The sequence below is a fragment of the Sphingobacterium spiritivorum ATCC 33861 genome (assembly GCF_000143765.1).
Taxonomy (GTDB): Bacteria; Bacteroidota; Bacteroidia; order Sphingobacteriales; family Sphingobacteriaceae; genus Sphingobacterium; species Sphingobacterium spiritivorum.
Genome location: NZ_GL379771.1, coordinates 288,358 through 749,730, shown reverse-complemented (window position 1 = coordinate 749,730; position 461,373 = coordinate 288,358). Strand labels below are relative to the sequence as shown.

Below are 461,373 nucleotides of genomic sequence, written 5' to 3'. Positions count from 1 at the left end.
AATACCTCATTGGGGACAAATGGTGTGAACCGATGGAGTATTGCTCCCTATCAGGGCGGATTTGTGGGGGTACCAAGCGGGTATGCTCCGGGAGAAGGATTTGACCGTAAAGCATATTTCTATTCAACAAATCAGAAAGTAGGAGACTATAATGCGACTACACTGATGACGGATCCAATGACGGGGATGATTATGAACTTTGCCGAACTGGAGTTTATTAAAGCAGAGGTGGCATTGAAAGGCTGGACAAGTAAGAATGCAGGTGAACTTTTTAAAAGCGGTGTTAAGAACAGTATTACCTTGTGGTTGCCAACATGGTCTGTTCCGATAGATGAATATCTGGACGCGGCAGATTTTAACTGGAGTGAGAGTGAAAGTTTTGAAGCTAAAATGCAAAAAATCCACCTGCAGAAATATTACAGTTTATTCCTTGTGGATATGCAGCAATGGTTTGAATACAGGAGAACAGGATATCCTGTATTGCCAAAGGGTAAAGGATTACAGAATAACGGAGAGATGCCGGCTCGTATGACTTATCCTGTATCTATACAATCGACTAATCCGACTAATTATAAGTTAGCTATTGGTATACAGGGGCCGGATGAAATCAATACGAAGGTTTGGTGGCAAAAACCATAATATTCAAGATATCAAAATATATACAGATGAAAAATATTCTAAACTATATTATTTTCGCCTTTGCTGTAACTATGGTATTTTCTTCTTGTAATAAAGATGGAAACTATCCGGGAGGTGAAATAAGTCCTTACTATGGGATATATGATTTGAGAAATCTTTATAAAGGGAGTGCTGTTGAGTTGAATACAGAGTCTCTTGAGGGTTCAAATATGCTGACCGGTGTCGTTACATCCGATCACAGAGAGGGCAATCTTCCTGCAGGTTTATTGACAATGCAGGACAGAAGACGCCTTAATAAACTGAGAGGTATTGCTATTAATCTGGGGGATGCTGCCAAAAACTATCTTCCGGGTGATTCAATTATTGTCAATGTAGTCGGCGGAAAGCTGGAGCGTGTGAATGGTATCTTACAGATTTCAGGATTGGATAATTCGAGGATCAATAAGGTTGCAGAAGGGGTCAACATCCCATTGAATCGCGTAAATATCAATGCTATTCTGAATAAACCTGATCAATATGAAAGTACACTCGTTGCGATTGTAAAAGGCATTTTTACGCCCGTTCCGGGGCCGGAAGCAACTCTTGCCGGAGATAAAGTTATCAACGATGGATTTGGCGATATGACGTTGAAAACTCAAGCGAATACATCCTTTTCAACAATGCGCCCTCCGGGAATGGCTAATTATTATGGTATTATCTTCAGTGAGCAGGCTGCAGACGGTACACTGAAGCCATATGAGGCGGTCAGAAGTGCAGCTGATATTGTGGTGCTTGGATCGGAGAAGGAAGAAACACCAGTAGTTATATCCGGCTTTGTGAGCGATGCCAGAGGTGGTGATGGAAATTATGAATACATCCAGTTTCTGGCTACTCAGGATATTGATTTTTCAGTAACTCCATATGCTGTTGTCGTAACAAATAATGCAGGAGCATCTCAGCCTATAGGTTTTCCTGAAAAAGGATGGGCTACAGGTAATCAACGTACATATAAGCTGAATCTGACAAAGGGAATTGCTAAAAAGGGTACATTTTTCTATGTCGGAGGTATTTACAAATTAATCAACGGATCAGCTTCCACAGATATTTCAGCTGCAAACTGGATATTAAACTATGACTATGTCAACAAAAATGGTTTTGACTTTGGAAATAAAACCGGAGGTCTTCTTGCAAATTCTGGTTTTGCATCAGGTATTGCTATTTTCAAAGGTACAACCGTTACAGAGGCTACTTATCCGGTAGATGTGATGTTTGTGATTGGTAGCGGAGGTAGTCTGAATGGAAATGGCAGGGGCTACCGTATTGCAAATTCGGATTACTATGATAAAATCAATCCTATTGATCTGAAGCCTCAGCCTTTTTATCTGAGCGGCAGCAATACTTTGGGGCTACAATATAATACGGCTGATCTGGGGTATTTTGTTATGCTGGGTGGTGAGTATAATACAAGACTCGGAAGATGGACAAAGGCCAGATCTCAGAACAATATTTTAATGACTAAACAGTCGTTGTTGTCTGAGATTGAGACAGAATTATCTACAAAACTTGTTGAATAAAATTCGGATATTTTATTATTGCAGAAGGGCAGTCCACAATGGGGACTGCCCTTTTTTTAGCTCTGTTTTCTAAAATAATTCTCTCTCCTTTTCTAAGGAGAGAGTTCGGGAGAGGTTCAATAGTATCTACTTGCGTACGTTGGTGTACCTACAAACGGTTTAGTAAGTGTTAAGTTGCCGGTGTCCCCACCGTCAGACGCTGCTTGAATTTATGAGGTTCTCGTTTATCCATCACAAAAAAATCCCCTACCACAAAGTGTGTAGGGGATTAAGTAAGGAAATGCTTTAAAGCATTTTATGTGCAATCGATTTACTTGTGCTTGAGGAAATCTACCATAATGTTGGCACTTTCATCCATTACATAGTCAAAATCTATTTTTGGCTGAGGTTCGCCTTCTTTCCATACAGGCTTACCGTGCAGTTTTAATTCCTCATTGATTCTGTTTCGATTTTTAACCTTATTTGCTTCACGTTCTTTTTTCAGCTTAGCTTCATTCAGCGTGACTTTAGGAACAGAGTCTAATTTGTTAAAGGTGTCGATATCTTCCAGTAAGAATTTATATTCCTGCGATTTCTCCATTCTTGCTTTGTGGATAGTTTCAAGTTTTTTGGTAACATCATCTAAGTTTGCAACTTTTTTGAAGTTTGTAGACTTGATCTGATCCCAAGGCAATGCTGCAGGTTCTGAACTTTCACCGAATTTTTCTGCGGAGAACTGGGTCGGGAAAGTAATGTCAGGAGATACACCTTTGTGTTGTGTACTGCTACCATTGATTCTGTAGAATTTACCCATTGTGATATTGATCTGTCCGAATTCAGGCGCACCGTTAGGGGTATCAGGATCTTTTTCACCTTCTGCCTTTAATAATAAACGGCTTGTAGCACTGATAAAACGAGACATATCTACAGCAGATTGTACAGTACCTTTTCCATAACTTTGAGAACCTAAGATCAATCCTCTGCCATAATCCTGAATAGCTCCTGCAAAGATTTCAGATGCTGAAGCCGAGAATCTGTTGATAATAACACCGAAAGGTCCGCTCCAGGCCATACCTGCTTCTTCATCATTATCTACTTCTATTCTGTTGCGCGTATCACGAACCTGTACTACAGGGCCTTTATCAATAAATAATCCGGTCAATTCGATTGCTTCCTGCAGGGATCCGCCGCCATTGTTTCTTAAATCCAGAATTACGGCATCCACTTTTTCCTGTTTTAAGGTATCCAGAATTAATCTTACATCACGAGTTGTACTTTTGTAGTTCGGATCACGTTTGCGATAGGCCTCAAAGTCAATATAGAATTTAGGAAGGTTGATCACACCTATTTTGTAGGTTTTGCCATCATCACCTTTGACCATTTTTATCTCCTTTTTGGCAGATTCCTCCTCCACAACGATTTTTTCTCTTTTCAGGGAGACAATCTTTGGCTGAGCGGTCATTTCCTGACCGGCAGGAATGATTTTTAATCTTACGATTGTTCCTTTAGGGCCTTTGATCTTCGCTACTGCTGCATCTAATCTCCATCCTATGATATCTTCGAATTCACCTTTTTCACCTTGTGCGACACCAATGATTTTATCATTCATATGAAGACTTTTGTCGCGGAAAGCAGGACCTCCCGGCAATACTTCCGAGATCGTGACGGCTTCATTGTCTATCATCAGTCGTGCTCCTATACCTTCGAAGGTGTTGGACATGCCTTCGTTGAAAGCTTGTGCAAATGAAGGATTATAGTATGTGGTATGCGGATCTACGGCATCTGTTAATGCAGACATGATCAACTGAAATGCATCATTAGCATTTGTTTTTTTTGCCTGAGAGATCAGATTGTTGTAGCGCTTACGTAAGGTTTCTTTTTGTTTAGCGGCATCATCTTCTTTTCCTGTGCTGCTGAGTTTAAGATTCAGGAGATCATACTTTACTCTTTTGCGCCATTGTTCTTTAGCTTCGTCATCTGTTTTGAACCAGTAAAGCTTTTCACGATTAGCAGTGTAATAATCATCCTGATTAAAATCCTGAGGAACATCAATCTGCGCTAATGCATAATTCATTCTTTCCAGATAGCGTTTTGAGTAAACATTGAAAATATGAAATGCAGCCGAAAGGTCTCCGCTTTTGAAATCCTGACTTAGTTCGTTTTTGTATTGCTTAAACTCATCAATATCCGATTGGAGCAGATAGTTTTTGGTCTGATCCATAGATTTAATCAGATTGTTAAAGACAAGATTAGAAAGCGAATCGTTCATCGGAACTTTCTTATAGCTGACATTCTCTAATAGATTTGCCACTTCTTTCGCTATAATCTCGTGCTGCATGGTGGGTTTTACGCCTCCTTCCCCTTCTTCCAGATTGACCCTTGGCTTGGCACCACAGGCTACAATAGAAACAATAGAAAGAGCAAATACTAGATTTTTAAACATAAATTTATAGTTGTTAAAATTCATTCGCGTGAAACAAAATTGATTGTTCGACTCTTAAACGTTAAAATTAAATAAAAATGTATGATGTATATGTTACAAGGACTAAATATAGTAACTATTTTACATCCAAAGTCAAATATTATTACAAATCTGTGTCTTAAACGGAAGTAACATTAGAAAAAACAAAATGAAAACATGAGGGTTAATCATACAGGAAGACAGCTAATTCAAATACAGATATGAAAACAATTTTTTTAATACTACTTACAATGGGAATGGTACAGACTGGTTTTGCTCAGCTTCAGGAAGTGGACTATAGCGATGGAGAACAAAAACTAAAGGGATTATTATCCGGAGCAGATCAGAAGAATAAACCCGGGGTACTGATCCTGCCTGCATGGATGGGGATTGATGAAGAAGCAAAGACAGCGGCTGAAAATCTGGCAAAAGCAGGATATACGGCTTTTATTGCTGATATATATGGTCAGGGAAATATACCGAAGACTTCTGCTGAAGCCGGTAAGATCGCAGGACAGTTTAAATCTGACTATGCATTATATCAACAACGAATTAAAGTGGCTTTGGATGAACTGGTAAAACAAGGAGCTGATCCGCAACGTATAGCTGTTATTGGCTATTGCTTTGGCGGAACCGGTGCATTAGAAGCTGCACGGGCGCAACTACCTGTTAAAGCTGTGGTATCTATTCATGGCGGCCTTGGAAAAGGAGACCGGGCGAATGGACCTGTCCGTACTAAAGTATTAGTATTACATGGCGCTGCAGATGCAAGTGTGCCGGCAAGTGATATTGTGGCTTTACAAAAGGAATTGGATGAGGCTGCCGCTGATTGGCAAATGATCTATTATGCCGCGAGCAAGCATACTTTCACTAATCCTAATTCACCGGATTACAATCCATTGGCAGCAAAACGCTCCTGGCAACATTTGATGATGTTTCTGGAAGAAGTTCTGGAGAAATAAATTAAGAAATCCTTATAACAGAAATCTCCCCGTTTTATCCTGAAACGGGGAGATTTTTTGTTTTCAAAGAATCGCTTTAATGTGTTTCAATTTTCTTTATTTGAAGAGTTCAGCTCGTAGCGCCCAGTATTTTTCGAGCGATTCCTTTGCTGCATTGTAGTCTTTTAATTTCATAAATAGCTCCCCGATTTTGTTTTCAATGGCCAATTGCAAAAGTTTATTATCTTCTTTTTCGGCTAATTTGCGGGCGTTTATAAATTCATTTTTAGAAACTTTCAGGTTCCCATCATCAAATTTGGATTCGGCGAGCATATATTCCAGTTCTGCCAGTTCTCCGGGCAGACTTTTTTTCTCTGCCAGTTCGCGCGCCTGTAAAAGAAACCACTGGGCTTGTGTATGCTTTTTCTGCATCTGATAGATCAGTGCAAGTTGCTCCCAGGCTAGTATTTTGCCTTCGTAAGAACGTGTTTTGTTGTATAGCGGGATAGCCTTTCTAATAATCGTCTGCTCTGCGGATTTAAAATCTCTGTCAAATGCCTGAATTGTCGCAATCTTAACCAAAGAATTCGCCTGATCCAGATATGTTTTATTCTGAATCGCATTTTTATAGTACTGCTCCTGGAAGTTGGCTGCCTGTTCAAATTTTTGATCAAACAGATAAAGGTTCGCCAGATTGAACTGAATAATAGACAGATCATTTTTGTTTTCTGTCTTTTGTACTGTAGATAATGCTTCTTCCAGTTGTTTCAATGCAAGCGGATAAGCTCCGTTTTTGATCGCATATAATGCGGACTCATTCAAAAGACCATACAGCGTATTCGTATTATCCGCATTGCGGGTCTGCTGAATAATAGTTTCCCATGCCTGCGGTGTTGCAGGGAGAGGGGAGATCAGATATTGCAGCTGGGCCGAATTGGAAGTCAGCTTGTAATCTATCAGAAAGCGTTGTAAGGTCAGCGCAATGGCAATGGTATCTGCGAAGGTCTGTTTGTTTTTATATGCATCATGTAAGATTTCTTCTGTGGTACGTGGTGCAGGGACAAAATAGACCGGAGGACCTATGCCGGCAAATTTAGGATTGTATTTGCTGATGTAACCGCTAGGATCTTCCTGATCTTTTTGCTGTGCAAAGGAAGTTGCAGAAATTGAAAACAGACCAATCGTTAGGAATAAGACTAATCCGGTAATATGCATTTTATATTTAGTCATAAAAAAAGATAACATCATATGTGAAAAACGGATCTCTTCAGCAGAGGTCCTTCTGTAAAGTTATTGTAATCCGTTGAAAGTCCATGAAAAATCTGCTAAGTTTGTTATTATCATGGCAACACGAATTCCATTAGCAGAACGAATGCGTCCCCGAAATATTGTCGGATATGTCGGGCAGGAGCATATTGTAGGAGAAGGTGCGGTATTGCGAAATGCACTGGAACAAAATAATATTCCATCAATGATACTCTGGGGGCCTCCCGGAGTGGGAAAAACCACTTTAGCATTGTTAATGGCCAAAGCATTGGACAGGCCGTTTTTTAGTCTCAGTGCAATTCAGTCGGGTGTTAAAGATATCCGGGAAGTCATTGAGAAGGCGGATCAACTGCAAAAGTTTAATCAGGAACAGCCTATACTTTTTATAGATGAGATTCACCGGTTCTCGAAGTCCCAACAGGACTCACTTTTGGGAGCTGTAGAGCGCGGACTGGTTACATTAATAGGTGCTACTACGGAGAATCCATCTTTTGAAGTGATCTCTGCACTCTTGTCCCGATGTCAGGTATATGTATTAAAGCATCTGACGGAAGAAGAACTGATCGGTATTGTAAACTCGGCTATATCTGAAGATGAGTTTCTGAAAGAAGAGAAAATAGAAGTTAAGGAATATGAAGCTTTATTGCGTCTTTCAGGAGGAGATGCACGTAAGCTGCTGAATGTGCTGGAACTTGTGGTAAATGCGTCCCTAAGCCTGAATAAGCCGATTACAAATGAATTTGTGCTCAAGCAGGTGCAGCAGAATATGGCGATCTATGATAAGACAGGCGAACAGCATTATGATATTATTTCGGCTTTTATCAAGTCGATAAGAGGAAGTGATCCCAATGCCGCTGTCTATTGGCTGGCTCGTATGATTGAAGGAGGAGAAGATCCTTCTTTTATTGCCCGCCGTTTGCTGATCCTCGCATCAGAAGATATTGGCAATGCTAATCCCAATGCGTTATTGCTGGCTAACAACTGTTTTCAGGCGGTAAATGTAATCGGTTGGCCTGAATCCCGCATTATATTATCCCAAACTGTAACTTATCTTGCCAGTTCAGCGAAAAGCAATGCATCATATGAGGCTATTAATAAAGCGCAGGCTCTTGTAAAGCAAACGGGGGATTTGTCCGTACCTCTTCATCTTCGAAATGCACCTACTAAACTGATGAAAGAACTTAATTATGGAACGGAATATAAATATTCACATGCTTTTCCAGGTAATTTTGTAGATCAGGAGTTTATGCCGGACAAGATCAGCGGCACATTACTATATGACCCGGGGAAAAATGCTGCGGAGGAGAAACTTCGTCAGTCTCTTAAAGAAAAATGGAAAAATAAATACGGGTACTAAAAGCTTCTTGTTGGAGGATAGGGTAAGAATAAGTGGTTTCGGTAGCTTCTGGCTTGATCAGCTCGTTAAATCAGATAAAGAACTTTATTTTAACCTTTTTTGGACACATCAAAGGCTCTTCACCATCTCTGCCTGTAAAATATCAACTGATGTCGGGAACATCTGTTAATTGTACGAAAGTTGTATATCCTACTAAGTTTATCTAGATTTGTAACCTACATGGCATTACAATCATTTATTGCAATAGATTTCGAGTTGGCAACTGCTGCTTACAATAGTGTATGTTCTGTTGGTATTGTACGTGTTGACCAGGGAGTAATCACAGACGAATTTTATAGTCTGGTCAAACCTCCGAAGAATGAATACATGTGGCAGACAACGCGTGTTCATGGAATCAAGCCCAAAGACACTGCAGATGCACCTACTTTTGAGGAGATCTATCCAAAGATTAAAGATCTTCTTCAGAACAGAAAGATGGTTGCTCATAATGAAAAGTTCGATCGGGAGGTGCTATCTAAAACAATGAAGGCATGTGGTCTGGATTATCGTGAACTTCATTTACCAGTCATGTGGGAATGTACAAGCAAAATCTATAGGGATAAGGGCTTTAAAAAAACAAAGCTTAATTTATGCTGTGAGATCATGGGTATAGACCTGAATCATCATGAGGCTTTATCAGATGCGAAGGCAGCTGCTTTCCTTTACCTGAAGCAAAATGAAGTCACTCAGGAGTTGTTAGATCGTGTATTTCCTGCGGAAGAATTATTGATTCAGCCGGATGAGATTGCTAAAAAGAGCGAGTCACATAACGGAAGTGATGGTGTCGTGTAGTAAGGTACATCCTAAACGCAGGTATTAATATTGCCGGATTATAGATTTCAATTGAATCAGAATATATGGATGCAAATCCCTTATTAAACAGTAAAATATATATTGCAGGACACCGCGGAATGGTTGGTTCAGCAATAGAAAGAGTACTACGTGCTCGCGGATATACAAATATTATTGGGAAAACCAGTAGTGAACTCGATCTGCGGGATCAGCAACAGGTAGGAGATTTTTTTGAAAAGGAAAATCCTCAGGTCGTGATTGATGCTGCCGCACGTGTAGGCGGAATACTCGCCAATAGTACTTATCCTTATCAATTTCTGATTGAGAATCTTCAGATTCAGAACAATCTGATTGATTTTGCGGTAAAGGGAAATGTCGAAAAATTTATATTTTTAGGCAGCTCTTGTATTTATCCTAAGTTTGCTGCGCAACCCTTGACAGAAGATTCTTTATTGACAGATACGCTGGAACCGACTAATGAGGCATACGCTATAGCAAAGATCGCTGGTGTAAAAGCCTGTGAAGCGGTCAGGAAGCAGTATGGTAAAGATTTTGTCAGTCTGATGCCTACTAACCTGTATGGAGTCAATGATAATTTTGACCTGAACAGCTCGCATGTGTTGCCAGCTATGATTCGTAAATTTCATGAAGCTAAGATATCAGGAGACCAGCCGGTTATACTCTGGGGATCGGGGACACCCTTACGGGAGTTTTTATTTGTAGATGATCTGGCGGAGGCCACGATTTTTGCTTTAGAAAACACCTTGCCGGAGCATTTGTACAATGTAGGAACAGGAGAGGATCTGAGTATCCGTGATCTGGCCATTACTATACAGGAAATTGTAGGACATAAGGGTGAAATTTTGTGGGATACAGAAAAACCGGACGGTACTCCACGTAAATTAATGGATGTTTCTAAAATGCATGCTTTGGGTTGGAAACATAGGGTTGAACTGAAGGCTGGAATACAAACTACTTACCAGTGGTTTTTAGCAAATACTGATCGCTATAAAGAAGTAAAATTGTAGTTTTGCTTTGTTAAAGTATACTTTGTAAACAAAATAAATCTATAAAATAGGGCTGTAAAGTAGCTTTAATGTTGCATTTAGTGTATAAAGGCAGATAAACATCGTAACGATATCACATATAACAGAAAAAACGGTAATTATATAAAGATGAAAACAGCATTAATCACGGGAATCACCGGACAGGACGGAGCTTATTTGGCCGAATTGCTTTTGAGTAAAGGGTATATGGTTCATGGGATTAAGAGAAGATCATCATTATTTAATACTGCCCGTATCGATCATTTGTATCAGGATCCTCATCATCCTCATCAGCGAATGAAGCTTCATTACGGGGATTTGACGGACTCCATGAATCTGACGCGTATTATTCAGGAGACACAGCCGGATGAAATCTACAACCTTGCTGCAATGAGCCATGTTAAGGTTAGTTTTGATACACCGGAATATACGGCCAATGCAGATGGTATAGGCACGTTGCGTATTCTGGAAGCTGTGCGTCTATTGGGTTTGGAAAAAAAGACAAAGATATATCAGGCTTCAACTTCAGAATTATACGGTCTGGTACAAGCTGTTCCGCAATCTGAAACGACTCCTTTCTATCCAAGATCTCCTTATGCAGTAGCAAAAATGTATGCATACTGGATTACTGTCAATTACCGGGAAGCCTACGGTATGTATGCGTGTAATGGTATTCTTTTTAATCACGAGTCTCCATTACGCGGAGAAACTTTTGTAACACGCAAGATTACAAGGGCTGTTGCTAAGATCGCCTTAGGTTTGCAGGATAAGCTGTATATCGGGAATCTGGATGCTCAGCGGGACTGGGGGCATGCAAAGGATTATGTGGAGGCGATGTACCTTATTCTTCAACAGGAAAAACCGGAAGATTTTGTCATTGCGACTGGTGTAACCACAAAAGTTCGTGAATTTATCCGTATGGCTTTTGCAGAAGTTGGTTTTCACCTGCGATTCGAAGGAGAAGGAGTAGAGGAAGTCGGAATTCTGGATCATGTAGACGAAGCTATAACAGGTGTTTTATTAAAAGATTATACTCCGACAGTCAAGGTTGGTGATGTTTTGATACATGTAGATCCGGCTTATTTCCGTCCTACAGAAGTAGATCTGTTAATCGGTGACCCTACAAAAGCGAATACGCAATTAGGCTGGAAACCTAAATACGACCTAGCTGGATTAGTACAGGAGATGGTGGCCTCTGATGTAGATTTATTTAAAAGAGACTGCGAACTGATGAAAGCAGGACATAAAGTTGTTAATCAGGCTGAGTAAGTTTTTATTTTTATAGCGCAAGCTTAAGAGAAGTACTGCTTGTGATCCGGCTGTTTAGTGAATTGGATACAAGCTGACGCTTGCACCATTAGAAGTGACAAGGACCCAACCAGATTAATGCTCTTCTTGAAAAGGAGAAATACTCACAGGACAGAGAGACTCTGGTGAAGTTATAGAGACTGTAAAGGCAAAGGTGGACGCTCATCATAGAAGTGGCAACGGTTTCACAAATTAGTTTTTCTCTACTCCTTTTTTATCGGGAGGGCTTAGATCCTGTTCATATCAACCTCAAGACTTCCGTTGATGAGAATACTAACAAATGTTTCTGGGGCGTTTGCCAGTCACAGGGAGACATTAATCAAGGATCGAAAAACCGTTGATGGGTACAGCAACGAAGCTTAAGCAGACCGATAAACGAAAGAGTATTTTTTTATCTGACTATTAGTGAATTAGCTCTAAGCAGATGCTTAAGCAAGATAGGTACTGTTTCACTTATTAGGTGGCCAATTAATCAATTCATTATTGCTAACTTTACAATTGAAAGAGATTAAATTATCTTTATTTATTAAATGCGTATATAAGGCATATAATTTGCTTATTGCTGTTGGACTTTTGATAAGTGGATTAGTATAAAGTGGTAATTTTATACTTTCAAAAGATGATATAAAATTAAAATGAAAGATATACAACATAAAGATGTCCGTATAGGCATCACATTTAGTGCATTTGATCTGCTTCATGCCGGTCATATCAAAATGCTGGAAGATGCTAAACGTCAGTGTGACTTTCTAATCTGCGGACTTCAGACAGATCCTACCATAGATCGTCCTGAAAAAAATAAACCTACGCAGACTGTTGTAGAGCGTTATATCCAGCTCAAAGGATGTAAATATGTCGATCAGATTGTTCCTTATGCTACAGAACAGGATCTGGAAGATATTTTGAGGGCATTCAAAATTGATGTTCGAATTGTAGGGGATGAATACAGAGAGCGTGATTTTACCGGACGTCAATATTGTGAAGAAAATGGTATTGAGCTCTATTTCAATAGCCGTGACCATCGCTTCTCGAGCTCAGGCCTCCGTCGTATTGTGGCTGAGAAGGAAGCACAAAATACACAGTCATAAGATCGTACAACCATACTTCAAAAGTCTTTTTTTGAAGTATAAAAATTACCATAATACATGGATATGCAGGATAGCATGAACATCGCTGTTATCGGACAGGGATATGTGGGGTTACCTTTGGCGCTGGCCTTTTCAAAGTATCATCAGGTTACCGGATTTGATATTAATGAAACCAGAGTTGCTGAGCTTAATAGCGGATATGATCGTACTTTGGAAATCTCTAAAGAAGAATTGCTAGCCCTGATTAATAGGGAAGAATCTTCTTCTATTACAGGTTATGTAGCCAGTAGTGATCTTACGGATATAAGAGATGCTCAGGTATATATTATTACCGTGCCTACACCCGTTGATGCTTTTAATACCCCAAATCTGCAGCCTCTTTTATCCGCGACTCGTCTTGTGTCAAGTGTATTAAAAAGAGGAGATATTGTAATCTATGAATCTACAGTTTACCCGGGCTGTACAGAAGAAGAATGTGTGCCTCTTTTGGAAAGAGAATCCGGGCTCACATTTAATAGAGACTTTTTCGTGGGATATTCGCCTGAGCGAATTAATCCGGGAGATAAAATAAATACCTTGTCTTCAGTAGTAAAAGTGACTTCGGGTTCAACACCTGAAATCGCTGATGTCATTGATCAGTTATACAAACAGATTATTACAGCTGGAACACATCTTGCTCCATCTATTAAAGTTGCGGAAGCTTCTAAAGCGATAGAGAATGCACAACGGGATGTCAATATTTCTTTTGTAAATGAACTGGCGTTGATCTTTGATCGCATGGGAATTGATACTAATGAGGTGTTGGAAGCTGCGGGAACAAAATATAACTTTTTAAAATATAAGCCCGGTTTAGTCGGCGGACATTGTATCTCCGTAGATCCCTATTACCTGACATACAAAGCAACACGTCTGGGCTATCATCCTCAGGTGATCTTATCGGGTCGTCAGGTGAATAATATGATTGCCACTTTTATTGCCAAAAAGTTAATAAAGCTTATGATCTCCAGAGAAACCGCTTTAATGGGTGCAAGAGTCTTAATATTGGGCGTTACATTTAAGGAGAATTGTGCAGATTACCGGAATACAAAAGTAATGGATATTATCCGTGAGCTGCAGGATTTTGGACTTACTGTAGATGTCTATGATCCATGGGTAGATGAGGAGGCATTTGAAAAAGAACATAATATCCGTATTTTAAAGGAGCTTCCTTCTCTTGTATTCTATGATGGAGCTGTATTAGCTGTTGCTCACCATCAGTTCGGGGAGATTGAACCCCGATCTCTGGTCAAAGAAAATGGAGTAATATTTGATGCAAAAGGATTTTGGGATAAGCAATCAGTAGATGCCCGACTGTGATTTCAATATATTAGAGAACAGGGAATCAAGTTGTGTTTTTTGACAAGAGTGTTGTTTTAATTATTAATTTTGACTAATACAATTTACATATGAAAATAGGGATTACATTTGGCGTTTTTGATTTGCTTCATGCCGGACATATTATGATGCTGGAAGAAGCAAAGAGAAATTGTGATTACCTGATTGTAGGATTGAATACAGATCCATCAGAGGTCTTTCCGGAGAAAAATAAGCCTACACAGACTATTGTTGAACGGTATATTCAACTGGAAGGCTGCCGTTATGTGGACGAAATTGTTCCTTACACCAGTGAACAGGATCTGGCAGATATTATCCAGGGAATGCCTATTGATATTCGTATTATCGGAGAGGAATATCGGGATAAGGATTTTACCGGACGTCAATATTGTGTGGATAAAGGTATTGAGATCTATTATAATAAAAGGACACACCGGTTCTCCAGTAGCGGGTTAAGAAAGGTAGTCGCAGAGAAAGAGTCGGATAAATAGGGATATAGTTTATACAGTTGAGAGGGTTTATATAGTTAATAATGGCGAGTCATAAGGATCTTAAAGTCTGGCAGGAATCAATGGATTTGGTTATGCTTATTTATGAGATTGTTGCTGTCTTTCCAAAAGATGAATTATTTGGCTTGACTAGCCAGATAAAGAGAGCGGCAATTTCAATTCCTTCTAATATTGCAGAAGGTGCTGGCCGTCAAAGTAATGCTGAATATATACGATTTTTATATATTGCTTTAGGTTCAGTGAGTGAATTAGAGACGCAATTAGAAATAGCATTCAGATTGGGTTTTATTAATGATGTAGATATGTATAACTCAAAGGTTCACTTTATCAAAAGTATGCTTTCAAATCTGATTAAGAATCTAAAATCCAGGAGTTAAAAGATGTTTAGGAATCTAATTAGAAAAAACCTTTTATTATATCAAATTTTCGAACAATATTTCAAAAATAGAATAATGTCAATGTTACTTACTTTAAATATCATAAACAAGAGATGTAACGAAAGTGTTAACACTATCAACCATATAAACTTTATCAACCCTTTTAACATTATTAATAATATAGTAACAACATAAACATGAGCAATATTGTACACGTTATTCTCTCTGGCGGAGTCGGAAGCCGTTTGTGGCCTTTGTCACGTAAGAGCTATCCCAAGCAATATCTGAGTCTTTTCAAAGAAGGTTCATTATTTGAAATGACGGTCAATCGTAATCAGACTTTGGCTGATCAGGTTATTGTTGTTGGTAACAGAGATAACCATCAGCTTAGTCGCGAAGTGATGGAAAATAATGGCATACAATATATAGATATAGTTGAATCCACTCCCCGAAATACGGCTGCGGCAATTGCTTTTGCTGCCTTTGCTGCTAAATCAGATGATATTCTGATCGTAACCCCTTCAGATCACGTGATTGTAGGCGAACAGGCCTATGAAGAATCGATGAAAAAGGGGATTGAAAAGGCCTCTCAGGGATATATAGTAACCTTTGGTATACAGGCCACACGCCCTGAAACGGGATATGGCTATATCGAGTATCAGGGCGATCAGGTTATCTCCTTCAGAGAAAAGCCAAATCAGGATACTGCAGAAGATTTTATTGAACGGGGAAATTTTCTGTGGAACTCGGGAATGTTCTGTTTCAGAGCAGATACTTTTCTACAGGAATTACAACAATTTGAACCAAAAGTATATGCTACGGCTTTAGCAGCATGGAAACATCGAAAAGACAACTTGCTAGATGAACAGTTGTCTAAGGAAATTCCTGCCATTAGTATAGATTATGCAGTCATGGAACGCTCAAAGAAAATTCGTGTTGTGGCGACTCATTTCAACTGGTCGGATCTGGGATCTTTTGAATCTATGTATGATTATCTAAAACAGACGGGTCATCCGGTAGATGAAAATGGCAATATGGTAATCGGTACTGATACCTATACTGCTTTTGTGGGATTAAAAAATACTATTCTGGTGTATACTAAAGATGCTTTCCTGATTTTACAGAAAGAAAAATCACAGGATGTCAAGAAGATTTATAATACTTTGGAAAGGCATCAGTCGAAATTGATAGATTGATAATTAAAGATTAATAGAGTTAGTAAATTTAAATAGTTGATAATTGCAGTACATAAGGATGTAAATTTATTAGATAAAGGAATTTTACTATATCAACCTTTTGAACATTATTTGAAACAAAAGAACAGAAAGATTTCCGGATTACTAATACTTTCATTTTCATCAATACGATGTATAAACAAAGTGTTAATCCTATAAAGCGTATCAATTTTCTTAACTTTATCAACCACGTATAACAACATCAACAATGAACAAAACTATTATTATTACGGGCGGGGCAGGTTTTATAGGTTCTCATGTAGTAAGAGAGTTCGTTATAAAATATCCGGATTATCATATTGTCAACCTGGATGCTTTAACCTATGCTGGTAATTTAGAAAACCTAAAGGATGTACAAGACCGATCCAACTACAAATTTGTAAAGGCAGATATTACAGATGCAAATCATATAATAGAGATTTTTAAAAATTATCAACCGGATGGAGTTATACATTTGGCAGCAGAGTCCCATGTAGATCGGTCTATTTCAGATCCAACAGCTTTTGTTATGACGAATGTTATAGGAACTGTTAATTTACTGAATGCTGCTAAAGAAATATGGAGGGATAATTATGAGGGAAAACGTTTCCATCATGTCTCCACAGATGAGGTTTTTGGCGCATTAGGTTCTACCGGATTATTTACAGAAGATACTAAATACGATCCACATTCTCCTTATTCAGCTTCGAAAGCTTCATCGGATCATTTTGTAAGAGCCTATCATGATACCTATGGTTTACCTATTGTATTGACCAATTGTTCGAATAATTATGGTCCAAACCATTTCCCTGAAAAGCTTATTCCCTTATGTATACATAATATTTTAAATAATAAGCCACTTCCTATTTATGGTGATGGTAAGTATACACGTGACTGGCTTTTTGTAATTGATCATGCTAAGGCCATTGATCTGGTATATCATCAGGGGAAAAGTGGTGAAAGTTATAATGTAGGTGGATTTAACGAATGGCAAAATATTGATCTGGTCAAAGAATTATGTAAACAGATGGATGAGAAATTGGGAAAGCCGGCAGGCACTGCGGATCAGTTAATTACCTATGTCAAAGATCGGCCCGGACATGACCTCCGTTATGCTATTGATGCAACAAAAATAAATCAGGAACTTGGTTATCAACCATCAGTTACTTTTGAAGAGGGACTTTCTGTAACTATCGATTGGTTTCTCAATAATCAGGATTGGCTGGACAATGTAACCTCAGGAGATTATCAAAAGTATTATGAAGAGCAGTATAGATAGTTACAAAGGTTAAGAGGTTATAAGGGTATAAAGTTAGAGGGGATAATATGTTACTTCGCATAAGGATTTAAAGCTGTGGCAAGAGAGTATGATACTTGTTGAAGATATCTATAGAATTGCTGCAAACTTTCCAAAAGAGGAAATGTTTGGTCTAACCAGTCAGATTAAAAGATCAGTAGTTTCAATTCCATCTAATATTGCGGAGGATGCTGGAAGAAGAGGAAAGGTCGAATTTATCAGGTTTCTTTATATTGCATTGGGATCGACAAATGAACTCGAAACACAATTGGAAATTTCTGTCCGTTTAGGATTTATGCAAAAGAATAAAGATATCTTTAAGCAAATACATTTTATTAAAATATGATCGCTAAACTTATCACGAGTTTAAATAATAAAGATGCTAATATCCTTTAACCATTTATCATTATAAGTTATATCAACAAATTAAATATGAAATCTACAGAAACAAAGCTTCAGGGGTGTTTTGTGTTAGAGCCAGATAAGTATGGCGATTCGCGTGGTTATTTCATGGAGAGCTTTAATGAAAAGACCTTTAATGATCTTACCGGTACAAGTACTCATTTTGTTCAGGATAATCAATCTTATTCCACAAGAGGGGTGTTGCGGGGATTGCACGCTCAAGCTGGAGATTATGCACAAGCTAAACTGGTTCGGGTTTTAGAAGGGGAGGTAATTGATATTGCTGTAGATGTACGTGCCGGATCATCTACGTTTGGCCAACACGTTGCAGTCAGACTATCTGCTGACAATAATCTGCAGCTATTTGTTCCGCGAGGATTTTTACATGGTTTTGTCGTGTTAAGTGAAACCGCAACTTTTTTTTATAAATGTGATAATTTCTATAATAAAGAATCTGAATGCGGAGTTCATCCATTAGATGAAGATTTAGCAATTGATTGGAAGATTCCTGTAGAAGAAATGATACTATCTGATAAGGACAAGGAAGCTAAAGGTTTTAAGGAGGTTTTTGGAGTATGAAAATACTAATTACCGGAGCCAACGGACAGTTAGGCTCTGAATTGAGAGAGATTTATAACGAAAGGCAAGATGTAGAAACATTCTTTCTCGACCGAAAGCAATTGCCATTAGAGCAAACAATGCTAATTCAGAATATACTGGCCATGTATGAGCCGGATCTGATTATTCATGCAGCAGCCTATACAGCTGTAGATCTCGCTGAATCAGAACCTGAACTGGCAGATGCGATCAATCATTTGGCTTCTGAACAGATTGCAGAATATTGTGCTATTCATGGGACAAGGTTGATCGCCATATCTACAGATTATGTCTTTGATGGTAAATCTGCTGTTGCATTATCAGAGGATTCTTCTGTAGGGCCGATAAGCGTATATGGAAAAACAAAGCTAAAAGGCGAACAGATTATACAAAGATTATGTCCGGATGCAATTATTATTCGGACTTCATGGGTTTATTCTGTTTATGGCAAGAATTTTGTGAAGACGATGATCAGATTGATGACGGAGCGAGAAGAAATAGGAGTGGTCTCTGATCAGATTGGTTCACCAACCGCTGCCAAGGATTTAGCAAGTGCAATAGTACATATTATAGACGCGGCAAAATGGGAAGGAGGAATTTATCATTATTCAAATGATGGGGAAATTAGCTGGTATGATTTTGCCTTAGCAATAAAAGATTTCAACCGATTGAGTTGTAATATACGGGCTATTTCAACGAATAATTACCCTACACCAGCTCAACGTCCTCAATTTTCACTTCTCGACAAATCAAAAATTAAACGTATTTTTGGGGTCAATGTACCTTACTGGAAAGATAGTTTGAGGCAGACGTTAATGCAACTTAATGAAATTAGATAACCATATTACTTTGTAACGACTTTACAATAAAATGAAAGGAATAATTCTAGCCGGAGGATCCGGTACACGTTTACATCCACTGACATTGGCTGTTTCGAAGCAGTTAATGCCTGTATATGATAAACCTATGATTTATTATCCTTTGTCTACATTAATGCTGGCTGGTATCCGGGATATTCTTATTATTTCTACTCCACAGGATTTACCTCATTTTGAAAAGTTATTGGGTGATGGTTTTCAATTGGGATGCAATTTTTCATATAAAGAGCAACCAAGCCCTGATGGATTAGCTCAGGCATTTATATTAGGAGCTGAATTTATCGGGAGTGACAAGGTCGCATTAATATTAGGAGATAATATTTTTTATGGATCAGGTATGTCGAAACTTCTTCAGTCTTGTGCAGCTATTGAAGGAGGCTGTATATTTGCTTATCCTGTGCGTGATCCGGAGAGATATGGTGTAGTAGAGTTCGATGAACAAAAAAATGTCATATCAATAGAAGAAAAACCTAAAGAACCAAAATCCAATTATGCTGTTCCGGGGCTTTATTTCTATGATAATGATGTTGTAGAAATTGCCAAAAATATTAAACCATCTTCACGTGGTGAATTGGAAATCACAGATGTCAATAAAGAATATTTAAGGAGAGGTAATTTAAAAGTAGGTGTTTTTGATAGAGGTACCGCCTGGCTGGATACAGGTACTATTCAATCCTTAATGCAGGCGGCACAATTTGTGCAGGTTATTGAAGAGCGACAGGATTTAAAGATTGGAGCTATCGAAGAGGTTGCTTTTCGTATGGGGTATATCAATAAAAATCAGTTAATAAAACTGGCAGAACCGTTGAGCAAAAGCGGCTATGGGGAGTATTTAATAAATTTGAAATAGAAAGCTAAATCATATAAATAATTCATGAGTAAAATATTAATTACTGGCGGCGCAGGTTTTATCGGATCAAATTTAACAGAATACTTTTTGTCAAAAGGTCATCAGGTTGTGGTTTTGGATAATTTTGCGACTGGGCATCGACATAATTTAGAACAGCATGCTCACAATACCAATTTTGAATTGATTGAAGGAGATATCCGAAATGTTTCTGACTGTGAAAAGGCAGTCAAAGGTGTTGATTATGTTTTGCATCAGGCAGCGTTAGGATCAGTACCTCGTTCTATTAAAGACCCTCAGACATCCAATGAAGTCAATGTTTCAGGCTTTTTGAATATGCTTGTTGCAGCCCGTGATGCGAACGTAAAACGTTTTATTTATGCAGCTTCATCCTCTACCTATGGAGATTCAGAAGCATTGCCTAAGATAGAAGAAAAAATAGGAAAACCTCTTTCGCCTTATGCCATAACGAAATATGTTAATGAGCTTTATGCAGAAATTTTTTCTAAAACATACGGATTAGAAACGATCGGATTACGGTACTTTAATGTATTCGGACGTCGTCAGGATCCAAATGGAGCGTATGCCGCAGTTATTCCATTATTTGTAAAGCAGCTTATGAAACATGAAAGTCCGGTTGTTAATGGCAGCGGAGACTATTCAAGAGATTTTACCTATATTGATAATGTCATTCAGATGAATGAATTGGCTATGAATACAGTTAACAGCGAAGCGGTGAATACAGTGTATAATACTGCTGTTGGTGACCGTACTACTTTAAACCAATTGTTAGCCTATTTGAAAGACGCTCTAAGTGAATATGACAGCGAAATAGCAAATGTAGAAGTCATTCACGGACCTAATCGTCAGGGAGATATACCTCATTCTCTCGCTTCTGTAGAAAAGGCTCGTCGTTTATTAGGATATGAACCAAGTCATACCATACGTTCAGGTCTCAAAGAGGCTGTAAAATGGTACTGGCAAAATCTGAAATAATTATTCTCAACTTCCATAAAATATAAAAATGAAAAAAATAGCTGTAATAGGTTTAGGATATGTAGGCTTACCATTAGCTCGTTTGTTCGCCACAAAATATCCTGTAGTGGGTTTTGATATTAATCAAAAACGCATTACAGAACTGATGAGTGGAAAAGATGTAACTTTAGAAGTTGAAGACAATATTTTACAAGATGTTTTGCAGGATAAAAACCCTTATTCTTCAAATACTAACGGTCTTTATTGTTCCAATAATCTGAGTGATATTGAAGAAGCGAATTTCTATGTAATAACAGTTCCTACCCCGGTAGATAAACATAACAGACCTGATCTGACTCCATTATATAAATCCTCAGAGACTGTAGGTAAAGTATTGAAAAAAGGAGATATCGTGGTTTATGAATCAACAGTTTATCCAGGTGTTACAGAGGAAGAATGTATTCCTGTATTGGAAAGAATATCGGGTTTAAAGTTTAATGTCGATTTCTATGCTGGTTATTCACCGGAGAGAATCAATCCGGGAGATAAAGAACATACCGTAGAAAAAATATTAAAAGTTACATCCGGATCTACTCCCGAAATTGGTGTAGATGTAGATAATGTTTATAAGTCTGTTATCACTGCCGGTACGCATTTAGCACCGACAATAAAAGTTGCTGAGGCGGCAAAAGTTATAGAGAACTCACAACGCGATATCAATATTGCCTTTGTAAATGAGCTTGCAAAGATCTTTAATATTTTAGATATAGATACTCATGCGGTTCTGAAAGCTGCCGGAACAAAATGGAATTTTTTACCATTCAAACCGGGATTGGTAGGTGGTCATTGCATAGGTGTAGATCCATATTATCTGGCACAGAAAGCACAGGAACATGGATATCATCCAGAGATTATATTAGCTGGACGAAGATTAAATGATAGTATGGGTGAATATGTAGCTTCTCAGGTTGTCAAATTGATGATAAAAAAAGGTATTAACGTAAATGGAGCAGAAATCCTGATGTTAGGGATTACATTTAAGGAGAATTGTCCAGATGTTCGTAATACAAAAATTGTAGATGTAATAAAAGCCTTAGAAGAATATTCGATGAAGGTAACGATTTTGGATCCATGGGCAAAACCGGAAGACGTCATGAAAGAATATGGTCTTAAAACAGTGAATGATATTAATTATACTGATATTACAAAAAATAGTTTTAAAGCAGTTGTGGTTGGGGTAGCTCATAAGGAGTTCTTCGAAATGGATTTATCACAGTTTTTAGAACAAGGTAATGGAATTATTTATGATGTTAAAGGTGTTTTTAAGAATTGTGATGGTAAATTGTGATGGATATTTTTTTGATAAATGCTGTTGCAAATTTTTGGATATTTCCTTTTAATAATACGAAGAAGATTGTCGTTTGCCTTTATAATGAGTTTGTGCTTTGATGTAATAATTTCATCTAGCTAGTTTCAGTTTGACGAAATTAAAGGATATTTATAATGGAAAATTCTTTTAAGAATAAGACAATTTCAGGTTTAATATGGACCTTTTTAGATAATTTTGTTGTCAAAGGTATTTCTTTTGCAACAAATATTTTTTTAGCGAAACTCTTGAGTCCTGAAGATTTCGGGTTAATAGGTATGGTAACTATTTTTATTGCCATAGCCAATACATTAATTGATGCAGGACTTACAAGTTCGTTGATACGATCTCAGGATATAGATAATAGCGATTATTCTACAGTATTTATAACTAATATTATTAGCAGCATTATTTTGTATGTATTACTCTTTGCATGTGCCCCTTGGATAGCTTCATTTTATAATATACCTATATTAATCGATATTTTAAGGATGTATGGACTTATATTTATTCTGTCATCTTTATATGCTGTTCAGATAACAATTTTGATTAAAAGATTAGATTTTAAAAAAATTACAATTTATAACATTCCTGGAGTTGTGATGGGATCTACTGTAGGAGTAATGGGAGGTTACTACGGATATGGTGTGTGGAGTTTGGTTTATTCTTATTTAAGTATTCAGATTGTAAATATTTTGATATTTTGGACACTTTGTGATTGGAAACCCTCTCTTGTATTCTCAAGAAAAAAATTTAAAAAACATTTTGATTTTGGTTATAAACTATTACTGACAGGTATTTTAGGAAATATCTTCAATAATATTTATAATATTGTTATCGGTAAGTTCTTTCCATTAAGAAGTTTAGGTTTTTTTGACAGGGCCAATACATTTTCTCAATACCCTTCAACAGTATTGATAATGATGATTGGGAAAGTTTCTTTTCCAATTTTAGCAGAGTATCAAAATGATGTAAATCAATTAAAAATAAAGTTTAAAAAATTTATTACTTATAGCATATTTGTTATTTCATTTATTATGATTTCTATCTCCTTTTGGGGAGATATTTTTTTTATTAAAATATTGGGAAAAGACTGGTCTGTAGCATCTACCTATTTTTCGATATTTTGTTATGCCGGTATTTTTCTGCCACTCCATTCTCTCAATACAAACACTTTAAAAATTATGGGGAGGACAGATTTGATATTAAAAATGGAAATCATCATGAAAATAGTTATTTCAATTATTGTTTTTATAGCTTATTTCAAGGGAATACAGGCACTCGTTATAAGTTTCTTGATCAATGCGGTAATACTATTTCTATTGAATATTTATTATTCAGCTAAGGTGATTCCATATAGTTTCTTTGAACAACTTATAGATGTTACAAAAATTCTATGTTTAAGTTTGTCTTTATTTGCTTCATATTATTTTTTTAGAATGATAATACCGAATATGAATTTGTCTTATTCTTATATGTTATTACTTACATTCTTTAATTTGATTTTATTCCTTTTTGTGGCAAAATTATTAAGATTCACACAAACAGATGATTTATTTGACATTGTAAAATCAAAAATGATAAAAAAATGAAAATAAGTATCATTACTCCAACATATAATAGAGGTGATTTGATAGAAAGAGCAATACAATCTATTTTGAATCAAAGTCATCAGAATTTTGAGATGTTAATTATTGATGATGCTTCAGCCGATAACACGAAAATGATCGTACAGAAATATACACATGATTCTCGAATTAAATATCATCAGTGTATAGAAAATAAAGGTGTAAGTGTTGCACGTAATATGGGGTTAAGTCAGATAGCATCAGATAGTGATTTGATAACTTTTTTAGATAGTGATGATGAATTTATGCCTACTGCTTTAGCCGATATGATCAGCATAATGGATGAACATGCGGAAATAAGTTGTTTCAGGTTTAGAGTGGTCGATAGCAGTGGTAAAGAAGCAAGTAATCCTATGCATAATAATAAGGTTGTAGATTTTGACTATTTTATAAAAAATCTTTTTAATATTGGGGAGTGGGTATGTACATACAGAAGACAGATAATTGAAAATGGGTTCCGATACAACGAAAACATTAGAGCATTTGAAGTGATTGCTTATATTGGATTAGCAAAAAAGGAAAAGCAATTTTTTTCTGATTCTATTGTGCGAACATATCACATTGGGCATGATAGTATATCAAATGAAAAAATGTCTCTTACAAAGATTGAGAATTCAATCCAGGGATATAAATTTATTGTTGATGAGTATGGTGATGATATTTTTAGGGTTAGTAAAAATATAATGGCTCGAATTGAATATATTTTATCATATTTTTATATACTAAAAGGACAGAAGAAACTAGGCTGGTATTATAATTTTCGGGGCTTTAGAAAGAAACCTTTTGATCTAAGATTTGTTAGAAATCTTTTAAAAACATTTTAAGTATGTGCGGAATATATTTAACTAATTTCAGTTGCAAAGAAGAACAAGTACGAAAGAAATTGAATTCGATTTCTTTTCGCGGACCTGATAATTTACAGATTAATAAAGTTAAGGAAATAATTTTAGGTCATTTACGTTTAGCTATATTGGATTTAGATAAAAGATCTAATCAACCTTATTCTTTTGAACAATTTCATATTGTTTTTAATGGCGAAATATACAATTTCAAAGACATAAGAGAGGAATTGATCAGTTGTGGATTTAGTTTTGAGACAACCAGTGATACTGAAGTACTTATAAAAGGCTATGCATATTGGGGAAAGGAATTCGTATCTCGTCTTAACGGAATGTTTGCTTTTGCTATTTATGATGAGGTAAAAGGTGAGATATTTTGTGCAAGAGACCGGTTAGGAGTAAAACCTTTTTTCTATTATTGGAAAGACGGGGCTTATGAGATTTGTAGCCAATTAAGACCTTTGGTAAATAAAAACCTTCAGATATCTAAAGAAGCAGTTTCCATTTATCTGGATTGTGGATATATTCCAAGTCCATTAACAATCTTTGAAGATGTATTCAAGCTTCAGCCTGGACATACTTTATCTATTGATTTAAATAATAAAACAAAAAAAATAGAAAAATATTGGGATTTAAAAGAAGTTGAAACCACAACTCTAACGTATGGAGAAGCAAAAGAACAACTACATGCTTTAATAATTAATGCTGTAAAAATAAGAATGCAGGCAGATGTACCCTTAGGTTCTTTTTTATCAGGAGGTATTGATTCGGCTTTAGTCTCTGCTATTGCTGCTAAGCATTCTTCAGTTCCTATCAATACATTTACAATAGCTTTTGAAGATCCTAAATATGATGAAAGTAAGATAGCACAGCAATATGCAAGTATTATAGGGAGTAACCATAAGGAAACGTTATGTAATCCGGAGCAGATTTTACAAATGTTAAAAGACTTTACTAAAGTCTATGATGAACCTTTTGCAGATAGTTCTGCTCTGCCTTCATTACTGTTAAATAAAATAACTAAAGATGATGTTACTGTAGCACTTTCTGGTGATGGTGGAGATGAAAGCTTTATTGGTTACTGGCATTTAATGTTAGTAGATAAATTCAAAAAAGTTGCTGGTATTCCTTTCACAATCAGAAAAGCATTAAGTAAAATACCTTATCATATTATTCTAGGAACAAGACCAGAAACGTTGAAAGGTTTTTTGTCTTCTAAGGACGAAAATGAGCTTATAGTGAAGATATTTACTTCATTTGATTCTTTAAATCTTAAAAAAGATTATACATGGGTTGACAAATATTATCCTCAATTTAGAAAACTATCAAAAGAACCTTTACAACGAGCAGCAGATTTCAATATAAAATTATGGCTTGAGAATGATAGCAATGTAAAGGTTGACAGAGCCAGTATGGCTTTCTCTGTCGAATCAAGAAGTCCGTTTTTGGATTATAGGATTATTGAGTTTGCCAGAACCTTACCTATTTCATACCGGTTTAAAAATGGAGTTACAAAGAGAATCATTAGAGATATTTTAAAAGAATATATTCCTGAAGAAGTTTTTACACAGCCTAAAAAAGGTTTTGCTATTCCATTAAATGCATGGATTCGAGGGGAGTTGAAAGATGATATTTTGTCTAAATTAAATGATGCATTCTTACATTCCGTTCCGAATTTAGATGTGTTAAAATTCAAGAAACAGCTCGGCGAGCACTTAGAAAATAAATATGATTATTCTTTTAGTATATGGAAACTATATATTTTAGCTTTGTGGTGTGAAGAATTTAATATATCATTTTAGATGATGCCAATTAATATTATAAATATTTTACTCTTTTTAATATCTCCTTTTTTGGCTTTGCCTACTATATTAGTAGGAATTATTAAGAAATCTAAGTTTGCGTTAACGCTGTTTATTGTATTTATAGGCATATTGAGCTATTTATACATTCCTAACTATTCAGATGATAAGTCAAGATATATTGAAATCTACGAAGATTTCAAAAGTTGGAATTATATACCTTTTATTCTTTACAATTTATCAAATAGTCAGGATTTTATTCTCCAGTTGCTATTTAAGATAGCATCTGATATCGGAATAAAGGTTCAAATAGTATTTTTTACTGTAACTATTATTGCAGTTGGTCTCCTATTTAATATATGGTCAGAGATAGTACTTTTTCTTAAATTAAATAGGAAAGAGTTTCTTATATCCTTGATATTGGTTGTAACGTCTATTTCTTTTTTGGATTTGTTTTCTGGAACTAGGTTTATGCTAGCTGCAAGTGTTACTTTATATGCTTATTTTCAAGGATTTTTTCTTAACAAAAAGTGGATACCAATACTACTTCTTCTCCTTTCTATAAATATTCATTTTGGGTTACTTGTTTTTGCTTTTGCTTATTTTTTTATAAAGTTCATCATTCATAAGCACTATTTGATTAAAGCTGCCTTTTTATTTTCTTTCCTTTTTCTATTATTACCAAAGGATTTTCTAATAAGTATCTTTAGTTCAATTGGTTTTGGTGGGGCATTAGCTTCAAAGAGTGACGCTTACATAAAGGCGGATAAGGATTTTGTAACACAAGGTATAAGAGAGGGTGGTTTTGGTGGGATGATGATATATTTGGTGCAGAATGTTTGGATCTATGCGATGTATATTTATCTTTTGTTTAAAATTAAAACAAAGCAACAATACCACTTGATTGCCTTTCTATTGATTGCCGTCTTAAATGTTTTTTATTCCATACCAACCATTTATTTGCGATATAGTCTATTTATTAAAATGTTTTTTGTAATTATCCTCATATTGGATATGCAAGCATCTAAGGTAAAAAAAGCACCTCTTTTTTTTATTGGATTTTTTATTTGTGTTTTAATTACTCAAATCATTGTCACCAGATATAATATTGAGAAAAGTTATATGGATGGAGATAGTTTTTTATTTTTCGACATTCTTTTTAAAAAACCAATGTCAAGTGGTGATTTAATATATTAATTTATGAAAGTACTCTTTATTATTAATGATTTGAATTCTGGAGGAATAGAAAACTATTTGTTACGATTTTTAAAATACTATAATAAAAAGCTAATACCTGTTGTACTTTGCAAAAGTGGTAACAAAGGAGCCTTAGAAAATGAATATCTTAAAATTGAAGATATCGAAATTGTTCCTCTAAGAATAGGTTTTTTGGATTTTAAAGGTATAAGTTCGTTTAGAAATTTTATGAAAAATAATAATTTCGATTCTGTGGTTGATTTTACAGGTAACTTTGCAGGATTAACTATGTTTATATCTTATCGTGTAGGAATAAAAAAAAGAATTACCTTTTATCGAGGAGCAACTAATCATTTTAAGGAAAACGCTATTAGATTATTCTATAATTTTCTTGTGAATAAATTAGTGTTGAGATTTTCCACAGATATTCTATCTAATTCTAAGGCTGCATTTAATTATTTTTTTAAAAATAATATAGATAATCGTTTTGAAGTTATTTATAATGGAATTGATGCAGATCAATTTTTGAATTGCAAAGATGATATTAGAGAGGAATTGGGTATCCCTAAGGATGGTTTCGTAGTCGGTCATGTGGGTAGATTGGCGAGAGAAAAAAATCACGAAACCATATGGGAAGTTGCAAAAATACTTTGCTCTCAACATAAGAATATCTATTTTATTTTATGTGGAAAAGGGGTAGATGATACTTACTCTGAAATGATTAAAGAGTTAAAATTAACAGATCAAATTATAGTTTTAGGCTATAGAAGAGATGTAGTAAAGGTACTTAATTCGATGAATGTATTTTACTTTCCTTCTTTATCAGAAGGACAGCCAAATGCTCTAATTGAAGCTTTGATAGCAGGTCTACCTTTCGTAGCGTCCAATATTGAACCAATTAAAGAGACTATACCAGAAGAATATCAGAAAAGTTTAGTAAACCCTCTAGATATCAACAATGCTGTTAGTAAAATTGAAGATATATATATAAACGGTGTGCAAGGAGATAACTTGAAAAAATGGGCAATTACAAAGTATAATCCTGAGGTCTTGTTTTTGCAATTTTTTAAAAAATTATAATTGGGTATGAATTTATTATTTATCACAGATGCGAGATTTATAAAAGGAAAAGGTGGAAAATATTATTCTGGTGAAGCATCTTTTTCAAATACTTTATGGGAGCGATATTTGAAATCCTTTGATGAAGTCCAAGTTATTGGTCGAGTGTTTGAAAATCCTTTGTTTTCAATAGAGGGGCATATAGTAAATAATGTTAAAATCCTACCAGTTATTCCCTTTGAATCAGTATTCTCTTTTGTTATACAAATTCGAGAAATAAGAAGATTAATAAAAAGTTATATTGTAGATTTTGAGGGAGCGATAATAATTCGTGGAGCTGGTTCTCTAGGATATTTGGCAGTTAAGATTTGTAAGGAGCTTGATATTCCATTTGCGCTTGAGCTAGTCGGTGATCCTCATGAGGTTTATGCTCCTGGAGTCATAAAGCATCCATTGCGTCCATTCCTGAGATATCTTTTTACTCAATATCAAAAAAAAGCTGCTTTAAGCTGTTCGGCGATTTTATATGTAACAAAGAATACTTTGCAAAGAAGATATCCCGTGAAAGAATCAGTCTTTAGTACTTATGCTTCTGATGTTTTTATTTCTGAGATATCTTTTGAAACGAAAGTACTCGTTCCTAATAAGAAGATTGAGCTAATTTCAATTGGTTCCTTAGATCAAATGTATAAAGCGCCAGATATTGCTTTAAAAGCGGTAAAGCTATTTAAAGAAAAATATAACAATAACATTCATTTGACTTGGCTTGGGAAGGGACATTTTAAGAATGATATGGAGATTATGGCTCAAGAATTGGGTTTAAGACATAATGTGTCATTTATGGGATCAGTATCTTCTGAAACAGTTAAGAAACTTTTAGCCGAATCAGATATATTCTTATTAGTTTCAAGAACTGAAGGCCTTCCTAGGGCTATTATTGAAGCAATGTCCTTCGGCCTGCCATGTATTGGTACAAATATTGGAGGTATACCTGAGCTCATAAATAAAGATTTATTAGTTGATGTTAATAATATTAATCAAATCGTTGATAAACTATATTTGTTGAGTCAAAGCTTTGATTACTATAGTTGTATGTCAAGTTACAGTTTAGAAAAAGCTAAGGAATTTTCTTTTTCTGAATTAGAAGAGCGAAGGAAGCTCTTTTTTGAGGAGATTAAAAAATTATGAGAAATGATGAAAAAAAAAGAATTATTAATACGATATAATCTTTTGTTATTAATATTTATAGTTTTTCCTTATTTGATTGTTTATGGTGAAGATACGAACTTTGTAAACGTTCTGGATTATGGAGCAAAAGGAGATGGAAGAACTGATGATACCCATGCATTTCGGAAGGCAGCCGAAACAAGAAAAAATATTATTGTTCCAAATACAGGAAAACCTTATTCAATTAGTGGACGAATTCGGCTTTATAGTTCAATAAAAGGAGAAGGAAATCCCACAATAAAAATGGACATTAACAAAGTTAATTCTTTTGTAATGCCAGAAAGCTATAAATACGGTAAATTTACAGTATTCCATATCGGTAACTATCAAGCTAATGATCCGTTGTATATTGAAGGATTGACAATAGATGGGGGGTGGAATGGTAAGCATTTCGGTTCTGAATATGAAGCAGGGATATATATTGCAAGTTCAAAGAACATTATAATCCGTAATAATGTAATTAAAAATACGCTAGGGGATAATATCTTACTTTATTGGTATAATTCTTCTTATGAAAAAAACACAAAAAACTTCTGTGATAATATACTTATCGAAGATAATAAATTATATAATCCTTATAGATGTAATGTGGCTGTAGTGTCTGGAAAAAACATTACAATTCGGGGAAACTCTATTCATAAAGAAAATGAACACGTTGCAGCAATAGATTTAGAAATGGATGTATGGGAAAAAGATGGCCAAGTTGTACAAAATATTAATATTTATAATAATAATATACAAGCTATCAAAACGAAATATGTAATATCCACACTAGGAATGAGAAATGGAGCAAATATTATTACAATAAAAGATAATGAAATTGTCGGTAGTACTAAAGATGGTGGAATTGGAGTCAATTTTGACGCAGCATATGGTCCTATTGAAGGAATTAACGTGGTTAGAAATAAAATCGATGCTGATTTATTCGTAAGGCTGATGGGAACTTTCGGAAATAAAAATGTTGTAATTGCAGAAAATAAAAGTTTCTCTTCTACACAGCATAGTGTAATAGTAAATGGAAGTTATATTAATGGGTTAAGCATAAATAATAATGAAAGCGTAGTTTCAAAGAATTTTTACTCAAATATAATTTTAGGAAAAAATGTGCAAAGAGTTTCAATTTTTTCTAATAATTTTTCCTCTTTAAATTGGTCATCTATGTTTTTTGTAGCAGATATAAATGGGCTTGATATTTATGATAATACAATAAAGAGCAAAGATGTTCCAATATATTTTGAACCTGCAGGTGACAATCAAATAAAGAATATTAGGATTTTTAAAAATAGAACTAAAGCATCGACTATTTTTAAAACAACGAAAAAATTATCAAAGCTAAATGTATTATGATGATTAAACCTAAATTTTTTATAATTACAACAATCTCTGACTCTTTACCATTTTTTAAAGGACAGTTAAATGTTCTAAAAAAGGAGTTTTCCATTAGCTTAGTCTCGAATCCTGGAGTTCATCTCCAAGAAATGAGTCTAGAATATGAAGTCAGTAAATTCCCGATAGAAATGGAGAGAGAGATTTCTCCTTTAAAAGATTTAAAGAGTTTCTTTAAGCTTCTTGTTTTATTTCTTAAGGAAAAACCTCAATTAGTCCATGCAAATACTCCCAAAGCTTCATTATTAGCAATAATGGCAGCTTGGTTTTCGCGTGTTCCTGCAAGAGTATATTATGTGCATGGCTTAAGATATCAGAGTATTCTTGGTAGAAAAAAAACCTTATTAATGCTGATGGAGCGAATAACATGTTGGTTTGCAACAGATATTATAGCTGTCAGTAATGGTATAAAAGAAACCTTAATATCTGATAATATAACATCAAAAGATGTTATTATAATTGGAAATGGAAGTGTTAACGGAATTGATACTTCTTTTTTTAATCCAGATAAAGTAATAAAGGCTAAGGATGACAAATTAAAACCAGACGATTTTGTATTTGGATTTGTAGGCAGACTGGTAAAAGATAAAGGATTAGAAGAGCTAGTTTTAGCTTTTCAAAAACTTTCAAAACTTTCTAAAAATATAAAATTACTTATAGTGGGAAGTTTTGAAGAAAATATGACATTAACAAAAGAAACCATAAATAGTATCTATAAAGATCCGGGGATTCTTTATGTGGGACCGCAAAAAGATGTTCGACCTTACTTTAAAGCGATGGATGTTTTTGTATTACCGAGTTATAGAGAAGGATTTGGAATTGTACTTATTGAAGCAGGAGCAATGAAAATTCCCTCTATTACAACAGATATTACTGGATGTAATGAGGTAATAATTGATAACCAAACCGGATTTTTAATAAAAAGTAAGGATATAAATGATTTATTTAGCAAGATGAAATATGTATTGGATAATAAAAATCAAATGACTATGATGAAAGAAAACGCGAGACATAGTGTTCATAATCGATATAGCCAGGATATTGTATGGAAAAAGGCAAAAGAAACTTATTTAGAAATATTGAAAAATCATGTATAAATATTTTTTTAAAAGATTATTAGATATTATTGTTTCAGTAGCTGTTTTACTATTAGCTTCTCCTGTTTTTTTCATTGTTTTAATATCTTTATTTATTGCAAATCAAGGAAAACCATTTTTTATTCAGGAAAGACCTGGTAAAAATGAAAAATTGTTTCGAATTATAAAGTTCAAAACGATGAATGATAAGAAAGATGAGGAGGGAAATCTTTTACCTGATGCAAAACGTTTAACCAAAGTTGGAGGCTTTGTAAGAAAAACATCCTTAGATGAGTTACCTCAATTAATAAATGTTTTTTTAGGGGACATGAGTCTGATAGGACCTAGACCATTGTTGGTTAGATACCTGCCTTTTTATAAACAAGATGAACGTATAAGACACTCTGTGCGTCCCGGGATTACGGGTTGGGCTCAGGTAAATGGCAGAAATACAGCTAAGTGGGATGATCGGTTAGCTTTAGATGTAGTATATGTCAAAAATATAAGCTTTGCTTTTGATATGAAAATTATATATAGAACAATATTAAAAGTAATAAAGTCTGAGAATATAGTCATCGATCCGGAATCTATTATGAAAAATTTAGATGATGAAAGAAGATATTAAAATAGATTTTGCAATTATTGATGATGTTGAGAGCATAGTCTCTTTGGTAAGAAGCTCTTTTGATAAATCATATTTAGAAATTTCCATATATAAATGTAAAGGAATAGCAAGCTTTATCATTACGGAGTTAAATAATCAATATTCTCCATATAAATATCTTGTTGCAAAAATAGGTGACAAAATAGTCGGTTTTGTAGAATTTAAGATGTTTCCCCACAACTCTACCGCTTTCCTTAATATGATTGCTACAGACAATACACATAAAGGACTTGGTATCGCAAAAAAAATATTCAGTTATTCTGAGAATTATTTCAGAGAACAACTGTATAGCAATATACAGTTAGATGTATTTCAGTCTAATGAAGTTGCCAGACAATGGTATGAAAAGATGGGATTTGTAAAAGAGGAATCAAGCTATTTTTGCCAGCAACATATAGGAGATGCGTCAAAACATATTCAAGATATATTGATTCTCAATTTATCACAATTCAATTGTTTATATGAAAAATTTGGTTTTTCTTTTCTTCAGATGTCTGCTGGTGAACAGTCTTTTACACTTGGAATTATAGATGAAAATATAATCATAAGAGAAGATAAAATTTCAGAAGAAATACTCGTGGCAGTCAAATCTTTTTTTAAGGATTACAATTTTAAAATGATATATTACAAAGGGCAAGATAAGAACCTTGAGAAATATAAGTATATAGGTGAAATTCACAGAATGAAATTAACACTACAATAAATGGGAATAACAAAAATTGCTACAAAAAAAAATATTGCTCAAAGACAGTGGACATATACCAATTCAGCTCGTGAGGCATGGAGTAATATATTGGATATCCTAAAAAAAGAAAATCCTCAATATAAGATATTATTGCCAGCCTATATCGGTTGGTCTCCTAACGAAGGGAGTGGGATCTTTGATTCTGTTAAAAACTCTTCCTTAGATTTCGATTTTTATAATTTAGATAGAAATTTAAAAATTGATTTTGATCATTTTAAAAATAAAATAAAGGAAACAAAAAGCTGTATTGTTTTATTAGTGCATTATTTTGGATTTCCAGATGTTCAGTATCAGAAAATTATAAATTGGTTAGATCAAAATAACATTTTATATATTGAAGATTGCGCACATTCATGGTTGACGGATCTCATCGGAGGTAAATGCGGTAGAAACGGACGCTTCGCTTTCTATTCTCTACATAAGATGCTGCCAGTAAGTGGGGGAGGAATTATGGTTGATAATAAACCAGATATTGATAATAAATCAGAAACATTTCAACCTCATTTTGACTTGGGTTATGATTTATTTACTATCTATCGTAAGAGAAGAGAAAATTACACATATTTAGTTGAAAAACTTAAAGGTATTCCAAACATAGATATCATACATACTGACTTAGAAGATGGTATTTGTCCTCAAACATTGCCAGTTGTAATTCGTAATTACGATAGAAATAAACTATATCAAGAAATGAATGATTTTGAAATTGGCATGGTAAGTTTATATCATACAATGATCGATGAATTAAAGAATTCAACATCAGAGGCAGCAAATTTTACTTCTAAACATATTATTAATTTTCCTGTACACCAGGATATTGTTTTCGGTGAATTAGATAATCTCATGGTTAAATTAAAGGCGATCTTAAATGTTTAAAATCTTAGATCTTAGTAAAAAGGAAGATGAGGATCTTTATAAATCCATAATAGAAGAACGCGATTTCCAAAGTGCTTATAATCGTTTAGAATACTTTAAGGTTTTTTGTGGAGGGACAAATATGTTAATCTGTTTTTTATATCAGGAGGGTACTAAGGTTATCTTATTGCCAGGATATCTTAAACAAATTAAGATTTACAGCTCTGTAAAAAATACATTTGATTTTAGTTCTCCTTATGGCTATACAGGCCCCTTTTTTTCAACAGATGTAGATGAGGATAATTTATCTTTATTTTGGGAGGAAGTGAAAAATTGGCAATTAAATAATAACGTTGTTTCTGAGTTTATCCGCTTTAATCTTTTTAATAATTCCAAAGGGTATAATGGAACTATTCAGAAAACTATGTTGAATATAAAAGGTGTTATCATCTCTGAGCCAGATCAATGGAGTTCATTTGAACCCAAAGTTAGAAAAAATGTAAAAAGAGCACAGAGAGAAAATCTAATAAGTAAAATCTATTATAGAAAAATCGAGCAAGAGTATATAAATGAATTTTATTCTATTTATATAGAAACGATGAGAAGGACTAATGCAACAGATTTTTTCTTTTATAGTCTGGAATCGTTTAATAGTTTTATATTAAATAATTCTGAATTATGTGCAATATGTACAATATACGATGATAGCAAGCCCATCTCTACAGAACTATTATTGATTTCTGATAATTCAGTATTTTCATTTTTGGGAGGTACATTAGTAGATGCCTTTGAAAAGAGGCCTAATGATTTTCTTAAATTTGAAGTAATTAATTGGGCAAGATCAATGGAATTTAAATATTATGTTTTAGGAGGAGGATACGGCTATGAAGATGGAATTTTTAAATATAAAAAGGCATTTTTTCCAGATGATGTAATAGAGTATAATACTGGAAGGAAAATTGTTAATGATGATTTATATTTAAGTTATGTTGAAGAAGTTAATAAAGCAAAAGAGAATTCAAATGAATTGGATTTAAATGATACATCGTTCTTTCCTTTATATAATAAACAATAATTATGTCAGATAAAATATGGTTGTCTTCTCCACATATGGGGGGAAATGAATTAAAATATATACATGAAGCATTTGATGCAAATTGGGTAGCGCCTCTTGGACCAAATGTAAATGGATTGGAAGAAGACTTAGAGAAATTCTTAAATAAGAATGTAAAAGTTGCAGCTTTATCTGCTGGCTCCGCAGCTTTACATCTTGCACTTATTGAGTGTGAAGTAGGTTATGGTGATGAAGTAATCTGTCAGTCTATGACATTTTCAGCATCCGCTAATCCTATAGCCTATCAAGGAGCAATTCCTGTATTTATAGACTCGGAACCAGACACCTGGAATATGGATCCGATACAACTTAAAGGTGCAATTCAAGATCGAATAGCCAAAGGAAAGAAACCCAAAGCAATAATAGTAGTCCATTTGTATGGGATGCCAGCCAAAATGGATGAAATTTTGACCATTGCTACAGAATTTGATATACCTGTGATAGAGGATGCTGCAGAAGCGCTTGGTTCAACTTACAAAGGTCGATCTTGCGGTACTTTTGGTCGTTTTGGAATCTTAAGTTTTAACGGAAATAAAATTATCACAACTTCAGGGGGAGGAGCATTGGTTTGCCATAATCAAGAAGATAAAGATAAAGCCGTATTCCTCTCAACTCAGGCAAGAGATAATGCACCTCATTATCAACATTCTCATATAGGATACAACTATCGTATGTCAAATATTTCTGCGGGAATAGGAAGGGGACAAATGGAAGTATTAAGTGATAGGGTAAATGCGCGTAGATCTATGCATGATTTCTATACTCATATTTTTAAGAACATAGAGGGTGTGACTGTGTTTTCTGAACCTACTGCAGATTTTTATTCCAATCATTGGTTATCAGCGATTACAGTTGATGCAACCATTACCAGCAAGACCCGAGAAGATCTTCGACTTGCATTCTTGGAAGATAACATTGAATCACGTCCATTATGGAAACCAATGCATTTGCAACCCGTATTTCAGGATTCACCATACTATGGAAAGAAAGTAGCGGAAAAGCTGTTTGATAATGGACTGTGTCTGCCATCGGGATCAAATTTGACTGATTCTGATCGTGAGCGTATTAAAAATGTCGTCGAACATGTATTTAAGTAGGGATTAGCTTTTGGAAATCAATAGTTATAAACTATATCATATACCGAAGGTTTGCCATTGTTAATGATTTTTGATAACTTGCTGATAGTGAAATAATCTTTCAATATCAGCAAGTTATGATGCAGTTCAGATTTTTTGTAGTTATCCTCCTTACTTTTCTATCCCTCAGCCTTTCCGCTCAACAGATAAATACATTTCAGCAGCGAAATGTAGATGCGACTGCAGACTCCACATTTACAAAATCCATACGATACTTACATAATAACGGATACAGGCTTACAGCTGTAGACCGGCCATCCGGTTTTATGCAGATTCGTACCTATATCAAACACAATAAGATTTTCTCTGCCAAGATGGGCGAATGGAGAACATTAAATTTTCTGATTCAGCCAGATGATTCTAACCGAGCTTTAATAACATTGAATATTTATCAGGAGGATAAGATCTTTGGAGGCGATATTCACAATAAAACAGCTTATGATGAAGATAACGGATTAAGTGATGATCCCAGATTATATCAGGAGATCTGGGATAAATTGTTGCCTGCATTAAGATAGTAATGAACAATTCCTCTTATATAGATACGTAAGATTTACACTGGCCATTTTTGCTAAAATCCAATATTTAAATTGAGATCTAAGAGTAACAGCACACAAACTAAAGAAATCGTGAGGAAGTATACAGGGTTAAGTAATTAACACTAATATAATATACAGTATTTTTATTTCTGTCAAAATGTATCTAACATTGTGACAGAAAAGTGTAGTAAAAATCAATGAAGCTAACGCAGCAACATATTGAACAGGAGATAGCTGGCCAATTCAGGGAATTCTATTTGGAGTATAAGGACAAAGTATATAGGTATGCCCTTATACATCTGCGGGAAGAAAGCCAGGCGTTAGATATTGTGCAGGAAGTCTTTTCTAAAATCTGGATCCGGTTTGAGGAGCTGGATAAGAATCAAAATATAAAAGCTTATCTCTATACCGTAGCCCGAAATACGGTATTTGATGAACTCCGGAAAATAAAAATTAAACATAACTACGCAAATACAGAAGGACAACGGCTCCCCGCTGTTGATAATTCCAATGCAGAACATATTGCCTTCAAGGATCTGGAAAAGGTATATCAGCAAGCTATTCTGCAATTACCTTCCGAACGTCAGCGGATATACCTGCTGAGTAAGATAGAATATCTTTCCAATGCTGAAATCGCAGACCAACTGGGCATTTCAGTCAACACAGTACGTGATCAACTCGTCAAAGCCAACAAATCTGTTCGTGCTTTTATACTCTCCCATTTTGAAATGTCTATTACCATTTTGATTTTCTTAAGAATTTTATAATCTCCGATCGTCTTCTTGTCAACATGATACGTATATGTTAATAGAAGTAACCTAGACGATGAATCAAATAGCGCTTAAAGCTCTGCATAAAAAATATTTGGAGGGAAATTGTTCGGTATCTGAAAAGCAGATACTCCTGGAAATACTTTCAATTACACCAGATGATCAATTAATGGATTTTGAAGAAGTCCTTGCGTTGACGGATCCTGATGTTCATATAGATGAGGATATATCCGAGGCGATTTATAATAAGATAGTTGCTGCCCAACCTCAGAAAAGATCAAATCATCTACTGGCATGGCAGCGAGCTGTAGCGGCTGCGATTGTCTTTATTACACTTTCTGTGCTGGCCTCTTATTTGTTCTGGAATAATGATAATAATCTTCCTACTTATACAAACCATACGAATTTTATTAAAGAAGTTACGCTTGATGACAAAAGTACAGTTCTTCTCCGACCCGGAAGTTCATTAAAGATCCTTTCACATTTTGATACAGACAGTATTCGTCAGGTTAAGCTGAATGGTGAAGCCTTCTTTTATGTACAGAAGAATGCGCATAAGCCTTTTATTGTAGCGGACGACAGAAATTTTGATGTCAAAGTCTTGGGAACAGAGTTTAATCTGATCTCAGATGAATCTGAGGCCATGCTGGTTCTTAATAGTGGATTAGTAGAAGTTTCCAAAGGAAAAATCAGAACAAAGATCAAACCTGGAGAAAAAGTGAGTTTTGAGGATCAGCATCAGATGTTTCGTGTTGAAAAAGTTGATACATCAGCTTATTCCGCCTGGAAGTATAACCTGATTTATTTTGATGCGGTCAAACTTTCCAAAATCATTGATGAATTGAAAGAAACCTACCCCGATCAATCTTTCCGCTTCAGTGAAAAATATGCAGACTACCATTTTTCGGGATATCTGCCACAACATGATCTGGATAAAACCATAAATCTCCTTAATAAGGCCTACAACTATACCATAATTACCAAATAACAATATCCATATGAGAAAAACCAATTACTATCTAAAACTTATGGGTAGCCTTTTGTTTTTGCAACTGTGTGTGCAAAAAACGATTGCTGCCGAAAATCAGCAAAACAGGGAAATCGGGCCTGTTATCTCAAAAATTGAAAAAAAGCTGAATATCCGGTTCGGTTATGATACAGGAATCGGACATCTGAAAATTAAGGATGATACGGATCTTAAAAATCTGAAGAAGGATAATTTGAATGCCTTTATTATGGAGATATCCTATGACCAGTTACAGGTAAGTCAGGTGGATAACATGCTATTTGTCCTTTCCAGAAAACATGAACAAAAGAAAAAGGGGACAAGCACAGGTTTTCAGAAAATTACAGTTCATGCTGATCAAAAAATTCTGAAGGGAGAAATTATTGATCAGGAAACCAAAGCCAAAATTGCCGGAGTAACGGTCAGGGTAAAAGGAACCGACAAAGTGACGACAACAGATAATAATGGTATCTTCTCAATAGAAGAAGTGGCTCCGGGAGCGATATTGGTGGTTTCTTCTTTGGGGTATCGTACCGTAGAGATTCCGGCAGATCAGGCAGCACAGATTGAACTCAACAGATCATCCGAAGAGTTACAGGAAGTGGTTGTAACTGCTTTGGGAATAAAGAGAGAAAAAAGAGCACTTGGATACGCTGTGCAGGAAATCAAGGGGGATGATCTGCAAAAGGTAAAAGGAGTAGACGTGGGTACAACACTTACAGGACGTATTTCAGGATTGCGGGTATTCAATAGTACAGAATTCAACAAGATGCCTTCTATTACTCTGAGGGGAATGGATCCGATCCTGGTTATCGATGGGGTACTTTATGAAAATATGAATTTACGGGATATTCCGGTAGATAATATTGAAAATATTAATGTACTGAAAGGGGCTACAGCCACAGCACTCTATGGCGAGCGCGGAGCCGGAGGTGCCATTATGGTAACAACCAAAAAAGGATTAAAGAGTAAAGGCACAGAGATATCTGTCAGTACCAACAACATGTTTTTTTCCGGATATCTGGCATTACCGAGTGTCCAGTCCTCATATTCAGCAGGCTATGGAGGTAAATTCAATACAGATGATGAGGTTTGGGGTGATAAACTGGATATTGGTCGTCGTTATCAGCAATGGAATCCGATAACCAAGCAATTGGAGGAAAGCGAGCTGGTGTCTAAGGGTAAAAACAATTTTAAAAATTTTCTGGAACCGGGATTTATCAGCAATAATAGTGTAAGCTTTACCAATCAGGGAGAGAATGGTAGCATTACCACTTCCATCAGTCATGTTTACAATAAGGGACAATACCCCAATACAAAGCTGAACATGACAAATATTTCCGTTTCAGGAGAGACAAAGATTACCGAAAAGCTTAATCTGGAAAGCAGATTTGGATATAATCGCCGCAATACACCGAATGATTTTGGAGCAGGTTATAATGCACAGGGGTATATTTACAATATCCTCGTCTGGACAGGGCCTGAGTACGACCTGAGTCAATATAAGGATTACTGGATTGTCAAGAATGAAAAACAAAACTGGAATTACAATGCCTGGTATGATAACCCTTATCTATCTGCATATGAAAAAATCAGTGCTGAATTAATCAATAAGCTGAATGCTGCTATTACCCTTAATTACCAGGTTACAGACTGGGGTAAGTTAGTTTTACGATCCGGGTATGATTACTATGGCAATACGCAGGAGCAGACCAATCCTATGGGTATATATGGTACCAGAGGAGGGTTCTCCGGTTATGATAACAGAGGTAAATACTGGACACGTAAACAGGATGGCTTTTCTACCAATAATGACCTGATATTTACTGCGAAAAAAACCTTTGGAGATTTTGGCATTGACGGATTATTAGGCGGGGCTGTTTTTTATCGTCGTAACAATACGCTAACCGCTTCGACCGTTAATGGTCTTGCTATTCCTGGCTTTTACTCTCTTCGTAACTCGGTAGGCCCGGTTTCAAGCGTGGAAAGTAAGATCAAGGAAATGACGAATAGCGTATACGGAAGATTGTCGCTATCCTGGCGTAATCTTATCTTTCTGGAAGCTACCGGTCGTAATGACTGGTCATCTACTCTTCCAAAAGAAAACCGCTCCTATTTCTACCCGTCCTTATCCGGAAGTGTAGTTGTGTCTGATTTATTCGAGAAGCCGCAGTGGTTAAATCTGTTAAAAGTCAGAGGTTCCCAGGCGGTGACCAAACAAATTCTCGATCCGTACGAAATCAATCAGGCTTTTACAGTGACAGCGAACGTCTGGGACGGCTTGTCAACGGGATCTTATCCAAATTCGATCAAAGACTTTTCCATATCTCCTACACAACGGAATCTGACGGAGGTGGGATTAGACTTTTCCGTTCTGAATAACAGATTGTATGGTGACTATACCCGTTACTACCGCAGAGAGCACAATGCCATTACTTCGGCTACAATCTCGGGAGCTACTGGCTTTACATCCCGGTTAATCAATACAAAAGAAGAGACAATGACAAAAGGACATGAGATCACTATAGGAGGAACTCCCGTGAAAAAGGAACACTTTCAATGGGATATCAGCGGAAACCTGTCCCAGAATCTGAAATATTATCATAAGCTGGATCCTGACTATTCTGCAGATGCCCTATATGTCAAAGTCGGAGAACGTACAGATCATTATGTGACACGCGACTGGGAACGTTCACCTGACGGACAGATCGTACACAATGCTTCCGGAATGCCGATCAGTGCGGTACATGAGTCGCGGTTATTTGGCTATACTGCTCCAAAATGGATATGGGGATTGACCAACAACTTTCGTTACCATGACTTCGCTTTATCTTTTAGTCTGGATGGTCGTATAAAAGGACTTTCCTATTCCAGTATGAATGCCCGTCTGTGGCAGACAGGTGCTCATCCGGATTCAGACTCTCCTGAACGATACGAAGAAGTGGTCAACGGAAACAAAACATATATTGGTCAGGGAGTTAAGATTGTCTCCGGAAATGTAACCTATGACAAATATGGTCAGATCGTGACGGATACACGTCAGTTCGCGGCTAATGATAAGACCGTTTCCTATGAATCGTACTGGAAGAGAGCATATTCAGGAACACGCAATATCTGGGATGAAACGTTTATCAAACTGAGAGAAATTTCATTGAGTTATTATCTGCCTGCAGAAGTTGCAGCCAGATTTAAGGCAAAAAGAGCAAGTGTAGGTGTGACAGGACAAAATCTGTTCTTATGGACGAAAGAATATCGTTTTTCAGATCCGGATGTAGGATCTGAAGACCTTAATTCTCCTTCTATGCGATACATAGGCTTTAATATCAATGTCAGTTTTTAGATTATCAAAGATCTTAACCACAGTTAAAATGAAAAAAATTTTAAAATATATCCTGTTGGGACTCGTCATAAGTAATTATTCCTGTTCCAAATTTGACGAAGTCAATACCAACCCTGAAGCTCCTGAAAAAGTGACTTCAGCAATGATAGCAACCCGTATTATTATAAATCTTGCGAATCAGCCAAGTCAGAAGGGTTTCTTACAACCTTATATGCTGAATAAGAATATTGTCTGGACAGAATTTGTCGAATCCTTCCAATATAATGGTTTCGGAGCATCCAGTCTGAGCTTCACATCCATCAACGATGCTCATTTTATGGGAAAATTCGCGGGTACCGAAAAACTGGCTAAATCATATGATGGCCTAATGTATTTTGCCAGGGCAGTGAAATTTTTCGAAGCCACCATGGATATGGGAGACATCCCTTACCAGGATGCTTTGAAAGGTGAGCTGGATAAAAATTATTTTCCGAAATATGATACTCAAAAAGAGGTATTTCTGGGTATTTTGAAAGAACTGGAAATGGCTGATCAGTTATTTGCGGAAGGGGAAAAATTCGTTGGAGATCCTATATATGGAGGAGATCCTGTCAAATGGCGTAAACTGGTCAATAGCTTTGCCTTAAATGTTCTGATGCAGTTAAGTAAAAAGGAAGGGGATGCCGATCTGCAACTGAAAAGCAGATTTCAGCAAATTCTTGCCGCTAAGCCTATTTTTACATCAAATGCGGACAACTATCAGCTGATTCGTTCGGATAAAAGCGGTCAGACCTATCCCTTTTATAAAGTGGGTAACAATTTTACCATTTACCCGATAATGTCCACTGAAGTCATAGACCGGCTGAAGACCTTGCAGGATAGAAGACTGTTCTATTATGCAGCCCCTTCTCCCGTCAAAATTACCGGAGGATTGACACAGAAAGATTTTGCGGCCTATGTAGGTATCGACCCTTCTCTTGTCTATGATAATATCACGGCAATAAAAGGAACAAAAGATTATTCAAAACTGAATGACCGGTATACTGAACTTGCTACAGGAGAGCCTACGCAACAACTTTCGTATGCTCAGGTTTGTTTTATAATCGCGGAAGCTGCGGCAAGAGGCTGGGTGTCTGATCAGCCGGTGGATTGGTATAAAAAGGGAGTAGAGGCTTCTATGAAGTTTATCTATGATAACACCCCTAATGCGGAACAATTTCATCATAATATGCCATTAGATGCTTCTTATGTAACATCATATGTTAATGGATTGGGCAGCACTTTTCCAGCCGGAACAGAAGCCCGTATAGAAGCCATTGTAACGCAGAAGTATCTGGCCAGTTTCTTACAGTCTGAATTTTATACCTATTATGATTATCGCAGGACAGGATATCCGAAATGGAAGATCAACCCTGCAAGTAGTCTCAATTCTGAAGCTCCGGATAAGATTCCGGTGAGATGGAAATATCCTTCCAGTGAATTTAACTATAATACAGCGAATGTAGATGCCGCCGTATTAAGACAATACGGAGGAATAGATGATATCAATAAGCCGATGTGGTTGTTACAATAAATAGTGAAAAGGAAAGAGCTGGATATTTCCAGCTCTTTCCTATTTCTAATTAGATTTTACATTCCACTCATTGCTGTAAAATCCGGCATCTAAGATACCCTCGAATCCATCTTTGAGCATAGCCAGTTTAAAGAACATATAATCAGGAAAGCCACTCGCTCCGGCAAAGTATTGATTAGCCGTTGCTGCCCGCATACCTGCGATTCCGGTGCCGGTAATTACTCCCACAGATAAAACATCTGATCCCGGTTTCTTCCAGTAAAAGTATCCGCCCAAATCATTTCCCGCATAGGTTTTCCCTCCGATATTGATTTTTCCGGTCTCCACCTGAATCGGACAATCTTTCATCAAAGTATTCCATGCGCTGTTTGTTTTTGCATTACCGATCAGAATAATATTTCGGCCAGCATAATTGGTTTCTTCAAAATCCCTGTCAGCAATGATATCAAATGCTCCATTACCCCGATAGTACCAGGCTTCAGCATCATACTGCGCCTTCTCCATGGCCCAATTGTTTTCTTCTTTCGTTCCCTGAGTTCCGTAAACATAGACCATTCTGTTATTAAAAGCCTCTTTGAATGTTCCATTTCTGTGAGGCCCCTTATGTGCAAGGCTTGGCTCATTGATTACAGTCCATGACGCTCCTTCTTTTTTCAGATAGACAAAAGAGTTTTCGGAGTCTGTCATGCGGTATTCAATGGTATTTAAACTGTCTAAAGTTACAGATAAAGGTTCTGCTTTGTTAAATCCACTCAGATCCAGACGAAGTGTCTGCACATTTGTTGTTTGTCCAACAATACTGCGCTTCGTTATATCGCGATCTAAGATAATACGGGAATAATCCAGTGGATGGATCTGCTGATAGACGGTTGCCCAATAATAAGATGCTGATATTCCGGGATTAGCAGTCATAAAATCGATATGATCAACCTCGCTATGTGTTTTTCTTTTGTGCCACTTGAAATAATCAAATAAAGGCTTCCAGTCTACGCTTTCGTTGCTATACCAATGAGAACCGCCGGGATATTCATAATAGCTAAAGTCAGGATGGAATCCACCCAGAATATTTCGCATCTGTCTTGCATAATCCACAGAGACGGTGCGGTCTGCATCCCCATGCAATATATATACGCCAAGTGGTCTGTAATTTGTTGCGTAAGCAATGACATCACTCTGATTCCCCGATTTAAGTAATACTTCTTCCAGTGCATTACGTCCTTTTTCGGGTACTAATCCATCTGCTGAACCATAGCCTTTGAGGGTAGGATATCCTGCGCAAGGAGCTATTGCTGCCCATTTGTCCGGATAGGTAGCTCCCAAAAACCAGGTGCCGTGTCCTCCCATAGAATGTCCGGTCAGATAGATGCGTTGTGTATCCGGCTGCAATTGAGTCTTTGCCAGACTTAAGACCTCCAAAGCATCTAAGCGTCCCCAGTCTTCCCAGTTAAATCCACGGGGACGACGATTTGTAGGTGCCACTAATGTTCCCCAGTCTTTAGATTGATATGCTTGCGCCTGACCCAGAGCTTCGACTCCTGCTCCGTGTACAGAGAAGAAGAGCGCATCCTGAGGTTTTTCTCCTCCTGTGGCTGGGTTGACAGCATAATATTGTACACTATTATCAATATTACTTACGAATGTAACTCTGTAAGCAGTTTTTTGATCTACACTTCTTAACTGAATCTGTGTATGACTAATAACTTTTCCATTCTTTAATAAAGATAATTGAGAAGTGATGTCTCCCGGTTGCTGAACAGTGGAGCCATCAATGCGTACAGCTATTTTTCTGGTGCTGTTTCCGTTAATGACAGGCACAGCACTAATCACTTTCCGGCCGTTTGTAGTACTTTGTACCTGAAGACCGGAGAGGTTTTGTGCGCTATTATTTAATAGTACAATTCCTATAGTTAGATCACTGTTATTTTTACCTTGTACGATATCCGGTAAAGTAAGATCATGAATCGAAAACCGTACGGGATGCTGCGGAAAAGTTAGATTCGCTGATACATAAGCTCCACGGACATAGAATTCATTAAGTCCTTTTTTTAACTGTACCGGAATGTCCATCCACCCCATTCGATATGGATCACCGAAGTGCAGTGCTCCGTTTACAAGTACCGCACTATTTCCCTTCACGTTGAGTATTGCAGTTTGTTCTTTGGAAGAATTGTAGGTCAGATACAGATAGCTAGGTCTTGGACCACGGAATTGTTGTGCAGGCCTGGGGCTTGTATTCTGTTCTGCTATTCGTCCCGGACCGGGAGGATTATTAGGCTGCTGGAGATTTCCTCCGTTTCCTCTTTGGGGTCTGAAGAAGCCTGTGCTGTCTGCAGTCGCTTTTATCCATTTATTTTGGGATAAAGAAAGTTCTAAGGTTTTGCCAGCAGCAGGTGTAGATAGCTTGTTGCTGTAGAGTTGCCATAATAATTCATCTGTGTACAGCGCTTCCCGACCATAATTCTGGGGAATCTCTACGTACAATCCTTCAGTAAAGGTATGCGTTTTTTGAGCGCCGGCACATAAGGATATAAAACTAAAGGATAAAAATAGAATGAAATGCTTCTGTTTAACGAGAAATAGGTTGTTTTTCATATGCAAAAAGGTTTAAGCACTGTAATAATAGCATATAAAATCGAAATTTTCGCCAAAACAATTTGATAATGTCGTTACAAATATGTGTTGAGAGCAAGTATTGTTAAGATAATCTGTATGAACAATATACAAAAAAAGCTACCCGTTTATGGAGTTGCTTTCCTAATATTGTTATATCCGTTTATCCTACCGCAATAAATTCTTTGCTTGGATTATTACTGGTAAGGAGTTCATGATTGCGAATCGGACAGGTTTTCAGAAGATCGCCTAACGGATATTTTGTAGCGACTTCTTTTATAGCTGCCAGATGTTTTTCGTGGTGAATATCTGTTCCGATAAAATCATATAACCCAGATTTTATCAACGTAAGCGCAGTTGTTTTTACATTACTGCCGTAATATCTGGACACTGACAGCAGATTAAGCTGAAGAGCACAACCGGCATCTTTGATTTGTTTAAAAATCTTAAAGTTCTGATGATAATAGTTATATCTCTCCGGATGGGCTAATATTGGTTTATAACCCATGGCCTGTATATCCATGATCGTCCTAAATAAAGACTTTGATTCTGCTAAATAGGACATTTCTATGAGTACGTAATCATTAGGCATCACGCATAATTTATTATCCGCTATGATGAGGTCAAGACCCTGATCAATCATATGTTCAGCTGCAAAGCTAAGCTCTACTTTTGATTCTCTGGAAACAAGTGTAGACTTAAGTTTTTGGTAAGCAGCGTCAATCGTTCGACTCGTATTGGCATATACACCATCCATGATATGGGGAGTACATATAAACTTGTGTAGTCCTAATTCCTGTAATCCCTCAATTAGTTTTACAGACTGGTCTACTGATTTACTACCATCATCAATACCTGGTAAAAGGTGATTATGCATATCAACCTCCATAAATGCCAGGGCATTATGATGAAGTGTATTTTCTTTCTTACGGAATAACTTTGATAGAAGACTCATATTGTTGTTTATACTGTACAATTATTAATCATAACGTTGTATTGATCCTATATGCTACAACAGAATTAAATAATTATCAATACAAAGATAAGTTGTTTAATTTGAAAATGTAGTAAAATATTTACTTTTATTTTCTTTTGACATATCTAAAATTAACGAAGCGTTGATTTTGTATTTGTTTTTCATATTTTTGAATGCTTGTTGATTATTGGACTTGCGTAAAGGGATAATAAATGTTAACTATTAATATCCATACATTTTTATAAATTTTAATGCTTATTTATACCTAATAATTTTATTATAGCAAAAAGTTGTCCAAATTTGGTTATTATCAGAATTGATGGTAATGTGGAATAATACTTGCATATTTGTGATCACAGAAAATGTGATATGTTGAATTTTATAGACCTAAAGCGAAGATTGAGAAAAGATAATCCCAGATGGGTTATTTTACTGATTGATATCTCAATTGTATTTTTCTGTTATTTATTCTCCAACTTTATTATTAACAGTTTTAAGGGCAGTTTTGAATTGGACTTAATGCTGAAAAAAGGTGTCCTGATTGTTCTGGTATATCTTTTCTTTTTTATCAGTTATGGTACATTCCGGGGAATTGTCAGACAGACGGGTATTCGGGATGCAATACGTGTCTTCAAAGTCATATGGCTAGCGATGCTGACCTTAATGGCTGCAAATCTTGGTTTTCGCTTTTTTATTTCCGAAGAATCGATTTTAGGCGATTATCTGCGCATGTCATACGCTGTACTCTTTATGCATGCATTTCTAAGTATGGTAGTACTGGTCGCTGCACGTATTTTCTACAGGACTATATATGAAGCATTTTTTCTTCGAAAAAGGAAACAGGTAAATGTCTTGATTTTCGGAGCCTCAAGACCGGGTCTGATGGCTTTATCGTTATTAAGAGATGATGTAAGGGTCAAATATTCAGTATTTGCATTTGTAGAAGACAAACCATCAAGAGTAGGCAAGCGCCTCGCCGGATTCAAAATTCTGGGATTAGACCGCCTGGACAAAGAATTGATTCATGAATATAATATCGAACAGATTATTATTGCAGTGGAGAATAATGATCCGGAGAGACTGGAACGTATTAGTGAAAAGGCACAGGATCTGGAACTGGAGATACGAATAATGCCTCCGTCCAACACCATGCTGAATGCCGGAAATCAACGGCAGATCCGGGCGTTGAAAATCGAAGATCTCTTAGGGAGAAAGGTTATTCAACTGGATAATCCGGCTATACAGCATGAGATGTATGGAAAAGTAATACTGGTGACTGGCGCTGCAGGGTCTATAGGTTCCGAACTGGCCAGACAGATTTCCTTACAGAATTATGATCAGTTAATTTTGATTGACCAGGCTGAATCTGCTATATATGATGTGCAGCAAACGCTACTCGCTACTCATCCTGAACGGGTGCACTATATAGTGGGTAATGTGAGAGACCGGCTTTTCATGGAGGAGATATTTGCACAGTTTCGTCCAGACCTGGTGTTTCATGCGGCGGCATATAAACATGTTCCGTTAATGGAACAAAATCCATATGAAGCTATCTTAACAAATGTTATTGGCACCCGGAATGTGGCGGATATGGCCGTTAAGTATAAAACCAAAAAATTTGTGATGGTTTCAACCGATAAGGCGATTAATCCGACAAATGTGATGGGAGCGACAAAAAGAGCTGCAGAGATATATGTTAATAGCTGTCAGCAACAGCAACAGACAGCCTTTATTGTTACCCGGTTTGGCAATGTACTGGGATCAAACGGATCTGTTATTCCTTTATTTGAAAGACAAATGGAAGCAGGAGGTCCTTTGACACTGACACACCCAGATATTACACGTTATTTTATGACCATTCCGGAGGCTTGCCAACTGGTTCAGGAAGCGGGTGTGATGGGTAAAGGCGGAGAAATATTTGTTTTTGATATGGGCAAATCTGTAAAGATCATAGAACTTGCGAAGCGTATGATCCGACTCAAAGGTTACCGCTATCCGGAGGATATTGATATCAAGATAACGGGATTACGCCCCGGAGAAAAGATATATGAAGAACTGCTGGCAAATAATGAAAATACAATCAGAACGCATCACGAAAAAATAATGATTGCAAAGATCAACAGTGAAGACCTGAATGAGAAAAGAATTTTGTTGGAGAAGCTTTGTGCACACATATTGGACAGGCGTTCAGGAGTAATAAAACCAATAGATTTGGTTCGGATTCTTAAAAATATTGTACCCGAATTTGTTTCGCAAAACTCCATATACGAACAGCTGGACAGTCAGCCTACTGTAGAAATAAATCGGGAATAAAAGAATTTGTTCCCATTTAGAAAAATCAACCACTTATGTATACGAATGGACAGACCGGATTTATCTTGAAGAGATATGTTCCCGAATAAAATAAAATTGGTCTCTTAGCTATATAATTACCAAATTTGCGAATACCCAATCGCTGATTTATGTACCTGAATACCGAAAGAATTTATAAACTTATTGCTATTGCCAGTTTTGTGGTTTTGATGATCTTACAGTACCAATTAATATCAAGTACGTATACCATCAAAAGCAATGACCTGTTCAAAAAAGAGAAAAATAAGCTTAAGGTATCGTATGAGAGAGCCATTATCAACGACAAGCTCTTTCCGGGGGGGCAAGCTATAATTGATTCCGTATTGTTGCCAAAAATGTCAACACTGGATAGTCTATATCACAGAGATCCTGAATTATTCAAAATGCGGGGCGCTGAAATCTATCATCAGATTGTCCGACAGCTTCAGGAAGGTTCTACGATGGACAGCTTATTTGCGGAGTTGCTCCAAAAGGATAATCTGGATACTCACTTTAAATATACACTGGTTCTGGATGGTATTTCTATTACTTTTGACGGGCACAATTTCATTGATTTGCTGGACTCCCGCCCAATGTCATCTCCGGATACCATCACCATCATTCAGGGAGATCCCCGGTTGATCAATCCCCATCAAATGGTTTCCAGTTTATTTATTTCTTCCCATCTGAAATATAGCAATCGGGTCGAATTTTCTTTGTATGCAGATAAAGACGGTAAAACATTAACTGTTCTCAAAAATATTCTTCCTTTACTTTTGTTATCAGGCTGTTGTTTGCTGGCTGTTGTCGGAATTTATTTTCTGACCTTCAACAATTGGGTTAGACAAAAGAAAATGAATGAAATGACGACAGATTTTCTTAATAATATTACCCATGAATTTAATACTCCCCTGGCAACAATACAGGTGGCGAGTAAAAATGTGAGAAGAGATATCCCTGCAGATAGCGCAGGCATGAGTACAATCAATCTGGATATCATCGACAGACAAGCGGGTCGGCTTGACAAGCTTATCAATCAGGCTATCAATGTGAGTAAGTTCAGCCCTCATCATGTAGAAAAAGATATCTATAATCTTCATGAGCTGCTGGACGAAAGCGTTACAGACCTGTGTATCAATTATGGGAAAGAGGTCGAAATTGATTATTCTCCCAAAGGTGAAGAAAAGAGATACCATATTGTTACTAACAGATTTATGTTTACGACGTTACTCAATAATCTGGTAGAAAACGGGGTTAAGTACAACAACCGGAAGGATAAACTTATCCAGGTATGGGTAACTGTGCAGGAACAGCTAATTGAACTTCATGTGAAAGACAACGGAAATGGCATAGACAAAGAAACGCTGACGCATATGTTTAAAAAATTTTTTAGAGGTAAGCCGGAGTATGCGAAAAACGGGGTGGGGCTGGGGTTGTATTATGTGCAACAGACCGTGGTACAACATGACTGGGATATTAAAGTAGATACTGTAATCGGAGAAGGGTCAGTATTTACATTAGTTATCCCTATGGTGGAAGTTAATTAACATACGAGTTATGAAGGGAAAGATTCTGATTATTGAGGATGATATAGATCTGGGTCTGGTGACGCAGCAATATTTGCAAACTTCCGGATTTGAGACTTTACTGGCGACATCCAGCCGTGAAGCGGAAGAGTTGTGTCAGAAACAACTTTTTGATCTGTTAATTGTGGATGTGCAGTTGCCGGATGATACAGGTTTTGATCTGGTTCGTCAACTATTAGAAACTCAACCTGAGCAGCGTTTTATTTTTCTGACAGCCCGAAATACAAAAGAAAGCAAGATCTATGGGTTAAAACTGGGAGGCGATGATTATATCACTAAGCCGTTTGATATAGAAGAACTTTCCTGGCGTATTCATAATATTATTAATCGCCAGCAGGTCAGACGATCTGCAGATCTGGCTATCGGAGATATTCGTATTATTCAGGATCAAATGATGCTGATTTTTGAGAATAATTATGAGGTAAAACTAACCGAACGAGAATTTGCTGTCTGGAAGTATTTTGCACTGAATCCTAACCGTGTGCTCAAACGTGAAGACATTCTGCTGGCAGTCTGGGGCGAGAACGATTACTTCCTTGGTCGAAGTCTGGATGTATTTGTGTCCCGCATCAGAAAGTTGTTGTCGCATTCTGCTAATGTGCAATTAGAAACCGTCTATAAGGTGGGTTTTATTTTTCGTATACCCCAGTCCTGATTTTTTTGTCATTAACAACCGGTTAACAACTTTATTAATTAAGGCTTTGTAATTTCGATATGCTAATCCGTTTTAGTGTATTAATTACCTTAATTTATGAAAAAGCTAACCAAATTTCAACAAGCATTTGTCCTCTGCGGGCTGTTTGCCTGTCTGACGGGCTGCGACAAAACCGAAGTCAGGCAATACGACCTCTTAGAATCCGAAAAGGAACCTGAAATGGACATTACAGCCTATGGCAACCTTTCGGTTAATCGTGAAAACTCGGGAGGGAAAACCGCAAATGAGGGATCTCTTAAAGTAGTCGACCAGGATTACAATACCAAATTTCTAATCAATCCATACTATGATGATCTTTACATGCAGCTTTCTTTTCCGGGAGGTATTTCTGTAGGGGCATACATTCTGGCATCTGCCAATGATGCGCAGGATCGTGATCCTAAAGACTGGGAACTTATGGGGTCTAATGACGGATCCGCCTGGATATCAGTAGACAGTAAACAAGGCTATCTGTTTACGTCCCGCAACCAAAAGGTACGTTTTGATATCAATAACAAAGAGAAATACCGGTATTACCGTTTGAATGTGAAAGCTATCCGGGGTGGGACAGGACTGTTTCAGCTTGCGGAGTGGAGAGTTATCAACGTGCCTGAATAAGCCATCCTATCTAATCAATTTCTAAACTAAACTAAACCAAATATGAAAAGAAAGTTACTCGTCAGCCTTTGGCTGCTGATCGGTACAGTCTGTATGTCTGCGGCGTTTGCACAGACAAAGTCAGAATTGGATATCACCGGTACAGTAAAAGACGAACTGAATAATCCGCTTGACGGGGTTACTGTCGTCAATACAGCATCTAAAAAGACTGTTGCTACTGATCCGTCAGGACAATTCAATATTCTTGCAGCAAGAGGAGATACAATAGTAGTTCGTTATATCGGTTATGAAGACTACCGAACCGTTATCAATACGACTATCAATCTTAATGTTACCCTCAAAGCGATCAATAACAGCATCAATGAAGTTGTGGTGGTTGGGTACGGACAGCAGAAGAAGATCAGTCTGGTCGGTGCGCAGTCTACTGTGAAAGTCGAAGATCTTAAAGTGCCTATCGCCAACCTGAGTGCAGCTTTAGCAGGACGTATCTCAGGACTCATCGGCGTACAGCGGACAGGGCTCCCCGGATCGGACGGAGCTGACCTGTGGATCAGAGGTATCTCGACCTTTAATCAGTCCGGAAATAATGCTTCCCCGTTAGTGGTGGTAGATGGTATTCAGGGACGGGATATTAATAGCTTCGATCCGGAAGATATTTCTTCCTTTACGATATTAAAAGATGCTTCAGCTACGGCAGTCTATGGTGTGGCAGGAGCAAATGGGGTAATTCTCATTACTACGAAAAGAGGGATGAGCGGTAAACCTGTCCTGATGTTCAATTACAATCAGGGACTGACTTCCTTTACAAAAAGGCCTGAATTGACGGATGGAGTAACGTATATGAAACTTCGGAATGAGGCCCGGATCGCGACAGGACTGGAGAAAGAATATTCAAATAATTATATAAACAATACCATTCTTGGTACGGATCCCTATTTATATCCTAATGTAAACTGGATGGATGAATTGTTCAGAAGTGTATCTACTAATAGAAGAGCCAACTTCAGTGCAAGAGGAGGATCTGAGTTTGCTAACTATTATGTGTCAGGAGCCTATTATGATGAAGAAAGTTTGCTACGTACAGATGCATTACAGAGTTATGATGCTACTACAAGATTTAAGCGGTACAATTTCACTTCTAATGTATCGATGAACTGGACCTCTACCACCAAATTTGAGTTGGGAATGCAGGGATATGTGGCTAACATCAACTATCCGGGGGTAAATCCGCAGGATGCATTTTCAAATGTCATGCAGACCAATCCTGTTTTATATCCGGTGATGTACCCGGGTAATCTGGTACCGGGAGTCAGCAGCGCAGGAGCACAGCCCAACCCTTATGCACTTGTCACACAGACAGGTTTCCAGAATATCTTCTCTAATCAGATTATGACTAATGCAAGATTGACACAGGACCTGAAATTTTGGGTTCCGGGATTGACATTTTCTGCTTTATATTCGTTTGATATCTGGAATTCGCACACCATTAATCGTGTCCGCAACAGAAGTACTTATCTGATCAACAGATTATTCCCATATGATGAAAACGGGAACCCGATATTGAATATCATATCACAGGGTACAGATGATCTGGCGTTCTCAAAGAGTAATGATGCAAACAGACAGTTCTATACCGAGGCATCTCTAAACTATAACACCACTATTGCAGAGGATCATACGATCAGTGCTATGTTGTTATTCAATCAAAGAGAGAAAACATTTGCTTTTGCCAATAGCGTAACTTCTTCATTGCCTTTCAGAAGTCAGGGATTAGCCGGAAGATTGACTTATTCTTTTGCTGATAAGTATTTTGTGGAAGGAAATTTCGGATATAACGGTTCTGAAAACTTTGCTCCGGATATGAAATTCGGATTTTTCCCTTCTTTCGGAGTCGGATGGGTTGTTTCTAATGAAAAATTCTATGAACCTGTAAAGGATGTTTTTGATTTCTTAAAACTACGTTATTCCAATGGTATAGTCGGAGATGGCGGAGCATTGGATATTAACAGTGGGGTGCGACGTTTTGGCTATCTGACTTTAGTTAATACCGAAGCAGGAGGCTATACTTTCGGTAACGGATCCAATAATGTGGGATATGGCGGAACGGCTATTACAGATTACGGTACCAATGTACAATGGGCTGAATCTCATAAACAGAATCTTGGTGTAGAGATCAAAACCTTAAAATCTAAATTATCATTGACAGTTGATTTCTTTAAAGAAAGACGCTCAGGCGTTTTCCTGCAGCGGGGTGCGCTTCCGGGCTATGTAGGATTGAACAGTTCTCCGTGGGGCAATCTGGGGATACTGGATAATAAAGGTATAGATGCAACTCTGGAACTGGCTCCCATTGCTATAGGCAAAGCTTATCTGGATATGAGGGCGACCTTTACCCATAATAAGGATAAGGTTATAGAAAATGATCAGCCGAAACAACCATTTGATTATATGGAAAGGCGTGGCGTGAATTATCTGTCTCGTTTTGGTTATGTGGCAGATGGCTTATTCCAGTCTCAGAAAGAGATTGCTGAACATGCCGATCAGAGTGCTTTAGGTGCGCAGCGAGTAGGAGATATCCGTTACAAAGATCTGAATGGAGATGGTATCATCAATGCAAATGATGTTACACGCATTGGTAACGGGGATGTTCCGAATACGATTTACGGTTTCGGATTTAATGTCACCTATAAGCAGTTTTATGTAGGTGCATTTTTTCAGGGAATTTCAGGAGCCGACAGACAGATTGCCGGAGATGGTATTATTCCATTTAATAACAGTACAGGAGCTGAGAGAAGTAACTTATTTGCTGTTGCTGAAGATCGCTGGACAGAAGAAAATCCTGATCCCAATGCTTTCTATCCCCGGTTGGCTTATGGAAATGCCGCAAATAAAAATAATGCTGTCAGTTCTACCTGGTGGGTGAAAGACATCGATTTCCTGAGATTAAAAACCATCGATCTGGGGTATAATTTTAAAAAGGGAACTTTTCAGAGTATAGGAATGAAAAATGCCCGGATCTACATCCAGGGAGTAAATCTGTTGTACTGGAGTAAATTTAAGCTTTGGGATCCTGAACTCAATACCAGCAATGGTACCCGATACCCGAATGTCCGCACAGTAACATTAGGTGTTCAGGCTAGTTTTTAACTCATCTATTAAATCAAAGATCATGAAAAAATCAATATATATCTTATTTGCACTGCTGACGATGTCGTGCTTTAGTGGCTGTAATAAGTATCTGGATCAGGTGCCGGATGATGTCATTACAGTAGAGGATATTTTTAAGTCCAAAGCCAATACTGATAAATTTTTGGCCAATATCTATTCTGTAATTCCGAATGAAATGGTTCAGCGGTTTGTGGCTACACAGAATTCTGGGCCGTGGACGGCTTCTTCGGATGAAGCCAAATACACCTGGGATTTTAATTACAGTAACAATATGATCAGATCGGTATGGAGTAATACGGATGGGACTATTGAAAGTTTCTGGAACAGCTACTACCGCGGTATCCGGAATGCTTCATACTTTATTCAAAATATAGACGGGGCAAATCCTGTAGAAGTAAACGACCTGATGAAGACGACTTACAAGGCAGAGGCGAGAGCACTACGCGCATTGTATTATTATTATCTGGTAAGAGCCTATGGACCTGTGCCGATCCTGGGAGAGGAGATATTGGATATCAACAAACCTATCTCCGATCTGAAACTGGCTCGTACACCATTTGATGAGTGTATTGCTTATATCGTGTCAGAACTCGATAAAGCATATACAGATCTTCCATACGAACCTAGTAATAATGAATATGGACGCATTACAAAAGGTGTGGTAAAGGCGTATAAAGTAGAAGCGTTGTTATTGAATGCAAGTCCGTTGTTTAATGGGAATACCGCTTTTGCGGGAGTAAAAAATACGGATGGTACTGCACTGTTCAGTGCAAATGCAAATCCGGAAAAGTGGAGAGATGCAGCAACAGCGGCTAAAGCATTTATTGACGAATTTGTACCTAATTATTATCAGCTGTATAAGGTGAACAATGCAGATCCTTTTGTTGCTGCATATCTGTCCTGTCGCAATGTGATGACAACAGACTGGAATCAGGAGTGGATTTTTGCCCGCTCCAACAGTAGTAATAATGCACAATATGACCGCACGCCCAAACATGTCGGATTTCCTTCGGGAGCACAGGGAGGAGGAGCTTTAGGAGCTACTCAGACAATTGTAGATGCTTACTTTATGAATAACGGCAAATCTATAACGGATGTAACTTCCGGCTACACAAAAGATGGATTTGTCAGCTTTAAAGCACCCTATGATGTGGCTTCCCGAACGACATTCGGAGCATATGTAAACAGAGAACCGAGATTTTATGTGGGCATTACTTATAATGGAAGTTATTGGCTAAACCAGGCGAACAGTAGCACGGCGGTACTTTCCCAATTCAATTACAGCGGTAATTCGGGAAGATCACAAAGTACTTCGGATGTGACTCCAACAGGATATACCGTTCGCAAAAATGTGTCTGCAAATGGGAATAGCCGCGGAGCACTTCTGATCCGGCTGGCCAATATTTATCTGGATTATGCAGAGGCACTCAATGAATCTGATCCGGCAAATGCTGATATCCTCAAATATCTCAATCTGATCCGCGAGCGTGCCGGAATACCGGTATATGGATCTGCCACTATCCCTGTTCCGGGATCTCAGGGAGCAATGAGGGAGGCAATACGTAGAGAAAGGCAGGTCGAACTGGCATTTGAGAATGTAAGATTTTTTGACACAAGAAGGTGGAAAATTGCCGAGGATACAGACGGAGGTGCTGTATACGGACTAAATCTGAATGCTGACGGAGATGCTTTTTATACCAAAACTCTTATTGAAACAAGAGTATTTAAAAAGGAGAGAGATTACCTGTTTCCGATACCGAATATAGAGATTTTGAAGAATGAAAAAATGGTGCAAAATGCGGGCTGGTAACAGGTCTTTAAACTTGAACAGCAAGATGCTGAACGCATAATTTACGAATGGAGATCTTGTGCTGTATGGATATAGTGCAAGATCTATTTACTTACAGAGCCGGAATACTGCTCTGACATATTGATGACGAGACTAATATATACCCATGAAAATAAAGAATAAATTATCAGGATTAAGCATATGCATATTTCTGGCAATTGGATACATAAATCCGATTCCTGCAGTAGCACAGAAGATCAATGGCCGTTCAATAGAACCTGTAGATCTGGTAAACCCTTTAATGGGTACAGATTCAAAACCATCACTTTCCAATGGCAATACTTATCCGGCTATAGGATTACCATGGGGTATGAATATGTGGACACCGCAGACGGGTAAAAATGGTGATGGGTGGCAGTATGTGTACGCTGCAGATAAAATAAGAGGACTCAAACAGACGCATCAACCCTCTCCATGGATGAATGATTACGGACAATTTTCCCTTATGCCTGTAACTGGAAAAGGCGTTTTTGATCAGGAAGGAAGAGCAAGCTGGTTTTCTCATAAGTCGGAATCTGCCAAACCCTATCATTATTCGGTGTACCTGGCTGATCATAATGTCAAAGCTGAAATAACACCTACAGAGCGTGCAGCAATGTTTAGATTTACTTTTCAGCCAACAGATAGTGCCTTTGTCGTGCTGGATGCCTTTGACAGAGGATCCGAAGTACAGATTATTCCGGAAAAAAATATGATTATCGGATATTCATCAAGATATTCAAGAGGAAAACTGCCAAATTTTAAAAACTACTTTGTATTGGTGTTTGATCAGCCTTTTGATAATTTTTCGACCTGGGAAGACAAGTCAAGGTTCAATGGTAAAACAAAATCAACGGCGAATCAGACAGGTGCTATTGTTGGATTTAAAATTAAGGACCGGTCAAAAACTGTTCATGTTAAAGTCGCATCTTCCTTTATAAGCGCAGAGCAGGCTCTGGTAAACCTGGAAGAATTGGGCAACAGATCCTTTGATCAGCTGGTGTCGGATGGACGGAATATATGGAATGCAAAACTTGGTCGTATTGCAGTAGAAGGAGAAAATATTGATCAGATGCGAACCTTTTATTCTACGCTGTACCGTACTTTATTTTTCCCGAATAAGCTTTATGAAATATCCCGGGAAGGTGAAGTTTTGCATTACAGTCCTTATAATGGAAAAGTTTTGCCGGGTTATCTCTATGGAGGGACGGGGTTTTGGGATACATTCCGGGCATTGTATCCATTTCTTAATCTCATGTATCCTTCTATAAATATTGAAATGCAGGAAGGATTGAAAAATGCTTATCTGGAGGGTGGTTTTCTGCCCGAATGGAGCAGCCCCGGATATGCGGACATTATGATCGGAAACAACTCGGCATCTGTAGTTTCTGATGCCTATATGAAAGGGTTGAGGGGCTATGATATACACACGCTTTATGAAGGTCTTCTGCATGGTGCAAACAACGAAGGTCCGATGACCGCTGTGGGACGTAAGGGAGTGGGCTATTATAATGAGTTGGGCTATGTTCCATACGATGTAGGCATCAATGAAAATGCTGCACGGACTCTGGAATATGCTTACGATGATTTTGCAATTTATCAACTCGCAAAAGCATTAAAGCGACCACAGAAAGAGATCGATCTGTACGCAAATCGTGCACAGAACTATCGTAATCTGTTTGATCCTTCAACCAATCTGATGCGTGGAAAAAATAAAGACGGAAAATTTCAGACACCTTTTAATCCGTTGAAATGGGGGGATGCTTTTACCGAAGGAAATAGCTGGCATTACTCCTGGAGTGTATTTCATGATGTGAAAGGGCTGATCGATCTGATGGGAGGGAAAGCAACTTTTGTACGGATGCTGGATAGCGTTTTTACACAGCCACCTGTATTTGATGACAGCTATTACGGAGGAACGATTCATGAAATCCGGGAAATGCAGATTGCCGATATGGGGCAATATGCGCATGGCAATCAGCCCATCCAGCATATGATCTATCTGTATAATTATGCAGGGCAGCCATGGAAAGCACAGTACTGGGTCAGGCAGGTTCTTGACCGAATGTATAGGGCTACACCAGACGGGTACTGCGGAGATGAGGATAATGGCCAGACCTCTGCATGGTATGTTTTTTCAGCATTGGGATTCTATCCGGTATGTCCGGCAACTGATCAATACGTAATAGGTGCCCCTTTGTTTCCAAAGGCAGTGCTTCATTTTGAAAACGGTCATAAAGTAGAGATTGTCGCAAAGAATGCATCAGATAAGCATATTTATATTAATAATCTGGAGTTGAACGGACAGTCCTATAACAAAAACTGGCTGAGTCACCATGGTTTAGTACAGGGCGGAGTCTTGAATTTTGATATGAGTACTACACCTAATCTGTCGAGAGGAACGGATGCATCTTCCGCTCCGTATTCAATGAGTGAGGAATGGAAAACAATAACAAAGAAATCAACCAAAAATAAAAAATGAAAAAAATGAAACGAATTTTGTGTTGCCTGCTATTAATGATTGGAACAGGACATGTTACGGTATATGCACAGAACAACTGGCAACACACGGATGATGATCGGAAAGAGGCTTTTGAAGTAGATACCATTAATAAAGGGAAATATTCTCTGATATGGATCAACAAACAGGCAGATTTTGATCCGGCCTTAAAACAAAAACTTATTGATACTTATTTTGTTAATTATCCGAAATTAGCAAAGAAATATAATAAGCATACTCGGAAGCAGGTCTCTTTTGTGATCGATCCGGGCTACAATGGAGTAGCAGCTACTGCCGGAGGTATTGTCCGGTATAGTCCGGGATGGTTTAAGAAAAATCCTAATGATATTGACGTCGTGACACATGAAGTGATGCATATTGTACAGGGGTATCCAAATGGTGCCGGTCCCTGGTGGATCACTGAAGGTATTGCAGACTATGTGAGATTTACGGAAGGCGTTGATAATGCTTCCGCAAACTGGAAGCTGCCTGACGTTAATGAAAAACAGAAATACACAGACTCTTATCGTATTACAGCCCGTTTCTTTTACTGGCTGGACAGAAGAGTAAAGAAGAATATTATTAAAGCACTGGATCAAAAGATGCGAACAAAGAAATATAACGACAGCTTCTGGAAGCAACAGACGGGTCAGGATCTGGATCAGCTCTGGGACCGCTATGCTGCTGATCCCTCATTAAACTAATCACTATGAATGTAAAGTTAACAGTCTCCTTTTTATCTCTTGTTCTTTTGGCGCATATTCCATTTGTAAGTCAGGCACAACAGCAAAACCTTATTCAATATGTCAATCCATTGATTGGAACGGCTAAAATGGGACATACTTTTCCTGGAGCAACCGTGCCTTTCGGAGCTGTACAGCTCAGTCCGGATACAGATACAATTCCTTATGCAGTCAACGGGAAGTACAATGGGGATGTGTATAAGTATTGTGCCGGCTATCAATACGATGATCCGACAATTGTCGGTTTCAGTCATACACACTTTAGTGGGACCGGGCATTCTGATCTGGGGGATGTATTAGTCATGCCAACACAAGGTAAATTACAGCTCAATCCCGGGACTGCCCAACGGCCTCAGGACGGATACCGCTCGCCTTACAGTCATCAGAATGAAATTGCTCAACCAAATTATTACAGTGTACTGCTGGATAAACATAGCATCCGGGCAGAGATGACCACTACTGCGCGTGTAGGCGTACATCGCTATACTTTTCCTAAATCGGATGCATCACATCTTATCCTTGATCTGACAGCAGGTATTTATAATTATGAAGGCAAGAATGTATGGACAGTAGTTAAAGTACATAATGATTCCCTCATTACAGGATATCGGCAAACTAACGGATGGGCACGTACACGAACAGTTTACTTTGCTATAAAAACATCTAAACCATTCAAAAACTATGGCGCACGTTATCTGGACGGGAAGCCGGTCTATAACGGTTTCTGGAGAAAATTCAATCAACAGGATAATTTCCCGGATCTGGCAGCACATAATATCCGTATGCATCTGGATTTTGATACAGATGATAGTGAACAGATCACAATGAAAGTCGCTTTAAGCCCGGTAAGTATGAAGAATGCTTTAGCGAATATGGACGAAGAAACTCCGGACTGGGATTTTGAACAACTTGTTCAGAAAGGACAACAGCAGTGGGAAAAGGAACTCGCAAAAATCGAGGTCGACATGCTCAATAAGGAAGATCTTGTTAATTTCTATACAGCGATGTACCATGCCAGCCTGATGCCGACTATCTATATGGATAGCAACGGTGAATATAAAGGTCTGGATCAGGAAATACATAAAGCGGAAGGCTTCACTAATTATACTTCATTCTCGTTATGGGATACGTTCAGGGCATTTCATCCTTTGATGAATCTGATCAACCCTTCCCGTAATTCGGATATGGTGGCCTCAATGATGGCTCACTATGATCAAAGTGTGTTAAAGATGTTGCCCATATGGTCGCATTATGCAAATGATAATTGGTGCATGAGCGGATATCATTCGGTATCTGTTATTGTAGATGCAATAATGAAAGGTGTATATAAAGGTGATGTGCAGGCAGCTTTAGCAGCTTGTGTGCAGACAGCCAATACCAGAAGATATGAAGGTATCGGAGCCTATATTGATCTGGGGTATGTGCCGGATGATATCTCCGGGACTTCTGTGTCCAATACATTGGAGTATGCTTATGATGACTGGTGTATTGCTCAATTGGCTCATAAACTGGGTAACAAGGAGGTCTATGAAACGTTTATAAAACGTGCCGGATCCTGGCGGAACCTGTATGATAAGTCAATAGGCTTTATGCGTCCTAAAGATTCCAAAGGAAACTTCAGAAGCAAATTTGATGTTCTGGATACGCATGGACAGGGTTTTATAGAAGGAAATTCATGGAACTACAGTCTATATGTACCGCATCAGCCACAGGAAATGATAACTGTAATGGGCGGAACCGAAAAAATAGAAACTTATCTGGATTCTCTGTTTACTATGCATCTTCCGGATCACTATTTTGCACAGACAGAAGACATTACGCGAGAGGGTATCATCGGTAATTATGTACATGGAAATGAACCTTCTCATCATGTTGCTTATCTCTACAATCTCACAAAAAGCCCATGGAAAACGCAGAAACGCGTACGGGAGATTATCCGTCATCAATATCAAAACGGAGAGGCGGGCTTAGGTGGTAATGATGATTGCGGTCAGATGAGTGCCTGGTATATCTTCAGTTCATTGGGCTTCTATCCGGTAGCTCCCGGTGATAATAATTACTGGATTGGCAGCCCTCTTGTCAAATCCGCTAAGTTAAATCTGGAAAATGGAAAAGTATTAGTCATTAAGACACAAAACCAGTCAGATAAGAATGTATATGTTAAAAAGGTATCTTTTAATGGTGTCGCAATAAAAGATTTTGTGCTATCCTATGAAAGCATCAAAAATGGGGGTGAACTTCTTTTTGAGATGAGTAACAAGCCTGTAAAGCGGTAGCTGCTTATAGCTGAAGGAGTAACACAGGCTACTGACAGGGTGTCTACATCAAGGTTAGTAGCTGAAAAATAATCAATTGGTGATTGATAAGGTGATCCGGGATTTATGAAACCATATCATTTGGATAATGATCCCGGAATAGAGCGCAGGAAACTGCGCTTTATTTTTTAAAATCGCTTTATTTGTATATTTTTTGCTTTGATCTGTAAGTTGAATGCAGGCGCTGTTGCTTTCTGTCCGATGGTGACCTTCATCGGATAGGAGTTCTGATCCAGATAGATATTTTCCGGGAAAGTACTTTCATCCATAAAAAAGATATATTCTCCTTCAGGCAGTAAAAGCGAATAGGATCCTTTTGTATCGGTTTGGGATTCAAATACGTGTCCATAGTTATCTTTTGCATAAACTTTATAACCCAACAGGTCGGTATCTACAGCTACACTACGTACCGGATCATAAGCAAGCTGGATAGTCCCTTCGATTTGTACGCTTTGCTGAAGTGGTACCGATAGCTTTGTCTTGCTCCTGCTGATGAGAATTTTTTGATTATTTGCCTGAAAACCTTCTTTCGGAGGGAAAACAACAGCTAGTTCTCCATACGGTATATTTTTGAAGGCTACCTGTCCCTGCCTGTCAGTCGTGAGCATCAGATCATTAATCAATAAAGTATAGTTAACAGCTTTGCTGTCGCCCGTATCAAAAATGCCATTATTATTATTATCATAAAAGCAGAAGACTTCAAGATCTCCATTTTTGGTTTGCTGGCCTGAGGAGACGTCTGACGGAAGATTCTGCCTTACACCAACCTGAATATTCCCGTACCCATTTGTATAATTGCTCTTGCTGTTGAGATAATAATAGTAGTATGAACTGCTTAGAATGGTATTCTTTAAGACACGGTACTGCAGAGAGGCATTACCTATATAATTCTCTCCGGAATAACTGCTGATATTTAGTATTGCTCCTACTGTAGCTGACATTTTTTTATTCCAAAACTGCTTTTGATAAGATGGGCTTATCGATACTCTGTAGTTTTGGTCATCAACACCAGATAAATTAGGAAGGGCATCATAAATATGAAAATTACCTTTTTGGAAATTACCGTACAGATTGAATGCATCATAGTTGTAAGAGAAATTTCCCCTGTAAATCCATGCATTATTTTCTATATTTTTTAACCGGCTTACGCCTGTTTCGAATGAAATATAAAAAGTATGTCTGTAATTCCGTGAACGTAAATAGAAGATATTATTTAATGTCCAGCTCTTAATACTTAATGTTGGATAGCTGTTATTAATAAAGCTATTCCCGCTTTCAGTAGTGTAGTTCGGCTGGAAAGAGTAAGTGAGCAGGTCATTGACTGCCATAGTAAAGTCTATATTTGCACGTGAATTTGTTGCTTCCATATTGAACAACAAGTTCCGGTTTAGATATTTAGGATTGTATTTATTAAAAAGGTATCCTGCTGTAATACTTACATTACCTAATTTACGGTTGATATACTGATTGAGTTGAATGCTTCCTCTTCTGTTTCCCGGATAGTACGCTGTACTGACATAATTGTCACTGGAATACGTAAATCCCTTTTGTCTTGTAAAGAGGCGTATTCCCAGAGCTGCAGAAGGTCTGGAATCATCTGACATTCCCGCTAACGGGTGCAGCCGGTTGGTTAATCCGACACCAATATCGGCATCAAGTCTTATTTTATCCTTTTGTGCCTGTTTGAAGAAGCCAAAAGTATTACTGAACAGAAAACTTTCCGTACTGTCATAAGGTGAATGATCATAGAATAAAGTCCCGGAATAATATTTTCTATCCGGAAGCTGATTTCCCAATACCGTCCGGACGTAGGCAGAGTAGCCCTGACCGGAAGTATTGCTGGCCAGTAAATCAAATGATTTTTCTGCTACAGCAGCTTCGAATGAATTGTTTTTAGCAGAGTCTGCAGTATAAAATTTCACTCCGCGGCCATAGAAAAACATATCGTAACTTTCCTGCAGATTACCTGCAACGATACCTTTATTATCTTTTTCTACATTGATCCAGGTATTTGTAATCTGCGGTTTTTCGGCTATTTTCCCATATGTAGTAGCATATAGATTATATCGCAGATACTTCGCTTTTGAAAGTTCATACTCCCCCACAGAACGGAGATAATACATACTGTTAAGCTCACCTATATTGTTAGCTATCCATTCAATATTATTTCGCGAATAGGTATTTATATCCGGATCCTGACGAAACATCTTGTCATAATTTCGCACAGAAGATACATTGTTAAATACAAGGGAAAGGTTGCCAAAGATATCATTGGAGGGATATAGCCCGTTAATATTGAGATTGTACCGTGGTAATTGCATCATGTACTTTTCAACGGTAAAGCTGTAGGTAACTAATGTATCCTTGCCGGAAGGTAAATCCATGGAAATGGTTTGAAAGGAACGGCTGCCTATTCTGTCCGGAGATGAAAATACTAAGTTGACCTTCTCGTCAGATGTCCCCTCATTTCGTATAAGTGCTTTGACATATACAATATCTCCTACACGCTGTAGCAGCTGAACATCGGTCATATTGTGGAGGGTAACAGCACGTTTCTCTGCAATATCCAGTCTGATCCGGACGGGAGCTGAAACGGCGTTTCCCTGTTGGATCGCCGTGATTTGTATCGCTTTGTCTTTCAGATTTGCTAATCCGGAACATTTAAATTTAAAGGATAGATATTTTTTTTTGCCTGCAGCAATTTCAATGGTATTCTGACTTAATAAAGAAAGATTGACAGGAGCATCGACTTTTAAAGATCCTTTGAAAATAGATGAGCCTGTATTTATAACTTCTATAGAGAGCTGGACCACACCTTCTTCTACATGCAGCGATGAAGCGGTATTAATCTGAATATCGTAGTGAGGCTGAGCTTTAGCTTCTATATGAAACATACAGCCCAGTAATACAATCGGTATGAGAAATAAAAAACGCTTCATGACAAATCAGCTTATTATCTTGGAGTCAGAACATATATTATAGAAGTTTGGTAGGCTCCGGACTTAATAGTTGAAAGTTTTTGCTGATCAAAAGATGCATTATACTGAATGTTAAAATATTGTGGTTTTTTCTTGCTTTTGTTTGCTGTCCCTATAAGATAAGTTTGTGCAGAAGTGCTTATCGGAAGTATGGGGTTGCTATATGTTTTGGAAGCATCGGTAGCAGGTTGCAATTGTATATTTAAAACCGAAAGGTCCAGTGTATTGTTGGCTGCATTTTTAAATTCGGGATCCAAAGCTTTGATATTGACTTCAAAGTCTGTGATGGAATTAATGCGGAGGCCATCCGGGTATTGTGCAGTTACTCCTCTCTTGTAGTCTGCATAGGAGATAAATTCCAATACTCCGTTTTTTGCATTCTCCATAATGGAGATACTGTAATCCGGTTCGGTAGATCCTCCCGTAAGGGTATTGTTGATCTGTATCCTGTAATATACATCTCTGCTCAGGATTGCCTCTCCTTTTTCATTATAAACGGTATACTGGACAGGAAGCCCGTAAACAATAATATTATAGGGGTCTTTATTCTTTAAGAGATCCAGATAATCACCGCCGGCAATCTGAAGTGTATAATAAAGCCGAAACTGCATATATCCGTTATATTGGCTTTGAAAAAATATGGGCGCTTTGGAATTGCGTATCATAAAGACCTCATTGCTTTGCTGCAAAGGAATTAAGGCTGTGGTGGCTCCGATGCTGGATAGATTGACGGACTGTGCATCGTCATGTGTAAACCTGAAACCGATCTTATCTGCCGGAAAAGGCTGGCCGGAAACATTATTGCCGCTTTCAGGTACAATAGGGGCTTTCACCCGGGCTGTTACAGACCAGTTTGGAATATTGATACTTGTGCCGTTATACGAAAAATGAAAAGTATGACTCCCGACTCCGCTATCATATCCGTTATATGAAGTTACATTGTGATATTGTGTGCTGTAAACATCAAAGCGCAACTGTGCCTGACTTTGGAATGGTATATTACCAAAGAGGAGAAATATGATAAGTGCAAACTGAACGTTAATTTGATTTTTCATAATTGAATTCAAGTTCTCCGATTTTTACAGCATCTTTTTCTCCATAGCTGATTAGAACGGAAGCGAGATAGGTTCCGTTCTCGAGTTCTTTAGGTAGGGGAATAGGGAAGATGCGCTTATCCCGTGGCATGGTAAAGAAGTTTGAAGAAGGTAATTCCGTTTTTTTTCCATTTTCCTGATTAAGTAACTCTACTGCAATCTGTCCGTCTGCCCAAATGTTACCTGTATTGCTGAAGTTAAGTTCAAGCGCCTGTGATTCTCCCTTATTATATTTAAGTCCTTCAATCTCAATATCCGCATTGTTTTTACCCGGCAAAGCCTGATATAGTTTAATTCCGGAACGAAGTGCTATACGAATATTAGCTCCTTCTTTGTTAACGCCGGTCTTTGGGTTCATCTGCGTAACAAACATCATGGCTGTACGTACAGGTACTGTATCGAGTGCCACATAATCTTTTGGTACGGAAATGTTAACATTGATCATCTTGGTTTCTTCAGGTTTCAGTGAAAAGTAAATCTCCGGTGTAGAAAGCCATGCTGCACATGATGTGGCTAATGTTCCCTTAGGAAAAGTCTGATTGTCTCCATATGTACTATACTGCCAGTCTTCAAAAGAAACGGCTAGTTCCATAGTATAATCTTTGCTTGGATTGCTGATAGAAATACGCTGTGTCTGTTGCTGGCCGGGACCGGCTACAAAATAAGTCCGCGGAGGGCCTACCGTAATACCTGTCTGAGCAAATACGGATGATGCAGATACCAGTAGCAGTATACTAATAAGCAGATTTTTCATAGTGGTAGGATCTTATAGAATGTCCTAAAATACAAAAAACTACACCAAGTAAGATGTAGTTTTTTGTATTTATAAATGTTCTGAGATTACTCTGCTGTGATTTCATACACAACATTTACAGTGTATGTCGTTTTTTGTTTGTTCAAAACTTTGTCAACATAAGCATTGTTTCCAGCTGCTGCATATGTTACATTTAATGACTCTCCTGAGGTAGCTGTTGACTGGTAAGCATCTTTACCGGCAACAAGATCACGGATATTGTTTGTATACGTTGTTCCTTTTCCTTCAATCTTAACGGTTACAGTGCTACCGTCAATGTTTTTTTCAGCTGCGGTAGTCGCTACCGGATTGTTAACGGATGACTTCGCTTTTATCTTATAACCTCCACCAATGGAAGTAACATATAGTTGATTGTTTACTGTTTTGGATACTCCGTTTTTGTAATCTTCAACTGTTTTGTATTCTAAATTTACAACGTCGTTTGAAGCGCCTTCTCCAAGAGAAATAGATTGTATTGGGTTAAGGATAACATTAACTTTTACTGCTGCTGTTTGTGCTTTTGCTGCTGTTACCATAGCTCCTGTAACTACAAGTGCCAATAAGAATTTTTTCATTTTCGTTTGTTGTTTAAAATTTGCTATGTCTCTGAAAATAAACTATTTGTATTTCTTTGACATGACAAAATTACTATGGAATAACGGATCCAAAAAGATGAAAAAGGAACAAAGAAATATGAAAAACTGTTGTAACACCTATTTTTGTAGACGGGTCTCTACAAAAGAATATTTACTTACTTTCGATGCTGTAGAGAATGGTGTTGGAGTAGGTTGTTTTCTCGTTATTTTTGATGAAATCTATAGCAGATTGCTGCCCTGTACTTTTGTAGATAACATCATAATATGTACCTGTACTTGGGTGGTCGCTACTTATTAAAGAAGCATCTTTAGTACTGAGTTGCTGAAGCTCGGTATGAACAGGAAATGTAGAATTAGTAGGTTGCGCAAAAAGCTCAAGAGAAGGTGATGACACAGATGCAGAAGTACCTGCCTGTTGCTCATTTTCCATGACCTGTACTTTTATAATATAAGGAGTAGTACTCAGTACTGTCAGGTGATTGTTTTGTGTTTTGGAAACACCCTCGCGATAATCTTTTACTGTTTTATATTCAAGGTTAGTAGTGGATTGTTCAGGATTGACGGAGAGGTGCTGTACTTCATGAAGGATAATGTTTAATTGTACAGGTCTGGCCACTTGTGCAAACGCAGTCTCTGCATTTGCAAAACTTATAAATATGAGCAGAAGTACTAACCATTTCATAGGGCCTCCTCAATAGGTGATACTGTAAATTTAACAAATCATACTTTAAAATCCGATTAATTTCTTGTGAAATTACAGGTTAATGAGTACGATCATTAATTTTTGTAATCTTAGTCTTTAGGCGGGTATTGGTTCCGGCGACGGTATATTTTTGGAGAGCAACCCACTTCTTTTGTAAACAGAGAACTGAAATTGTTCTCATCCTTGTATCCAAGCGCATAGGCGATCTCTTTAATGCTTTTTTGTGTATTTATCAATTTACGTTTCGCTTCCTGTGTAATATGCTCGAGAATAATCTCTTTTGGCGTTTTGCCTAAGGCCTGTCTTGTGGCAGCAGTAAGTTTACGGGAACTAACCTGCAACATATCTGCATAAAATTTGACGGATTTCTCTTTTGCAAGATGTTGTTCCAATAACTTCTCGAAATATCTGCTCAGAAATTCTTCAGAATTTTCGCTGTGAATATATTCAATATGATGCGGATTATAGATCATGCCAAGCAATAGTATCTGCTCTAATAAATTATGCAGAAGATCCTGATATATCTTCTCTTTATATTTGTCTCTTATATTATATAACAGATTAATCAGATTTGTAGAATATAAAATTCCTTCTTCAGATAACTGAAATAAATTGATATTCTCTTTGAAGAGTGGACTTTGTGTTAAGAAAAAGGTATCTCTGGATGTCTGAGCATAAAAATCTGCTGTGAAATAAAGGATGTGCATATGTGCATCTCCCTGAGGAACAAAGCGTGTTGCCACATTCGGATTAATATAGGCAAGTGTATGAGGCGCAAGCTCAACTTCTGAATCTCCGATATATAATCTGTAGGGTTTATCCTGAGTCAACAGAATTAGATAGAGATCCCTTCGGATATTATTATACGCTTGGGGAAGATGATTATGTATACTATCTGATAAATGTATTCCGAAATCAATAGGCATAGAACTCATACTTGTGTTACAGTTTTCCATTGACATATAACCACAACCCGAAAAGAGTTTGTACGATACTCATTTTTGTAGTGAATGTTTTTCTGACGAAACGTTGGTAGATGTCTCTGGTATTCCGGATGCTAATATAGCTATAGCGTATGGATAGTACAAGTTTTGACGAGGTTTATAAAGATAATATTTGCAGTATTTTGTGCTTTCTCATAGTCCTGTTTATCAGTTTGATGTTAACTGAAAAGATGTGTGATTTAGGTTTAAGTTTATTAGCTTTTTCTTTCGTATGTTTTTGATATATAGATGTTTGTGTTATTTTTTAGTTTGGTTGTAGAGTTTAGATGTAAATAAGTCCTGTCTATTTATTTGAAAAAAACGTACCTGCTTGTTGAAAAGAATTGTATTTTTACGGTTTATTGGGATAGGAATGGTGCCTTGGACTGATTATTGCTGTGCCAAAGCATTATAAAAACTTTTTAATACCATATCAATCTTTATTCAACAGAATATATGAATATCAATTTTTCGAGAGCTTTTTTCTTGTCGCTGTTTCTTCTTACCCTGGTCGGTATGTTTTCCTGTGGATCGCGCAAAGAGATAATTTATCTACAGCCTGACTCTACTCAGATCAGTACAATTTATCAACAGCATATCCCGAAAATCCAGCCCAACGATATTTTGGCAATCTCTGTTTCTGCTGCAGATATAAAAGCTACTTTGCCATTTAATCCGCAAAACGTATATCAACCAACAGCAGGAACAGCAACGGATATGGCTTTTAAACCCACCTATACTGTAGATGATAACGGAGATATTGATTTTCCGGTATTAGGGAAGCTTAAAGTAGGAGGACTAACACGTCTGGAAGCAATGGATCTGATCCGTCAGCGATTAAAGACCTATATACTGGATCCGGGTGTAAATATATCCTATAGTAATTTTAAAGTAACCGTAGTTGGCGAAGTCGCTAAACCCGGAACATATACGTTAAATAATGAGCGGGTAACTATATTTGAAGCCTTAGGACTAGCCGGAGATATGACTATGAAAGGAATGCGAAATAATGTACTGGTCATCCGGGAGATTAATGGAGCTAAGACTATGAACAGAATCGACCTGACAAAACAGGATGCCCTTAATTCGCCTTTCTATTATCTCGCTCAAAATGATGTGGTATATGTAGAGCCCAACGGTTCTCAGATCAGAAATGCAAACTATGGACAAAATACAAATATCATTATCTCAATTGCGGGATTAATTATTACCATTATATCCGTTATTGTACGTTAATATTATATGACTCCAAAACCCAACCATACTCTGCCTAATGCTTCTATGGAAAGCGAGGGAGAAGAATTAAACTTAAAAGCCCTATTTGAGCAGTATCTGTATTACTGGAAATGGTTTGTTATTTCCGTATTTGTAGTTCTTGCACTTGCCTTTTTGTATCTTCGCTACACCCCTAAACAGTATGCGGTTGATGCAAAGATTCTTTTACCGGATGAAAAGAGTGCAAAAGGAGAATTGGCCGGGTTATCTGATCTGGCTGAAATGGCTGGTTCATCAGCTACTTCCTCACAGGTAATGGATCAGATCGATGTCCTGAAATCCCGAAGATTAGTAAGTAAGGTCGTAGATAGATTAAATTTATCTACTAATTACAGTGTTAAAGGACGTTTGACCTCTCAGGATATCACAGAGCAACAGTCTCCATTTAAATGGGTGCTGTTAAATCAATCCTCAGAATACAGGGATTCAGTTAGCGGAAGCTTCATTGTAGAAGTATTGTCAAATACTAAATTTTCACTGAAGAATCTTAAAACAAAAGAAGTGGGAACCTTTGATTTTGGAAAGAAAATTAAAACTACTATCGGAGAGGTCTTGCTCGTTCCAAATGGTAATCAATTAGATCAGGCTAAGGATTTATCCTATGGAATCACTATCATACCAAAAAAGAAAATGGTACTGGATCTGATTAAGGGAATTAATATTACCCCTAATCCGGAAAAGCAATCCAATATTATCAACTTTTCCATGACTGCTAATTCAAAAGAAAAAGCAGAACAAATTGTTGACGAACTGATCAATCAGTATAATACGGATCTGACAGAGGATAAACATAAATTGACTCGTGCCACTTCTAAATTTATAGGAGATCGTCTGGCTATCATTACGGGAGATCTGATCGGTGTAGATAGGGAAGCCGAAAAATTCAAGGAAGGAAACCGACTGACGGATGTAGAGGCTGAAGCAAAGTTATATTTGGAGACTGCCAGTGAATCTGATAAAAAGGTAATGGAGCAGCAGACGCAATTAGGCCTGGTGGATTTTATGAAGGAATCAATTCAGTCTAATAATACAGAATTGTTGCCTACTAACGTAGGATTACAGGATGTGTCGATAGAAAAGACAATCGCTGAATATAATAAGATGGTATTAGAGCGGGATGATCTGTTAAAGTCTTCAACTCCTGAAAACCCTGTAGTAAAGAATCTGAATGATAATATCCGCGTACTCAATAATAACCTGCTTCGTTCCTTAAATAATTACAGAACCTCCGTTCAACTTTCACTAAACGCTGCAAAAGGCAAAAAATCAGAACTGCAGGGTAAATTGAGTAATCTGCCTCAACAGGAAAGAGGCTATCGCGATATCTCCAGACAACAACAGATTGTAGAATCGCTTTATCTCTTCTTATTACAGAAAAGAGAAGAAAACGAGATCAAAGCTGCTGCGACTCCTGATAATCTGAAAATAATTGATAAAGCATTTGGTTCGGACATTCCTGTTGCTCCTAAAAAGAGTATTGTATTGCTTGGGGCACTGGTATTAGGAATATTACTTCCTTTCGGGGTGCTCTACATCAAATTTTTGATGGACAATAAGGTGCATTCAAGAAAAGATATAGAAGAGAAGTTATCAGCTCCTATTCTAGGGGAAGTACCATCTGCTAAGGATCCCATCATCAGAGAAAATGACCGTAGTTCACTTGCGGAGGCCTTCCGGATTTTACGAACCAACATTTCCTTTATGTTGGGAAATCGCAAGGGAAGTTCTTCAGTTATGTTTATTACCTCTACTACATCGGGAGAAGGTAAATCCTTTGTGTCGACCAACCTTGCACGTATCCTGGCTATGTCTGGTAAGAGTGTGGTATTGATCGGAGCTGATATACGTAGTCCGAAGGTATTGGATTATTTAGGATTATCGCACCTTCAGCATACCAATATCGGAATTACGCAATTCCTCATAAATCCGGAGATGCCTATTGATAACATTATTATCAAAAAGCCCGGATCTTACGATTTTGATGTCATTTATTCCGGATATGTAGCTCCTAACCCCGCTGAATTACTGATGAACGGACATTTTAATGATGTGATCGAATATTGCAGAACACATTATGACTATGTACTGGTGGATACAGCTCCTGTGAGCTTAGTAACAGATACGTTATTGATTGCTGATAATGCCGATCTTACCATTTATGTGGCCCGGGCCAATTATCTGGATAAGCGTTTGCTAAATGTTCCAAAAGAGCTGTATGAAAAAGGCAAATTGAAGAATATGGCTGTAGTAATCAATGATGTGGACTTTGCCAGAGGTTACGGCTATGGCTACGGTTACGGCTACGGATATGGAGATACTGGTGAAGTGTCTTTACGTAAACGCTTGAAAAATCTGATTTTCGGAAAAGATAAGAACAGAATTTAATGAACTCTATTCTATAAAAGATGATAAGAGCGGGATGTTAAAATTGACATCCCGCTCTTATTTTTTGGTACAAGATCTGGGTTTATCTTGTATATTTGAGAAACACTTATTTTATATTATATGAAAAGACTTTCCATAGTATTAGCTTTTGTCTGTATGAGTGTTGCGGTACATGCGCAATATAAATCGAAGATCGAATTCGGAGTCAAGGGGGGATTAGCTTTTCCTACTTTTCAGTTTTCAGAGGGCGGAAATCCGAGGACATATTTATCCGGTTTTGTCGGAGGTTTTGTAGATCTGCCTGTTGCACAATATTTTTCAATTCAACCGGGTGTTTCACTGGTAGGGAAAGGGTATAATGACAAATTTTTCGAGAGTGAAACCAGTTACGGTAACCTGAAGACCAGACTTTGGGTAGTTGAAATCCCTCTTCATATCGTTGGTAAGATGTTGATCGGAAATGATCAGTTGCAATTTGGTGCCGGCCCTTATATTGGATTTAACCTTTCGGGAAAACAAAAGTTTGAAGGTCAGAGTGATGTTTATAAAAGCGGAAACATTGATTTTGACTTCAATGGTAAAGAAATGAAAAGACAGGATTATGGAATTAGCCTGATGGCTAATTATAAGTTTGAAAATGGCTTACTGGTTAATATGGGCTATGGTCTGGGCTTATCTAATTTATACGGAAGTAATATCGACAATACAGCCAAAAACAGAGTATTATCGCTTGGTGTGGGAATTCAATTATAAAAGATGAACTGTCTCCTGGTCTATTGGACTACAGGAGACAGCTTATTTATTCGCCGATAGCGTAATATTTAAAACCTAATTCTTCAAGTTGCGTCCGGTTCAGTAATTTTCGCCCGTCAAATACAAAGGCCGGTTTTTTCATAAGGGTCTTTATTTGTGCCCAATCATAGTCTTTGAATTCATCCCATTCCGTCAGGATGGCCACAGCATGTGCTTTATCTGCAGCTTCTGTCGGGTTTTGTACCACTTTTACCAGGCGTCTGTTTTCTTCAGGGCTACGGGTATTGAGGTAATCCAGATCGGCATATATTTTCTCCGCAGAGACCTTCGGATCAAAGACAACAATTTCAGCTTCTTCATTTAAAAGATAATCTGCCACATAGATGGCTGCAGATTCGCGGGTATCATTGGTGTCTTTTTTGAATGCCCAACCATAGAATGCAATTTTCTTCCCGGATACTGTGTTGTAAAGCGTTTGGATAATGTGGTCTGCAAATCTTCGTTTCTGATGATCATTCATCAGAATGACCTGTTCCCAATAATCAGCTACTTCATGTAGATTATAGCTTCTTGCAATATAGACAAGATTAAGGATGTCCTTTTGAAAACAAGATCCTCCGAAACCTACAGAAGCCTTTAGGAATTTGGACCCAATTCTGGAGTCCATGCCAATTGCTTTGGCAACCTCATCCACATTTGCTCCAGTTTTTTCACATAGTTCTGAGATAGAATTGATGGAGGAAACACGTTGTGCCAGGAAAGCATTGGCTGTAAGTTTTGAAAGCTCAGATGACCATAAGTTAGTGGTAATAATCTTGCTGCGATCTACCCATGTGGCATAGATTTCAGCAAGAGCTTCTATTGCTTCTTCGTTTTCGCCACCTATCAATACACGATCCGGATGTAACAGATCCTGTACGGCAGTACCTTCAGCCAGAAACTCAGGATTAGAGAGGATATGGAAATTTACTCCGTTACCGGTATTTTCCAGTATGTTTTTTAAAGCAGCAGCAGTACGTACAGGCAAGGTAGATTTTTCCACTACAATCTTGTCCGCTGTCGCTACTTCCGCAATCTGACGAGCGCAAAGTTCGATATATTTAAGATCGGCAGCTTTCCCTTTACCCTTTCCATAGTTTTTAGTAGGGGTATTGACCGAAATAAAGATCATGTCGGCTTCATCTATAGCCTTGTTCACATCTGTTGAAAAGAAAAGATTACGTCCGCGGGCTTCCTGTACAATAGCAGCCAATCCCGGCTCAAAGACAGGGAGATTATCCGGATTTATATCATTCCAGGCTTCAATACGATTGCTGTTCACATCGACAACAGTAATTTGAATGTCCGGGCATTGTTTTGCAATAACGGACATAGTAGGACCTCCTACATAACCCGCTCCGATACAACATATTTTCTTAACTCTTCTTTTCATACTTATGAATTGTGATGCAAAAATAAGGAATATTAACGGCAAATCTATTTGGTAAAGTCCCGGAAACGTAAGGTTTTTCTGTAATGTGTAAGCATAATCAGAAACTATAAATTTCCCTGGCCACTAAAGTATTTGCTACTTTGTTGCAAGTAATCATTTTGTCTACTCAATCCTATTGCCTAATTTTACTAACACAAAAGGAAGATGCTGTGATTAAAAAGGAAACGATAGATAAAGTGTTGGATACGGCCCGTATTGAAGAGGTCGTGGGAGATTTCGTAGACCTCAAAAAACGGGGAACTTCTCTGATCGGAAATTGTCCTTTTCATAATGAGAAAACACCTTCTTTTCACGTATCTGTAGCTAAAGGTATTTACAAGTGTTTTGGTTGCGGGGCGGGTGGTGATGCACTGAAGTTTGTGATGGATCTGGAGAAATATTCCTATCCGGAAGCTATCCGTTATCTCGCAAATAAATATCATATCGATGTCGAAGAACAGGAGCGTAGTCCGGCACAAATGGCGGCACAGGACAAACGTGAAAGTCTGTATGTGCTGAGCCAATGGGCAGGTAAATTTTTCAAGGACAATATGTGGCAGACAGATATGGGACAATCCATTGGTCTGGCTTATTTCAGGGAAAGAGGATACCGGGAAGATATTATTAAGAAGTTTGAACTCGGATATTCTCCGGATCAGTGGACAGCTCTTGTCGAAGCGGCCAAAACTGCTGGTTTTCAGGAGGAATATCTGAAAGAAATCGGACTCACTATACAACGGGACGACGGCAGTATGTACGATCGTTTCCGGGGAAGAGTTATGTTTCCCATTCAAAACCTTACAGGGCGAGTCATTGGTTTCGGTGGCCGGACACTGAAAACTGAAAAAAGTGTTCCGAAGTATGTCAATTCTCCCGAAAGCGAAATCTATCATAAATCGGATGTACTTTACGGACTCAACTTTGCAAAGAAGGCCATAGTTGATGCAGATAACTGTTATCTGGTAGAGGGATATGCAGATGTATTGTCTGTGCATCAGGCAGGTGTGGAGAACGTTGTGTCTTCCTCCGGTACTTCACTTACATCCGGGCAAATCAGGTTGATTTCCAGGTTTACAAAGAATGTAACTATTCTGTATGATGGTGATACAGCCGGAATAAAGGCCTCACTGAGAGGAACAGACATGTTGCTGGAAGAAGGACTGAATGTAAAAATTCTTCTTTTTCCGGACGGGAATGACCCCGATTCTTACGTACAAAAATTCGGATCAGATGCCTTCAAAAAATATATAGCCGATCATCAGGAAGATTTTATTTTTTTTAAAACAAATATCCTCCTTAAGGATGCCGAAAATGATCCAATAAAGCGTGCCGATGTTATCCGGGATGTCGTAGAAAGTATTGCTCTGATACCGGATGAGATCAAGGTCGCTGTATTTATACGTCAGTGTAGTAACCTGCTCGATATAGAAGAACGGGTATTGCTTTCCGAACTGAATAATATCCGGGTTAAAAAGGCAAAGGATGCGGATAAGAAAAATCAGCGTAATCCATCTGTTTCTTCGCCTCCTTTTTCTCCGTCTGAGGGAGACGGGCCACCTGCGGATTTCTTTATGACAGATGAGGAGCGGGGTGGTCCGGCTCCGGAACCCGAACATAAAATCACTCCTGAGATTCTTCAGGAGCGTGAAATCATTCGCATACTTCTCAATTATGGAGATTATCTGGCAACCTGGGAAGGCGACGGAGATATTCCTATTGCTCCATTGTTACTCGGTAGTATCGATGATGTAGAATTCGAAGATAAGCCAAGTGCTTATATCCTTGGTGTATATAAAGAATATGCGGAAAGATTTGAAATCCCTCAGGCTAAACAGTTTTTTTCTCATGAGGATAGGCTGGTTTCCGACCTTGCCATTACCTGTGTTGCCTCACCATATAATCTAAGTCCTAACTGGAATGACGATAAGCGAAAGATCTATGTCACACAGGAGTATGAATTGCTTAAAAATCTGGTAATACAGGCGATTTATCGCATCAAAAAGCGTAAAGTAGAATCTGAAATGCTCAGAATCCGTGAAGAGTTAAGGACAGAGCAGGATCAGGCTAATCTGGAGATACTATTGAGTAAATATCAGAAATTGAAAGAGGCGGAACGCGTACTGGGAGATTTTCTGGGCAATACTATTGTGAAGTAATATGGCAAAGCATCTGGAACAAGGAAAGAAGGGAGAGCAAATGGCTTTATCTCATCTGACTGCCTTGGGATACCAGATTTTAGCCCTTAACTGGAGGACTGGAAAACTGGAAGTCGATATATTGGCTTATGATGGTGATATTCTTGTTTTTGTAGAAGTGAAGACACGATCTTCGATTGCTCATGGTGAACCTGCTGATTTTGTAGATATACAGAAACAACGAAAATTGATTCGTGCAGCCCGGGCCTGTATAGAAGAGCGAGGGCATCAGGGAGATATACGCTTTGATATTGTGTCTGTTTATCTGGGTGAGCCTGCATATATCCATTTGATTAAGGATGCATTCTGGAGTGAATAATGAGTATCGAGATATACGATTTGTCCGGCTGGCCCGTAATGAAGTAGGAGCGAGGTAAATCTGTTTCAGTATCTTCTCAAGAAAGATGGAGAGTTAAAATATGTTATTGTGCTCCGGGAAATAAAAAAAATCCTTAAAATTGACAAATCGGAAGCGTATTTTAAGTCATATTGTTTCCGTAACTTTGAGTAATGAGGATACATTTTCGGTACAGAAAGCCGTAAATTGTATTAATAATTGTAGGAATAAATGAAAAAAATTATTGGCGTTTTTGCCGTTGGAGCAATGCTGCTAAGCAGTTGTTTTACAAAAAAAGGGAAGCTGGAGTTTGTATCTCCGGAATCCGGGAAAGTAGTTATTCTGGGACAGAAAGTAAATCTGAAGCTTAATTTTGCTTCTGCAGCTCTGGACTCTGTGGTCTATTCCGTGGATGGAAATATAATTGGCCGCAAACAGGATACCAGCAGCTTAGTTGTGGACTCTCAGACAATCGGATTAGGGAATAAAAATCTGACAGCCAAGGTATACGCAGAAGGTAAAGAAGATATGGCTTATTCCAATGTCCTTATTGTTCCGGAATCTGCTAAACAATATGGATTTGAAATCATTAATACATTTCCTCATGATACCTCGGCCTTTACTCAGGGACTCGAATTTGCAGATGGCATTTTTTATGAATCTACAGGCCGTTATGGTCTTTCATCCTTAAGAAAAGTTGAAGTCAATACTGGTAAAGTACTGAAAAAACTGGATCTGGATTCTAAATACTTTGGTGAAGGGATGACAATATTCGGCAATAAAATAGTATTGCTGACCTGGGAAAATAATATGGGTCTTGTATTTGATAAAGCTACTTTCAATCAGACCGGAACTTTCAATTATGAAAACAGTAAGGAAGGCTGGGGGCTTACAAACGATGGTCAGCGCCTGATCAAATCTGACGGAAGTAATAAATTGTACTTCCTGAATCCAGAGACTTACAAGGAAGAAGGATCAATCGGTGTATACGATGAGAACGGTGCGGTAGAGCAATTGAATGAACTTGAATATATAGATGGGAAGGTATATGCTAATGTCTATCAAAAAGACATAATCGTTATTATAGACCCAAAAACCGGGGCTGTGACCGGACAAATAAATCTGGTAGGTATGTATACCAACCCTCAGCGTCAATCTTTTGATAACGAATTAAATGGTATCGCTTATGATAAAGCTGGAAAACGTCTTTTCTTAACGGGTAAAAAATGGAATCAGCTATTTGAAGTAAAATTAGTAGAAAGATAGTTTATAACTATATTGAGTATAACAACAAAGGTCTCTTTTCGAAAAGAGACCTTTGTTGTTTATTATTAAATCAGATTGTGCTCCATAGCGGTTTTAATCAGCGCAGCCATATTCTTTGCTTTAAATTTGCTCATCATCCTCTTTCGATGAGTTTCGATAGTCAGCGGACTGAGGAACAATTCATCCGCTATTGTGGTCGTTGTCTTCCCCAGTGCAATGTGTTGTAAAATTTCTTTTTCTCGTTTTGTAAGCTTTGGAAGTTCGATCAGGTCATGAAGATGAGGTCGTGCTATGATCTCTTTGACATCTGAGCTGAAGGTTACTTTTCCGCTGAGTGCTTCATTAAGCGCATTTTTCAGTTCATGCAAATCAACATTTTTGAGGAGGTAACCTACAGCTCCGTTTTGGAGCATCTGAAGGATGATACTTCTTTCAATATGATTGCTGATGGCAATTATTGCAGCATCCGGTGCTACCTTTTTGATTTGAAGGCATAAATCTATCCCGCTGATATCAGGCAGGCTTATGTCTAAGAGTACAATATCCACAGGCTCTGTTTTGACGAAAGTCAGAAAATCATAACCATGTGTGAAAGTCCCGGCAATTGTATATTCCGGATTGCTCTCAATCAATCTGCTCAGACCTTCTAAAACGATGAGATGATCATCAACTATTGCTATCTTAATTGTTTTTTCAAACATATACTTCAATATTTACAGTGGTTCCTTCTCCTGTAGAAGATTCAATGTCAATATGACCATTCAAGAATCCCACTCTGTTTCGAATATTAGTAAATCCCATGCCTTTGGCGTTATCAAGGGTTTCTGTTTCAAATCCTTTTCCATTATCTTCCACGGCAATAGAGAATATCTCACCTTCCTGGCTGCACTGTACCAGTATTTCTGTCGCTTCGGCATGTTTAAGCGCATTATTTAGCAATTCCTGTATAATGCGGTAGATATATAGTTGCGTCTGCTCTGGAATATCTTTACGAATGCCGTATGCCTGATATGACACCATTATCTGTTCATGTGGTATGGTTTCGCAGAGATCCTTGATGGCCACTTCTAGTCCAAACTTAATCAGATTGGCGGGCATCATATTGTGTGCTATATGCCGCAGTTCGGATACGGAATTGTCGAGTTGCCTAATCACGGGAATAAGATCTGATACATAATCCTGATCTGTGCTTTCGGCTATTTTTCCGGACAAACTCATTTTTATACCGACCAAAGCTCCGCCTAATCCATCGTGCAGGTCTCTTGCCAGCCGCTGTCGTTCTATTTCCTCTCCGGCCATGAGTGCTTTTCCATAGCGGATTTTTTCTGTAAGCTGAATATCCTTAAGCTGCTGAAGATGATTGTTCTCTTTTTCGATCAGGAGTTTTTTATTGTTTCTGTAATATAAAAAAGAAATACCGGCAACGACTAATAAGAGCAGGCAAGTAATTAAGAGCGACCAGCTTGTCAGCTTGCTGTTCCGGGAAGAAAGTTCTGCTTCCCGCTTTGAAGCTTTAAGTTCTCCGATCTGCTTCTCTTTCTCTACAGTTCTGAACTTTGTCTCCAGTTCGTTTATCTTAATATTTGTCTCACTGTTATGAAGGCTGTCTTCGAAGAGATTATACTTTTTTAACCATTGGAAGGCTTCTCCTGTATTGTTTGTCAATTCATTGATCCGTACCATCTGATTATAGATTTCCTTTTTCGAAGAGAGATCCTGCAGTATTATATTACCAGGCTGACTTAAAGCCGTCAATATTTGTTTGGCCTCCGGATATCTTTTTTGTTCGACCAATACTTCATATTTCCTGAAATTTAGCATTTCCCTTAGGTGGAATTGATTGTTTCTTTGTGTAATTTCAATTCCTTTTTCGAGATTTTTTAGAGCTTCACCAAAATTTTTGTTGTATAGATAATAGGAACCGGCCTGATAATAATAGTAGGAGGCATTGACGGATTCCGGATATATCTTTAACAGTGATGCGGCTTTGTCCAGCAGTTTTTTTGCATTTGAAAAATCTTTGAGCTGTATATAATTTTCGGTACCGGTTAGATAAGACAACAGTAAAGTCGGAGATTTTGGATCTTTCTTTTCCAGAAGTTCAATCGCTTTCTTGTTGTATATCGCTGATTTATCAAATTGCCTGCTGTACATCATTATAGCTCCAAGTTGTGCATAATAATGTGCCCTCTTTTCATAATCTTCTGTTTTATCTGCTAAGGGAATAGACTTATTGAGTAAGATGTCAGTGACAAAGGTATCTCCTTTTTGTTCCCTTACCATAAGGGCATAATTATACCAGCATGCAGCACGGAGCAGATTTGCTTTCGGATGATTGTAAGCAGCTATTATCTTTTCACTTTTTAAGTAGGCATTGGCTGCCAGAGGTTTATTCCAATTGTAATAATGCTGACCCAGATAAAAATAGTAAAGTCCTTCCAGATACCTGAATCTGCTATCAAATTTTCCCTCTTTTGTGATTATTTGTTTTCCTTTTTCAAGTGCTTCTCTGCTTTGTAAAGTGTCCTTAAATCTCCAATAATCCGATATGAAAAAGTAAGTATTAGCTTTTACACTATCCGATTTGGTATTCGAAATTACGGTTTGCATACTGTCCAGAAACTTTTTCTCATCCATATGAGATAATATCTGTTGGGACCGGGCGGTAAACCAGCACATTAACATGAGTAAGAAGGTTAAAAATGTCCGGATATGCATAGGATTCAATGTTTTGATAGCAGAAGTATATTTACCTCAGTTCCTAATGTATAGATTTTTTAGAAATATCGGAATTATTAGAGTCAAAATTACCTGTTTGCAGGTATGAAATTTTACTGTTTTCAGGGGATTTGAAAAGGGAGCTTCGCGATCTAAATTTGTATATAACTCTCAATTATAAACCATAAACGAATGAAAAAGAATCTATTAAGTTTTTTGATTCTAATGTTTTTAGGATCTGCAACAGTACAGGCACAGGGTTTTCTGGATAAATTGGATCGTGCTTTGGATAAAGTAACCAAAGCCTCAAACTCAGCAGAAAAGGCGGCAAGTGCAGCCGGAAAAGTAAAAAATTCGGGAAATTCACTTCTTCAAAAGTCAAATACCGAAACTAACGGAGACCTCAACAAGACAACTATTAATATTGTGGGCACAGATATGGCTACTTTACGGAAGCTTAATGCTGCTATTGAGACCTGCGATATTGTGACAGATGCAAAATTGAAGTATAGTAGTAAAAAATCGTCGATAGAAGTGTTTCACAATGGTTCTACAGATGAGTTGCTGGAAGCTATCCTGAAGAAGGAAACCGGAATATTTACAGATAAGAATATAGAAGATTTGAAAGATGGCACTATTCAGGTCAATCTGATGCCACAAAAGTGATGATATTATTACAAAGACGCTATCCGGAAACTTCCCGGATAGCGTCTTTGCCGTGAATTAAGGGAGTACAGTTTTCGGAGGTATAGAAAACTCAATTTTATCCTGCAGAGGTACATATGGAGTTTCTGCCTGCTCTTCCAGTCGGTCTGTAAACAATATTCCATAGAGATGATCTACTTCATGCTGAAAGATCACAGCGGTAAATCCTTCAATATTTTCTTCGATTATATCACCGGTTTTATTTACGTATTGCAGGCGGATAGCATAGCTTCGTAATACATCTTCTTTTCTGGACGGAATAGACAAACAGCCTTCCGCTCCCTTGCGTGTGAGCTTGGACCGCCAGATAATTTTCGGATTCACATAGAACTCAAAAGGAGTATCTTTTTTGTCAAATCGCTGTACCCAGATTGCATTTTTATTGATTCCTACCTGTGGAGCAGCAATACCTACGCCTGAATGATCCGGGTCATTGACGGTGGCATACATACGTTGGGATAGTAAATCTAATAAAGGATCATCATACTTTATATCTTGAGAAGGAGCCTTTAAGATCTCCAGGTCATTCGGCTCAGTCACTTGTAATACATACATTATTTGTGAGGCAGTACCTGTATTTATTTTCTTTTTCTCAGCTTCGGTGAAGCCTTTTGCTGCGTTTTTGTTCACAGGTCTTTCATTTTTTGGTCCAACATATTTCTTTTCACCAGCTTCTACAGCCAGTTGCAAATGGTTTTCTGCAGGAGGTTGGGGACATCTGTATCCGTTGCTATAGGCACAATACGGGTTATATGCTTTATTGAAGTCGATCTCAATACTTTTGTTTTTAATATTTTTACTATCCAGATCGATATACCGACCTCCTTCATATGTCTGATTACCATTTGTCTGATCTAAAAATGGTAAAAATAAATGATCTTTATACGCAGGATTTTGAAATAATGCTGCACTTTGGTAAGCTGTAAGAGTTACTTTCTCGTTTTTAAGTGTAAAATGAAGCAATGCATATCTCTTATACTCATTACTGGTACCATCGTAGGTTGGCATACGAAAAGTAGGTTCGTTAAACAGGATTTCCACTGTGGCAATGACTTTATATTGCTGATCGGGTTCAAAATAGCGCAGATTAGCAATATCCTGCGGACGAAGCGGGCCAAATTGTTCTTTCGCCAATGCTGTCTGCTGATCTGATCTGAATTTGCTGATTGTAGAACTGTATGTCTGACCAAATGCCATCACACTTATCCAGCATAACACAACAGTCACAAATGTTAATTTCATATACAATTTGTTTTTAATAGCTAAATGGAATATCCTGTCTTCATTTGTTATGCTATACGGATATTTCATTTGGATTTTTTTAATATAGTCTAGCAAAATTATAGATTTTCTCTTGTATAGCTATTAATCTTTTTGTCATTTTGGAATAGTACTTTTGTAAAAACGAACAGATATGCGGTTAATGGCATTTGATTACGGGACCAAAAGAATAGGAATTGCAGTGACGGATCCTTTGCAGATTGTGGCAAATGCACTCACAACTGTGCATCCTGATGAAATTGTTGATTTCCTGAAGAATTACCTGCAAACAGAACAGGTGGAAACATTTGTAGTAGGCAAACCCAGACAAATGGATGGCTCAGACTCGGAGTCAGCCTCCCATGTGATCGGTTTTATCCGTTTGCTGAAAAAGCAATTTCCCGCAATTCCGGTTGCGGAAGTGGATGAACGCTTTACCTCAAAAATGGCTTCTGCCGTGATTGCTCAGAGCGGTATGAAAAAGGGAAAACGTCAACAAAAAGGACTGGTAGATACGATATCCGCGACAATAATACTACAGTCGTACATGGATAGCAGAAGTTTTTTATAAGATTTAAAATAATACAACATGAAGAATATTAATTTCTTTGCAGAGGATACTGATTTCAAACCTAAGGAAAAACAGAAGATACGCCAGTGGATAGCTGATACAATCAAGTCTGAAGGCTTTAAACGTGTGGGAGAATTAAATTTTATATTTTCTTCAGATGCCTATCTGCTAGAGATCAATAAACAATACCTGAATCATGATACCTTTACAGATATTGTCACTTTTGATAGTTCAGAGGAAGAAGATACGATTGCCGGAGATATTTTTATCAGTATCGAAAGGATTCAGGATAATGCAGAAAAATTTAAAGTGGCTGAGCGGGACGAATTACATCGTGTGGTGATACACGGCGTATTGCACTTATGTGGTTATCATGATAAGAAAGCGGAAGATAAGAAGCGTATGACTGAGAAGGAAGATGAGTATCTCTCAAAGAGAACTTTTTAAAAAGACTTTTTCTATAGTATCGTTCTTCACATTTTCTTAACAATGTGCTGATTTTGGGTTTATGCAGCAAATGTATTTTTGCGGAAACGCAAAATAGCTGTTATGAAGAAAATTTCGACATTTTTAACTTTTTTATCCATACTCTCAACCTTGCATGCGCAGGATGTGGTGAGAGGAACTGTATTTGCTGATGCCAATAAAAATGGTGTGCGTGAGCAGAAAGAGGCCGGCATAGCCAATGTGTCTGTCAGCAATGGTGTACAGGTAGTGAAGACCGATGCTAAAGGTAAATATGAACTTCCGTTGGGTAAGGATAATATTATTTTTGTTATCAAACCAACAGATTACAGCATCCCTGTCAATGCTAATAATCATCCTCAGTTCTATTATATACACAAACCGGAAGGAAGCCCGGCCAGTAAATATGCAGGTGTGGCTGCTACAGGAAAATTATCAAAACCGGTAGATTTCGCTTTAATTCCGGCAAAAGAAGACGTCAATTTCTCTGCTTTTGTTTTTGGGGACCCGCAAGCTTATACGCTGGATGAGCTGGAGTTTTTCAAAAAAGGTGTGATCGATCAGATCGGTGATAAGCAAATTGCAAAATTTGGTATCAGTCTGGGAGATCTTGTCGGTGATGATCTGAGTTTGCATCCGGCATATCAGACAACAATTGCCAAAATGGGCTTGCCCTGGTTTCAGGTCATGGGTAATCATGATATGAATTATGACGCTACTGCAGACTCTCTTTCTGATGAATCATTCGAAGCGACTTTTGGTCCTAATAATTATTCCTTCAATTATGGAAATGCTCATTTTATAGTACTGGATGATATTCTGTATCCGCATCCTGCAAAAGGGAAAGGCTATCTGGGTGGATTCCGGAAAGAGCAGCTGGATTTTGTAGAAAATGATCTTAAGTTAGTGCCAAAAGACAGACTTATCGTACTGGCATTTCATATTCCGTTGCTACTGGAGCATGATGATGTATTTCGTGTCGCAGATCGTCAACGATTATTTGATCTGTTAGCAGAGTTTCCGCATACACTTTCTTTGTCTGCGCATACCCATTTCCAGACTCAAAATTTCTACGGTGAGAAAGACGGATGGAAGCAGTCTAAGCCTCATCATGAATATAATGTGGGAACAACATCCGGAGATTGGTATTCCGGAATTAAAAACGAACTTGGAGTACCTGTATCTACTATGCGTGACGGAACACCAAAGGGATATGCTGTATTGAATATCAAAGGCAATCAATATACATTTGACTATAAAGTAGCAGGGAAGGATCCGCAATATCAGATCGCTATCTACGGACCTGAAGTTATTGCACAGAAATACTCCGGGCGCTACCCGATTTATGCCAATTTTTTTATTGGTCGTAAAGGAGATAATGTGCAGTACCGAATTGATGACGGAGTATGGAAGGCAATGGAGTATGCTGAAGAGGCAGATCCGGCTTATGTGTATTCGGTGAGCAGCTATGATCTGGCAAAAGAGTTGTTGGATGGAAGGAGACCTTCTGATGGGATCTCTTCCACACATCTCTGGAAAATGAAATTACCAAAGCTAAAGGCCGGAAATCACAAAATTGAAATTCAGGCTGTGGATATGTTCGGAAGAACACATACGGGAGTAAAGGAAATAAAAGTAGAGGCTTCTAAATAGATTAGTCACGTATTTCCAATAAAAAAATCCTTCCCGATTCCGGGAAGGATTTTTTTATTTTCTTTTCAGTCTGTAGACTAGAATCTTTCGAATTGAGAAAAGAAGAAGTTTCCTTCGATTTCAGCATTTTCATCAGAATCAGATCCGTGGATTGCATTTGCATCAATAGATTTTGCGTATTTATTACGGATTGTTCCTTCCGCAGCCTGAGCCGGGTTAGTCGCACCGATAAGTGTACGGAAATCTTCAACTGCATTGTCCTTTTCCAGGATAGCTGCAACGATTGGTCCTGAAGTCATAAAGCTGACCAAATCACCATAGAAAGGACGTTCTTTGTGTACTGCATAAAAATTTCCTGCAGATTCATTAGTCAATTGAATGTATTTCAATGCTACGATTTTGAAACCGCCTGAAATGATGTCGTTTAAGATCGCGCCGATGTGACCATTTGCTACTGCATCTGGTTTGATCATCGTAAAAGTTCTGTTAGTTGCCATTACAATATTAAAATTTTTGCAAAGGTATGAAATTTAGCAACTAAAAGGTGAAATGTAAGATCGAAAATATAAAATGAAAATGTCAGGTAATGAACAGGCCATAAGTACTGTACAAAGTTTTCCGAATGTAAATTATCATCTCCGGCCTATCAGATATGATATGTAATGCTTAGTTTTGTATTATGAGTAAAAATCTGACTGTAACAATAGATAAAGATTCCGGATTCTGTTTCGGTGTAGTGTATGCTATAGATATGGCCGAAGAGATTCTGGAAGAGGATGGTTATTTATATTGTCTTGGGGATATTGTACATAATGATGAAGAGGTCGCAAGACTGAAAGCAAAAGGTTTACGTATTATTAATCATGAAGATCTGCCTGCTCTTCAACATGAAAAAGTGTTGATACGTGCGCATGGCGAAGCTCCGGAAACCTACAAAATTGCACTCAAAAATAATATTACACTGATTGATGCCTCCTGCCCAGTGGTGCTTAAATTGCAGAACAGAATCAAAACCTCTCATGATGATGAGGAGAAGATTTTGATTTTTGGTAAACATGGCCATGCAGAGGTTATTGGTCTTCAGGGACAGACAAATGATGAAGCGTTGGTTTTTCAGGATATCACCGAACTGGACAATGTGGAGTTACCATCCAGTTTTACGCTATATAGTCAGACAACCAAATCCGTTGATAAGTTTTACGAGATTAAAGAAGAACTGATCAAACGCGGATATGATGTCAAGGCTAATGATACAATCTGTCGTCAGGTGTCAAACAGATACGAAGATCTGGGTGACTTTGCACGTCAGTACGATAAGATCGTGTTTGTCTCCGGAAAAAAATCATCTAACGGAAAAGTGTTGTTTGATGTTTGTCAAAAGGCAAATCCCAACAGCTATTTTATCTCCGGTACAGATGAGATAGATAGCAGCGTCTTTGCTGAAAATGACAGTATCGGTATCTGTGGTGCGACTTCTACACCTATGTGGTTAATGAAAGATGTACAGAAAGCGATAGAAGCACTGTAGTGTCCCGTCATGAAAGTTTCATATTCTCCCAATAAAGGCAACTCAACCTTTATTTATCCTTATTTTTGTTGGCTATGACTAAAAAAGCAACCAAAGGCATTCTTCTGGTTCAACTTGGAACTCCTGATTCTCCCAGTACTCCGGATGTTCGTAAGTATCTGACCGAATTTCTGATGGATGGTCGCGTAATTGATATTCCTTATTTCAACCGTATGTTACTGGTGAAAGGAATCATTGCACCTACCCGTGCACCCAAATCCGCAAAGGTATATAAGACAATCTGGGATAAAGAGACCGGATCTCCGTTAATGTATTACAGTGTACTGCAGGCGGAAATGCTACAGGAGCAGTTGGGAGAAGAGTACCATGTCGAGTTGGCCATGCGTTATCAGAATCCGTCTATAGAGCAGGCACTCAAAAAGATGGAAGGCATGTTTTTAGAGTCTATCCGGGTCATTCCGTTATTTCCTCAATATGCTTCTGCGACTACCGGATCTGTTATTGATAAGGTCATGGAATTAATGCGCAAGTGGCAATACTTTCCTGAAGTAAGTTTCGTTAGTAACTATTGTGATCATCCGTTAATGATAGATGTGTTTGCAGACCATGCTAAAGCATTGGATTTGTCTCAGTATGATCATTTCCTGTTCAGTTATCACGGACTTCCTGTACGTCAGTTGGGAAAAGTAGATCCTTCCGGTACCTTAAACTGTCCGGATACAGGTTGTGACTCATGTAAAGCAGAGGTGAATCCGTATTGTTATCTTTCACAATGTTATGCAACTTCCAGAGCCATCATACATAAACTTGGGTTACAGGAGGGAAGTTATACTATTTGTTTCCAGTCGCGTCTCGGTAAAACACCTTGGATACAACCCTATACTTCAGATGCCTTGCAGCGTCTGGCGAAAGAAGGTGTAAAAAAGCTGCTTGTATTCAGTCCGGCTTTTGTAGCCGATTGTATTGAGACACTGGATGAGATTCAGGTGGAATATGCACACGAATTTAAGGCCGCCGGAGGACAAGAAGTTCATTTGGTCGAAAGTCTGAATGATGACCCTAAATGGATAGAAGCGTTGAAAAATTTGGCAATCAATAACAAAAATTAAAGCAATAGAAGATGTTGATTATTAATGCCGTCATACTTTTTATATTAGATTTTTATATTTTTTTCGCACTACGTGCTACAAAAATTAAACTGGTACATAAGAAATGGTTTGGTTATGCCTGGTGGATTTATTCCATCTTGTTATTAACAGGCGTATTTATTGGTATGAAGTATAATATTCCGCTTACCTACCGTTCAGTTATACTGGTCGCGTTTTTTCTGACAGCTACCTGTAAATTCTTCTTTTTTCTGGTCATTTTGATTGATGACATCCGGAGAGGAGGCGTATGGATCTCGAGATTACTGAGACCCATCCGCAAAAAAGAACAGCTGGAAGATCGGATCAAAGAAATAGAAAAACCTTTGCCGGAAGAACCTAAGAAAGGGATTTCGAGATCAGAATTTTTAATGAAATCCGGGATTGTTATTGCTTCATTGCCTATCCTGCCTCTAGGCTGGGGAATAGTCTCCGGAGCGTATGATTATCGAATCCGCAGAAAAAAGCTGTATTTACCAAATTTGCCGGCCTCCTTTCATGGTATGCGTATCGCACAGATTTCGGATGTGCATTCCGGAAGTTTTTATAATAAAAAAGCGGTAACCGGCGGTATAGATATGTTATTGGGAGAGAAACCTGATGCCATCTTTTTTACAGGTGATCTGGTTAATAATGTGGCTTCTGAAATGCGGGATTATCAGGATATCTTCACCCGTGTCAAGGCTGATCTGGGTGTGTTTTCAACCTTAGGTAACCACGATTACGGAGATTATTATTACGGAAAGGAAGATTCGCCTGCTAAAAGAAAAAATCTCCAGGATGTGATCGATACGCATAAAGTAATGGGTTGGGATCTTCTGATGGATGAAAACAGAACTTTAAAGGTGGGTAATGAAGAGATTGCGATAGTAGGTGTCCAAAACTGGGGAACAGGCAGATTTCCTAAAAAGGGGGATCTGAAGAAAGCACTTATGGGTACTGAAGAACAACCTGTTAAGTTGCTGCTTTCTCATGACCCTTCTCACTGGCGCGCCGAAGTGTTGGATACAGATGTAGATGTTATGTTTGCTGGTCATACCCATGGTATGCAATTTGGCGTACGTACCGAAAACTTTCAATGGAGTCCGGTCAAATATATTTATAAAGAATGGGCGGGACTGTACAGAGAAAAACAAAATAAGCAACTCTATGTCAACGTGGGTTATGGTTTTCTGGGTTACCCCGGACGTGTGGGTATACTTCCGGAAATTACCATTTTTGAATTGGTCAAAGGAACTAAACCTGTGGTTTAGATTGGCTTCTGAAAAGGCTTATTCCGGAAATTATTTAATAAAGGATTATTATTTTTTCAGCAATTTATAGTAACTTACCTGCTCAACAAATTTGACTTTAAATCGAGGTGTACTGGTCAGATTATTAAGCAATTGTAAGTAAATGAGTAACCTAAACCTATCCTTTTCAGATATTCCGCACAGCAGAATTAATATGCTTACCGGAGAGAAAGTCTTGATTTCTCCTCACCGCAGCAAACGTCCCTGGCAGGGGCAGATTGAAGATTTGCCGGCTGACAACAGGCCTGCTTATGATCCGAAATGTTATCTGTGTGCGGGTAATGTACGTGCAGATGGAGCGATAAATCCACCTTATAAAGAAAGCTTTGTTTTTGTTAATGATTTTTCAGCATTATTGCCTGATGTTGCATCTGGGACTGAAAATGAAGAAGGATTATTAGTCGCTGAAGCAGAAAGAGGTATCTGTAAGGTGATCAGTTTTACTCCTCGGCATGATCTTACATTGCCGGAAATGGATATTTCATCGATTAAGGCTGTGGTAGATGTATGGCAAAGCGAATTTGATACTTTATCGCAAGAGGAGTGGATCCGGTATATCCAGATATTCGAAAACAAGGGATCTATTATGGGTTGTAGCAATCCACATCCGCACGGTCAGATCTGGGCGCAGGGGAGCCTTCCCGTAGAAATCCGGAAAGAAACTGAACAGCAACGCTTATATTTTGAAAAAAACGGTGTATCGCTGCTTGGAAACTATCTGCAACTGGAACTTCGTAAAAAAGAGCGCATTCTCATCAACAATCAACATTTCGTAGCGTTGGTGCCATACTGGGCAAGCTGGCCTTATGAAACCATGATTATCAGTAAAAGACATATACAGTCTATAGCTGAATTTACAGAAGAAGAAAAGCTGGATCTGGCTACAACGCTGCAAGAGCTCACGATCCGGTATGATAACCTGTTCAAAACATCATTTCCTTATTCCGCAGGAATGCATCAGGCTCCGGTCAATAGCGGAGACTATCCTGAGTGGCATTGGCATATGCATTTCTATCCTCCTTTACTGCGTTCTGCAACAGTCAAAAAGTTTATGGTAGGATATGAGCTGCTCGCTAATCCGCAGCGTGATATTACTCCTGAATATGCAGCAGAAAAGTTGAGAGAATTATCCGACATCCATTATAAACAACAAAGTAATTAAGATGAATATCCAGAATCTCCAAGATAATTTTTACAATCATTTTCAGCAACACAGTTCAATTATTGTTAAATCTCCTGGGCGCATCAATATTATTGGAGAGCATACCGATTATAATGATGGTTTTGTGCTCCCTGCGGCAATCAATAAGGCTGTGTATGTAGCCGTCGCACCAAGACAGGATAATAACATTTGCCTTTACGCCGCAGACTTCAGGGAGATGTTTCAGGTGTCTTCAGCAGATCTGCAGCCTGCTGAAAAGGGATGGCCAAATTACATTTTAGGCGTGGTGGATCAAATTCAGAAGCGGGGATTACATGTCGGAGGTTTCAATCTATTTATTGACGGAGATGTACCTGCCGGAGCGGGTCTTTCTTCCTCTGCAGCAGTAGAATGTGCCACAGCTTTTGCTTTAAATGAATTGTTTTCGCTTAATCTTTCGCGGATAGATATAGCCAGAATAGGGCAACTTGCTGAACATACCTATGTCGGTGTCAAATGTGGAATCATGGATCAGTTCGCTTCTGTCCTCAGTGAGAAAGATCAGGTATTCAGACTGGATTGCCGGTCTTTAGCATATGAATATTTTCCACTGGAGCTCGGTGAATACATGATATTGTTATTGAATACGAATGTCAAACATTCACTGGGAGACTCTCAGTACAACAAGCGTCGTGAAAAATGTGAACTTGGTGTTTCCTGGATTCGTGAAAACTATCCTGAGGTAAAAAGCCTTCGGGATGTTACGATAGAGATGTTGGATGAAGTGGTGAAGAAGAGAGATGAGGATGTATATATCAAATGCAGATACGTTGTAGAAGAAAATCTTCGGGTTGTGGCAGCCTGTCAGGCTATGGAAAAAGGGGATCTGGTATCTTTGGGACAGCATATCTATGCTTCACATAAAGGGCTTAGTAAAGCCTATCAGGTGAGTTGCGAAGAACTGGACTTTCTTGTCGATGCTACTTATGCATATCCTGATGTATTAGGGGCACGAATGATGGGGGGTGGTTTCGGAGGGTGTACTATCAATTTAGTGAAAAAAGACTTTTCAGATCAATTTATAAAAGAAATCAGTGAATCTTATCAACAGCAGTTCGGCGTATCGCTTACACCGTATATTGTAGAAACTGCAGATGGCACAACACGTATAGCCTGAAATTGTTAAATATTAAGATTTCGAAGACATTTCAAATCTATGAAATGTCTTTTTTTATAGTATTACTCCTATAATTTGGTTAAGTAAAATAAAATGCCAATTTTAGTTAAAAGAATATTCTTGTATCCTAAATTGATCAATCTATTAAGATGAAATTATGTTGATTTTTTATTTATAAAAGTGAAATGCATAAAACAACTTGTGAGTTGTTGTGCATAAAAACTCAAATTTCTGCCTCTAATAGGTGTGGCTTTACTACCTTCAAAAATAATTATTTACAAATGAAGATAAGACTCCTTTTTTTCTTACTGTTATGTACAGTTACCGGATGGGCACAGCTTAAATCTCCTTCTGAATTTTTGGGACATACTGTCGGCACCAAGCTGACTCCACACTGGAAGCTGATCAGTTATTATAAGCATGTGGCTGAACAGAGTCCTAAAACTGTTCGCATGCAACAGTACGGCACGACAAATGAAGGCCGTCCTTTATATGTTGCCTTTATTTCATCAGAATCGAATATAAATCGTCTGGAAGAGATCCGTCAGAATAACCTGCGACTGGCACATTCTTTAAATGACGGGAAACAGGCGGATGAACAAACTCCTCCGATTATCTGGATGAGTAATAATGTTCACGGAAATGAATCATCATCTGCAGAAGCATCTATGCTGACGCTCTATGATCTGGTTAATCCGGCGAATCAAAAGGCTAAACAATGGCTGGATAAGACAGTGATCGTTATCGATCCTTGTCTTAATCCTGACGGGACTGACCGGTATGTCAACTGGTATAATAGTGTCGTAGGTGATCAGCTGAATGCCAGACGAGACGCGCGTGAGCATCATGAACCCTGGCCGGGCGGTCGGCCAAACCACTATTATTTTGACCTGAACAGAGACTGGGCCTGGCAGACGCAGGTGGAAAGCCAGCAAAGGGTTGCTTTTTATAATAAATGGTTGCCACAGGTACATGTTGATTTTCACGAACAAGGAATTAATAACCCATACTTCTTTCCCCCTGCAGCAGAGCCATTACATGAGGTAATCACACCATGGCAGCGCGCTTTTCAGGAAACAATTGGACGGTTCAATGCCCGTTATTTCGATGAGAAAGGATGGCTTTATTTTACTAAAGAAAGATTTGATCTGTTCTATCCCTCTTACGGAGATACTTATCCGACGTATTCAGGTTCTATCGGTATGACGTATGAGCAGGCGGGTAACGGGTCTGCGGGTTTGGGAGTGATCACGGATGAGCTGGATACGCTGACACTGGTAGACCGGGCAATACATCACCATGCTTCCGGAATTAATATTGTGCAGGTATCTGCTGAGCATGCACCTAAACTGATCAAAGAGTTTAGAGATTTCTACAATCAGGCTGTAAATGGTAAACTTTCTTCTTATCAGTCCTACGTCATTAAGTACGAGGATAAACATGCTGCAAAGTTGAACGCCTTGCGGACTTTCCTGAAGAATAATGATATTCAGACCTATACTGCAAAAGGAAGTTTTAAAGGATATAACTATACCACTGCAAAAGAGGAAAGCTATGCCTGTGCTGAAAAAGATCTGGTGATCCCGGCAAATCAACCTAAAGCAGCTCTGATCCGGGTATTGTTTGAACCTCATGCAAAATTGAATGATTCAGTCACATACGATATCACGGCATGGGCGATGCCTTATGTATATGGATTGGAAGCATATGCTACCAAATCTGCTGTTGCGCTTGGTAAGCCTTATGAGAGCGATAGTATTCGCAATCAGTTATCCGCAACAATGGGTTATGCGATGAAATGGAATGGTTTTGCCGTTGCGCAGATTACTTCCGAACTGCTGAAGAAAGGCTATGCTATCAAATATTCGGAGGAACCCTTTACCATTGGCACTGAAGTCTTCCCTTCCGGATCTGTCGTAATTCTCAAAAAAGGAAATGAGAAATTCGCAAATACCATTGCTCAGGAATTAACGATGTTGGGAGACCGGTATCAGATTCGTATTCATAGTCTGCAGTCAAGTTATGTAGATAAAGGACGCGATTTCGGTAGTCCTTCAGTTGTGAAGATCAAAGCACCTAAGGTTGCGATGTTTACTGGCGAGGGGACCTCTTCCATTAATAGCGGCGAAATCTGGCATTATTTCGACCGGCAATTAAAGTATCCGATTACATTGATCAATGTCGGAGATTATGACCGTACAGACTGGTCAAAAGTTGATGTGCTGATACTGCCTTCGGGTAAATATCCGTTCCTGAAAGATAAAGCACAGTCCGAACAGTTTACAAAATGGATACAGGCCGGAGGTAAAGTAATCGCTATGCAGACAGCGGTTGATCAGCTCAGCAGTCAGTCGTGGAGTTCGATGAAATTAGTAAAGAAAGATACCATACTGCCTACTACACCTAAAACGACTGTCAAATATGGCGACAGGGAACGAAATGCACTGACAAACTATACTGCTGGTGCAATCTTCAAATTGACGATTGACCCTACCCATCCGCTTATGTTTGGATATGAAAGCTATTATACGTTAAAACAAGACGATAAGATCTACCAGTTTGCGGGAAATGATAAAGGATGGAATGTGGGATATATCGGAGAAAATGCCAGAACAAGTGGTTTCGTAGGGGAGAAGCTGACAAAATACCTCAAAAACGGGGTTGTATTTGCTGTACAATCCGTCGGAAAAGGATCAGTAACCTATCTGACAGATGATATTATCTTTCGAAACTTCTGGGAGAATGGTAAGCTGATGATGGCTAATGCCACATTCTTTGTCGGTAACGCGCATTAATAATCAGGGTTGCATATCCTGGTTGCCGCTTCTTTAATGGAATTAAGCGTTTGCTGTTTCTTTGTACAGCAGACGCTTAATACTATACTGAATATTTCCCTTGCAGATCTTATTTACTCATATCCCGTAAAAGGTCGAGTGCTGCACTAACACTGTAAATGTTTTCAAAAGCAATACGGAGCTGTCCTTTGACCTCTTTGAGATTACAGATTGTAGGGTTAGTTTGGACAAAAGCCAGTACTTTTCCAAACTGATCGGATTCAAAATAAGATGATTTCGGATTGTTAAGGAAAAAACCTTTAAGTGTGTTTTTCTTGTATGAAATTTTTTCGAGACCAATCTGCTTGCCATACCATTGCAGACGCAACGTATTAAACAATTCAAATACCTCACGGGGAATGGGCCCGAAACGGTCTTCCATAGAGCGTGCAAATGCAGTTAACTGTTCTTCGTTTTCCAGTTTGGACAATTCCGTGTACAGATTATAACGTTCTGAGATATTGGTTACATATTCATCCGGGATAAGGACTTCCAGATCCGTGTCGATCTGAGTAAAGGATACATATTTACGCTCTTTTTCGTCAGCAAAAAGGTCTGTAAACTCATCGTCTTTCAGTTCCTGTATAGCTTCATCCAGAATTTTATGATACATTTCAAATCCAATTTCAGCGATAAAACCAGATTGCTCGGCACCAAGCAGATTTCCTGATCCCCTTATATCCAGATCACGCATGGCCACATTAAATCCTGATCCGAGTTCTGAAAATTCTTCAATAGCGGATAATCTCTTGTATGCTTCAGAAGTAAGTGTAGATAAGGGAGGGCTTAATAAATAGCAAAATGCTTTTTTATTGGATCGCCCAACACGTCCCCGCATCTGATGCAGATCACTCAGACCAAACATGTGTGCATGGTTGATCATAATGGTATTGGCATTAGGAATGTCAAGCCCTGCTTCAATAATGGTGGTGGCTACCAGTACATCAAATTCATGACTGATGAATTTTAGCATCACATCTTCCAGGTCATCACCTTCGAGTTGGCCGTGAGCTACGCCCACGCGGGCTCCCGGGACTAACTTCTGGATCAGAGCGCCCAGTTGTTTCAGATCTGCAACACGATTGTGAATAAAGAACACCTGGCCTCCACGGTCCAGCTCATAACTGACGGCTTCCTGAATCAGGGTTTCGTTAAATACGTGAAGCTCGGTCTGCACCGGCTGTCTGTTAGGCGGAGGTGTGGATATAATGCTAAGATCCCGGGCTCCCATCAGTGAAAAATGAAGTGTACGCGGTATCGGAGTTGCTGTAAGAGTCAGTGAATCGACATTTGCCCGCATTACTTTGAGTTTCTCCTTGACAGAAACACCGAATTTCTGCTCCTCGTCAATGATCATCAGGCCCAGATCTTTAAACTTCACATCTTTACTGACCAGCCGGTGAGTACCGATAAGGATGTCTATTTTTCCTTCAGTCAGTTTTGCTAAGGTTTCTTTGATCTGTTTAGTGGTCTTGAAGCGGTTGACGTAGTCAATATTGCAGGGAAGGCCTTTCAATCTTTCTGTAAACGTCCGATAGTGTTGCAGCGCCAATATGGTTGTAGGAACAAGGACTGCGACCTGCTTGCTGTCAGCTACGGCTTTGAAAGCTGCGCGAATAGCAACTTCCGTTTTACCAAAGCCCACATCTCCGCAAATAAGGCGATCCATAGGATGCGGAGATTCCATATCGCGCTTCACGTCGGCTGTAGCTTTTTCCTGATCCGGAGTGTCTTCATAGATAAAGGAGGCCTCCAGTTCATTTTGCAGATAGGTATCCGGGCTAAATGCATTTCCGGTCTGAGCTTTACGCTTTGCATAGAGCTTGATCAGATCCCGGGCTATATCTTTTACTTTACGTTTGGTCGTTTTCTTTAATTTTTCCCAGGTATCGGTTCCCAGTTTGTTCATTTTGGGAACTGCGCCTTCTTTTCCGGAATATTTTGATATCCGGTTCAGGGAATTGATATTGACGTAGAGAAGATCATTGTCTGCGTATACAAGACGTATCATTTCCTGCGATTTGCCGTTGACATCTACTTTTTCCAGACCGGCATATTTTCCTACCCCATGATCGATATGGGTGATATAATCTCCCGGTTTCAGATCACGAAGTTCTTTCAGCGTAATGGCTTGTGTGCGTTCATAGCCTTTCTTACGCTTGTACTTATAGTACCTGTCAAAAATCTGATGGTCTGTGTAGCAGGCCAGTTTTAATTCATCATCCCTAAATCCTTCCCGCAGAGCTTTATGTACAGGGATAAAGGTGACTGTCTTATCCAGATCTTCTATGATAGTGAAGATACGCTCAATCTGCTTGGTCGAATCTGAAAAAATAAGATTCTGAATATGTTGTTTTTCGTTCTCTTTGAAATTGTGAAGAAGGAGGTTGAAATCTTTATTAAAAGAGGGCTGCGGATGGATATCAAAAGTAATGGTCTGATCTGCTTTGTAGAAAAACTGCTTCCCGAATTCTACCATTGGAAAATCATGGAGCATAGCTGCCAGATTCCGGTCATCACTAAGGCTATATTCAGGATTGATCCATTCCGGATTTTGTGTTTTTTCCTTTTCTGTCAGTGCTTTCCAGAATTGATTTGCTTTCTTAAACCCATCTTTGACAATGTCTGTCAGAAACTGAATATCCTTTACCCAGATAACGGTGTCCTGATCGATATATTCCAGTAATGAGATATGCTGAGCGCTCAGAAACTTAGCCTGTACATTAGGCACAATCGTGACTGTATGTATCTTGCTGACCGATAGCTGATCTTCTATATCAAATGTTCGTATACTTTCTATATCGTCCCCAAAGAATTCAATCCGATAGGGCTTGTCATTCGAGAATGAAAAGATGTCAACGATACCTCCGCGAATAGCAAACTGTCCCGGCTCGTAGACAAAGTCGACGCGTTCAAAATCGTATTCGGATAAGAATTCATTTATAAATTCTATGGAAAGCTTACTGTTTTGTGTTATTTCAAGTGTGTTTTTCTGGAGATCTTGTCTGTTAATGACTTTTTCCGCAAGCGCTTCCGGATAGGTAACCACCATTTTGGGTAGTTCAGAGGCGTGGTTAAGTGCACTAAGTGTTTCTGCACGTTGCAGTACATGAGCGGCGTCCAGTTGTGTGAAATCAAAAGCTTTGCGGAAAGAGGAAGGAAAGAAAAGGACCTGCTTGTCCAGCAAACTTTCCAGATCACTCAAAAAATATGAGGCTTCTTCATGTGTAGGCAGTATAAAGACGTAAGGGCGCTCCTGTAAATAATAAGACGCAACGGCTACCACTGCATCAGATGATCCGACAAGACCTTTGAGTTGAACTTTAGGATTTTTAGCCTGAATAGCTTTTGTCAGCGCTTGTGTTTGTCCGCTCTGACCATATTTTTCTAATATTTCTTGAATTCCCACGCGCGAAGTATTTTGACATCGCGAAGTTACTTAAAATGTAGGGTTTGACTAAATTTTCACTGGAAAATTAGTCACAATCTTCATTAATTTTACGTAAAACTATTCTTTTATTTTTCGGATGATCTGCTCATAATAAAACAATATAAACCCTATATCAGGCCTGTTTTACAGCTCAGTCTGTAGCTTAAGATCACGCATATAGCTATGAAGAGCACTTTTGGTAGCGACATCAAGGATACGTTGTAAATCTTCTCTGAAGTCAAACTGCAGATCCTCATGTAGCTTGTCATATTTGGTCAGTACATGCTTAAGGCGTCCGCTGATATATTTATGCAGTTTGTGTGCAGCAGACTGATAAGAAGACTGGAATAGCTCCGGATATCCTTCTATCGCTCGTCTGAGGATGTATATTCTGAATTCTACTTCGCTGACTTTGTCTTTAGTCACCTTTTCGTGCTCATTGACCATTCCGCTGGCTTGTTTGACTAATCTGTTGAGACCTGTGAAATTACTGAAGTTAGGAGAACCACCTACTTGTGAGGTCCCGGTATCAAATAGTTGCTGCAGCTGTGCACGCAAGTGGGTAATTCGATCCTCCAGATCATTTTCATCTTCGAGGAGTTGATAATGAAGTTGTTTGATCAACATTTTGTCCTTACTGATGAGCCTGACCAATAGTTTATCTTTTTCCTTTTGCGGAAGAGTGAGTACAGCCTTTTTGAGTTCGGGATCCTGATGTAGTGACATAATAATAAAGGTAGAGATAAATGAAATAAAGTGCTGTACTTTTTATCAATTAAGTACGTCTTGTCTGAAGTTTAGTATAAAATGAAAAGTATTGTAAGGGTAATCACTAATATTTATAAAAAAGGATAATATATTTGTATCTTCCTTAAGATTATAATATTAACCTGCTAATAATAATATGTCGTGAAGTTACTGTGTTTGCTTTTTCCTTTTTTGATAGCTGGTTTTTATGCGGAAAGTCAGGAATTAAAATTACAAAGTTTTACTACCCGTAAACAACAGCTTGAATCTATACTGGCTACAGAACATACACTTCCTGCGGATACGTCCCGGCTTAAGACCTATCTTCTTCCCATTATCCGGAAGGCAGATAAAGACAGGGATTCCAGTTTGAGGGCCGCCTATTATGGACTGATGGCTGATGGCTATGCCTTGTTCTATGATGATATCAATCCTAAGAGTACACAATTATACCTGCAATCTATACGTACAGCTTCTGTCAATAAAAAACCGGATGTAGAGCTCTGGGCGATACTCAATTATGCTCATTATCTGTATAATTACAGAGATATGTCTGCCGCTCTTCCGTTATTTATGCAGGCAATTGATCATATCGGTAAATTAAAACAGGAAAGCATTTTGATTCCCTGTGAATCATTCAGGCATATCGGTTATTTCCTGGGGACGATCGGCGATTATGATGAGTCGATTGTCTATCTGAAAAGAGCGGAAGAATATGCCGCCGCCCTGTCCTGTGACAGAGCTGCTCTTCAGGATAATATCGGCCAGTATCTGTTGAAAAAGCAGGATACCGTAAGTGCAGAAATGTATTTCAAAAAAGCAATGTATACGGCAAGGCGGGTAAATGATGAGGTGCGTCTGGGTAAAGCAATGGGCAATATGGCGCTTATCTATCAGGGAAGGGGAGAGATAGATAAGGCTATTCGTTTTGTACAACAGGATCTTGTCTTCTCGACCAAACATCAGAGTGATCAGAATACAATGTATGCATTGATATTGTTAGGTAAGCTGTATCTGGCCAACCACCATATTTCCGGTGCGGAAAAAGTGATCAGTGAGGCTGAAAAATACGCTGTGGCCAAACCTTATTTTAAGAGATCCGAATATGAGATTGTACGTCTGCGGCTGGATATTGCCTTGATACAAAAAGACGTACAGGAAGAGTTAATAGCACGCCGGAGACTGGCGGTGCTGGATGATTCTCTGGCCAATTCGGATGGGGATATGATCCTCAGGCAGACCAAATGGCTTGCGCAGAAAGAAAGATATGCGCACAATATCGAACTTGCACGTCAGAGTTATGAGAAAGAGAAGTTTAAGAAGGGAACTTATTTAGTTCTCGTCGTTATCTTATTGATCATTATTGCGTTGATCTTCAATATTTTTAAACGAAAGAATAAAGCACGGCAGGATAATTATGACAAGCGTATCCTTCAGCTTCAGGTTGAAAAAGTGCTTTCGGATCAGAGACTATTGAAAGCGAACGAGACTATGGTTTCTTATCGAAGTTATATGGCTGAAAAAAATGAACAAATTGATCTGCTAGCCAAAGAAATAAAGGAGATCAGTAAATCATCTTCAGCTTCTTTGAAACAGCAAAAAGGGCAATTACAATCCTTGCTGGACTCTCATCTGATGACCGAAGAAAACTGGACCAATTTTAAAACTGCTTTTCAAAGAGAATATCCCTTTTTTATTCAGCAACTACGTAAAAATTATCCGGAACTTACAGAGTCTAATCAGCGTATTATACTGCTGCTGAAGTTAGGCCTTTCCAATAAAGAGATGTCTAATATGCTGGGCGTTACTGTAGATGCAGTGAAAAAATCCAGACAACGGTTACGTAAGAAACTGGGGGAGAAATCAGACGATCTTTTCAATATTGTGTTTGATCGGGATACTTCGGATTCAGACAACAGCTAGCGTAATATTTTTGTTGATAACCATTCCTTTACAAGACAGACGCAGAAAATTTTCAGTAGAAATGAGTAGCTTTAGATCCAAAGCTGATCAATTGATATGAGAAAAATATTTCTTCTTTTACAGTTCTTTTTTACAGTTGCTGTATGGGGACAAGAGTCCAAAAATTTGCGTGTTCTTCAGTTTAATATATGGCAGGAGGGAACAGTTGTGCCGGGCGGTTTTGAAGCTATAGCAAATGAAATTGCACGTCTGAAACCCGATCTGATTGCATTTAGTGAAGTGCGAAATTATCACGATACAAAATTTAACGAGCGTATAGTCGAAGCACTTGCACAAAGAGGTCTTACCTATTATTCTTTTTTTAGCAATGACAGCGGTCTTCTGAGCCGTTATCCGTTGATTTCTTACGGACGTGTGGGTGATGACAGCAAATTTAAAGGGACTATACACAAAGCTGTTGTGTCTCCTTCGGAGGGAAAGACGATTGCATTTTACACTGCTCACCTGGAATATACCAAAGGCGCAAATTATCTGCCAAGAGGTTATCATGCGGATACATGGGCAAAACTTGAAGCGCCTATTGTAGATGCAGATGCTGTGTTAGCCAACAATAATTCATCCAGTCGTGATGAAGCTATTCAGATTTTCATGGAGGATGCTGCGAAAGAAATCAGTGTAGGGCATGAGGTAATCCTTGGAGGTGATTTTAACGAACCGTCTTATCTGGACTGGACAGCCCGTACCAAAGATAAATATGATCATAAGGGATTGATTATTACCTGGACGATTACCAAAATGCTCGCTGAAGGAGGGTTTCAGGATGCATTTCGTAAAGTATATCCAGATGAAGTAACTCATCCCGGTTTCACTTTTCCTTCATACAATAAAGATGTTGAGATCAGTAAGCTGGTGTGGGGAGCGTCTGCCGATGAGCGCGACAGGATTGATTTTATCTTTTACAAATCAGGCCAAAGGCTAAAGCCAGTCAAGGCTGCTGTTGTCGGCCCTAAAGAATCTATTCTGAGAGGAGAGAAAACAACCGAAATATCAAAAGACAAATTTATACTACCACTGGCTGTATGGCCGACGGATCATAAAGCATTGTTAATAGACTTTCAATGGAAATAATAAGCAAAGAGGCTGAAAAATATTTTTCAGCCTCTTTGCTTATTATCCGATTGGGTTTTCTTTAAGATATTTTTCCCATTTCCATGAACTGGACATCATTTCTTCAATACCTAATTCTGCTTTCCATCCCAGTTGCTCGGCAGATTTAGTAACGTCTCCCCATACTTTGATGATATCTCCTTCACGACGCGGGCCGATTACATAATTAAGTTTCTCTCCGGATACGCTTTCAAAAGCTTTAATAGCTTCTAATACCGTATACCCATTTCCGGTGCCTACATTGAACACATCATATTTGCCATTTGGATTACCTTTTTCAAGAAGTTTAATCGCTGCAACGTGTGCCTTTGCCAGATCTACCACATGAATATAATCACGTACGCATGATCCGTCCGGTGTGTCATAATCGCCTCCGAATACGGTTAATTTTTCTCTTTTTCCAATTGCTGTCTGTGTGATAAAAGGAAGCAGGTTTTGAGGTACTCCTATCGGCAATTCACCAATAAGTGCAGAAGCATGTGCACCTACCGGATTGAAATAGCGCAAGGCGATAATGTTGTAATTATCGTATGCTTTGGCCGTTTCTTCGAGTATTTCTTCCGCGATCTGTTTCGTATTTCCATATGGAGAAGTTGCTTTCTTGACAGGCGCACTTTCAGTGACAGGCAGGGTGTCCGGTTCACCGTATACCGTACAGCTGGAAGAAAATACAAAGTTGACAGGACTGTTGCGGTATGTCTCCAAAAGATTGATCAGCGAAAAGAAATTGTTGTGGTAATATTTCAACGGATCAGCGACAGATTCACCCACCGCTTTGGAAGCTGCGAAATGTATGATTCCTCTGATATCCGGATTCTTTTTGACAAATTCAGATACAGCATCTGCATCGCATAAATCAAACTGGTGAAATTCGGGTCTACTGCCCGTTATCTTCTCAATCTGATCCAGAATAAGGATGTTTGAGTTAGAAAGGTTGTCAATAATTACAGGTGTATATCCTGCGTTGAATAATTCTACTACAGTGTGCGAACCAATATATCCGGTTCCTCCTGTTACAAGTATTTTGCTCATTATCTATTATTATAGTATGTAAAATCTTTATGTTCTAAATGCGTTATCGGTAAAGTACGATAGTATGCTATGGTTTGTTCTAGTCCTTGCTTTCTGGATATGACCGGCTCCCAGTTTAACATTCTTTTTGCCTTACTGATATCCGGTCTCCTCTGCTTGGGATCTTCGGCAGGGAGTGGCTGATAAATAATCTTACTTTTGCTATTTGTAATCAGCAGAATCTCTTCTGCCAGTTGCTGTAAAGTGATTTCTTCCGGATTTCCGATATTGATCGGGTCTGCACAGTCAGCGTGCAATGTTTTGAAGATTCCTTCCACCTGATCACTGACATAGCAGAATGACCGTGTCTGCTGTCCGTCCCCGAATACTGTCAGATCTTCTCCTCTCAGCGCCTGAGCGATAAAGGCGGGAACTGCCCGTCCGTCGTTGAGCCGCATACGTGGTCCGAAGGTATTAAAAATGCGTACAATACGGGTTTGCAACTCATGGAAATTATGGTATGCCATAGTCATTGCCTCCTGAAAGCGCTTCGCCTCGTCATAAACTCCTCTGGGTCCCACGGGATTGACATTTCCCCAGTAATCTTCTGATTGCGGACTCACTGTCGGATCGCCGTAGATCTCTGAAGTGGAAGCCACCAGTATGCGTGCATTTTTGGCTCTGGCAAGTCCGAGTAAATTATGTGTACCTAAGGATCCTACTTTCAGTGTCTGAATCGGGATACGCAGGTAATCCACAGGACTGGCGGGTGAAGCGAAATGCAGGATATAATCCAGGTGTCCGGGAACATGGACAAATTTGGAAACATCGTGGTGATAGAATTCAAAATGATCCAATTTATATAAGTGTTCAATATTCCGTATATCTCCTGTGATCAGATTGTCCATGCCGATAACATGATAATCTTCCAGGATAAAACGATCACAAAGATGAGAACCCAGGAAACCTGCTGCTCCAGTTATCAGAATCCGTTTGCGATGCTTATTTTTCACTTCTATCCGCTAATTCAGAAAGGGTTTAATATCTTTGACCAAGATAAGCAATAATTTGCGAACATGCGTCTGATCTATTCTTTGGGAATCCTACTTTATGGCAGTATTTTACGTCTGATAGCGCCTTTTCATACGAAGGCGAGACTATGGACTGAGGGCAGGAAGGACTGGTATCTGCACATGAGTCAAACGGTTGAAACAGGTCAAAAACACATTTGGTTTCACTTTGCATCTCTTGGTGAATTTGAGCAGGGAAGAGCCGTTTTGGAAGAAATAAAAAAAAAATATTCTGACAAAAAAATTATCATAACTTTTTATTCCCCTTCAGGATATGAGATACGCAAGAATACAAATCTTGCTGATTATGTATTTTATTTGCCAGAAGATACTGCAGAGAATGCAAAACGGTTTACAGATCTTATACATCCTGAATTTGTGGTATTTACTAAATACGAATACTGGTATTATTACTTTCAGGAGCTGGCACAGCGGCAGATCCCGTTGCTGATGATTTCTGCCATTTTCAGACCTGAGCAGATTTTTTTTCAGCCTTATGGCGGTTTTTTCAGAAAAATTCTGGAATGTGTCAGCTATTTTTTTGTTCAGAATGAAGAAAGCCTTCACCTGTTAAAGGAGAATGGTTTTCGTAATGTCGGTATAACCGGGGACACCCGCTTCGACAGGGTAATACAGTTGCCGTTACAGAAAAAGGAGATACCTGAAGTGGCTCAATTTGTGGCGGATCATCCGGTATTGATTGCGGGGAGTAGCTGGCCGGATGATGAAATATTGTTACATGATCTGGCCGGCCAATATAGCGAATGGAAGATGATAATAGCTCCGCATGAGATTCATGATAAGCATATTCAATCTATTCAGGAGTTATTTCCGGCAGCCCTTAGATTTTCCGGTTTCTCTGCATATTCTCCTGAGGTTATCCGGAGTGCACAAGTGTTAATTATTGACAATATCGGGATGTTATCTTCGCTATACGGGTATGGAAATGTCGCTTATATCGGCGGAGGTTTCGGAGCAGGCATACATAATACACTGGAAGCCGCCACTTACGGAATACCGGTGATCTTTGGACCTAAATACCATAAATTTCAGGAAGCAAAGGATCTGATTGAATGCGGAGCCGGTTTTTCAATTTCCGGGACAGCAGAGTTACAAACTGTTTTTGCTGAATTTCAACAATTAGAAAAACGGGTGTTTGCAGGAGAGGAGGCCCGGAAGTACGTACGTCAGCGTGCGGGAGCGACAGCCGTCATCATGAAGTACCTGATCTGTAAAAAACTGCTTTGATCTAATTCTCTGATTTTATAAACCAGTAGTGAGTAGTTACGGGATATACATACTCACTACCGGACTATAGCTCAATATGAGTTACTGCTAATAGTAAACAAATCTTCTTACACCCGCAATATGTCTGGACAGGCGCATGACCTGCTGCGCATATCCATATTCATTATCATACCAGACATATAGTACGATACTATGACCATCTGCAGATACGATAGTGGCCGGAGCGTCTACAATAGAGCAGGATGAAGTACCTACGATGTCAGAAGAAACCAGTTCTTCATTAACAGCGTATTTGATCTGTTCTACAAGATCGCCTTTTAGCGCTGCGGTTTTTATCAATTTGTTCAGCGTCTCTACATCAGTTGTTTGTCTGGTTTCCAGATGTAGAATAGCGAGAGATCCGTTCGGTACAGGCACCCGGATTGCGTTGGAAGTAAGTTTGCCTGCTAATGAAGGGATTGCCTTGGCGACTGCACTGCCGGCACCTGTTTCTGTGATGACCATATTCAGTGCTGCAGCACGGCCTCTTCTGAATTTTTTGTGCATATTGTCCACTAGATTCTGATCATTGGTATAGGCGTGGATTGTTTCAATATGGCCTTTGATTATCCCCAATTTGTTTTCGATAATGTGCAATACGGGAGCGATAGCATTTGTTGTGCAGGATGCTGCAGAGTAGATTGCCGTTTTGCTCACATCGATTTCATCCTGATTGATACCGTAGACAATATTGGGCACAGCTTTGCCGGGTGCTGTAAGCAATACATTTGCTGTGCCTTTTGATTTGAGATGACGGCTCAGCTCTTCTGCATTACGAAAAGCTCCTGTGTTATCTATAACCAGAGCATTTGAGATCTGGTACGCTGTGTAGTCTATTTCTTCAGGTGCCTGTGCCGACAGTATATAGACGGTCAATCCGTTAATAACAAGGGCCTTGTTTGTAATGTCTATCTCTACCGTGCCTTCAAAATCACCGTGTATGGAGTCGTGCTGCAATAAGGCAGCTCTTTTGCGAAGTGTAGTTTCGTTGACCTGATCTCGGGTTACGATTGCGCGCAGACGTAGTTGCCTGCCGGAACCGGCCTTTGCAATGAGTTCACGTGCCAATAGTCTGCCTATCCTTCCGAATCCGTAGAGGATAACATCTCTTGGTGTGATCTCTTTGGTCTGATGCGCTTTGCAGAGTTTTCGAATTAGAAAATCATGAAGATCGGTCGGTGCGATGCCTTCATTCTTCATTTCCATCGCCAGTGTTCCTACATCTATCCGCGAAGGTGGAAGACGGAGATCTTGCAGGGTATCTGCCACTGCCAGACTATCAAAGATACTGATGTTGTTTTCTGCAAAGACTGCCGCTTCATGGTGAAGGTTAAGAATGTGACTGTTTTGTCTGTCAATCAGTTGATTTCTGAAAAGCACAAGTTCAATCGCTTGTTCATACCATAGCCGGCTGATAATATTGATGAAAGTTTTAGCCGCTTCCGTTTTTTTTGTATAGGAAGAGATTTCCTGTTCAAACAGAACTTTTGAGGACATAATTAGGGTTTGTTTTGTTTAAAAATATAGGGTTATTTATTGCCTACAAACCTAATAAATAATAGTATTGAAAATGATGTAAATTGCATATTTGATAAAAACGAATTGTTTTAAGAGGATATATTTTGTTATTTGTTAATAATATAGGCTTTTGTTGTTTTTATGATAATTTTTTATTGATTTTATGATACGCTCCCAATTGCAAAAAAAGACCCGTATCCAACGGAGTACGGGCCTTAACTAAACTAAACATATAACAGATCTTTACTCATCCCGGAGACTATTTGCAGGATTGCGTCTGATAGCTCTTATAGCCTGTATACTTGTCGTAATATATGCGATAAGAATACCTGCAATACTTGCCAGTATAAATACCCATGGACTTATGGAGATACGAAATGAAAAATCTTCCAGCCATTTTCTCATAAAATAAAGTGCAATAGGGGTGGCAATTACAGATGCGATCAGCACCAGCCATATAAAATCTTTAGTCAACAAGATAAAGAGTTGCTTGTTTTTTGCTCCAAGGATCTTGCGTATACCGATTTCCTTTGTCCTCTGATAGGAGGTCAGTGTGATCAGTCCGAATAATCCCAGACAGCTGATAAAAAGTGTAATCGTTGCCGAGATATTAATGAGTTTTGCAGTTCTTCTGTCATCTTCATACATATCTTCTATTTGCTGTTCATAGAATTTGTATTGAAATGTTTGATCCGGATAGCTGTTCTTCCATTCCTTTTTCATGACTTTAATAGCAGATTCCCATTCACCTTTATTGGCGCTGGAAAGTTTGATGCTGATGCTTAATAAATTGTCCGGCTTACCATAATAAAACGCAATCGGTCCCACTGTGCTTCTAAAATCAAACTGATTAAAATCATTAACGACGCCTATTATACGTATATCCTTATCTGATCCATCTTTCAGCAATTGTCCTACTGCTTCCTGTGGTGAATCAAAACCATAGCTCTGAACTGCTTTTTCATTTATAATGATGTGCCTTGAACTGTCACTCCGATCAATAAAATTTGAACCAGCAAGGATTTTGAGTTTATAAAGATCCAGATAAGTTTCATCGATAAACTTTAAGTTGATCTGTGTTTGTATTTTAGTGGTATCTACCATGCGGTAGTAGGTATTGCCCCACATCGAACTGCTGAATGGGGTGTGACCCAATGCTACTGAAGCAAATTCCGAATGTTTTTTAAGCGCCTCTGCATATGTGCGAGGGTTCGTGAGGTCTTTTTTGGAGAGTCTGTAAGGAATTTCCTGAATAATCACTGCATCATGATCGAAACCTAAGTTGGCATTAAGTGCATAATGCAATTGTTGTCCGATAATGATGGTACAGATAACAAATAGCTGGGATATTGTAAACTGGAAGATAATGAGAACTTTTCTTAACCAGATTTTTTTTCTGCCTTCACCTAATGAAGATTTAAGAATTTTGACGGTATTAACTCTCGTGCTGAGCCATGCCGGATATATACCGTTGATCAGTGTCAGCACTACTATAAAGACGATTATAAAACCTGTAATTTCTCCAGCGCTTAGAAAATCCGCTATATCTGTTGGAATAATATCTTTAAAGGTGTGATTAAAAAAGAGAGAAAGCGGGATCGCTATTACAATTGCACAGACCAGCGTCACAAAAGTTTCGGTAAAAAAAATCTGCATAATTTTATAACTACTCGCTCCGAGAGATTTCTGAATGCCTATTTGTTTTGCACGTTTGGGCAATTGTGCTGTGGTGAGATTAATATAGTTGATACAGGCCAGTACGATCAGAAAAATGGCAATACTTAATAATACGTATAGAACAGACCTATTTATAGAATGTGCCCCATTATTGGCTGAAGGAGTGAAGTGCTTATCTTTTAAAGGAAGCAGTTCAAACCAGCCCTCATATTTATATTTATTTTTTAATTCTTTTGTTTCTTTATCCAGTTTTTTGTTGATAGCCTGAAGTAATCTTTGTTTTTTATTTTCTGAATTTACCTTTACAAACAGTTGATGGTTAGAGTTTCTTGCATTCCAATCTGTACTTTTGAGTTCTTTTTCCGGAATCGGAAAAAACTCTTTTCCTTCAAAACTGGACGGATAATCCAGATCCCGGACCACTCCAGTTACTGTATATAGCAGACTGTCATTATAGACAAGCACCTTTCCTATAACCTGTTGCGGATCGGCATCTTTGAAATAGTAAGCTGCTCTGGAAGCTGTTAGTACAACCTCATTGGGAGACTTCAGGACATTCCCCTTGTTTCCGGCCAGCCATTTATAACCAACCAGATCAAAATAGGATCCGTTCGTTGAGACTAGCAATGTGGGAGATGTAGAATCTTCTTTATTTTTCTCCGTATTTACATTATAAAAATATCGTACGTATACAGGCACGGCCAGTTCTATCTCTGAACGTTGATCTTCGAGATAGGATGAGAGCGGGAGGGGAACTCCTCCGAAATTATTGCTGACACCCTCATAGCGGGAGTGAGACATAATCTGATATATCTGATCGAGATCCTGATGGTTGCGGTCAAATTTGAGCTCATAATCGATGATACGGGCAATGGAAAAACAGCCGGCAATTCCAATGGCCAAACCCAGGACATTCAGTACAGTAAACAGCTTTTGCCTCCAGAGTTGACGAAATGCTAATTTTATGGATAACCAGTTCATAATTGTAGTGTTAAAAGAATTAATTATTCGTCTCTCAGGTGGTTTACAAGTTTCTGATGTAGCAACTGTCTGGTCTGCAGGGACACAACCAATGCTGTAATGGTTAAAATTCCAATGGCTACAATCCCGAAAACCAGCCAGGATAATGGAATTCTATATGCAAATTTGTCCAGAAAACGCTGCATGATGTAGGTCGTAACAGGATAGGAGATAAGTATAGAAATACCGGCTATCAGCATAAATTCTTTTGAAAGAATACCTGTGATAGCGCGATTAGAGGCTCCCAGAATTTTACGTATTCCGATTTCTTTTTTCCTTCTTTCGATTTCAAAAGCTGTCAATCCAATAAGTCCGAGGAACGAAATAATAAGGGATAAAACGGTAAAAAATGACAGAATCTTGCTTAGATTCTGCTCTGTCCGGAATTTGGAATCATATTGCTCTGACACAAGTTCATATTGAAGCGGATATTCAGGAGAAAAGGTCTTGAATATTTTTTCGATTGATTTGATATTACTGTCTGTAGAATTGTTTTCATTCATCCTGACCGTCAGAATACCTAAATAAGAAGCAGGACCAAAGATGACAATCGGTTCTACAGGTTGATAAGGAGAATTGATAACGAAATCTTTTATCACTCCGACTACAGTCCATTTTTTGAAATTATCGTCGATGACAGCACCTAACGGTTCTTTGAGATTCATTGTTTTGACTGCCGATTCATTCAATACTGCAGAGGTGGAGTCAGCAGGATACTTGTTAATATCAATATCTCTTCCCTGTATAATGGTTGTACCTGTCGTTTTGGTGAAATCTTTATCCACCCCAAACCGGTAAATAGAGGTTTTGTCATTCTCCGGACGCTCCGGCCAGCTGATAGCAGTGGAGCTGCTCCATGTCCGGGACATCGGAGAACCTGTCCGTGTAATAGAAGTCGCCGCGCCGGATTGGAGGAGAGCATTGCTGATAAGTCCGGCTTTTTCCAGTTCGGATTCATTAAGGTATATGGTCAGTAGAGGATCTTTCTCAAAATTTAAAGGACGCTGTCCGGCAAATTCGACCTGTTTGATAATAAAAAGTGTTGAACAGATCAATACGACTGAACAGGTAAACTGAATGGTGACCAGAATACTTCTGGGTGTAAATCCGGAAGAAGTGGCAGAGCCCTTCAAAGCACGCTGTGTCTGCAGTGAGGAAAGATAGAATGCAGGATAACTGCCTGCCAAAGCACCGGTTACTATAATGAAAACCACTAATAGTATCCAGGGTAAAGGGGCCGTATAAGGAATAACAAATTGCTCCTCAATGATTTTTTCATAATGAGGGAGAAGTATTACAGTCAGTATAATGGCTATGATCGTTGAGAAAAAGACAATAAGAATGGATTCTATCAGAAATTGTCCTATAAGCATTTTGCGGGTTGCTCCCATAGTTTTGCGGATAGCGATTTCTTTTCTTCTTCTCTCGCTTCGTGCTGTACTCAGGTTCATAAAATTGATACAGGCAAGGACAAGTGTCGTTAAAGCTATAAACCCCATGATGTAGAGGTTGTCTATTCGTCCACCGTCATTCTTTCCGTTTTTGAATGAGTTATACAGGTAACTTTTCATAAATGGATACAGCACCACTTCCAGTGAAGAACTCTGGTCATGCTCTTTACTGATGTTTTGAATTTTAGTGTTGACTTTGTTTAGATCTGTTCCCTCTTTGAGAAGTACATATGTACTCACATAGCTATTGGTCCATGGTCGTGTCGATTGATCATTATATCCCAGACTTGTTCTGAGATTCCAGTCTGCCAGAACTTCAAAATACACAGAACTGTTTGACGGGGGATCCTTGACAACTGCGGTTACGGTAAGCGGATATTTACTCTGTATTAAAACGGTGCGTCCCAGTGGATTTTCATCTCCAAATAATTTGGTAGCGGTTTTTTGTGTGACTGCAACCTGATCAGGTTTGTTAAACGGGGTTTTGCTGCCGCTGATAATTTCAAAACTGAATATATCGAAAAAGGAAGAATCTACAAAAGTGACAGGTTGATTCAGAAGTCTTTCTCCTAATTTAAAAGTAAGGCTGTAACCGTTATCAATGCGGCTACTGGACTGGACTTCGGGATAATCCGATTGTAAAGCAGGACCCAGTGGTTCAGAAGTAGCGGACCCGATCTTTATTTCTCCATTAACATCCCTCTTATGCTGAGCAATATAAATCCGGTCTTTACGGGCATGGAACTGATTATAGCTTATCTGGTGTTGAATCCAAAGTCCTATTAATAAAAAACCTGTAATACCGATAGCAAGACCAAATATATTGATAAAGGTATAAGCCTTATATCTGGCAAGAAACCGAAGGGAAGTTTTGATATAATTTAGAAGCATATTTTTATAGCTGATGTATGATTTGATATATTATTCGTCTCTCAGACTATTGATAGGGTTGGAATTTGCTATTCTGATAGCCTGAAAGCTGACTGTCAGCGCAGTTATCAGAAGTCCGATTACAGCGGCAAAAAGAAATACCTCCCATCTGATCTCTGTTCTGTAAGCAAATCCCTGTAACCATTTTTGCATGATCCACCATGAAAATGGCGTAACTATTATAAGAGACATCAGTACGAGTTTCAGAAATTCGGAGGATACTAATTTTACAATCGAAAACATAGATGCACCAAGTATCTTACGGATCCCGATCTCTTTGACTCTCCTTTGTATCACTAGTGAAGACAGTGCAAATAAGCCCAGTCCTGATACTAGAATAGTGGCAACGGAAAACAAAGTCAGGATTTTTAGTGTGCGTTCTTCTGTGCGATAAAGTCCGTTATACTCTTCCTCGAGATAGTGATATTCAAAGGGTTTATCTTTGCTGAACTTTTTCCAGGTATCTTCCAGAAATCCCAGTGTTTCCTGTGTATGCTCAGTATCCTTTAGTTTGATCATCAATTTGCCAAACCAGCTGTATTCTACGAATAGCACGATAGGGCCTATTTTCTGGTGAAGAGACGCAAAATTAAAATCTTTTGAAACAGCTTTGATTTTGCCTTTTCTACCGTTAAGGTTGACAGGTTTGCCTATGGCTTCATCCGCTTTCAACCCTAATTGATCTAATGCGGTTTTATTAATAATAAAAGCATATTCAGACGCTGTATCTGTTGTGCCGGAGCGGGTAACATCACCTTCGTTAAAGCTTTCTCCTGCCATAAGTTTTATGTCAAAAACAGATAAGAAATCTTTTTCGACAGGAATACCGGTGATATTAATGCTTTTCGCAGATGAATTGATATTGGCTTCCAGAGTATAACCTCCATTAATGTTGACCGGAGAATCATAGGAAGCTGTTACTCCTTGTATATTATTGTTGCTTGCAAGGGTATTTTTAAAAGATATCAGATTAGGGACTGCAAGCTCGGAGGCATCCAGTACGATTACTTTTGAACGGGCTATCCCTGTGTCTTTGGATTGCAGATAACGCATCTGTCCGTTGACAATAAGTGTAGAAATAATAAACAGTAGGGATAAGCTGAACTGAAATATAATCAGAATCTTACTTAGTAAAGCTCCTTTTTTACTGTTCGAAATCTTTCCTTTCAGACTGTCCGTGGGTTTGACAGAAGACAATATCCATGCTGGTGCTCCGCCTGAAATAAAGGAAATGCACAGAAACAGGAGAATAATGATCAGGATGAACCACCCTCCCTTCCAGGATTCCAGACTAAGCTGTATTCCTGTATAACTGTTGAATACCGGAATAAGCAGAATCGCACCGACAGTACCCACTAATAAGGCAATAAAGGAGGTAAAGAAGGATTCGGTCACGAATTGTGTAAAAATGTGTTTTCTTGAAGCTCCTATTACTTTTCGTACGCCTATCTCATGAGCTCTCTCACTGGACTTGGTCATAATAAGATTACCAAAATTGATACAGGCAATCAATAGTAAAGAGATAGCAACTACAGAAAGGAGATAGATATAGATCTGTTTAGGACCACCCATTACCGTTGAATGCAGCCTTACATCAAGCAACTTCTGTAAAGGGAATTTCGCCTGATAACCTGCAGCAATCTCCTCTGCAAACTGTTCTTTCAGATAGTTGTCGATTTTGGACTGTACAGCAGCGATATCATTGGGAGATTTGAGCAGCAGATAGGAAATATCATTGGCGGCACCCCAGGAAACATTTTTAAATCTGGATAAGGAATGGTAAGGCCCGATAATATTGAACTGTATCTGGGAATAAGAAGGAATGTCTTTGATAACACCTGTCACTTTCCAAGGGATATTATTCATCGTCAGACTTTCTCCCAATGCTTCTTCCTCTCCGAAATAGCGTTTTGCTGTAGATTCGGTAATAACGATAGAATTTGGCTCCTTGAGTGCTAAAGCAGGATTTCCTTTTATAAAGTCGAAGCTGAAAACGTCAAAGAAAGGTTCGTCTGCAAAGACAAGTCCATCTTCGTTGAATACTTTTCCTTTGTACTGAACGGGTACCTTATGTTCTTCACTTCCCCGCTTAAAGAGCCGCACACCTTTTTCAACCTCCGGAAACTGCTCTGCAAATGCCGGTACAGCCGCATTGGGTGTCCAGGGTGTTTCTGTAAATTCATCCTCTGAAGGGGCTTTATAACCAAAGGACATAAAGACAATGCGATCAGCTTTTTTATGAAAACTATCAAAGCGGAGTTCGTTTATAATATATGTTCCCAGCAAAAAGAAACAGCATATTCCCAGCGCAAGACTTACAATACTGACGAATGAAGTCGTTTTATTCTTGAGCAGATTTCGCCAGGCGAGTTTGAAATACGTGTACAGCATGATCTTTAGAATTGAGTTTCCATTATTACTTCTCCGTCCAGCATACGGATGACACGATGTGCAAATTTGGCGTCATGCTCACTGTGCGTCACCATGATAATGGTCGTACCACTTTCATTGAGTTCCGTCAATAGCTGCATGACTTCATTACCATTGTTCGAATCCAGGTTTCCTGTAGGTTCATCGGCAAGAATAAGCTTGGGGTTGTTAATCACAGCTCTTGCTACAGCCACACGCTGTTGCTGACCTCCTGACAATTGCTGCGGAAAATGGTTTCTGCGGTGTGCGATCTGTACTTTTTCCAATACTTCCTCTACCCGTTTTTTTCTTTCTGCAGCGGGCACGTTGGTGTATATCAATGGCAGCTCAACGTTTTCATAAACGGTCAGCTCATCAATCAGATTAAAACTCTGAAATACAAAGCCTATAGCATGTTTGCGCAGGTCAGATCGCTTGCTCTCGTTGAATTTTGCAACTTCCGTTTCATTAAAAAGATAGCTTCCTTCTTCAAAATCATCGATCAGGCCCAGTACATTTAACAGGGTCGATTTGCCACAACCGGATGGACCCATTACGGCTACAAATTCACCCTCAGTTACATGGACATCAACATTATTAAGCGCTAATGTCTCGATCTCATCTGTACGGTAAAATTTCTTTAGTTGATGTATTTTAATCATTATTTAGATATTAGAGTGTTAATTACTTTTGAATTTTTAATTCCTGTACCTTGTCGTAGTTTTCATAACTCGAGGTAATCACTTTATCTCCCGGTTTCAATCCTTTGAGGACTTCATAGTATTCCGGATTTTGCCTTCCCAGCTGTATATCTGTGCGATAGGCTGTACTCCCATCTTCGGATAATTTAAAGATCCAGTTACCTCCTGTCTGTTGATAGAATCCACCACGGGATAATAACAGGGCTTTAGTCTCATCACTCAAAGCGAGCTTGATCTGTAATGTCTGTCCTCTGCGTATACCCTGAGGAATTTCTCCTACAAACTCCATGTCCACCTGAAAGCGTCCGTTGTTGACCTGGGAATATACTTTTCTGACCCTTAGTGTATAGGTCTTATTACTGATATTTATGCTTCCCTGCAGATCATTATATATTCTGGAAATGTAATGTTCATCGACATCAGCTCTTACCTTAAAACCGGTAAGCACATCGATCTGTCCCAGACGCTCTCCTGAATTTTTATTTTGCCCGATTTCAGAATCAAAAGAGGTCAGTTGTCCGTCTACAGGTGCCCGCACAACCAGATCATCTACTTTCTTTCGCATAAGCTCCAGGGCGCGCTGTGTACGTTCGTACATCTGTCTGTCTTGTTTTACCTTTTGATTGGTCGATAGCGAATCCTGCTGCAATATTTTGCGTGTTAATTCCATTCTTTCCTTTTGATAAAGATAATCATTGACTGTTTTTTGGTATTCCTGAGAGCCAATTGCTTTTTCTTCAAATAATTTTTTATTCAGCTGATATATCCTCTGCGCTTCTTTAAGCCCGTTGTCAACATCGGCCAGCTGATTCCGGTTATTGATCGATACTTGTTGTGCATTCGTCTGTGCGATCTGGGATTGTGTTAAGAGATTCAGAACGGATGTTTCCTGATTAACCAGGCTGAGTTCCTGATCTGTATTGGATAAGCGCATAATAGGATCTCCTTTTTTCAGAAAAGCTCCGTCTTCAACATATTTTTCTTCCACACGTCCTCCTACAGATGCATCAAGAAATATACTGTTAATCGGTAATACCGTACCGTTTAAAGGAATAAATTCCTGAAATGTATCTTCTTTTATTATCTGTATACTCAACCGTTCAGCCTTTACATTCAGATTACTTTTACCCCGGATAAGATAGACACTAAAACCGATTAAAAAAATAAGTAAGAAAATGCCGGCAAGCATCAGTAGTCTTTTGCCTGTCCATGTTTTCTTTTGTATGACTTTATCCATATAGTACGTTATCAATTTTATAATCCTGTATATTCTTTAGTAAACGATGTGCCAATATTGTAACTAATTAATTGTCAGTAATTTATTTGTTTAGTGAAATGTTTCAGGTGTTCGATATCGGTCAGTTTCTGTTCGCCAGCGCACATGTTTTGATTTTCTATGCTGTATTAAAGAAATAAGATGTTAGCCTTAAGCTAAAATTAAGCAAAACCAAATGTTGTAAATAGACTGCTTAAATTATATATTTATAACAATAATTGAAAATAATCTACAAAATGGGTAAATCTGATAAAAATAAAAATGCGGGATTTGATTTCGAATTTTTAGAGAAGCTGATCGTAGGCATAGGAGAAGTATCTCAGATTACCGGAATTCCTACCAGACAAATCCGGTATTGGGAAGATAAAAACATTATCAGTAGTCTGACAGAAGAGGAGGGAAAAAACAGAAGGTATGACTATAAGAATATTAAGAAGATGTTGCTGATCAAAGAATTGATGGATGAGGGTTATACACTGGATGCCGCTGCAGAGAAAGTCAGAAAGCGTATTGTACTTATTGACGAAACCTTCGGGAAACTAAAGAGTAAAGCAAAATAGACGTTATGATAAAAAAACCGGAAGAAGAATTGATTTTTGAAAAATTTGATCAGGATGATTTTGAATTATACTATTCATTAGTGCGTGATGAAAAAGTAATGGCAATGATTACAGAGCGGGCTATTCCTTTGTCAGAAGCTAAGGCAGACTATGAAAAGATTCTAGGGATAAATGGCTTACACTCTTCTTTCGGCTATTTCAAAGTTAAGACAGCTAAAGCTCGGGAATTTGTCGGGTTAGCTAAACTGGAGGTCGTAGCAGAGGACAGCAAGGAGGCAGAACTCGGTTATATTTTGCTTCCTTCTCATTGGGGAAAAGGCTTTGGAAATCAGATGGCCAGCGAGATGCTAATGATAGCAAGGAAAGAATCTCAAATCAGTAAGGTCACGGCCATTATTGATCCTAATAATATTCCATCCAGAAAAATTCTGGTCAATAATGGGTTTGTTTCAGAAGGGTTCAGAGATTTTGACGGACTTCCCGGAGAAATCCTGAGCCTGGTATTTTGACGAACTTTCGAAATTGTCGTCCGACTGTCCGCTAACGGACAGTTTTTGTCCGATGACGAACACTGTAATATTTTTATTTTGGCATAAGTTGTTGATTTTTAGTTGTTTATTCTTTTGGCATATGCTGTGTGTAAGAGGATTGTATTACACATTCTCATTACTTATACAGCATATTTATGCATTACAGATATATTGTTTCGGTATTATATTTTTTATTAGGGTCAGGTTTTGCTGCTTTGGGTCAGGTATGTAATCTCCAATCCTGTATTTCTCAGGCTTTGCAACATAATCTGGCCGTTCAGAACAGTGAGATAAAAGAGCAGCGTTCTTCTATTGCCTATACCAGATCATGGCAGGAACGCCTTCCTACATTGAATGCCCGTCTGGGACACGGAATTAATGAAGGAAAAAGTATAGATCCCTCTACTAATCAGTTTATCAGCAAACGTTTTACTTCCGGTAATCAGGAACTAACGACCTCGATGGTGCTGTTTGATGGACTGGGGATGTTGTATGATATACGACAGCAGTCGAAAAGATGGGCGGCTGATCAAAAGGATCAAGAAGGGGCTTTAATCGCTTTGAAACTGGATGTTATACTGGCGTATATACAGGTGCTGACAGCAAAAGATATTCTGCAACAGGCAGAAGTTAATATCGAAACAACCCGGGCACAGCTGCAACGATCAGAGACGCTACACAAACAGGGGGCAATTGCACCGGGAGATTACTTTGATATCAAAGGTCAGTATGCGGCAGAATCTTCATCTATTAACGGATTAAAGAAAACACTTTTCGACAGACGTGTCGCTCTTTCGGGATTGATGAATATAGCGGAGAGGGAATTGGGAGAACTTGCCCCTTTGGAAGAACAGACAAATGATATAGATGTATGGACAGCTGACGCAGAACAGTTATATCAGGAGGCACAAGATAAACTGCCCGACTTTCAGTCTTTACAGCTCAAAGCGGATGCAGCAGAATATGCTGTAAAATATGCTAAGTCGGCTTATTATCCACGACTTACATTTGGTGCCGGTCTGAATAGTCAATATGCAGGGACTTCCAGTGATTCTTATCTGCGTCAGATTGATAATAATCTGGGTAAATATATTGCATTTGGTCTTAATATTCCGATATTCAATGGATTTAAAGTTCGTAATCAGGTGAAACTGGCCCGGTTGGATCAGCGGAGTCAGCAGGTAGAGAACGATCAGAAACGCCTGGAACTTCGTCAAAATACCAGCAGAGCAGTTTTCGAATATAAACAGTCTTATGAGAATATTGCATTATTGAAAAGTCAGGTTACAGATTATAAGGAATCTTTCAGAATTGCACAGGTTAGGTTTGATGAGGGCGACATCAATTCAGTGACTTATATTATTGCAAAAAATAAATATGAACAATCCTTGTCACAGCTTACGGTATTGCAATATCAGGCTATATTGCAGCAATATACATTAGATTACTATCAGGGGAAACTTGGGTTTTAAGGTGATCTGCAGAGAAAACTGCGGGATTGTTTTTTTTCTTTTACTTTTTAGTCTTATTTTGAAATATGAAAAAGTCGACCATATTGGTTGTAGATGATGATCAGGATCTGCTTACAGCAGTACGATTGTTGCTCAAGCCTCAGGTAGGTGAAGTGATCATAGAACATAATCCGGAAAAAATATTATCCATATTGGCGAAGAAAAGTGTGGATGCCGTGCTGTTGGATATGAACTTTAAAAGCACTATCAATACCGGTAATGAAGGTTTGTACTGGTTGTCCAGGATCAGGGAAGAATATCCGGTATTACCCGTTGTCATGATCACGGCTTACGGTGCTGTAGATCTGGCGGTCAAATCTCTCAAAAACGGAGCCTCCGATTTTATTGTCAAACCCTGGCAAAACGAGACACTGCTCAAGAGTCTGGAGGAAGCACTTTCTGTAAATAAGGCAAAAAAAGCAGATGCAAAGGGTATCTTAAATTCTTATACATCGACTCAGCTGCTTGGAGAGTCTGAGATCATGCAGGATCTGTATTATAAAATAAGTAAAATAAGTCCAACGGATGCCAATATTCTTATTCTGGGAGAAAATGGAACTGGTAAAGATGTCATTGCACGGGAGATTCATAACCAGTCACTCCGATATCAGAAGAATTTTATAAAGGTAGATGTAGGGGCGTTGACAGATACGCTTTTTGAGAGTGAATTATTCGGGCATAAAAAGGGGGCATTTACCGATGCGCGTGAAGATAGGAAAGGACGGATAGAACTGGCTCACGAAGGAACATTATTTCTGGATGAGATTGGAAATATATCCTTACAGCAACAGGCCAAATTATTGACAGTACTCCAGAACAGGCAGGTTACGCCTCTTGGAAGTAATCATGCTGCAGATGTAGATATCCGGTTGTTGTGTGCCACAAATATTCCTATCCGGGAACTGGCCAACGAAAGCCAGTTTAGAAAAGATCTGATCTACAGGATCAATACGGTCGAAGTACAGGTTCCTCCGCTACGGGAAAGGGGAGAGGATATCATGCTGCTGGCCAGACATTTCCTGACCATATACGCCAAAAAGTACAATAAGTCTATAGCTGATTTTTCGGATGAATCTGTATACAAGTTAAATGGTTATCACTTTCCGGGTAATGTAAGAGAATTGCAGTACAGTATAGAGCGTGCGGTCATTATGTCTGAAACGGATAGGGTGGAAGGGAAAGATCTGTTGTTCTCTCCGTTAGAGAATTCAGTCCAACCTGTCGTATCCGGGAGCAGTGAGCAGAATCTGGAAGTATTGGAAAGAAATACAATCAAGAAAGTGATCGAAAAGTATAATGGTAATATCAGTAAGGCTGCCAGAGAACTGGGGCTTACGCGTTCGGCATTATACAGACGATTGGAAAAGTATAACCTCTGATTATGACACGCTTTAAATGGTGGATAGCATGTAGTTATGTATTGCTTATAGGTTTGGGAGCAATATGTTGCTTTGCCCTGATATCTGAATGGTATCTGCTGGCATCTCTGGCCGGTTTATTAGCTATTGTCACTTTCACTGCCGGACTGAAAGCACAATTTGAAATCTATGATGTATTTATGGATTTTGTACAGTCTACCAGACAGCGCGATTTCACACGCTATTACGTTACAAAAAAAACAAGTTCTACGAAGCGCAGAATTCACGAGACCTTCAATGAGATAAATGCTGCATTTAAAGAAATTACGGTGTCCAAAGAATTGCAGTATCAGTATCTCAATCAGATTGTGAATATGCTGGACACAGCTATCTTTACCTATTATCCGGATAAGGATAAAGTGATCTGGATGAATGAGGCTTTTAGGGTTATGTTTGATATTCCGTATGTAGGAAAGTTCACTTCACTGGAAAAGCGGAATAAAGAACTTTTCAAGATTATTAATAATCTTCAGACCGGACAGCAGCATATTGAAGCGGTATCTTCTGCTAAAGGGAAGGTCAAACTACTGATGCAATTGTCCGAACTGGTGACACAGGAGGGGCGGTGTCAGATTGTAGTATTTCAGAATGTCAACGAAGCTATTGATGAGACAGAGACTAAAGCCTGGCATAAGCTCTTGCGTGTGTTGACGCACGAAATTATGAATTCCATTGCTCCTATTTCGTCCCTGGCAGAGACGATGAGCCAGCATCTGGATCGCCTGAATCCGGCAGAGGAACTTGAAGATGTACGTATAGGTGTAGATACTATTCGCAACAGAAGTGAGGGGCTGTTGAAATTTGCCAAAAGTTACCGTACAATCAATAAGGTAGATAAACCACAACTACAGGAAATCATGGTCTCTGATCTGTTTGAAAATATTTACCAGTTGCTGGAGCCGACCTTTGTACAGAAGAATATTGAATTTGATGTGATACTGAAACCTACCCGGATTCAGTTATTTGCGGATGCCAATCTGGTGGAGCAGGTGCTTATTAATCTTGTTCTCAATGCTATGGAGGCGGTAAAAGATGTAGAAAAACCATACATCACCATGTCTGCAATAGAGAAAGGCGGAAATGTACAGATCCATGTCAGTGATAATGGAATCGGTATAGATACGGAACTCATGGAAAATATCTTTACACCATTCTTTACCACACGCAAAACAGGAAGTGGGGTCGGTCTGACATTGAGTAAACAGATCATGCTGATCCATGGAGGGAATATTCTAGTAGAATCTGCGGTAGGTAAAGGCAGTACATTTACTTTGCAGTTTTGATGGGAAAGCATGCAGCCACATTTTAGTAAAGTAACCGCTTAATCTTCTTCTTCCAGAAACAGCTCGGATGCGATATGGTCGGCAATAAGTTTTCCCTTTGCTGTAAGATAATAGTGTCCATCCTGCAGACGTACTTCTCCTTGTGCAATAAAGGGTTGGATCGTATTCGTGAGCTGATTAAGGGTATCTGATCCGAATGCTTCTTCGATTTTGGCAGTATCCATTCCCCACATAGTACGCAGCGAAGTCATAATATATTCATTGACTTTGTTTTCGAAACTCAGCTGTTCGACTTCTGCAACAGGTGTTTTTTCGGATATACCTTTTATGTACAATGCATTATTAGCAATATTCCAGGATCGGTTATCTCCGTTAAAGGAATGAGCGGAGGGACCTATACCGATATAAGTATCGCCTTTCCAGTAGCTTGAGTTATGTCGGGCATATCTGTCAGGTTTTGCGAAGTTGGAAATCTCATAATGCTCAAATCCGCTGTTTACAAGTTTATCTATCAGGATTTCAAACTGTGCGGCAGACTGAGATTCATTCATGGCCGGCGATTTACCTTTTTTGATAAAATGATCCAGAGCTGTTTGTGGCTCTACCGTCATACTGTAAGCAGAGATATGTGGGATTTCAAATTCCAGTAATTTATTGATATTAGCATTCCACTTTTGATCTGTCAGAAGCGGATAACCGTAGATCAGATCTGCTGTTATATTCTCAAATCCGGCATCCTGTACTCGCTTAATTGCCGCATCTGCTTCACTGGCATTGTGAGCACGGTTCATCCAGCTCAGATCTTCTTCATAGAAAGACTGTATGCCTATACTGAAGCGATTGATATCTGTGTGTCGGAGCTGCTGTACTTTTTTATGATCCAGATCATCCGGATTGGCCTCTAAAGTAATCTCTGCATCTTCTGCAATATCATAATACTCGGATACAGCATCAATGAAAGACTGTATATGTCCGGCATCCAGAATAGACGGCGTTCCTCCGCCGAAATACAGGGAGGTTAGCTTTTTGGTATCCCCTGACTGACTACGTAATTCCAGTTCCTGTCTCATTGCAGCCATCATTTCGTCCTTGTATCTGAGGGACGTAGAAAAGTGAAAATCACAGTAGTGACAGGCTTGTTTGCAAAATGGAATGTGAAAGTAGATACCCGGCATTTTTTGTATAAATCTTTTCCAAAGATAAGCTAAAATATAGCTTTGATAAGGACTAATAATAAATTGTCCTCGTTTTACATCCGGGAGCTTTTTTCTGTTGATTTGTACTGTTTAGCCCTTTCGGGAATGTTTATTTCCTGTCACCTATTTTATTATAAGCAAATTTTATCCTGTACATAAATGCTGTTCTATGCGTATTTATTAGGGATGTTGCAGCTCATTATCAAGCCGTATTTGCCTCATGATCTCATCTCGTATTGTTTAGCACAATCGATTGCTTAAATTACGCAAACGATTTCGTTGTTTTAGTATGCCTGATAATCCCAAATCTGTGTATATCATTGTTGCATCAGTTAACCTAGTAATCACCATTTCTTAATAAACGGAAGAGGGTGAACTAACTAATTAAGAATATAACCTAAGTATGCACTTATGATGAAAAGATTCTATTGCTTTTTAATCTTAGTTTTTCCTGTATCTTTCCTGCAAGCAGCCGATTTTCCGGAAGGATATACTGCAAATACTAACCGATATCTTTTACAGGATACCGTGAGTACCGATACGCTCCTTCTTCAGCGGCTTAATCCTACAGCTGTCAAATTGGGGACTGCTGATTCGGTACATATTCAGACGGTTTCTACATTTCCTTTCCACAGTGTAGCTCAATATCTCAAAGGGGAAGTAGCAGGTGTGTACGTTCAGGAGAATACCGCTGAACCGGGGACAAACAGAAATATTGTCTTACGCGGATTGGCAGCACCGTTATTCTCCAATAAGGATATCAACGCTTCCCAACCCACTATTTTTGTCAATGGCGTGCCGCTGACTCAGGAAAATAACTTTTCGTATGGTATTCAGAAATATGATTACAACAGACTTGGGCCGGGAACAGATTTCGCAAGTATCTTTAATATCAATTCGATAGAATCTATCGAAGTCATTAAAGATCCGGCCAAATTAGCTGCATTGGGACCATTGGCTGCAAATGGTGCTATCTGGATCACAACTAAAGGGGGTAAATCAGGACCGAGTGAAATCAGTCTTAATTCTTACTACGGATTGAATACCCGAAAATCTGTCACTCCGGTCAATGCACAATATGAGAACATGTTCAGACAGCAGTTCTACTCCAAATATGGAACTGAACAAGACCGGCTCACGTATCCTTCTTATCTGGGAGATTCCACAAATGTAAATTACTATGGTCCGTCAAACTGGTTCGAAGAATATTATAAAAATCAGCCTTTATATTCTATTGACTTATCTTTAAGAGGAGGTTCAGACAGGGCCAATTTTAACTTTCTGGGTGGTCATACCAGTAATACTTCCAGTGCGGATGCCGCTAATTTCAAGCGTTATAATGCGACTTTCAATGTCAATATGGCACCAGCTGAATGGTTTAATTTTACAGCATATGTCAATGCTTCCAGAGTAGAACGTAAGCGCAACCGTTCTTTACGGGACAGAATTTCAGAGACAGGATATCTGCCTGATCTGAGTATTCCGATGTCACCCAATCGTGATGTATATACGCGTTACCTGAAAGAATTTGATAAAAACGTGGACGGCAACGTCATGAATGCTGTGCAGGCTTTTATATCGGCAGATTTCTCCATACTAAGTAATCTTCGCTATACCACTAAATTCTCAATCGACTATAACGAGGGATTAAGAGATGTGTTTTATGCATCTTCCCTGATGGATGACAACAACTATGTTTCCAATTACAACGGTTATAACCAACGGTACAAATTTGATCATGCTCTAAATTACAAACTTGGAAAAGATACTGATCATCAGTTAGATCTGACTGCAGGAATGGAATATATGGAAGACCTTTACCGGTTTACATACACCAAAACGTATGACGGGCCTAATGATTTCATCAAGTTAAACCTTAAAGAATCTACTCTCCCTACTTACAGATATACGAATCGTGAGGACCTGAGAGTATATTCCTTTTATGGAAATGCGAAATATAAGTATAAAAATCTTTTGGATCTGAATGCTGTATTGCGCTATGATGGTTCATCTACTGTCCAGAAGGACAACAGATGGCTGTTCACGCCGGCAGTGAGTGCAAAATGGAATGTGAAAAATCAGTTCTTCACTACGAATGACGGGATTAATGAACTTTCGATCAAAGCCGGATGGGGAAGAATCGGAAAATTGCTGACCATCAGTCGTTTTGCAACCGGGCCTCAGTATGCAACCGACCTTAACTGGAGTACAGAAGCCGGACTGGTTTCATATAATGGCTTCGCAGCTATCTCAAGACCATATACATTAGGCTGGGTAGGCTATGATGTAGCATGGCCGTATACAGATCATTTTAATATCGATCTGGAAGGTTCATTCTTTTCAAACCGGTTATCTGCGGGAATATCGTTATACAATAAAAATGACAAAAATCAGATCGCATCCATTCCTGTCCCGGCTGAATACGGATATACAGGTCGTTATATGAATGGCCTGAATGTCAATAATAAAGGGGTGGATGTTGCTTTGGGATTAAATCTGCTGACCAACCCGGACAAACTGCAATGGTCAAGTTCATTTAATTTTAATATCAACAAAAATACCCTCAAAGCCCTTCCTAATAATCTGCAGACATTAATTGTAGGTGATCGCAAGCTTGAAGTAGGAAAATCTGTTGATCAATTCTGGATATATCAGAATGCAGGTATTTACAATGCAGAAAGCGAAATCCCGGTTAATCCGAATACAGGACGTAAAATAATGTTTCAGGGCGTCGAAATGAATGCGGGTGATGCCAAATGGATAGATCAGAACGGAGACTATGATGTAAATGAAGATGACAAAATATTGGCAGGAAATGCAATGCCTAAGTTTGTCGGAGGATGGAGTAACCAGTTCAGATACAAAAACTTTGACCTGGGTTTTCAATGGTATTTCGCATTAGGACATAAAGCATTGAATCAGCGTGTTTCCAATCGTTACGACTTCATCAACAACGAATCTAACAATACCATTAATTCTGTAAAGGAGATTTTTCACTGGCAGCAGGATTTTGATATCACAAAATATCCGATTTACAACCCATGGAGCAGCAGTGTACCTTACCGTGTAGATCAGGATCTTTTTCTGGAAAACGCATCCTTCTTAAAATTAAGATCTGTCTCTGTCGGATATGAAATAGCGGGACTTAAAGAAAAGGTCAAAAGACTCAGAAAAGCGTATGTGTATGTAACAGGAACAAACCTGCTCACCATTACCAAATTCACAGGTGTAGATCCTGAACTTATAGACTTTAATGGCTATTACTCCGGGTACGGACTTCCGTTATCACCGACATTTACGCTGGGTTTCAAGTTAGATCTCTAACCAATTGATTACGATTTTATGAAAAGATATTTTAATAAAAAGAATGTTTCCTGTTTTTTGATGTTGATGACAGGGTTGACAGGAATGATAACCATTTCCTGTGAAAATAAACTGGACATCGATTCTGCAAATGTTGCTTCTGAAACAAAACAATGGACGGATATTTCAGATACCCGCTCTTCGTTGATGGGGTTGTATGGCCTTACCAGAGCCGCATTACAGGATAATAATGCACATTGGGTTTATGGTGAGATGAGAGGTAAAGATTTTGTGTCTTACAAACGCTCTGATTTGGAGGCCGTTTACAAAAATGATTTAAAAGCATCGTATCCAATGATCTCCGCATTGTCAAACTGGAGAAGATTTTATGCTGTGGTAAATGCAGCTTCCATCTTCATAGAGCGTGCTCCGGAGGTATATGAAAAAGATGAACGCTACACAGAGTTGAATCTTAAATATGATATCGCACAGGCACGTGCTATTCGTGCATTTGCCTATTTCTACATGGTTCGTATCTGGGGAGATGTGCCTTTGCTGACCAAATCCTATGATGACGGTAAATTTACAGAATTCGGAAGGACAGATCAGGCTTCCGTACTGGCTTTTGCAAGTCAGGAATTGTTAAAAGCGGCAGAAGATCTGCCTTACCTGTACGGGGTGAATCTACAGACCTACTACGGGGTCACATCCGTAGAATGGAGAGGTGTATTGTTCAACAAGCTGACAGCGTATGCGCTCTTGGCACATATTGCGGCATGGCAGGGGAAATACATTGATGCAGATGTGTTTTCAAAATTTGTTTTGGATAATTACGGTAAAGTAGGCTTGTTCTATTCCAATATTTCTCAACTGACGGGTCGGACAGGAATTTTCTCTTCTTCAGAAAAATATTCGCAGTTGCTTAATTTTCAGTCCTCTTATGCCTTTAATGAGGCAACAGCTACCGGGCATATCGAACAGTTGACGCTGGCCAAGCCGTTGACAAACAAGACTATGCCGGATATTTTTGTCCCTAAAGACAGTGTGATTACCATTTTTAATGACCCTAATGATACCCGTTTCGGTATTGACACGATCTCAGGGCTGACAAGGACCAATTACTTTACAAACTTCAGTGGCGAGATTCCGATTTTCAGTAAGATCAAAGTGATCAGAGACGGAGACGGAGACAGTGATTTCAATATTTTCGGATCTAATCTGGTCTTCACCCGACTGGAAGAAATCACGCTGTTAAGAGCTGAAGCCAAAGCAGCCTTAGGGGAGATCAGTGAAGCCCGCACACTATTGAATGTGATCAGAACAAGCCGCGGATTACCGGCTTTTCATGAGGGAAGAACAGAGAATATTGTTGATGTAATCTTCGAAGAAAGACGCAGAGAGCTGATGGGTGAAGGCTGGAGATGGTATGACATCATTCGTTTCAATAAGCTAAGGAAAAAGGATTCCAACGTCGTAAAACTTATAAATGATGGAGGAATTTACTGGCCTATCGCTACAGATGTGCTACGGAACAATTCACAACTTGTACAAAATCCATATTGGAAATAAAGATTATAACCACCTCATATTATGATTAGAATTCAACATATCTGGTTTGTATTCGCGCTGTTTATATTGACTGCAACCGTTTCCTGTGAGAAAGGTGACGAATACTATAAGGATTATCAAAACAATACCAAGGTTTATGATGGTACTATACTGAAGTATCTGGAAAGCCAAAGGGGAACTTATGATTCCTTGCTTCTGGTGCTGGATCGTGCGCCCGGACTTCGCTCCAAACTGATGGGTACAGAAAAATTCACATTTTATGCGATGACCAACCGGAGCTTTGAGATTGCCGTGAAGGCTCTCAATGCGACCCGCAAATTGACAAATAAAGCGCCTCTATATCTGGAAGACGTAGATCAGTTGGAACTTGACTCCCTGATGGGAAGATATATCTTTGAAGGTGAAGTAACTACAGAAACACTGTACCCCTATATAGATGGCCTGAAAGCCAAAAGTATCTATGGATACGATATGCATATGTACTATAATGTCACAAATGCTTCCGGCTTTGTTTCCGGAGGACAACAGGAAATCGAGTTTAGCGATGTCAACAACTCCATTTTCAAAAGATATTGGCAAACTACGACGACCACTGCTGTCAATCTGAAGACAACTAACGGAGTCATTCATTTCCTGTCGGCAAGTCACGATTTTGGATTCAATAAGTTCACTTCTAAGTTTTCTCAATAATGTATATGAACAGAAATTATATAAGCAATACGATAAAAGGCACTTTAGCTCTGTTATCTGTTATACTACTCTCTTCGTGTAATAAAAATCTGCCGGATCATCTGGATGCATTGGATAATGATGTGACATACACTACCACTACCTATGAGCCGGTATTAGGCAGAACGACCCTGTTCAATAATAATGTGAATGTGGGTAAAAATTCTACCCTTCCTTTAGACTTTAAAATTTACAGTATCCGTACGGCAGACGGAGATCCTGCACCGGAACTAACCAGTAAATTTCCGGTCAAAGTATGGAAAAAAGCGTATACAGGAGCTGAAACTACATTGGCTGAGATCGAGAGTAAGCGTGAAGTGCAGTACAGACCTCTGTTAGAGATCCAGGAAAAATCCGGAGAGATCACGATGTGGAATCCGGGGAGATCCAGCTTCGTAAAGAATAGTCCTGATCCGGGTTATGTTTTCGATGTAGAGATAAGTAATACAGGAGGTCGCAAATTTGCAAGAAATCTGAAATTAAAGCCTTACAAAGAAAGACCTTACGAACCATCAACCATCGATCCTGCTACAGGATTGTCTCTTCGTCCGTATGTGTTTCCTTCTTTAATGGTGAATACCGTTGGCGAACGCACTGGGCAGTTTCTAGGCTTTGGAGATATGGTTGTTTATTTCTTTAAAAATGAAGAACAGGCCGGAAATTCCCTGACCTTCAGTTTTGTAGATTCTTTAAACAATTATATCAATCCGGATAAGTTTAATGCTACGAACTGGGAAAAACTGATTCACGGATTTGATATGGTCAAGACCAATCAGAAAGTAACGTATAAGGTTGCTTATCCTATTCCATTGATTAATCAGAGAACTGACTATACGAATATAGATGGTACAAGAGCCAGCGTGACCTTTGCATACAGACGACTTGGTTTCGGAGGGGGCAGTGTGCTGGCAAGACTAGGGTTAGATTTTGCAATTTTTGAAGAAGGCAATTGGGAAATTCAATTCCGTTTTACGGGCGAATCACCAAGATTTACTAATGAATAACCCCCAACTTATTAATCAGAAATTATGAAAAGTATATATATTATTTTATGTTTTGTGTGCACGTTCTGTAGTTCCGTTGCTTTTGCGCAGAATGTTACAGTGAGGGGGATTGTGAAGAATAGTGCAAATGGCGAAACACTAAGTGATGTCTCTATTTTGATAGAAACACCAAGAAGAGCAATCGGTACTTCCGGAAGAGACGGATCTTTTGCGGTGACTGTTCCTGCCAATTCCACATTGTTATTTACATTTCAGGGAACACAGGTTCGCCAGAAAATAGAAGCCGGAAGAACCGTCTACAATATCAACATGGCTATAAAGGAAAATGTGATAAACGAAGTAGAGGTCACCGTAGGATATCAGGCACGTAAGAAGACATCCTTTACAGGATCTGCAGTAGTCATATCCGGAAAAGAAATACAGGATCAACCCGCTGCAAACTTTACCGATTTACTACAGGGAAAGGTTGCCGGACTTAATGTACAGTTGAATAACGGTACTCCCGGAGTTCGCGGATCCATGGCTATCCGTGGTATTTCCAATATCAATGTGCAGGGATCTGGAGATAATGCTTTCCTGACACCCACATCTCCTTTGTTTGTTATTGATGGTATTCCGATCGAAGACAACGCAAATTACGAGTATGGATTTCAGTCGGCAGGCCCTGGTATCAGTCCTATAGCCATGATTCCTACTGAAGATATTGAAGACATTACCGTATTAAAGGATGCACAGGCAACTGCACTTTATGGATCAAAGGGTGCATATGGTGTAATCCTGGTGACGACCAAGCGCGGACGTTCTAAAGTGCCGATTGTATCTTACGAGAGTAAACTGTTTATTAATGCGGTACCGGGGCTGAGAAACGTAATCGGAGGAAAGGGTGAACGTTATCTTCGCTTGCAACAGATACTTGGTTACGATTCAACCTATAATTCAGCGTTGCAGCATATCAATGATTCGCCTATGCTGGCAGACAGTTTGAACGCTTTCTACAATAACTCTACAGACTGGCAATCCTATTTTTACAGACCAACTGTCAACAATAGCCAGAATGTGAATATATCCGGAGGAGATCAGGCCTTCAACTATAAAGTGAATACCGGCTATTATGATGAAAATGGTATTATTAAGAATACCGGATTTACACGCTATTCTCTTCAAATGAATATGCAATATATGCCTTCTTCTAAGTTTAGATTAATGGCATACCTGAACAGCTCTTTAGCTAAAAACAGTACCGGATCAGGGAATGCGCTGCAGCAGTCGGGTGTCGGCAGCTCGGCTAATACTTCTTCTCTGTTGCCATCACCGTCTTTATTTACGGGAAGTAGTGATGCACTGGCTGCTCTCAATGTCCTCAATGACAGTAAAACCGGTAATCTCTCTTCTCAGGTAGAAATTCAGTATGAGCCTATACCTGGTGTGCGGGCGTCATCTACGCTTAATTACAATTACCTCAGAGGGACACAAGATCGTTTTACACAAGGCGCTTTGAATGCGGATAAATCTGAAGTATACTCTTATAATGACAGGACCAATACATTGTACAATAGAAATCTATTGGCCTATAATAAGACATTTGCTGAAAAACATAATCTGAGTGTATACGGATTTGCTGAATTTGAAGTGGTGAATAAGAGAGGAGATGAAATGAGTATTACGGGTACACCAAATGATCAGATAACAGTCGGATTAGGATACGATACCCGCAATCAGAAAGGTGGAACATTATATAAAATCACACAGGAAAAAAGAACGGTCGGTTATGCCGGAAGTTTTTCATACAATTATAATGAAAAATACTATATAGATTTTACATACAGAGTCGACGGTACCTCTACTACAGGAGGACTGAACCCTTGGACATACCTTCCTACAGGGGGGCTTCGCTGGAACTTCAGTAATGAAAAATTTGCTGAAAACTGGGATTGGTTATCGCTGGGATCCATAAGAGGTACATGGGGTAAGAATATCATCCCCGTAGGTACCATTTATGATGTGTACGGTAAGTATTTTCAGGATGGCAGAACATACAATAACCAACCTACCGTATCTATTGATCTGGGAGCGATACCGAATGTGAACCTGCAGCCACAGACGAAAACAACACTCAATTTGGCTACAGACTGGGCATTTTTCAATAACAATCTGACATTCACATATGAGTATTATTACAGTCAGAGTGATAAGATGTTAAGAAAAAAGCTAATCTCTACAGAGAATGCGTTTGAAGCGGTTAATTCCAATGAGACCAGCGTTGTTAACAGAGGACATGAATTCCAGTTTAACTACAGACCACTTAATAACAAAACATGGTCTCTGTCCTTTAACGGAAACTTTGCCATCAATCAGGATATTACAGCAGCATTGCCGGATGGCGTAAGGCAGCTGTTGATCAAAGATGAATCCAACTATTATCAGGATATTCTTTACCAATTGGGAACGAATACATTATCCAACGTGTTATTTCACTACAGAGGTGTGTACAGAACAGATGATGATGTGCCTGTAGATCCGCGTACCGGAATGAAATACCGTACCGGAGGAATCTTTGGTGCAGACAGAGAGTTCAGAGCCGGTGATCCGATATGGACCGATCTGAATGGTGACTATATTCTGGATGAAAAAGATCTGGTTGTAGTTGGTAACTCGCAGCCTAAAGTAACAGGAGGTTTTGGTGCATTTATTAAATACAAACAATTCTCTCTGCAAACAAACTTTGTTTTCACAATCAAACGTGATATCCTGAACAATGCGCTGGCGGATCGTTTCAGAAGCTATTCTAATCCACGAGGACTGGTTACTTATGACAGCAATGGTAAACCAATTATGCCGGGAGCATTAGTGCCGCTTAGTCAGTATAATATCTGGACACAACCGGGAGATGATGCCTACTATCCGAATCCGTTTGATTTTATCCGAAATGAACTGAATGATTTTTACAGATATAACCAAACCCTGTTCCAGGAAGACGGATCATATCTGAAGTTCAATTCGGCAACATTTTCCTACAACTTTGACAGAGAGTGGACCAGACGTATGGGAATTTCAGGTGCCCGTGTTTATTTCTCCGGAAATAATATCTATACATTCTCGAAGTATTCAGGACCAGATCCGGAGTTGGTATCTGATTTAGGAAGAGATTCCTCTAAAGGATATCCGAGAGCGCGTAATTATACATTAGGTTTAAGTGTCCAATTTTAATTCAGAAAATTATGAAACGATTATTATACATAGGTTTTACACTGATTACCACATTATTTGTGACATCATGTGGAAAGGACTTTCTAAATGTAACACCAATCGATAACCTCTCCGGTAATAATTATTGGAAAACTAAGGCCGATTTTGAACAATTCACAGGAGGTATCTATTCCACTTTCAGAGAAGCGACAATGCGTCAGATCTTTTTTCCGGCTACCGGAGATTTCAGATGTGCCCCTATCAACAGGGCTCCCGGATCCAACGGTGCCGGTGCGACATTCAATCACCTGACCTATTTAAAGTTCAATGACCTCAAAAGCTTATTTGCACAGTATTATAAACCGGAGCGTGCCTTTGGAGAAAACAATGATTATTTTGGTTTTCAGCAGGTCCGCAAATGGAATAACTTCTTCCTCATGGTACAGAAAGCTAATATTCTGTACTACCAGTTAGAGAATGTAGGAAGCGGAATTCTGTCTGAGGCGGACATCAAAAAATATAAAGCTGAGGCGGTATTTTTACGTAATCTGGCCTACTTCTTTATGGTCAGAGTATGGGGAGACGTTCCGTATTATACACAAGCTTTTCACAGTACCCCAAGTCCCCGTGTAAATTTTGTAGAAGTATTACAAAAAGGGATTGCAGATATGTCTGCCCATTATAAAGATCTGCCCTGGACATACGAAGATCAATCTATCGTGGCAATACGGGCGATGAGAGGAAGTGCTATTGCGCTGATGATGCATATGAATATGTGGGTAGCCGGATTTTCATCTAACAAAACTCCGTTTTATGAAGCTACAGCAGCATTGGGAAAAGAAATAATGGAAGAAAACGGAGGTGCTTATACATTATTACCACTGGAAAGAACCAAGGAGATCTTTAAAGGACGTACTAAAGAAGGGTTATTCGAAATTGCACAAAACTTTAACTACGGAGAGTCTTTCCATTTGTCATCTACTTTTTCTGACTATGTATTGCGTGCACCAAATAAAGTTGTTACCCGGTCATATATCTATTACTCCAGTAAGTTCTTGGAAAAGCTTTATCCTCCCGGAGAGCGTGATCTGAGAAAATCATACTGGTTTGACGAATTTATGTACAATACAGAAGGCCAGTTTCAGATGTTGAAATTTGTCAATGTCTTTATGGAAGAAGGGGAAGATAACAACCCGGATGATAATCAGGTCGTCTTTCGCTATAATGATGCTATCATGCTGCGCGCAGAAGCATTGGCAGAGCTGGAAAGAGACGGAGAAGCCAAACTGGTTATTAATGAGGTGCGCAGAAGAGCTGGCGCAAAAGAAGCAGCTTCTGAGAATGGAAAAGATTTGAAAGACCTGATCTGGTACGAACGCGCCAGAGAGTTGATGGGAGAAGGACATTGGTACTATGATCTGGTACGTACAAAGAAAGTAATCAACGCCGAATATACAGAAGCGCCGATGTCTGTAGACGCATTTAATAGAGGAGGATGGACCTGGCCTATCGATCAATCTGCTTTTGCAAATAATCCTTTTATGACATACAATGCTTATTGGAACTAATCAGATAGAAATTATGAAACTAAAGAATATATTTTTTCCGGCCATTATTTTTATAATCATTGGTCTTAGCGCATGTAAAAAAGAATATTACGAAGAGACGGGGAAGCATGATCCTAAATACAATGGTACCATATGGCAATATCTGCAAGGCCGTAAAGACCTTTTTGATACCTTGACCAAAGTAGTGGAATATGCGGGGATGAAAGACATTCTTGACAAAGAGAGTGTTACCTTCTTTGCTCCGCCTGATATGAGCATTGTGAAAGCGATGAAAGAACTCAATGAATATCTTGTAAGCCGCGGTCAGGATACGGTAACATCCTACAAACAGGTAGATCCTTCTGTCTGGAAAGATTTTCTAGGGATGTATATCATTAAAGATAAATACGTATTAAAGGACTTTCCGCAATTGGATACAATTAACCTGGAAACTTTTGGTGGACAAGGATATACAAGCTACTCCGGAAGGGTGATGAATATCGGGGTATTGTATAATGATACCAAGACTGTAAATTCTAACGGCGATATACAGATCATTAAATATAGCGGTTACAGACAGCTTTACCTTAATTATGTGGAGAATTATTCGTCATCTAATAATCTTTTCAGTATGACAACAGGACCAGTTGCTACTTCAGATATTCAGCCGACTAACGGAGTGCTCCATGTTCTGCAGTTCAGCCGGCATATTTTTGGATTCCAGCGTCTGGATTTTGTACGAGCAGCAGTAGATAAAGGAATCAAACCTCTAAACTAATATTGACCAAGATGAAATACAGATATATACAGATTTTAGGAAAACTCCTTTTATTCATGACAATTAGTTCTATTCTAACTGTCGGATGTAGCAAAGACAATTTAGTCGGGGAGAATCCGTATGCCGGAGGGAAAGAACCGCTAGGCGTATCTTTCAAAAGTAAATATGCCGATCCCGAATCGGCATTTCCGGGAGATTTAGTGACATTTGAAGTCAAAGGATTGAAACAATACGAAGGAAAATTTGACTTTTTTATAAACAGTACAGCTGTTGGTATAGAAGAGCTGACAGACTCAACGGTCACGATCAGAATTCCTGAAAAAATCAGTTCAGGAGGAGCAACGATCAAAATAGGAGAGCAGGTGTTCTTTGGCCCTACACTTAAGATAGAAGGAAGCGTCTCTATAGATGCAACATTTGACATTATCAACGGATTCAATAATACTGTACTCGATATTCTTTCTGATGGTGGAGGATATATTATTGCGGGAGGATTTACTGATTTCGAAAAATCAGCGACAAAAGCTAATCCGATCAATGGGTTACAATTTTTGAACAGTAATGGTAAAGCCAGTACAAATATGACGTTCGGAAAAGGGGTAAATCCATTTGGGAATGTCAACTCAATACTGAAAATGAGAGATGGTTCCTTTATTATCGGGGGCAATTTTGTAAGTATGAATCAGAGAGAAGCGATGAAAATTGCAAAGCTTAATTCAAAAGGACAGCTGGATACCATGATCGTAGAAGTTATCAATTCGACTGAAGACAAAAAGAACGATGTTGATACTGTATCTACCTTTAATGGAGGAATAGAGTCCGGAACAATACTCAAAACATTCGTTACTGCAGATAATAAGATCATCGCAGTAGGAAATTTTGACCGTTATTCTAAAGTAGATTATACCTATTCATCCCGCAAAAATTATCGCTACGTCTATACACCTGTACGGAACGTGTTCAGATGTGATGCAAACGGAAAGCTGGATTCAACATTCGTATACAATAATAAAGGAGCAAACGGAATTGTAACCAGTGCAATTCAACAGAATGACGGAAAGATTGTTCTCGTAGGACAATTTACATCATACAATGATAAGCCTGCTAAAAATATTGTCCGTCTTAATCTGGACGGCACTGTTGACGAATCCTTCAATGTAGGGTCAGGGGCAGATAATAGTATTGTAGAGATAACATATGATTCGGCCAAAGATAAAATTGTACTGTCCGGTGTATTTAAAAACTTCAATGGTACAGTGGCTAATAATGTTGTTTTCCTCAATACAAATGGTAGCGTAGATCAGTCGTTCCGTATGCGTGAGGTTGAAGGTGGTGGTGTAGTATACGCCAAGATCCTGAGTTACGGAAAGGTGCTGGTAAACGGATCATTCAAGAAGTATGATGGTATTAACAGATCCAATCTTTTGATCCTAAATATGGACGGGTCTGCCGATCAGCGCTATAATCATATCGGTAGTTTCAATGGTGTCATTTACGATGCTGTAGAGACGACTTCTGCTCTTGGATTACCGGCAGTAATATTAGGAGGATTTATATTTTCTGTAGATGGAAAAGCAACAGGGAATATTGTAAAATTAGAGTTAAACCCAAATCTGAACTAACATGATGAAAAGTAATATGTTTGCAATCTACGCAAAAAGAGTATGCCGGATCGGATCTGTCATTGTTGCTTCTGTAATCGTAATGAGCTGTAATAAAGATTTTCCGAATCTGTTAAACGAGCAGCCGGTCAATCAGAATACGGAAGTCGGAAAGCCTAAGGTACTTTATATCATAGTGGACGGGTTAAGAGGAAATGCAGTACTCAGTTCAAATGTCAAAAACCTGACTTTGATGCAAAAAAATGCACTTTACACGTTCAATGGTCTTACGGATTATAAAACAAATCCAATGACCAATGAGATTGGTTGGGCATCCATGCTGACAGGCGTGTATCAGGATAAGCATAAAGTCACTTCTTCAGATTTATCAACAGTAGATTTAAAAGATTATCCAACCGTGTTCACAAGGTTGAAAAGCATAGATAAGGATGCAACTTCCAGTGTATTTGCATCGTCGGATCCATTAGTGACATATCTTGGAGGAGCAGCTACTGCTAAAAAGGGATTTGCAGGAAATGATGAGGAAATGAGTAAAGCCGGACTGGAAGAATTAAAATCCGGAAAATCAGATCTTATCGTTATGCAGTTTCACGGAGTAGATGATGCCGGCCAGAAGTCATCTTATGAATCGACTGATGCACAATATATCAGTGCAATAAATAAAGTGGATCAGAAAATTGGAGAAGCTGTAGAAATCATCCGCAACAGACCCAGTTACAGCAGTGAAAACTGGTTAATTATTGTCAGTTCATCCAAAGGAGGGAAAGTTCTTGATCCAACCAACGATCAGACAGTATTTGGGGATGCAGTGAGAAACACATTCACGATGTTCTATTCGCCAAAATTCAGGCGTAAGCTTATCGCCAAGCTGAATACCACAGATATGCCTTTTGTGGGTAATGCAGTAGGTCTTACTTATGGAGAAGGAACATCCACATTAGCTACACTTGAAAATGCTTCTCAGTATAATTTTGCAAATAACAAAAACTTTACTGTGGTATTCTTTTTTAAATATAATGAAGCCAATGCGGTCTGGAATTATCCTGTTTTCTTCTCAAAAAGGGAAGAAGGATTTGGCGGAGCAGGTTGGAATTTCTTTGGTGAGAGCGGCAAGTGGGGATTTAACTCCTCCATCGGAGGGCAGGTCTTTGGACCAGTCGTAAATGACGGGAACTGGCATGCGGTAACTGTTGTTGTGAATCGGACAACCGGATCTATAAAAGCCTATACAGATGGTGTATTTAACAGTACAGCTACAACGAATGGCAATAATCTGGATAATACAGCACCTCTGCGTATCGGAAAAATACCCGGTAGTTCTAACAATAGTGCAAGATTTACCCTTTCTAACTTACAGATTTATAATGTGGCCTTTACAGACGAACAGGTTAAAAATCTGTCAGGTATAACACAAGTCGATCCGACACATGATCAGTATGCCAATCTTATCGGATACTGGCCGGGATACAGTGATGTAGGTACGGCAAGATTGAAAGAAAAAAGTGGTAAAGGGGCAGATTTTGTATTGACAGGCAGATATGACTGGCTGAATTTCAGTGATAAGGTAGATTATTTCAGATCACCTCTGGGTGGGGATTTTTATCATATGGTTCCTAATTCTGTAGATGTGCCTTTTATGATCTATCAGTGGTTTGGAACAAGTGATATTTATCAGTGGTCGCTGGACGGAAAAGGCTGGACACCTAACTATATATTGGTAAGAGATTAAGATCTAATGCTAACGATTAAAGAACTTATTATGAAAAAGAGCAATATTAAAATATTCATAGCATTGTGCATAGGGACTTTATTATTGTCCTGTAAAAAGTATGGATATGATTTCCAGGATGGGCATCAGGATGGAGATCAGGATCCTTCAGCAATAGATACTACAATGTTTGTTGCAGACAAAAGCTTGTACGATCGTGCCCGTGTATTTCCGGGTCTGGTAGGCGAAAATGTGCCGCGTATCAAAGATACAGCTATCATCATAGACATGAATAAGAATGTCATTTCCTCCAGAGATTACAAGATCAATGTAGCTCCTCAGGCCATATACAGTACCGGTTTGTATGCGCCTCCCGGTGAAAATGTCAAGATCACCGTACCGGAGGGACTTATCGGACTGACTGTGCAGATAGGAGCACACATGGACAACCTGACTGGGAAGGAAACATTAAAACGGGATCCGGTGATCTATACTGTTAAAGAGCTTGCTCCGGGAGTCAACTATGTACGTAATCTCTATGGCGGTACAATATGGGTGCGTTCCAATGTGGCCCGTCCAAATCCTGTAAACTTAAAATTCAGTGGCCCTGTAAGAGCTTCAGATTTTGTTCACGGACAGAGCGACATTGCAGCATGGAAAAAAGATGTATTGGCGAATAATGTTCCGTGGTTAGAAATCCGGGGTAAACATATGGTGATGACAGTTCCGCGTGCGAATGTAGTTACTTTCATTAATCAGGGACGATTCAATGATCTTAATGAGGTAATGGCCGAATGGAATGTAGTATATGAGAAAGATTATTACGACTGGATGGGATTGAGTGCCACTGCTGCAGAAGTGAAAAACCGTTATCCGGAATTTCCTCAACGCGTTGTTTTGGATATACAACCTTCGCTGGGATATGCACATAGCGGTTTCCCATGGGTAGCACAGAATGATCTGCAGTGGCTGGATGAGCTGACCAATCTGACAACCATACACAATGGCAACTCATGGGGATCTTATCATGAAGTCGGCCACAACTTCCAGCAGACTTCTACATGGAGTTGGTCAGATCTGGGAGAAACATCCAATAACCTTTTTATTTTTAACGGAGGACATAGAAGAGGTAATGCAACTATCCTCAATTTTCACCCGGCACTGAAGACAGCTATACCTACAGCATTGACGTTTGCAGCTTCATTGACAGGAAAGAATTTCTCAAATCTGGACGGAGTAATTGCCGATGGAGAAGCACCGTTTTTCAGACTGACACCTTTCCTGCAGTTATTTGATAAAATACAGGGAAAAAACGGAGAATCCGGATGGGCATTTATGACCTATTTATATAATAAATCCAGAAATTCAGACTATCAGTTCTCATTGGATCAGGCTAAAAGAGATTATTTCTACCGTTCGTTATGCGAGTTTACAGGACGTGATTACTACCGTTTTATGGTAGCATGGGGAATGGCTGTCAGCAACGTAGCTAAGAAGGAGATGCGTGCCAAATACCCGCCAATGGAAATGACAACCTGGACATACGATCCTATTAATAAAACAGGGGGGAATTCTACCATGAATCCAAAATATGATCTGCCTTCAAGCTCTTTTGAGTATACCTCTAACATGGCTACAGCAACTAATGAAAGTACCGGGAAATTTACAGCTATCAATGATGGTAGCATTACAACTTACTGGCACACCTGTTACAGCAGTTGTAATCCTGTTACTTCACTTCCGGTTACCATTACGATAGATATGAAAACTGCCGGCGAAATCAGAGGATTTTTTATCCAGAACAGACAAGGGAATACATATGCAACACGTGTCAAAGTATATACCAGTACGGATAATATCAGCTGGACACAGCAGGGAGACTATAAGTTGGCACAATCAAGTGAGGCTACAGCACAACGAAATGCAAGAAGAGATTTTTATTTCCCTGCTTTAGTAGAACCGAGATACGTCAAATTTGAATTTCCGGATAAGAATCTGGGAGGTGAAAATCATGTGGCTTTGGCCGAATTGGGTGTTTTCTTTGATATTAATTAATGACTATTATGAACTGTAAAAATATATACATCTCTTTTGCAACAATAGCATTTGCTTCCTTGGCACTGCTTTTCAGTTGTTCAAAATATGACAATCCCGGGCCGAATTTTGAAGAATATGAATTGCCGCCGGATACTGTTGTGCAACGCAAGGTATTGTTGATTTCGATAGATGGTGCTGTTGGTAAGGAAATGAAAGAAATCATGCCCGAAACGATCAAATCTCTTATTCCAAACAGTAAGTATTCTTTCAGAGCAATAGCGGGAGAAAATACAGGTGATGCACCCACCTGGACGAGTCTGATGGTTGGTCAGACTTCAGCTACACATCATATCAGTAATGAAGATTATTTGCCTGAACAGGGAGAGGATGAACATGCGGAATTAGTTTACCCGACTTCTTTTATAAACAGAATTGAGAAACTAACACCGGAGAAAAAAACATATGCAATTTCTCAATCCACCGGTTTAGCCAATGTTTTGCTGCTGGATGCTGATGAAAGTGCTTTGGCAGCAAATGATGAAGACGCCAAAAATAAGGCCGTTGATTATCTGAAAAACCGAAATGTAGACATTATGGTTTTGCAGCTCACAGATGTGATCAAAGCAGGAGTAAATTCCTCTTTTTCAGCAAGCAGTCCGGAGTACGTAGCTGCGGTCAAAAAAGATGATCAATATGTAGGGGAAATTATCAATGCCCTCAAAGCAAGAGCTAACTATAAATACGAAGACTGGTTAATTATCCTTACATCCAATCATGGAGGCACCGGGAACACGTATGGAGGAAGCTCTTTCCAGGAGCGTAATTCATTCACATTATATCATAATCCCAATTTTGCTTCCTCAGAGCTTAATGGCGAAATGATCACTCCTGTCAATTTCTACGGATTCGATGGTAGTGAAACAAATTCACCGACAGAAGGAGTAAGAGCACGAAATACAAATATAGGCACGACAGAAGATGATTATAATCCTGCTAAAACAAAGCAACTGACCATTGCCGCTAAAATCAAGATCAATAAGAATAAAGCACGGGGTGATTATTATTTTGACGTCCCTCCATTCCTTAGTAAGACAAATGCCAGAACCGGGCAAACTCCGGGATGGTCATTCTTTAGAAATGGAAACGGTGTTTCTTTCTTTACAGCAGACGGAAGCGTAAAAAATGAAATGAAAGTGGATAATATATCACGTAACGGAGAGTGGGCACATATCACAGGAGTTATATATCAGGAAGGTGAAAATGTAGTGTCTAAATTTTATGTAAACGGAGTATTATCCGGCACGCAATCCAATAAAATGGATATTACAAAAGTATTATCCCCAAGTGCACTTACATTCGGCTTTCAGGGGTCTACTTTCTTTAATCAGTATGTAGATTTTTATATGTGTGACGTCATGATTTTCAATAAGAGTCTGGAAGAAACAGAAGTGCGGGCTCTTGCCAATAAAATGGGTATTGCAGAAAGCGATTCCTATTACGCTAACCTGAAAGGTTACTGGCCGATGCAAGACAATGACAAGAGTGGCAAATTTAAAAATGCTATTTCCGGAAAACCTGATATTACCCTTCAGGGTAAGTACAGTTATAAAGTTTCGGCCAATACCTTGCCTTTTGTCGATGCAAATAAAAGTATACTGTTTCAGGATATTGACATTGCTCCACAAGTCTATTACTGGATGGGAGTAAAAACTCAGGATACATGGAAACTGGAAGGAAGTGTTTTCTTAAACAAATTTGAAGTAGAGTTTTTAAAATAAACCATTATTAAAGAAAACCAATTATGAAAGCAGATATTCAACACCTATTTATTCTCTTTATTTCGGGGCTGCTCCTGTTCACTTCCTGTAAACAGGATGAGCTGATATTCCCGGATGTTGTTCAGACAGAGGAGACGGTTACGACCACAAGACCAACCGCTCGCCCCAATAATCTGACGCTGTTCAGCAATTACAATCAGCAGATAGAGATCTTCTGGCCAGCGGTGAGCGACAGAGTCAAAAAGGCAACAGTTACCTACCAGGAAGCATCCGGAACAAAGTCCGTAGATGTCGTGAGTTTCGACAAACCTACAGTACTGGCTGTGGAACAGGAAAAAGAATACAGTATTAATATTGTCTATTACACAGCAGACAATACACCGTCAAAAACCAGCACAATCAAAATCACCTCCAAACCATTTGAAAATGAATTCAAAGCAAAAGGAGTTACCATGCTGGCATCTCCGGGAGGAGTCAGGTTTATATTTCCTTCTACTACCGCAAAACAATTTGAGTACAAGATAAAATATCAGGTTGACGGACAACCAAAAGAAAAAACAGTTACCAGCAGTGAGTTGGATGTTATAGTTGAGGTAATGGGTTTGAATGATGAAACCAAAGCCTATGATTTCGATATTACGGTTACTGATAAAGTGCTTAATCTGACTTCCAAAAGCTACCCATACAGCCAGAGACCTGGTATTCTTCCTTACAAAGAAATCGCAGCTTCAGTGTCGATGTCAGGCTATTTTAATAAAGGGCAGATATTCTGGAGCAACGGAAGTGGTAAAAATGTCAATTTTGAAATCAGTTACCTTTTAAATGGTGCGCCGCAAAAGTTAACAATTCCAAATACAGCTGTTGAAAATGGTAACTATATTTTCGCTATTAATACTACTGCAACAGCCATAGCTGTTAAGGTCACCGGAGAAGAAGGTTTGAGTACCGTTGTCAACGGATCTGTTGCACCAAGTCAGCTTAAAGCATTCAATACTGCTGATGCACGTAAAGGCTGGACACCATATGCCTCCAATTCAAATTCCACATCCGAAGGTCCGCCATCCTTTATGCTGGATGCCAGCACATCTACCATATGGCATACACAATGGTCTACGACGACGACTTCTTCACATCCGGCAGATCAAAAGTATCCATTTACTTTGATTTTCACCTTTACAAAAACAAGAGCTGCTTCGGCCTCAGGATTGTTCAATGAGGCTGCACTCAGGACTCCGGCAGCGCCGTACGATCCGATTGTTGTAAAAGAGATATCCTTGCTTCACCGAAGTGCGAGTAACAGAGTCGTGAAAGATGTAAGAGTCTACGGAATAGATCTGCAGGGAAAAGAGATTGACTTTGGACAGTTTACATTATCAAATACCGTACAGGAGACCAAGCTGGCATTGAATAATAATGAAATTCTCAAAGCCGTAAAAATAGTTTGTCTGACTACATTCTCGACTACCAATCAATTTGCCAATTTCAATGAAATCTACTTAACAGGCTATCCTGAAAAATAGATCTGTTCTCAATAATCAGTTAAAAAGTAAGGCCGTAATATCCGGCCTTACTTATATCATAAGAGTTTGTAAAATCCAAATTGATAGCAGAGGGAGAAACTTTTGCAGCTCTCTTATTCTTCCGTTTTTAGATGTATTCATAAATCTGTAATTCAAGTATTTATTCCACTCTCAACATATCTTAAAATAACTTATAATCCTGTCATCTTACTGGAATCAGAAATAATATATACATAACATTGAGCTTATTCTAAAGATTCCAGATATGTAAGTACGAATTGATCAGCTTTTTGCAGAAAGATCTCCGTACGATCACATACAAGGTATAAATTATATCCATCGACTTCATAACTCGAAATGCTTCTGAATTGTCGGAGGCCATCACTTAGATTTTCTATTATTTTTCGTTCTTCCGGAATACTGAGACAGAAAATCTCCTCAGCAATGGGCGTTATACATGATATGAGGTCAAACAGATAGACCAGATCTTTGGCAGGAGGATAATATTTTAACAGAATAAGAATCATGCCGAGGCAGATCTGTTCCAATGCTAGGCTAAGCATTACAGCTACGGCTTCATCATATCCGCAACCACATCCCTGTGAAGCCGAGGCTAACAGTCCTTTTGCATTGTTGTAGCGTATTTTCCAGATCTGTTCATCTGTTTTGTGTAGCACAAGTTGTCTTATCTCGTATGGGGTAATATCAACAGGGTGTTTGTTATCCGTTACCCATTTTTCGGAACTGACTAAAATATGTTGATAAAAGGAATTGTTGTAATTTGATTCTTCTTCTAATTCGTCAAGAGATTCACAAACCAGTGTAACCCGGATATGCTCAGGAAGTCTGCTGTTGACTTCAGCCGGCTTTTGAAGGAATTCTTCTCTATGACTTTCAGTTACGACAAACAAGTAATAATGATGTAATTCTAGCCTTTCATGACGACTAATAACAGGGGTGCTTGCCTGTTGAGACCGGATAAGATAACTGAAGCAATAGATATATAGACTATCCATAGAAGAGCGGATGGCTTGTATAATAAGCTCTTTATGTGTAGAATTAGGGTTTTCAGAAGGAGTATTCATTTTGATAATAGATTGATAGTGGATAATGATGTCTGATGCAGAAATATATAGAGTCCCATCAGACAAGAGCCTGACTGCAAAAGAGGAGTACCTGGTAACCTCTTTGATAAGACAAATGATAGCCATAGCAAAATACTATACAGCATTCCTATCCTGTATGCCAGAACAGGACATATAGTTGTATGACATATGCAATAAGAAGGGAGGGCGTTGATCCGCTATTCGGGTCCGTAGACCAGGCGGATAATAAAGGGTATCATTGAAGTCCTAATAATGTAAATAGTTGGTGGGAGTAGGACTTATCTTCCTGAGGCATTCACTTGATCAAAAGTTTGATGATGTTGATATCTTTATTCCATTAGATTTATTAAGTTATACGATAGAGAAAACGAGGTAATGACAACAGAGAAATCTGACAGATTTTCTGATTGTTTGGATTTTAAGTTATTTTTTGTACTTTTCATGAATGAAATATTTTAACTGGTCTGAGAATTTGTTTCTAAAACTAAGTTAGGATATTATTTTATCTTTTTCAAATAAAAAGTCAAAATAATGACTAATATTAAAGAACGTATTTTGGAGATAGCGAAATTTAAGAAGATTAACAAGGCTGATTTCTTTAAAGACCTGGGACTTTCTTATGCTAATTTTAAAGGAGTACAAAAGAATTCGTCTTTAGGTTCGGATACTTTGGTTACTATTTTAGCTAAATATAGTGATATAAATGAAGCCTGGCTTCTCAAAGGAACCGGAGAAATGTTTAAGGATGGTATTGGTGTAGCGCTAGATGATCCGGATGGATATGTGAGTATGCGGCATATTGACTCCACCATTGAAGCACTGAATAAAGTGGTTGAAACTCAGGAGATCACGATCAGGTCACAACTAAAGACCATAGCTGCCCTGGAAGCACAATTAAAACAACTACAAAAAAAGAAATAAAAAAACAGGGCTTTTAGAAAAGCCCTGTTTTTTTATTTAACAGAATAATTCTTCAAAATTCCTACAGAATAGGAGTAATCGTAATGTTTCTGAATTCAATTGGAGCGTGGTCACCTTGAAGATAGATTGGTCCCGGTTCACCCTCTTTACTATCCAGTGCCCCTCCCGTGATACCAGGTATCTCCTGATTACTGATAATAGTTTTGCCATTAGCCACTATAGTTACCAGACGACCACGCAGAGTGATCTCATATTTCTGCCACTCATTAGGGCCTAAAGTCACCATCTCATTTGGAGCGATGAAGCCATATACACCACCGAAATAAAGTGCTCCAGGATGTTTGTCTTTCGGACTATCTTCAATCTGAACTTCATAGCGTCCCCGAAGATAGATACCACTGTTCCCACCTTCCTTATATCTGAATTCAGCAGTCAATTTAAAGTCTTCGAATTTTTGATCACTGATCAGGTTTGCACCCGCTTTTTCACTTGTCAGCACACCATCGATCACCTTCCATTGGTTTTCCGGTGCAGATGCCTTCCATCCAGTCAGATCCTTACCATTGAAAAGTGCTATAGGAGAACCCCATTTCACTTCCCCTGTACGATTCAGGTAAGGAGCTTTTACTCCGGTAAATGTAAACTTCTCATTCTTATTTGTCGTTACAGTACCTTTCAGATTGCCTGCGTCCAGTTGACCCTCTATTGTAAAATCACCTTCTCCGCCTTCCCATTGAGGAGGAATAGCAAAGGAAAACTTGCCATCTTTCAGAATAACATGAGAGACAGGGCGCTGACTTCCGCTGTCGCCAACATAAGCACCTACCAATGTATTGAATCCCGAAAGTTTAATCTCAATCCAGGAAGGAGCCTCCTTGCCATTTTTATCAACGGTAAGATCCCATCTTCCGATAAGGTCCTTGTATTCTTCCGGAATAGTCTGTGTCGCAGGGTTGTGCACTTCTTCTTTAGCTACTGAATCCTGAGTAGCAGAACCATCTTTAGCAGTTGGATTACAAGATACCAGACCGGCACTGATTGAAGCCACAGCCAGAGCGCTGTACATAAATTTTTTGATCATTTTTTATTGGTTTTTGGTCAACTAAAATTATTTAATGATGTATTCGGTTCCTCAGTCACGGATAGGTGTGCCGGATGAGGCCTTATACAAATCTACAAATTGCAGATGCCTTTTAATAACTTCGATCGTAACTTTTATATATTATTCTTCAGAATGTGTACGTCGCTACCATTAAATAAACATCGCCTCCCTGAGTATAGAAGAGGCGATGTCATCAGAAATTACGAACTATAATATATTGCACATATATCGTTAATGTTCTGCTATTTCAGGAGATTCTGAATAAAAGGAAGCATTTCAGGATGATCGAAATCAACAGCACCTATATGTTTCGTGACCATCTTACCCGATTTGTCAATGATAATCGTTGTAGGGATCGAATTAGTGCTGAACTCTTCAGGTAAATTACCCTCTACAATATAATTAGGCAGGCTAAAACCCTTTTCCTTGATATAGGAGGTAGATTGTTTTAATTTGCCGTCCACATCCATCATAATAAATACAATGTTGGGATTACTTTTAAGTTTATTGTAAAGATTGTTTAGAGAAGGCATCTCCTTTTTACATGGAGGACACCATGTGGCCCACATATTTATAAAAATTACTTTGTTGCGTATATCCTTTAATACAATTTTTTCGCCTTTAACATTTTTAAATACTGCATCAGTCTTTCCGATAGTCTGTGTCTCTGTCTTGCTGTCCGCATAGCCGGACTCCGTTAAAGGATTGCTATCTGTTTTAAGTTCGTTAATCTGATTGCCCAATGCGTAGAGGCTGATTCCTGTGATCAATACCAAAAAAGTCATGATCCCAAGAATAATATGGAATGTTTTTTTGTTCATATTAGAATATCAATCTAGTTGATTAATCAACGTAAATAAATAAAGTGAAATTATACCGGATGAAAAGTACGATTAGGCTAAATCAGCAGGGTACGGTTTAAGAGATAGGTGGGAGTGGGAGAGCTGTAGTATTCAGTTCCGGTTGTATATTGTTCTACCCGAATGTCACGATAAAGTGAGCCAATGTTGTGAAAATAAAGAATAAAGGATGGGGCAAGGAAAGAAGGAGAGGAATGACCGCTATGCGATCGTACCCGGGTCATATTTGCACAGGTGACAGAGACACTGCCCTTAGTCAGAGCGGTAGTTGTGCCGCCTGAAGGAAGAGCAATGTCTTCCTGTTCGCTGTTCAGCGCTTTGATAGCCAGTTTGAAAGGGCAGGAGCTGAATACACTGATAAATATGATAAAGACCATATAGATAATGATCTTTGCCATATTTGTGTATTGTCTGTTATCTCTTCCTGACATGATTATAAAGATATCAAACCCTTTATATAAAGACAAATTGTAAGCCCTATTTTACAAACAGAGCTTACAAAAAGCCGTTCGTTATTTTACTTCAAATACATTATTGGTATCATTGACATCAGCCAGACGGGCTGTTACATCAATGGATGCTTTTTTTACAGCTTTGGAGACTTTAAACGTATAAGTGGGTTTTGTCCAGAACCAGTCCTCCAGTACAGTTCTCTTCACACCCTGATAGACTGAGAAATTTTCAGCAGGTTTTTCTCCTCTCATCTCACGTAGTGGAATATAGAATAATTCTTTGCTGCCATCCTGATATTCGATCAATACATCCAGAGGCATTGCGAAATCCGATTTATTAATCAGGTTGATTTCATTGTTTTCTCCCGGAGTAATCGCATAGTCAATCTTGCGGGTCGTGTTGATAAACAAATTAAAGTACCACTTCAGATTAATACCAGACACCTCCTCCGCTACGCGTTTGAAATCATTAGGAGTAGGGTGTTTGAATTTCCAGAGTTCATAAAATTTTAAAAATGTAGTTTCCAGATTCTGTTGCCCTATGATATAGCCCAGTTGTTCAGCAAGTACCTGACCCTTATTGTAAGCCTCATTGCTGTATGCATAGTTGGTATTATAATAATCAGCTAACAAGCTGGCAGGCTCTTCCTTGCCGGACAGTGCCAGTTTAATATAGCTTTTGTATGCAGGAAGAACAGGGTTATCAGGCATAGGATTGGTCTTTTTGAATAAATGCTGAAAAGCCAATTCCTCGATATAACTGGTAAATCCTTCATCAAACCACTCGTCTACCGTTTCATTGATTCCGAAAAGATGCTGATACCAGGAGTGTGCTGCCTCGTGGTAGATAACTCCTACCAGACTCTCTAATGATCTTTCACCAGTCACTAATGTAGTTGTACCATACTCCATTCCGCCGTCACCACCTTGTACCACAGTATAAGTAGACCACGGATATGCACCAAACTTGCTGCCGCAAAAATCAAAAAATGCAGTTGTATATTCCATCGCACGAGTCCAGCTTTCAGTGGTTTTAGCTCCGGGTTTATAGACCAGGTATACATCCACACCACCCTTGCTGCGGGCATGATTTACTAAGAACTGCTTATCAGCTGCCCAGGCAAAATCATGAATATTCTCTGCTTTGAAGCGCCACGAAGCCTTCCCTTTTGCCGACTGGACTTTAGCATTTTTGACATATCCTTTTACCTGATCCGGATTCTGCAAAGCGCCCGATCCTCCGATAACGTAATCCTTGTCTATGTTGATGGTGACATCAAAATTACCAAAAGGCGCAATAAACTCACGTGCCACATACTCATCGAGATGCCATCCGAATTCGTCAAATTGGGCCATCTTCGGGTACCATTGCGTCATAGAAAGCTCTACACCCTCCTTTGAGTTGCGACCGCTGCGGCGAATTTGTTCAGGTACCTGCGCTTCCCACGTCATATCAAATGTAGTGGAAGAATTAGGTTGTATCGCTTTCGCAAGGGTTACTTCCAGTATAGTTCCATCAACTTTGTAAGTTGTACCTGCGCCGTCCTGAGTCAGAGATTTTATCTTTTGATAGCCAATCTGGTCAGGCTTTAGTGTCGCTATGCGGCTTTGGTATACCGGTTTTTCCTTCGTGCCGATATTGCTTGTCATCCGTGGATCCGGATCTGCAATATTTGCTAAACGATAATCCATCATACTCCCCGGCTGGAAAGCATTGAAATATAGATGAAAATAAACTTTCTTAAGTTCCTGTCCGGAATTATTAGTGTACAGCAATTTCATTTTTCCATCATATTGATAAGATTTCTCTTTAACATCAATAACCATGGTGTAATCTACTTTTTGGTCCCAATAACCTTTACGTTGAGCAAATGCATTGGTACATAGCAATGCAATAAGAAATAAGAAGTACAGTTTTTTCATTATAAATGATGAATCGATTAATACCGCCAAACTTACGAAAAACCATTTAATGATAAAGTGCAGTAGGCTTCAATATGTACAATTCTGACATTCGGAAGAGTAAAAGACAATCGGGGAGCGTTCACAGACTTTACCGAAATCCTTCTCTTACCCTTCAGGAAATATTACATATTATAATACTCTATATTATGATGTTGAATATATTGAATCATTGCCTGTAATTCATCTTCATTCTGAAAAAGTTTGTTTCTCCAGAAGCGGTATGAATGACCTTTGCGCTGATATATAATCAATAGGTTTCCGCCTGACCGGGGTAGATTGCGGATATGAGAGATATTCGCCAGTGGCAACTCTATATGTTTTTCACTTTTTATGATAGTCAGTTTCTGATTATCAAACGTCCAGTGTGAAGGAATACGGCTGTAACGTACTGCCAGAAAAATAACTAAAGGAATGGATACTAAAGTGATCAACACTTTGACGATTTCCCTAAAAGGAGTGAATGCAAGTAAAACAGCTACTAAAGTAATGCCGCCAAATATAAGAGCCATGTATTTGGCGCGGTGTAATGTTGAAATGTAATATGTTTGATCAGACATATGTCAAGTTACTTTGGACAACCCCTTAAGGAATAAAAAAAGTGCCAAGTTTATCGAATTGGCACTTTTCAGGCATTTTTATTTTACTATTCTTCCATATTCACGGTTTCACCTTTTTGATTGATATAGAAAGAATTTTCATATTCATCAGTGACATAGGCAACTCCATCGGAAAAAGCACTGGCCAGATGGTATTTAAACGGAATCAGCACCTTACCACTCTTATCTATATACCCGTGAAGATTATCCTTCTCAGCAACGATGATATCATTATCTATGCCGATTTCCAGATAAGTGTAACCTGATAACGTTGGATTTGATTTGTTAAATTCCTGAAGATAATACTTTGAATCCTGAATACCAATAAACAGGCCGTTCCTTATCTGAATAATACTTTCATAGGTAAATGGAAATACAATCTCATTTTTGAGATTGATAATACCCATTTTATTATCTTTCATTGCAGCAGTGAATTGTCCGTCAAATTCATTGATATATTCGTATTGAGCCGGAATAAGGACTTCCCCCTCACGGGTTAGACAGCCATAGAGATTATTTTCTGTGTATATAACAGGGCCTTCTGCCGTCCATAGTAAACTCTCATATCTGAACGGGATCAGTACCTTACCTGTCAGATCGATTGCTCCGTATTTTTCATTTGAATCGGATGCGATTAGAACATCTGCCCCTGTCACCATGAGTAGTGTATAAGCTGCAGGAATAACGATATTACCTTCCAGATCCCGCACACCAAACAATTCGGTAGTTTCATCCTGAAAAGAAACCAGTGAATCGCTAATATAATTGTCAATCATAGCACTGTCAATGGTTGCATCTATAACAGAATCATTCCTGGCTTCTGTTTGAGGATATACCTGTTCCTGCTCTGTATAGTTGGAAGGAATTTCAAATACTTTAGGGTCGTTTTTCACTTCCTTGACAACGGAAGCCAGCAAGCCAACTCCATTAATGGTCATTAAAAGCATTGTTCCCGGAATTTTCTGAAGATAGGTATTATCTCTCCAAAACAGGCGTGGAAGATCTTTGGTATACCATATTTCTGCTGTAGGGTCAAAGCCATCTAATTCGTTAATTCCGGAAAAATCAAAAGTAAGCGTGGCTTTGTTACATGTATATCCCAGGATCTCCTTTTGTTTCTTATCGTCCTCGTCAAAGGATAAGGTGCCGACTATAGGATAGGCATTGTCAAATGTTTTTTTTACAAAAGTTTTATATGTTGGATGTAATAAAACAGTTTCCTTTTTAGCAATATCAATAAGCTCTACCTTAGCATTTTTGTTTTTACCCTCAACCCGAATAAAATCCCTATTATATACGATATCATTTAGCAGATCTCCGTCATTTCCTATCATACTGATCGTTTGAACACTGCCTGATTCGTTTTCGGTTGATTTATTCTTTTTCTCTGCTAATCTGTTTTTAAGTTCTGCAGATATAAAAAAGTTATACCGAATGTTATATGTAGGTGACTGAGATTGTGCGGAATAGCTTAAAAGAAGCAAGGTTATTAATAAATAAAATTTATTCATGTAGTGTGGTTCGATTCTAAGCAACAAAAGTCTTGTTAAATCGCGATTAAAACAAACGTTTTCGTAAGCATTTGCGATATTTTATACCGCTAAAGTTACAGTTTCTGTAATCAAAATCGCATATTTGAAATATAATACCTAACCATGATGAACAGATACCTGCTAATTTGTTTTTTTATTTTGATCAGCTGCATCTCAAAGGCACAAAATAAACCGAATATTCTGATTATTATTTCAGATGACCATTCTTTTCAGACTATCGGAGCATATGGTTCTTCTGTAGCACGTACTCCGAATATTGATCGTATAGCGAAAGAAGGAGCTGTCTTTGACCGTGCCTATGTTACAAATTCGCTTTGTGGTCCCAGCAGAGCGACATTGCTTACCGGAAAGTACAGCCATAAAAACGGCTTTAAGGATAACGAAAATTCACATTTTGATCATAGCCAGTCTACTTTCGTCAAAGATTTACAGGGAGCAGGTTATCGCACAGCCTGGATTGGCAAGCAACATTTGGGAGCCAAACCACAAGGGTTTGACTACTACAGTATACTGGATGGTCAGGGGCATTATTTTAATCCCGTTTTTATTAATCAGGGAGACAAACGCGAACAGATAGAAGGATATGTTTCGGATATTGTGACCGAGAAAGCAGAAAAATGGTTGGATACCTTGAATAAAGATAAACCATTCTGTCTGATATTAGGCCATAAAGCTACTCATCGTTCATGGCTGCCTGATCCCAAAGATTTCGGGACTTATGATCAGGCTGAAATTCCGTTGCCGGATAACTTCTACGATCAGTATGACAAAAGAAAAGCTGCAGCTGTCCAGGAGATGAGTATTGCAAAAGATATGTTGCTGCCCTATGACCTGAAGATGTATCCTACAAAAGAAGATATGCGAAAAGATTATGACTTTTCCCGTTTTACAGAAAGTCAGTTTGAGAAATACTATGCTTACTACAAACCAATTCAGGACGATTTCTACGCACGTAAACTTTCCGGCAGACAACTGGAAGAGTGGAAGTATAGACGTTATATGATAGATTATCTTAATACTGCCGCTTCTCTGGACAGGAATATAGGCGAGGTGCTGGATTATCTTGATACGCACGGACTGAAGAATAACACGATTGTAATCTATCTGTCTGATCAGGGATTTTATATGGGAGAGCATGGGTGGTTCGATAAGCGTTTTATGTATGAAGAATCTTTCCGTACACCTATGGTGGCGCGATATCCGGGAGTGATCAAACCGGGTACACATACTGAAGCCCGGGTAATGAATATCGATATTGCTCCTACCTTATTGGAAATTGCAGGAGTCAGAATACCAAAGGAAATACAAGGGAAATCGTTCTATTCTGTACTGAAAGATGCGAAGAAGCCTTTCAGAAAATCCAGCTATTATCATTATTATGAGAACGGAACACACGCTGTATCTCCGCACTTTGGAGTCAGTGATGGTAAATACAAGCTTATCAGATTCTATAAAAGGGTAGAATCATGGGAATTATATGATCTGGAAAAAGATCCACATGAGATGCACAATATATACGCAGACAAGTCATCAGATTCAATTATCGGCCGCATGAAAAAGAAACTGCTTGCAGAAATCAGGCTGGTAGATGATAAAGAAGCAGAAGCTATTTTTGAACAAAAACTATGAATGTGAAACATATATGCTGTTACATCAGTCTGGCTGTTTTCCTCTTTGCAGGTCAGCAGGTGCAGGCACAGAATAAACAAAAACCTAATGTACTGATGATTTACGTCGATGATCTGGGATATGGTGATCTCAGTATCTATGGCGGTCAGGACATAGAGACACCTCATCTGGATGAATTGGCGACCTCCGGAATAAGATTTACAAATGCGCATGCTGCAGCCTCTACCTGTACGCCGTCCCGTTATGCACTAATGACCGGTAACAATCCTTATCGTGCAAAAGGTACAGGTATCTTACCTGGTGATGCGGCACTTATCATCCCTCAGGATAAGATCACACTTCCCAAAGTATTTCATCAGCAAGGCTATACTACAGGGATTGTGGGGAAATGGCATCTTGGATTAGGAGAACAGGTAGAAAAAGACTGGAATGGCAAAATTGCACCCGGACCATTAGAGGTTGGATATGATTATTCTTTTATCTTTCCGGCTACAGCAGATCGTGTTCCCACAGTTTTTCTCGAAAACCATTACGTCCTTGCAGCAGATGCTAAAGATCCTATAAAAGTAAACTACAGGCAAAAAATCGGGAACGAGCCCACAGGAAAAGAAAATCCGGAATTACTGAAACTGTATGCTTCTCCCGGTCAGGGGCATGATAATACTATTGTAAATGGCATAGGACGCATAGGCTGGATGACAGGAGGAAAAGATGCCAGATGGGCAGATGAAGAGCTTACACTGACATTCTTTGAAAAGGCGAAAGAATTTATCAAAACCAATCATAAGAAACCATTTTTTTTATGTTACAATGCCACAGAACCTCACGTACCGCGTATGCCGGCAACCTTATTTAAAGGCAAAAGCAAACTGGGGCTTCGGGGAGATGCTATTCTCCAGCTGGATTACACTGTAGGTCAGTTAGTACAGGAGCTAAAAAATAACGGTATTTATGAGAATACCATCATTATTTTTACCAGTGACAATGGTCCGGTTTTAGATGATGGATATGCTGATCAGGCCGTAGAGAAATCTGCTAATCATGATGCATTCGGCGGATGGAGAGGCGGCAAATACAGTGCATTCGAAGCAGGTTCACGTGTGCCCTTTCTGGTTAGCTGGCCTGCGGTCATCAAAGGAGGGCAACAGTCAGATGCACTGATCGGACAAGTAGACTTGCTGGCTTCATTTGCCGGCCAGTTAGGAGTTTCTTATCCCAAAGATCAGGCTGTAGATAGTCAGAACCAATGGAAAGCATTAACAGGAGCCGACAAGAAAGGGCGTACCTATCTCGTGAAAAGTTCAGGTACTTTTTCCATTATACAGGGAGATTATAAGTATATCAAACCGCGAAAGGGAGCCAAAATAGACAAAGCTGTAAATATCGAACTGGGTAATGATGAGCAACCGCAGTTATATAATCTGCGTACCGATAAAGCAGAAAAAGAAAATATAGCTGCTAAGCATACAAATAAAGTGAAAGAACTGGAGCAATTGTTACAATCTCAGCTATAATGATAGTTTGATTTCTGACATTGCAAAAATCTTCCCAACTTTGTGTCTATGTCCTTCTCAAAAAGATTAATTGCCTGGTATGATCAGCATGGGCGTGATTTGCCCTGGCGACATACACAGGATCCTTATATCATCTGGTTATCTGAGATTATTTTACAACAAACCCGTGTAGAGCAGGGAATGCCTTATTTTATGCGGTTTTCAGAGCAGTATCCTACTGTTCAGGATCTCGCTTCCGCAGATGAGGATGATATACTCAACCTGTGGCAAGGTCTGGGGTATTATTCCCGGGGAAGAAATATGCATAAGGCTGCACGAATGGTTGTTTCTGATTTCGCAGGAATTTTTCCAACAGCGTATGACGAAGTTATTAAGCTTCCCGGAGTAGGAGAATATACTGCAGCAGCAATCTCATCCATTTCAGCAAATCAGGCCAAAGCAGTATTGGATGGGAATGTTTTCCGTGTATTATCCCGGTATTTTGGAGTAGAAGTCGAAATCAATACCCCGGCAGGAAAGAAGATTTTTACCGAACTGGCAAATGAAATGCTGGATGCAGATGATCCTGCGCGGTATAATCAGGCTATTATGGATTTCGGAGCTATGCAATGCAAACCCAAATCACCGACCTGTGGCAGTTGTATTTTTAATCAGGAGTGCGTAGCCCCGAAAGAAGATAAAGTACACCTGCTGCCTCTGAAAAAGAAAGGAAAAGGTAGCAGAAACCGCTATTTCCATTATTTTATTATAGAAGAAGATGATAAGATTATGATGTCCAGACGCGGAGAAGGAGATGTATGGCAGAATCTGTATGAATTTCCGATGATTGAAACTACAGAACCACTTTCCGGTCTGGATATTCTGAAAGATGAACGTACAAAAGAATATTTTTCAGAAGATATTTCCCTTGAATTAAAAGGCAATGTAATCAAACATATACTCAGCCATCAGAATATTTATGCACAATTCTATAAAGTCAATAATCCTTCAGCACTAAAGTTGAAAAAAAAGTCTTGGAATTATGTATTCTTAAAAGATTTAAATAAATTAGCTCAACATAAGTTGATTTTTAGTTTTATAGAAACCAACATTAGCTAATTACTAAACACCTAAATTTATATCATGTCAGGCATTAACAAAGTTATCTTGGTTGGGCATCTGGGCAAGGACCCTGAAATCCGTTACTTAGAAGGCAACGTCAGCGTTGCCAGTTTCCCGTTAGCAACTTCAGAAACATTCAACAAAGATGGTCGAAAAGTAGAACAAACAGAATGGCACAATATCGTGATGTGGAGAGGCCTGGCCGATGTTGCAGCCAAATATTTGAACAAAGGGCGTCTGGTATACATTGAAGGACGTCTCAGAACGCGGACTTATGAAGATAAGGAGGGGATTCGCAGATATACTACAGAAGTAGTAGCTGAGAACTTTACTTTACTAGGTCGTAAATCTGATTTTGAACAGCCAGCTCAGGGCGGAACCACTGCTGCGGCAGCAGATAAAGCCGTAGAAAATAAAGAACAGCAGGTTGACTTTAAAGAATTGGATGATGACAATGACGGACTACCGTTTTAAAAGAAAACAGACGATATAATGTTACTAAAGGATTCTGCTAAAACAGGATCCTTTTTTGGTTTGTTTGTAAGATAAAGCATTATGCTCCGCAGGTGTAAATCTTCGGTTACCCTGATAATATGACAACCAGGTGTCGGTATTCGTAAAACTAATACACAATCAATGCTGATGTCATTTTAACTTTTTTAATTTTTGCTGTATCTTTGGCCTTATGTTGCAAGATAAAATAAAGCAGTATACTGAAGAGATCGAGCAGTTCAATCCGCAGACTTCAGCTGATGTAGAAAATTTCAGATTGAAATTTTTGGTTTCCAAAGGAATAGTCAAGAGTTTATTTGAAGAATTTAAGGCCGCTCCTGCTGATGAAAAGCGTGTTTTAGGTAAAGTACTAAATGATTTCAAACAACTGGCTGAAGGTAAATATCAGCAGGCACAGGAACAATTTGGTTCCACAGGACAAGTAAGTCAGGCCAAAGCAGAAGGAGATCTTACCCTTCCGGGCGATGGCTTTACCTTAGGTGCCCGTCATCCCTTATCTCTGGTTAGAAAAGAAATTGTTGAGATCTTCAAGAAGCTGGGTTTTATCGTTGCAGAAGGGCCGGAGATTGAAGACGACTGGCACAATTTCTCTGCACTGAACTTCCCGCCCGAACATCCGGCAAGGGATATGCAGGATACTTTTTTTATCAAAAAACAAGATGGTAATGATATTGCCCTTCGTACGCACACCTCTTCTGTACAGGTGCGTCTGATGGAGGCTGGTAAACCACCGTTCAGAGCTATTATGCCGGGACGCGTATATCGTAATGAAGCCATATCTGCACGTGCACATTGCTTTTTTCATCAGGTAGAAGGGCTGTATGTGGATGAAAATGTATCATTTGCAGATCTTAAGCAGACCCTGTATCATTTCGTACAGGAACTATACGGAGAAGGTACAAAAGTACGGTTCAGACCGTCTTATTTTCCATTCACAGAACCTTCCGCTGAGATGGATATTTCCTGTACCATTTGTAAAGGTGCCGGTTGCCAGTTATGTAAATACTCCGGCTGGGTAGAAATCTTGGGGTGTGGTATGGTTGATCCTAATGTGTTGGAAAACTGTGGTATAGATAGTACTAAGTATTCCGGATTTGCATTTGGTATGGGTATAGAACGTATTACGAATCTGAAATATGAAATCAGAGATTTACGTCTGTTTTCTGAGAATGATGTTCGTTTTCTGAATCAGTTCCAAACAGAAATTATATAAATGAAAGCATTGCTCAGACTTGGTATCGTTGCATGTATTACTTTATTAGTATACTCCTGTTCTAAGGGAGGTTGTAATGTTGTACCAAGTGTGAGTGTGCACTATCGATTCAGTCAGTCAAGCAATCCTAAGCTGTTTGCAGCTGGAGGAGCAGATGTGATTAATGGAATCGGTGTTGCAGGTGTCATTGTATACAATACAGGCAATAATACCTTTATTGCCTATGACCGATGCAGCACAGTCAATCCGGAACAGCGAAACAAGGTGGTGCTGGATGAAAATCCCAATGTTGTAAAAGATCCGGTGAGTGGTGCTAAATGGCTCTTGCTGGATGGCTCGCCGCTGGATATTGCAGAATGTCCGCTGAAGCCCTATTATGTGATGAAGCAAGGTGATACCTATATTATCCAAAATTGATATATGGAGCCTGAAAAAATAGTTACATCCATAAAAAAGGCTGCCAGAGAGCTGTTCAGACGATACGGCTACAACAAGACCAGTGTAAACGAACTGGCAAAAATGGCCAATGTTTCCAAGGCCACTGTCTATAAATATTTTGTCAGTAAGGAACTTATCCTGCACGCGATCCTGATGGATTATATCCGTGAAAATGTTAAGGACATCCTTGATAAAAATGTAAATCAAAAAGATCTTTCTACTTTTCTGGCCAATACCATTCTGCGTGTCAGTCGTTTGACGTATACCGTATGTAATGAGTTTGTCGGATGGGAATTTATACGGGAATCCGCCAATGCCCAGGAATATCTAAAAACCCTGTCGGAAGATCTGGAGTTTTTGCTGCTGAGCTCATTTATACAGAATGAGGCTATCGCCAGCGAAGTTCCTGAAGAGAAGTTGACCTTCCTTATTAAAACCAGTAAAAACGTTGTTTTTTCATTTGCTTTCACAGCGGTATCTGATGCTGACGTACGCAAAAATTTTATTTCTTTCCAAAAAGAAATACTCCCATATCTTGTACAGGCAGCACTGATCTAATCTGCTTCATGTTATGATCGCATTGAAGGTCTGATTATTTCCGGTAAAAACTGTATTTTTGCGCCTATCATGAGAAGAAGAATTCCACAAGAGAAAAAGTTTATTTCGGATATTGCTGTTATTGATATCGCTGAAGAGGGAAAAGGAGTAGGTAAAACCGATGAATTGGTGTTATTTATTGATAAGGCCATACCTGGTGATGTCGTAGATGTGGAATTGATCAGGAAAAAGAAAAATTTCGCTGAAGCGAAAGTCGCAGCACTTAAGAAGGCTTCCGAATACCGCATAGATCCCTTTTGTGAACACTTCGGGGTATGTGGCGGTTGCAAGTGGCAGCATATGGATTATAATGGCCAGTTGAAATTTAAACAACAGACTGTTGATAATGTGCTTGCAAGAATAGGTAAGGTAGATACTTCGATTATGGAGCCTATTTTGGGATCTGGTGAGACCGAGTATTACCGTAATAAACTGGAATATACATTCTCAAATAAAAGGTGGCTTACTTCTGTAGATGATGCTAATGAAGGACTGGAAATGAATGCCCTGGGATTTCATGTTCCCGGACGTTTTGACAAAATTCTCGATATAGACCATTGTTATTTACAGCAGGATCCTTCCAATGCCATCCGTAATCAGATACGTGCATTTGCAATAGAGCATCAGATTTCTTTTTATGACCTCCGCGAACACGCCGGAGCTTTGCGTAATCTTATCATACGTACAGCTTCTACAGGAGAATTGATGGTGATTGTCGTATTTGCTTATCCTCAAGAAGGACAGGTAGAGTTACTGATGAATTATATCAATAACAGTTTTCCGGATATTGATTCTCTGCTGTATATCATCAATCAGAAAAAAAATGATACCATCTTCGATCAGGATATTCACATCTTCAAAGGAAGAGATTTTATCTATGAAGAGATGGAAGGATTAAAATATAAAATCGGACCAAAGTCATTTTATCAGACAAATTCACTTCAGGCATACGAATTGTATAAGATTACAAGAGAATTTGCAGGATTGACAGGAGATGAGTTAGTGTATGATCTTTATACAGGTGCAGGTACTATTGCCAACTTCGTTGCCAAAACGGCACGTGAAGTGATCGGTGTAGAATATGTGCCTACAGCTATTGAAGATGCTAAAATCAATTCAGCTATCAATCAGATCGGCAATACAAAATTCTATGCCGGCGATATGAAAGATGTGCTCACAGCAGATTTTATAGCTGAGCACGGAAAACCGGATGTTGTCATTACAGACCCTCCACGTGCAGGAATGCATGGAGATGTGGTACAACGATTGCTGGAAATGGAAGCAGAAAAAATTGTATATGTCAGCTGTAATGCTGCTACACAGGCGCGCGATCTTGCATTATTGAATGAAAAATATACGGTGGATCGTATCAAGCCTGTTGATATGTTTCCGCACACGCAACACGTTGAAAATGTGGTGTTATTAAAATTGAAAAGGTAAGCGTATGGATTTGGAACAATTATTGAAAAATCAGGCCGGAGGAGACGGACAGAAAGAACAGAAAAGTCCGTTGGAAAGTCTGAAAGTAGATCTTGATTTTTATGCAGAATCGATCAAAGAAGTGGCTACAGAAATGCTGTCTGAAGGATATACCCTGTTTCCAATCTTTGTGGCCCATCAGCATCAGGTGAGTGTGGGAGAGGTGATATTAGATAAAACTGATCTGAATACCAATTGGAGTATAAATGCCTCTTCTCTTGAAGAATTTGTAGAAAGAGGATTGATAAAAGAGGATCGGAAAGCTTATTTTGAGCGTACCTACAAAAAACCGGAAGACTATATGTGTCTGTTTGTGATCGTGCCGGAAGGAGCCAATTTTGTATTCTATCCGTACAAATAATCCGGTATACTCTTTTAGGTATTTTTAACATTTTGATTTATTAAAGTATTGTTACTTTTAGCCTGTATGTATAAGTTAACAAAGTATAAGTTTGGATTTTATCTGTTGATTCTTTTCTTGGGATTCAATATCCAGGCATCTCATTCCCAGACCATGAGTCAGGTTAGTGGTTTGGTTATGGAGAAAGGAACCGGTACCAGACTCTCAGATGTTAATGTTACCAATCTGCGTACCCGAAGAGTGGGTATTACAAATAATTTTGGGGTTTTTAATATAGATGCATCTATAGGAGATAGTTTATACTTCTCAAAAATCGGATATGGATCAGTAAAGACAATTCTGTATAGTAAAGATGATATTCTGATTGATATGCAGGCCGGTATTAAGCTGGAGACAGTTATTGTCGAACGTATGACAAAGGAAGCAGAAATGAATAACATCATGCGCGATTATGAGAAGAAAGGTATTTATAACGGAGGAAAGAATAAGACGATGACCTATCTTGCAAGTCCTGCTACAGCATTGTATAATCTTTTTGGCCGTGAAGCAAAAAATGCAAAACGTTTTCAGGGATATATGGATAGAGAGATCGAAGAGGCCAAAGTGGACAGAGTTTTTACCCGGTCTACAGTCACCAATATTACTGCACTTCAGGGAGAAGATCTGGAATCTTTCATGTCTATATACCGGCCGTCCCCGGATATGGTGCAGCACTGGGGACAGTATGATATTATGAATTATGTCAAAAAATCGTTCGAAAAGTTCGAAAAAGATGGACGGCCAAAGCCCGAACGACTTCCTAAGTTAGCAATTCCTCCGCAGGAGAAATAAAAAAAATAGAATGAAAACCTTGTTAATTATTGATTTAACAAGGTTTTTTTGATTGCAGGGATATTTTACAAGTATTTTGGCATATGCTTTGTTTTGATAATATACACAACACACAGGATTGGAATTAGAAAAAAAAATGATTATGAAAGTAAATAAGAAAATAGCTGTTTTTGGTTTGACATTAGCTACCTCTGCAATGTTATTTGGAAGTTGTTCTACTATTCAGAACATGAACAGTACCACTAAAGGTGCCGCTATCGGTACTGCAGGTGGTGGTGCCCTGGGAGCGCTTATCGGAGGAAAAGCTGGTAATACAGCAGTAGGTGCAATTGCCGGAGCAGTAATCGGTGGTGCAGCAGGTGCATTGATCGGTAAAAAAATGGATAAGCAGGCAGCTGAAATCGAAAATACAGTAGCTGGTGCGGAAGTAATCAAATCTGATGAAGGTATCATTGTTAAATTCGATGAAGGTATTTTATTTGATTTTAACAAATCTGATCTGAAAGCTTCAGCAAAAACAAACATCAGCAAATTAGTTGCAACATTGAATAAAGAGCCTGATACCAAAATTTTGGTTATTGGTCACACAGATAACATTGGATCATTAGCAGCTAATCAGAAAGTTTCTGAAGCTCGTGCAGCAGCAGTAAAAACATATGCCGTTTCACAGGGATTGAATGGTGGTCGTATCAACACAGAAGGTAAGAACTACTCTGAGCCACTGGCAAGTAATGATACAGATGCTGGTCGTGCGGAAAATCGTCGTGTAGAGATTGTTATCGTAGCAGGTGATAAAATGAAACAAGATGCTATTAATGCAACAAAATAAATAATACTTTTTAAACTTTTACCGGAAGGGCATTGTCGCGAGGATAATGCCCTTTCTTTTTGGAATGTTAAATTTTAGTCAAAGCTTGTTTATCCTGCCAATATGTCACGTTTTGTGATTTTTTATTCCTAACTTTGTATTCTTTGAATTTTGACAATGATAGATTTATCACATAGCACTAAAGAGCATGACGAATCCCGTCAGGGAGAGGCTTTGCAGTTGGAGGCAAGCGCGGAAAATAGTAACGGAAGAAAGCTTTATATAGAGAGTTACGGCTGTCAGATGAACTTTTCTGACAGTGAAATCGTAGCTTCTATTTTAATGGATAAAGGTTTTGAGACGACGAAAGACTTCAATGAAGCGGATGTCGTATTTATCAATACCTGTTCTATCCGTGAAAATGCCGAAACCCGCGTGCGTAATCGTTTGAAGGAGTTTGAATTTGCAAAATCCAAAAATCCGGGCATGATCGTAGGTGTATTAGGCTGTATGGCTGAACGTTTGAAATCTAAGTTCTTAGAAGAAGAAAAACTGGTCGATGTCGTAGTAGGACCGGATGCATACCGTGACCTTCCCAATCTGATCGAACAGGTCGATGACGGGGCAAAAGCTGTCAATGTATTGCTGTCCAGAGAAGAGACCTATGCAGATATTAATCCGGTACGTCTGAATACCAATGGAATTACAGCTTTTATTTCTATTATGAGAGGCTGTGACAATATGTGTTCTTTCTGTGTCGTACCGTTTACACGTGGCCGTGAGCGAAGCAGAGATGTTGATTCCATCATTAAGGAAGCACAGGACCTGTTCAATGCCGGATACAGAGAAGTGACTTTATTAGGGCAGAATGTGGACTCCTATAAGTTTACTGCACCGGTTGCAGAAGGAGAATCTCCGGCAGAACCTGTTAATTTTGCTCAGCTACTGGCAAAAGTAGCAGATGTAAGCCCGCTGTTACGCGTTCGGTTTTCGACCTCCCATCCTAAAGATATTACAGACGAAGTATTACATACCATGGCCAGATATGAAAATATCTGCAATTATATACACCTTCCTGTACAGTCCGGTAATTCCAGAGTATTGGAATTGATGAATCGTACATATGACAGAGCATGGTATATAGATCGTGTTGATGCGATTCGTCGCATTCTGCCGGAATGTGGTATTTCTACAGATGTGATCACAGGATTCTGTACAGAGACAGAAGAAGAACATCAGGAAACGCTTTCCATGATGGACTATGTCAAATATGACTATGCATATATGTTTGCATATTCGGAAAGACCGGGCACACTGGCGGCCAAACGTTATGAAGATGATATTCCGGAGGAAATCAAAAAACGTCGTTTGACAGAAGTTGTAGCCAAACAGCGTTTACACAGTCATTACCGCATTCAGAATTTTGTAGGGAAAGTGCATAAAATACTGATTGAAGGATATTCCAAAAGATCAGATCAAGACTTTGCCGGACGTAATGATCAGAATGCAATGGTCGTGTTCCCTGTAGATAATCGTTATAAAATAGGAGATTATGTAAATGTAATTGGAGAGTCCTGTACTTCAGCTACTTTACTTGGTCGTATCGTAGAGTAACGAAACAAAATTAATCTTCAAATTTCTTAAAGAAATAAAACTGTGGATAATCAAGATATAAAAAACAGATTTGGTATAATTGGCAACTCTCCTTTACTCAACAGAGCAATCGATGTGGCCAGACAGGTCGCTCCCACAGATATTTCCGTATTGATTCAGGGAGAGAGTGGCAGTGGTAAGGAAGTATTCTCACATATCATACATCAGTTAAGTTCGCGCAAACACGGCCCCTTTATCGCCGTCAATTGTGGAGCTATTCCCGAAGGGACTATTGATTCAGAGCTTTTTGGCCATGAGAAAGGATCTTTCACAGGAGCACATGAAGCACGTAAAGGATATTTTGAAGTCGTAGACGGAGGTACCATCTTTTTGGACGAAGTGGGTGAATTACCTTTAGGTACTCAGGCACGTTTGTTGAGAGTTCTGGAAACCGGAGAATATATCCGTGTCGGATCTTCAAAAGTTCAGAAAACAAATGTCCGTGTAGTGGCTGCAACAAATGTGGATATGTTTGAAGCAGTAAAAAAAGGTAAATTCAGAGAAGACCTGTATTATCGTTTGAATACCGTTCCATTGCGCATTCCTGCGTTGCGGGAGCGTAAAGAAGATATTAATCTGCTTTTTAGAAAGTTTGTTGTTGATTTTGCTGATAAGTACCGCAGTCCGGGTGTACAACTTACAGATGATGCGCAACAGTCGCTCATGAACTACAGTTGGCCGGGGAATGTGCGTCAGCTAAAGAATATTGCTGAACAGATTGCGGTATTGGAAAAAGAACGTATTGTAAATGCGGTTATCCTTCAGAACTATCTTCCTGCGGAGCATTCAAATCTGCCGGTTTTCGTGCCTCAAAATGCACCAAAAGATGACTTTTCAGAACGCGATATCTTGTATAAGGTATTGTTCGATATGAAAAAGGATATGGTAGATCTGAAGAAGCTTGTGGTCGAATTAATCCAGAAAGGAGTTAACCCCAGTACTTTTGATCAAAATTCGCCTTACATCAATCAATTGTATCAGGAAGTACAGCCTGCATCATCCATGCTGGCTGAGCAATCCGAATCCTCATGGACGATCCATAATGCCCGTCCGGCTCATTCGCCTAATGTTGACTTCAACTCGTATGAGACACAGGATGTGGAAGAAGTGGAAGAATCTCTTTCATTGACAGAAAAAGAGTCCGATCTGATCAAGAAAGCGTTGAAAAAGCATAAAGGTAAGCGTAAAGCTGCTGCTCAGGAATTGGGTATTTCAGAGCGGACACTCTATAGAAAAATTAAAGACTTAAATTTAGATTAATATTCGACCCGATGCGTAAGTTAAAGCAAGTCTATCTAAATCTGATAATAACGGCAACTGTGATGCTGTTTACCGTTTCCAGTTGTGGTGTAAAATATAGTTTTACAGGAGGTTCCATTCCTGCGGATATGAAAACTGTAAATGTACAGTTCTTCGAAAATATCGCACCTATGGTGTATGCTACATTAAGTCAAAACTTTACAGAGGCTCTCAAAACCCGTTTTCGTAATCAGACCAGACTTAGTCAGGTCAACACAGGCGGGGATGCTATCTTCGAAGGATTTATTACAAATTATACAATTACGCCAGCTGCTGTTGAGGCTCGTACGGATATGGCAGCGTTGAACCGGCTGACAATCACAGTCAAAGTAACTTATACCAATCAGAAAAAACCGGAGGATGGTTTTAGCGAGCAGACGTTCACACGTTTCAAAGATTTTTCCGGAACGGTTCAGTCGCAGGAGGAAGGATTGACGAAAGATATTATTGAAATGCTGACGGAAGATATATATAACCGCGCATTTGCGAATTGGTAGCCTATACATTATGGAAAATACAAGTAAGTCTAAGGTTGAAATATTTCATCAGGCATTGGCAGATCCCGGACAACTTCCGGCTGAAGATCTGCAGCGCTTAGTGGAAGAATATCCTTATGCACAACCTATTCGTTTTGCATATGAGCGTCAGCAGTTTCTGTCAACAGGAACCTTGTCGCACAATTCATTAGCATTATTGTATGCTCCCAATGCAGCCTGGTTGTCCGAATATGTAAGCAGACAACCTCTCCTTGTACCGGAATTGGAAGCAGAGCCGGATGGCTACATTGCCTTTGAAGATGTAGATCAGGTATCTGCTGAGAAAGAAGAGGAATCAATCAGTATAGATAACGAATCCTATACTGAAACTAAGGAAGAAACTGTTCCGACCGAATATGTGGAGGAGGAAGTTATAGAAGAGGAGCCGGTGGAAGTTGCAAATGAAATGGAAGAGGCTCAGCTTGAAAAGGAGTATTTTCCGGAGTTTCAATTATCCGGTGAAGAGATTGTACCGGATCCACAGGAGGAAGAAACGGCGGAACTTGAAAAAGAATATTTTACTGAATTTCAGCTGTCTGGTGAAGAAATTGTACAGGTTTCTTCAGAAGAAGAAGAAGAAAGAGTCAGTCTTTATCATGATGATCTGATGCCTTATAGTTTTCTGTGGTGGTTACACAAGACACGCTTGGAACATGCCGGTACGTACCGACCATTTGCAGAAGTCAAATTGCCAAAGCCCCAGAAAGGTCAGTTTGATCCGTCCAAATTAGATGAACATATTCTGGATCAGCAGATTCGCGAGCATGTTTTCCGTTCACAATCACCTGAAGCCAAACTGAGCGAAGAAGTAAAGCATAAGCCTGTGCAACCCCTTCCGAAGAAGCTGGATGATGTTATTGAAAAATTTATTCGGGAAGAACCACAGATTAAACCTCCTCAGGCCGATCAGCTGAACATGGAGAACAAAGCCAGAAAAAGCGCCGAAGAACAATTTACGCTGGTCACCGAGACATTAGCAATTATTTATGCAGATCAGGGCTTGTTTCCGAAAGCGATTGAGGTGTATAAAAAATTAATTTTGAAATTCCCGGAAAAAAATGCTTACTTTGCTGGCCGCATTAAAGAATTAGAGCAAAAATTAAACTAAATAAATAATACAAAGAAATGCAAACATTATTAATTGTCTTGATCATATTAACCAGTGTACTGTTGGCACTTATGGTGTTGATTCAAAATCCAAAAGGAGGAGGTCTTTCTTCAGGATTTTCAGGAGGATCAAATTTGATGGGCGTAAAACGTACAGGTGATTTTCTGGAAAAAGGAACATGGACATTGGTCATAGCTTTAATGGTATTTTGTCTGGCTGTCAATATCCTGGGCCCGTCTAAAGGCGGAGCAGCTTCAAAGGGTGGATTAAGTGATCAGATTGAGGCTCCGGCTCAGCAAGGTCCTTTAAATCTGAATCCTGCACAACAACAACAACAACAACAACAAGCACCTGCTGCAGCTCCTGGTAAAACAGATTCTGCAAAATAATAGACTTTTAAAGAAAACAATATTCAAGCCCTATTCAACATGAACAGGGCTTTTTTTATGTCATCTGTGGCTGACATCATGACACTGAAAAAAACGCCTCTGTCAGAAATTTCAGACTTTTTGTGAAAAATTGACAACAAAACTTTAAAAACATCCTTTGGCATAATTGATGTTGACTTGTTCATGTAAACTTTTACATAAACAATCAATTAAAAATAATAGGAGAATAATATTATGGCATTAAACATTAAACCTATCGGAGACAGAGTGGTAATAGAAGCTGCTCCTGCAGAAGAAAAAACAGCATCAGGTATTTATATCCCTGATACGGCAAAAGAAAAACCTCAAAGCGGAACTGTTGTAGCTGTAGGTAGTGGTAAAGTAGACGAGCCTCTAACTGTTAAAGTTGGCGATAAAGTGTTATATGGCAAGTATGCAGGTACAGAGATTACTTACGAAGGAAAAGAATATCTAATTATGCGTGAAGCTGATATTTACGCTGTTCTTTAGTCTTTTAATTTAATAACAACATCAGAGTAAAAGGGATAATAAGGCAATATCTTCTTATCTAAATACTAATAATCTAAAATAAAATGGCAAAACAAGTAAAATATAACGTTGAAGCTCGTGACGCACTGAAAAAAGGTGTAGACACATTGGCAAATGCTGTAAAAGTAACATTAGGTCCTAAAGGTCGTAACGTAATTATCGAGAAAAAATTTGGTTCACCGGCAATCACTAAAGATGGTGTGACGGTAGCTAAAGAAATCGAATTGAAAGATGCGTTGGAAAATATGGGTGCGCAAATGGTGAAAGAAGTAGCATCTAAAACAGCTGATCAGGCTGGTGATGGTACGACTACAGCTACAGTATTGGCACAGGCTATCATTGCTCCGGGTATTAAATCTGTAGCAGCTGGTGCTAATCCAATGGATCTGAAACGTGGTATTGACAAAGCTGTAGCTACTGTTGTGGCTAACCTGAAATCTCAATCTCAGGTTGTAGGTCAGGACAACAATAAGATCAAACAAGTGGCTACAATCTCAGCAAACAATGACGAAGTAATCGGTTCATTGATCGCTGAAGCAATGGAAAAAGTAGGTAATGACGGTGTTATCACAGTGGAAGAAGCAAAAGGTACTGAAACAGAAGTAAAAACTGTAGAAGGTATGCAATTTGACCGTGGTTACTTATCTCCGTATTTCGTTACTAATTCTGATAAAATGGAAGCAGAATTGGATAACCCTTACATTTTGATTTACGATAAAAAGATCAGCAATATGAAAGAATTGTTGCCTGTATTGGAAAAACAAGTACAGACAGGTAAACCATTATTAATCATCGCTGAAGATCTTGACGGAGAAGCATTGGCAACATTAGTTGTTAATAAAATTCGTGGTTCATTGAAAGTTGCAGCGGTCAAAGCTCCTGGATTCGGTGACCGTCGTAAAGCAATGTTAGAAGATATTGCTATCCTTACAGGAGGTACGGTTATCTCTGAAGAAAGAGGATATAAATTAGAGAATGCTGAGCTTTCTTACTTAGGACAGGCTGAAAAAGTTGTTGTTGATAAAGACAATACAACTGTGATCAATGGTGGCGGAAATGGTGAAGATATCAAAGCCCGTGTAAACCAGATTAAATCTCAGATCGAAACCACTACTTCTGATTACGACCGCGAAAAATTACAGGAACGTCTTGCTAAATTAGCAGGTGGTGTTGCCGTTCTTTACGTAGGTGCTACTACTGAAGTAGAAATGAAAGAGAAAAAAGACCGTGTTGATGATGCTTTACATGCTACTCGTGCAGCAGTAGAAGAAGGTATCGTTGCTGGTGGTGGTGTTGCATTTATCCGTGCAACAGAATCTTTAGCTAACCTGAAAGGTGAAAATGAAGATGAAACTATCGGTATTGAGATCATCAAACGTGCTATCGAAGAGCCTTTGCGTCAGATTTGTAATAATGCAGGTGTAGAAGGCGCGGTAGTAGTACAGAAGGTAAAAGAAGGTACTGCTGACTTTGGTTACAATGCACGTACAGATAAATACGAAAACCTGATCGGTGCAGGTGTTATCGATCCGACTAAGGTTTCACGTGTAGCATTGGAAAATGCAGCTTCTATCGCTTCTATGCTATTGACTACAGAATGTGTCCTTGCAGATGAGCCTGAAGAAAATGGCGCTGGCGCTGGTGCTCCTCCAATGGGTGGCGGTATGGGCGGAATGATGTAATATCATACAGCTAAATATAAAAAGAGGGCGTTGCAGAATTTTGCAACGCCCTCTTTGCGTTTATTTTTTTATTAGTGACGTCCTCTGAATCTGCGGTAATAAATGTCGTAATCTTCCGGAGAATAGCTCTTTTTAGTTCCCCACTCCTGTAATTCGTTATTAAAATAGAATAACCAATATTGTCTGTAGATTGTTGTCGAATCTATGACAACTTCAGGTTGCCAGGTATAGTATTCATGAACCTCTAAGATGCCATCATCGTACTTTTTTGAAGATACAATAGCCCCGGGTTTACCTATTTGTTTGATTACATCCTCTTTAACCATGCCTACATGTATTTTGGTAAAATCAGGTCCTGATGCTCCGGATATCATTTTACAGCTTCCGAAAATAAAAATAGTAAGCAGTATCAAGACTGCTCTTAAAAAATTGAAGTTAGATAGTTGAATCATAATGTGTAAATATAATCGATGTTAATATAGAGTATATTTTCTGCAAAAAGTTTAATCTTAAAAAAATAATTAAATACTGTTTTTCTTGATTACATCTTTTAAATGATCCATAGTAATAGGTTTAATGATAAAGTCGCTCATTCCCATCTGAATATAGTTGGAACGGTCGATTTCTAAAGCATGGGCGGAACACCCAATGATTACAGGAACTTCTTTCTGACGTTGGTTGTATAGTTCTAAAATCACTTTGGTTGCCTCTATTCCATTCATTACAGGCATCTGAATATCCATGAGTATAATGTCAAAATGTTCCTTTTGAAGCGTCTCTACAGCCTCGAGTCCATTCTCTACAGCATGATAGGAATACTGTAGCTTTTCCAGCATTTTACAGAGCACCAATTGATTGATTTTATTATCTTCTACAACAAGAAAGCGTTTTTTTTTCATGAATGATAAGTCTGGGTTTTGTTGATATATTTTTTGGGGAATTTGGTTTTGTGGAAGTAGTACAGGCAGGCAGAAAGTAAATGTAGTACCGATACCATATACACTTTCTACTTCAATATGTCCGCCCAGTATATGCAGTAATCTTTGACAGATGGCCAGCCCAAGTCCGATTCCTTTATTAACCGGAATCTGTGGTTCTTCAATCTGTGAAAACTGATCAAACAGGCGGGCAATATTTTCTTTCTTTATACCGATTCCGGTATCCTTCACCTTGCATTCAAGGACATATTTATCATGGAATAATATGTAACTGATATATACTGTGATATTCCCTTTAAGGGTGAATTTTATAGCATTACTTAATAAGTTTAACAGAATCTGTTTGAAACGGGCCTCATCTGTAATGAGTTCTGGAGGCGTGTTTTCTGCAGTCCGGATATTCAGTTTTAAACCTTTACTTTTCAGCATGGGATCAACGACATGCTTCAGAGAGGTCAGGCTTTGATTTAGATTGAATGTGGTATAATTTATTTCGAACTTATTGGTTTCAATCCTGGAAATATCCAGTAAATCAGTAACCAGATCAGAGAGAATATGGCTGCTGGCCTGAAGATTTTCTATAAGTAATTGTTGGTTTTGGTCTAGTTTAGTTGTTTTCAGAAGATCGATAGTGCCGATAATACCATTAAGAGGAGTTCGTATCTCATGGCTCATCGTCATGATAAATTTTGACTTGGCCTTGGTTGCAGCCTCAGCCACTTCCTTAGATGCGATTAACTCTTTCTGTGAAAGTTTCAGCATCTTTTTCTGAAGGATCAATACTTTCTTTTCATAGTCATAGACTCTTTTGTAAGAGGAAATCATAATAGTGGATATGACCAGAGTCAGCACAAATGAAAACAGCAGATCCATATGTTTTTCCTTCTGGCTGGCATAAGGGACAATAAATTGAGGAAAAAAATGATCAATGATCAGACAAAAAAGAGAAACAATCAGAAAGAATATGCCAAACCGTAATCTGTAGGGGTCGGATAACGAAAGCAGACCTGCCATAAGATAAAACACAAAGAATAAGGGTATGCTACTGTCTAAGCCATTATTCAGCGCCCATATGACGGCAAGACATCCGGTTAAATAACAGAAATACCAGAATTTAATGCGTTCGGTTGCTTTATTCTGAAGGGCCAGTTTCAGAATATACAGATGCAGCGATATTACAGTCAGGATCAGAAGATTGATGCCAATCGGAAACACAATATTCAGATTGAAAATAATATTGCTTAGCCCGCTGGCGATAAGGCATATGCTCAATATCGCGAGTTGTTTGTTTTCTACGCTGATTTTTCGTGACCTGAAGTTATATTTCCCAAATAAATTCAACATGTTGCAATAGGTTGCATGAGTTTAGAGGTCGTTGATTATAAAATATTCCTCAAAATTGTGAACACAATAATACTGATACTAAGGAGGATCATCGCACGATAACCATACAGCCGGTTTCGCCATTTGAGCTGTCGGGCCGTAAGAGATGGCCTGGTAATAAAATATAAGTTGAGGAATAAATAGGGAACAGCAAAGAAAAAGAAGGGGTTAAAAGCAAATGCGGCTTTAAAATCGCCATGTAAAATCGCATGAATAGCCCGTTGGCTTCCGCAGCCGGGGCAATCAAAGCCCGTCAGACTTTTAACAGGGCACTTTGGAAAAAGAGCGTATTCCTGAGGGTCGTATGTTCTGTAAATATAGATAAATACGCCCCCCAGAAACAAGAGGATGGAAGCCAGTAAATATTTGTTAATACGAATAGTCACTGTTAGTATCCAATGTGGATCCGAAATAGGCCAAACCTCCGAATATTGCTATATAAAGTATCCAGAATACTACACACCCAATCAGCGAAATCATAATCCACTTTTTAGCACTGGCTGAATCGGCCTGTGCGCCTGCTTTGTCTCCTCTGTAGAACTTATTCTCTACTTTTGCTGCATAGACAATTGCAGGTATACCTAATGGCCAGCAACACAATACAGTGACAAGAATGGATTCAATAAGATATGTTTTGGGAGGTTGTTCAAATAAGGAAGATGTCGGTGTAAATTGAGCACCACTTCCTGCATTATGCTGAAAAGTCGGTTGAGCAGGAGCAGAAGGTAGCTGTGGCGGAGCTGAAAGACTCTGACTCTCCTGTTTCAAAAGTTCCGCCAGTTCTGGCAATTCACCGGCTTTTTTCCAGTCGGTCAATTCCGGAGTCCACACATAAGTGTCTGCAGTTATATTTTTTGTTTTAAGTTCTTCCAAAGAAAAAGGCCCGAAACTGTTAACCCCGTCGGTATAATGATATTTTTGCATATGTATTGTGGATCAAATTAATTAAGTGATTGAAGTTATAAAGATTAATTCTACTCTACAAGATTAAATGCGAAAAATAAGTATTTTAGCAGCATGCAGTATAATCCGGTCGTTGTTGTAATTATCATCTTTATAATAGGAGTAGTGCTAGTGTACTATGTCATGAAGAATGTGTCCAATAAGAAAATTGTTGTTGATAACCAATCTGTTAGTCTGGACGAAATTCAGCAAGTACTTCTTGAAGAAGTCGGGTTTTACAAGGGGTTGAATCCGGATGAACAACTTAAATTCTGCAACCGTGTTTCTTATTTTTTGAATACGACCAGGATCTCTGCCGAGAAAGGAGTACAGATCGTCAATGCAGATAAAATACTGGTGGCAGCAAGTGCTACTATTCCCTTGTTTCATTTCGAAAACTGGTCGTACGAAAATCTGGATGAAGTCCTGATATATCCGGGAACGTTTAGCGAAAAATTTGATACAGAAGAGGGAGATCGCAATATCCTGGGGATGGTGGGAGACGGAGTCCTGGGGCGAAAGATGATATTATCGCTATCTGCACTTCGGAATGGATTCCGCTCAGGGAGTGGTGAGAATACAGCGATCCACGAATTTGTACATCTGATCGATAAAGCCGACGGGGAAACTGATGGTATTCCGGAATATCTTATTCCAAAATCACTGATCCATCCCTGGCTGAAGGAGATGCACAAAACTATCAGCATGATTAAAAGAGATAAATCAGATATTCGCGAGTATGCAGCAACGAACGAGGCCGAGTTTCTGGCTGTAACCTCTGAGTATTTCTTTCAAAAACCAAAACTGCTTAAGGAAGATCATCCGGAGCTCTTTGAATTACTTACGGAGATTTACGAGAAGAAAGACGCATAATTTCAGTACCGAATCAGTCGGATAAATCTGTTAAGGAGAGGATCCCCGGATCATTTATTATGTAAAGCTGATAGAATATAAACTAAAAAAGGGAGAAGTAATTTTGCAATCACGTCTCCCGTTTGTTTTAAGAATTCCCAATTCTGATTAATAGCCTGTATTTTGTTTCAGATTAGGGTTGACCGCAATCTGCTGACTTGGAATAGGATATACCAATGTCTTTGGATCTGCATCTGCAGCTTTTTCCTGCCAGGCCAGTAGAAATTTTCCAAAGCGGATCAGATCCTGTCTGCGCCAGCCCTCCCAATACAATTCGCGGGCACGTTCATCCAATAAGGTATCTAAAGTTATCGTTGTAAAAGAGCTCACGCCTCGTTTCGTCCGTATACTGTTTACAAGAGCAAGCGCATCTCCCGGCGCTCCAGTGCCACCTCTTAGTATGGCCTCTGCCTGCATCAGCAGTACATCCGAATAGCGAAATACAACCCAGTCGTTATTTCGTTGTCCTGTAACTGCATAATCAAATGCATATTTCATAGGACGGATACCGGCTGTCTCAAGCGTTGCTCCGGAAGTACGTATGGTGACTTCACGGGTAAAGACGAGTGGCGCATTAGCCGGGTTTCTGGCCATAAGTGGCCTGTTTGTCGTCCAGTTATACTGTTGTCCTGCGAAGAATCCTACATTCTGGCGATGATAGCCTTTACTCTTGTTAGAGGTCGTATCGGCAGGATAATCATAGTAAATGCCCCTTCTTTCATCAGAATCTGTAAACTTATCATAATAGTCAGACAAGGTACACCAACCATTCCAGCCTCCGGGATTCATATTGTAATGAGCAATCGTATTCCATGTTCTGTCCACATTACCTCCTCTTTCGCCGTTTTTGTTAAACAGAGTATAAATATTCTCAGTAGATTTTACATCATTGTCGGGGGCAAAATTGTCAAAATATTTTCCTGCAGCAGATACAGTATAGGCGCCAGATGCTGTAATTTCTTTTGCCAGGCTAATGACCTGATTCATATCCTCTGCCGCAAAAGAAGGGGCCTGTCTGTTGAGAAAAGTTCCTTTGTTCAGGTAAATTTTCATCAGGAGGACTTTAGCGGCATTTTTATTCGCCACATAAGCCTCTCTTGGACCATTGGCAGGCAGACTGCTTATTATTTCATTCAGCTCTTTTACTATATAGTCTATGGCCGCCTGTGGTTGCAACACATCAGGCGGAATTCTGAAATCTTCGACCGAAGCTCCTTCACGTATAGGGACTACACCATACAGATCCAGCATATCGAACATAGCCAGAGCTCGGATAAACCGGGCTTCTGCGGCCTGCTGTGCACTGGGTTTGTAACGCAATACATTTCCTGCATTGTAAATCGTTGTGCCAAGGCTGACAAAGGTGTTGTTCATATAGCCATTGTCTGCATTCCAGGTGTGCAGATGGATAGCACGATGCATCCCGTTATCATCCCAGTCACCGCCCCGGGTAGGAGCCATAGCTGCATCTGTAGATACTTCCTGCATCACCCAGCGTTGTTCCTGCTGATAGGGGGTATTCAACGAATTGTAAGCAGTTACCAATAAAGCGCCGGGTTCTACATTAGACGTTCCTTCTTCCAGTTCTCCCTTAAATTCCTCATTGAGCTTTGTACAGGAAAATGTACCTGCCACCACTGAACCCGCGATTGTTATATATATTAAAGATCTTAATTTCATCTGTTTGTGTTTTTAATGATTATCAATTATGAGGTGATACATGTCTAAAGTGAGAAATTGACTCCAAAAAGAATATTTCTCGCCGGCGGATAAGGCAGATACTCAATCCCAAGAGATGGAATACCATTGTTAGCACCGTCTGTATTCACTTCAGGATCGAAACCTGTATACTTCGTTATAATAAAGAGGTTCTGTCCAGTTAAAGAAACATTCAGATTTTTTAATGTCTTTCCAATATCACCCACACGATAGCTCAACGTCAGATTGGCCAATTTCAGGTAATCGCCTTTTTCCAGAAATCTTGTTGAAGGTGCTGACGAATTGGATGTAGATTCTTTAACTGAAGTATCGAAAAATGCCGACCCGATATTTCTGGAAGACAAGTTACTTAGTCCTAATGTTGTCGCAGCTGTATTGTTGAACAGATAGTGTCCCATCGCTCCATTCAGATTGGCCGCCAGGGAAACTTTCTTGTAAGATACATTGGTCGAAATACCCAATAAAGTAGTAGGATTAGGACTATTTGTATAAAACTTGTTAATAGCCGGATCATTTGCACTGCTGATACTTCCATCAAGTCCGCGATACATGCTCATACCTGTTTGCGGATCTATTCCCTGATAGTCTGCCAGATACCAGACATTCAGAGGCTGTCCGTTAACCATTCTTTGTCCCAATACTCCTGAAAATCCTTGTCCTCTGAGTGCTCCGGTTTCATAATAACCGACCAATCCGCTTACGCTGTTTTTCAGGAAAGTAGCGTTTCCGGTAAGATCCCAGGTCCAGTCCTTACTCTTAACAATAGTTCCTGTTAATGAAATTTCGACTCCCTTATTTACGATTTCACCGTCCAGATTTACCCATATACGGCCTGCAGGCGCAGGTTGAGCCAGTGTCTGCTCAAATAATGCATCTGTAGTCTTTTTATTGAAATAATCAATTGACCCGTAAATACGATTACCCAAAAATCCAAAATCTATACCCGCATTGAAAGTAGTGGATGTCTCCCATTTTAAGTCATCATTACCATAATTGGCCTGACTGATGCTTTGATTACCAAAAATAAGTCTGTTTAATGAAGCTCCGGAAGGAAACTCCTGATTTCCCGTTTTACCCCATCCCAGTCTTAGTTTCAGCTGATTGAGATTTCCATTGGATTTGAGAAATTCTTCCTCCGCAATATTCCAGGCAAGTGCCAGAGAAGGGAACATTGCATATTTGTTATTTTCTCCGAATTTGGTCGAACCGTCTCTTCTTACTGTAGCGGTAAACAGATAACGATTCAGATAATTGACACCACCACGTGCAAACAGGGATTGCAGTTGATTAGTAGGGCTTCTATAAGATGATATCTCTCGTGTAGCAACAGGAGAATACTGCATATAGTCAAAATAATCAAGACCCAAATAGCGGAATCCTCCACCGAAAGATATGTTATTGTTAAAATTATAATCCAGGTATTCATAACCAACCACGGCATTCACATTCCAGTCGGAGTTAATCTGCTTGTTGTAAGAAAGCATATGAGTCATCTGGAGATTGGTCTCACCGTTATTTGAAATAAATGCCTGTTCATTATTTACAGCAGAAGGGTCAATGAGGCCGGCTCTGTACATTCCCTGGCGGTTACCGGTTTGTCGCATAGCACTATAGATGAACCGGTACTCCAGATCATCCGTAATTTTGTAATACGGAGCAATATTAACAACCATAGTGTTGGTTACTGCCACATCTTTAAATGCTTCAATACTTGTCAGAGGATTGCGGGTTGTTGTACTTACAAAGGTCAGATTTCCCTGATCATCCCTGATCGGCCGCGTGGGGTTCCATTGCAGCGCTTGTGATATTACGTTGCCTTCCGAACCCACCATGGCATTGATGGGTGCATACTTATTATCCATTTGGGTAAGGAAAACAGAAAAATCGAGTCCCAGTTTTTTGCTTTCCAGGAATCTGAAATTACCGGTAAAGTTGGCGGTATACTTCTTTAACTGTGATCCTTTTATGATACCATTCTGGTTTAAATAGCCACCGGAAAGACGGTATTTGCCATGCTCAGTACCCCCGGAAACATCTGCATAATAGTTTTGTGTTACAGCATTACGTGTAATTGCCTTAAAAGCATCCTCTTCTGCTCCGAAATCCGCATTTGCAGCTTCTGAAGGCGTGTAATAGTTTAAAGCTTCGCGGAATCTTGCGGCAGTCAATACATCCGGATATTCACGCATGCTCGAGATACCTGTTGAAGCACCGACAGAGACTTCCGGTGATCCTGTTTTTCCTTTTTTTGTAGTAATAATGACAACCCCATTGGCACCTCTTGACCCATAGATAGCAGTCGCTGAGGCATCTTTAAGAATGTCCATACTTGCTATATCACCCGGATTAAGATAGGTGAGGGGATTACCCCGGTCTGATGAAAAACCTCCGCGTCCTTCCGGCAAAGGAGAATTTCCGGACATAGGGACACCATCTAATACAAATAACGGATTATTGCTCGCCCGGATAGATGAATTTCCACGGATACGTACCGTAGTGGAACCTCCCGGTTGCCCGGTGTTATTGATCACCATTACGCCCGGAGTTTTTCCCTGTATCAATTGATCAGGGCTGGTCATCAGCCCCTTGTTAAAGTCTTTTGCCCCAATTGTTACCATAGCACCAGTCAGATCTTTTTTTCGGGCGGTTCCATAACCGATGACCACTACTTCATCGAGTCCGTGATCCGCATTTGGTTCCAGTGCTATTGTTATATCGTTGCCACTGATCGGCACATCTTTAGTAAGATATCCGATAAAAGATACTTCCAGAGCCTTTGCGTCAGTGGGAATTTCTATGGAGAAGTCCCCGCCCGCGTTTGAACTTGTAGCTACCGTGCTCCCTTTAACTTTAATCGTAGCACCAGCAAGCGGACTTGCATTTTCATCTACAACCTTTCCCGTCAGGACTCTTGTCTGAGCAACAACGATAAATGATACGAACAGTAATGACATCGTCATCATGAATTGTACAAGTAGTTTTTTTTTCATACATTTTTTGATTGATGGTTTAATTGAATACTTATCCTTAAGCAACCAGATGACATATCCTCCCAGATTGAATCAGGGAAATATATAGTTCATCTTTACTTTTTTATAATTGATTAAATACTACTCAGCAGATGTTCTGATCGGTTATTGAACAATACTTTCAATAATCAACACATCAAATGTGCATTCGAATTATGGTTATCCTTAAACTATTGCTACAGTCTTCTGTCAGCACCTAACGGATTGAAAAACAAATGCCCAGATATCTTCCGGTAAAATTTTACGGCAAAGCATACGTTTATATTTGGTTATTATATTTACATAAATATCAGCAAAGCAATGTTGTAAGTTCAATCACAGCGTCTCAATTTTATATCATATCGTATCAGCAAAATTATTTTTTGTCCTTTTATTGGTTATTTTAGCTTAAACGAATCTAAATTTGGAAAGACTTATTTTTAATTGTGTGGTCTATATGTTGCTTGTAATGAGTGTTGTACAGGCACAACCCACCTATTTTAAAAACTATCAGACAAATGATGGTCTTTCTAACAATACCATAACCTGTATTACACAAGATCAGCAAGGCTTCTTATGGTTTGGCAGCAGAAATGGTCTGAACAGGTTCGATGGTAACCGGTTTAAAATATTCAGACACGATGTATCTGATTCATTGAGTATAGGCAGTTCTTCTGTTCTGAGCTTACTGACCGACAAAAAAGGGCTGATGTGGGTAGGAACAACGCAAGGCGTCTATCTTTACAATCCTGTAAAGGAAAATTTCAGACTTTTCAATAAAATACCTTTAGGTGAGGTCAGACTCATAAAAGAATCCGATGGTTTTATCTGGCTTACATCCAATAACAAACTTTACAGGTACAATCCGGATAATGCCGCGATAGCACCGGTTGAACATGACAAAGGTGAAATTATCGCAGCTACATGTAACCCGGATGCCGGGCTCTGGATTGTCAATAGCAAACATGCTGTAAAGCGCTACAGCTCAAGTCTTAATAAATTCATAGAAATCAATCTTCAATCCATACACGAAAATATTCGTTCCAATATTAAAACAGTATATGGTATCAATGATTCTCGTCTGATTATCGGGACGACAAATACAGCTTATTTATTTGATTTGAAAAAAGGGAAACCGGTTGATTTGTTTGCGCAGGTATTCCCTAAAAAAGTAATTCAGATCAATAGTATCATCCATCAGTCTGCATCCGTATTCTGGCTCGGAACAGAGACCGGAATTTATACCTGTGATTTGGAGACAGGAAGCATTCACCATATAAAAAAAGATCTTCTTAACCCGTTTACGATATCAGATAATGTTATTGTGGACTTTTACAGAGACAAAGAAGGAAGTATGTGGACAGGTACTTTCTTTGGAGGCTTAAATCAATATATCAATCAATTTGACAATTTTAAGAAATATCTGTCCGGCTCCGGGAGATCTGCACTTTCAGGGAATATTGTACATGAGATTATTAAAGATAAGTATGGCAATTTCTGGATTGGTACAGAAGATGGCGGACTAAATAAAATCGATTCCAAATCCGGACTCATTCAGCATTTTATTGCGGATGGAAAGCCCGGAAGCATCACGCTCAACAATATTCATGGTCTGGCGATCATAGAGGATGAATTGTGGGTAGGCTCTACATCGCACGGGCTTGATATATTAGATGTAAAAACCGGAAAACTCAGGCGCCACTATAATGAGATCGGAGAGGGTGCCCTGCAAAGTAAGTTCGTTGTCTGTCTATACAGGACAAGAGATAATACGATGTTACTGGGGACAGATCGTGCATTATATGCCTATGATAAAAATAGGAATGGATTTAAACTTCTGCCTGTCAAGCCGGCGTGGATACAAGGTATTCATGAAGATGCAGACGGACTGCTGTGGATCAATACGTATGGAAGTGGTGTGTTGATTTATAACCGGAGATCCGGCGCTGTAAAACAGCTGTATAGTGAGCCGGGAAAACCGAATACATTAATCAACAACTATGTAAACGGGTTATTGGAGGACAGTAAAAAGAATATCTGGCTCTGTACAGAAGGCGGACTTTCAAAATATAACAGAAATGGTCATTTTACCAATTATTCGTCTGAGGCAGGTTTGTCTTCCAATCAGGTATTCAAAGCTTTGGAAGATGATAATAATACGATATGGATATCTACGGGAAAAGGACTGGTCAGACTGGAGGATCATAACTCAAAAAGTGTAATTTATACAGCCAGAGATGGTCTTCCAACAGAACAGTTCAATTACAATTCTGCATTCAAAGATACAGACGGAACATTGTATTTTGGAACAATAAAAGGAATGGTAAGTTTTAATCCGGCCAGATCCATTAAAAACCATTTTGTACCTCCGATATTGATTAGCAATATACAAATCAACAATGCGGATGTTCCCGTCAGAGCAGATGGATTTCTGAGACAATCTATCTCCATGTCAGGAGAAATCAGACTCACCTATGATCATTCCAATCTGAATTTTAATATCGCTGCATTGAGCTATGTATCTCCCGAAAGCAATGCATACCGGTATATAATGGAGGGATACGACAAGGGTTGGACGGAGATGACCGGTAATCAAAAGATTTATTATAATAAATTACCTCCGGGTTCGTATACATTTAAGTTCACAGGCGCCAATAATAATGGAGTGTGGAATGACGAGGTAAAAGAATTGCGAATCGTTGTTTCTCCTCCCTGGTGGTTTTCAGTCTGGGCATATTTGCTGTATATATTGACCCTGGGAACTATTATTTGGCTGGTTCTTAGATATTATTTTCTATGGATCAAAGCGAATAATACACGTAAAATGGATGTATATGAGCGGAGAAAAGAACAGGAGATTTATAACCTGAAACTGGAGTTTTTTACCAATCTTGCACATGAGATCCGGACACCGCTTACATTGATACGGATGCCACTGGAAAAGATCATACGCACACAAAAAAATGTAGATAAGGAGACTGTCAGGGACTTGAATCTGATCGAAAAAAACACATTACGCCTAATCCGTCTGACCAATCAGTTACTGGACTTTAGAAAAGCAGAAAACAATAATATGAGCCTTACTTTTACCAAAACGGATATAAATGCATTATTATCCGAAGTATTTAAAGATCTGAATTATCTGGCAAAGGACAAATCATTACAGTATGACCTTTCTTTACCGCGGATAAGTCTGACGGCTTATGTGGATGAAGAAGCATTTAGAAAAATACTTACGAATTTGATTCATAATGCAATCAAATATGCTGACAATGAAGTGGAGGTAAAACTTCTGCCTTTCAACAGTGATGATATCATGTTTAACATTGAGTTCAGAAACGATGGAAAGATCATTCCGCCAGATAAAAAGGAAAAAATATTTGAACCTTTCTACAGAATCAATGATACAGAAAAGGATACAGGTACGGGTATAGGACTACCGCTTTCCCGATCATTGGTTGAATTACATAAGGGTGTGTTGTCACTGGTCTATACGGAGGAAGACCGAAACCTGTTTTTGCTTTCCTGCCCTATTTTACAAGATCAGTCTCTGGATATAGAAGCTCTCGATGATGAAGTTACAGAACAGGAATACAGTACTTCAGATGACCAGGATAGCTATGAGGATACAGATAAGCCGGTTATTCTGCTTGTAGAAGACAATAAGGAAATACTGGCGTACCTGAATAAGGAATTAAAAGTCAGTTATACAATTCTGAGAGCCACTAACGGGGCTGAGGCTCTTGATATTCTCGACAGTAATAATGTACAGCTGGTTCTGACTGATATTATGATGCCTGTCATGGATGGTTTGGCGTTGTGTAAGCGGATTAAATCAGATATTCTTTACAGCCATATTCCGGTGATCTTTCTGACAGCTAAAAATGCATTGGATGCAAAAATAGAAGGAATAAAGACCGGAGCAGATGCCTATATTGAAAAACCATTTTCAATGGAGTATTTGCTTGTGCAAATACGTAATACGCTAAAAAACCGAATGATTATCAGAGCATATTTTACAAATTCCCCAACCTCAAAATTAACTGAAATCAACGTTTCCGCCAGAGATAAAGACTTTATCAGTCAGCTCAATACGGTTATTTACGACAATATCTCGGATATTGATCTTAATGTAGAAGAATTGGCTAAATTGATGAATATGAGCCGTCCTACTTTATATCGCAAGATTAAGGGACTTTCTGATCTTACGCCTAATGAACTGATCAATATATCCAGATTAAAAAGAGCGGCTGAGTTGCTTCTGCAAAAAGAATATAACATCAGTCAGATAGCGGCCATGGTTGGTTACAGCATACAGTCCAACTTTTCGCGCGATTTTCATAAACACTATGGCATGACACCAAGTATATATATTGCTACAAATGGTTCAGAAGATTCCGGATCATAAAACAGTCCTTATTTTGATTTTTTAAGTTGGAAAAATGACAGGTCCGATTGAAGTATCTGATAAGTACTGTTCAATTCTTTATCATCTGTTATGAAGCGTAAAGTGGTATCATTGACAATGTTCCACGTGCCTGAAAATTGCAGCGTATCATTAGGGCTATTTTTCTCGCCTATTGTTGATCTCCCATCTTTATGTCCATATTGAATGATCTTTGTAAGCCTGATTTTCCGGTCATTATGGAAATCCAGATAATTGAATTTACGGATTATCCCTTCAGGTAAACTATCAGGGCCGAAACTACGCAGGTAATTATCTGTATATTGCTCATACAAGCTGTAAAAGTTTTGAAATTTGGAGGTTGTATACGACTCTCTCAGTTTAGAATGGACCAGGTACAAGGTGTCCAGCTGCTTGTTTGCACTTAGCAACCATTCTCCCTGTAGTATTTTGGGTATATTAATCTTTTCATCCTTTTTCCTCAGATAAATATTTCCTATCTCCATTTTAGCACCTTTGCTTCTGCCGCCGCCAAATGTGCTGAACATTTCAATCGCATCAGATTCATATCCGGCTTTTTCTATGACCTCACCTACGCGCAGAGGCGGAGCTTCCATGTAAAACATTTCAGTAAGAAGAAAGGCATTGTATCTTCGCTCAGGCAGAATAAAGTTTCCCAGACTATCTGTCACGACTTCTCCCACATTACAGTCAGGGATGGGATTGTTATCGTAATCCATCACTTTTCCTGTGATCTCCGGTCTGCTTAATCTGGAGATACAGGAGGTTAGCAAGACAAAAGTCAATGCAGACACAATACATAACAGGCGCTTTTTGTTCATCTCGTTTTTATGTGTGAATATGTAAGCTCATCGTAGCAAAAAAAGATGCTACGGTTGTAAATTTACTGCTTTCAATTGCTGTTTTATGCTATTCCTGATAATAGGTTTTGAATTTTTGTAATTGCAAATCGTACATAATAGCCAGTTTTACATCTTCAGCCTGAAGAATAATTCCATCTACAGGAGCCGGTGTAAGACTTGCTGTATTCATAATAACTTTTGCTCCTTTTTTGAAAGAATTGACCTTCATTTTATCGGAATAATTCTCAGAGAATGCCAGATATTTTTCCTGCGTCGCTGTATTGGTACAAATAATAAGCAGTCTGCTTTTTTGCATTTCATTGTTATCCGTAATAATGGCGACATCCTTTTTGCCGTCAGTATCGAAATCACCAAAGCAAATGGTAGATCTGGCTCTTTCCGCATTTTGCGTAATGTTATAGGTGGTTCCGTTGCTGTAAGTTTCGGAAAGCAACAGCTTTTTAGTTTTCAGATCGAGCTCACTAAATGGTGAAAGAGAGAAATACTGTCTGTATTCTTCATATTGAGATTCCGAAACAAGTATTTCGCTATTTATGAGCAATGCTGTAGCGGAAAAAGAACCTGAAGATGTCCTAAGGTGGACAAAAGATTTTTCAGCATCTGAGCGTTCATCATTTACAAAGACTTTATCACCGAATCTGAAAGGACGTCCGTTAACTGTTACCGGTTGGATAACGTAGCGTTCACTGTAGGCTGTCGGTACTTCTTCAATTTCTGAAGGCGGAGGATTTTGTCTGATAATCTCTTTTTTAGTACTGTCAGATAACAATATGTCCCTCTTTAAACTGTCAGTTTTTTCCTTTTTTACTGCTGCCAAAGGCTTCCTGACGTTTTTACTATAGAAAAAATAACCGGCAGAGGCGCCTGCCAGTATCATCAGGACTATGACCATCACAATCCTTTGTTTATGATGGTTCTTATATGATAATATAGGTTTCTGTTGTTCCATAGTACTCTTTTTATTTAGGTATTTCTCTGATCATCTCCGTCTTGGCCTGACTGTCAGGTAGCGCATTTATAAATCCTTTTATTAAGGGTAAAGCATCTTTTCGGTTCGCAAATGTTTGTTTGAGTTTTTTTGCAATTTCCTGAAATGTAAGCGTCAGGAAATCGTCCTGAAGCAGATGTGCTGTATCTGTGTGGAGCTTTTCTGCATCAAATATGCTTGAAAATAACGCTGTCAACTCTGCGAGTAAAGATCTGTTATGCTGTTTGGACTTGTTCCATTGGCTTAGATATTCATCCAGAGCAAGATAGAATATTATTCTTCTTATTCTTTGATTTTGTGCGTAATCCTGTGTTTTTGGATTGTTACGCATCCAATTTTGTGCCATCGCTTCTGCCTGAACTTTATCCTTCAGCATATATTTTCCACATATTTTTTCCTCCTCACTCAAACCGGGGTATGCATAGATCAGCGACTCAAAATTCTTTTTGTACGCAGGTCGCAGCGGTAATATTTCATTCATACGATTTAATGTGCCGGTCCATGTTATTTCTCTCTTGTGCGCTGTATTCATGAGTGTGATATACAGATCTGTCATGCGTTGCCAGTCAGGATCCATAGGGATATTTTTATATGCTTTCAGGGAAATTTCGTACAAATAAGATTGATACAGATTGCTGCGCTCGTCATCCATATTGATATCCTTAGCAACTGCTGTAGTTATATCATACGATCTGAAGAATAATTCATAGTGTTCAATAGCTTTAGTCGGATCTCCAAGAGTCATATAACTTCTGGCATACAGACTTTGCACATCTGCCGGCAAAGGAATACGTGCATTGTCTAATATCTGAATACAGGCATTTGCTTTTCCGGCATTATTTGCATGAGAAGCTGCATTGAAGAGTGTGAGATCTGTCTCTTCTGTTTCCAGAGCCCGCCGGGCGTAGTCGTAAGCTCTTTCCCAGTCTTCAATCTTCGCGAAAGCAGCACTCAGATTTGTGAAATACAGCGCTTGCTTTTCCGGAGCGTATAAAACTGCCATTCTGAATTTTTCTTTTGCTTTCTGATAATCTTTAAGGTAGAAATATGTAGCCCCTGCATTGTTGAGATATCTGCCGTTTTTTGGAGCGATCTGTAACAGTTCCTCATACAAACGGGCTTTTAAAACATTATCCTGTTGTTGGGATGCGTTTTCTATTTGAGTTTCCAGAGCCTCCATACGTATACTGTCTTCCTTGCTGTATTGTGCAAAGACAGATGACAGCGTCATCATAAGTATATAGGTAAGAATCAATTTCATATAATACATGATAAACAAATATAAAGCCGCTTCTATGATGAAAAATGGACCAATCCATATCTGTTGCCTTCGGGTCTATATCTGTTATAATCTGTCCTTTATTTGATGGATATGCAAATATGATAGTATTTCGCACGTATATAAGGCGAAAGCCTTCAAATATTTACCTGTTATTCTTTCGGAAGTTTTCTATTTTTACTTTTAAATCAATTCCATATAAATTCGGTACAGAAAGCTAAATAATCTGAATACAGTTGTTTTTAGCTTAGTTATAACGTATTACTTATGATTGCAAGAAAAGCATATTTTATTTTTCTGATTTTATCTTTACTGTTTGTCTTTTCTTGCAGGCAAAAAGAAGAAAGTAGGCAGGATGAAAAGGTAATAGCGAATGCTATTCCTCAAAAAGATTATCTGTCTCTGATTATTGCGATGGATACATTATCCTCACTAGAATATAAAAAAGTGGTTAAGCGTGAATACGACCTGCTGAATCACAGTGCAGATACGGCGAATAATCCGTTCTACCATTATTTCAAGGCGAGAATGTATATGCAGGATAAGCTGCGGGACAGTGCATTGATGGAATATGAGAAGATGACCGGGAAAAGTACAGATGATGATATTGAATTATTGAAAAAAGTCAATATTCTGGATTATACAATCAATAATGGTGTGACTGTGAGTGCATCTGTTATGAAGAAGATCCTTAATGCACTGGAAGCCTCGGAGCGTCAACACAGTCGTTTTATATACCGTTTTTATGATCTGTTAGCTAAGGCTTATTTTCAGAATGATAATGAAAAGGAATCTTTGGGTTATGCGGAACGTTATTATGAAAAGCATCCGTATAAATCACATCCTGTAATTGAACAGCGCTATTATGATATTTCATTTCTGCTGGCCTCCGGCTTGGGAGATTTCGAAAAAATGAAACTGTATAATAACAAGGCCCGTAAGCTCGCAAAAAGTATACACGATAGCCTTGCTATAGCACGCACATATGACAATGAAGCCCAGGTATATGTACGCCAGATGAAATACGATAAAGCACTTGCCAGTAGCCGGACTTATTTTAATTACCTGAAGAAGACTAATAATCTGAATGATATTGCTTATAATAACCTGGCTACCAGTTTTATATATAACAGACAGCCGGATTCGGCAATCTATTATTATAAAGAAGCGATTGCTTTTGCTAAAAAGAACCCTTCCGGAAAACAAAAACCGGTTTATTACCGCGGACTCATCAATGCATATAAGATGATAGGAGCTCACGTAGAGGCACTGGAAGTGGCTGAACAGGCCTATGATCTGGAATTGAGTAACCTGAAAGAGATTGATGCTGTAAAAGTTGCAGAAATACATGAGAAGTACGAAGCGGAAAAAAAGGACCGTAATATCGCCGAGCTCAGTAACCGGAATGTGCTGAATGAAAAGATCATTCAACAGCAACGATGGACGCTTGTACTGGCATCTCTTGTGTTCATCGGTATATTGTCATTCCTGTATATTATCCAGCGCCAGTATCGCCTGAAAGAAAAAAACAAACTTTTGCAATCAGAAAATCAGCGATTGAATATTGAACAAAAGCTACTTCAGGTACAGCTTAACCCTCATTTTATTTTCAATGCCATTGCCAATTTACAGAGTCTCATTGCCACCGGAGACAGCAAGGAATCGGTACGTTACCTGACGGCTTTTTCAAGATTGCTCCGCAATGTACTGGAACAAAACAGACAAGACTTCATTAGTCTGGAAGAGGAAATCACATCGCTTCGGAATTATCTTGAACTGCAGCAAATGAGATTTGTCGGGCTTTTCGACTACGAGATCAGTGTTGATGAAGACACTTCTGCAGAAAATACATTTATTCCGCCAATGCTGATCCAGCCGTTTGTTGAAAATGCAATAGAACATGGTTTCAGAAATATTCCGTACAAAGGCTTGTTAAAGTTATCCTTTAGTGTGAGAAATCAGCAGATGCAGATTAGTGTGGATGATAACGGTACCGGATTTACTGAAAAAGGAAAAAGTGAGCATAAAAAACAGTCTCTTGCTAGCATTATCCTTAAAGAAAGATTAGAAGTGCTCTTTAAATCCAAAGGAGAGGAAGCAAAATTTGAAACACAGGATAAAAAACAATTTGGAGAAAATGGAGTAGTAGTACATATTGTGATTCCTGAAATGAAAGATTAACCTGAAAAAATTAAAAATATATGAAGCTTTATATTCTTGAAGACGAAACACGAATTCTGCAACATCTTTTGAAAGTTGTTCGGAACATCTCCTATGTACAGGTAGTAGGAACTTCTGCGGAAGTTTCCAAAGCAGCCAAAGAGATACCTGAACTTAAACCTGACCTCATTCTGGCGGATATCCGACTGAAAGACGGAGACAGCTTTCAGTTGTTTGATGAAATTGGAAATGAAAATTTTCAGGTGGTATTCCTGACCGCTTATGATCAGTATGCTATACAGGCGCTTAATATGGGAGCCTTTGGTTATCTGCTCAAACCTATAGATGAGATTGCTTTGGAAGAAATTCTGGATAGATGTTATCATCACCGTACACAGGAACATTTCGATCGGCAGCAACTGGAAATTGCAAGACATCATTATACAAATCAGGGCGTAGCGAGTACAAAACGTATCGCACTAAAAAGTGTGGAATATATAGAAGTCGTACCTATTGAAGATATTATGTATTGCAAAAGTGATAAGGGTTATACCACTTTTTTCCTGAAGGATAAGCGCGAAATCCTGGTCTCAAAAGGACTGATTGAGTATGAAGGAATATTGGTGCCATTTGGATTTCTCCGTTGTCACCAGTCCTACCTGGTCAATTTTCACTATGTGATCAAATATTACAGAGAAGGATTTTTGCAGATGCAAAATAATCAACAGATACCAGTGTCTAGCCGTAAAAAGGAAGAAGTACTGAAATATCTGGAGAATATTTTGTAAAATAAATTCATCATAGCTTAAGTCAAATCCAATCCAATTTCGGGAAGAAGCAGGGGAGATCTGAAAGGAGCGTATAGTCCTGAAAATCTTAGCAGTATCCTGTGCTTCTTCTTTCTGTCATTTGTCCTGATAAAACACAATCTTTTGCAGTTTTATACTGAGGCTATAAAACCATTTATCTTACAATTTTTAGGGCAGTCTCTCCTTTAGGAATATATAACAACATATCTACAAATGTTCTTCTACTCATGCCATTTTTATCATCTACGTACCCCAGCAAAGACTCGCCCTTATTGATTCCCTCTGTTGGTTCCAACCGAACCATTCTTCCGTCTCCGTAAAATCTTAAGACATAATTTTCAAGCGGAAAAAATGTCCTTGAATTTTGTTGTGAGCCTGATAACATTGTCATCACAGACTTCGCTTTTCTACCTTTTGTTGTTTGGAATCTTGTGATGATATCTTCGGAAAAATACATAGACTGATACCACTCCGCATCCGCCTTCATAAATTGCGAATTTAAAGCATCGTAATCATTTCTTTCAAACAATGATATAATCTGTTTATAAAAATGGAGAACCTGCTCTTCTAGTTGTTTTTTATCCAATTGGGTTAAATCTTTCCCATTCTTCCATCCCTCAAGCCGATAGGGAACAGAGGCATTAAAGCTGATATCTCTTTTATACGTTTGCAATTTCGTCAAATCAGTCGTTTCATCAGCAGTTTTATACGACAAAATTTCTTCTGATATGCTTTGGTAACCTTCTTTCCCCCAACCTGTTTTTTCTATTTTAAGGGAAAATTTACTTCCGTTTTCAAGGAATTGTTTACGCATGTTTTGCTGGTCATAACCTGGATAAAGCTCAACAGTAATGAGCTGCTTCCCACTTTTAAGAATATACGGATTGATATCCAGTCTTACCATTCCGGAGATTTTGTCAAAATTGGAATAAACAGGACAGCCATTTATCAGGATACTGAAGCTAAACAAACTTTCTACCTCAAGCTGATACAATGGTTCTTTGTTAAATCTGTCCACTTTTTCCAAAAGATAACTTATCCGGTTTGCGGTTGACAATACACTATCTTTTATCTCCTGTGCATATCCATAACCAGAGTACACCGTCAATAAAAACACTATAACTATTCTTATCATATTTTTCGTATTAAAATCTTATTGATCACATAGCCAAAGTACAAAGTAAAGAGCTATTTATCACTTTCAGGGAGTTCTTTTAAAATTCGTCGTAGTTGGTTTAATATCCGGAAAAACTCCACAAGCAGACTCCTTCGATAACCCTGTAGTCTCAGGCAGTCAAAGATTAAAGTGAAATAAACTGTCAGCCTTTGTATTTTGTTCAGAATAATCGGGGGTTTAAATAAAAAAGTGATTGTAAATGAAAAAAGCATCAATCTGATTTGATTGATGCTTTTTAGTAGCCCGTAGGGGCACATTGTTATTACAACGTATTTTTTAGATTTTCATATAATTACCTAACAATCAAATAGTTTATCAAACACCGTTAGGCAGAACAAGTAAATCGGAAGCACGGCAATGTATTGAATGTTGTACCTATATGTTGTACCCTTGTATCAATTAAAACATGTATAATATGGCTACAGTAAAGGCAGTAATTAGAGAAGACAAAATCAATGCAAAAAACGAAGCACCAATCTATTTAAGGATCACCAAGAACCGAAAGACCACATTCTTATCACTCCAAATTTCAGTACCTCCCCTTTATTGGGACAAAGAAAGGGAATGCATCAAAAAGAATAACAAGATAAAAGGCTACGTTCGGCTGAACAATTTCATAGACAACGAAAGGGTGAGGATGAAGAACCAATTGGTAGAAGCCGAGCAGTCGGACAGGACATTGTCCAGTAAGAAGATCAAAGATATAATCAAAGGAGAAGAAGAGCCTGATTTTTTTGAGTTTGCCGAACAGTATCAGAAGACTATAGAGAGTTCGGAGAGCGTAAGGCTCTACAACCAGTACAAAGCGATATTGAACAAGTTGGAGCGGTTCAATAAGTCCAGACAATTAAAGTTCTCAGAGATCACGGTATCTTACCTCAAAAGGTTTAGTGAACACCTAGCCACCGAGTGTAAGAACAGAACAAATACCATATCAACAAATTTGAAGGTAATCCGAAAGCTCTACAACCTCGCAACACTTGAAGAGGTAGTTCCAGAGGAAAGAAACCCATTTAAAAAATTAAAGCTTGAATGGGAGAAAACCAATATCGGCTATCTGACCAAAGAAGATATTGACAAAATCAGACATGTGGAATTAGATCCTATGGGGAAAGACTATCATATCAGAAATATGTTTGTCTTTGCAATGTACACAGGTGGTTTACGCTTTTCCGATCTACTTATGCTGCGTTGGGAAGATGTTCAAGATGACGAAAGAGTAAAAGTGTACACGCAGAAAACAAAAACTAACCTCACTGTAAAACTCACCAATGTATCACTGGCGATCCTATCGATATATAGACCATCTACATATACCAATGCTTCAGGCTTCATATTTCCTTTTCTGGACAACGATAAGAATTACAGTAACCCGAAGTATTTATATAGAAGGATCTCCTCTATAAACGCTGTAGCGAACACTCGATTGAGGGAGATCGGAAAGAAGTCCGGAATAAATAAACATTTGCATTTTCACATGAGCCGTCATACCTTCGCAACAAGGGGTTTGGAAATCGGAATGCCTTTAACACATATTTCCAAACTTATGGGGCATAGCTCAGTAGCGATGACAGAGAACTATGCTAAGTTAATCAATAAGGAACTTGACAAAGCAATGGACTTAATCGATAAATATGAAGAAGCCAATAACGATAGACAACTATAAGAAGTTACTCTTTTCAAAAATCATCTGTGATTACTACGCTGGACCGGGTGATGATAAAAATGTTTATGATATATTGATGCCTATCGATGACGAACTCACCGAGATTGAAGAAAGCACGATCTACTTCAATCAATTACTGCGTATGTTTGAAGGAATCAAAAAATCCCAAAGAGAAGACTTCGTAGACTACCAAGTAAAAAAATATGGAACCCTTTCTGAGGATTGGATGTTTGAAGTTTATAATTTTTTGGATGAATATGAAAATGACATTAACGCTATTCGCCCAAAAATGGCGAACGAGTTTAAAGGAGTTATTGATCAGAAACTGCGCAATAAAAAAAAGCTATTATCAAACTTAAAATGGGCGTCATCTGAAACTGATTTTGTCGTATTAACCAAAGCTCTCTTAACGAACAATTCCATAGAAAGAACCGATGGGAAAAAATTATATCAAAAAGAGCTTGATCTTGTTTTTGAACAATTCTTAAATGTAGAAATCAAATATAAAAAAGACTTATTAACATCTGCAAAGAGGATGAAGATCGAATCGAATAATTTTATTACAAAATTACGTGAAGCGTGGCAGACATACATAAATAGCAAACTTAAATAGGTAGAATACTCTTTCCATAATAAATGCCTTTTAGACAATCTAAGAGGCATTTTTCATTTTAATTCTACAAATCATATTCTACCTAATGATTAGTAGAAAATAAAACTGCATAGCTTTTCCTATCATTGCCCCATGATTAATAGTAATCAAAAAATAGAAGTCATTACGCTAGAGCATAGTGTATTTCAAGAGATCGTTGAGACCCTCCAAGCTATCAAAAAAAACATCGATAGCAACGACGGTACCGGACCATCAATTGGAACTTGGTTAACAACCGAAGAAGTAAGTAAACTTCTCAAGGTTAGCAAAAGGACATTGCAAAAATACCGAGATGAAGGGAAGTTAGGTTTCTCACAGATTGGCTCTAAGATCTATTATCGATCAACGGACATAGATGCCTTCCTCCTAGAAAACTACAATCCCATGTTTTAATCAGGTGGGTACAGGGGAGACATATATCTTTCCTGTGCCCTTATCGTTTTTAATCCCTTAGTTTTTTATTATGTTAGATAGAGTGAAATTAAAAATTTCTAATATACATGAGGATTTCATCATTACTACTTTTGACGAAGTGTATATGACCCCAAGTGGTAAAGATGTAAAGTTTAGGTATGGAACCTTTAGTGGAACATTTATAGCACGTCAGAATGCGGTTATCCTTACAGGTTCTCTTCATAAGTTCTTTAAAGGAGGCGAAAACTTTGACGACTTTAGTTATGAACAGGTCAAGTCATCATTAAAAATGATCTCGGATAAATTCAACAAGGAACTTAAGGACATACAGATCCAGTTTGTCGAGATCGGGGTAAATTTGAAAATGTCAACAGAGCCCGCAAATTATTTCAATTGTTTTAAGGCATTAGATAAAAATACCTTTATCTGCATGACCCCATTAACTGGGAGCAACCGAATAAACGGTATACGTTGCAAGTCAAGTACAAATGACTTCAAAGTCTATAATAAATCGGCTGATGCGAAAAAGAAATCCAAGACAAAGATATATGCTCCCGAGAATATTGTTCGAATCGAGATGGTTCTCTATTCTATCTATCTGAGACAACACAAAATGATTTATAATGCGGAACAGTTATATAATCCTCGTATTTTTAAAAGGTATGTTCAGGTCTTGGTCAAAGCGTTCAATAGGTCAAGCAAACTGAGTATCTATTCTGCGGAAGACTTAAAAGGGCTAACCGAAAAAGATATAAGGGATTACTGCTTTATTACTTCTGAACATTACCATATTTTTACCGAGACGTTAAAACGTTTAGGACGATCTATGAAAAACGAAATTGCAAGGCGGAAGAAGACTGTTGGAAGGATTAATAATTTAGAGATTAATATAGATTACGTTGAGGAACTCACCGAAGCCTTTCACAATAAGAGGAAACAACTGATGGACTAAAATATATACCTTTATTATACCCAATAAGGAGAAGGGTATAATAAATAGTATAGCCCCTAACAACCCTTAAAGATAAGATGCCATAGAAAGTAGCTAACCCAATATTTAGCAGGCTAGGATTTATAGGATAAGCCCCTTTTTCTAACTTGTATCTAGATACAAGTGCATTTTCAATTTTTTCAAAGTGTAAAATTCAAAAATTATGAATAGCCATAATGTGTTCAAAAACGCATCATGTACCTAATACAAGTATAGGAAATACCGAAAAACCATACACTCTTTTTTATACAAGGAGAATAATGGCGTATAATGCCGGGCAACCAACCTGCGGCGAAGTATTCGTACAGATGTCACTGTTACGTTATATTAGTTAAAGAATCATTTACCCTCTTAGGTAGGGTAGACTTGGAAAAGCAAAAGATAATTATGAGGGTAGATAAGTAATATGCATTTAAAGGAGTGTTGAAATACTAATATAGTTGCTGGAAAATATATTTTATATCAGCAAACAGATAAGAATATTTCTATTGACACTACTTTGAGCATAAATTGACTTAGAAATATGTTTATATTTTTCACACAATTTATTTAAAAGTATTGCCAAGGAAATTTATGAATGGAATATGACAGAAAGATTTGAAGCCACAACTTTAATTTCCTATTTTCGTGACATTAACAAACTAAAAAATAGAACAAGAAAAACGTAGACATAAATAATTAAGATATAACGTCTTTACCAAGAATCTCTGTCATCTGAAAAGTCGAAAATTCAACAGCACAGGAGAGGTATTGGGAAAGCGTTCACGTCAAAACGTGGGCGCTACTCTTTACTTTGTGCATAAGGGCTTCGACTCCCTCAGATGGCAAGTATTGTAGTAGTTGTCCACGTCTTTTTTAACACAATTATTTATGGCTATTATTATCTCTTTAATCTTCCTCGGTTCTTTAATCGGATTTGTATTAGGCTTAATCAAACCTAGCTTAGTTGTTAAGTTCAAGCTGCCTAAAACACGTTTAATTTCATCTGCTATTTATGGAGGTATAATGATTCTTAGTGGTATTGTGATCTCAAACATGCCAGAGGATAATACTCCAAATAATATAAATCATCGAAATGACTATCTAGAAAAATGGAATAATCTATCTGATAAAAAGATTACAGGTTATATAAACGAAAAAATCGTAGGAGAATGGCATTTGGATTTTGCGGTTTTTCAAGATTACAATACCGGAGAAATAACTAAAGTTAACCACCATAGCAGGAAACAAGGAAATCAAAGCGTTTATTTGGAAAAGTTTGAAGATAAACAATACTTAGTTTTTGAAGGTACAGGTAATGAACATCTTTCTCAATCTTACAAGACGCATTTCAACATAAAAGGAGATTCGCTATTTATCGATTTAACCGACAGATATAAAGTAATGTACATTAGTCCTAATCTTTTGGTAAGAAAACAATTTGATGTAAAAATGAATACTTCTATGATAGAAGTGTTATATAAAGATTCGACTAGCTTTAAAGATGAGCGAAATCAATATTTTAATTACTTAAATACCGAAAACAGAAAGCGAATGATTGAAGCAAATTTAATCATTGATAATAATGATTCTACCAACTTTGCCAATGCTCATTCAACAATCATCAATTGTCTAATCTCGGATAAGCTCAATTCTATCATCAATGAAAATGTTTCCAACAAGGGTAAAGATTCACTAAGCTCGGCTACCCAAATTAATCTGGATAAGATCGACAAGTATATAAATGAGTTTTGGTTTCTGAAATTTAAGTCTTTATTTGAAAGCGTTCCAAAAGAACCAGGTGGAGATATCTATATTGGTAAGGTCAACAATATTCTTTATCACTTAAATGCAGATATGGTGAAGAGGAAGATATTGAAATTGGACAATAAAATATACAGTACTTTGTATAATTCGAAATTGACTGAAATCGAAAAATTTAAAAGTGAATATAAAATTTATGGTGATGGTGGCGATACTTTCCTAAGATTAGCCGCAGAAGATTATATCGTCAACCATTTAAAGGATCCAAACAGTCTAAAAATTGTTGATGCTTATATCAATAAAAAGGCAAATGAGGGATGGGTTTACTACATTAAATATAGAGCAAAGAATTCCTTTGGTGCATATAATCTTGAAGATGCCTTAATACTTATTAAATACGATCCAAAAAGTAAATTATATTATGGTGTAAGGCATTGGTAACACTATTGCAAATAAGGTTAAAAAAAGACCTTCTTTTTTATGTCCTGTCTACGTTCTGTAATTAAAATTCTCAAACCTTGAATTCGCAAGTCAATTATAAATCTTACATAAAAGGCTAATACAACGCATATCTTTTATTAAATTTCATTCGAATTTTTGTGAAATAAAAATTTTGAGATATACATAATGGTTGATAGCAAAAATATCATTTTAATCCCTTAGGGAAAAATAAGAGATTACATTGGTGGAACATTCTGAAGCCTTCCCGTTTTTCAAACATTGAAAAAATATAAAAATACACATTAAGAAACTAAATATTCTTTAGCGTATAACTACGGGCTTAGTCCATTTAGGGCTGTATCTGGATGGTTTTCATTGTAATCAATCTGCCACTCATAAGCAATAGCATTAACTTCTGTTAGCGAATCAAACAGGTATGCGTCTAGTACATCTTCTCTAAATGTTCGATTCAGCCGTTCGATATAAGCATTTTGAGCGGGCTTTCCAGGTTGTATATATTGCAGTTCAATTCCGTTTTCAGTACAGAAGTCAGTGAAGACCTTTGACAGAAATTCAGGACCGTTGTCTGTTCTAATTCGCTTGGGTGTAGATCTATCGATGATCAATTCCTTTATTTTTTGTACCAGTCTACCCCCCGGTATTGAATAGAATGCTTCATTTATCAATGACTCACGATTATAATCATCGATGACATTGAGCACCCTAAACCTTCTTCCATTAGCCAGCGAGTCGCTCATAAAATCAATCGACCAAGTTTCATTAACTGATCCGGGAACTAAGAGCTTCTCTTTAATCCTAGGGGGAATGCAGCGTTTGCGTTTGATTCTGAGCTTTAAATTGATACTTCTATAAACCCGAAGTACCCTTTTCCTGTTCCACAAAAGACCTTCTAGACGTATCTTACCATAATAGGTCTGGAACCCGCGGGAAGGATAACGAGCCGCAAGATCCATTAACTTTGAAATAACCGTTTGATCGTTCTTTTTATGAACGTAATAATACATGCTACGACTCATGCAAACAATCTTACAGGCCCTGTGAATACTGATCCCTTGCTCTTTCATTTCCCCATCGACCAGCTCCTTACGTTCACAAAGCTTTAGAGCTTTTTTCAATTATATCTTTTAAAATACGGTGATCCAAACTCAAATCTGCAAACATCCGTTTTAGACGAGCATTTTCTTCTTGTAGTGCTTTTAACTCTTTAAGGTGTTGTGCATCCATACCTCCGTACTTTTGCTTCCCTTGATAGAAAGTCGGGACGGCAATACCATGTTCTCTACAGATATCCTTGGTTGCCTTGCTTGACTCATATTCTTTGAGAATATTGACGATTTGATGTTCTGAAAACTTGCTCTTTTTCATAATATATAACAAACTAATTTAACACTTTTAATTTGTCTGAAAAACAGGTAAGTCTACCAAACTGACAGATATGAAGTGGGGATGTTTTTCACCCCTCCCAACATCTCGTATTGTGAAAATTTATAGATTTGCCATACTTTAAATATCGTAAAGCAAAAAATTCCGAAGCTAATAATTAGGATTATAATTTGGGATGATTTTTTCATATTACGGCAGCATAGGATTGGTGTTGAGACGAGCTATCTTGGTTGTTTAGGTTTAACCGAAATACAAATATTAGCAGTCACTTATTTAAGTCCTAAAGATGTTAAGAAGTCTATTTTTGTATATGTAATTTTTAAACTATCCAAAATATTAGTTTCAAAATCTTTGATTGCATTTTCTCTCTTCTTCTCTTCTTTGTTTTTGGGTTTGCCATTAACCATAGCAACTTCATTAAGACTTGTCTTCATAGATAAAAGATGAATTTCACTGCCTTTTTGTTCAATACTGGGATTGGGAATATCAATATAAAATACTTTATCGTGTTTACGGTCAAATACCGGTCCATAATAAAAATATGGATTTTCTTGAGTTGAGAAATAAGAAGAATCCTTAGGTTCATTGTTTGCGTTAAATTTATTCAAAAGATTTAATAAAGTGTCCCTTTCCATATCAATACGATATTTTTTCGAATATACATTGCTTCCGGGGGACAATAGATCTTTCATAAAAGGAAATACCAGATACAAGAATATTCCAATTCCTAGTATCCAGAGATATTTTTGATTTATTTTCATCCTTCTTCCATTAATAAATCACCAAAATAAAGTTGAAACAGTAATAAGAAAAAACAATATGGTTATAATAATTGATAATGGTTTACTGTTAAAAAATAACGGTTTTCTATTCATGACTTCAATCCAATTTCCTTTGATCTCATAATGCCAATAGATAGAAAAACTTATAACAATACAAAAAACAAATTTTGGCCAGAGTCCAATATCAAAACTGAAAAAAATAAATGATATTATATTTACAATTTTGGTTATAAAAAAGACCAATACACGCTCCTAATGCCAGACTAGCACTAGTTTCCGGATCAATATCTTTAGGTAACCCATTGTAAATCCGGTAAAAGAAATAAAAAATAACATCAAACATAATTATCTCTAATTATTATTGCCGTTAACTAAATCTAATAATACATTTTCAGACAATTCGGGATCAACATCAATTTTAGAAACCGCTGCAATCACTAATTTTTTGTTTTGTTTTTTTATTATTAATCCAATATTTGCCTTTCCGTTAAAATTTATATTTTGATTAGGTTCCGTTTTAAAAACTACATCAGAGTAGGAATCACCCACGTACTTTAGTTTAAATCCACTTGAATTGGGGAAGTGATAACAAATTATTGAGTCGTTTTCTACTATAAGATCAATGATTTTGTCTTTTTCAATAATTACATCCAAACCATTTATTGCCTTGCTCGGTTCAGATAATGCATAATTAAATACTACGAAACTGCCTATTCCTGAGTTGCTTACTCCAGAATAAAAAATATTAGGACTATTTCCAACCTCATTTACAGGTTTTCCAATCTTAACTATTTTGTTTAAGGGGTTATCTTCCAAAAGATCAAGAGAGTATATAAAAATACCGTATTTATTATCATATACGAAGGAGGAAATCGTAGTTCTTGATTTTCGGATAACCGTAGATCCATTACTAAAATTACTTATATCCGGTCTAAAAGCTGACAGATAAGATGGAGGAATATTTTTTACCCCTCCCAACATCTCGTATTGTTGAAATCTATAGATTTGCCATACTTCAAATATTGTATAGCAAAAAATTCCGAAGCTAATGATTAGCATTATAATTTGAGTTGATTTTTTCATATTTATTTATTATTTACTTCGCCAATATTGGCGCGATAGCGGGAAACATTGCTCCTCTGGATAGTATCAGTATTGCTGCTGCTAAAGAATATCCTCCAGGCTTAACAGTCAAATTTGCTCCGGTCGCCACCGGGCTACCATTTAATGAAGAAGACAACCGAATTCCATATCCTTCAGTAGATACACTGCCAGAAAGGTTGTATGTAAAATTTTGAAGTGGTAATTTTGTAGAAACGTAAAAACCTTTATCACTTGTTCCAGCACCCAAAGTGCCTGATAATATAGACACTCCTTTCGTCAAGACAATTCCTTTAGGATCCAAAACATATTTAAAGGAGTTATATGCCTTTGCTTTTTTAACATTGAAATCCGAAAAAAGATCCACTTTAAGTTTATCGCCGAAATTTGATTCAAAATTTAATAAAGGGGGATCTTCAGTAACTCTTATCGTAGTAGAGATAAGTTCATTACCCTTCTCTTTTGCTTTTATTGCTAAACTTTGTTCCATCATCAAATTGAACCTGGCAGCCTGTTCTCTTGCCTCCATCGCAGCTCGCTCATTGTCCCATATTGCGGCGCTGTTAGCCAGCATATTTTGCATAAAAGCGTTATGTCTGGAGATTGTATTATAAAAGGCAGCGTTTCCAGCTGTAGAGCCTGTATTATTAATGTATCTGTTCACAGTCACTTCATCAATATAGCCCAGCCCTTTAATACCTCTGTTAACTATAAAATCAAAAAATTCTTTGGTAATAGTAATATATTTACTCCCTGCACGCACGACAGTACCTACTCTTAATCTCATAGGCCCGTTATCAATATCTATGGTATCCAGTCCAAGGGGATCAATATATGATAAGGGATTATTCATTACATAATTGTAGGGAGAAAGTCCATAATGATTATCCGAAAGGGGATCAGCAGCATGCCATCTGCCTATCGCCGGATCATACATTCTGAAACCATAATCATATAGTCCTGTTTCTTCCTGTAGTTCCTTTCCGTTATAAAGATATTTATTTTTCTGCCCACTTACAAAGGATAAACCCGGCATTGCCCCCCCAAAAGCATAAAAACTGTTGTACTGAAGGATTCTTGCCTGTCCGGGATTTGCAGGATCTTCATCAAAAGTTAATCTTGTATTTCCAAGATGATCCGTTAAATCATATTCTATTTTGAATAGCCCTGCTGTTTTACGAAGTCTGCCACCCGGTACTTTTGCAAAGTCAAATTGTAATGTACCATTATTAACGGAGGAATATTGGACACCGGCTATATAGTAAGTACTAAGTGTATGTATACTATTGGTAAAATCTTTCCTCAACCTCTCTCCTGATCCGGTGTAGGTATACACCAGTTTGTCTCCATTATTCCATATAACTGTATCAATAAAGCCAAACGCATTGTATTTGATCTGGTTGATTCCTTTGTTATCATCAGCCACAAGCTGGCCTGCAGAATTATAACGATATTCGTTATCTGCTTGTGAAAGTTCTGAAAAACCTACACCACTTGCAGCAGCAATATTATCTATGCGGGAATGAAGGTTATGGTCATATGAATAGTGCAGGCTGTCTATCCGTGTTCTGGCTCCTGATAGTGCTGCATATCTTCCTACTTTAGTAATATTTCCGCGTAAATCATACTCAAAACTTTCATTATACGCTCCTGTGGCAACTCCGGCAGAGGAGCTTTGTACGGCAGTGAGCCTGTCCAGGCCATCGTAGGCATAGGTTAAAAAGTCAGGTTGCTGTCCTACGCTGGGAGAAGTTCCATAAGTTTTGAATTTCTGTCCTCCGATTTTACCATCATATCTTGGAAAGGTGGCATCTTCTCTTAATAACTCATAAGCAAACAATTGGTTTGCAGAGGTGGCATTTGTATTGTTTACAGCTTTCAACTGTCCGTTTTGACTATAGCTATACTGCTGGGATTGAAGAAATGTAGTCCCTGCGTTTGTGGAATGTATCTTTTGCTCCACAGGATAACCCAGTTCATTATAAGAATAAGCCGATTTTATAAATTCAGGCTGTTGATTTATTTGTATATATTCTTTCATCAAACGTCCTCTGTGATCATATTCATAGCGTGTACGAATTTCAAAGCTTTCTCCTGCGATCAGATGCTGGGAGGTGGTGGACTGTAGTAGTCCGGCATAATCGTACGTACTTAAAGCTTTAGAAAAACCACCTTCATTATTTTGTTCATACCCTAAAAAAGGACGTTGATCTTTGTCATAAAATAAGGTATTCCAGAGATAAGTATTGGTGCCCAGAACGAGCTTTTTGGATGCAAGCGGCAGGCCCTGAGTGAGTTTAGAATAAGGCTCGGGTGTTGAAGGGAATGGGTTGTCCGCTGGAATTTCATCATAACTATCATAGTACAGGACATTATAAACCGTATAATCCGTTGTCGGATAGGTGAGGGATGTATACCCGGTAGTTGAGCTTAAATCTTTTTTTTCAAAATCTGAAGTAGAAGAGTTGACCAAATTTGTGAGTTGCTGATAGCTGAGAATACTCTCAAAAATTCCTGTAACTACAGGTCTTCCCAATTGGTCATACTTGTTGAATGTCCAATGGTTTTTCTCCCGTAAAAGAGCATCCTGAGTCAGCAGAGGCCTGTCAAATTTATCGTAAATAATATATGACCATCCTTTTTGCGGAAATTTGACCTGGGATACTAATCCCTGTTCATTATAACGGTATAAATAAAGGTATTTCTCCAATACGCCGTCTCCCTCACTTATCTGCTGGTATGGAGTATTAGGTGGAACCACTGCACACAGCCGATCATATTCATCGTATACATAAGAAGTTTCTGAATAAATAGTCTCATTCAGGTAGCTTCTTTCCATCAGAAGTTTTCCGTATTGATCTGTATAGGTTTCTTTGGTGCCGGTTTTTCCGGAAACCCAGTCTGCTCCTTTAAAAATCTGTTTAATAATTCTGTTATCATCATAACCCGTTCCTGTGTCAATATCGATACCATTTGAAGTGAGTTTCCATCGGACAAATCCGGGAGCACTGTCCTTTATAATCGCAGTTTCAATTTTTTGGGTATGCCCTGAATTTGGAATAGCGCTATTAAGTAACTGCCATTGGGCTCCGGTTCCGCCTTGTTCAGAAACAGACAATAATTCTTTTGTCTGACTCAAAGGATATGGATTAGTCGCAATATCCGAAGGGGGGGATGAATAGTAATTCAGTTGTTTCTGCTCAATACCAGTATATATTGTCTGTAGCCCCGCATCATTTTGTACAAAAGGAAGATAGGAAGTAGAAATATTTTTCGAGGCTGCTTCTCTTGGAGAGAATGCTACTAGATTTTTATGATTAGGTGCTGAGCGGAGTTCTATATTCAACCTAAGATTATTAAACCCATCTATATAACTTCCGGTAATATGGGTTTTTGAGGGGGAGGTGTAATTTTCGTACAATCCGGAAGCTCCATAGGGATAGTACGTTGTTATTTCCCTGTTGAATCCGCCCTGTATGGAAATATCGTTCCCCTGTGGTAAGCTTGCTTTGTTGACAAGAGTATCAGCTGGTATAGTAACCCCGTTTTTTCCTTTCGCAGCGAACAACCCAAAAGGAAGCAGGACGATAGTAAGTAGAATAAAAATAAATTTGTTCATAATATAAGGTCAAGAGGGTTATTGTGTCCAACGGGTGTATTCCTTTTCTAATGTTAGCTTAAGGTTCTTGTCGTATCTTTGGTACAGACGACCAAGGTTATCATATTTAAGCCACTCCAGATCGTGCCTGGAATCTGCAGACCGGACCACTCTATGTACTCCGTTAATCCGCTCATACCTGTAAGTCTTCATCTGTGATTCCTGAGGATGCAGGCGTAATTCGTCGATATAATAGTTTCCTGCTGCTGTCGGGTTTGACTGTAAACTTACCTGAATTGCATTTTTTATTGAAAAAGTAAATTTTTTGAAAAACATAGCTCCATTTGGTGCGTCCGGATTTACAACCATCATGGTGTCCAGAAGGGTATGGCTGCCTCCGCTTGTCACAATATGATAGCCCATTTCGGAGTGAGAGGGATTATCAATAGCACACCACAGGGATAATATATATGTTTTATTTACATCCAGATTCATACTTTCGCATTGATAAAATCGTGCACTTCCATACATAGGCATAAGAAACATACTGTTGGTCTGCAGGTCAGTAAAAGTCCATCCTGTATTAAAACTTTCTTCAACAACTTCAAAACCTGTGTAGGCAATATCTGACAGCTTGCCATTATCTACCTGACAGGTAAGCTGTCCTTCTTGCGAATACAGATAGCAACTTGCGATTCCGGCACGGTCAGAAACCTGAATGGGACGTCCTTTGGAGTCCATAAGTTCTACAGCATATGCTCTTCTGAATCTATTGTCTATATCCGGTGTATGCAGATTAAAATCAGGCATAGGAACATTAGCGGTGGCTCCCTGCGGAAGATAGTATTCGGCAATGGGATATAAGCCGAAAGTATCATCATAAACATAAAAAGATTGATTGGACGTTACCCAGGAATTGCCATTATCATTACTCCTGGATCCTGTATTAGAAATCTGTTTATTAAGAATACGCTTCTCAAGCAGGTTTTGTATAGAAGGATTTACAGAAGCATAATATTGGGGGGCATAGGTAATGAAATTTTCTTTTTTATATCTTTCAGTTCTTCCGGAAGAGAATAAATAGCCATTTACACTGGAATACGTAATATTTCCGTATATATCATAATCAAAGGATTCAAATGTTACAATTGAATCTGTTTGAGCCACAACCTTACCAGGAAGAAGGTAAAGTCCTAATATGCTTAGAATAATCAAAAAATAACGACACTTCATAATTTAAGTTTAATTTTGCCCGCCAAAAGATGTTGATTTTACGGACCGTAGAATATTTTTCATAAACTGGAAAACTGTTCCTCCTCCCTCAATACCGTAAGCATCCATAATATTGCAATCGGAGATCAATTGAGTTTCACTAAGTTCAAAAGCTCCTGCTCTGTCGTAGATATTACCCCAATTGAAGGCATTAAGTGCTATTGATACAAAAGAATCATATTGATATTCTTTTTTAGCTATAGGTAGAAACTGGTTATTCTGATAGGTGAATGACATTTCGCTCCTTAGTCTTGGTTCATTTCCTAAAGTCAACATACCTAACCATGTTGCGTAGGAAACCCTGTTCTCCATCTCTCCCAAAACATTATATGAATAGTTGATAAATTGACTATTGGATCTCTTAATTGTGCCGGGAACGTTAAAAGAATAAACTTTTTTGCCGATTATACCTTTAGGATCACTCGATTCTATAGTCACATGTTCGTGAAATACACCCTTATCCTCCATATATTCTTCCTCTTCATTTGCATAAACAGGGACATTAGAAATTCTGAAATTTCTGGCCAGACTATAATGATGCGGCTCAAGTTGCCACATTTGTGTGGTGCTATATCTGTAACTTTGGTGGAGAACGGCTCCCTCCTGAATGTATGCCCGCATTAGACTATTTTGTCTAAGTAGCGGATCAGATCCCACTTCAAAAGGAAACTGTCTTGCCTGGCCATAACTATATTTATCTATCAACACTGTGTCTCCGTTTGTATCCTTGGATAATCTCTGAGATAAACGGTAACCGGCACCATAATTTAAAAAAGTGTTATCATCATTTACCGGACTGACTTCATACTTATACTCTGTCTTTCCTCCCATTGGATTCTGTATGGAGGATAGCATATAGAAAGTCGGTTGCAGAGCGGTTTTAAAGCTTTCTGCAAATGTAAAATTACCCACTTCGAAATAGGGTTTGGATATTCTCTCCGAATCAGAAAACTTATCTACATAGGTAAAAAACGGACCTGTCGGGAGTAGAGATAAAATATTATCGGGACAAGGTGAAGGTAAGGGAGGATCACAGGATCGATAAATATAATCACCATATACATCTACAAAAAGATTTTTATTTTTAAAACTAAAGGAGCCATTGCCATCTGAGCCCTCTGTCAGATAAGACATCGTATAAATTTCTCCGTTTAGATTAACACTATTGAGTAATGTTGCATAACGGTCCTGGTAATAAGTCAGATCAACTTGTTTACCCAAAAAACTTATGGAATTTAACAGTATGCAACTGTCACTAAAACTATAGCTGAATTCAATGTTGTTGCCGTTAGACAATTGTGCATATGAAGGATAATAAATATACTTTTCGCCCATTCCCGGGGTGTCAATTCTGGTAATGGCATATTCTGATCCATTTACCTGTGGGGCAATATCCAAGGGCTCATGGATGGAAATTTCTATTCTTTTATGTGGACTCCTAATCTTACCCCTGCTGTAGGTAATGGTTAGTGTGTCATGGTTTGGAGCAATAATCTGTTTTAACAAAGACGCGTTTAGTCGCATCCCCTTCTCCAGCTTTTCAACAGGCACTTGGCTATCCAGCACTAATGTGTCTCCATAGATATATTGCCAGCCTCTGTTGTCTGTAATCTTTGAAAATTCTGGTGTAATTTCAGAAAAGGCAAAACTGTCGAAATTAGAAAGAAAATGGCTCTGTGGCCCATTAGTATTGTAAGGGTCATACATAAAACTACCACTCCCGTAAGGGGTACTAAATCTGAAAAAATCGTAACTTTGCCCATTCGTATCATCATAGAGTTCATGTGCACTATTATAATAGCTCTCAATTGGCAGATACTGAAAGCTCCTTTCCGATCTGGTAAGATGATATTGAAAACTGAAGCTCCAGCTATGCCCTAAAAGGCCGGGCAATTGTCCATATTTAGGAGGTTCATTCTGGTAAGAAATGGAAAGTGGGAGGGATTCTCCTCCAAAGGGTATACTCAGCAATTCAATGTTTATAGCATCGTGGCCTTTGGAAATAAATTGTTGACTATTGATTTGATACTTATTTATATCATTGACCAGAAATTGTTGAGAATACGAATGGATCTTGGGCAAGAAAATAAGGATTAAAAACACAATGCCTCTTTGTGATATCATAGTTTAAGTTAATTTGGTATTGGCGGATTAAATAGAAGAATATATCGCCGGTTCTAATATAGAATTATTTTTATAATATTAACAAATAAAAATATTAATTAATTAAACTATGGGTGCTTAACCTGACTCCTTCAAGATCTAATGTAATTATCAGGAAACAAATATAGTCCCAATAATAGAACAAGTATGTTAGCCCACTAAAGTAAATGATCAGTTTGAAAAGATATTATTTCAAATTAATTACGTAATTATGAACCAGTTTATTTTACATGGTTTTGGTTGTTCTTTCTTTAATGATTTAGCTTTTACAAAGTTTTACGCAGACAAAATATAGCTGACTAAGAGAATATTCGCACTTATAGGAAATAAAAAGTTACGAACAAAATACACGATCAATGAACTCTAAAAATAATGTGATAGTAATATGCTCTATTCAAAAAAACGTCAATACAATAAATGGCAAATGAGGATAGACAGGATGTGATTATATTTTATAGTCTGCCAGATATGCAAACAGAACAAAATTGGGAAAGAATTGACAAAAATATTATTTTTAAAGGTAGTATTTCTTTTGTGAACACAGTTTAGATAGAGATCTATTAGTACGACGCTTGGAAATAGCGAGGTTTTCACCTCGCTATTTGCTTTAAAATTTTTCTTTATAATCGCCCATAAAAATATTATAGCAATAACTATTGAAATCCATCTCGACCATTCCAAGACCGGACTAGACTTGGATTTTCAAAGGCTTTGAAAAATTCTTGTTCTTAGTCTTTTTCCGCTTGCATAGAGTGGTTTTTAAACTCAAAAAAGTTTTTAAAAAGTCTTTTTTGATAAATTGAATGTTTCATGAAAAACACAACGACTTATTTTATGTTATCACTGTTAATGAAATATATTTTAATACAAAATTTCAATAAACCAACCGCTCATTTTTCCTCTAAGGTCTCTGATCTTCTTTCTCCGCTTACAAGGGTCGTATATATAAAATCCGTCAATGTCACGGACGAATATGACCCAATGCCAACTGCCAGAATTATCGTAGTTCGTAGAAGCAATAGCAATCTTAGCAGGTATGTTTGACCATTTCTTAAATTTACGTCTCGGCATAGATCTAAAATTGAAAGAAGTAAGTATATTAGTAAGTTGCCGAAATGTAGTACCAAAAAATTCTGTATTATCGGATAACAAACCTTTGTATATTAATAGCTCTTTCATCTCGTGATAGGTTTGGTTGGCCAACATGGCAATACATGCAATACCGCATCCTGTATTATCATGTTGGTACACGTGTTTTACTTTCATTATTATTACTAAAATTTGAGTTCGTTAAATACACCATAGAACCGTGGCAGGTCTTCCTGCCTTATTACTTCGTCATTATATACTTCAAGCATTTGTATGCTTCGATGGCGAGTGTATTTGGATACTGTTAATAATTCTCCCTTATAACTTTTAATGAGTCTGGTTGTAAAGAAATGTCTAAACCCATGAGTAGTGCCATCTATACCAAGATCATTCAACAGACCCTTTATAATTGTCCGTATTGACTTTGTTGTCAATCGGTGATTTCTACAGAAGTTACTATTGCTCCGAAATAAAGCTCCGTCTTTAAAACGGGTACATTTCAAATATTCCTTAACCGCTTTAACGGTAAACGGATGTAACCAAATCAGTTCTTTGTCGTCCCGACCTTTACCGTGTACAAATGCACATTTGTTTTTTAGGTCAATGTCTTTTATGTCCAGTCTGCAAACTTCGATCTGCCTAAGTCCTTGAAACAAAAAAAGCGATATGATCGCTTTCAGTCTTAAATTTTCGGGAGTTGGTTGTAATGTCTTACAATGGTTCTGGAGGATGCTTATGTCGTCATCGCTTAGACCGTCTTTTTTATGTTGATGGTTTTGCTTAAATCCTTTGACATTTATGGTAATATCCTTTTCAAGATAATCCAGTCTATACAGTTCTCTTAAAAATATCTTTGCGGAAATAAAGTATTTGTTTTTTGTTGATACACTAAAATCACACTTAATTAATTGCCGTTTATAGTTTAATAATGTATTGTGGTTAAATCCGCTGCTGTTAACATAGTCTAAGAATTGACCAATACGGTATTTGTAATCTTTAATAGTTGATTGTGATAAATCTAATCCGGAAAATACTTTTTGAGAGAGTGTGTATAAATCTGAATGTTGGTCTTTGTTCAGTGTTATGAGTGGTACAAAACTAACAGTTACTATATCATGTTTCACATATTAAATATACAAAAAACAACCCAATAAAACAATAAATAATTGAAAATGAGGTGTTTGTAAAAAATATTTCACTGAATATCAACGTGTTGTACCTATATTGTACCAATACAAAAAACAAAACACTTAACTCGTTGTGAATTAAGTGTTTTGTTCGTAACTTTGTAGCCCGTAGGGGAATCGAACCCCTGTTTCAAGAATGAAAATCTTGCGTCCTAACCCCTAGACGAACGGGCCTTTTTGTGTTTCGGTGTGCAAATATAGAAACATCATTTTATTATGCCAAATAAAATTGAAAATATCTCACTATTTTTTTTAATTATGACCTCTTTAATCAATTTTGTGTATTTTAATGCGTTAAAAATCAATGATCATAGCGATAAAGAAATATGAGAAATAGAAATTGGGCAAGTCTGGCCGTAACTATATTGATGGGATGTTCCTATCAGGCACAGGCACAGGACATTGCTTTAAATAAAGCCTTGCAGGTGAATTGGAAGATTGATGATGCAAAGTCTGTTGATGAATCTTCCAGATCCATGTTTATTGTCAAAAATATTGGTAAGAAACCGGTGAATCTTAAGGATTGGACCTTAATGTTCAATTATTTGTTTTTGGTAAAAGAAGACAAAGGAAATACAAATTACAGGATAGAGCATCGCAACGGGGATCTTTATGCTTTACAGTTTCTTCAGTCCTCCTATCAGGAAATAAATCCGAATGACTCTTTAATATTATCCTTCGATGCCATTGCTCCGTTACGTAACACAAGTAAGGCTCCGGGAGGATTATATTTCATTAATCAGAAGGGCAAAATATATGATGTCCCTCAATATAAAGTGTTAGCACCTAAGCGTACAAACACTGAAGTGCTGGAGATATTAGGTAAGCAATATGAGTTCAATACAAAGGGCAATACCCAACAAGGGCAACTGATCTTACCGACTCCATTATCTTTAACCAAAAGTGCTGATAAAACATTTGCCTTGCCTTCAAAGCTGACTGTTAAGGCCGATCCTTCTTTCCGGACAGAAAGCAACCTTTTTGTTAACGATTTGAAAAATCTGGGCTATAAGTCTTCGCTATCTTCAGGAAATGATGCTGTTGTCCGTTTGGAGAAAGTAGAGGGTATGGAGGAAGAGGAATATACATTGACTGTCGATGGAAGTGGCATCCTGATCCGTGCTTCCTCTGCAGCAGGAGCATTCTATGGATTGCAGTCACTGAAATCCATACTTCCACCGGTCTCGAATAATGTGGGCATAACTCTGGCACATCTTCAGGTAAAGGATAAACCCCGGTTTAAGTATCGCGGATTTATGATGGACGTATCCCGTAATTTTCAGGATAAGAATATGGTGCTGAAGATGCTGGATGCTATGGCTATGTATAAGCTGAATGTTTTTCATTTTCACTTTACGGAAGATGAAGCCTGGCGCATTGAAATTCCGGGATTGCCCGAACTTACTGAAGTAGGAAGTCAGCGGTCAGCATCTTTTGCGGATGGACGCTCCTTACAACCTGCATACCGATCCGGAGCAGCAGGTAAAGGAAGACAATATTATACGACAAAAGATTACATTGAGATTCTTCAGTATGCCAAGGCCAGACATATCACAGTGGTGCCGGAAATCGAAACTCCGGGCCATGCACGTGCTGCAATCAAGTCTATGCAGGCACGCTATGAAAAATACATGAAGCAAGGCAATCAGGCAGAAGCTGAAAAATACCTGTTGTATGATTTGCAGGATAAATCCGAATACAATTCTGCCCAAAACTGGAACGATAATGTAATGAATCCGGCTTTGCCATCGACCTATACTTTTATTGCAAAAGTAGTGGATGAGCTCAAGGCGATACATAAAGCTGCCGGAGTAGAATTAAAGACTATTCATCTCGGAGGAGATGAAGTACCTGTCGGTGTTTGGGAAAAATCTCCGAAAATTGCGGAATTGATGAGTCAGGAAGGTATTAAATCTGTCAATCAGGTTTGGCCATATTACGTAAACAAGATCAACAAGCTGGTCCATGAAAAGGGATTGATCATGGAAGGCTGGGAAGAAATGGGAATGCATAATGAGGGAAAAGGAATGGTAGTCAATCCTAAATTAGCAGATCAGCGTATTCAATTGGACGTATGGAATAATCTTATTGGCGGAGGACAGGAAGACCTGGCCTATAAATTAGCTAATGCCGGTTATAAAGTTATATTTGCAAGTGCGAGTAACTTCTATCTGGATATGGCCTGGACACCGTTATTTGAAGAGCCGGGCCTGAACTGGGCAGCTTATATCAACCTTAGAGAAGCCTATTCATTCGCTCCCGAAAACTTCTTTTTAAATGTACTGGAGATTGCAAAGGGAAAAGCAAAAGGAGCAGCATATTTTAAACCAAAGGAAAGGCTGACTGCAGTTGGCAGAAAGAACTTCCTGGGTGTGAAGGGAGCTCTTTGGGCCGAGACAGTAGAAAGTCCTGCGCATTTGGAATACCTGATCTTTCCGCGTTTTATGGCGGTAGCGGAAAGAGCCTGGTCTCCGGAAAAAAAATGGGAAGTGACGGATACTTATGATGTCAGGGATTTTGACAAGGATTATGCTTCATTCTCAAAAAAGCTGGGTGCTGTAGAATTACCCAAACTGGATAAACTAAACGGAGGGTATCAGTATCGTCTGCCGGCAGTCGGCGTCAGGATCGAGAACAATAACGCATTGATAAATACAGAATACCCTACAGGAAGTGTTCGCTATACCACAGATGGTACAGTACCAACAAAGACGGCTGCTACAGTGGAGAATGGAATGCTTAAACTGGAGAAGGGAAAAACATATTCCTTACGAGTTTTTAGTTCGACAGGACGGGAAGGAAAAGTAATCCAGTTTACTTACTAAATGAAAATGGCTCTTTTAACAAGAGCCATTTTTTATGAGGAAAAGAATTTCGCAATATCTGCCATGTCAATATTCTCATGTGAGGCATTGTATAGTGCTTCAGTTCCTTTTATGACCAGTACCTGAGGTGATTCGTGTCTGATGTTCCATTTCTCGGCAATAGCATTAGATACATCCCGGTGTGCAATCAGATCCAGATAAAAAATGCTCGCACCTTCGGGCAGTAAATCTTCATTGAATTCCAGCGATCTTTTGGCCATACTGCTTACCGGGCATCGTGTGCTATGTTTGAATATCGCATGGACCTGATTATCCGCTATGATATCGTCCAATTGGGTTACTGATGTTATGTTTTTCCAGTTCATATGACAAATAAAGCTAAAGAGTTGTAAACTTTGATAATTCCATATCAACAAAAGCAGCTACCGTGCTGAATATAACACTTTTACTATTGTCGTTGAGTGATTTGAAAGTCGTAGGAAGAATCAGCCCGTCACCTATATCCTTAAAGTTGTCTATCAGATATTGTACGCTGTCATCTTCCGCACTGAGTTCCCAACGGCGAATTTTACCGCTTTCAGAATTAAAGAAAAGTTTGCCATTCAGCTTTACATTAAGATCTGTTGTAGAATTGACTGTTACAACGGTTAGCTTCTCGGCATCCACTATTTTTTGTTGAGCATCTCCGGTTTTGAATTGCTTACTTCCTAATACAGTAGGCAGAAAAAGCAACGATACGTCCTGTTTAAACTGCTTTGTAATCAAAGGGAAATTTTTAGCTGAAAAATTATCCAGATTAGTCTGTTCTACTTCATTGACATACAACTTACGTATCTTATTGGTTCTGTAATTAAATAAGAGTGTAATCTCATCACCTGAAGAAGTAGCTCCTTCAAATCTGCAGTCTCCGTTCTGTCTGTTGATCAGAAATTTACGTGGGTTTTCAATAAACGTAGAGGTATTATTACCTGCTGCCGAAAATAAAATAAAATGAGTTTCATCCCATTTGCTTTTTCCTCCGATTCCTTCCCACAGTTTATTTACAGTCGGGGTAGTATCCTGTCCGAAGCTATGTTTAGGAAATAGAGTTGATAAAAGAAAGATGGAGTATAATAATATTCTGAATGTTTTCATATTATATTCAAATTGAGCAGATGTGTTATCAATCATTGTAACAATTAATAACACATCCGTATAACCACAGCAAGGTGATTATCTTGTTCTGTGCTTTTTCTTAGGATAAGAACTATATGCGGCACATTGCTGTGTCGATGAACAAGAAGACAGTATAGTGGACCCGATAAACAGAATCCCAACTGCTAAAATAAAATAACGTTTCATCGTTTCTGATCTTTTAATTCACTATGCATACTTTGCACTGATATGTGCCATCTGGATAGCTGTAATCGCAGCTTCTTCGCCCTTATTACCATGAATACCTCCAGCACGATCCAGAGCTTGCTGAAGATTATCTGTGGTCAATACGCCAAAGATAACCGGTTTTCCATATTTTAAAGCGGCATTAGCCACACCATTGGCTACAGCATCGCAGATAAAATCAAAATGTCTGGTTTCTCCCTGAATCACACATCCCAGGCAGATAACAGCGTCAAAATCTTTATTTCTCAATAATATGTCCGCACCGGAGATCAGCTCATAGCTGCCGGGTACTTCTACAATCTCAATATTGCTTTCCAAAGCATTGTGCTTCAACAGTCCTTCCACGGCTCCGTTTAAGAGTGCACCAGTTACCTGAGCATTCCACTGAGATACTACGATCCCGAATTTAAATTGCTTTGCGTCACCGACCTGTATATGAGAAAAATCGGATAAGTTTTTAAGATTACTTGCCATATTAAATACAAATATAATGAAAAAGGCTGCTATTAGCAGCCTTTAAATTTTTAGTACCGGAGTTAAAGCCTGTTATTGCTCAGCTTTTACACGAGCGATCAGACCTTCGATCATAGCTGCTTCCTGGCTTTCAGGGTAGCTGCTTTTGATCTTGGTATAAGCTTCTTCAGCTTTTTTATTTTCTTTTAACTGCTCATATACCAGCCCTAATTTTTTAAGAAATAAAGGAGCTGTGTATGAGTTATCAGCTTTATCTGCTGCTTTTTTGTAGAAAGTAGCTGCTTTATTATAGTCTTTTTGCTCGGAATACGCATCTCCTAACATTCCAACAACAAGCGGATCCAGAATCTCACTGCCTGTATCAGAATATTTTTCAAGCGCTTCGATCGCTTCAGCAAATTTGCCTTCTCTCAAATACAAACCTCCAAGATATGCATTTGCAATATTAGCGGATTTGGTGTTGGAATATTCTTCAGCAATTTCTTTGAATCCCGGATAAGCTCCGTCTCCGGAAATTGCTCTTTTCTGTAACGAATCATCTGTAGAAGCAGCATATTCTTCTGCTTTGAAGATCTGGTTAGCAGCTTTTTCGGCACGGGGAGCCAAATAAAGTTTTTGATATCCAAAATATAACACTACCAATACAAGGATACCTCCAATTATGAAAGTAAGGCTTTTTTGGTTTTCAACGAAAAATGAACCTTTTTGAGGTTTATATGCAGATTCCGCTGCACGGGTTTGATTATTTGACATTTTCAAAAAATAAAATTCGGAACGCAAAATTACACTTTTAAAAATTATTTGCAAGTGTTTTAGATTTAAATTATTAAGGATGATTAAGTTATTGAATCTGAATATCCTTTTTGTCTAATGCCTCATAAATCGAGTTCTGACTTTTGAATTCCGGTACAATTTGCTTCATCTGTCTGACAATATTAGTCTCGTTTTGTGTCTTAATGATAGTGAAAAGAGTATCTAACTCGCTTTGTACAAATGCAAAATCATTTTCCCGTACTTTGGCGATCATAATCTTTTCATGATGTGTAGCCATTGTGTTTTCCAGATCATTCAGCAACTCTTCGTAGAGTTTTTCACCAGGACGCAGGCCTGTAAACTTTATCTCAATGTCCTGATTTGGTACAAAGCCGGACAACTTGATCATTTTTTCAGCCAATTCGACAATTTTTACAGATTTTCCCATGTCGAATACAAATATTTCGCCTCCGTTACCCATATTGCCGGCTTCAATAACCAGCTGACAGGCTTCCGGAATAGTCATAAAATATCTGGTAATCTCCGGATGGGTCACTGTTACAGGGCCCCCTTTTTCGATCTGATCTTTAAACCTTGGAATAACGGAACCATTAGATCCCAATACATTCCCAAATCTGGTCGTAATAAAACGGGTATGTTTCTTTTCTGATCTCTCCAGATGATTATTCAGGGATTGTACATATATTTCGGCTATTCTTTTCGTTGCACCCATGATATTGGTCGGGTTGACCGCTTTGTCAGTCGATACAAATACGAATTTGTCAACCCCGAAATCTACGGCAAGATTGGCCAGGTTAAATGTTCCCAAAACATTCGTTCGTACCCCCTCAATAGGATGGTTCTCCATCATAGGGACATGCTTATATGCTGCAGCGTGATATACAACATGTGGCTTGAACGTATCGAACAGATTCTTCATGCGTTCGTAATTTTTCACATCTGCTATAAAACTGTGATATATCTGATTTTTATACAAATCCTGAAGATCCAGTTGCAAATTATGAAGAGGAGATTCTGCCTGATCACAAAGAATAATCATTTGCGGGTCGTATTTTCCCAGTTGTTTTGAAATTTCGCTTCCTATAGAACCGGCAGCTCCGGTTACCAGCACACGTTTGCCTTTTAATTGCTCCAGAATATTATTATTCGATATCTTGATAGAATCACGCTCCAGCAGGTCTTCTATTTTTATTTTTTGAATCTGATTAGGATTAAGATCGCCGTTGATAATTTTTTGTACAGGAGGTAATGTTAATACATTGACATTATGCTCCAGACAAATATCCGTGATCTCATTCTTGCGGGTAGCAGGTATATTGGGAGATGCAATAATAAGCTCTTCCACATTCAGTTTGGGAATCAGCTTGTCCAAATCATCAGGCGAATAAATTTTGACACCATCGATTGATTTTCCGATTTTCTGGTCACTGTCATCCAGATAACCGATAATAGCATTTGCAGCTCTCAGATCATGATCCATCGTTCTTTTGACAGCGATACCTAAGTCGCCCGCGCCGAATACAAGAGTATTCTTCTTGCTGTCCTGTGCCACTTTGGTGTATTGAAAAAATACTTTTATAGAGGTTCTGTAGATGAAGAGACAGACAAAAGCGAATAACGAATACAGAATAATAAGATTAGTCGGTAATATCGTTGGTATACGCATTGCAATCAGGAATAATTTGATTGCAAACAGTATAATTACAATAAACAATACTGTCGATAAGAATCTGATGGAATCTACAGCACTTGTGTATCGGATAATGCCCGTATGTGTTTTGAAAATCAAAAAAGCAACAGCCGTAATAGACATGCAATACATAAACTCCATTGCCAGTGCAGGTCTGTAAAATGCTTCCAAAGAGAAGTTATAAAAGACAGAATATGCTAAAAAGAAGGCAAATGAAGCACAGGCAATATCAAAAAGAAAAATTATCCAACGAGGGACAATGCTCAGTTGATTGACTGAATTTAAAATTTTCATGCGTTAAGGGTGGGTAAAAATCTATACAAATCTACTTTTTTTTAATAACCTAATTACATTTTATGTGCTAATATTGTACCATCTTATTAAAAGCGAGCATATTTATTGTAATAAACCTTAATAAATACCTAAATTAGTGACAGATAATTTTTGAATAGATGGGTAGTATTTCCAAAATCGCTCAACAGGCAATGATGCAGCCTCAGGAGGCATTAATGGCTGTTGGCAAATCAAAAAACAGTCTTACAATAGGCATTCCGAAAGAAGTGTCCTTTCAGGAGAACAGGATTGCCTTGACTCCGTTGTCAGTTGCTTTATTGATTGAGAACGGGCATAAGGTCATTTTAGAGTCTAATGCCGGTGCGGGATCAAATTTTTTGGACCAACATTATAGTGAACAGGGGGCATTGATCGTCTATAGCAGCGAGGAAGTGTATAAGGCCGATCTGATCATTAAAGTTGCCAGTCCGACCTTAGAAGAGGTCAGTCTTATGAAAACAGGGCAAGTGTTGTTTTCTTCCCAGCAGCCTTCTATGATGGATCTGGCTGTATTACAATCACTGATCAAAAAGAAAGTCACAGCATTATCCTATGAGTACCTGCAGGATGAAGGATGTCATCTGACAGTGGTACGTGCAATGAGTGAGATTGTAGGGGCTACAGCCGTACTTATAGCCGCAGAGTATCTTAGTAATGTATTTGACGGAAAGGGACTTATGCTTGGTGGAGTTACCGGTGTCCCGCCTACAGAAATGGTTATTATCGGAGCAGGTACTGTAGGTGAATTTGCAGCACGTACAGCAATTGCGCTTGGAGCACAGGTCAAGGTATTTGACAGCTCTGTATACCGTCTCAGACGATTACAGAATAATGTGGGCAGCAGAGTATTTACTTCAGTTATTCAACCCATCGTATTGAATAAGGCGGTGCGATCCTGCGATGTCGTCATTGGCGCATTAAGAGCTGTAAATGGTCGCTCCCCTTGTATAATCTCGGAAGAGACCGTTTCGCAAATGAAGCCTAATTCTGTACTGATTGATGTAAGTATCGATCAGGGTGGATGTTTTGAAACTTCAGAAGTGACCAGTCATGATAAACCTGTCTTTCGTAAATATGATGTGATTCATTATTGTGTGCCCAATATCGCTTCAAGAGTGGCCCGTACAGCCACGTACGCACTTACGAATATTTTTTCGCCGATCTTACTTCAGATTGGTGAAGCAGGGGGGATGAACAAAATGATCTGGGCCAATCAGGGAATACGCAGTGCCATATATCTGTATCAGGGCAACCTGACCAATAAGGATATGGCCAATAAATTTAATCTCCCTGCCAAAGATCTGGATCTTATTATTGTTTCCAATCTGTAAGTCTATGAAAACCTTAATTGTAATAAATCTTGTATTGATGATTGCTCTGCGTGCCGTAGCTCAGGAAAAAATTCTCCTTTATCCGGAGGGAATTCCAAACAGTAAAGGAGAAAATAGTGAAGAGTATCAAAAAAATATTCCTGAATTATTTATCTATAAGCCTACTGTTGCAGATAAGCATGTCGGAATATTAGTTATTCCCGGAGGAGGATATGCCCATGTAGCGATCGGGCATGAGGGGCATGATGTGGCTCGTGAATTAAATAAAAACGGCTATACAGCTTTTGTGTTAAAATATCGGTTACCCAGCGATCAGATTATGAAAGATAAGAAGATCGGTCCCCTGCAGGATGCACAGCGCGCTATGCAGCTGATACGGGAGAACCAACAGGTATTGGGAGTTGATATTCGCAAACTCGGTGTAATGGGTTTTTCTGCAGGAGGTCATTTAGCTTCTACATTATCCACGCATTACAAAAAAGCATATATTGCAAATGACCTGAATACAGATCTCAGACCGGATTTTTCGATTCTGTGTTATCCTGTGATCTCTATGGATACCACCATTACACATGCCGGATCCCGTAAAAATCTGCTTGGGCCGAATCCTGAGAAAGAAGATGAGATTTTATTTTCAAATGAACTTCAGGTTGATAAAAATACAGCTCCAGCCTTTCTGATGAGTGCAAAAGATGATAAAGCTGTGCCTGTTGAAAATATGTACCGTTATCAGCGGGCATTACAAAAATATAAGATTCCCAATGAAGTGTTTACCTATGAAAATGGTGGACATGGATTCGGATTGAACAACAAAACAAGCGAAGTAAAGTGGTTAGCACCCTGTCTGACCTGGCTGGAAAAATTAAAATAACATGAAGCAACTTATTCTATTATTGATATTGACAATAGCTGTCCCTGTATTCGGACAGGAATGGAAAGTAAAGGTTGGAGAGCAAACCCCGGTTTTTGAATGGAAAGATAAAAAGGAAGAACGGAAAGACATAAGTATGCTGAAAGGCAAAGTTGTTCTGATCAATTTTTTTGCTACCTGGTGCCCGCCTTGCAGACAGGAATTGCCCAGAGTCGAAAATGAAATATGGGCGAAGTACAAGTCCCGGACAGATTTTTCCTTGTTGGTATTTGCCCGAGAAGAAGGTTGGGATAAGCTGAACCCTTTTATGAGCAAACAGCAATATACTTTTCCTGTTTTTCCGGATCTGAAAAGAGAAATCTTTTCCAAATATGCGGATACAGGGATCCCACGTAATGTTATCCTGAATAAAAAAGGAGAAGTAGTGTATCAGTCAATCGGTTATACTGAAGATGAGTTTAAACATCTGCTTACAGTTCTGGAGTCTGAATTAGCCAAATAATCAGAAGCTGATATACTTGTCAATAGATATTTCAACCGCTGCTCCTTTTTCGATAGTGGAAATAGGATAATCAACCAGCTGGAGAGATACGTGTTCATTGCCTACAGTGATTTCATTATAGAATCCTCTGAAACGAATATCTTTAACTTTCAGCAAACCGGAAGCATTTCTTTTGACTTTGATCCATTCCTGATGGATGGCGATTTGCTGTGTCGTCTGAATACCTAATGCAGTCGCCTGTTCCGAAGAAAGAAGATTACTCTTAGCCAGCAATTGTGCCGTGTAAGAATGTGTGGGGTGATAGTATAATTCTTCCGGACTTCCCTGATCTACAATCTTACCTTTTTTCATTACCATCAGTCTGTCTGATAGCGAAAGTACTTCTGCAGGATCATGGGAAATAATGATAATGGTAAGTCCTGTCTCTTTTACAATCTGTTTGATGTCCTGCTGCAGATTATCTCTGAAAGCGGCATCTACCTGATTGAACGGTTCATCCATTAACAGCACCTCCGGTTCATTAATCAGGGCTCTCGAAATGGCTACCCTTTGCTTTTCACCGCCGCTAAGATCTGCTACCCGCTGATTTGCAAGATGTGCAATCTTCAGTTTTTCGAGCACTTCATGTGTTTTATCCTGTTTGCGTTGAAGATTGGTATTGGAAAGTTGCGAAGCTACATTATCCCATACTTTAGCATACAGATTAAGATCATCGAAACCCTGTGAGACCAATTTCATCGCCGGATGTCCTGGTATTAATTTGTCTTTTCGTGTGGGGACGAGCCATCCCCGGTAACGTATAGATCCGGATTGTGGCTCCAGTAGCCCGTAAATCAGTTTAAGCAATGTGCTTTTTCCGCTTCCCGACTCCCCGATAATGGAAGTGATCTCACCTTCATTAACACTGAAACTGACGTGATCTACAGCAATTATCTTTTCTTTGTTCTCGAAAACACAGGAAACATTTTCCCCATATACCAAAGGTAGTCCGGGCTGTTGTACGTCTGAGGGAATAAATTGACAGGATGAAAGCTCTTGCATAAAATAAAAGTGTCGAATTTTAATTTAAAATTCGACACAAAATTACGTTTTATTTATGGGGTAATCAATTACATGAACAAGGTTAAGCCAAATGTGAAATTATTAAGACCTTTCTGATTCGGACTGTTTTCAAAAACATCATTGAAATAATACTTAGTGAAAAAGCCCACGTCCCGGAATCCGGCTCTTACGAAAGCACCATACTGAAAGGACTGAAGATTGTAATCATCACGGAATTTTTGTTTTCCGTTTTCCTCACTTTTCAGGCGTTGAGATCCTTTCAGTAAAACCCCGCCTATAGGACCGAATGCTACTTTTAACCGGTCTCCGTTAGCCATTTTTCTGCTTCTCAACTCAAATGTCAATGGAATTCGGAGATAAGTAGATGTTAGTCTGTTTTTCTCAATATTCACCTCATTTCTATCCAGTATTTCATAATCCAGAGGTGTAGTGTTCTTTTTTAATATGACGTTTTCTTTGAGTCGTGTGTAATTCCATTCAAAACCTGTAGAAATATACATTCTGAAGTTATCATTCATCCGTACGCCGAACTGGGCAATATCAAAGCCGAAATTAGTGGTCTTCCCTTTTTTATAATTCAGAAACTGGTTGTCATCTGAGAGTGTAAAACTGCCGTTATCTATCATTCTGGAAAACCCCCAATCTACCCGTGCGAAAGTAATTCCGTAAAAAGTTCTGGGATATACAATATGTGTTTCTTTATCACCTTTTCCTAAAGTATAGGAGTGTTTGTGCGTTTTAGCTGACGGGCGCGCTTCTTCTGTCTTTGTTGAATCTGCCTCTTGTGCCTGTGCCTGCATACCTGAAAATAAAAGGAGGCAACTAATGGTTAATATATGGATTGGTTTCATATGACGTGTGATTTATTGTTATTATTTATTTTTCTTTCTGTTTTTTGTAATGTATTGAATACTCAGAGACCCCTCTTCATCCGTATCAAAGTGTAGTTTTTTACCATCCGATCGGTCTGCCTTTCCGATCAGTGAATTGAGGATCGTTCCGATACCGAATGTTTTCTGCTTCTCCGGTTCATGGATTGCCATCATTGTCTCTTCTACTTCCGGACTCTCAATTAATGCCTTGAGAGGCGGTACATCGGTAACACTTGTTGTCAGATCAGGTAATGATATGTTGTTCGGTACGGTATCCATCTGCTGACTTAATGCCACCAGCTGAACACCTTCATTCGCTGTACTTACTTCCATCTGCTGCGGGCGCTCAGCAACCTCTCCTGGTATATCATCCCTTTTTTTACTTAGCTTCTCCTGTTCGAATGCGAATCTTTCATTATCCTTTCTCTCCGTCACAATCGGGTCTGATGGTATGGATTCAACATCCGGCTTACTCCGTTCTTTGTCATGAGAAGGTATAGCATGATGTTCGGTCAGATGTTCCGACTCTTGTTCACCCTGTTGAAAATACCAGGTAGAAAATATTCCTGTCGCCACGATTGCGGCTGCAGCCGTCCATTTCCAAAGCGGATAAATACTTGTTTTTTTGCTCGTAACTTCTTCTTTTGGCAGCTCTTGTTCAATCCTGTCCCATATGTCAGGACTTGGTGTTGATTCTGCATTTCCAAGCTGGTCCCTGAAGAGTTTATCCAGTTCTTTATCTGTCATCTTTCTGTTTCCTCCAGTTTTTGCAGTTTATCTTTAAGCCATGTACGGGCTCTTGATAGCTGCGATTTTGAATTTCCTTCACTAATATGGAGAGATTTTGCAATCTCATGATGTGTGTAACCCTCTATGGCGTAAAGATTGAATACCGTTCTGTAACCCACAGGTAACTGTTTGACCAGCTGCATAAGGTCCTGGTAGGCGGATTGATCCGTTCCGATAGAACTCTTTAGCATATGTGCCTGCAGATTTTCATCAATGTCACAGAAGCTAACTTTGTTTTTTCGATGAATCTCTATAGCCGTATTTACCATTACCCGTCGGATCCATCCTTCTAATGATCCTCTTTCGTCAAAGAGGTGATGTTTAGCAAATACTTTTATAAATCCAGTCTGTAGCATATCTTCAGCTTCCAGAGTGTCTACGGCGTAACGTATACATACAGCATACATTCTGGGAGCAAAGTGTTGATAGAGCAATGATTGCGACTTTCGGTCCCCCGTTTTACATTTTTTCCATACTTCATCAATGTCATGTTGTTTCAAGGTTTTTGTCGGTTTGTTATAAAGAAGACGTGGATTAGGGTCAAAGGGTTGCGTCAGGATATAAAAAAATCAGGAAATTAATTTAACAGCCTGATTCTTATTATTTTATTTTATCTCAATGTTGCGCATATGTCCGTCGATGGCCGCTATATGTATAGACCTGGCATCTTCCGGAAGCAGGTTAGGTATCTTTTCAGGCCATTCGATAAAGCAGTAATCACCGGAATAAAAGTACTCCTCATATCCCATATCAAAGGCTTCCTGTTCATCTTTTATTCGGTAGAAATCAAAATGATATACATTGCCTTGCGGATAGCTGTATTGGTTTACAATAGAAAAGGTCGGACTGGAAGTGCTGTCTGTGACGCCGAGTTGCTCGCAGATAGCCTTTACAAAAGTTGTCTTGCCGGCCCCCATACTTCCATACAAAAGAAACACCCGGGTATCAGCAAATGCAGAAAGTATTTGGCTGGCAGCTCCGGGTAATTCAGATAAGTTTTGAACATGCAATTTCATGTTTCAAAAATACTTATTTGGACGAATAGGTTGCAAACGGGATAATCATTTCTTCCAGAGAAATGCCTCCATGCTGGAATGTGCCATGGAAATAATTGACAAACTGATTGTAATTGTTAGGATATACAAAGTAGATGTCCTCTTTTGCAAATACAAAGGTTGAGCTTACATGCAACTTTGGTAATTGAGCATCGTGCGGATTTTTGATCACGAATACATCTTTGTCCTGGTAATTAAGGTTTTTCCCCTGTTTGTATCTCAGGTTGGTGTTGGTATTACGGTCGCCGATTATTTTACTTGGTTTTTTGACCCTGATTGTTCCGTGATCTGTCGTGATAATCACCCTTACATTACGTTGGGATAACCATTTCAGTGTCTCCAGCAAGGGAGAGTGTTCAAACCAGAAAAGCGTCAGAGAGCGATATGCCGCCTCATCATTGGCCAGTTCACGGATCATCGCCATATCTGTTCGTGCATGCGAAAGCATGTCAACAAAGTTGTAAACCAATACGTTCAGGTCATTTTGCATGAGGTTGTTGACATTTTCATAAATATCTTTCCCCTGCTCCAGTGTTAGTATCTTATGATAGGAATGCTTGATCTCCCGACGGTAAAGTCTCTTTATCTGATCTGCCAGAAATTTGTCTTCGTGCAGATTTTTCCCGCCTTCATCTTCGTCATTCTGCCACAGATCAGGGAATCTCTTTTCCATTTCCAGCGGTGTTAATCCACTGAAAATAGCATTTCGTGCATACTGGGTAGCTGTTGGCAGGATGCTGAGGTAATGATCTTCTTCATCCAGACGGAAATAATCCGTAATAATATCGTTAATGATCTTCCATTGATCATATCGCAGGTTGTCAATCAGAAAAAAGAAAGTCGGTTTGTTTTCCTGCATTCCGGGAAATACTTTTTTCTTAAACAGCTGGTGTGAAAATACCGGGTCTTCATCCGGATTTTTGATCCAGTCTATATAATTTTTCTCTATAAATTTTGAGAATAATGCATTCGCCTCGGATTTTTGCATGGTCAGAATTTCATGCATATTGGAATCTTCCAGTTTTTCGAGAGAAAGTTCCCAGTAGATCAGTTTTTTATATACATCTGTCCATTGGTGGACATCCAGATTATCATTGAGGATCATACCGAGATTACGGAAATCCTGCTGGTAAGCCATAGATGTCTTTTCACTCACCAGTCTTTTATTCTCTGTGAATTTTTTGATGGTCAGAAGTATCTGTTTCGGGTTTACAGGTTTGATCAGATAATCATCAATCTTACTTCCGATAGCATCTTCCATAAGGTGCTCTTCTTCATTCTTTGTGACAAGTACGGTCGGGATGGAAGGATTGATGGATTTTAATATGGCCAATGTTTCTAATCCGGTAAGTCCTGGCATGTTTTCGTCAAGAAAGACCAGATCGAAAGGCTCATTCCTGAAAGCTTCGACAGCATCGTGACCATTGTTGACCGTCTTTACTTTGTAATCCTTTTCTTCTAATAACAGAATATGGGGTTTCAGAAATTCAATTTCATCATCTGCCCAAAGTATATGTGTTTTTTGCATGAGAATTTTCTTAATTGATAATCACAAATCGAATACATAGGATTCTGTGAAGGATTCAAATTACTCCAAATGTATGTAGAATATAATCAAAATTATAACAATCGATTTGTCATAGGGTTACGAACTTACTGCTTTTGGGACTTTATTTGTTGTTTTTTAACATTTCTTAACGGGCAACTCCGTATCTTTGCACTATCTTAGCTCAGTAAGATAATAGTATCTGCATCTTCTTTATAATGCATTGGAGATGGTTAATTTTATTTCGCTCAGATTATTTTTTAAATAAGTATATACGTGCAATCTACATTGAATAAGAGAAAAATAGTCAACGATCCGGTTTACGGATTTGTAACCATTCCTTCCGGATGTGTATTTGACCTTATTCAGCATCCTTATTTTCAAAGACTGCGCTATATCAAGCAGGTGAGTATGACTCATCTGGTCTATCCGGGAGCATTACATACCCGTTTTCAGCATGCTATAGGAGCTATGCACCTGATGTCTCTGGCTATAGATACATTAAGGAGTAAAGAAGTCCGGATCTCTCTGGAAGAGGAAGAGGCTGCTTTGGTCGCGATCTTATTGCATGATATCGGACACGGGCCTTTTTCTCATTCACTGGAACATACTATTATAGAAGGTGTGTCTCATGAGATGCTGTCTTCTTTGTTGATGGACAGGATGAATGATGAATTTGGGTGTAAACTCGATCTGGCGATTACTATTTTTAATAATAAATACGAGAGAAAATTTTTTCATCAGTTGGTTTCCAGTCAGCTGGATACCGACCGCATGGATTATCTGAACAGGGATAGTTTCTTTACTGGGGTTTCAGAAGGAGTTATCTCTTTTGATCGGATTATCAAAATGCTAAATGTGCATAATGATGAACTGGTTGTCGAACTGAAAGGTATTTATTCTGTAGAGAAGTTTTTGATTGCACGAAGGCTGATGTACTGGCAGGTGTATCTGCACAAAACAGTGATCGGTGCAGAGCAGATGCTTATTAAAGCATTGAAAAGAGCGAAGGCTCTGAGTGATCAGGGAGCAGACTTATTTGCTACACCTGCATTCTCTCATTTTCTGAAAAACAGAATCACGAAAGATAATTTTTTACTGGACGAGTCACATTTACAGTGGTTTACTCGTTTGGATGATACAGATATTATGTCGGCGATTAAAACATGGGCAGATCATGAAGATAAGATCCTAAGTATGTTGTGCCGTAAATTGATGGCCAGAGATCTGTTCAGGACGGTTATGAGTAAAGAACCTTTTTCAGAAAAGACTGTAGAAGCGGTGAATCAGGCCGTAATCGATTACTTCGGAATTACTGAAGATGAGCTGGAGTATTTTGTCTTTATGCAGGAAGTGGAGAATAGTGCATACAGCCCTTTGCAGGGAGGTATAAAGATTGTAGATAAACAAGGAGAGCTAAAAGATATAACAGAGGCGTCAGATCTTTCCAATTTGGAAGCTTTGGCCCGGAAAGTACGAAAATTTGCTATTTCATACCCAAAAGAGGTTGGATATCCCTGGATAAAGTAAAAACTTAAAGAAAAATTAACAAAAAGGCATACATTTGTACAATGCAATTTTCTGCGCAACAAATAGCAACATTATTAAAAGGCAATATCGAAGGCAACCCGGATGTTGTAGTGAGCCAATTAGCCAAAATTGAAGAGGCGCAGTCAGGCGATCTTTCCTTTTTAGCAAATCCAAAGTACGAAAACTTTATCTATACGACAAATGCTTCGATTGTTATTGTAAATGCTGATTTTACGCCGCTAAGCGAAGTTTCCTGTACATTGATACGCGTCAGGAATGCTTATTCCTCTTTTTCAGAATTATTGTCCTATTACAATATGATGAAACAGGATCGTTCCGGACGAGAAGAACCTCTCTTTATACATGATACCGCCAGCATTGGTGAGCATGAATATTTGGGAGCTTTTTCTTATATCGGAAAAAATACTGCTTTAGGTAAGCAAGTGAAAGTATATCCTCATGTCTATATTGGGGATAATGTACAGATCGGGGATAACGTGACACTCTTTCCCGGAGTAAAAGTATATTCAGACTGTGTTATCGGTAATAATGTAATCATACATGCCGGTGTTGTGATCGGGAGTGATGGATTTGGTTTTGCTCCGCAGGAGGATGGTACGTATAGTAAGGTTCCTCAAATCGGGAATGTCATCATTGAAGATGATGTAGAGATCGGCGCTAATACGGTGATCGACCGGGCAACTATGGGATCTACTGTTATACGTCAGGGGGTTAAACTGGATAATCTGATTCAGATCGCTCACAATGTGGAGATCGGTAAGAATACCGTTATTGCTGCGCAGACCGGAGTATCAGGAAGTACTAAACTGGGCGAACAGGTTGTACTCGGCGGACAAGTCGGTGTGGTAGGGCATATCACTATTGCAGACCGGTCGCAGGTGCAGGCGCAATCCGGAATTAATCGTTCAATTACAGTAACTGACAAAAAATGGGGAGGTTCACCAGCAACTCCTTATCAATCTCAACTGCGTTCACAGGTCATTTATGCAAGATTGCCTGAACTGGAAAAAAGAATTTCAGAATTAGAGCAATTGCTGCAGATACAAAATATAAAATAACAAAAAGAAAACTCAATATTGCTTAATACAGAATGTTAGATATGAATGTAAAACAAAGAACCATTAAGTCTGAAGTTTCGATTTCAGGTGTTGGTTTGCATACTGGAAAATCTGTTACTCTTACGATCAAACCTGCTCCTGAATACCATTGGTACAAATTCAGAAGGGTAGATGTCGAAGGAGCTCCTGTTATCGCTGTAGATGCGGATAATGTAACAGATACTTCTCGTGGTACCACCATTTCTCAGAATGGCGCTAGTGTCAGCACTATTGAGCATTTGATGGCCTCTTTGGTTGGTTTACAGATTGATAATGTTTTGATTGATATTGACGGACCTGAAGTACCTATTCTGGACGGAAGTTCTTCTCCGTTTGTCAAACTATTTGAAGAAGTAGGTTTTCAGGAACAGGATGCTGACAGAGATTTTTATGAGATCAAATCTAATATCCATTACTCGGAAACAGATCGTAAGGTCGAGATTGTAGCAATGCCACTGGATGGCTACCGTCTCACCTGTATGATAGACTTTAATTCTCCGGTTTTGGGCAGTCAGCACGCTTCTGTAAGTAATATCGGTGAATTTGTAAAAGAAATATCAGCTTCACGTACGTTCTGTTTTCTTCATGAATTGGAGACACTGGTCAATCTTGGCCTTATTAAAGGTGGTGATTTGTCCAATGCAATCGTGATTGTAGACAAAGACGTCGATAAAGAAGAGTTGGATAAGCTAGCACATTTATTTAACCGTGATGATATCGATGTAGCGAATGAAGGTATTCTGAATAATATTCAACTACGCTATCAGAACGAGCCTGCCCGTCATAAACTTCTGGATATGATCGGTGATCTGGCTTTGGTAGGACGCCCTTTGAAAGGTCATATTATGGCTGCCCGTCCCGGACATGCAGCTAATGTTGCTTTTGCAAAAAAGATCAGGGCCGTTATTAATAAAGAGAAAAACCGTAAACATGTAAAGGTTTACGATCCGAATATGACGCCTGTATATGATACAGTGCAGATTATGAATATATTACCCCATCGTCAGCCGTTTTTAATGGTGGATAAAATTCTGGAATTGACAGAAAACCATGTCGTAGGACTTAAGAATGTAACCATGAATGAAGATTTGTTTATGGGACATTTTCCGGGATCACCTGTATTTCCGGGTGTTCTGCAGATTGAAGCTATGGCACAGACTGGAGGAATCCTTGTATTAAATACAGTTCCAGATCCTGAAAACTGGTTGACACTATTCCTGAAAATTGAAAATGCAAGATTCAAAAACCAGGTTGCTCCCGGTGATACTATTATTTTCCGTTGTGATCTTATGGAACCGATACGAAGAGGTATTGCGCGCATGAAAGGCATAGGAATGGTAGGAGAGAAAATTGTTAGTGAGGCAGAGCTAATGGCTCAAATTGTAAAAGTAAAGTAAGATGATACAGCCTTTAGCTTATATACATCCTGAGGCACGGATAGCCCAAAATGTTGTTGTAGAGCCTTTTACTACGATCCACAAGGATGTTGTAATAGGAGAGGGTACCTGGATTGGGTCTAATGTGACCATTATGAATGGGGCACGGATAGGAAAAAACTGTAAAATATATCCGGGCGCTGTTATCTCAGGAGAACCGCAGGACCTCAAATTTGAGGGAGAAGTTACGGTGGCTGAGATCGGCGACAATACTACTATCAGAGAGTGTGTGACGATCAACAGAGGTACAAAAGACCGCTATAAAACAGTGATTGGCAAGAACTGCCTTATACAGGCATACAGCCACATTGCCCATGATTGTATAATTGGCGATAACTGTATTTTTTCAAATTCAAGTACTCTTGCAGGTCACATTACCATCGGAGATTATGTTGTACTGGCGGGTATGGTAGCCGTACATCAGTTTGTGAAGATAGGTTCACATGCCTTTGTTTCCGGAGGTTCTTTGGTACGTAAAGATGTTCCTCCGTTTATCAAAGCCGCACGCGAGCCGATTACCTATGCCGGTATTAATTCGGTGGGACTTCGCAGAAGAGGATTCTCAAATGAACAGATAAATGAGATCCAGGGTATTTACCGTGTTCTTTTTATCCAGAATGGAAATCTTTCCAAGGCGCTGGATATTGTAGAAACAGAATTTAAAGCTACTGAAACCAGAGATGAGATCCTTACATTCGTTCGCAATTCGAATAGAGGTATTATCAAAGGCTTTGGCCAGGGAAGAGCAAGTTTGTAATCGTATAATAAAGTATAAAGTGTTTTGAAGATAACACTGCAAGACATCGGGAGAAGGTATAATCGGGACTGGATTTTCAGACATATCGATTATACCTTTTCTGTTGGACATAAGTATGCCGTACTCGGGCCTAACGGATCCGGTAAGTCTACCTTACTCAAAGTTCTGTGTGGCAATCTGACTCCTTCTGAGGGTAAGATTAACTATCAGCATGAGGATGCAGAAATTGCTGTAGACCGGATTTTTCAATATTTATCTATTGCGGCGCCTTATGTAGAATTGATAGAAGATCTCACTCTTCGTGAAATGATAACCTTTCATTTCAGGTTCAAGAATTTTCAAAATGGATTTGATCAGGATTCCCTGCTGGATTTATTAGGGCTCAATGCTTCTATAAATAAAGAGATCCGATATTTCTCTTCCGGAATGAAGCAGCGGGTCAAACTGGCATTAGCATGTTGCTCAGATTCAGCACTTGTATTTCTGGATGAACCGACCAGCAATCTGGATGAAAAGGGTGAAGCCTGGTATCTGGAACTTATAGAAAAAACGATTAGTGATGATCGCCTGCTGATTGTCTGCTCTAATCAGGCTAAAGAGTACAGTTTTTGTGATCAGCATATCAGCATCAGCGATTATAAAAAATAATATTTAACGGAGTCAGAGACTGTCCTAAATCCGTATACTATATAGATATATAATAAAAAGTCCTTTTCTCAAATCAAACTATTTTTCTTGTCCTTAATTTTTATATACAGCAAGAATTTTTGTAGTTTTGTCGTCTAAAAAAAACAAAAGAAGTAACATGGCAAAAGCATCTGACGTAAAAAGTGGAAATGTCCTTCGTTTCAATGGTGAATTAGTTGCTGTTGAAGAATATATACACCGTACTCCGGGAAACCTGCGTGCTTTTTATCAGGCAAGAATGCGTAATGTGAAAACCGGTAAATTGGTTGAATACCGTTTTCGGGTTGATGAGGCTGTAGAAATTGCGCGTGTAGAAACTAACGACTATCAGTATTTGTATGAAGACGGAGAATTTTATGTCGTAATGGATAACAGTACTTATGAACAATTTAATATTCCAAAATTTTTGTTTGGTACTTCGGCACGATTCTTGAAAGAAGGTATGAGTGTAATTGTGGCATTCGAAAGCGATGAAGCAATTATGGCGCAGGCTCCAAAAAGTGTTGAATTAGAAATTACATATACAGAGCCAGCAGTAAAAGGAGATACTTCTACCAATGCTTTGAAAAATGCAACTGTAGAAACAGGTGTAGAGATTAAAGTTCCTCTTTTTATTAATCAGGGAGATAAAGTAAAAGTTGATACGCAGAGCGGTGAATATATCGAGCGTGTCAAATAAATAAAGATTTTAGGTTTAGGTTGATTATTCGGTCTTGTTAGCTCCCAGCTGCAAGGCCGTTTTTTTTGAAAGTAACTATTATGACTAAACAAGAATTAAGACAACTTTACCGGTCTGAGCGTCAGCAATTGTCAGTTGACGAACTTCGGACATTTAACCATCAGCTTCTGGAGTACTTAAAGGGGATCGACTGGTCAAAATGTCAGTACTGTCATGTCTATTTACCTATAAACCGTAATCAGGAACCCGATACGCTGGCCTTTATAAGCTGGATGCAGGAGGTTTTTCCATCTGTGAGATTGGTGATCTCGCAGAGCCATGCTGACGACCGTTCTATGTCTCACTATCTCCTGGATAATACAACAACCTATCTGGAAAATAAATGGGGTATTCCTGAGCCTGACTCAGGCACTCCGGTAGATGAAAAGCTACTTGATGTGGTATTAGTTCCTTTACTGATCTGCGATCAAAGCGGAAACAGGGTAGGGTACGGTAAAGGATTCTATGACAGGTTTCTGAAGAAATGCAGACCGGATGTGCAGAAAACAGGACTTTCTTTTTTTGAGCCGGTAGAAAAGATAGCTGATGTAGATCCGTATGATATCGCTTTGGATTGTTGTATTACACCCCGGCATGTTATTTATTTTAAATCCGGAGGGTAATGTGTTACTATAAATTTTCACTTAGTAACTGGCCGGAATGTTAACTGATGCAGGGTTGAGTTAAAAAAGAGAGGGCTTCCAAAAGCCCTCTCTTTTTTTAATATAATATCCTGAACTTGATGGTATTATCTATTTTCTTGAGCTGTTTGATCAGATCCTTTTCATATTCTACATTCAGATCTGTGACCGCATATCCGATTTCACCACGTGTCATCAGAAACTGAGCAACGATATTAATGTTATTCTCTGCATATATATTATTAATCTGAGCCATTACGCCGGGTACATTTTTGTGAATATGCAGCAGACGATGTGCTTTGCTTAATTTCGGCAAAATTAGATTTGGAAAATTACGGCTCTGATCAGTATCCCCGTTATTGATAAAATCGGCCATTCTTCTTGGAATAAACTCCGAGTTCCTCTTTTTACCTTTTTTGTCATCAAATACCACAATGCCTTTTTCATTGCATATATTTTTGCTGATATGTCCTCTTATATCTCCCAAAAAGCCTATTGTTTTTAGCTTGTCAGCACGGCTCAACTGTTCATCTGATACATCTACGTCCGGTCCTAAAAGCAACATGCCGACATCTTTGGTGTACTTCTCTTCAAAGCTGTCTTTTATACGGATCGAAAATCCGTCTCTTTTCAGTATATGTGCAGCTATTTCAGGTACATCACCGACAATCAGGCACAAGATCCTGTTTTTAGGATATGATATTGCTCTGGGAAGATCATTCACATACAGAAACTCATCAAAACTTGGAGTTACATGGTCTGCCTTTTCGGTAACACTTTGTCGGGCTATATTTTCAGTGAATGCAAAGAATTTTTCAATGAGACCCGATTCTTTCAGCTGAAAATCTGAATAACCGTCACCGATACCGAAAATACGTCCGTCGATTTTTAATTCCTGCAGTAATTTTACCTTACCGCCTTCATCCGACAGCGGGTTGTTCTCATCATAGCCGATGATATTTCCTTCCTGATCAAATTTAAACGTGTTTGCGTAGATATTTTCCTTTTTGATATGGTAAGGGGTGACTACTGGTATAATAAACTCTTTAAAGCCTCCGGAGACGATCCATGCGGTGTCTGAATTCTGATTGAAAAACTCACGGTTACGGCTAAATGAACGGGAAACTTTCTTCTTCAGATGAGAGACGAGTTTGTCGAGGTGGCTTTTGTTGGCTTTCAGCAGTTTGATTCTTCCTGCAAGGCTTTCACGGAAGGAGATTTTACCTTCCATTGCCAGATTGGTATAACCTTCGATCTGTTGGTATATCTTTTCTTGATCAGGATGACCTTCTAGTGATATCCTAGCGAGTTCATCCAAGGCTTCGACTTGCGTAAATGTACTGTCAAAATCAATGATGTAATAGTTTTTCACTGTTTATTCGGTTTTAGTTTGATATGTTGAGGTAATTTCTTTGAGTGTTTCGTCCAGTGGCCTGAAGCTGTATTGAGTAGCTTCAATAATTTTTTTATTGGAATAAGCCAGTTTTGCGGATGACGCCCGTGCAGAATCTTTGGTGATTGCCGGTGGTTTATTGTTAAAGAAGGAAACGAATTTTGCGGCACGCCATGCGATACTCAGCAGCGTTGGCGATGCAGCGATTGTAGGCTCAGGCTTTTGCATCAGTACGCTGATGCGGTCCAGCAACGCTTTATTTGTCAGGTTCTCCGTGTTGATAATAAAACGTTCCCCGGAGATTTCGGTTTTATTCATAAGAATGATCATCAGTTTTGCGACATCTTCCACATCGACTACTCCCACACTTCCGGTCGGATAGACTTTCAAGCCTTTATCTACCAGAGAAAAAATCGCTCCCGAGCCTTTTTTACCTGCAGTGGCACCGATGATCACAGAAGGATTTACAATGACAGCATCCAGTCCTTCTACTACACCTCTCCATACTTCAAGTTCACTTTCATATTTAGAAAGCGAATATTTGGATATTTTCGAATCATATTCCCATTTGTCCTGCTCGGTTACGGGCTGCCTGGATTTGCTCGTACCCAATGCTGCAATAGAGCTGACATGCACAAGTCTGGCGCTGTGCTGCAGGCAGAGGTTGACGATATGACGGGTGCCTTCTATATTGACTTTCATCATTTGCGAAGCATCCTTTGGCTGATAAGAAATCAGCGCCGCACAATGAAATACATGTGAGATTCCTTCAAAAGCTTCTTCAAGCGCAAAATAGTCGTTAATGTCAGCGTCGACCCACTGAATAAGGGAAGATGATTTTAAGTATTCGGGAATGACAGATTCTGATCTTTTGGTCGCCACCACAGCGACACCTTCGTCGATGAGTTGCTTGATAAGTGTAGATCCTAAAAATCCTGTTCCTCCGGTTACTAATATCACGGTTTAAGGGTATTGATAAAATAATGTTTTCAAAAGTAAGCTAATAAATGGATATTTGCGAAATACTCCCTACATTGTTTCAAACAATTTGTTAAATATTGTAGGTAAAATAACAACTTTATGTCTTTATCCGTATTCTTTACTCCTGTTTCCGTTAATCAATTCTCTGCGAAAGATGGTTTTTACAAATCTCAGTTTGGAGACAGTATAGTCGCCTTTGAAGAAAATTTTCCGGAACTGGAAGGAGATGAAAAGCCTCAGTTGGTTATTTTCGGAGTAGAGGAAGAACGTGGAGCGGTGAACAATGCCGGGACTGCTCAGGCTCCGGATGAAGTACGTAAACATCTGTACCAGCTTTATCAGGGCGATTACAAAATAAAGATTGCGGATCTGGGCAATATTAAAGCAGGTAATACTATTCGTGATACTTATTTTGCGGTTAAATCTGTTGTTGAAGAACTGGTAAAAATGGATATAGTTCCCATTATTATCGGTGGGGGGCATGATCTTACCTATGCCCAATATATGGCTTATGAGAATCTGGAACAACGTGTTGAAGTTGCTATAATAGATCCCCGCTTTGATCTGGATCAGGAACAGGTTGAGGATACTCCGCTTAATTCCCAGACTTTTCTGAATCATATTATTCTGCATCAGCCGGATTATCTTTTCAACCTTAATAATATCGCATATCAAACTTATCTGGTCAGCAAAGAATCCGTCAATATGTATGACAAGTTGTTCTTTAATGCGACCCGTGTAGGTGCCATCGCTGGTAAGATGGATCAGTCGGAGCCATTGATCCGCGCAGCGGATATGGTAAGTTTTGATATCGGTGCTATCCGTTCTTCTGAAGCCTGTGGCAATGCCAATACCAATCCCAATGGTCTCTTTGGTGATGAGGCTTGTCAGTTGGCACGCTATGCAGGGATGTCAGACAAATGCAGTTCTGTAGGGTTTTATGAGTTTAATCCCAAATATGATCCGCGCGAACAGACCGCTATGCTGGTTTCTCAGATGATCTGGTGCTTTGTTGATGGTTATTATAACCGTAAACAGGATGCGCCTTTGGTACCGAAAGCATCCTATATTATTTACCGTACCACTTTGGAATCCATGGATCACGAGCTGGTATTTGTGAAAAGTAAAAAATCAGATCGTTGGTGGATTCAGGTGCCCTACTTTGGTTCCAAGTCTGTCAACGAGCGATACTATCTGGTTCCTTGCCGGTACGAGGATTATCAGTTGGCCGTATCCGGAGAGATGCCCGATCTGTGGTGGAGGACTCATCAGAAATTGCAGTAATTCAATTATAAAAATAATATACAAATCGATGGTCTGCAAAGGCCATTTTTTATATCAGGAAATAGTATGGAGTGGATGTTAGTGACGATCATAGCGCTGTTGGCAATAGTGCTTGTGGTCTTGTTCTTGAAGCGTAAAGAGGGTTCCGGAAAGGAAGATTATGAGCAGTTACGTCATCAGAAGGATGAAATGGCTCTGGAATTAGCCCGCAGTCAGCAACGGGAAGAAAATCTTATCGGCGAGCGTGCAGACCTGAAGGAAGAACTGGAGAAAGAGCGTTCCGAAAGATTAAAAAGTGATCGTGCGCTGGAGACAGCTCATGCCTATTTGCAGGCACAACAGGAGAAGCTGGAAGGGCAGAAGAAAGAAATAGAGGAGACAAAAAAACAATTTAATCTGGAGTTTCAGCATATTGCCAATCAGATTCTCGAAGAGAAGACCAAAAAATTTACAGAGACGAACCATAACAGTATCACGCTCCTACTCGATCCCTTGAAAGAGAAAATCAAGACTTTCGAGGAGAAAGTTGAAAAGACTTATCAGCATGAATCTGCGGAAAGAAATGTCCTTAAGGGCGTGGTCGAACAGCTGATGCAGCAGAGTATGCAGATCCGTAATGAAGCCAATAACCTGACAAGGGCTCTGAAAGGAGACAGTAAGAAACAGGGTAACTGGGGGGAAGTGATTCTGGAACGGGTGCTGGAGCGTTCCGGTCTGCTCAAAGATCAGGAGTTTAGATTGCAGGCTTCTGTCACCGATGAAGACGGAAAGCGTTTGCAGCCGGATGCTATTATCGATCTTCCGGATGATAAACACCTTATTGTAGATGCTAAAATATCGCTGGTTGCTTATGAGAAATGGGTGAATGCGGAATCAGAGGAGGAGCAAAAGATATTTGCCAGACAGCATATACAATCTGTAGAAAATCATGTACGGGAACTTTCTGCTAAAAATTACCATGAGTTATACCGTATTCAGTCTCCGGACTTTGTACTGCTCTTTATGCCGATAGAATCGGCATTGAGTATGTCTGTGCGGGAAAAGCCGGATCTGTTTAGTGATGCCTGGGATCGTAAAGTGGTCATTGTGAGTCCGTCGACCTTGCTTGCTACACTGCGAACGATAGCCAGTATGTGGAAGCAGGAACGTCAGACCCGGAATGTACTGGAAATAGCACGTGAAGCCGGCGCACTGTATGACAAGTTTGTTGGTTTTTTACAGGATATGCAACAGGTAGAAGGACAATTGCAACGCGCTATGGAACGTCATCAGGAGGCAACAAAAAAATTAGGAACCGGTGCGGGAAATATCATCAGACGGGTAGAGAACCTCAGGGAACTGGGTGCAAAGGCGAATAAACAGATTGACCGGAAGTATCTGGATGAAGAGGAATAGTTTATCTTTTAGGAATAACTGAATCCCCTTTAGCATATCTTATTACATATAATATGCTAAAGGGGATTGTTTTTAGTAGCCCATCGCTGTATCATCTCCCCGGGGATCTGCTCCAGTCTGGAGTTTTCCGTTAGGCAGTACAATAATATTTTCTACACGTCCTATTCTTCCCCGTGGAGAAATTTTATATCCGTCCTGCTGCAGTTTCTGACGCACGGCAGGTGATAGTGCCTCTTTTTCCACGTCGATCTGATCAGGCAGCCATTGGTGATGAAATCGGGAAGAATTTACAGATTCCTGTGCATTTTGGCCAAAATCAATAACATTCAGCAAGGTCTGAAATACCGAAGTCATGATCGTAGACCCGCCCGGTGTGCCGACTACCATATACAGTTTGCTGTCTTTCTCAACTATTGTCGGTGTCATGGAGCTCAGCATTCTTTTATTCGCCTGAACGGCATTTGCTTTTCCTCCGACCAGACCATAGATATTAGGAACTCCCGGCTTGACTGAAAAATCGTCCATCTCATCATTGAGCAGAAATCCGGCTCCTGCAACAAATACGCGTGAGCCGTAGGATGCATTGAGGGTAGTTGTAATTGAAACAGCGTTTCCGTATTTGTCAACGATGCTGAAGTGTGTTGTTTCTTCTGATTCATAACCCGGAAATTGAGCTGCCCGGACAACAGAGCTGGGGGTAGCTTTTGACAGATCTACACTTTTCATGCGATTGGTATTGAATGCGCTGTCCGTCAGTTCGGCAACCGGAACCTTTATAAAATCAGGATCGCCCAGATACCGGGTTCTGTCTGCATATATCCGTCGTTCGGCTTCCACCATTACCCTTACAGCAGAGTCGGATTGAAATCCCCATTTTGATAGCGGAAATTGTTCCACAGATTGTAATAAAGCGACGAGTGCAGGACCTCCGCTGGATGGAGGAGGCATACAGATAATCTTATTTCCTCTGTAGTAACCTGTAACCGGAGTGCGCCATATGGCTTCATAGTTTTGAAGGTCTGTATGGCTGATGATTCCTTTTCCACGCCCCATTTCCGCCACGATCAGGTCGGCAGTTTTTCCTTTATAAAATCCGTCACGTCCCAGATCTGATATACGTTGTAATGTTTCTCCCAGATCTTTCTGAACAAAAAGATCTCCCTTTTTCCAGATCTGTTCCTTCAGTATAGGGGCGCCTTGTGGGTTGTATTTCTGGAAACTACTTTTGTATTCATTGAATTCATTAGCCTGTTTCTCCGTGATACGAAAGCCTTTAGCTGCAAGTTCTATTGCAGGAGCCAGGAGGGCGGACCATTCCAGTTTGCCATATTTTTTATGGGCTTCTGCCATCCCGGCTACAGACCCCGGAACACCAGCCGCCAAATGTCCGTATACACTCAGATCTTCTATTACATTGCCGTTGGCATCCAGGTACATTTTTTCTGTGGCTTTGGAAGGAGCTTTTTCACGGAAATCCAGGGCATTAGTAGCGCCAGTATGATCTCTGTAGACCATAAAACCTCCTCCTCCGATATTACCTGCATTTGGATACACTACAGCTAGTGCAAATTGCACAGCCACAGCTGCATCTACGGCATTTCCACCTGCTTTCAGTATAGTTACTCCCACGGCGGAAGCAAGAGGGTGTGCGGTCACAACAGCGGCTTTTGAGAATGTATTTGCACGGTAAGCCTGTCGTGGAGCATGACATGAGGTTAAGATAAAACCCAGAATAAGGATATGGAGTATTCTTTTTTTCATCCGTTTGATATGTTATTTAAAAGGTGATGAATTTTTGGAGCATGTATGGCCTAATTGATAATATGATCTAAGGTAAGAAATTTTTAAACTGATCCGATAGGAAAAGAGTTGATGTTAAAAAAGTGCAAAAATATGCATTAAAACGCACGTTATTATTTTCATTTTCTATGAAAGACCTATAGTTATTCTTCTTTCTTAATCTTAACTAAACGAAAAGATAATATGTATCAAAAAATTAGTTAATATAAACTTCTTTACTTCGTGACATTATTAGAATCATAAATTTAGTTTGTATATTTAGTATTACTATACCAGTTAAATTTAAAAGAATTTAAAAACTATGAAAAACGAGCCTAAACCAGCTCTTGACCGATATTGGAATCGGTCAAGGATTGCTGTTGCTTCCAGCACCTGTTTTCTGTTGCTAAGCCTGTCATTTCACCCGGAACGAGCCTTTTCAAGCTCCTTTATCAGTGCTTCCGCATTTGTGCAGACACCTGTACGGGGAAAGGTAGCAGATAAAAGCGGAAATCCGCTTGCTGGTGCAACAGTAACAAATCAAAACAGCAAAAAGTCTGTTCAAACAGACGAAAGTGGAACCTTTTCAATTGATGCCCGCCCGGGAGATGTGCTTAAAGTATCTATCATCGGATTTGACGGACAACAGATTACTGTAGGGGAGAGCCGAACGGTTACATTTACCCTTGAAGACAACAGTCAGATACTGGAAGATGTCGTCGTCGTGGGATATGGCAGGCAGAAGAAAGTGAATCTGACAGGAGCTGTCAGTCAGATTGATTCCAAAGTCCTCGAAGACCGCCCGGTCTCCAATGTGACTCAGGCATTGCAGGGCGCTATGCCAAATGTGAATGTTAACTTCTCTAACGGAAGACCCGGAAGTGAGGGTACTGTGAATATCCGGGGATTTGCTTCGATCAACAGTAAGAATGCTTCGCCGCTGATCCTTATTGACGGAGTACCCGGTAGTATCAATAATATCAATCCGCGTGATGTAGAGACTATTACTGTACTAAAGGATGCGGCTGCGGCTGCCATATATGGTGCAAGAGGTGCGTTTGGTGTGATGCTCATTACCACGAAAAAAGGGAAAGCCGGAAAGATGAGTATCAATTACGGTAACAATTTTGCTTTTTCAGGACTTACCGTAAGTACAGATTTTATAACATCCGGATATGATGCTGCTATTCTGAATGATGAAGCTTTCATACGGGCAACGGGTAACAGCTACACCGGATATACAGAAGCGGACTATGCAGAGTTGCTCAAGCGCAAGAACGATCCTTCACTGCCGAGTGTGGTTATTCAGAATCGTAATGGCAAAGATCAGTATGTCTACTATGGAAATACAGACTGGTGGGATTATTTCTATCGGGATGTACAGCCTTCTCAAGAACATGCCCTGACAATGACCGGAGGAACGGATAAAATCGATTTTTATCTGTCTGGAAGATTGTATGAGAAAAAAGGTATCATGCAGTTTAATCAGGATAAGTTCAATTCTTATAATCTGAGAAGTAAGATCGGTGCACAGCTCTCCAAATGGCTGAGAGTAAGTAACAATTCACAGTTGAATTATAAGAATTATACCTTCCCGGGCTGGAACTCCGGAGATAAGCCTGAGGAGTCGAATAATAATTTTATTTCGACTACAGTACATGCACTGCCTTCCTATGTTCCGGTCAATCCGGATGGCACGGCAACCTATCGTACCGAGTTAAATAACTATACGGTAGGAGATGGTATTTTTGCCGATCTGCTGTATGGTAAATCACGCGGAGGCAAGAAAGAACATGAATTTGTCAACCATCTGGAAGGTGTGGCTACCATTATGGATGGTCTTACAGTGACGGGAAATTATACATTCAATTATAACCCTGTTCAGACATTTGTAAGACGTACACAGGTTCCCTGGTCGATTTTTCCGGGAGTGATTAATTACCTTGGAAATGATCGTTTGACAGAAAGACAGATTACCTATACCAAACATGCTATTAACCTATTCGCCAATTACAATAAGACAGTTGGCCAGCACAATTTTGGTGCTGTATTAGGATACAACAGAGAGCAGCAAAAATGGGATGCTATCGGTGGTGTCGTAGACGGACTGCTATCGGAAGACCTGAATGATTTTGATCTGGGATACGGTAATATGCAGACTACCGGCGGAAGCCGTACATGGGCGCTGGAAGGATATTTCGGAAGATTCACATATGATTATGCAGGAAAATATCTGTTTGAGATGAATGGCCGTTATGATGGTACATCCAAGTTTCCAAGTAAGCAGAGATTTGGATTCTTCCCTTCTGTATCTGCAGGGTGGAGAGTAACGGAAGAGTCGTTTGCGGAAAATCTGAAACAGTATGTAAACGAATTCAAACTCCGTGGCTCATACGGAGAGCTGGGAAATGCACAGGAAGCGGATGAATACGGCTACATCTCGTTGATGAACAGTGGCAGGTCCAATTATATCACAGGTGGAGGAAAGACCCAATATATATCTGCTCCAACGCCTATATCCAGTAATCTGACCTGGGAGCGTACCAATACCTTGAACTTCGGGACGGACATGGCTTTTCTCAACAGCCGTCTGAATGTGACCTTTGATTATTTTATCCGCAAGACGCTGGATATGCTGATTCCGGGGCCAACATTGCCGGCTGTATTCGGAGCAGCTACTCCTAAGATGAATGCAGGAGATCTGGAAAACAGAGGCTGGGAACTTGCTGTAGCCTGGAATGATTCCAGAACACTGGCAGATAAACCTTTTAAATATAATTTTTCAGTTGGTCTGTCTGATTCCAAAGCTAAAATTACCCGTTTTGACAACCCTAAAATGTTACTGAGTAACTATTACGTAGGGCAGACGCTGGGTGAAATCTGGGGATATCGCGTAGATGGTTTATTTGCTTCAGATGCAGAAGCTGCCAGCTGGAAAATCAATCAGGACTATGTAGATGCTGTTCGTCTGTCCGCTCCCGGAGAATGGTCTAAGCTCAAAGGCGGGGATGTCAAATTTGTAGATGTCAACGGGGATGGTATTGTGAATCAGGGGGATAATACGCTTAGTAAACCTGGAGATCAGGTAATCATCGGAAATGATCGGGCCCGTTATACATTTGGTGTAAATCTGGGTGCCAGCTGGAATGGATTTGATGTGTCGGCATTCTTTCAGGGGATCGGACGTCAACATTGGTATCCGGGAGCTAATTCAGATAAATTCTGGGGGCCTTATTCCCGACCATATTATTCCTTTGTGCCGAAAGACTTTGCAGACGATGTATGGACTCCTGAAAATCCAAATGCTTACTATCCGCTCATGAGAGGATATATTGCCCTGAACAACAGGGGATCGCTGAATGTGAAAAATGACCGTTATCTGCAGGATCTGGCTTATATCCGGCTGAAAAATCTGACTATTGGCTATAGCCTGAGTGATAAGCTGCTGCAACGTGTCAAAATATCAAGAGCAAGAGTATTCGTATCCGGAGAGAATTTCTGGACAGCGACCAAATTGAGATCCGATTATATTGATCCGGAACAGGCAGCGCAGGAAGTAAACGGCAGATCGTACCCTATTTCCAAGGCATTTTCGTTTGGTATTGACTTAACTTTTTAGGCTTAACATCATGAAACTATATTCATATATTTTAGTTGTTGCAGGATTGATTGCGGTCACTTCCTGTGAAAAAAATTATCTGGATCGCTCTCCGGAGGATAAACTGACTCCGGAAAACTATTTCAGATCAGAAAATGATCTGGCATTATACTGTAATTCGTTTTACAATGCTCTGCCTGATGCAGAGGGCGTATATAATGAGGATATTGATAATATTGTAAAAAATACCCTGCCGGATCAGGTCACGGGTAAGCGTCAGGTGCCGGTGAGTGGTGGTGGCTGGAACTGGGATAATCTGCGGAATATTAATTTCTTTTTAGAGAATTACAACCGAACATTAGCTCCTGAAATAGCGAATAAATACGGAGCAGTAGCCCGCTTCTTCAGAGCCTATTTTTACTTTGATAAAGTCAAGCGGTTTGGAGATGTGCCCTGGTATTCTAAGGCTATCGATCAAAACGATATGGAATCTTTATTGAAGAAAAGAGATTCCAGAACACTGGTAATGGATTCCATTATAGCTGATCTGGACTTTGCCATCGCAAATCTGAGTGCTACCAAATCATCAGAAAAAGTAACCAAATGGACAGCTTTAGCTCTGAAATCCCGTGTAGCTCTGTTCGAAGGTACTTTCCGTAAATACCACACAGACCTGAATTTGCCGGATTCCAAACGTTTTCTGGAGCTTGCAGCATCGGCTTCCAGACAGGTGATGGATGGCAACGTATACAGTATCTATCAGGGAACGGACAATATGGGGTATCAGCAACTGTTTTCGTCTGTCAATGCCATTGATGGTGAGATCATACTGGCCCGTAAGTACAGTGACGGATTGCAGATCTGGCACAATGTCAATTATTATACCATCACGGCTTCCTACGGTAAGCCGGGGCTGAATAAAGATCTTGTCAATACTTATCTGATGCGTGACGGTTCCCGTTTTACCGATAAACCTGGATATGCAACGATGTCCTTCTATCAGGAAACACAGAATCGTGATCCGCGTCTGTCGCAGACCATCCGCACACCGGGATATAAAAGAATCGGTGGTACAGCGGTGCAAACACCTAATTTTGGTAATTCGGTGACGGGTTATCAGCTGATCAAATTCGTTGGGGATGTCAGATATGATTCCTATAACCGTTCTGAAAATGATATGCCTTTGTTTCGTTATGCTGAAGTACTTCTAAATTATGCAGAAGCAAAAGCCGAACTGGACGATCTGTCTCAGGCTGATATTGACAGATCTGTCAAATTACTTCGTGACCGCGTGTCTATGCCCAATATGCTGCTTTCAAATGCAACAGCTAAACCTGATGCTTATCTCATGGCACAGTACCCGAATGTAAAGGGAAGCCAGGCAGGTGCCGTACTGGAGATCCGTCGTGAAAGAAGAATTGAGCTGGTGATGGAATCTTTCCGCTGGGATGATATAATGCGCTGGAAAGTTGGCCCAGTTCTGACACGTCAGTTTAAAGGGATGTATTTTCCTTCAACCGGACAGTTTGATCTGGATGGAGACGGCAAGATGGATGTGTGGATATATGAAGGAAATAAACCTACAGCCTCCGGCATTCAGCTTTTAAAACTGGGAAGTGAGATCATATTGGAAAACGGAACTTCGGGTAATGTAATTGTCAATGCACATATTGCAAAAGTATTTGATGAAAAGAAAGATTACCTCTGGCCGATACCGACTCAGGAGTTGCAACTGAATGAAAATTTGGTTCAGAATCCATTCTGGGAATAGCTATATTTGAATAACCTAAAAGACCGGTTTATAACCAGCCGGTCTTTTTGATACCTTAAATCTATTATGAATACAAGAAGATATTTTCTAAAATCAATGGGCGTTGCTTCGGCAACATTTGCGTTATCTGCTTATCAGCAGGCATTCGCACAGACTATACAACAACAGGATTTTAATTTTCGCGTCAGACCTTATCTGCAGGATCTGCAGGGAGATCGGGTGACAGTGATGACCCATATCAATCGTAAGGGCTTTACCTGGCTGGAAGTCAGAGCACAAGGCGAACAACAGTTTCGGAAAGTAGTGCAGTCCGAAGACGGACTTATTAATGCCAATACCCTCAGTACGGTGCTGACTATACACGGTCTTCAACCCGGAAAGACATATGAGTATCGGGTATATGCAAAGGAAATCCTCACATTTGAAGCCTACAAAGTCGTTTATGGCAAAGAGATAAGCAGTCCCTTATATACATTTAAAACCCCGGATGCAAATAGTCAAACTACATCCTGTGTAATTTATAATGACGTACATGGAAGAGCACATTCCTACGGACAGTTGCTGGATAGTGCAGGTAAACCGGAATTTGATTTTGCGATTCTGAATGGCGATATGTTTGATTACGTTACTAATGAAGAAGATCTTTATGATAAATTGCTTACTCCACTGGGAGAGCGGTTTGCCAGCGAAAAACCGTTTTTTATGTTGAGAGGTAATCATGAAACAAGAGGTGCTTATTCAAGAGATTTTAAAAACTTTTTCAGATATGAGGATAATACATATTACGGAACATTTCGCAGAGGGCCGGTCTCCTGGCTGATGCTGGATACCGGAGAGGATAAACCGGATACAGCAGAAGTTTATGCCGGCGTAGTGGACTTTGATCAGTATCGTATTGATCAGGCAAAATGGGCTGAAAAAATAATGGCTTCAGATGCATTCAGAAAGAGCACTTTTCGGGTAGTAGTTATGCATATTCCGCCGTTTTATTCCGGAGAATGGCATGGACCAATGGAAGTACAACGTTTATTTGCGCCCTTATTTGATAAATATAAAGTGGATGTCGTGATCAGCGGACATACCCATACTTACGGGTTTCATGAAGCTACGGCCAAGCACTCCTATCCTGTCTTTATAGGTGGCGGACCTAAAGAGGGAAACCGTACACTTATTCATGTTAAGGCGGATAACCGGAAACTGGAAGTAAATATGATTCTGGATAACGGTACCAACGTCGGGACATACAGCAAAACACGCTGATAAAAACTTTTTAAAAGCACAAAACAACGAAGGGATATCTGCATCAGATATCCCTTTTTTTATAGCACAATAATGATTACTGTGTTATTGTTATTTTGGTTTACTAATAACGGATTCCGTTATCTGATATTGTATAGCGGATATGAGGAATCTCAAGGAGTTTAATCGAATTGAATAATTTTTTATATTTTCTCTCTGCCTAATGCTTATTTAGTAAATGTATTAATACGATGTTAGCTGTAGTCTTTTTGTTTTAAATTACTATCTTTACCACATTCTATACTAAGTAGACATATCATCAAACCTTTATCCTAAAGGTTCTTTACAACTGATATATACAGTTGCGGTTTCCTATTTATATCATTTTATTTTTAATTGGGCGTTTTCTACGCAAAACTTAGTATGAGAAAAACTAATTTAATCAGTTCATCTATTGAACGTTTTTATAATAAAGCATCCGAAGAGGACAGACTTTCTAAAGGAATGGGCATCTTCGAATTTGAGAGGATTAAATCCCTCATGGAATTACATTTAAAACCACAATCTATCATTCTTGATATTGGTGGAGGTACAGGAAAATATTCCGAATGGTTATCAAAATTGCAACATCAGGTTTATTTGGTAGAACCTATTGACAAGCATCTTCATATTGCAAAAGAAAGATCCAGTAAGCTAAAGAATAAGTTTCAGGTTATCAAAGGCGAAGCCCGTAAACTGGAATTTCCGAATAATTTTGCAGATGTGGTTATCTTACATGGACCTCTGTATCATCTACAAAAGGAAGAGGATCGGCTTCTTGTGATAAAAGAAGCAAAAAGAGTTGTAAAAAAGGGCGGAATTATATTGGGCTTCGGGATTAATTTCACAGCTTCTACTTTAGCAGGATTATTAAACGGACTCATTTACAAACCCTCTTTTCTTGAAATGTGCAAAAGTGAATTATTGACCGGAATCCATAATCCTCCGGATGATTTTCCTTGGTTGTTGGCAGAAGCATTTTATCATAAACCCTCAGAATTTAAAAATGAATTTTTAAAATGTAATTTAAAGATTGAGAAGATATATGCTGTTGAAGGAATTATTTGGCTTGACAGTAATTTCTTTGCTAATATGTTGGATGAAGGAAGAAAGAAAGTGCTGAAAGAGCTTTTGTCAACAACAGAGAATGAAGAATTCTTATTGCCTTTTAGCCCTCATATGATGATTGTAACCACAAAAGAAGTTTAATTTTAGTAAGAAAATGGGTTGTATTCTTCATCAATGATGGAAAATCTCTAATGGAAAAGTGAATTTTCTATTAATGAAATTCCCGGATAAGTTCAGAATAATCGGATTTGAACCGGCGAATGTGAATGTTAGTAATCTTAGCCATTTTTCAAAAGCATTAATTTTTAACTCTCAAAAAAATAATGAGATTTTTGTAATTGATGATTTACCATTAATGTGGAATGTAGATCAAAATATATTATCCGGAACGCCAGATTTTTACTGGGAAGTTTATCAAAAGTTTCAAAATTTCTGGTTGAATAATACGGAAAAGAATGAAATTGCAAATTTTGATAATGATAGAATTTATTATCCAAATAAGTCTCATGGTGTAGATATGGTTAGGGTATCGGGCACGAATAATTACTATGTGCGATTAAAGACGAGGACAACTATTAATGCAAATAATGATTATCAGGATGAGATTATTTTGTATCCTATTAAATTAGCGGATATTCCAAAATACAAATTTACAACAGAGTTTCTGGTCAGTATACCGAATACAGACGGCGCACAGATTGGCCCTGCATTTTAAAAAAATCTAAAGCATGGATACATTCGTTTATTGTTGTATATTCATGCTTTAGTTTATATAGTCTCAAATGGTGTCGAAAGCGATAAAATCTCTTTATTACGTACTGTTACTACTGTTCTCTCTTACAGTAACCCGTACTGTAGTATCCGCGCAGAACAATATTGATATTTCTGTTTACCCTAAGGTCGATCTGATTAACAGCAACTGGTCTATCGCCGGAAATATGGAAGGTAAGAATCCGAATATTCTTTCGGAGCTGACCTGGAAGGATAATGTGGCATGGGGTGCAGGGGGCCGGTTTTCTGTAATTTTACACCCGCGAATTAAACTCTCTTTACAGGCCGAACATAGCTTTATTGTATCCGGTACTGTTCGCGATGTGGATTATTCCGGAGACAACAGAACGCTGGTCGATAGAGATATGACATACGATAGCGGAGAAGGGAATATGTCTTTTGCGACGCTGCAACTCAATTATTTGCTCTGGAGAGGCGGTATAGATGTGGAAGGTTATGTATTTCCTCAATATCAGTATACCTCATTGACGATGATCGATCCTACTCTGGATCTCAGAAGTACATATAAAAGTAAGCTGCTGGGAGGCGGTATAGGTCTAAAGTTGGGCAAAGTGATAAATCCAAAATGGAAAATGTCGTTAAGTCCGCAGTTTGCCTTAAATAAGTATACTGCTGTCGCCAATTGGAATCTGAGAGAGGAATTTGCCCATCCGGTGAGTTTTAAACACAAAATAGGTGCTCCTCAATGGTCCGGAGTATTTGATGTGACTTACAGCCCTTCGTCTAAACTATACTTTTTGGCTTCTGCACGATACAATAGTCTGCTAAATGCTAAAAATGGTACAGATCAGTTATTTTATTCAAATGGAGAATCGACACATACCCGATTAAATGAAGTCGGATCTTCTGTTGCTACATTTTCTTTAGGTGCCGGTATTTTGCTGTACTAATAAAATAAAAAGGGAGTTGTATATTGCTTACAACTCCCTTTTATGAAATAGATTCGGATTACTTTGCGTATTTCTTGTATTTAATAGTATAAGTCCCTACACTATTAGCTGCTACTACTTTTTCTGCCTGTAGTACATAGATTTCATCTGCTTTTTCTGAAAACTCAGAACCTTTATAGAAGACAACATAACGATTTTCAATTGATTTTACTTGATATGTGACTCCATGATCATAGCTTAACCATATAGCAGGATCAAAATTTGGCATTGGAATTTTGCTAAGATCAACCCCTATAGAACTGACTAACTCAAATTTGGTGTTTTTTAGTATGTCTAACGTAATGTTATCAATCGATGTTCCCGTTTTATCTAGATAACCAAGTTTATATGTATTAGGATGAGAAGATCTTAATGAGGCACCAAACATACCTGACAAATTAATTGTACTGTTAATACTATCTGTCTTAGTATTTGTATTAAGATTGTAAAATCCTTTTGCAGATGCAGATGCAACAATTGTAGCTGTTTGCACAGTTGCTTTACTGTCTTCGAGTACTACCGGTTTAATCTCTTTATCATCATCTGAACAGGAACTAAATCCAAAAGTTGTTAACGCTAAAAGTGAAATAGCAAAGCTATGTTTAAAGGTTTGAGTAAATTTCATTTTTTTAAAATTATTTAGGATAAGATATTTGCATTAAAAGTTTGTCCGAAAGAAGAAAAGGTTTGCTGAGCTGCAGTAATAGCTTCTTCTATAGCTGCCTCTTCTGTTACTTCCGCATTGATGATTCCGGTAAACTTAGCCCAGTTCTGGTGCGATTGTTCCCCATAACCATTGAAGAAATTAAAACCTGTTTCAATGCCTCTTTGTTGCAGCATTTTCACAATATAGGGTCCGCCCATAATGGATCCTTCCAGTACATATAGAGCGCCTATAGCCTGTGTTGCATTATGGAGAGAAGGAAGAACCACTGAAGGAAGTTCTGTCAGCGATCCGCCCAGCGCTTCAATATCCTGTGCAATATGAGATGCATTTCTTCTCACAGCATAATAAGGTTTCAGGCTTTCCGGTAGTAAATGGTCGATCTGCTGTTCAATCCCCGAAAAGAATACATAGAAATGCTTTAGCACATCAGCATAGTCTGCGTTGTTTTCAATAGCTTTTAGCTTATATACAACCGTTTTTTCTAATTCCTGGTGACCTTGCTTTGTCGCTTCTTTGATTTGCTCGTTTAACATATCGTATTAATTTTTAGAATAAATTACTTGGTTTTTAAATTTTTGGAACCGTCTTCCTGTACGAAATACTTGAATGTAAAGTATGGTGCAGGCCAGTTCAGATCAGTGACAGCCGGCGGATTGCCTTTATAGATATTGACAATCTGTAGTTTGGCATATTTCCCGTTTGTTAATCTGATCACATAAGTTCTGTTAGGTACTACAGCTACCAGATGATTAGTTAGATTATAATTATACCAGCCCTGAGAATCCTCATTTCCTATCATTCCGAAATCATTGAGTTGACTTTTGTCAAAGTCCGCATCACTGGGAGCCGTATTCACTCTGTCATAGGATTCTTTGACCAGTATCACCTTATGTCGTGATGTATTGCCAGCTGCGGGATTTCCATTTAACTGACCATTATTCACATACAGCGTACTGTTGTATAAGCCGGAGAAAGCAATATCCCAATCCGTGCCTTTGATGTATTTGGCTGAATCGGCTGCTGTCTTTAACCAGGTTTGTTTCTGATCCGAAAGGCGGAAGAGAAAAGTATGAAAATCACGTTTTTCCTTCCCGGGAGCACTGTTCCCTACGGAGGCATCTACATCTCCTGCCAGGTCAGTAATCACTGTACTGGTACCATCACTCAGTTCAACATTGGGGCCGTCATTGGATTTGGAACAACCTGTCCATAGGATCACTGCTGTAAAGCAAATAATAGCGTATCTGAATTTGTTCATTATTAGTGTTTTATTAATCTGTAAGATACCCCTGCAATCAGGGTCCTTCCGACCTGACCGGGGATGAGATAATTTATGTAGTTGGATAAGTTTTCCCCGTTCAGCCGGATTGTCAACGGTAGCTTATCAAATTTCTTTTCTATAGTTGCATTATAAAGGATATGATCATTGACAAATACATCATATCTGTCTATAAACTGGTTGCCGTTTGCATCTCCGAAAGGATAGCGCCCTCTGAAATTAGCTCTGAGGTTGAGGGTCAGATTCCAGGGTTTGAAGGTATACATAAGCCCCAGATTGAATTGATGTCTCGAGCGGTTTTCGAGTCCCCAATAATCCTTTGTAGTAGGAGCGTAGGAGTTACCTGTAGCTGGGTCGTGTATATTCTGATTGTAGGGCCAGTTCCCTGCACGAATACTGTCTTCTACACTCAGATCTTTAGCGATAAGGTATTGATAGCCGGCATTGACTGTCAGATTCTCTAAAGGTTGAGCTGTAACCGTTATATCAAAACCTTTGTTGACTGATTCTGGCAGATTCTGGTACGAATAAACGGCCATATTCCGTGTTCCGGTAGCGACCTGTATGCTGTTGATCTGGTTTTTGAGTTTATGGTGAAAATAACTGCCTTCTACCGTATATTGTTTACTGATCTGCCAGGTAAATCCGGCATTGAACGATGTATTCTTCTCTGCCTGAAGATTGCGGTCTAATTGATTGACTACATATTTTCTGATCTCCGAGATTTCGCCGGCTTCTTCCATTTTTGTCAATGTTTCCCGTAATACTTCATTACCTATGACATAATAGTTGGCCGCCGGGTTATAGAATACTTGATATCTTGATTTAAAGTCGGGCGCTTTAAAACCGCTTCCGATACCAGTTTTCAGAATTAGCTGAGGAACTACGGTATACTGAAGTCCCAGGCTGGGACTTAGTTTTCCGCCAAATCCTTCCGTATAATCATAGCGCAGTCCTGCTGTCAGCCTGAGCTGCTCCAGAAGTTCTTTGTTGCCTTGAGAATAAGCAAAGTAAGAGTTCTGGCTGCGTGCTGCAAAGTTATTGACAGCTTCCATATGTTCCTGATTAAATCCGGCTCCGAAAGTTGCATTAAAAGTTTCACTGTTATATGCTACCTGCTGTTCCAGTCGGTGGATGTACTGGCTAAATTTATCATTTGTCAGTGTTGCCTGCTGTTGCTGCGTCCTGACATTGATATCAGACTTATAGTAAGAAAAATAATAGGTTGACAATGATTTCCACTGTTCATTAAATCTTTTGTCAAAATAAACCGAAGTGTTGAAATCATATTCGCGTTGTCTGTCTTCTGTAGCATAATCCTGACTGTAGACCCGCGTCATATCCGAAGATCGGGTATTCAGTCTGGCATTCCATCCGATGTGCTGCTGATCACTTGCGACCTGATGGCGCACTTTTCCCTGGACAGCCATGTTAGTATACGGAGGAACGCTAGTTCCCCCTTCCATATATTGTTTATTGTTATTAAATCCATTGGTGTGATAATAATTTGCAGATACAAGAGCAGAGCCCTTACCGTTGTTAAATGATGTTTCTCCTTCCAGTGTGGCATCCAGAATCTGGAAACTTCCATAGTTGAGGCTGGCATGCAATTGAGGGGTGATCGCTCCCAGACGGGTAATAATATTAATGGCACCGCCCAAAGCATCGCTGCCGTAAAGACAGGAAGAAGCCCCTTTTATAATTTCTATGCGTTCGATATTGGCTACCGATATGCGGGACAGATCAAAATTTCCGGAGTTGCGCCCCAGCATGGGCTGTCCATCGATCAGGATCATAATATACTGACTTGAGAATCCCTGCATCTGCACACCTACAGAGCGTGCACCACCGGAAGTATTATTTACAATAGCAATACCGGTCTGTTCTTTCAGTATCTCATCCAGTCTTCTGCTACCCATCAGTTCGATCGTTTTGCGATCTATTACCGTTACAGGCATGGCCGCATTGGCAGGATCTATAAGCGTCGGTCTGGCTTTGTTAGTTTGTGTGATGGCGACCTCATCCAATACTTTGTTTGACTTTCTAAGTACAAATTCGCGCTGGCCACCACCTGTACCCGCTATGTATACCGACCCGGTATCGGTGACGAAACCAATGGCTGATATACTGTACTGATAGGTGCCCTGAAAAAGCTTGTTAAACCTAAATACTCCTTTTTCATCTGCTGAACTAACAATATGATCCGGCTCCAGAATCACAGATGCACGAGACACAGGATGACGGGATTCATCAAGGATTACTCCTGTGAATATGCCTTTTTTCTGGGCTTGTGCAAGCTGTATGTTTCCTGCAACAGACATCATAATGAGAATAAAAGAAATAAAATACTTCAATTTTTATTTGTAATAAATCTAAATAACTTTGCAAGTATCATCAAACTTTGGCATAAAGTATTTATGTTATCTGTAATTTTATTTGTTTGTTGTGTATTTTATTTTGTTCAAATCGTATTTTATTGTTTTGGGTAGAGGAACTTGTATTGTTTGTAAATAATTGTTTGTCAGTTTGTTATCATTAAAATTTAATTGTTTTCACATCCTCTTTCAGATGTATTCTTATGCAGTAATCTATTTGGAATTGGTTTAAATAAAGAGTTGCTTTGTTCTATTCAAATACATAAAAAATATCAAAATCATAGAAATATGCAGAGGTTAAACATTTTTTTTATTGCACTTATACTGGTGTTTTCCGGGGAGGTAAGTCTTGCTCAGCAATCTGTGCCCAAACGTATTGTCAGTCTCAATGGTACGCTTACAGAGGTCGTGGATGCACTCGGATTAAGTAAATCTATTGTTGCTACAGATGTGACAAGCGATTATCCTGCCTATGTAAAGTCTCTCCCAAAAGTGAGTAAGAACAGATCTGTATCTGCAGAGGGCGTATCTGCATTTCGTCCGGATTTGGTACTAGCTATAGAAGGTGAACTTAATCCTGATGTTCAGAACCAGTTAAAAGCACTGAAAATACGGGTAGCATTAATAAAGCAGGAATTTACGGTTAATGGCGTAGTGCAGTTAGTGAAATCAGTAGGCAGCGCTGTAAATATGAGTACGCAGGCTAATACTCTGGCGACACAATTGCAGAAGGATATCAATCAGGCCGTTGCCGCCTCGAAATCCAAAAAACCAGTAAAGACAATGTTTGTCTATGCGCGCGGTGCCGGAGCGATGAGTGTGGCCGGAGATAATACAGCCGTCGACGCTGTTATTAAACTGGCCGGAGGTCAGAATGCATTGAAAGGTTTCACCGGATTCAAAACGTATAACACGGAAGCATTAGTAGCAGCCAATCCGGATGCTATTTTACTATTTGACTTTGGTCTTTCCAGTCTTGGTGGAAAAGAAGGTATTCTCAAAATGCCGGGAATCAATCTGACAACAGCCGGTAAAAACAAACGGATTGTGACGATGGACGCCACATTGCTTAATAATTTCAGCATTCGTCTGCCACTTGCGATCCGTACATTGCACGAGAAAATATCGGCTAATTAGTATGTCCGGAATGAAATATATCCTGATTTACAGTTTGCTGAGTATACTGCTGATTCTGGTACTGATATTTTCCCTGGGTATGGGATCTATACGTATCCCGAGTCAGGATGTGGTCGTGATCCTCTTACAGAAGCTGCATCTTTTTTCCGACAGACCGATGGATGAACTGAATGCAAATGTTATCTATCAGATACGTCTGCCACGAATTTTGCTTGGTGTACTGGTTGGAGCAGCATTGGGTGTCAGTGGGGCTGCTATACAAGGTGTATTCCGAAATCCGCTTGCCGAACCGGGCCTTATGGGTATCTCTACAGGCGCTTCACTATTTGCAGCTATTGTCATTTCTTTTGAGGCTGCGCTTGCAGCAGCTGTATCTGCAACATTCAATTCGTATATGCTGGCTTTTGCGGCTTTTCTGGGAGCCTCATTAGCGGTGTTCTTTGTATACCGCATTTCTATTACGGATGGCAAACCTCATATTGCAACCATGTTATTGGCCGGAATTGCTATTAATGCATTTGCAGGAGCACTTACGGGATTACTGAGTTACCTGGCGACAGAGCAACAGCTTCGTTCCATTACCTTCTGGTCTCTGGGTAGTCTGGCCGGGGCAAACTGGGATAATATAAAAGTTTTATTTCCTTGTGTGCTCCTTCCCATACTAGCTTTACCCTTCTTCGGGAAGAAGTTGAACGTATTTGCCTTAGGTGAATCGCAAGCGGAGATGATGGGCGTCAATACCGGAAAGTTAAAGGTACTGGTGATTACTTTTTCTACATTGGCTGTAGGAGCTGCGGTCGCCTTTTCGGGCGTTATCAGCTTTGTAGGACTGCTGGTTCCACATGCTATACGTCTTGTAGGGGGAGTTGATAATCGCTATGTGCTGGTAGGTTCGGCACTGGCAGGAGCGCTGGTTCTTACTTTGTCAGATCTGGTCGCACGTACCATTATTCAGCCGTTAGAACTTCCTATAGGAGTGATCACGGCGCTGTTGGGTACACCTGTGTTTTTATATATATTGATTAGGGATAAAAGTAAAATGTAAGTATGATGATGTTGCAGGCACATTCTTTATCTTATCAGGTCAAAGGAAGAACCATTGTCAGGGATGTTGATTTTTCCGTTTCTGAAGGCGAGTTCTTAGCGATCATCGGAGCAAACGGGGCAGGGAAGACATCTTTGCTTCGTCTCATTGCCGGTGATCTGAAACCTTCGGATGGCGAACTGTTATTCAAAGGCAAGCCGGTAAAGAATTACAATTTGAAAGAACTGGCTTTGCACCGGGCCTTGCTTCACCAGTCGAATGCTATGAGTATGCCTTTTACTGTCGAAGAAATTGTAAGAATGGGGCGTTATCACCTGTCAACTTCAGTCGAACAACACGAGGTAGCGGTAGCAGAGACCATGAAAATATGTGCCGTAGATCATCTCGCAGATCGTAAGATCCAGCAATTATCCGGAGGGGAGCAGCAACGTGTACATCTGGCACGCGTATTAGCACAGGTATGGGATCAGAAGAATGTATTGCTTTTATTGGATGAGCCCATCAGCAGTATGGATATGCAGTTTCAGCATAAAACACTGGCTATTGCAAAGGCACTCACAAAAGTGGGGTTTACGGTTGTGGCAATTCTGCATGAGCTTAATCTGGTTGCGCAATATGCAGATCGTGTACTGATGATGAAATCAGGCCGGAAGTGGTGGGACGGGGCGCCTATGGAAGTCCTTACTCCGCAAAATATATTTACCATATTTGGCGTACATGCTCAGGTTTCTATTATCCCTGAAACCCTGACACCTCGTATAGATCCGCTGACAGTCGAATTTACGGCTACAGCATTCAATTCAAATTATAAACACTATCAAAATATGGAACTTAAATTAAAATACGAAGCATATAAAAAAGAAAACCCTAAAGCACGGATCTACGATTGTGCCAAAGCTTTGGGGGTAAGTGAAATGCAATTGTTGCTGACCCAGCTTTCGGAAGATGTCGTTCTGTTACAGCCTGAAATGCTTTCTATTTTGCAGGAAATAAATCAGCTTGGTTACGTGATGGCCCTGACCCGCAATGAAAGCTGTGTACATGAACGTAAAGGTGTATATCCCGTACCCACAGCGACAGATCATGTGCTGTTATTCAATGACGAAGATATAGACCTGCGTATATTTCTGAGCCAATGGCAATACGCATTTGCCGTACGGATGGGCGCACTCTACGGTTTGCAGTTTTTTGATCAGAACGGTACGGCTGTACACAAAATATATCTGACGGAGGAGAGCGATCATAAAGCCTACCACCGTCTGGTAGCCAGATTTAAAGCTGAAGATCAGCGTTACTTCACATTGGAATCAGAAAAGGAATATGTAGATGTTCATATCCCGGATACGGAAGTGGATGTAACTGGATTTCAAAAGGACTGGTTAGCTATGAAGGACAGCCATGAATTTTTTGGAATACTAAGAAAATATAATCTCAAACGTACGCAGGCTTTGCGTCTGGCTCCTGAAGGCAGAGCTAAGCAAATAGAAGTAGAGTATTTGGCTGAACGTATAGAATCTGCCAGTACTTTACAGGTGCCGTTGATGATCTTTGTTGCCAATAAAGGTTGTATTCAGATCCATACAGGACAGGTAGACAAGGTCGCAAAGATGGCAAACTGGTTTAATGTGCTCGATCCCAAGTTTAATCTTCATCTGAATATGGATCAGATCAAAGAGGTCTGGATCGTAAGCAAACCTTCCACAGACGGAGATGTACATGCCCTCGAGGCCTATGACAGTCGTGGCGAACTGATTGTTCAGATTTTTGGAAAACGTAAACCTGGTGTGGAAGAATTACAGTCGTGGCGGGATTTGGTAGCTGTCAGAGAGGGAAGTACGTATTAACCTCTGACAAGTTCACTCGGAAGAATTCCGTAATATTTTTTGAAAGCATGTGTGAAGCTGGCCTGGTGTTTAAAACCCACTTTTATCCCCACTTCATACATGTTTTTTTGTTCCTGTATAATTAAGCGCTTGGCCTCCTCCATACGGATACGTGTGATGTAATTGTATATTGTCGTACCGAAATGCTGCTTAAATCCGTTCCTGAGTTTAAATTCATTCAGCAATACCAGTTTTGAAAGTTGCTTGTGTGTAGGCGGGCTGACAAACTGATTTCTCAGTATACGCAATACTTCTTCCAGTTTCTGTATATCTTCTGCCCTGAGGCTGTCATCCAGCTTCCCTCCCACATGATTGAACTGCTCAAACTGCAGCATAATCAGTTCCAGTACCCGGGCATTGACAAAGATCTGCTTGAGCTCATTTTTGGTCGTTGTGGTGCGCAGATCTTCTATGATCTTGATCATCTCTGCAGTAGCAAAGAGATCATCCTCTACGATAGAAGTAACTGTTTTGCTTTTCATACGCTCTTTGAAAAGCGCATGTAAAGGACTCGGGATAGTCACCAGATTATTGTAAAACTCCGGTGTCATAATCAGCAGAAAATACAGGAATTGCTGTCCCGGCTCTACCTCATGTTCTTCGTAAAGAGAGGGAATATAACGAATATTATGCTTACTGAAGGTATAACCTCTTCCGGAATCATTTTTGGAAAGAATAAACTGGCTGACAATAGCCTCACTGTCAATTTCGGATATAATTTTGCTCTGTTGTGCAAATCTCATGTCGGCCTGCAGGATAAAGATACCCCGGCTTAAAATCTGATACGTAGAGATATCAATCGGGAACTTGTTGATGGCTATATGTTTTTCCGAAATTGCGGTCTGGGCAAGCGGATGCTCGGGCAGTTCCTCCCAGAATAACCATTCGTTATGTTCTTTTATTTTAGCCTTGATAACCATCCTTATCTACAAATATAATCTATTTGTATTTATTCTAAATAAATCCGGCTGTTAAAACTTTGTTACTTGAGCTTTTCGTTGTTTTTATGGCGGTCAGCATCCCGTATAGATTTCTTTTCCAGGTTCTTTTCCAGGGCATCCGTCAGATCTATTCCTGTTTGATTTGCCAGACACATAAGCACAAACAGGACATCAGCCATTTCGTCCGCCAGATTCACTTCCTTATCTGATTTCTTAAAAGACTGCTCTCCGTATTGCCTGGCCATTATCCGGGCCACTTCACCTACTTCTTCCATCAGCATAGCTGTATTGGTCAGTTCATTAAAATAGCGGATTCCTGTGGTATTGATCCATTGATCAATGGTCTCCTGTGCTTCTTTGATCGTCATGATAGTGTTGATTTAAAAATTCAATAATATCCTTTGTAAATAGTTTTGGTTGTTCAAAATGAATATTGTGTTCAATGCCCGGATACCTTTTATGTGTAACCCAGGGTTTGAACTGTTTTGTAAATATACGGTTCTCCTCATCGAATGGTAATGGATCAGTATCCGAACAGGCTTCCATAAGTAATACAGGGACACTCAGGTTACGATAGATAATCATCGGATCTATAGACGTTACAGAACGGGCAAACATGGGACTCTTGCTGGGTCTAAGCACTATGTTTTTGAAATCTTCTGCTGTGGAAAGCCCCAGAAACGGTTCCAGATCTTTATAAATAATCCACTTGTCCTGTTTATTTCTGGAAATCCAGGACAGGAGTTCAAATTGTGAGGACTGATCCGTTGAATCTTTTAAAAAATCAAAAGCAGCCTGTTGGGAGTCAAACTCCTGCAGGTAAGGATTGCTTTGTGCAGAAAGAGCAGTCTGTTTTTGAATAAGGCTGTCTAATGTAGCATCACTGAGTCTATGAAAGTAACTGTTAAAGGCGACAGTGCCCCCTTCTTCAAGAATAAGCCCGCGAACGCTGGAAGGATAACTGTCATAAAAGGCTGTCGCTATGTAAGCACCTCTTGAAAACCCGCCGATATACGCTTTTGAAATGTTTAATTCGTTCAGGAGAAAATGTACATCATCTGCCGCATGATAAAGGGATACTTCATGTGCCGGAATCGGAGTCTGCCCGTGTCCGTAATAATCGATCGCAATGACAAAATATCCTGCATCTGCCAGCTGAGGGGCGATAGACATCAACTCATATGCATTTGTCAGACTGCCGTGCAGCCATACGACAGCCGGATTCTTGGGGTCGCCCCAGCTGAGATAATGAAGACGTACGTTTGGAGTTTGTATATAATTACCGTGTCTGGCTTCATAGGCGGTATAAAGCTGATGTGCCTGAGTATATGAGCTCAGGCCAGTCTGTTGCTGAGCTGTGGCAACCAGATGAGCACATATCAGGGCCATGAACAGGAGTAAAGGCTTCAGACAGATCTGAGATGACATTAGAAATTATCTTTATCCTGTGTATTCATAATGATCGTCACTGGTCCGTCATTGCGAAGGTCAATTTTCATATCAGCACCGAAAATACCGCATTGTACTTTTTTGCCTAGCAGCCGGGAGAGAAAGGCAGACATAGCTTCGTACATCGGAATAGCTTTATCCGGACGTGCAGCGCGTATAAAGGATGGTCTGTTCCCTTTTTTAGTCTGTGCAAATAAAGTGAACTGGGAGATGAGCAAAATATTGCCATTAATATCCTGTACAGATTTGTTCATAAGCCCGTTTTCATCAGAGAAAATCCGCAAATTGACAAATTTCTGTGCCATCCATTTCATATCCTCTTCCGTATCTGCATCCTCGATACCAATCAGGATCAACAGACCCTGATCAATTTTTCCGGTGACGGCATCTGCTACTGTACATGATGCCTGTGTTACACGTTGTATTACTGCTCGCATCCTGCAATATTAATAAAAATCATAAGACAAGCATTCAAAAGAAACAATACCCGACGAGTTTTTAAACAAAACCCGACTAATCAGGGTATCTGATTGTACCTGCCTTCCAGTTTCCAGAAGTCACTCAGCTGCTCGATAGATACCGGTTGAGATTTCCATTCATTAAGGACAAGAGAGATTTCTGTTCCGTTTTGTTGAAATTTACCAATGAAAAAATCTTCTTTGCTAAAGTATAAGCCAAATTTGTCAGTCAGTGTATGAAGATTGTCGACCTGCAACATACCGAAGAACAGAATATTGTTTTCTTCATTATTAGCTTCTATATGTTTGGGAATAAAGTGACTGTTTTCTACAGCGAGATAATTTTCCTGACCGTAGAGAGGAAAGAAAATTTTGGGAATACTTTCCAGATTATGATGTAATTCTTTCGCTAGAAATACCCGTTCACGGGAAAGGAAAGGAATACCTGCTAAATTTTTTGGTGGAGCAATAGATGTATTTGCTTCAAAATAGTCGTTGAAGTTGAGAATTTCATTTACAGATAGCTTTTTGTCGATCAGATTGCTCAATGGTATGCTAAAATAATTTGCAATTTTGAGCGCAATGTCTATTTTTGGTTCAGCCCGCATTTCTTCATACGAGGAAATGTTACCTCTTGTTAAGTTAAACAATTCTGCAAAAGCCTGCTGACTGAGGCCTTTTACGTTTCTTAACTTTTTAATATTATAACCTATATTCGACATTTTTTGAAAAAATATGTAAAATTAATTTGCAAAATATTTTTGCATTATTTAACTTTATGCAAACAATATGTGCAATATATAAAAAATAAATTATGAGCTTCTCAAAAATTGAAAAATATATCACAGAAACAGGTTATAAGATTGTTCATAAAAATGAAGATGAAGGAGTCTTTGTTATTGAGAATGAATTGGATGGTATCCGTAATTTAATTGTAGGGGTAGCTATGCCGATTATCATTTTTGAACAATACCTGTTTACCATCCGAAATGAGAGTCTGGAGATGTTTAAGGAGTTGCTTGTAAAGAATCGTGATATTATTCACGGCGGGTTTGCACTGACGGAGGATGGTGAGAAAGTCATTTATCGGTATACCCTTCAGATTCATAATCTGGACCTCAATGAATTTCAGGCGGCATTGAGTTCTCTGAGTCTGTTGATGAGCGAATATAAAGAACAGTTAATTAGTTTTTCAAAACATTAAGATAATGAATATTTTTAAGAGAATTTTCCGGATAGGACAGGCAGAAATCCATTCGGTAGTAGAGAAGATGGAAGATCCCATCAAAATGACGGAGCAGGGTATCCGGGAAATGAAAGATGATCTGGCACAGGCTCTAGAGGCATATGCCAAAGTAAAAGCACTGGCTATCCGTACGGAGAATAATACGGACAAGAAGCGTGCAGAATCAGCTGAATTTGAACAAAAGGCAATTTTGCTGTTGCAAAAAAATCAAAAAGGAGAACTGTCCGCTGAAAAGGCAGAGTCACTTGCCAAAGAAGCCTTATTGTTGAAAAACCAACTGCTGGCTGAGGTGCGTGAGCTCGAAAAGCAGACTGTTATTCACAAAGCTTCTGCTGAAGAAATTCAGAAAAATGTAGATATTCTGAAGTTCAATATCTCTAAATGGGAAAATGAGCTGACAACGCTCAAGGCACGGGTAAAAGTGTCTGCAGCTACTAAGATGGTAAATAAGCAGTTGGCAAATATTGATTCCAACAGTACCATCAGTATGCTGGAACGTATGAAAGAAAAGGTAGAAGAAGATGAAGCACTGAGCCAGGCATATGGGGAGATCGCTAAAGGTAACAAAACGACTCGTGAAGAAATTGACGAAGCAATCGGCGATCCTGAATCCGTCAGCAATGAGCTGGATGAGCTGAAACGGCAGCTGGGAATTATACCGGACAATCCGGCATAGTATACAGGAGCCGTCTGCTGGCGTTGTTTCCAAAAAGATAAAGTAAGACCGGAATAGCGTATCTGCTGGAGAGGTGCGATCTGCCGGGATCACGTTTTGAAGGTTTTACTATCTTTTGGAAATAGGGTGAGTTAAAGATAAATTATAAAACGATGAAAGAAATTATTGACCTGCTTTTTAATCCGCTGTCCAATGCAATTATGACCGCATTGACGGGTATTTCTCTGATCTACTGGCTCTTTACCATGCTGATGGGTGACGGTTTTGATTTCGGAGACTCCCATGTCAATATGGATGTTTCGGCAGATGTGCCGGATACGGATGCAGCAGATGACGGTACTGTAGACGCCGATGCTGAACCTTCATTTTTCACAAAAATGATGGATTATATCAACATCGGAAAAGTACCGATAATGGTGATAGTCACGCTTTTTAAATTTATAGGCTGGATCATAACACTGGTTTCATCTCTCATTTTTCATCTTGCGGAATACGGAACCAAATCTGTTTTGATTCTGATTCCTGTATTTATTGTGACCTACTTTATCCTTCACTGGGTTTCGAAGCCACTGGTCAGAGTATATGCCAATGTCGGATACAATGGTGAAGAAGCACTTGACCTGATGGGAAGGGTAGGTAAGATGAAATCTTCTATAGAGGGAGAGCATATCGGTTCAGCAGAGTTTGTGATTCAGCAGGATGTCATCCGACTGAATGTAGTGAGTAACGACAAACAAAAGATCAGCTACGGAGACCGGGTCATTATTGTAGATGAGTCGGTAGACAAAAAATATTATTACGTAACAAAAGATATTAATTTAGATAACATTTAATCACTAAAACCAAATTAACCAATGACTAGTAATACACTTTTATTTATAGATGGATTGACTATGGTGGTCCTCCTGGGTATCGGTATAGTCTTTTTCCTGATCTTTGCCTTTTTCATTATCCTGAGCATGTTCTACAAAAAAATCCCGCAGGGGAAAGCTATTGTCAGGACAGGTATCGGGGGTACAAAAGTCGCTTTCAATAAGGGGATGTATGTCATTCCGGTCTTTCATAAGATGGAAATCATGGATATCTCTGTGAAGAAGATTGAGATTAGCCGTATGCAGCATGAAGGGCTGATCTGTAAGGATAATATCCGTGCAGATATAAAGGTTGCCTTTTTTGTCCGGGTCAATAAGTCCGTCGACGATGTGATCAATGTCGCGCAGAACCTGGGCTGTGACCGAGCCAGTGATCCGGAGACCCTAAAAAGTATTTTTGAATCGAAGTTTTCAGAAGCATTGAAGACTGTCGGGAAAAAGTTTGACTTTATTGAGCTTTATGAAGCACGTCGCGAGTTTAGAGATGAAATCCTTAATATCATTGGTACAGATCTGAATGGTTATATCCTGGATGACTGTGCGATTGATTACCTTGAACAGACGGAACTCAAGTTTATGAGTCCTGAGAATATACTGGACTCGGAAGGTATCAAAAAGATCACTGAATTGACGGCTAAACAAAATATGAATGCCAATCTGATTCGTCGTGAAGAAGAAAAGGTGATCAAAAAACAAAATGTAGAAGCACGTGAAGCGATCTTGGAGCTGGATCGTCAACTGGCAGAAAAAGAAGAACGCCAGAAGAGGGAAATTGACAATATCCGCGCACGGGAAGAGGCGGAGATCGCTAAAGTACGGGAAGAAGAACGCTTGAAATCCGAAACGGTCCGCATTTCGACAGAAGAATCCTTAGCTGTGCAGGAAGAAAATAAACTCCGTCAGATCATTATTGCAGAAAAGAATAAGCTGCGTACAGATGCTGTAGAAACAGAGCGTGTAGAGAAAGACCGTGCACTCGAAGAGACAGAGCGCCTGCGTATTGTGACATTGGCCCAGATTGACAAAGAGCGTTCTATTGAGACCGAGAAAAAAGGTATACAAAATGTCATCAAGGAACGTGTACAATTAGAGAAAGGGGTAATAGAAGAACAACAAGGGGTGAAAGATCTGGAAGTATTCCGTGAGGTGGAGCGTAAGAAACAAGCCGGTGTCATTCTGGCGTCGCAGGAAGCAGAAGAAAAATTAATTGCTACAGTAAAAGCTGCTGAAGCTGCTAAAATAGCGGCAGAACAGGAAGCAGAGAAAAAAGTCATCGATGCGGAAGCGGCACGTAAAATTGCAGAGAAAAAAGCACAGGAATTGCTGATTGAAGCGGAAGCTAAAAAAGAAGCGTCTTCAAAAGAAGCAGAAGCAAGAAAGATCATTGCTGAGGCACAGGCAAAAGAAGAGGCTGCAATCGGTCTTTCTGAGGCAGAGGTAATGATCGCTAAGGCCGAAGCAGAAGAGCGCCAGGGAACAGCTGCAGCGATGGTTATTGAGAAGAAAGCTGAAGCAATGCGTAAGGAAGGTTTAATGCAGGCGGAAGTGGTACGTGAGAAAGCATTGGCGGAAGCATCCGGTATAGAGGAAAAAGCTGAAGCGATGAAGAAGCTGGATGGTGTAGGTAAAGAGCATGAAGAATTCAAATTGCAGTTGCAGAAGGAAAAAGATGTTGAACTGGCGCATATCCATATTCAGAAAGATATTGCTGATGCACAGTCCGCAGTATTGTCTGAAGCACTCAAATCGGCGAAGATCGATATCGTGGGTGGCGAAACGATGTTCTTCGAAAATATTGTCCGTCAGGTGTCTAATTCCAAAGGATTTGATCATCTGATTGATAACTCCAAACATGCATTGGATATCAAAAACTCTCTGATAGGACCTGATGGTAACGGAGATCTGGCCGAAAAGATCAAAGGGCTGGCTGATAAATATGGTATCTCATCCAATGATATCAAGAATCTGACTGTTTCTGCGGCATTGATCAAACTGCAGCAGGCGGCAAAAGAATCCAATGATGAGGAAAATGCCGGGTTTATAAACAGGCTGTTTGGAATGGCCAGAAATCTGGGTATATCAAATAAGAAGCTGGGACTTTAATAGCATAAACATGTTGTATCCGAGGTGCATTTTTCTACGGAAGGGAGTGCCCGGATACAATCTGTCAACTCATTTAGAAAGAGGTTATTAATACTTTTTTATCTGGTGAGAAGACTCTTTATCAAAATGGTAGAGAAATAGAATTTAAAGAAATCAAATAATTCGAAGATTTCTACTTTAATCTTATGGAAGAAAAAAAAGATTTTCAACAACATACCAATACATTGGATTCAGGGGCTTACGAAATCATAAGAAAGCGTCTTCTGACTCAGCAGGAAGATCTTTCCGCGAGGTTGCGGAAATTGAATCAGGCCAGAAAGGAAGTTTTTAATTCCACCAGTTTTGTGTTGAAAGCCAATCAAAGAATCACGACCGATAATAATTGTGTGGCGCGCGGGATTATTGCTTTTGATAAGCTCTGTATTTTTGGCTATAATGTACATTTTGGATTGCGTACTGAAATACAACTGAATGATGTATTCAGTATATATCTCTTTGAGAATGATCAGTTCGTAGCACAGTCCTTAGATCTTATTAATGATCCTGATTTTGTGGCAGATTATCAGAATCTGTACAAATATTATCGGGATTCTATCTTTTCCAAATTCCGCCGTACAGAGAACTATCTGTATATGATATTTCAGACGAGTAAGAATGCGGACGATCTGAAAGCCTTTAAATGGCTGATCAAAGATGGAAAGCTGCATTATCAGGATGACAGAAGTATACATGAAGTCAAAAAGCCCGCTCAGCATGAATTTGAATGGATAAAAACTACACTTGAAGACAGAAGATTGGGGAAATTTCCTCATATCTCCATTCTGGATAAGGTCTTTATAGAAGCACTGCATGGAGATATTACCTTCAAAATAGAGAACAATACAGATAGTGGCAAAGGAATTTACTCGGAGAAAGTAACAAATCTCGATCAGCAGCTTGATGATGCAGAATACTATTATGCCGATCTGGGCAACCTGATTGCTATCCGTATCAAACCCTATCAGGAAGAATTCAGAGCCTTTATTTTCAACCTCAGAACCAAAGAAGTTGTCAATCTCAGGTCTCTCAATGAATCGGCCATCCTGCTGCCTGATAATCAGGGGATAATCTTTTCTAACGGATACTATCTGCAGAATGGAACAAACAAGACATTTGATGCACAGCTGGATGATGTACAATTTCTGAGAAAGATCGCTTCTCCGAACGGAGAAGATTTTCTGTATGTCTTTGTTCAGGATAAGAGCAATACTTATATCCTGATGTCGTACAATATCATACAGCAATCTGTAGAGACACCGATTATCTGTAACGGATTTACCATCTTCAAAGACGGGAGTCTCATTTATTTTCGTACCGAAGCCGAAGCTACCCGACATCATCAGGTGCAGATATGGGAAACGCCATATATGGCCGTACTGAAGGAAAATGAATCCCGTAAGGATGATCCTCTGTATAAAGTAGGCAATAAACAGATTGTACAGGCGATGGCGGAAGCTCAGGAAGTGGTACAACTGGTGAATAAGGAAGATTCTTACGAGGGCCTTTACGAAGATATTCTTAAAAAGTCTAATGCACTGCTGGATTCCTATTTCTGGGTACACGATGATGCATTGATGGATATAGGTGCACCTTTGACGCAGATCAGGGAAGTGGCCAATACCGCTATTGACGAGTTTGTCAAAGTACAGGCGCAGCGCAGGCATGCAGAAGAAGTCATGCTGGCGACTTCCGGGAAACTGGAAGAACTGATCTTTAGTGTAAACAGTACAGTATACGAATCACTGGATCAGCTCGTGTTACATCTGTCAAATGCGCGCAGACTGCAGGGAGAAATTATTGATCTCAAGAATGTGAGATACATTGATTTGGCTGCTGTCGATAAGCTGTCAGAAAAATTAGGGACAATTATTACCGACTTATCAGATAAAACTGTTGCTTTCTTATTGCGTGAAGAAGCCCTGGCTCCATACGAAGCAAAAGTCAATGACCAGAGAGTAAAAGTCGATGCTATCACAAAAGTGTTTGATGCACAGGCAATCGAAGAATCCAATGGCACGATCTCCGGAGATCTTGAATTATTGATTGATATTCTGAATAGTCTCAAGATAGAAGATGCTACGCAGACCACTAAAATCGTAGAGAAGATTTCGGTTATATTCTCTATGCTTAATGAGGTACGGGCACAGCTGACACGTAAGCTCAATACACTTAAGAGTCAGGAAGCTGTTGCCGAATTTTCGGCTCAACTGACCTTGCTGGAGCAATCCGTTGTAAACTATCTGGAGTTGTCTACATCTGCCGAAAAGGCAGATAGCTACTACACCAAAATAGTAGTGCAGCTGGAAGAACTGGAAAGCAAGTTTTCAGGCTTTGATGATTTTGCACTTAAGATAGCGGATAAAAGAGATGAGATCATAAAGGCGTTCAATACGAAAAAAGAGCAATTGGTCGAGCAGATCAATAAACGGACTTCCTCGCTGGAACAGATCGGCTTAAGGGTATTGAAAAATATTGAAAACAAATCAAAAACGCTAGCCTCCCGGGAGGATATTCTGAGTTTCTATGCATCAGATCTGATGATTGACAAAGTACGTCAGCTGGTTTCCGAACTGCATACACTACAGGATGTCTCCAAAGCAGAAAATCTGGAAAATCAGCTTAAAAAATCTCAGGAAGATGCGTTACGTACACTTCGTGATAAGTCTGAGCTATATGTAGACGGGGAAAATATCATTGCATTAGGTAAACATAAGTTCACAGTAAACAATCAATCTCTCAGTCTTACTTTACTAAGGAAGCAGAATGAACTGTTTTATCACCTTACGGGTACAGGATTTTATCAGCCGGTCAAAAATATAGAACTGGCCTCCTATCAGGATGTATGGGATCAGGAAGTGGTCTCTGAAAATGCAGTAGTCTACCGTGCTGAATATCTGGCTTATCAGGCGTTCAAGGCCTCAGGACAGCTTGATTTTAACGCGGAGCAGTTTATTAATCAGTATGTTGAACAAAAATATACGGAATCCTACATCAAAGGAGTACACAATGCGGATGCGCTGCAATTGTATACCGTCATCAAGCAGATGGATGACAAGCTGGACCTGCTGCGATATGATGTACATGTGCGATCTGTGGCCTGTATATTCTGGCATAGTTTAGCAGAAGATGAACTTCAGAAATTAACTGCATTGATCCATAGTGCAGGAACGGTGTTAAAGACATTTCCACAGACAAACCGCTTTCAGTCGGTGATCGATGATATCCTTTTCAGATTAAAAAATTGGAAAGCTCCTGTGGCATTAGAGCACGAAGAGAAGCAAAAGGTGGCTACTTATCTTTTTAGAACATTTGTCAGGTATGATAAATTTGCGATGAGTGAATCCGCTCACCTGTTGCAGCAGGCATTTGTACGGTTTCTGGAAGAGAAAAAACAGTTAAAAGCATTTGAAGCAGATCTGGATCATGCACAATTTAATCTTTTGGATCGTTTTTATCTTATCCTGAACTGGCTGCATTCTTTTGTTGATGAGCATGTCAAATTTGAGGCTGACCGAAAATATCTCGAAGAAGCGGCTACAATTCTGTTGTTTCCAAAAGAATCGTACGAATGGATTTATGCGAAAGATACAGCAGTGATCGCGGGATTAAAGGGCAATCATCCGATTCTCGATCAGGGGATCTATACCCTGGATTACCATCAGTTTATAGAGAAACTCGAAAATTTTGCAGCAGTAAGTGTTCCCCGTTTTGAAGCCTTTTCCAAGTGGAAGGATGAACTTGGGAAGTCGTATGAAAAACAACTGAAGATCAATGAATTTGAGCCGAAAGTGCTGACTTCATTTGTAAGAAATAAACTGATCAATGAGGTTTACTTTCCTTTGATCGGAAATAATCTTGCCAAACAGCTAGGTGCTGCGGGAGATAATAAGCGTACTGCCCGTATGGGTATGTTGCTGCTTATCTCTCCTCCGGGATACGGAAAGACAACATTGATGGAATACCTGGCGAAGATTCTGGGCTTACATTTTGTGAAAGTCAACGGACCGACTATCGGCCACTCTATTACTTCGATAGATCCTGTTGAAGCTAAAACATCGGGTGAAAGGGAAGAACTGAAAAAGATAAACCTTTCGTTTGAAATGGCCGATAATGTTATGCTCTATCTGGATGATATTCAGCATCTGAGTGCTGAATTCCTGCAGAAGTTTATCTCTCTGGCAGACGGACAGCGTAAAATAGACGGCATCTTTGATGGTGAGAGCAAAACCTATGATCTGCGGGGTAAACGATTCTGTATCGTTATGGCAGGGAATCCGTATACTGAAAGTGGTTCCAAATTTCAGATTCCGGATATGTTGGCAAACAGAGCAGATGTCTACAATCTGGGAGATGTAATAGGCGATACAGCACATTTATTTAATCTGAGCCTTATTGAAAATGCTGCCATTGAAAATCCGTATCTGGAAAAAATAGCAGGTAAATCTTTTGAGGATTTTTATGCTTTGACCGGGTATGTGCAGCAGGGGAGTGAGCAACTTCCGGATCTGGAAGGCAACTACCTGAAGCAAGAGATTGATGATTTTATACATGTGTTAAGACATATCCTTAAAATCAGAGATATCGTGATTCGTGTCAATCAGCAGTATATTCAGAGTGCAGCTATGCAGGACAGTTACCGGATCGAACCTGCTTTCAAAATGCAGGGATCTTACCGTAATATGAGCAAGCTGGTTGCTCCTGTATTACCCATGATGAATGATAAAGAGATTGACCAGTTGATTCTGGCACATTATGAAAGTGAATCACAGACCCTTACTGCAGATACAGAATCAAATCTTCTGAAACTAAAAGAGGTGGCGGGATTGATCTCGGATAAGGAGCAGCAGCGACTGGACGAGATCCGTGAAATTTTCAGAAAGAATAATAAACATGGCGGTATGGCCAAAGATGATAAAGTCTTTGCACAACTGTTGGAATTTAATGAGAATCTGGAAGGAATAATCCGGGCTATCAAAGGCAATTAAGATATAAAAGAGGGGTTATTTTCCACTGGAAAATAACCCCTCTTTTATTCATGTTCACAGGATGCTAAAGAGCGAAGTATCTAAAATCTGACATTAAGTCCCAGCATAAAATTAGTCGTTGCCTGTGGTGTGTAGAAGTTATAATAAAGACGATCTTTATTATCATCCAGGTAGCCCCAGGTATATCCGCTGGTTTCATATCTTTCATTGAAAATATTATTGATACTCAGACTCAGGTCAATTTTCTGTATTCCCCACATACTGAACGTATAATAGGTGCGAAGATTGTTGACAAAGAACGCGTCAATACTTCTTTCTTTCGCAGAAGAATTGTCCAGATACTGTCTGGATACATACTTGGATGTAAGTGCAAAAGTCAACGGTGTTATCGGACTGTAGGCTAGTTCATTTGAAAGGATAGCGGAAGGGGACAAGGCAATATTAGTCTTTTTATACTGTATAGTCTCTTCGCCCAGATACTCCACAAAATTTTTAATCTTATTCTGACTCAGACCGGCAGTTGCTTTCCATGTAAACTGATCGGAAATACGCCATGCACCGTCAAATTCAAGTCCTATCCGGTAACTGTCCGGTACATTCTGGCGGATAGCAGATCCTACATCGTTAATAGCTCCTGTAGGGATAAGCTGATCTTTGTAAAACATACCATAGCCATTTATGCCGATATTTAAGTATTCATTTCGAAGACGGTATCCAAACTCCACGTCCTGCATTTTCTCAGGCTTAGGATCTATACCGCTGGTATTCTCTACAAAATCCTTACGTACCGGTTCTTTACTACCGTAGGCATAGGAAGCGTATACATTGGATATTGAATTAATCAGGTAAGTAAAGCCAACCTTTGGATTGACAAAGTTGAATGTAGAATGAAAATCCATGTTTTTGATCTTGTCATCATTTCCGCGGATCTTGTAGTCTATATTACGGTATTGTACATCAGCCATCAACAGCCAGTTGCCGATCTGATAATCTGTTTTCAAAAACAGACTCAGATCATTTTTTTGTGCATCGCCTGCATAGTATTTATATCCGGGAGTACTTACGGTATCATACCTGGCCCACATCACCTGTCCGTAGTGATCACCTTTGTACTGATTGTATGCGCCACCCAGTGTAAATTTAAGGTCGTTGCTTGGATTGTAGTTCAGTGAGTAGGTTGCTCCGTAGAAATAATTATCCAGCCAGCGGCGACGGATAAGATCTGTTTTCTTGTATGTCGTATTACCGATTGTGATGTCGGGCAGTCCATATTTGACCAACTTGTCATTTTCTTTAAATTCCTCATAGTAACCGGCTCCACGTGTGTAGTGAAGAGCGGTATTCAGGGTCAGCTGGTCATTTATGAAATAGGTGTAATGTAACTGATGATGCGTCTGGGTATAATTGTCCGTCTGGTTATCATATGTATAGATATTGTAACGGCGATCTGCCTGCAGCAGACGATCGATATCCTCCGGTTTGGACAATTCCATTGCAATTGCATAATCACCCAGAGCTGCACGATTACCCTTAATTAACGGCTCTGGCGTACCATACCAGGCCTGATAGGTCTTTTCCTTACCCGAAAAGACTATTGCTTTGACAATATGCTTTTTGCTGTAGTATCCTCCATCGATATAGAAGGATTTTAAGTCCGAAGAAGCACGTTCGATATAACCATCACTCAGGATGCGCGATAACCTGGCATTGAATGCAAACTTATTATTGATAAGTCCCGATCCGATCTTCAGTGTGTTTTTCCACGAGTTGTAGGATCCGAATGAATTATTAAGTTCTACATATGGATTTTCTTCTAAAGTATTCGATTGAATATTGAGAGATGCACCAAATGACCCGGCTCCGTTAGTGGATGTCCCGATTCCGCGTTGTATCTGAATATTCTCTACAGAAGATGCAAAGTCAGGCAGATTTACAAAAAATGAACCCATACTTTCAGCATCATTCAGCGGGATACCGTTCAATGTTACATTTATACGTTGGTTGTCAGATCCTCTTATCGTCATATTCGTATATCCTATACCTGCCCCGGCATCCGACCCGACGACTACCGAAGGTGTCTGATCCAGCAGGTAAGGGATATCCTGCCCCAGATTATTCTTTGCAATATCTTCTTTACTCAGATTTTTATACGTTGTTGCAGCGTTGTTTCGTGCACGGGTAGCCTGTACCAGTACCTCTTCCGTATGAATGGAACGGGGTTCTATTTCAATCGTGATTTGTGTCTGTTGTCCTGCACGAACTGTTTGTTGTACAGCGTTGTAGCCAATATAGCTCACTTTAATAACGTAGTCATCAGACTGCAGATTTGTGAATTGTACGATACCGTCACTGTTGCTTGTCAGTGTCTGTTTGGTACGCCCGGTTAGGGTGACGGTGGCATCCTGAAGTGCCGTGGATTTTAATTTGTCCTGCACTTTTACAGTTAGTGTCTGCTGTGCAACAGTGACAGTTGTGAGTGTACAGAGCCACAGAACAATGATTAATGATCTCATCATGATAATAAAGATGAATTTTTTTGAGTTAAACAAACTATTGAAAGGGGCTACAACAGTGTTACAATTTAACTAACCTTTTCCCTCCGCCAGCATTATCTGGATCAGGTGCACAAGAATTCTCTTGTTGGGTATAATCTCAGCCTTACTTCGTGTTCATGGAACAAGGCACCCCTATTTGATGGCTCGAAGGTAGTAAAATTAATGATGAATAATGTGCTATATGTTAAAATAATGTGAAAAAAAAAGCTTGGCACGGTTCTTTCTTTTTTATTTAAAAGTTTTATTAGTAGGTTTTAGTTTTTCTTTCGTAATACTATTTAAAAAAATCTTTATTATCAGGGATTTTAGAATAAATTGAGTACTTATGTGTATCACATTAAGTAAAACCTCCTACTCTTAGGACATTTTATAAACAAAGAAAAATGGTTAAATATTATTCCGGCGATTACGTATTGCCGATTACTAATCTGCCTATTAAGCGGGGTGTCGTTGCTATTGACGCCTCCGGGGTGATTCAAGGGGTGTATGCCAATGATGCTGTAGAATTGGTTGGTAAAAAGATCGAATTGTTAAATGGAGTCTTGATACCGGGGTTTATTAATGCCCACTGCCACATTGAATTGTCTTATCTTAAGGGCGCGATTGCGCAGCGCACTGGCCTTCCCCAGTTTATCAGTGCGGTGATGTCATCGAGAAAAGAAAATGAAAAGACAGTTGTTAAACACATTGAGAAAGCTGACAAGCTGATGTATGACAATGGTATCCAGGCTGTAGGTGATCATGTCAATACTTCTTTTTCCGCAGCTGTAAAGGAACGAAGCAGTATTAAATATCACACCTTCGTCGAAGCAATGGGATTAAACAAGGAACAGGTGGAATCCCGGCTCGAAGAGGCACAGGAAACAAGATACCATTTTAATGACACGCACTCTTCAATTACGCCACATGCACCTTACTCTTGCTCCAAATTACTGCTAAAAGCTTTCAAAAAACTTACCACGGGTGATAGCCTTATCAGTATTCACAATCAGGAGAGTGAAGCGGAGAATAAACTTTTCCGTTATAAGCAAGGTGAGTTTCTGAAATTTTACGAGCAGATCGGATATAATATTGCTGATTTCAAGGCACAGGCCCGCAATTCGATCCAGTCGTATCTTCCGAATCTTCCTGTCCGTAACAAACTGATGCTGGTGCACAATACCTATACCTCCCTGAAAGATCTGGACTTCGTACGTCGTATGGATCGTGAAGTTGTATGGTGTTTTTGTCCGAAGGCAAATCTGTACATTGAAGGAGCATTGCCTAAAGTGATGAATTTTGTCAATGATGATCAGAAAATTGTGTTGGGTACAGATAGCTTTGCTTCCAACGATACACTGGATATTCTGGAGGAGTTAAAAGTTTTACATGAGGCTTTTCCTGCATTGGAATTTACGAAGACAATTAATTGGGCAACTATTAACGGAGCGGAGTTCCTGAATTTTGATGATAAGCTGGGTTCTTTGGAAGTAGGTAAAAAACCGGGGTTGATCCTGTTGGAAGGAATGGAAAACCTGAGATTGACTTCCAATGTAACTGTTCAACGAATAGCGTAGCAATTCCTCAAAATCTTCTGTACTTTTGTTTCTGATATGAAACATTGGAATATTTCTGTTAGGGGAAAAGTACAGGGGGTTTATTTTAGACTTACGACTAAGGCGGTCGCTGATCAATTAGGGGTAAAGGGCTTTGTGAGTAACTTGCCTGACGGATCTGTATATATAGAAGCCGAAGGGGATGACTTTGCTTTAGCGTCTTTACTTGAGTTTTGTGAAGAAGGACCCGAAAGAGCAGAAGTTGCGGAAGTCTCCGCAACAGATGGCGAGTGGAAAGGCTTCAGGAATTTTGAAGTATTAAAGAAAGTCAGTCATTAAAACTTAGATCGTTGTCAGTTCTCAAAAAATTTGCCGGTCAAACGATGATTTATGGATTGAGTACCATCTTCTCGAGGTTACTCTACTTCATCATGACCCCGCTGTATGTCAGTAAATATCCGCCAGCAGCATATGGAATATTTACGAATATGTATGCCTGGGCCTCTATGATCAATGCTGTACTGGCATTCGGAATGGAGACGACCTATTTTCGTTACCTTCAGAAAGTAGAAGATAAGGATAAACAAAGGGTGTTTAATAACAGCTTTATTGTTATCGCTTTTTTCGCACTGTTGTTTCTCATCAGTGCAAATATATTCTCGGGGCAGATTTCCGCCCTGCTTAATAAAGGACAGTTTGATCGGGACTACCAGCAATATATTCAATATTTTGCCATTATTCTGACGGCTGATGCACTTGCCGTTGTGCCTTTTGCCAAACTCCGGTCTCAGGGGCGACCTATTCGCTTTGCTATCATCAAACTGGTCAATATCCTGACCATGATAGGGCTTAACCTCTTTTTTATTCTGATCGTTCCTGTAATAATATCAGATGGAGGAGCCGTCGGAGACTGGTTTGCCGGATGGTTTAACGATGGCTGGATCGGATACGTATTTATCTCTAATCTGGTAGCAAGTGTGCTGACTCTTATTCTGTTGTTGCCGGAAATGACACAATTTAGCTTTCAACCGGACAGGAAATTAATCAAAAGCATGCTTTCCTATAGCTTCCCGATCCTGATTGCCAATATCTCTTTTATTATCAATGAGAATCTGGATAAGATCGTAATGCCGATGTATCTCCCAAAAGAAATCGGAGATCGGGATAATGGTATATATGGAGCTGTATCCAAACTGGCGATGTTCCTGAGTATCTTTGTACAGGCATTCCGGCTGGGAGCAGAACCATTTTTCTTTTCGTATTCAAAGAATGCTAATGCGCGGTCTACCTATGCTTTTATAATGGAATATCTGGTCATTGCGATGATGATCGTGATGGTGGGTATATCTGCTAATATAGAATGGCTCAAATTTTTTATCAAGGGAGACGCTGCCCATCGTGAAATTTTCTGGTCGGGACTGTTTATTGTTCCATTGCTGCTGTTTAATTACGTGCTTCTCGGTATATATATGAATCTGTCTGTATGGTACAAGCTGTCTGATCAGACGAGATATGCACTTTATATTTCAGGAATAGGAGCATTGATTACGGTTGTTGCCAATTATTTTCTGATTCCCAGGTACAGCTATGCAGGAGCAGCCTTTGTTACTTTTCTGGCTTATGCCTCTATGGTAATCCTGTCTTATATCTGGGGACAGAAAAATTATCCTATACCTTATAAAGTCGGGAAAATGCTGATATATATGCTGATAGGTGCCGGAATTACGTATCTGTCTAATTTTGTATTCGACCGCAATCTGATTATTGGTAATGCACTGTTTGCGGTATTTCTGGCCGGTATTTTTATTGCAGAGCGCAAGAAAATAAGAGCTGTTCTGAAACGATGAGAATATTTCCCTCTCCTTTTTTAAGAGAACCTGTTCCGACTCGTCGGAAGAGGAAGGAGAGGTTCGTCTGTTTCCCGGATACGGATTAAATAATTTCCTCTGTAAACTGATGTTGGATCTCATCCAGCACCTCATGAATTTCATGATGCGACTGCAGTCCCACTAGTTTCATTCTGTATTCTTTAAAATTAGGAATACCTTTAAAATAATTGGCGTAGTGTCTGCGCATTTCAAAAATACCTGTTTTTTCACCTTTCCATTCAATAGATTTGGTAAGGTGGGTGCGACATACCTCCACACGTTCCACAATTGTAGGTCCCTCTAACCGTTGTCCGGTTTCAAAGAAATGCTTGATTTCTCTGAATATCCAAGGATATCCGATAGAAGCCCGTCCTATCATGATACCGTCTACTTCAAACTCTTGTCTCCAGGCAGCAGCTTTTTCTACAGAATCTATATCTCCGTTTCCGAAAATCGGGATCTTGATACGCGGATTGCGTTTTACATCTCTGATCATAGACCAGTCTGCCTGTCCTTTGTACATCTGCGCGCGTGTACGCCCGTGAATAGAAAGGGCTTTGATGCCTACATCCTGAAGACGTTCAGCGACTTCGTATACATTCTTGGTATTATCGTCCCATCCCAGGCGGGTCTTGACAGTCACCGGAAGGTGAGTAGCTTCCACTACTGCCTTTGTCATGGCCACCATCTTATCTACATCCTGAAGCAGACTGGAACCGGCTCCTTTACAGACTACATTTTTAACAGGACAACCATAGTTAATATCTATCAGGTCAGGGTTTGCCAATGAACATATTTCGGAAGATTGACGCATATGTTCGATTTCTGATCCAAAGATCTGGATACCGATAGGTCGCTCATATTCAAAAATATCCAGCTTCTGTCTGGACTTGGCCGCATCGCGGATCAGCCCTTCAGAAGAGATAAATTCCGTATACATCATATCTACTCCATTTTGCTTACAGACATAACGGAAGGGAGGATCACTCACGTCTTCCATGGGAGCTAATAATAACGGAAAGTTACCTAAATCAATATGATCACCAATCTTGACAGACATCTTTTGAAAATTTTTCCAAAGATACGCAATTTTAAATTTCTAACGTAAAAGTGATGATACCCTTAGTGATACGACCAGTAACAGGATTTTAGTATAGTAGTGTAAAACAAAAAAAGCACCGACAATAAAGATGATTTGCAAAACCATCTTTATTGTCGGTGCTATGTTATTATTTTGTTTGTTTACAGTCTGTTTTTGATATCCTCACTTCCTGTACTTCTGTCTTTTCCGGAAGAAAAATCTCCTCCAAAGCGGTAAGTAAAGGTCAGCAAGGCAGAACGGCTGTCCCGGTTGATTTTTCCGAAGGTACGGATGTCCGTATAATTCGTTTCGTAACGACGTTGGTTGGTCATGAAGATATCATTAATCACCAGCTTCAACATCGCTTTATTCTGTAGAAAGTTTTTCTGTATACCTGTGTATACCACACCGTAGCTTTTTAATTCGTGTACACCGACTGTCATACCCGAAATATAATTTCCGCCAAGCTCAAACCTCCAGTTGTGCAGCAACGAAAAGGTGTTTTGTCCGTTAAATGCTAATGTATTCCCGGCTCTTATACTTAAAGATTCGCCCATAGGAAGTTCATATTTATTGCGGTAAAAGTTACCAAAATAAGTAGCAGTCCACCATTTGGTAAGTTGTAAGGGTACAGTCAGTGATACCCCCATATTCGTAAATGTTCCGAGGTTTGCCGGGCGCTCAAAGACCGTGTTAGGTTCGGATGGATCACGACCTACGATTTCGTTCACTACATCTTCAGAATGGCTGTAATTTGCAGTCAGGATATATTTTCTTAAAAGCGTATACCCTAACTCAAATGAATTGGCAAAAGAAGGATTTAGTTTAGAATTACCTTCATAATATGAAAATGGATCTGTGTATACTCTGAATGGATTCATATCCCAAAAAGAAGGTCGTTTTACACGTCTGCTGTAATTAGCCTGCATTTTATGCTGGTCATTAATGGAATAGGTTAAAAAAACAGATGGAAACAGGTTAAAATAATTTTTAGTGAATGTCTCATTTGTTGTTAACTGTTCCCCCTTTGTATCTGTATATTCTCCACGCAGACCTATTTGTGTGTTAAATTTTCCCCATTCTTTATTTACATTGACATATGCTGCCTGAATACTTTCATGATAAATAAAATGATTGCTGGTTTTCAGATCCGGTACATATTGATCCTGCTGAAGAGTGTCATAGCGCAGATCATTTTCTGTTTTTACGAGACTTCCTTTATATCCGGCTTCAAACTTCAACCCATTTTCAAATGGTAAAGTATAATCTAATTTTCCGACATATACCTTATTCCTGGAAGGAATATCCCCAATCCGACCAGATAGCGGACGTATCTGTTCCTGTGCTTCGTTGGTATAAGTGGTTAAGAGGGATTGATCCATCTTTGAATAATGATATACATGGTCCAGATCTATTGTCAACTGATGACCATTTTCATCAAACTTGTGTACATAATTGATATTGTACAACATGTCTTCCCAACGTTCCCTTCCTTCTGTCACGGTATTCGCCCGCCATAAGAGCTTTTGTGTGGCCGCATTGCTGAAATCATTTTGTGTAGGCTCGTACTTTGGAAATTTGCCAAATCCACCGTTGATCAGAAAACCAATGCTGTTTTTAGGAGATAATATAAAGTCAGCTCCGACACGGAAATTGTTGGATCTCAACTTTGGTTTTTCCAGGTTGGTCTGTTTCGAAATAAATTCAGGTTTACCGGAAGTATTGTCCAGCAGATAACGTGTCAGTTCCATTCTGTTTTCCAGATTTTGGTAGTACTGATTGTAGATGGCAAAAAAGTTTGTGTTGGAGGTGCGGTAATTCAGGTTGATACTTCCGCCGAGCTGTGTACCTCTTCCTGCCCCTCCGTTGAGATTTAATGTGCCGTTAAATCCTTGTTTTAGCCCTTTTTTAAGAACAATGTTTATGATACCGCTTTCGCCCGCTGCTTCATATTTAGAAGAAGGATTTGTCATCACTTCAATCTTGGTCACATCCAGTGAAGAAGTACTGCGAAGAAGATTGGCCAGCTGATCTGCAGACAGATAGGTAAGTTTACCATTGATCATGACAGATGCGTCGGATTTACCTTTGAGGCTGACTTTTCCGTCGGAAGATACGGACAGTCCCGGTATTTTATTCAATAATTCGAGACTTGAACTTCCGTCAGAGAGAGCTGAATTTTCGACATTAACAATCATTTTGTCTATCTGTTGTTCAATAAGAGGCTTTTTCTTTTCAATAATTACTTCATCCATAACATTGGATTTGCCAACCAGCTGGATAACACCCATGTCATGATTGGTGCCGGGATGGGTAATGTTAAAGCGGTTTCCTATATGATCCTGATGAGCCAGACTCTTGATGGAGATATAATATTTTCCTGATACAATATTTTTAAACATAAATGTTCCGGTACTAGCGGTTACTGTGACTACAGTTTCGGTAATATTCTCTGCATTATGCAGACTGACTGTCATGTAAGGAAGAGTCTTTTCTGTATGATCGACCACTTTCCCCCGGATGCTGGATCCGGATTGGGCAAAGGTTGGTGAAGCCTTTAGTAAAGCTGCGGCTAGAAATAGTAAATATATTGATCTCATGATATGGATACGTGCGATTCGTTGTGGTGCAAACCAGATGTTTTGGAATATAGAGTACATCAGGTCACTTGTAATACTGTTTTAGTTCTTTTGCCCGACTTTCCCGGACGATCTTTGCGGGTGTTTGTTTTTTTTCTTTTTTTGCCCCACCAGATGTAAAATCCGGTTATCGGCAGACTCGCGCAGATCAGACTGGCCAGAAAATACAGAATCTTGGTTGTCATGCCACCGATGAATCCGGTGTGAAGAGCATAATTGTTGCGCATCAGCCATTCTGTTCTGTTGGAATCTTCCATCTTTTTCTGCGTCCGTGGAGTCAGTGCTAATGTCTCCCGATCAAAAGAGAGATCTCTCCAGCTGCCTGCATGCATATCGGTGCAGGAGTATATTGTTTTATCATCCCCTTCCGGAATGTGTATAATGACAGCTTCTTTATTGTGTAAAGCGATCTCCTTGCGTACAGTAAACCATATCTTGTCTGCTTTTTGAAGATCCTCTTCCAGTGTGAAAGCTATTTTCTGTCCCTCATCTGCTTTTTTAACTTCCGTTTTGGGTCTTGGAGGATAACCTCCACTCAGCCATACGATAGATTGTCTCATCCAAGGAAAGCTCATCACCAATCCTGTTAGAGACATTAACAGGGCGAGAAGTAAAGAGTAAAAGCCGAGTACGTTATGCAGGTCGTAGTTTATTCTTTTGAAGCGGGCTTTCCAGTTGATAAAAAAGCTTTGTTTTGCAGATCTTTTATTCCATTTTTTAGGCCACCAGAGTATAATGCCTGTAATAAGCAGAGAAAAGAATATAAGTGTACTATACCCGACCACTTTCTTTCCGATTTTACCGGGAAACCACAGATGACGATGGCCTTCGTCTATAAAATGGAAGAAATCTTCATGATGTGCTGTTGCCAGTACTTCTGCGTTGTAAGGATTGACGTATAAAATACTGTCACTATCATGCAGATTGACTTTGACAGACCTATTGAGTCCATTATACCAGAAGCTTTCCGCTTCTTTTTCAGGAAATGCTTGCTTTATACTTTTGTACAGCACGGAGGGAGCCAGCTGCTCGTCAGCAGTTTTCTCTTCTACAGCAATATAATCTGTTGTCCACATTCTGATTTCCTGTTCAAAAACCAGTATACAACCGGTCAGACTGATGAGCACAACAGGTATTCCGGTTACTATTCCTAACCAAAGGTGTAACCAGGCATTGAGTTTACTTAATCTTTTTTTCACTTATTTCTTTTATAAACCGGGAGCAAACAGACTTCTCCCGGTCTGAAGGTTAATGCTATTGATGTTAATATTTTAATTTGGACACAATTCCTGATTCAATACTTAAACTCTTGTATACGTTTGGATAGGTTAAAATAAAGGCAGTTGCATTTAGTGAATACTGCTGCCTTAAGGATGGAGATAATCAGGTCGGGGTAATCTGCCCGATCCCCGGCCTGATTTATAAAGGATTATTTCAGATTGTATAATACCGGGGTATCATCTGTACCGCCATCTACTTTAGCACCTTTGGTCAGCTTATCAGTTTTAGAATCGTAAGACCAGATATAGATCGCATCCGCTTTTGGATCATTGACCGCAATATATGCGACTCCATTATCCACTACTGCAGATGTAGAGTTTAACAACGGAGGGAAGTCCAGTCTGCGAATGATCTGCTGCGATCTTACATCTACAACATAGTACTCCCACATTGCAGCATACCACCAGTCATCTTTTGTTTTGACCATGTTTGCAGCATCTTTGGCATTTGCAATAATCACTTTTCCATTTCCAAGATTTGCTACTCCAAGCTGGTGATCTCCATTCAGACTTTTGCTTGTGTTGAAGAAGTAGTTTTTATCAAATTCTGTTTCTCCGTTTTTGATCCGGAAGAAAGCTGTCGGTAAGTGTGGTTTGCCACCACCTAACATTTTCATTGGCAGAGAAAGAAGGTACGTATAGCCTTCATCACTGAATTTGTGGAAATACCCGTTTCTGATAGCACCGATAGGAGCAGAGCGACTTTCTGTACCTGTGATCTTGAAGTTATTAAAGGTGTTAAGATCCATTGTCGCCGTGTATGAGTTATCTAAAGTGGTATTTGTTTTCAGATCTTTCAGCGTAAGCGTCACAAGTATCTTGTTGCCTTGAGGAATAGCCGAATTAATACCTATACTGTGATCTGCAGGAATCTGCGTGCCCGTCTGGATTTTTCCGCTTTTTAAGATTTCAAGAGTTGTCGCGTTCATGATCGCAAATTCATCCCCGTTACGCGTACCAAATGCTAATGTATTATCATCAATCCAGGTATGCCATCCCAGGTATGGGTAAGAAAACTTTGTAAAAGGCACAACTTTTTCTGTAACCAACTCTCCGGATTCAAAATTGTATTTTCCGAATTTTGAACCTTCCGGATCAAGGTGAAAGAAATACTTACCCTTTTGAATCTTATTTTCTGACCAGGTAAATATGCTTGTTACATCTGTACCTTTTCCTACAGGCGATATAGTACCACTCATCAGATCCTTTATCGGAAGTAAGTAATACCCGTTAGTTGTGCTGTACGTAATAGCATAATTTGCTTTTGAATCCTGTGGTTCGGTAGTACCTCCGTCAGATTTGCTACATCCTGTCATCGAAGCGGTAGCCAGACTCAATCCGGCTAACATTGCCAATGAATTTTTAATTGTACTGATCATCTTATTTTATGTTAAATAATTATTATTGAATACTGTATCTAAGTTTCACGGAAAAGGAACGTCCCGGTTTTTGTTGTTTGAAAACATCATAAGCTATCTGATCTGTCAGATTCTTACCTTCAAGTGTGATATGATATTTGTTGTCTTTCATCGAATAGGTCACGGCGAGATTGTTTAACCACTGTTCCGGGATATAATCTTTTGTTTGTTTACCTCCCAGTTTGGACCAGCTCAGCGAATAACTGTTGACAAACTGCAGGTAGTAATTGACAACCAGTGAACTTTCTTTGGTTCCGAATGGATTGCGAAAAAGTGCGCTGACATCTGCATTTCCGTATAACCAGGGTTCATTTGGTGTGCGGCTGCCATAGGTGATATCTACTCTGTTTTCTGTTCCTTTTATATACTTTTCTCTGTTTTGAGCATTATAATAGCTCATATTTACCATCGCTTTCAACCAGCTTTGGTAAGTGTATTTTGCTTCAAAATCGGCTCCGTTTATTTTGACTCCACCCTGATTTTTGGATTGGCTTTTACTTCCGTTGCTGCCTTCTTCATATTGCTGGGAAATAATGTAATCCTTTGCATTTCTGTAAAATGCTGAAGCATCGAAAGATAGACTGTGGTCTCCGAATGCAGTGTTGTAAAAAAAATTGATATTGTAATTGTCACTGTTGGCTGGTTTCAGATTTGGATTGCCTTCAATCTCTAACCCATTTCCGTATAATTCGGTAAATGTTGGCAATCTGTATGCATGTTCATAAGATGCTTTGATTCCAAATCCACCGAATATGGTATAAGAAGATGCAATTCCATATCCCGTAAAGTTGCTGCTTTCGCGGGTACTTTTGCCTGAGACATCATCAACCTTACCTGAAAGAATGTAGTTCTTTAAAAAATAACTGTTGACCCATTTATCTCCAAACAGGTTTTGCTGATAATTTAGTCCGAGTATATGTCTTGCTATCTTATTAGTTTTATTGTAGTATTGATTGTACGGGTCAATTTCATTAAATCTTTCACGCTGATTGATATTGAGGTTATAATTCAGGTTAAAGACATGATGCTTTGCTGCAGCATAATTCAGATTAGCCTGAGTGAGTGTATTATAGGATTTATCATGTGAAATAGACTTAGTTGAATTAAATTCTCCGGCATTAGGACGATATTCCCGGGCCTTGCCATCCCAGAAGAAGGGTGCATAAGAACTTGTATCTGTGATGACTCCCTTGCTGATATTAATATTGGAGAACAAGGTCGCAGAAAGGTTATCAATGAATAATCTGTTCTTGCGATAACGTATGCTCGGAGTTATACTATGAGACTTATTGTCCACCAAGCCGATCACTTTCTCCTGTGTAGCTCCGGTCTGCTGCTGTTTGTAGACATCATTATAAGTGATTCCCACTACAGCAACATCTGCCCATTTTTTATCTGCTACTCCTACCTCCAGTTGACCCATTGCCGAACGGTACTGGTCGTGGAATCTTCGTGCAGTACCTAAAGTGTCAAAGCGGGAGTCGTCCTGAATATTGGGTACAGTCAGGTAAAAATTTGCTTTCGGATTGGATTTCATAAGATAGTCGTTGTCCGAATAGTTATAGTAAGAGTTTACATTAACCATAATTCCGTTTTTATCCTTAAACCCGCCACTCACAGCTGCCCGGTGTGTGTTGAAAGAACCATAGCTGTAGCTTACATCCAGGAATTTTTTCTTATCCCGGTTGGTGACAATATTTACAGCTCCGCCGAGAGCATCTGATCCAAGGTGCGCCGGAATAACACCTTTATACACTTCTATACGCTCAGCAATATTGACTGGCATATTATTCAATGTCATACCCGATCCAAAGGATTCAATAGGGATACCGTCAATGAAAAATTTGATATAATTGCCGGAAAGTCCATTTAATGAAAATGTGAAATCAGAGCCCAATCCACCCTGTTCACGAATCCGAACACCGGTACTTCTGTTTAAGATCTGATTGATATCTGCGTTTGTATTTGCATATTGTCTGGTCTCAATAATATTGACATTAAGACCTGTCTCTTTGATTTTTTTTGACTGGGTCTTACCGTTAATATTGACTTCCGAGAGTTGGTTGAGATCCTTTTCTAAAGAAATGCGTAATGTAGCAGGTATTGAAGCCGTATTGATTTTGACGCTTGTCTTTTTGAAACCTACTGCAGAGATAAGGAGAACATGCTGGCCATCTGCTAATCCCGAAATTTTGAATTCCCCGTTTTCAATAGATTTAGTGCCGATAGTTGAATTTTGAATTTGAATACTTGCATCAGGAATTCCTTCATTTGTATTATTGACAATACGTCCTTTTACTTCATTCCGCTGTTGAGCTACACTGATAATCGATATGGAGGCAAAGATGATATACCATACCGTTTTTAAATACGACATTATTATTTAGATTAATTATATATAAGATATGTTGCTCTTCTTCGGATTTACCGAAGGCCGGGTATAAACTTATTTTTAAATTAAAATGTAAGTGATTGGTGTTGAGTAATATGTAAGATTTATATTTTAGAAAAAATAACTGTTTGGCGGACTATAAGGGAATTATCCCATGCGGTAGAATAAAAAAGCATGACCATTTGGCCATGCTTTTCTTTTGATCGGTTTCAGGAGAAATTTGCAATGTATCCTACAAACTATCCATACGCAGAATAAAGTCTACACGTTGAGATAATCCGGTGCCTTTGCTGATCTTCGCTGTAGGTATATCATACACCCAGATGCTATGTGTATTTGTTGAATCATCAATTCCGATATATGCCTTATTGTTTTGTACGATCACAGATTCTTTTCGGGTACCTTTATCAAACGGAAGGTCAAGTTTGACCATATCTCCATTCCTCAGATTGACGCGGTAATATTCAAAATGGTAAGTGGAATGGTGATCCTGAAAATTATGATAACGGTCTTTTCGTTCACTGCGGATCAGCGCTTCCTGATTGCCCAGATACCACATTCCATAAGCATGATTGTTTATCTTGTTGGAGATATTGATCATATAATCCGGAGCAATTTTATTCGTTTTGGCATCAATTCTAAAGATTGCAGTTGGTTTTTTTAGATTATTGCCCAGTGCTATACCAGGACAGCTCATAAAGTAGAAATCTTTATTTTCATCTTCAAAGCTATAAGACTGGACTGTATTGATGCCGCCCGGATAGGTAGAGCGGGAATCTTTCTGAATATTGTTTATCTGCATGGTCTGAACATCCAGAGTAGCTACATACATCGTATCTATCGTAGTATAGTCATTTTTTGCCATGGTCTTGTTAAACGAATAGCCAATAAACATCTTGTTATCCCGCATATAATTAAAGCCGATGGATAAAAACGGAAATTCTTTGGACGGAAAGGTTACAGGAATAGAACCGGAGGATACGATACGAAACGATTTGCTGTCTATTTTGTAATATTCCAGCTTGGAGTAAGTCCGGTCATCCAGAGTCAGCAGCAGTAATGTATCTCTGGCAATCCAATATTTATTTTCGATATGTTTGTCCTGTATAGGGATGGAGGAGACCTGCTGAAGGCCGTCAGTCTGCAGGGAATATTTATTAAAGCTGTTTTGTCCGCCATCCATATGATAATAAAAACCATCTTTGATAATAATCGACCGGTCAAATGTACTGTTTGGGACCGTGATCATTTGCTCTGAATTGATAACGGAGTTTGATGCTAAACTGTCAAGTGTCATGATGGCGTGACCACCATCTTTTGTCATCAGATATAGGGAGTATGTTCCGTTCGTTTTGATTGTAGATTTTGTTCGGCTGCAGCCAGCCGCGAGCAGGGTCAGAATAATTAAAAGATTGTATACTGATATCTTTAAAGCTGACATATTCTCGACTAAGAAATATTAAATTGTATTTTTAACTGGTTTTGTAAAATAGGAGATAGGAAAGTCAGCTCCTGCTTTGTCAGTACAATATGCTGACAGCTTTTATTCTGATCCAATAAAATATAGGTTTCTCCCGATTTAAGTTTGATCCGGTGGTTTCGGTCACACACATTAAGAATAATATCTTTTTTTGGCGTAAACATAATATCTCCTTTGACATCCAGTTCCCCTGTTTCTGTATTGATACGTGCAAAAGATTTTTTAGAGAGCGTTATATTATAGTTATGCTCCTCATAATTCCGGATCTGATCTCCCGAAAGATTATCAAATGTAAATCGGTTTGCAAGAGAGGGCTGATTATTAATAAATATTGCCCTAACGCCTATAATCGCGATCAGTATAGCTGCAACTGCTGCCCAGATGCCAGGATGAAATATGCGTAAGTTTTTCTTCTGTTTAATATCCTGTCGGATATTTGACCACATTTCTACTTTTACCCGTTCGGTATCCGCTACAGGTTTTATATCGCCTTCTATCTCCAGATCATCATTTTCCAGCCACTGCTCTACTAACTCCTGTTCTTCTTCCGAACATAAGCCAAGATGATATTTTTCTAAGAGCTGTTTGCTGATCATGCAGATAGTGATACTATGAATAGATAAAGATAAAATTATTTTATGTAATCCGACAAATGAGTTTTTAATGTAGAGAGTGCCCTGCTGATATGGTATTCTACTGCTCTTTCCGAAATAAAAAGCCGGGATGCGATTTCCTTATTTGTCAGACCTTCGTGCCGGCTCATCTTGAAGACATTCTTACATTGATTTGGAAGAGATCCGATCAGGTTGTTTATTTTAATTGAAAGTTCCTGCACCTCTACAGAATTTTCATGGTATTCCTCTTTGTAAGCATTCAGAATCACCTCATGGTGTTGCTGGCGTGTCACTTTATTGCGTATATATTCAAATGTTTTCAACTTTACAGATCGTATCAGATAACGCTTCACTTCCTTAAGTTCCAGCTTATCCTTACGTTCCCAAACCGATTTGAATACTTCCTGTACGATCTCTTTCGCAATCTCTTCGTCCTGGATGGTTTTCACGCAAAAAAAGAACAACTTTTCCCAATGATCGAGATAAAGTTGTTCAAAACTCTCATGCGTAATAATGAACTTTGTTTCCTCCAAAATCTGATAGATCAAATACGTAAATAAACGTACCCGTCTGCAAATATACTTTATTTAGATTAGTTATAAATAATAATTATAATTCTTTGACAAAATTTGAAATCGCTACTGACGGATTTTCAGTTTTCATAAAATTCTCGCCAATCAGAAAAGCCTGAAAACCAGCTTTTTTGAGATTTTTTATAGTTTCAGGATCGGATATTCCGCTTTCTGAAACTTTAATGTACTGCGAAGGAATCTTATTGACAAGATCATAGGAATGATCCAGAGAGACCGAAAAGTCTTTCAGATTACGGTTGTTTACGCCTATGGCATCTATGGTATCAAAGAGACTGCGGTTTAATTCCTCCTGGTCGTGTACTTCCAGTAATACATTTAACCCCAGTTGCTTGGCATAGGCGGAAAAATCCAGAATTTCCCCTGCTGTCAGGCAGGCTGCGATCAACAGAATAATATCAGCTCCATATGCCTTCGCTTCAGCGATCTGATACTTGTCTACAATAAATTCTTTTCGTAACAAAGGAATAGTCAAAGCCTTCCGTGCTTCTGTCAGATCATCAAGTGTGCCCTTAAAAAAATCAGTGTCTGTCAGTACAGATATGGCGGAAGCTCCTGCAGCCTGATAACCGCTGACGACCTCTGTCACAGATGATACCCCATTGATAAGACCTTTGGAAGGAGAAGCTCTTTTATACTCGGCTATGATACCTGTTCGTTCCGGATGCAGGATACTGTCTCTGAGTACATAGCAGCTACGTCTGAAGAGCGGATAATTTTCAAGCTTTTCCAGAGGAACTTTGGTCTTAGCCTCTGCTACTTCCGTTTTTTTACGCTCAACGATTTTATCTAATATAGTCATGTTAATACTTTAGCCAGTTTTCGATTAATATTTTACCATTTTCTGTCAGGACAGATTCCGGATGAAACTGCATCCCTTTTACATCCAGTGTCTTGTGTGAAAGAGCCATGATAGTTCCGTTCTCATCCAATGCTGTGATCTGCAGGCTTTCCGGCAGAGATTCTTTCTCAACTGCCCATGAATGATAACGGCCAATCTTGGATCCGTTCGGAAAATTCCTGAATAATGATTCTTCAGGATCCGTTACAATAATAGCTGTGGCAACTCCGTGCAGAGGTTTTGTCATATTAAACAATTTGCCTCCAAAGACTTCTGCAATGGCTTGTTGGCCCAGACAGATACCCAGTATACTTTTATGCTCGGCATATGTACGGATGACATCCAGTAATAAGCCAGCTTCTTCAGGGATACCCGGTCCCGGTGATAATAAGATCTTATCAAAGGCTGCTACATCCTCAATCTTGAATTTGTCGTTTCTCCACACTTCATATTCTTGTCCGCATTCTTGTAAAAGATGCACCAGATTATAGGTAAATGAGTCGTAATTATCGATTACTAATACTTTGCTGCTCATCGAATTTGTTTAATTCTTCGTTTATAAAATAATTTACAATATCACTAAAAATGCCTTCCACAAAGGACGCTTTCAATCCGAAACCTTTAGCCAGTTCCAGACGGTCCTTTAGCATTTGGTTGACACGTTCTTCAGCGATAACTTCTTCGGTGCTGTTTTTAAAATCAGCTGCTTTTGCTACATAATCCTTACGGAGAGCGATCAGTTCCAGGATGCGATAATCAATCGTATCGATAGATGAGCGTACATGAGCAAGATTTTCACAATATTCTAAAGGCCTGATCATAATGTTTCTGCTAATTCCAGCGCTTTTCTTAACGCTGCTATTTTGTTATTTACTTCCTGCAATTCCATTTCAGGGTCAGAGTCGAGTACAATGCCTCCGCCAGCCTGATAGTGTAAGAGGTTTTGTTTACTAAGAAAGGAGCGGATCATAATAGCATGATTGAAGTCGCCGTTAAATCCCATATAACCTATTGCTCCGCTGTAAAAAGAACGCTGCTGTCCCTCATATCTGTCGATGAGTGTCAGGGCCATATGTTTGGGAGCTCCGCTTAGTGTGCCGGCAGGGTATGTATCACCCACTACATCAAAAGGATTGATATTATCTTTCAGTTTGCCTGTTACTTTGGAGACCAGGTGAATAATATGCGAATAATACTGCGCTTCTTTGTAAGAGCGTACAGTCACCTGATCACAGTGTCTGCTCAGGTCATTGCGGGCAAGATCCACCAACATTACATGTTCAGATGTTTCTTTGGGATCATTTTTTAATGCTTCCGCGATTTTCTCATCTTTTTCCATATCCCCGGTACGTTTGAATGTACCGGCAATAGGATAGATTGCAGCTTCGCTTTTGCGGATAGTCAGCTGAGCTTCGGGAGATGATCCGAAGATCTTGAAATCACCATAGTCAAAGTAAAACAGGTATGGAGAAGGATTGATAGAACGTAATGCACGGTATACATTAAATTCGTCGCCTAGAAAAGGAGTTGCAAATGCACGTGAAGGAACAATCTGAAAAACATCTCCGCGCTGAATGTGCTTTATCATCTTGCGAACCAGTTCCCGGTGTTCTTCATCTGTGCGGTTAGACGTTTCTTCTCCGTTGGTACGGAAATCATATTCCGGAAAGTTCTTATTCTTAATCAGGTATTCCATTTTTTCCAGACCGGATTCTTCTCCATTGAGAAGATGTTCGAAAATATAGAGCTGATTCCGGAAATGGTCAATCGCGATGACATACTTGTATACGTGATATTGTAAAAACGGAATATCACGTTTAGGGTCAATAGCAGTGGTCAGTTTGATGTCCTCGAAATGCTCAATACAGTCAAAGGTAAAGTACCCAAATAATCCATTCGAAATGACATTGATTTCGGGAGTTTCAATCTGACTGAACTTTTCTCTGAAAAGGGAAATTTCACTTCTCAAATCTATTTCATCTGCCTTTTTATATTCGACCTCCTGATTCGGATAGTGTATTTCAAGATTTTGTTTATTCAGTCTGATGCCTGCCAGTGGCTGGCAGCAGATATAACTGATATTATTGTCTCTGCTGTGGTAGTCCGAGCTCTCCAGCAACAGACTATTAGGGAAGGCATCCCGGAGACGCAGGTAGATACTTACCGGTGTAGTAGTATCTGCCAGTATCTTTTTAAAATTCGTTTCGAAATTGTATAACATGTATGCTCTATTTTTTTCTAATTTCCAGTAAAAACAAAAAACCCGACGTTTTCTGCGTCGGGTGAACTTCCATAAGTGGTTTTGGTTGATTATGAAATATTATGACAATACATTAGCACCCGATGCAATTTGCTCCAGGCCACCACCACGTATTGTTTAATTGAATTGTCAACATAATATCACAAATTTATAAAAAAAATTCATAATGCAAATTTTATGTGACAAAAAAATAAAAAAAAGCCTTTTTCGTTAGTCATTTAATAAATCCGGACGTCTTTCTTTAGTTCTTTGTAACTGCTGTTCGTCTCTCCATGCTAAAATCTTAGCCTCATTACCGCTCAATAATATGTCCGGTACCTTGTGCCCTCTCCATTCCGCAGGACGCGTATAGATAGGTGCATCCAGAAGCCCATCCTGAAAAGAATCAGATAGTGCTGACGTTTCGTCGGACAAGACTCCCGGGATAAGACGAATAATAGCATCGGTCAGAATAGCTGCAGGAAGTTCTCCTCCTGACAGAACATAATCTCCAATGGATATTTCTTTCGTAACATAGATATCACGTATGCGCTGATCAATACCTTTGTAATGTCCGCACAGGATCATCATATTCCCTTTTGTCGAAAGGGTATTGGCAATCTCCTGATTCAGCGTTTGACCATCCGGACTCATAAAGATAATCTCATCATAATCCCGCTCAGACTGCAGATATTCAATACATTTTGCAAAGGGCTCGATCTGCATGACCATCCCCGAACCTCCGCCATATGGATAATCATCCACAGACTTTTGTTTGTTGGTTGCATAGTCTCTCAGATTGTGAACAACGATCTCGGCCAGGCCCTTCTTTTGTGCCCTCTGCAGAATAGAATGTGCAAAAGGACTTGTCAGTAAATCAGGTAATACCGTAATAATATCAAAACGCATGCTGCAAAGATAGTGAATCGCTGCACAAGAGGGAATAGCCTGTAAAAATTAGCAAGATAACGCCGGATTATAAAGCCATTAATGTATAGTATGAGGAGAGAAATGTGATTTTTTAAGAAGAATATTTTGGTATTTAAGAAATAATTTAAATCTTTGCAGCGATATTAATGGTTTAACCCTTTTAAAACGAAGAAAAAATGTTTGTACTACATTCTACAGCTTTAGCTTCATCAGCAATTGGAATTGCTGAGGCTCTTCTTCGTGCTTCTTTCTCCTCTTAAGATTACTTAACGAAATATAAGAAAAGGCCCGAAGATCATTCGGGCTTTTTTGTTTATTCCGGACCCTTCACAGATTTTCCCGAATGGATATTAATCCGGCCGACTTCGATCGGCCGACAGTAACGCCTATGGATCATTGTATCCACAGGTATCGTATTGATTTGAATAAAAAATAACATGGGAAAGAAACTTTCCGGGAAGGACCTTATCAAATTGGGCTTCCCACAGAATAATGCAATAAATATTGCCTTAGGGCAAATACAACGTTATAGAAAGCGTGATAAAAAAGAAGCGATACTGGCGGATGCCAGACAGGTACTCCTTTCGCCCGAACAATTTCTGGGTGATGGAATATGGGGCAAAGTAGCGGAAGGACTGGTCAGACCCGTCGAAGTACGCTTGCAGCAATTGAGAACTTCAAGAGTTGCCTTCAGCATATTTGGGGAGAATGAAATCGATGAACAGGCAAAACGCCAGCTGTACGATGCATTGAAGCTGCCTGTAGCCGTTAGCGGAGCATTGATGCCTGACGCACATTCCGGTTACGGACTGCCGATAGGTGGGGTGCTGGCAACAGATAACGCTGTGATTCCGTATGGCGTTGGTGTAGATATCGGTTGTAGAATGAGTCTCTCTGTCTTTGATCTGCCTGCGAGCTATCTGAAAGGCAAAAGATTCCAACTGACGAATATGCTTTTAGAACAGACCTGCTTTGGTATGTACGAGACGCATAAGAACAGGGCAGATCATGAGATTTTTTCCCGAAAGGAATTTCAGGAAATACCAATTCTCAAAAATCTGCTGGGTAAAGCCTGGAAGCAGTTGGGGACTTCGGGAGGCGGCAACCACTTCGTTGAGTTCGGGATAGTGAATCTGAACAATCCAAGACCGGAGTGGAAACTCCCGGCGGGTGAATATGTAGCCTTATTGTCCCATAGCGGCTCCAGGGGATTAGGGGCTAATATCGCTAAACATTATACCTACCTCGCTGCAAAGCAATGTCCTCTGCCCCGGTCTGTACAGCATCTGGCTTGGTTAGATCTGGATACACATGATGGCCAGGAGTATTGGATGGCTATGAATCTGGCTGGTGACTATGCAAGTGCCTGTCATGATGATATCCACCGGCGCATAGCTAAAGCTCTGGGTAAACGTCCGGCATTTAAGGTAGAGAATCATCACAATTTTGCCTGGAAACAGCTGATCGACGGAAAGGAATGTATAGTACACCGTAAAGGAGCTACTCCGGCAGCAAAAGGAGAGCTGGGGATTATCCCGGGATCCATGACTGCTCCGGGATATATTGTGGTAGGGAAAGGAAATGAGAGCAGTTTGCAATCTGCTTCGCATGGAGCAGGAAGACTCTTGTCAAGGGCTGCATGTAAAGCTTCTTTCACACCTGGTCAGGTGCAAAAGCTACTTAAAGATACCGATGTCGAGCTTGTAGGGGGAAGTGTGGATGAAGCCCCGATGGCTTACAAAGATATCCGCAAAGTAATCGCACTTCAATCCGAATTAGTGGATATACTGGGGACGTTTACACCTAAAATTGTGCGGATGGATCGATAGTAAATAATGCAGGTGTCCTAAAAGAAATCACTTTTTGGATACTTGCTTCAAACAAAAAATAAAATGGACAAAATAATAGGCGTCACCGCAGGACGCGGCCCCGAAGAATGCAGTTGGGTCGTAGCACAGGTGATCAAAAAAATAATACAGGAAGCACCAACTTTTGATGTGGAGGTTCAGGTGCTCGACCGGCAGGAGGGAAGTATAAACGGAACTGTAATTTCTGCAAGTCTGAAGATCAGTGGAGAGAATTGTATGGCATTTTCCGCTTTATGGACAGGTACGATCCAATGGATCGGAAAAAGTGATTTCCGAAAATCACATAAGCGCAAAAACTGGTTTATTGAGGTCTTTGAAATTAAACCATCTGCCTCCTGGATATTTGACGTAAAGGATATTCGCTATCAGGCCATGCGAAGTTCTGGAGCGGGAGGTCAGCATGTCAATAAGGTGAGTTCAGCGGTACGGGCCACACATATGCCTACAGGAGTATCAGTGGTCGCCATGGATAGCCGGTCGCAACATCAAAATAAGAAAATCGCAACAGAGAGATTGCAAACAAAAGTTAACGAATTGAATCTCCTGCATTGGAAAGAAAACGAAAAGTACAAATGGTTTAATCAGATTCAGGTGGAGCGTGGAAATGCTATTCGAACCTTTGTCGGAACGGATTTTAAATCTGAAAAAGTTGATAAGTCCTACAAGGTAAAACGACAGGCTGAAAAACAACGTTTCAGACAGGAAATGAAAATAGAAAAATAAAACAATGAAAGCAATTGATAAATATTTGTCCCAGGCACTGGACAATTACCCTTATTCGCTGACAGAGACAATAGAATCTCTGGAGTATGCCTTGTCATATGATGAGACCAATACAACAGCGCTGTGTCTGACAGGTCGGCTATACGCAGAACAGCTGATGAATTATGAAGAAGCGAAAAAATATTTTCAGGAAGCGCTTACCTGCAACCTTTATGCACTGGAGATATATCCTCATTTTGCACAGACACTCATATGGAATGACGATTTTGAAGAGGCACAAAAATTAATAGACTTTGCATTAACTATAAAAGGAATTAATAAGACGGAAATACTGCTGAAGCAGGTACAATTGTTAGAAAAGCAAATGAAAGTAAAGAAAGCACTCCGATTGGTAAAAGGATTGTATGTCACAAACTGCTATTCATCTTATGATCAGGATATCAAAAATGCAGAAGCGAGATTAGAGGATAAACTGAAAAGGGATAAAAAGAAGAAAAAGTAAGATTTTTAGGCTGATAATCATTGTTTTATTGTTTTTTTATTCCGGAATATGTAACATTTTGCAATGTGTGCTACTAATTCCATAAAACGCTAAAACATTTGAATTATGAATAGAAATAATATGAAAAATCTGGTTGCCTTTATTGCTGTTGTCTGTTTTTTGATTAACTCTGCTTTTGCACAGACATCACCTGTGAAGGAGAAGTCATTGCTGTGGAAAATAGAAGGAAAAGATCTGAAAGCACCTTCTTATCTGTTTGGTACAGTACATATGCTGGCCAGAAAGAATTTTGAAATGTCCGCGAAAGCTATTGATGCTATGGATAAGACGTCAAGAGTGTATCTGGAAATCAACATGGCGGCGTCCAATCTTGCAGAAGAATCTCAAAAACACATGATGAGTGATAAGACAATATCTTCACAGATCAAGCCGGAAGAAATAGCTTTGGTAGATGAAGTCTTAGGAAAAAAACTCGGAATCACTCTAGCACAGGTAGATAAAATAAAACCTATGTTTTTGATCGCTATGATTATGCAAAAATCCTTCTCGGAACCAATGGCTTCGTTTGAAGAAGAAATTATTAAACATACAAAGCAGGAAGGCAAAACAATCGAAGGGCTTTCGAGCATTGAGGAGCAATATTCTTTTGCAGATAAGATTTTTGAAACATCCGATTTCCCTTCCTATCTAAAATCTATGGATGAATTTGATATTCAAAGTATTCTTTCTCATATCTATCAACTGTACAAGGAGGAAGATATTGCAGGTATGGATGAGCTGTTATTAAAATATACTTCGTCTAATCCGGAAACTTATCGTCAATTGTTACCGGTTCGTAATCATCTGTGGGCAGATCGTATGCCTGCATTAATGAGCGAGGCTCCGACTTTCTTTGCTGTAGGCTCAGGACATCTGTCCGGTGAAGAAGGCGTGATCAATCTTTTACGTCAGAAAGGATACACAGTTACACCGGTTTATAATTAAGATTAAGCTTTCTTATTACGTGAAAGTCTCCGGAAAGCAGGCTGACAACTGATTTAAAGCATACAGGCTGAACACTGTTCAGCCTGTCTTTTTTTATACCCATAGTGATACCTTTTTTAAAGATATCTCCACTGTAGAGATTAATTTTTATTTCCTCCGAATAATTTAGCCAGTATCCAGATCAGAAGGGCTACTACTACCACTACCATGATCACTCCGGACCATACACCTGCTTTGAAAATTCCTTCGATCGCAGCACAGCTGGTCAAAAGGCTTGTCATTAAAATAACTAATGTTATTGGGAATATTCTGTTCATAGGATTCATTATTATATTGTCTCCTAATAACAAATGAAGTGATGAAAAGTTCTTGTGTGGCTGTTTTTAGTATTCATAACTACATAGTATATAAAACAAACAGCCCGTAGTGTGTTGTACCTGCGGGCTGTTGTGATTTTAATATTACTAATACTTAAAGGTTATTCAGCTCTAAGGATTTTAGCGGCTTCAACCATAGATTCCAAAGCTGCTTTAGTTTCCGGCCATGCACGGGTTTTCAATCCACAGTCAGGGTTTACCCAAAGTTGTTCTGCAGGAACTACAGCCTTAGCTTTGCGTAATAAGTTGACCATCTCATCTGTGCTTGGTACACGGGGAGAGTGGATGTCGTATACACCAGGTCCGATATCGTTAGGGTATTTGAAATCTCCGGCGAAGGCATCCAGTAATTCCATTTGAGAACGTGATGTTTCGATGGTGATTACGTCAGCATCCATAGCTGCAATATCCTCAATAATGTCATTGAATTCAGAGTAGCACATGTGCGTGTGAATCTGTGTATCATCGTCTACATTAGATGAAGAAACGCGGAATGCACGTACAGCCCAGTTCAGGTAATCCTGTTGATCAGCTTTACGCAATGGTAATCCTTCGCGGATAGCCGGTTCGTCAATCTGAATAATCTTGATTCCTGATTTTTCTAATGCTTGTACTTCATCCAGAATTGCTAATGCAATTTGGTATGTTGTAGTCGAGCGTGGTTGATCATTACGAACAAATGACCATTGCAAGATCGTAACAGGACCAGTCAACATTCCTTTTACAGGACGGTTAGTCAGAGACTGTGCATATGCAGACCAGCGTACCGTCATATCTGCAGGACGGTATACGTCACCGTAGATAACCGGAGGTTTCACACAACGTGAACCGTAAGACTGAACCCATCCGTTTTTCGTGAATGCATATCCGGCCAGTTGCTCGCCGAAGTATTCAACCATGTCATTACGCTCAAATTCTCCGTGTACCAGTACATCGATATCTAATTGCTCCTGAAGACGGATAGTACGCTCTGTCTCTTCAGCGATTTCTTTGTCATATTGTTCTTGTGTGATACTTCCTTTTTTCAGGTCCGCTCTCCATTTACGGACATCTTTCGTTTGCGGGAAAGAACCGATGGTAGTCGTTGCAAATGCAGGTAAGTTAAATTTAGCCTGTTGTGCAGCTTTACGGTTTGCAAATGGTGAAGTACGGGTCGCATCATCATCAGTAATGTTTGCAGTACGTTCTTTTACTTCCGGTTTGTGGATAAGCGGAGAAGTACGACGGCTTTCAGCGGCAGCTTTATTTGCTTCAAAACGTTCGGCTGTTTTAGCATCTACTTCACCTTCAGCAAGAATCGCAAGGTCTTTTACTTCGGCTAGTTTTTGTTTAGCAAATGCTAACCAGTTTTTAACTTCTTTTGGTAAAGACTCTTCGTTATCTTCATTATCCAAATCAAACGGAACATGTAGCAATGAGCTGGAAGGAGCAATCCATACGCGGTCTTTGCCTAATGCATCAACAGCTTTTTTGATCTGACCTAATGATTTCTCATAATCATTTTTCCAGATATTACGGCCTTCCACAACACCTAATGAGAGTGTTAAAGACGCAGGAATTTTTGCTAAAACAGTATCCAGTTGATTTTCTCCACGTACAAGATCTAAATGTAAAGCATGTACCGGAAGATTTACAGCCGTTTCTTCATTATCACGAAGTGCTTCAAAATAAGTCGCTACAATAAGTTTAATACCTTTAGCTGCTGCGGATAGCTTTTCAAATACAGTCTGATATAAAGCGCGTGTTTTGTTGTCGATATCCAAAGCAAGGAAAGGCTCGTCAATCTGTACATATTGTGCGCCTGCTTCTGCAAGTTTGCCAAGAATCTGTTCGTATACAGGGATCAGGTTTTCGATAAGGTCGATACGGTCAAATCCGGCTTCTTTCTCTTTTCCTAATAACAGGTAAGTGATAGGGCCGATCAATACCGGTTTGGTCTCAATGCCTGATGCTTTTGCTTCATTGTATTCGTTTAAGAATTTTTCAGAAGTCAATTTGAATTCCTGATTTTTTGTGAATTCCGGAACGATATAGTGGTAGTTGGTATCAAACCACTTGGTCATTTCCATTGCCGTTACATCGACACCTTCCTGCTGGAAACCACGTGCCATAGCAAAATAAAGATCCAGATTGTAGTTACGATCGATTTTATTCAATAAAGAATTGTAACGGGCAGGAATAGCACCTACTGTTAAAGACAGGTCTAACACTTGGTCATAGAAAGAGAAATCATTGGAAGGAATAAGGTCTATACCGGCATCTTTTTGAGTTTTCCAGTTTCCTTCACGGATTTGTTTTGCTGCATCTAATAATTCCTCAGCACTAATCTTTTTTGCCCAATAGGCTTCATTGGCTTTTTTCAATTCGCGGAATGCGCCCACACGAGGGTAGCCTAAATTGTTAGTTAATAACATAAAAATGATTGTTGTTTAATTTTTCTTAACTCCATAAAACTACTTTGCTAAAGAGGAAGGACACCAGATGCAGTGACTTCGGCTTATCTTTCCCTCCTGTGTCCAGGCGGGGTAGAATTTAGCACCTTGTCAAGTGACAGGTTGCTAAGGCTTCTTCGGGTCTAGTCCCTCGGCCTTTCTCTATAAGCGATGCTAATATCGGGATTAGGTTTCTAAATCCCAAAAATATTTTAATAAATCGTCAGAATAGTATGCTGTTGATCAGAATTGGACGCTTCCAGACAGCCCGGCTTGTTTTCCATTATAAAACGGACTGACGACTGTAACAGAAGAAGAAGGATTATGATCCAGGTGTTTGTCTACAAGAGGGAGTAACCATTAACCGATCTTGGTACTGAGCATGCCGATACCTGCTCCCATAACTACGTCCGAAAACCAATGTTTATTATTGTACATTCTGAAAAATCCGGTTCCGGCTGCTACTGTATACCCTGCAATTCCATACCAGATGGATTGGTCTTTATACTCCTGCCATAATAATTCTGCTCCGGCAAATGCTGTAGCAGCATGTCCGGAAGGAAAAGAATTATTTGCAGAGTTGTCCGGACGCCAGACATTGTCTGTGCTTTTGATGGTGTATACAGTCGTGGCCATAATGGCATAAGATACACCTGAAACAAATAACCGCTCTCTGAGGTTGTGCCTGGCTTTTATGCCCGCCAGATCCAACACATAGATACTAAGTAACGGTGTGTACTGGCTAAAATCATCAATGGTGAATTTCCCGTCTATATTTTTTCGCAAAACATTGTTAATATCGTTATCCTGATGAATAAGGAAATGGCTTTCCCGTGAAATAATGCCGTACGTTAATAATCCGGCAGGTATCGCAATTTCTTTATAGGGGACTTGTTTCCAAAAGTTTTTTTTGAGCATTCTATTTTGCAGGGTATCACTGAATTGTTTGGTCGTATCTTGTTGTGCCGACAGCGCATGGCCAAAGCATGTAAACAGGATAAGAAAAGTGATGACAGAGCGCATTAATGTCATAGAAATTCGTTAGTAAGTGTGAGGATAACCACCAAGTAACCGGGATAATCTTACTTATAAAAACTCAGAATGCCATCATATGTCAGATTATGATCCTGTTAATGAAGATGACGTTAGTGTGTGTTGCGCCTTAAAGGTAATTATTGTCTCCTGAATTCACAAAATCAAGAGACAATAATATCTGTGAGTTATTTTATATTTTGTTAGCTGACGAGGAGCTTGTAACCTTTACCGTGTACATTTACGATTTCTACACTCGGGTCCTCCCGCAGGTACTTGCGGAGCTTACTCAGGAATACATCCATACTTCTTCCGGTAAAGTAATTGTCATCGTGCCATATTTTTAAAAGAGCCTCTTCACGGGTCAGTACATCATTTTTCTTCAGGCATAGTAAACGTAGTAATTCAGCTTCTTTTGTTGAGAGTTTCTGTTGTTGACCCTTATAAGAAATCTGCTGGCTGGTATAGTCGAAGAAGTAATCTCCGATTTCAAACTTATCTGCAGTTTCTTCATCTTTGTCTCTTGAACTTCTCTTCAGAAGAGCATTGATGCGAAGTAAAAGTTCTTCTACCCGAAATGGTTTTGTAATATAATCATCTCCACCCAATTCAAATGCCTGCGTTTTATCCTCCATCATTCCTTTGGCAGTAGCATATATCACAGGCACTGTAGTATTGGTTTTGCGGATATCTTTTCCAAGCGAAAATCCATCTTTCTTAGGCATCATGACATCCAGGATACATAGATCATACTGATCTTTATGGAAGGCTACAAGTGCTTCTTCGCCATCCTGACAAAGTGTGACATCGAATTTACCTTTCAGTTCCAAATAATCTTTTAGAAGCTCACCCAAATTAGGATCGTCTTCCGCTAATAATATTTTTTGCATAATTTGCATATTTTTCTGATTGATAATAACTGTTGCTGTAGCAGCAGCATTTCTAATTATAATTTGTGCCCTTTCAGTGGCAATGTAATATCAAAATTTGTGCCCTTATCCTTCTCACTTTTCACCTGTATCTTGCCGTCCAGACGTTTGATAATATCATTTACATAACTCAGCCCCAGTCCAAATCCTTTGACATTGTGAATATTGCCTGTAGGAATCCGGTAAAACTGATCAAAGATCTTCTGCTGCTGGTCGCGAGTCATACCGATTCCCTTGTCACTGACGGATATTACTATCGTATTTTTATGGTTATGGGTTCTGACGGTAATGTGCGGACTGTCTTTACTGTATTTGATGGCATTATCCACCAGATTAAACAGTACATTGGACAGGTGTAATTCGTCACCGATCACGACATCATCCTTTGCCTCCAGAAAAGTTTCCAGTGTGCCTTTGGATTTTTGAATCTGCAACTGCATGCTGTCCAGTACCGCATTGGTCAGGTCATTGATCCGGACATCCATGCGGTCTATTTTCAGATTCTCTTTTTCCAGTCTGGCGATATTGAGTACCCTTTCAATATGATCTCCCAATCGGACATTCTCATCGTAAATAATGTTGGCCAGGCGATGTACTCTTCTTTCGTCTGCAATTATTTCCGGATCCCTGAGAGACTCACTCGCAATCATGATGGTCGCTACAGGAGTTTTGAACTCATGGGTCATATTGTTGATAAAGTCGGTCTTCATCTCAGAGATTTTCTTTTGACGGAAGATAGTAGTCAGTGTATAGGCAAAGCAACCAATCAGTAAAACAAGTAAGGCTCCCATTGGAAAAAAGAGGTATCCCATATTGTCCATGATAATATTACGCTTGTCCGTAAAAGTAATGGTCAGTTTGCCGGGCGCATTTCCGACGTCTCCCTGGAATAACAGTGTAGAGTAGCTGTTGTGCTTCTGAGGTTTATCCAGTTCACCAAGTGTATTAATATTGTACAGAATACTGTTGTTCTCTTTGACTTCGATATTGAATTTGGAGTTAATATCTCTGTTGGAAAGTTCCCGTGTAAGTTCTTTCTTAAGGAAACTAACATCGATACGACTCTTTAACGGACGCTTGGAAAGTTCCATGCTGGCAGCGAAATCTTCAATAACATTATTTTTTTTACCACCGATTACGGCGATGGAGTCATAGAGATTGCTGGCATCATCAAGTTGCGACAATTTGAGTTTATTCTCTAAGGCATGTATACGAAGCGCAATCTTCATGTCTGCTTTTGGGGGCAATGTCTTGATCGTAAAATCCAGTGAATTTAATTCGTACGGATTCAAGAAAGCAAGGTATCGGCAGCTATCGTCTTTTGCTGCAATACGTGCGATTTTATCACCAACTGCATATACCTCGATAGAGTTACCGATAGAATTATCTTCATATACACCTTGTGAAATCAGAAGCTTGACCAGATAATTGTATTTTTTGCGTCGGATATACGTTTCATAAAACCAGTTTTCCAGAGGTACAATGATCGGGTAGCTCATTTTGAGCACATCTTCTGCATCTTTAAACTTTTGCTGAACCTCATACTGCTGAAGTCGAAGGGCTTCGATCTGCTTCTGAATATTGATCTGGTCTTCTAAGCGTTTTTGTTCACGCTCATATTTAACCTGGTTATTTCTTTGTTGGGTTTTGGCAAAAGCCATAACCTCGTGTTTCTCTATTTTAGACGCAACTGTTGCCAGAGAAGCATTGACCGATTCATCGAAGAGCTGTGATTTTTGACGGAAAGAGTCGCGGATAAAAAAGTATTGCATAGCCATTACTCCAAGCAGAGCAATGGACATTAATCCAATAATGACAGTAATACTTCTTTGTTTCATTTGTTACAAAAATATAAATGCTTTATCTTCAAAACGTTCATTTAACAATATTTAACAGGCAATGTGGCGCATTATGATTTGTTATTGAGAATTGTTGCTTAATTTTAAGGAAATACACTTCACATGTTATGAAACTGAAATATAGCATATTCACAGCACTTTTCCTAAGCATTTGGAGCTATTCTTTTGCTCAGGATTTTAAATATCAGGAAAAGAAAGGACGTAAAGTTTTTCCGGATCAGCAGATTCCGTTATTGGATACAGTAAAGAGGTTGCAGGTTTATCCTGTGAATCCGGACGAGGTGAAAAACAGAAAGGGAGAGATCCTGACAGTTAAATTATATGGCAAAGATTCGGCTCCGATGCCAGGCACAAAAAAACTGGATGAACTTGATCAGTTACCCTTGAAAGAGGCATATAACTTCCGTCCCTTGTTACTAAAAAAGGATTCTGTGCTAAAAAAATAAGGTGGCCGAATATCCAGCCACCTTATTTTTAGTTATTTTACTTCGGATACCCGAATTGTATTTGTTCTTCCTTTTTCGCGGAGCGGTGTTGAAGATGTATTGATTACGATCTGTCCCGGAGATACCAGGTTCTTTTCTGTAAGCAACTTATTTACATCCTGAATTGTGCCGTCAGTACTTTCAAATTTTTCATACACAAATGCTCGTACACCCCAAACCAGACTTAATGATCTCAGTAAATTTTTGTTTCCTGTGAAAATATAAATATCTGCATCCGGTCTGTAGCTTGAGATTTCAAATGCAGTATAACCTGAGGATGTCATCACGGCGATAGCTGAAGCTTTTGTTTTTTCAGCCAGGTAGATCGATGAACCACAGATCGCATCAGGGATCTTTGTCAGATCTGTATGTTGATCACTCTTGTCGCTGTAGTAGTTGTATGATGTCTGCTCTACATGTACAATGATTTTAGCCATTGTTTCGATAACGATTTCCGGGAATTCTCCTACGGAAGTCTCACCGCTAAGCATTACAGCATCTGCACCATCCAATACAGAATTGGCCACATCGTTGACCTCTGCACGTGTTGGACGAGGAGTAGTGATCATACTTTCCAGCATCTGCGTAGCAATGATAACCGGTTTGGAAAGGTCACGACATTTTTGAACGATGATTTTTTGCAATCCCGGAACTTCTTCCATTGGCATCTCAACACCCAAATCACCACGTGCAACCATGATACCGTCTGTCGCTTCGATGATCGCATCGATATTTTCGATCGCTTCAGGTTTCTCGATTTTAGCAATTACACGCGCATGACTTCCTTTTTCTTTGATGATCTCTTTACACTGGTAGATATCTTCTGCCGAACGTACAAAAGACATAGCGATCCAGTCAGCACCATGATCAAGAGCAAAGTTCAGGTTGTCAAGATCTTCTTCTGTCAGTGAAGGGATAGATACTTTTGTATTTGGAAGATTGACACCTTTTCTGGAAGTCAATACACCTCCGTGAACAACCTGGCAGAATACAGTATCTTTATGGTTGGTAGAGACTACTCTCAATTGTAATTTACCGTCATCCAATAAGATAATCTCATCTTCCTTAACATCATTGGGGAAGTTTTCATATGTGATATAGATACGCTTTTCGTCTCCGATCAGTTCCTGAGTTGTGATTTCTACCTCAGAACCGTTAATCAGGATAGCGCCACCCTCTTTCATTTTACCAATACGGATTTTAGGTCCTTGAAGATCGGCAAGAATAGCTACGTTAAAGGGATGTTCATTGTTGATTTCGTTGATTGTGTTGATCACTTTCAGGTGATCTTCCTGGCTTCCGTGGGAGAAGTTAAGGCGACATACATCGACACCTTTGGCAATCATATTTGTCAAGACAGTTTTATCTGCTGATGCCGGGCCAAGTGTTGCCACAATTTTGGTCCGTTTTTGAATCTTCTTCATGTAATATTTTGTTTTAAAAACTACTTATATTTTTATTTGCTGTTACCCTTCTTTTTACAAAGAATAACATCTGATTTGAAGTTTATAATTTATAGTGTAGTATGTACACTCTTCTTTCAAGTGCGCTAAAATATGAGATTTTCTTTAGATTTCAATATTTTAGGCATTATTTCTTTTACCATTATGACGTCATTTATACGATTCAGATTCTGAATAAGGAGGCGTAAATCTTCTTCATGTATGAAGTTTTTGATGACCAGAAAGAAGTCAAAATTTGCTATTTCAGGTATTAATAAACCGCCTTCCTGACTCCTGTTGTTAATAAGATAATACTCGTATTCGTAGTCGACATCGCAATATCTGTAGATGGCAAAATGATGTTTCAAAGCTGGCTTTTTGCCTTTACTTTTTTCCTGTATGATATGGTATTCATACTCTTCTTTTCCCCCTTCTTTCATATTTCCCTTATGGTCGATATTACTTTCTTTACCATATACAAACTGGAGGCCTGTAGTTTTGTTGATAAAATGGCATAATCTGTAGTCCCGTAAAGGGGAGCTAATACCCAGAAGAACAAAATCCAGTTCTTCTTCCATGTCCATTTCCAATTTAAATACAGTTATTTTATTCAATTTTGCTGAGATGTTTTATACGAAATTAGTATAATTTCACGTATCTTGCGGGTATTCTATGTAAAATTTGCATTAACAAAGTAGAATATTTGTAAATAAAGCCAAAAGTTAGTATTATTGGATACGGTTAAGTATTAGTCTTTTACAGTTTGAATATTGGATTAACATGCTTACTTTTGCTGCGCCAAAAAATCAAAAAGATTTGATAATTGGTGAAATTTATTTTTCTTTGCACAGATTTATTAAACAATTAAACTATAAAATCATGTCAGATATCGCTTCAAGAGTAAAAGCAATTATCGTTGAAAAATTAGGTGTTGACGAAAACGAAGTAACGCCAGAAGCTTCATTCACTAATGATTTAGGTGCTGATTCACTTGACACAGTCGAGTTGATCATGGAGTTTGAAAAAGAATTCAACGTAGCTATTCCTGATGATCAAGCTGAGAACATCGGTACAGTAGGTCAAGCAATCGCTTATTTAGAAAAAAACGTTAACTAACTAATTTAATTAGGCCAATCATCATAAATGGAGCTTAAAAGAGTAGTAGTAACAGGGTTAGGCGCTCTTACACCACTTGGCAATACTGTCCCGGAATACTGGGAAGGATTGATAAATGGTGTAAGCGGTGCTGCTCCTATTACAAGATTTGATGCATCAAAATTCAAAACCCAATTTGCGTGCGAAGTAAAAGATTTCGATCCGCATGATTTCATGGATCGTAAAGAAGCACGGAAGGTCGATCCTTTTGTTCAATACGCCATGGCATCTACGGAAGAAGCTATTAAAGATGCAGCACTGGATTTTGAAAAACTTGACACTAATCGGATAGGAGTCATCTGGGGTTCGGGGATTGGTGGATTAAAAACGTTTTTGGACGAAGTCTCAAACTTCGCCACAGGAGATGGAACGCCTCGTTTCAATCCTTTCTTTATTCCGAAAATGATCGTGGACATTGCTCCGGGTCATATCTCGATGCGTTATGGATTACGCGGACCAAACTTTTCGTGTGTGTCTGCATGTGCATCTTCGACTAATGCAATGATCGACGCATTCAATTACATTCGTACCGGTCTGTGTGATATTATCGTTTCCGGTGGCTCTGAGGCCATTATCAATGAAGCGGGCATAGGCGGATTCAATGCATTACATGCATTGTCTACCCGTAATGACGATCCCAAGACAGCTTCCCGTCCTTTTGATAAGGACCGTGATGGATTTGTCGCAGGTGAAGGTTCGGGCACGATTATATTGGAAAGTCTGGAACATGCATTGGCACGCGGAGCAAAAATTTATGCTGAAATTGTAGGAGGGGGAATGAGTGCAGATGCAAATCATATCACCGCACCACACCCGGAAGGGTTAGGCGCAAAACTGGTGATGTCAAATGCTTTGCGTGATGCCCGGATGGATGGACATGAAATTGATTATATCAATGTGCATGGTACATCTACACCTCTTGGAGATATCAGTGAAACAAAAGCTATTAAAGAATTATTTGGGGATCATGCTTATGAATTGAACATCAGCTCGACCAAATCGATGACAGGACACCTTTTGGGTGCTGCCGGTGCGATTGAGTCTATTGCTTCAATCCTGGCTGTCCAGAATGACATAGTACCTCCAACAATCAACCACTTTAACGACGATCCTGAACTGGATAATAAATTGAATTTTACATTCAATACGGCGCAAAAACGTGTGGTAAATGCAGCGATGAGTAATACTTTTGGGTTTGGCGGACATAATGCTTCCGTTATTTTCAAAAAGTATCAACCTTAATTGCCTGTGTTGATTGTAGAGGGATCCTGTAATGGTAAAGAGAGGTTCTATCCTCTCATCCTTTTTTGAGTAGCATGCCCTTTTCGCGGATTTATAATTTGTATTTCTCGCCACATAGAGCTTATGTGCGGAAGCTGAAAAACCTATTGGGGTTTGTCCCTGAAAACATACGGCTATACCAAATGGCCTTCAGACATAAGTCTGTGGCTACTGCTATAAAGGAAGGTGCCAAAAACAGCAATGAACGATTAGAGTTTCTGGGTGACGCAATCTTAGGATCTGTCGTCGCCGAGTTACTGTTTAAAAAATATCCCTACAAAGATGAAGGATTTTTGACCGAGATGCGGTCAAAAATCGTCAGCAGAGCCAACCTCAATCAACTTTCCCGAAAACTTGGTTTAAATGAACTGATTCAATACGATGCTCGTATGATCAGTTTCCCTAATAAGCAGGGGTCCCTGCTGGGTGATGCTTTTGAAGCACTTGTCGGAGCTGTATATCTGGATAAGGGCTATACATTTACCAAAAGTTTTCTGCTGAACAGAATTATCAAAACCCACGTTGATATTCAGCTGCTCGAAGTGACGGAGACCAATTTTAAAAGCAGATTAATTGAATGGTGTCAGCATCTTGGCAAAGACGTTCAATTTCTTCCTACGGCTAATCCTGAAGGAGAATCCTCCAAGATGTTCAGTATAGAAGCGATTGTAGAAGGAGAAGTATGTGGTATAGGCAGGGACTTCAATAAAAAAAGTGCCGAAAAGCTTGCCGCAGAAAAGGCCTGCGAATACCTCAAGATATTTGAGACCGAGTAACCTGTAAATTCTAATTTCACCGCAGGTATTTTCATAAAATTTCATATGTGTATAATTTGATTTTCAATGGTCATATGGAATATCCAAACTATGCTCATTGATATTTGTGCGGCCTGTACTACATGGATATTTCATTTGTATACCTTACCTTTGCCGTGATATGGCAATAGTAAAACCTTCATTGGCTAAAGGCACACGTGATTTTTCACCTGCCGAAATGGAAAAACGTAATTATATTTTTAATACGCTGAAATCCGTATTCCGTAAGTATGGATATCAGGAAATTCAGACACCTTCTTTTGAAAATCTACAGACATTGACCGGTAAATACGGTGATGAAGGTGATAAATTGATTTTTAAGATCCTGAATTCCGGAGATTATTTAAGTAAAGCTCCGGATGCTCTTTTAGCAGAAAAAGCTTCTAATAGTCTGATTCCTCATCTTTCGGAAAAGGCATTGCGATATGACCTGACTGTGCCATTTGCCCGTTATGTCGTCATGCGTCAGCATGAAATCAGTCTTCCGTTCAAGCGTTTCCAGATTCAGCCGGTATGGCGTGCAGATCGTCCGCAACGCGGACGCTACCGTGAATTTTATCAGTGTGATGTGGATGTAGTTGGTTCGGAAAGCCTGCTGAATGAAGCAGAGTTTATTCTCATCTATCATGAAGCGCTGCGTGCACTGGGGCTCCGGGATTTTGCAATCAAGATCAATAACCGAAAGATTCTTTCCGGAATAGCTGAAATAATCGGCAAACCGGAGCTTATCTTTGATATGACTGTTGCCATTGATAAGTTGGATAAAATAGGACTGGATGGCGTAAACAAAGAATTGCTGGAAAGAGGATTTACGGAGGCCGATCTTGCTATCCTGCGCCCGATTATTTTGCTGGAAGGATCTACCGTTTCCAAAATAGAGCAGCTTCGTTCGGTACTGGCAAAATCTGAAACAGGACTTCGTGGTGTGGCAGAACTGGAAGAAGTGTTCGCCTACCTCAATCAACTGGATGTATCCGGAGAAGTATATAATAAATATGTAGAACTCGACATCACATTGGCCCGGGGGCTTAATTATTATACGGGCTGTATATTTGAGGTGAAAACTAACGAAGTGTCTATGGGGAGTATCGGTGGCGGAGGTCGCTACGATGACCTGACTGGAATGTTTGGTCTCAAAGGATTGACCGGTGTAGGTGTATCTTTCGGTGCAGATCGTATATATGATGTATTGGAAGAGCTGGATCTGTATCCGAAGCATGAGTCTGATAATACAAGATTATTAATCGTTAATTTTGACAAGTCTATAGAGGCATTTACACTTCCGTTGCTGAACCGGTTACGCCAGGCAGGGATTGCAGTGGAATTGTATCCTCAGGCTGTCAAACTCAAAAAGCAGATGAGTTATGCCGACGATAAACGTATACCTTATGTGCTTTTGATAGGTGAAGAAGAAGTAAATACCGGAAAACTTTCTTTAAAAAATATGAAAAGCGGTGAGCAGCAAAAACTTTCAGAACAAGAAATAACTGTTTTACTTAGTAAACAGAGGGCTGACTCAGCGATCCGCACAGACCAATAGACCCGTTACTGAAGTCTTCAAAAAGAAATCTTCCATCCGGAAGCAAATCATCCGATTTTGAAAAGCGACCATTTGAGAAAATATCAAATGGTCGCTTTGATTTTACAAAAAATATTCAAAAGGAAATCCGCTGTTCTTTAGCTGTTAAATTTTGTTAATCAATCATGCAGAGTGCAATTAGAATGTTTTTACACTGTAATAAAATTGTAGTCTATGACAAAAATGTTGTAAATATTGATTAGATTTGTAGTCAGTTAAGTCAGAAATTCAATACTTGAAAATGAGTTCAACACCTATAACAAAAGAGACATATTTAGAGTGGTATAAATCCATGCTACTCATGCGTAAATTCGAAGAAAAAGCTGGTCAGCTTTACGGTCAACAAAAAATTCGTGGATTCTGTCACCTTTATATCGGTCAGGAAGCAGTAGTAGCTGGTACCATGTCGGTAATCGGTCCTGAAGATTCATTGATCACAGCATATCGCGACCATGCTCACGCATTAGCTAAGGGCGTATCTGCTGATGCTTGTATGGCTGAATTATATGGTAAAGCAACTGGATGTTCAAAAGGTAAAGGTGGTTCTATGCACTTTTTCTCTAAAGAGCACAAATTTATGGGTGGCCACGGTATCGTAGGTGGTCAGATTCCTTTAGGTGCTGGTATTGCATTCGCTGAAATGTATAACGGTACCAAAAATGTTAACGTGTGCTATATGGGAGACGGGGCTGTTCGTCAGGGAGCTTTCAACGAAACCCTTAACATGGCTATGTTGTGGAAACTTCCTGTGATTTTTGTTTGTGAAAACAATGGTTATGCAATGGGAACATCCGTACAGCGTACAACCAATATGATCGACATCTACAAGATGGGACATGGTTTTGATATGCCTTCGGCAGCTGTTGACGGTATGGATGTAGTAGCTGTTCACAATGCTATGGATGAAGCTGTTCAGCGTGCACGTGCAGGAGAAGGCCCGACTTTCTTAGAAATCCGTACTTACCGTTACAAAGGACACTCTATGTCAGATCCTGCTAAATACCGTACTAAAGAAGAATTAGAAGAGTACAAAGGCCGTGATCCGTTGTTGTCTACTAAACATGCGATCCTGGAAAATAAATATGCTGATGATGCGTGGTTTGCAGAGGTGGAAGCGGATGTGAAAAAAGTGGTTGAAGATTCTGTGAAATTTGCAGAAGAGTCTCCATATCCGGATGCTTCAGAAATCTATAATGATGTTTACGTACAACAGGATTATCCTTTTGTAATGGATTAATTGATAATTACTTTAACTAAATATAACGAAGCAAACAAATGGCTGAAGTAGTAAAAATGCCTAAAATGAGTGACACCATGACTGAAGGTGTTATCGCAAAGTGGCACAAAAAAGTTGGTGACAAAGTAAATTCTGGAGATCTTGTTGCAGAGATTGAAACAGATAAAGCTACAATGGACTTCGAATCTTATCAGGAAGGAACATTGTTATATATCGGACCCAAAGAAGGTGAAGCTGTAGCTGTGGATGCAGTAATCGCTGTACTTGGAGAAGAAGGGGAAGATTTTCAGGCCTTGCTTGACGGATCTTCGGCCGCTTCTGCAGCTCCTGCTGAGGAGAAGAAAGAAGAAGCTAAAGAAGAGACAACTGCATCAGAAGAGTCTTCTTCAGCAAGTGTGTCTGCAGAAGACCTTGGTGTCACTGTGATCACTATGCCGTTGTTGAGTGATACCATGACTGAAGGTGTCATTGCTCAATGGAACTTTAAAGTTGGAGATACCATCAAATCTGATGATGCTATTGCTGACGTGGAAACAGATAAAGCGACTATGGAAGTAACTGCGTATGCAGACGGTACTTTATTATATGTTGGTCTTGAAGCCGGACAGGCAGCGAAAGTAAATGATATCATTGCTATCGTAGGTCCTGCAGGAACAGACGTAACACCTTTACTGAATCAAAAATCTGCAGCTCCTAAAGCAGAATCAAAAGAAAGCAAAAAAGAAGAAGCTCCTAAGGCTGCTGTTGAAAGTGCTCCTGTTGAAACTGCCGGTTCTTCTGCTGATGATTCAAGAGTAAAAGCTTCTCCTCTGGCTCGTAAAATTGCTAAAGAAAAAGGAATCAATCTGAATGATGTAAAAGGTTCTGCAGATGGCGGACGCATTGTAAAGAAAGATGTGGAATCATTCGTGCCTTCTGCCAAGCCTGCCGCAGCACCTGCAAGTACAGGAGCAGCACCGGCTACCGAATCCAAAACAATCACGTTGCCAACATATGTAGGTGAAGAGAAATATACAGAACAGCCGGTATCGCAAATGCGTAAAACAATTGCACGTCGTCTTGCTGAAAGTTTGTATACAGCTCCACACTTCTATCTGACTATCAGCATTGATATGGATAATGCTATCGCTGCCAGAGAACAGATTAATGAAGTAGCTCCTGTGAAAGTATCTTTTAATGATATTATCATCAAAGCAGTTGCTATAGCCTTGAAAAAACACCCGGCGGTAAATTCATCATGGGGTGGTGACAAAATCAGATTCAATGAGCATACAAATATTGGTGTTGCGATTGCTGTTGAAGATGGTTTATTAGTTCCTGTTGTACGTTTTGCAGATGGCAAATCATTATCTCACATTTCTACGGAGGTTAAGGAATTTGCACAAAGAGCTAAATCTAAAAAATTGCAACCCTCGGATTGGGAAGGTTCTACATTTACTGTCTCAAATCTGGGTATGTTCGGTATTGATGAATTTACTTCTATCATCAATTCTCCGGATGGAGCAATCCTTTCTGTAGGAGCAATCCAGAATATTCCGGTTGTTAAAAACGGAGTTGTAGTACCTGGTAATATCATGAAGCTTACTTTGGGATGCGATCACAGAGTAGTGGATGGTGCAACCGGAGCAGCGTTTTTACAAACATTAAAACCATTGATTGAGAATCCGGTAAGATTATTAGCATAATCCGGATCTGTCAACAAATAAAAGAGCCACTTTAGCAATAAAGTGGCTCTTTTATTTGTCCTTTACATACTAAATTGTTATTTTTTGACATTATAGATATGTACCTCAAAAATTTAAAGAAAAACTTGTGAAATTGATTGTTGCGAAAGTCCTGTTAGGTTTAAGTGTTATAAGTTTGATCGGCTGTACATCTGCCGAAGAACGTAAAATTAAAGAAGAAAAAAATCAGGCAGAACAAGATAGTATACGACTTCTGTATAACCCGAATGAAGCAGACAAAGCCGTCGATGCTTTTATGCAGAATCTTCATAAAAAAGCTGGTTTCAACGGCAATGTGCTGATCGCTAAGAAAGGCAAGATCATATATGAAAAATCGTTTGGATGGGCCAATTATTTATTAAAGGATAGTCTCAATATTCAATCTCAGTTTGAACTGGCTTCCGTTACTAAGCCAATGACTTCTATTGCAATCCTGAAGTTGGTGGAAGAAGGAAAACTAAAGCTGGATCAGACAGTCAATGATTTCTTTCCTGATTTTCCCTATGAAGGAATTACTGTGAAAATGTTGCTGACTCATCGTTCAGGACTTCCTAATTATGTCTATTTTGCGGATGGTGTATGGAAAGATAAAAAGAAAGGGATGAGTAATATGGATGCTATCCGTCTGCTGACGGAGCATAAACCCGGAAGATACGGAAAACCAGACGGCCGTTTTCATTATAACAACAGTAATTTTATGGTTTTGGGGGCTATTATAGAAAAGGTTTCCAAACAGGATTACGCAGTATTTCTGAAGGAGAATGTATTTGATCCTGCGGGAATGAAGCATACGGCTGCTTATTCCAAAGCTGTTTATGAAAAAATACCTGTCAAAGTAATCGGTCATGATAAGGTATGGAGAAGATCTGTTGTACAGAATTTCCTGGATGGCCCGTTGGGTGATAAAGGAATATACAGTACGGTAGAGGATATGTTCCTTCTGGACATAGCGCTGCGTGAAGGCCGGTTATTAAAACAGGAAACACTGGATTCGGCTTATGTACCCAGAAATGACCCGAGTAAAAAGGGAGCATTCGGATATGGATACGGATGGAGAACGTTTAATCATAATGATCAACACGTAGTGTATCATACAGGATGGTGGCACGGATTTCGCAATCTGTATGTACGCGATCTGAAAAATGATGTAACCATTGTATTATTGTCCAATATGACCAACGGTAGTCTGGTCAAACTGGATGAATTGTACAAAATCCTGGGTATGCCTATTCTTCGGAAGAATGCATATAATGCGGATGGCGATTTTATGGTAGACTAATGCAAACAGATAGGAGAATCGTATGAAAAAAACATTAATAATAGGTGCCAGTACTAATCCGGAACGATATTCATATAAAGCCGCTCATATGCTGACAAGGTTTGGACATGATATTGTCAATGTAGGATTGAAGAAAGGTGTTGTTGCCGAACAGCCGATAGAACCTGCGGAGACTATACATACCGATATTGATACAATTACAATGTATATGGGTGCCCAGAATCAGAAGCCGTTATACGAATACATCCTGAAAACTGCCCCCAGACGTATTGTCTTTAATCCCGGAGCGGAGAACAGGGAGCTGGCACAGCTGGCACAAGAGAAAGGTATAGAGGTAGAAAATGCCTGTACATTGGTTCTGTTAAGTACAGGACAGTATTAACGATTTTTGAATTGGAGTGTGTACATCCGTACATGCTTCTAAAGAATGAAGGTCTGCCGGGATAATCGGCAGACCTTTTTTAATAAGATATCCTGACGTGAGTTTTGAGTCATATTTTACAATACAGATGGTTTTTTATCCATCCGGGAATAGCTTGTACCTCTATAGTCTTACCGGTGCGGACATCGGTAAACGCATTAGCTGCATGTGTTGGTGTCTCCATCAACAGTGTAGTGGCGAAGTAGCTCTAAGTAGCAGAAGTGTATGGTTGCTATATCAGTCTTTAATTTCTCTCCCGGAAAACCGGGATCTCTCCTTGGAGAGTTCAGTTTAATCTTTATCCTTGCTCTGGCGCAAGCATGAGCGTAGCGGTGCTTGTGTCTCCACCCTTTGTATCAGGATGGATTGGAGTCATCCTCTTTTGTATAATCCGAAGGATTTGACCCAAAATGTTTTTTAAACTCTTTGCTGAAATATTTCCTGTCGCTGAATCCTACTTCATAGGCTACCTCAGTGATAGAATATAATCCTGTCTTTAACATCTTTGCTGCCTGATTCATCCTTACCGATTTGATAAAATTGATCAACGAGAGGTTAGTGATCGCTTTCAGTTTTTTGTGAAGTACAGGTTGGCTCATACCCAGCTCCCTGCAGAGAAATTCTACAGAAAGATTTTCGTTGGGAAGATTGTCAATAATGATTTTTACAGCTTTGCTCAAAAGTTCATCTTCCTGCTGTTTATTCTTTGACCTTTTCTCAATAAACTTGTCCAGGCTGAACGATTTCCGGTTCTTTTCTGCCAAAGTGAGGAGATTGCGAATGGTGAGCAATACATAATCTCTGTCAAAAGGTTTGGTAATATATGCATCTGCTCCTTGTTCTAAACCTTTGATCTGTTTATCGATACTTCCTAATGCTGTGAGCAAGATAATAGGGATATGGCTTGTTTTGGGTTCTGACTTGAGCCTGCTGCACAAGTCCAGACCTGATAATCCGGGCATCATAACATCACTTAGTATAAGATCAGGTATTTCTTCTTCAGCCTTGGCTGCACCATCCAGTCCGTTATAAGAAACATATACCCGATATAGACCGGATAACATATCAACCAGTAAATTGCTCAATTCCGGATTATCTTCTATGATCAATATAGAGAGATTACTGTGCTCTTCCACAGGGTTTCGGTTGTGACTTTCAAAAGGAGCTACTGCAAAGATTTTGTCTTTATGAAGGATATTTACATGATTTTGGTTTTGAAAATGCTCTGTTCCTTTTTGCAGTTTGATCGTGAAGATGATTTTTGCCTGATAGCTGTTTACCTCCTGTTGCTGATGTGCCTGTATGTGTCCGCCATGCAATTGTACAATATGTCGAGACAATGCCAGTCCTATCCCTGTCCCGTCATAGTTAATCTGGCTATCGGTCGTACGAAAGTATTGTTCAAATATTTTGTCAAGGTTGTCCTGAGGAATAGGCAGTCCGGTATTGCTGATATTTATTTCTACCTCTTTCTGATCCTGCGTCAATGCAATGGAAACTTCTCCTCCAATATTGCTGTATTTGATGGCATTGGAAATAAGGTTGTAAATGACTTTCTCAAATTGAATCCGGTCAAAGTATACATCTGTCTCCATCGTATCCATCTGTGTAGTAAGGAGTAAATCTTTTTCCTGTGCAAGTTCGGTAAACACACTGCTGATTTCTGACAGAAATGGCTCCAGACTATAATTATAGACATTCAGTTGTAAGGTATTCTCTTCTATTTTTCTAAAGTCTAATAATTCATTTATCAGTGATAGAAGCCGGTTGGTGTTTTTCTCAATGCCTAGTAATTTGTGTTGTACATCCTGTGTAACTGCTGAGCTCTTGAGTAATTGTTTTAGCGGATGGATGATCAGTGTCAGCGGAGTACGTATCTCATGCGAGATATAGGAGAAGAAATTGATCTTAGCATATTGATCTTTTTCTGACTTTATCAGAAGAGCACGCTCTATGAGGAATCTGTTGAGAAAATATATAATCACTACCAGAATTAAAAAGTAAAGGATATAAGCCCACCAGGTTTTCCAGAAGGGTGGGTGAATTGTGATATAGATAAAACTGACATCGGACCATATGCCATCATTATTTGCGCCCTTGATCAGAAGCGTGTAACTGCCCGGACTCAGGTTCATGTATGTCGCTGTCGGAATATCTGTATAAATCCAGTCCGGATCCAGTTCTTTGATCTTATATGCGAATTGATTCTTATCTGACCGGTCAAAATTAAGGAGTGCAAAGTCAAGAGAAAAAACGTTTTGGTCGTACCTGAAATCCAATCGTCTGAGTTGACTGATTTCTCTATCCAGAAGCTGAGTTTTATCTCCGATCTTTACGGTATTGTTGAAGAGGCGAAGATTTGTGAAAAGTACTTTTTGTTTCTTTCTGTTGTAAACGATTTTGGTAGGATCAAATCTTACCAATCCATTTAATGTGCCGAAAAAAAGCTCTCCATCTTTACTTCTCAGGTATGAATTTTCATTGAACTCATCAGAAGGAAGACCATCTGTAGTAGTCAGCAGGTGTTCTTCCCTGGTTTTGAGGTGAAAGGAGATTAATCCTTTTGGTGTCGTTATCCACAGGTTGTCCCCGGCCTTGATTACACTTAAGAACGTAGATACATTTTTGACAGGAACAAATGAAATACTTTTTTTGGAAATATCGTATCGTATTATTTTACCTGTATTACTTGCGCACCATGCTATGTTGTCTTCTACAAATATGCTCTTTATGGAAATGTCTTTTGTTCCGTCCACAAGAGTAAAGTGATCCTGCGAAGCCCATTTTATATAGAGCCCTGATGTGCTGCTTACCAGCAGGTCCTGCTGAGGTGTTTCTAAAATGTTGGTGACAAAAAGCTTTTCAATCTCAGGATAAGTCTTACTGATTTTTCGGCTGGATTCATCATACAGGTAGAAGCCGGCATTAGTTCCGATCCAAAGGTTGTTTTTGCTGTCTTTGCATATGGCGTATACATTATTGATAAAGTTTGTTCTTCTCTTTTCATCCAATAGGAAAATATCAACGTGCCCTGTTTTTTTGTTCAGTATATTGAATCCGCCATTGTAAGTCCCGATGTAGATACGATCATTATGATCCAGAAAAACATCCTTAACAAGGTTGGATGATAATTCCTTATTAATTGTCTTGATAGATCCGTCGGCCTTACTTATAAAGTTTAATCCCTCTTCTTCCGTTCCAACCCAGTAACCGTCCTGATCCTCAGCCAGGCTGCTGATAATATTACTGCTGATAGAATTGGTCATCCCCATTGGTTTATAGATACGGAATGGATTTTTGGAAGGGTAGATCAGATTAATCCCGCCATAATAAGTCCCGACCCAAATGATTTGTTGTTGGTCACGGTATATATCATAGATCGAATTCTGACTCAGGCTGGCAGGATTATCTATCTGATGTTTGTAGGTCTGCAGCTGATGGCTTTGTACATCCAGGGCAGTCAGTCCTTTAAGCGTTCCAATCAGGAGCTGTCCGTCATTGTCATAAATTAGCTTTCGGATCCGGTTACTGGCTATTGTAGAATTCTTTTCATTCCACTCCCTGAAGGATTGATCTTTTTGATGATATAAAATCACCCCGGAATCAAATGTTCCAAACCATATATGACCGTTGTCTATGAGTATGCTGGTGATATAATCCTTATGCTCTTTGTAGATCTTTTGGACAACAGGTGTCAGCATATGACTTTTCCACTTGTCGTCAAATTCATATACGGCATCTATAGAGCTGATAATTACTTTTTTAGTTTTTTTATCTTCCGTAATGGCTTTTATATGTTGTCCTTTTAGCAATTGACGGAAGAGGGTATCTTTTTGATTGATGGATATCAGGTTTAACCCTTTGTCTGTTCCGATAAGAATATCCGAATTGTGCAATACCCGGATCGTGGTGATATTGGTGCTGGTAAGCTTTTGGTTCTGCGTATAAAATTTTCCGATATTCTGATTATAAATAAAAAGACCTGCTCCGGTGCCAATAACAATATTATTACTCGAATCGACTGCCAGAGCTGTAATGTAGGGATTACCGTTAAGACGATTTGCACCTACATACGATTCAAATTTGACGGCATCATATTTATATAGCTGAGCACCGCCTCCTATCCACATAAATCCGTTTCTGTCCTGGACTATGGTTAGAATAGGTGTTCGGTACAATCCCTTTTTCTGATGAAGATGATTGAATTCTATCGGATTCTGAGCAGTACATAAAGTAACACCAACCCCTGAGAGAATACCCCATATAACAAGTATACGAGCAAAGACTTTTTTTATCATTTCTGTGGAGATAAATGTTGTCATAGATTTTTACGGAATCGATGTGCTACTGTAGATTTATGCTGTAAATCTACGTTTTAATGAATTACTACCCCTATATTTTTTAAAAAATACCCCTTCTGCACTAAGGTTGCAGTCTAATTTTGGACTATAGGCCTGGTTATAATTATAACCTATTGACAATTATAAACTATAAAACAATCATTATGAATCACATTTACAAATGGCTCGCCCTATTGTGGCTGATCAGTATGTCTGTTATTACATTTGCGCAGCAAAAAGTAACAGTCAAAGGAACGGTAAAAGATACTCAGGGCCTCGCTCTGGCGGGAGTGACTGTATCTGTTAAAGGTACAAATACGGCCACTTCTACTACAGCAGAAGGAAATTACCAGATCACGGTAACTACAAATGATGTACTTATCTATAAGTATGTAGGGCAAAATGCAGTTGAAGAACCTGTTAACGGACGTACCGAAATCAACGTAACACTATCCGGATCAGAATCTGTTATAGACGAAGTTGTCGTCGTGGGATATGGAACACAATCTAAAGCTAAGCTCTTAGGTTCTGTAAGTACGGTAGATTCCAAACAGATCGAAAACAGACCTGTAACGAATGTATCTACCGCTTTAAGTGGCCTGGCTTCAGGTGTGCAAGTGAAGCAAAGTACCGGACGTCCGGGGAGTGATGGTGCTAATATCCGGATCAGAGGGGTAGGGACAATGAATAACTCCAGCGCACTTGTCGTTATTGACGGTATAGTCGGGACGATGGATGCTGTAAATCCAAATGATATTGAAAGTATCTCTATATTGAAAGATGCTTCATCTGCTTCTATATATGGAACACGCTCAGCAAACGGGGTAATCCTGATTACAACTAAAAAAGGTAAGGCAAATCAGAAAACACAGCTCAGCTACTCGGGTATCATGTCCAGAACAACTCCTATGGGAAGCCCGAAATTTGTCTCGGACTATGCAACACATATGGAACTGATGAACGAGGGAACTTTTAACTCGGGCGTATCGGCTAAATATGCACAGTCTACTATAGATCTATGGAGAAAAGCCAATGCTGATCCAAATGGGGTATTAGCTCCTTCCGGATTGCCGAATCATATCGCTTATCCTAATACCGACTGGACAGATTGGATTTACAGTCAAAACTGGATACAGAGTCATAATATTTCTGCTGTCGGAGGATCAGAGACCACGACATATGCTATTTCAGGAAGACTCTTTGACAATCCGGGTATTATGAAGAATACAGGCGCTAAGAAATATGAACTGAGAACAAATATAAGTACGAAGATCGGTGATATGATCACTGTGGGAACGAATACGTTCGCATCTATAGAAAACAGAGATAAGGCTGCTGTACCTACACTTTATAATTTTCTGAGACAGTCTACACCGGGTGTATATCCAATGTATGAAGGCAAATTCGGGGGAGCAGTAGCGAGTGAAGAGTCTGTACAGTTGAACAATCTTTTACAATATCTGTATGATCCGCGGGGCATGGATAAAGTGTCGAACTTTAACTCCACTCTGTTTGCAAATGTAAACCTGATGAAAGGTTTAACATTTGAAACGAAACTGAATTATCAAACCCGGTTCCGCGAAGAAACAGCGAACAGTATGCCTTCCGATAAATATAATTTTGCGACCAATACTATTGTTTTCCCGGGAACTACAACAGCTAACCTGACCTTATCACAATCTTTTAATAAGGACTATACCGTTACTATTGATAATGTATTACGCTATCAAACTGCTATTGATAAACATAATATCGGAGCATTGATCGGACATAATGAATTTGAATTCAAGTACTATACATTTTCTGCTACTAAAAAGGGGGTGATAGACCCAACTATTACAAATATTGGTACGGGTAATGAAATGTCTGATATTACAGGAAATGAGTATGCGTATGGTATGCGTTCATTTTTCGGAAGACTTAATTATGATTATGACGGACGGTATCTTGTTGAATTTAACCTGAGACGTGACGGTTCTTCCAAATTTGGAAAAGACAGACAATACGGTACGTTCCCCTCAGTTGGTTTGGGATGGAATGTTTCAAGAGAACCCTTTATGGCAAGAGTTGAGCCATATTTTCAGAATATTAAGCTGAGAGGTTCATGGGGTAAGCTGGGTAATGACCGGAATAATGCAGATCCTAATCTTGAGAACTACTTTCCTGCAAAAGCTTTCTATGGCAATACACAATATTCCTTCGGAGGTACACAAGTCGGTGCTTTGGAACTTAGTCGCTTCGGAAACTCATTATTGGGATGGGAAGAGACCGAAAATAAAGAAGTAGGTCTGGAGTTTTCTACATTTAAAAATAAAGCATATGTAGAATTGAGCTACTACAACAAACTGACTTCAGGGATCCTCATTCCTGAACAATTGCCACTGACAACTGGTACTACAGGAGCTCCGATCGTGAATTCGGCCTCTATGAAAAATTCAGGTATAGAACTGAATGTCATGTGGAAGGATAAGATCGGAGAAGTACGGTACAATATCGGAGGTAATATTGCCTACAATAAAAGTTCTGTTGAAAAATTAAAGGGACAGTTAGTAAGAGGATGGACTGAGGTGAATGGTGTAAATACATATACATCAAATATCGGCAATGTATCTAATGCTGTCGGAACAAACCAACGCAATCTGGAAGGCCATCTTTTCCAGGAGTATTTCTTGAGAAAAAGATATAATGGAGACGGAAGCTATTACCATGCCGATGGATCCGTAAATGTGACAGGTGGTCCCCGTGATGGAATGATCCGTACAGAAGAGGATTACAAATGGGCGCAGGCGATGCAGGCCGCAGGATACAAATTTGCTCCGGTCAATGTATTGGGGAAATCACAGTTGTACTACGGTGACTTTATCTATGCGGATTTGAATGGGGACAAGGTGTATGGTGATGTAAATGATCAGGATTTTACAAATACATCTAATATTCCCAAATATGTATATGGTATAAGCCTTGGTTTTGAATATAAAGGCTTTGATCTGCAGATGATATGGGCCGGAGAAGGAAAATTGCAGTATTACTGGAATGATGAGGGATACAATAATAATATTGTCAGAGATGGAAATGCTATTGCACAGCGTATTGCTGAAGATCATTATTTCTATGATCCTGCTAACCCTTCGGATCCAAGAACCAATATCAACGGAAAATTTGCCAGATTGAAATATAATGGCGAAGCGATAAATAATGCCGCAAATGACTTCTATCTATACGATGCAGATTACATCAAGCTTCGTAATCTGCAGATCGGATATACCTTTAACAATAGACTTACCGAGCGCTTGCGTATCCGCAATCTGAGAGTTTATTTTTCAGGAGAAAACCTGTTAATGTTTACCAAATTCCCGGGAGCTGACCCTGAGATAGGTGCAGGAGCCAATTATCCTACAATGAAGCAATATGCTTTTGGTCTAAACTTTGGATTTTAAAAATGAATGTTATGAAACCGATAAGGAAATTCGAAATATTGAAAAATCATTTATTTAATAAACGTAATAAATGGAGTATAATAATCGCAGTTGGATTATTAAGTACTGCTACAAGTTGTAAGAAAGATTTGCTGGATGCAACATCCAACACTCAAGTCCCGGAAGATAAAATGTGGACTACAGATAATTTTACGGACTTAGGCGTAAATGGTGTTTATCAGGCACTGCGACAAGGTATCAGTACCGGAGGGACTAATCACAGAGAGTTGTATCAGTATGACAGGTTGTCAAATACACTCATTCCCAGAGATGCTGATCCGCTGTTGAATGCTACTGCCAACCCGTCTACCGCTATATTCGGAGATGTATGGAGAGAGTTGTATGAAGGAGTTCACAGAGCCAATGATGCGATATACGGAATAACAAATATATCTCCGTCAGCAGCTGAGAAAAAGGCAAAACTATTGGCCGAAGTGAAGTTTTTAAGAGCATTTCATTATTACAGACTGAATCAGTTATATCGTGGGGTACCTATTTATGATACACCGATAAGCTACAATGAAGCTACAAAGCCAAGGAATACAGAGCAGGAAGTATGGACTTTTATCCTGAAAGATCTTACAGATTGTATCAATGAACCTAATCTGCCGGTTAAGTTCCCCGCAGGAAGCAGCAATTTCGGACGCATTACAAAATCTGCTGCTTATGCATTACGCGGTAAAGTATATATGTATCTGCAGGATTGGGACAAAGCTATAGCCGATTTTCAGGCAGTCAAGGATGCCGGACATAAGTTATTCGCAGATTACAAAACATTGTTTACAGCCGCCAATGAGAAGTCAGATGAAATGATCTTCTCTATTCAGAATATTGCTGTAAACGGATATGGTTCCACGACTCAGTTTTATTTCGGATCCCGGTCAGCCTTCGGTTCCAACTGGGATAGTTATCTGGTGAGTCCGGATTTTGTAGACTTATACGAGAACAAGGATGGTAGTAAATTCAACTGGGATGATATTATCGCAGGCTACAACGCAATGGATCCCGCAAAACGTGAAATTTACTTCGTACGGAATAATGTTCAGCAAGTTGCAACGGCAAATAACAAGCCTGCAAAGTATAATGATCTGGTTGCAAAAGGCTTGGATTTTGGACGGTATTTGAATAACGGAAATGAGGAGAGACTGAAAAATGCATATGCTAATAGAGATCCTCGTCTGTCAGCCAATATTATTCTTCCTTATTCTACATTTGTTGGCATGAATGGAAGTGCTAATCAGACTTTCACGTCTCGCTGGCCACATATTGAACAGCTGAATAATGTCTTTGATCTGCGAACGGATATTGAGAGTCAGTTTTACTATTTACCCAGAAAGTTTGTGTATGAAGGAGGAGCTCCTCCGATTCCGAACCGTACCTCAGGAGATATTGATTACCCTGTGATCCGTTATGCTGATGTATTGCTTTTATGGGCAGAGGCACTTAATGAGAAAGGGGAGACTGGTACTGCAGCAGATAAGGTAAATGAAGTAAGAGCCAGAGCAGGTGTGGGATTATTGAATAGTTCGGCTGCAACTACTGTTGCCGGAAAAGATGATTTGAGAGTTCGTATTCAGAATGAGCGACGCAGAGAATTGTTTGCGGAAGGAGTAATCTACTTTGATGAGCTTCGGTGGAAAACATTGAAAACTCAGGTATTTGCGGCCAAGAGTGGAAATAAACAACCCTGGGGAGCTGTAGTAAATCCTTATACGTATCTGGGAGATCAGTTACTGGTATGGCCGATCCCTGAAACTGAAAGACAGCGAAATACAGCGTTGACACAGAATACCGGCTGGTAAAACTATAAATAAATGTCTGAAACACAGATGTTACAATATCCGTGTTTCAGACATCTCTATCTATTGAAAAACTTGATTATATTGATATTTCTTATGTCCGTTTATCGGCAGATATCAATAAACCATTAATGTAAACACTAAAAATGAAAAGAAGATCATTATTGCAGTTGCTTGGAAGTATAGGGGTAGGAGCAATGATTCCGACAGTTTCGGCAAAAGCGGATAGATCAGCATTGAGCATAGCGCAAAAAGGTCCAAATGACCGGGAATACTGGATTTCACTGTTGGATAAGATGGCAGCTCCGATACTGGATAATATCAGCAGGCAACAGTTGCGTAAAAACATGCCTATGGAAGTGAGTCCCATTTTTGATTCGAGGGATCCGGGTGTAGGCTATCTGGAGGCTTTTGGTCGGCTGATGTCCGGTCTGGCACCCTGGTTGGCACTGCCGGCAGATAATTCGTCAGAAGGACAACTTAGGGAGAAAAGAAAAAAACAAGCTCTATTAGGTATTCAATACGGAATGGATCCGAATTCTCCGGATTATTTCACATGGAACACCAAATCTTCACAGCCGCTCGTGGATGCTGCATATCTGGTTCAGTCTTTTATGCGTGCACCTAAAGCACTATGGGAACCTTTACCAGCCGGTACAAAGGCAAATGTGATTAAAGAACTGAAAGGCTTAAGACGTATAAAACCTAATGAAAGCAACTGGTTGCTGTTTGCAGCCATGACAGAGACATTTTTATATAAGATCGGTGAGGAATGTGTACGTGAAAAGATCGACTATGCCATTCATAAATTTGATCAGGATTGGTATGTCGGTGACGGATGGTATAGTGACGGAGCATCCTTTAGTTTTGATCATTACAATGGGTATGTCATACATTCTATGTTAGTAGACGTGCTGCGGGAGAATATACCAGCAGATAAAAAATACCAAACGCTGTATGATCGGGCTTATAAAAGAATGCAGCGATATGCACATCACCTGGATAGAATGATCTCTCCGGATGGTTATTTTGTAGTGGTAGGGCGCTCGTCAACCTACAGAAATGCTGCATTTCAACCCCTGGCTCAGCTTATTCTGGAACAAAAATTACCTGAAGATCTTACCTATGGTCAGTTGAGAGCCTCATTGACCGCTGTTAAACGGCATGTTTTTGTTGAAGGAACTTTCTCTGCAAAAGGCTGGCTAACGATGGGGCTGGTAGGAGACAGGCAAAGCAACCTGGCGGACTACTATACTAATGCGGGTAGTATGTATATGGCTTCCTTATCTTTCCTGCCGCTGGGATTACCTGCCGATCATGAATTCTGGACAACCCCGGCACAGCAGTGGACTTCCCAAAAGGCCTGGAAAGGTGAGCCATTCCCTAAGGACTATCATGTTACATATTAAAACCGTATTTCTATATTATGAATTTAAAAACAACGCACTTATCCCCATTAATTTTATTTGTAACACTCGCTCTGGCGTTTTCAGTTAACGCACAACAACGAAAAGCTCCTACACTTCAATTAACAGAAGCTTTTGTTAACGTACAGCTGCAGGATGCAGCTAAGCAGATCAAATTTTTAGAATCTAATATTAAAGAATCGGATATTCCTACAACATACAAAGACGGTAAATACGTCAATTGGGGTTCCGGCTGGTGGTGTTCCGGATTCTACCCCGGCACAGCGCTCTATCTCTATGAAGGTACGCAGGACAAAGGCTTATTAGATATAGGTTTGTCCAAACTCAAGTATCTGGAGAAAGAAAAGAATAACAAAACCACACATGATCTTGGTTTTATGTTGTTCTGTAGCTTTGGTAATGCGCTGCGACTTACAGGCGATTCCACGAAATATAAAGAGATACTATCCACCGGAGCGGAGTCTCTGGCAAGTCGTTTTAATCCCGTTACGAAGACAATCCGTTCCTGGGATGGTAAGCAGTGGTCATATCCTGTCATCATTGATAATATGATGAATCTGGAGTTTTTGTCTCAGGTTTCAAAAATAACGGGTAATCCTAAATATTTAACTATAGCAGAGACCCACGCAAATACCACATTGAAAAACCATTTCAGAAAAGATTACAGCTCATATCATGTCGTAGATTATAATAAGGAAAGCGGTAAGGTCATTGCCAGGAAAACAGCTCAGGGAGCTTTTGATGAATCCGCATGGGCAAGAGGACAGGCCTGGGCATTATACGGATATACCATGATGTATCGGGAAACAAAGAATAGGAGCTATTTAAATCAGGCACGTCATATTGCAAAATTTTATCTTAATCACCCCAACCTTCCGGCAGATCTGGTACCCTACTGGGATTTTGATCAGAATAAATTGCCTGCAGATAGTAAATACATCCCATATAAGGATCTGAGAGACGTATCCACAGCTGCAATAGTTGCTTCAGCTCTGTTGGAACTGAGTACATACACAAAAGCAAAAGAAAGTCAGAATTATATTACACAATCTGAGAAAATGATTCAAAGCCTTTCAGGCGCAGCATATAAAGCGGCTTATAAGGATAATGGCGGATATATTTTGAAGCACAGTGTGGGGTCGATTCCGCATAATACAGAGATTGATGTGCCTTTGACTTATGCCGATTATTATTACGTAGAAGCATTGATCCGTTACGACAGGCTATTAAAAGGTATGCCGGTCATAAAAGAATAACACGTATATCGTATTTTCTAAGTTACAAAGCTAATCTGCATGATCTGCTTTGTAACTTAGTTATATAAATAAGCCTATCCAAATAAACCATTTTATGAGAAATCTATATAGTTTACTATTCTTGATTGTTGGTTTGATTCATAATGCTGAAGCGCAGCAAACTTCTGTATACCAGCCAAAGGTTCAGCTTGCAAAACTGGGACAGACAATTTATGAAGGAGTTTTTACCGGAAACGGATTGCTCGGAACGATGACATATCTTTTAAAGGATAGTGTAGTACGGATCGATCTGGGGCGAACGGATGTGTATGATCATCGCAAGGATAAAGAAAATATACTGGTTCATAAGGCCCGTCTACCTGTTGGTCATCTGGAATTGCTGCTGCAAGATGCCCATATCACAGGGAGTCAGGGAGAGATGAATCTTACAGAAGCCAATGCAACAGCCGGAATAACCACCAGTAAGGGAAATCTGCGGATTAAATCGATGACACTGTCTCAGCATAATATTATCCTGATCGAAGTGGATGATAAAGACTTTACAGGTTACTACAAGCTTTCATGGAAAGGAGAACCGGCTATCAGTCCGCGTACCTTTTACAAAAAAGGTACGGCAGAAGAATACGATCTTAATCCCGAGGCAAAGGAAACGATACAGGGAGATTTAACAATCTACAACCAACCGTTGAAAGCTGGAGGTGGTTATGCTGTTGTTTATAAAACACATCAGGTAGAAAATGGTAAATATATCGTTGCAAGCATCGGATATAGTCAATCTTCGGACACATATGTGAAAGAAGCAATACAACTTGTTGAAGGGTGGGATCTTAAAAATCAAAAGGCGATACAAATCCATCAGCAATGGTGGGAAAACTATTTTGCACAATCCCGCTTACAGATTCCGGATGCAGAGATGCAGCAATTCTACCAGATGCAGTTGTATAAATTGGCTTGCGCTACCCGCAGTGACAAACCTGCGATTGATCTGCAGGGGCCATGGACAACTCTTACTCCCTGGCCGGCATATTGGCACAATCTTAATATTCAATTGACCTATTCGCCCGTCTATACAGCCAATCATCTGGATATTTCACAATCCTTACTGAATATGATCAATAAAAATGTGGCGAATCTGTCTAAGAATGTGCCTGCGCCATACAGAGGTGATGCAGCAGCGATCGGAAGATTATCCTCACCCGATATGTTAAGCCCCGTTCCGTTAACATTAGATGACAAAAGGGATCTTTCTGAAATAGCACATGCCGAGCTTGGGAACCTGACCTGGATGTTATATTATTATTACCAGCATTACAGGTACAGTATGGATCCGAAAACAGGAAATGCCTTGTTTCCGATTCTTAAGCGTTCTGTCAATTATTATTTGCACCTTCTAGAGAAAAATGAAGACGGGAAATATCACATTGGCGTGAAAACCTATTCTCCGGAATATCCTAACGGGTATGGGTATGATACCAATTATGATCTGGCTATTTTGAGGTGGGGACTGAATGCGCTGATTTCTATGGATAATGATCTGCATATGCAAGATCCGCTGCTTGCAAAATGGAAAGACGTGTATTCCAATTTAATTGATTTTCAAAAGGATCAACACGGATTTATGATTGCCAGAGATATACCTTATGCGACTTCGCACAGACACTATTCGCATTTGATGATGATCTATCCGTTTTATGAGGTCAATTGGGATCAACAGGAAAACAGAGCTCTTATCCAAAATTCCATTGATCACTGGCAAAGTATGAATACGGCATTGCAGGGATACTCCTATACCGGATTAGCTTCTATGAAAGCAATGATGGAAGATGGGGACGCAGCAAGAAAAGCGATAAAAACATTGTTGAAAAAATACGTTAAGCCCAATACATTGTACGCAGAAACAGGACCCGTTATCGAAACCCCTCTGTCTGCCATGACCAGCATACAGGAAATGTGCCTCCAATACTGGGACGGGCAGGTAAGAGTATTTCCGGCAATACCAAATGACTGGCAAGATATGTCATTCGAAAATTTCCGAACCGATGGCGCATTTCTCTTATCTGCAGTGAGGGAACATGGAATTAATAAACAGATCACTATCCGTAGTGAAAGGGGAGGAAGAATAAAGGTCAGACCTAATCTGTCGGGCAAAATAAGCTGGAAGAAAAAAGGTAAGGTGAAACTGATTAAAGAATTTGATGCTGTTTACGAATTTGAAATGGACGCAAAGGCAGAGATACAATTGATTACAAATTAATAGTAAATCTGTGTCAGGGTACCCTGCTCATCTCTTACGACCGGCATTATTTCACGATAACGATTTCGTAATAATCTATGGGCAGTTCATAAAATATCAGATATATTTATCAGGAAAAATCAAAATAAACCTGTTATCAACATCTGTTTGTTAACATTGATACATAAATTTTAAACTGAATTTTTTAGACATGAATGTTAAGTCACAAGCTCTTGCTTTAGTTTTTCTCTCCCTTACTGTAATATCTCCTTCTTTTGGTCAGAAGAAATCTGCTCTACGGTTGAGCTCTTCATTTATCGAGCAGAACCTAAAGGATGCAGCTAAGCAGATTAAAGTGTTAGCAAACCAGACCCCGGAAGATAAATTTCCAAAGACCTTTGAAAACGGGAAAGAAGTGTTTTCGGGATCAAGCTGGTGGTGCTCCGGTTTCTATCCGGGTACGTTGCTTTATTTATATGAAGGAACCGGAGATAAGTCTTTGTTAAATTACGCTGAGGAGAAGCTGAAATTTCTTGAAAAGGAGAAAAATAATAAGGGTACACATGATCTGGGATTTATGTTGTATTGCAGTTTTGGAAATGCATTACGTCTTACCGGTGATTCCAGCGATTATAAAGAGGTGCTGGTTACCGGAGCGAATTCGCTTTCTTCGCGGTATAATCCGACGACTAAGACTATCCGCTCATGGGATCACAAACCCTGGCATTATCCTGTGATCATTGATAATATGATGAATCTGGAATTCTTGACTCAGGCTTCCAGAATCACTGGAGATCCCCGCTATTATAATATCGCCGTGACACATGCCAATACAACACTGAAAAATCACTTTAGAAAAGATTACAGCTCTTATCATGTGATTGATTATGATAAGGAAACCGGAAAGGTGATCGCTAAGAAAACCCATCAGGGTGCCTTTGATGAATCGGCATGGTCAAGGGGGCAGGGCTGGGCACTGTACGGCTATACCATGATGTACCGTGAAACAAAAGATAAAAAGTACCTCAATCAGGCACGGAATGTGGCCAAATATATATTGACAAATCCAAATCTTCCGGCGGATCTGATCCCTTACTGGGACTTTGATAAGGATAAGATCCCTGCAGACAGCAAGATGTATAAGAATAAAGATCTGCGCGATGTGTCCGCTGCGGCGCTGTATACTTCAGCATTGTTAGAGCTTGCGCAGTACACAAAGGGCAAAGAATCTGCGGGATACATGGAAAAGGCAGAGAAAATCCTGGAAAATCTCTCCTCAGCTCCTTACAAGTCAGCCTATGGCGAAACCGGAGGTTATATACTACAGCACAGTGTAGGCGCTATCCCGCTTAATTCAGAAGTGGATGTACCGCTGACTTATGCTGACTATTATTATGTAGAAGCATTAGTGAGATATCAGCGTCTGCTAAAAGGTGATCCTGTTATTAAGGAATAACAGTTATTTCTCTTTGAATATTATAGCGGAAATTTTGGAGGCAAAGTTTCCGCTATTTTTTTTGCCGGGCGTATGGGAAAAAGGAAATGAAAAAAATAATTCACTAATTATTTGATAGTTAAAGAAATGTTTGTACTTTTGCAATCCCTTTAATGGGGATAGTATGTCTTGAGCGAAGCCCTACTGCTTCGAAGGACTTTAATTAATTAATTTATAACATGTCAGGAATTATTGGTAAAAAAGTAGGAATGACCAGCCTGTACAATGAAGAAGGAAAGAATATTCCTTGTACAGTAATTGAGGCTGGACCGTGCGTGGTTACGCAGATACGTACGGAAGACAAAGATGGCTATTCCGCTGTTCAATTAGGCTTCGGCGAAGCTAAAGAAAAGAACACGACAGCATCTTTAAAAGGGCATTTTGCAAAAGCAAACACAACGCCTAAGCGTAAGTTGGTAGAATTTAAAACTTTCCCAGACGAAAAACAACTTGGTGATGTAGTTGACGTTACTATTTTTGAAGAAGGCGAGTACGTAGATGTAGTCGGTACTTCAAAAGGTAAAGGTTTCCAAGGTGTTATGAAGCGTCACGGATTTGGTGGTGTAGGAGGTGCGACTCACGGTCAGCACAACAGACTACGTGCTCCAGGTTCATTAGGTGCTTCATCTTGGCCTTCACGCGTATTCAAAGGTATGCGCATGGCTGGTCGTACAGGTGGTGATCGTGTAAAAGTTCAAAACTTACAAGTGTTGAAAGTTTATGCTGAGCAAAACCTAATCGTTGTTAGTGGTTCCATTCCAGGAGCTAAAGGTTCTTATGTAATCGTAGACAAATAGGAAGATGGAAGTTAAAGTTTTAAATTTATCAGGTAAAGAAACAGGTGCCAAGGTGCAACTTCCTGAGTCGGTATTTGGGTTAGAGCCTAACGATCATGCGATTTATTTAGATGTTAAACAGTATTTGGCTAATCAACGTCAAGGTACCCACAAATCTAAACAACGTAACGAAATCGCGGGTTCTACTCGTAAATTACACAAACAAAAAGGTACAGGTGGTGCCCGTGCGGGTAGCATCAAATCTCCATTGTTTAATGGTGGTGGTCGTGTATTCGGTCCTCAACCTCGTGACTATAGTTTCAAATTGAACAAAAAATTGAAACAATTAGCACGTAAATCTGCATTAAGCTACAAGGCACAAGAGAACAATATCGTTGTTTTGGACGCAGTTAGTTTTGACACTATCAAAACAAAAAACTACGTTAGTTTGGTAGCAGCATTAAATGTTGCAGACGAAAAAACTTTGTTGGTATTGCCAGCATATGACAATAATGTTTATTTATCAAGCAGAAACTTGAAAAAAGCAAAAGTAGTATCGGCTGATCAGTTGAATACATATGATGTATTGAATGCTACTAAATTGTTATTGACAACAGATTCTGTTAAAACTTTGGAGGAGGCATTCGCTAAGTAATATGGAAATTATCAAAAAACCTATCTTAACTGAGAAAGCTTCAATCTTAACGGAAAAATTAAACCGTTACGCTTTCAAAGTGGATCACAGAGCAAACAAAATCCAAATCAAAACGGCTGTAGAAGCTATGTTCGGCGTAACAGTTGTTGCGGTTAACACTGCAGTAGTTGCTGGAAAAGCAAAAAGCCGTTACACAAAAGCAGGTTTTGTTTCAGGCAGAAGCCCTAAGTATAAAAAGGCCATCATTACAGTTAAAGATGGTGAAACTATTGACTTTTACAGTACTATATAATTAGAAATGGCAGTTAAAAGATTCAAACCGGTTACCCCAGGTACGCGCTTCAGAGTAGGCGCAGATTATTCTGATGTAACTACAAACGTTCCTGAAAAATCGTTAGTAGTAAAAATCAAGAAATCAGGCGGTCGTAATAACTCCGGTAAAATGACTATGCGTTATCTCGGTGGGGGACATAAAAAAGCATACCGATTAATAGATTTCAAACGCGATAAAAAAGATATCCCGGCAACAGTAGCTACAATCGAGTACGATCCAAATCGTACTGCACGTATTGCATTATTACATTATGCAGACGGTGAAAAACGTTACATCATTGCTCCGGCTGGATTAACAGTTGGTCAGACAGTGGTTGCAGGTGAATCAGTAGCCCCAGAAATTGGTAACACTTTACCATTAGCAAAGATTCCTTTGGGTTCTATCATCCACAACATCGAATTGAATCCTGGTCAAGGTGGTTCAATCGCTCGTAGTGCTGGTACATACGCTCAGTTGTCAGCTCGTGATGGTAAATATGCTATCATCAAATTACCTTCGGGTGAGACACGTATGATCTTATTGACATGTGTTGCTACCATTGGTTCAGTATCGAACCAGGAGAAATTTAACCAGGTATTGGGTAAAGCAGGTAGAAAACGTTGGTTAGGTCGTCGTCCTCGCGTTCGTGGTGTGGCTATGAACCCGGTAGATCACCCTATGGGTGGTGGTGAGGGCCGTACTTCAGGAGGTCACCCTCGTTCACGTAATGGCGTATTAGCTAAAGGCTTCAAAACACGCTACAAGAAGAAAACATCGAATCGTTACATCATTGAGAGAAGGAAAAAATAATGGCTCGTTCAATTAAAAAAGGTCCTTATATCGATCACAACTTAGAAAGAAAAGTTCTTTCTATGAATGAAACTAACAAAAAGTCAGTTATCAAAACATGGTCTCGTAGATCAATGATTTCACCTGATTTTGTTGGCCATACCTTCGCAGTGCACAACGGGAATAAATTTATCCCTGTTTATGTAACAGAGAATATGGTTGGTCACAAACTTGGTGAATTCGCGCCTACGCGTACATTCAGAGGTCACGCAGAAAAGAAAAAATAATAGGTAATGGAAGCAACAAGAAAACTTAAAAAGTCTGTTTTAATTAAGCAGCGCAAAGAGCAGGAAAAAGCTCAAATAGGAGGAGCTTCTACTGCCAAATTATTAAACTGCCCTACTTCTCCGCGCAAAATGCGTTTAGTAGTGGACTTAATCCGTGGCGAAAAAGTAGAAAACGCTTTATATATTCTTAAGCACTCTAGCAAAGAAGCTGCAAGCCGTGTAGAAAAATTATTACTATCGGCAATCAAAAACTGGGAGGCTCACAATGAAGGCCAGTCAGTAGAAGATAGCGCTCTATTTGTAAAAGAAGTGTCTGTAGGCGGAGGTCGCCAATTGAAAAGATTGAGACCTGCACCTCAAGGCCGTGGTTACAGAATTCGTAAACGCTCTAACCATGTAACTTTGGTAGTAGATAGTTTAAATAACGTAAACAACTAATATTTAGAAGAATGGGACAAAAAGCAAATCCAATAGGTAGCAGATTAGGAATCATCAAAGGATGGGATTCTAATTGGTTCGGAGGCAACAACTATTCCGATAAATTGGTTGAGGACGAAAAAATCAGAAAATATCTTTCTGTTCGTATCGCAAAAGGTGGAGTAGCAAAAGTTGTTATTGAAAGAACTTTAAAACGCATCACTGTAACTGTACATACAGCACGCCCGGGTATCGTTATCGGTAAAGGCGGTCAGGAAGTTGACAAGATCAAAGAAGAGTTGAAGAAACTGACTAAAAAGGATGTTCAAATCAACATTTTCGAGATCAAACGTCCTGAGTTAGATGCTAAATTAGTAGCTGAAGGTGTAGCTAAGCAATTAGAAGCACGTATTTCATTCCGTCGTGCAATGAAAACAGCTATCGCATCTACAATGCGTATGGGTGCTGAAGGTATCAAAGTAATGTGTTCTGGTCGTCTTGGTGGTGCTGAAATGGCACGTACTGAGCAGTACAAAGAAGGAAGAACTCCTCTTCACACATTGCGTGCAGATATCGATTATGCATTAGCAGAAGCATTGACTACTTACGGTAAAATCGGTGTTAAGGTGTGGATCTGTAAAGGTGAAGTATACGGTAAACGTGACTTGTCTCCTAACATCGGTCAGACATCTAACGTAAAAACACGTGGTGGAAACGAAGGTGGTGAACGTCGCGACCGTGATAACAACAACCGTAAAGGTGGTCGTGGTGGAAACAACCGTGGTGGAAACAACAGCCGTGGCGGAAACAACAACCGTGGTGGTGCAAATAGAGGTTAATTAAGTTTAATAGATTACAACAAATGTCCGCCATTTGGCGGATTAAATAAAATACGAACATGTTACAGCCAAAAAGAACGAAGTTCAGAAAGATGCAGAAAGGCCGTATGAAAGGTAACGCTTCACGTGGAGCGGAGTTAGCTTTCGGGTCATTCGGTATCAAATCACTGGAGCCAGCATGGATCACCAGCCGCCAGATTGAGGCAGCGCGTATTGCCGTAACACGTTACATGAAACGTGAAGGTCAAGTTTGGATCCGCATTTTTCCTGACAAACCTGTTACCAAAAAACCTGCAGAAGTACGTATGGGTAAAGGTAAAGGTGCTCCAGAATACTGGGTAGCAGTAGTACGCCCAGGCCGTATGTTATTTGAAGCAGAAGGTGTGCCTTTGGAAGTTGCCAAAGAAGCTTTACGCCTTGCAGCTCAAAAACTTCCGGTTCAAACTAAGTTTGTGATACGTAGAGATTACGTTGAAGCATAAAAATAGTTGGTAATGTCAATAGTTTAGCCTTACGGCCGTTACCCGTAAGGCATCATATAAACAGAATTGATAACCCAGCATAACAACTGAAACAAAATGAAAAATTCAGAAATTTTAGAATTATCAACAGAGGAATTAGCAGCTCGTCTTTCAGAAGAAAAAGCTGCCCTTAGCAAATTGAAATTTGCACATGCTGTTTCTGCAATTGAGAACCCTAACGTAATCAAAGCAGCCCGCAGAACAATCGCTCGTCTTAATACCGAGTTGAGTGCTCGTAAAGCTGCCGCTAAAAAAGAAACAGCCTCTGAGGCATAAAATTTAAGTCGAAATGGAAAGAAAATTAAGAAAAACAAGAATCGGCTTAGTAGTTAGCAATAAGATGGACAAGTCTATCGTAGTGGCTGTAGAACGTAAAGTGAAACACCCTATCTATGGTAAGTTCGTTAAAAAAACTACTAAATTTAAGGCTCATGACGAAGAAAATACCTGCGGTATCGGCGATACGGTATTAATCATGGAAACACGTCCATTGAGCAAAACTAAGAATTGGAGATTAGTAGAAATTTTAGAAAGGGCTAAATAATGGTACAACAGGAATCAAGACTAAATGTAGCTGACAATAGCGGTGCTAAAGAAGTTTTAGTAATTCGTGTATTGGGCGGTACGCGTAAGCGTTATGCATCTATCGGTGATAAAATTGTTGTTACCGTGAAAAGCGCTTTACCTTCAGGAAACGTGAAAAAAGGTTCAGTTTCTAAAGCTGTAGTAGTTAGAACGAAAAAAGAAATTCGTCGTAAAGATGGTTCTTACATTCGTTTTGATGACAACGCTGCAGTATTGTTAAATAATAATGATGAGCCACGTGGAACACGTATCTTTGGCCCGGTTGCCAGAGAATTGCGTGAGAAGCAGTTCATGAAAATTGTATCACTAGCACCGGAGGTTTTATAATTATGGCACAGAAAACAAAAACAACTCACAAAATCAAGATTAAAAAAGGTGATTTAGTGAAAGTTATCGCTGGTAACTCTAAAGGTGTTCAAGGAAAAGTATTACAAATTTTGGTGGATGCTAACAGAGCTGTAGTAGAAGGCGCTAACATCGTTAAAAAACACACTAAACCAAGTGCGGCTAATCCTAATGGTGGTATCATCGAGAAAGAAGCAGGTATTCATATCTCTAACTTAGCGTTGATCGATCCTAAAACCGGAGCACCTACACGTGTAGGCCGTAAGGTTAATGAAGATGGAAAAATTGTTCGTGTAGCAAAAAAATCAGGGGAGGAAATTAAATAATGACTTACGTACCAAGATTAAAAGTGAAATATGCGGATGAGATCCGTACTGCACTTAAAGAAAAATTTCAGTATAAAAGCGTTATGCAAGTTCCTAAACTTGAAAAAATCGTTATCTCACAAGGTATCGGTGGCGCTACTGCTGACAAAAAGTTAATTGATAATGCTATCGCTGAGTTAACCCTTATTTCAGGTCAACAGGCAGTTGCAACTAAATCGAAGAAAGATATCTCAAACTTCAAATTACGTAAAGGTATGCCTATCGGCGCACGTGTTACTTTACGTGACAACAACATGTTTGAGTTCTTAGATCGTTTGATCGCTGTATCTCTTCCTCGTATCCGTGACTTCCGTGGTATCAATGATAAAGGTTTCGACGGTAGAGGTAACTACAACTTAGGTATCACTGAACAAATCATCTTCCCTGAGATCAATATTGATAAAATCAATAAAATCCAAGGTATGGATATCACATTTGTGACTAGTGCAAATACTGATGTTGAAGCTCTTGAATTGCTTAAACAATTCGGTTTACCATTCAAAAATCAAAATACGAACAACAATGGCTAAAGAAGGATTAAAAGCACGCGAAGTAAAACGTGCAAAATTGGTAGCAAAATATGCTGATAAACGTGCTGCCCTTAAAGCAGCCGGAGATTACGAAGCATTAGATAAATTACCAAAGAATGCTTCTCCGGTACGTTTACACAACCGTTGTAAACTAACCGGACGTCCTAAAGGATATATGCGTCAATTTGGTATCTCTCGTGTAACTTTCCGTGAGATGGCATTAGACGGAAAAATCCCCGGAGTAAAAAAAGCTTCTTGGTAATCAAAAAAAATATTTACTTTTGCCCCGGTAAACCGTAAACTGGTTTACCAGGGTTTTTTGTTTTGCATTTTTTAACCGACAAAAGGTCCCGGACTTAGGAAAGCCCGTGGAAACCATTGTCACAATTTTATTATATAATGAATACAGATCCAATAGCGGATTACCTTACACGAGTAAGGAATGCCATCAAGGCCAACCACAGGGTTGTTGAAATTCCTGCATCGAACCTCAAGAAAGAAATTACAAAAGTTCTTTTCGACAAAGGTTACATTGCTAACTACAAATTTGAAGACAGTGCAGTTCAGGGAACAATCAAAATTGCATTGAAGTACAATCCAATTAGCAAAATTCCGGCTATTCGCACATTGACTCGTGTGAGTAAACCTGGTTTAAGAAAGTATGCAAGTGTTGACAACTTACCTCGTGTTTTGAACGGACTGGGTATCGCGATCTTATCTACTTCTAAAGGAGTAATGACAGATAAAGAAGCCCGTGTTCAGAATGTTGGCGGAGAAGTTTTATGTTACGTTTATTAATCTAGGAAAAACACACAGAGATGTCAAGAATTGGAAAAGCGCCAGTCGCTATACCTGCTGGAGTAACTGTTGCGGTATCTGACAAAAATTTAGTTACCGTAAAAGGCCCAAAAGGTGAATTAACACAACAAGTTGATCGTGACATTAAAGTTGCTCAGGAAGATGGTAACATCGTAGTAACTCGTCCAACAGATCAGAAAAAACACAAAGCGTTACACGGATTGTACCGTTCTTTATTGAACAACATGGTAGTCGGTGTTACAGAAGGTTACAAAACTACACAAGAGTTAGTCGGTGTGGGTTACCGTGCTTCGAGCAATGGTAATACATTAGAGTTAACATTAGGTTTCTCTCACCAGATCGTTTTTGTATTGCCAAAGGAAATTAAAGTATCAACTACTGCTGAGAAAGGTAAAAACCCTACTATCACGTTAGAATCTATCGACAAACAACTGATCGGTCAAGTTGCAGCGAAAATCCGTAGCTTCCGTGCACCAGAACCATACAAAGGTAAAGGTATCAAGTTTGAAGGTGAAGTTTTAAGAAGAAAAGCAGGTAAATCAGCTAAAAAATAATAACCATGGCAGGACATAAATCAAGTCGCAGAGAGCGAATCAAAAAAGGAATAAGAAAACACCTTGCTGGATCAGCTGAGCGTCCACGCTTATCAGTTTTTAGAAGTAACAAAGGTATCTATGCTCAAATCATTGATGATGTAGCAGGCGTAACGTTAGTTTCAGCCTCCAGCGCATCTAAAGATTTCGCTGCATCAGGTAACAAAGTAGATCAATCTAAAGCTGTTGGTAAATTGGTCGCTGAAAAAGCAATCGCAGCAGGTATTAATAAAGTAGTTTTTGACCGTAATGGGTACTTATACCATGGCCGTATCAAATCTTTGGCTGAAGGTGCTCGCGAAGGCGGTTTAGACTTTTAATCAAAAGAAGAAATGGCATTAAGCAATATAAAAAGAGTAAAATCAAGCGAGATTGAACTAAAAGATCGCTTAGTAAGTATCCAACGTGTAGCAAAAGTTACTAAAGGTGGTCGTACTTTTAGTTTCTCAGCTATCGTAGTAGTTGGTGATGAAAATGGTATCGTAGGATACGGACTTGGTAAAGCTAAAGAGGTAACTGAAGCAATTACTAAAGGTATCGACGACGCTAAAAAGAACTTGGTAAAAGTTCCTATCATCAAAGGTACTGTACCTCACCCTCAGTATGGTAAATACTCAGGTGGTTCAGTATTGATCAAACCAGCAGTTCACGGTACAGGAGTACTAGCCGGTGGTGCAATGCGTGCAGTATTGGAGAGTGCGGGTATCACAGACGTATTGGCAAAATCATTAGGTTCTTCAAATCCACATAACGTGGTAAAAGCAACTGTTGACGCTTTGGCTAATATGCGTGACGCTTATACAGTGGCACAGCACCGCGGTGTCGATTTAAACAAAGTATTTAACGGTTAATTATCATGGCAAAAATCAAAATCACCCAGATAAAGAGCGTTATCGACAGAAGCGAGCGCCAAAAGAAAACTATTGAGGCATTAGGTTTGAAACGTATCAACCACTCAGTAGAAGTAGAAGCTACGCCTTCCATCATCGGAATGGTAAGAAAAGTGAATCACTTAGTAGCTATCGAAGCAATTTAATTTTGACTTTGGAAAGAGCATCACACTCTTTCCATTGCATTTTTATTTATTATCTCATCGTCAGGACCTGTTTAGTGAGAGCGAAGGCCTGACACAATTTAGTTTTAAAATGAACTTAAGTAATTTAAGACCAGCAAAGGGTTCAGTAAAGAGTAGCAAACGTATCGGTCGTGGTACAGGATCAGGCCGTGGTGGTACATCTACCCGTGGTCACAAAGGAGCGGGTTCCCGTTCTGGTCACAGTACAAAAATCGGTTTCGAAGGTGGTCAAATGCCTTTACAACGTCGTGTTCCTAAATTTGGATTCAAAAACATTAACCGCGTAGAGTACAATGGTGTAAACCTTGACGCTGTGCAGGCTCTGATTGAGAAATTCAATTTGACAACTGTAGACTTTGAAGCATTAGTAGCTCACGGTTTAGCATCTAAAAATGATAAAGTAAAAATTTTAGGTCGTGGTGAGTTAACAGCTAAAGTTGAAGTTAAAGCACACGCTTTCTCCGCTACTGCTCAAAAAGCTATTGAAGCAGCTGGTGGTTCTATCGTTAAACTTTAATACATGAAGAAACTAATCACAACCTTAACCAATATTTGGAAAATTGAAGATCTGCGCAATCGTATTCTTAATACATTGCTTTTTCTTCTGATTTACCGTGTTGGATGTCATATAGTATTACCAGGAGTTAACCCTGCTGCTTTAGCTTCAGGCCACAAAGAAGGCCTTTTAGGGTTGTTGGATATGTTTGCGGGAGGATCTTTCTCCCGTTCAGCTATTTTTGCTCTCGGAGTAATGCCTTATATCTCGGCATCCATCGTTGTCCAGTTACTGGGCATTGCGGTACCTTATTTCCAGAAAATGCAAAAGGAAGGAGAGTCTGGTCGTAAAAAAATGAACCAGATCACTCGTTATCTGACATTGGCAATCACGCTTGTTCAGGCTGTCGCTTACGTGAAAACGCAAATCGAACCTGGCGCAAGAATAATTGCTGATCCGATGTTTACGATCCTTTCTACTTTTGTATTGACAGCAGGTACTTTATTCGTGATGTGGCTCGGGGAGAAAATTACGGATAAGGGTATCGGTAATGGTATCTCATTGATTATCATGGCAGGTATTATTGCACAATTACCAAGTGGTATTACAGCTGAGTGGGTAACGCGTATGAGCCCTAACGGTGGTGGTCCTATTCCATTGTTGTTGGAGTTCCTAGCTTTATTCTTTGTTGTTATATTTACCATTTTGATTGTTCAGGGGGTTCGTAAGATACCTGTACAGTATGCTAAGAAAATCGTAGGTAACAAGCAAGTGGGTGGTGTAAGACAGTACATTCCTTTGAAAGTGAATGCTGCTGGTGTAATGCCAATCATTTTCGCTCAGGCGATCATGTTTGTGCCTATGTCATTAAGCCAGTTTTTCCCTGGTATGCAATCTGACTTTTTAACTTCATTGAGTAACTATACTTCTGTAGCATACAATGTGACTTTTGCAGTGTTGATCATTGCATTTACATTCTTCTACACAGCTATCATGGTTAACCCTCAGCAAATGTCTGAGGATATGAAGAAAAACGGAGGTTTCATTCCCGGAATCAAACCTGGATATGATACAAACCTGTATATCGACAGAGTGATTTCTAATATCACTTTCCCGGGTGCAGTGTTTCTTGCTATCATTGCAATATTGCCGGCAATTGCGAGTTTATTTGGAATCAATAATCAATTTGCCCACTTCTATGGAGGTACGTCATTGTTGATTTTGGTTGGTGTGGTATTGGATACTTTGCAACAGATCGAAAGCCATTTGTTAATGCGTCATTACGATGGATTGATGAAAACAGGCCGTATCAAAGGACGTTCTACGTCTGCGACGGTTGAAGGTATTGATCAGTCAGCAATATAATTTTCTTTAGCATGTCTAAAGTATATTACAAATCAGAGGAAGAAATAGAGCAGGTGCGTAAATCAGCAGATGTGCTGTCGCAGTTGCTGGGTGAAGTTGCCAAGGTTATCAAGCCTGGCATCACCACCTTATCTCTTGATAAATTAGCTTATGATTTTATCCATGATAATGGCGGGACGCCAGCGTTTCTCAATTATCATGGATTCCCATACTCACTTTGTATTTCTGTTAATGATCAGATTGTTCACGGATTCCCGAGTGAGTACGTCATAAAGGACGGTGATTTGGTTTCTGTAGACGGAGGTGTAAACCTTAATGGTTTTATCAGCGATTCTGCTTATACTTTCGGAGTCGGTGAGATCAGTGCAGAAGCTCAACAGCTGTTGGATGTGACAAAAGAATCATTGAATCGCGGAGTTGCGCAGGCAGTGGCGGGAAAACGAGTAGGAGATATCTCTTCAGCAATTCAGGAATATGTCGCTCCTTATAACTATGGTATTGTAAAAGAACTGGTAGGTCATGGTGTGGGATTCCACTTACATGAAAAGCCTGAAGTGCCAAACTATGGTAAAAGAGGATCCGGACCCAAGTTGGAACAAGGATTGGTCATTTGTATAGAGCCGATGATCAATGCGGGAAAAGCCGGGGTGAAATTCTGGGATGATGGCTGGACAGTTAGTACTGTCGACGGAAAGTTATCCGCACACTTTGAACAGATGGTAGCAATTCGTAAGGGAGAACCTGATGTATTGTTAACATTTGAACACGTAGAGAAAGTTTTGAATAAAAAGTAATTGGTTTACAATTATTTTTATTTATCTTTGCACTCCTGTTTGTGCAGGCTATTTAACAGTTAATAATCAAGAATATATGGCTAAACAAGCCTCAATAGAACAAGATGGAATAATTAGAGAGGCACTTTCTAATGCAATGTTCAGGGTAGAGTTGGAAAACGGGCATGAGATTATTGCTCACATTTCGGGTAAAATGCGTATGCACTATATCAAAATTCTTCCTGGAGATAAAGTGAAATTAGAAATGTCTCCCTACGATTTAACTAAAGGACGTATTACTTACCGTTACAAATAAGTAATACAGGCTTGGTTTACAGCTTTTAAAAATATAGATCATGAAAGTAAGAGCATCAATAAAAAAACGCAGCGCGGATTGCAAAATCATCCGTCGTAAAGGAAAAGTTTTTGTAATTAACAAAAAGAACCCTAAGTTCAAGCAACGTCAAGGGTAATTATTAAAAATAATCGCTTAATAATATATGGCAAGGATAGCAGGTATAGATTTACCTAAAAACAAAAGAGGTGTGATCGGCCTTACTTATATTTTCGGTATTGGTCGCCAAACAGCGGCTTATATCTTAGATAAGGCAGGAATCAGTGAGGACGTTAAAGTTCAGGACTGGAATGACGATCAATTAGCAGCAATCCGTACAATCATCAATGATGAATTGAAGGTTGAAGGTGCTTTACGTTCAGAAGTTCAATTGAACATCAAACGTCTTATGGATATCGGTTGTTACCGTGGATTACGTCACCGTAAACATTTACCTGTTCGTGGTCAACGTACTAAAAACAACACCCGTACCCGTAAAGGTAAACGTAAGACAGTTGCAAACAAGAAAAAAGCTACTAAATAATAATTAAGAAATGGCTAAAACTAAAAAAGCTACAAAAAAGCGTATCGTTGTGATTGAGCCTGTAGGTCAAGCTCACATTAACGCAACGTTCAACAATATCATTGTAACTTTGACAAACAATCAAGGTCAGACTATTTCTTGGTCAAGCGCTGGTAAGATGGGCTTCAGAGGTTCTAAAAAGAATACTCCGTATGCAGCTTCTCAAGCAGCTTCTGACTGTGGTAAAGTTGCGCATGACCTTGGATTGCGTAAAGTTGAAGTATTCGTTAAAGGACCTGGTGCAGGACGTGAGTCAGCAATCAGAACATTACAAACTGTAGGAATCGATGTGACTACTATCAAAGATATCACTCCACTTCCACACAACGGTTGTCGTCCTCCAAAACGTAGAAGAGTTTAATAATTTTAAAGATAAGATTCGTCAGCTATAGGTTGACTGATACTTTAAACGAAACAAAAAATGGCTAGATATACAGGACCTAAGTCCAAAATTGCCCGTAAATTCAGAGAGCCGATCTTCGGCCCGGATAAAGCGCTAGAAAAGAAAAATTATCCTCCAGGCCAACACGGTCCATCAAAGCGCAGAGGAAAACAATCTGAATATGCTATTCAGTTGTTAGAAAAACAAAAAGCAAAATACACTTACGGTGTATTAGAGCGTCAGTTTTCAAACTTATTTGTGAAAGCTGCTGCTAAACAAGGTATTACAGGTGAGAACTTCTTAAAATTATTAGAAGCTCGTTTAGATAACACTGTATACCGTTTAGGTATTGCACCTACTCGTGCTGCTGCCCGTCAGTTAGTATCTCACAAGCATATCACTGTAAACGGTGGTGTTGTTAATATCCCTTCATACAGTCTGCGTCCGGGTGACGTAATCGCTGTACGTGAACGTTCTCAGGCTCTAGAAGCTGTAACTACTTCTGTAGAAGGAAGAAAGATTAACAAGTTTGCTTGGTTAGAGTGGAATGCAAATGAATTCAAAGGTACTTTCTTAAGTTACCCTGAAAGAACTGATATTCCAGAGAACATCAAAGAGAACTTAATCGTAGAGTTATACTCTAAATAATAAATAAAATAGGATCATGCATAATCATTCGGTTATGCATTATCCTGTTTGTATACATAAGTATTATTACAAATAAAACTTTAATAGAAATTAAATGGCAATTTTAGCATTTCAAAGACCGGATAAAGTTATCATGCAAAAATCTACTGATTTTGATGGTACGTTCGAATTTCGTCCATTAGAACCAGGATTTGGCGTGACAATTGGTAATGCTTTGCGCCGTATTTTATTGTCCTCATTGGAAGGATATGCAATTACGTCGATAAGGTTTTCAGGAGTTTCTCATGAATTTTCTACTATTAAAGGTGTAGTAGAAGATGTAACTGAGATTATCTTGAACTTGAAGCAGATTCGTTTCAAAAAGACTGGTGAACAAGGTGATAGCGAAAAAATATTTGTAGTAATCAATGGGCAAGAGCAATTCTTAGCCGGTGATATCACTAAATTCTCTAACAATTTTACAGTCCTTAATCCTGATTTTGTTGTTTGCAACATGGATAGCTCTGTTACTATTGAAGTTGAATTGAGCGTTGCTAAGGGACGTGGATATGTTAATGCTGAGGAGAATAAAGTAACGGACGGACCAGTTGGTCTGATCGCGATCGACTCTATCTTTACTCCGATTAAAAATGTTAAATATACCATTGAGAACTACCGTGTAGAACAAAAAACTGACTACGAGAAATTGTTGTTGGACATCACTACTGATGGTTCTATTCACCCAGAGGATGCTTTGAAAGAAGCAGCTAAGATTTTGATCCAACACTTCATGTTATTCTCTGATGAGAATATGCTATTGGAATCTCAAACAAAAGAAGAGACTAAAGTAGTAGATGAAGAAATCTTACACATGCGTAAGATCCTTAAAACTGAATTAGTTGATCTTGATCTTTCAGTTCGTGCATTGAACTGTCTTAAAGCTGCTGACATTCGCACATTAGCAGAGTTGGTTACATACGACGTTGCTGATATGTTGAAATTCAGAAACTTTGGTAAAAAATCTTTAAGCGAAATCCAGGAATTGGTAAAATCGAAAGGTTTATCATTCGGAATGAACTTGTCTAAATTCAAGTTAGACGAAGAATAATAATTAATTTAATTAAGCGACCTGTTGCATAATTCCCCTTTGCGGGATAGACGAACCGGAAGAAACAATGAAAGATAATTTTTACAATAATCTTTTTAGTACTTCGGGACTTTATTCAGAAAAAGGACGGTATGCACAAACAACATTAAAAAAATGAGACACGGAAAAAAAGTAAACCACTTAGGCCGCACTGATAGCCATAGAAAAGCGTTATTAGCAAATATGGCTACATCATTGATCAAGCACAAACGTATTACTACTACTTTGGCTAAAGCTAAAGCATTACGTACCTATGTTGAGCCTTTGATCACAAAATCAAAAGACGATACAACTCACTCACGTCGTACAGTTTTCTCTTACCTGAAAGATAAAGATGCTGTTACTATCTTATTCCGTGAGATCTCTGAGAAAGTAGCAAATCGTCCGGGTGGTTACACTCGTATTATCAAAATGGAAAATCGTCTGGGTGATAATGCTGAAATGGCATTCATCGAGTTGGTAGACTATAACGAAGTATACGGTGCAACAGCTGCTACGGAAAAGAAAACTACTCGTCGTCGTGGTGGTAAGAAGAAAACTGAAGCTGCAGAAGGAGCTACTGAAGAAAAAGCAACAGCGAAAAAGGCTGCTAAAACAGAAGTTAAAGCTGATGATTTGACTATCGTAGAAGGTATCGGTCCTAAGATCGCTGAGATCCTGGTAGGTGCAGGTATCGACACATTTGCGAAATTAGCTTCAACAGAAGTTTCTAAAATCGAAGAATTACTAGCTGAAGCTGGTTCGAACTACAACACTGCAGTTCCTACTACATGGCCTGAGCAAGCACAATTAGCTGCTGATGGTAAATTCGAAGAATTGGAAAAACTTAAAGCAGAATTAGACGGCGGTAAGAAAGCTGAATAATTTAAAGCCATAACGGTACAAAAAAAGTCCTCTTATATCCAAGAGGACTTTTTTTGTGTCTTTAATTGTCCTCAATTAGTTTTTACTTATTTATATTTGTATCTCATTCTGGGGTGGGTACATCCTTATTTTTACTTAAATCATAAATGGACTTATTTAACGTTTATCCCATTAATCCGATCAACATCGTAAAAGCAAAAGGTTCTACGGTGTGGGATGCAGCAGGAAATGCTTATTTAGATCTGTATGGTGGACATGCAGTCATTTCTATTGGACACACTCACCCACATTATGTGCGACGATTGACAGATCAGCTTAATGAGATAGGTTTTTATTCCAATTCTGTCGAAATCCCAATTCAAAAGGAACTGGCCCGCTTACTGGGCGAATTGTCCGGTAAATCAGACTATCATCTTTTCTTATGCAATTCAGGAGCTGAGGCAAATGAAAATGCCTTGAAACTGGCTTCCTTTTATAATAAACGTAAAAAGGTGATCTCCTTTACCAAAGCATTTCACGGACGTACATCTCTGGCGGTTGCTGCGACGGACAATCCTAATATCGTAGCTCCTGTAAATGAAACGGATAATGTGGTCTTTCTTCCGTTTAATGATGAAGAGGCTCTACAGCAAGCTTTTGACTCCTATGGAGATGAAATATCTTCTGTGATAATAGAAGGTATACAAGGCGTTGGAGGTATACAGGAAGCTTCTGTTCCATTCCTGAGATTGATCAGATCTTTATGTGATCAGCATAATGCGGTATTCATAGCAGACGCAGTGCAGTGTGGCTATGGACGTACGGGATCTTTTTACTCGCATGATTATGCCGGTATCGACGCGGATATATATACTATGGCCAAAGGTATGGGGAATGGTTTTCCGATAGGTGCGATCAGTATTGCTCCGAAGTTTAAAGCTGTCTTTGGTATGTTAGGTACTACATTCGGTGGAAATCATCTTGCATGTGCAGCTGCAGTGGCTGTGCTGGAAGTAATAAAACAAGACAACCTGTTAAAAAATGCGGAAGAAGTAGGTCAGTATCTGATAACTGAACTAAAAAAAATAGACAGAATCAAAGAAGTAAGAGGAAGAGGTTTAATGATTGGTATAGATCTTCCGGAAGATCTATCGACGCTTAAAAAAGAACTTCTGGAAAAAGAGAAAATCTTTACCGGTGAAGCTAAACCTAATGTGATCCGTTTACTTCCTGCTTTAAACATAACAAAAGCGCATGCTGATCAATTTTTGGAAGCATTTGACAGAAGATTAAAAGTCCTTTAGAATAATAGCATATGAACAAGTTTTTTTCAGTAGACGATATCCCGAATCTTTCTGAGGCTGTTAAGGAAGCATTAGCTTTAAAGGCTAATCCAAATGCCAATGAAGATCTGGGAAAACATAAAACGCTGGGTCTAGTTTTCCTAAACCCGAGTTTACGTACCCGTTTGAGTACCCAAAAAGCAGCAATGAATCTGGGTATGAATGTCATGGTCATGAATATGGATAAAGATGGCTGGGCTCTGGAGACTCAGGATGGTGTTGTGATGAATGGTACTACAGTAGAGCATATCCGTGAAGCTGCTGCAGTCATGGGTGAATACTGTGATATCTTAGGGCTGCGTTCCTTTCCTAAATTGAAAGACAGAAAAGAAGATTACAGCGAAGATCTGTTCAGCAAGTTTATGAAATATTGTGCTGTACCTGTTGTTTCGCTGGAAAGTGCAACCAGACACCCTTTACAAAGTTTAACGGATCTCATTACAATCGTAGAGCATTGGAATAAGCCCGGTAAACCGAAAGTCGTGTTGACATGGGCTCCTCATGTGAAAGCATTGCCACAGGCTGTCCCTAATTCATTTGCGGAATGGATGTGCAGAGCTCAGGAAGAAGGTCTGCTGGACTTTACGGTTGTACAACCGGAAGGCTATCAGCTTGCGAAAGAATTTACAGAAGGAGCGACTATCTCTACCAATCTTAAAGAGAGTCTCCAGGATGCAGATTTTGTATATGTCAAAAACTGGTCTTCTTATGAAGATTACGGCAAAGTATATCCGATAGAGGAAGACTGGATGATGGATAATAAGAAGTTAAAACTGACTAACGATGCTAAGGTAATGCATTGCCTTCCGGTAAGACGTGACCTTGAACTGTCTTCGGAGATTTTGGACGGTCCCAATTCTCTTGTCATTAAAGAAGCAAGCAACAGAGTATGGGCTGCTCAGGTGGTTATCAAAAGAATGTTGGAAAATTTAAAGAAATAAAACGAAAGCAATAAGTAGACTATGGGGGTTAGTACGCTGAATATTATAAAGATTGGTGGTAATGTAATTGATAATGAACAGGATCTGAATGATTTTTTAGAAAAATTCTCTGCGTTATCCGGAAAAAAAATATTAGTACACGGTGGTGGAAAGATCGCTACGAGATTAGCTGCAGATTTAGGTATTGAAGCTAATCTGATCGATGGCAGAAGAGTCACGGACGCTGAAATGCTGAAAATCGTGACGATGGTTTATGCAGGTCTTACGAATAAGTCCATTGTCTCTAAACTACAAAATTTGAATTGTGATGCATTGGGGCTTAGTGGTGCTGACGGTGATACAATCCGTACTATGAAACGCCCTGTTAAAGACATTGATTATGGATTTGTGGGAGATATCATGCACGATTCGATCAATACAGCCTCTATAAAGAAAGTATTGGAAGCGGGGTTTGTACCCGTTTTCTCCGCAATTACACACAATGGTATCGGACAGTTGCTGAATACCAATGCGGATACCATTGCATCTGCTTTGGCTGTTGCATTGGCTGACTTGTATGAGACTTCGCTCATTTATTGTTTTGAAAAAAATGGTGTATTACGCGATGTGAAAGATGAAAACTCTGTTTTTGAACGTATAAATGCCAAAGATTTTGAACAACTTAAAAAAGAAGGCGTGATCCATACCGGAATGATTCCTAAATTGCAGAATGCCTTTGATGCTATCCGTAAGGGTGTAAAGCATGTATACGTAGGCAACGCAAATAATCTGCATCTGTTTCAGCAGAGTCATTTCGGGACCTGCCTGGTCGCTAAATAAGAAATAAATCAACCTACAACCATGAGTAAAATAACAATTATAGGAACAGGAAATATCGGGCTTTCCCTTGCAAAAGGACTCGTTAAATCAGGAGCTTATCCGGCTTCTGCTATTACATTGACGAGAAGATCGTTGTCCGCACTGGATAAAGAGAGGCAAGAAGGCTTCGGGGTGAGTGATAACAATGCTGCAGCTATTGAAGCAGCAGATATCATAGTTCTTGCGGTCCTGCCTCAGCAACTCAGGAAAGTGATGGAGGAGCTGGAACCGACTATCGGTGCTCACCAGCTTATTGTTTCTGTAGTTTCAGGCGTTTCCTGTGCGGATGTGAAAGCAATATTAGGCAGCACAATACCTGTGGTACGTGCTATGCCAAATACTGCAATTGCTATCGGACAGTCTATGACTTGTATCGCTACCGATAATGCCAGCGAACAGCAGTTAGAACAGGTGCAGCAACTCTTCGAAACGGTAGGAGCTGTTGTCGTTATCAACGAAGATCTGATGACCTCTGCCACTGCTTTGTGTGCGTGTGGTATTGCGTTTTTCCTGCGTAGTATACGTGCAGCATCTCAGGGTGGTGTAGAAATAGGATTTCATGCGCATGACGCTTTGAAAATGGCTATTCAGACAGCCAAAGGTGCTGCCGATCTTTTACTGCAGACTCAAAATCACCCGGAAAGTGAGATTGATAAAGTAACCAGTCCCAAAGGCTGTACAATCGCAGGCTTGAACGAAATGGAACACAATGGATTTAGTTCTGCTTTTATAAAAGGGATAAAGCTTTCTGCAGCCAAAGCTGGCGGATTATATAATGAGTAATATGCTGACGCTGATCGATAAAAGCATTACCCTGCTGCAGGAGCTGATTCGAATTCCGTCTTTAAGCAGGGAGGAAGCCGATACAGCACATCATATTCAACGCTATCTGGAGTCATATGCTGTAAAAACGCACCGGAAGGGAAATAATATCTGGGCATATAACCGCTTTTACGATGCTGCTAAGCCTACTATTTTACTAAATTCTCATCATGATACGGTAAAACCGAATCCCGGATATTCCAGAGATCCTTTTCAGGCTGAAATTATTGATGATAAATTGTTTGGTTTGGGAAGTAACGATGCAGGAGGATGTCTGGTATCATTGATCGCTGTATTTCTTTATTATCATGAGCAAAAAGATCTCAGATACAATTTTTGTCTTGCTGCGACTGCAGAAGAAGAAATCTCAGGACTCAACGGAATATCTGCTATTGTGGACGATTTGGGGAGACTGGATTTTGCTATAGTTGGTGAACCTACACTTATGGATCTTGCTATTACCGAAAAAGGCTTGATGGTGCTGGATTGTGAGTCACAGGGTGTAGCCGGTCATGCTGCAAGGGAAGAAGGTGTAAATGCTATCTATGAAGCTATGCCGGATATCGAATGGTTCAGAACCTTCCGTTTTCCTAAAGAATCAGAGAGTCTGGGTCCTGTAAAGATGTCAGTTACTCAGATAAATGCCGGTTCCCAGCACAATGTTGTGCCGTCAACCTGTTCTTTTGTGGTCGATGTGCGTACGACTGATGCTTATAGTAATGAAGAAACGCTGGCCATTATTCAGCAACATGTACGATCATCGGTCAAAGCAAGATCAACACGTCTTACGTCTTCTTTTATTCCTAAAGATCATCCGGTTGTGAAAGCCGGTACGGCATTAGGACGTAATACGTACGGTTCGCCGACGATGAGCGATCAGGCATTATTGCGTATACCTTCTTTAAAACTTGGACCCGGGGATTCTGCCCGTTCGCATATGGCTGACGAATATATTTATGTCTATGAGATAGAGCAGGGTATTCCTCTCTATATACAGATATTAGATCAAATCGTACATTAAAAAAGCGCCATTAATATTTACTAATGGCGCTTTTTTAATGTATTTCTTTTTTAGATCAGACTGATCTGTCTCTTAATACTTTCCTCTAAAGAGATAATAGTCTCTGTACGTTGAATACCTTTTACAGATTGAATATCCTCATTCAGGACTTTACGTAAGTGTCCTGTGTCGCGGCAGATAATTTTCGCAAAGATACTGTATTGACCTGTACAATAATGTAATTCAACTACTTCTTTGATTTTTTTCAATTGTTCTACAGCATCGGCATATTGGGATCCTTTATCCAGATAGATACCTAAGAATGCAGTGATATCAAAACCTACTTTTTGAGGATTGATAATCAGATTAGAACCACGGATGATTCCAAGTTCTTCCATTTTTTTCATACGAACGTGTATGGTTCCGCCGGAAACAATTAATTTTTTAGCTATTTCGGTGTACGGAATCGAAGCGTCCTCCATTAATATGGACAAGATCTGGATGTCTAGTGTATCTAAATCGTAGTTGGAATAATTATTTTCCATAAATCCTGTATTTGTGTTTAAAATATGTCTTTGTTAAGATCTTTATATATGTGACAGGATGAAAGATCGTAGATTTCTACGGCTTTCATCACAATTAAATTGTAAGTTTTTCATTCAAAAATATCCTGGTCTATATGTGGTTAGTACTACAGGTGATTGTTTTTAAGTCCCTTTCAACTATAGCGTATGCTTCTTTCAATTCTTTTATTTGATATTCTTGATAATTTTACAAAAATAATAAGATTTTTGGTTATTGAGGTATTAATTTCATAATTAATATGTCATTAGTTTAAAAAAATTACTAGTAGTCCAAGTCTATTAAATCAGTATATTTATAAAAAATACAGGCATGGAATACGATGACGTAAAGATATCAAGGAAGAAGCCGATATTTCCGGTAGGATCCGGACTGCATAAATATCTGAAAATGTACCAACGGGATGGTAAATTGCCTATCGCCTATAAAGATTTATTAACGTTTACAGAAACCGTTCCGGTAATGGATAAGTATGGAAATGATACCTTTTGGGAAACACCCCTGTATCCGCCGTATTTACAGGATCAGTTGTATGAAGGACTTAAAATAATCTATGCGCAGCTCAAGGCTTCCGGAAATACGCGGATCGTCCAGCACAAGTATATAGATCGTATAGAGTACTGCGCCTTTGGAAATACGAGACCTTTCCGTATCCGCATTGTCAATAGGTTGAACGATGTATACGATTACTTTTATATAAAGCAGGCGGATGCCTCGCGCATCTATGGATTGGAATTAGAGGAAATCCTGTCTCCCAATCAGGTGAATTATCTGGTAGATCACGAAACATTGGTCGAAGAACATATTGTAGGTATTCCCGGAGATGTATTTACTAAATCCCGAATGTATTCTCCGGATTATAATATGACACGTATTGCCAAGGAATTTGTAAAATTCAATGAACGATGTATTATTACCTTACTTGGAGATATGAGGGCTTACAACTTCGTGATGCAGATTACGCCTGATTTTGACGATTTCCAGTTCCGGATACGTGCAATAGATTTTGACCAGCAGTTTTATGAAGGCAATCCTAAAGTATATATGCCTCAGTTTTTTAAAGAAAATTTCCCGTATGTGAAGATATGTATGGATTATCTCAATGACCGTACCGTATCCCAATATCAGCAGGAAGAGCGATCATCTATTGTGCACAGGGTAAGAAGCGAGCGTCATCGTATTGCAGATCTGCGTGATGCTTCTAAGACACAGCAACTATCATCGGTAGAAAATATCAACCGTCTGAAAGAGGGATATGCCGAATTTCACGATAATAAGCAGTATCTCAAATGTAATTCCATGACAGATATTATAGAGCTGAATGTGAAGAATGTGATCCGGCAGGTACAGTTATAAATCTACTTGACACGTTTTTCGTTGTCTTTGATAAAAGCTTCCCATCCGCTGTAACTTTTTGACGTTCCGGAGGAAGATGTATTTTGTTGGAAAGAGTGACAGACCGCAACAGCCAGGCCATCCGTGGCATCCAGAAATTCGGGAGTCTCATTAAAGCTCAGTAATGTTTTTAGCATGGCTGCGACCTGTTCCTTTGTCGCATTACCATTGCCTGTCACAGATTGCTTTATCTTACGGGGAGAATATTCGAATATCGGAATATCATGATTCAGTGCTGCAGCCATGGCTACCCCCTGAGCACGACCCAGTTTGAGCATCACCTGAATATTTTTACCATAAAAGGGAGCTTCAAGGGCTACACAGTCAGGTTTGTATTCTTCGATAAGAGCAGAAGTCTTCTTAAAGATACGCTGCAGTTTTAAGGCATGATCGTCAAGGTGTCCCATTTTAATAACACCCAGAGAAATAAGGGATATTTTTTTGCCGGTTTCCTTTACCAATCCATAGCCCAACACCACAGTTCCCGGATCAATTCCCAGAATAATACGCTCTTTAGCCTTTTCCTTTTGCATGCTGGTACAATATTACGTTTTTCTTTTGTGAATTAACTTAACGGGATGTCATTAAAAATTAGTAAAATTGTGCCACTCGCAACAAACTATTTTGACAAATAATACCCGGAAATATCTCAATTTAATTATCAAGATTGCTGTTCTGCTATTAGCGGGCTGGTATATATATTCTAAAGTCAGCAACCAGCATAATCTTTATGAATTCAAGCTCCTGATGAAAGGACTGGACAGAAATCTGGTTACCGGAGTACTGATTGCTGTTGTTGTATTGATGTTCTGCAACTGGTTTCTGGAGATTGTAAAATGGAAGTTTATCAGCCGGCGTATCGAACAGATCAGTTGGTGGCGGGCAACGGAAGCTGTTTTCTGTGGTCTTACATGGGCTATTTTTACACCAAACCGGATAGGAGAGTATGGCGGGAGGGTGATGTATTTAAAACCGGAAAACCGTGCATCCGGAGCTGTAGCGATGGGAGTCGGACATTTTGGCCAGCTAGTACTGACCAGTATATTCGGTGCGCTGAGTATTGCCTGGTTTATGACGACATTTCTTTCTTTACAACCCGTGATGAAGATTCTTGTATGGGCAGCAGGAATAGCCTATGCAGCTGTGTTTCTCTTAATTTTCTTTAATGTACATTGGGTGGATAAGCTGGTTCGCAGAATTAATTTTCTGAAAAAAATACAACCTTTTTTTTCCGTTCTTGAAGACTATAACAGACGCGAACTTTCTGTTATTCTTGGGCTGTCATTATCCCGGTTTATTATCTTCACTTCACAATATATCATCCTGATGGAAGTTATTCTTCCTGATTTACCATTTTTATCAATGGTTTTGATGATTTTTATCTTGTTTTTTATACAATCTGCCGTACCTTCGCTTGATTTATTTGATTTTAGTGTCCGGAGTTTTGTTGCCAGTAATTTATATAGTTATATTACTACACAGGAGATTGCTGTTATGGCCATCGTTTCCTGTATCTGGTTTGTCAACCTGATTTTACCGGCGATTCTGGGTTCATTTTTTGCAATAAAAGTTAATTATTTAAGTGATAACAAGTCTTAGTGTTTTTCTCATTATAATGACCATTGTGTATGTAGCTTTAGTGCTGTATATGCGTAATGGATGGGCTTCTATTTCTACGTTTGTGACGTCGGATGCCACTCCTTCTGCAACTGTTTCGGTATTGATTGCGGCACGCAATGAGGAACAGGTCATTGAGCGTACCATCAATTGTTTATTGAATCAGGATTATCCTAAAGAACTGTTTGAAATCATTGTTATCGATGATCATTCAACAGATCGTACAGCAGATATTGTGAGGCTCTATGCCGTTAAAGGGGTGAAATTGCTGCAGATGAATGAGAGTGATAAACTGAATTCATATAAGAAGAAAGCTATTTCTAATGCTATTGATATTGCACAGGGTGAAATTATTGTCACTACAGATGCCGACTGTCGGATGGGACGCCAATGGTTGTCCACTGTGATCGGTTTTTTTGAGGAATATGATTCCTATATGGTTTCATCATCTGTTGTGTATTCGGAAGAAAAGAATCCTTTTGAAGAAGCTCAGACTCTGGAATTCCTGTATCTGATCGGATTAGGAGCTGCAGGTATAGGGAATGGTCATCCAACGACCTGCAATGGCGCAAATCTGGCGTATAGAAGAGATGTATTCTATGAAATGGATGGCTTCAAGGGTATTGATGATCTGGCATCAGGAGACGATGAACTGCTTCTGCATAAAGTTGCTGAAAAATATGCTGATAAAATCGGATTCTGTAAATCGCCTTCAGCTATCGTATATACCGATGCTAAGCCCGATATGGCTTCTTTTATCAGTCAGCGTAAGCGTTGGGCTTCCAAGAGTACACGTTATAAGAACAAAAGTGTGATTGTATTGGGGGTGAGTATCTGGCTGTTCAATCTGGCTATGATCCTGAGCGGATTACTGGCATTTCTGTTCCCGTCAACCTTAGGAGCGTTGATCTTTGCCGTTATTGTAATTAAGTTTGTTGTCGAATTATATTTTATGAGACCTTTATGCGAATTTGCCAATCGTACAGATCTCTTAAAGTACTTGCCTATACTCACTGTCGGACACATTATATACCTGGTATATATCGGTATAGCTGGTAATATAGGTAAATACGATTGGAAAGGCCGGATTGTTAAATAGGATTTAACTTCCCTTTACCTTAGCACGAATTGCCAGCTCAGCCTCTTTCACGATCTCTTCAGCAGTCTTTCCTGCCGGTTCTATAGGCTGAAGAATTTCCCACGACATTTTTGTAAAAGGATTCAGCGGATACATACCGTACTTTACCATTTCATAAGAACCATTTATTGCAATAGGGACCACCAGAGCAGTTGGGTTTTTCTTTAATATGGTCGCAATACCTCCTACAGAAAACTCTTTCATTTTTCCGGTTTTGGTACGTGTACCTTCGGGGAAAATAAACACAGACCAGTTTTTGGTCTTCATATTGTTGGCTAATTTCAGAATTTCACTGATAGACTGTTTTGAATCTTTTCTGTCTATATTGGCTGCGCCTCCATATTTGAGATTATAGGAGATACTCGGAATATTAGCCTTTGCAAGTTCTATCTTCGAAATAAATTTAGCATGGTATTTACGAAGGAAGAAAATCATCGGAGGAATATCGAACGGACTCTGGTGATTGGCAACAAAGATAATAGGCTGACCTGTAGGGATGTGATGCTCATTAATAAACTTTACAGGATTGAAAAGTAGAAAATTATCACTCAATAGCGTAAAATTCAACAGATCTACACTGCGTTTGTGCGCACTATATCCACCTAATTTCAGACATAGCCATTGGATGGGGTGAAAAATAACCAGCTCCAGTGCAAAAAATAAGTAAAATATAGGTGAAAGAATATATCCAAGAACTTTTCTCATTTGTTGTGTGTATTTAATGCTGCAAACTTAGATAAACTTGCTTTTATATGCAATATATAATATAGAGCAAGTAAAATTACATCCTGAAGATACTAAAGTGAAATTCAGTTGCCAATAATGATGCTAGCTACTTTAAGCCTTATTTCGTGGAATTATTATGAATTATAAAGAGCATGAAATAATTATAATATTTGCTATTCATTTTTATAAATTCATATGTTATTTTGAATTGTTTATTTTATATTGAATATTATTAATGTTTATATAAATAAAGTTTATATTTTTGTAGATGATTATTGGTATTAAGGCAAAGTTGTAATACCTGGATATTGATTAATAAACAATAAGTTGTTTGAGAAGAACCGATTTATGATTTCCAAACGATACAGTTATGATTTAAGAAAATAGAATGAAAAAAATACCTGTTACCTGTCCCAGTTGTGATGCCAAGCTTAAAGTGTCCAAGTTAGTCTGTGATGCGTGTGAAACGGAAGTTGTTGGCAAATTTTCGCTTCCTGTTCTTATGCATCTTACCGTTGAGGAGCAGGAATTCGTACTGGGATTTTTGTATAATTCCGGCAGTTTGAAAGATATGGCCAGAGACCTGGGAAAGAGTTATCCTACTGTACGTAATATGTTAGATGATCTGATTCAAAAAATAAAAAGTTTAGGATATGAGCAGTAAGTTTAAGGAAGTGCAATCTTTTTCACAATGGTGGTTGTGGATATCTCTAATAGCCTTGTTTATACCTATATATAGATCTGGCGCATCTATGTCTTTACCGGAAAGTTGGTACAGGATGCTCGCTGAAATTGTGACTTATGTACCCTTCTATATTTGGTTGGCTTTGGTCGTATTTTTCGTAGTGATTAAGTTGCGGACAGAAATTAATGATAATGGAATATATGTAGACTTCAAACCATTCTTATGGAATAAAACCTACAGGTTTGAAGATATCCATACTTATAAAGTCGTGAAATACTCCATTTTAGATTATGGAGGCTGGGGTATGCGGATTTCATCCGCCGGAATAGCCTATACTACAAAAGGTAAATACGGGCTTAAAATTGCCTTGAAGAATGGAAGTCAGATCTTAATAGGGACGCAGCGTCCTGAGGAGCTAAGCAAAATTATGGATGAATTTCTAAAATCTAAAAAAGCAGATGAAAGCAGGTAAAATATTTCTTAAACCTTTTGATGATTTTTCTGAAAGATCATTATTTATTACGGGTGTCATTTTTTACTTTTTGGGAAGTCTGTTCGCCTATTTTTACCACATTAAGTATAATGGTTTTATTAATATACGATTTGGTGAAAGCACAGCATTATATTTTCCGTTTATTAATAATTTAGTTAATACGGTACTTCCTTCGGTGATATTGTTATTGTTTGCGAAAATTATATACGCAAAAACAAGGTTTATTGATGTCCTCAATACAGTTTTGATCGCAAGAATAGTTATTTATCTGACCTCAGTTCTTGTTGTACTGGATAAATCCAAATCTGCTACCGAAAAAATTACCAAAGCAGTTGCAGCTGGAGATATAAAGCTGGAAACAGTTTCGAAATCAGATCTGTTTTTAGTGACTTTTATTGGCCTGTTTTCGTTGTTGATAATGATCTATTATTTCTACATACTTATTCAGGGTATGAAAGTTGCAATGAATAATAAAAAGATAATTGTCAATGGAGCTATTGTGATTATTTTTTTAATAGCTGATTTGATTGTACAATTTTATTTTCCGTATTTCTGATGAATATTATGAAGTATATATATACTCTTTTCTTTATTTCGATTTTACCTGTGGCTTTCGGGCAGAATATCATTGGTACCTGGAAAGGTTCCCTGGATGCTTCAGGTCAGGAAATTCCTTTGGTCTTTCATATCCACCAAAGCAATGGCAAATTTTCCGGAAAAATGGATAGTCCCCGACAAGGAGCAATAGGATTACCGCTCAGTGAGGTATCATTCGACAAGAATCAGGTTGCCTTTAAGATGGCTTCTGCCGGAATAGTATTTCAGGGTGAGCTCAGCAAAAATGTAATCACAGGATTGTTTCAACAAGGTGGGGGAAATATTCCGCTGCGTTTGATCAGAAGTCTGGATACTGTTACCGTGATTAAGCGTCCGCAGGAGCCGGAAGGTCCTTTCCCCTATAAAGAAGAAAATGTGACCTTTGAAAATCCGGTATCCAAAGTAACATTGGCGGGTACTTTAACCTTACCAGCAAAGGGCCGGAATTTTCCGGCTGTTGTTCTGGTAACAGGAAGCGGACCGCAGAACCGGGACAGCGAGCTGTTTGGCCATAAACCTTTTAAGCTGATTGCCGATTATCTGACCCGCAGGGGATTTGCAGTACTGCGCTATGATGACAGAGGAGTAGGATCATCTACCGGATCATTTGGTACATCTACGACACGTGACTTTGCAAATGATGCCCGTGCTGCAATCAATTTTCTGAGAATACGTACAGATATCAATATCCGAAAGATAGGAGTCATAGGACATAGTGAAGGAGGTATGATCGCACCTTTATTAGCATCTGAAGATAAAGATGTTGCATTCATCGCTATGCTGGCGGGACCTGCTATCGCAATAGATTCATTAATGGTCTTGCAGAATTATGCCATTGGAAAAGCTTATGGCATGTCTGAAGATAAGCTGCAACAGGCAAAAGTGCTCAATAATCGTGTATATAAAGTTTTGAAAAGCAATCTTTCGGATGAAGAGGTAAAGAAGCAACTGGCGGATGTTGCAGCCAATGATAAAGCGCTTTCTGAATTGACATCCAAATGGTTTAGGTATTTCATCCGTTTTGATCCCGTTCCTGTATTGAAAGCAGTCAAATGTCCTATATTCGCAGTATATGGCGGAAAGGATTTGCAGGTTCCGGCTGAACAGAATCTCAATTCGGTGTATAAAATTTCGGAAGCCAATAAACATAAGATGGATTTCATAAAAATGTATCCTGACCTTAACCATCTTTTTCAACACGCACATACAGGATTAATAAATGAATACGGGGAACTGGAAGAAACATTCAGTGAGGATGTTCTTAAAGACCTTTTTTCCTGGTTAAAACAGGTTACGAAGTAGGTTCCCGCATAATTGATGACTGTATTATTGATGTGACACATAGATAAATTACATCTTTTTACTACAACGTTGTATATGTGTCTTAAGATTAAGTAACCAAGTTTTTCATTCATAACATGTAAATCCCCATACAGCGGGTTAGCCGGCTTTATTTTTGAATAGATGTTGGGTTGATTATATTTGTTAGTCAAGAATGTGGCTCAATTGCATAGAATGAGCCATATGAGAAAAACCTAATAAATACATATACTGATATTAAAAATGATGAAGCTGAAACATTTCTATTGCCTGCTCTTGCTGACAATTTTTTCACAAGCCACTTTTGCCCGGGACGTTATTCCGTTTAATAACGAATGGTCATTTAAGAAAGGACCTTTTACAACCGATCCGCTACAATATGCTGATATATTCACAGGTAAATGGCAAGCCGTTTCAGTACCTCACACCTGGAATGCTGTAGATATGCAGACTGTGAAAGACAAGTTTTATACAGGTGATGCGTATTACAGAAAAGCATTTAAAGCTGATCCTTCCTGGAAAGGAAAGCGTGTATTTATCCGGTTTGAAGGTGTTAATACCAATACAGAAGTTTATCTCAATACTGCCCCGGTTTCATTTTCAGCAGAAAAGAATGACATTGTTTACAGTAATTCGACTGTAAATGGTAAGTACAATATTGTAGGCAGGCATAACGGGGGGTATTCCGCATTTACGTTGGAATTGACGGATATGTTGAAATATGGACAGGAAAACGAAATATTAGTCAAAGTAAATAATGAAGCACGTCCGGATGTTATTCCGGTTAATCATACCTTGTTTCCGATGTACGGCGGTATCTATAGACCGGTTGCATTGATCGTTACGGAAAAAGTCAATATAGCGGTCAATGATTTCGCATCTCCGGGGATCTACATACGACAGGAGAATGTTTCGAAAAAATCTGCCGATGTAGAGGTAAAAGTGAAGTTGGAAAACAAAAATCATGATGCCCAGAAAGTAGAAGTAGTGACAACTGTATTTGAAAAAAACGGTACGGTTAAAGCCAAACAAACCACTCCTTACACAATATTGCCGCAGGGCAGACAGCAGGTAATACAACGTATCGCTATCAGGAATCCGCACCTATGGCAGGGTTTGGAAGACCCTTATCTTTACAAACTGGTCACTCAGGTCGTGCAGGCAGGTAAAGTTGTTGATGAGGTTATTCAGCCATTAGGTTTGCGACATTTTGAGCTAAAAGCAGGAGACGGCATGTACCTGAATGGTATTAAGACTCCGATGTATGGTGTGACTCGTCATCAGGACCACTGGGGCAAAGGATCGGCATTGTCCAATGCTGATCATGATCAGGATCTCGCTATTATTAAAGAGATAGGTGCTACTACTATCCGTCTGGCACATTATCAGCAATCTGAATACTTCTACGCCAAATGCGATAGTATTGGCTTTATAATCTGGGCAGAGATACCATTTGTCAACCGTGTGACTACTCAGGAAGAGAATAACGCAAAACAGCAACTAACAGAATTAATACGTCAGAATTTTAATCATCCTTCCATTTACGTCTGGGGGCTGCACAATGAGGTCTACAGCCCGCAGGCTTATACAATAGAACTAACGACCAAGTTGAATGATCTGGCAAAAACAGAAGATCCGGATCGTTATTCTGTTCAGGTGAGCGGATATAATGTTATCGATCATCCTGTTAACAATAATGCAGATATACAAGGTATCAACCATTACTTCGGCTGGTATAATGGTAAAATACAGGATGTCGAGCAATGGGCAGATAAGATTACGAAGGATTTTGCAGGCTATAAAATTATTTTTTCAGAGTATGGAGCTGAAGCTAATCCGAAGCATCAGCAGGAAGCAGTAGGAGATATTGGTAATCAATGGTCTAATCCAGCCTTTTTCCCGGAAGAATTTTCAACCAAATTTCATGAGATTCATTGGGGTGTAATAGCTAAACATCCCGTATTTGTGGCCTCATATCTGTGGAATACGTTTGATTTTGCTACACCAATCACTTTTCAGGTAGAGCCACGAAACTATAAAGGAATGGTAACTTTTGACAGGGCATTGAAGAAAGATCCGTTTTACTGGTATAAAGCCAACTGGAGTAAAGAACCGGTACTTTACCTGACACAGCGCAGAGTGGTGGAAAGAGGGAATCAGATTACTCCTGTTACGGTATATTCCAACATCGGTACCCCGCAGTTGTTTGTCAATGGCGAGGAAATTAAAACCTTCAGAAAAGGATATACAGATGTTCACTATATTTTTGAACAGGTAAAATTAAAAGAAGGACAAAATATTGTAGAAGTCAAGGGGCTGAAAGACGGTAAAGCTTTTGAAGATAAAATAACCTGGCATTATGCAAAAGATAATGCTAAGTCTTCGGAGAAAGACGGACCAAAATCAAATAAATCAGAGCATATCGGTCTCTGATGTAATTCAAACAAAAAGCCAGACATAATCGTCTGGCTTTTTGTTTTATTATATATGCTCTTATTATGGAGTCGTATTGGATACGGGTAATATTTTACCGTTATAATACTTGCTTCCGTTTTGTGCGAATTCAGCAATATATCTACCCATTTCAAAAGCTAGTGTACCTGCTTCTACACCAGGAAAGGCTGTCTCAAACATTTCGGTCTGGGATGATCCAAGTGCGAGGCAGTTTACTTTGATACCCTGCTCCTTAAACTCTTCTGCCAGACATTCTGTCAATACCCCCAGAGCGCCTTTACTTGCTGAATAGGCAGACAGTCCCGGGAATTTTACGGAACCCTGAAATCCTCCCATACTGCTTATATTGACGATATGCCCTCCGTTTTTCATCAAAGGCGCTACATGTCGTATCATATTTACATGCCCCAATACATTGGTCTGAAGCATTGTCGCAAAGTCTTCCGCACTGGTTTCCAGAAAAGGCTTGTAGACCAATGCTCCGGCATTATTGATCAGAATATCTACACTATCAAACTTAGACTGAATGAACGGGACCAATATTTCCGGGTAATTATCATATACAATGTCGAATTGAGCCGGATACAGTTTTCCACCATCGTAATTTAGAGAAGAAGCAATTTCATGTAATTTTCTGAGTTTATCTGCAGATCTTGCTAAAGCGATGACGTTATTCTCTTTATTTGCTGTCAGATCGAGGACTGCTTCAAATCCGATTCCGCTGCTCGCTCCTGTTATAACTATATTTGCCATAATAATTTAATCTTCTTCTATTCTGCTTTGTTCAACCTCTTCTGGGGATGGTAACTTTTCTTCTCCCAGACCTTTGGGGTTGAAGACATAATAAGCACCGGACACTGAAACTAAAGCAGAAATAATATAAAATAATAAACTGATCAATACCGCAAGGTGCGAATCCAGATAAAAGATCTTTGCTCCCCACATATACACAATCTCACGCATACCCAGACCTCCCACTGAAAAAGGAATGATAGCTACCAGAGAAGAAGCCAGGAAAAGAAAAAGATAAGGAGAGAATTTTCCTTCAAATCCCAGTGCGTACAGGATCATTATCGCAGACACAACCTGCATGGACTGTACGCCTATCGCTTTGATATGTGTTCTGAAAAACCGAGGCTTAAAATCCGGAAAAAACTTCCATATTACCAGATAATAGACTATCGTACCCGAGATAAAACATGCTGCTGTAAGTGCGTTTGGTATTTTCAGCTGAGGCATGAACATAATCAGAGCAGATATAATCAGACATAGCGCCCATAGTCCGCTCAGACGGTCGAAAAACAAGGCACTCAGTAATTTGCGGCCTTTGATTTTGAATTTTTTGCGGAGAAAATAGATCTTATATCCGTCTCCTCCTATCCCTCCGGGCAGAAAGAGATTATAAAATAAGCCCAGCTGATAGAGTTTGAAGTTGTATTTTTCACTTACGTCCAGACCTATTCCTTTTAGAAAACTAAGTAATCGGGAAGAAGAGATAAAGATAGAAAGGAGGAAGGCTAAAAATGCGAGAAATAAGAATAACGGATTACTATTGCGGATGGCTTCTACCAGGTCTTTTATATCGACTTTGCTGAATACCCAGTATAAAGCTCCTATAGTGACAACAACTTTGAGTATATTTTTAAGAATATTCCAGTACTTCTTTTTGTTCATGTGTATGTAAAACTAATCACTTTCAGAGATTAGCGGCTCAAAGGTAATAAAAACTTCAGGTCCTTTAAAGGAGATTACATGTTAAACATTGGATAAATTCGGGTGTAAAGCATAATCAGATATCCGATCAGCATTAATGCTGAAAGTGAAAAGAGCCAGTTGATATCTGTTTTTTTATACTTCTCTTTAAGCATTATTATCAGCAAAACAACGAATATGGCGAAAAGTAAAAAAGGGAATACCAAAAACCATTTATGCTCAAAATATACATAAGATTTGTCCAGTTGTTGGGATTTTCCGGATACAAATGGAAACGCAGCAAGTCCCAGAATGATTATGAACAATCGCAATAAAACTTTTGCAACCAATTTGCTTGTGGTATGATTTTTGGAATGCTCGTTCATGGTTTTGTAATTTGTATATTTGCAAACATACAAAGATTGATTTATATAATTCTTAAACTATGCGTAAACATATTTTGACTTTCGTAGCGATTCTAGCAGGTGTTTTCTTGTTTTCATCGTGTGGAGCACAGAGAAAGACTACGTCTTCTTCAGGTAGCTCAAACTCTTCCAGTACAGAAGTAAATGACGGACCGAGTGCCTCTGAGTGGAAAGGTGGTGTAAAAGGTACATGGATTCTTAATACTATTACCCGTGAGAACATCCCTGCAGCCTATACCATTAAAACTGTTTTTGAGGAAGCTCCTGCAGAGTGCTTTGAAGGAAGTGTGTGGAATTTTCCATCGAATGGTAAAGGAAGTATAGAATTTACCGCAGAAGGTACATTGTGTGCTAAAGGAGCTGTACGTAATATTGTATGGTCAATCTATAATCCAGGAAAAATGGGTGGTCAGCCGCAATTTCAGTTCAAAAAAATATATTCAGGAGATAAGGCAAGAAATGTTACAACAGGATACCGTATGGACTTATCTTTCTCCGACGGAGAGAAACTAGTGATGAAAATGCCTGTTGATTTAGACAATGGTACAGGTTATTTAGTCTTCAACTTTTCAAAAGCTGTAAGATAAATAGCTGATAACAGATAATAATACATGGAACGCAGGCTACATGGCCTGCGTTTTTTTGTGCTTTACTGTCTGCTATTTGTGCCGGAAGACTGTTTTGTAAGTTGTCAGTGCAGAAAAGAAAAAATGGCAGTGGGAGATTAAATTTATTGTTTATTGTGTTGTAACATATATTTTTTGTTTTGATGGCCTAAATTGGAACATTTTTTGCTGTTGTCAAAGATGCAAATCATCCATCTATGAAAGCAGAAATGAATGGTAATTAATAATTATGGAAATGGTAGATGAAGTAAGGGAAAAGGAAAAAGAGGGACAAAGAAAAAGAGATAGTTCAAAGATTTATTTTTTTATAATCGCAATCGCTGCTTTGCTGGCAACTAATATCTATTTCTATGTAAAGTTCAGGTCTTCCGGTGAGAAGGTTTATACACTAACGGTGCAGAAGGAAAGTCTGCAGATTGAGATAGATAGAATAGAAGCAGAATTAGATAATCTGAATGAGGAGAATGTTGCTTTGAGTGAGGCGATGAAAAGATCCGAATTACAGGCTCGTAAAATTATTTCGGATCTGCGTAAAGAATTAGAAGCAAATGTGCTGACTACTGAACAACTCAATCAAGCAAGAAAAATAGTGGCTTCCTTAAAAGTAGATGTATCCGGACTGAAAACAGATATAGCTGATCTGAAAGCAAAGAATGAAATGCTGAAAAAAGAGAACGAAATTCTCAATAGCAAAGTCTCAGAGGGAGAATCAAAAATTAGCGGTCTGACTGCACATAATTCCGACTTAAAAGAAAAAGTAACAACTGCTTCTGCAGTTAAAGTTTCAAACATTACTATCAATGGTCTTCAGGAAAAAAGAAAGGGACGGGTAGAAGTGGAAACAAGAGCTAAGCGTGTAGATAAGTTGGAGATTAATTTTACAATAGCAGATAATACGTTGGCTAAGACAGGTGCAAAGGAAATATTTGTAAGAATTATTAATCCTCAGGGTAATCTTATTGCACAGTCAAACGACATTTTCTATGTACACGGAGAGAAACTTCAGTACACATTTAAGGAAAGTATCAACTTTACAAACAATGGAGAAGAGTATAAGTTTTTGTGGCAGGAAGAGGGTAAAGATTTTGCTAAAGGTGCTTATACCATATTGCTATATGCTGACAATGCTATAATGGGCAGATCCAGTGTAATACTGAAGTAATAAGATCTTAGTACAAACTAAACTAAACAATAAAAGGGTTTTGTATCACTACAAAACCCTTTTTGTTTGTTAAACAGGTAACTAACAACGTTGTAACGGTTAGATATCTTTAATCATTGTATGGTAAAATGGGATATGTATAATAAATACTGTTCCCTTTCCAGCTGTAGTTTTGAAATCTATGGTTCCCCGCATACCTTCAATGGTTTGTTTAACGAAAGCGAGACCCAGGCCGGTTCCTGAACTCTTGGTTGTAAAGTTAGCCTGGAAAATCTTGGGTAGTGCTTCATCCGATATTCCGTTCCCATTATCTGTGATATGTATTTCCACCATTTCATTCGGATTAGCATAGATATCAAAGTCTATTTTGAGTTTTCTGCGACCCAGACCGGCTTCAATTGCGTTCTTGATGAGATTATTAAAAGTTCTTAATAACTGATCTTTATCACCCAACACGAATATTTCATTAGAATCAGCATGATTTGTAACGATAATCTTAGCCTGTGTATTTGTGCTGTAAAATGAAACGGATTTGTTGATCTTTTGAATAATATCCACCTTTTCAAACCGGGTATCCGGAAGCTTGGCAAATGCTGAAAATTCACTGGCAATATGCGATAAGCTGTCTATCTGTTCGATAAAGGAGGTAGAGATCCGATTAAAGCGTTCCTCAAAGCGTGGATCATTTTCCTTATAAGATCGGGACAATTGCTGAATTCCAAGTTTCATTGGAGTCAGCGGATTTTTGATTTCATGAGCGATCTGTTTGGCCATCTCTCTCCATGCAGCCTCCCGTTCTATGCCCATCAGCTTTTTGGAGTTTTCCTCCAGTTTGATCAGCATAAAGTTGTATTCTTTAACCAAAGCACCTACTTCATCATTACGTTGCCAGAAGAGTGGTTCATTCTGTTTACCGACATTTGTCTGTGACAATTTCTTACCGATCATCACCAAAGGAGCAGTAATCTTATTGGAAATATATACCGCAAAGAAGCCGAATGCAATAATAATAATGGTGTAGATATTGATCAGCGTATTGAGCAACAGATTGATACTGGTACTTTCTTCCTTTTTAGATGCAAAATAAGGGATATTCAGGTAATAGGCGATTTGATAATCAGCATTACGGATACTTGCATAGCTGGAAGAGAATTCAAAATCACCGACCTTCTCTGGTTCTATGGTCTCTGTCTTTTTGATTAATGATAGTTTTTTGTAAGCTGTAGGGTTAATAAATGTGGAGAAGAGCTTTAAGTCATAGATCTTCGGCTGGGATGAATAGATGAGCCTTCCGTTACGATTGAACAAGGTAAAATCGGTGGTCATGGCTTGCGACAGAATATTCAGATAAGACTCTACTGTTTCCTTACTATTCATACTCTCTGCAGAGTTCATCATATTCTCCAGTTTCCTGGAGACTTCAGCAATATATTTTATGCGGTTATTTTCTCTTTCATGGCTCAGTCTCGAGTTAATATTGTAGAAAGCCAATGCACCAGATATGAGGATCGCGAATATGATGGATACGATAAATATGGTCTGAATCCTTGTACTGTACTGAATTGTATTTTTAAGGATCATAAAATGATATTTAATACTCTTCAGCCTGAATGATTTCTGGGTCATCGTCTGTATCAGATAGATCACAATATCGACAACACTAAAGAATACAAACAGAAGCACAAAAAAGAAACAGGTAACAGCCAGATAGTCATAGAAATTCTGGTTGGCCCGACTGATTACCAGTGTCGTATGGCTATCCGGGCGATACATAAGGTGAAAATAATCTCCCGGTTCGTCGATCTCTATAAACTTGCCTACTTTGTCAGGGAATTTATTATCGGCGCTGGGATACGTGTATTTACCATATTGAGTTACCAGCTGCTTATCTTTATACAGTGCAAAAGAATTATTCAGAAAAGACTCCTGCTGTAATGAAGTGGTACGGCTGTCCGACAAAATCTCCGGGTAAGGCAGGATATAACTGAAAGCTCTGTTCTTGAGATTTAAGAAGATATTAGCGGTAGTATTGTCCCCCAATGGCAGATTTAAGGTCATGAAGTATTCATGTGTACCCAGCTCACTTTTCACACGATAGAAGCTCTCTGTTACTTTGATAGAATTGTTGATGACCTTCTCTCTGTACTCTTCAAATTTATTATTAGAGTAATTGTCGAGAGGGATATTGTTTGCATAGTAATATCCGTTAAAATCAAATTTGGAAAGGTATCCGCTCAGGTATTTTTTCTTAATGAAGTCTGTTATTTCAATTGCATTCTGCTGATTTGCAGAAAGTCGAAATAAGTGTTGCAGTTGCTCATCGTTTTTCATGGATTTCTCAATATCCATAAATAAGGAAATGGCATTGGTATCATCTTCTGCTTCCAGATTACTAAGTACCAACTTCATACTCTCCAGCTTTTTTATTTTCATGTATTTATCATGATTAATAGAAGAGAAGAGTGCAACAATAACAAGTATGACAATATAGAAGGAAAAGCGGTACTGCCCCAAAGCATATTTTCTCAGGAAAATAAGCAGTATCAGGATACCAAGCAGAACATTATTTATACTGTTTTCTCCCAACAGCGCGTATACGATCATCGAAAAAATTAATACAGCCAGTTGGATGTTTAGCTTGATACTGACCTGCTCGAACAGCTGATCAATAAGCCGCAAAAGAATATCAATATAAAAGAATAGAGAAAGTATCGCCAGACAGAGGTTAAACAGATTTAACCAACTGTATTTACTTAAATCCGCTATTTTTGAGAAATCATAACTCACTATAGAGGTATGCGTGATCAGACTGCCCAGATGCTGAAACAGCAGATTGTAAAAAAAGTATATACTGAATACAAGAAGACCGGATATCAGATAAGGAATAATCTTCTTTTTCAGCTGAGGCGGCAGAATCAGTTTGTCCGATACAGAATGTATAAATGCGAGGCACCAGAGGCAACTCAGATTGGTTAATGTAAGTGCCCACAAGTTTGGAAAAACGGAATTATACGCATAGTATTTCGGGTCGAATATTCCCAGGCTGGAGTGCATGGCCAGCCAGTTACTCTGCAGATCGATGAAACGCAAGGACGCGAGTACCGATACAAATATAAAAACCCCAAGCCAGGCAAACCCTTTTTTAGCCAGATTCAGACAGATATTATGGGTAAGGATAATAAAACAGAACATCGCAGATACCCAGCAAATAAATTGCAGAAAGATAAATACATTATCATGTTTTCCGCTTTTTAGTTTTACAGAGAATAAATAGGTTCCATCCTTGCTATAAACATTCTGTATGTTCTGTATATCTGTATAGTCTGCTATCTCCAGATTAGAGTCGTCTATAAGCTGTTTATTGAAGGTGTTTTTCAGGTACTCATTATTACTGTTGAATAAGCGCTTGACGAGGACAAGAGCAAGTATATTGACATCGCCTACAGTTTTCTTTTTTACGACAAAGGACCGGTTATTTTCGATCATGTAAGTCGTATTTGACTTGAGTCCTGCATCTGTAACAGGTACATAGACATCCGTACTCCAGAGTACAGGTTTACTGTCTTTATATAAATAGAGGAATACGCCTTTTTCGGATGCAAATTTTTCCAGTATATCTGCCGATTGCAGAGGAAACTGTTCCACATTCTTAAATGTCTTCATTATGGTGGAATCTGCAAACAGATCCTCAATGATACTTTCTTTTTTGTGGATATTGGCGGTAAGCTCATTTTTATCCAGCTCCAACATATCTTTGTCCGTAATAGTAAGATGTATCGTGAGGGCTGTGCCCATGAAGGAGATGGTAAGAATAAGAAGGAGTATACGTATTTTCGTCGTTAATTGCACAGCTATAAAAGATTTACGTAAGTAAATATAAAAAAAAGTCCCCACATACTTTTATGTGAGGACTTGTGTATTTTATCTGAAAAGGAATTCTAGTTGTGAATATCTTCTTCTCTGAATAATTTTGCTGTTAAATACTCACGATTTAATCGTGCGATATTTGTCAGTTTGATACCTACAGGACATTCTGCTTCACAAGCTCCTGTGTTGGTACAGTTACCGAATCCTTCAGCATCCATTTGATCTACCATAGCCTGAGCGCGTTCATAACGTTCTGTCTGACCTTGTGGTAACAATGCAAACTGAGAAACTTTTGCAGAAACGAAAAGCATTGCTGATGCATTTTTACAGGCAGCAACACAAGCTCCGCATCCGATACAGGTTGCAGACTCAAATGCTTCATCCGCAATTCTTTTAGGAATAAGGATTGCATTCGCATCCGGTACACCTCCGGTATTGACATTTACATATCCTCCGGCTTGCTGGATACGGTCAAATGCAGTCCGGTCTACTGCAAGATCTTTCAATACAGGGAATGCAGCTGCACGCCATGGTTCGATGACGATTGTTTGTCCGTCATGGAAACTACGCATGTGCAATTGACAAGTTGTTGTCCCTTGTTTAGGACCGTGAGGCCGACCATTAATAACCAATGAACACATTCCGCAAATTCCTTCGCGACAGTCATGGTCAAAATAAATAGGATCTTCACCTTTACGGGTTAATTCTTCGTTAACAATGTCAAGCATTTCCAAGAAAGACATATCGTCAGCGATATTATTTGCCTGATAGGTTACGAACTGACCTTTTTGTTTATCATTTTTCTGACGCCATACCTTCAGCGTTAAATTCATATGTGCACTCATGACAATATTTTTAAGTAATGAATAGCGAACGGTTGTGCCGTCCGCTATATCTACTATTTATAACTTCTTTGTGTTAATTTAACATTCTCGAAAATTAACTCTTCTTTGTGAAGAACCTCTGGCTGGTTTTCGCCTTTGAATTCCCAGGCAGAAACATAAGTGAATTCTTCATCATTACGTTTCGCTTCACCTTCTTCAGTCTGACTTTCCAGACGGAAGTGACCTCCACATGATTCTGAGCGGTTGAAAGCATCGTCTACCATCAGTTCACCCAGTTCTATAAAGTCAGCAACACGGCCGGCTTTTTCTAGAGACAGGTTCAGCTCTTCATTCTCTCCCAGTACAGTAACATTAGACCAGAATTCTTTTTTAAGCTCCTGGATCAATCCTTTTGCTTTTGTCAGTCCTTCTGCTGTACGAGCCATACCACAGTATTCCCACATGATTTTACCCAGTTCTTTGTGGATGTCATCTACAGTTTTTGTTCCTTTCAGCGAAAGCAACTGTTTGGTTTTAGCTTCCACCTCTTGTCTGGCTTGCTCAAATTCCGGACGCTTGTTGTCTACCGGTGCAAAACCTAATCCTGAAAGGTAATCACCCACAGTATAAGGAATTACAAAGTAACCATCAGCAAGACCCTGCATTAATGCAGATGCCCCTAATCTGTTTGCTCCGTGATCAGAGAAATTACATTCTCCTAATGCATACAATCCCGGGATAGTGGTCATCAGGTTATAATCTACCCATATACCACCCATTGTATAGTGAACAGCAGGGTAGATACGCATTGGCTGTTTATATGGATTCTCATCAGTGATCTGATAGTACATGTCAAATAAGTTTCCATATTTGGCACGTACAGTGTCTTCACCAAGACGTTTGATCGCATCCGCAAAATCAAGGAATACTGCTACTCCGGATTTACCAACACCACGACCATCATCTACCGCTTCTTTAGCATTACGGGATGCAACGTCACGAGGAACAAGGTTACCGAATGAAGGGTATTTTCTTTCCAGGAAGTAATCTCTGTCCTCTTCCTTAATGTCAGCTGCTTTTAATTCTCCGTTACGAAGTTTAGCCGATAATTCCTGAGTTTTAGGTACCCATACACGGCCATCATTACGCAGTGACTCCGACATTAATGTCAGTTTAGACTGATGATCTCCGGTTACAGGAATACATGTAGGGTGAATCTGTGTGTAACAAGGGTTAGCGAAGTATGCGCCACGTTTGTGTGCTCTCCATGCTGCAGTTACATTACAACCCATAGCATTTGTAGACAAGAAGAATACGTTACCGTAACCTCCTGTACACAATAATACAGCGTGTCCTGCATGAGACTCAATAGCTCCTGTTACCAGATCACGGGTGATAATACCTTTAGCATGACCATCCACTTTTACTACATCCAGCATCTCATGACGGTTGAACATTTCAACTTTGCCCTTTTTGATCTGACGGTTTAATGCAGAATAAGCACCTAATAATAATTGTTGTCCGGTCTGACCGCGTGCATAGAAGGTACGGGATACCTGCGCGCCACCAAATGAACGATTGTCTAACAAACCTCCGTATTCACGGGCAAATGGAACTCCCTGAGCCACACATTGGTCGATAATATTTACTGAAACTTCAGCGAGGCGGTATACGTTTGCCTCACGTGCACGGTAGTCACCACCTTTGATTGTATCGTAGAACAGACGGTAAACAGAGTCACCATCGTTTTGATAATTTTTTGCTGCGTTGATACCTCCCTGTGCTGCGATAGAGTGTGCACGACGTGGAGAATCCTGATAGCAGAATGCTTTTACGTTATATCCCAACTCAGCTAATGAAGCAGCAGCAGAAGCTCCTGCTAATCCTGTACCAACAACGATAATCGTGAATTTACGTTTGTTAGCAGGGTTAACTAACTTAAGATTGAATTTATGATTTGACCATTTTTGGGCTAAAGGACCCGCTGGTACTTTTGAATCTAACATATCTCTTTATTTTATTTTGATAGATGTTTGCTTTCGCTCTTATCTTAAAATAGTTTATTTAGCAAAGAAAAAATATAAAGGCATGGCTGCGAATCCAATAGGGATAAGTACACCAAATACCCAAATACCTAAAAATCTAACAATCGGAATATATTTTCTGTGATTGAATCCAACGGTCTGAAAAGCCGATTGGAAACCATGTATCAGGTGAAAAGACAATGCGGCCATTGCTACTACATATAATAATACTAACCATACATTTTGGAAAGCATAATCTACCTGTTTGTACAGGTCACGTGCCTGTATAGTCTGTACGCCATCTTTGACTTCTATACGGAAATCAGTGAATTCAGACTGACTTAGTTCTTTTGAGGTGGTCACATTGGTGGCCAGATCTGTTTTATATTCTATATAAGGAGTCTGATCATTGTGATATTTCCACCAGAAGTTTGCCATGTGCGTAGCGATAAATACCAATAATACTGTTCCTAAAATTCCCATGTTTCTGGAATTCCACGCACTGTTAGCTGCTCCATCGTACTTTGCGTATCCAATCGGGCGGGCTGCTTTATTTTTCAACGTCAGTACCAATGCATAAATAGCATGGATAATGATAGAAGCATAAAGTAAATAAGAAACTACTTTAATAGGTGCAAAATGGGTCATGGTGTATGCGTATTGGTTAAACGCAAGACCTTCATCACTCTTAAACAGTTGTAGGTTTCCGATCAAATGGACGATCAAAAACGTACATAGGAAAAGTCCTGTTAAGCTCATGATCAGTTTCTTCCCCAACGAAGAACTTAAAACTGGCTTTGATTTACTCATTGTCCTTGTATTTTGATTTAATACGCAAAACTATCTATTTGCGTCATAAAAATGTAAGCAAGAACGTAAAAAGTACTAATTTAGAATTGTTCTAAGTTTGTAAATAATAAAAGCCCGGTTTTCCGGGCTTTTATTATCGTTTTTGAGGTACTAAGACCTTTGTTTTTTCTATAAGAAATTGTATCCTACACCAATTGACCACATTTTGATCTTGTCTTTGTTGTCACTAAGACTGGACAATCCATGTTCGTAACGAAGGTCTACAGTGAACTTACTTATATCAGCACCTATACCACCGATAATACCTGTTGATGCTTTTTTGTAATTCGCAAAGTCAGTGTATTTACTCAATGATCCGCCTTCACTTACTTTGAATGCGAAAACAGGGCCTGCCTGGAATCTTACGCCGATAGGACCTAATCCGACACGTGTACCTAACAATACAGGTACATCAATGGTAGTCAGATCAAAAGTTCCGTTTTCTGTAGAACCATTTTCTGTCTGGTATTCACCTTTTATTTTCTTTCCGGTGAAATAAGCCTCCGGCTGAACATGAAATCCTGCGGCACCAACTCTGGCCCACAAACCTGCCTGATAACCTGTTTTTGTATCCGAATTAAGCCACTTGCCTTCAGATTTCAGACTGGAGAAATTCAGCGCTCCCTTAACCCCGAACTTTAAACTTGGGATCAGCTGAGCATTTGCTGAAACGACTAACATCATAGAGGCAACTAAACTGAGTATAAACTTTTTCATAAAAAATGTATTTTTTGTTATAATTTTAATTTTTATTACTTTTCAATCTACGTACAAATTTTAAACCAAAAATGGCAGCTATCAAAATAAGTGATTCCGATTGGGAAATCCTAAAGGTAAAGTTAAAAAGAAAATATAATAGTTTGACGCAGGAAGATCTTCTGTACAGAGAAGGACAGGAGGAGGAGTTAGTACAGCGACTGGCTAAGCGTATACGTCGAAATACGGATTATATACTGTTTACATTGGGAAAAGAGCTGGAAGACTTAACGAGTAATCGTTTGTAAGTATGGAAGAGATTAGTTGGGCAGACTTTGAAAAAGTTGATTTAAGAGTAGGAACAATTCTCGAAGCTGTGGATTTTCCGAAAGCCAAAAAACCGGCTTATCAATTGGTCGTAGATTTTGGAGAAGAGATCGGTATTCGTAAATCCAGTGCACAGATTACAGTACATTATACTAAGGAGAGTCTGATCGGCAGGCAAGTCGTGGCGGTGATCAATTTTCCGAAGAAGCAAATCGCTAATTTTATGTCGGAGTGTCTGGTAACAGGATTTGCAGATGAGAATGGAGATATAGTATTGACTGCTGTTGAGCGTCCGTTGCCTAACGGATCGAGGTTGTGTTAGTAAATCAGATATGAGATATATTAATTTTGAAGAGAGCAGTAACATTGATCCTGATGAGTTTTATATGAAGGCTGCTTTGACTCTGGCAAAGAAAGCGTATGAAGAAGATGAAGTCCCGATAGGTGCAGTCATTGTTAGTCAGGGAAAGATTATAGGGAAGGGATATAATCTGACAGAACGTCTTAATGATGTGACTGCGCATGCCGAAATGCAGGCTTTCACAGCAGCATCCAGTTATCTGGGTGGTAAATATCTGAAAGATTGCACCTTATATGTCACTGTAGAACCCTGTGTGATGTGTGCAGGTGCATCCTACTGGACGCAGGTGTCACGCATTGTTTACGGAGCTCCTGATGAAAAAAGGGGCGCTTCCAGATATGGTAAATTATTCCATCCGAAGACGGAAATTATATCCGGCGTACTGCAGGAAGAATGTGCAGAATTGATTACATCATTTTTTCGTCAGAAAAGATAATACAAATCTCATTTCTTGTCAGTAATCAAAACATATCCTCAATCTAAACGTTATATTTGTATACAAATCAAGTAAAGTATTAAACTATTAAATTTATAAATATTATGGCATTTCAATTAGAAGCGTTACCATACGCATCGGACGCATTAGAACCACATATTGACAAGGAAACCATGGAAATACACCATGACAGACACCATCAGGCGTATGTTGACAATTTGAACAAAGCTATTGCAGGAACAGATGCTGAGAATTTATCATTAGAAGAAATTGTAAAAAATGTTTCTAAATATAGCCCTGCAGTGCGTAACAATGGTGGTGGTCACTTTAACCACGGTTTGTTTTGGAGCGTGTTAGGTGCAAATGCAGGTGGCCAGCCTACAGGCGAGCTTGCTGCTGCAATCGATGAGGCATTTGGTTCATTTGATGAATTAAAGAAAAAACTTCAGGAAGCAGGTGCAGGACGTTTCGGTTCCGGTTGGTCATGGTTGATCGTAGGTGCCGATGGCAAATTAGCAGTTACTTCTACACCAAATCAGGATAACCCTTTAATGGATGTTGCTGAAGTAAAAGGAACTCCGGTATTGGGTATAGATGTGTGGGAACATGCTTACTACTTAAAATATCAAAACAAACGCCCGGCCTATCTGGAAGCAATTTTCAATGTGATTAATTGGGATGCTGTCGCTGAAAGATACGCTGCAGCTAAAAAATAATTTCGCTGAACAGCGACTCAAGTAAAGCGATGGAGGATCTCCATCGCTTTTTTTATACTTATGGCCATGAAGATAAAAAGTGTAAGTAAATATATTTTGCTGATTGTGTTGTTGACCACATTGTTTGCAGGTTGTCATTCACCTAAAACTGAAAAAATATCTTTTGAGCACCTTCCTTCTCAACCCCGAAACAGCGAACATGATACAGCTACTTTTGCTGCAGGATGCTTCTGGTGTATCGAAGCACAGTTTAAGGAATTAAAAGGTGTAGAACAGGTGCTGTCCGGTTTTAGTGGAGGACACGTTAAAGATCCGACGTATACTCAGGTGTCATTGGGAGGTACAGGTCATGCAGAAGTGATACAGGTGGTGTATAATCCCCGTATGGTGTCCTATGATCAGCTTTTACAAGGATTTTTTCTTGCACATGATCCAACTCAGCTCAATCGTCAGGGCAATGACGTAGGAGAGCAATATCGCTCTGCGATATTTGTACATAATAAAATCCAGTTGGATAAAGTGCGGTACTATATCCGAAAAATGACCGATGAAAAGCTTTATGATAAACCGATCGTTACACAGGTTGAACCTTTCAAAGTGTTTTATAAAGCAGAAGATTATCATCAGAATTATTATGCAAACAATCCAGACGAAGCCTATTGTCAGTATGTCATTAAACCGAAATTGGAAAAGTTTAAACACATTTTCTCCACTAACCTTAAGCATATGCCTTAAAGGTTGACAGTCCATAGTTTTTGCTGTAATTTTATAGTGTAAATCAGTACGTTACTGAATAAAATTAAATACTTATGTTAAAAGGATTTTTCAAAGTTCCTGTTCCTGTTAATGAACCGGTATATACTTACGCTGTTGGAAGTAATGAGCGTAAATTATTGAAAGCAGCTATTGAAGAAGCGCGTTCAAAACACATAGATGTCCCGATGTTTATCGGAGGGAAAGAAATCCGTACGGATAAAAAAAACAATATCACTCCGCCGCATGATCATCAGCATGTATTAGGACAATATAGTGAAGGTACCAAGACGCATGTTACGGATGCCATCAATGCTGCTCTGGCTGCTAAGAAAGATTGGGAAAACCTGGCATGGGAAGATCGTGCTGCTATTTTCTTAAAAGCTGCTGATCTGATTGCAGGTAAATACCGCTATAAGCTGAATGCAGCTACAATGTTGGGTCAATCTAAAAACCCGTATCAGGCAGAGATTGATTCTGCATGTGAGATTGTAGATTTTCTACGTTTCAATGTACAATATATGAGTGAGATCTATGCTCAGCAGCCTCCTGTATCCGGAAAAGGTGTATGGAACCGTCTTGAGCAGCGGCCTCTGGAAGGGTTCGTATTTGCTTTGACTCCATTCAACTTTACGGCTATTGCAGGTAATTTGCCTTCATGTGTTGCTATGATGGGAAATGTGGTTGTATGGAAGCCTTCCAATACACAGATCTATTCTGCAAATGTATTGATGGAGATCTTCAGAGAAGCAGGTCTTCCGGACGGAGTTATTAATCTTGTATTTGTTTCCGGTCCGGATGCGGGAGATATCATTTTCAAACATCCTGATTTCGCAGGTATCCACTTTACAGGTTCTACAGGAGTATTTCAGAATATCTGGAAAACTATCGGTGAAAACATTCACTTATACAAAACATATCCTCGTATCGTAGGAGAGACCGGCGGTAAAGATTTTATCCTGGTACACCCTTCTGCAGATCTGAAAGTTACCAATACAGCTATAGTACGTGGCGCATTTGAATATCAGGGACAAAAATGTTCAGCAGCATCCCGTGTATATATTCCAAAATCATTATGGCCTGAATTAAAGAAATCAATGATTGCTGATATTCAGTCATTCACTATCGGAGGTACAGAAGATTTTACAAACTTTATCAACGCCGTTATTGATGAAAAATCATTTGATAAATTGGCTAAATACATTGAACGTGCTAAAGATTCTGCTGATGCAGAAATCATAGTAGGAGGTACATATGATAAGTCAAAAGGATACTTTATCCATCCGACAGTTATCGTAGCAAATACACCTGACTACGAGACATTATCTGAAGAGCTGTTTGGTCCGGTATTGACTGTGTATGTATACGAAGATGAAAAGTGGGAGGAAACTTTAGAGCTGGTCGATAAAACATCTATTTATGCGCTTACAGGATCTGTAATTGCACAGGATCGTTATGCAATTACACAAGCTACTCATGCTTTACGCAATGCTGCAGGTAACTTTTATGTAAATGATAAATGTACAGGTGCAGTAGTTGGTCAGCAGCCTTTCGGTGGCGCCAGAGGTTCGGGTACGAATGATAAAGCCGGTTCGATGATTAATTTGTTACGTTGGGTCTCTCCACGTACGATCAAAGAAACATTTAATCCGGATACAGATTACAGATATCCATTCCTGGAAAAAGGAGAATAATTAAGGAAGAAGTTAAATTCAATAGAAGAGCTGGTAAATTGATGTTTACCAGCTCTTTTTATTTAACGCGAGTTTTGGGTCTTATTTTAGAGTATTGGGAATCGCTTGTGTCTCTATAGTCTTACCGATACGGATACCAGCAACGCACTAACTGCGTTTGTTAGTTTCTCCACCAACAGTATAGTCGTGAAGTAGCAATAGGTAGCACAAGTATATGCTTGTCATATCAGTCTTTAATCTCTCTCCCGGTCAAACCGGGATCTCTCCTTAAAAAGGAGAGAAGGACAGTCCGGTCAAACCGTTGTCACTGTCCTGACGAATTAGCACAGCAATGCTTGTGCCTGAACCGATAAAAGTAACGGGCACAAGCGGACGCTTGCGCCAGAAATGGCTGTTTAACAGTTTTAATTTACGTGAGTTTTGGGTCTTATTTTAAAATATAGGGTAGCACTAATTAGTAGAAGTATATGCTTGTCATATCAGTCTTTAACCTCTCTCCATAAAAAGATTGATAATCAGGTTTTGTGTTCCAAAAATCAGGTTTATTTAATCAATACTTCAGCATATACCGGTCTGTGATCGGATGCATAAGACTCCTCTATTACCTTGTGGTTTTGGAATTTAGGATTTTTGCTTTTATTGACCATGATAAAATCAATTTCACGGGTTGGATTCACTTCCGGAATGGTAAATCCGTTCGTAATCTCGCTACGTTTAAAGAAATTTCCTAAAATTTTTATAGGTTCCGATTGCGGTTGTGCATTAAGGTCTCCTACAAGGACAACGAGATGTTTTGTGTCCTGAAAATGATTTACAATAAATTTAGTCTGCGCGATTCTGTTTTCTTCTTTTAAATCTAAATGTGTATTGGCAAAAAGAATTTCTTTGCCTGAAGGAATTTTGATTTTTGCAATACCCAGACTTCGCATTTCACTTTTGACAGGCATAGGCAGTTCAAGCCGTTCGGTATTGGTAATTGGGAATTTTGAGAGAATAACTGTTCCATATTCTCCTTTTTCCAGATCGATTCCTTTCGAAAAGAAATAATATTCCATTCCGGCTAATTCTGCCAGTTTTTTAGCCTGATCAACATTCTCCGAACGGCCTACATTTACATCTATTTCCTGTAGTCCGACTACGTCCGCTCCGGATGTACGGATCACTTTTGCAATAGCTTCGAGATCAATGACCCCCGGTTTGCTGGGCGGATTGCCATGGTGAATGTTGTAGGAAAGAATCTTTAAAGGCTGTTGTCCGAATACAGGGGAACAAAGAGTGAACAGAATCAACAGGAGAATAAGGCTGTATTTATTTTTCATGATATGAGGTTGTGAAAAATAAATATAGCCATTCTTTTGGAATGGCTATATGAATAAATTATAACATAATCGTGACCTGATTTGTTCTATTCCGGTTCGACAACAGCTTCTACACCGGATACTTCTGCTTTAATTTTTTGTTCCAGCTCATCCATCAGATCCGGATTGTCCTGAAGTAATGATTTTACAGCATCGCGGCCTTGTCCAAGCTTGGTGTCTCCATAACTGAACCATGATCCTGATTTTTTAATGATATTGTACTCCACACCAAGGTCGATGATCTCACCAACTTTAGATATACCTTCTCCGAACATAATATCAAATTCGGCAATCCGGAAAGGAGGAGCGACTTTATTTTTTACAATTTTTACTTTTACACGGTTACCGGATACTTCATCTGAATCTTTGATCTGTGAAGTACGGCGAATATCCAAACGAACGGAAGCATAGAATTTAAGGGCGTTACCACCTGTTGTTGTTTCCGGATTTCCGAACATTACACCAATTTTTTCGCGTAACTGGTTAATAAAAATACAGCAACAGTTAGTTTTGGATATAGTTCCGGTCAGTTTACGCAAAGCCTGAGACATCAGTCGGGCTTGTAGCCCCATTTTCGAATCTCCCATTTCGCCTTCAATTTCACCTTTAGGTACTAATGCCGCGACGGAGTCAATAACGATGACATCAATAGCTCCTGAGCGGATCAGGTTGTCAGCAATCTCCAGACCCTGCTCACCGTTATCCGGTTGAGAAATCAGCAGATTCTCTACATCCACACCCAGTTTCTGTGCGTAATATTTATCAAATGCGTGCTCGGCATCGATGATGGCTGCAATTCCGCCTTTTTTCTGTGCCTCTGCAACTATATGTGTCGCTAATGTTGTCTTACCTGAAGATTCCGGGCCATAGATCTCGATAATACGGCCTTTTGGTACACCTCCGATTCCCAGTGCAATATCCAGACCTAAAGAACCTGTAGAAATAGACTCAATCGGTTCAACCGCTGAATCACCCAATTTCATGATCGTACCTTTACCGTACGATTTTTCTAATTTATCTAAAGTAAGCTGTAAAGCTTTTAATTTGTCCTGGTTGCTCATATTTTTAGTAATTATTAATCAAAAATACAGATAAAAATGAAATAATCAAATTTAAAATGCTAATATAATTAGTTTTATGGTGTTTTTAGAATTAAACGATCTGTTCCTTACCTGAATTTGATTTCCGGTGTGTGGTTTTTAGGAACTGAGTTTCATAATATTTACACATATAGGTAATCGGACAAATCTCACATTTGGGTTTTCGTGCAAGACAGATATAGCGTCCGTGCAGAATAAGCCAGTGGTGTGCAACAGCTATCGTTTCTTCCGGAAGAAATTTGACCAGTTGTTTTTCTACAGCAAGAGGAGTCGTCGCTCTGCTGGTCAGGCCCAATCTGTTACTTACCCTGAATACATGCGTATCCACCGCCATTGCCGGTTTATTATAAACCACAGAAGAGATTACATTTGCTGTTTTGCGACCTACACCCGGTAATTTAATAAGATCTTCTATTTGTTCCGGCACTTCTCCATTGAATTTTTCAATAAGCATATTTGCCATTCCGACCAGGTGTTTGGCTTTGTTGTTGGGATAGCTTACGGAGCGGATATAACTGAAGACTTCGTCAACAGAAGCTGCAGCTAATGCTTCTACTACCGGAAAGCGTTCGAAAAGTGCCGGAGTTATCTGATTGATCCGTTTATCTGTACATTGAGCCGACAGGATAACAGCAATGAGAAGTTCATAAGGATTGCTGTAATTTAATTCGGTCTGTGCATCAGGATTGTGAGTAGAAAAATATTCTACAAAGGCACGGTAACGATCTTTCTTTAACATATCCAAAGATACAAAAACCTTTACCTTTTAAAAAAACAAGGCCCAGTAATGTTACCGGGCCTTGATCTTGAAGATACTTAATCTTTTTTCAACGATTTGGAATACGCTAAAATACTCTCAATTGTCTTTCTGTTGGGGTTTTTAGACAAATTCTGAAGATTTGATTTTAGCTTAATCTCGAAAACATCGTCCTGATAGTTAGTCAGATCTTTATCTTCTGTTGTGTAAGTATCTTCTTTAATTTTTGTAAAGTTTTCTACCATAAGCTGAGCTAAATTTGTTTGTTATCAACTTCTTATCAAACGTAAGATAAGCAACTTATAGTATTTTATATCACAAAAAAAATTATTTTTTCTTCTGTGACAGATATTTATCTGCTTCGGCAATGGCCTGATATGCATTTACAACACCGCCTGTAACACTGATTTCATCCAGATAAACTTTTTTCTTGCTGCCGTCTTCAGCTTTGATGGTTACTTTCTTATCCACTTTAACAACAGATTTCATAATAATATCTTTTGTCTCTTTGGCTGTCAGCTGCGGATAATAGGAACGGATCATAGCGGCAAGACCCGCTACTACCGGTGAGGCCATACTTGTACCTTGTTGCTCTTTGTATAAAGATCCGGGCATAGTAGAATTGATTTTTACTCCGGGAGCAAATACATCTACAGTTTTATATCCGTAATTGGAAAAATCTGCCACCAGATTATCATCCTGATAAAGTCCGCTTGCACCTACTGTGATCCAGGCATCCGCTTCTCCCTGAATAGCATCCAGGCTATCTGTATAGTATTTTGTAGGGAAGTTTTTGTGGATATCTACATCCTGGCCATCGTTACCTGCAGCGTGTACTAACAATACATCTTTAGAGATTGCGAATTTGACGGCATCATCCACGGCTTTTTTATTGTAAGCATAACTTTTTCCAAAGCTCATATTGATAACCTTTGCGCCATTTTCAGCAGCATAGCGGATTGCATTTGCTACATCTTTATCGCGTTCATCACCATTTGGGACAGTTCGTACAGACATTATTCTCACCTGATCTGCGACACCATTAATACCTATATTGTTATTGCGTTTTGCTCCGATGATACCCGCTACGTGTGTGCCGTGCTCTGCGTCCGGACCGGTTACATCAGCGTTTCCATAATAGCGCTCTGTCGCATCGTCATAATTATCACCAATGATATGGCGCGGATCAAACTCTTTGTTCAGGTGATATTTGACCTGATCTCCATAGTAAGTTGCAGCCTCTCCTAATTGTGTGTAAAACTGGGATACCGAACCTTTTTCTTCCTGAATACCTCTTTTAGCAATACGTAAAGCCATTTTTTCCTGATCGTTGGCAGGCGAATAAGCCTCAATATCGGCTAATGTCAATGTACTGGCATCTTTACCTATTTTTTTGAAGATAATCTCTAACTGATCTTTCAGTTTGACATAATTCATTTCACCAAACTGTGCTTCCTCCAGTTTTTTTGCATACTCGCTTACCATACCCTGATAAGCGACAAATTCTCTTCTTTCAGCAGCACTTAAAGGAGTACTTGGTAATACGGAAATATATTTAGGCTCATACTTGCGGATCAGACGGGTCAGCTCCAGATTGTCATGGTTGACATTTTCTCCGTTGGCATTTCCGATAAAGTTCCAGCCATATTTATCATTGATGTAACCGTTTTTATCATTGTCTTTACCGTTATCATTATTGTCTTTGGGATTGATCCAGAGCACATCTTTAAGGTCTTCGTGTTTGACATCCACGCCACCGTCTATAACAGCTACAATGACAGGAGTAGCTTTTCTTCCTTTCAATAATGTCTGATAGGCTTTTTCTGTACTGATTCCCATTACGCCATCCTGCTGGAAATCAAGATTAAACCAGTTTTCAGGGGTCTTTTGATCCTTTTGTGCAAACGAAAGAACCGGTAATGTACCAAAAGCTAATATAATAGCTAATTTTTTTAATCTCATAGTCGCTTATAAACGTTTATTTCTTAATTAATGATCTATAAGCAAATATAGGGCAATAATCTGAAGCAAATTGTTAATTTTTTCTAAATCGGTAAAACTTTTCGGTTATCTTTAATGAGTTTTCATTTTATGGGTTTCACAGACCTTTATTTTGTCAAAATACTAATTTCAAAATTCTATTTATGATTAGAAAAATTACCATATGGATAGGAGCTTTAGTCGCGCTATCCTCTTGTTCTTCAAATAACAATATGTCAGAAAACAAACCATTACAATGGCCGGATGTCACTGCGCCGGTCGCTGCTGTCAAACCACACCAACGTGTCATTCATGGAGACACTGTTACGGACAATTACTATTGGATGATCGATTATTTTAAAAAAGGACCGGATTCTTCCAATGTTGTCAGTTATCTTGAGGCTGAAAATGCCTATACTGCTGCCATAATGAAGCAGACAGAACCTTTTCAGCAACGCCTGTTTGATGAACTGAAAAGCAGGATTAAAGAAACGGATGAATCTGTTCCGTACTTCAAAAACGGATATTATTATTATACGCGTACATTAGAAGGACAGCAATATTATAAATACTGCCGGAAAAAAGGCAGCCTGAATGCTCCTGAAGAGATATTGCTGGATGTGGACGCTATGGCTAAAGGACATGCTTATTATGCTGTAGGTGGTCTGTCTGTGAGTCCGGATAATAAATTATTAGCCTATGGGGTGGATACAGTGTCACGTCGTGAATATGTTGTGCATATAAAGAACCTGGAGACCGGAAAGATCATGAGCGACCGGATTTCACGTACAAGTGGTGGTACAACATGGGCTAATGATAATAAAACGTTGTTTTACACAGCCAAAAATCCGGTCACATTGCTCAGTGAGAAAATAAAAAGACATACGCTGGGTACAGATGAAAAAAATGATGTCACCGTATATCATGAAAAAGATAATACTAATTACATTGGCGTGAGCAAGTCCAAAAATGGAAAATATATAATGATCTATAGTGGTGGCACATTATCTTCAGAAGAATATATTCTGAATGCAGATGATCCGAATGGATCATTCAAAATCTTCCAGCCGCGCATTAAAGATGTACTCTATTCTGTAACGGCATTGGAAGATAGATTTCTGATCGTCACGAATGATAATGCGAAGAATTTTAAGGTTATGGAATGTCCGCTGGACAAAACCGGAAAAGAAAACTGGAAAGAGATGATCCCTCACCGTGCAGATGTACTGGTCAGTGACATCGATGAGTTCAAAGATTTCCTGGTGATTTCTGAGCGTAAAAACGGACTGACACAATTAGTTGTGCGGAATCTGAAAGATGGTAAACAGCATTATCTGGATTTCGGGGAGGCAGCTTATACGGTTTCTCCCAGTACAAATGTCGAATACAACCTGAGTACGGTACGCTACGGATATACTTCGCTAGTGACTCCATCTTCGACTTATGAATATAATATGGAGACACATGAAAAGAAATTACTGAAGCAGCAACCTGTATTAGGTGGATATGATGCCGGCAACTATACTACCGAACGCATCTTTGCAAAAGCAAAAGATGGTACATCCGTACCTATATCCATTGTATATAAGAAAGGATTCAAGAAAGATGGTCAATCGCCCCTGCTGCTCTATGCTTACGGTTCCTATGGAGCATCTATGGATCCGAGTTTTTCCTCTACCAGGTTGAGTTTGCTGGATCGCGGATTTGTATATGCCATTGCTCACATCAGAGGAGGTGAGGAGATGGGCCGTCAGTGGTACGAAGACGGTAAAATGATGAAAAAGAAAAATACCTTTACCGATTTTATCGATTGCGGGCAATATCTGATCGATCAGCAGTATACTAGCAAAGGTCATCTGTACGCTAAAGGTGGTAGTGCAGGAGGGTTGTTGATGGGAGCTGTGGTGAATATGGCACCCGATCTGTGGAACGGTGTAATTGCGAATGTTCCCTTTGTCGATGTTGTCAATACCATGCTGGATGAAACGATTCCGTTGACAACAAATGAATACGATGAATGGGGAAATCCGAATACAAAAGCTGCATATGAATATATGAAGAGTTATTCTCCATATGAAAATATTGAAAAGAAGGATTACCCTAATATGCTCGTGACAACAGGACTTCATGATAGTCAGGTACAGTATTTCGAACCGGCGAAATGGGTGGCCAAACTGAGAGCAACCAAGACGGACAAAAATATTCTGTTGCTAAAGACGGATATGGACTACGGTCACGGAGGAGCATCCGGAAGATTTGATTACCTCAAGGAAGTGGCGATGGAAGATGCGTTCCTTTTTGCTTTAGAAGGCATTACCAGATAGCATTACATAATAAAAGGCAACTACTAGTTGCCTTTTATTATTTTAAAAATATCGTTAGCCTATTTATTGTGCAGGCTGTCCAGTTTTTCTTCCCGTTCGATTTCTCTTGAATCCAGCTGATGCTGACGATAATTGTCTATAGCAACTTTACTGGCTTTTTGAGAAACAATGATGCCGATAATAGCAATGATCGTCACAATAGATATTCCCCAGACGTATTTTTTCTTGTCTTGTTTGACAAGCCAATACATACAAAAGATATAAGGTACTGCGAAAAACAGATAAAAGATAATGCTGGGCGTATCCATATAAACTAAATTTAAGGTGTGTCACACCTGTTTGTAGTTGCAAAATTATCGAAAAATAAGCATTTAAAAAATTTTACGTTTGCGGATCACCGATGATGACCTGATGTTGACATGCGGTTATCTTATCCTATTTACAAAATCATAATGCTACCATTGCAATTTGTACATGTAAAAATTTCAATTTTAGAATATGGAGAAGTCTGAAAGAGGGGATGGTATGGTCTTGGAAATCAATATATTCTTTGAAAATCACAATTCAGTAATGTTTTGAAGTTTTTTCAAAAAAACGATGCGTTTATTGCATAAAAGAAAAAAATAATTTTATACATTTGCGCAGTCAATAACAAAGACATTTTTCATTGCATATGAACAGTAAAAAAACAATAGCTCAATCGTATTTACAGCCTTTCGAAAGGTTTGTGAGCAGGTTGGTTTATGCTTTTTTATATATGGAATGTCCTGTTATTCGCTTCCGACGACCTATACTGCCTCGAGCTTGATAAAGAGGCAGGCTACTTCCAACAAATAAAAGGTTCTTCCTGCTCGAAGATCCGGGTTTCAATTTTTTTTGTTTATTTACTGACAAAACTAACATTTAGTTGTTGTTTTATTATTTGGGGTCGTTTCATTCATGACAATTTCAGATTTTTTAATTATTCCGGCCAAACCAGAACATACACACTATGCAGAGATCATATGTGATGAAATGTTCGAATCTGCGAAAGCTCGCGGTACTGGTATTGCACGTCGTAAACCGGAGTATGTGGCGAACAAGATGACGGAGGGTAAGGCTGTAATTGCATTGCACAGAGATGGCAGATGGGCCGGCTTTTGTTATATTGAGACATGGAGCCATGGTGACTATGTTGCCAATTCAGGTCTTATTGTTAATCCTGAATTTCGTAAAGTGGGACTGGCCAAAGCGATCAAAAAACGTGTCTTTGAATTGTCCCGAGAGAAATATCCGCATGCCAAGATTTTTGGACTGACAACGGGACTGGCCGTGATGAAGATCAATTCGGATCTGGGATATGAGCCCGTAACCTATTCTGAACTGACAACAGATGATGAATTCTGGAAAGGCTGTCAAAGCTGTGTGAACTATGATATACTTGTCAGTAAAGAACGCAAAAACTGTATGTGTACAGCTATGTTGTGGGATCCGGTAGAGAAGGAACGCGAGTTGAAAGAAAAGATACAGCGTAAAATGGAAGCGAAAGAACGTTTGGATCGTATTGCCAAAAAGCAATCTCTACTAAAACGTATTGAAGCAAAATTGTGGAAATCCACAAAAAAAATGGTGATGGCGGTTTTTCCATATCATCGTAAACCTGCAAAAGGATTTTAATTTTTATATTATTGTTGTACATCTTCACGTTGAAGAATAGACAGTATATAATTTCAACAATAATGAAAATAAGATTGAGGTACTTCTGACAGTAATCAAAAGGAAGTCTTTCATCGAAATTTCATATACAATAAAAAGTAAAAAAGACACATGAAAAAAGTAGTTTTAGCATTTAGCGGAGGATTGGATACTTCATTTTGTTGTATTTATCTTACCCGGGATTTAGGTTTGGAAGTTCACTCTGTAATCGTGAATACAGGTGGTTTTTCGGCTGAAGAGTTGGCGACAATTGAGAAGCGCGCATACGAATTAGGCGTTAAGTCACATGCAGTAGTGGATGAAACTGAAAACTACTACCGGGACAGTATCAAATATCTGATCTTCGGCAATGTATTGAAAAATGCTACTTACCCTTTATCGGTTTCAGCAGAACGTGTGTGTCAGGCTACAGCAATTGCCAATTACGCTAAAAAAATCGGAGCAGAATGTGTCGCTCACGGTTCTACAGGAGCAGGAAACGATCAGGTACGTTTTGATATGATCTTTAATACCCTGATTCCCGGTGTGGAGATTATTACACCTATTCGTGATCTTAAGCTAAGCCGCGAAGCCGAAATCGAATATCTGAGCAAACATGGTGTGGAATATTCAGCTGAAAAAGCTAAGTATTCTATCAATAAAGGTATCTGGGGTACTTCAGTAGGTGGAGCAGAGACATTGACTTCCAATCAATATCTTCCGGATTCAGCATGGCCTACTCCGGTTACCTCATCTACTCCGCGTCAGGTGACCATCGACTTTGAACACGGGGAGCCTGTAGCACTGGATGGTAACAAGATCGGTGCAGTACGCGTTATTCAGGAACTTCAGGCTATTGCACAGCCTTACGGTATTGGACGTGATATTCACGTAGGTGATACGATCATCGGTATCAAAGGACGTGTTGGTTTTGAAGCAGCAGCTCCTGTTATTCTGATCAAGGCACACCATACTTTAGAAAAACACACGTTAACAAAATGGCAACTGGCATGGAAAGATCAGATCGCAGGTTTCTACGGCAATTATATGCACGAAGGGCAGATGCACGATCCTGTGATGCGTGATATCGAAGCCTTCCTTACAAGTTCACAATCTACAGTTAACGGACGTGTATACATAGAACTGAACCCTTACCGTTTTACAATTCTTGGAATTGATTCTCCTAATGATCTGATGTCTAATAAATTCGGGACGTACGGAGAGATGAACAATGGCTGGACAGGAGACGATGTAAAAGGGTTCTCTAAGATTTTCGGTAATCAGACATTGATCTGGCATAAAGTGAATGCTAAGTAAAAAAGCATAATTCGTTAATGCGAAGCAGAAGTCTGTCGCAATACAAATGAAAGAATGGAAAAGATTAAAGTAGGAATTGTAGGATCTGCAGGATATACCGGCGGAGAGCTTCTTAGGGTATTGATCTATCACCCACAGGTGGAGATCGTATTTGCTCAGAGTGCTTCTAACTCAGGAAATAAAATTTATGATGTGCACAATGACCTTTTCGGAGATACCGAACTCACTTTCTCGTCAGACATCTGCGATGATATAGACGTACTGTTCTTATGTGTTGGACATGGTGATGCACGCAAATTTCTGGATGCCAATATTATTGCGGAACATGTGCGTATAATTGATTTGTCACAAGACTATCGTCTGCGCGCAAATACTGACTATCAGCACAAACAATTTGTCTACGGGCTACCGGAGTTAAACAGAGATCTCATCAAAACAGCTCATTATATTGCTAATCCGGGTTGTTTTGCTACCAATATCCAACTGGCATTATTACCATTAGCCGGACAGGGATTGCTACCGGATCAGATCCATATCAATGCGACTACCGGATCTACCGGGGCTGGACAAAAGCCGGGTGCAACGACTCATTTCTCCTGGCGCAATAATAACCTGTCAGCTTACAAATCCTTTGAGCATCAGCATTTGCAGGAGATCTCTGAATCACTGGACCAGTTGCAAAACGGATTCTTGCCTCTTTCTGATAAAACACTGTTGGATCGTGCCGCAGAAAAGATCAATTTCGTTCCGCAAAGAGGCGATTTCACAAGAGGCATTTTCTCCGCTATCTATGTAGAGTCTGATCTGAGCGAAGATGAGGCATATAAGCTTTATGAATTGTATTATGCCGGTCATCCTTTTACACATGTAAGCCGTGCAAATGTAGATCTTAAGCAGGTAGTCAATACGAATAAGAGCATTATTCACCTTGAAAAACACGGGAATAAATTATTAATCCTTAATGTAACCGATAATCTGCTGAAAGGTGCTTCCGGGCAGGCCGTTCAGAATATGAATCTGATGTTTGGACTGGATGAGCGTGCCGGTCTCCAACTAAAGAGCGTAGGATTCTAGATATTTTCAAAACTGTAAATACAGAAGAGCGTCTGGCATAAGTCAGACGCTTTTTTATGTACTTACATTCCCAGTTTTCGTAATAAACCTTAATTTTCCTTGTAGTAAAATGCATCCGATACCTGTATTTTATCGGTAGCGTTACCGATAACGCTACCGGTGTTTTATTTGTCTGTTTACTCGTTTTTATAGCAAACATCTTCTTTCTTTGAATATCAGATAGCGCTAGCTATTGAAAATATTCACCCAAATTAATAAACAGATTATGATACAATGTAAACCATTTAACTTTGTATTCTTGTTAGGACTCTTGCTGATATTTTTCTTGTCAAACCCTTCAGGTGTGTTGGCTCAGGAAAATGATACGCAGATAAAGGGAGTGGTCAAAGACGCTTCTACACAGTCCGCAATTGCAGGAGTATTAGTTAGCAACCAGAAAACCAAACAGCAGACCAGCACAGATGCTTCCGGTGCTTTCAGCATCAAAGCAAATGTAGGAGATGTACTGAGATTCTCCTTTCTGGGCTACGAACATGTCAATGTCCCTGTTACGGCAATAAAATCGATAGAAGTCGCTATGACAGCGAGCAATTCTATGATAGATGAAGTGGTCGTGACAGCACTGGGCATTAAGCGGGAAGTCAAATCCCTGACTTATGCGACTCAGCAATTGTCAGGATCTGCAGTAAATGATGTGCGTGATAATAGTGGTAACGTAATGAGCAGCCTTACGGGGAAGGTTGCCGGAGCCGTTGTCACTACAGCAGCTACAGGACCGGGAGCTTCGGCCCGTGTCGTGCTTCGCGGGAATAAGTCTATCAGCGGCAATAATAATGCACTGATCGTGATTGATGGAGTTGTTTTTGATAACTCCAGTCAGCAGCAGGCTACCGGAACTACTTATAACTACGGTACAAGTGATGGAGCTGCCAACATCAATCCGGACGATATCGAATCTATCAATATCCTAAAAGGACCTTCTGCAGCAGCTTTATACGGTAGCCGCGGAGCGAATGGTGCTATTGTCATTACCACAAAGCGCGGAACGGCAGGACGTTATCAGATTGACTATAACGGGAGTGCTTCTTTTGACCAGGTAAATATGCTGACCAAATTTCAGAATGCCTACGGAAGAGGAAACGGAGGAGTGTATGCGGATAATGCTGCAGAGAGCTGGGGTACAAAAGCGCAGACCTACCAGAGTAATGTAAGAGACTTTTTTGAGAATTCAGCTACCTTCAATAATACGGTCAGTACCTATGGCGGAACCGAAAAAGTACAGGGATATGTGTCTTATTCTAACAGTAAGATCGGAGGAATTGTACCCGGGAATAAGTTGGGCAAGAACGCCTTGAATCTGAGAGTTAATACCGAACTGATCCCGGGATTGAAAACGGATGTAAAACTGAATTATCTTAATCAAAAAATAGATAACAGACCTCGTCTTGGGGATGCAGGCACACCTATCGAAGCTTATATTATGCCCAGAGATATGACATCGGATGAACTTGGACAGTACGAAACCATCAATCCCGCGAATGGCCAGCCTATACGTAAGTACTGGACGAATTCTTCCATTTATGACAATCCGTACTGGAGTACAAACCGCACTTCGGTAGATGAACAGCGTGACCGTATCACCGCTTTAGGTTCGGTGACCTACGAATTTACAGATCGTATTCGTCTGATGGGAAGAGCCAGTTTTGACAAGTATATCGATAAGACCTATGGTAAATTCTATGATGGTACAGTTTCATTGGGAGATGTACGTAAAGGAGGTAAATATTACGAGACCAACGCCAGATACTGGGAACGAAATCTGGATGTGCTCCTTACAGGTGACCAGGATCTGTCAGAGCAGATTAAACTGAATTTTACGGCGGGAGCGAGTGCACTGACACGTAAATATTCCATAACACAGGATATGGCAAATGGCTTGTCTATTCCAAATCATTTTTCTTTGACAGCTGCGACCACACCTGAATTTCCGATTGTACAGGATTACGAAAGAAGGCTCAACTCTGTATACGGAAGTCTGCAGTTCGGATTTTTTGATTACCTGTTTCTGGATATGACTGCACGTAACGACTGGTCTTCAACATTAAAATCGCCACATAGCTATTTCTATCCGTCTGTAGGTGTTTCAGCGGTATTTCATGAAGCTCTGAAATTGCCGGAATGGGTAACCTTCGGAAAGGTCAGAGGATCTTATACTATCGTTGGTAATGATGCTGAACCCTCATTACTGAGACAATTATATCTCTTCTCACAGGGAGCCGGACAAGGTTTTATTTCGCGGTCACCAAATAAATCTATTGAAGACCTTAAGCCTGAAAAAACAAAATCTCTGGAAGTGGGGCTGGATATGAAATTCTTTGATAACCGTTTAGGATTTGACTTTACCTATTATAAAGCGAATACAATCAATCAATTGTTGTTTATAGGAATGCCTATGGCCAGTGGATTTAGCCGTCAGTATATTAATGCAGGAGACATCCGCAACAGTGGTATGGAACTGCAACTGAATGCAACACCTGTGCGTAAAGAGAACTTCTCCTGGCAGACAGGAATTAATTTCTCCGCCAATACCAATAAGGTGATCGAGTTGAGCGAAAAGACAAAGCAGGTAAATGTCACTGATAATACTAAGTATGCGACAGTCGTGGTTAAAGAGGGAGAACGCTATGGCGATCTGTACGGCCATAAATGGAAAGTGGATGCTGCGACAGGTAAGTATGTTGTAGGAGCCAATGGCCTTCCGATTGTTGAAGCCAATAAAAAATTAGGCAATTTTAATCCGGATGCATTAGTAGGATGGAGCAACAGCTTCAGTTATAAAAACTTTCAGTTGAATACCCTTATTGATGCGCGCATCGGAGGTGAAATTGTCTCCGGTACGGCAGCTTATCTGGCCGCTTTCGGAGTGGGTGATTTCACAGAGACTGCACGTGAGGGCGGATTGGTGTTGGATGCTGTTACAGAAACCGGCGCAGCCAATACAACAGCCATCACTGCACAGCAACTCTGGACTACGGTATCTCAAAACGGACGGGATGCATGGGGTGAGTTTTTTACATATGATATGACTAATGTAAGGTTACGTGAAGTAGCACTTTCTTATAAATTCAAATTGAAAGAGCAGCATTTTATCAAAAATGCACAGGTATCTGTAACAGGTAGAAACTTGTTCTTTTTCTACCGTGGTAAATCTACCCTCAATATCCCGGGAATCGGAAAAAGAAACAATCCAATAGATCCTGAGGCGGCATTGGGAGCCGGAAATTATCAGGGTGTTGAACTCGGACTCCCGCCATCGGTAAGAACTTTTGGTATGAATGTAAAACTGACTTTTTAAAGAAGAGAATATCATGATTAAGAGAATATATAAAATATATGTACTGGCAGCCTTAGGTTTGGCTTCATGTACAAAAGATTTTGAGGATATCAACAGAGATCCCAACAAGTTGACAGGAGTCGGACAGCGTGAAATGCCTTTTATGTTTGCAAAAGCGCAGTCGTCTTCGGCACTTAACCGAAGTTTCTATCAAACCGTACAGAATCTGGGCGCAGATCTGTACGCCCAATATTTCGCACTGACCAGCACATCATTTGCTACAGATCGCTATGCATTGGTGCCGGATTGGCAAAGAAGATTCTGGACAGTTGTATACGTTGATACTGCTCCGCAGCTTAAAAGTATACTAAGTAATGCCGAACCAAATTCGGGAGAAGCGGCTTTGGCCAATATCCTCTGGGTATATGCATTCCACAGACTGACAGATCACTTTGGACCTGTCCCGTATTTTGATGCTGCAGAAGCCAAGGATGTGATTCCATATGATCCTATGGACAAAATCTATGACGATTTTTTCGTTCGGCTGACCAAGTCCGTTGCGGACTTAAAAGCGCTGCCTCCCGGAACAAAGGTTTTTGAAGGGTATGAACTTATGTATAACGGCAATATAGATTACTGGGCTAAATTTGCAAATTCACTTCGGTTGCGTCTGGCAATACGTATCTCTAAAGTCAATCCGGCAAAGGCCAAAGCAGAAGCAGAGGCCGCCATTGCTGCAGGAGTCATGACAGCCAATGATGAAAATGCTTTACTTCTGAAAGCACTCGCAGGGAACGATACAAATGGTTTGTCACAAGTAGCTGCATGGAATGAATTTGCTATGAGTTCTACCATTGCTTCTTACCTTAAAGGATATGAAGATCCCCGCTTGCCCATATATTTCCAGCCGTCAGTCCTTACCAATTCATTTAATAGTCTTCGTAATGGTCTCACAGCAACAGATCTGGGTAATCAGCGCAACAGACCTGGCTCCAACTCTAATGTCGGAACGTACTGGGCAACCAAAAAGGCAGATGGTACTTTTGATGGTAATCTGATCAATAAATTTCACATTATGTGTGCAGCAGAGTCTTATTTCCTTCGGTCTGAAGGAGCTTTGAATGGCTGGAATATGGGAGGAACAGCACAGGAATTGTATGAACAGGGAATAAAACTGAGTCTCCGGCAGTGGGGTGTCACCGATGCTACGCTGATCAATACGTATGTTTCTTCTCTAAAGACTCCTGCAGCTCCGGGCGATTTTAATAATTCTCCTGCTGTAGCACAGATCCCTGTAAAATGGTCTGCAAGTGCAACAGAACAACGGGAGCAGATCGGTGTACAGAAATGGCTGGCGATATTCCCGAATGGTATGGAAGCATGGGCCGAATACAGGAGAACAGGATATCCGAAAATGTATGATGTCGTGAAATCTGATAGCCCGGATCTGCCTCAAGGGACATTTATCAAACGTATGCCTTATCCGCTGACAGAAGAAACCAGTAATCTGGAGGAACTGAACAAAGGGCGGGCACTACTCGGTGGTAAGGATAATGCGGCAACTCGGTTATGGTGGGATGTAGATTAAGTACAGGCCGTATAATGCAAACTTGTTTTATTGTTTTTATAATAATGTTATTTTCAATGCATACACAAGCTCAAAATTCAATTCCCCGTTTGTTTGAATCCCAAAATATACCTGACCCTGTCGCTTTGCCCTTGACAACCAAAGCTGCAGAATTGGCTTGTAGACATTGGAGCAGACCGCTGTTGGAAAGTGAAGACGTAGTTCGTATCATCCGGGAAAATACCAATTTCAAAATTCAGGAGAACAAAAATGTGAGTTACGAGATCGTAAACTCGTTGGAGCGTTCGGGATTTACAATACATACTATCCTGTTTGAGAGCAGGGAAGGTGTCTGGGTGCCCGCAAGTCTCTATGTCCCGAAAGGAGAAGGACCATTTCCTGCCGTTGTCAATAGCCACGGACATTGGAAAGACGGAAGGCGTACAGATATAGCACAGCAAACTGCACAGTTACTGGCCAGCAATGGATATGTATGCCTTAACATGGACGCCTGGGGTGCAGGTGAACGTGGTTCGGAACATACACATGAATACCACGGTTCCAATCTTGGAGCCTCTTTGATGAATGTCGGAGAGACCCTGTTAGGGTTGCAATTGTCGGATAACAGGAGGGGAGTAGATCTGTTATGTACGCTTCCTTATGTTGATACAGACCATATCGGTGCAACAGGGGCGAGTGGTGGAGGTAACCAGACGATGTGGCTGGCTGCAACGGATGATCGTATCAAGGCAGTAGTCCCTGTAGTGAGTGTTGGCACCTTCAGATCATATGTCATGAACAGTAACTGTGTATGTGAATTAATGCCGGACGGGCTCACGCATTTAGAAGAAAGTGATGTGCTGGCTGCGGTGGCACCACGTGCACTGAAGATGCTTACTGCTATTCAGGATGGGAATGCAGCCTTCGCTCCGCTACAAATGTTAAAGACCTATAAGCAGATCTCAGGTCGTTTCACCGAAAAGCAACTGGCGTATGAACTGTTTAATTCCGGACATGATTATAATACGGATATGCAGAGGAGTATGCTAAACTGGTTTGATACACACCTTAAACCCGATAGTACAAAACAGCAGGACCTTACGATCTCACCACTTGTGCCTGTTGAGGACTTATCCGTATTCAAAGGGGATAAAGCACTCCCTTCCATTGTGACGACTAAAGATTATATCAGGATAGCCGGACACAATTTGCGCAAACGACTAGAGCATGAAGAGCATATCGACCGGAAAGAAAAACAGACAGAGCTCGAGAGTATGTTATATCCGGGACAAAGAGATATTGTCCTTAGAAGGTATACGTATAACGCGAGCAAAGGCTGGGAACCTCTGTTGTTGGAAACCAGGCAAGCGCAGTTTATTCCCCTGCTATATCGTCTGCCAAAGAATCAGAATAAAGGATTTAAACTGATTATATCTTCAAAAGGAAAACAGCAGATAGATGCTGTGCAACTGAGTGAACTGGAGCAGCATGGGTATGGTATTATTGTCTTTGATCTCTATGCCGTTGGTGAAAGATCCTCACAGACTGGGGATCATATTGACGGACAATTACCCAGGTTCCATACGGTTTCACGTGCCTCACTCTGGTTTGGAGAACCAATGATGGGCATATGGAGCAATGAGATTGCTATGGTGATTAAAGAGATACAACAATTATTCCCCGATCAGCCGATAACTCTTATGGCAGATAAAGAGGCAGCACTGGCCACACTTTATTACACGGCATTGGCCGATTGGTCTTATCCTGTAGAACTGAATGAATTACCACTCAGTTATCTATGGGATGAAGGAAAAAATGCTGATGCATTTAATATGGCTGTCCATGTTCCCGGCATCGTTTCTTGGGGAGATCTGCCAATGCTGTTGGCTTTGAGCAATTCAGAATTTCACCTTTCTAATGTAGTTTCCATTACCGGTGAGAGAATAAGTGATGATGAGTGGGGAACATACGTTTCCTGGCTGAAGATCCTAAAACATAAATTAAATACGAACGGAAAAATTTCACGAAACTAACAACACATATATATGCGTACAGACAGAAGATCATTTTTGAAATTATCAGGATTGGCAGGAGTCGGCTTGCTCAGTGGCTGTAGTACCGGAACTAACCAGACTACAGAAGCAGACAGCAAACTTGGACATATTCTAAAAGAAGCAGAGAAAGAATACAGCTCCGGATTTAATATGTCAGGTTATGCTGCACCACGACTTGAAGTTGTGAATATCGGATTTATCGGTGTAGGAAACCGTGGGTCAGCTGCGGTGGAACGTATGAGCTATATCGAAGGCGTATCGATAAAAGGAATATGCGATGTAAGAGCTGAAAAGGCAAATGAAGCCAAAGCCCGTATAAAAGCAGGCAATCATGAGGCTCAGTTATATACCGGATCGGATGAAGCCTGGAAAAAAATGTGTCAACGGGAAGATATATCCCTTGTTTATATCGCTACACATTGGGCAACACATGCTGAGATGGCCGTATATGCTATGGAACAAGGCAAACATGTAGCTCTGGAAATTCCTTCTGCGACTTCGGTGGAAGATTGCTGGAAGCTGGTGATGACATCTGAAAAGACAAAACAGCACTGTGTTATTCTGGAGAACTGCTGCTATGACTTTTTTGAGTTGCTTACGCTCAATCTGGCCCGTCAGGGTTTCTTTGGAGATATTGTACATTGCGAAGGAGCGTATATTCATGATATTCTGGATAGTTTTTTTGACGAAAACAAACGCTATGATTTTTGGAGATTAAAGGAGAATGCACAGCGCAACGGAAATCTGTATCCTACACATGGACTGGGCCCGATTTGTCAGGTGTTAAAAGTCAATCGCGGAAACAGGCTTGAATATATGAGTTCGATGTCTTCCAAAGATTTTATGCTGGAGGCCAAAGCCGAAGAAATGGCCAAGACTGATCCTCGGTTTAAAGCTTACGTGGGTAAGCCTTTCCGTGGCAATATGAATATATCCAATATAATGACAGCTTCCGGAAGTACGATTATGCTGCAGCATGACGTCTCCACACCAAGGCCGTACTCCCGTCTGCACCTGATTAGCGGAACTAAAGCATTTGCACAGAAATATCCCTTGCCCGGTAAGATAGCGGTAGGACATGAGGACTTTATGGGCGAAACAGCAATGAAAAATCTGGAAGATATACATACACCCGGATTGGTTAAGAAAATCGGAGAACTGGCAAAAAAGATAGGCGGACACGGGGGGATGGACTTTATGATGGATTGGCGTCTCATTGATTGCCTCAGAAACGGACTTCCGATGGATATGGATGTCTATGATGCGGCGGCATGGAGTGTGATCGGGCCGCTCAGCGAATGGTCTGTTGCAAATGGTTCAAAACCCATTATGATACCAGACTTTACAAGAGGAAACTGGAAGAACAACAAGATACATGATATTGATCTGCATACAGGCGGAACAACAGGCGTATTAAATAACTAAACTATATATAGAAGGAGTAATTGTGAAAATTGAAAAACTAGAAAATCATCAGGATTTGGGCAAACGCGCAGGTCAGATCGGAGCAGAAGCCATTAGACAAGCTATTCGTAAACAGGGATATGCAAACATTATTTTAGCGACAGGACAAAGTCAGTTTGAGACTATTCAGGAATTGGTTCGGGCGGAAGACCTGGACTGGTCCAAAGTCAGAATGTTTCATCTGGATGAATATATCGGATTGCCGGTCACGCATCTGGCAAGTTTTAGAAAATACCTGACGGAGCGGTTTGTAAACCATGTGCCGGCTCTTGCTGAGGTGGTGCTGATCGACGGCGAGGTAGTACCCGCTGAGGAGGAATGTCAGCGTCTGGCCCGGAAAATAATGGATAACCCTATTGATGTCGCCTTTGTAGGAATCGGAGAGAACGGACATCTGGCTTTTAATGACCCTCCTGCAGATTTTGAAGAAACAGCACCTTACATTGTCGTTAATCTGGATAAGCAATGCCGGCAACAGCAGTTGGGAGAAGGATGGTTTCCTTCCCTGGAGGATGTGCCTTTGCAGGCAATCAGTATGTCTATCCGGCAAATTATGAAATCGAAGAAGATTATCTGTGCTGTACCGGATAGTCGAAAAGCACAGGCTGTAAAGGATTGTCTGAGCGGAGAAGTATCCAATATGCATCCGGCGAGTATTCTGCAGCAGCATCCGGATTGTACCTGTTTTGTGGACAGCGGATCAGGAGCATTATTGCCATAATCAGGAACTTATGACTAATAAACCCCTTAATAAAAGAGATACCGCTATTTCAGTCGGCATAATAGGGATGATGTTTTTCATCTTTGGATTTGTGTCCTGGATAAATGCGATACTGATTCCTTATTTTAAGATCGCCTGCGAGCTTACCAATTTTCAGTCGTATCTGGTTGCATTTGCCTTTTATATTTCCTACCTGGTCATGTCTTTGCCTTCTTCTTTTTTGCTGAAGAAAATCGGATTTAAAAAGGGAATTATGGTTGGATTCTGGACGATGGCATTAGGCGCATTAATATTTGTACCGGCAGCCTACAGCAGAGCTTATCCTGTCTTTTTACTGGGATTATTTACATTAGGAGCCGGTCTTGCTATTTTACAAACGGTAGCAAACCTGTATATCACTGTAGTAGGCAATAAGGAACGTGCCGCGCAGCGTATAAGTATCATGGGTATATGTAATAAAGGAGCAGGTATACTTGCTCCTTTAGCTTTTTCGGCGGCGATACTGCGCCCGACAGATGGTGAACTCTTCCGGGAGATTCCATTGATGAGCGATGTTGTGCGGGCGACTGTACTGGATGAACTGATTATGCGGGTAGTAATACCCTACACCATAGTGGCCTGTGTTCTCTTTATTATCGGAATAGCTGTTCGTTATTCTCCTCTTCCCGAACTGACTTTGGAAGATGATACAGATAATAAAGCGGGGAAGAAAAATATTCTGCAATTTCCACACCTGGTATTAGGAGCTATAGCGATTTTTCTGCACGTAGGGACGCAGGTTATTGCTATTGATACAGTGATCAGCTATGCTGATACCATGGGACTTACGCTTATTGAGGCTAAAGTATTTCCTTCGTATACCCTTACTGCAACTATAGTAGGTTACCTCCTAGGGATTGTTGTTATTCCGAGGTTTATCAGCCAACGTAGTATGCTGAAGATTTGTACCTTGACAGGATTACTGTTGTCTCTGTCTATACATCTTTTTCACGGTCAGGTAGACTGGCTGAATCACCATGTAGATATATCGATCTGGTTTGTCGTACTTATTGGTCTGCCAAACGCCTTGATCTGGGCCGGAATATGGCCTCTTGCACTGGACGGACTTGGTAAATATGCAAAGGAAGGATCAGCCTTACTGATTATGGGGTTGTGTGGAAATGCCATTCTGCCTCTTATCTATGGAATAGTGGCAGATGTAAGTAATGTACAGACAGCGTATGCTGTATTGATTCCCTGCTTTTTGTATTTGGTATTTTATGCTTTTATCGGACACAAAATCAAAAACTGGTAGAGCCTCCGGTAGGATGACTGCATCCGGCCGTTTTATAACCTTAAAAAGACAAGCGAGATGCAGACAAAAATAATTAATGCTAAGCTGATATTACCGGATCGTATTATTCCCAACGGCTCTCTGCTGATCCGGGAAGGTAAGATTGTCGAAATTCACGATTCTCCTGTAGAATCTGATAGTGAAACCGTAATAGATGCTGAAGGGATGTATGTATCTCCCGGATTTATCGATATACATGTTCATGGCGGCGGCGGTTATGATATAATGGATAATACGGTAGAAGCTTTTCTGGGCGTTGCTGCTACCCATGCGCAATATGGAACTACCGCCATGTTGCCTACAACGCTCACCAGCGAAACTGCTGATTTGATTGATTTGTTCCACGTGTATGAGCAGGCATTGTTACAGAATAAAGATGGTGCACGTTTTCTCGGACTTCATCTGGAAGGTCCGTACTTTGCTATGAATCAACGTGGAGCACAGGACCCGCGTTATATCCGAAATCCGGATCCTGCAGAGTATGAACCTATTTTACGGGATTACCATCATCTTATAGCCCGATGGAGCGCAGCGCCGGAATTACCCGGAGCATTGACATTTGGAAAAAAAGTACGGGAAAAAGACATTTTGCTTGCATTGGCTCATACAGATGCAGTATATGCTGAAATTGTAGAAGGATTGGAATCGGGATACAATCTGGCTACTCATCTTTATTCAGGTATGTCTGGCATGACCCGTAAGAATGCTTATCGATATGCTGGTACGATAGAGAGCTGCCTCTTGCTGGACGAGATCCACGTAGAAATCATTGCAGACGGTGTACACCTCCCGGCCCCCTTTCTACAGTTAATTCATAAAACGAAAGGTACCGAACGTATTACATTGATAACCGATGCAATGCGTGCAGCAGGAATGCCTGAAGGCAAAAGTGTATTAGGAAGTTTGCGAAATGGCTTGGAAGTGATTGTAGAAAATGGTGTAGCTAAACTGCCGGACCGCTCTTCTTTTGCGGGAAGTGTGGCTACTATGGACAGATTGATCCGTACGATGTTGAGTGAAACTTCGGTAAGCCTGCAGGAAGTGATCCGTATGGTCAGCATCAACCCTGCCCGTCTGATAAAAAGAGATCAGGAAATAGGATCAATAGCGATAGGTAAGGATGCTGATCTGGTGCTTTTTGATGAAGACATTAGTATCCACAGGACCATTATTCAGGGCAGGTCTGTTTACGAAAAGAAGAAATAGTCCTTCTATTGGAAACTTACTGAATCCCGGACAATCAGTCTTCCGGGCAAAATGACATCTTTAGATTCATAATTCCGGTTTTTGATATGTTTGATAAGCAGTTCACAGCTTCTCTTTCCAATTTCAAAAGCCGGCTCTTCTATAGTGGTAAGATTCGGTTCCACAACACTGGCAATAGGATCGTTCGTAAATCCAATAACACCAACTTCAGCCCCCACCTGTATATGATGTTGTTTTAATGTGAGAATGGCACCGACAGCTTTGCGGTCGTTCACAGCAAAGATCGCATCGGGTCTTTGCGTTAGTCCCAGTAGCTTTTCAGTGTCTTCAGACCCGTTATTCTGCGAAAAACCGGAGTGTATAATATAATCAGATCGTACAGGAAGTCTGTGCTGTTCGAGTGCCTTGAGATAGCCGTTCAGACGTTGTTGGGTGAATTTTAGTTCTTTAGGTCCTGCAATATGAGCAATCCGGCTATATCCGTGCTTTATAAGATAATTCGTAGCTTCATAAGCGCCCTGAAAATCATCCTGCAATACTTTTGAAGCTGTACTATTCATAGGAGCACGGTCAAAGAATACAATCGGTACACCATCATTTCTGAGACGTTCAAAGTGGTCTTCCAGAAGCGAATCCGAAGAGATAGAAATCAGAAGGCCATCCAGACTTGTTATAGCCAGATTTTCCAGAAGGTCGCGTTCCCGTTCAGCATTATCATTCGTTACATAAAGGATAACATTGTACCCTGATTCATACGCCTGCTCCTGTATACCGGATATGACGGTTGAAAAATAATAGTTCGTGATAAAAGGGATCACAATCCCGATATTTTTGGTACTGCCTGATGCAAGAGCTGCGGCATTTTTATTTGGTTTGAAATTAAGTTCCTTTGCCAGTTCAAGCACCCGGTTTCGGGTTTCAGGATTTACATCATAGGTATCCCGGAGTGCTCGAGAAACAGTGGAGACAGATATATTAAGGATGTCTGCGATTTCTTTAATACCAATATTCTTTTTCATAACCGGTTTACTGAATTTCTAATATAACAAAACATCTTTAATATATAGATGTTACCACGGATTAAGAAATCAGAATAATGATATTCTTTGCCGGACAAAGGAAAGGATATACAAAAACAGGGTTGTATCGATTATTCAATACAACCCCGTTTCATTTATAGAAAAATTAAATTCTACTTTTCTAACAATTTGATATCTCTTTCGATAGATACATTGTCACCTGTTACGGCTTTACCATCTTTATCGACCAACGTCAGTTTGATCTTTGCATCACCCAAAGGAAGACCTTTGATCTCGTATGGTGTCCACTGGTCTAATGTGAAATCCTGTCCGTTTACACTGGCTACAACTTTATTGCCATCAGCTGCCAACGTTGTATTCACAACATAAAAATCTAACAACAGATTTTTAGTGTCCTCACCTTTATATTCTCCTTTAGGACGACTGTAAAATAGAGAGGCCTCTTTTGGAGTCGGAAGTTCCGTAATCTTTCCTGTATTATCGACCTTGAATTTTACTAATTTGTAAGCATCAGCTGATTTGATAGACTCATGATAGGAACGTGAAAGGAACGAAAGCAGGTAGTGCTCAGAATTAAGTGCTACTGTTACCGAATTTTCAGGTTTATACAATGCTGCATAGGGCTTGTTATCCAAAATAAAATGAATATGCTGCCCTTCATGCGAATTAGCCATATGATCTGCATGTTCGTGAGCCGTCTGTTCGGTCAGTTTGAAATTTTCTACCGTGTATTTAACAGTTATTTTAGCAGAATCAGTTCCTGCTTTTTCAGATGTAAGGGACGCAATTTTTAATGTAGCACCCGGAAACTCTTTAGAGTGACCTACTGGAGTTACTGTAACTGCAGCTGTCTTTGATGTATCTGACATAGATGTAGAATCACCACTGTCTCCGCCTGTAGTCTTTGCCGGATTATTACACGCAACTATAGTCGCTCCTACAGCAACAATAGCCAATGCCGATTTCCAAGATTGTTTTTTCATCTTAATAAATTTATAATTAATGATTACGATAAACTAATTTTAAGGATCAGTGACCCTATTTAGTTACAACAATGAATACAGAAAAAGGTTTCAGAAATAATTAACCAAATACAATATCTAAACTTTCAAAAATAGCTTTTTTGGCCTTTTCAAGGTCTTCTTCTGTATGAGCCGCCGATATAAAACCTACTTCATATCCTGAAGGTCCCATATAGATGCCTCTGTTCAGCAATTCGCGGTGCATAACCTTATATTTTTCCATAGAAGCGGGGTCAATTTGATCTGCACGACGGATTTCAGTATTGGTTGTGAATGCAAACCAGAATATAGAACCAATAGTCGGAATATTTAATTCATAACCATGCTGTTCTGTATATTCCTGAATAGCCTGCACAAATGTTGCAGTTGTAGCAGCAAGTGACGTATAGAAATCGGGCTGAGCCAATATATTCAGGGCTGCAATACCTGCAGACATCGCAACCGGATTGCCGGATAAAGTACCCGCCTGATATACATTTCCATCGGGCGATATGCAACTCATCAGTTCTTTTGAAGCTCCGTAAGCTCCTACCGGCATACCTCCACCGATAATTTTGCCGTAGGTGATAATGTCCGGTTGAATGTCATAGTATGCTGCAGCGCCTTCGAAACCTAAGCGGAAGCCGGTAATGACTTCATCGAATATCAGCAAAGCTCCGTTATCCTTAGTGATCTGACGTAAGAAATTGATATAGGCTTTAGTTTGGATCAGTAGTCCGTTATTTGCCGGAATACCTTCTATGATCACTGCTGCGATCTGATCTTTGAACTGCTCGAAAACAGTTTGTAATGCTTTTTCATCATTCAGGGCAATTACAATGGTTTCATCCGCAAAAGATTTTGGAACCCCGGCTGAAGATGTCTCGCCGAATGTCACTAATCCTGATCCGGCTTTAACCAGTAAAGAATCGGAATGACCATGATAGCAACCCTCAAATTTGACAATTTTGTCTCTTTTTGTATAACCACGTGCCAGGCGTATTGCCGACATGACAGCTTCTGTACCTGAACTTACAAAACGGATCTTTTCCAGATATTTATTGTTGGATAGAATCAGTTCCGCTAATTCATTTTCTAATGCTGTCGGTGCTCCAAAACTCAATCCTTTTCCTAATTGTGCTGTCACCGCTTCACGCACCTGAGCATTGTTATGCCCTAAAATAAGCGGACCCCAGGAGCAGCAAAAGTCTACAAACTCATTGCCATCTGCATCCCAGATATGTGCTTTATCACCACGCTCAATAAATAAAGGGGTACCGTATACGGATTTGAAAGCACGAACAGGCGAATTTACGCCTCCCGGAAAATATTGTTTTGCTTTTTCAAATAGTTCTGCAGATTTAGCCCTTGAAATATCAGGGTAGGATGTATTACTCATATCGTTATTCTCGTTGTTCGTGTAAAATTATTCAATTATTTGTGAATTGGAAGCTCTATTTTTCAAGTATGTAAAAGCTGTGACAAATAAAAAGGGCTTTATGATTTACATAAAAGCCCTTTTTATCCCATTATAGAGATAAATTGTTTATAAGACCACTTTATCCAGAACAGGTACTTTCACTGTACTGACTTCTGTTTTGATTTCGTCGTTTAGCTGTTCAAAAATTACGATACTGTTACTGCCTTTTTTGAGATAAGGTCCGGGAATATATAAGGTGTGCTGAGGTCCGGTTTTCCAGTATCTTCCGATATTGATGCCGTTAATAAATACAATACCTTTTCCCCACTTTTCCATATCAATAAAAGTATCTCCGATCTCCTTTAAATCGAAAGTACCCTGGTACAATACCGGCTGACCTTTGAGTGTTGCGATTTTCGAAGTATTTACTTTTGTATTCTGAATTGTTGCAGTTTGTTTGCCTGCCAGATCAGGTACTTTGTCCATTGGTAATTGTTGCATAGTCCAATCTCCGGTGATTTCCATGTCATTGATAAGCACAGGGGAGATGATGCCTTTGTGGTTATGAATAATTTCTGAGCCATAGTTGATTCTTCCCATATTCTCGACCAGAATCTGTAAGGTGGAATTAAAAGGAATGTCTATGTCCATTTCATAATTTTTAAACACCCGGTTTAGTTCACCTACTTTTGTGCCATCGATATATACTACCGCAAAATCTCTCAGCCCGTCAATTTTCAATTTTCCGTTTATAGGTTGATTAAACTGTTTGCTATACAAAACATAGCCATTTGCCTGATCCAGTTGTTCAAAGTTAAGTGGAGTCTCATTGATCGTTGTTTTTGCTGACTTTGCGTAATCAAAAACATTGGCTACAGCAGTAAGCTTAATAGATGGAATTTCAATTACCGGATTTGCTTTAGGTATGGCCGGTACAGTATAGTCCGCATATTTCTGTATAACCGTCCGGATAGAATCATATTTTGGAGTGGTCCACCCGGCTTCACTGATTGGCGCATCATAATCATAACTGGTAATATCCGGCTGTATATCAGATTTGTTGTTGTAATTTGCCCCCGATGTAAAGCCAAAATTAGTCCCGCCATGTACCATATAATAGTTGAAAGAAATATCATTCTGCAGATATTTCTCGGTTTGACGCGCTATTCTGCCCGCATCTACCTTTGCAAAAGGCTCTGCCCAGTGATCTAACCAGCCGGGATAAAATTCCGCTACCATATACGGCCCCTGATTATTGTTATACTGATCAACTACTTTCTTAAGATTGGAAATATTGTTTTCTCCGTTAGCGGTTGGTAAGGCTCCGGGGATGGCACCTCCCTCAAATAACCAGCTTCCATCTGAAGTAAATAAAGGAACATTGAACCCCGCTTCTTCCAGTTGCTTTTTGATCTTCGCGTTATAGGCTTTATGTTCTTCTAAGGGAATATCTTTACGCTGGCTGACATATGATCCGAATTCATTTTCGGCTTGAACCATTATAATAGGTCCTCCATTTGTAATCTGTAAACTTCCCACTTCCTTCGCCAGACGGTCAATATATTTTTTTGTATACTCCAGAAATTTGGCATTGTCACGTCTTATTTCCAGGCCGTCTATCTTTTGAAGCCACCACGGATATCCGCCAAAATCCCATTCTGCACAGGCATAAGGACCAGGACGAAGAATTACATGTAGCCCCACTTCACCGGCTGTTTTTATAAAAGCAGCCAAATCATGATCCCCCTCAAAGTTCCAGTTGCCGGGACTTTCTTCATGGAAATTCCAGAATACATAAGTAGCTACCGTATTAAGCCCCATAGATTTGACCATTTGCAAACGATGTTTCCAATATTGATGTGGAATGCGTGCGTAGTGCATTTCTCCGGATAATATTCTGGTTGCCTTTCCGTCATATACAAAATTTCCGTCTTTGATCTCGAAAGTGTGTTTTTTTTGAGCCTGAACATCCTGAAATGCAATGGTGCTCATGAAAGTGGTGGTGAGAACGGCGTAGCAGAATGCCTTTTTTATTAACTTCATCTTTAAATTGTGATTAAAGTACTTGATTTATCTCTTTTTTGAGGTATTTATATGTAATGTTAAGGAAAAGTGTTGTTTTGACCAATCATAATTTGAAAACAAACGTTTGCGCCATCTATTTGTTACATTAATCTTGTTAATAATGTGTGACGCCTTGGTTTAGGGATAGTAAAAGCGTTTCTTTTATACTGTTTTGTTGAGCTAAAGCTCAGTTTTGTATCCTGATTGTGTAGTTATTGCTGCAGGATGATCGTCTTTTCGGACAGTTACCGGACTCTTAAAAATGAAAAAGTCCGGAATACAATCCGGACTCTTCTATAACTGCTGTAACTATTTAAGCCAGCCTTTTTCTAAAACTTCTTTGGCATGATAAGTCAGAATTGCAGTTGCGCCCGCACGTCTGAAACTCAATAAGGTTTCCATTATCGAACGCTCGGCATCTAACCATCCGTTTTGGATAGCCGCTTTCAACATGGCATATTCACCACTTACATTATAGGCTGCAATAGGAAGATCGAAGTTATCTGCTAATAGCTTTATGATATCGAGATAGGGAAGACCCGGTTTTACCATCAGGAAGTCAGCACCTTCTGCCGCATCCAGTTGTCCTTCAATAAGCGCTTCTTTACTGTTTGCAGGATTCATCTGATAAGTTTTCTTATCTCCGTGTTTAGGAGCCGAACCCAATGCATCCCGAAACGGACCATAAAAGGCTGAGGCGTATTTCGCAGTGTAAGACATCAGTGAGACATGACTGAATCCATGCTGATCCAGATGTTCACGAATATATCCGATACGTCCGTCCATCATATCAGACGGGGCAATGATATCGGCTCCTGCCTGAGCGTGAGCTAATGCCATCTTTCCTAATACATCCAACGTTTCATCATTAAGAATTTCGCCGTTTTCGACGATTCCGTCATGCCCGTCACTGCTATAAGGGTCCATCGCTACATCTGTAACGACACATGCTTCGGGAAAGTTCTTCTTTACTTCAGCGATGGCACGCAGATACAGACTGCCATCTCTATAGCTTTCTGTCGCATATTTATCCTTTAGTGATTCTTCAATGTTAGGGAATAAATCAAAGGATTTTAAGCCCAGTTTCAGACAACTTTCCACCTCTCTTAACAGGTTATCTATGGAATAGCGATAAATACCAGGCATAGAAGAAACCTCAGTTTTTTGCTGGTTGCCATCTATGATGAATAAGGGGAAAATGAGATTGGACGCGTCTAAACGTGTCTCTTGGATCATGTCGCGGATCACGGCTGATTTACGATTTCTTCTCGGACGTTGTAACATGTTATATGTGTTTTTAGAATCAAAGACAAGAGATAAAAGAGAATCTTTTGTCTGACAGACTCTCTTTTACTTTTGAGTTTTTACTTTTGAATTTAATATTTCAATCCGAATACAGCCTCTGTCAGACCGATTTCATCAGGCGAATAGGGTGTTACATAAGGTAATCCCATTTCGGCTATTTTAGCACCGGTAGATTTGCCTATAGAAATAATCTGTTGTCCCGGTTCAATAAGATTGTCGATAAAATAGGCCTCGACATTACTTGGGCTGGTAAAGATCAGCACTTCAGCTGTGGTAGAAGCGACGTTTTCATCAAGTACAGTTTCATAGACTGGCATATCAATGATTTTTGTATCTGCACTCATGGCTTTCTGTATGGTTTCTAATGAATCCTTAGCTCTTGGGAAAAGTACCGTCTGTCCATTTGCTATTTTGGCAAACTCAAGGCCAATCTCATCCGTATGGATTCCGAAATCATCTCCGGAGAAATCAGCGACACGGTCATATTTGCGCAATGCCTCTTCGGATCCTCTTCCGACTACACCTATCCTGGTATGTTTGCGTAACTGCGGATCCAGTGAAAAGAAATGATCAATACCATTTCTACTTGCAAAGAATACCCAGTCCACATGTTTTAAGATAAAAGGATCTAATTTATTAATGATCGGATAGATGCGGATCAGAGAACGGGCATCAAGCTGGATATTATGCTTGGCCATCGCTCTGGCAAAATATGTGTTTTCGTCTATATCCCGTGAAATAAAGATAGACGAGGGAAGTTTACGGTCTTTGGCAAATTTTGCAAAGATCTCTTCTGCCATTCCTTCCGTAGAATCACGCTGGATATATAACCTGTCCGGAAATTCGTCACTGGTATCTGCGACAGATGTCCAGGCTTCATATTTGCCTTCACTCTTGCGGCAATAGCATCCCAGAGGGGCATGGCATCCGGCGTCAAATAAGTTAAGTACTTTGCGTTCTACAGCTATTACTTCAGCCACTTCCTTATTGTGAATGACTTGTAAGGCTTCATATAACTCCTGGTCTGATTCACGTATCTGTATGGCCAGCACACCTTGTGCAGGTGCAGGAATCAGTTCAACCGGAGGAATCTCTTCTACATAAAATTCTGAAAGATCCATATCAATACGTTCTACACCAGCTTTAGCCAGGATAATCGCATCATAATTTTCATCTCTCAGTTTCTGAATACGTGTCTGAAGATTGCCACGAAGGTCATCAAATTCCAGATCAGGGCGTAAGGATAAAAGCTGTGCTTTTCTGCGGTTAGAAGACGTCCCGACCGTTGCATTATGCTTCAGTGAAAGACGTTTTTTGATATCTACACAGTCTTTTAATACGATCAGCAGTTCTGCAGGACTTTCCCGTTCAGAAACTGCAGCAATAATTAATCCCGGAGGATTGACTGTCGGTAAATCTTTGTGAGAGTGAACAGCCAGATCAATCGTTGATGACAATAATTCTTCTTCCAGTTCTTTGGTGAAAAATCCTTTGCCCTCCAGTTTGTCCAGACGCAAATGCTGTATAATATCTCCCTGAGTCTTGATTACTTTCAATTCAGAGTCAATTCCCGCTGCTGCAAGTCTGTCTTTAATGTGATTAGCTTGCCACATGGCGAGTTGGCTTCCGCGTGTTCCAATGATTAATTTTCTGTTCACGTTAATTAACTATATTAAATAGATTTAGAATAAGAAAGCACAAATTTAGCCAAATAGATGTATAATGCCGACATACCTATGTCAGATTAAGTCAATTTTTGTAAAAATTAAAAGGAATAATTATCGAAAACTAATTGTTTTCAGCCTCTGAAGTTTTGACAAGAATTTCTTTTGCCATTACCATAGGAACTTTGATGTATTTCTTTTCCATATAGTTGATGACTTTTTCCAGTACTTCTCTCGCCTGAGGATCCAGTTTGCTAAGATCCTGAGCAAACACTTCATTAATCGCAAAAGACTTGATTTCCTTGATTTTTTCAGGAACCTGTCTCATAGCGACTTCCACACGACGCTGTTTGATAATAGGAAGAAATTCTTCAATATTCTGCTTGATGATACACTCTGCGCTGGTCAGCTCATCGTAACGTTCCTGAATATTTTTTTCAGCAATAGCCTGCAGACTGCTTACTTCAATATAGTGGATAGGGTGGCGCGCAATTACTTCAGCATCGATATCATTTGGAATAGCCAGATCCACTATGATTTTTTTGTCTGTTTCGCCATTAAGTAAAGATTCATACAGAGCGTTATTAACGATAGCATCCGGAGCTCCGGTACAGGTGATCAAAATATCGAAGCCATTTTTGTAGTTGCCCAGTTCGCTCAACGGATATACCTGTGCATTTAGTTCCTGTGCCAGAGTATGGGCATTCTCTACCGTACGGTTGAAAATAACAAAATTTTCAAACTTGTGCTTTTGCAGATATTTCGCAAGATTCTGATTTGTCTCTCCGGATCCGATGACAAGAATACGCGGATTAGTTGTCAGCTTAAGCTCACGAAGCTTACGGTAAGCTAAGGACACTACAGATATAGGATTACGGGAGATCTTCGTGTAAGTATATACTTCCTTGGCAGTCTTGATCAGACGATCCATCATCAGGCGCAGAAAATCTCCTGTGAAACCCGCTTCGCGGCATCTTTCATAGGCTCTTCTTACCTGTGACAGGATTTCTTTCTCACCAACGACAAGACTCTCAAGAGAACAGGACATCCGAAGCAGATGGTTTAATGCATCCAGTCCTTCATAACGGTTTACCTGACCCAAGTAACATTGAAGACGTTCCTGAGGTACACAGAAGTTTAATTTTTCCATAAACTTCGCAACAAAATCATCGCTCAGCTCGTATGCTCCGTAAAATACAAATTCAACCCTGTTACAGGTGCCGATGTAAAAAATCTCTGGAATATCAAGGCTGTGCTTTAAGTTAATTAACCGACTCTCCAGTTCCTCATTACAGATTACCAGATTGCCAAGGTCTTTTAACTCGACGTGCTTGTGTGTAAATGCTATAACTTTTAAATTCTTCAAAGCTGAATCTCGTTGCTCACTATTTTAGTAGTGCAAATGTAGTCTAATCGGCTATGTATTATGTCAAAAATCTGTCAAACGGATGAATTTAGAACGATTATAAATAGTGTTAAAAATTTGTTAAAATTCTATTAATCAATTTGTTGTATATTTTTTTGATTTAAAAATGTGATGTCAATCATTTAAATGGTTAGGAACAAAAAGTATTTATTATTTGTGAGGATATGCAATTGACAGTAAAATGACAGTTACAGTTGTTTTTTTGTAACGATGTTTCCTGGGATTGTCAATCCGGGTAACAAAGGATTTGAATGTTTAAAATGATAACTCCTTATGTGTAATAAAAGTTTATAACCGGTAGATGATAGATCGGGAAAGTATCCTTAATTTTGCAGTAAAATAAGAAAGAAATTATGCTAATCATTCGAAAGAATTTTGCACTTGCAGGTGTGATCCTGTGTCTGTTATCCGGGATGCTACCTATGCTGAAGGTTCCTATCAAAGGTAACTGGAATCTGTATCAGACAGATGAGGCTCTGTTTTTCATTACCTATGGCATCATTGGGATTACAGGATTGTTGTTTTTTATTCGTCAGCTCAAAGGCTATCGTTTGATGACCCGCATCGCTGCAGGCTGGTATCTTTTAAGTATTTCAGCGGTATACTTTAAGATCAATAATTATTTCGGATGGAAGTTTGCTGACGGATTGCTATCCAAAGCCATTCATATGCGTTGGGGATGGATTGTGTACCTGATAGGCATATTGTGTTTGCTGATAAGTACTAAACAGCTGAAACAGGCTGAACAAAGTGTATAAAATAAGCCCGGATTTCCGGGCTTATTTTTTTTTGGGTCTGTTAGAAATAAAATGCGATTGCAATTTATCCAAACCTATGTTTTCCTCTTCTTTATCCAATACATAGTGCCAGACCTTCTCGCAGAGTGTATCGTTCATCTGCTTCGCATTCGTCAGATCTACAGGTCGTACGCGTTGTTCTTTCTCTATTGGCTGATTTATTTTCTGTGCCGATCGGCTGTGTTTGATGATCTGAAAATGAAAATTCGGCCAATTGCCAACGGCTGAAAAATTGCCGGAGAAAAACTGTACAACATCATGCGGACTCACTTGTCCGGCAAAGATTCCTTTTGCTTTCGCATTGTTGATTTCAGATACACTCACCAAAAGTTCATAAGAAGTCTCATTGATGATATGCAATTTTGCCAGACCTTCTTTCTGGTCACCGCTTACAGCAAGCAGAATCCCTTTCTCTACGAATTTTGCAGGCTCTGTTATTTTGGTTTCTGTAACCTCATCATCTTCACGGTTCATATTGCCGTGTACCAATGTGATTTTGCTAGTCAGGACAGGGATTTCAAATCCTGTTTCATCTGTCACACCCACTATATCATTATCCTGGAAAGATGTCACGTGGCCTTCTATCGGCTCGTCAACAAATCTTACCAGATCACCAATTTTGAATTTCATATGTATATCATTTGTTTTTTCAATTGTCATCTACCAGCTGACGGCTTCAGACTTTATGCATTTGTACTTGTAGTCTGTTCCTAAGTGAACAGTTTGTTTTTTTATCTTGGCAACTTGTCAATGACCTGTAATAATCGCTCCAGATCATTTGTGTCATTATATAAGTGAAATCCTATACGTATTCCTGTTCCACGGGGAAAACATTTAATACCGTTATCCATTAAAGTCGTAAAATGATTGGGATCGATCTGTAAATTGAAAATAGTACTGTGGTTATTCCTCCTTTTTACAATATCCGTCAGCAGATTTCTTTTTTCAAATTCCTCTCTTGCATGCTCCGACAACCGTGAGGTATAAGCTGCTGTATTCTGGATGCCGAGCTGATCAAAAAACTGTAAAGATTTCTGAAGTGTACCCTGAGCCAGTGTGTCTACATGACCAGGCTCAAAGTATAACTGTAATATACTCTTTCCTTCCCACATTTTTTCAAAGACAGGCTTCTGTTGCTGAGCTGTCTGATAAAGTTTGCTTTTCAAGGTGTCATTCAGGATGAAAAAACCGTTTCCAAAACCAGAAAGCAACCATTTATATCCGCTGGTACCTATTCCGTCAAAACCGGATGTTTCAAAATCAAAAGACTCTGTGCCCAGATATTGGGTGCCGTCACCTATAATCAGCAGATCCGGATGGGTCGCTTTCAGTTCCTGTATAAAAGAAAGATCGATTTTGATGCCTGAGATATACTGAACAATGCTACATATAAATACATCGGGTTTGTAATGACGAATAGCTTCCAGAATATTCTGTTCCATATTTTCATCAATGTTCACGAAAGTATGGTCAAACCCGCGGCTGATAACAGGAAAGTTAACAGAAGGATAATCTTCATTCAATAACAGGATACGTACATCAGCAGGAAGACCGTTGAGTATGACATTAAAACCATGTGAAAAGTTTGGCGTACAGTAAATATTCTGTGCTGCCGTATGGGCAAAGTCAGCTATAGTCTGCTTTACCTGTTGAATAAATGCCCCTTGTTGTTCCCTTAATACAGTGTCCGTCATATGAAAATCCACATCATACCGGGAACGCCATTTTTTTATTTCTTTGCTAATAAGACCAGATCCCGGAGTTGTTAAGTAGCTGATATTTTCAGGAATATCAAAATATGATTTGTATTGCTGAGACATGCGTTTAAGTGTTAAGTATATTTAGATAGTCTTCCTGAGAAATCATTTCGCCACCCATGGAAGCGAGATGATCCGTATGGAATTGGCAATCTACAAATTTGAGATCAAAAAACTGAAATAAATGAATGAGAGCTGTCTTGGAAGCATTAGGCACTTTAGAAAACATACTTTCGCCACAGAATACTTGTCCGATCAGTACACCGTATAATCCACCGACAAGCTGGTCCTCCTGCCATACCTCAATAGCATGTGCATAACCTGATTTGTGAAGCCCGATGTATGCATCAATCATATCATTGGTGATCCATGTGCCATCCTGATCCTTGCGTTCTATCTTTGCGCATTGACGGATGACCTGTTCAAAGACTGTGTTAACTGTAACTTTAAACTCTGCTTTACGTAATACCTGCTTCATGCTCTTGCTGACTTTTAATCTTTCAGGAAAGATCACAAAGCGTTCATGAGGAGCGTACCACAGGATCGGACTGTCATCACTAAACCAGGGAAATATACCGTTGTTGTAAGCGAGTAGCAGACGGTCGGGACTTAAATCGCCGCCGACAGCCAGCAAACCGTCCTCTTCGGCATATTTGGGGTGAGGAAAGCTCAGATCCTGATCATCGAGTTGAAAAATCATATACTTATTCCATAAAAAAACCAGATTGTTTAATCTGGTTGTCTTGGTTCCTTACTGATCTCGTCAAAGATCTTGTCCATATGTTCTACGTATTCATTCGTGTCATCGAGGAAGAACTCAAGCTGCGGAACTATCCGTGCCTGATTCTTGATGCGTGATCCAAGTTTATATCTTATTTCTGAGGTTTTTGCGCGTATTGCCTTGATATCTTCCGGAGCTGTTTTTGTGTTTAAGAAACTCAGATATACACGGGCTATTGCCAGATCAGGAGTTACACGTACACGAGTTACGGTAATGAAAGCGCCTGGTGCCCAGTTGTTACCGTCGCGTTGGAAGAGTTCTGCCAAATCCTGCTGAATGACTCCGGCAAACCGTTGCTGTCTTTTACTTTCTGTAGCCATAGTTGGAAATTGAGATGATAATATACAAAGATACGGTTTAATTTTGAAAAGTCTTTTTGAAGCCTTTCAAAAACAAAAAAGGCTTGTCGTGGGTGCTGACAGGCCTTTTGCTCAAAATTAGTTTATAATTGGCTAGGTTGTAATATTTTTTTCAAGTTTTAAGACTTTTGGGTCTATCATAGTTGGTTTATTTTTTGCTTGTTGAAAAAGGTGAGTGTTAACTCATCCGATCCTTTTTCTCTCTTTCCATTCTCCCTTTGTTGTCACAAACATATGGATATAAATTATTTGTACAAAGTCTTTTTTTAAAAAAAGTAACCGCTCACTCACTAACTGTTTTTCGATAAATTTCAAAAATAACCCTTAACATAGCGTTAACATGGTTTTTACGTTGTTTGAACATGTTTTATTCAGAGGTAAAAATCATGATTAAAAAAATAATAAATCAGGGGATGAGGTTACTATGTTCTCCATATTTCTGCAGATCTGTCGGTTGACTCTCCTGTGTAATCCTCATTTTCTATGTATTCTTACATCCGTACACAATCAGAATCTTAGATATCACAAACAAAAACGTAAACATAGAATTGCATTGTTTTATTTAAATTTCAAATGGTATTTTTGTACACCTTAAAAAAGATAAAAGCATGAAGATCTGGCAAAAAAATATTGATGTGGATTCCCTGGTAGAAACATTTACAGTAGGTAACGATCGCGTAATGGACTTGCAGCTGGCGGAAGCTGATGTATTAGGTTCATTAGCACACACCCGTATGCTTAACAGTATAGATCTGATGTCAGATGAAGATCTAGCAGTAGTTCAGAAAGAACTGAAGAATATCTATCGTGAAATTCAGGAAGGTAATTTTCAGATAGAAGATTCGGTAGAAGATGTACATTCTCAGGTCGAAATGCTGCTTACGCAAAGAATAGGGGAGGCCGGGAAAAAAATACATTCAGGAAGATCCCGCAATGATCAGGTACTGGTAGACCTTAAATTGTACTTCCGTTCGGAAATTCAAAGCATAGTACAGAATACAACACACTTCTTTGATCAATTGCTTACATTGAGTGAACAATACAAACAGGTATTGATCCCGGGATATACACACTTGCAGATTGCAATGCCTTCTTCCTTCGGACTTTGGTTTGGAGCATACGCAGAGAGTCTTGTTGATGATCTCGAACTGATGAAAGCGGCATGGAAGGTATGTAATAAAAATCCGCTGGGATCTGCAGCCGGATATGGCTCCTCTTTTCCGTTGAATCGTACACTTACAACAGAGTTGCTGGGATTTGAGGATCTTAACTATAATGTTGTATATGCACAGATGGGACGAGGAAAGACAGAGCGTATTCTTGCTCAGGCTATGAGTGCAATTGCCGCAACACTTGCCAAGTTTGCAATGGATGTAACCCTCTACATTAATCAGAATTTTGGTTTTATCTCCTTTCCGGCACATTTGACCACAGGATCCAGTATTATGCCACATAAGAAAAATCCGGATGTGTTTGAATTGATACGTTCCCGTTGCAATAAGATACAGGCATTGCCCAATGAGATTGCTTTGATGACCACTAATCTCCCGTCCGGATATCACAGAGATCTGCAATTATTGAAAGAAAATCTTTTCCCGGCTTTTAAATCACTAAATGAATGTCTGGAAATCGCAACTTATATGTTAGCGAATATCTCCGTCAAAGAAAATGTATTGGATGATCCTAAATACGATTATTTATTTTCGGTAGAAGTGGTCAATAATGAAGTGTTAAAAGGTGTTCCGTTTAGAGAAGCATATAAAAATATTGGATTGGCTATTGAAGAAGGAACCTTTCAGCCTTCAAAAGAAGTAAGTCACACACATGAAGGAAGCATTGGTAACCTGTGTAACGACCATATAAAAAGGATGTTTGAACAGGTCAAAGCTGATTTTGGTTTTGAAAAAGTAGATACTGCGCTGCAGGCATTAGTAAAATAAGACCTCTTATAAGGGATAAGTCAGAAAAGGCTTCAGGAATTTTATTCCTGAAGCCTTTTCTTTTTCTGTTGTCTGCAATTGTGTAACCTTTCTCCTTTATACGAAGAGCGTTTGCCGGTGTCCACACCGGTAATAATTTAAAGTCATAAGGGGAGGTTTGCACCACATAAGGTAACTATTCATCATCCCGCCCTAAACCTTTCTTTGTAAAGGAGAGGTAAATATTTTGATATAAATGCTGTTATTTATTTTTGAATTGAAAACTTAAAATGAGTTTCTGAAGTAAATACTTCTCCTTTTTTCAGTGAGGTAGTTGGGAATTCCGGTTGATTGGGACTGTCTGGATAGTGTTGAGTTTCCAGACAAAATCCTGCATAAGGTAAATACTTGTGGCCTGATTTTCCGATATCATTTCCGGTCATCCAGTTGCCGGTGTAAAGTTGTACGCCTGGCTCTGTTGTCAACACATCCATTCGTATTCCGGAGTCAGGGGAGAATACAGAAGCGCATGGACTTGAAATGGGAATAGCGTTTACAAAGCAGTGATCATAACCTTTGGCTGCAATCAGCTGTTCATCATTTGCTGCTATATCCTGTGCTATGGTCTTGAACTCTCTGAAGTCAAAAGCAGTGCCTTCCACAGGTATAATAGCATTTGGAATCTGATGCTCATCTACGGCAAGATATTCGGTGGAATTGATCTGTAAGTGATGATTGAGAATGTCGCCATTACCTTCACCATTGAGATTGAAGTATGTATGGTTGGTGAGGTTTATAACAGTATCCTGGTCAGATTCTGCACGGTACTTGATGATGATCTCATTTTCATCCGTCAATGAATACGAAACGACAACACTCAGGTTGCCGGGAAAACCTTCTTCCCCGTCTTTCGAAACATAGTAGAATTCTACATAAGATTCCTGATTCATTCTTCTGTCCCACACACGTCGATGAAAACCTTCTATTCCGCCATGAAGAGAATTGATCCCGTTATTCTGATCCAGAGTATACGAAGAGCCGTTTATTTCAAATGTGCCATTGGCTATACGATTCGCAAAGCGGCCTGCTGTAACGCCGTGATACTGCTCATCCGCTTCATAATACTTCTGAATAGAATCAAAACCCAGTGCAACATCTCTTAGATTTCCTTTTTGATCGGGAACTAAAATACTGACTATACGTGCGCCATAATCACTTAATGCAACCTGCATTCCTCTGGCATTTTTCAAAATAAAGAGATGCGTATTTTTGTCCTTAAGTTGACTTTCAAAATTTTTGGAGGAAGGTAGTTGATATATCATGATTGTGGGTTCTAAAAAATTAGTCTAATTTAAGTATTTTTAAAGTGTAAAAGAAACATTGATCCAGGTTGTTTGTACACAGCTGGCCCAAACGGCACAATGAAAGAGAGTCTCTTCTAAAAGAATTCTTATCCTATAAATTCCGGAGACAGATTTGTCTCCGGAAAACTTTTATTAAAGTAAAGTCATGTTCGGATTAAGGATTTGCACATCAGGGACTAAATATTTAAGTTTGTGTTAAAGCCGATTGTAAATGGATACATATAATAATCCGATTTTGGAGCAGTTACCCGCACATCTTAAAAAATATGTTGTGCCTCAGCAATACGAAAGATACACGCCCGTTGACCAGGCCATCTGGCGCTATGTGATGCGTCAAAATTATGCTTATCTGAAAGATGTAGCTTATTATCCTTACATTCCGGGGCTGAAAAAGGCAGGGTTGACAATAGAACGTATTCCGGATTTGCAGGCTATGAATGACAGTTTAAAGCAGATTGGCTGGGGAGCTGCTACGGTAGATGGATTTATCCCTCCATCGGCATTCATGGAATTTCAGGCACATCGTGTATTGGTTATAGCTGCAGATATTCGTCAGCTCGAACATATCGAGTACACACCAGCTCCTGATATTATCCACGAATCGTCCGGTCATGCACCCATTATAGGTGAACCTGAGTATGCTGAATATTTACAATATTTTGGTGAGATAGGGGCGAAGGCTATGTTTTCAGCTCAGGATTTTGCGTTATATGAAGCGATCAGAAGTCTTTCGATTATTAAAGAAAAGAATAATGCCACCATTAATGAAATAGAAGAAGCAGAGTTACACCTGAAAAATATTCAGGAGAATATGGGTGATCCTTCTGAAATGGCTTTACTGAGCAGGCTGCATTGGTGGACAGTCGAATATGGACTCATTGGCACCCCCGATGTTCCGAAAATTTATGGTGCCGGCTTGTTATCTTCCATAGGAGAAAGTGCTTCCTGTATGCGTAAGGAAATTCCGAAATTACCTTACAGTCTCGATGCGCTGAATTATGCATATGATATCACACAACCTCAGCCACAATTATTTGTTACGCCGGATTTTGTACATCTGAGAAACGTATTGGATGATTTCGCCAATACGATGGCTTTCCGGATCGGAGGGAAGGATAGTATGAATAAAGCCATTGCCTGTCAGAATGTATGTACAGTTGTATATAGCTCAGGACTGCAGGTTTCAGGAATATTTCAAAAAGCAAATGATGATCATGCCTTGTCCTATATTAAATCTGCAGGACCTACAGCCTTATCCTGTCAAAATAAGCAATTGGAGGGGCATGGTAAGAACTATCATCGGGATGGTTTTGGTTCTCCGGTAGGACTGTTGAAAGATAGCGACGTTGCTTTAGAAGATTTTACGGATGAGGAATTGGTGAAGTATGATATTGTTGTAGGCAGGGAAACCGTACTCACCTTTGCTTCAGGTATAGAAGTGAGAGGTGTAGTTCAGTCTGTTCTTCGTCAGCATGGAAAATTAATTTTGGTGTCTATGGCGCCATGTCAGGTGGTTGAGATCGAGAGCTGTCAGCTGTATTTTGATCCGGAATGGGGCACCTACGATATGGCTGTGGGTAGAGAAATTGTATCGGTATATTGTGGCGCTGCGGATAAAGATGCATTTGAACAGGAATCTACTGTATCCGAAATAAAAACTGTACATCAGGTATACGATGAACAAACCATAACCTTGCATCAGATTTATGCCCACATCAGAAAGGAACGGGAAAGCAAGGCCTCATTGCAAACATTGACAGGTCTCTATGCCGAACTATCAGACCACTATCCGGATGACTGGTTGGGACTTTTGGAAATTCTGGAAATAGCGACCAAAGAACAATGGGTTGATCTTGCTTCTTCGGCAGAGGGTACACTCCTGAAATTACAGGAAAAACATGTTCATCTTATCAAATTAATCCATGACGGAATCCGATTGGCAAAAGATGATCATGTTGGTATATTACTGACCGAGTAACAGTAGCTGCCAGGCTTTCTGCAGTTCTCCGGTATCCAGTAATTTCGCGGCTTGTGTATGGAGCTCTTTTTGGAATCTGACAGGATCATCTTTCCATTTTTCCAGAGAAGACAAGGTTTTCTGGTCTGGTGATGTGCTACCTGTAGGAGAAAACTCCGGTAATACCTCAACATTTGCAAGCATACCCAAATGATTGCCTGTGAGAACAGTAGAAAAGCGAATACTTTCGGGTAGCTGATCTATTCCTATACCAAGGTTGCGCAGCGGTTTGGGGACTTTAAAGAGACTTTCCTCAGTTACGCGGCAGTACCAGTCACCACCCAATCTCGCTACAAGATCCAGTTTTGCCTGATCAACCTGATTGTTACTGTCCAGCAAGTCCTCGTGAATATGCATGCATACCACTTCTGCAAGGACAAGATTGCCGGCTCCGGGATCATCACTCAGCGCGATGATATCTTTTACCTTACATTCAAGCTGTACAGGCGATTCGGCAACCCGGGGAGGTCTTACATATGTGGAAGGCATAGCTGTAAAGCCGGATTTTTCAAATTCATTGATTCCCTTTGCATATTCCGTACTGGCAAGCGATTGCTGCTGTACCATATCGTAGTTGACAATGTTGATAACGACCTCTTTTACTTCTTTTATGTTTTCAAGCGTATGCTTGGTTGTTCCGTCCCGCATTCTTCTCAAAGGTGAAAACACACAAACAGGAGGCTGGTGGGACATTAAATTGAAATAGCTGAAAGGGCTGAGGTTGACCTGACCGGCAAGATCTACCGTACTTGCAAAGCAGATGGGACGCGGTGCAATGGCATATTTGATAAGGTTATCAAAAATAGCCTGTTGCTGGATGGGGTCTATTACTTTGGTTTTGATATCGGACATGAGCTATTCAATTAAATAATGAAAAATATAAAGGCTTGTAAAAAAGGATATTTTAATATTTATTTATAGGTTCAAGAACAACAGTATTATCCAGCTGTCCCAATCCTGTAACCTGCATACTGATATGATCTCCCGGTTGTAGCCATTGTACCTGATAATTCGGGTCATTCCGCTTTCCCGTACCATTGAGTTCCAGAAAGCACCCTGTTCCGACAGTTCCTGATCCGATAAGATCTCCCGGGAAAACCTCGACTCCGTAAGATACACGCTCTATGATTTCTGCAAAGGTCCAGTTCATATCTGCCAAATTTCCGGCAGATACCTGTTTTCCGTTTACCGCACAACTCATATGCAGATTGTAAGTATCTCCTGTATGGCCTTCAGGTGTTGCAATCTTATATGGCTCCAGTTCATCTTTTGTGACCAGATAAGGGCCTGTCATTGTCGCGAAATCTTTCCCTTTTGCCGGACCCAGGTTGAGTTTCATTTCTTCCATCTGGAGATTTCGGGCACTCAGATCATTCATAATCATATAGCCTGCTATATACTGATCCGCTTCAGAGGCAGGTATATTCTTTCCCCGCTTATTCAGTACGACGGCTACTTCAAGTTCAAAATCAAGTTGATCAAAATGCAGAGGCATACAGGATACGCTGCCCGGTCCCATTACAGCGCGATGATTTGAAAAGTAAAAAACAGGAAACTTATCAAACTCCGGAATCATTTCCAATCCGCGATTACGTCTGGATGTTGACACATGCTGGCGAAAAGCATAGGCATCCCGAAATGAAGATGGATAAGGTACAGGGGCTAATAATTTAATATGACGTGAGTCAAGTGCAATGTTGCTGAATTTTCCTTTTTTAGCAAGTTCGACTGTCCGGGACATCGCCTGCATACTTTGCTGACCTCCTTCCAGAAAATCGTTCATAGATACAGGTAAACCCGGGGCCGTCTGACTGCAGATATAGATCTGGTCATCTAAAATAAACCCGAGTTGCTCCTTGTTGTCATATTCACATGTTACAAGTCTCATATCAAAGTATAGCCGTTAAAATCATCATAAATAAGGAATATGGAAGTAAATATAATGATGATCTGATTTATTTGTGCAATATCTAAAAAAGATATAGTAAATAAATCTTATATTTGAGATAAACTTATATACCAGTTATGAACATCTTTGGACTACAATACTTTACGGTATCCTTGGGCATGATCGCTTTAGTAAAAGCGATGATTGCAGATGTTGTTTTTGCCCAATATTAGGCATTTCTTTTCTTGCGCCAAATAATCCTTTGGCAGGTTTAACACTATATTGTTTCATATTTTTAAAATAGACTTTATCATGCCAATTTATCATCAATTGGGAAAAGTCCCTCAAAAAAGACACACTATTTTCCGGAAACCAAACGGTGAACTGTTCTCTGAAGAACTGGTGTCAACTCATGGCTTCTCCAGTACGTATTCTCTGGTATATCATTGCTATCCGCCAACATTAGTGAAGCAGATCCGGGATCCGTATGATGTATCGCCACGCATAGCCCGTGAAAAGCATCTCAAACACACCAGTCTGAAAGGCTTTAAAATACAACCTAAGGATGATTACCTCGAAAGCCGTACACCTGTGCTGGTCAATCAGGACCTTCATGTATCACTGGCAGCTCCGAGACTCTCCATGCTGGATTACTTCTATAAAAACAGTCAGGCGGATGAGATTATCTTTATACACGAAGGTAGCGGCGTACTGAAAACAGGCTATGGAAAGATCCGGTTTGAATATGGCGATTATCTTGTCATTCCGCGAGGTGTTATTTATCAGTTACATTTTGACAATCCTGACAACAGATTGTTTATTGTAGAATCTTTTTCTCCGATCCGGACACCTAAACGTTACCGGAATGAATTCGGACAGCTTATGGAGCATGCTCCGTTTTGTGAAAGAGATATCAAACGACCGGAAGATCTGGAAACGATAGATCAAACAGGTGAATTTGAAATCAGAATAAAAAAACAAGGGCTAATATACCCCTATGTGTATGGCAGTCACCCCTTTGATTTTGTGGGCTGGGACGGATATCATTATCCATGGGCTTTTTCTATTCACGATTTTATGCCTCTTACCGGAAAACTTCACCAGCCGCCCCCGGTACATCAGACTTTTGAGACCGAAACGTTTGTGTTATGTAGTTTTTGCCCGAGATTATACGACTATCACCCGCAGTCCATTCCTGCCCCGTACAATCACAGTAATGTAGACTCCGATGAAGTATTGTATTATGTGGACGGAGATTTTATGAGCCGCAAGAGTGTAGAACGCGGGCAGATCACCCTGCATCCCGGAGGTATTCCGCATGGACCACATCCCGGAACAGTGGAGAAAAGTATAGGACAGACAAAAACAGAAGAACTGGCAGTCATGATCGATCCTTTCAGGCCGTTGATGCTGACAGAAGAAGCATTAGAAATTGAAGATCAGGAATATTATAAATCCTGGATAGGTTAAAAATTAAAAATATCAGCATTATGGCACAGACTTTTGCAGAAAAAATAGCTCTCGCGCAGGATTTCCTGCCCATCAACGGAACAGATTACATTGAATTCTATGTAGGCAATGCCAAGCAGGCAGCGCATTATTATAAAACAGCATTCGGATTCCAGTCGGAAGCCTATGCGGGGCCGGAAACAGGAGTGAGAGATCGGGCTTCCTATGTATTAAAACAAAATAAGATCAGACTGGTGCTGACGACCGCACTGCGTTCTGAGCATCCTATAGCCGAGCATGTCAAAAAACATGGTGATGGGGTCAAGATCCTTGCACTTTGGGTAGATGATGCTACCAAATCATTTGAGGAGACGGTAAAGCGTGGTGCAAAACCTTATCAGGAACCTCAGGTTACGAAAGATCAGCATGGAGAAGTTTGCACCTCAGGAATCTATACTTACGGAGAGACCATCCATATGTTTATAGAGCGTAAAAATTATAAGGGCACATTTATGCCGGGCTATGAAGTCTGGCAGAGCGATTATCAGCCGGAAGAGACCGGATTGCTGTATATCGATCACTGTGTCGGTAATGTGGGATGGAATAAGATGAATGAAACAGTAGAATGGTATCAGCATGTGATGGGATTTGTAAATGTGCTTTCCTTTGATGACAAACAGATCAATACGGAATATTCTGCCTTGATGAGTAAAGTAATGAGTAACGGAAACGGATATGTGAAATTTCCGATTAATGAACCGGCGGAAGGCAAGAAAAAATCGCAGATTGAAGAATACCTGGAATATTATGAAGGAGAGGGTGTGCAACACGCAGCACTGTCAACCAAGGATATTGTAGGTACTGTCAAAGCACTTAAAGCGAGAGGAGTAGAATTTTTGGGTGCTCCGCCGGAAGCATATTATGACATGTTGCCTGATCGGGTTGGCGTGATTGATGAAGAAATAAAAGTGATTCAGGAACTTGGGATACTGGTCGATAGGGACGATGAAGGGTATCTGCTTCAAATATTTACCAAACCTGTAGAAGACAGACCTACGCTTTTTTATGAAATCATACAACGTAAGGGAGCACAAAGTTTTGGAGCGGGAAATTTTAAAGCGCTGTTTGAGGCCATTGAAAGGGAGCAGGAAAAACGGGGAAATCTGTAGACATATTATTTTTAAAAATCAGCCAGTTTATGAAAGAACTTTTGCAGGCTTTTGAGCGTAAAAGGCCCGAAATTATATTTGAATGGAAAGACAATGAGACCGAAGCTGAAGGTTGGGTCGTGATCAACTCCCTTCGGGGCGGAGCTGCGGGTGGAGGCACCCGTATGCGGGCCGGTTTGGACCGGAACGAGGTAGAATCCCTTGCCAAAACTATGGAAGTTAAATTTACCGTCTCCGGTCCGGCAATCGGAGGAGCCAAATCAGGAATAAATTTTGATCCTGCTGATCCCCGTAAAGAAGCTGTACTCGACCGCTGGTTTAAAGTCGTCACGCCTTTACTGAAAAACTATTATGGTACAGGAGGAGATCTGAATGTCGATGAAATACACGACGTAATACCATTAACAGAACAGTACGGGTTGTGGCATCCTCAGGAAGGGGTGCTGAACGGACATTTTAATGTTCGCGAAAAGGATCGTATACATCAGATCGGACAGCTGCGGTATGGTGTATCCAAAGTGCTGGAAGATGCGGCCTTCAGTCCGGACCTGAAGCGAAAGTATAAAGTAGCAGATATGATAACAGGTTACGGCGTGGCGGAATCTGTGAAACACTTTTACAACCTTTACGGAGATACCTGTAGCGGAAAACGTGCCATTATTCAGGGTTGGGGAAATGTTGCCGCCTCTGCAGCCTTTTATCTGAGCCAGCTTGGCGTGAAAATAGTCGGGATAATTGATCGGGCTGGCGGGCTGATCAACAAAGATGGGCTTACGGAAGAAGAGATTACTACGCTTTTTCTGAATAGAAAAAAGAATGAACTGCATACTCCGGATCTGCTGCCCTTTGCACAGGTCAACGAAGAAGTATGGAATATAGGTGCAGAAATATTTATCCCGGCAGCCGCTTCCCGCCTGGTCTCAAAAGAGCAGGTCAGTCAGTTAGTGGATAACGGCTTGGAAGTCATCGCATCAGGAGCGAATGTGCCTTTTGCAGACAGAGAGATATTTTACGGGCCGGTAATGGAATTTGCAGATCAGCAGGTGGCGGTCATTCCGGATTTTATTGCTAATAGCGGAATGGCAAGAGTCTTTGCTTACCTGATGCAGCCAAATGTGGAGATCAGTGATGAAGCGATTTTTTCGGATGTTTCTGCTGTTATTTACAATGCGCTGCAAAAGATCCGCAAAACAACAGCTGAAAGGACACATTTATCTTCTCATGCTTATGAAATCGCATTAAAAGAATTGGTATAAATCTCGTTTCAGTAGCATTCATAGCGAAACCTTTTGCGTTAGAAACAGTATATTTGCGCTATGTCTGAAAACATGCAAATGAATTGGAAACAGCTGCTCTCCGCTAAACGTTGGGGATATGAGGATCGTATTAATAAAGATCATTTAGAGGCTCGTTCAGAATTTCAAAGAGACTATGACAGATTAATTTTTTCATCTCCGTTCAGAAGGTTGCAGAACAAAACTCAGGTATTTCCATTGCCCGGAGCAGTGTTTGTGCACAATCGTTTGACCCACAGTCTGGAGGTAGCAAGTGTAGGCCGTTCGTTGGGCAGACTCTTTTATGCAAAGATGAAAGAGGCCAACCCTGATGTAGACGAGGACTATCCGTTTTTACAGGAAGTCGGAAATATTGTATCAGCAGCTTGTCTGTCACATGATCTGGGTAATCCCGCTTTCGGGCATTCCGGAGAATCGGCCATCTCGACTTATTTTACAGAAGGAGAAGGACGCAAATTTCAGGAGCAGGTCACTGCAGAAGAATGGGCAGATCTGACCCATTTTGAAGGTAATGCAAATGCATTGCGCATATTGACTCACCCTTTTAACGGGAAAGATGACAAAGGTTTTGCACTGACATATACTTCTCTGGCATCTATTGTCAAATATCCCTGTGCGGCTATTGACGGACATATCAAGAAGAATCATCATCGCAAAAAGTATGGCTTTTTTACAGCCGAACGGGAGTCATTTGCTAAAATAGCTACGGAGTTGGGATTACTGCAGGATCCGACGAACCCTAAAGGATACCTTCGTCATCCTTTAGTTTATCTGGTAGAGGCTGCAGATGATATCTGTTACAATATTATCGATCTGGAAGATGCACACCATCTCAAAATCCTGTCTTATAAAGAAGTAGAGGAATTACTTTTGCCTCTTTGTGGCGGTGAAAACCTGCGCAACCGGCTGGATAGTCTTAATGATACAGCCAGCAGGGTAGCTTTACTTCGTGCTAAAGCAATCAATACCTTAATCCACGGATGTGTAGATGTATTTTTCAAGGAACAGGATAAATTTCTGGCAGGTACATTTCCAATGGCACTGATGGATGCTTTGGAGGATGATGTCGTGCAACAGATGAAAAAAATATCCAAAATCTCTGTTGCGCAGATTTATAATGCGCCTACTGTTGTTCAGATTGAAGTGGCCGGTTACAAGGTTATGAATGCTTTATTAGCTGAATTTGTGCCCGCTTACCTCAAAAAAAATAAGAATGGTTATGATCAGAAGTTGGTTGCATTGGTTCCAAACCAATTTTACACAACCAACGATGATGCGTATTCCAAAATCCGCTCGATACTGGATTACGTTTCAGGTATGACCGATGTATACGCCATCGATTTATATCGCAAAATAAAAGGAATCACCATTCCTTCCATAGATTAAGAATAATGATTTAAGGAAATGGCAGATAGAAATGTGATTCACATCCTATATTGCTCTTTCCTTATCCCTTATATAATAGCACAATACAAAATACATGAAAGTAGTTATCGCGGAAAAACCGTCTGTTGCAAGAGATCTGGCTCGTGTTATGGGAGCCAAGGAAGTGAATGACGGCTATATTTCGGGTAATGGGTATGCATTTACCTATGCATTTGGTCATCTGGTACAGCTGTGTACGCCACAGGCTTATGGTTTTCATACCTGGTCAGTTTCTAATCTGCCGATTATACCTGCACAATTCAAGCTGGAATCTAAAAAAGTAAAGAAAGACGGTAAGCAAATGGATGATGGAGGAGCTTTAAAGCAGCTGAATACAATTAAAGGTTTGCTGGATAAAGCAGAAGAGGTGATTGTAGCGACGGATGCCGGGCGCGAAGGAGAATTGATATTTCGTAATATTTACTATTATCTGGGTGCGAATGTTCCCTTCAAAAGATTATGGATTTCCAGTCAGACAGATAAAGCGATAAAAGAAGGATTTGCCAATCTCAAAGAAGGAAGCGAGTACGATAGCCTGTATATGTCTGCAAGGTCGCGCTCCGAGTCGGACTGGCTGATCGGTATCAATGCAACACAGGCTATTACTCTGGCTGCCGGAAATCGTGGATTACTATCTCTGGGACGTGTACAGACACCCACACTGGCGATGATCTGCTCCCGTTTTATCGAAAATAAAAACTTCAAACCGACTGCTTTCTATAAGATTCAGGCGCAGTTTGAAAAAGAAAATATCAAGTTTAAAGCCACATCTAACCGAATAGATCAGAAGGATCTGGCGGAGGAAACACTGGCAAAAATAACTGTCGGGGCTTCGGCCAAAGTGACCAAAGTAGAAGGAAAGGAAGTCAAAGAACCACCTCCTTTACTGTATGATCTGACCAATTTACAGCAGGATGCCAATAAGAAATACGGATATTCTGCCGATCAGACACTCAGTATTGCACAGACCCTCTACGAAAAGAAGGTGATCACTTATCCGCGTACGGGCAGCCGCTACATCGGAGAGGATGTATTTGAAAAAATAGAGGAGCTTTTCCAGCATCTGGCAGATACTGCTGAAGAAGGGATCGCAACAATAAGCCGAAATCTGATTGGTGCCAAACTCAATAAGCGCTCTGTAGATGATAAAAAAGTAACAGATCACCATGCCTTGCTTGTTACGGATGAAAAACCTTCTGCTATGCTTAAGGAGCAATCCAATATATATAATATGATTGCTAAACGTATGGTGGAAAGTTTCTCTGATGTCTGCCTCAAGGATATCACAACTGTAATCATGGATGCGGAAGGCGTAGAACTGATCGCCAAAGGAACAGTTATCAAGCAGTATGGCTGGAGACTGTCTGCGGATCAGCTGGAACAACCGGAGGACGATAAGAAGGATAATGATGATGCAGATACTGAAAACGCACAGTTGCCGAAGCTTTCAGCTGAAGAATTACTGGAAATACTGGCGTTGGATCTGATGGAAAAATTTACCAAGGCCAAACCTGTTCATACGGAAGCATCTCTCTTGAAGGCAATGGAAACTTCAGGTAAGGAGATCGATGACGATGAGATGCGCCAGGCGATGAAGGACTGTGGTCTGGGTACACCTGCGACACGTGCGGCAACCATTGAAACATTATTTCAGCGTGACTACATCAGAAGGGATAAGAAGAAACTGATTCCTACTGATAAAGGACTTGCTGTGTATAACCTGGTGAAAGACAGGGCTATCGCAAAAGTGGAACTGACCGGTAAGTGGGAACAGAAACTGGAAGAAATGCGTGCAAATAAAGTCTCCTATGATGTGTTTATGAAACATATCAAGGACTTTACGGTGCGTATCACAAAAGAATTGCTGCAATTGCGGATTTCACTGACACAGGATGTGGAACCACCCAAACAGACTGTCTCTATAAAATGTCCTAAATGTGATAAGGGCAGTATGATTCTGTATGAGAAAGTAGCGCAATGTGATCATTACGCGAGAGGATGTGACTTCAAAATATGGCGTACCCTTTCCGGTGTCACATTGGAAGAAAAGGAAATGAAAAACCTACTGGAGAAAGGTAAAACCGGCGCATTGAAAAACCTTCAGGATAAAGAAGGTAAAAAAGTAGACGGTGTTTTGGTTTTTGAAAATCTCAAAGTCAGTATTGCATAATCATTCCTGATCAGAAGATATCTTTTAACATTTCCCAGCTATGTTGCGGGTTTGAAGCAATCAGATAGATCATTTTGAAAATCCCGTTTAAACATTCGAGAAGCACCATAAAAACAGGAATGAGCAGATAGGACAGCTTGCTGTGTTTGTATTTAAGTGTATGTATATTCATCATCCTCTTCAGCATTGGCATTAAATCTTCTCTATAATAATAGAGTAACAATGCTATAAAGAGCAGGTAAAAAGACAGACGGAAAGTAAAGGCTATTTTGAAACTATGTGGCATTATAGTCAGATCGATGATCAGAATGTTCGCTATTATGGGAATAAGCATTAATGCCCCAATAATGACAGTTCTTTTATAAAGAAGTAGTAATGCGGCTATAATCTGTGAAATTGCGATAAAATATTTAAAGGGCTGGTGGTCAAAAAGATACCAGCCTGTTTTGAAGAGCGAAAGATCTTTTATGGGAGTTGCCAATTCTTCAGTTGTCAGATTCCCAAACTGACCTCCGGAAAGTTTACCGATACCATAGGATAGAAAAATAAATGCTAATAAACAGCGGATAGAAAGAATAATAAGATCTAAAGTCTTTTCCTGATTGATTCGTACTTTCATTATTTATAACTGGTATGTAATTAACAGATAGATGCCGGAAAGTACAACATTCCATAAAGAAATAAAAAAAAATAGGGATATCGCAAGCCCAGAATACAAGATATACCGAATGGAGATCACGTTTTCTATAGGTTGAAAAGGCGGACAAAACTTATGGAAGCCTCTCTGTGGATAATTAAGTGCAGTATGTAAAGGAATTCTTGACAGTATGTAAACTTTTTTATATTGGAAATAGGCTACTTTTGTATCCTTATGTCGACAACATTATACAATCCTTTTAAAACATTTAAGTTTGATAATAATACCTGTTTTCTGACAGGTCAGCCTCTGACGTCAGCAGACGAGCAGATTCAGGTCTTTCCGGTATGGATGATGCGGGCTTTTGATCTGGAAGAAAAGCCGTTCAAGATGTTGGACGAAAATGTAGTGACATATAAATCATTAAAACTTCCATGCAGTGCTGAAGCTGCTTTGACCATCGAAAAGATGGAGTCGGAGGTGGAGCGTGCTTTTGCCGAAGGTTATACTGCTGTTAAAAGTCTTCCTCCTGTTACTCTTTTTCAATGGATGGCAAAAATTGTATACGGAGTTGTATTTAATGAGATTCAATCAGGAATACGCCAGCAGGTGTTATCCGGAGAAGATATGAATTTTTCACAGGCGCTTGTGCAGAAATTTAAAAATCTGCATGCGATGCTGCAATCCCTGCTTGTACCTATGGAGTTTGAAAATACGTTGCCTTTTTCACTGGTTGTTGTGCCTGTACATAACCCTCCTCAAACCTTCAACTACAGGGATGAGATCAATACTTTGATTTTTTCACTTCGTATGAATGATTTCGGGCTTATTGCCTGCTTGCAGGATAATGCCACCAATAATATCTATCATGAAGAGGCGTTACAGTTGCTGGCAGACAAACAATTGCACCCTATACAATTTGAAGAATTAGCAGCGCGATATTTTTATTCTGCATATCTTTTCAACAGACTGCCGGAATATACGTACTTGCATACGCCTGCAAAGGTGTATGTAGAACCTATGCCGCTGGCTGATATGTCGATGAAACCTATCTTTGATCATTGGCAGGTAAAGACTTACGGGCAGGTGCTGGAAAACTTCTGGAAACCCTGGGGTTTTATATTGTTTGAGATTATCAAGAATCCTGAACATCCGATGAGTTTCATTGCGGATGAACAGAACGCCTTTATTCCGAATACGGAAATTACCCTTCCGTTAGCATAGTATAAAAAGTCCCGGTCACATGCAGCGATCGGGACTTAGCTGATTTATTAACAATTGTACTTTTTTGAGATCTTATTTTAAGATTTCACGGGCTATGACCAGACGCTGAATTTCGGAAGTGCCCTCATAGATCTGTGTGATTTTGGCATCCCGCATCAGACGTTCGACATGGTATTCCTTGACATATCCATATCCTCCGTGGATCTGTATTGCTTCAATTGTTGTTTTCATAGCGACTTCTGATGCGAATAATTTGGCCATAGCAGCTGCTTTACCATAAGGTTGCCCGTTATCTTTGAGCCAGGCGGCTTTATGAATAAGGAGTCGCGCAGCTTCTATTTCCATTTCCATATCAGCCAGTTTGAATTGAATCGCCTGATGTTCGGAAATCGGTTTACCAAATGTCTTCCTTTCCTTAGCATAGGCCAGTGCGAGTTCATAGGCTCCCGCTGCAATACCCAGTGCCTGTGCAGCAATACCTATACGACCTCCGTCAAGTGTTTTCATGGCAAATTTGAATCCGAATCCATCTTCACCTATACGGTTCTCTTTAGGTACTTTGACATCCGAAAACATAAGAGAGTGTGTGTCTGAACTGCGGATACCTAGTTTATTTTCTTTCGGGCCTATTGTGAAGCCCTCCATTCCTTTTTCTACAATCAGAACATTAATACCACGATGACCTTTGTCGGGATGTGTCTGAGCGATTACAAGGTAGTAATCTGCATTTCCACCGTTAGTAATCCAGTTTTTTGTTCCGTTCAGCAAATAATGATCTCCTTTGTCCTCCGCAAGTGTATGCTGTGAAGTCGCATCAGATCCCGCTTCAGGCTCAGACAACGCAAAAGCGCCCAATTTTTCACCGGAGGCAAGCGGATATAAATACTTATTCTTTTGTTCTTCCGTTCCGAACGCATCTAATCCGTAGCACACGAGAGAGTTGTTTGCAGACATGATGACAGCTGCTGAAGCGTCAATCCTGGCTAACTCCTCCAACACAAGTGTATAGGCGAGTGTATCCATTCCTGCACCACCATATTTCGGATCGACCATCATGCCCATAAAACCAAGTTGTCCCATCTGCTTAACATGTTCATAGGGAAATTTGGCCAGTTCATCACGCTCGATCACACCCGGTTTAAGATCCTGTTGTGCAAAGTCACGGGCAGCCGCCTGTATCATTTTATGTTCTTCACTTAGTTCAAATATCATAACGCACTCATTTTTGATGGTTTATATCCAAATATATTAAAAATATATTATGCTTGCATAGTAAAATTTTATTTTTTATCTCTTCATTGTCACAATTTGGAGTTGAAATTTGTTTATAAAATAAAATCTACTATATTAGTAGGGTAAACAAATTTTTAATTTAATAACATTAAGAAATTATGAGTTTAAGACTAGGAGACGAAGCCCCGAATTTCAAGGCGCAAACAACAATAGGAGATATTGATTTTCATGATTATATCAAAGACAGCTGGGTTGTATTTTTCTCACACCCGTCAGATTATACACCGGTATGTACGACTGAGCTGGGCAGGACTGCCAAACTTAAATCAGAGTTTGATAAAAGAGGGGTGAAGGCACTTGCTTTGAGTGTGGACAATCTGGAAGACCATCACAATTGGGTAAAGGATATTAATGAAACGCAGGATACGACAGTCAATTTTCCGATTGTAGCGGATGTCGATCGTCATATTTCTGAGTTGTATGATATGATCCACCCCAATGCTTCAGCTACTGCAACAGTACGTTCGGTATTTATTATCGGACCTGATAAGAAGATCAAACTGACCTTGACTTATCCGGCATCTACAGGACGCAATTTTGATGAAATACTACGTGTGATTGATTCCTTACAGCTTACAGCTGATTATTCTGTTGCTACACCTGCAGATTGGAAACACGGAGAGGATGTGATCGTTGTACCGGCTATCAAAACAGAAGATATCCCGGCTAAATTTCCAAAAGGATTTAAGGAAATAAAACCTTATCTGCGTACAACTCCGCAGCCGAATTTGTAGCAAATTATTATAATGGTAAATGTCTTTCATTTTGTATTAGCTCAATACAAAATGAAAGACATTTTTATTTGCATAAATTACCATCTGCCTCCGGCTCCGCCACCTCCACTTGATCCGCCTCCGAAACTTCCTCCCGATGATCCGGACGAACCGGAAGAGCCGGATGAACCCGAAGATCCGGAGGAACTGCTTCTGACTTTTTTAGGTATAGTGACTTTGCCTAACTCTATCTCATACCTGCAATTTCTACAATCCTGTTTTTCTATACCCGTACCTGAGTTGGAATAAGTGGCTGCTGTTATTGTTTTGATATAAGGGATATGGAAGGTAAAGAAGTGACATTGCGGACATTCCTCATAGGAAGAAGCCTCTTCTCCGTCAAAACTATTCACCTGAATTTTTCCGGACAATGTATTTTTCCAGAATTCGAAAATTTTCGAATTGACCTTCTGTTCGTTTCTCTGCCCATCGTTCAGATATTTTGTAAGTTCCTTTGCGCTGATTTCATCTTTATTTATTCGTTTCCATTGCCCTGACTCATCCGGAGGAATAAAGCGGACTTTTACTTTATTTCTGAATTTCGATACCGCAAACAGGTCAAAGAAAGCTAGCGGAGCAATCAAAGGGATCAGCAAAGTTCGTGTTGAAAATTTAGAAAGAGCTGTGGACTTACTTTCATCATCCTGATACGAATCGCTGATGAGTGTTCTGGATTGGTTGTATTTCATGGCCAGAATCAGACTGCCTAGTATGGCTAAAAATATGGGAAGATTTTTTAGTTTAAAAACTTCCTCCAGATTATTGAATCCAAATGCAAAGATAAAGACACTGAAGAATATCAGTATTCCGAAACACCCGCAACCGCTGACGACAGGATGGAGTCCCTTTTTGATTTTAACCCGCCCGGATAGGGATTTGGTAATCCATCCGAGATAGAGGTATACTATCAATACGATTAACAAAATGATCCCTGTCTTATTTAAAAGCTCAGCATGTTTGAACCAGAATGAGTTATTACGTTTGAGTATAGAATCCAGCTCCTTTACCGAATCAGGAGCTAACAGAGACTGCTTAATGGCCTGCATGGCAGCTATAACTCCTGCGTCATAGTCTGAATTGCGAAAATGAGGAACCAGGAAAGATTCACCTACTCTTTTGAGATACGCATCAGGAAGAAGTGCTTCCATTCCGTAACCGGTTACAAAACGATAATAATGTCTGTCCGTACCAATAAAAAGCAGCAGGCCATTATTTGCTTCCTTTTTGCCGATACCCCAGGTATTGAAAAGACGGTGCACGAAAGCAAAGTCATCATCTCCTTCAAAATCACTGACAACAACGACTGCTACTTCAGCTTTTGTTTTCTCTTCAATCTCAACTGCCATTTGATTTATTTCAGATTCAGCAGCACTGCTGAGTATGCCGTTTGGATTGCTTACATAATAATTCTGTCCGTTCTCTTTAGGATTTGGAATCTCCTCTACAGTATATTGAGCTTGTGCAGTCAGGGATCCGAAAAGGAGGAAAGCATGAATAACTATACAGTATATGGTATAGAATAAGACACGAATCATACTCTTGTTGTTTTTCATTTGGTATTACTTACTTCTCTAAGAATCCGATCATTTATTTCGGGGGTGTTGGTTATTTCTTCACAATTCATATATAATACGAAAGAAACATAAATGTATTGTACTTCACCGAATATAAAAAAACTGAAACATAAATAACAAAAAAGAGCTTCATCTTTCTAAGGATGAAGCTCTGTTCGTATTATAAAGGTATTTTTAAAAAACTTTTACCATGTAAATATAATCTTGCAATTGTTTAATCTGATCTGTTCTTGATAAGTTGGATAGACTATTCTTTTTATTTAAAACGATGTCTCCGTTTAATGAATTAGCGGGGATTTCATTTAATGCATCTAACAGGATTTTAGTTTTAATTGCAAAACCTGCACCGTCAAGACCAGTTTGTTTACCGCTGATAATACCGATGATATTTCCTTTATTATCCAGTACCGGACCTCCACTGTTACCAGGATTGACCGGAATAGATATTTGATAAGCGATGGTGTCGCCTGCATATCCGGTTGCGGAACTCAGATATCCCTGTCCGTAGACCGCTTCATCACGAGGGAATCCGATAGTATAAATATCTTCTCCTAAATCTGAAGATCTTGATTTGAAGGTATAAGGGATACTTTTAAGCTTTCTGAAATTACTGTCATTAATATGCAGAATGGCCAGATCTTTTGCTGCATCCGTATAGATAACACTTGCTCTGAATGAATCTCCTTTGTTATTCTGTAAGTGGATGGAGTCAGCACCGTTGATCACATGAAAATTGGTCACAACATAGCCGTCTTTAGTCACCATAAAACCTGTGGCTCCGTAGTGACTGTCTACTTTATTGTTGATATCTTTTTTCTTGGTGTCGATATTGCGTAATGCTGCATTATGTTCGTTGACATTGCGCTTTACATTATTCATATCTCTGCGCAGAGCACTGTAGTCTGTCGATGCTTTCTCCAGATTGGTATAGTATCCGCTCATCCATAAAGTCGAGAATACGGATATAATAGCAACAGCTGCAGCTACAGCGATATTTAGTTTAAAGCGTGCCTGAATCGGAACAACAGGCGTTTCTTTTGTTTGTGTTTTATGTTTATGACTGCGGTGATAGGATGCCGATACATTTTTCAGCTGATTTTTGAAATCCATACGAGCCGCTACAGACTGCATATCGCTGATAAATATACGGTGTTGTTGAAGCTGGATACTGAAAGTCGGATTTTCAGCACAAAATGCTTCAAAGGACACGCGCTCTTCCGTGGTCATCTCATTTCGAAGGTATCGATCTGCGAGGTCATAAAATTCTTGTTGACTCATCATTGCCATGACACTGGTCCTTATTATTATATTAGTTACAAATTAATTCTCACTCTGAAAAAAATACTTTTTCAGCCTTTGCAGGCATTTGTATTTTTGAGTTTTGGCATTGTCAGTATTCGTATAGCCGAATTTCTCACAAATGTCCTGCATCGAACGATTCAGGATATAAAAATCATGAAGAATCGTTTTACAGGGCTCTCCCAGTTTGTTCATGGCTTCTTCCATTTGTGCAAATCTGAGGTCGAGCTCTTCGTGTTTATCGATGTCATCTTCATATTGAAGGGTATCTTCATAATCACGAATGTCATTTGTTGCATATCCTGCACCATTACGATTGAGCTGCTTCAACCATAGTCTTCTGCAAATCGAATACAGATAGGTTTTAAGTTTACTTTTCAACTCAAAATCTCCGTGCGATACTTTATCATAAAGCACTATTACAGCTTCCTGAAAAATATCTTTCGCTTCTTCCTCACTACCATTATTCTGGATAATCATATGGCTGATACTGGGATAATATAACTTGTAGATTGCATCTAAAGCTAAATGATCACCAATCAGAATTCCATCGATTATTTCCTGGTCATTTTCCGGAGTGAATGATTTGCTAAACTTACTCACCTATTAATACCTTTTATAACTAATAGTAACCCAACTACTTTGATGAATTTGAAACTTTTAACGAAAAGCATGTAGTTACTCATTCCAAACGTACACTATTTTTTTTAAAATGGATAGGATTATTTGGGCATTTTTTGAATTAAAACGGTTAGTATTGCCGGAATGTTGTGTCTCAAAGATTTATTTTTTAACAGTGACTTTTGCCACATTTGCCACTTTTCGGAAATCCGGAATACACAACCGGCTCAAATCTTTAAATTCAACAGATAAATCGATTTACCAAGTCTTTTTATTATCTTCAATCTGAAAACAAACCTATAACACTAAAATTCTAAATGCTGTTCAGTTTTTAGAATTAACATGATCTGCCTATGAAAAAGAAAATTTCCTTATTTGTCTGTCTGAGTTTTATGACTTTTGGCTTTGCTCAACAAAATCCTGTGATCAAAGGCTGGTATGCTGATCCGGAAGGTATTGTATATAATAATACATACTGGATATTTCCGACATATTCTGCTCCATATGAGAAACAGATCTTTTTTGATGCTTTTTCATCCAAAGATCTGGTCCATTGGGATAAGCATGAACGGATATTGGATACTGCTGCTGTCAGGTGGGCTAAAAAAGCAATGTGGGCACCGAGTGTAATTGAAAAGGACGGAAAGTATTATCTGTTCTTTGGAGCAAATGATGTGCATCAGGGAGAGGTAGGGGGTATTGGAGTCGCGGTGGCAGACAAGCCTGAAGGACCTTATAAAGATCTATTAGGTAAACCTCTTATACAAGATATTATAAATGGTGCACAACCTATTGATCAGTTCATGTTTAAAGATAAGGACGGCAGCTATTATATGTATTACGGAGGTTGGAAACATTGTAATGTTGTGCGGATGAAGGATGACTTCACGGGTATACAGCCATTTCCGGACGGACAGTTGTATAAAGAAGTAACTCCTGAAAACTATGTGGAAGGGCCATTTATGTTTATTCATAATGATAAGTATTATTTTATGTGGTCTGAAGGGGGATGGACCGGGCCGGATTATAAGGTCGCCTATGCTATAGCTGATTCTCCGTTTGGGCCGTTTGAAAGGGTCTCTACGGTCTTAGAACAGGATTTGACGATAGCTGTCGGCGCCGGTCATCATTCCGTTATAAAAGCTCCTGATGCTGATAAATACTTTATTGTGTATCATCGTCGCCCCATTGGTAAAACCGGTGCAAATGAAAGAGAAACCTGTATTGATGAATTGAAATTTGATAAGGATGGCTATATCTTACCTGTAAAAATGACATCTTCAGGCGTCAGTCATCCCCTGAAATAAGGTAAGTGTATAAACTTTCAGCAGAAGTTGTGTCTGTCAAGATCGGAACAGTGAGAAATGACTTCTGTTTAAAGCAAAAAAAAGCATCCACATTACGTGGATGCTTTAAAAGCGGTCTGGACGGGACTCGAACCCGCGACCCCATGCGTGACAGGCATGTATTCTAACCAGCTGAACTACCAGACCTAATTTTTTAATTGTAATAAAGAACAAATTTGAAGTTTTCACTTCATTTGAAGCGGTCTGGACGGGACTCGAACCCGCGACCCCATGCGTGACAGGCATGTATTCTAACCAGCTGAACTACCAGACCTCAAATTTTTTAATTAAATAAAGAACATTTATGAAGTACGATTTACTTCTTGTTTTTAGCGGTCTGGACGGGACTCGAACCCGCGACCCCATGCGTGACAGGCATGTATTCTAACCAGCTGAACTACCAGACCTTTTTCCTTCCTGAGAAGGTGTGCAAATATAGCGTTAATTTCTTTATTTGCTAATAATTTTTGAAAAAAAACTACTCTACAGTTCCTTCTTTCATCTTTTCTGCATTCTCCGCAAACTGTAATGCATCGATAATTCCTTGAATATCACCATCCATAACAGCCGGTAAGTTGTACAATGTTAAACCAATACGGTGTTCGGTAACTCTACCTTGCGGGTAGTTATAGGTGCGTACTTTTGCCGAACGGTCTCCTGTAGATACCATTGTTTTTCTTTTTGCCGCGATATCGCCGTGTTTCTTCTGAACTTCGAGTTCATATAATTTGTTACGAAGCATCTCCATCGCCAGTTCTCTGTTGGCCAATTGTGAACGCTCTACCTGACATACCACTACTATACCTGAGGGCTTATGTGTTAGTTGTACTTTGGTTTCTACTTTGTTTACGTTCTGACCACCGGCACCTCCCGAACGGGATGTTTGCATCTCTATATCCCCAGGATTCAATTCCACGTCGACATCTTCTGCTTCCGGTAAAACTGCCACTGATGCTGCTGATGTATGTACCCGACCTTGTGTCTCTGTATCCGGTACGCGTTGTACACGGTGTACACCCGATTCATACTTCAACTGGCCGTATACATCTTCTCCGATTACTTTAAGGATGACCTCTTTATAACCGCCTGAAGTTCCTTCTGTGACATCCATCACTTCATTTCTCCAGCCTTTTGTTTCAAAGAAGCGGGTATACATACGGTAAAGATCTCCGGCAAATAACGCGGCTTCGTCACCACCTGTTCCTCCACGAATCTCAATAATCGCATTTTTAGCATCTTCCGGATCCTTTGGAATAAGCATCAGACGAATTTCTTCTTCCTTCTCCTCTTTCTGTCCATAGAGTATGTCCAGCTCTTCTTTGGCCATCTCCCTAAGCTCCTGATCTTTCTCATTGGCCAGAATATCTTTATTTGCATCGATGTTGCTGACCATGTTTTTGTAAATATGGTACTGATCAACAATTTTACTCAAATCTTTATACTCTTTATTCAGTTTGGCAAAACGTTTCATATCACTGATTGTATCAGGATTGCTTAATTCAGCTTCCACTTCCTGCCAACGTTCTTTTATAGCTTGTAATTTGTCTAACATAAAATCAAAATATGACGACACTCCTGCCAGCGGCTAAGATGTGTCTTTTTTTAGTGCACAAAAATAAAGAAATTTTGTCGCTTTTTATAAGTTATATTAATGGGAAGAAACTACCTTTAATCCTATTATCGAAGCAATTAAAGTGAAAATGAAGAAAACTCTCCAAAAGTCGACAGGTTCTTTGAAGAAAAAGATACCCATTAATACAGTTCCGACGGCTCCTATTCCTGTCCATACAGCATAAGCTGTTCCCAGTGGTAATGTTTGTGTAGCCTTCATGAGCAAGCCCATACTAAGGAACAAAGATATTATGAATCCCAGATACCACAGATACATCTGCGTCCCCGATGTTTCTTTTGCTTTTCCCAAACAGGTAGTAAAACCTACTTCAAATAATCCTCCAATAATAAGAATAATCCAATTCATAATCTGTTTCTAAATATTGTAGGCAAAGGTGTGAATAACAAATTTAAATCGGAGTCTTTTTATGATTTTTTAATTGTTGAAACGGGCTTATTCTGGTTTAAGCTCATTGTTCCACTGGAGCAATTCTAATGTGGTTCCATTCCAGACCGCATATGATTTCCCCTTGAACCATTCCCCAAGATTAATAATCTGACTTTGTGAAGAAAGCGGAAGATAGTAAGAAAGGTGACGATGGCCGAAAATATAGAAATCAAAGTGCTGAGTGTTTTCCAGTTGTCTGGCATATTGGATCAGCCACTCCTTATCTTCGCCAAGAAAGATCTCATCTATATCATTAGCCGCTCTGCTGGATCTGGACCAGCGTTGTGCTATTCCGATACCCAGATTGGGGTGTAGTCTGGCAAACAACCACTGACAAGCTTTGCTACGGAATATTTTTTTTAGAATTTTATATTTTTTATCTCCATCCCCCAGTCCATCTCCATGATGTAAATAGAAGGATTTGCCATCTCTGATAATTTCAAGCTCATTATCTATAATATTCGCTCCAAGCTGATCCCTCAGATATCCAAACATCCACATATCGTGGTTACCTTTGAAGAAGGTGATTTTTACTCCTTGGTCGGCTAATTCAGCTAATTTTCCCAGAAAGCGGATGTATCCTTTAGGAACTACGGACCGGTATTCAAACCAGAAGTCAAATACGTCCCCCATAAGATAGAGTTCTTTTGCATCGGATTTGATATGATTTAACCAATTTACTATCTCATGTTCACGGGCAATTGACTTTTCTTCAGGATAGGAACCTAAATGAAAATCGGATGCGAAATAGATATTTTTTCTGTCAGACATTTTTTCAAAACTACCTAAATCAGTCTAATATTCAAATTCGGACACGGACTAAATTGCAATCCTGGCTTTACTTTCAAAAAGTAAGGGCCACATGGATAACATGATCAGCTGGACTCCGGATAGAAAGTGAAATCAAAATCGGCCTCCTGTGGGTATTGAGTTCGCACATAAATTAGTAGATTTGTGATAATAGCATTAATGTATAAGCAAATTTATGATGAACAAGAAATTAGGATTGATCTTAATGGTGTTAAGTATGACCGCATTACAGCAACAGCGTGTCTCGGGGCAAACCGGACCTCAGGTAAAAGCTTACCCTTCTACTCAAAAGGGTAATGTAAGCGATGATTTTTTTGGTGTTAAGGTTGCAGATCCTTACCGTTGGTTAGAAGATGACCGTTCTGCCGAAACAAAAGAATGGGTATTGAGCCAGAATAAGACAACTTTTGATTATTTGAATGCCATTCCTTACCGGGATGAACTGAAAAAACAATTGACTGATATATGGAATTATGAGAAAGTAAGCACTCCATTTGTAGAGGGGGCATATACTTATTTCTATAAAAATGACGGATTGCAGCAGCATTCTGTTTTATATCGTAAAAAAGGGGATAAAGGTAAAGAAGAAGTTTTCCTTGATCCTAATACATTTTCAAAAGACGGATCCACATCTTTATCTGATGTGAGTTTTTCAAAAGACGGTAGTCTGATGGCCTATTCTATCTCTGAAGGCGGTTCTGACTGGAGAAAAGTAATCGTTCTGAATACAAATGACAAGTCAACGGTAGGGGAGACGCTTATCGATGTCAAATTTTCCGGAGTTGCCTGGAAAGGAAATGACGGATTTTACTATTCCAGCTATGACAAACCAAAAGGTTCGGAATTGTCTGAAAAGACAGATCAGCATAAATTATATTATCATAAACTGGGTACTGCACAGTCTTCTGATAAATTGATCTTTGGCGGAAGTGAAACACCGAGACGCTATGTAGGGGCCTATCTGACAGATGACGAACGCTTTTTAATTATTACAGCGGCAAATACCACAACTGGAAATGAGCTTTATTTTAAAGATCTGTCTGATCCGAAATCAACGATCAAGACTGTTGTAGGTGATTTTAATTCCAATACTTCTATTATAGACAATATCGGGGATGTATTTTTTCTGAAAACCAATCTGGATGCACCTAATAACAAATTAGTCAAAGTGGATAGTAAAAATCCAACAGCAGCTAACTGGAAAACGGTTATTCCGGAAACAGAAAATGTATTGAGTATTTCAACAGGTGGAGGCTATATTTTTGCCAATTATCTGAAAGACGCGATCTCTGTTGTGGAGCAGTATACGTATGAAGGGAAAAAAGTCCGTGCGATCGAACTGCCTGGAGTAGGTACAGCTTCCGGATTTGGCGGAAAGAAAAAAGAAAAAGATATTTATTTCAGCTTTTCAAATTATATCACACCGTCATCCAGTTTCAAATTTAATGTAGAGTCCGGTAAATCGGAGCTTTATATTAAGCCTAATGTCAAATTTAATCCGGATGAATATGAATCGAAGCAGGTATTCTATACCTCCAAAGATGGAACGAAAGTGCCGATGATCATTACTCATAAGAAAGGATTGAAGCTGGACGGTAAAAATCCGACTATTGTATATGGATACGGAGGATTTAATATCAGTCTGACTCCGGGATTCAGTGTTGCTACTGCAACATGGCTGGCAAATGGCGGAGTATATGCTGTACCGAATTTACGTGGCGGAGGTGAATATGGTAAAAAATGGCATGATGGCGGTCGTCAGTTTAATAAATTGAATGTGTTCAATGATTTTATCGCTGCAGCTGAATATCTGCAACAAAATAAATATACTTCCCCGGAATATACCGCACTATCGGGAGGTTCTAACGGAGGGCTGTTAGTGGGAGCGACAATGACGATCAACCCGCATGTTGCCAAAGTCGCATTACCGGCTGTAGGTGTACTGGATATGTTGCGTTACCATACCTTTACTGCGGGTGCAGGATGGGGATACGATTATGGAACCGCTAATGACAGTAAAGAAATGTTTGAATATCTGAAAGGGTATTCTCCTGTACACAATGTGAAAGAGGGAGTATGCTATCCTGCTACATTAGTGACTACAGGTGATCATGATGATCGTGTTGTACCTGCACATTCCTATAAGTTTGCGGCAGAGTTGCAATCAAAACAGAAGTGTGCTAATCCGGTCTTAATCCGTATTGAGACAAAAGCAGGCCATGGTGCAGGGCGCTCTACAGATGTGGTGATCAATGAGACTGCAGATAAGTTTGCCTTTACACTGTGGAATATGGGAATTACTACTTTGAAGTAGCAGATTCTAATATGAGATAAAATATCAAGGGCTGCCCGAAAGGCGGCCCTTGTTGTATTTATATGGATTTTTTACCAGGTAGGTTGTCCGTTCCGCATTTTGTCCAGATTGACCTGTAATTCGGCTTTACTGTCTTCATCAGCTGCAGCCACTGCTTTCTCCTGAGTGGTAATAGCCTCATCTTTATTTCCCTTTTTGTAGAGAAGATTAGCATAAGTATCCAGATAAGCTGCATTCTCATCTCCTTCTTCCAGTGACTTTTTACTCCAGGCAAGGGCTGATTCAATACAGGCTTTATCTTCACAATTCTCAAAGATTGTCCATGCAAAAGAATTGAGCTGATTAGCATCAACTTTAGAAGTATTGATATACGCATTTACAGCATCTTTGAAAGCCGGCCAGTCTTTTTTGCTAAAGTAGAATTGTGGTTTGAAACGAACAAACATACCCGTCATATCTACTTCAGGATGGCTTTTGGCAAGTTGTTGCTGTACATCATCCAGGTTGATGTTTTCATCCTTCTTTACAAGTGGTAATACCAATTCCCGCATCAATACCACTGCCATGGTACTGTTTGCACTTCCTTGTCCCAATACGGCATCTATCTTTGCTATATTGTTTTTTATTAACTGATAAGATTTGGAATCAGGAGTGGTTGCACTTTTAAGTAGAATGTCTGCATTTTCTTTCTGGAACAATTCCTCTTCAGACATAGAGTTAATAATCGCAATCTGGGCTCTCTTTAATGTTTCCTGATCATAAGCATTTTCTGCTGCTACTGCTAATTTCCGTGCAATCTGCACATCATCCGGTTTTGCTTCAAATTTACTGAGCAGTGTATGATACTGAGTTGAAGGATCGAGACCTTCTTTTGCTTTTGCTATGAACTGATCAGCCTCTCCGCCACCTACTATACGGTGTACTAATGTTCCATTGGGATCGAAAATAAGGAAGGTTGGATATGCTCTGACGTTGTAATCTTTTTCAAATCGGCTGGCTTCTGCATACCATGCTTTTATATCCTCGCTGTCATCTTTTGTCTGATCCATCTGTATCTTGGCATTGATAAAGTTGGAATTAAAAAAATCTCCGACTTTAGGTTGTGGAAAAATGGTATTTGCCATGTATTTACAAGGGCCGCACCAGGTCGTAAAACAATCAACGAAGATGTGTTTGTTTTCTTTTTTAGCTTTTTCCTTGATTTGATTCCAGGAGAGACCGTGTTCGAATTTGATTCCTGATTCCTGAGCAAAACTCAAAAGCGGAGCCAGAAGAAATAGAATAATTAGCTTTTTCGTTTTCATATTGTTTAAATTGGGTAGTCAGAATAGATCTGAAGTTCAGAATGAATGTAGAAAATAATATATACAAAAAAAAATCTCCGGCTATATTATATGCCGGAGACTTTCTTTATTCTGACTAAAAGTGGATTAGAGTCCCATTTTTGATCTCAATTCTTTTTGAATTCCGTTTTTATGAACAAGTAAAGATGTTGTTTTGTAACGAACAAATTCTTTTGTCACATATAAATATCCTTTGTAATCGTTTGTTACTCCCCATGAGTTTTTAACGATGTAGTATTCTTTGCCGTTCTGATCTTTTACAAGTCCAACGATATGCATACCGTGGTCATCTGTAGTTGTGTAATCGTCAAATGCAAGCTGTCTTTGCTCAGGAGTGATTTTTGCTTCCGGTTGAGGACCTACGAACATCGATTGTTTTTCTGCATCAGTCATATCTTCAAATTGTTTCTCCGGAACATAGGCAACTCCGTTTTTCCAGCTGAATCCTTTTTCAGATACATCTGTTGCCCAGGCAACTGTATATCCGTTTTTTAATGCATTATCAATAATTGAGGTCAGATCATTCATCTGTACATTGTAGAATCTGTCGAATGACCAGTTGTCAGGAATCAGTAACACAAATTGTTTGTAATAAGGCTGATCTGTGACCGAAGCCAGACCGATGTAATCATCCGGATTGATTCCGATTACCTGATCTGCAAATGTTCTTGGTGTATACGACTTGCCCTGATAATCAAACTTTTCAGGCACTTCTCCCAGATAGGAATCCATAGCTGCAGTATATGCTTTCTCCCAGTTTGGGGTCAGTTTCTTTGCTTTCACAAATGTGCCTAACATAGCGTCAAGCATATTGGTCATTTCGCCTATATTATTACGCTTTGATCCGTAGTGTAGGCCAGTATAGACTTCCTGAGGAAGTGCTCCGTATTTACGGTAGGCATTTAATACATCATGGAACTGACCACCTTCACCCAGTGACAATCCTCCATGAAGACGGACATACGTCTTAGCTTTTTCAAGATAGGTATTTCTTGCACTGAAAATTTGAGAGATTTCTACAGGCTTCTTACCCATACGGATCATTTCAGATTCTAAGAATGAGTTGCCGGAATACGACCAGCAGGTACCTGAGGAACCCTGATCTTTAATAGACGTATTAGCCAGGTTGATTACTTCTGTAAAAGTAAATCCAGCCTTACTGTTATCATTCTGATTTGCTTTTAAAGCATTAATTAAATTGTCTTGTGCCTGTACCTGAAAAGATGCTACAAATAATGATGCGGCCAGGACAAGTGATTTATTCCAATTCATATTGTTGTATTTTGTATTATAATTTAAGGCACGAATTTAACTTTATTAATGACAATTGCTTCATGTCTAATGTAAAAATATTACAACATAGCAAGCACCTGAGATTTGACAATCAGAAAAGGCACCCTGAAGGTGCCTTTTCTGATTATTTTAAAGCGGGATCATCTTTCTTCTGCGGAAAGAGGAGCGAGGCTATGACACTAATGGCCAGTATACTGATAATAATAATCAGCGAATGAGTAGTTGTAAAACCAAATTTTTCCAACCAGCTGTGCAGCAACATTTTCAATCCGATAAAGACAAGAAGGAATGCCAGTCCGACTTTCAGATAATGAAATTTATGGATGATGTTAACTAAAAGGAAGAACATAGACCGTAATCCCAATATGGCAAAGATGTTGGAGAAAAATACGATATACGGATCCTTAGTTACTGAGAAGATCGCCGGAATGGAATCTACTGCAAAGATCAGATCTGTAAATTCAATCACCAGTAAAACAAGGAATAATGGTGTTACATAACGTATTCCGTTTTCAAAATGAAAGAAATTTCCATGCTCGATCTTAGGGTATACCTTGAAATATTTAGAAGCAAACTTGACCACTGTATGGTTTTGAGGGTCCACCTCTTCTTCCTGATTCCGGTTGATGTACATCGTTATCCCTGTATACACCAGGAATGCGCCGAATACATATAGGATCCATCCGAATTTAGCAATCAATGCAGCCCCGAGGAAAATAAATATACAACGTAGTATAATCGCTCCCAATATACCCCAAACTAATACTTTGTGGTAATATTTTTCGGGAATACCGAAGGAGTGGAAGAGCAGAACCATGACAAAAATATTGTCTACGGACAGAGCATATTCTACCACATAACCTGTTATGTATTCTAATGAAAGATTATTATTGTAGATCTTTAAGCTGGCAGCAAGGTCATTGGGGTTAATTTTGATATTGTGATAATGCTTGGCTATGACTTCCTGCAGCCTTGCAATATCATGTACATCATGGAGCTGATTCCCCCAGATTCTTAATACAACGAAAAAGCCTAATGCAAACAGTACCCATATCACGCTCATGACTGCAGCGGTGGTGAGGGAGATAGGTTTGTCTCCTTTGGAGAATAAACCTAAATCAATGGCTAACATGAGGATAATAAAAAGAATAAATCCTCCAAAAAACATTAATTCGTGACTCATATTTATTTTTTTCGTTCAGTAGTGTATCTTACCAATTGTTCCAGCCCGGTTCTGTAAATACCCTCCGGAAAAGAGTTTAATATTTCGAATGCTTCCTGCTGATACTGGAACATTTTTTCGGTAGCATAATCAAGACCTCCGCTGCTTCTTACAAAAGCGATTACTTCGGCTACTTTCTTATTATCCTCATTATGATTCTTAACGAGATTAATGATACGTCTTTTCTCCGATTTATCGGTCTGGCTCAATGCATAGATAAGTGGCAAGGTCATTTTTTTCTCTTTAATATCATTTCCGAGAGGTTTGCCGACATCATCCAGCCCAAAGTCAAACAGATCATCTTTTATCTGAAAAGCGATGCCAACTTTCTCACCGAAAGCATGCATTTTTTTTACAGTTTCTTCATCTACATCTGTTGATGCTGCTCCGCAGGCACAACAGGACGCGATGAGCGATGCTGTTTTTTGTCTGATCACTTCAAAGTACACCGACTCTTCTATATCCAGTTTACGTGCTTTCTCAATCTGTAAAAGTTCCCCTTCGCTCATCTGTTCTACGGCTTCAGATACGATTTTAAGAAGATGAAAATCATTATTATCTACGGAAAGCAAGAGCCCCTTAGATAGTAAAAAGTCACCGACCAATACGGCAACCTTGTTTTTCCATAGTGCATTGACCGAAAAAAAACCTCTCCTTTCATTTGCATTATCAACCACATCATCATGTACCAGAGATGCAGTATGCAGAAGTTCTACGAGTGAAGCTCCCCGAAATGTAGACTCATTGATCGAGCCGCATAGTCCTGCCGAAAAGAAAACGAACATAGGTCGCATTTGCTTGCCTTTACGCTTTACTATATAATGCGTAATTCTGTCCAGCAAAGGAACAGAGCTTTGCATGGATGCCTTAAATTTATGTTCAAATGCCGCCAGTTCATTGGCTATAGGCTTCTGTATATCGTTTAACTTTAGCATGTATGATGGTTAAAAACCATGATTTGGATACTTTTTTTGAAGTCTAAAGATAAGAAATAGATTATAATGATTCTATAGTATTCTCTAATTCCTGATACCAGTTTTCTCCATACTCACGGATAAGAGGATCTTTCAAAAACTTGTACACAGGTACCTGTAGTTCTTTCCCGAATGAACAAGCATCTTTACAGATATGCCATCTGTCATAATGCAGTACATCGAACTCCGGATAGTGTGTTGTACGGATAGGGTAGAGGTGACATGAAATGGGTTTTTTCCAGTGGATTTCACCTTGCTCATATGCTTTTTCAATTGCACATTTTGTTACTCCGTTTTCCCAGGTGACATAGGCACACTCTTTATTGCCGTCTACACAGGTTGTTGTCAGGTCTCCGTCCAGGTCAATGACATGAGTCCCCTGTTCTTCGACAGCCTGTATACCTTTCTCTGTCATGTAGGGCTTTACCTTTGGATATATTTCTGCCAGGACAGCCAGTTCACTCTCTTTAAGCGGAGCTCCTGAATCTCCTTCTATACAGCACGCACCTTTACATTTGGAAAGGTTGCAAACAAAATCATTTTCAATCAAATCTTCGTGTACCAGGACACTTCCTACTTCTATCATGATGTTATTTTGAATAGCTTACTCGTTGACCTAGTTTATATTTCAAACCTTCAGCTTTGGTAAGTTCCATGGTAATCGAGCCGATTAATATTTCAACTTCGGCCTTTACCGGAATACGATTTCCATCGTTTGTGACCCAAAGATACAACTGACTATTTTTCTTAAAAATACGTCCGGGTTTGATCTCAGGGCTGAATTTTATACATTCTAATGTGCCTAGCTTGGTTTTTACGTCTTCCACTCCCAGATATTTGATACCGAGTGAGGCCATTTCATCATTCAAAAAATAGGTGATTCTGAAGGAATCTCCGATCTTTAGTTTAGAAAGGTCGAGGTTACGTGAAAAATAATAAGCAGACAGTAAATCAAAGGTCTGAGGAGTCGGGCTTTGGAAAGTTCCTTTTTTACCTTTTGCAGATTGCTTTTTATGGTCGAATGTTACATAGTCTTGTCTGGTATAACTTCCTTCGTGAATATCCTCCGTATACAGGTAAGGAAGGAATGTATTGCCATCTATATATGAATTGTACTTGTTTTTTACAGTATACAGAACGGAAAATGCTCCTGATGTTGATCCAAAAGCTGTCAATTGAAAGGTTTTGGGGTTACTGAACTGAAGTTTGGAATCGGACACCATGAGAGAACCTGTGGCAGCCGATACGATGCCGTACCTGAGTTTGTATTGTAGTTTTTCTCCCGCCTTATAGGATGATTCTTTTAAATACGGGAGCATCTGTGCCGGTGCATTTGAAATGCAGTATAATGCAATAATAAATAAGGTAAAGATTCTTTTCATATATCAATTAACTACAATCAAATTTTAAAAAAAACTACGTTAAGGCTTTCGCTTGAAAACCGGTACTGTCGAGCATGGTTCACCGTACATAATACTTTTTGCAACCTTACTTAATTTTACTGTAAATGTCACAAAAGCTGACTCCGGAATATGGACATCACCACAACCTTTTACAACAACACGCTGATCCACAAACTGTGACATATCCAAAGTTGCTAACTTTTCTTGAAATAACTGACTTTCCAGTTCTTCTTTTGTTCCAAAAATAACAGTTTTTGCAAAAGGTTCAAGTTTATTTGCTAATAACATAATCGCCCAGGTCGGGATAATGGCATCTGTCGAACAGTTGATCGCCACATGTTTGTCTTTATATGTGCTCCAGTCCTTCTCTTTAATAAATTCTCTGAAGTCTTTTTCCTTTAATATCAATCCATGAAAAAGATTATCCTTGATGTCATATTCGGTAAGTTCTCCGGCAGGAGCAAGGCTTGCCAGATCATAGGTTATGAGTCCGCTTTGCGCTACTTTATTAACTATATTTTCCTGAATTTCCATGATCATAAAAATAAAAAAAGCCGGACAATATCTGTCCGGCTACAAAGTTACTTAATTATCTTCTAAAAGAATCTAATGCGATTGTCATCAATCTTCGCTTTATCCTGAAGTGCTTTGAAGATTGAGTTCCATGAACGTTGAGCTTTAGAAGCGATCAACTGTTTTTGTTGTGCTTTGATCTCCGTTGCTACCTGGTTTTTAGGATTTACAAATCCGTTTACCTGTACTACGTATACACCCTGATTGCCTTTGATTGCAGTAGAAGGTTTGTTTGGTTGCAAACCAAATACAGTTCCTACAACCGCATTTTCCAAAGCTACCCCCGGGATAACAGGATTTGCTAATACTATATTTTCAACCTGAATAGGTGATTTACCTAATTTCTGACCAACCTGATCGATAGAAGATGCTCCTTTCAAAGCATTCTCTGCTTTTTCTTTCAGTTGTCTGGCTTTTACCAGGTTTCTTACCGGAGTTTCAATATCTGCTTTGATGGCTTCCAAAGGAAGAATACCTTTAGGCTGAATATCTGCCAGGCGGGCGACGATAAAAGTATGATCTGTTTCATAAACTTTATCTGTTACGTCTCCTTTTTTAGCTTCGAATGCCCATCTCAACAATTCTCTTGGCACCTCATTACCATCCAAAGTATTGTCCATTGCAGTGACACGTTTTGCCGTTGCATCTTTCAATCCTTGTTTGGTAGCTACAGCTTTGAAATTATCTTTGTCCAAAGCAGAGAAGAAACTGTTAGCTTTTGCATAAGCTGCATCAATTGTTTCTTTACCACTTGAAATAGTTTTATCTACAATAGCAGCTTTTACTACTTTAGAGTTTCCGATTTGTTTTTCGATTTTTACAATGTGTACACCGAACTGACTGTTTACGATCAATACATCTCCGGTCTTGCCTTCGAATACTGCTTTGTCAAATTCAGGAACCATTCTTCCTCTTCCAAATGTTCCCAGATCACCCCCGTTTGCTTTGCTGCCTTCATCCTGGCTGAATTGAATCGCCAATGGACCGAATGCTTCACCTTTTGCAATCAGATTCTTAATAGAGTCTGCTTTGGCTTTAGCTTTGTCTACACCGCCTTCTGCAGTCGGGTTTAATAAGATGTGACTTGCTTTTACGGAATCGGGGCTGAAAGTCGCGTCTTTGATTTTAGCGATTTCGTATACGCCATTTGAAAGAAACGGACCTACTGTAGCACCTACCGGAGCATTGAACAATACTGAATCAAGCGCAGGGCTTACCTGACCTTTTTTCAGATAGGTGTACGGATATTTTGTGTCTGAATTTACACTTGCAAATAAAGAATCATTAGTAGATGCAGCAAGATCAGCCTTTAATTTCTGAACTACAGCTAATGTCGCAGCTGTATCTCTTTGATTAGGACGTCCGTCTACAAGTACATACTCAATAGAGCGTGTTTCTTCAGGGTTTTTGAATGCATTTTTGTTTTCATCGTAGTACTCTTTGTAGTCTGCATCTGTCAATTTGATATCTGCATCTTTGATAGAAGAGTAGTCTAACAATACATATTTAAAGTTTGCAAGTTTGTTACGTTGAATATAATCGTCATTTGCTTCCAGAGAAGTGACATAAATGCTGTTGTTAAGCAGGTTTGTATATTTGGTTCCCATACGCTCATCACGTACGCCTTCCAGTAACATTTCCCACTGTTGTTGCATTTCAGGTGTGCCATCACTTTTCAATCTGCTCAGGAACATGTTCAGTTGTGCTTTGTCAAACTGACCTGTCTGAGGGTTTGTGAATGCCTGAACGATCTGATAGGATGGGTTTGGACCATTTACCAATGCATTCAATTCATCTTTGCCTACTGACAAGCCGATTTTTTCAACTTCCTGTTTTAGAATTTCTTTAGTTACAAATTGATTCCATACTTGCTGAACGGCATAATTTTTCATTTGCGGTGTGAGGCTTCCTCCACCCATTTGTTGTTGGAACATTGCTGATGCTTGTTCAACTTGAACATTGAAATCAGGGTAGCTGATTGATTCTCCATTGACGCTACCTACCTGATTCTGTGAGCTAGCCCAGAAGGGTGCTCCAGTACGTACAACGTCTCCTAACAAAAATGCAACAATTGCAATACCGATCACGGTTACGATCAAACCCGCACGGTTTCGCAAAAAGGTCATTAATCCCATAGTTTATAAACTGTCTTTTTTTATTGTTTAAATGCTGATTTTTAGTTTAATAATTCACCTACACTAAAAACGAGGTGCAAGATACAACTTTTATAAAAAAAAGCGTAATATTTTATTGTTGTTGAAAACTATTCTGCTACTTTTCATGTTTTACACCGTCTAATTACCAAAAGACGGGAATGCTGAGTTATCCTGAATGTAGTATAAACCTGTTGCATTCTGAATCCGGACATCTTTAAAGTCTGCATCTGATGTAAAGGATGATCCCTGAAGATTACCTCTGCCATCTTTGAAAAATCCTGTGATCATCACATGGTTATAAAACGAATCGGAATTTTCATCATAAATAAGTTCTTCTGTTTTGATGATTGAACCGTCAATCCGGGTTATGACTACATTTTTTTTAAATGTAGTTGTTTTCTCTTTTTCCCGCTGTATCGCATAGTCTGATACAATCTGTTGACTTTCTTTACCAAGAGCATCATAAAACACAATTTTTACGCCTTTAGGGAACTCGTAGTTGCTGGTGGTGTCATGATGAACGCGCATTTCCGGACTGGTCAGCACAGCTTTTACAAGGGCTGAGTCGCTGTAGGTAATCGTGACACCGTAAGAGATATCCACGGCTTCGCCTTTTTTCATATTGGCGATGCGGTCTACTTCTTTAAGATCGGGCTCGCAGGAGTGTAATAAGATTGCCCCTAACCATAGTATTATTGATAGGGGCAATGTATGTTTTAATATAGAAATGAATGCTGTCATTAGCAATCGCTACTAATCATAATTTCTTCGTGAAAACCACTTGTCGTTGAGTGTAAATCCAATATTGAAATTGATATATCGCTCGCGTACAAGATTGTTTGATAAGGTACCCATCTGTCCGAGTTCTGCTGACACATTGATCTTAGAGAAAGCACGGGAATAAGGTGTAGACGGAAGGGGAAGACCCATACCCAAAGTGATGGCCATATCTTTGATATCGGTACCATTGATATTCATCTGTGTCTTGTCATATCGGAATCCTATACGGTAATCTACCAGATTGGGGTAACGTATGGATGAAGGATCAGGTGTAAATTGACCACCTATTGCTACACCGTAGCTTTTTCCGAGTTGTTGTTCGCCTTGTCTTACCTGAAAATCTGACCAGTCAGCATATTTGAAGTCTGCACCTACCAGCCATTTGTTTGATTTAGCAAGCGTAAATCCAACATTGTGCTTCAAAGGAAGATTGATATTTCTGGATCCTTTTTCATTGATGTACGAAGTATCTGTTGCGATATTCTCAACATCCGAAAGACTTGGTTGTGTACGCGTAATGAGTACGGTAGATTTGTCTTTGATTGTATTATTCAGGGATCCTGAGTATCCTACTGTCAGGTTTAGTTTGTTGCCCAATGATTTAAAATATTGTACCCCATAGTCCAGCGATGCACCGGAGAATGAACGAATATTCTTTTGTGTCGTGTTATAAGCACCTAAGCTATACGGAAACTCTATTTTAGAGATATCTGTCAGGTTGCCAAATATATAACTCACATTCGCACCTATACTGAAACCTTTAAAAGGACTTATTCCGTATCCGATGAATGCTTTATTCAAACCTCCTTCACCTGAAAGCGTACTTCTGTACGACAGGGTATCCAGCGTTTTGATATTATTGTAAGAATAACCTACATCTGAAAAAGGCATAAGACCTAATGCTACACCACCTGCTTTACCCAGAGGAATACCCATGGTGATATGACTGAAAGCAAAATCTGCTGTATTATCTGCAGCACTTCCTTTTTCAAGTTGAGTTACATTTCCATAGAGTCCGGCATCAAAGATGGTATGGTGAAATCCACTGTACGAAGCCGGATTGGCTATATTCATTGTGTTTGTCCCGCCAAGATATCTCAGACCGGTAGAAATACCTCCCATTGCTCTGGTTTGCGGGAGTAGATCTAAGCGCATCTGACCGATGCCTAATTTGGAATAGGGAGACGCTGAAGTCGACTTCTGAGCATATACTGCTGTGCCGAAAGACAGGATACCTAATGCAATAAATAATGTCGAAGCTGTCTTTTTCAGCCCTTGTATAAAGTGTTTCTGCATGTTAAAAATTGATATTGATGCTACAATTCCCGTCTATGCTATTGCATATTTTTCTGTAATCCGGGAGACTGTCTGCAACACGCTTGTTCAGAGTGCCTAAACAGCCAACTCTGTTATCCTCGAAAATACGATTATGTATTAAACAAAAGGCAAGACCTTTACTGGCAACTTTGTGTTGATCCGAATATAAGGTTTTGAGATACATATCCGTGCTTATGTTTAACAACAATTTTTGCTTTTTCAGTGATCAAATCCCGATATATTCCTGCTTGAATGTCAGCAGTATCCTGATTTTTTCAGTTACAAAACTATCTATTTTTTGATTATTCCGTAAGTTCTATTTGTTAAAAAAGGTTAAAGCTCTTATTTTCAGTTTTTTACATAAACTGAAAGTAAATAATTGCCATGATAATGATAGCATATAGAGACTCATATATCCATTTATTTTTGGCGTAAGTAAAATAGTAAGCTAAATAAATGGTAATCGGCGGTGCGCAAAGTAAAAAGTGACTTTCAGAAATAACCGGATTAAGGTAAAAAGATCCGATGGCCAAAAGTAACATGAAAAACAATAACTGGAATGATTTCCTTACATGGACTATACTCTTGAAAAACTGATCTTTCAATATGAGTAAAAAGAGTATTAAAGCAAAAATGATTGGTATCAGTACAAGGTAATCATGAAAGTCCATATGTAAGGACTTTGGAAAGGAATTTGTAAACGGTTTGAATATTCCGAAAAACTGATCTATACGTCCCAGCCAATAATAAATAACACCGATAATAAAATATATGGTACATAATCCCAGGAGAGTAGCTATCCATTCTCTCCAGTTGAAGGGTCTGAAAATAATCAGACTTATCCATAAGAGAATAAACATTACAATAAACGGAAAGTATACCAGACTTCCTATTCCGACAATCATACCCAGATCAAACATGATTCCTTTGATATCCTGATGGTGGTAGATGTTAAACAATTTGCTAAGCATCCAGATGGATATAAAGTTACATATGAGTGTAGGAGAGAGGACTAAAAAAGGAATAAACAGACTGGCCAGTGTCATATACATTAATGCTGTCACAAAACTCGGTTTGCCCAGAAAATTGAAGTTATTCATGAGCCTGTTGAGTAGAAATGCCTGTATCAAAGTTAGGGCAAGGGTAGTGAGTACATTGGATTGCGGTGCCAGTGTCAGTCCGAATTGTAAGCCTAAGAGATTGTTGAGCGCAGGCTCAAAGAGCATGGGAGTGAGCTCATCCGGCAGATGAAGAAATACACCAAGACATAACCCGAGGCCAATTACCGCAAGTAATACTATGTTAACAGGTGTGAATTTTCTGAACTGATTGATGATCATGGATCCGGATCTCTTTTATATCTGGTGCTTTGTGTTTGTTGATTCAGGGCATTAACTTTTATTTGTAAACGCCCTGAAAAGATTACTTTTTGGTATTTTTCTCTAATTTGCTAATTCTTTTATCCAGCGTAAAGAGATAGGCTGCTACACCCAGAAAAATAAGAAGCAGAACTAAGACTACAACCCAGATTTTTCCGGAGCTTCTCAGTCCTGTAGCCATTTCGATTTCACCTTGTGCTGAAGCATACAATGACGTGCACAACATGAAGAATATAGATAGAATAGTTTGTTTCATGATCCTTACTATCGATTAATTAATTTCATTGTTAAATTGTTCCCGTTCGATTAATCTTGCTCTGTAACGGAGTGATCCGATCCATACGCCGATCAGACTCCATCCAAGACCGGCAGCATACAAGACCGGTCTGAGGTTATTATCCAGATCTATGTCACTGAATGTTGAATTACCTCCGTTTCCGGGATGCAGCGAATCCGTAAGTCTGGGTAACACATATAGCAAAACGATCATGACCGGAAAGGCAAAGATGTTGTATATAGCGGATATTTTAGCTCTTTTTTGTTCCTCGTCAAGTGCATTACGAAGGACAAGATACGCGAGGTACATCAGCGTAGCAATGGCCGAACTGTTTAATTTAGGGTCTTTAGGCCATGGATCTCCCCATGTAATATTTGCCCATAACATGCCGGTTCCTAATCCCAGAAAGCAAAAAATAATGCCTGTATTCACTGCTTCTACAGCAATCAGGTCGTATTTCATGTTTCCTGAATTCAGATATTTGACACTATAAATGACAGAGATAAGGTAGAGGGTGAGCATCGCAAACCACATCGGCACATGGAAATATACATTTCGGATGCTTTCATGGAGTATTGGGAGAGTAGGGACGGGGCCAATTAATCCTGCAACGATGGATGCTGCTACTAAAACTACGGCAAGGATTTTCCACCAATTTTTTCTCATTTCAATTCTAAATTTTGTACTATTTTAATCTCTCCAAAGGTAAGGAAATAACAATAAAGAAATCGTAACAGTTATCACATTAATCGCAAGTAATACTATAATATGATCCAAACTCCCGCTTCTTTCCAGGCCGTCCATTGCATTTTTTGACAAGCGTATGAGAACCAGTAACAGCGGGATTATTACAGGGAAACTAAGGATAGCCATTAAGGTACTGTTGTTACCTGCTTTGGAACTGATGCCTGACACCATCGTAAATACGGAAGCAAAGCTGATGCTACCCAGTATAACCGAAATAAAATACAAGAGGGGATCTGCAAGCGGATTGCGGAAGATTATAGAATATACACTGAACGCTATTGCAGACAACAGGATCATGACCAGTGTGTTATAAATAATCTTTGAAAGAATGATTGCTTTGGCGTCAACTATGGAGTAATAATAAAGCTGACGGTTTGTGCTTTCCTGTACAAAACTTCTGCTGATGGCATTAATAGATGCAAAAAGCATAATAATCCAGAAAAGTGCATTCCAAACAATGGAATCTACGGCTGTAAATGCCTGATAACAGACAAAAACCGTAGATACCACGTAAAGTAAGATGCCATTGATAGCGTATTTAGATCGCCATTCTAAAAGTACATCTTTATATACTAAAGTCTTAACTTGTTGAAACAAATTCATTCGCTACAAAGATACTAAAAATCGAATGTGAATAGTGTAGCGAAACAATTATAGCCTGAAGCTATATCAGATTATGCGTTATCGATACTGGATTTTGCTTTTGAAGCTCCTTCATCAACTTTATTCGCCATGCTGTGTGCTGCACTGCTTGCTTTTTCTGCCAGATCTTTACCTAAATCTTTAGCTTTACCTTTCAGTTCCATGATTTCATCTTTTGCAGATTGTGCAAATTTAGAAGCACGTTTAGCTTCTTTTTTAGAAAGATCTTTTAGGGATTTTGTCAGACTTTTGATACCGTCATTCGCACGATCCATCTGTTTTTTTCCATCCTCTGTTGCTAATAGATAGTAAGCTGCTGTACCTGCTGCTAATCCTAATAATGCAAATGCCAAAATTCCATTTTTATTTTTCATGATTTCATGTTTTTAATGTTGTCAACTCTGTTGTTATCTATAAGTATTAACAATAGCTACACCAAAAAGTTTCGACACAAAAAAAATTAACATTTTTTTACAGTTCCTCTTTTTGGGAGGACTGTAAGGAATACAGATGATGATAAAGTCCTGACCCTTTGCTCATAAGTTCCACATGATTGCCCATATCAGAGACTATCCCATCTTCGACAACAATGATCTTGTCGGCATTGATTACCGTTGAAAGGCGGTGTGCAATTATGATGGAGGTTCTGTTTTTCATGAGCTCTTCCAAGGCTGTTTGTACCAGTCTTTCCGATTCTGAATCTAATGCTGAGGTGGCTTCGTCCAGTATGAGTATGGCCGGATCTTTTAATAATGCACGGGCAATAGCTATCCGCTGGCGCTGACCGCCTGAAAGTTTTACTCCACGTTCGCCAACAAGGGTGTCATATCCTTCCGGAAATTCCATTATAAAATTGTGCGCATTTGCTCTTCTTGCTGCTTTGATAATCTCTTCAGCATCAGCATCCAGTTTGCCGTAACCTATATTTTCACGGATCGTGCCTCCGAACAAAAGCACATCCTGAGGGACTATGGCGACCTGATTACGGATGTCAGTCAGTAAATAGTCTTTAGAAGGCACGCCATCATAGAGGATCTGGCCGCTGTCCGGACTGTAAAACTGAAGGATCAGTGAAGCTATTGTTGATTTACCCGTTCCGCTTGGTCCAACGATGGCAATCTTCTCACCGGAATTGGCATCGAAAGAGATATTCTTAAGAATCTGATTGTCTTTACGTCCGGGATAGGTAAATGCTACATTTTTGAAGGTAAGATGGCCGTCAATCTGTCTTTTGATGGTTTTGTTTTCTTCACTTAGTGTTATATCTTCCTGTTTTTCATTCAGGATTTCGATGACACGTTCGCTAGCACCCAGTGATCGCTGTATATTGGCATATAACTCTGGAAAACTTCCCATGGAACCGGCCACAAACATAGAATAAAGAATATAAGTAGTCAGATCTCCTACTGAAATTTCTCCTGCAGAAACTAATGAGGCACCATACCATATCACCGCAATCACGGCTCCGAAAATGCAGAAAATAATGAAAGATGCAAACATGCCGCGGTAAGTAGCGCCTTTTACAGCCAGGCAGATTACAGCATCCAGTTTGCCCGAATATCTTTTTGTTTCATAATATTCATTGACAAAAGCTTTCACATTGCTGATACCTAATAATGTTTCCTGTACTATACTGTTGGAATCTGCGAGCTGATCCTGTGCCTGACGCGAAAAATTACGGATAAAACGACCGAATATAAGTGCTGTGACAACCAGAATCGGCAGAATGCAAAGATTCATCAATGCTAACTTAGGTGATACAGCAATCAGAAGTACTACTCCAAAAGCCAGACTGATAACCTGGCGAAGGGTCTCGGCCAGTGTCGTTGTCATGGTGTCCTGTATTTGCGCCAGATCGGAGGATAGTCGGCTGTTTAGTTCACCTACTCTGCGGTTTGCAAAAAACTCAATAGGAAGAGTGATTAATTTGTTATAGGTGTCACGACGGATATTGGCTAATGCTTTTTCTGCTATTTCTACAAATAACCGTATTCTGAAAAAAGAAATGATAGATTGAATAAAAAGAATCGAGAAACTGATGCCTCCGATGTAGGCTATATTATTATGAAGCCATGGGTAGGTTTTTTTGCCTTGAGCAGCATCAATCATCGCACCTAACAACGCCGGAAAGGTGAGCATTGTCAAACTTGAAATAATTAAAAAAGCCATACCAAATCCGAATTTTACACGGTATGGTTTGATATACGAAAAGATTTTGCTTGCCTTGTGTAGTAACTCTTTATTTAGTTTGGGCTTGGGTAAATCTTCAGATTGCGTATTACCGCTGTTCAATCTCGCTCTCGCCATTTTCTATTGCCTATAAAAAAAATCTATTTGCAAAAGTAGCCATATTATTGTGTGAGCATATCACGCTTTCGTCACTTTTTGTTGTTGAACCTGCTTATACAGTTTATAAATGAAGAAAATGAGACCACAAATAATTGCAATAGCCAGATAAAGCAGAACGTTTCCACTGTGATCACTGTTTTCCAGAGTGTCCATTTGTTTCTTCAGCGCTTCATTTTCATTCTGCAGTTTGTTGATAGTATTCATATAGGCAGTGACCTGTCCGTCATACTCCGTTGCAAGTTTCTGAAATTTCTCTCTTTCAAAATCTTTCATATCCAAAAGCCTCTTGGTCTCGATAAAGATATTGTTGTCTGTAGTGACTATTTCTTTCAGAATATCGATAGACTTTTGCATATCTCCCTTAGACTTAAAGAGACCGAATATTCCGGTTTTTTTCTGAAGGCTTACATCGTATTCTCCGAATTTGACACTACGATTGTGAAGCAGTTCATTCACTTTCTTACGCTGTATTTCATAAGAAAGTGTATCTGAAGACGGTTGTTGTGCATGTACAGCCGGTACATAGGCCAGCAATAGAGCAACATAAAAAAGGAGGTGTTTTATTTTCATGTATTATTCTATTTTTCAGGTTTGAAAAAAACGTACTGTAATCCCGGTGTTAGTGAATGTTACGGCTTGTGAAACTCAACCCGGATCGCTTCATCCTGCGATAATCCCAGGAGCTGACTTGCATTTCCTTTGTTGATTGCTATCTCCAGAAAGTTGCTGATCCCGAATAGACAAAGCTTCTCGCCTTCAGAAACTTCATTATAATGCCAGCTCATTTTGTCGATGGTTTCATTACGTTTAAAGTATAACGTAAATCCGCGGCCAGCTTGTATTTTGTTGAACAAATCTTTGCTGATATTGCTGATCACATTTCCAAAAGAGTCTATATAAGA

At 39.3% G+C, this 461,373-nt stretch carries 387 protein-coding genes, 4 tRNA genes and 1 riboswitch (2 of these 392 cut by a window edge); of the genes, 233 read left to right on the top strand and 158 right to left on the bottom strand.

The annotated features are described in order from the left end of the window. On the top strand, positions 1-639 hold the 3' portion of the coding sequence (locus HMPREF0766_RS13240) for a SusD/RagB family nutrient-binding outer membrane lipoprotein (protein WP_002998078.1). Its footprint begins 891 nt before the window's first position; 639 of the gene's 1,530 nt are visible here — the last part of the coding sequence; its start codon lies beyond the left edge, outside the window; its stop codon occupies positions 637-639. 26 nt (positions 640-665) lie between these two features. Then, the gene (locus HMPREF0766_RS13235; protein WP_236590627.1) at positions 666-2,192 is read left to right on the top strand and encodes a DUF5689 domain-containing protein; all 1,527 of its coding nucleotides are present in this window, start codon (positions 666-668) and stop codon (positions 2,190-2,192) included. Between the two features lie 310 nt (positions 2,193-2,502). Here the strand turns inward: HMPREF0766_RS13235 and HMPREF0766_RS13230 are convergent, their stop codons facing one another. Then, the gene (locus HMPREF0766_RS13230; protein ID WP_115388659.1) at positions 2,503-4,614 is read right to left on the bottom strand and encodes a carboxy terminal-processing peptidase; all 2,112 of its coding nucleotides are present in this window, start codon (positions 4,612-4,614) and stop codon (positions 2,503-2,505) included. A 239-nt stretch (positions 4,615-4,853) separates the two neighbouring features. On the opposite strand from HMPREF0766_RS13230, the gene HMPREF0766_RS13225 reads away from it, so the two are divergent. Continuing rightward, the gene (locus tag HMPREF0766_RS13225; RefSeq protein ID WP_002998072.1) at positions 4,854-5,594 is read left to right on the top strand and encodes a dienelactone hydrolase family protein; all 741 of its coding nucleotides are present in this window, start codon (positions 4,854-4,856) and stop codon (positions 5,592-5,594) included. A 96-nt stretch (positions 5,595-5,690) separates the two neighbouring features. Here the strand turns inward: HMPREF0766_RS13225 and HMPREF0766_RS13220 are convergent, their stop codons facing one another. Further along, on the bottom strand, positions 5,691-6,803 hold the full coding sequence (locus HMPREF0766_RS13220) for a tetratricopeptide repeat protein (protein ID WP_002998070.1): 1,113 nt from the start codon (positions 6,801-6,803) through the stop codon (positions 5,691-5,693). 112 nt (positions 6,804-6,915) lie between these two features. Between HMPREF0766_RS13220 and HMPREF0766_RS13215 the strand changes: the two genes are divergently transcribed. From HMPREF0766_RS13215 to HMPREF0766_RS13050, 34 genes are all read left to right on the top strand, one after another. Further along, on the top strand, positions 6,916-8,196 hold the full coding sequence (locus HMPREF0766_RS13215; RefSeq protein WP_037460270.1) for a replication-associated recombination protein A: 1,281 nt from the start codon (positions 6,916-6,918) through the stop codon (positions 8,194-8,196). A 219-nt stretch (positions 8,197-8,415) separates the two neighbouring features. Next, positions 8,416-9,027, top strand: a complete 612-nt coding sequence (locus HMPREF0766_RS13210; protein ID WP_002998067.1) for a 3'-5' exonuclease — start codon at positions 8,416-8,418, stop codon at positions 9,025-9,027. 65 nt (positions 9,028-9,092) lie between these two features. Next, positions 9,093-10,055, top strand: a complete 963-nt coding sequence (locus HMPREF0766_RS13205) for a GDP-L-fucose synthase family protein (RefSeq protein WP_002998065.1) — start codon at positions 9,093-9,095, stop codon at positions 10,053-10,055. A 147-nt stretch (positions 10,056-10,202) separates the two neighbouring features. Next, on the top strand, positions 10,203-11,342 hold the full coding sequence (gene gmd, locus HMPREF0766_RS13200) for a GDP-mannose 4,6-dehydratase (RefSeq protein WP_002998062.1): 1,140 nt from the start codon (positions 10,203-10,205) through the stop codon (positions 11,340-11,342). 674 nt (positions 11,343-12,016) lie between these two features. Then, positions 12,017-12,469: an adenylyltransferase/cytidyltransferase family protein gene (locus tag HMPREF0766_RS13195; RefSeq protein WP_002998060.1), complete on the top strand. Its 453-nt coding sequence runs from the start codon at positions 12,017-12,019 to the stop codon at positions 12,467-12,469. Between the two features lie 57 nt (positions 12,470-12,526). Continuing rightward, positions 12,527-13,825 (top strand): nucleotide sugar dehydrogenase, encoded by a 1,299-nt coding sequence (locus HMPREF0766_RS13190; protein ID WP_002998057.1) that lies wholly within the window; start codon positions 12,527-12,529, stop codon positions 13,823-13,825. Positions 13,826-13,914: 89 nt separating this feature from the next. Further along, positions 13,915-14,334 carry an adenylyltransferase/cytidyltransferase family protein gene (locus HMPREF0766_RS13185; RefSeq protein ID WP_002998055.1) on the top strand — a complete coding sequence of 140 codons (420 nt, stop codon included), beginning with the start codon at positions 13,915-13,917 and terminating at the stop codon, positions 14,332-14,334. Between the two features lie 41 nt (positions 14,335-14,375). Further along, positions 14,376-14,729, top strand: coding sequence for a four helix bundle protein (locus tag HMPREF0766_RS13180; RefSeq protein WP_002998053.1), 354 nt, complete (start codon positions 14,376-14,378; stop codon positions 14,727-14,729). Between the two features lie 197 nt (positions 14,730-14,926). Further along, positions 14,927-15,925 (top strand): mannose-1-phosphate guanylyltransferase, encoded by a 999-nt coding sequence (locus tag HMPREF0766_RS13175; protein WP_002998051.1) that lies wholly within the window; start codon positions 14,927-14,929, stop codon positions 15,923-15,925. Between the two features lie 247 nt (positions 15,926-16,172). Next, positions 16,173-17,222, top strand: coding sequence for a dTDP-glucose 4,6-dehydratase (rfbB, locus tag HMPREF0766_RS13170; RefSeq protein ID WP_002998048.1), 1,050 nt, complete (start codon positions 16,173-16,175; stop codon positions 17,220-17,222). Between the two features lie 88 nt (positions 17,223-17,310). Beyond that, complete coding sequence (locus HMPREF0766_RS13165; RefSeq protein WP_002998045.1) at positions 17,311-17,586, top strand: four helix bundle protein; 276 nt, start codon at positions 17,311-17,313, stop codon at positions 17,584-17,586. Positions 17,587-17,672: 86 nt separating this feature from the next. Then, positions 17,673-18,221 (top strand): dTDP-4-dehydrorhamnose 3,5-epimerase, encoded by a 549-nt coding sequence (rfbC, locus tag HMPREF0766_RS13160; protein WP_002998043.1) that lies wholly within the window; start codon positions 17,673-17,675, stop codon positions 18,219-18,221. Beyond that, positions 18,218-19,078: a dTDP-4-dehydrorhamnose reductase gene (rfbD, locus tag HMPREF0766_RS13155; RefSeq protein ID WP_002998041.1), complete on the top strand. Its 861-nt coding sequence runs from the start codon at positions 18,218-18,220 to the stop codon at positions 19,076-19,078. The genes rfbC and rfbD overlap by 4 nt, the downstream gene beginning before the upstream one ends. Positions 19,079-19,109: 31 nt before the next feature. Beyond that, the gene (gene rfbA, locus HMPREF0766_RS13150; protein WP_002998039.1) at positions 19,110-19,967 is read left to right on the top strand and encodes a glucose-1-phosphate thymidylyltransferase RfbA; all 858 of its coding nucleotides are present in this window, start codon (positions 19,110-19,112) and stop codon (positions 19,965-19,967) included. Between the two features lie 24 nt (positions 19,968-19,991). Then, a complete protein-coding gene (locus HMPREF0766_RS13145; RefSeq protein ID WP_002998037.1) occupies positions 19,992-20,960 on the top strand; it encodes an SDR family oxidoreductase in 969 nt (322 codons plus the stop codon). A 28-nt stretch (positions 20,961-20,988) separates the two neighbouring features. Beyond that, entirely contained in the window at positions 20,989-22,287 is a 1,299-nt protein-coding gene (locus tag HMPREF0766_RS13140; protein ID WP_002998035.1) for a nucleotide sugar dehydrogenase, read from the top strand. Positions 22,288-22,442: 155 nt separating this feature from the next. Beyond that, positions 22,443-23,897, top strand: coding sequence for a lipopolysaccharide biosynthesis protein (locus HMPREF0766_RS13135; RefSeq protein ID WP_002998033.1), 1,455 nt, complete (start codon positions 22,443-22,445; stop codon positions 23,895-23,897). Then, complete coding sequence (locus tag HMPREF0766_RS13130) at positions 23,894-24,757, top strand: glycosyltransferase family 2 protein (RefSeq protein ID WP_002998031.1); 864 nt, start codon at positions 23,894-23,896, stop codon at positions 24,755-24,757. The genes HMPREF0766_RS13135 and HMPREF0766_RS13130 overlap by 4 nt, the downstream gene beginning before the upstream one ends. Positions 24,758-24,759: 2 nt before the next feature. Further along, the gene (gene asnB / locus HMPREF0766_RS13125) at positions 24,760-26,574 is read left to right on the top strand and encodes an asparagine synthase (glutamine-hydrolyzing) (RefSeq protein ID WP_002998029.1); all 1,815 of its coding nucleotides are present in this window, start codon (positions 24,760-24,762) and stop codon (positions 26,572-26,574) included. Beyond that, positions 26,575-27,771: an EpsG family protein gene (locus tag HMPREF0766_RS13120; protein ID WP_002998027.1), complete on the top strand. Its 1,197-nt coding sequence runs from the start codon at positions 26,575-26,577 to the stop codon at positions 27,769-27,771. Positions 27,772-27,774: 3 nt separating this feature from the next. Next, positions 27,775-28,851: a glycosyltransferase gene (locus HMPREF0766_RS13115; protein ID WP_002998025.1), complete on the top strand. Its 1,077-nt coding sequence runs from the start codon at positions 27,775-27,777 to the stop codon at positions 28,849-28,851. A gap of 6 nt (positions 28,852-28,857) precedes the next feature. Next, on the top strand, positions 28,858-30,018 hold the full coding sequence (locus tag HMPREF0766_RS13110) for a glycosyltransferase (protein ID WP_002998023.1): 1,161 nt from the start codon (positions 28,858-28,860) through the stop codon (positions 30,016-30,018). A 3-nt stretch (positions 30,019-30,021) separates the two neighbouring features. Then, on the top strand, positions 30,022-31,404 hold the full coding sequence (locus HMPREF0766_RS13105) for a glycosyl hydrolase family 28-related protein (protein WP_002998021.1): 1,383 nt from the start codon (positions 30,022-30,024) through the stop codon (positions 31,402-31,404). Continuing rightward, complete coding sequence (locus HMPREF0766_RS13100; RefSeq protein ID WP_002998019.1) at positions 31,401-32,540, top strand: glycosyltransferase family 4 protein; 1,140 nt, start codon at positions 31,401-31,403, stop codon at positions 32,538-32,540. Before HMPREF0766_RS13105 ends, HMPREF0766_RS13100 begins: the two co-directional genes overlap by 4 nt. Further along, entirely contained in the window at positions 32,533-33,144 is a 612-nt protein-coding gene (locus HMPREF0766_RS13095) for a sugar transferase (protein ID WP_002998017.1), read from the top strand. The genes HMPREF0766_RS13100 and HMPREF0766_RS13095 overlap by 8 nt, the downstream gene beginning before the upstream one ends. Continuing rightward, positions 33,125-33,886 carry a GNAT family N-acetyltransferase gene (locus HMPREF0766_RS13090; RefSeq protein WP_002998014.1) on the top strand — a complete coding sequence of 254 codons (762 nt, stop codon included), beginning with the start codon at positions 33,125-33,127 and terminating at the stop codon, positions 33,884-33,886. The genes HMPREF0766_RS13095 and HMPREF0766_RS13090 overlap by 20 nt, the downstream gene beginning before the upstream one ends. After that, positions 33,887-34,804, top strand: a complete 918-nt coding sequence (locus HMPREF0766_RS13085) for a DegT/DnrJ/EryC1/StrS family aminotransferase (RefSeq protein WP_002998012.1) — start codon at positions 33,887-33,889, stop codon at positions 34,802-34,804. It abuts the gene before it with no gap. After that, on the top strand, positions 34,797-35,858 hold the full coding sequence (locus tag HMPREF0766_RS13080) for a GNAT family N-acetyltransferase (RefSeq protein ID WP_002998010.1): 1,062 nt from the start codon (positions 34,797-34,799) through the stop codon (positions 35,856-35,858). Before HMPREF0766_RS13085 ends, HMPREF0766_RS13080 begins: the two co-directional genes overlap by 8 nt. A 2-nt stretch (positions 35,859-35,860) precedes the next feature. Next, the gene (locus HMPREF0766_RS13075) at positions 35,861-36,994 is read left to right on the top strand and encodes a DegT/DnrJ/EryC1/StrS family aminotransferase (RefSeq protein WP_002998009.1); all 1,134 of its coding nucleotides are present in this window, start codon (positions 35,861-35,863) and stop codon (positions 36,992-36,994) included. A gap of 116 nt (positions 36,995-37,110) precedes the next feature. Continuing rightward, positions 37,111-37,551 (top strand): hypothetical protein, encoded by a 441-nt coding sequence (locus HMPREF0766_RS13070; protein WP_002998007.1) that lies wholly within the window; start codon positions 37,111-37,113, stop codon positions 37,549-37,551. A 218-nt stretch (positions 37,552-37,769) separates the two neighbouring features. Further along, positions 37,770-38,339 carry an RNA polymerase sigma-70 factor gene (locus HMPREF0766_RS13065; protein WP_002998005.1) on the top strand — a complete coding sequence of 190 codons (570 nt, stop codon included), beginning with the start codon at positions 37,770-37,772 and terminating at the stop codon, positions 38,337-38,339. 58 nt (positions 38,340-38,397) lie between these two features. Then, complete coding sequence (locus HMPREF0766_RS13060; RefSeq protein WP_002998003.1) at positions 38,398-39,330, top strand: FecR family protein; 933 nt, start codon at positions 38,398-38,400, stop codon at positions 39,328-39,330. Positions 39,331-39,340: 10 nt separating this feature from the next. Further along, a complete protein-coding gene (locus tag HMPREF0766_RS13055) occupies positions 39,341-42,688 on the top strand; it encodes a SusC/RagA family TonB-linked outer membrane protein (protein ID WP_002998001.1) in 3,348 nt (1,115 codons plus the stop codon). A 28-nt stretch (positions 42,689-42,716) separates the two neighbouring features. After that, positions 42,717-44,240, top strand: coding sequence for a SusD/RagB family nutrient-binding outer membrane lipoprotein (locus HMPREF0766_RS13050; protein WP_236590628.1), 1,524 nt, complete (start codon positions 42,717-42,719; stop codon positions 44,238-44,240). 45 nt (positions 44,241-44,285) lie between these two features. Here the strand turns inward: HMPREF0766_RS13050 and HMPREF0766_RS13045 are convergent, their stop codons facing one another. Next, a complete protein-coding gene (locus tag HMPREF0766_RS13045) occupies positions 44,286-46,832 on the bottom strand; it encodes a carboxylesterase family protein (protein ID WP_002997997.1) in 2,547 nt (848 codons plus the stop codon). Positions 46,833-47,013: 181 nt separating this feature from the next. Then, complete coding sequence (locus HMPREF0766_RS13040; protein WP_002997995.1) at positions 47,014-47,805, bottom strand: tyrosine-protein phosphatase; 792 nt, start codon at positions 47,803-47,805, stop codon at positions 47,014-47,016. A gap of 540 nt (positions 47,806-48,345) precedes the next feature. Between HMPREF0766_RS13040 and HMPREF0766_RS13035 the strand changes: the two genes are divergently transcribed. The 9 genes from HMPREF0766_RS13035 (at position 48,346) to HMPREF0766_RS12995 (ending at position 63,570) form a co-directional block, all read left to right on the top strand. Beyond that, a complete protein-coding gene (locus HMPREF0766_RS13035) occupies positions 48,346-50,139 on the top strand; it encodes a polysaccharide biosynthesis protein (RefSeq protein ID WP_236590629.1) in 1,794 nt (597 codons plus the stop codon). A gap of 149 nt (positions 50,140-50,288) precedes the next feature. Next, entirely contained in the window at positions 50,289-51,704 is a 1,416-nt protein-coding gene (locus HMPREF0766_RS13030) for a sensor histidine kinase (RefSeq protein WP_002997990.1), read from the top strand. A gap of 10 nt (positions 51,705-51,714) precedes the next feature. Further along, positions 51,715-52,398, top strand: coding sequence for a response regulator transcription factor (locus HMPREF0766_RS13025; RefSeq protein ID WP_002997988.1), 684 nt, complete (start codon positions 51,715-51,717; stop codon positions 52,396-52,398). 96 nt (positions 52,399-52,494) lie between these two features. Further along, positions 52,495-53,055, top strand: a complete 561-nt coding sequence (locus tag HMPREF0766_RS13020; protein WP_002997986.1) for a discoidin/SUN/FTP domain-containing protein — start codon at positions 52,495-52,497, stop codon at positions 53,053-53,055. 42 nt (positions 53,056-53,097) lie between these two features. Beyond that, positions 53,098-56,202, top strand: a complete 3,105-nt coding sequence (locus tag HMPREF0766_RS13015) for a SusC/RagA family TonB-linked outer membrane protein (protein ID WP_002997985.1) — start codon at positions 53,098-53,100, stop codon at positions 56,200-56,202. 22 nt (positions 56,203-56,224) lie between these two features. After that, on the top strand, positions 56,225-58,033 hold the full coding sequence (locus HMPREF0766_RS13010) for a RagB/SusD family nutrient uptake outer membrane protein (protein WP_002997983.1): 1,809 nt from the start codon (positions 56,225-56,227) through the stop codon (positions 58,031-58,033). 145 nt (positions 58,034-58,178) lie between these two features. Continuing rightward, a complete protein-coding gene (locus HMPREF0766_RS13005) occupies positions 58,179-60,533 on the top strand; it encodes a GH92 family glycosyl hydrolase (RefSeq protein WP_002997981.1) in 2,355 nt (784 codons plus the stop codon). 5 nt (positions 60,534-60,538) lie between these two features. After that, positions 60,539-61,255 carry a basic secretory family protein gene (locus tag HMPREF0766_RS13000; protein WP_236590630.1) on the top strand — a complete coding sequence of 239 codons (717 nt, stop codon included), beginning with the start codon at positions 60,539-60,541 and terminating at the stop codon, positions 61,253-61,255. Between the two features lie 5 nt (positions 61,256-61,260). Beyond that, a complete protein-coding gene (locus HMPREF0766_RS12995) occupies positions 61,261-63,570 on the top strand; it encodes a GH92 family glycosyl hydrolase (protein ID WP_002997977.1) in 2,310 nt (769 codons plus the stop codon). Between the two features lie 167 nt (positions 63,571-63,737). Here HMPREF0766_RS12995 and HMPREF0766_RS12990 read toward each other — a convergent pair whose 3' ends face one another. From HMPREF0766_RS12990 to HMPREF0766_RS12965, 6 genes are all read right to left on the bottom strand, one after another. Then, positions 63,738-66,548 (bottom strand): COG1470 family protein, encoded by a 2,811-nt coding sequence (locus HMPREF0766_RS12990; protein WP_037460261.1) that lies wholly within the window; start codon positions 66,546-66,548, stop codon positions 63,738-63,740. A gap of 14 nt (positions 66,549-66,562) precedes the next feature. Then, complete coding sequence (locus tag HMPREF0766_RS12985; RefSeq protein ID WP_002997973.1) at positions 66,563-67,642, bottom strand: hypothetical protein; 1,080 nt, start codon at positions 67,640-67,642, stop codon at positions 66,563-66,565. Continuing rightward, a complete protein-coding gene (locus HMPREF0766_RS12980; protein WP_002997971.1) occupies positions 67,626-68,435 on the bottom strand; it encodes a fimbrial biogenesis chaperone in 810 nt (269 codons plus the stop codon). The genes HMPREF0766_RS12985 and HMPREF0766_RS12980 overlap by 17 nt, the downstream gene beginning before the upstream one ends. A gap of 86 nt (positions 68,436-68,521) precedes the next feature. Continuing rightward, the gene (locus HMPREF0766_RS12975) at positions 68,522-69,049 is read right to left on the bottom strand and encodes a hypothetical protein (RefSeq protein WP_002997970.1); all 528 of its coding nucleotides are present in this window, start codon (positions 69,047-69,049) and stop codon (positions 68,522-68,524) included. A gap of 172 nt (positions 69,050-69,221) precedes the next feature. Beyond that, a complete protein-coding gene (locus tag HMPREF0766_RS12970) occupies positions 69,222-69,752 on the bottom strand; it encodes a hypothetical protein (RefSeq protein ID WP_002997968.1) in 531 nt (176 codons plus the stop codon). A gap of 110 nt (positions 69,753-69,862) precedes the next feature. Further along, positions 69,863-70,729: a helix-turn-helix domain-containing protein gene (locus tag HMPREF0766_RS12965; RefSeq protein WP_236590631.1), complete on the bottom strand. Its 867-nt coding sequence runs from the start codon at positions 70,727-70,729 to the stop codon at positions 69,863-69,865. A gap of 483 nt (positions 70,730-71,212) precedes the next feature. Here HMPREF0766_RS12965 and HMPREF0766_RS12960 point away from each other — a divergent pair, with 483 nt between their 5' ends. The 3 genes from HMPREF0766_RS12960 to HMPREF0766_RS12950 all read left to right on the top strand — a co-directional run bounded on the left by HMPREF0766_RS12960 (position 71,213) and on the right by HMPREF0766_RS12950 (position 75,169). Beyond that, entirely contained in the window at positions 71,213-71,992 is a 780-nt protein-coding gene (locus tag HMPREF0766_RS12960; protein ID WP_002997964.1) for a polysaccharide biosynthesis/export family protein, read from the top strand. Between the two features lie 6 nt (positions 71,993-71,998). Next, positions 71,999-74,416, top strand: a complete 2,418-nt coding sequence (locus HMPREF0766_RS12955; RefSeq protein ID WP_002997962.1) for a GumC family protein — start codon at positions 71,999-72,001, stop codon at positions 74,414-74,416. A gap of 120 nt (positions 74,417-74,536) precedes the next feature. Then, positions 74,537-75,169: a porin family protein gene (locus HMPREF0766_RS12950; protein WP_002997960.1), complete on the top strand. Its 633-nt coding sequence runs from the start codon at positions 74,537-74,539 to the stop codon at positions 75,167-75,169. A 46-nt stretch (positions 75,170-75,215) separates the two neighbouring features. On the opposite strand, the gene HMPREF0766_RS12945 is transcribed toward HMPREF0766_RS12950, so the two are convergent. Beyond that, positions 75,216-76,601 (bottom strand): nucleotide sugar dehydrogenase, encoded by a 1,386-nt coding sequence (locus tag HMPREF0766_RS12945; protein WP_002997958.1) that lies wholly within the window; start codon positions 76,599-76,601, stop codon positions 75,216-75,218. 143 nt (positions 76,602-76,744) lie between these two features. Between HMPREF0766_RS12945 and dnaG the strand changes: the two genes are divergently transcribed. From dnaG to HMPREF0766_RS12930, 3 genes are all read left to right on the top strand, one after another. Continuing rightward, a complete protein-coding gene (gene dnaG, locus HMPREF0766_RS12940) occupies positions 76,745-78,796 on the top strand; it encodes a DNA primase (RefSeq protein WP_002997955.1) in 2,052 nt (683 codons plus the stop codon). Position 78,797: 1 nt separating this feature from the next. Then, on the top strand, positions 78,798-79,154 hold the full coding sequence (locus tag HMPREF0766_RS12935) for a YraN family protein (protein ID WP_002997953.1): 357 nt from the start codon (positions 78,798-78,800) through the stop codon (positions 79,152-79,154). A 249-nt stretch (positions 79,155-79,403) separates the two neighbouring features. After that, positions 79,404-80,438 (top strand): glutaminyl-peptide cyclotransferase, encoded by a 1,035-nt coding sequence (locus HMPREF0766_RS12930; protein ID WP_002997952.1) that lies wholly within the window; start codon positions 79,404-79,406, stop codon positions 80,436-80,438. A gap of 65 nt (positions 80,439-80,503) precedes the next feature. On the opposite strand, the gene HMPREF0766_RS12925 is transcribed toward HMPREF0766_RS12930, so the two are convergent. Together HMPREF0766_RS12925 and HMPREF0766_RS12920 are read right to left on the bottom strand one after the other, a co-directional pair. Next, positions 80,504-81,139, bottom strand: coding sequence for a response regulator transcription factor (locus HMPREF0766_RS12925; protein WP_002997950.1), 636 nt, complete (start codon positions 81,137-81,139; stop codon positions 80,504-80,506). Beyond that, positions 81,132-83,075: an ATP-binding protein gene (locus tag HMPREF0766_RS12920; RefSeq protein WP_169311213.1), complete on the bottom strand. Its 1,944-nt coding sequence runs from the start codon at positions 83,073-83,075 to the stop codon at positions 81,132-81,134. Before HMPREF0766_RS12920 ends, HMPREF0766_RS12925 begins: the two co-directional genes overlap by 8 nt. Positions 83,076-83,348: 273 nt before the next feature. Between HMPREF0766_RS12920 and HMPREF0766_RS12915 the strand changes: the two genes are divergently transcribed. Beyond that, entirely contained in the window at positions 83,349-83,822 is a 474-nt protein-coding gene (locus tag HMPREF0766_RS12915; RefSeq protein WP_002997946.1) for a hypothetical protein, read from the top strand. 57 nt (positions 83,823-83,879) lie between these two features. On the opposite strand, the gene def is transcribed toward HMPREF0766_RS12915, so the two are convergent. Next, the gene (gene def / locus HMPREF0766_RS12910; RefSeq protein WP_236590632.1) at positions 83,880-85,103 is read right to left on the bottom strand and encodes a peptide deformylase; all 1,224 of its coding nucleotides are present in this window, start codon (positions 85,101-85,103) and stop codon (positions 83,880-83,882) included. 172 nt (positions 85,104-85,275) lie between these two features. On the opposite strand from def, the gene ruvX reads away from it, so the two are divergent. The 3 genes from ruvX to HMPREF0766_RS12895 all read left to right on the top strand — a co-directional run bounded on the left by ruvX (position 85,276) and on the right by HMPREF0766_RS12895 (position 87,810). Next, on the top strand, positions 85,276-85,692 hold the full coding sequence (gene ruvX / locus HMPREF0766_RS12905) for a Holliday junction resolvase RuvX (protein ID WP_002997942.1): 417 nt from the start codon (positions 85,276-85,278) through the stop codon (positions 85,690-85,692). An 18-nt stretch (positions 85,693-85,710) separates the two neighbouring features. Further along, on the top strand, positions 85,711-86,139 hold the full coding sequence (ybeY, locus tag HMPREF0766_RS12900) for an rRNA maturation RNase YbeY (RefSeq protein ID WP_002997940.1): 429 nt from the start codon (positions 85,711-85,713) through the stop codon (positions 86,137-86,139). A gap of 102 nt (positions 86,140-86,241) precedes the next feature. After that, entirely contained in the window at positions 86,242-87,810 is a 1,569-nt protein-coding gene (locus HMPREF0766_RS12895) for a calcineurin-like phosphoesterase C-terminal domain-containing protein (protein WP_002997938.1), read from the top strand. A gap of 77 nt (positions 87,811-87,887) precedes the next feature. On the opposite strand, the gene HMPREF0766_RS12890 is transcribed toward HMPREF0766_RS12895, so the two are convergent. Next, positions 87,888-88,307, bottom strand: coding sequence for a nucleoside-diphosphate kinase (locus HMPREF0766_RS12890; RefSeq protein ID WP_002997935.1), 420 nt, complete (start codon positions 88,305-88,307; stop codon positions 87,888-87,890). A gap of 182 nt (positions 88,308-88,489) precedes the next feature. Here HMPREF0766_RS12890 and HMPREF0766_RS12885 point away from each other — a divergent pair, with 182 nt between their 5' ends. From HMPREF0766_RS12885 to HMPREF0766_RS12860, 6 genes are all read left to right on the top strand, one after another. Continuing rightward, positions 88,490-89,338: a 4-hydroxy-3-methylbut-2-enyl diphosphate reductase gene (locus HMPREF0766_RS12885; protein WP_002997932.1), complete on the top strand. Its 849-nt coding sequence runs from the start codon at positions 88,490-88,492 to the stop codon at positions 89,336-89,338. 74 nt (positions 89,339-89,412) lie between these two features. After that, positions 89,413-90,447 carry a ferrochelatase gene (hemH, locus tag HMPREF0766_RS12880; RefSeq protein ID WP_002997930.1) on the top strand — a complete coding sequence of 345 codons (1,035 nt, stop codon included), beginning with the start codon at positions 89,413-89,415 and terminating at the stop codon, positions 90,445-90,447. An 11-nt stretch (positions 90,448-90,458) separates the two neighbouring features. Next, complete coding sequence (locus HMPREF0766_RS12875; RefSeq protein WP_002997928.1) at positions 90,459-91,736, top strand: metallophosphoesterase; 1,278 nt, start codon at positions 90,459-90,461, stop codon at positions 91,734-91,736. A gap of 142 nt (positions 91,737-91,878) precedes the next feature. Beyond that, complete coding sequence (locus HMPREF0766_RS12870) at positions 91,879-92,937, top strand: UDP-glucose--hexose-1-phosphate uridylyltransferase (RefSeq protein ID WP_081454851.1); 1,059 nt, start codon at positions 91,879-91,881, stop codon at positions 92,935-92,937. Position 92,938: 1 nt separating this feature from the next. Continuing rightward, entirely contained in the window at positions 92,939-94,093 is a 1,155-nt protein-coding gene (locus HMPREF0766_RS12865) for a galactokinase (protein ID WP_002997924.1), read from the top strand. A 281-nt stretch (positions 94,094-94,374) separates the two neighbouring features. After that, positions 94,375-96,888, top strand: coding sequence for a M14 metallopeptidase family protein (locus HMPREF0766_RS12860; RefSeq protein ID WP_002997923.1), 2,514 nt, complete (start codon positions 94,375-94,377; stop codon positions 96,886-96,888). Positions 96,889-96,997: 109 nt separating this feature from the next. Here HMPREF0766_RS12860 and mfd read toward each other — a convergent pair whose 3' ends face one another. Further along, positions 96,998-100,336: a transcription-repair coupling factor gene (mfd, locus tag HMPREF0766_RS12855; RefSeq protein ID WP_002997921.1), complete on the bottom strand. Its 3,339-nt coding sequence runs from the start codon at positions 100,334-100,336 to the stop codon at positions 96,998-97,000. A 165-nt stretch (positions 100,337-100,501) separates the two neighbouring features. Beyond that, positions 100,502-101,083 (bottom strand): hypothetical protein, encoded by a 582-nt coding sequence (locus HMPREF0766_RS12850; protein WP_002997919.1) that lies wholly within the window; start codon positions 101,081-101,083, stop codon positions 100,502-100,504. A gap of 183 nt (positions 101,084-101,266) precedes the next feature. Between HMPREF0766_RS12850 and HMPREF0766_RS12845 the strand changes: the two genes are divergently transcribed. Both HMPREF0766_RS12845 and HMPREF0766_RS12840 read left to right on the top strand, forming a co-directional pair. Then, a complete protein-coding gene (locus HMPREF0766_RS12845) occupies positions 101,267-103,027 on the top strand; it encodes a helix-turn-helix transcriptional regulator (RefSeq protein ID WP_002997917.1) in 1,761 nt (586 codons plus the stop codon). 96 nt (positions 103,028-103,123) lie between these two features. Then, entirely contained in the window at positions 103,124-104,155 is a 1,032-nt protein-coding gene (locus HMPREF0766_RS12840) for an endonuclease/exonuclease/phosphatase family protein (RefSeq protein WP_002997916.1), read from the top strand. Positions 104,156-104,197: 42 nt separating this feature from the next. Here the strand turns inward: HMPREF0766_RS12840 and galE are convergent, their stop codons facing one another. Continuing rightward, positions 104,198-105,226 (bottom strand): UDP-glucose 4-epimerase GalE, encoded by a 1,029-nt coding sequence (gene galE / locus HMPREF0766_RS12835; protein ID WP_002997913.1) that lies wholly within the window; start codon positions 105,224-105,226, stop codon positions 104,198-104,200. Next, positions 105,226-106,218, bottom strand: a complete 993-nt coding sequence (locus HMPREF0766_RS12830; RefSeq protein ID WP_002997911.1) for a UDP-glucuronic acid decarboxylase family protein — start codon at positions 106,216-106,218, stop codon at positions 105,226-105,228. The genes galE and HMPREF0766_RS12830 overlap by 1 nt, the downstream gene beginning before the upstream one ends. A gap of 63 nt (positions 106,219-106,281) precedes the next feature. Between HMPREF0766_RS12830 and HMPREF0766_RS12825 the strand changes: the two genes are divergently transcribed. Next, positions 106,282-107,523, top strand: coding sequence for a 3-deoxy-D-manno-octulosonic acid transferase (locus tag HMPREF0766_RS12825; RefSeq protein ID WP_002997909.1), 1,242 nt, complete (start codon positions 106,282-106,284; stop codon positions 107,521-107,523). 87 nt (positions 107,524-107,610) lie between these two features. Here HMPREF0766_RS12825 and HMPREF0766_RS12820 read toward each other — a convergent pair whose 3' ends face one another. The 6 genes from HMPREF0766_RS12820 to HMPREF0766_RS12795 all read right to left on the bottom strand — a co-directional run bounded on the left by HMPREF0766_RS12820 (position 107,611) and on the right by HMPREF0766_RS12795 (position 118,505). Further along, positions 107,611-109,059: a glyceraldehyde-3-phosphate dehydrogenase gene (locus HMPREF0766_RS12820; RefSeq protein WP_002997907.1), complete on the bottom strand. Its 1,449-nt coding sequence runs from the start codon at positions 109,057-109,059 to the stop codon at positions 107,611-107,613. A gap of 264 nt (positions 109,060-109,323) precedes the next feature. Then, the gene (locus HMPREF0766_RS12815; RefSeq protein WP_002997905.1) at positions 109,324-111,738 is read right to left on the bottom strand and encodes an ABC transporter permease; all 2,415 of its coding nucleotides are present in this window, start codon (positions 111,736-111,738) and stop codon (positions 109,324-109,326) included. A 23-nt stretch (positions 111,739-111,761) separates the two neighbouring features. Next, positions 111,762-114,119, bottom strand: a complete 2,358-nt coding sequence (locus HMPREF0766_RS12810) for an ABC transporter permease (protein WP_002997904.1) — start codon at positions 114,117-114,119, stop codon at positions 111,762-111,764. A gap of 30 nt (positions 114,120-114,149) precedes the next feature. After that, on the bottom strand, positions 114,150-116,549 hold the full coding sequence (locus HMPREF0766_RS12805) for an ABC transporter permease (RefSeq protein ID WP_002997902.1): 2,400 nt from the start codon (positions 116,547-116,549) through the stop codon (positions 114,150-114,152). Positions 116,550-116,554: 5 nt separating this feature from the next. Continuing rightward, positions 116,555-117,229 carry an ABC transporter ATP-binding protein gene (locus HMPREF0766_RS12800; RefSeq protein ID WP_002997900.1) on the bottom strand — a complete coding sequence of 225 codons (675 nt, stop codon included), beginning with the start codon at positions 117,227-117,229 and terminating at the stop codon, positions 116,555-116,557. A 22-nt stretch (positions 117,230-117,251) separates the two neighbouring features. After that, the gene (locus HMPREF0766_RS12795; protein ID WP_002997898.1) at positions 117,252-118,505 is read right to left on the bottom strand and encodes an efflux RND transporter periplasmic adaptor subunit; all 1,254 of its coding nucleotides are present in this window, start codon (positions 118,503-118,505) and stop codon (positions 117,252-117,254) included. A gap of 275 nt (positions 118,506-118,780) precedes the next feature. Between HMPREF0766_RS12795 and HMPREF0766_RS12790 the strand changes: the two genes are divergently transcribed. From HMPREF0766_RS12790 to HMPREF0766_RS12770, 5 genes are all read left to right on the top strand, one after another. After that, on the top strand, positions 118,781-119,104 hold the full coding sequence (locus HMPREF0766_RS12790; protein WP_002997896.1) for a MerR family transcriptional regulator: 324 nt from the start codon (positions 118,781-118,783) through the stop codon (positions 119,102-119,104). Between the two features lie 5 nt (positions 119,105-119,109). Further along, positions 119,110-119,613, top strand: coding sequence for a GNAT family N-acetyltransferase (locus tag HMPREF0766_RS12785; protein WP_002997894.1), 504 nt, complete (start codon positions 119,110-119,112; stop codon positions 119,611-119,613). A gap of 176 nt (positions 119,614-119,789) precedes the next feature. Beyond that, a complete protein-coding gene (locus HMPREF0766_RS12780) occupies positions 119,790-121,106 on the top strand; it encodes a TolC family protein (protein WP_002997892.1) in 1,317 nt (438 codons plus the stop codon). 65 nt (positions 121,107-121,171) lie between these two features. Then, positions 121,172-122,524, top strand: coding sequence for a sigma-54-dependent transcriptional regulator (locus HMPREF0766_RS12775; protein WP_002997890.1), 1,353 nt, complete (start codon positions 121,172-121,174; stop codon positions 122,522-122,524). 2 nt (positions 122,525-122,526) lie between these two features. After that, positions 122,527-123,846 (top strand): sensor histidine kinase, encoded by a 1,320-nt coding sequence (locus HMPREF0766_RS12770; protein ID WP_002997888.1) that lies wholly within the window; start codon positions 122,527-122,529, stop codon positions 123,844-123,846. Between the two features lie 38 nt (positions 123,847-123,884). On the opposite strand, the gene hemW is transcribed toward HMPREF0766_RS12770, so the two are convergent. Further along, complete coding sequence (hemW, locus tag HMPREF0766_RS12765; protein WP_081454850.1) at positions 123,885-125,021, bottom strand: radical SAM family heme chaperone HemW; 1,137 nt, start codon at positions 125,019-125,021, stop codon at positions 123,885-123,887. 432 nt (positions 125,022-125,453) lie between these two features. Here hemW and HMPREF0766_RS12760 point away from each other — a divergent pair, with 432 nt between their 5' ends. From HMPREF0766_RS12760 to HMPREF0766_RS12705, 12 genes are read left to right on the top strand one after another with little or no spacing between them, the layout of a single operon-like run. Continuing rightward, positions 125,454-128,366, top strand: coding sequence for a SusC/RagA family TonB-linked outer membrane protein (locus tag HMPREF0766_RS12760; protein ID WP_002997885.1), 2,913 nt, complete (start codon positions 125,454-125,456; stop codon positions 128,364-128,366). A gap of 18 nt (positions 128,367-128,384) precedes the next feature. Continuing rightward, on the top strand, positions 128,385-129,914 hold the full coding sequence (locus HMPREF0766_RS12755) for a RagB/SusD family nutrient uptake outer membrane protein (RefSeq protein WP_002997883.1): 1,530 nt from the start codon (positions 128,385-128,387) through the stop codon (positions 129,912-129,914). Between the two features lie 21 nt (positions 129,915-129,935). Next, positions 129,936-130,604, top strand: coding sequence for a hypothetical protein (locus HMPREF0766_RS12750; protein ID WP_002997880.1), 669 nt, complete (start codon positions 129,936-129,938; stop codon positions 130,602-130,604). A 5-nt stretch (positions 130,605-130,609) separates the two neighbouring features. Further along, positions 130,610-131,647, top strand: a complete 1,038-nt coding sequence (locus HMPREF0766_RS12745) for a DUF5007 domain-containing protein (RefSeq protein ID WP_236590633.1) — start codon at positions 130,610-130,612, stop codon at positions 131,645-131,647. A gap of 24 nt (positions 131,648-131,671) precedes the next feature. Further along, complete coding sequence (locus HMPREF0766_RS12740; protein ID WP_002997876.1) at positions 131,672-134,854, top strand: SusC/RagA family TonB-linked outer membrane protein; 3,183 nt, start codon at positions 131,672-131,674, stop codon at positions 134,852-134,854. A gap of 11 nt (positions 134,855-134,865) precedes the next feature. After that, positions 134,866-136,401 (top strand): RagB/SusD family nutrient uptake outer membrane protein, encoded by a 1,536-nt coding sequence (locus HMPREF0766_RS12735; protein ID WP_002997874.1) that lies wholly within the window; start codon positions 134,866-134,868, stop codon positions 136,399-136,401. A 13-nt stretch (positions 136,402-136,414) separates the two neighbouring features. After that, positions 136,415-137,158 (top strand): fasciclin domain-containing protein, encoded by a 744-nt coding sequence (locus HMPREF0766_RS12730; protein WP_236590634.1) that lies wholly within the window; start codon positions 136,415-136,417, stop codon positions 137,156-137,158. A 56-nt stretch (positions 137,159-137,214) separates the two neighbouring features. Beyond that, on the top strand, positions 137,215-138,780 hold the full coding sequence (locus tag HMPREF0766_RS12725) for a DUF5008 domain-containing protein (protein WP_236590635.1): 1,566 nt from the start codon (positions 137,215-137,217) through the stop codon (positions 138,778-138,780). Between the two features lies 1 nt (position 138,781). Beyond that, positions 138,782-140,509 carry a LamG-like jellyroll fold domain-containing protein gene (locus tag HMPREF0766_RS12720; protein ID WP_002997869.1) on the top strand — a complete coding sequence of 576 codons (1,728 nt, stop codon included), beginning with the start codon at positions 138,782-138,784 and terminating at the stop codon, positions 140,507-140,509. 30 nt (positions 140,510-140,539) lie between these two features. Then, positions 140,540-142,543, top strand: coding sequence for a M60 family metallopeptidase (locus tag HMPREF0766_RS12715; RefSeq protein ID WP_236590636.1), 2,004 nt, complete (start codon positions 140,540-140,542; stop codon positions 142,541-142,543). Positions 142,544-142,551: 8 nt separating this feature from the next. Beyond that, positions 142,552-144,303: a LamG-like jellyroll fold domain-containing protein gene (locus HMPREF0766_RS12710; RefSeq protein WP_236590637.1), complete on the top strand. Its 1,752-nt coding sequence runs from the start codon at positions 142,552-142,554 to the stop codon at positions 144,301-144,303. A 23-nt stretch (positions 144,304-144,326) separates the two neighbouring features. Then, positions 144,327-145,823 carry a hypothetical protein gene (locus HMPREF0766_RS12705; RefSeq protein ID WP_002997862.1) on the top strand — a complete coding sequence of 499 codons (1,497 nt, stop codon included), beginning with the start codon at positions 144,327-144,329 and terminating at the stop codon, positions 145,821-145,823. Between the two features lie 245 nt (positions 145,824-146,068). Here HMPREF0766_RS12705 and HMPREF0766_RS12700 read toward each other — a convergent pair whose 3' ends face one another. Next, complete coding sequence (locus HMPREF0766_RS12700; RefSeq protein WP_002997859.1) at positions 146,069-147,034, bottom strand: hypothetical protein; 966 nt, start codon at positions 147,032-147,034, stop codon at positions 146,069-146,071. Between the two features lie 426 nt (positions 147,035-147,460). Here HMPREF0766_RS12700 and HMPREF0766_RS12695 point away from each other — a divergent pair, with 426 nt between their 5' ends. Further along, complete coding sequence (locus HMPREF0766_RS12695; RefSeq protein ID WP_002997857.1) at positions 147,461-147,850, top strand: hypothetical protein; 390 nt, start codon at positions 147,461-147,463, stop codon at positions 147,848-147,850. 61 nt (positions 147,851-147,911) lie between these two features. Here the strand turns inward: HMPREF0766_RS12695 and HMPREF0766_RS12690 are convergent, their stop codons facing one another. The 6 genes from HMPREF0766_RS12690 to HMPREF0766_RS12665 all read right to left on the bottom strand — a co-directional run bounded on the left by HMPREF0766_RS12690 (position 147,912) and on the right by HMPREF0766_RS12665 (position 154,336). Continuing rightward, on the bottom strand, positions 147,912-148,931 hold the full coding sequence (locus HMPREF0766_RS12690; RefSeq protein ID WP_002997855.1) for a 3-keto-disaccharide hydrolase: 1,020 nt from the start codon (positions 148,929-148,931) through the stop codon (positions 147,912-147,914). Between the two features lie 263 nt (positions 148,932-149,194). Then, complete coding sequence (locus HMPREF0766_RS12685; RefSeq protein WP_002997853.1) at positions 149,195-149,773, bottom strand: TlpA family protein disulfide reductase; 579 nt, start codon at positions 149,771-149,773, stop codon at positions 149,195-149,197. A gap of 77 nt (positions 149,774-149,850) precedes the next feature. Further along, a complete protein-coding gene (locus HMPREF0766_RS12680) occupies positions 149,851-150,243 on the bottom strand; it encodes a hypothetical protein (protein WP_236590638.1) in 393 nt (130 codons plus the stop codon). Between the two features lie 81 nt (positions 150,244-150,324). After that, complete coding sequence (locus HMPREF0766_RS12675; protein WP_002997849.1) at positions 150,325-152,187, bottom strand: M1 family metallopeptidase; 1,863 nt, start codon at positions 152,185-152,187, stop codon at positions 150,325-150,327. Between the two features lie 164 nt (positions 152,188-152,351). After that, entirely contained in the window at positions 152,352-152,786 is a 435-nt protein-coding gene (locus HMPREF0766_RS12670; RefSeq protein WP_236590639.1) for a hypothetical protein, read from the bottom strand. A gap of 86 nt (positions 152,787-152,872) precedes the next feature. Further along, on the bottom strand, positions 152,873-154,336 hold the full coding sequence (locus tag HMPREF0766_RS12665; protein WP_002997844.1) for a WG repeat-containing protein: 1,464 nt from the start codon (positions 154,334-154,336) through the stop codon (positions 152,873-152,875). Between the two features lie 144 nt (positions 154,337-154,480). On the opposite strand from HMPREF0766_RS12665, the gene HMPREF0766_RS12660 reads away from it, so the two are divergent. The 18 genes from HMPREF0766_RS12660 (at position 154,481) to groL (ending at position 172,078) form a co-directional block, all read left to right on the top strand. Next, positions 154,481-156,007: a sulfatase family protein gene (locus tag HMPREF0766_RS12660; RefSeq protein WP_002997842.1), complete on the top strand. Its 1,527-nt coding sequence runs from the start codon at positions 154,481-154,483 to the stop codon at positions 156,005-156,007. Continuing rightward, the gene (locus HMPREF0766_RS12655; protein WP_002997841.1) at positions 156,004-157,521 is read left to right on the top strand and encodes a sulfatase family protein; all 1,518 of its coding nucleotides are present in this window, start codon (positions 156,004-156,006) and stop codon (positions 157,519-157,521) included. The genes HMPREF0766_RS12660 and HMPREF0766_RS12655 overlap by 4 nt, the downstream gene beginning before the upstream one ends. A 48-nt stretch (positions 157,522-157,569) precedes the next feature. Continuing rightward, positions 157,570-158,619 (top strand): A/G-specific adenine glycosylase, encoded by a 1,050-nt coding sequence (gene mutY, locus HMPREF0766_RS12650; protein ID WP_002997839.1) that lies wholly within the window; start codon positions 157,570-157,572, stop codon positions 158,617-158,619. Positions 158,620-158,643: 24 nt separating this feature from the next. After that, positions 158,644-159,096 (top strand): single-stranded DNA-binding protein, encoded by a 453-nt coding sequence (locus HMPREF0766_RS12645; RefSeq protein ID WP_002997837.1) that lies wholly within the window; start codon positions 158,644-158,646, stop codon positions 159,094-159,096. Between the two features lie 211 nt (positions 159,097-159,307). Beyond that, positions 159,308-160,348 (top strand): phenylalanine--tRNA ligase subunit alpha, encoded by a 1,041-nt coding sequence (gene pheS / locus HMPREF0766_RS12640; protein ID WP_002997833.1) that lies wholly within the window; start codon positions 159,308-159,310, stop codon positions 160,346-160,348. Then, positions 160,349-160,765: a hypothetical protein gene (locus tag HMPREF0766_RS12635; RefSeq protein WP_002997831.1), complete on the top strand. Its 417-nt coding sequence runs from the start codon at positions 160,349-160,351 to the stop codon at positions 160,763-160,765. It abuts the gene before it with no gap. 3 nt (positions 160,766-160,768) lie between these two features. Beyond that, positions 160,769-161,344: a TetR/AcrR family transcriptional regulator gene (locus HMPREF0766_RS12630; protein ID WP_002997829.1), complete on the top strand. Its 576-nt coding sequence runs from the start codon at positions 160,769-160,771 to the stop codon at positions 161,342-161,344. Positions 161,345-161,413: 69 nt separating this feature from the next. Continuing rightward, positions 161,414-162,823, top strand: coding sequence for a 23S rRNA (uracil(1939)-C(5))-methyltransferase RlmD (gene rlmD / locus HMPREF0766_RS12625; protein WP_002997828.1), 1,410 nt, complete (start codon positions 161,414-161,416; stop codon positions 162,821-162,823). Between the two features lie 4 nt (positions 162,824-162,827). Next, positions 162,828-163,223: a hypothetical protein gene (locus HMPREF0766_RS12620; protein ID WP_002997826.1), complete on the top strand. Its 396-nt coding sequence runs from the start codon at positions 162,828-162,830 to the stop codon at positions 163,221-163,223. 66 nt (positions 163,224-163,289) lie between these two features. Continuing rightward, positions 163,290-164,054: a hypothetical protein gene (locus HMPREF0766_RS12615; protein WP_002997824.1), complete on the top strand. Its 765-nt coding sequence runs from the start codon at positions 163,290-163,292 to the stop codon at positions 164,052-164,054. A 136-nt stretch (positions 164,055-164,190) separates the two neighbouring features. After that, a complete protein-coding gene (locus tag HMPREF0766_RS12610) occupies positions 164,191-164,883 on the top strand; it encodes a YiaD family glycine zipper/OmpA-like lipoprotein (protein WP_002997822.1) in 693 nt (230 codons plus the stop codon). A 156-nt stretch (positions 164,884-165,039) separates the two neighbouring features. Next, a complete protein-coding gene (gene miaB / locus HMPREF0766_RS12605; protein WP_002997820.1) occupies positions 165,040-166,476 on the top strand; it encodes a tRNA (N6-isopentenyl adenosine(37)-C2)-methylthiotransferase MiaB in 1,437 nt (478 codons plus the stop codon). Between the two features lie 42 nt (positions 166,477-166,518). Then, positions 166,519-167,775: a sigma-54-dependent Fis family transcriptional regulator gene (locus tag HMPREF0766_RS12600; RefSeq protein WP_002997818.1), complete on the top strand. Its 1,257-nt coding sequence runs from the start codon at positions 166,519-166,521 to the stop codon at positions 167,773-167,775. Positions 167,776-167,786: 11 nt separating this feature from the next. After that, the gene (locus HMPREF0766_RS12595) at positions 167,787-168,311 is read left to right on the top strand and encodes an LptE family protein (protein ID WP_002997816.1); all 525 of its coding nucleotides are present in this window, start codon (positions 167,787-167,789) and stop codon (positions 168,309-168,311) included. A gap of 10 nt (positions 168,312-168,321) precedes the next feature. After that, the gene (locus HMPREF0766_RS12590) at positions 168,322-169,458 is read left to right on the top strand and encodes a hypothetical protein (protein ID WP_002997814.1); all 1,137 of its coding nucleotides are present in this window, start codon (positions 168,322-168,324) and stop codon (positions 169,456-169,458) included. Positions 169,459-169,475: 17 nt separating this feature from the next. Beyond that, entirely contained in the window at positions 169,476-169,847 is a 372-nt protein-coding gene (gene secG, locus HMPREF0766_RS12585) for a preprotein translocase subunit SecG (protein WP_002997812.1), read from the top strand. Between the two features lie 234 nt (positions 169,848-170,081). Continuing rightward, positions 170,082-170,357 (top strand): co-chaperone GroES, encoded by a 276-nt coding sequence (locus tag HMPREF0766_RS12580; RefSeq protein ID WP_002997808.1) that lies wholly within the window; start codon positions 170,082-170,084, stop codon positions 170,355-170,357. 83 nt (positions 170,358-170,440) lie between these two features. Beyond that, positions 170,441-172,078, top strand: a complete 1,638-nt coding sequence (groL, locus tag HMPREF0766_RS12575; RefSeq protein ID WP_002997806.1) for a chaperonin GroEL — start codon at positions 170,441-170,443, stop codon at positions 172,076-172,078. Positions 172,079-172,149: 71 nt separating this feature from the next. On the opposite strand, the gene HMPREF0766_RS12570 is transcribed toward groL, so the two are convergent. The 3 genes from HMPREF0766_RS12570 to HMPREF0766_RS22725 all read right to left on the bottom strand — a co-directional run bounded on the left by HMPREF0766_RS12570 (position 172,150) and on the right by HMPREF0766_RS22725 (position 174,614). Continuing rightward, complete coding sequence (locus tag HMPREF0766_RS12570) at positions 172,150-172,530, bottom strand: hypothetical protein (protein WP_002997805.1); 381 nt, start codon at positions 172,528-172,530, stop codon at positions 172,150-172,152. A gap of 69 nt (positions 172,531-172,599) precedes the next feature. Next, positions 172,600-174,360 carry an ATP-binding protein gene (locus HMPREF0766_RS12565; protein ID WP_002997803.1) on the bottom strand — a complete coding sequence of 587 codons (1,761 nt, stop codon included), beginning with the start codon at positions 174,358-174,360 and terminating at the stop codon, positions 172,600-172,602. Positions 174,361-174,395: 35 nt separating this feature from the next. Beyond that, positions 174,396-174,614 (bottom strand): DUF2752 domain-containing protein, encoded by a 219-nt coding sequence (locus tag HMPREF0766_RS22725; protein ID WP_380948573.1) that lies wholly within the window; start codon positions 174,612-174,614, stop codon positions 174,396-174,398. On the opposite strand from HMPREF0766_RS22725, the gene HMPREF0766_RS22555 reads away from it, so the two are divergent. Further along, positions 174,609-174,761: a hypothetical protein gene (locus tag HMPREF0766_RS22555; protein WP_002997801.1), complete on the top strand. Its 153-nt coding sequence runs from the start codon at positions 174,609-174,611 to the stop codon at positions 174,759-174,761. The genes HMPREF0766_RS22725 and HMPREF0766_RS22555 overlap by 6 nt on opposite strands. A 7-nt stretch (positions 174,762-174,768) precedes the next feature. On the opposite strand, the gene HMPREF0766_RS12560 is transcribed toward HMPREF0766_RS22555, so the two are convergent. Continuing rightward, positions 174,769-175,323, bottom strand: a complete 555-nt coding sequence (locus HMPREF0766_RS12560; protein WP_002997797.1) for a CD225/dispanin family protein — start codon at positions 175,321-175,323, stop codon at positions 174,769-174,771. 93 nt (positions 175,324-175,416) lie between these two features. Here HMPREF0766_RS12560 and HMPREF0766_RS12555 point away from each other — a divergent pair, with 93 nt between their 5' ends. Continuing rightward, on the top strand, positions 175,417-176,214 hold the full coding sequence (locus tag HMPREF0766_RS12555) for a M90 family metallopeptidase (protein WP_002997792.1): 798 nt from the start codon (positions 175,417-175,419) through the stop codon (positions 176,212-176,214). 147 nt (positions 176,215-176,361) lie between these two features. Here the strand turns inward: HMPREF0766_RS12555 and HMPREF0766_RS12550 are convergent, their stop codons facing one another. Further along, entirely contained in the window at positions 176,362-177,933 is a 1,572-nt protein-coding gene (locus HMPREF0766_RS12550) for a RagB/SusD family nutrient uptake outer membrane protein (RefSeq protein ID WP_002997789.1), read from the bottom strand. A 44-nt stretch (positions 177,934-177,977) separates the two neighbouring features. Beyond that, entirely contained in the window at positions 177,978-180,962 is a 2,985-nt protein-coding gene (locus HMPREF0766_RS12545; protein WP_002997786.1) for a SusC/RagA family TonB-linked outer membrane protein, read from the bottom strand. 442 nt (positions 180,963-181,404) lie between these two features. Between HMPREF0766_RS12545 and HMPREF0766_RS12540 the strand changes: the two genes are divergently transcribed. Continuing rightward, positions 181,405-185,388 (top strand): hybrid sensor histidine kinase/response regulator transcription factor, encoded by a 3,984-nt coding sequence (locus tag HMPREF0766_RS12540; protein WP_236590640.1) that lies wholly within the window; start codon positions 181,405-181,407, stop codon positions 185,386-185,388. 8 nt (positions 185,389-185,396) lie between these two features. On the opposite strand, the gene HMPREF0766_RS12535 is transcribed toward HMPREF0766_RS12540, so the two are convergent. The 3 genes from HMPREF0766_RS12535 to HMPREF0766_RS12525 all read right to left on the bottom strand — a co-directional run bounded on the left by HMPREF0766_RS12535 (position 185,397) and on the right by HMPREF0766_RS12525 (position 188,518). Then, the gene (locus HMPREF0766_RS12535) at positions 185,397-186,227 is read right to left on the bottom strand and encodes a hypothetical protein (protein ID WP_002997779.1); all 831 of its coding nucleotides are present in this window, start codon (positions 186,225-186,227) and stop codon (positions 185,397-185,399) included. An 88-nt stretch (positions 186,228-186,315) separates the two neighbouring features. After that, positions 186,316-187,218, bottom strand: a complete 903-nt coding sequence (locus tag HMPREF0766_RS12530; protein ID WP_002997776.1) for a hypothetical protein — start codon at positions 187,216-187,218, stop codon at positions 186,316-186,318. Between the two features lie 10 nt (positions 187,219-187,228). Continuing rightward, the gene (locus HMPREF0766_RS12525; protein WP_002997773.1) at positions 187,229-188,518 is read right to left on the bottom strand and encodes a tetratricopeptide repeat protein; all 1,290 of its coding nucleotides are present in this window, start codon (positions 188,516-188,518) and stop codon (positions 187,229-187,231) included. A 285-nt stretch (positions 188,519-188,803) separates the two neighbouring features. Here HMPREF0766_RS12525 and HMPREF0766_RS12520 point away from each other — a divergent pair, with 285 nt between their 5' ends. Together HMPREF0766_RS12520 and HMPREF0766_RS12515 are read left to right on the top strand one after the other, a co-directional pair. Next, on the top strand, positions 188,804-190,717 hold the full coding sequence (locus HMPREF0766_RS12520) for a tetratricopeptide repeat-containing sensor histidine kinase (RefSeq protein WP_002997770.1): 1,914 nt from the start codon (positions 188,804-188,806) through the stop codon (positions 190,715-190,717). Between the two features lie 20 nt (positions 190,718-190,737). Beyond that, the gene (locus HMPREF0766_RS12515; protein WP_002997767.1) at positions 190,738-191,484 is read left to right on the top strand and encodes a LytR/AlgR family response regulator transcription factor; all 747 of its coding nucleotides are present in this window, start codon (positions 190,738-190,740) and stop codon (positions 191,482-191,484) included. Between the two features lie 175 nt (positions 191,485-191,659). On the opposite strand, the gene HMPREF0766_RS12510 is transcribed toward HMPREF0766_RS12515, so the two are convergent. Beyond that, positions 191,660-192,523 carry a hypothetical protein gene (locus HMPREF0766_RS12510; protein ID WP_236590652.1) on the bottom strand — a complete coding sequence of 288 codons (864 nt, stop codon included), beginning with the start codon at positions 192,521-192,523 and terminating at the stop codon, positions 191,660-191,662. A gap of 565 nt (positions 192,524-193,088) precedes the next feature. Between HMPREF0766_RS12510 and HMPREF0766_RS12505 the strand changes: the two genes are divergently transcribed. From HMPREF0766_RS12505 to HMPREF0766_RS12485, 5 genes are all read left to right on the top strand, one after another. Further along, on the top strand, positions 193,089-194,348 hold the full coding sequence (locus HMPREF0766_RS12505; RefSeq protein WP_002997761.1) for a site-specific integrase: 1,260 nt from the start codon (positions 193,089-193,091) through the stop codon (positions 194,346-194,348). Beyond that, positions 194,317-194,961, top strand: a complete 645-nt coding sequence (locus HMPREF0766_RS12500; RefSeq protein WP_002997758.1) for a hypothetical protein — start codon at positions 194,317-194,319, stop codon at positions 194,959-194,961. The genes HMPREF0766_RS12505 and HMPREF0766_RS12500 overlap by 32 nt, the downstream gene beginning before the upstream one ends. 132 nt (positions 194,962-195,093) lie before the next feature. Next, a complete protein-coding gene (locus HMPREF0766_RS22720) occupies positions 195,094-195,393 on the top strand; it encodes a helix-turn-helix domain-containing protein (protein WP_002997757.1) in 300 nt (99 codons plus the stop codon). Positions 195,394-195,475: 82 nt separating this feature from the next. Next, positions 195,476-196,366 (top strand): hypothetical protein, encoded by an 891-nt coding sequence (locus HMPREF0766_RS12490; RefSeq protein ID WP_138944206.1) that lies wholly within the window; start codon positions 195,476-195,478, stop codon positions 196,364-196,366. Positions 196,367-197,275: 909 nt separating this feature from the next. Beyond that, positions 197,276-198,589: a hypothetical protein gene (locus HMPREF0766_RS12485; protein ID WP_002997752.1), complete on the top strand. Its 1,314-nt coding sequence runs from the start codon at positions 197,276-197,278 to the stop codon at positions 198,587-198,589. Between the two features lie 332 nt (positions 198,590-198,921). Here the strand turns inward: HMPREF0766_RS12485 and HMPREF0766_RS12480 are convergent, their stop codons facing one another. The 10 genes from HMPREF0766_RS12480 to HMPREF0766_RS12435 form a co-directional block, all read right to left on the bottom strand. Further along, entirely contained in the window at positions 198,922-199,725 is an 804-nt protein-coding gene (locus tag HMPREF0766_RS12480; RefSeq protein WP_002997750.1) for an IS3 family transposase, read from the bottom strand. Continuing rightward, positions 199,700-199,975, bottom strand: a complete 276-nt coding sequence (locus HMPREF0766_RS12475; protein ID WP_037460247.1) for a transposase — start codon at positions 199,973-199,975, stop codon at positions 199,700-199,702. Before HMPREF0766_RS12475 ends, HMPREF0766_RS12480 begins: the two co-directional genes overlap by 26 nt. A 287-nt stretch (positions 199,976-200,262) precedes the next feature. Further along, positions 200,263-200,754: a hypothetical protein gene (locus HMPREF0766_RS12470; RefSeq protein WP_002997744.1), complete on the bottom strand. Its 492-nt coding sequence runs from the start codon at positions 200,752-200,754 to the stop codon at positions 200,263-200,265. 372 nt (positions 200,755-201,126) lie between these two features. Further along, on the bottom strand, positions 201,127-201,858 hold the full coding sequence (locus tag HMPREF0766_RS12465) for a hypothetical protein (protein WP_002997739.1): 732 nt from the start codon (positions 201,856-201,858) through the stop codon (positions 201,127-201,129). Positions 201,859-201,871: 13 nt separating this feature from the next. Further along, the gene (locus HMPREF0766_RS12460; protein ID WP_002997735.1) at positions 201,872-205,495 is read right to left on the bottom strand and encodes an RHS repeat domain-containing protein; all 3,624 of its coding nucleotides are present in this window, start codon (positions 205,493-205,495) and stop codon (positions 201,872-201,874) included. Positions 205,496-205,513: 18 nt separating this feature from the next. Further along, a complete protein-coding gene (locus HMPREF0766_RS12455) occupies positions 205,514-206,707 on the bottom strand; it encodes a hypothetical protein (RefSeq protein WP_002997732.1) in 1,194 nt (397 codons plus the stop codon). A 9-nt stretch (positions 206,708-206,716) separates the two neighbouring features. Further along, the gene (locus HMPREF0766_RS12450; RefSeq protein ID WP_002997729.1) at positions 206,717-208,870 is read right to left on the bottom strand and encodes a hypothetical protein; all 2,154 of its coding nucleotides are present in this window, start codon (positions 208,868-208,870) and stop codon (positions 206,717-206,719) included. A gap of 900 nt (positions 208,871-209,770) precedes the next feature. Continuing rightward, entirely contained in the window at positions 209,771-210,175 is a 405-nt protein-coding gene (locus HMPREF0766_RS12445) for a cysteine peptidase family C39 domain-containing protein (RefSeq protein ID WP_002997723.1), read from the bottom strand. 8 nt (positions 210,176-210,183) lie between these two features. Beyond that, on the bottom strand, positions 210,184-211,122 hold the full coding sequence (locus HMPREF0766_RS12440; protein ID WP_002997720.1) for a tyrosine-type recombinase/integrase: 939 nt from the start codon (positions 211,120-211,122) through the stop codon (positions 210,184-210,186). 165 nt (positions 211,123-211,287) lie between these two features. After that, positions 211,288-211,359, bottom strand: a tRNA-Glu gene (locus HMPREF0766_RS12435). A 152-nt stretch (positions 211,360-211,511) separates the two neighbouring features. On the opposite strand from HMPREF0766_RS12435, the gene HMPREF0766_RS12430 reads away from it, so the two are divergent. After that, positions 211,512-214,010: a family 20 glycosylhydrolase gene (locus tag HMPREF0766_RS12430; RefSeq protein WP_002997717.1), complete on the top strand. Its 2,499-nt coding sequence runs from the start codon at positions 211,512-211,514 to the stop codon at positions 214,008-214,010. A gap of 32 nt (positions 214,011-214,042) precedes the next feature. Here the strand turns inward: HMPREF0766_RS12430 and ytxJ are convergent, their stop codons facing one another. From ytxJ to HMPREF0766_RS12405, 5 genes are all read right to left on the bottom strand, one after another. Continuing rightward, complete coding sequence (gene ytxJ, locus HMPREF0766_RS12425) at positions 214,043-214,375, bottom strand: bacillithiol system redox-active protein YtxJ (protein ID WP_002997713.1); 333 nt, start codon at positions 214,373-214,375, stop codon at positions 214,043-214,045. A 13-nt stretch (positions 214,376-214,388) separates the two neighbouring features. Beyond that, positions 214,389-215,144: a hypothetical protein gene (locus HMPREF0766_RS12420; protein ID WP_037460354.1), complete on the bottom strand. Its 756-nt coding sequence runs from the start codon at positions 215,142-215,144 to the stop codon at positions 214,389-214,391. 228 nt (positions 215,145-215,372) lie between these two features. Further along, positions 215,373-215,864, bottom strand: a complete 492-nt coding sequence (gene ribH / locus HMPREF0766_RS12415; protein WP_002997708.1) for a 6,7-dimethyl-8-ribityllumazine synthase — start codon at positions 215,862-215,864, stop codon at positions 215,373-215,375. A 72-nt stretch (positions 215,865-215,936) separates the two neighbouring features. Then, positions 215,937-216,617: a tetratricopeptide repeat protein gene (locus HMPREF0766_RS12410; protein ID WP_003008733.1), complete on the bottom strand. Its 681-nt coding sequence runs from the start codon at positions 216,615-216,617 to the stop codon at positions 215,937-215,939. Between the two features lie 88 nt (positions 216,618-216,705). Further along, positions 216,706-218,622, bottom strand: coding sequence for a polysaccharide biosynthesis protein (locus HMPREF0766_RS12405; protein WP_002997702.1), 1,917 nt, complete (start codon positions 218,620-218,622; stop codon positions 216,706-216,708). Between the two features lie 158 nt (positions 218,623-218,780). Between HMPREF0766_RS12405 and HMPREF0766_RS12400 the strand changes: the two genes are divergently transcribed. From HMPREF0766_RS12400 to HMPREF0766_RS12390, 3 genes are read left to right on the top strand one after another with little or no spacing between them, the layout of a single operon-like run. Continuing rightward, entirely contained in the window at positions 218,781-219,992 is a 1,212-nt protein-coding gene (locus HMPREF0766_RS12400; RefSeq protein ID WP_002997700.1) for an alanine dehydrogenase, read from the top strand. Positions 219,993-219,996: 4 nt separating this feature from the next. Further along, positions 219,997-220,863: an alpha/beta hydrolase gene (locus tag HMPREF0766_RS12395; RefSeq protein WP_002997697.1), complete on the top strand. Its 867-nt coding sequence runs from the start codon at positions 219,997-219,999 to the stop codon at positions 220,861-220,863. A 1-nt stretch (position 220,864) separates the two neighbouring features. Continuing rightward, on the top strand, positions 220,865-221,365 hold the full coding sequence (locus HMPREF0766_RS12390) for a TlpA family protein disulfide reductase (RefSeq protein WP_002997693.1): 501 nt from the start codon (positions 220,865-220,867) through the stop codon (positions 221,363-221,365). On the opposite strand, the gene HMPREF0766_RS12385 is transcribed toward HMPREF0766_RS12390, so the two are convergent. The 6 genes from HMPREF0766_RS12385 to porX form a co-directional block, all read right to left on the bottom strand. Further along, positions 221,366-222,406, bottom strand: coding sequence for an ABC transporter ATP-binding protein (locus HMPREF0766_RS12385; protein ID WP_002997691.1), 1,041 nt, complete (start codon positions 222,404-222,406; stop codon positions 221,366-221,368). A gap of 68 nt (positions 222,407-222,474) precedes the next feature. Further along, a complete protein-coding gene (locus HMPREF0766_RS12380) occupies positions 222,475-223,278 on the bottom strand; it encodes a PorT family protein (RefSeq protein ID WP_236590642.1) in 804 nt (267 codons plus the stop codon). Positions 223,279-223,299: 21 nt separating this feature from the next. Then, positions 223,300-224,046, bottom strand: coding sequence for a hypothetical protein (locus tag HMPREF0766_RS12375; protein WP_002997685.1), 747 nt, complete (start codon positions 224,044-224,046; stop codon positions 223,300-223,302). Then, entirely contained in the window at positions 224,043-224,588 is a 546-nt protein-coding gene (locus HMPREF0766_RS12370) for an RNA polymerase sigma factor (protein WP_002997682.1), read from the bottom strand. Before HMPREF0766_RS12370 ends, HMPREF0766_RS12375 begins: the two co-directional genes overlap by 4 nt. 105 nt (positions 224,589-224,693) lie before the next feature. Further along, entirely contained in the window at positions 224,694-225,104 is a 411-nt protein-coding gene (gene tsaE, locus HMPREF0766_RS12365) for a tRNA (adenosine(37)-N6)-threonylcarbamoyltransferase complex ATPase subunit type 1 TsaE (RefSeq protein ID WP_002997679.1), read from the bottom strand. Positions 225,105-225,117: 13 nt separating this feature from the next. Further along, the gene (porX, locus tag HMPREF0766_RS12360; RefSeq protein ID WP_002997677.1) at positions 225,118-226,671 is read right to left on the bottom strand and encodes a T9SS response regulator signal transducer PorX; all 1,554 of its coding nucleotides are present in this window, start codon (positions 226,669-226,671) and stop codon (positions 225,118-225,120) included. Between the two features lie 294 nt (positions 226,672-226,965). Here porX and HMPREF0766_RS12355 point away from each other — a divergent pair, with 294 nt between their 5' ends. From HMPREF0766_RS12355 to HMPREF0766_RS12325, 7 genes are all read left to right on the top strand, one after another. Further along, positions 226,966-228,219, top strand: coding sequence for an HD domain-containing protein (locus HMPREF0766_RS12355; RefSeq protein WP_002997675.1), 1,254 nt, complete (start codon positions 226,966-226,968; stop codon positions 228,217-228,219). A 41-nt stretch (positions 228,220-228,260) separates the two neighbouring features. Continuing rightward, positions 228,261-229,298 (top strand): UDP-3-O-(3-hydroxymyristoyl)glucosamine N-acyltransferase, encoded by a 1,038-nt coding sequence (gene lpxD, locus HMPREF0766_RS12350; RefSeq protein ID WP_002997673.1) that lies wholly within the window; start codon positions 228,261-228,263, stop codon positions 229,296-229,298. Positions 229,299-229,339: 41 nt separating this feature from the next. After that, entirely contained in the window at positions 229,340-230,734 is a 1,395-nt protein-coding gene (locus HMPREF0766_RS12345; RefSeq protein WP_172462528.1) for a bifunctional UDP-3-O-[3-hydroxymyristoyl] N-acetylglucosamine deacetylase/3-hydroxyacyl-ACP dehydratase, read from the top strand. Position 230,735: 1 nt separating this feature from the next. Then, a complete protein-coding gene (lpxA, locus tag HMPREF0766_RS12340) occupies positions 230,736-231,530 on the top strand; it encodes an acyl-ACP--UDP-N-acetylglucosamine O-acyltransferase (RefSeq protein WP_002997669.1) in 795 nt (264 codons plus the stop codon). Positions 231,531-231,554: 24 nt separating this feature from the next. Next, positions 231,555-232,178, top strand: a complete 624-nt coding sequence (locus tag HMPREF0766_RS12335; protein ID WP_002997667.1) for an ABC transporter ATP-binding protein — start codon at positions 231,555-231,557, stop codon at positions 232,176-232,178. 157 nt (positions 232,179-232,335) lie between these two features. Continuing rightward, positions 232,336-232,896 (top strand): elongation factor P, encoded by a 561-nt coding sequence (gene efp / locus HMPREF0766_RS12330; protein ID WP_002997665.1) that lies wholly within the window; start codon positions 232,336-232,338, stop codon positions 232,894-232,896. A gap of 80 nt (positions 232,897-232,976) precedes the next feature. Continuing rightward, positions 232,977-233,558, top strand: coding sequence for a 5-formyltetrahydrofolate cyclo-ligase (locus HMPREF0766_RS12325; protein WP_002997663.1), 582 nt, complete (start codon positions 232,977-232,979; stop codon positions 233,556-233,558). A 97-nt stretch (positions 233,559-233,655) separates the two neighbouring features. Here the strand turns inward: HMPREF0766_RS12325 and HMPREF0766_RS12320 are convergent, their stop codons facing one another. Both HMPREF0766_RS12320 and HMPREF0766_RS12315 read right to left on the bottom strand, forming a co-directional pair. Further along, on the bottom strand, positions 233,656-234,948 hold the full coding sequence (locus HMPREF0766_RS12320; RefSeq protein WP_002997662.1) for an HAD-IB family phosphatase: 1,293 nt from the start codon (positions 234,946-234,948) through the stop codon (positions 233,656-233,658). Positions 234,949-234,951: 3 nt separating this feature from the next. Further along, on the bottom strand, positions 234,952-235,929 hold the full coding sequence (locus tag HMPREF0766_RS12315; RefSeq protein ID WP_002997658.1) for an SDR family NAD(P)-dependent oxidoreductase: 978 nt from the start codon (positions 235,927-235,929) through the stop codon (positions 234,952-234,954). A gap of 120 nt (positions 235,930-236,049) precedes the next feature. Between HMPREF0766_RS12315 and HMPREF0766_RS12310 the strand changes: the two genes are divergently transcribed. Further along, a complete protein-coding gene (locus HMPREF0766_RS12310) occupies positions 236,050-237,234 on the top strand; it encodes a formimidoylglutamase (protein WP_002997656.1) in 1,185 nt (394 codons plus the stop codon). 66 nt (positions 237,235-237,300) lie between these two features. After that, positions 237,301-238,629, top strand: a complete 1,329-nt coding sequence (locus tag HMPREF0766_RS12305; RefSeq protein WP_002997654.1) for a DNA recombination protein RmuC — start codon at positions 237,301-237,303, stop codon at positions 238,627-238,629. 72 nt (positions 238,630-238,701) lie between these two features. On the opposite strand, the gene ggt is transcribed toward HMPREF0766_RS12305, so the two are convergent. After that, complete coding sequence (gene ggt / locus HMPREF0766_RS12300) at positions 238,702-240,390, bottom strand: gamma-glutamyltransferase (protein WP_002997652.1); 1,689 nt, start codon at positions 240,388-240,390, stop codon at positions 238,702-238,704. 340 nt (positions 240,391-240,730) lie between these two features. On the opposite strand from ggt, the gene HMPREF0766_RS12295 reads away from it, so the two are divergent. The 6 genes from HMPREF0766_RS12295 to HMPREF0766_RS12270 all read left to right on the top strand — a co-directional run bounded on the left by HMPREF0766_RS12295 (position 240,731) and on the right by HMPREF0766_RS12270 (position 249,805). Continuing rightward, positions 240,731-244,027 carry a SusC/RagA family TonB-linked outer membrane protein gene (locus tag HMPREF0766_RS12295; RefSeq protein WP_002997649.1) on the top strand — a complete coding sequence of 1,099 codons (3,297 nt, stop codon included), beginning with the start codon at positions 240,731-240,733 and terminating at the stop codon, positions 244,025-244,027. 10 nt (positions 244,028-244,037) lie between these two features. Then, positions 244,038-245,777, top strand: a complete 1,740-nt coding sequence (locus HMPREF0766_RS12290) for a RagB/SusD family nutrient uptake outer membrane protein (RefSeq protein WP_002997645.1) — start codon at positions 244,038-244,040, stop codon at positions 245,775-245,777. A 66-nt stretch (positions 245,778-245,843) separates the two neighbouring features. Beyond that, positions 245,844-247,037: a metallophosphoesterase gene (locus HMPREF0766_RS12285; RefSeq protein WP_236590643.1), complete on the top strand. Its 1,194-nt coding sequence runs from the start codon at positions 245,844-245,846 to the stop codon at positions 247,035-247,037. 402 nt (positions 247,038-247,439) lie between these two features. Beyond that, positions 247,440-248,264 (top strand): class I SAM-dependent methyltransferase, encoded by an 825-nt coding sequence (locus tag HMPREF0766_RS12280; RefSeq protein WP_002997639.1) that lies wholly within the window; start codon positions 247,440-247,442, stop codon positions 248,262-248,264. Between the two features lie 58 nt (positions 248,265-248,322). After that, positions 248,323-248,838, top strand: coding sequence for a hypothetical protein (locus HMPREF0766_RS12275; RefSeq protein WP_138944205.1), 516 nt, complete (start codon positions 248,323-248,325; stop codon positions 248,836-248,838). Between the two features lie 67 nt (positions 248,839-248,905). Beyond that, positions 248,906-249,805, top strand: coding sequence for a hypothetical protein (locus HMPREF0766_RS12270; protein ID WP_002997633.1), 900 nt, complete (start codon positions 248,906-248,908; stop codon positions 249,803-249,805). A gap of 58 nt (positions 249,806-249,863) precedes the next feature. Here the strand turns inward: HMPREF0766_RS12270 and HMPREF0766_RS12265 are convergent, their stop codons facing one another. From HMPREF0766_RS12265 to HMPREF0766_RS12250, 4 genes are read right to left on the bottom strand one after another with little or no spacing between them, the layout of a single operon-like run. Beyond that, positions 249,864-250,469: a hypothetical protein gene (locus HMPREF0766_RS12265; RefSeq protein ID WP_002997630.1), complete on the bottom strand. Its 606-nt coding sequence runs from the start codon at positions 250,467-250,469 to the stop codon at positions 249,864-249,866. 14 nt (positions 250,470-250,483) lie between these two features. Continuing rightward, the gene (locus HMPREF0766_RS12260) at positions 250,484-251,044 is read right to left on the bottom strand and encodes a biliverdin-producing heme oxygenase (RefSeq protein WP_002997627.1); all 561 of its coding nucleotides are present in this window, start codon (positions 251,042-251,044) and stop codon (positions 250,484-250,486) included. 23 nt (positions 251,045-251,067) lie between these two features. Beyond that, positions 251,068-251,769: an HmuY family protein gene (locus HMPREF0766_RS12255; RefSeq protein ID WP_002997624.1), complete on the bottom strand. Its 702-nt coding sequence runs from the start codon at positions 251,767-251,769 to the stop codon at positions 251,068-251,070. A gap of 2 nt (positions 251,770-251,771) precedes the next feature. Next, complete coding sequence (locus HMPREF0766_RS12250; protein ID WP_236590644.1) at positions 251,772-254,144, bottom strand: TonB-dependent receptor; 2,373 nt, start codon at positions 254,142-254,144, stop codon at positions 251,772-251,774. Positions 254,145-254,453: 309 nt separating this feature from the next. Between HMPREF0766_RS12250 and HMPREF0766_RS12245 the strand changes: the two genes are divergently transcribed. Genes HMPREF0766_RS12245 through HMPREF0766_RS21855 form a run of 3 tightly spaced genes read left to right on the top strand, consistent with a single transcriptional unit; the run spans position 254,454 to position 258,191 of the window. After that, a complete protein-coding gene (locus HMPREF0766_RS12245) occupies positions 254,454-255,302 on the top strand; it encodes a heme/hemin ABC transporter substrate-binding protein (protein WP_002997617.1) in 849 nt (282 codons plus the stop codon). Between the two features lie 10 nt (positions 255,303-255,312). Then, on the top strand, positions 255,313-256,347 hold the full coding sequence (locus HMPREF0766_RS12240; RefSeq protein ID WP_248676746.1) for a FecCD family ABC transporter permease: 1,035 nt from the start codon (positions 255,313-255,315) through the stop codon (positions 256,345-256,347). A 2-nt stretch (positions 256,348-256,349) separates the two neighbouring features. After that, positions 256,350-258,191, top strand: coding sequence for a heme ABC transporter ATP-binding protein (locus tag HMPREF0766_RS21855; RefSeq protein ID WP_002997610.1), 1,842 nt, complete (start codon positions 256,350-256,352; stop codon positions 258,189-258,191). On the opposite strand, the gene HMPREF0766_RS12230 is transcribed toward HMPREF0766_RS21855, so the two are convergent. The 5 genes from HMPREF0766_RS12230 to HMPREF0766_RS12210 form a co-directional block, all read right to left on the bottom strand. Beyond that, positions 258,188-259,150, bottom strand: coding sequence for a helix-turn-helix transcriptional regulator (locus HMPREF0766_RS12230; protein ID WP_002997607.1), 963 nt, complete (start codon positions 259,148-259,150; stop codon positions 258,188-258,190). The genes HMPREF0766_RS21855 and HMPREF0766_RS12230 overlap by 4 nt on opposite strands. A gap of 62 nt (positions 259,151-259,212) precedes the next feature. Next, positions 259,213-259,539: a nucleotide pyrophosphohydrolase gene (locus HMPREF0766_RS12225; protein WP_002997605.1), complete on the bottom strand. Its 327-nt coding sequence runs from the start codon at positions 259,537-259,539 to the stop codon at positions 259,213-259,215. Beyond that, complete coding sequence (locus tag HMPREF0766_RS12220; RefSeq protein ID WP_002997602.1) at positions 259,508-260,599, bottom strand: alpha/beta fold hydrolase; 1,092 nt, start codon at positions 260,597-260,599, stop codon at positions 259,508-259,510. The genes HMPREF0766_RS12225 and HMPREF0766_RS12220 overlap by 32 nt, the downstream gene beginning before the upstream one ends. After that, on the bottom strand, positions 260,599-261,057 hold the full coding sequence (dtd, locus tag HMPREF0766_RS12215; RefSeq protein WP_002997598.1) for a D-aminoacyl-tRNA deacylase: 459 nt from the start codon (positions 261,055-261,057) through the stop codon (positions 260,599-260,601). Before dtd ends, HMPREF0766_RS12220 begins: the two co-directional genes overlap by 1 nt. Positions 261,058-261,137: 80 nt before the next feature. After that, on the bottom strand, positions 261,138-261,800 hold the full coding sequence (locus HMPREF0766_RS12210; protein WP_002997595.1) for a helix-turn-helix domain-containing protein: 663 nt from the start codon (positions 261,798-261,800) through the stop codon (positions 261,138-261,140). A 92-nt stretch (positions 261,801-261,892) separates the two neighbouring features. Between HMPREF0766_RS12210 and HMPREF0766_RS12205 the strand changes: the two genes are divergently transcribed. The 5 genes from HMPREF0766_RS12205 (at position 261,893) to HMPREF0766_RS12185 (ending at position 270,999) form a co-directional block, all read left to right on the top strand. Further along, positions 261,893-262,282, top strand: a complete 390-nt coding sequence (locus tag HMPREF0766_RS12205; protein WP_002997592.1) for a type III secretion system chaperone family protein — start codon at positions 261,893-261,895, stop codon at positions 262,280-262,282. 4 nt (positions 262,283-262,286) lie between these two features. Further along, positions 262,287-263,000: a PspA/IM30 family protein gene (locus HMPREF0766_RS12200; protein ID WP_002997590.1), complete on the top strand. Its 714-nt coding sequence runs from the start codon at positions 262,287-262,289 to the stop codon at positions 262,998-263,000. 152 nt (positions 263,001-263,152) lie between these two features. Further along, positions 263,153-263,833, top strand: coding sequence for an OB-fold-containig protein (locus tag HMPREF0766_RS12195; protein ID WP_002997588.1), 681 nt, complete (start codon positions 263,153-263,155; stop codon positions 263,831-263,833). Positions 263,834-263,854: 21 nt separating this feature from the next. Further along, positions 263,855-265,975: a flotillin family protein gene (locus HMPREF0766_RS12190; protein WP_002997586.1), complete on the top strand. Its 2,121-nt coding sequence runs from the start codon at positions 263,855-263,857 to the stop codon at positions 265,973-265,975. Between the two features lie 185 nt (positions 265,976-266,160). After that, the gene (locus HMPREF0766_RS12185; RefSeq protein WP_002997584.1) at positions 266,161-270,999 is read left to right on the top strand and encodes a DNA repair ATPase; all 4,839 of its coding nucleotides are present in this window, start codon (positions 266,161-266,163) and stop codon (positions 270,997-270,999) included. Positions 271,000-271,079: 80 nt separating this feature from the next. On the opposite strand, the gene HMPREF0766_RS12180 is transcribed toward HMPREF0766_RS12185, so the two are convergent. Beyond that, positions 271,080-273,515 carry a TonB-dependent receptor gene (locus HMPREF0766_RS12180; RefSeq protein WP_002997583.1) on the bottom strand — a complete coding sequence of 812 codons (2,436 nt, stop codon included), beginning with the start codon at positions 273,513-273,515 and terminating at the stop codon, positions 271,080-271,082. 422 nt (positions 273,516-273,937) lie between these two features. On the opposite strand from HMPREF0766_RS12180, the gene HMPREF0766_RS12175 reads away from it, so the two are divergent. The 3 genes from HMPREF0766_RS12175 to HMPREF0766_RS12165 are packed head-to-tail and all read left to right on the top strand — an operon-like array spanning position 273,938 to position 276,936. Next, positions 273,938-275,110 (top strand): amidohydrolase family protein, encoded by a 1,173-nt coding sequence (locus HMPREF0766_RS12175; protein WP_002997582.1) that lies wholly within the window; start codon positions 273,938-273,940, stop codon positions 275,108-275,110. Between the two features lie 36 nt (positions 275,111-275,146). Continuing rightward, positions 275,147-275,428, top strand: coding sequence for an acylphosphatase (locus tag HMPREF0766_RS12170; protein ID WP_002997581.1), 282 nt, complete (start codon positions 275,147-275,149; stop codon positions 275,426-275,428). Between the two features lie 44 nt (positions 275,429-275,472). Beyond that, the gene (locus HMPREF0766_RS12165) at positions 275,473-276,936 is read left to right on the top strand and encodes an oligosaccharide flippase family protein (protein ID WP_081454849.1); all 1,464 of its coding nucleotides are present in this window, start codon (positions 275,473-275,475) and stop codon (positions 276,934-276,936) included. An 85-nt stretch (positions 276,937-277,021) separates the two neighbouring features. Here HMPREF0766_RS12165 and dusB read toward each other — a convergent pair whose 3' ends face one another. The 13 genes from dusB to trmD form a co-directional block, all read right to left on the bottom strand. Next, positions 277,022-278,017, bottom strand: coding sequence for a tRNA dihydrouridine synthase DusB (gene dusB, locus HMPREF0766_RS12160; RefSeq protein ID WP_002997579.1), 996 nt, complete (start codon positions 278,015-278,017; stop codon positions 277,022-277,024). A gap of 182 nt (positions 278,018-278,199) precedes the next feature. Further along, on the bottom strand, positions 278,200-280,698 hold the full coding sequence (locus HMPREF0766_RS12155) for a TonB-dependent receptor domain-containing protein (RefSeq protein ID WP_002997577.1): 2,499 nt from the start codon (positions 280,696-280,698) through the stop codon (positions 278,200-278,202). Continuing rightward, positions 280,698-281,876, bottom strand: a complete 1,179-nt coding sequence (locus HMPREF0766_RS12150; protein WP_002997575.1) for a PepSY-associated TM helix domain-containing protein — start codon at positions 281,874-281,876, stop codon at positions 280,698-280,700. Before HMPREF0766_RS12150 ends, HMPREF0766_RS12155 begins: the two co-directional genes overlap by 1 nt. 230 nt (positions 281,877-282,106) lie before the next feature. Beyond that, the gene (locus tag HMPREF0766_RS12145; RefSeq protein ID WP_002997573.1) at positions 282,107-283,336 is read right to left on the bottom strand and encodes a DUF4374 domain-containing protein; all 1,230 of its coding nucleotides are present in this window, start codon (positions 283,334-283,336) and stop codon (positions 282,107-282,109) included. 22 nt (positions 283,337-283,358) lie between these two features. After that, positions 283,359-285,752 carry a TonB-dependent receptor gene (locus tag HMPREF0766_RS12140; RefSeq protein ID WP_002997571.1) on the bottom strand — a complete coding sequence of 798 codons (2,394 nt, stop codon included), beginning with the start codon at positions 285,750-285,752 and terminating at the stop codon, positions 283,359-283,361. Positions 285,753-285,999: 247 nt separating this feature from the next. Next, positions 286,000-287,208, bottom strand: coding sequence for a hypothetical protein (locus HMPREF0766_RS12135; protein ID WP_002997568.1), 1,209 nt, complete (start codon positions 287,206-287,208; stop codon positions 286,000-286,002). An 8-nt stretch (positions 287,209-287,216) separates the two neighbouring features. After that, entirely contained in the window at positions 287,217-287,843 is a 627-nt protein-coding gene (locus HMPREF0766_RS12130; protein WP_002997567.1) for a hypothetical protein, read from the bottom strand. A gap of 35 nt (positions 287,844-287,878) precedes the next feature. Beyond that, positions 287,879-288,394, bottom strand: coding sequence for an RNA polymerase sigma-70 factor (locus HMPREF0766_RS12125; protein ID WP_282645218.1), 516 nt, complete (start codon positions 288,392-288,394; stop codon positions 287,879-287,881). Positions 288,395-288,470: 76 nt separating this feature from the next. Then, positions 288,471-289,253, bottom strand: coding sequence for an indole-3-glycerol phosphate synthase TrpC (gene trpC, locus HMPREF0766_RS12120; RefSeq protein WP_002997563.1), 783 nt, complete (start codon positions 289,251-289,253; stop codon positions 288,471-288,473). A 1-nt stretch (position 289,254) separates the two neighbouring features. After that, positions 289,255-289,827: an anthranilate synthase component II gene (locus HMPREF0766_RS12115; protein ID WP_002997561.1), complete on the bottom strand. Its 573-nt coding sequence runs from the start codon at positions 289,825-289,827 to the stop codon at positions 289,255-289,257. Then, positions 289,799-290,113, bottom strand: a complete 315-nt coding sequence (locus HMPREF0766_RS12110) for a chorismate mutase (protein ID WP_002997559.1) — start codon at positions 290,111-290,113, stop codon at positions 289,799-289,801. The genes HMPREF0766_RS12115 and HMPREF0766_RS12110 overlap by 29 nt, the downstream gene beginning before the upstream one ends. Continuing rightward, the gene (locus HMPREF0766_RS12105) at positions 290,110-291,513 is read right to left on the bottom strand and encodes an anthranilate synthase component I family protein (protein ID WP_002997557.1); all 1,404 of its coding nucleotides are present in this window, start codon (positions 291,511-291,513) and stop codon (positions 290,110-290,112) included. Before HMPREF0766_RS12105 ends, HMPREF0766_RS12110 begins: the two co-directional genes overlap by 4 nt. Before the next feature lie 249 nt (positions 291,514-291,762). Next, positions 291,763-292,440, bottom strand: a complete 678-nt coding sequence (gene trmD, locus HMPREF0766_RS12100; RefSeq protein ID WP_002997555.1) for a tRNA (guanosine(37)-N1)-methyltransferase TrmD — start codon at positions 292,438-292,440, stop codon at positions 291,763-291,765. 458 nt (positions 292,441-292,898) lie between these two features. Here trmD and HMPREF0766_RS12095 point away from each other — a divergent pair, with 458 nt between their 5' ends. The 4 genes from HMPREF0766_RS12095 (at position 292,899) to HMPREF0766_RS12080 (ending at position 296,538) form a co-directional block, all read left to right on the top strand. Continuing rightward, entirely contained in the window at positions 292,899-294,290 is a 1,392-nt protein-coding gene (locus HMPREF0766_RS12095) for an RtcB family protein (RefSeq protein WP_002997552.1), read from the top strand. A 63-nt stretch (positions 294,291-294,353) separates the two neighbouring features. Further along, on the top strand, positions 294,354-295,052 hold the full coding sequence (gene prfH, locus HMPREF0766_RS12090) for a peptide chain release factor H (RefSeq protein ID WP_002997550.1): 699 nt from the start codon (positions 294,354-294,356) through the stop codon (positions 295,050-295,052). Between the two features lie 4 nt (positions 295,053-295,056). Next, the gene (locus HMPREF0766_RS12085; RefSeq protein WP_002997548.1) at positions 295,057-295,554 is read left to right on the top strand and encodes a tetratricopeptide repeat protein; all 498 of its coding nucleotides are present in this window, start codon (positions 295,057-295,059) and stop codon (positions 295,552-295,554) included. 105 nt (positions 295,555-295,659) lie between these two features. Further along, complete coding sequence (locus HMPREF0766_RS12080; RefSeq protein WP_002997546.1) at positions 295,660-296,538, top strand: TraB/GumN family protein; 879 nt, start codon at positions 295,660-295,662, stop codon at positions 296,536-296,538. A gap of 140 nt (positions 296,539-296,678) precedes the next feature. Here HMPREF0766_RS12080 and HMPREF0766_RS12075 read toward each other — a convergent pair whose 3' ends face one another. The 5 genes from HMPREF0766_RS12075 to HMPREF0766_RS12055 all read right to left on the bottom strand — a co-directional run bounded on the left by HMPREF0766_RS12075 (position 296,679) and on the right by HMPREF0766_RS12055 (position 303,146). Next, positions 296,679-296,855, bottom strand: a complete 177-nt coding sequence (locus HMPREF0766_RS12075) for a hypothetical protein (protein ID WP_309485957.1) — start codon at positions 296,853-296,855, stop codon at positions 296,679-296,681. Between the two features lie 161 nt (positions 296,856-297,016). After that, positions 297,017-299,329 (bottom strand): 5-methyltetrahydropteroyltriglutamate--homocysteine S-methyltransferase, encoded by a 2,313-nt coding sequence (gene metE / locus HMPREF0766_RS12070; protein WP_002997541.1) that lies wholly within the window; start codon positions 299,327-299,329, stop codon positions 297,017-297,019. Positions 299,330-299,409: 80 nt separating this feature from the next. Further along, positions 299,410-299,518, bottom strand: a riboswitch (SAM riboswitch). A 189-nt stretch (positions 299,519-299,707) separates the two neighbouring features. Continuing rightward, positions 299,708-300,379: a phosphatase PAP2 family protein gene (locus HMPREF0766_RS12065; protein WP_002997539.1), complete on the bottom strand. Its 672-nt coding sequence runs from the start codon at positions 300,377-300,379 to the stop codon at positions 299,708-299,710. A 203-nt stretch (positions 300,380-300,582) separates the two neighbouring features. Next, positions 300,583-301,278: a response regulator transcription factor gene (locus HMPREF0766_RS12060; protein ID WP_002997537.1), complete on the bottom strand. Its 696-nt coding sequence runs from the start codon at positions 301,276-301,278 to the stop codon at positions 300,583-300,585. Between the two features lie 47 nt (positions 301,279-301,325). Then, the gene (locus HMPREF0766_RS12055; RefSeq protein ID WP_002997535.1) at positions 301,326-303,146 is read right to left on the bottom strand and encodes a sensor histidine kinase; all 1,821 of its coding nucleotides are present in this window, start codon (positions 303,144-303,146) and stop codon (positions 301,326-301,328) included. 128 nt (positions 303,147-303,274) lie between these two features. Here HMPREF0766_RS12055 and HMPREF0766_RS12050 point away from each other — a divergent pair, with 128 nt between their 5' ends. Next, a complete protein-coding gene (locus tag HMPREF0766_RS12050) occupies positions 303,275-303,613 on the top strand; it encodes a hypothetical protein (RefSeq protein ID WP_002997533.1) in 339 nt (112 codons plus the stop codon). 32 nt (positions 303,614-303,645) lie between these two features. Here the strand turns inward: HMPREF0766_RS12050 and pyk are convergent, their stop codons facing one another. Together pyk and HMPREF0766_RS12040 are read right to left on the bottom strand one after the other, a co-directional pair. After that, positions 303,646-305,076 (bottom strand): pyruvate kinase, encoded by a 1,431-nt coding sequence (gene pyk / locus HMPREF0766_RS12045; RefSeq protein ID WP_002997531.1) that lies wholly within the window; start codon positions 305,074-305,076, stop codon positions 303,646-303,648. Between the two features lie 125 nt (positions 305,077-305,201). After that, on the bottom strand, positions 305,202-305,708 hold the full coding sequence (locus tag HMPREF0766_RS12040) for an IPExxxVDY family protein (protein WP_002997529.1): 507 nt from the start codon (positions 305,706-305,708) through the stop codon (positions 305,202-305,204). A 166-nt stretch (positions 305,709-305,874) separates the two neighbouring features. Here HMPREF0766_RS12040 and HMPREF0766_RS12035 point away from each other — a divergent pair, with 166 nt between their 5' ends. The 8 genes from HMPREF0766_RS12035 to HMPREF0766_RS12000 all read left to right on the top strand — a co-directional run bounded on the left by HMPREF0766_RS12035 (position 305,875) and on the right by HMPREF0766_RS12000 (position 314,546). Next, on the top strand, positions 305,875-306,210 hold the full coding sequence (locus tag HMPREF0766_RS12035; protein ID WP_002997527.1) for an acyl carrier protein: 336 nt from the start codon (positions 305,875-305,877) through the stop codon (positions 306,208-306,210). A 27-nt stretch (positions 306,211-306,237) separates the two neighbouring features. Beyond that, positions 306,238-307,491: a beta-ketoacyl-ACP synthase II gene (fabF, locus tag HMPREF0766_RS12030; protein WP_002997524.1), complete on the top strand. Its 1,254-nt coding sequence runs from the start codon at positions 306,238-306,240 to the stop codon at positions 307,489-307,491. 74 nt (positions 307,492-307,565) lie between these two features. Beyond that, positions 307,566-308,306, top strand: a complete 741-nt coding sequence (rnc, locus tag HMPREF0766_RS12025) for a ribonuclease III (RefSeq protein ID WP_172462529.1) — start codon at positions 307,566-307,568, stop codon at positions 308,304-308,306. A 160-nt stretch (positions 308,307-308,466) separates the two neighbouring features. Then, on the top strand, positions 308,467-309,885 hold the full coding sequence (gene hisS, locus HMPREF0766_RS12020; protein ID WP_002997519.1) for a histidine--tRNA ligase: 1,419 nt from the start codon (positions 308,467-308,469) through the stop codon (positions 309,883-309,885). 280 nt (positions 309,886-310,165) lie between these two features. Next, on the top strand, positions 310,166-311,161 hold the full coding sequence (gene pdhA, locus HMPREF0766_RS12015; protein WP_002997517.1) for a pyruvate dehydrogenase (acetyl-transferring) E1 component subunit alpha: 996 nt from the start codon (positions 310,166-310,168) through the stop codon (positions 311,159-311,161). A gap of 38 nt (positions 311,162-311,199) precedes the next feature. Further along, a complete protein-coding gene (locus HMPREF0766_RS12010; protein WP_002997515.1) occupies positions 311,200-312,846 on the top strand; it encodes a 2-oxo acid dehydrogenase subunit E2 in 1,647 nt (548 codons plus the stop codon). 127 nt (positions 312,847-312,973) lie between these two features. Next, positions 312,974-314,164 carry a serine hydrolase domain-containing protein gene (locus HMPREF0766_RS12005; protein ID WP_002997513.1) on the top strand — a complete coding sequence of 397 codons (1,191 nt, stop codon included), beginning with the start codon at positions 312,974-312,976 and terminating at the stop codon, positions 314,162-314,164. A gap of 22 nt (positions 314,165-314,186) precedes the next feature. Then, the gene (locus tag HMPREF0766_RS12000; RefSeq protein WP_002997510.1) at positions 314,187-314,546 is read left to right on the top strand and encodes a CoA-binding protein; all 360 of its coding nucleotides are present in this window, start codon (positions 314,187-314,189) and stop codon (positions 314,544-314,546) included. Between the two features lie 395 nt (positions 314,547-314,941). On the opposite strand, the gene HMPREF0766_RS11995 is transcribed toward HMPREF0766_RS12000, so the two are convergent. Beyond that, positions 314,942-318,907, bottom strand: a complete 3,966-nt coding sequence (locus HMPREF0766_RS11995) for a hybrid sensor histidine kinase/response regulator transcription factor (RefSeq protein ID WP_002997508.1) — start codon at positions 318,905-318,907, stop codon at positions 314,942-314,944. 182 nt (positions 318,908-319,089) lie between these two features. Here HMPREF0766_RS11995 and HMPREF0766_RS11990 point away from each other — a divergent pair, with 182 nt between their 5' ends. From HMPREF0766_RS11990 to HMPREF0766_RS11800, 40 genes are all read left to right on the top strand, one after another. Beyond that, positions 319,090-322,362, top strand: coding sequence for a SusC/RagA family TonB-linked outer membrane protein (locus tag HMPREF0766_RS11990; RefSeq protein ID WP_002997507.1), 3,273 nt, complete (start codon positions 319,090-319,092; stop codon positions 322,360-322,362). An 11-nt stretch (positions 322,363-322,373) separates the two neighbouring features. After that, positions 322,374-324,203 carry a RagB/SusD family nutrient uptake outer membrane protein gene (locus tag HMPREF0766_RS11985; protein WP_236590646.1) on the top strand — a complete coding sequence of 610 codons (1,830 nt, stop codon included), beginning with the start codon at positions 322,374-322,376 and terminating at the stop codon, positions 324,201-324,203. A gap of 143 nt (positions 324,204-324,346) precedes the next feature. Continuing rightward, on the top strand, positions 324,347-325,609 hold the full coding sequence (locus HMPREF0766_RS11980) for a DUF2264 domain-containing protein (RefSeq protein ID WP_002997504.1): 1,263 nt from the start codon (positions 324,347-324,349) through the stop codon (positions 325,607-325,609). 17 nt (positions 325,610-325,626) lie between these two features. Continuing rightward, positions 325,627-326,883, top strand: coding sequence for a glycoside hydrolase family 88 protein (locus HMPREF0766_RS11975; RefSeq protein WP_002997503.1), 1,257 nt, complete (start codon positions 325,627-325,629; stop codon positions 326,881-326,883). 94 nt (positions 326,884-326,977) lie between these two features. Beyond that, positions 326,978-329,137, top strand: coding sequence for a glycosyl hydrolase family 95 catalytic domain-containing protein (locus HMPREF0766_RS11970; protein WP_002997502.1), 2,160 nt, complete (start codon positions 326,978-326,980; stop codon positions 329,135-329,137). A 190-nt stretch (positions 329,138-329,327) separates the two neighbouring features. After that, positions 329,328-330,572 carry a glycoside hydrolase family 88 protein gene (locus HMPREF0766_RS11965; protein ID WP_002997501.1) on the top strand — a complete coding sequence of 415 codons (1,245 nt, stop codon included), beginning with the start codon at positions 329,328-329,330 and terminating at the stop codon, positions 330,570-330,572. Between the two features lie 218 nt (positions 330,573-330,790). Further along, a complete protein-coding gene (gene rplC / locus HMPREF0766_RS11960; protein WP_002997500.1) occupies positions 330,791-331,408 on the top strand; it encodes a 50S ribosomal protein L3 in 618 nt (205 codons plus the stop codon). Positions 331,409-331,412: 4 nt separating this feature from the next. Continuing rightward, positions 331,413-332,042, top strand: coding sequence for a 50S ribosomal protein L4 (gene rplD, locus HMPREF0766_RS11955; protein ID WP_002997499.1), 630 nt, complete (start codon positions 331,413-331,415; stop codon positions 332,040-332,042). A 1-nt stretch (position 332,043) separates the two neighbouring features. Further along, positions 332,044-332,334, top strand: coding sequence for a 50S ribosomal protein L23 (rplW, locus tag HMPREF0766_RS11950; protein WP_002997498.1), 291 nt, complete (start codon positions 332,044-332,046; stop codon positions 332,332-332,334). A 6-nt stretch (positions 332,335-332,340) separates the two neighbouring features. Next, positions 332,341-333,165 (top strand): 50S ribosomal protein L2, encoded by an 825-nt coding sequence (gene rplB, locus HMPREF0766_RS11945; RefSeq protein ID WP_002997497.1) that lies wholly within the window; start codon positions 332,341-332,343, stop codon positions 333,163-333,165. After that, positions 333,165-333,431 carry a 30S ribosomal protein S19 gene (rpsS, locus tag HMPREF0766_RS11940; RefSeq protein WP_002997495.1) on the top strand — a complete coding sequence of 89 codons (267 nt, stop codon included), beginning with the start codon at positions 333,165-333,167 and terminating at the stop codon, positions 333,429-333,431. The genes rplB and rpsS overlap by 1 nt, the downstream gene beginning before the upstream one ends. 6 nt (positions 333,432-333,437) lie before the next feature. Beyond that, positions 333,438-333,869, top strand: coding sequence for a 50S ribosomal protein L22 (gene rplV, locus HMPREF0766_RS11935; protein ID WP_002997494.1), 432 nt, complete (start codon positions 333,438-333,440; stop codon positions 333,867-333,869). Between the two features lie 11 nt (positions 333,870-333,880). Then, positions 333,881-334,687, top strand: a complete 807-nt coding sequence (gene rpsC / locus HMPREF0766_RS11930) for a 30S ribosomal protein S3 (RefSeq protein WP_002997492.1) — start codon at positions 333,881-333,883, stop codon at positions 334,685-334,687. A gap of 59 nt (positions 334,688-334,746) precedes the next feature. Further along, positions 334,747-335,169 (top strand): 50S ribosomal protein L16, encoded by a 423-nt coding sequence (gene rplP, locus HMPREF0766_RS11925; RefSeq protein WP_002997490.1) that lies wholly within the window; start codon positions 334,747-334,749, stop codon positions 335,167-335,169. A 96-nt stretch (positions 335,170-335,265) separates the two neighbouring features. Further along, entirely contained in the window at positions 335,266-335,484 is a 219-nt protein-coding gene (gene rpmC, locus HMPREF0766_RS11920; protein WP_002997488.1) for a 50S ribosomal protein L29, read from the top strand. Between the two features lie 13 nt (positions 335,485-335,497). After that, entirely contained in the window at positions 335,498-335,752 is a 255-nt protein-coding gene (rpsQ, locus tag HMPREF0766_RS11915; protein ID WP_002997486.1) for a 30S ribosomal protein S17, read from the top strand. Then, a complete protein-coding gene (gene rplN / locus HMPREF0766_RS11910; protein WP_002997484.1) occupies positions 335,752-336,120 on the top strand; it encodes a 50S ribosomal protein L14 in 369 nt (122 codons plus the stop codon). The genes rpsQ and rplN overlap by 1 nt, the downstream gene beginning before the upstream one ends. Positions 336,121-336,122: 2 nt before the next feature. Next, complete coding sequence (gene rplX / locus HMPREF0766_RS11905; RefSeq protein WP_002997482.1) at positions 336,123-336,464, top strand: 50S ribosomal protein L24; 342 nt, start codon at positions 336,123-336,125, stop codon at positions 336,462-336,464. Then, positions 336,464-337,033, top strand: coding sequence for a 50S ribosomal protein L5 (gene rplE, locus HMPREF0766_RS11900; protein ID WP_002997481.1), 570 nt, complete (start codon positions 336,464-336,466; stop codon positions 337,031-337,033). The genes rplX and rplE overlap by 1 nt, the downstream gene beginning before the upstream one ends. Next, on the top strand, positions 337,026-337,295 hold the full coding sequence (rpsN, locus tag HMPREF0766_RS11895; protein WP_002997479.1) for a 30S ribosomal protein S14: 270 nt from the start codon (positions 337,026-337,028) through the stop codon (positions 337,293-337,295). The genes rplE and rpsN overlap by 8 nt, the downstream gene beginning before the upstream one ends. A gap of 137 nt (positions 337,296-337,432) precedes the next feature. Next, positions 337,433-337,831: a 30S ribosomal protein S8 gene (rpsH, locus tag HMPREF0766_RS11890; RefSeq protein ID WP_002997477.1), complete on the top strand. Its 399-nt coding sequence runs from the start codon at positions 337,433-337,435 to the stop codon at positions 337,829-337,831. 20 nt (positions 337,832-337,851) lie between these two features. Next, a complete protein-coding gene (rplF, locus tag HMPREF0766_RS11885) occupies positions 337,852-338,406 on the top strand; it encodes a 50S ribosomal protein L6 (protein WP_002997475.1) in 555 nt (184 codons plus the stop codon). A gap of 5 nt (positions 338,407-338,411) precedes the next feature. Then, a complete protein-coding gene (gene rplR, locus HMPREF0766_RS11880; protein WP_002997473.1) occupies positions 338,412-338,765 on the top strand; it encodes a 50S ribosomal protein L18 in 354 nt (117 codons plus the stop codon). 12 nt (positions 338,766-338,777) lie between these two features. Beyond that, a complete protein-coding gene (gene rpsE / locus HMPREF0766_RS11875; protein ID WP_002997471.1) occupies positions 338,778-339,296 on the top strand; it encodes a 30S ribosomal protein S5 in 519 nt (172 codons plus the stop codon). Positions 339,297-339,301: 5 nt separating this feature from the next. Beyond that, positions 339,302-339,481, top strand: coding sequence for a 50S ribosomal protein L30 (gene rpmD, locus HMPREF0766_RS11870; protein ID WP_002997468.1), 180 nt, complete (start codon positions 339,302-339,304; stop codon positions 339,479-339,481). A 109-nt stretch (positions 339,482-339,590) separates the two neighbouring features. After that, positions 339,591-340,037 (top strand): 50S ribosomal protein L15, encoded by a 447-nt coding sequence (rplO, locus tag HMPREF0766_RS11865; RefSeq protein WP_002997464.1) that lies wholly within the window; start codon positions 339,591-339,593, stop codon positions 340,035-340,037. Positions 340,038-340,040: 3 nt separating this feature from the next. Next, entirely contained in the window at positions 340,041-341,381 is a 1,341-nt protein-coding gene (gene secY, locus HMPREF0766_RS11860) for a preprotein translocase subunit SecY (protein WP_002997460.1), read from the top strand. Positions 341,382-341,392: 11 nt separating this feature from the next. Then, complete coding sequence (map, locus tag HMPREF0766_RS11855) at positions 341,393-342,175, top strand: type I methionyl aminopeptidase (protein ID WP_002997458.1); 783 nt, start codon at positions 341,393-341,395, stop codon at positions 342,173-342,175. Positions 342,176-342,251: 76 nt separating this feature from the next. Then, the gene (gene infA, locus HMPREF0766_RS11850) at positions 342,252-342,470 is read left to right on the top strand and encodes a translation initiation factor IF-1 (protein ID WP_002997456.1); all 219 of its coding nucleotides are present in this window, start codon (positions 342,252-342,254) and stop codon (positions 342,468-342,470) included. A gap of 40 nt (positions 342,471-342,510) precedes the next feature. Further along, the gene (gene ykgO / locus HMPREF0766_RS22100; protein ID WP_013665024.1) at positions 342,511-342,627 is read left to right on the top strand and encodes a type B 50S ribosomal protein L36; all 117 of its coding nucleotides are present in this window, start codon (positions 342,511-342,513) and stop codon (positions 342,625-342,627) included. 27 nt (positions 342,628-342,654) lie between these two features. Continuing rightward, positions 342,655-343,032 (top strand): 30S ribosomal protein S13, encoded by a 378-nt coding sequence (rpsM, locus tag HMPREF0766_RS11845; protein ID WP_002997453.1) that lies wholly within the window; start codon positions 342,655-342,657, stop codon positions 343,030-343,032. Between the two features lie 10 nt (positions 343,033-343,042). Beyond that, on the top strand, positions 343,043-343,432 hold the full coding sequence (gene rpsK, locus HMPREF0766_RS11840; RefSeq protein WP_002997450.1) for a 30S ribosomal protein S11: 390 nt from the start codon (positions 343,043-343,045) through the stop codon (positions 343,430-343,432). A 60-nt stretch (positions 343,433-343,492) separates the two neighbouring features. Beyond that, a complete protein-coding gene (gene rpsD / locus HMPREF0766_RS11835) occupies positions 343,493-344,101 on the top strand; it encodes a 30S ribosomal protein S4 (protein ID WP_002997446.1) in 609 nt (202 codons plus the stop codon). Positions 344,102-344,195: 94 nt separating this feature from the next. After that, positions 344,196-345,188, top strand: a complete 993-nt coding sequence (locus HMPREF0766_RS11830; protein WP_002997443.1) for a DNA-directed RNA polymerase subunit alpha — start codon at positions 344,196-344,198, stop codon at positions 345,186-345,188. A gap of 153 nt (positions 345,189-345,341) precedes the next feature. Beyond that, on the top strand, positions 345,342-346,091 hold the full coding sequence (gene rplQ / locus HMPREF0766_RS11825; protein ID WP_002997440.1) for a 50S ribosomal protein L17: 750 nt from the start codon (positions 345,342-345,344) through the stop codon (positions 346,089-346,091). A gap of 146 nt (positions 346,092-346,237) precedes the next feature. Further along, positions 346,238-347,374 (top strand): aspartate aminotransferase family protein, encoded by a 1,137-nt coding sequence (locus tag HMPREF0766_RS11820; protein ID WP_002997437.1) that lies wholly within the window; start codon positions 346,238-346,240, stop codon positions 347,372-347,374. An 11-nt stretch (positions 347,375-347,385) separates the two neighbouring features. After that, on the top strand, positions 347,386-348,354 hold the full coding sequence (locus tag HMPREF0766_RS11815; RefSeq protein ID WP_002997434.1) for a Rossmann-fold NAD(P)-binding domain-containing protein: 969 nt from the start codon (positions 347,386-347,388) through the stop codon (positions 348,352-348,354). Between the two features lie 21 nt (positions 348,355-348,375). Beyond that, positions 348,376-349,173 (top strand): acetylglutamate kinase, encoded by a 798-nt coding sequence (gene argB, locus HMPREF0766_RS11810; protein ID WP_002997430.1) that lies wholly within the window; start codon positions 348,376-348,378, stop codon positions 349,171-349,173. A 21-nt stretch (positions 349,174-349,194) separates the two neighbouring features. Beyond that, positions 349,195-349,995, top strand: a complete 801-nt coding sequence (gene proC, locus HMPREF0766_RS11805) for a pyrroline-5-carboxylate reductase (protein ID WP_002997427.1) — start codon at positions 349,195-349,197, stop codon at positions 349,993-349,995. Beyond that, entirely contained in the window at positions 349,988-351,055 is a 1,068-nt protein-coding gene (locus tag HMPREF0766_RS11800; RefSeq protein WP_002997424.1) for a M20 family metallo-hydrolase, read from the top strand. The genes proC and HMPREF0766_RS11800 overlap by 8 nt, the downstream gene beginning before the upstream one ends. A 50-nt stretch (positions 351,056-351,105) precedes the next feature. Here the strand turns inward: HMPREF0766_RS11800 and HMPREF0766_RS11795 are convergent, their stop codons facing one another. Then, positions 351,106-351,579, bottom strand: coding sequence for an Lrp/AsnC ligand binding domain-containing protein (locus HMPREF0766_RS11795; protein ID WP_002997421.1), 474 nt, complete (start codon positions 351,577-351,579; stop codon positions 351,106-351,108). A 349-nt stretch (positions 351,580-351,928) separates the two neighbouring features. Between HMPREF0766_RS11795 and HMPREF0766_RS11790 the strand changes: the two genes are divergently transcribed. After that, positions 351,929-352,972, top strand: a complete 1,044-nt coding sequence (locus tag HMPREF0766_RS11790) for a hypothetical protein (protein ID WP_002997417.1) — start codon at positions 351,929-351,931, stop codon at positions 352,970-352,972. 2 nt (positions 352,973-352,974) lie between these two features. Here HMPREF0766_RS11790 and ruvC read toward each other — a convergent pair whose 3' ends face one another. Then, complete coding sequence (gene ruvC / locus HMPREF0766_RS11785) at positions 352,975-353,544, bottom strand: crossover junction endodeoxyribonuclease RuvC (RefSeq protein WP_002997414.1); 570 nt, start codon at positions 353,542-353,544, stop codon at positions 352,975-352,977. A 91-nt stretch (positions 353,545-353,635) separates the two neighbouring features. Between ruvC and HMPREF0766_RS11780 the strand changes: the two genes are divergently transcribed. Both HMPREF0766_RS11780 and HMPREF0766_RS11775 read left to right on the top strand, forming a co-directional pair. Further along, on the top strand, positions 353,636-354,610 hold the full coding sequence (locus tag HMPREF0766_RS11780) for a lysylphosphatidylglycerol synthase domain-containing protein (RefSeq protein WP_002997411.1): 975 nt from the start codon (positions 353,636-353,638) through the stop codon (positions 354,608-354,610). Between the two features lie 16 nt (positions 354,611-354,626). Continuing rightward, entirely contained in the window at positions 354,627-355,727 is a 1,101-nt protein-coding gene (locus HMPREF0766_RS11775) for a glycosyltransferase (protein ID WP_002997408.1), read from the top strand. 3 nt (positions 355,728-355,730) lie between these two features. On the opposite strand, the gene HMPREF0766_RS11770 is transcribed toward HMPREF0766_RS11775, so the two are convergent. Next, on the bottom strand, positions 355,731-356,471 hold the full coding sequence (locus HMPREF0766_RS11770) for a lysophospholipid acyltransferase family protein (protein ID WP_002997405.1): 741 nt from the start codon (positions 356,469-356,471) through the stop codon (positions 355,731-355,733). A 409-nt stretch (positions 356,472-356,880) separates the two neighbouring features. Here HMPREF0766_RS11770 and HMPREF0766_RS11765 point away from each other — a divergent pair, with 409 nt between their 5' ends. From HMPREF0766_RS11765 to HMPREF0766_RS11745, 5 genes are all read left to right on the top strand, one after another. Continuing rightward, positions 356,881-357,156, top strand: coding sequence for a DUF2089 family protein (locus tag HMPREF0766_RS11765; protein ID WP_002997402.1), 276 nt, complete (start codon positions 356,881-356,883; stop codon positions 357,154-357,156). Continuing rightward, positions 357,146-357,649, top strand: a complete 504-nt coding sequence (locus tag HMPREF0766_RS11760) for a hypothetical protein (protein ID WP_002997399.1) — start codon at positions 357,146-357,148, stop codon at positions 357,647-357,649. The genes HMPREF0766_RS11765 and HMPREF0766_RS11760 overlap by 11 nt, the downstream gene beginning before the upstream one ends. Then, on the top strand, positions 357,636-358,226 hold the full coding sequence (locus tag HMPREF0766_RS11755; RefSeq protein ID WP_002997397.1) for a hypothetical protein: 591 nt from the start codon (positions 357,636-357,638) through the stop codon (positions 358,224-358,226). Before HMPREF0766_RS11760 ends, HMPREF0766_RS11755 begins: the two co-directional genes overlap by 14 nt. An 8-nt stretch (positions 358,227-358,234) precedes the next feature. Then, positions 358,235-359,569: an alpha/beta hydrolase family protein gene (locus HMPREF0766_RS11750; protein ID WP_236590647.1), complete on the top strand. Its 1,335-nt coding sequence runs from the start codon at positions 358,235-358,237 to the stop codon at positions 359,567-359,569. Positions 359,570-359,830: 261 nt separating this feature from the next. After that, the gene (locus HMPREF0766_RS11745) at positions 359,831-362,020 is read left to right on the top strand and encodes a glycoside hydrolase family 2 protein (protein ID WP_002997393.1); all 2,190 of its coding nucleotides are present in this window, start codon (positions 359,831-359,833) and stop codon (positions 362,018-362,020) included. Positions 362,021-362,083: 63 nt separating this feature from the next. Here HMPREF0766_RS11745 and HMPREF0766_RS11740 read toward each other — a convergent pair whose 3' ends face one another. The 3 genes from HMPREF0766_RS11740 to HMPREF0766_RS11730 form a co-directional block, all read right to left on the bottom strand. After that, positions 362,084-362,794, bottom strand: coding sequence for an SDR family NAD(P)-dependent oxidoreductase (locus tag HMPREF0766_RS11740; protein WP_002997390.1), 711 nt, complete (start codon positions 362,792-362,794; stop codon positions 362,084-362,086). A 6-nt stretch (positions 362,795-362,800) separates the two neighbouring features. Continuing rightward, positions 362,801-363,715 (bottom strand): lysylphosphatidylglycerol synthase transmembrane domain-containing protein, encoded by a 915-nt coding sequence (locus HMPREF0766_RS11735; RefSeq protein ID WP_002997387.1) that lies wholly within the window; start codon positions 363,713-363,715, stop codon positions 362,801-362,803. Between the two features lie 74 nt (positions 363,716-363,789). Continuing rightward, on the bottom strand, positions 363,790-364,119 hold the full coding sequence (locus HMPREF0766_RS11730; RefSeq protein WP_002997384.1) for a hypothetical protein: 330 nt from the start codon (positions 364,117-364,119) through the stop codon (positions 363,790-363,792). A 59-nt stretch (positions 364,120-364,178) separates the two neighbouring features. Between HMPREF0766_RS11730 and HMPREF0766_RS11725 the strand changes: the two genes are divergently transcribed. Then, positions 364,179-364,745 (top strand): lipocalin-like domain-containing protein, encoded by a 567-nt coding sequence (locus HMPREF0766_RS11725; protein WP_002997379.1) that lies wholly within the window; start codon positions 364,179-364,181, stop codon positions 364,743-364,745. A 268-nt stretch (positions 364,746-365,013) separates the two neighbouring features. After that, a complete protein-coding gene (locus HMPREF0766_RS11720; RefSeq protein ID WP_002997377.1) occupies positions 365,014-365,946 on the top strand; it encodes a hypothetical protein in 933 nt (310 codons plus the stop codon). A gap of 99 nt (positions 365,947-366,045) precedes the next feature. Here HMPREF0766_RS11720 and HMPREF0766_RS11715 read toward each other — a convergent pair whose 3' ends face one another. The 5 genes from HMPREF0766_RS11715 to HMPREF0766_RS11695 form a co-directional block, all read right to left on the bottom strand. Continuing rightward, positions 366,046-369,795, bottom strand: a complete 3,750-nt coding sequence (locus HMPREF0766_RS11715) for a sensor histidine kinase (RefSeq protein ID WP_236590648.1) — start codon at positions 369,793-369,795, stop codon at positions 366,046-366,048. An 89-nt stretch (positions 369,796-369,884) separates the two neighbouring features. Then, positions 369,885-370,658 (bottom strand): succinate dehydrogenase/fumarate reductase iron-sulfur subunit, encoded by a 774-nt coding sequence (locus tag HMPREF0766_RS11710; protein WP_002997371.1) that lies wholly within the window; start codon positions 370,656-370,658, stop codon positions 369,885-369,887. Positions 370,659-370,711: 53 nt separating this feature from the next. Beyond that, a complete protein-coding gene (locus tag HMPREF0766_RS11705; protein ID WP_002997369.1) occupies positions 370,712-372,643 on the bottom strand; it encodes a fumarate reductase/succinate dehydrogenase flavoprotein subunit in 1,932 nt (643 codons plus the stop codon). Positions 372,644-372,697: 54 nt separating this feature from the next. Then, a complete protein-coding gene (locus HMPREF0766_RS11700; protein ID WP_002997366.1) occupies positions 372,698-373,471 on the bottom strand; it encodes a succinate dehydrogenase cytochrome b subunit in 774 nt (257 codons plus the stop codon). Between the two features lie 168 nt (positions 373,472-373,639). Then, a complete protein-coding gene (locus HMPREF0766_RS11695) occupies positions 373,640-374,227 on the bottom strand; it encodes a porin family protein (protein ID WP_002997363.1) in 588 nt (195 codons plus the stop codon). 71 nt (positions 374,228-374,298) lie between these two features. Between HMPREF0766_RS11695 and HMPREF0766_RS11690 the strand changes: the two genes are divergently transcribed. From HMPREF0766_RS11690 to pruA, 6 genes are all read left to right on the top strand, one after another. Beyond that, positions 374,299-374,514, top strand: coding sequence for a hypothetical protein (locus HMPREF0766_RS11690; RefSeq protein ID WP_002997360.1), 216 nt, complete (start codon positions 374,299-374,301; stop codon positions 374,512-374,514). A gap of 2 nt (positions 374,515-374,516) precedes the next feature. Continuing rightward, the gene (locus HMPREF0766_RS11685) at positions 374,517-374,855 is read left to right on the top strand and encodes a tRNA-binding protein (RefSeq protein ID WP_002997357.1); all 339 of its coding nucleotides are present in this window, start codon (positions 374,517-374,519) and stop codon (positions 374,853-374,855) included. A gap of 10 nt (positions 374,856-374,865) precedes the next feature. Further along, positions 374,866-375,330, top strand: coding sequence for a nucleoside deaminase (locus HMPREF0766_RS11680; RefSeq protein WP_002997354.1), 465 nt, complete (start codon positions 374,866-374,868; stop codon positions 375,328-375,330). A gap of 104 nt (positions 375,331-375,434) precedes the next feature. Next, positions 375,435-376,046, top strand: a complete 612-nt coding sequence (locus HMPREF0766_RS11675; RefSeq protein WP_002997351.1) for a superoxide dismutase — start codon at positions 375,435-375,437, stop codon at positions 376,044-376,046. 66 nt (positions 376,047-376,112) lie between these two features. Beyond that, a complete protein-coding gene (gene msrA, locus HMPREF0766_RS11670; protein WP_037460313.1) occupies positions 376,113-376,781 on the top strand; it encodes a peptide-methionine (S)-S-oxide reductase MsrA in 669 nt (222 codons plus the stop codon). A gap of 74 nt (positions 376,782-376,855) precedes the next feature. Then, positions 376,856-378,493 (top strand): L-glutamate gamma-semialdehyde dehydrogenase, encoded by a 1,638-nt coding sequence (gene pruA / locus HMPREF0766_RS11665; RefSeq protein WP_002997346.1) that lies wholly within the window; start codon positions 376,856-376,858, stop codon positions 378,491-378,493. Positions 378,494-379,035: 542 nt separating this feature from the next. Here the strand turns inward: pruA and HMPREF0766_RS11660 are convergent. From HMPREF0766_RS11660 to HMPREF0766_RS11640, 5 genes are all read right to left on the bottom strand, one after another. Beyond that, positions 379,036-379,812 carry an endonuclease/exonuclease/phosphatase family protein gene (locus tag HMPREF0766_RS11660; protein ID WP_002997343.1) on the bottom strand — a complete coding sequence of 259 codons (777 nt, stop codon included), beginning with the start codon at positions 379,810-379,812 and terminating at the stop codon, positions 379,036-379,038. A gap of 86 nt (positions 379,813-379,898) precedes the next feature. Continuing rightward, the gene (gene recA, locus HMPREF0766_RS11655; protein ID WP_002997339.1) at positions 379,899-380,912 is read right to left on the bottom strand and encodes a recombinase RecA; all 1,014 of its coding nucleotides are present in this window, start codon (positions 380,910-380,912) and stop codon (positions 379,899-379,901) included. A gap of 91 nt (positions 380,913-381,003) precedes the next feature. Beyond that, positions 381,004-381,690, bottom strand: coding sequence for an endonuclease III (gene nth, locus HMPREF0766_RS11650; RefSeq protein ID WP_002997336.1), 687 nt, complete (start codon positions 381,688-381,690; stop codon positions 381,004-381,006). A gap of 77 nt (positions 381,691-381,767) precedes the next feature. Beyond that, the gene (locus tag HMPREF0766_RS11645; protein WP_002997333.1) at positions 381,768-381,953 is read right to left on the bottom strand and encodes a hypothetical protein; all 186 of its coding nucleotides are present in this window, start codon (positions 381,951-381,953) and stop codon (positions 381,768-381,770) included. Positions 381,954-382,035: 82 nt separating this feature from the next. Next, positions 382,036-383,670 carry a S8 family serine peptidase gene (locus tag HMPREF0766_RS11640; protein WP_002997330.1) on the bottom strand — a complete coding sequence of 545 codons (1,635 nt, stop codon included), beginning with the start codon at positions 383,668-383,670 and terminating at the stop codon, positions 382,036-382,038. A 182-nt stretch (positions 383,671-383,852) separates the two neighbouring features. Between HMPREF0766_RS11640 and HMPREF0766_RS11635 the strand changes: the two genes are divergently transcribed. Further along, entirely contained in the window at positions 383,853-386,012 is a 2,160-nt protein-coding gene (locus HMPREF0766_RS11635) for a S9 family peptidase (protein WP_002997327.1), read from the top strand. Between the two features lie 59 nt (positions 386,013-386,071). Here the strand turns inward: HMPREF0766_RS11635 and HMPREF0766_RS11630 are convergent, their stop codons facing one another. Then, positions 386,072-386,320: a hypothetical protein gene (locus tag HMPREF0766_RS11630; RefSeq protein ID WP_002997325.1), complete on the bottom strand. Its 249-nt coding sequence runs from the start codon at positions 386,318-386,320 to the stop codon at positions 386,072-386,074. Positions 386,321-386,951: 631 nt separating this feature from the next. Between HMPREF0766_RS11630 and HMPREF0766_RS11625 the strand changes: the two genes are divergently transcribed. The 10 genes from HMPREF0766_RS11625 to nagA all read left to right on the top strand — a co-directional run bounded on the left by HMPREF0766_RS11625 (position 386,952) and on the right by nagA (position 401,756). Then, positions 386,952-387,668 carry a GNAT family N-acetyltransferase gene (locus HMPREF0766_RS11625; protein WP_002997320.1) on the top strand — a complete coding sequence of 239 codons (717 nt, stop codon included), beginning with the start codon at positions 386,952-386,954 and terminating at the stop codon, positions 387,666-387,668. 150 nt (positions 387,669-387,818) lie between these two features. Continuing rightward, on the top strand, positions 387,819-389,003 hold the full coding sequence (argG, locus tag HMPREF0766_RS11620) for an argininosuccinate synthase (RefSeq protein WP_002997316.1): 1,185 nt from the start codon (positions 387,819-387,821) through the stop codon (positions 389,001-389,003). 54 nt (positions 389,004-389,057) lie between these two features. Next, positions 389,058-390,077, top strand: coding sequence for an N-acetyl-gamma-glutamyl-phosphate reductase (argC, locus tag HMPREF0766_RS11615; protein ID WP_002997314.1), 1,020 nt, complete (start codon positions 389,058-389,060; stop codon positions 390,075-390,077). A 265-nt stretch (positions 390,078-390,342) separates the two neighbouring features. Next, positions 390,343-393,432, top strand: coding sequence for a SusC/RagA family TonB-linked outer membrane protein (locus HMPREF0766_RS11610; RefSeq protein WP_002997313.1), 3,090 nt, complete (start codon positions 390,343-390,345; stop codon positions 393,430-393,432). A gap of 13 nt (positions 393,433-393,445) precedes the next feature. Next, entirely contained in the window at positions 393,446-394,999 is a 1,554-nt protein-coding gene (locus HMPREF0766_RS11605) for a SusD/RagB family nutrient-binding outer membrane lipoprotein (RefSeq protein ID WP_002997311.1), read from the top strand. A gap of 56 nt (positions 395,000-395,055) precedes the next feature. Further along, positions 395,056-397,011, top strand: a complete 1,956-nt coding sequence (locus HMPREF0766_RS11600; protein ID WP_236590400.1) for an alpha/beta hydrolase family protein — start codon at positions 395,056-395,058, stop codon at positions 397,009-397,011. A 12-nt stretch (positions 397,012-397,023) separates the two neighbouring features. After that, entirely contained in the window at positions 397,024-398,457 is a 1,434-nt protein-coding gene (locus tag HMPREF0766_RS11595; RefSeq protein WP_002997306.1) for a Gfo/Idh/MocA family protein, read from the top strand. A gap of 22 nt (positions 398,458-398,479) precedes the next feature. Continuing rightward, positions 398,480-399,217: a glucosamine-6-phosphate deaminase gene (locus HMPREF0766_RS11590; protein WP_002997304.1), complete on the top strand. Its 738-nt coding sequence runs from the start codon at positions 398,480-398,482 to the stop codon at positions 399,215-399,217. A 10-nt stretch (positions 399,218-399,227) separates the two neighbouring features. Then, the gene (locus tag HMPREF0766_RS11585; RefSeq protein WP_002997303.1) at positions 399,228-400,511 is read left to right on the top strand and encodes a sugar MFS transporter; all 1,284 of its coding nucleotides are present in this window, start codon (positions 399,228-399,230) and stop codon (positions 400,509-400,511) included. A gap of 57 nt (positions 400,512-400,568) precedes the next feature. Further along, positions 400,569-401,756 (top strand): N-acetylglucosamine-6-phosphate deacetylase, encoded by a 1,188-nt coding sequence (gene nagA, locus HMPREF0766_RS11580; protein ID WP_002997300.1) that lies wholly within the window; start codon positions 400,569-400,571, stop codon positions 401,754-401,756. Between the two features lie 5 nt (positions 401,757-401,761). Here the strand turns inward: nagA and HMPREF0766_RS11575 are convergent, their stop codons facing one another. From HMPREF0766_RS11575 to hemA, 7 genes are all read right to left on the bottom strand, one after another. Further along, positions 401,762-402,775, bottom strand: coding sequence for a LacI family DNA-binding transcriptional regulator (locus HMPREF0766_RS11575; RefSeq protein ID WP_002997298.1), 1,014 nt, complete (start codon positions 402,773-402,775; stop codon positions 401,762-401,764). A gap of 173 nt (positions 402,776-402,948) precedes the next feature. Then, positions 402,949-403,779 (bottom strand): hypothetical protein, encoded by an 831-nt coding sequence (locus HMPREF0766_RS11570; RefSeq protein ID WP_002997296.1) that lies wholly within the window; start codon positions 403,777-403,779, stop codon positions 402,949-402,951. Between the two features lie 100 nt (positions 403,780-403,879). After that, complete coding sequence (hemL, locus tag HMPREF0766_RS11565) at positions 403,880-405,196, bottom strand: glutamate-1-semialdehyde 2,1-aminomutase (RefSeq protein WP_002997294.1); 1,317 nt, start codon at positions 405,194-405,196, stop codon at positions 403,880-403,882. A 147-nt stretch (positions 405,197-405,343) separates the two neighbouring features. Further along, positions 405,344-407,260: a glycoside hydrolase family 35 protein gene (locus HMPREF0766_RS11560; RefSeq protein ID WP_002997292.1), complete on the bottom strand. Its 1,917-nt coding sequence runs from the start codon at positions 407,258-407,260 to the stop codon at positions 405,344-405,346. Between the two features lie 330 nt (positions 407,261-407,590). Then, positions 407,591-408,565: a porphobilinogen synthase gene (hemB, locus tag HMPREF0766_RS11555; protein WP_002997290.1), complete on the bottom strand. Its 975-nt coding sequence runs from the start codon at positions 408,563-408,565 to the stop codon at positions 407,591-407,593. A 92-nt stretch (positions 408,566-408,657) separates the two neighbouring features. Continuing rightward, a complete protein-coding gene (gene hemC, locus HMPREF0766_RS11550; protein WP_002997288.1) occupies positions 408,658-410,244 on the bottom strand; it encodes a hydroxymethylbilane synthase in 1,587 nt (528 codons plus the stop codon). Positions 410,245-410,374: 130 nt separating this feature from the next. Continuing rightward, entirely contained in the window at positions 410,375-411,616 is a 1,242-nt protein-coding gene (gene hemA / locus HMPREF0766_RS11545) for a glutamyl-tRNA reductase (RefSeq protein ID WP_002997285.1), read from the bottom strand. A 413-nt stretch (positions 411,617-412,029) separates the two neighbouring features. Here hemA and HMPREF0766_RS11540 point away from each other — a divergent pair, with 413 nt between their 5' ends. Next, the gene (locus tag HMPREF0766_RS11540) at positions 412,030-412,434 is read left to right on the top strand and encodes a hypothetical protein (protein WP_002997283.1); all 405 of its coding nucleotides are present in this window, start codon (positions 412,030-412,032) and stop codon (positions 412,432-412,434) included. Between the two features lie 21 nt (positions 412,435-412,455). On the opposite strand, the gene HMPREF0766_RS11535 is transcribed toward HMPREF0766_RS11540, so the two are convergent. The 4 genes from HMPREF0766_RS11535 to rbfA all read right to left on the bottom strand — a co-directional run bounded on the left by HMPREF0766_RS11535 (position 412,456) and on the right by rbfA (position 415,331). Beyond that, on the bottom strand, positions 412,456-413,103 hold the full coding sequence (locus HMPREF0766_RS11535) for a hypothetical protein (protein ID WP_115388667.1): 648 nt from the start codon (positions 413,101-413,103) through the stop codon (positions 412,456-412,458). A 101-nt stretch (positions 413,104-413,204) separates the two neighbouring features. Continuing rightward, positions 413,205-414,293: an aminotransferase class V-fold PLP-dependent enzyme gene (locus HMPREF0766_RS11530; protein WP_002997279.1), complete on the bottom strand. Its 1,089-nt coding sequence runs from the start codon at positions 414,291-414,293 to the stop codon at positions 413,205-413,207. 4 nt (positions 414,294-414,297) lie between these two features. Then, complete coding sequence (gene aat / locus HMPREF0766_RS11525; RefSeq protein ID WP_002997276.1) at positions 414,298-414,930, bottom strand: leucyl/phenylalanyl-tRNA--protein transferase; 633 nt, start codon at positions 414,928-414,930, stop codon at positions 414,298-414,300. A gap of 29 nt (positions 414,931-414,959) precedes the next feature. Beyond that, complete coding sequence (rbfA, locus tag HMPREF0766_RS11520) at positions 414,960-415,331, bottom strand: 30S ribosome-binding factor RbfA (RefSeq protein ID WP_002997274.1); 372 nt, start codon at positions 415,329-415,331, stop codon at positions 414,960-414,962. A 647-nt stretch (positions 415,332-415,978) separates the two neighbouring features. On the opposite strand from rbfA, the gene argH reads away from it, so the two are divergent. Next, positions 415,979-417,310, top strand: coding sequence for an argininosuccinate lyase (gene argH / locus HMPREF0766_RS11515; RefSeq protein ID WP_002997269.1), 1,332 nt, complete (start codon positions 415,979-415,981; stop codon positions 417,308-417,310). Positions 417,311-417,555: 245 nt separating this feature from the next. Here the strand turns inward: argH and HMPREF0766_RS11510 are convergent, their stop codons facing one another. Next, positions 417,556-418,611: an aldose epimerase family protein gene (locus HMPREF0766_RS11510; RefSeq protein ID WP_002997267.1), complete on the bottom strand. Its 1,056-nt coding sequence runs from the start codon at positions 418,609-418,611 to the stop codon at positions 417,556-417,558. Between the two features lie 253 nt (positions 418,612-418,864). Between HMPREF0766_RS11510 and HMPREF0766_RS11505 the strand changes: the two genes are divergently transcribed. Then, on the top strand, positions 418,865-420,631 hold the full coding sequence (locus HMPREF0766_RS11505; protein ID WP_002997265.1) for an aromatic amino acid hydroxylase: 1,767 nt from the start codon (positions 418,865-418,867) through the stop codon (positions 420,629-420,631). Here the strand turns inward: HMPREF0766_RS11505 and HMPREF0766_RS11500 are convergent. Together HMPREF0766_RS11500 and HMPREF0766_RS11495 are read right to left on the bottom strand one after the other, a co-directional pair. Beyond that, positions 420,617-421,522, bottom strand: coding sequence for a flavin reductase family protein (locus HMPREF0766_RS11500; RefSeq protein WP_002997262.1), 906 nt, complete (start codon positions 421,520-421,522; stop codon positions 420,617-420,619). The two genes, HMPREF0766_RS11505 and HMPREF0766_RS11500, sit on opposite strands and share 15 nt — an antisense overlap. Positions 421,523-421,574: 52 nt before the next feature. Continuing rightward, positions 421,575-422,558, bottom strand: a complete 984-nt coding sequence (locus tag HMPREF0766_RS11495) for a fumarylacetoacetate hydrolase family protein (RefSeq protein WP_002997260.1) — start codon at positions 422,556-422,558, stop codon at positions 421,575-421,577. Positions 422,559-422,870: 312 nt separating this feature from the next. Between HMPREF0766_RS11495 and HMPREF0766_RS11490 the strand changes: the two genes are divergently transcribed. The 5 genes from HMPREF0766_RS11490 (at position 422,871) to HMPREF0766_RS11470 (ending at position 430,066) form a co-directional block, all read left to right on the top strand. After that, complete coding sequence (locus tag HMPREF0766_RS11490) at positions 422,871-424,028, top strand: homogentisate 1,2-dioxygenase (protein ID WP_002997256.1); 1,158 nt, start codon at positions 422,871-422,873, stop codon at positions 424,026-424,028. Positions 424,029-424,048: 20 nt separating this feature from the next. Then, positions 424,049-425,176 carry a 4-hydroxyphenylpyruvate dioxygenase gene (gene hppD / locus HMPREF0766_RS11485; RefSeq protein ID WP_002997254.1) on the top strand — a complete coding sequence of 376 codons (1,128 nt, stop codon included), beginning with the start codon at positions 424,049-424,051 and terminating at the stop codon, positions 425,174-425,176. Between the two features lie 29 nt (positions 425,177-425,205). Continuing rightward, positions 425,206-426,432: a Glu/Leu/Phe/Val dehydrogenase dimerization domain-containing protein gene (locus HMPREF0766_RS11480; RefSeq protein WP_002997252.1), complete on the top strand. Its 1,227-nt coding sequence runs from the start codon at positions 425,206-425,208 to the stop codon at positions 426,430-426,432. Positions 426,433-426,492: 60 nt separating this feature from the next. Then, the gene (locus tag HMPREF0766_RS11475) at positions 426,493-427,857 is read left to right on the top strand and encodes a deoxyguanosinetriphosphate triphosphohydrolase (RefSeq protein WP_002997250.1); all 1,365 of its coding nucleotides are present in this window, start codon (positions 426,493-426,495) and stop codon (positions 427,855-427,857) included. Between the two features lie 94 nt (positions 427,858-427,951). After that, positions 427,952-430,066 (top strand): type IA DNA topoisomerase, encoded by a 2,115-nt coding sequence (locus HMPREF0766_RS11470; protein WP_002997248.1) that lies wholly within the window; start codon positions 427,952-427,954, stop codon positions 430,064-430,066. A 10-nt stretch (positions 430,067-430,076) separates the two neighbouring features. On the opposite strand, the gene HMPREF0766_RS11465 is transcribed toward HMPREF0766_RS11470, so the two are convergent. Continuing rightward, a complete protein-coding gene (locus tag HMPREF0766_RS11465; RefSeq protein ID WP_002997246.1) occupies positions 430,077-430,685 on the bottom strand; it encodes a hypothetical protein in 609 nt (202 codons plus the stop codon). 252 nt (positions 430,686-430,937) lie between these two features. Between HMPREF0766_RS11465 and HMPREF0766_RS11460 the strand changes: the two genes are divergently transcribed. Then, positions 430,938-431,927 (top strand): hypothetical protein, encoded by a 990-nt coding sequence (locus HMPREF0766_RS11460; protein WP_002997243.1) that lies wholly within the window; start codon positions 430,938-430,940, stop codon positions 431,925-431,927. Positions 431,928-431,999: 72 nt separating this feature from the next. Here HMPREF0766_RS11460 and HMPREF0766_RS11455 read toward each other — a convergent pair whose 3' ends face one another. Beyond that, positions 432,000-433,139 (bottom strand): acyl-CoA dehydrogenase, encoded by a 1,140-nt coding sequence (locus HMPREF0766_RS11455; protein ID WP_002997241.1) that lies wholly within the window; start codon positions 433,137-433,139, stop codon positions 432,000-432,002. Between the two features lie 179 nt (positions 433,140-433,318). Between HMPREF0766_RS11455 and HMPREF0766_RS11450 the strand changes: the two genes are divergently transcribed. After that, positions 433,319-433,954 carry a peroxiredoxin gene (locus HMPREF0766_RS11450; RefSeq protein WP_002997239.1) on the top strand — a complete coding sequence of 212 codons (636 nt, stop codon included), beginning with the start codon at positions 433,319-433,321 and terminating at the stop codon, positions 433,952-433,954. 77 nt (positions 433,955-434,031) lie between these two features. On the opposite strand, the gene HMPREF0766_RS11445 is transcribed toward HMPREF0766_RS11450, so the two are convergent. The 3 genes from HMPREF0766_RS11445 to HMPREF0766_RS11435 form a co-directional block, all read right to left on the bottom strand. After that, positions 434,032-435,528 (bottom strand): TPM domain-containing protein, encoded by a 1,497-nt coding sequence (locus tag HMPREF0766_RS11445; protein ID WP_236590401.1) that lies wholly within the window; start codon positions 435,526-435,528, stop codon positions 434,032-434,034. A gap of 213 nt (positions 435,529-435,741) precedes the next feature. Next, the gene (locus HMPREF0766_RS11440; RefSeq protein ID WP_037460310.1) at positions 435,742-436,848 is read right to left on the bottom strand and encodes a S1C family serine protease; all 1,107 of its coding nucleotides are present in this window, start codon (positions 436,846-436,848) and stop codon (positions 435,742-435,744) included. 39 nt (positions 436,849-436,887) lie between these two features. Continuing rightward, positions 436,888-437,469: an RNA polymerase sigma factor gene (locus HMPREF0766_RS11435; RefSeq protein ID WP_002997234.1), complete on the bottom strand. Its 582-nt coding sequence runs from the start codon at positions 437,467-437,469 to the stop codon at positions 436,888-436,890. A 371-nt stretch (positions 437,470-437,840) separates the two neighbouring features. On the opposite strand from HMPREF0766_RS11435, the gene HMPREF0766_RS11430 reads away from it, so the two are divergent. Next, positions 437,841-438,794 (top strand): glycoside hydrolase family 43 protein, encoded by a 954-nt coding sequence (locus HMPREF0766_RS11430; RefSeq protein ID WP_002997231.1) that lies wholly within the window; start codon positions 437,841-437,843, stop codon positions 438,792-438,794. Between the two features lie 112 nt (positions 438,795-438,906). Here the strand turns inward: HMPREF0766_RS11430 and HMPREF0766_RS11425 are convergent. From HMPREF0766_RS11425 to HMPREF0766_RS11400, 6 genes are all read right to left on the bottom strand, one after another. Beyond that, positions 438,907-438,980 (bottom strand) — tRNA-Asp (locus HMPREF0766_RS11425). A 53-nt stretch (positions 438,981-439,033) separates the two neighbouring features. Next, positions 439,034-439,107: transfer RNA gene (locus HMPREF0766_RS11420), tRNA-Asp, on the bottom strand. A gap of 59 nt (positions 439,108-439,166) precedes the next feature. Further along, positions 439,167-439,240, bottom strand: a tRNA-Asp gene (locus HMPREF0766_RS11415). A gap of 71 nt (positions 439,241-439,311) precedes the next feature. Then, positions 439,312-440,385, bottom strand: coding sequence for a peptide chain release factor 1 (gene prfA / locus HMPREF0766_RS11410; protein ID WP_037460217.1), 1,074 nt, complete (start codon positions 440,383-440,385; stop codon positions 439,312-439,314). A 96-nt stretch (positions 440,386-440,481) separates the two neighbouring features. Next, positions 440,482-440,811 carry a DMT family transporter gene (locus HMPREF0766_RS11405; RefSeq protein WP_002997227.1) on the bottom strand — a complete coding sequence of 110 codons (330 nt, stop codon included), beginning with the start codon at positions 440,809-440,811 and terminating at the stop codon, positions 440,482-440,484. An 87-nt stretch (positions 440,812-440,898) separates the two neighbouring features. Further along, positions 440,899-441,663 (bottom strand): UDP-2,3-diacylglucosamine diphosphatase, encoded by a 765-nt coding sequence (locus HMPREF0766_RS11400; protein WP_002997225.1) that lies wholly within the window; start codon positions 441,661-441,663, stop codon positions 440,899-440,901. 214 nt (positions 441,664-441,877) lie between these two features. Between HMPREF0766_RS11400 and HMPREF0766_RS11395 the strand changes: the two genes are divergently transcribed. Continuing rightward, positions 441,878-444,016 carry a prolyl oligopeptidase family serine peptidase gene (locus tag HMPREF0766_RS11395; protein ID WP_002997223.1) on the top strand — a complete coding sequence of 713 codons (2,139 nt, stop codon included), beginning with the start codon at positions 441,878-441,880 and terminating at the stop codon, positions 444,014-444,016. 71 nt (positions 444,017-444,087) lie between these two features. On the opposite strand, the gene HMPREF0766_RS11390 is transcribed toward HMPREF0766_RS11395, so the two are convergent. From HMPREF0766_RS11390 to HMPREF0766_RS11305, 18 genes are all read right to left on the bottom strand, one after another. Further along, positions 444,088-445,320 carry a thioredoxin family protein gene (locus tag HMPREF0766_RS11390; protein WP_002997221.1) on the bottom strand — a complete coding sequence of 411 codons (1,233 nt, stop codon included), beginning with the start codon at positions 445,318-445,320 and terminating at the stop codon, positions 444,088-444,090. A gap of 126 nt (positions 445,321-445,446) precedes the next feature. After that, positions 445,447-446,631, bottom strand: coding sequence for a C1 family peptidase (locus HMPREF0766_RS11385; protein ID WP_002997219.1), 1,185 nt, complete (start codon positions 446,629-446,631; stop codon positions 445,447-445,449). 145 nt (positions 446,632-446,776) lie between these two features. After that, positions 446,777-447,835 carry a TerC/Alx family metal homeostasis membrane protein gene (locus HMPREF0766_RS11380; RefSeq protein ID WP_002997217.1) on the bottom strand — a complete coding sequence of 353 codons (1,059 nt, stop codon included), beginning with the start codon at positions 447,833-447,835 and terminating at the stop codon, positions 446,777-446,779. A 2-nt stretch (positions 447,836-447,837) separates the two neighbouring features. After that, on the bottom strand, positions 447,838-448,809 hold the full coding sequence (locus HMPREF0766_RS11375) for a polyprenyl synthetase family protein (RefSeq protein ID WP_002997214.1): 972 nt from the start codon (positions 448,807-448,809) through the stop codon (positions 447,838-447,840). 61 nt (positions 448,810-448,870) lie between these two features. Then, complete coding sequence (locus tag HMPREF0766_RS11370; protein WP_002997212.1) at positions 448,871-449,434, bottom strand: DUF3109 family protein; 564 nt, start codon at positions 449,432-449,434, stop codon at positions 448,871-448,873. 4 nt (positions 449,435-449,438) lie between these two features. After that, the gene (locus HMPREF0766_RS11365) at positions 449,439-450,230 is read right to left on the bottom strand and encodes a DUF3108 domain-containing protein (protein ID WP_002997210.1); all 792 of its coding nucleotides are present in this window, start codon (positions 450,228-450,230) and stop codon (positions 449,439-449,441) included. Between the two features lie 39 nt (positions 450,231-450,269). After that, a complete protein-coding gene (locus HMPREF0766_RS11360) occupies positions 450,270-450,791 on the bottom strand; it encodes a DUF2480 family protein (protein ID WP_002997208.1) in 522 nt (173 codons plus the stop codon). A gap of 56 nt (positions 450,792-450,847) precedes the next feature. Next, the gene (locus HMPREF0766_RS11355; protein WP_002997205.1) at positions 450,848-452,959 is read right to left on the bottom strand and encodes a peptidylprolyl isomerase; all 2,112 of its coding nucleotides are present in this window, start codon (positions 452,957-452,959) and stop codon (positions 450,848-450,850) included. Between the two features lie 159 nt (positions 452,960-453,118). Next, positions 453,119-453,721: an LPS export ABC transporter periplasmic protein LptC gene (lptC, locus tag HMPREF0766_RS11350; RefSeq protein ID WP_002997203.1), complete on the bottom strand. Its 603-nt coding sequence runs from the start codon at positions 453,719-453,721 to the stop codon at positions 453,119-453,121. A 12-nt stretch (positions 453,722-453,733) separates the two neighbouring features. Further along, entirely contained in the window at positions 453,734-455,056 is a 1,323-nt protein-coding gene (bamG, locus tag HMPREF0766_RS11345; RefSeq protein ID WP_002997201.1) for a BamG family beta-barrel-assembly machinery protein, read from the bottom strand. Positions 455,057-455,433: 377 nt separating this feature from the next. After that, positions 455,434-456,417: a DUF6427 family protein gene (locus HMPREF0766_RS11340; RefSeq protein WP_002997199.1), complete on the bottom strand. Its 984-nt coding sequence runs from the start codon at positions 456,415-456,417 to the stop codon at positions 455,434-455,436. 82 nt (positions 456,418-456,499) lie between these two features. Then, complete coding sequence (locus HMPREF0766_RS11335) at positions 456,500-456,712, bottom strand: CcmD family protein (protein ID WP_002997197.1); 213 nt, start codon at positions 456,710-456,712, stop codon at positions 456,500-456,502. A 15-nt stretch (positions 456,713-456,727) separates the two neighbouring features. Continuing rightward, positions 456,728-457,399, bottom strand: a complete 672-nt coding sequence (gene ccsA / locus HMPREF0766_RS11330) for a cytochrome c biogenesis protein CcsA (RefSeq protein WP_002997194.1) — start codon at positions 457,397-457,399, stop codon at positions 456,728-456,730. A gap of 24 nt (positions 457,400-457,423) precedes the next feature. Further along, entirely contained in the window at positions 457,424-458,083 is a 660-nt protein-coding gene (locus HMPREF0766_RS11325) for a heme exporter protein CcmB (protein WP_002997192.1), read from the bottom strand. Positions 458,084-458,154: 71 nt separating this feature from the next. Next, complete coding sequence (locus tag HMPREF0766_RS11320; protein WP_002997190.1) at positions 458,155-458,496, bottom strand: YtxH domain-containing protein; 342 nt, start codon at positions 458,494-458,496, stop codon at positions 458,155-458,157. Positions 458,497-458,593: 97 nt separating this feature from the next. Continuing rightward, the gene (locus tag HMPREF0766_RS11315) at positions 458,594-460,429 is read right to left on the bottom strand and encodes an ABC transporter ATP-binding protein (protein WP_002997188.1); all 1,836 of its coding nucleotides are present in this window, start codon (positions 460,427-460,429) and stop codon (positions 458,594-458,596) included. A 60-nt stretch (positions 460,430-460,489) separates the two neighbouring features. Beyond that, on the bottom strand, positions 460,490-461,041 hold the full coding sequence (locus HMPREF0766_RS11310) for a hypothetical protein (protein WP_002997186.1): 552 nt from the start codon (positions 461,039-461,041) through the stop codon (positions 460,490-460,492). Between the two features lie 59 nt (positions 461,042-461,100). Next, positions 461,101-461,373: the 3' end of an SAM hydrolase/SAM-dependent halogenase family protein gene (locus HMPREF0766_RS11305; protein ID WP_002997184.1), read on the bottom strand. Its footprint extends 513 nt past the window's final position; the window shows 273 of its 786 coding nt (coding positions 514-786); its start codon lies off the right edge, out of view; its stop codon occupies positions 461,101-461,103.

Excerpts from the sequence above, each read along its gene's own strand:
- HMPREF0766_RS11675 (WP_002997351.1), top strand. The coding sequence starts at position 375,435 with ATGGCATTTCAATTAGAAGCGTTACCATACGCATCGGACGCATTAGAA.
- HMPREF0766_RS12445 (WP_002997723.1), bottom strand. The coding sequence starts at position 210,175 with ATGAAAGTAAAACACGTGTACCAACATGATAATACAGGATGCGGTATT.
- galE (WP_002997913.1), bottom strand. The coding sequence starts at position 105,226 with ATGAGCAAAATACTTGTAACAGGAGGAACCGGATATATTGGTTCGCAC.
- HMPREF0766_RS11560 (WP_002997292.1), bottom strand. The coding sequence starts at position 407,260 with ATGAAGTTAATAAAAAAGGCATTCTGCTACGCCGTTCTCACCACCACT.
- HMPREF0766_RS13065 (WP_002998005.1), top strand. The coding sequence starts at position 37,770 with ATGAAGCTAACGCAGCAACATATTGAACAGGAGATAGCTGGCCAATTC.
- HMPREF0766_RS12155 (WP_002997577.1), bottom strand. The coding sequence starts at position 280,698 with ATGTACTCTATATTCCAAAACATCTGGTTTGCACCACAACGAATCGCA.
- HMPREF0766_RS12085 (WP_002997548.1), top strand. The coding sequence starts at position 295,057 with ATGAAAGCAATTGATAAATATTTGTCCCAGGCACTGGACAATTACCCT.
- pruA (WP_002997346.1), top strand. The coding sequence starts at position 376,856 with ATGTTAAAAGGATTTTTCAAAGTTCCTGTTCCTGTTAATGAACCGGTA.
- HMPREF0766_RS12770 (WP_002997888.1), top strand. The coding sequence starts at position 122,527 with ATGACACGCTTTAAATGGTGGATAGCATGTAGTTATGTATTGCTTATA.
- HMPREF0766_RS12205 (WP_002997592.1), top strand. The coding sequence starts at position 261,893 with ATGAGCTTCTCAAAAATTGAAAAATATATCACAGAAACAGGTTATAAG.
- HMPREF0766_RS12570 (WP_002997805.1), bottom strand. The coding sequence starts at position 172,530 with ATGATTCAACTATCTAACTTCAATTTTTTAAGAGCAGTCTTGATACTG.
- HMPREF0766_RS13145 (WP_002998037.1), top strand. The coding sequence starts at position 19,992 with ATGAGTAAAATATTAATTACTGGCGGCGCAGGTTTTATCGGATCAAAT.
- HMPREF0766_RS11355 (WP_002997205.1), bottom strand. The coding sequence starts at position 452,959 with ATGGGATTAATGACCTTTTTGCGAAACCGTGCGGGTTTGATCGTAACC.
- HMPREF0766_RS12060 (WP_002997537.1), bottom strand. The coding sequence starts at position 301,278 with ATGCAAATTATGCAAAAAATATTATTAGCGGAAGACGATCCTAATTTG.
- rpmD (WP_002997468.1), top strand. The coding sequence starts at position 339,302 with ATGGCAAAAATCAAAATCACCCAGATAAAGAGCGTTATCGACAGAAGC.
- HMPREF0766_RS13030 (WP_002997990.1), top strand. The coding sequence starts at position 50,289 with ATGTACCTGAATACCGAAAGAATTTATAAACTTATTGCTATTGCCAGT.
- HMPREF0766_RS12430 (WP_002997717.1), top strand. The coding sequence starts at position 211,512 with ATGAGAAATAGAAATTGGGCAAGTCTGGCCGTAACTATATTGATGGGA.
- def (WP_236590632.1), bottom strand. The coding sequence starts at position 85,103 with ATGAAATTAACATTTGTGACTGTTGTGTTATGCTGGATAAGTGTGATG.
- HMPREF0766_RS11640 (WP_002997330.1), bottom strand. The coding sequence starts at position 383,670 with ATGAGATTAAAAAAATTAGCTATTATATTAGCTTTTGGTACATTACCG.
- HMPREF0766_RS12525 (WP_002997773.1), bottom strand. The coding sequence starts at position 188,518 with ATGAAATTGATTCTTACCTATATACTTATGATGACGCTGTCATCTGTC.
- HMPREF0766_RS13075 (WP_002998009.1), top strand. The coding sequence starts at position 35,861 with ATGTCAGATAAAATATGGTTGTCTTCTCCACATATGGGGGGAAATGAA.
- argG (WP_002997316.1), top strand. The coding sequence starts at position 387,819 with ATGAAAAAAGTAGTTTTAGCATTTAGCGGAGGATTGGATACTTCATTT.
- HMPREF0766_RS11970 (WP_002997502.1), top strand. The coding sequence starts at position 326,978 with ATGAGAAATCTATATAGTTTACTATTCTTGATTGTTGGTTTGATTCAT.
- HMPREF0766_RS11535 (WP_115388667.1), bottom strand. The coding sequence starts at position 413,103 with ATGAAATTCAAAATTGGTGATCTGGTAAGATTTGTTGACGAGCCGATA.
- rplR (WP_002997473.1), top strand. The coding sequence starts at position 338,412 with ATGGCAGGACATAAATCAAGTCGCAGAGAGCGAATCAAAAAAGGAATA.
- HMPREF0766_RS11830 (WP_002997443.1), top strand. The coding sequence starts at position 344,196 with ATGGCAATTTTAGCATTTCAAAGACCGGATAAAGTTATCATGCAAAAA.
- rpsS (WP_002997495.1), top strand. The coding sequence starts at position 333,165 with ATGGCTCGTTCAATTAAAAAAGGTCCTTATATCGATCACAACTTAGAA.
- HMPREF0766_RS12615 (WP_002997824.1), top strand. The coding sequence starts at position 163,290 with ATGTATAAGTTAACAAAGTATAAGTTTGGATTTTATCTGTTGATTCTT.
- HMPREF0766_RS12870 (WP_081454851.1), top strand. The coding sequence starts at position 91,879 with ATGAGTAACCTAAACCTATCCTTTTCAGATATTCCGCACAGCAGAATT.
- HMPREF0766_RS12265 (WP_002997630.1), bottom strand. The coding sequence starts at position 250,469 with ATGAAATTTACTCAAACCTTTAAACATAGCTTTGCTATTTCACTTTTA.
- HMPREF0766_RS13175 (WP_002998051.1), top strand. The coding sequence starts at position 14,927 with ATGAGCAATATTGTACACGTTATTCTCTCTGGCGGAGTCGGAAGCCGT.
- HMPREF0766_RS11480 (WP_002997252.1), top strand. The coding sequence starts at position 425,206 with ATGAAAGAACTTTTGCAGGCTTTTGAGCGTAAAAGGCCCGAAATTATA.
- HMPREF0766_RS12875 (WP_002997928.1), top strand. The coding sequence starts at position 90,459 with ATGTTGATTATTAATGCCGTCATACTTTTTATATTAGATTTTTATATT.
- HMPREF0766_RS12735 (WP_002997874.1), top strand. The coding sequence starts at position 134,866 with ATGAAACGATTATTATACATAGGTTTTACACTGATTACCACATTATTT.
- HMPREF0766_RS12135 (WP_002997568.1), bottom strand. The coding sequence starts at position 287,208 with ATGTCAGCTTTAAAGATATCAGTATACAATCTTTTAATTATTCTGACC.
- HMPREF0766_RS12080 (WP_002997546.1), top strand. The coding sequence starts at position 295,660 with ATGAATAGAAATAATATGAAAAATCTGGTTGCCTTTATTGCTGTTGTC.
- hemW (WP_081454850.1), bottom strand. The coding sequence starts at position 125,021 with ATGCCGGGTATCTACTTTCACATTCCATTTTGCAAACAAGCCTGTCAC.
- porX (WP_002997677.1), bottom strand. The coding sequence starts at position 226,671 with ATGCAAAAAACACATATACTTTGGGCAGATGATGAAATTGAATTTCTG.
- HMPREF0766_RS13190 (WP_002998057.1), top strand. The coding sequence starts at position 12,527 with ATGGATATGCAGGATAGCATGAACATCGCTGTTATCGGACAGGGATAT.
- HMPREF0766_RS11440 (WP_037460310.1), bottom strand. The coding sequence starts at position 436,848 with ATGATGAGTCAACAAGAATTTTATGACCTCGCAGATCGATACCTTCGA.
- HMPREF0766_RS12095 (WP_002997552.1), top strand. The coding sequence starts at position 292,899 with ATGGGAAAGAAACTTTCCGGGAAGGACCTTATCAAATTGGGCTTCCCA.
- HMPREF0766_RS12995 (WP_002997977.1), top strand. The coding sequence starts at position 61,261 with ATGAATGTAAAGTTAACAGTCTCCTTTTTATCTCTTGTTCTTTTGGCG.
- HMPREF0766_RS12815 (WP_002997905.1), bottom strand. The coding sequence starts at position 111,738 with ATGAACTGGTTATCCATAAAATTAGCATTTCGTCAACTCTGGAGGCAA.
- HMPREF0766_RS13135 (WP_002998033.1), top strand. The coding sequence starts at position 22,443 with ATGGAAAATTCTTTTAAGAATAAGACAATTTCAGGTTTAATATGGACC.
- HMPREF0766_RS11510 (WP_002997267.1), bottom strand. The coding sequence starts at position 418,611 with ATGATATATCAACTACCTTCCTCCAAAAATTTTGAAAGTCAACTTAAG.
- HMPREF0766_RS12000 (WP_002997510.1), top strand. The coding sequence starts at position 314,187 with ATGAAAAAAACATTAATAATAGGTGCCAGTACTAATCCGGAACGATAT.
- HMPREF0766_RS22555 (WP_002997801.1), top strand. The coding sequence starts at position 174,609 with ATGAATAGCCCGTTGGCTTCCGCAGCCGGGGCAATCAAAGCCCGTCAG.
- HMPREF0766_RS11645 (WP_002997333.1), bottom strand. The coding sequence starts at position 381,953 with ATGGTAGAAAACTTTACAAAAATTAAAGAAGATACTTACACAACAGAA.
- HMPREF0766_RS11465 (WP_002997246.1), bottom strand. The coding sequence starts at position 430,685 with ATGAAAGTACGAATCAATCAGGAAAAGACTTTAGATCTTATTATTCTT.
- pheS (WP_002997833.1), top strand. The coding sequence starts at position 159,308 with ATGTTGCAAGATAAAATAAAGCAGTATACTGAAGAGATCGAGCAGTTC.
- HMPREF0766_RS12985 (WP_002997973.1), bottom strand. The coding sequence starts at position 67,642 with ATGAAAAATCAAATTAACGTTCAGTTTGCACTTATCATATTTCTCCTC.
- rplC (WP_002997500.1), top strand. The coding sequence starts at position 330,791 with ATGTCAGGAATTATTGGTAAAAAAGTAGGAATGACCAGCCTGTACAAT.
- HMPREF0766_RS12695 (WP_002997857.1), top strand. The coding sequence starts at position 147,461 with ATGACTAATATTAAAGAACGTATTTTGGAGATAGCGAAATTTAAGAAG.
- HMPREF0766_RS11595 (WP_002997306.1), top strand. The coding sequence starts at position 397,024 with ATGCGTACAGACAGAAGATCATTTTTGAAATTATCAGGATTGGCAGGA.
- ytxJ (WP_002997713.1), bottom strand. The coding sequence starts at position 214,375 with ATGAACTGGAAAAACATAACATCAGTAACCCAATTGGACGATATCATA.
- HMPREF0766_RS12505 (WP_002997761.1), top strand. The coding sequence starts at position 193,089 with ATGTATAATATGGCTACAGTAAAGGCAGTAATTAGAGAAGACAAAATC.
- HMPREF0766_RS11980 (WP_002997504.1), top strand. The coding sequence starts at position 324,347 with ATGAAAAGAAGATCATTATTGCAGTTGCTTGGAAGTATAGGGGTAGGA.
- HMPREF0766_RS12065 (WP_002997539.1), bottom strand. The coding sequence starts at position 300,379 with ATGACATTAATGCGCTCTGTCATCACTTTTCTTATCCTGTTTACATGC.
- HMPREF0766_RS12310 (WP_002997656.1), top strand. The coding sequence starts at position 236,050 with ATGTCTTTATCCGTATTCTTTACTCCTGTTTCCGTTAATCAATTCTCT.
- ykgO (WP_013665024.1), top strand. The coding sequence starts at position 342,511 with ATGAAAGTAAGAGCATCAATAAAAAAACGCAGCGCGGATTGCAAAATC.
- HMPREF0766_RS11325 (WP_002997192.1), bottom strand. The coding sequence starts at position 458,083 with ATGAATTTGTTTCAACAAGTTAAGACTTTAGTATATAAAGATGTACTT.
- asnB (WP_002998029.1), top strand. The coding sequence starts at position 24,760 with ATGTGCGGAATATATTTAACTAATTTCAGTTGCAAAGAAGAACAAGTA.
- HMPREF0766_RS12170 (WP_002997581.1), top strand. The coding sequence starts at position 275,147 with ATGAAACATTGGAATATTTCTGTTAGGGGAAAAGTACAGGGGGTTTAT.
- HMPREF0766_RS13000 (WP_236590630.1), top strand. The coding sequence starts at position 60,539 with ATGAAACGAATTTTGTGTTGCCTGCTATTAATGATTGGAACAGGACAT.
- tsaE (WP_002997679.1), bottom strand. The coding sequence starts at position 225,104 with ATGAAATTGCATGTTCAAAACTTATCTGAATTACCCGGAGCTGCCAGC.
- HMPREF0766_RS11630 (WP_002997325.1), bottom strand. The coding sequence starts at position 386,320 with ATGGATACGCCCAGCATTATCTTTTATCTGTTTTTCGCAGTACCTTAT.
- HMPREF0766_RS11365 (WP_002997210.1), bottom strand. The coding sequence starts at position 450,230 with ATGAAAAGAATCTTTACCTTATTTATTATTGCATTATACTGCATTTCA.
- ruvX (WP_002997942.1), top strand. The coding sequence starts at position 85,276 with ATGCGGTTAATGGCATTTGATTACGGGACCAAAAGAATAGGAATTGCA.
- HMPREF0766_RS12950 (WP_002997960.1), top strand. The coding sequence starts at position 74,537 with ATGAAAAGACTTTCCATAGTATTAGCTTTTGTCTGTATGAGTGTTGCG.
- rfbD (WP_002998041.1), top strand. The coding sequence starts at position 18,218 with ATGAAAATACTAATTACCGGAGCCAACGGACAGTTAGGCTCTGAATTG.
- HMPREF0766_RS11335 (WP_002997197.1), bottom strand. The coding sequence starts at position 456,712 with ATGAAACAAACTATTCTATCTATATTCTTCATGTTGTGCACGTCATTG.
- HMPREF0766_RS12270 (WP_002997633.1), top strand. The coding sequence starts at position 248,906 with ATGGTGTCGAAAGCGATAAAATCTCTTTATTACGTACTGTTACTACTG.
- HMPREF0766_RS11370 (WP_002997212.1), bottom strand. The coding sequence starts at position 449,434 with ATGATAGAAGTAGGAAGTGTCCTGGTACACGAAGATTTGATTGAAAAT.
- HMPREF0766_RS12720 (WP_002997869.1), top strand. The coding sequence starts at position 138,782 with ATGATGAAAAGTAATATGTTTGCAATCTACGCAAAAAGAGTATGCCGG.
- HMPREF0766_RS11375 (WP_002997214.1), bottom strand. The coding sequence starts at position 448,809 with ATGCTAAAGTTAAACGATATACAGAAGCCTATAGCCAATGAACTGGCG.
- HMPREF0766_RS11760 (WP_002997399.1), top strand. The coding sequence starts at position 357,146 with ATGAGCAGTAAGTTTAAGGAAGTGCAATCTTTTTCACAATGGTGGTTG.
- aat (WP_002997276.1), bottom strand. The coding sequence starts at position 414,930 with ATGATTTTTCAACTCGATGATCAGGATCTGAGCTTTCCTCACCCCAAA.
- HMPREF0766_RS12140 (WP_002997571.1), bottom strand. The coding sequence starts at position 285,752 with ATGTCGTATTTAAAAACGGTATGGTATATCATCTTTGCCTCCATATCG.
- nth (WP_002997336.1), bottom strand. The coding sequence starts at position 381,690 with ATGTTAAAGAAAGATCGTTACCGTGCCTTTGTAGAATATTTTTCTACT.
- miaB (WP_002997820.1), top strand. The coding sequence starts at position 165,040 with ATGATAGATTTATCACATAGCACTAAAGAGCATGACGAATCCCGTCAG.
- HMPREF0766_RS11740 (WP_002997390.1), bottom strand. The coding sequence starts at position 362,794 with ATGGCAAATATAGTTATAACAGGAGCGAGCAGCGGAATCGGATTTGAA.
- HMPREF0766_RS12965 (WP_236590631.1), bottom strand. The coding sequence starts at position 70,729 with ATGGAAAACTGTAACACAAGTATGAGTTCTATGCCTATTGATTTCGGA.
- HMPREF0766_RS13215 (WP_037460270.1), top strand. The coding sequence starts at position 6,916 with ATGGCAACACGAATTCCATTAGCAGAACGAATGCGTCCCCGAAATATT.
- HMPREF0766_RS12405 (WP_002997702.1), bottom strand. The coding sequence starts at position 218,622 with ATGAAAATTTTAAATTCAGTCAATCAACTGAGCATTGTCCCTCGTTGG.
- HMPREF0766_RS13085 (WP_002998012.1), top strand. The coding sequence starts at position 33,887 with ATGGGAATAACAAAAATTGCTACAAAAAAAAATATTGCTCAAAGACAG.
- rbfA (WP_002997274.1), bottom strand. The coding sequence starts at position 415,331 with ATGGCTACAGAAAGTAAAAGACAGCAACGGTTTGCCGGAGTCATTCAG.
- HMPREF0766_RS12690 (WP_002997855.1), bottom strand. The coding sequence starts at position 148,931 with ATGATCAAAAAATTTATGTACAGCGCTCTGGCTGTGGCTTCAATCAGT.
- HMPREF0766_RS22720 (WP_002997757.1), top strand. The coding sequence starts at position 195,094 with ATGATTAATAGTAATCAAAAAATAGAAGTCATTACGCTAGAGCATAGT.
- HMPREF0766_RS12455 (WP_002997732.1), bottom strand. The coding sequence starts at position 206,707 with ATGAAGTGTCGTTATTTTTTGATTATTCTAAGCATATTAGGACTTTAC.
- HMPREF0766_RS12475 (WP_037460247.1), bottom strand. The coding sequence starts at position 199,975 with ATGAAAAAGAGCAAGTTTTCAGAACATCAAATCGTCAATATTCTCAAA.
- HMPREF0766_RS11455 (WP_002997241.1), bottom strand. The coding sequence starts at position 433,139 with ATGATATTTGAACTAAGTGAAGAACATAAAATGATACAGGCGGCTGCC.
- HMPREF0766_RS12810 (WP_002997904.1), bottom strand. The coding sequence starts at position 114,119 with ATGCTTCTAAATTATATCAAAACTTCCCTTCGGTTTCTTGCCAGATAT.
- HMPREF0766_RS12200 (WP_002997590.1), top strand. The coding sequence starts at position 262,287 with ATGAATATTTTTAAGAGAATTTTCCGGATAGGACAGGCAGAAATCCAT.
- HMPREF0766_RS11310 (WP_002997186.1), bottom strand. The coding sequence starts at position 461,041 with ATGAAAATAAAACACCTCCTTTTTTATGTTGCTCTATTGCTGGCCTAT.
- HMPREF0766_RS13205 (WP_002998065.1), top strand. The coding sequence starts at position 9,093 with ATGGATGCAAATCCCTTATTAAACAGTAAAATATATATTGCAGGACAC.
- HMPREF0766_RS13120 (WP_002998027.1), top strand. The coding sequence starts at position 26,575 with ATGATGCCAATTAATATTATAAATATTTTACTCTTTTTAATATCTCCT.
- HMPREF0766_RS11460 (WP_002997243.1), top strand. The coding sequence starts at position 430,938 with ATGTCGACAACATTATACAATCCTTTTAAAACATTTAAGTTTGATAAT.
- HMPREF0766_RS11795 (WP_002997421.1), bottom strand. The coding sequence starts at position 351,579 with ATGGAAAATAATTATTCCAACTACGATTTAGATACACTAGACATCCAG.
- HMPREF0766_RS12535 (WP_002997779.1), bottom strand. The coding sequence starts at position 186,227 with ATGAACAAAAAGCGCCTGTTATGTATTGTGTCTGCATTGACTTTTGTC.
- HMPREF0766_RS11530 (WP_002997279.1), bottom strand. The coding sequence starts at position 414,293 with ATGTCTCAGCAATACAAATCATATTTTGATATTCCTGAAAATATCAGC.
- HMPREF0766_RS12800 (WP_002997900.1), bottom strand. The coding sequence starts at position 117,229 with ATGATTAAAATACATCAACTAAAGAAATTTTACCGTACAGATGAGATC.
- HMPREF0766_RS11820 (WP_002997437.1), top strand. The coding sequence starts at position 346,238 with ATGGACTTATTTAACGTTTATCCCATTAATCCGATCAACATCGTAAAA.
- argB (WP_002997430.1), top strand. The coding sequence starts at position 348,376 with ATGGGGGTTAGTACGCTGAATATTATAAAGATTGGTGGTAATGTAATT.
- infA (WP_002997456.1), top strand. The coding sequence starts at position 342,252 with ATGGCTAAACAAGCCTCAATAGAACAAGATGGAATAATTAGAGAGGCA.
- HMPREF0766_RS11400 (WP_002997225.1), bottom strand. The coding sequence starts at position 441,663 with ATGTCTGACAGAAAAAATATCTATTTCGCATCCGATTTTCATTTAGGT.
- HMPREF0766_RS12420 (WP_037460354.1), bottom strand. The coding sequence starts at position 215,144 with ATGAAAACATTCAGAATATTATTATACTCCATCTTTCTTTTATCAACT.
- HMPREF0766_RS12145 (WP_002997573.1), bottom strand. The coding sequence starts at position 283,336 with ATGATCAGTACAATTAAAAATTCATTGGCAATGTTAGCCGGATTGAGT.
- rplN (WP_002997484.1), top strand. The coding sequence starts at position 335,752 with ATGGTACAACAGGAATCAAGACTAAATGTAGCTGACAATAGCGGTGCT.
- HMPREF0766_RS12645 (WP_002997837.1), top strand. The coding sequence starts at position 158,644 with ATGTCAGGCATTAACAAAGTTATCTTGGTTGGGCATCTGGGCAAGGAC.
- HMPREF0766_RS21855 (WP_002997610.1), top strand. The coding sequence starts at position 256,350 with ATGATGATGTTGCAGGCACATTCTTTATCTTATCAGGTCAAAGGAAGA.
- HMPREF0766_RS12550 (WP_002997789.1), bottom strand. The coding sequence starts at position 177,933 with ATGAAATTAAGATCTTTAATATATATAACAATCGCGGGTTCAGTGGTG.
- rpsK (WP_002997450.1), top strand. The coding sequence starts at position 343,043 with ATGGCTAAAACTAAAAAAGCTACAAAAAAGCGTATCGTTGTGATTGAG.
- HMPREF0766_RS12395 (WP_002997697.1), top strand. The coding sequence starts at position 219,997 with ATGAAAACCTTAATTGTAATAAATCTTGTATTGATGATTGCTCTGCGT.
- rfbB (WP_002998048.1), top strand. The coding sequence starts at position 16,173 with ATGAACAAAACTATTATTATTACGGGCGGGGCAGGTTTTATAGGTTCT.
- map (WP_002997458.1), top strand. The coding sequence starts at position 341,393 with ATGTCTAAAGTATATTACAAATCAGAGGAAGAAATAGAGCAGGTGCGT.
- pyk (WP_002997531.1), bottom strand. The coding sequence starts at position 305,076 with ATGAAGAAGATTCAAAAACGGACCAAAATTGTGGCAACACTTGGCCCG.
- HMPREF0766_RS12740 (WP_002997876.1), top strand. The coding sequence starts at position 131,672 with ATGAAAAGTATATATATTATTTTATGTTTTGTGTGCACGTTCTGTAGT.
- HMPREF0766_RS12785 (WP_002997894.1), top strand. The coding sequence starts at position 119,110 with ATGATAAAAAAACCGGAAGAAGAATTGATTTTTGAAAAATTTGATCAG.
- rpsN (WP_002997479.1), top strand. The coding sequence starts at position 337,026 with ATGGCTAAAGAAGGATTAAAAGCACGCGAAGTAAAACGTGCAAAATTG.
- rplP (WP_002997490.1), top strand. The coding sequence starts at position 334,747 with ATGTTACAGCCAAAAAGAACGAAGTTCAGAAAGATGCAGAAAGGCCGT.
- HMPREF0766_RS12240 (WP_248676746.1), top strand. The coding sequence starts at position 255,313 with ATGAAATATATCCTGATTTACAGTTTGCTGAGTATACTGCTGATTCTG.
- HMPREF0766_RS13010 (WP_002997983.1), top strand. The coding sequence starts at position 56,225 with ATGAAAAAATCAATATATATCTTATTTGCACTGCTGACGATGTCGTGC.
- trpC (WP_002997563.1), bottom strand. The coding sequence starts at position 289,253 with ATGACTATATTAGATAAAATCGTTGAGCGTAAAAAAACGGAAGTAGCA.
- HMPREF0766_RS13045 (WP_002997997.1), bottom strand. The coding sequence starts at position 46,832 with ATGAAAAACAACCTATTTCTCGTTAAACAGAAGCATTTCATTCTATTT.
- rpsC (WP_002997492.1), top strand. The coding sequence starts at position 333,881 with ATGGGACAAAAAGCAAATCCAATAGGTAGCAGATTAGGAATCATCAAA.
- HMPREF0766_RS11605 (WP_002997311.1), top strand. The coding sequence starts at position 393,446 with ATGATTAAGAGAATATATAAAATATATGTACTGGCAGCCTTAGGTTTG.
- ggt (WP_002997652.1), bottom strand. The coding sequence starts at position 240,390 with ATGAAAAAAAGAATACTCCATATCCTTATTCTGGGTTTTATCTTAACC.
- HMPREF0766_RS13140 (WP_002998035.1), top strand. The coding sequence starts at position 20,989 with ATGAAAAAAATAGCTGTAATAGGTTTAGGATATGTAGGCTTACCATTA.
- HMPREF0766_RS12260 (WP_002997627.1), bottom strand. The coding sequence starts at position 251,044 with ATGTTAAACGAGCAAATCAAAGAAGCGACAAAGCAAGGTCACCAGGAA.
- HMPREF0766_RS11790 (WP_002997417.1), top strand. The coding sequence starts at position 351,929 with ATGGAATACGATGACGTAAAGATATCAAGGAAGAAGCCGATATTTCCG.
- HMPREF0766_RS12590 (WP_002997814.1), top strand. The coding sequence starts at position 168,322 with ATGGAAAATACAAGTAAGTCTAAGGTTGAAATATTTCATCAGGCATTG.
- HMPREF0766_RS13050 (WP_236590628.1), top strand. The coding sequence starts at position 42,717 with ATGAAAAAAATTTTAAAATATATCCTGTTGGGACTCGTCATAAGTAAT.
- HMPREF0766_RS13055 (WP_002998001.1), top strand. The coding sequence starts at position 39,341 with ATGAGAAAAACCAATTACTATCTAAAACTTATGGGTAGCCTTTTGTTT.
- HMPREF0766_RS12180 (WP_002997583.1), bottom strand. The coding sequence starts at position 273,515 with ATGATGAGATCATTAATCATTGTTCTGTGGCTCTGTACACTCACAACT.
- HMPREF0766_RS12930 (WP_002997952.1), top strand. The coding sequence starts at position 79,404 with ATGAAAAAAATTATTGGCGTTTTTGCCGTTGGAGCAATGCTGCTAAGC.
- HMPREF0766_RS12165 (WP_081454849.1), top strand. The coding sequence starts at position 275,473 with ATGATTTATGGATTGAGTACCATCTTCTCGAGGTTACTCTACTTCATC.
- rnc (WP_172462529.1), top strand. The coding sequence starts at position 307,566 with ATGCCCTTTTCGCGGATTTATAATTTGTATTTCTCGCCACATAGAGCT.
- HMPREF0766_RS12450 (WP_002997729.1), bottom strand. The coding sequence starts at position 208,870 with ATGATATCACAAAGAGGCATTGTGTTTTTAATCCTTATTTTCTTGCCC.
- HMPREF0766_RS12820 (WP_002997907.1), bottom strand. The coding sequence starts at position 109,059 with ATGTCCTCAAAAGTTCTGTTTGAACAGGAAATCTCTTCCTATACAAAA.
- fabF (WP_002997524.1), top strand. The coding sequence starts at position 306,238 with ATGGAGCTTAAAAGAGTAGTAGTAACAGGGTTAGGCGCTCTTACACCA.
- HMPREF0766_RS12375 (WP_002997685.1), bottom strand. The coding sequence starts at position 224,046 with ATGACAGATAAAGAACTGGATAAACTCTTCAGGGACCAGCTTGGAAAT.
- HMPREF0766_RS11505 (WP_002997265.1), top strand. The coding sequence starts at position 418,865 with ATGGATACATATAATAATCCGATTTTGGAGCAGTTACCCGCACATCTT.
- secY (WP_002997460.1), top strand. The coding sequence starts at position 340,041 with ATGAAGAAACTAATCACAACCTTAACCAATATTTGGAAAATTGAAGAT.
- rplX (WP_002997482.1), top strand. The coding sequence starts at position 336,123 with ATGGCACAGAAAACAAAAACAACTCACAAAATCAAGATTAAAAAAGGT.
- HMPREF0766_RS12195 (WP_002997588.1), top strand. The coding sequence starts at position 263,153 with ATGAAAGAAATTATTGACCTGCTTTTTAATCCGCTGTCCAATGCAATT.
- HMPREF0766_RS12520 (WP_002997770.1), top strand. The coding sequence starts at position 188,804 with ATGATTGCAAGAAAAGCATATTTTATTTTTCTGATTTTATCTTTACTG.
- HMPREF0766_RS11315 (WP_002997188.1), bottom strand. The coding sequence starts at position 460,429 with ATGGCGAGAGCGAGATTGAACAGCGGTAATACGCAATCTGAAGATTTA.
- HMPREF0766_RS11725 (WP_002997379.1), top strand. The coding sequence starts at position 364,179 with ATGCGTAAACATATTTTGACTTTCGTAGCGATTCTAGCAGGTGTTTTC.
- rplB (WP_002997497.1), top strand. The coding sequence starts at position 332,341 with ATGGCAGTTAAAAGATTCAAACCGGTTACCCCAGGTACGCGCTTCAGA.
- HMPREF0766_RS11985 (WP_236590646.1), top strand. The coding sequence starts at position 322,374 with ATGAAACCGATAAGGAAATTCGAAATATTGAAAAATCATTTATTTAAT.
- rplD (WP_002997499.1), top strand. The coding sequence starts at position 331,413 with ATGGAAGTTAAAGTTTTAAATTTATCAGGTAAAGAAACAGGTGCCAAG.
- HMPREF0766_RS12050 (WP_002997533.1), top strand. The coding sequence starts at position 303,275 with ATGAAACTGAAATATAGCATATTCACAGCACTTTTCCTAAGCATTTGG.
- HMPREF0766_RS13020 (WP_002997986.1), top strand. The coding sequence starts at position 52,495 with ATGAAAAAGCTAACCAAATTTCAACAAGCATTTGTCCTCTGCGGGCTG.
- HMPREF0766_RS11430 (WP_002997231.1), top strand. The coding sequence starts at position 437,841 with ATGAAAAAGAAAATTTCCTTATTTGTCTGTCTGAGTTTTATGACTTTT.
- HMPREF0766_RS12410 (WP_003008733.1), bottom strand. The coding sequence starts at position 216,617 with ATGTCAAATAATCAAACCCGTGCAGCGGAATCTGCATATAAACCTCAA.
- HMPREF0766_RS12530 (WP_002997776.1), bottom strand. The coding sequence starts at position 187,218 with ATGGAACAACAGAAACCTATATTATCATATAAGAACCATCATAAACAA.
- HMPREF0766_RS11705 (WP_002997369.1), bottom strand. The coding sequence starts at position 372,643 with ATGTTAGATTCAAAAGTACCAGCGGGTCCTTTAGCCCAAAAATGGTCA.
- HMPREF0766_RS11660 (WP_002997343.1), bottom strand. The coding sequence starts at position 379,812 with ATGAAAAATAAATACAGCCTTATTCTCCTGTTGATTCTGTTCACTCTT.
- HMPREF0766_RS12780 (WP_002997892.1), top strand. The coding sequence starts at position 119,790 with ATGCATTACAGATATATTGTTTCGGTATTATATTTTTTATTAGGGTCA.
- HMPREF0766_RS11720 (WP_002997377.1), top strand. The coding sequence starts at position 365,014 with ATGGAAATGGTAGATGAAGTAAGGGAAAAGGAAAAAGAGGGACAAAGA.
- HMPREF0766_RS12775 (WP_002997890.1), top strand. The coding sequence starts at position 121,172 with ATGAAAAAGTCGACCATATTGGTTGTAGATGATGATCAGGATCTGCTT.
- HMPREF0766_RS12745 (WP_236590633.1), top strand. The coding sequence starts at position 130,610 with ATGAACAGAAATTATATAAGCAATACGATAAAAGGCACTTTAGCTCTG.
- rplW (WP_002997498.1), top strand. The coding sequence starts at position 332,044 with ATGGAAATTATCAAAAAACCTATCTTAACTGAGAAAGCTTCAATCTTA.
- HMPREF0766_RS13005 (WP_002997981.1), top strand. The coding sequence starts at position 58,179 with ATGAAAATAAAGAATAAATTATCAGGATTAAGCATATGCATATTTCTG.
- HMPREF0766_RS12295 (WP_002997649.1), top strand. The coding sequence starts at position 240,731 with ATGAAAAACGAGCCTAAACCAGCTCTTGACCGATATTGGAATCGGTCA.
- rplV (WP_002997494.1), top strand. The coding sequence starts at position 333,438 with ATGGAAGCAACAAGAAAACTTAAAAAGTCTGTTTTAATTAAGCAGCGC.
- argH (WP_002997269.1), top strand. The coding sequence starts at position 415,979 with ATGAAGATCTGGCAAAAAAATATTGATGTGGATTCCCTGGTAGAAACA.
- HMPREF0766_RS13090 (WP_002998014.1), top strand. The coding sequence starts at position 33,125 with ATGATGAAAGAAGATATTAAAATAGATTTTGCAATTATTGATGATGTT.
- HMPREF0766_RS11495 (WP_002997260.1), bottom strand. The coding sequence starts at position 422,558 with ATGAGACTTGTAACATGTGAATATGACAACAAGGAGCAACTCGGGTTT.
- HMPREF0766_RS11685 (WP_002997357.1), top strand. The coding sequence starts at position 374,517 with ATGGAAGAGATTAGTTGGGCAGACTTTGAAAAAGTTGATTTAAGAGTA.
- HMPREF0766_RS12980 (WP_002997971.1), bottom strand. The coding sequence starts at position 68,435 with ATGAAAAATCTGCTTATTAGTATACTGCTACTGGTATCTGCATCATCC.
- HMPREF0766_RS12210 (WP_002997595.1), bottom strand. The coding sequence starts at position 261,800 with ATGTCGAATATAGGTTATAATATTAAAAAGTTAAGAAACGTAAAAGGC.
- HMPREF0766_RS12545 (WP_002997786.1), bottom strand. The coding sequence starts at position 180,962 with ATGAAAAAAAAACTACTTGTACAATTCATGATGACGATGTCATTACTG.
- HMPREF0766_RS12130 (WP_002997567.1), bottom strand. The coding sequence starts at position 287,843 with ATGATCAGCAAACAGCTCTTAGAAAAATATCATCTTGGCTTATGTTCG.
- HMPREF0766_RS12580 (WP_002997808.1), top strand. The coding sequence starts at position 170,082 with ATGGCATTAAACATTAAACCTATCGGAGACAGAGTGGTAATAGAAGCT.
- HMPREF0766_RS11695 (WP_002997363.1), bottom strand. The coding sequence starts at position 374,227 with ATGAAAAAGTTTATACTCAGTTTAGTTGCCTCTATGATGTTAGTCGTT.
- HMPREF0766_RS11390 (WP_002997221.1), bottom strand. The coding sequence starts at position 445,320 with ATGAAAACGAAAAAGCTAATTATTCTATTTCTTCTGGCTCCGCTTTTG.
- HMPREF0766_RS12945 (WP_002997958.1), bottom strand. The coding sequence starts at position 76,601 with ATGAAAAGAAGAGTTAAGAAAATATGTTGTATCGGAGCGGGTTATGTA.
- HMPREF0766_RS11680 (WP_002997354.1), top strand. The coding sequence starts at position 374,866 with ATGAGATATATTAATTTTGAAGAGAGCAGTAACATTGATCCTGATGAG.
- HMPREF0766_RS13035 (WP_236590629.1), top strand. The coding sequence starts at position 48,346 with ATGCTGAAAAAAGGTGTCCTGATTGTTCTGGTATATCTTTTCTTTTTT.
- HMPREF0766_RS12825 (WP_002997909.1), top strand. The coding sequence starts at position 106,282 with ATGCGTCTGATCTATTCTTTGGGAATCCTACTTTATGGCAGTATTTTA.
- HMPREF0766_RS12760 (WP_002997885.1), top strand. The coding sequence starts at position 125,454 with ATGATGAAAAGATTCTATTGCTTTTTAATCTTAGTTTTTCCTGTATCT.
- HMPREF0766_RS13195 (WP_002998060.1), top strand. The coding sequence starts at position 12,017 with ATGAAAGATATACAACATAAAGATGTCCGTATAGGCATCACATTTAGT.
- efp (WP_002997665.1), top strand. The coding sequence starts at position 232,336 with ATGGCAAAAGCATCTGACGTAAAAAGTGGAAATGTCCTTCGTTTCAAT.
- HMPREF0766_RS12185 (WP_002997584.1), top strand. The coding sequence starts at position 266,161 with ATGGAAGAAAAAAAAGATTTTCAACAACATACCAATACATTGGATTCA.
- HMPREF0766_RS12730 (WP_236590634.1), top strand. The coding sequence starts at position 136,415 with ATGAAACTAAAGAATATATTTTTTCCGGCCATTATTTTTATAATCATT.
- rplQ (WP_002997440.1), top strand. The coding sequence starts at position 345,342 with ATGAGACACGGAAAAAAAGTAAACCACTTAGGCCGCACTGATAGCCAT.
- HMPREF0766_RS12725 (WP_236590635.1), top strand. The coding sequence starts at position 137,215 with ATGACAATTAGTTCTATTCTAACTGTCGGATGTAGCAAAGACAATTTA.
- HMPREF0766_RS11340 (WP_002997199.1), bottom strand. The coding sequence starts at position 456,417 with ATGATCATCAATCAGTTCAGAAAATTCACACCTGTTAACATAGTATTA.
- HMPREF0766_RS11775 (WP_002997408.1), top strand. The coding sequence starts at position 354,627 with ATGACCATTGTGTATGTAGCTTTAGTGCTGTATATGCGTAATGGATGG.
- HMPREF0766_RS11735 (WP_002997387.1), bottom strand. The coding sequence starts at position 363,715 with ATGAACAAAAAGAAGTACTGGAATATTCTTAAAAATATACTCAAAGTT.
- pdhA (WP_002997517.1), top strand. The coding sequence starts at position 310,166 with ATGAGTTCAACACCTATAACAAAAGAGACATATTTAGAGTGGTATAAA.
- HMPREF0766_RS13165 (WP_002998045.1), top strand. The coding sequence starts at position 17,311 with ATGATACTTGTTGAAGATATCTATAGAATTGCTGCAAACTTTCCAAAA.
- gmd (WP_002998062.1), top strand. The coding sequence starts at position 10,203 with ATGAAAACAGCATTAATCACGGGAATCACCGGACAGGACGGAGCTTAT.
- HMPREF0766_RS11975 (WP_002997503.1), top strand. The coding sequence starts at position 325,627 with ATGAATTTAAAAACAACGCACTTATCCCCATTAATTTTATTTGTAACA.
- HMPREF0766_RS13115 (WP_002998025.1), top strand. The coding sequence starts at position 27,775 with ATGAAAGTACTCTTTATTATTAATGATTTGAATTCTGGAGGAATAGAA.
- argC (WP_002997314.1), top strand. The coding sequence starts at position 389,058 with ATGGAAAAGATTAAAGTAGGAATTGTAGGATCTGCAGGATATACCGGC.
- HMPREF0766_RS12075 (WP_309485957.1), bottom strand. The coding sequence starts at position 296,855 with ATGAACAGAATATTCCCAATAACATTAGTTATTTTAATGACAAGCCTT.
- HMPREF0766_RS12975 (WP_002997970.1), bottom strand. The coding sequence starts at position 69,049 with ATGAAAAAATTCTTATTGGCACTTGTAGTTACAGGAGCTATGGTAACA.
- HMPREF0766_RS12960 (WP_002997964.1), top strand. The coding sequence starts at position 71,213 with ATGAATATCAATTTTTCGAGAGCTTTTTTCTTGTCGCTGTTTCTTCTT.
- rplE (WP_002997481.1), top strand. The coding sequence starts at position 336,464 with ATGACTTACGTACCAAGATTAAAAGTGAAATATGCGGATGAGATCCGT.
- HMPREF0766_RS12635 (WP_002997831.1), top strand. The coding sequence starts at position 160,349 with ATGAAAGCATTGCTCAGACTTGGTATCGTTGCATGTATTACTTTATTA.
- HMPREF0766_RS13080 (WP_002998010.1), top strand. The coding sequence starts at position 34,797 with ATGTTTAAAATCTTAGATCTTAGTAAAAAGGAAGATGAGGATCTTTAT.
- HMPREF0766_RS12655 (WP_002997841.1), top strand. The coding sequence starts at position 156,004 with ATGAATGTGAAACATATATGCTGTTACATCAGTCTGGCTGTTTTCCTC.
- HMPREF0766_RS12245 (WP_002997617.1), top strand. The coding sequence starts at position 254,454 with ATGCAGAGGTTAAACATTTTTTTTATTGCACTTATACTGGTGTTTTCC.
- HMPREF0766_RS11585 (WP_002997303.1), top strand. The coding sequence starts at position 399,228 with ATGACTAATAAACCCCTTAATAAAAGAGATACCGCTATTTCAGTCGGC.
- bamG (WP_002997201.1), bottom strand. The coding sequence starts at position 455,056 with ATGCAGAAACACTTTATACAAGGGCTGAAAAAGACAGCTTCGACATTA.
- HMPREF0766_RS12665 (WP_002997844.1), bottom strand. The coding sequence starts at position 154,336 with ATGAATAAATTTTATTTATTAATAACCTTGCTTCTTTTAAGCTATTCC.
- HMPREF0766_RS12955 (WP_002997962.1), top strand. The coding sequence starts at position 71,999 with ATGACTCCAAAACCCAACCATACTCTGCCTAATGCTTCTATGGAAAGC.
- HMPREF0766_RS11600 (WP_236590400.1), top strand. The coding sequence starts at position 395,056 with ATGCATACACAAGCTCAAAATTCAATTCCCCGTTTGTTTGAATCCCAA.
- rplF (WP_002997475.1), top strand. The coding sequence starts at position 337,852 with ATGTCAAGAATTGGAAAAGCGCCAGTCGCTATACCTGCTGGAGTAACT.
- HMPREF0766_RS12925 (WP_002997950.1), bottom strand. The coding sequence starts at position 81,139 with ATGTTTGAAAAAACAATTAAGATAGCAATAGTTGATGATCATCTCATC.
- HMPREF0766_RS11755 (WP_002997397.1), top strand. The coding sequence starts at position 357,636 with ATGAAAGCAGGTAAAATATTTCTTAAACCTTTTGATGATTTTTCTGAA.
- lptC (WP_002997203.1), bottom strand. The coding sequence starts at position 453,721 with ATGACAGCATTCATTTCTATATTAAAACATACATTGCCCCTATCAATA.
- HMPREF0766_RS12110 (WP_002997559.1), bottom strand. The coding sequence starts at position 290,113 with ATGATCAGGCCTTTAGAATATTGTGAAAATCTTGCTCATGTACGCTCA.
- HMPREF0766_RS13100 (WP_002998019.1), top strand. The coding sequence starts at position 31,401 with ATGATGATTAAACCTAAATTTTTTATAATTACAACAATCTCTGACTCT.
- HMPREF0766_RS11700 (WP_002997366.1), bottom strand. The coding sequence starts at position 373,471 with ATGAGTAAATCAAAGCCAGTTTTAAGTTCTTCGTTGGGGAAGAAACTG.
- HMPREF0766_RS12895 (WP_002997938.1), top strand. The coding sequence starts at position 86,242 with ATGAAGAAAATTTCGACATTTTTAACTTTTTTATCCATACTCTCAACC.
- HMPREF0766_RS12990 (WP_037460261.1), bottom strand. The coding sequence starts at position 66,548 with ATGAAGCGTTTTTTATTTCTCATACCGATTGTATTACTGGGCTGTATG.
- HMPREF0766_RS11450 (WP_002997239.1), top strand. The coding sequence starts at position 433,319 with ATGAGTTTAAGACTAGGAGACGAAGCCCCGAATTTCAAGGCGCAAACA.
- rpsM (WP_002997453.1), top strand. The coding sequence starts at position 342,655 with ATGGCAAGGATAGCAGGTATAGATTTACCTAAAAACAAAAGAGGTGTG.
- HMPREF0766_RS12970 (WP_002997968.1), bottom strand. The coding sequence starts at position 69,752 with ATGAAATGGTTAGTACTTCTGCTCATATTTATAAGTTTTGCAAATGCA.
- rpsD (WP_002997446.1), top strand. The coding sequence starts at position 343,493 with ATGGCTAGATATACAGGACCTAAGTCCAAAATTGCCCGTAAATTCAGA.
- HMPREF0766_RS12750 (WP_002997880.1), top strand. The coding sequence starts at position 129,936 with ATGATTAGAATTCAACATATCTGGTTTGTATTCGCGCTGTTTATATTG.
- HMPREF0766_RS12885 (WP_002997932.1), top strand. The coding sequence starts at position 88,490 with ATGAGTAAAAATCTGACTGTAACAATAGATAAAGATTCCGGATTCTGT.
- HMPREF0766_RS11320 (WP_002997190.1), bottom strand. The coding sequence starts at position 458,496 with ATGAAAAATAAAAATGGAATTTTGGCATTTGCATTATTAGGATTAGCA.
- ribH (WP_002997708.1), bottom strand. The coding sequence starts at position 215,864 with ATGGCAAGTAATCTTAAAAACTTATCCGATTTTTCTCATATACAGGTC.
- HMPREF0766_RS11965 (WP_002997501.1), top strand. The coding sequence starts at position 329,328 with ATGAATGTTAAGTCACAAGCTCTTGCTTTAGTTTTTCTCTCCCTTACT.
- HMPREF0766_RS13015 (WP_002997985.1), top strand. The coding sequence starts at position 53,098 with ATGAAAAGAAAGTTACTCGTCAGCCTTTGGCTGCTGATCGGTACAGTC.
- HMPREF0766_RS11405 (WP_002997227.1), bottom strand. The coding sequence starts at position 440,811 with ATGAATTGGATTATTCTTATTATTGGAGGATTATTTGAAGTAGGTTTT.
- HMPREF0766_RS12290 (WP_002997645.1), top strand. The coding sequence starts at position 244,038 with ATGAAACTATATTCATATATTTTAGTTGTTGCAGGATTGATTGCGGTC.
- nagA (WP_002997300.1), top strand. The coding sequence starts at position 400,569 with ATGCAGACAAAAATAATTAATGCTAAGCTGATATTACCGGATCGTATT.
- HMPREF0766_RS13130 (WP_002998031.1), top strand. The coding sequence starts at position 23,894 with ATGAAAATAAGTATCATTACTCCAACATATAATAGAGGTGATTTGATA.
- groL (WP_002997806.1), top strand. The coding sequence starts at position 170,441 with ATGGCAAAACAAGTAAAATATAACGTTGAAGCTCGTGACGCACTGAAA.
- HMPREF0766_RS11540 (WP_002997283.1), top strand. The coding sequence starts at position 412,030 with ATGCTAATCATTCGAAAGAATTTTGCACTTGCAGGTGTGATCCTGTGT.
- HMPREF0766_RS13070 (WP_002998007.1), top strand. The coding sequence starts at position 37,111 with ATGATGCAGTTCAGATTTTTTGTAGTTATCCTCCTTACTTTTCTATCC.
- HMPREF0766_RS12850 (WP_002997919.1), bottom strand. The coding sequence starts at position 101,083 with ATGTCACTACATCAGGATCCCGAACTCAAAAAGGCTGTACTCACTCTT.
- rfbA (WP_002998039.1), top strand. The coding sequence starts at position 19,110 with ATGAAAGGAATAATTCTAGCCGGAGGATCCGGTACACGTTTACATCCA.
- HMPREF0766_RS12755 (WP_002997883.1), top strand. The coding sequence starts at position 128,385 with ATGAAAAGATATTTTAATAAAAAGAATGTTTCCTGTTTTTTGATGTTG.
- rpsH (WP_002997477.1), top strand. The coding sequence starts at position 337,433 with ATGAATACAGATCCAATAGCGGATTACCTTACACGAGTAAGGAATGCC.
- rplO (WP_002997464.1), top strand. The coding sequence starts at position 339,591 with ATGAACTTAAGTAATTTAAGACCAGCAAAGGGTTCAGTAAAGAGTAGC.
- ruvC (WP_002997414.1), bottom strand. The coding sequence starts at position 353,544 with ATGCAAAAGGAAAAGGCTAAAGAGCGTATTATTCTGGGAATTGATCCG.
- HMPREF0766_RS12595 (WP_002997816.1), top strand. The coding sequence starts at position 167,787 with ATGCGTAAGTTAAAGCAAGTCTATCTAAATCTGATAATAACGGCAACT.
- HMPREF0766_RS13230 (WP_115388659.1), bottom strand. The coding sequence starts at position 4,614 with ATGTTTAAAAATCTAGTATTTGCTCTTTCTATTGTTTCTATTGTAGCC.
- proC (WP_002997427.1), top strand. The coding sequence starts at position 349,195 with ATGAGTAAAATAACAATTATAGGAACAGGAAATATCGGGCTTTCCCTT.
- metE (WP_002997541.1), bottom strand. The coding sequence starts at position 299,329 with ATGTTATTAACTAACAATTTAGGCTACCCTCGTGTGGGCGCATTCCGC.
- HMPREF0766_RS12890 (WP_002997935.1), bottom strand. The coding sequence starts at position 88,307 with ATGGCAACTAACAGAACTTTTACGATGATCAAACCAGATGCAGTAGCA.
- secG (WP_002997812.1), top strand. The coding sequence starts at position 169,476 with ATGCAAACATTATTAATTGTCTTGATCATATTAACCAGTGTACTGTTG.
- HMPREF0766_RS11570 (WP_002997296.1), bottom strand. The coding sequence starts at position 403,779 with ATGAAAAAACAATCTTGGAAATCGGCATTGGCTATTGTTGCTGTAGGA.
- HMPREF0766_RS12380 (WP_236590642.1), bottom strand. The coding sequence starts at position 223,278 with ATGAAACCAATCCATATATTAACCATTAGTTGCCTCCTTTTATTTTCA.
- msrA (WP_037460313.1), top strand. The coding sequence starts at position 376,113 with ATGAAGATAAAAAGTGTAAGTAAATATATTTTGCTGATTGTGTTGTTG.
- HMPREF0766_RS12660 (WP_002997842.1), top strand. The coding sequence starts at position 154,481 with ATGATGAACAGATACCTGCTAATTTGTTTTTTTATTTTGATCAGCTGC.
- hemH (WP_002997930.1), top strand. The coding sequence starts at position 89,413 with ATGACTAAAAAAGCAACCAAAGGCATTCTTCTGGTTCAACTTGGAACT.
- HMPREF0766_RS11770 (WP_002997405.1), bottom strand. The coding sequence starts at position 356,471 with ATGAGAAAAGTTCTTGGATATATTCTTTCACCTATATTTTACTTATTT.
- HMPREF0766_RS12255 (WP_002997624.1), bottom strand. The coding sequence starts at position 251,769 with ATGAACAAATTCAGATACGCTATTATTTGCTTTACAGCAGTGATCCTA.
- HMPREF0766_RS12790 (WP_002997896.1), top strand. The coding sequence starts at position 118,781 with ATGGGTAAATCTGATAAAAATAAAAATGCGGGATTTGATTTCGAATTT.
- HMPREF0766_RS11360 (WP_002997208.1), bottom strand. The coding sequence starts at position 450,791 with ATGATCATGGAAATTCAGGAAAATATAGTTAATAAAGTAGCGCAAAGC.
- HMPREF0766_RS12175 (WP_002997582.1), top strand. The coding sequence starts at position 273,938 with ATGGTTAAATATTATTCCGGCGATTACGTATTGCCGATTACTAATCTG.
- HMPREF0766_RS12555 (WP_002997792.1), top strand. The coding sequence starts at position 175,417 with ATGCAGTATAATCCGGTCGTTGTTGTAATTATCATCTTTATAATAGGA.
- HMPREF0766_RS12460 (WP_002997735.1), bottom strand. The coding sequence starts at position 205,495 with ATGAACAAATTTATTTTTATTCTACTTACTATCGTCCTGCTTCCTTTT.
- HMPREF0766_RS12500 (WP_002997758.1), top strand. The coding sequence starts at position 194,317 with ATGAAGAAGCCAATAACGATAGACAACTATAAGAAGTTACTCTTTTCA.
- HMPREF0766_RS11635 (WP_002997327.1), top strand. The coding sequence starts at position 383,853 with ATGATTAGAAAAATTACCATATGGATAGGAGCTTTAGTCGCGCTATCC.
- lpxA (WP_002997669.1), top strand. The coding sequence starts at position 230,736 with ATGATACAGCCTTTAGCTTATATACATCCTGAGGCACGGATAGCCCAA.
- HMPREF0766_RS12115 (WP_002997561.1), bottom strand. The coding sequence starts at position 289,827 with ATGAGCAGCAAAGTATTAGTAATCGATAATTACGACTCATTTACCTAT.
- HMPREF0766_RS12105 (WP_002997557.1), bottom strand. The coding sequence starts at position 291,513 with ATGTTATACAATTTCGAAACGAATTTTAAAAAGATACTGGCAGATACT.
- HMPREF0766_RS13210 (WP_002998067.1), top strand. The coding sequence starts at position 8,416 with ATGGCATTACAATCATTTATTGCAATAGATTTCGAGTTGGCAACTGCT.
- HMPREF0766_RS11470 (WP_002997248.1), top strand. The coding sequence starts at position 427,952 with ATGAAAGTAGTTATCGCGGAAAAACCGTCTGTTGCAAGAGATCTGGCT.
- HMPREF0766_RS12400 (WP_002997700.1), top strand. The coding sequence starts at position 218,781 with ATGGGTAGTATTTCCAAAATCGCTCAACAGGCAATGATGCAGCCTCAG.
- HMPREF0766_RS11745 (WP_002997393.1), top strand. The coding sequence starts at position 359,831 with ATGATGAAGCTGAAACATTTCTATTGCCTGCTCTTGCTGACAATTTTT.
- HMPREF0766_RS13105 (WP_002998021.1), top strand. The coding sequence starts at position 30,022 with ATGATGAAAAAAAAAGAATTATTAATACGATATAATCTTTTGTTATTA.
- HMPREF0766_RS12470 (WP_002997744.1), bottom strand. The coding sequence starts at position 200,754 with ATGAAAATAAATCAAAAATATCTCTGGATACTAGGAATTGGAATATTC.
- HMPREF0766_RS12795 (WP_002997898.1), bottom strand. The coding sequence starts at position 118,505 with ATGGATAAAGTCATACAAAAGAAAACATGGACAGGCAAAAGACTACTG.
- HMPREF0766_RS11380 (WP_002997217.1), bottom strand. The coding sequence starts at position 447,835 with ATGAGTCACGAATTAATGTTTTTTGGAGGATTTATTCTTTTTATTATC.
- HMPREF0766_RS11445 (WP_236590401.1), bottom strand. The coding sequence starts at position 435,528 with ATGATTCGTGTCTTATTCTATACCATATACTGTATAGTTATTCATGCT.
- HMPREF0766_RS12860 (WP_002997923.1), top strand. The coding sequence starts at position 94,375 with ATGAAGATAAGACTCCTTTTTTTCTTACTGTTATGTACAGTTACCGGA.
- HMPREF0766_RS12565 (WP_002997803.1), bottom strand. The coding sequence starts at position 174,360 with ATGTTGAATTTATTTGGGAAATATAACTTCAGGTCACGAAAAATCAGC.
- ybeY (WP_002997940.1), top strand. The coding sequence starts at position 85,711 with ATGAAGAATATTAATTTCTTTGCAGAGGATACTGATTTCAAACCTAAG.
- HMPREF0766_RS11990 (WP_002997507.1), top strand. The coding sequence starts at position 319,090 with ATGAATCACATTTACAAATGGCTCGCCCTATTGTGGCTGATCAGTATG.
- lpxD (WP_002997673.1), top strand. The coding sequence starts at position 228,261 with ATGCAATTTTCTGCGCAACAAATAGCAACATTATTAAAAGGCAATATC.
- HMPREF0766_RS11750 (WP_236590647.1), top strand. The coding sequence starts at position 358,235 with ATGAAGTATATATATACTCTTTTCTTTATTTCGATTTTACCTGTGGCT.
- HMPREF0766_RS13185 (WP_002998055.1), top strand. The coding sequence starts at position 13,915 with ATGAAAATAGGGATTACATTTGGCGTTTTTGATTTGCTTCATGCCGGA.
- HMPREF0766_RS13180 (WP_002998053.1), top strand. The coding sequence starts at position 14,376 with ATGGCGAGTCATAAGGATCTTAAAGTCTGGCAGGAATCAATGGATTTG.
- HMPREF0766_RS12280 (WP_002997639.1), top strand. The coding sequence starts at position 247,440 with ATGAGAAAAACTAATTTAATCAGTTCATCTATTGAACGTTTTTATAAT.
- HMPREF0766_RS12715 (WP_236590636.1), top strand. The coding sequence starts at position 140,540 with ATGAAAAAGAGCAATATTAAAATATTCATAGCATTGTGCATAGGGACT.
- HMPREF0766_RS12630 (WP_002997829.1), top strand. The coding sequence starts at position 160,769 with ATGGAGCCTGAAAAAATAGTTACATCCATAAAAAAGGCTGCCAGAGAG.
- HMPREF0766_RS13110 (WP_002998023.1), top strand. The coding sequence starts at position 28,858 with ATGAATTTATTATTTATCACAGATGCGAGATTTATAAAAGGAAAAGGT.
- HMPREF0766_RS12055 (WP_002997535.1), bottom strand. The coding sequence starts at position 303,146 with ATGAAACAAAGAAGTATTACTGTCATTATTGGATTAATGTCCATTGCT.
- HMPREF0766_RS12670 (WP_236590639.1), bottom strand. The coding sequence starts at position 152,786 with ATGTCTGATCAAACATATTACATTTCAACATTACACCGCGCCAAATAC.
- HMPREF0766_RS12325 (WP_002997663.1), top strand. The coding sequence starts at position 232,977 with ATGACTAAACAAGAATTAAGACAACTTTACCGGTCTGAGCGTCAGCAA.
- HMPREF0766_RS12705 (WP_002997862.1), top strand. The coding sequence starts at position 144,327 with ATGAAAGCAGATATTCAACACCTATTTATTCTCTTTATTTCGGGGCTG.
- HMPREF0766_RS12225 (WP_002997605.1), bottom strand. The coding sequence starts at position 259,539 with ATGACGATCAAAGAAGCACAGGAGACCATTGATCAATGGATCAATACC.
- HMPREF0766_RS13220 (WP_002998070.1), bottom strand. The coding sequence starts at position 6,803 with ATGACTAAATATAAAATGCATATTACCGGATTAGTCTTATTCCTAACG.
- HMPREF0766_RS12620 (WP_002997826.1), top strand. The coding sequence starts at position 162,828 with ATGGATTTGGAACAATTATTGAAAAATCAGGCCGGAGGAGACGGACAG.
- HMPREF0766_RS12610 (WP_002997822.1), top strand. The coding sequence starts at position 164,191 with ATGATTATGAAAGTAAATAAGAAAATAGCTGTTTTTGGTTTGACATTA.
- HMPREF0766_RS11800 (WP_002997424.1), top strand. The coding sequence starts at position 349,988 with ATGAGTAATATGCTGACGCTGATCGATAAAAGCATTACCCTGCTGCAG.
- dusB (WP_002997579.1), bottom strand. The coding sequence starts at position 278,017 with ATGTCTGTCAAGATTGGTGATCATATTGATTTAGGTAACTTTCCGTTA.
- HMPREF0766_RS13060 (WP_002998003.1), top strand. The coding sequence starts at position 38,398 with ATGAATCAAATAGCGCTTAAAGCTCTGCATAAAAAATATTTGGAGGGA.
- rpsE (WP_002997471.1), top strand. The coding sequence starts at position 338,778 with ATGGCATTAAGCAATATAAAAAGAGTAAAATCAAGCGAGATTGAACTA.
- HMPREF0766_RS12390 (WP_002997693.1), top strand. The coding sequence starts at position 220,865 with ATGAAGCAACTTATTCTATTATTGATATTGACAATAGCTGTCCCTGTA.
- HMPREF0766_RS12560 (WP_002997797.1), bottom strand. The coding sequence starts at position 175,323 with ATGCAAAAATATCATTATACCGACGGGGTTAACAGTTTCGGGCCTTTT.
- prfH (WP_002997550.1), top strand. The coding sequence starts at position 294,354 with ATGGACAAAATAATAGGCGTCACCGCAGGACGCGGCCCCGAAGAATGC.
- HMPREF0766_RS12935 (WP_002997953.1), top strand. The coding sequence starts at position 78,798 with ATGGCAAAGCATCTGGAACAAGGAAAGAAGGGAGAGCAAATGGCTTTA.
- HMPREF0766_RS12285 (WP_236590643.1), top strand. The coding sequence starts at position 245,844 with ATGAATACAAGAAGATATTTTCTAAAATCAATGGGCGTTGCTTCGGCA.
- HMPREF0766_RS12345 (WP_172462528.1), top strand. The coding sequence starts at position 229,340 with ATGAATGTAAAACAAAGAACCATTAAGTCTGAAGTTTCGATTTCAGGT.
- HMPREF0766_RS11690 (WP_002997360.1), top strand. The coding sequence starts at position 374,299 with ATGGCAGCTATCAAAATAAGTGATTCCGATTGGGAAATCCTAAAGGTA.
- HMPREF0766_RS13025 (WP_002997988.1), top strand. The coding sequence starts at position 51,715 with ATGAAGGGAAAGATTCTGATTATTGAGGATGATATAGATCTGGGTCTG.
- trmD (WP_002997555.1), bottom strand. The coding sequence starts at position 292,440 with ATGCGTTTTGATATTATTACGGTATTACCTGATTTACTGACAAGTCCT.
- HMPREF0766_RS12710 (WP_236590637.1), top strand. The coding sequence starts at position 142,552 with ATGAACTGTAAAAATATATACATCTCTTTTGCAACAATAGCATTTGCT.
- HMPREF0766_RS13235 (WP_236590627.1), top strand. The coding sequence starts at position 666 with ATGAAAAATATTCTAAACTATATTATTTTCGCCTTTGCTGTAACTATG.
- rpmC (WP_002997488.1), top strand. The coding sequence starts at position 335,266 with ATGAAAAATTCAGAAATTTTAGAATTATCAACAGAGGAATTAGCAGCT.
- rfbC (WP_002998043.1), top strand. The coding sequence starts at position 17,673 with ATGAAATCTACAGAAACAAAGCTTCAGGGGTGTTTTGTGTTAGAGCCA.
- HMPREF0766_RS12915 (WP_002997946.1), top strand. The coding sequence starts at position 83,349 with ATGAAAAAGAATCTATTAAGTTTTTTGATTCTAATGTTTTTAGGATCT.
- rpsQ (WP_002997486.1), top strand. The coding sequence starts at position 335,498 with ATGGAAAGAAAATTAAGAAAAACAAGAATCGGCTTAGTAGTTAGCAAT.
- HMPREF0766_RS11395 (WP_002997223.1), top strand. The coding sequence starts at position 441,878 with ATGATGAACAAGAAATTAGGATTGATCTTAATGGTGTTAAGTATGACC.
- HMPREF0766_RS12305 (WP_002997654.1), top strand. The coding sequence starts at position 237,301 with ATGGAGTGGATGTTAGTGACGATCATAGCGCTGTTGGCAATAGTGCTT.
- HMPREF0766_RS11575 (WP_002997298.1), bottom strand. The coding sequence starts at position 402,775 with ATGAAAAAGAATATTGGTATTAAAGAAATCGCAGACATCCTTAATATA.
- HMPREF0766_RS12515 (WP_002997767.1), top strand. The coding sequence starts at position 190,738 with ATGAAGCTTTATATTCTTGAAGACGAAACACGAATTCTGCAACATCTT.
- mutY (WP_002997839.1), top strand. The coding sequence starts at position 157,570 with ATGTCCTTCTCAAAAAGATTAATTGCCTGGTATGATCAGCATGGGCGT.
- HMPREF0766_RS12680 (WP_236590638.1), bottom strand. The coding sequence starts at position 150,243 with ATGTCAGGAAGAGATAACAGACAATACACAAATATGGCAAAGATCATT.
- prfA (WP_037460217.1), bottom strand. The coding sequence starts at position 440,385 with ATGTTAGACAAATTACAAGCTATAAAAGAACGTTGGCAGGAAGTGGAA.
- HMPREF0766_RS12220 (WP_002997602.1), bottom strand. The coding sequence starts at position 260,599 with ATGTCATCTCAGATCTGTCTGAAGCCTTTACTCCTGTTCATGGCCCTG.
- HMPREF0766_RS12010 (WP_002997515.1), top strand. The coding sequence starts at position 311,200 with ATGGCTGAAGTAGTAAAAATGCCTAAAATGAGTGACACCATGACTGAA.
- HMPREF0766_RS11500 (WP_002997262.1), bottom strand. The coding sequence starts at position 421,522 with ATGTCCGATATCAAAACCAAAGTAATAGACCCCATCCAGCAACAGGCT.
- HMPREF0766_RS12035 (WP_002997527.1), top strand. The coding sequence starts at position 305,875 with ATGCTTACTTTTGCTGCGCCAAAAAATCAAAAAGATTTGATAATTGGT.
- recA (WP_002997339.1), bottom strand. The coding sequence starts at position 380,912 with ATGAGCAACCAGGACAAATTAAAAGCTTTACAGCTTACTTTAGATAAA.
- HMPREF0766_RS11995 (WP_002997508.1), bottom strand. The coding sequence starts at position 318,907 with ATGACAACATTTATCTCCACAGAAATGATAAAAAAAGTCTTTGCTCGT.
- HMPREF0766_RS13225 (WP_002998072.1), top strand. The coding sequence starts at position 4,854 with ATGAAAACAATTTTTTTAATACTACTTACAATGGGAATGGTACAGACT.
- HMPREF0766_RS12190 (WP_002997586.1), top strand. The coding sequence starts at position 263,855 with ATGACTAGTAATACACTTTTATTTATAGATGGATTGACTATGGTGGTC.
- hppD (WP_002997254.1), top strand. The coding sequence starts at position 424,049 with ATGGCACAGACTTTTGCAGAAAAAATAGCTCTCGCGCAGGATTTCCTG.
- dtd (WP_002997598.1), bottom strand. The coding sequence starts at position 261,057 with ATGCGAGCAGTAATACAACGTGTAACACAGGCATCATGTACAGTAGCA.
- hisS (WP_002997519.1), top strand. The coding sequence starts at position 308,467 with ATGGCAATAGTAAAACCTTCATTGGCTAAAGGCACACGTGATTTTTCA.
- HMPREF0766_RS13095 (WP_002998017.1), top strand. The coding sequence starts at position 32,533 with ATGTATAAATATTTTTTTAAAAGATTATTAGATATTATTGTTTCAGTA.
- rlmD (WP_002997828.1), top strand. The coding sequence starts at position 161,414 with ATGAGAAGAAGAATTCCACAAGAGAAAAAGTTTATTTCGGATATTGCT.
- HMPREF0766_RS12385 (WP_002997691.1), bottom strand. The coding sequence starts at position 222,406 with ATGCAAGAGCTTTCATCCTGTCAATTTATTCCCTCAGACGTACAACAG.
- HMPREF0766_RS11385 (WP_002997219.1), bottom strand. The coding sequence starts at position 446,631 with ATGAATTGGAATAAATCACTTGTCCTGGCCGCATCATTATTTGTAGCA.
- HMPREF0766_RS11815 (WP_002997434.1), top strand. The coding sequence starts at position 347,386 with ATGAACAAGTTTTTTTCAGTAGACGATATCCCGAATCTTTCTGAGGCT.
- HMPREF0766_RS12230 (WP_002997607.1), bottom strand. The coding sequence starts at position 259,150 with ATGGTTATCAAGGCTAAAATAAAAGAACATAACGAATGGTTATTCTGG.
- ccsA (WP_002997194.1), bottom strand. The coding sequence starts at position 457,399 with ATGAGAAAAAATTGGTGGAAAATCCTTGCCGTAGTTTTAGTAGCAGCA.
- HMPREF0766_RS13040 (WP_002997995.1), bottom strand. The coding sequence starts at position 47,805 with ATGAGTCTTCTATCAAAGTTATTCCGTAAGAAAGAAAATACACTTCAT.
- HMPREF0766_RS12685 (WP_002997853.1), bottom strand. The coding sequence starts at position 149,773 with ATGAACAAAAAAACATTCCATATTATTCTTGGGATCATGACTTTTTTG.
- hemB (WP_002997290.1), bottom strand. The coding sequence starts at position 408,565 with ATGTTACAACGTCCGAGAAGAAATCGTAAATCAGCCGTGATCCGCGAC.
- hemL (WP_002997294.1), bottom strand. The coding sequence starts at position 405,196 with ATGAGTAATACATCCTACCCTGATATTTCAAGGGCTAAATCTGCAGAA.
- HMPREF0766_RS12675 (WP_002997849.1), bottom strand. The coding sequence starts at position 152,187 with ATGAAAAAACTGTACTTCTTATTTCTTATTGCATTGCTATGTACCAAT.
- HMPREF0766_RS12805 (WP_002997902.1), bottom strand. The coding sequence starts at position 116,549 with ATGCTGTACACGTATTTCAAACTCGCCTGGCGAAATCTGCTCAAGAAT.
- HMPREF0766_RS11730 (WP_002997384.1), bottom strand. The coding sequence starts at position 364,119 with ATGAACGAGCATTCCAAAAATCATACCACAAGCAAATTGGTTGCAAAA.
- HMPREF0766_RS12700 (WP_002997859.1), bottom strand. The coding sequence starts at position 147,034 with ATGGCTATCATTTGTCTTATCAAAGAGGTTACCAGGTACTCCTCTTTT.
- HMPREF0766_RS11490 (WP_002997256.1), top strand. The coding sequence starts at position 422,871 with ATGCCAATTTATCATCAATTGGGAAAAGTCCCTCAAAAAAGACACACT.
- HMPREF0766_RS11765 (WP_002997402.1), top strand. The coding sequence starts at position 356,881 with ATGAAAAAAATACCTGTTACCTGTCCCAGTTGTGATGCCAAGCTTAAA.
- HMPREF0766_RS11475 (WP_002997250.1), top strand. The coding sequence starts at position 426,493 with ATGTCTGAAAACATGCAAATGAATTGGAAACAGCTGCTCTCCGCTAAA.
- HMPREF0766_RS11610 (WP_002997313.1), top strand. The coding sequence starts at position 390,343 with ATGATACAATGTAAACCATTTAACTTTGTATTCTTGTTAGGACTCTTG.
- HMPREF0766_RS11710 (WP_002997371.1), bottom strand. The coding sequence starts at position 370,658 with ATGAGTGCACATATGAATTTAACGCTGAAGGTATGGCGTCAGAAAAAT.
- HMPREF0766_RS12465 (WP_002997739.1), bottom strand. The coding sequence starts at position 201,858 with ATGAAAAAATCAACTCAAATTATAATGCTAATCATTAGCTTCGGAATT.
- HMPREF0766_RS12485 (WP_002997752.1), top strand. The coding sequence starts at position 197,276 with ATGGCTATTATTATCTCTTTAATCTTCCTCGGTTCTTTAATCGGATTT.
- HMPREF0766_RS11625 (WP_002997320.1), top strand. The coding sequence starts at position 386,952 with ATGACAATTTCAGATTTTTTAATTATTCCGGCCAAACCAGAACATACA.
- HMPREF0766_RS12865 (WP_002997924.1), top strand. The coding sequence starts at position 92,939 with ATGAATATCCAGAATCTCCAAGATAATTTTTACAATCATTTTCAGCAA.
- HMPREF0766_RS12920 (WP_169311213.1), bottom strand. The coding sequence starts at position 83,075 with ATGGATGAGAAAAAGTTTCTGGACAGTATGCAAACCGTAATTTCGAAT.
- HMPREF0766_RS12840 (WP_002997916.1), top strand. The coding sequence starts at position 103,124 with ATGAGAAAAATATTTCTTCTTTTACAGTTCTTTTTTACAGTTGCTGTA.